This is a genomic window from Arsenicicoccus dermatophilus, assembly GCF_046267915.1.
GTDB classification, from domain to species: Bacteria; Actinomycetota; Actinomycetes; order Actinomycetales; family Dermatophilaceae; genus Arsenicicoccus; species Arsenicicoccus dermatophilus_A.
Genome location: NZ_CP176520.1, coordinates 1,694,823 through 2,149,141, shown reverse-complemented (window position 1 = coordinate 2,149,141; position 454,319 = coordinate 1,694,823). Strand labels below are relative to the sequence as shown.

Annotated in this window: 408 protein-coding genes, 9 tRNA genes, 3 rRNA genes, 3 pseudogenes and 3 riboswitches (2 of these 426 cut by a window edge); of the genes and pseudogenes, 262 read left to right on the top strand and 161 right to left on the bottom strand. The window is 72.7% G+C overall.

Annotated features, from left to right (window positions below):
- The 7 genes from priA to ACK2IS_RS10295 all read left to right on the top strand — a co-directional run.
- Positions 1-461, top strand: partial view of a bifunctional 1-(5-phosphoribosyl)-5-((5-phosphoribosylamino)methylideneamino)imidazole-4-carboxamide isomerase/phosphoribosylanthranilate isomerase PriA gene (priA, locus tag ACK2IS_RS10325; protein ID WP_409483244.1) — the 3' portion only. The gene continues 280 nt to the left of window position 1, outside the view; 461 of the gene's 741 nt are visible here — the last part of the coding sequence; its start codon lies off the left edge, out of view; its stop codon occupies positions 459-461.
- A gap of 44 nt (positions 462-505) precedes the next feature.
- Positions 506-1,261: an SseB family protein gene (locus ACK2IS_RS10320; protein WP_409483243.1), complete on the top strand. Its 756-nt coding sequence runs from the start codon at positions 506-508 to the stop codon at positions 1,259-1,261.
- A gap of 94 nt (positions 1,262-1,355) precedes the next feature.
- Complete coding sequence (locus ACK2IS_RS10315; protein WP_409483242.1) at positions 1,356-3,152, top strand: hypothetical protein; 1,797 nt, start codon at positions 1,356-1,358, stop codon at positions 3,150-3,152.
- A gap of 233 nt (positions 3,153-3,385) precedes the next feature.
- Positions 3,386-7,276, top strand: coding sequence for a S8 family serine peptidase (locus ACK2IS_RS10310; RefSeq protein WP_409483241.1), 3,891 nt, complete (start codon positions 3,386-3,388; stop codon positions 7,274-7,276).
- 105 nt (positions 7,277-7,381) lie between these two features.
- Positions 7,382-8,575, top strand: a complete 1,194-nt coding sequence (locus tag ACK2IS_RS10305; protein ID WP_409483240.1) for an MFS transporter — start codon at positions 7,382-7,384, stop codon at positions 8,573-8,575.
- A gap of 151 nt (positions 8,576-8,726) precedes the next feature.
- Entirely contained in the window at positions 8,727-8,942 is a 216-nt protein-coding gene (locus ACK2IS_RS10300; protein ID WP_409483239.1) for a hypothetical protein, read from the top strand.
- Positions 8,943-9,708: 766 nt separating this feature from the next.
- The gene (locus tag ACK2IS_RS10295) at positions 9,709-10,221 is read left to right on the top strand and encodes a LysM peptidoglycan-binding domain-containing protein (protein ID WP_409483238.1); all 513 of its coding nucleotides are present in this window, start codon (positions 9,709-9,711) and stop codon (positions 10,219-10,221) included.
- Positions 10,222-10,311: 90 nt separating this feature from the next.
- On the opposite strand, the gene ACK2IS_RS10290 is transcribed toward ACK2IS_RS10295, so the two are convergent.
- Complete coding sequence (locus tag ACK2IS_RS10290) at positions 10,312-11,433, bottom strand: SLC13 family permease (protein ID WP_409483237.1); 1,122 nt, start codon at positions 11,431-11,433, stop codon at positions 10,312-10,314.
- Positions 11,434-11,826: 393 nt separating this feature from the next.
- Here ACK2IS_RS10290 and infC point away from each other — a divergent pair, with 393 nt between their 5' ends.
- The 35 genes from infC (at position 11,827) to ACK2IS_RS10115 (ending at position 51,105) form a co-directional block, all read left to right on the top strand.
- The gene (infC, locus tag ACK2IS_RS10285) at positions 11,827-12,468 is read left to right on the top strand and encodes a translation initiation factor IF-3 (RefSeq protein WP_409483236.1); all 642 of its coding nucleotides are present in this window, start codon (positions 11,827-11,829) and stop codon (positions 12,466-12,468) included.
- 61 nt (positions 12,469-12,529) lie between these two features.
- Positions 12,530-12,724 carry a 50S ribosomal protein L35 gene (rpmI, locus tag ACK2IS_RS10280; RefSeq protein WP_019287233.1) on the top strand — a complete coding sequence of 65 codons (195 nt, stop codon included), beginning with the start codon at positions 12,530-12,532 and terminating at the stop codon, positions 12,722-12,724.
- A gap of 42 nt (positions 12,725-12,766) precedes the next feature.
- Positions 12,767-13,141, top strand: a complete 375-nt coding sequence (gene rplT / locus ACK2IS_RS10275; protein WP_409483235.1) for a 50S ribosomal protein L20 — start codon at positions 12,767-12,769, stop codon at positions 13,139-13,141.
- A 111-nt stretch (positions 13,142-13,252) separates the two neighbouring features.
- Complete coding sequence (locus tag ACK2IS_RS10270; protein ID WP_409485663.1) at positions 13,253-14,059, top strand: TrmH family RNA methyltransferase; 807 nt, start codon at positions 13,253-13,255, stop codon at positions 14,057-14,059.
- Positions 14,060-14,114: 55 nt separating this feature from the next.
- Positions 14,115-15,221: an ATP-binding protein gene (locus ACK2IS_RS10265; protein ID WP_409483234.1), complete on the top strand. Its 1,107-nt coding sequence runs from the start codon at positions 14,115-14,117 to the stop codon at positions 15,219-15,221.
- A gap of 126 nt (positions 15,222-15,347) precedes the next feature.
- On the top strand, positions 15,348-16,442 hold the full coding sequence (gene pheS, locus ACK2IS_RS10260) for a phenylalanine--tRNA ligase subunit alpha (protein ID WP_409483233.1): 1,095 nt from the start codon (positions 15,348-15,350) through the stop codon (positions 16,440-16,442).
- On the top strand, positions 16,442-19,003 hold the full coding sequence (gene pheT / locus ACK2IS_RS10255) for a phenylalanine--tRNA ligase subunit beta (RefSeq protein WP_409483232.1): 2,562 nt from the start codon (positions 16,442-16,444) through the stop codon (positions 19,001-19,003). The genes pheS and pheT overlap by 1 nt, the downstream gene beginning before the upstream one ends.
- Positions 19,000-19,836 carry an SDR family NAD(P)-dependent oxidoreductase gene (locus tag ACK2IS_RS10250; protein WP_409483231.1) on the top strand — a complete coding sequence of 279 codons (837 nt, stop codon included), beginning with the start codon at positions 19,000-19,002 and terminating at the stop codon, positions 19,834-19,836. The genes pheT and ACK2IS_RS10250 overlap by 4 nt, the downstream gene beginning before the upstream one ends.
- Before the next feature lie 53 nt (positions 19,837-19,889).
- On the top strand, positions 19,890-20,939 hold the full coding sequence (gene argC / locus ACK2IS_RS10245) for an N-acetyl-gamma-glutamyl-phosphate reductase (RefSeq protein ID WP_409483230.1): 1,050 nt from the start codon (positions 19,890-19,892) through the stop codon (positions 20,937-20,939).
- On the top strand, positions 20,936-22,087 hold the full coding sequence (gene argJ, locus ACK2IS_RS10240; RefSeq protein WP_409483229.1) for a bifunctional glutamate N-acetyltransferase/amino-acid acetyltransferase ArgJ: 1,152 nt from the start codon (positions 20,936-20,938) through the stop codon (positions 22,085-22,087). The genes argC and argJ overlap by 4 nt, the downstream gene beginning before the upstream one ends.
- Complete coding sequence (argB, locus tag ACK2IS_RS10235) at positions 22,084-23,031, top strand: acetylglutamate kinase (RefSeq protein WP_409483228.1); 948 nt, start codon at positions 22,084-22,086, stop codon at positions 23,029-23,031. The genes argJ and argB overlap by 4 nt, the downstream gene beginning before the upstream one ends.
- Entirely contained in the window at positions 23,028-24,233 is a 1,206-nt protein-coding gene (locus tag ACK2IS_RS10230; protein WP_409483227.1) for an acetylornithine transaminase, read from the top strand. Before argB ends, ACK2IS_RS10230 begins: the two co-directional genes overlap by 4 nt.
- Positions 24,230-24,730: an arginine repressor gene (locus ACK2IS_RS10225; RefSeq protein ID WP_409483226.1), complete on the top strand. Its 501-nt coding sequence runs from the start codon at positions 24,230-24,232 to the stop codon at positions 24,728-24,730. Before ACK2IS_RS10230 ends, ACK2IS_RS10225 begins: the two co-directional genes overlap by 4 nt.
- 91 nt (positions 24,731-24,821) lie before the next feature.
- Complete coding sequence (gene argH, locus ACK2IS_RS10220) at positions 24,822-26,252, top strand: argininosuccinate lyase (protein ID WP_409483225.1); 1,431 nt, start codon at positions 24,822-24,824, stop codon at positions 26,250-26,252.
- A 7-nt stretch (positions 26,253-26,259) separates the two neighbouring features.
- On the top strand, positions 26,260-26,874 hold the full coding sequence (locus tag ACK2IS_RS10215) for a DNA-3-methyladenine glycosylase (RefSeq protein ID WP_409483224.1): 615 nt from the start codon (positions 26,260-26,262) through the stop codon (positions 26,872-26,874).
- A gap of 114 nt (positions 26,875-26,988) precedes the next feature.
- Complete coding sequence (locus ACK2IS_RS10210) at positions 26,989-27,543, top strand: GNAT family N-acetyltransferase (RefSeq protein ID WP_409483223.1); 555 nt, start codon at positions 26,989-26,991, stop codon at positions 27,541-27,543.
- Positions 27,544-27,630: 87 nt separating this feature from the next.
- The gene (gene tyrS, locus ACK2IS_RS10205; protein WP_409483222.1) at positions 27,631-28,893 is read left to right on the top strand and encodes a tyrosine--tRNA ligase; all 1,263 of its coding nucleotides are present in this window, start codon (positions 27,631-27,633) and stop codon (positions 28,891-28,893) included.
- 532 nt (positions 28,894-29,425) lie between these two features.
- Positions 29,426-30,945: ribosomal RNA gene (locus ACK2IS_RS10200) — 16S ribosomal RNA — on the top strand.
- A 342-nt stretch (positions 30,946-31,287) separates the two neighbouring features.
- Positions 31,288-34,390: ribosomal RNA gene (locus tag ACK2IS_RS10195) — 23S ribosomal RNA — on the top strand.
- Positions 34,391-34,460: 70 nt separating this feature from the next.
- Positions 34,461-34,577, top strand: a 5S ribosomal RNA gene (rrf, locus tag ACK2IS_RS10190).
- Together the 16S, 23S and 5S rRNA genes form the textbook arrangement of a ribosomal RNA operon.
- A 687-nt stretch (positions 34,578-35,264) precedes the next feature.
- Positions 35,265-36,317, top strand: a complete 1,053-nt coding sequence (locus ACK2IS_RS10185; protein ID WP_409483221.1) for a tetratricopeptide repeat protein — start codon at positions 35,265-35,267, stop codon at positions 36,315-36,317.
- The gene (locus tag ACK2IS_RS10180) at positions 36,314-37,354 is read left to right on the top strand and encodes an HAD-IIA family hydrolase (protein WP_409483220.1); all 1,041 of its coding nucleotides are present in this window, start codon (positions 36,314-36,316) and stop codon (positions 37,352-37,354) included. Before ACK2IS_RS10185 ends, ACK2IS_RS10180 begins: the two co-directional genes overlap by 4 nt.
- Before the next feature lie 140 nt (positions 37,355-37,494).
- Positions 37,495-37,686: a hypothetical protein gene (locus ACK2IS_RS10175; protein ID WP_409483219.1), complete on the top strand. Its 192-nt coding sequence runs from the start codon at positions 37,495-37,497 to the stop codon at positions 37,684-37,686.
- Positions 37,687-37,732: 46 nt separating this feature from the next.
- A complete protein-coding gene (locus ACK2IS_RS10170; protein ID WP_409483218.1) occupies positions 37,733-38,566 on the top strand; it encodes a TlyA family RNA methyltransferase in 834 nt (277 codons plus the stop codon).
- Entirely contained in the window at positions 38,563-39,468 is a 906-nt protein-coding gene (locus ACK2IS_RS10165; RefSeq protein WP_409483217.1) for an NAD kinase, read from the top strand. Before ACK2IS_RS10170 ends, ACK2IS_RS10165 begins: the two co-directional genes overlap by 4 nt.
- Positions 39,469-39,470: 2 nt before the next feature.
- Positions 39,471-41,228, top strand: coding sequence for a DNA repair protein RecN (recN, locus tag ACK2IS_RS10160; protein ID WP_409483216.1), 1,758 nt, complete (start codon positions 39,471-39,473; stop codon positions 41,226-41,228).
- Positions 41,229-41,439: 211 nt separating this feature from the next.
- Positions 41,440-42,621 carry a putative cytokinetic ring protein SteA gene (gene steA / locus ACK2IS_RS10155; RefSeq protein WP_409483215.1) on the top strand — a complete coding sequence of 394 codons (1,182 nt, stop codon included), beginning with the start codon at positions 41,440-41,442 and terminating at the stop codon, positions 42,619-42,621.
- A complete protein-coding gene (locus ACK2IS_RS10150; RefSeq protein WP_409483214.1) occupies positions 42,618-43,592 on the top strand; it encodes a copper transporter in 975 nt (324 codons plus the stop codon). Before steA ends, ACK2IS_RS10150 begins: the two co-directional genes overlap by 4 nt.
- 83 nt (positions 43,593-43,675) lie before the next feature.
- Positions 43,676-44,503, top strand: coding sequence for a hypothetical protein (locus ACK2IS_RS10145; protein ID WP_409483213.1), 828 nt, complete (start codon positions 43,676-43,678; stop codon positions 44,501-44,503).
- A complete protein-coding gene (gene murJ / locus ACK2IS_RS10140; RefSeq protein WP_409483212.1) occupies positions 44,485-46,152 on the top strand; it encodes a murein biosynthesis integral membrane protein MurJ in 1,668 nt (555 codons plus the stop codon). The genes ACK2IS_RS10145 and murJ overlap by 19 nt, the downstream gene beginning before the upstream one ends.
- A 26-nt stretch (positions 46,153-46,178) precedes the next feature.
- Positions 46,179-47,288 (top strand): glycosyltransferase family 4 protein, encoded by a 1,110-nt coding sequence (locus ACK2IS_RS10135; RefSeq protein WP_409483211.1) that lies wholly within the window; start codon positions 46,179-46,181, stop codon positions 47,286-47,288.
- 205 nt (positions 47,289-47,493) lie between these two features.
- Entirely contained in the window at positions 47,494-49,164 is a 1,671-nt protein-coding gene (locus ACK2IS_RS10130; protein WP_409483210.1) for a CTP synthase, read from the top strand.
- A 6-nt stretch (positions 49,165-49,170) separates the two neighbouring features.
- Positions 49,171-49,839 (top strand): NUDIX domain-containing protein, encoded by a 669-nt coding sequence (locus ACK2IS_RS10125; RefSeq protein ID WP_409483209.1) that lies wholly within the window; start codon positions 49,171-49,173, stop codon positions 49,837-49,839.
- A complete protein-coding gene (locus ACK2IS_RS10120; protein ID WP_409483208.1) occupies positions 49,836-50,231 on the top strand; it encodes a YchJ family protein in 396 nt (131 codons plus the stop codon). The genes ACK2IS_RS10125 and ACK2IS_RS10120 overlap by 4 nt, the downstream gene beginning before the upstream one ends.
- A gap of 148 nt (positions 50,232-50,379) precedes the next feature.
- Positions 50,380-51,105 carry a metal-dependent hydrolase gene (locus ACK2IS_RS10115; protein ID WP_409483207.1) on the top strand — a complete coding sequence of 242 codons (726 nt, stop codon included), beginning with the start codon at positions 50,380-50,382 and terminating at the stop codon, positions 51,103-51,105.
- A 31-nt stretch (positions 51,106-51,136) separates the two neighbouring features.
- On the opposite strand, the gene ACK2IS_RS10110 is transcribed toward ACK2IS_RS10115, so the two are convergent.
- Positions 51,137-51,787 carry a cation transporter gene (locus tag ACK2IS_RS10110; RefSeq protein ID WP_409483206.1) on the bottom strand — a complete coding sequence of 217 codons (651 nt, stop codon included), beginning with the start codon at positions 51,785-51,787 and terminating at the stop codon, positions 51,137-51,139.
- Between the two features lie 97 nt (positions 51,788-51,884).
- Between ACK2IS_RS10110 and aspS the strand changes: the two genes are divergently transcribed.
- The gene (gene aspS, locus ACK2IS_RS10105) at positions 51,885-53,717 is read left to right on the top strand and encodes an aspartate--tRNA ligase (RefSeq protein WP_409483205.1); all 1,833 of its coding nucleotides are present in this window, start codon (positions 51,885-51,887) and stop codon (positions 53,715-53,717) included.
- 87 nt (positions 53,718-53,804) lie between these two features.
- A complete protein-coding gene (locus ACK2IS_RS10100) occupies positions 53,805-54,410 on the top strand; it encodes an HAD-IA family hydrolase (RefSeq protein WP_409483204.1) in 606 nt (201 codons plus the stop codon).
- A gap of 65 nt (positions 54,411-54,475) precedes the next feature.
- Here the strand turns inward: ACK2IS_RS10100 and ACK2IS_RS10095 are convergent, their stop codons facing one another.
- From ACK2IS_RS10095 to ACK2IS_RS10070, 6 genes are all read right to left on the bottom strand, one after another.
- A complete protein-coding gene (locus tag ACK2IS_RS10095) occupies positions 54,476-55,225 on the bottom strand; it encodes a GNAT family N-acetyltransferase (RefSeq protein ID WP_409483203.1) in 750 nt (249 codons plus the stop codon).
- 176 nt (positions 55,226-55,401) lie between these two features.
- Complete coding sequence (locus tag ACK2IS_RS10090; protein ID WP_409483202.1) at positions 55,402-56,652, bottom strand: ABC transporter ATP-binding protein; 1,251 nt, start codon at positions 56,650-56,652, stop codon at positions 55,402-55,404.
- Positions 56,645-57,688 (bottom strand): ABC transporter ATP-binding protein, encoded by a 1,044-nt coding sequence (locus tag ACK2IS_RS10085; RefSeq protein WP_409483201.1) that lies wholly within the window; start codon positions 57,686-57,688, stop codon positions 56,645-56,647. Before ACK2IS_RS10085 ends, ACK2IS_RS10090 begins: the two co-directional genes overlap by 8 nt.
- Positions 57,689-57,702: 14 nt before the next feature.
- On the bottom strand, positions 57,703-58,641 hold the full coding sequence (locus ACK2IS_RS10080) for an ABC transporter permease (RefSeq protein WP_409483200.1): 939 nt from the start codon (positions 58,639-58,641) through the stop codon (positions 57,703-57,705).
- Entirely contained in the window at positions 58,634-59,560 is a 927-nt protein-coding gene (locus tag ACK2IS_RS10075) for an ABC transporter permease (RefSeq protein WP_409483199.1), read from the bottom strand. The genes ACK2IS_RS10080 and ACK2IS_RS10075 overlap by 8 nt, the downstream gene beginning before the upstream one ends.
- A gap of 334 nt (positions 59,561-59,894) precedes the next feature.
- Entirely contained in the window at positions 59,895-61,547 is a 1,653-nt protein-coding gene (locus ACK2IS_RS10070; protein WP_409483198.1) for an ABC transporter substrate-binding protein, read from the bottom strand.
- A gap of 376 nt (positions 61,548-61,923) precedes the next feature.
- On the opposite strand from ACK2IS_RS10070, the gene ACK2IS_RS10065 reads away from it, so the two are divergent.
- The 13 genes from ACK2IS_RS10065 (at position 61,924) to aroB (ending at position 80,696) form a co-directional block, all read left to right on the top strand.
- Positions 61,924-63,291, top strand: a complete 1,368-nt coding sequence (locus ACK2IS_RS10065) for a replication-associated recombination protein A (protein ID WP_409485662.1) — start codon at positions 61,924-61,926, stop codon at positions 63,289-63,291.
- Positions 63,292-63,437: 146 nt separating this feature from the next.
- Positions 63,438-65,180 carry an ABC transporter substrate-binding protein gene (locus ACK2IS_RS10060; protein ID WP_409483197.1) on the top strand — a complete coding sequence of 581 codons (1,743 nt, stop codon included), beginning with the start codon at positions 63,438-63,440 and terminating at the stop codon, positions 65,178-65,180.
- Between the two features lie 376 nt (positions 65,181-65,556).
- Positions 65,557-66,549 (top strand): ABC transporter permease, encoded by a 993-nt coding sequence (locus tag ACK2IS_RS10055; protein ID WP_409483196.1) that lies wholly within the window; start codon positions 65,557-65,559, stop codon positions 66,547-66,549.
- A 1-nt stretch (position 66,550) separates the two neighbouring features.
- Positions 66,551-67,687, top strand: a complete 1,137-nt coding sequence (locus ACK2IS_RS10050) for an ABC transporter permease (RefSeq protein WP_409483195.1) — start codon at positions 66,551-66,553, stop codon at positions 67,685-67,687.
- Positions 67,684-69,834 carry a dipeptide ABC transporter ATP-binding protein gene (locus tag ACK2IS_RS10045; RefSeq protein ID WP_409483194.1) on the top strand — a complete coding sequence of 717 codons (2,151 nt, stop codon included), beginning with the start codon at positions 67,684-67,686 and terminating at the stop codon, positions 69,832-69,834. Before ACK2IS_RS10050 ends, ACK2IS_RS10045 begins: the two co-directional genes overlap by 4 nt.
- Positions 69,835-69,853: 19 nt before the next feature.
- Positions 69,854-71,575 (top strand): ABC transporter family substrate-binding protein, encoded by a 1,722-nt coding sequence (locus tag ACK2IS_RS10040; RefSeq protein ID WP_409483193.1) that lies wholly within the window; start codon positions 69,854-69,856, stop codon positions 71,573-71,575.
- A gap of 283 nt (positions 71,576-71,858) precedes the next feature.
- Positions 71,859-74,555, top strand: a complete 2,697-nt coding sequence (gene alaS, locus ACK2IS_RS10035) for an alanine--tRNA ligase (RefSeq protein WP_409483192.1) — start codon at positions 71,859-71,861, stop codon at positions 74,553-74,555.
- Positions 74,556-74,574: 19 nt separating this feature from the next.
- A complete protein-coding gene (gene ruvX, locus ACK2IS_RS10030; RefSeq protein WP_409483191.1) occupies positions 74,575-75,219 on the top strand; it encodes a Holliday junction resolvase RuvX in 645 nt (214 codons plus the stop codon).
- Positions 75,220-75,266: 47 nt separating this feature from the next.
- Complete coding sequence (mltG, locus tag ACK2IS_RS10025; protein ID WP_409483190.1) at positions 75,267-76,445, top strand: endolytic transglycosylase MltG; 1,179 nt, start codon at positions 75,267-75,269, stop codon at positions 76,443-76,445.
- Positions 76,439-77,362, top strand: coding sequence for a shikimate dehydrogenase (locus ACK2IS_RS10020; RefSeq protein ID WP_409483189.1), 924 nt, complete (start codon positions 76,439-76,441; stop codon positions 77,360-77,362). The genes mltG and ACK2IS_RS10020 overlap by 7 nt, the downstream gene beginning before the upstream one ends.
- Before the next feature lie 18 nt (positions 77,363-77,380).
- Positions 77,381-78,601 (top strand): chorismate synthase, encoded by a 1,221-nt coding sequence (gene aroC, locus ACK2IS_RS10015; protein WP_409483188.1) that lies wholly within the window; start codon positions 77,381-77,383, stop codon positions 78,599-78,601.
- Positions 78,601-79,608, top strand: coding sequence for a shikimate kinase (locus ACK2IS_RS10010; protein ID WP_409483187.1), 1,008 nt, complete (start codon positions 78,601-78,603; stop codon positions 79,606-79,608). Before aroC ends, ACK2IS_RS10010 begins: the two co-directional genes overlap by 1 nt.
- On the top strand, positions 79,605-80,696 hold the full coding sequence (gene aroB / locus ACK2IS_RS10005) for a 3-dehydroquinate synthase (RefSeq protein ID WP_409483186.1): 1,092 nt from the start codon (positions 79,605-79,607) through the stop codon (positions 80,694-80,696). The genes ACK2IS_RS10010 and aroB overlap by 4 nt, the downstream gene beginning before the upstream one ends.
- Positions 80,697-80,717: 21 nt before the next feature.
- Here the strand turns inward: aroB and ACK2IS_RS10000 are convergent, their stop codons facing one another.
- Both ACK2IS_RS10000 and ACK2IS_RS09995 read right to left on the bottom strand, forming a co-directional pair.
- A complete protein-coding gene (locus tag ACK2IS_RS10000) occupies positions 80,718-81,437 on the bottom strand; it encodes a response regulator (RefSeq protein ID WP_409483185.1) in 720 nt (239 codons plus the stop codon).
- Positions 81,434-82,618 (bottom strand): sensor histidine kinase, encoded by a 1,185-nt coding sequence (locus tag ACK2IS_RS09995; RefSeq protein WP_409483184.1) that lies wholly within the window; start codon positions 82,616-82,618, stop codon positions 81,434-81,436. Before ACK2IS_RS09995 ends, ACK2IS_RS10000 begins: the two co-directional genes overlap by 4 nt.
- A gap of 129 nt (positions 82,619-82,747) precedes the next feature.
- On the opposite strand from ACK2IS_RS09995, the gene ACK2IS_RS09990 reads away from it, so the two are divergent.
- Together ACK2IS_RS09990 and ACK2IS_RS09985 are read left to right on the top strand one after the other, a co-directional pair.
- Complete coding sequence (locus tag ACK2IS_RS09990; RefSeq protein WP_409483183.1) at positions 82,748-83,665, top strand: ABC transporter ATP-binding protein; 918 nt, start codon at positions 82,748-82,750, stop codon at positions 83,663-83,665.
- A complete protein-coding gene (locus tag ACK2IS_RS09985; RefSeq protein WP_409483182.1) occupies positions 83,662-84,471 on the top strand; it encodes an ABC transporter permease in 810 nt (269 codons plus the stop codon). Before ACK2IS_RS09990 ends, ACK2IS_RS09985 begins: the two co-directional genes overlap by 4 nt.
- Before the next feature lie 67 nt (positions 84,472-84,538).
- On the opposite strand, the gene ACK2IS_RS09980 is transcribed toward ACK2IS_RS09985, so the two are convergent.
- The 5 genes and pseudogenes from ACK2IS_RS09980 to ACK2IS_RS09960 form a co-directional block, all read right to left on the bottom strand.
- A complete protein-coding gene (locus tag ACK2IS_RS09980) occupies positions 84,539-84,766 on the bottom strand; it encodes a sulfurtransferase TusA family protein (protein ID WP_409483181.1) in 228 nt (75 codons plus the stop codon).
- Positions 84,767-84,823: 57 nt separating this feature from the next.
- Positions 84,824-85,963, bottom strand: coding sequence for a YeeE/YedE family protein (locus ACK2IS_RS09975; RefSeq protein WP_409483180.1), 1,140 nt, complete (start codon positions 85,961-85,963; stop codon positions 84,824-84,826).
- Positions 85,964-86,219: 256 nt separating this feature from the next.
- A complete protein-coding gene (locus ACK2IS_RS09970; protein WP_409485661.1) occupies positions 86,220-87,077 on the bottom strand; it encodes a glutamate synthase-related protein in 858 nt (285 codons plus the stop codon).
- 64 nt (positions 87,078-87,141) lie between these two features.
- Positions 87,142-87,354: pseudogene (locus tag ACK2IS_RS09965) on the bottom strand (glutamate synthase-related protein); the annotation flags it as partial.
- Positions 87,351-87,797 carry a hypothetical protein gene (locus tag ACK2IS_RS09960; RefSeq protein ID WP_409483179.1) on the bottom strand — a complete coding sequence of 149 codons (447 nt, stop codon included), beginning with the start codon at positions 87,795-87,797 and terminating at the stop codon, positions 87,351-87,353. The gene ACK2IS_RS09960 and the pseudogene ACK2IS_RS09965, both read right to left, overlap by 4 nt.
- Before the next feature lie 132 nt (positions 87,798-87,929).
- Here ACK2IS_RS09960 and efp point away from each other — a divergent pair, with 132 nt between their 5' ends.
- Both efp and nusB read left to right on the top strand, forming a co-directional pair.
- The gene (gene efp, locus ACK2IS_RS09955; RefSeq protein WP_409483178.1) at positions 87,930-88,490 is read left to right on the top strand and encodes an elongation factor P; all 561 of its coding nucleotides are present in this window, start codon (positions 87,930-87,932) and stop codon (positions 88,488-88,490) included.
- A gap of 1 nt (position 88,491) precedes the next feature.
- On the top strand, positions 88,492-88,917 hold the full coding sequence (gene nusB, locus ACK2IS_RS09950; RefSeq protein ID WP_409483177.1) for a transcription antitermination factor NusB: 426 nt from the start codon (positions 88,492-88,494) through the stop codon (positions 88,915-88,917).
- 124 nt (positions 88,918-89,041) lie between these two features.
- Here the strand turns inward: nusB and ACK2IS_RS09945 are convergent, their stop codons facing one another.
- The gene (locus tag ACK2IS_RS09945; RefSeq protein WP_409483176.1) at positions 89,042-89,536 is read right to left on the bottom strand and encodes a transcriptional regulator; all 495 of its coding nucleotides are present in this window, start codon (positions 89,534-89,536) and stop codon (positions 89,042-89,044) included.
- A 286-nt stretch (positions 89,537-89,822) separates the two neighbouring features.
- Between ACK2IS_RS09945 and pyrR the strand changes: the two genes are divergently transcribed.
- The 11 genes from pyrR to metK all read left to right on the top strand — a co-directional run bounded on the left by pyrR (position 89,823) and on the right by metK (position 102,234).
- Positions 89,823-90,431, top strand: coding sequence for a bifunctional pyr operon transcriptional regulator/uracil phosphoribosyltransferase PyrR (gene pyrR, locus ACK2IS_RS09940; protein ID WP_409483175.1), 609 nt, complete (start codon positions 89,823-89,825; stop codon positions 90,429-90,431).
- A complete protein-coding gene (locus ACK2IS_RS09935; protein WP_409483174.1) occupies positions 90,428-91,363 on the top strand; it encodes an aspartate carbamoyltransferase catalytic subunit in 936 nt (311 codons plus the stop codon). Before pyrR ends, ACK2IS_RS09935 begins: the two co-directional genes overlap by 4 nt.
- Positions 91,363-92,658, top strand: coding sequence for a dihydroorotase (locus ACK2IS_RS09930; protein WP_409483173.1), 1,296 nt, complete (start codon positions 91,363-91,365; stop codon positions 92,656-92,658). The genes ACK2IS_RS09935 and ACK2IS_RS09930 overlap by 1 nt, the downstream gene beginning before the upstream one ends.
- A gap of 99 nt (positions 92,659-92,757) precedes the next feature.
- Positions 92,758-93,960 carry a glutamine-hydrolyzing carbamoyl-phosphate synthase small subunit gene (carA, locus tag ACK2IS_RS09925; RefSeq protein ID WP_409483172.1) on the top strand — a complete coding sequence of 401 codons (1,203 nt, stop codon included), beginning with the start codon at positions 92,758-92,760 and terminating at the stop codon, positions 93,958-93,960.
- Positions 93,960-97,271 carry a carbamoyl-phosphate synthase large subunit gene (carB, locus tag ACK2IS_RS09920; RefSeq protein WP_409483171.1) on the top strand — a complete coding sequence of 1,104 codons (3,312 nt, stop codon included), beginning with the start codon at positions 93,960-93,962 and terminating at the stop codon, positions 97,269-97,271. Before carA ends, carB begins: the two co-directional genes overlap by 1 nt.
- 58 nt (positions 97,272-97,329) lie before the next feature.
- On the top strand, positions 97,330-98,193 hold the full coding sequence (gene pyrF / locus ACK2IS_RS09915; protein ID WP_409483170.1) for an orotidine-5'-phosphate decarboxylase: 864 nt from the start codon (positions 97,330-97,332) through the stop codon (positions 98,191-98,193).
- A 213-nt stretch (positions 98,194-98,406) separates the two neighbouring features.
- The gene (mihF, locus tag ACK2IS_RS09910) at positions 98,407-98,721 is read left to right on the top strand and encodes an integration host factor, actinobacterial type (RefSeq protein WP_409483169.1); all 315 of its coding nucleotides are present in this window, start codon (positions 98,407-98,409) and stop codon (positions 98,719-98,721) included.
- 5 nt (positions 98,722-98,726) lie between these two features.
- Positions 98,727-99,344 carry a guanylate kinase gene (gene gmk, locus ACK2IS_RS09905; RefSeq protein ID WP_409483168.1) on the top strand — a complete coding sequence of 206 codons (618 nt, stop codon included), beginning with the start codon at positions 98,727-98,729 and terminating at the stop codon, positions 99,342-99,344.
- Positions 99,345-99,346: 2 nt separating this feature from the next.
- On the top strand, positions 99,347-99,610 hold the full coding sequence (gene rpoZ / locus ACK2IS_RS09900) for a DNA-directed RNA polymerase subunit omega (protein WP_241452100.1): 264 nt from the start codon (positions 99,347-99,349) through the stop codon (positions 99,608-99,610).
- A 5-nt stretch (positions 99,611-99,615) separates the two neighbouring features.
- Positions 99,616-100,968, top strand: a complete 1,353-nt coding sequence (locus ACK2IS_RS09895) for a bifunctional phosphopantothenoylcysteine decarboxylase/phosphopantothenate synthase (RefSeq protein WP_409483167.1) — start codon at positions 99,616-99,618, stop codon at positions 100,966-100,968.
- Positions 100,969-101,034: 66 nt separating this feature from the next.
- Positions 101,035-102,234, top strand: coding sequence for a methionine adenosyltransferase (gene metK / locus ACK2IS_RS09890; protein WP_409483166.1), 1,200 nt, complete (start codon positions 101,035-101,037; stop codon positions 102,232-102,234).
- A gap of 65 nt (positions 102,235-102,299) precedes the next feature.
- Here the strand turns inward: metK and ACK2IS_RS09885 are convergent, their stop codons facing one another.
- Positions 102,300-102,917: a GNAT family N-acetyltransferase gene (locus tag ACK2IS_RS09885; protein WP_409483165.1), complete on the bottom strand. Its 618-nt coding sequence runs from the start codon at positions 102,915-102,917 to the stop codon at positions 102,300-102,302.
- Between the two features lie 65 nt (positions 102,918-102,982).
- On the opposite strand from ACK2IS_RS09885, the gene ACK2IS_RS09880 reads away from it, so the two are divergent.
- From ACK2IS_RS09880 to ACK2IS_RS09810, 15 genes are all read left to right on the top strand, one after another.
- Entirely contained in the window at positions 102,983-105,118 is a 2,136-nt protein-coding gene (locus ACK2IS_RS09880) for a primosomal protein N' (RefSeq protein WP_409483164.1), read from the top strand.
- 40 nt (positions 105,119-105,158) lie between these two features.
- Positions 105,159-105,785, top strand: coding sequence for an HAD family hydrolase (locus ACK2IS_RS09875; RefSeq protein WP_409483163.1), 627 nt, complete (start codon positions 105,159-105,161; stop codon positions 105,783-105,785).
- Between the two features lie 54 nt (positions 105,786-105,839).
- Positions 105,840-106,415 (top strand): peptide deformylase, encoded by a 576-nt coding sequence (def, locus tag ACK2IS_RS09870; RefSeq protein ID WP_409483162.1) that lies wholly within the window; start codon positions 105,840-105,842, stop codon positions 106,413-106,415.
- A 10-nt stretch (positions 106,416-106,425) separates the two neighbouring features.
- Positions 106,426-107,352, top strand: coding sequence for a methionyl-tRNA formyltransferase (gene fmt, locus ACK2IS_RS09865; protein ID WP_409483161.1), 927 nt, complete (start codon positions 106,426-106,428; stop codon positions 107,350-107,352).
- Positions 107,349-108,896, top strand: coding sequence for an RsmB/NOP family class I SAM-dependent RNA methyltransferase (locus ACK2IS_RS09860; RefSeq protein WP_409483160.1), 1,548 nt, complete (start codon positions 107,349-107,351; stop codon positions 108,894-108,896). The genes fmt and ACK2IS_RS09860 overlap by 4 nt, the downstream gene beginning before the upstream one ends.
- A 127-nt stretch (positions 108,897-109,023) precedes the next feature.
- Positions 109,024-109,521: an RNA polymerase sigma factor gene (locus ACK2IS_RS09855; RefSeq protein WP_409483159.1), complete on the top strand. Its 498-nt coding sequence runs from the start codon at positions 109,024-109,026 to the stop codon at positions 109,519-109,521.
- Positions 109,518-110,891 (top strand): hypothetical protein, encoded by a 1,374-nt coding sequence (locus ACK2IS_RS09850; protein ID WP_409483158.1) that lies wholly within the window; start codon positions 109,518-109,520, stop codon positions 110,889-110,891. Before ACK2IS_RS09855 ends, ACK2IS_RS09850 begins: the two co-directional genes overlap by 4 nt.
- 52 nt (positions 110,892-110,943) lie before the next feature.
- Entirely contained in the window at positions 110,944-112,665 is a 1,722-nt protein-coding gene (locus ACK2IS_RS09845) for an alpha/beta hydrolase (protein ID WP_409483157.1), read from the top strand.
- Between the two features lie 71 nt (positions 112,666-112,736).
- On the top strand, positions 112,737-114,239 hold the full coding sequence (locus ACK2IS_RS09840) for a polysaccharide deacetylase family protein (protein WP_409483156.1): 1,503 nt from the start codon (positions 112,737-112,739) through the stop codon (positions 114,237-114,239).
- A gap of 24 nt (positions 114,240-114,263) precedes the next feature.
- Entirely contained in the window at positions 114,264-114,920 is a 657-nt protein-coding gene (rpe, locus tag ACK2IS_RS09835; RefSeq protein ID WP_409483155.1) for a ribulose-phosphate 3-epimerase, read from the top strand.
- Between the two features lie 242 nt (positions 114,921-115,162).
- A complete protein-coding gene (locus tag ACK2IS_RS09830) occupies positions 115,163-115,426 on the top strand; it encodes a phosphoribosyl-ATP diphosphatase (protein ID WP_409483154.1) in 264 nt (87 codons plus the stop codon).
- 12 nt (positions 115,427-115,438) lie between these two features.
- Positions 115,439-116,290 (top strand): ATP phosphoribosyltransferase, encoded by an 852-nt coding sequence (gene hisG, locus ACK2IS_RS09825; RefSeq protein WP_409483153.1) that lies wholly within the window; start codon positions 115,439-115,441, stop codon positions 116,288-116,290.
- A 100-nt stretch (positions 116,291-116,390) separates the two neighbouring features.
- Entirely contained in the window at positions 116,391-116,858 is a 468-nt protein-coding gene (locus ACK2IS_RS09820) for a PH domain-containing protein (RefSeq protein WP_409483152.1), read from the top strand.
- Between the two features lie 62 nt (positions 116,859-116,920).
- Complete coding sequence (gene manA / locus ACK2IS_RS09815; protein ID WP_409483151.1) at positions 116,921-118,132, top strand: mannose-6-phosphate isomerase, class I; 1,212 nt, start codon at positions 116,921-116,923, stop codon at positions 118,130-118,132.
- 129 nt (positions 118,133-118,261) lie between these two features.
- Positions 118,262-119,767 (top strand): uracil-xanthine permease family protein, encoded by a 1,506-nt coding sequence (locus ACK2IS_RS09810; RefSeq protein WP_409483150.1) that lies wholly within the window; start codon positions 118,262-118,264, stop codon positions 119,765-119,767.
- Here ACK2IS_RS09810 and ACK2IS_RS09805 read toward each other — a convergent pair.
- Together ACK2IS_RS09805 and ACK2IS_RS09800 are read right to left on the bottom strand one after the other, a co-directional pair.
- Complete coding sequence (locus tag ACK2IS_RS09805) at positions 119,686-120,957, bottom strand: FUSC family protein (RefSeq protein WP_409483149.1); 1,272 nt, start codon at positions 120,955-120,957, stop codon at positions 119,686-119,688. The genes ACK2IS_RS09810 and ACK2IS_RS09805 overlap by 82 nt on opposite strands.
- Positions 120,958-121,050: 93 nt before the next feature.
- Complete coding sequence (locus ACK2IS_RS09800) at positions 121,051-121,629, bottom strand: hypothetical protein (protein WP_409483148.1); 579 nt, start codon at positions 121,627-121,629, stop codon at positions 121,051-121,053.
- A 105-nt stretch (positions 121,630-121,734) separates the two neighbouring features.
- On the opposite strand from ACK2IS_RS09800, the gene hisF reads away from it, so the two are divergent.
- Complete coding sequence (hisF, locus tag ACK2IS_RS09795; RefSeq protein ID WP_409483147.1) at positions 121,735-122,508, top strand: imidazole glycerol phosphate synthase subunit HisF; 774 nt, start codon at positions 121,735-121,737, stop codon at positions 122,506-122,508.
- A 74-nt stretch (positions 122,509-122,582) separates the two neighbouring features.
- On the opposite strand, the gene ACK2IS_RS09790 is transcribed toward hisF, so the two are convergent.
- Entirely contained in the window at positions 122,583-123,221 is a 639-nt protein-coding gene (locus ACK2IS_RS09790; protein WP_409483146.1) for a TIGR03085 family metal-binding protein, read from the bottom strand.
- Positions 123,222-123,391: 170 nt separating this feature from the next.
- Here ACK2IS_RS09790 and hisI point away from each other — a divergent pair, with 170 nt between their 5' ends.
- The 15 genes from hisI to ACK2IS_RS09715 all read left to right on the top strand — a co-directional run bounded on the left by hisI (position 123,392) and on the right by ACK2IS_RS09715 (position 140,236).
- Positions 123,392-123,802 carry a phosphoribosyl-AMP cyclohydrolase gene (gene hisI / locus ACK2IS_RS09785; protein WP_409483145.1) on the top strand — a complete coding sequence of 137 codons (411 nt, stop codon included), beginning with the start codon at positions 123,392-123,394 and terminating at the stop codon, positions 123,800-123,802.
- A complete protein-coding gene (locus tag ACK2IS_RS09780) occupies positions 123,799-125,334 on the top strand; it encodes an anthranilate synthase component I (protein WP_409483144.1) in 1,536 nt (511 codons plus the stop codon). Before hisI ends, ACK2IS_RS09780 begins: the two co-directional genes overlap by 4 nt.
- Positions 125,331-126,056, top strand: coding sequence for a Trp biosynthesis-associated membrane protein (locus ACK2IS_RS09775; RefSeq protein WP_409483143.1), 726 nt, complete (start codon positions 125,331-125,333; stop codon positions 126,054-126,056). The genes ACK2IS_RS09780 and ACK2IS_RS09775 overlap by 4 nt, the downstream gene beginning before the upstream one ends.
- 110 nt (positions 126,057-126,166) lie before the next feature.
- Positions 126,167-126,439 (top strand): HGxxPAAW family protein, encoded by a 273-nt coding sequence (locus ACK2IS_RS09770; RefSeq protein ID WP_409483142.1) that lies wholly within the window; start codon positions 126,167-126,169, stop codon positions 126,437-126,439.
- Between the two features lie 90 nt (positions 126,440-126,529).
- Positions 126,530-127,342 carry an indole-3-glycerol phosphate synthase TrpC gene (trpC, locus tag ACK2IS_RS09765; RefSeq protein ID WP_409483141.1) on the top strand — a complete coding sequence of 271 codons (813 nt, stop codon included), beginning with the start codon at positions 126,530-126,532 and terminating at the stop codon, positions 127,340-127,342.
- Positions 127,343-127,362: 20 nt separating this feature from the next.
- Positions 127,363-128,655 (top strand): tryptophan synthase subunit beta, encoded by a 1,293-nt coding sequence (gene trpB, locus ACK2IS_RS09760; protein WP_409483140.1) that lies wholly within the window; start codon positions 127,363-127,365, stop codon positions 128,653-128,655.
- Entirely contained in the window at positions 128,652-129,440 is a 789-nt protein-coding gene (gene trpA / locus ACK2IS_RS09755; protein WP_409483139.1) for a tryptophan synthase subunit alpha, read from the top strand. Before trpB ends, trpA begins: the two co-directional genes overlap by 4 nt.
- The gene (locus ACK2IS_RS09750) at positions 129,437-129,961 is read left to right on the top strand and encodes a MauE/DoxX family redox-associated membrane protein (RefSeq protein ID WP_409483138.1); all 525 of its coding nucleotides are present in this window, start codon (positions 129,437-129,439) and stop codon (positions 129,959-129,961) included. Before trpA ends, ACK2IS_RS09750 begins: the two co-directional genes overlap by 4 nt.
- Before the next feature lie 56 nt (positions 129,962-130,017).
- Complete coding sequence (locus ACK2IS_RS09745) at positions 130,018-130,830, top strand: DsbA family protein (RefSeq protein WP_409483137.1); 813 nt, start codon at positions 130,018-130,020, stop codon at positions 130,828-130,830.
- Positions 130,827-131,714, top strand: coding sequence for a prolipoprotein diacylglyceryl transferase (gene lgt / locus ACK2IS_RS09740; protein ID WP_409483136.1), 888 nt, complete (start codon positions 130,827-130,829; stop codon positions 131,712-131,714). The genes ACK2IS_RS09745 and lgt overlap by 4 nt, the downstream gene beginning before the upstream one ends.
- A gap of 159 nt (positions 131,715-131,873) precedes the next feature.
- The gene (gene gltB / locus ACK2IS_RS09735; RefSeq protein ID WP_409485660.1) at positions 131,874-136,418 is read left to right on the top strand and encodes a glutamate synthase large subunit; all 4,545 of its coding nucleotides are present in this window, start codon (positions 131,874-131,876) and stop codon (positions 136,416-136,418) included.
- A complete protein-coding gene (locus ACK2IS_RS09730) occupies positions 136,411-137,871 on the top strand; it encodes a glutamate synthase subunit beta (protein ID WP_409483135.1) in 1,461 nt (486 codons plus the stop codon). Before gltB ends, ACK2IS_RS09730 begins: the two co-directional genes overlap by 8 nt.
- Positions 137,872-137,952: 81 nt before the next feature.
- Positions 137,953-139,407: a pyruvate kinase gene (gene pyk / locus ACK2IS_RS09725; RefSeq protein ID WP_409483134.1), complete on the top strand. Its 1,455-nt coding sequence runs from the start codon at positions 137,953-137,955 to the stop codon at positions 139,405-139,407.
- Between the two features lie 48 nt (positions 139,408-139,455).
- A tRNA-Leu gene (locus tag ACK2IS_RS09720) sits at positions 139,456-139,538 on the top strand.
- A gap of 89 nt (positions 139,539-139,627) precedes the next feature.
- Entirely contained in the window at positions 139,628-140,236 is a 609-nt protein-coding gene (locus tag ACK2IS_RS09715; RefSeq protein WP_409483133.1) for an ANTAR domain-containing response regulator, read from the top strand.
- A gap of 40 nt (positions 140,237-140,276) precedes the next feature.
- Here the strand turns inward: ACK2IS_RS09715 and ACK2IS_RS09710 are convergent, their stop codons facing one another.
- Positions 140,277-141,047, bottom strand: a complete 771-nt coding sequence (locus ACK2IS_RS09710; RefSeq protein WP_409483132.1) for a DUF554 domain-containing protein — start codon at positions 141,045-141,047, stop codon at positions 140,277-140,279.
- A 179-nt stretch (positions 141,048-141,226) separates the two neighbouring features.
- Between ACK2IS_RS09710 and ACK2IS_RS09705 the strand changes: the two genes are divergently transcribed.
- Entirely contained in the window at positions 141,227-141,823 is a 597-nt protein-coding gene (locus ACK2IS_RS09705; RefSeq protein ID WP_409483131.1) for an N-acetyltransferase family protein, read from the top strand.
- 51 nt (positions 141,824-141,874) lie between these two features.
- Here ACK2IS_RS09705 and ACK2IS_RS09700 read toward each other — a convergent pair whose 3' ends face one another.
- Positions 141,875-142,255 carry a hotdog fold thioesterase gene (locus ACK2IS_RS09700; protein WP_409485659.1) on the bottom strand — a complete coding sequence of 127 codons (381 nt, stop codon included), beginning with the start codon at positions 142,253-142,255 and terminating at the stop codon, positions 141,875-141,877.
- A gap of 130 nt (positions 142,256-142,385) precedes the next feature.
- Here ACK2IS_RS09700 and polA point away from each other — a divergent pair, with 130 nt between their 5' ends.
- Positions 142,386-145,085 (top strand): DNA polymerase I, encoded by a 2,700-nt coding sequence (gene polA / locus ACK2IS_RS09695; protein ID WP_409483130.1) that lies wholly within the window; start codon positions 142,386-142,388, stop codon positions 145,083-145,085.
- A 4-nt stretch (positions 145,086-145,089) separates the two neighbouring features.
- Entirely contained in the window at positions 145,090-145,620 is a 531-nt protein-coding gene (locus tag ACK2IS_RS09690; protein WP_409483129.1) for an NUDIX domain-containing protein, read from the top strand.
- Positions 145,621-145,664: 44 nt separating this feature from the next.
- Here the strand turns inward: ACK2IS_RS09690 and ACK2IS_RS09685 are convergent, their stop codons facing one another.
- From ACK2IS_RS09685 to ACK2IS_RS09675, 3 genes are all read right to left on the bottom strand, one after another.
- Complete coding sequence (locus ACK2IS_RS09685; RefSeq protein WP_409483128.1) at positions 145,665-146,756, bottom strand: calcium:proton antiporter; 1,092 nt, start codon at positions 146,754-146,756, stop codon at positions 145,665-145,667.
- 148 nt (positions 146,757-146,904) lie between these two features.
- Positions 146,905-148,605: a formate--tetrahydrofolate ligase gene (locus ACK2IS_RS09680; RefSeq protein WP_409483127.1), complete on the bottom strand. Its 1,701-nt coding sequence runs from the start codon at positions 148,603-148,605 to the stop codon at positions 146,905-146,907.
- 84 nt (positions 148,606-148,689) lie between these two features.
- Positions 148,690-149,526 (bottom strand): class I SAM-dependent methyltransferase, encoded by an 837-nt coding sequence (locus ACK2IS_RS09675; RefSeq protein WP_409483126.1) that lies wholly within the window; start codon positions 149,524-149,526, stop codon positions 148,690-148,692.
- 146 nt (positions 149,527-149,672) lie between these two features.
- Here ACK2IS_RS09675 and rpsA point away from each other — a divergent pair, with 146 nt between their 5' ends.
- From rpsA to ACK2IS_RS09625, 10 genes are all read left to right on the top strand, one after another.
- On the top strand, positions 149,673-151,151 hold the full coding sequence (gene rpsA, locus ACK2IS_RS09670; protein WP_409483125.1) for a 30S ribosomal protein S1: 1,479 nt from the start codon (positions 149,673-149,675) through the stop codon (positions 151,149-151,151).
- A gap of 224 nt (positions 151,152-151,375) precedes the next feature.
- Positions 151,376-152,311, top strand: a complete 936-nt coding sequence (locus tag ACK2IS_RS09665) for a carbohydrate ABC transporter permease (protein ID WP_409483124.1) — start codon at positions 151,376-151,378, stop codon at positions 152,309-152,311.
- Positions 152,311-153,243 carry a carbohydrate ABC transporter permease gene (locus tag ACK2IS_RS09660; RefSeq protein WP_409483123.1) on the top strand — a complete coding sequence of 311 codons (933 nt, stop codon included), beginning with the start codon at positions 152,311-152,313 and terminating at the stop codon, positions 153,241-153,243. Before ACK2IS_RS09665 ends, ACK2IS_RS09660 begins: the two co-directional genes overlap by 1 nt.
- A gap of 85 nt (positions 153,244-153,328) precedes the next feature.
- A complete protein-coding gene (locus ACK2IS_RS09655; RefSeq protein WP_409483122.1) occupies positions 153,329-154,645 on the top strand; it encodes an ABC transporter substrate-binding protein in 1,317 nt (438 codons plus the stop codon).
- Between the two features lie 104 nt (positions 154,646-154,749).
- On the top strand, positions 154,750-155,853 hold the full coding sequence (locus ACK2IS_RS09650) for an ABC transporter ATP-binding protein (RefSeq protein WP_409483121.1): 1,104 nt from the start codon (positions 154,750-154,752) through the stop codon (positions 155,851-155,853).
- Between the two features lie 7 nt (positions 155,854-155,860).
- Positions 155,861-156,787 carry a glycerophosphodiester phosphodiesterase family protein gene (locus tag ACK2IS_RS09645; RefSeq protein ID WP_409483120.1) on the top strand — a complete coding sequence of 309 codons (927 nt, stop codon included), beginning with the start codon at positions 155,861-155,863 and terminating at the stop codon, positions 156,785-156,787.
- Positions 156,788-156,824: 37 nt separating this feature from the next.
- Positions 156,825-157,832 (top strand): asparaginase, encoded by a 1,008-nt coding sequence (locus ACK2IS_RS09640; RefSeq protein ID WP_409483119.1) that lies wholly within the window; start codon positions 156,825-156,827, stop codon positions 157,830-157,832.
- A gap of 24 nt (positions 157,833-157,856) precedes the next feature.
- Positions 157,857-159,050 (top strand): dephospho-CoA kinase, encoded by a 1,194-nt coding sequence (gene coaE, locus ACK2IS_RS09635; RefSeq protein ID WP_409483118.1) that lies wholly within the window; start codon positions 157,857-157,859, stop codon positions 159,048-159,050.
- Between the two features lie 53 nt (positions 159,051-159,103).
- Positions 159,104-161,212 carry an excinuclease ABC subunit UvrB gene (gene uvrB, locus ACK2IS_RS09630; protein ID WP_409483117.1) on the top strand — a complete coding sequence of 703 codons (2,109 nt, stop codon included), beginning with the start codon at positions 159,104-159,106 and terminating at the stop codon, positions 161,210-161,212.
- Between the two features lie 244 nt (positions 161,213-161,456).
- Positions 161,457-162,446 carry a TerC family protein gene (locus ACK2IS_RS09625; protein WP_409483116.1) on the top strand — a complete coding sequence of 330 codons (990 nt, stop codon included), beginning with the start codon at positions 161,457-161,459 and terminating at the stop codon, positions 162,444-162,446.
- A gap of 15 nt (positions 162,447-162,461) precedes the next feature.
- On the opposite strand, the gene ACK2IS_RS09620 is transcribed toward ACK2IS_RS09625, so the two are convergent.
- Positions 162,462-163,334, bottom strand: a complete 873-nt coding sequence (locus ACK2IS_RS09620; protein ID WP_409483115.1) for an EamA family transporter — start codon at positions 163,332-163,334, stop codon at positions 162,462-162,464.
- A 19-nt stretch (positions 163,335-163,353) separates the two neighbouring features.
- Here ACK2IS_RS09620 and ACK2IS_RS09615 point away from each other — a divergent pair, with 19 nt between their 5' ends.
- Positions 163,354-164,181: a serine hydrolase gene (locus ACK2IS_RS09615; protein ID WP_409483114.1), complete on the top strand. Its 828-nt coding sequence runs from the start codon at positions 163,354-163,356 to the stop codon at positions 164,179-164,181.
- A gap of 40 nt (positions 164,182-164,221) precedes the next feature.
- Here ACK2IS_RS09615 and ACK2IS_RS09610 read toward each other — a convergent pair whose 3' ends face one another.
- The 4 genes from ACK2IS_RS09610 to ACK2IS_RS09595 all read right to left on the bottom strand — a co-directional run bounded on the left by ACK2IS_RS09610 (position 164,222) and on the right by ACK2IS_RS09595 (position 167,986).
- Positions 164,222-165,418: a glycine C-acetyltransferase gene (locus tag ACK2IS_RS09610; protein ID WP_409483113.1), complete on the bottom strand. Its 1,197-nt coding sequence runs from the start codon at positions 165,416-165,418 to the stop codon at positions 164,222-164,224.
- A 27-nt stretch (positions 165,419-165,445) separates the two neighbouring features.
- On the bottom strand, positions 165,446-166,504 hold the full coding sequence (tdh, locus tag ACK2IS_RS09605) for an L-threonine 3-dehydrogenase (RefSeq protein WP_409483112.1): 1,059 nt from the start codon (positions 166,502-166,504) through the stop codon (positions 165,446-165,448).
- A gap of 85 nt (positions 166,505-166,589) precedes the next feature.
- Positions 166,590-167,252: an MBL fold metallo-hydrolase gene (locus ACK2IS_RS09600; protein WP_409483111.1), complete on the bottom strand. Its 663-nt coding sequence runs from the start codon at positions 167,250-167,252 to the stop codon at positions 166,590-166,592.
- A complete protein-coding gene (locus ACK2IS_RS09595) occupies positions 167,249-167,986 on the bottom strand; it encodes a maleylpyruvate isomerase family mycothiol-dependent enzyme (protein ID WP_409483110.1) in 738 nt (245 codons plus the stop codon). Before ACK2IS_RS09595 ends, ACK2IS_RS09600 begins: the two co-directional genes overlap by 4 nt.
- 77 nt (positions 167,987-168,063) lie before the next feature.
- On the opposite strand from ACK2IS_RS09595, the gene uvrA reads away from it, so the two are divergent.
- From uvrA to ACK2IS_RS09540, 11 genes are all read left to right on the top strand, one after another.
- Positions 168,064-171,324: an excinuclease ABC subunit UvrA gene (gene uvrA, locus ACK2IS_RS09590; protein WP_409483109.1), complete on the top strand. Its 3,261-nt coding sequence runs from the start codon at positions 168,064-168,066 to the stop codon at positions 171,322-171,324.
- 68 nt (positions 171,325-171,392) lie between these two features.
- On the top strand, positions 171,393-173,765 hold the full coding sequence (locus ACK2IS_RS09585) for an SCO7613 C-terminal domain-containing membrane protein (protein ID WP_409483108.1): 2,373 nt from the start codon (positions 171,393-171,395) through the stop codon (positions 173,763-173,765).
- Positions 173,766-173,909: 144 nt separating this feature from the next.
- Positions 173,910-175,910 (top strand): excinuclease ABC subunit UvrC, encoded by a 2,001-nt coding sequence (gene uvrC, locus ACK2IS_RS09580; RefSeq protein WP_409483107.1) that lies wholly within the window; start codon positions 173,910-173,912, stop codon positions 175,908-175,910.
- Between the two features lie 179 nt (positions 175,911-176,089).
- Positions 176,090-176,965, top strand: coding sequence for an RNase adapter RapZ (rapZ, locus tag ACK2IS_RS09575; protein WP_409485658.1), 876 nt, complete (start codon positions 176,090-176,092; stop codon positions 176,963-176,965).
- The gene (gene yvcK, locus ACK2IS_RS09570; protein ID WP_409483106.1) at positions 176,962-177,900 is read left to right on the top strand and encodes a uridine diphosphate-N-acetylglucosamine-binding protein YvcK; all 939 of its coding nucleotides are present in this window, start codon (positions 176,962-176,964) and stop codon (positions 177,898-177,900) included. Before rapZ ends, yvcK begins: the two co-directional genes overlap by 4 nt.
- A 106-nt stretch (positions 177,901-178,006) precedes the next feature.
- The gene (gene whiA, locus ACK2IS_RS09565; RefSeq protein ID WP_409485657.1) at positions 178,007-178,987 is read left to right on the top strand and encodes a DNA-binding protein WhiA; all 981 of its coding nucleotides are present in this window, start codon (positions 178,007-178,009) and stop codon (positions 178,985-178,987) included.
- A gap of 131 nt (positions 178,988-179,118) precedes the next feature.
- Positions 179,119-180,123, top strand: coding sequence for a type I glyceraldehyde-3-phosphate dehydrogenase (gene gap / locus ACK2IS_RS09560; protein ID WP_409483105.1), 1,005 nt, complete (start codon positions 179,119-179,121; stop codon positions 180,121-180,123).
- A gap of 40 nt (positions 180,124-180,163) precedes the next feature.
- A complete protein-coding gene (locus ACK2IS_RS09555; protein WP_409483104.1) occupies positions 180,164-181,360 on the top strand; it encodes a phosphoglycerate kinase in 1,197 nt (398 codons plus the stop codon).
- Between the two features lie 136 nt (positions 181,361-181,496).
- Positions 181,497-182,276, top strand: a complete 780-nt coding sequence (tpiA, locus tag ACK2IS_RS09550; RefSeq protein WP_409483103.1) for a triose-phosphate isomerase — start codon at positions 181,497-181,499, stop codon at positions 182,274-182,276.
- A 107-nt stretch (positions 182,277-182,383) separates the two neighbouring features.
- Entirely contained in the window at positions 182,384-183,106 is a 723-nt protein-coding gene (gene hemQ, locus ACK2IS_RS09545; protein WP_409483102.1) for a hydrogen peroxide-dependent heme synthase, read from the top strand.
- Positions 183,107-183,218: 112 nt separating this feature from the next.
- Positions 183,219-183,896: a GOLPH3/VPS74 family protein gene (locus tag ACK2IS_RS09540; RefSeq protein ID WP_409483101.1), complete on the top strand. Its 678-nt coding sequence runs from the start codon at positions 183,219-183,221 to the stop codon at positions 183,894-183,896.
- Between the two features lie 36 nt (positions 183,897-183,932).
- Here ACK2IS_RS09540 and msrB read toward each other — a convergent pair whose 3' ends face one another.
- Positions 183,933-184,358 carry a peptide-methionine (R)-S-oxide reductase MsrB gene (gene msrB, locus ACK2IS_RS09535; RefSeq protein WP_409483100.1) on the bottom strand — a complete coding sequence of 142 codons (426 nt, stop codon included), beginning with the start codon at positions 184,356-184,358 and terminating at the stop codon, positions 183,933-183,935.
- 57 nt (positions 184,359-184,415) lie between these two features.
- Here msrB and ligD point away from each other — a divergent pair, with 57 nt between their 5' ends.
- Complete coding sequence (gene ligD, locus ACK2IS_RS09530) at positions 184,416-185,453, top strand: non-homologous end-joining DNA ligase (RefSeq protein WP_409483099.1); 1,038 nt, start codon at positions 184,416-184,418, stop codon at positions 185,451-185,453.
- 20 nt (positions 185,454-185,473) lie between these two features.
- Here the strand turns inward: ligD and ACK2IS_RS09525 are convergent, their stop codons facing one another.
- Positions 185,474-185,752, bottom strand: a complete 279-nt coding sequence (locus tag ACK2IS_RS09525; RefSeq protein WP_409483098.1) for a hypothetical protein — start codon at positions 185,750-185,752, stop codon at positions 185,474-185,476.
- 179 nt (positions 185,753-185,931) lie between these two features.
- Positions 185,932-186,990: an ATP-dependent DNA ligase gene (locus ACK2IS_RS09520; protein ID WP_409483097.1), complete on the bottom strand. Its 1,059-nt coding sequence runs from the start codon at positions 186,988-186,990 to the stop codon at positions 185,932-185,934.
- Between the two features lie 90 nt (positions 186,991-187,080).
- Between ACK2IS_RS09520 and ACK2IS_RS09515 the strand changes: the two genes are divergently transcribed.
- Both ACK2IS_RS09515 and ACK2IS_RS09510 read left to right on the top strand, forming a co-directional pair.
- Positions 187,081-188,298, top strand: coding sequence for an alpha/beta hydrolase family protein (locus ACK2IS_RS09515; protein ID WP_409483096.1), 1,218 nt, complete (start codon positions 187,081-187,083; stop codon positions 188,296-188,298).
- 18 nt (positions 188,299-188,316) lie between these two features.
- Positions 188,317-189,426: a polyphosphate kinase 2 family protein gene (locus ACK2IS_RS09510; protein WP_409483095.1), complete on the top strand. Its 1,110-nt coding sequence runs from the start codon at positions 188,317-188,319 to the stop codon at positions 189,424-189,426.
- 122 nt (positions 189,427-189,548) lie between these two features.
- On the opposite strand, the gene glgX is transcribed toward ACK2IS_RS09510, so the two are convergent.
- A complete protein-coding gene (gene glgX / locus ACK2IS_RS09505) occupies positions 189,549-191,804 on the bottom strand; it encodes a glycogen debranching protein GlgX (RefSeq protein WP_409483094.1) in 2,256 nt (751 codons plus the stop codon).
- 622 nt (positions 191,805-192,426) lie between these two features.
- Between glgX and ACK2IS_RS09500 the strand changes: the two genes are divergently transcribed.
- The 7 genes from ACK2IS_RS09500 to ACK2IS_RS09470 all read left to right on the top strand — a co-directional run bounded on the left by ACK2IS_RS09500 (position 192,427) and on the right by ACK2IS_RS09470 (position 197,167).
- A tRNA-Gly gene (locus ACK2IS_RS09500) sits at positions 192,427-192,499 on the top strand.
- Between the two features lie 67 nt (positions 192,500-192,566).
- Positions 192,567-192,637 (top strand) — tRNA-Cys (locus ACK2IS_RS09495).
- A 1-nt stretch (position 192,638) separates the two neighbouring features.
- A tRNA-Val gene (locus ACK2IS_RS09490) sits at positions 192,639-192,713 on the top strand.
- Positions 192,714-192,952: 239 nt separating this feature from the next.
- The gene (locus tag ACK2IS_RS09485; RefSeq protein WP_409483093.1) at positions 192,953-194,611 is read left to right on the top strand and encodes a hypothetical protein; all 1,659 of its coding nucleotides are present in this window, start codon (positions 192,953-192,955) and stop codon (positions 194,609-194,611) included.
- 1 nt (position 194,612) lies between these two features.
- Positions 194,613-196,895 (top strand): penicillin-binding protein, encoded by a 2,283-nt coding sequence (locus tag ACK2IS_RS09480; protein WP_409483092.1) that lies wholly within the window; start codon positions 194,613-194,615, stop codon positions 196,893-196,895.
- 87 nt (positions 196,896-196,982) lie between these two features.
- A tRNA-Gly gene (locus tag ACK2IS_RS09475) sits at positions 196,983-197,055 on the top strand.
- Between the two features lie 37 nt (positions 197,056-197,092).
- A tRNA-Val gene (locus ACK2IS_RS09470) sits at positions 197,093-197,167 on the top strand.
- A gap of 199 nt (positions 197,168-197,366) precedes the next feature.
- Here the strand turns inward: ACK2IS_RS09470 and ACK2IS_RS09465 are convergent.
- Positions 197,367-198,236, bottom strand: a complete 870-nt coding sequence (locus ACK2IS_RS09465; protein ID WP_409483091.1) for a SigB/SigF/SigG family RNA polymerase sigma factor — start codon at positions 198,234-198,236, stop codon at positions 197,367-197,369.
- A 348-nt stretch (positions 198,237-198,584) separates the two neighbouring features.
- On the opposite strand from ACK2IS_RS09465, the gene ACK2IS_RS09460 reads away from it, so the two are divergent.
- The 3 genes from ACK2IS_RS09460 (at position 198,585) to thrS (ending at position 201,398) form a co-directional block, all read left to right on the top strand.
- Positions 198,585-198,658: transfer RNA gene (locus tag ACK2IS_RS09460), tRNA-Val, on the top strand.
- 87 nt (positions 198,659-198,745) lie between these two features.
- Complete coding sequence (locus tag ACK2IS_RS09455) at positions 198,746-199,123, top strand: hypothetical protein (protein WP_409483090.1); 378 nt, start codon at positions 198,746-198,748, stop codon at positions 199,121-199,123.
- Between the two features lie 190 nt (positions 199,124-199,313).
- Complete coding sequence (thrS, locus tag ACK2IS_RS09450) at positions 199,314-201,398, top strand: threonine--tRNA ligase (RefSeq protein ID WP_409483089.1); 2,085 nt, start codon at positions 199,314-199,316, stop codon at positions 201,396-201,398.
- Positions 201,399-201,476: 78 nt separating this feature from the next.
- Here the strand turns inward: thrS and ACK2IS_RS09445 are convergent, their stop codons facing one another.
- From ACK2IS_RS09445 to ACK2IS_RS09430, 4 genes are all read right to left on the bottom strand, one after another.
- Positions 201,477-201,740: a hypothetical protein gene (locus ACK2IS_RS09445; RefSeq protein WP_409483088.1), complete on the bottom strand. Its 264-nt coding sequence runs from the start codon at positions 201,738-201,740 to the stop codon at positions 201,477-201,479.
- Positions 201,728-202,213 carry an NUDIX domain-containing protein gene (locus ACK2IS_RS09440; RefSeq protein WP_409483087.1) on the bottom strand — a complete coding sequence of 162 codons (486 nt, stop codon included), beginning with the start codon at positions 202,211-202,213 and terminating at the stop codon, positions 201,728-201,730. The genes ACK2IS_RS09445 and ACK2IS_RS09440 overlap by 13 nt, the downstream gene beginning before the upstream one ends.
- A gap of 105 nt (positions 202,214-202,318) precedes the next feature.
- Entirely contained in the window at positions 202,319-203,644 is a 1,326-nt protein-coding gene (locus ACK2IS_RS09435) for an O-acetylhomoserine aminocarboxypropyltransferase/cysteine synthase family protein (RefSeq protein ID WP_409483086.1), read from the bottom strand.
- A gap of 17 nt (positions 203,645-203,661) precedes the next feature.
- Positions 203,662-203,777: riboswitch (SAM riboswitch) on the bottom strand.
- 48 nt (positions 203,778-203,825) lie between these two features.
- Positions 203,826-204,998 carry an MFS transporter gene (locus ACK2IS_RS09430; RefSeq protein WP_409483085.1) on the bottom strand — a complete coding sequence of 391 codons (1,173 nt, stop codon included), beginning with the start codon at positions 204,996-204,998 and terminating at the stop codon, positions 203,826-203,828.
- A 144-nt stretch (positions 204,999-205,142) separates the two neighbouring features.
- Here ACK2IS_RS09430 and ACK2IS_RS09425 point away from each other — a divergent pair, with 144 nt between their 5' ends.
- On the top strand, positions 205,143-205,643 hold the full coding sequence (locus ACK2IS_RS09425) for an N-acetyltransferase family protein (protein WP_409483084.1): 501 nt from the start codon (positions 205,143-205,145) through the stop codon (positions 205,641-205,643).
- Between the two features lie 24 nt (positions 205,644-205,667).
- Here ACK2IS_RS09425 and ACK2IS_RS09420 read toward each other — a convergent pair whose 3' ends face one another.
- Together ACK2IS_RS09420 and ACK2IS_RS09415 are read right to left on the bottom strand one after the other, a co-directional pair.
- Positions 205,668-206,237, bottom strand: a complete 570-nt coding sequence (locus ACK2IS_RS09420; RefSeq protein WP_409483083.1) for a hypothetical protein — start codon at positions 206,235-206,237, stop codon at positions 205,668-205,670.
- Positions 206,234-206,716 (bottom strand): nitroreductase family deazaflavin-dependent oxidoreductase, encoded by a 483-nt coding sequence (locus tag ACK2IS_RS09415; protein WP_409483082.1) that lies wholly within the window; start codon positions 206,714-206,716, stop codon positions 206,234-206,236. Before ACK2IS_RS09415 ends, ACK2IS_RS09420 begins: the two co-directional genes overlap by 4 nt.
- 101 nt (positions 206,717-206,817) lie before the next feature.
- On the opposite strand from ACK2IS_RS09415, the gene ACK2IS_RS09410 reads away from it, so the two are divergent.
- Genes ACK2IS_RS09410 through ACK2IS_RS09400 form a run of 3 tightly spaced genes read left to right on the top strand, consistent with a single transcriptional unit; the run spans position 206,818 to position 208,462 of the window.
- Positions 206,818-207,324, top strand: coding sequence for an HIT family protein (locus ACK2IS_RS09410; RefSeq protein ID WP_409485656.1), 507 nt, complete (start codon positions 206,818-206,820; stop codon positions 207,322-207,324).
- Positions 207,321-207,803, top strand: coding sequence for a thiol-disulfide oxidoreductase DCC family protein (locus ACK2IS_RS09405; protein ID WP_409483081.1), 483 nt, complete (start codon positions 207,321-207,323; stop codon positions 207,801-207,803). Before ACK2IS_RS09410 ends, ACK2IS_RS09405 begins: the two co-directional genes overlap by 4 nt.
- A gap of 53 nt (positions 207,804-207,856) precedes the next feature.
- Positions 207,857-208,462 carry a TMEM165/GDT1 family protein gene (locus ACK2IS_RS09400; RefSeq protein WP_409483080.1) on the top strand — a complete coding sequence of 202 codons (606 nt, stop codon included), beginning with the start codon at positions 207,857-207,859 and terminating at the stop codon, positions 208,460-208,462.
- A gap of 71 nt (positions 208,463-208,533) precedes the next feature.
- Here ACK2IS_RS09400 and ACK2IS_RS09395 read toward each other — a convergent pair whose 3' ends face one another.
- The 3 genes from ACK2IS_RS09395 to ACK2IS_RS09385 form a co-directional block, all read right to left on the bottom strand.
- A complete protein-coding gene (locus ACK2IS_RS09395) occupies positions 208,534-209,106 on the bottom strand; it encodes a DUF805 domain-containing protein (RefSeq protein ID WP_409483079.1) in 573 nt (190 codons plus the stop codon).
- A 166-nt stretch (positions 209,107-209,272) separates the two neighbouring features.
- Positions 209,273-209,956, bottom strand: a complete 684-nt coding sequence (locus ACK2IS_RS09390; RefSeq protein WP_409483078.1) for a histidine phosphatase family protein — start codon at positions 209,954-209,956, stop codon at positions 209,273-209,275.
- A 132-nt stretch (positions 209,957-210,088) separates the two neighbouring features.
- Complete coding sequence (locus ACK2IS_RS09385) at positions 210,089-212,203, bottom strand: elongation factor G-like protein EF-G2 (RefSeq protein ID WP_409483077.1); 2,115 nt, start codon at positions 212,201-212,203, stop codon at positions 210,089-210,091.
- Between the two features lie 125 nt (positions 212,204-212,328).
- On the opposite strand from ACK2IS_RS09385, the gene pgsA reads away from it, so the two are divergent.
- The 17 genes from pgsA (at position 212,329) to ACK2IS_RS09300 (ending at position 230,304) form a co-directional block, all read left to right on the top strand.
- Positions 212,329-212,928, top strand: a complete 600-nt coding sequence (gene pgsA, locus ACK2IS_RS09380) for a phosphatidylinositol phosphate synthase (protein ID WP_409483076.1) — start codon at positions 212,329-212,331, stop codon at positions 212,926-212,928.
- 20 nt (positions 212,929-212,948) lie between these two features.
- On the top strand, positions 212,949-213,860 hold the full coding sequence (locus tag ACK2IS_RS09375; RefSeq protein WP_409483075.1) for a phosphatidylinositol mannoside acyltransferase: 912 nt from the start codon (positions 212,949-212,951) through the stop codon (positions 213,858-213,860).
- A gap of 2 nt (positions 213,861-213,862) precedes the next feature.
- Positions 213,863-215,068, top strand: coding sequence for a glycosyltransferase family 4 protein (locus ACK2IS_RS09370; RefSeq protein WP_409485655.1), 1,206 nt, complete (start codon positions 213,863-213,865; stop codon positions 215,066-215,068).
- Entirely contained in the window at positions 215,065-215,655 is a 591-nt protein-coding gene (locus ACK2IS_RS09365) for a hypothetical protein (protein ID WP_409483074.1), read from the top strand. The genes ACK2IS_RS09370 and ACK2IS_RS09365 overlap by 4 nt, the downstream gene beginning before the upstream one ends.
- A 79-nt stretch (positions 215,656-215,734) precedes the next feature.
- On the top strand, positions 215,735-216,646 hold the full coding sequence (gene pdxS / locus ACK2IS_RS09360) for a pyridoxal 5'-phosphate synthase lyase subunit PdxS (RefSeq protein ID WP_409483073.1): 912 nt from the start codon (positions 215,735-215,737) through the stop codon (positions 216,644-216,646).
- A 166-nt stretch (positions 216,647-216,812) separates the two neighbouring features.
- Positions 216,813-218,270 (top strand): amino acid permease, encoded by a 1,458-nt coding sequence (locus tag ACK2IS_RS09355; RefSeq protein ID WP_409483072.1) that lies wholly within the window; start codon positions 216,813-216,815, stop codon positions 218,268-218,270.
- A gap of 153 nt (positions 218,271-218,423) precedes the next feature.
- Complete coding sequence (gene pdxT, locus ACK2IS_RS09350; protein ID WP_409483071.1) at positions 218,424-219,050, top strand: pyridoxal 5'-phosphate synthase glutaminase subunit PdxT; 627 nt, start codon at positions 218,424-218,426, stop codon at positions 219,048-219,050.
- A gap of 41 nt (positions 219,051-219,091) precedes the next feature.
- Positions 219,092-219,868, top strand: a complete 777-nt coding sequence (locus ACK2IS_RS09345; RefSeq protein WP_409483070.1) for a YebC/PmpR family DNA-binding transcriptional regulator — start codon at positions 219,092-219,094, stop codon at positions 219,866-219,868.
- Positions 219,869-220,038: 170 nt separating this feature from the next.
- Positions 220,039-220,713 carry a crossover junction endodeoxyribonuclease RuvC gene (locus tag ACK2IS_RS09340; RefSeq protein WP_409483069.1) on the top strand — a complete coding sequence of 225 codons (675 nt, stop codon included), beginning with the start codon at positions 220,039-220,041 and terminating at the stop codon, positions 220,711-220,713.
- A gap of 97 nt (positions 220,714-220,810) precedes the next feature.
- A complete protein-coding gene (gene ruvA, locus ACK2IS_RS09335) occupies positions 220,811-221,407 on the top strand; it encodes a Holliday junction branch migration protein RuvA (protein ID WP_409483068.1) in 597 nt (198 codons plus the stop codon).
- Between the two features lie 114 nt (positions 221,408-221,521).
- Positions 221,522-222,568 (top strand): Holliday junction branch migration DNA helicase RuvB, encoded by a 1,047-nt coding sequence (ruvB, locus tag ACK2IS_RS09330; RefSeq protein ID WP_409485654.1) that lies wholly within the window; start codon positions 221,522-221,524, stop codon positions 222,566-222,568.
- Positions 222,569-222,793: 225 nt separating this feature from the next.
- Complete coding sequence (locus ACK2IS_RS09325) at positions 222,794-223,168, top strand: preprotein translocase subunit YajC (RefSeq protein WP_409483067.1); 375 nt, start codon at positions 222,794-222,796, stop codon at positions 223,166-223,168.
- Entirely contained in the window at positions 223,168-225,243 is a 2,076-nt protein-coding gene (gene secD, locus ACK2IS_RS09320; protein ID WP_409483066.1) for a protein translocase subunit SecD, read from the top strand. Before ACK2IS_RS09325 ends, secD begins: the two co-directional genes overlap by 1 nt.
- Positions 225,240-226,535, top strand: a complete 1,296-nt coding sequence (gene secF / locus ACK2IS_RS09315) for a protein translocase subunit SecF (RefSeq protein ID WP_409483065.1) — start codon at positions 225,240-225,242, stop codon at positions 226,533-226,535. The genes secD and secF overlap by 4 nt, the downstream gene beginning before the upstream one ends.
- A gap of 32 nt (positions 226,536-226,567) precedes the next feature.
- Positions 226,568-227,128, top strand: a complete 561-nt coding sequence (locus ACK2IS_RS09310; RefSeq protein WP_409483064.1) for an adenine phosphoribosyltransferase — start codon at positions 226,568-226,570, stop codon at positions 227,126-227,128.
- Between the two features lie 158 nt (positions 227,129-227,286).
- Complete coding sequence (locus tag ACK2IS_RS09305) at positions 227,287-229,527, top strand: RelA/SpoT family protein (RefSeq protein ID WP_409485653.1); 2,241 nt, start codon at positions 227,287-227,289, stop codon at positions 229,525-229,527.
- 63 nt (positions 229,528-229,590) lie between these two features.
- Complete coding sequence (locus ACK2IS_RS09300; protein WP_409483063.1) at positions 229,591-230,304, top strand: GNAT family N-acetyltransferase; 714 nt, start codon at positions 229,591-229,593, stop codon at positions 230,302-230,304.
- A 68-nt stretch (positions 230,305-230,372) separates the two neighbouring features.
- On the opposite strand, the gene ACK2IS_RS09295 is transcribed toward ACK2IS_RS09300, so the two are convergent.
- From ACK2IS_RS09295 to ACK2IS_RS09270, 6 genes are all read right to left on the bottom strand, one after another.
- Positions 230,373-231,929, bottom strand: a complete 1,557-nt coding sequence (locus tag ACK2IS_RS09295) for a peptide MFS transporter (RefSeq protein WP_409483062.1) — start codon at positions 231,927-231,929, stop codon at positions 230,373-230,375.
- Between the two features lie 283 nt (positions 231,930-232,212).
- Positions 232,213-233,247, bottom strand: a complete 1,035-nt coding sequence (locus tag ACK2IS_RS09290) for a DUF1648 domain-containing protein (RefSeq protein ID WP_409483061.1) — start codon at positions 233,245-233,247, stop codon at positions 232,213-232,215.
- Entirely contained in the window at positions 233,244-233,597 is a 354-nt protein-coding gene (locus tag ACK2IS_RS09285; protein WP_409483060.1) for a GntR family transcriptional regulator, read from the bottom strand. The genes ACK2IS_RS09290 and ACK2IS_RS09285 overlap by 4 nt, the downstream gene beginning before the upstream one ends.
- A gap of 111 nt (positions 233,598-233,708) precedes the next feature.
- A complete protein-coding gene (locus ACK2IS_RS09280) occupies positions 233,709-234,335 on the bottom strand; it encodes an endonuclease (protein ID WP_409483059.1) in 627 nt (208 codons plus the stop codon).
- 194 nt (positions 234,336-234,529) lie between these two features.
- On the bottom strand, positions 234,530-236,638 hold the full coding sequence (locus tag ACK2IS_RS09275) for a DUF349 domain-containing protein (protein WP_409483058.1): 2,109 nt from the start codon (positions 236,636-236,638) through the stop codon (positions 234,530-234,532).
- Positions 236,635-237,498, bottom strand: a complete 864-nt coding sequence (locus ACK2IS_RS09270) for a peptidylprolyl isomerase (protein ID WP_409483057.1) — start codon at positions 237,496-237,498, stop codon at positions 236,635-236,637. Before ACK2IS_RS09270 ends, ACK2IS_RS09275 begins: the two co-directional genes overlap by 4 nt.
- A 90-nt stretch (positions 237,499-237,588) precedes the next feature.
- On the opposite strand from ACK2IS_RS09270, the gene ACK2IS_RS09265 reads away from it, so the two are divergent.
- The 3 genes from ACK2IS_RS09265 (at position 237,589) to ACK2IS_RS09255 (ending at position 240,371) form a co-directional block, all read left to right on the top strand.
- Positions 237,589-238,290, top strand: a complete 702-nt coding sequence (locus ACK2IS_RS09265) for an MBL fold metallo-hydrolase (RefSeq protein ID WP_409483056.1) — start codon at positions 237,589-237,591, stop codon at positions 238,288-238,290.
- A 6-nt stretch (positions 238,291-238,296) separates the two neighbouring features.
- Complete coding sequence (gene hisS / locus ACK2IS_RS09260; RefSeq protein WP_409483055.1) at positions 238,297-239,649, top strand: histidine--tRNA ligase; 1,353 nt, start codon at positions 238,297-238,299, stop codon at positions 239,647-239,649.
- Between the two features lie 122 nt (positions 239,650-239,771).
- Complete coding sequence (locus ACK2IS_RS09255; protein WP_409483054.1) at positions 239,772-240,371, top strand: DUF1648 domain-containing protein; 600 nt, start codon at positions 239,772-239,774, stop codon at positions 240,369-240,371.
- A gap of 109 nt (positions 240,372-240,480) precedes the next feature.
- On the opposite strand, the gene ACK2IS_RS09250 is transcribed toward ACK2IS_RS09255, so the two are convergent.
- Both ACK2IS_RS09250 and ACK2IS_RS09245 read right to left on the bottom strand, forming a co-directional pair.
- A complete protein-coding gene (locus ACK2IS_RS09250; RefSeq protein WP_409483053.1) occupies positions 240,481-242,235 on the bottom strand; it encodes a TIGR03767 family metallophosphoesterase in 1,755 nt (584 codons plus the stop codon).
- A gap of 106 nt (positions 242,236-242,341) precedes the next feature.
- Positions 242,342-243,040, bottom strand: coding sequence for a hypothetical protein (locus tag ACK2IS_RS09245; protein WP_409483052.1), 699 nt, complete (start codon positions 243,038-243,040; stop codon positions 242,342-242,344).
- A 136-nt stretch (positions 243,041-243,176) separates the two neighbouring features.
- Between ACK2IS_RS09245 and ald the strand changes: the two genes are divergently transcribed.
- The 10 genes from ald to der all read left to right on the top strand — a co-directional run bounded on the left by ald (position 243,177) and on the right by der (position 255,792).
- The gene (gene ald, locus ACK2IS_RS09240) at positions 243,177-244,292 is read left to right on the top strand and encodes an alanine dehydrogenase (RefSeq protein WP_409483051.1); all 1,116 of its coding nucleotides are present in this window, start codon (positions 243,177-243,179) and stop codon (positions 244,290-244,292) included.
- Complete coding sequence (xerD, locus tag ACK2IS_RS09235) at positions 244,289-245,239, top strand: site-specific tyrosine recombinase XerD (RefSeq protein WP_409485652.1); 951 nt, start codon at positions 244,289-244,291, stop codon at positions 245,237-245,239. Before ald ends, xerD begins: the two co-directional genes overlap by 4 nt.
- Before the next feature lie 131 nt (positions 245,240-245,370).
- Positions 245,371-246,303, top strand: coding sequence for a ParA family protein (locus tag ACK2IS_RS09230; protein WP_409483050.1), 933 nt, complete (start codon positions 245,371-245,373; stop codon positions 246,301-246,303).
- 5 nt (positions 246,304-246,308) lie between these two features.
- Positions 246,309-247,316, top strand: coding sequence for a segregation and condensation protein A (locus tag ACK2IS_RS09225; RefSeq protein WP_409483049.1), 1,008 nt, complete (start codon positions 246,309-246,311; stop codon positions 247,314-247,316).
- Entirely contained in the window at positions 247,313-247,945 is a 633-nt protein-coding gene (gene scpB, locus ACK2IS_RS09220) for an SMC-Scp complex subunit ScpB (RefSeq protein WP_409483048.1), read from the top strand. The genes ACK2IS_RS09225 and scpB overlap by 4 nt, the downstream gene beginning before the upstream one ends.
- 4 nt (positions 247,946-247,949) lie before the next feature.
- Positions 247,950-248,921, top strand: coding sequence for a pseudouridine synthase (locus ACK2IS_RS09215; RefSeq protein ID WP_409483047.1), 972 nt, complete (start codon positions 247,950-247,952; stop codon positions 248,919-248,921).
- Positions 248,918-250,021, top strand: a complete 1,104-nt coding sequence (locus ACK2IS_RS09210; RefSeq protein WP_409483046.1) for a prephenate dehydrogenase — start codon at positions 248,918-248,920, stop codon at positions 250,019-250,021. Before ACK2IS_RS09215 ends, ACK2IS_RS09210 begins: the two co-directional genes overlap by 4 nt.
- 10 nt (positions 250,022-250,031) lie before the next feature.
- Positions 250,032-250,778: a (d)CMP kinase gene (gene cmk / locus ACK2IS_RS09205; RefSeq protein ID WP_409483045.1), complete on the top strand. Its 747-nt coding sequence runs from the start codon at positions 250,032-250,034 to the stop codon at positions 250,776-250,778.
- Positions 250,779-252,652: 1,874 nt separating this feature from the next.
- Positions 252,653-253,141 carry a hypothetical protein gene (locus tag ACK2IS_RS09200; protein WP_409483044.1) on the top strand — a complete coding sequence of 163 codons (489 nt, stop codon included), beginning with the start codon at positions 252,653-252,655 and terminating at the stop codon, positions 253,139-253,141.
- Positions 253,142-254,289: 1,148 nt separating this feature from the next.
- On the top strand, positions 254,290-255,792 hold the full coding sequence (gene der / locus ACK2IS_RS09195; RefSeq protein WP_409483043.1) for a ribosome biogenesis GTPase Der: 1,503 nt from the start codon (positions 254,290-254,292) through the stop codon (positions 255,790-255,792).
- A gap of 173 nt (positions 255,793-255,965) precedes the next feature.
- Here der and ACK2IS_RS09190 read toward each other — a convergent pair whose 3' ends face one another.
- On the bottom strand, positions 255,966-256,094 hold the full coding sequence (locus tag ACK2IS_RS09190; RefSeq protein ID WP_409483042.1) for a hypothetical protein: 129 nt from the start codon (positions 256,092-256,094) through the stop codon (positions 255,966-255,968).
- A gap of 132 nt (positions 256,095-256,226) precedes the next feature.
- Here ACK2IS_RS09190 and ACK2IS_RS09185 point away from each other — a divergent pair.
- Positions 256,227-256,303 (top strand) — tRNA-Pro (locus tag ACK2IS_RS09185).
- Here the strand turns inward: ACK2IS_RS09185 and ACK2IS_RS09180 are convergent.
- From ACK2IS_RS09180 to ACK2IS_RS09160, 5 genes are all read right to left on the bottom strand, one after another.
- Positions 256,282-257,424 carry a tyrosine-type recombinase/integrase gene (locus ACK2IS_RS09180; RefSeq protein WP_409483041.1) on the bottom strand — a complete coding sequence of 381 codons (1,143 nt, stop codon included), beginning with the start codon at positions 257,422-257,424 and terminating at the stop codon, positions 256,282-256,284. The genes ACK2IS_RS09185 and ACK2IS_RS09180 overlap by 22 nt on opposite strands.
- 134 nt (positions 257,425-257,558) lie before the next feature.
- Positions 257,559-257,831 carry a helix-turn-helix domain-containing protein gene (locus ACK2IS_RS09175; protein ID WP_409483040.1) on the bottom strand — a complete coding sequence of 91 codons (273 nt, stop codon included), beginning with the start codon at positions 257,829-257,831 and terminating at the stop codon, positions 257,559-257,561.
- Positions 257,773-259,344, bottom strand: coding sequence for a replication initiator (locus tag ACK2IS_RS09170; RefSeq protein ID WP_409483039.1), 1,572 nt, complete (start codon positions 259,342-259,344; stop codon positions 257,773-257,775). The genes ACK2IS_RS09175 and ACK2IS_RS09170 overlap by 59 nt, the downstream gene beginning before the upstream one ends.
- Positions 259,341-259,691 carry a hypothetical protein gene (locus ACK2IS_RS09165; protein WP_409483038.1) on the bottom strand — a complete coding sequence of 117 codons (351 nt, stop codon included), beginning with the start codon at positions 259,689-259,691 and terminating at the stop codon, positions 259,341-259,343. Before ACK2IS_RS09165 ends, ACK2IS_RS09170 begins: the two co-directional genes overlap by 4 nt.
- Positions 259,688-261,109, bottom strand: coding sequence for an FtsK/SpoIIIE domain-containing protein (locus ACK2IS_RS09160; RefSeq protein WP_409483037.1), 1,422 nt, complete (start codon positions 261,107-261,109; stop codon positions 259,688-259,690). The genes ACK2IS_RS09165 and ACK2IS_RS09160 overlap by 4 nt, the downstream gene beginning before the upstream one ends.
- A 292-nt stretch (positions 261,110-261,401) precedes the next feature.
- On the opposite strand from ACK2IS_RS09160, the pseudogene ACK2IS_RS09155 reads away from it, so the two are divergent.
- Positions 261,402-262,353, top strand: a pseudogene (locus ACK2IS_RS09155) (IS481 family transposase).
- Here the strand turns inward: ACK2IS_RS09155 and ACK2IS_RS09150 are convergent.
- Positions 262,291-262,539, bottom strand: a complete 249-nt coding sequence (locus tag ACK2IS_RS09150; protein WP_409485695.1) for a hypothetical protein — start codon at positions 262,537-262,539, stop codon at positions 262,291-262,293. The pseudogene ACK2IS_RS09155 and the gene ACK2IS_RS09150 overlap by 63 nt on opposite strands.
- Before the next feature lie 2 nt (positions 262,540-262,541).
- On the bottom strand, positions 262,542-262,967 hold the full coding sequence (locus tag ACK2IS_RS09145; protein ID WP_409483036.1) for a plasmid replication, integration and excision activator: 426 nt from the start codon (positions 262,965-262,967) through the stop codon (positions 262,542-262,544).
- Positions 262,968-263,140: 173 nt separating this feature from the next.
- Between ACK2IS_RS09145 and ACK2IS_RS09140 the strand changes: the two genes are divergently transcribed.
- Both ACK2IS_RS09140 and cutA read left to right on the top strand, forming a co-directional pair.
- Positions 263,141-263,746 (top strand): helix-turn-helix transcriptional regulator, encoded by a 606-nt coding sequence (locus tag ACK2IS_RS09140; RefSeq protein ID WP_409483035.1) that lies wholly within the window; start codon positions 263,141-263,143, stop codon positions 263,744-263,746.
- Entirely contained in the window at positions 263,743-264,060 is a 318-nt protein-coding gene (gene cutA, locus ACK2IS_RS09135; RefSeq protein ID WP_409483034.1) for a divalent-cation tolerance protein CutA, read from the top strand. Before ACK2IS_RS09140 ends, cutA begins: the two co-directional genes overlap by 4 nt.
- A 69-nt stretch (positions 264,061-264,129) precedes the next feature.
- Here cutA and ACK2IS_RS09130 read toward each other — a convergent pair whose 3' ends face one another.
- Positions 264,130-264,846, bottom strand: coding sequence for a hypothetical protein (locus tag ACK2IS_RS09130; protein ID WP_409483033.1), 717 nt, complete (start codon positions 264,844-264,846; stop codon positions 264,130-264,132).
- A gap of 758 nt (positions 264,847-265,604) precedes the next feature.
- Positions 265,605-266,435: a UbiA family prenyltransferase gene (locus tag ACK2IS_RS09125; protein WP_409483032.1), complete on the bottom strand. Its 831-nt coding sequence runs from the start codon at positions 266,433-266,435 to the stop codon at positions 265,605-265,607.
- On the opposite strand from ACK2IS_RS09125, the gene ACK2IS_RS09120 reads away from it, so the two are divergent.
- From ACK2IS_RS09120 to ACK2IS_RS09110, 3 genes are read left to right on the top strand one after another with little or no spacing between them, the layout of a single operon-like run.
- Positions 266,397-267,605 carry a type III polyketide synthase gene (locus tag ACK2IS_RS09120; RefSeq protein WP_409483031.1) on the top strand — a complete coding sequence of 403 codons (1,209 nt, stop codon included), beginning with the start codon at positions 266,397-266,399 and terminating at the stop codon, positions 267,603-267,605. The genes ACK2IS_RS09125 and ACK2IS_RS09120 overlap by 39 nt on opposite strands.
- Complete coding sequence (locus ACK2IS_RS09115) at positions 267,602-268,126, top strand: isoprenylcysteine carboxyl methyltransferase family protein (RefSeq protein ID WP_409483030.1); 525 nt, start codon at positions 267,602-267,604, stop codon at positions 268,124-268,126. Before ACK2IS_RS09120 ends, ACK2IS_RS09115 begins: the two co-directional genes overlap by 4 nt.
- Positions 268,126-269,178: an NAD(P)/FAD-dependent oxidoreductase gene (locus tag ACK2IS_RS09110; protein ID WP_409483029.1), complete on the top strand. Its 1,053-nt coding sequence runs from the start codon at positions 268,126-268,128 to the stop codon at positions 269,176-269,178. Before ACK2IS_RS09115 ends, ACK2IS_RS09110 begins: the two co-directional genes overlap by 1 nt.
- A gap of 59 nt (positions 269,179-269,237) precedes the next feature.
- Here ACK2IS_RS09110 and ACK2IS_RS09105 read toward each other — a convergent pair whose 3' ends face one another.
- Positions 269,238-270,188: an ornithine cyclodeaminase family protein gene (locus tag ACK2IS_RS09105; protein ID WP_409483028.1), complete on the bottom strand. Its 951-nt coding sequence runs from the start codon at positions 270,186-270,188 to the stop codon at positions 269,238-269,240.
- Between the two features lie 120 nt (positions 270,189-270,308).
- On the bottom strand, positions 270,309-270,908 hold the full coding sequence (locus ACK2IS_RS09100; protein WP_409483027.1) for a DUF2231 domain-containing protein: 600 nt from the start codon (positions 270,906-270,908) through the stop codon (positions 270,309-270,311).
- A 313-nt stretch (positions 270,909-271,221) separates the two neighbouring features.
- Here ACK2IS_RS09100 and ACK2IS_RS09095 point away from each other — a divergent pair, with 313 nt between their 5' ends.
- Positions 271,222-271,953: a tRNA-dependent cyclodipeptide synthase gene (locus ACK2IS_RS09095; protein WP_409483026.1), complete on the top strand. Its 732-nt coding sequence runs from the start codon at positions 271,222-271,224 to the stop codon at positions 271,951-271,953.
- Between the two features lie 10 nt (positions 271,954-271,963).
- Positions 271,964-272,971, top strand: coding sequence for an aldo/keto reductase family protein (locus tag ACK2IS_RS09090; RefSeq protein WP_409483025.1), 1,008 nt, complete (start codon positions 271,964-271,966; stop codon positions 272,969-272,971).
- Positions 272,972-273,072: 101 nt separating this feature from the next.
- On the opposite strand, the gene ACK2IS_RS09085 is transcribed toward ACK2IS_RS09090, so the two are convergent.
- Together ACK2IS_RS09085 and ACK2IS_RS09080 are read right to left on the bottom strand one after the other, a co-directional pair.
- Positions 273,073-274,524, bottom strand: coding sequence for an amino acid permease (locus tag ACK2IS_RS09085; protein ID WP_409483024.1), 1,452 nt, complete (start codon positions 274,522-274,524; stop codon positions 273,073-273,075).
- 210 nt (positions 274,525-274,734) lie between these two features.
- Positions 274,735-275,025, bottom strand: a complete 291-nt coding sequence (locus tag ACK2IS_RS09080) for a hypothetical protein (protein WP_409483023.1) — start codon at positions 275,023-275,025, stop codon at positions 274,735-274,737.
- Positions 275,026-275,157: 132 nt separating this feature from the next.
- Between ACK2IS_RS09080 and ACK2IS_RS09075 the strand changes: the two genes are divergently transcribed.
- The 5 genes from ACK2IS_RS09075 (at position 275,158) to ACK2IS_RS09055 (ending at position 278,781) form a co-directional block, all read left to right on the top strand.
- Positions 275,158-275,829 carry a DUF3800 domain-containing protein gene (locus tag ACK2IS_RS09075; protein WP_409483022.1) on the top strand — a complete coding sequence of 224 codons (672 nt, stop codon included), beginning with the start codon at positions 275,158-275,160 and terminating at the stop codon, positions 275,827-275,829.
- A gap of 128 nt (positions 275,830-275,957) precedes the next feature.
- A complete protein-coding gene (locus ACK2IS_RS09070; RefSeq protein ID WP_409483021.1) occupies positions 275,958-276,479 on the top strand; it encodes a DoxX family protein in 522 nt (173 codons plus the stop codon).
- 90 nt (positions 276,480-276,569) lie between these two features.
- A complete protein-coding gene (locus ACK2IS_RS09065; protein ID WP_409485651.1) occupies positions 276,570-277,073 on the top strand; it encodes a histidine phosphatase family protein in 504 nt (167 codons plus the stop codon).
- A 58-nt stretch (positions 277,074-277,131) separates the two neighbouring features.
- The gene (locus ACK2IS_RS09060; protein WP_409483020.1) at positions 277,132-277,305 is read left to right on the top strand and encodes a hypothetical protein; all 174 of its coding nucleotides are present in this window, start codon (positions 277,132-277,134) and stop codon (positions 277,303-277,305) included.
- A 168-nt stretch (positions 277,306-277,473) separates the two neighbouring features.
- Positions 277,474-278,781, top strand: coding sequence for a threonine/serine exporter ThrE family protein (locus ACK2IS_RS09055; RefSeq protein ID WP_409483019.1), 1,308 nt, complete (start codon positions 277,474-277,476; stop codon positions 278,779-278,781).
- Positions 278,782-278,787: 6 nt separating this feature from the next.
- Here the strand turns inward: ACK2IS_RS09055 and ACK2IS_RS09050 are convergent, their stop codons facing one another.
- Both ACK2IS_RS09050 and ACK2IS_RS09045 read right to left on the bottom strand, forming a co-directional pair.
- Positions 278,788-279,465, bottom strand: coding sequence for a hypothetical protein (locus tag ACK2IS_RS09050; RefSeq protein ID WP_409483018.1), 678 nt, complete (start codon positions 279,463-279,465; stop codon positions 278,788-278,790).
- The gene (locus ACK2IS_RS09045; protein WP_409483017.1) at positions 279,462-280,175 is read right to left on the bottom strand and encodes a PP2C family protein-serine/threonine phosphatase; all 714 of its coding nucleotides are present in this window, start codon (positions 280,173-280,175) and stop codon (positions 279,462-279,464) included. Before ACK2IS_RS09045 ends, ACK2IS_RS09050 begins: the two co-directional genes overlap by 4 nt.
- Before the next feature lie 122 nt (positions 280,176-280,297).
- Here ACK2IS_RS09045 and ACK2IS_RS09040 point away from each other — a divergent pair, with 122 nt between their 5' ends.
- The 11 genes from ACK2IS_RS09040 (at position 280,298) to ACK2IS_RS08990 (ending at position 292,106) form a co-directional block, all read left to right on the top strand.
- Complete coding sequence (locus ACK2IS_RS09040; protein ID WP_409483016.1) at positions 280,298-280,915, top strand: CDP-alcohol phosphatidyltransferase family protein; 618 nt, start codon at positions 280,298-280,300, stop codon at positions 280,913-280,915.
- A 1-nt stretch (position 280,916) separates the two neighbouring features.
- Entirely contained in the window at positions 280,917-281,861 is a 945-nt protein-coding gene (locus ACK2IS_RS09035; RefSeq protein ID WP_409483015.1) for a DUF881 domain-containing protein, read from the top strand.
- Positions 281,858-282,190 carry a small basic family protein gene (locus ACK2IS_RS09030; RefSeq protein WP_241451433.1) on the top strand — a complete coding sequence of 111 codons (333 nt, stop codon included), beginning with the start codon at positions 281,858-281,860 and terminating at the stop codon, positions 282,188-282,190. Before ACK2IS_RS09035 ends, ACK2IS_RS09030 begins: the two co-directional genes overlap by 4 nt.
- A gap of 1,433 nt (positions 282,191-283,623) precedes the next feature.
- Positions 283,624-284,331 (top strand): DUF881 domain-containing protein, encoded by a 708-nt coding sequence (locus ACK2IS_RS09025; RefSeq protein WP_409483014.1) that lies wholly within the window; start codon positions 283,624-283,626, stop codon positions 284,329-284,331.
- Between the two features lie 48 nt (positions 284,332-284,379).
- Entirely contained in the window at positions 284,380-284,766 is a 387-nt protein-coding gene (gene gcvH, locus ACK2IS_RS09020) for a glycine cleavage system protein GcvH (RefSeq protein ID WP_409483013.1), read from the top strand.
- A 107-nt stretch (positions 284,767-284,873) separates the two neighbouring features.
- Positions 284,874-285,311, top strand: coding sequence for an FHA domain-containing protein (locus ACK2IS_RS09015; protein WP_409483012.1), 438 nt, complete (start codon positions 284,874-284,876; stop codon positions 285,309-285,311).
- Positions 285,311-286,012 carry a MerR family transcriptional regulator gene (locus ACK2IS_RS09010; protein ID WP_409483011.1) on the top strand — a complete coding sequence of 234 codons (702 nt, stop codon included), beginning with the start codon at positions 285,311-285,313 and terminating at the stop codon, positions 286,010-286,012. The genes ACK2IS_RS09015 and ACK2IS_RS09010 overlap by 1 nt, the downstream gene beginning before the upstream one ends.
- 28 nt (positions 286,013-286,040) lie before the next feature.
- The gene (locus tag ACK2IS_RS09005) at positions 286,041-286,577 is read left to right on the top strand and encodes a bifunctional nuclease family protein (protein WP_409483010.1); all 537 of its coding nucleotides are present in this window, start codon (positions 286,041-286,043) and stop codon (positions 286,575-286,577) included.
- Between the two features lie 256 nt (positions 286,578-286,833).
- Positions 286,834-287,445, top strand: coding sequence for a MerR family transcriptional regulator (locus tag ACK2IS_RS09000; protein WP_409483009.1), 612 nt, complete (start codon positions 286,834-286,836; stop codon positions 287,443-287,445).
- A gap of 137 nt (positions 287,446-287,582) precedes the next feature.
- Positions 287,583-287,714: riboswitch (glycine riboswitch) on the top strand.
- 93 nt (positions 287,715-287,807) lie between these two features.
- On the top strand, positions 287,808-290,690 hold the full coding sequence (gene gcvP, locus ACK2IS_RS08995) for an aminomethyl-transferring glycine dehydrogenase (RefSeq protein ID WP_409483008.1): 2,883 nt from the start codon (positions 287,808-287,810) through the stop codon (positions 290,688-290,690).
- 246 nt (positions 290,691-290,936) lie between these two features.
- On the top strand, positions 290,937-292,106 hold the full coding sequence (locus ACK2IS_RS08990) for a GNAT family N-acetyltransferase (RefSeq protein WP_409483007.1): 1,170 nt from the start codon (positions 290,937-290,939) through the stop codon (positions 292,104-292,106).
- 6 nt (positions 292,107-292,112) lie between these two features.
- On the opposite strand, the gene ACK2IS_RS08985 is transcribed toward ACK2IS_RS08990, so the two are convergent.
- Together ACK2IS_RS08985 and ACK2IS_RS08980 are read right to left on the bottom strand one after the other, a co-directional pair.
- Positions 292,113-295,508, bottom strand: coding sequence for an AAA family ATPase (locus tag ACK2IS_RS08985; RefSeq protein ID WP_409483006.1), 3,396 nt, complete (start codon positions 295,506-295,508; stop codon positions 292,113-292,115).
- Positions 295,505-296,668, bottom strand: a complete 1,164-nt coding sequence (locus tag ACK2IS_RS08980; protein WP_409483005.1) for an exonuclease SbcCD subunit D — start codon at positions 296,666-296,668, stop codon at positions 295,505-295,507. Before ACK2IS_RS08980 ends, ACK2IS_RS08985 begins: the two co-directional genes overlap by 4 nt.
- A gap of 109 nt (positions 296,669-296,777) precedes the next feature.
- Here ACK2IS_RS08980 and ACK2IS_RS08975 point away from each other — a divergent pair, with 109 nt between their 5' ends.
- On the top strand, positions 296,778-298,256 hold the full coding sequence (locus tag ACK2IS_RS08975) for a glutamate-cysteine ligase family protein (RefSeq protein ID WP_409483004.1): 1,479 nt from the start codon (positions 296,778-296,780) through the stop codon (positions 298,254-298,256).
- Positions 298,257-298,315: 59 nt separating this feature from the next.
- Here the strand turns inward: ACK2IS_RS08975 and ACK2IS_RS08970 are convergent, their stop codons facing one another.
- Positions 298,316-298,957, bottom strand: a complete 642-nt coding sequence (locus tag ACK2IS_RS08970) for a histidine phosphatase family protein (protein WP_409483003.1) — start codon at positions 298,955-298,957, stop codon at positions 298,316-298,318.
- Positions 298,958-298,975: 18 nt separating this feature from the next.
- Between ACK2IS_RS08970 and ACK2IS_RS08965 the strand changes: the two genes are divergently transcribed.
- Together ACK2IS_RS08965 and ACK2IS_RS08960 are read left to right on the top strand one after the other, a co-directional pair.
- Positions 298,976-299,410 carry an OsmC family protein gene (locus ACK2IS_RS08965; RefSeq protein WP_409483002.1) on the top strand — a complete coding sequence of 145 codons (435 nt, stop codon included), beginning with the start codon at positions 298,976-298,978 and terminating at the stop codon, positions 299,408-299,410.
- Positions 299,411-299,524: 114 nt separating this feature from the next.
- The gene (locus tag ACK2IS_RS08960; RefSeq protein WP_409483001.1) at positions 299,525-299,914 is read left to right on the top strand and encodes a DUF2695 domain-containing protein; all 390 of its coding nucleotides are present in this window, start codon (positions 299,525-299,527) and stop codon (positions 299,912-299,914) included.
- Between the two features lie 2 nt (positions 299,915-299,916).
- Here the strand turns inward: ACK2IS_RS08960 and ACK2IS_RS08955 are convergent, their stop codons facing one another.
- Entirely contained in the window at positions 299,917-300,339 is a 423-nt protein-coding gene (locus ACK2IS_RS08955; protein WP_409483000.1) for a hypothetical protein, read from the bottom strand.
- A 15-nt stretch (positions 300,340-300,354) separates the two neighbouring features.
- Positions 300,355-301,317, bottom strand: coding sequence for a cation diffusion facilitator family transporter (locus tag ACK2IS_RS08950; protein ID WP_409482999.1), 963 nt, complete (start codon positions 301,315-301,317; stop codon positions 300,355-300,357).
- A 48-nt stretch (positions 301,318-301,365) separates the two neighbouring features.
- Between ACK2IS_RS08950 and ACK2IS_RS08945 the strand changes: the two genes are divergently transcribed.
- Positions 301,366-301,545: a hypothetical protein gene (locus tag ACK2IS_RS08945; protein ID WP_409482998.1), complete on the top strand. Its 180-nt coding sequence runs from the start codon at positions 301,366-301,368 to the stop codon at positions 301,543-301,545.
- On the opposite strand, the gene ACK2IS_RS08940 is transcribed toward ACK2IS_RS08945, so the two are convergent.
- From ACK2IS_RS08940 to ACK2IS_RS08915, 6 genes are read right to left on the bottom strand one after another with little or no spacing between them, the layout of a single operon-like run.
- Positions 301,524-301,874 (bottom strand): ArsR/SmtB family transcription factor, encoded by a 351-nt coding sequence (locus ACK2IS_RS08940; RefSeq protein ID WP_409482997.1) that lies wholly within the window; start codon positions 301,872-301,874, stop codon positions 301,524-301,526. The genes ACK2IS_RS08945 and ACK2IS_RS08940 overlap by 22 nt on opposite strands.
- A gap of 47 nt (positions 301,875-301,921) precedes the next feature.
- A complete protein-coding gene (locus ACK2IS_RS08935) occupies positions 301,922-302,452 on the bottom strand; it encodes a GNAT family N-acetyltransferase (protein ID WP_409482996.1) in 531 nt (176 codons plus the stop codon).
- A gap of 26 nt (positions 302,453-302,478) precedes the next feature.
- Positions 302,479-303,624 carry a methyltransferase domain-containing protein gene (locus tag ACK2IS_RS08930; protein ID WP_409482995.1) on the bottom strand — a complete coding sequence of 382 codons (1,146 nt, stop codon included), beginning with the start codon at positions 303,622-303,624 and terminating at the stop codon, positions 302,479-302,481.
- A 9-nt stretch (positions 303,625-303,633) separates the two neighbouring features.
- Positions 303,634-304,554, bottom strand: coding sequence for a pseudouridine synthase (locus ACK2IS_RS08925; RefSeq protein ID WP_409482994.1), 921 nt, complete (start codon positions 304,552-304,554; stop codon positions 303,634-303,636).
- 34 nt (positions 304,555-304,588) lie between these two features.
- Positions 304,589-305,404 (bottom strand): GNAT family N-acetyltransferase, encoded by an 816-nt coding sequence (locus ACK2IS_RS08920; protein ID WP_409482993.1) that lies wholly within the window; start codon positions 305,402-305,404, stop codon positions 304,589-304,591.
- 55 nt (positions 305,405-305,459) lie between these two features.
- Positions 305,460-306,290, bottom strand: a complete 831-nt coding sequence (locus ACK2IS_RS08915) for an NlpC/P60 family protein (protein ID WP_409482992.1) — start codon at positions 306,288-306,290, stop codon at positions 305,460-305,462.
- A gap of 207 nt (positions 306,291-306,497) precedes the next feature.
- On the opposite strand from ACK2IS_RS08915, the gene ACK2IS_RS08910 reads away from it, so the two are divergent.
- From ACK2IS_RS08910 to ACK2IS_RS08890, 5 genes are all read left to right on the top strand, one after another.
- Positions 306,498-306,830, top strand: coding sequence for a putative quinol monooxygenase (locus ACK2IS_RS08910; protein WP_409482991.1), 333 nt, complete (start codon positions 306,498-306,500; stop codon positions 306,828-306,830).
- Positions 306,831-306,935: 105 nt separating this feature from the next.
- Positions 306,936-307,334, top strand: a complete 399-nt coding sequence (locus tag ACK2IS_RS08905; RefSeq protein ID WP_409482990.1) for a VOC family protein — start codon at positions 306,936-306,938, stop codon at positions 307,332-307,334.
- Between the two features lie 60 nt (positions 307,335-307,394).
- Positions 307,395-307,856 (top strand): hypothetical protein, encoded by a 462-nt coding sequence (locus tag ACK2IS_RS08900; RefSeq protein WP_409482989.1) that lies wholly within the window; start codon positions 307,395-307,397, stop codon positions 307,854-307,856.
- Positions 307,849-308,229, top strand: coding sequence for a PAS domain S-box protein (locus ACK2IS_RS08895; protein ID WP_409482988.1), 381 nt, complete (start codon positions 307,849-307,851; stop codon positions 308,227-308,229). Before ACK2IS_RS08900 ends, ACK2IS_RS08895 begins: the two co-directional genes overlap by 8 nt.
- Positions 308,222-308,563, top strand: a complete 342-nt coding sequence (locus ACK2IS_RS08890) for a hypothetical protein (protein ID WP_409482987.1) — start codon at positions 308,222-308,224, stop codon at positions 308,561-308,563. The genes ACK2IS_RS08895 and ACK2IS_RS08890 overlap by 8 nt, the downstream gene beginning before the upstream one ends.
- Here ACK2IS_RS08890 and ACK2IS_RS08885 read toward each other — a convergent pair.
- Positions 308,556-309,455 carry an alpha/beta fold hydrolase gene (locus ACK2IS_RS08885; RefSeq protein ID WP_409482986.1) on the bottom strand — a complete coding sequence of 300 codons (900 nt, stop codon included), beginning with the start codon at positions 309,453-309,455 and terminating at the stop codon, positions 308,556-308,558. The genes ACK2IS_RS08890 and ACK2IS_RS08885 overlap by 8 nt on opposite strands.
- A 277-nt stretch (positions 309,456-309,732) precedes the next feature.
- On the opposite strand from ACK2IS_RS08885, the gene ACK2IS_RS08880 reads away from it, so the two are divergent.
- Positions 309,733-309,900, top strand: coding sequence for a hypothetical protein (locus ACK2IS_RS08880; RefSeq protein ID WP_409482985.1), 168 nt, complete (start codon positions 309,733-309,735; stop codon positions 309,898-309,900).
- An 8-nt stretch (positions 309,901-309,908) separates the two neighbouring features.
- Here ACK2IS_RS08880 and ACK2IS_RS08875 read toward each other — a convergent pair whose 3' ends face one another.
- Complete coding sequence (locus ACK2IS_RS08875) at positions 309,909-311,126, bottom strand: alpha/beta fold hydrolase (protein ID WP_409482984.1); 1,218 nt, start codon at positions 311,124-311,126, stop codon at positions 309,909-309,911.
- 209 nt (positions 311,127-311,335) lie between these two features.
- Between ACK2IS_RS08875 and ACK2IS_RS08870 the strand changes: the two genes are divergently transcribed.
- From ACK2IS_RS08870 to ACK2IS_RS08845, 6 genes are all read left to right on the top strand, one after another.
- Positions 311,336-312,121: a GDSL-type esterase/lipase family protein gene (locus ACK2IS_RS08870; RefSeq protein ID WP_409482983.1), complete on the top strand. Its 786-nt coding sequence runs from the start codon at positions 311,336-311,338 to the stop codon at positions 312,119-312,121.
- 9 nt (positions 312,122-312,130) lie between these two features.
- The gene (locus tag ACK2IS_RS08865) at positions 312,131-312,934 is read left to right on the top strand and encodes an SGNH/GDSL hydrolase family protein (RefSeq protein ID WP_409482982.1); all 804 of its coding nucleotides are present in this window, start codon (positions 312,131-312,133) and stop codon (positions 312,932-312,934) included.
- A gap of 41 nt (positions 312,935-312,975) precedes the next feature.
- Positions 312,976-313,791 carry an SGNH/GDSL hydrolase family protein gene (locus ACK2IS_RS08860; protein WP_409482981.1) on the top strand — a complete coding sequence of 272 codons (816 nt, stop codon included), beginning with the start codon at positions 312,976-312,978 and terminating at the stop codon, positions 313,789-313,791.
- 95 nt (positions 313,792-313,886) lie between these two features.
- Positions 313,887-314,600 carry a type 1 glutamine amidotransferase domain-containing protein gene (locus tag ACK2IS_RS08855; RefSeq protein WP_409482980.1) on the top strand — a complete coding sequence of 238 codons (714 nt, stop codon included), beginning with the start codon at positions 313,887-313,889 and terminating at the stop codon, positions 314,598-314,600.
- Positions 314,601-314,673: 73 nt separating this feature from the next.
- Positions 314,674-314,871 (top strand): hypothetical protein, encoded by a 198-nt coding sequence (locus tag ACK2IS_RS08850; protein WP_409482979.1) that lies wholly within the window; start codon positions 314,674-314,676, stop codon positions 314,869-314,871.
- 49 nt (positions 314,872-314,920) lie between these two features.
- Positions 314,921-315,586 carry a recombinase family protein gene (locus tag ACK2IS_RS08845; RefSeq protein WP_409482978.1) on the top strand — a complete coding sequence of 222 codons (666 nt, stop codon included), beginning with the start codon at positions 314,921-314,923 and terminating at the stop codon, positions 315,584-315,586.
- A 563-nt stretch (positions 315,587-316,149) separates the two neighbouring features.
- On the opposite strand, the gene ACK2IS_RS08840 is transcribed toward ACK2IS_RS08845, so the two are convergent.
- The 8 genes from ACK2IS_RS08840 to ACK2IS_RS08805 all read right to left on the bottom strand — a co-directional run bounded on the left by ACK2IS_RS08840 (position 316,150) and on the right by ACK2IS_RS08805 (position 323,834).
- Positions 316,150-317,997 carry a metallophosphoesterase family protein gene (locus ACK2IS_RS08840; RefSeq protein ID WP_409482977.1) on the bottom strand — a complete coding sequence of 616 codons (1,848 nt, stop codon included), beginning with the start codon at positions 317,995-317,997 and terminating at the stop codon, positions 316,150-316,152.
- Positions 317,998-318,201: 204 nt separating this feature from the next.
- Complete coding sequence (locus ACK2IS_RS08835; protein ID WP_409482976.1) at positions 318,202-318,510, bottom strand: hypothetical protein; 309 nt, start codon at positions 318,508-318,510, stop codon at positions 318,202-318,204.
- A gap of 137 nt (positions 318,511-318,647) precedes the next feature.
- The gene (locus ACK2IS_RS08830) at positions 318,648-318,932 is read right to left on the bottom strand and encodes a hypothetical protein (protein ID WP_409482975.1); all 285 of its coding nucleotides are present in this window, start codon (positions 318,930-318,932) and stop codon (positions 318,648-318,650) included.
- A gap of 173 nt (positions 318,933-319,105) precedes the next feature.
- Positions 319,106-321,463: an ATP-binding cassette domain-containing protein gene (locus ACK2IS_RS08825; protein ID WP_409482974.1), complete on the bottom strand. Its 2,358-nt coding sequence runs from the start codon at positions 321,461-321,463 to the stop codon at positions 319,106-319,108.
- A gap of 87 nt (positions 321,464-321,550) precedes the next feature.
- Positions 321,551-321,994, bottom strand: a complete 444-nt coding sequence (locus ACK2IS_RS08820) for an NUDIX domain-containing protein (protein WP_409482973.1) — start codon at positions 321,992-321,994, stop codon at positions 321,551-321,553.
- Positions 321,991-322,461: a single-stranded DNA-binding protein gene (locus tag ACK2IS_RS08815; protein ID WP_409482972.1), complete on the bottom strand. Its 471-nt coding sequence runs from the start codon at positions 322,459-322,461 to the stop codon at positions 321,991-321,993. Before ACK2IS_RS08815 ends, ACK2IS_RS08820 begins: the two co-directional genes overlap by 4 nt.
- A 142-nt stretch (positions 322,462-322,603) precedes the next feature.
- Complete coding sequence (locus ACK2IS_RS08810; protein ID WP_409482971.1) at positions 322,604-323,266, bottom strand: hypothetical protein; 663 nt, start codon at positions 323,264-323,266, stop codon at positions 322,604-322,606.
- 16 nt (positions 323,267-323,282) lie between these two features.
- Complete coding sequence (locus ACK2IS_RS08805; protein ID WP_409482970.1) at positions 323,283-323,834, bottom strand: hypothetical protein; 552 nt, start codon at positions 323,832-323,834, stop codon at positions 323,283-323,285.
- Between the two features lie 308 nt (positions 323,835-324,142).
- Between ACK2IS_RS08805 and ACK2IS_RS08800 the strand changes: the two genes are divergently transcribed.
- Together ACK2IS_RS08800 and ACK2IS_RS08795 are read left to right on the top strand one after the other, a co-directional pair.
- Positions 324,143-325,327 (top strand): MFS transporter, encoded by a 1,185-nt coding sequence (locus ACK2IS_RS08800; protein ID WP_409482969.1) that lies wholly within the window; start codon positions 324,143-324,145, stop codon positions 325,325-325,327.
- 130 nt (positions 325,328-325,457) lie between these two features.
- A complete protein-coding gene (locus ACK2IS_RS08795) occupies positions 325,458-325,811 on the top strand; it encodes an RNA polymerase-binding protein RbpA (RefSeq protein ID WP_409482968.1) in 354 nt (117 codons plus the stop codon).
- 73 nt (positions 325,812-325,884) lie between these two features.
- Here the strand turns inward: ACK2IS_RS08795 and ACK2IS_RS08790 are convergent, their stop codons facing one another.
- From ACK2IS_RS08790 to ACK2IS_RS08755, 8 genes are all read right to left on the bottom strand, one after another.
- Positions 325,885-326,466, bottom strand: coding sequence for an FxsA family protein (locus ACK2IS_RS08790; RefSeq protein WP_409482967.1), 582 nt, complete (start codon positions 326,464-326,466; stop codon positions 325,885-325,887).
- On the bottom strand, positions 326,463-327,230 hold the full coding sequence (locus ACK2IS_RS08785) for a polyprenol monophosphomannose synthase (protein ID WP_409482966.1): 768 nt from the start codon (positions 327,228-327,230) through the stop codon (positions 326,463-326,465). Before ACK2IS_RS08785 ends, ACK2IS_RS08790 begins: the two co-directional genes overlap by 4 nt.
- A gap of 13 nt (positions 327,231-327,243) precedes the next feature.
- The gene (gene lnt / locus ACK2IS_RS08780) at positions 327,244-328,803 is read right to left on the bottom strand and encodes an apolipoprotein N-acyltransferase (RefSeq protein ID WP_409482965.1); all 1,560 of its coding nucleotides are present in this window, start codon (positions 328,801-328,803) and stop codon (positions 327,244-327,246) included.
- A 385-nt stretch (positions 328,804-329,188) separates the two neighbouring features.
- Positions 329,189-329,596, bottom strand: a complete 408-nt coding sequence (locus ACK2IS_RS08775; protein WP_409482964.1) for a hotdog domain-containing protein — start codon at positions 329,594-329,596, stop codon at positions 329,189-329,191.
- A complete protein-coding gene (locus ACK2IS_RS08770; protein WP_409482963.1) occupies positions 329,593-330,408 on the bottom strand; it encodes an OAM dimerization domain-containing protein in 816 nt (271 codons plus the stop codon). The genes ACK2IS_RS08775 and ACK2IS_RS08770 overlap by 4 nt, the downstream gene beginning before the upstream one ends.
- On the bottom strand, positions 330,405-332,012 hold the full coding sequence (locus ACK2IS_RS08765) for a lysine 5,6-aminomutase subunit alpha (RefSeq protein ID WP_409482962.1): 1,608 nt from the start codon (positions 332,010-332,012) through the stop codon (positions 330,405-330,407). Before ACK2IS_RS08765 ends, ACK2IS_RS08770 begins: the two co-directional genes overlap by 4 nt.
- Positions 332,009-333,586 carry an amidohydrolase family protein gene (locus ACK2IS_RS08760; RefSeq protein WP_409482961.1) on the bottom strand — a complete coding sequence of 526 codons (1,578 nt, stop codon included), beginning with the start codon at positions 333,584-333,586 and terminating at the stop codon, positions 332,009-332,011. Before ACK2IS_RS08760 ends, ACK2IS_RS08765 begins: the two co-directional genes overlap by 4 nt.
- Before the next feature lie 4 nt (positions 333,587-333,590).
- On the bottom strand, positions 333,591-334,691 hold the full coding sequence (locus tag ACK2IS_RS08755) for an L-erythro-3,5-diaminohexanoate dehydrogenase (protein ID WP_409482960.1): 1,101 nt from the start codon (positions 334,689-334,691) through the stop codon (positions 333,591-333,593).
- An 88-nt stretch (positions 334,692-334,779) separates the two neighbouring features.
- Here ACK2IS_RS08755 and ACK2IS_RS08750 point away from each other — a divergent pair, with 88 nt between their 5' ends.
- Together ACK2IS_RS08750 and ybaK are read left to right on the top strand one after the other, a co-directional pair.
- On the top strand, positions 334,780-336,213 hold the full coding sequence (locus ACK2IS_RS08750; RefSeq protein WP_409482959.1) for a KamA family radical SAM protein: 1,434 nt from the start codon (positions 334,780-334,782) through the stop codon (positions 336,211-336,213).
- 70 nt (positions 336,214-336,283) lie between these two features.
- On the top strand, positions 336,284-336,772 hold the full coding sequence (gene ybaK, locus ACK2IS_RS08745) for a Cys-tRNA(Pro) deacylase (protein ID WP_409482958.1): 489 nt from the start codon (positions 336,284-336,286) through the stop codon (positions 336,770-336,772).
- Positions 336,773-336,812: 40 nt separating this feature from the next.
- Here ybaK and ACK2IS_RS08740 read toward each other — a convergent pair whose 3' ends face one another.
- On the bottom strand, positions 336,813-337,277 hold the full coding sequence (locus tag ACK2IS_RS08740) for an Lrp/AsnC family transcriptional regulator (protein WP_409482957.1): 465 nt from the start codon (positions 337,275-337,277) through the stop codon (positions 336,813-336,815).
- Between the two features lie 38 nt (positions 337,278-337,315).
- On the opposite strand from ACK2IS_RS08740, the gene ACK2IS_RS08735 reads away from it, so the two are divergent.
- Positions 337,316-338,248, top strand: coding sequence for a 5'-3' exonuclease H3TH domain-containing protein (locus tag ACK2IS_RS08735; protein WP_409482956.1), 933 nt, complete (start codon positions 337,316-337,318; stop codon positions 338,246-338,248).
- Positions 338,249-338,263: 15 nt separating this feature from the next.
- On the opposite strand, the gene ACK2IS_RS08730 is transcribed toward ACK2IS_RS08735, so the two are convergent.
- From ACK2IS_RS08730 to ACK2IS_RS08710, 5 genes are all read right to left on the bottom strand, one after another.
- Complete coding sequence (locus ACK2IS_RS08730; protein WP_409482955.1) at positions 338,264-341,089, bottom strand: DEAD/DEAH box helicase; 2,826 nt, start codon at positions 341,087-341,089, stop codon at positions 338,264-338,266.
- A gap of 69 nt (positions 341,090-341,158) precedes the next feature.
- On the bottom strand, positions 341,159-341,941 hold the full coding sequence (tatC, locus tag ACK2IS_RS08725) for a twin-arginine translocase subunit TatC (RefSeq protein ID WP_409482954.1): 783 nt from the start codon (positions 341,939-341,941) through the stop codon (positions 341,159-341,161).
- Between the two features lie 104 nt (positions 341,942-342,045).
- On the bottom strand, positions 342,046-342,384 hold the full coding sequence (tatA, locus tag ACK2IS_RS08720; protein WP_409482953.1) for a Sec-independent protein translocase subunit TatA: 339 nt from the start codon (positions 342,382-342,384) through the stop codon (positions 342,046-342,048).
- A 120-nt stretch (positions 342,385-342,504) separates the two neighbouring features.
- Entirely contained in the window at positions 342,505-343,494 is a 990-nt protein-coding gene (locus tag ACK2IS_RS08715; RefSeq protein ID WP_409482952.1) for a helix-turn-helix transcriptional regulator, read from the bottom strand.
- A complete protein-coding gene (locus ACK2IS_RS08710; protein ID WP_409482951.1) occupies positions 343,491-344,546 on the bottom strand; it encodes a helix-turn-helix transcriptional regulator in 1,056 nt (351 codons plus the stop codon). The genes ACK2IS_RS08715 and ACK2IS_RS08710 overlap by 4 nt, the downstream gene beginning before the upstream one ends.
- A gap of 29 nt (positions 344,547-344,575) precedes the next feature.
- On the opposite strand from ACK2IS_RS08710, the gene ACK2IS_RS08705 reads away from it, so the two are divergent.
- Both ACK2IS_RS08705 and ACK2IS_RS08700 read left to right on the top strand, forming a co-directional pair.
- Complete coding sequence (locus tag ACK2IS_RS08705) at positions 344,576-345,703, top strand: DUF3866 family protein (RefSeq protein ID WP_409482950.1); 1,128 nt, start codon at positions 344,576-344,578, stop codon at positions 345,701-345,703.
- A gap of 55 nt (positions 345,704-345,758) precedes the next feature.
- Complete coding sequence (locus ACK2IS_RS08700) at positions 345,759-351,314, top strand: carboxyl transferase domain-containing protein (protein WP_409482949.1); 5,556 nt, start codon at positions 345,759-345,761, stop codon at positions 351,312-351,314.
- 79 nt (positions 351,315-351,393) lie between these two features.
- Here ACK2IS_RS08700 and ACK2IS_RS08695 read toward each other — a convergent pair whose 3' ends face one another.
- The 7 genes from ACK2IS_RS08695 to ACK2IS_RS08665 form a co-directional block, all read right to left on the bottom strand.
- Positions 351,394-351,780, bottom strand: coding sequence for an FKBP-type peptidyl-prolyl cis-trans isomerase (locus ACK2IS_RS08695; protein WP_409482948.1), 387 nt, complete (start codon positions 351,778-351,780; stop codon positions 351,394-351,396).
- Between the two features lie 78 nt (positions 351,781-351,858).
- A complete protein-coding gene (locus tag ACK2IS_RS08690; protein WP_409482947.1) occupies positions 351,859-352,899 on the bottom strand; it encodes an FKBP-type peptidyl-prolyl cis-trans isomerase in 1,041 nt (346 codons plus the stop codon).
- A gap of 44 nt (positions 352,900-352,943) precedes the next feature.
- Positions 352,944-354,344: a Pup--protein ligase gene (pafA, locus tag ACK2IS_RS08685; protein ID WP_409482946.1), complete on the bottom strand. Its 1,401-nt coding sequence runs from the start codon at positions 354,342-354,344 to the stop codon at positions 352,944-352,946.
- Between the two features lie 16 nt (positions 354,345-354,360).
- Positions 354,361-356,148, bottom strand: coding sequence for a diadenylate cyclase (locus ACK2IS_RS08680; protein ID WP_409482945.1), 1,788 nt, complete (start codon positions 356,146-356,148; stop codon positions 354,361-354,363).
- A 125-nt stretch (positions 356,149-356,273) separates the two neighbouring features.
- Complete coding sequence (locus tag ACK2IS_RS08675; RefSeq protein WP_409482944.1) at positions 356,274-356,468, bottom strand: ubiquitin-like protein Pup; 195 nt, start codon at positions 356,466-356,468, stop codon at positions 356,274-356,276.
- A 62-nt stretch (positions 356,469-356,530) separates the two neighbouring features.
- Entirely contained in the window at positions 356,531-358,060 is a 1,530-nt protein-coding gene (gene dop / locus ACK2IS_RS08670) for a depupylase/deamidase Dop (protein ID WP_409482943.1), read from the bottom strand.
- A gap of 46 nt (positions 358,061-358,106) precedes the next feature.
- Positions 358,107-358,640 (bottom strand): TetR family transcriptional regulator, encoded by a 534-nt coding sequence (locus ACK2IS_RS08665; RefSeq protein ID WP_409482942.1) that lies wholly within the window; start codon positions 358,638-358,640, stop codon positions 358,107-358,109.
- A gap of 122 nt (positions 358,641-358,762) precedes the next feature.
- Here ACK2IS_RS08665 and ACK2IS_RS08660 point away from each other — a divergent pair, with 122 nt between their 5' ends.
- From ACK2IS_RS08660 to ACK2IS_RS08650, 3 genes are all read left to right on the top strand, one after another.
- Entirely contained in the window at positions 358,763-360,109 is a 1,347-nt protein-coding gene (locus tag ACK2IS_RS08660; RefSeq protein ID WP_409482941.1) for a M20/M25/M40 family metallo-hydrolase, read from the top strand.
- A 65-nt stretch (positions 360,110-360,174) separates the two neighbouring features.
- A complete protein-coding gene (locus ACK2IS_RS08655) occupies positions 360,175-360,552 on the top strand; it encodes a DUF3054 domain-containing protein (RefSeq protein ID WP_409482940.1) in 378 nt (125 codons plus the stop codon).
- Between the two features lie 82 nt (positions 360,553-360,634).
- On the top strand, positions 360,635-361,228 hold the full coding sequence (locus ACK2IS_RS08650) for a hypothetical protein (RefSeq protein ID WP_409482939.1): 594 nt from the start codon (positions 360,635-360,637) through the stop codon (positions 361,226-361,228).
- 64 nt (positions 361,229-361,292) lie between these two features.
- On the opposite strand, the gene arc is transcribed toward ACK2IS_RS08650, so the two are convergent.
- The 4 genes from arc to ACK2IS_RS08630 all read right to left on the bottom strand — a co-directional run bounded on the left by arc (position 361,293) and on the right by ACK2IS_RS08630 (position 367,589).
- Positions 361,293-362,924, bottom strand: a complete 1,632-nt coding sequence (gene arc, locus ACK2IS_RS08645) for a proteasome ATPase (RefSeq protein ID WP_409482938.1) — start codon at positions 362,922-362,924, stop codon at positions 361,293-361,295.
- Positions 362,914-364,053: a tRNA (adenine-N1)-methyltransferase gene (locus ACK2IS_RS08640; RefSeq protein ID WP_409482937.1), complete on the bottom strand. Its 1,140-nt coding sequence runs from the start codon at positions 364,051-364,053 to the stop codon at positions 362,914-362,916. Before ACK2IS_RS08640 ends, arc begins: the two co-directional genes overlap by 11 nt.
- Before the next feature lie 92 nt (positions 364,054-364,145).
- Positions 364,146-366,110: a trypsin-like peptidase domain-containing protein gene (locus tag ACK2IS_RS08635; RefSeq protein ID WP_409482936.1), complete on the bottom strand. Its 1,965-nt coding sequence runs from the start codon at positions 366,108-366,110 to the stop codon at positions 364,146-364,148.
- A gap of 324 nt (positions 366,111-366,434) precedes the next feature.
- Positions 366,435-367,589, bottom strand: a complete 1,155-nt coding sequence (locus ACK2IS_RS08630; protein ID WP_409482935.1) for a M50 family metallopeptidase — start codon at positions 367,587-367,589, stop codon at positions 366,435-366,437.
- 58 nt (positions 367,590-367,647) lie between these two features.
- On the opposite strand from ACK2IS_RS08630, the gene ACK2IS_RS08625 reads away from it, so the two are divergent.
- Positions 367,648-368,520 (top strand): RecB family exonuclease, encoded by an 873-nt coding sequence (locus ACK2IS_RS08625; protein WP_409482934.1) that lies wholly within the window; start codon positions 367,648-367,650, stop codon positions 368,518-368,520.
- 138 nt (positions 368,521-368,658) lie between these two features.
- Here the strand turns inward: ACK2IS_RS08625 and ACK2IS_RS08620 are convergent, their stop codons facing one another.
- The 3 genes from ACK2IS_RS08620 to metH all read right to left on the bottom strand — a co-directional run bounded on the left by ACK2IS_RS08620 (position 368,659) and on the right by metH (position 373,832).
- Positions 368,659-369,120 (bottom strand): N-acetyltransferase family protein, encoded by a 462-nt coding sequence (locus tag ACK2IS_RS08620; RefSeq protein ID WP_409482933.1) that lies wholly within the window; start codon positions 369,118-369,120, stop codon positions 368,659-368,661.
- Between the two features lie 454 nt (positions 369,121-369,574).
- Positions 369,575-370,255: an HAD family hydrolase gene (locus ACK2IS_RS08615; RefSeq protein WP_409482932.1), complete on the bottom strand. Its 681-nt coding sequence runs from the start codon at positions 370,253-370,255 to the stop codon at positions 369,575-369,577.
- A 1-nt stretch (position 370,256) separates the two neighbouring features.
- On the bottom strand, positions 370,257-373,832 hold the full coding sequence (gene metH, locus ACK2IS_RS08610) for a methionine synthase (protein ID WP_409482931.1): 3,576 nt from the start codon (positions 373,830-373,832) through the stop codon (positions 370,257-370,259).
- Positions 373,833-373,914: 82 nt separating this feature from the next.
- Between metH and ACK2IS_RS08605 the strand changes: the two genes are divergently transcribed.
- The gene (locus ACK2IS_RS08605) at positions 373,915-374,760 is read left to right on the top strand and encodes a PAC2 family protein (protein WP_409482930.1); all 846 of its coding nucleotides are present in this window, start codon (positions 373,915-373,917) and stop codon (positions 374,758-374,760) included.
- A gap of 29 nt (positions 374,761-374,789) precedes the next feature.
- Here the strand turns inward: ACK2IS_RS08605 and mshC are convergent, their stop codons facing one another.
- The 4 genes from mshC to ACK2IS_RS08585 form a co-directional block, all read right to left on the bottom strand.
- Positions 374,790-376,046: a cysteine--1-D-myo-inosityl 2-amino-2-deoxy-alpha-D-glucopyranoside ligase gene (gene mshC / locus ACK2IS_RS08600; RefSeq protein ID WP_409482929.1), complete on the bottom strand. Its 1,257-nt coding sequence runs from the start codon at positions 376,044-376,046 to the stop codon at positions 374,790-374,792.
- A 73-nt stretch (positions 376,047-376,119) separates the two neighbouring features.
- Positions 376,120-377,190, bottom strand: a complete 1,071-nt coding sequence (locus ACK2IS_RS08595; RefSeq protein WP_409482928.1) for an SCO1664 family protein — start codon at positions 377,188-377,190, stop codon at positions 376,120-376,122.
- Position 377,191: 1 nt separating this feature from the next.
- Positions 377,192-377,782, bottom strand: coding sequence for a DUF3090 domain-containing protein (locus ACK2IS_RS08590; RefSeq protein WP_409482927.1), 591 nt, complete (start codon positions 377,780-377,782; stop codon positions 377,192-377,194).
- Positions 377,783-377,792: 10 nt separating this feature from the next.
- Positions 377,793-378,557: an MSMEG_4193 family putative phosphomutase gene (locus ACK2IS_RS08585; RefSeq protein ID WP_409482926.1), complete on the bottom strand. Its 765-nt coding sequence runs from the start codon at positions 378,555-378,557 to the stop codon at positions 377,793-377,795.
- A gap of 57 nt (positions 378,558-378,614) precedes the next feature.
- Here ACK2IS_RS08585 and ACK2IS_RS08580 point away from each other — a divergent pair, with 57 nt between their 5' ends.
- On the top strand, positions 378,615-379,619 hold the full coding sequence (locus ACK2IS_RS08580; protein WP_409482925.1) for a magnesium and cobalt transport protein CorA: 1,005 nt from the start codon (positions 378,615-378,617) through the stop codon (positions 379,617-379,619).
- A 99-nt stretch (positions 379,620-379,718) separates the two neighbouring features.
- On the opposite strand, the gene ACK2IS_RS08575 is transcribed toward ACK2IS_RS08580, so the two are convergent.
- Both ACK2IS_RS08575 and ACK2IS_RS08570 read right to left on the bottom strand, forming a co-directional pair.
- Complete coding sequence (locus ACK2IS_RS08575) at positions 379,719-380,576, bottom strand: undecaprenyl-diphosphate phosphatase (RefSeq protein ID WP_409482924.1); 858 nt, start codon at positions 380,574-380,576, stop codon at positions 379,719-379,721.
- A gap of 189 nt (positions 380,577-380,765) precedes the next feature.
- Positions 380,766-381,071 (bottom strand): primosomal protein, encoded by a 306-nt coding sequence (locus ACK2IS_RS08570; protein ID WP_409482923.1) that lies wholly within the window; start codon positions 381,069-381,071, stop codon positions 380,766-380,768.
- Between the two features lie 94 nt (positions 381,072-381,165).
- Here ACK2IS_RS08570 and ACK2IS_RS08565 point away from each other — a divergent pair, with 94 nt between their 5' ends.
- Complete coding sequence (locus tag ACK2IS_RS08565) at positions 381,166-381,351, top strand: DUF5703 family protein (RefSeq protein ID WP_409482922.1); 186 nt, start codon at positions 381,166-381,168, stop codon at positions 381,349-381,351.
- 116 nt (positions 381,352-381,467) lie between these two features.
- Here the strand turns inward: ACK2IS_RS08565 and ACK2IS_RS08560 are convergent, their stop codons facing one another.
- From ACK2IS_RS08560 to ACK2IS_RS08545, 4 genes are all read right to left on the bottom strand, one after another.
- The gene (locus ACK2IS_RS08560; protein ID WP_409482921.1) at positions 381,468-382,805 is read right to left on the bottom strand and encodes a M20/M25/M40 family metallo-hydrolase; all 1,338 of its coding nucleotides are present in this window, start codon (positions 382,803-382,805) and stop codon (positions 381,468-381,470) included.
- Between the two features lie 242 nt (positions 382,806-383,047).
- Positions 383,048-383,132, bottom strand: a tRNA-Leu gene (locus ACK2IS_RS08555).
- 255 nt (positions 383,133-383,387) lie between these two features.
- Positions 383,388-384,998 (bottom strand): DEAD/DEAH box helicase, encoded by a 1,611-nt coding sequence (locus ACK2IS_RS08550; RefSeq protein WP_409482920.1) that lies wholly within the window; start codon positions 384,996-384,998, stop codon positions 383,388-383,390.
- A 435-nt stretch (positions 384,999-385,433) separates the two neighbouring features.
- Positions 385,434-385,772, bottom strand: coding sequence for a hypothetical protein (locus tag ACK2IS_RS08545; RefSeq protein ID WP_409482919.1), 339 nt, complete (start codon positions 385,770-385,772; stop codon positions 385,434-385,436).
- A 104-nt stretch (positions 385,773-385,876) separates the two neighbouring features.
- Between ACK2IS_RS08545 and ACK2IS_RS08540 the strand changes: the two genes are divergently transcribed.
- The 5 genes from ACK2IS_RS08540 (at position 385,877) to ACK2IS_RS08520 (ending at position 391,003) form a co-directional block, all read left to right on the top strand.
- Positions 385,877-386,284, top strand: coding sequence for a pyridoxamine 5'-phosphate oxidase family protein (locus ACK2IS_RS08540; RefSeq protein ID WP_409482918.1), 408 nt, complete (start codon positions 385,877-385,879; stop codon positions 386,282-386,284).
- 61 nt (positions 386,285-386,345) lie between these two features.
- Entirely contained in the window at positions 386,346-388,445 is a 2,100-nt protein-coding gene (gene pta, locus ACK2IS_RS08535; protein ID WP_409482917.1) for a phosphate acetyltransferase, read from the top strand.
- A gap of 28 nt (positions 388,446-388,473) precedes the next feature.
- Positions 388,474-389,700: an acetate/propionate family kinase gene (locus tag ACK2IS_RS08530; RefSeq protein ID WP_409482916.1), complete on the top strand. Its 1,227-nt coding sequence runs from the start codon at positions 388,474-388,476 to the stop codon at positions 389,698-389,700.
- Positions 389,701-389,720: 20 nt separating this feature from the next.
- The gene (locus tag ACK2IS_RS08525) at positions 389,721-390,578 is read left to right on the top strand and encodes a HipA family kinase (RefSeq protein ID WP_409482915.1); all 858 of its coding nucleotides are present in this window, start codon (positions 389,721-389,723) and stop codon (positions 390,576-390,578) included.
- Positions 390,575-391,003, top strand: coding sequence for a DUF3037 domain-containing protein (locus ACK2IS_RS08520; protein ID WP_409482914.1), 429 nt, complete (start codon positions 390,575-390,577; stop codon positions 391,001-391,003). Before ACK2IS_RS08525 ends, ACK2IS_RS08520 begins: the two co-directional genes overlap by 4 nt.
- Before the next feature lie 15 nt (positions 391,004-391,018).
- Here ACK2IS_RS08520 and ACK2IS_RS08515 read toward each other — a convergent pair whose 3' ends face one another.
- Entirely contained in the window at positions 391,019-394,537 is a 3,519-nt protein-coding gene (locus ACK2IS_RS08515) for an ATP-binding cassette domain-containing protein (protein WP_409482913.1), read from the bottom strand.
- Positions 394,538-394,634: 97 nt separating this feature from the next.
- On the opposite strand from ACK2IS_RS08515, the gene ACK2IS_RS08510 reads away from it, so the two are divergent.
- From ACK2IS_RS08510 to ACK2IS_RS08500, 3 genes are all read left to right on the top strand, one after another.
- Complete coding sequence (locus ACK2IS_RS08510) at positions 394,635-395,198, top strand: YbhB/YbcL family Raf kinase inhibitor-like protein (RefSeq protein WP_409482912.1); 564 nt, start codon at positions 394,635-394,637, stop codon at positions 395,196-395,198.
- A gap of 161 nt (positions 395,199-395,359) precedes the next feature.
- Entirely contained in the window at positions 395,360-396,796 is a 1,437-nt protein-coding gene (locus ACK2IS_RS08505) for a GuaB1 family IMP dehydrogenase-related protein (RefSeq protein ID WP_409482911.1), read from the top strand.
- On the top strand, positions 396,796-397,365 hold the full coding sequence (locus ACK2IS_RS08500) for an AAA family ATPase (protein WP_409482910.1): 570 nt from the start codon (positions 396,796-396,798) through the stop codon (positions 397,363-397,365). The genes ACK2IS_RS08505 and ACK2IS_RS08500 overlap by 1 nt, the downstream gene beginning before the upstream one ends.
- A gap of 84 nt (positions 397,366-397,449) precedes the next feature.
- Here ACK2IS_RS08500 and ACK2IS_RS08495 read toward each other — a convergent pair whose 3' ends face one another.
- From ACK2IS_RS08495 to ACK2IS_RS08455, 9 genes and pseudogenes are all read right to left on the bottom strand, one after another.
- A complete protein-coding gene (locus ACK2IS_RS08495; RefSeq protein ID WP_409482909.1) occupies positions 397,450-398,472 on the bottom strand; it encodes a hypothetical protein in 1,023 nt (340 codons plus the stop codon).
- Positions 398,473-398,765: 293 nt separating this feature from the next.
- Positions 398,766-398,984, bottom strand: a complete 219-nt coding sequence (locus tag ACK2IS_RS08490; RefSeq protein ID WP_409482908.1) for an MFS transporter — start codon at positions 398,982-398,984, stop codon at positions 398,766-398,768.
- The gene (locus ACK2IS_RS08485; RefSeq protein ID WP_409482907.1) at positions 398,981-399,493 is read right to left on the bottom strand and encodes an MFS transporter; all 513 of its coding nucleotides are present in this window, start codon (positions 399,491-399,493) and stop codon (positions 398,981-398,983) included. Before ACK2IS_RS08485 ends, ACK2IS_RS08490 begins: the two co-directional genes overlap by 4 nt.
- Positions 399,493-399,795 carry an MFS transporter gene (locus tag ACK2IS_RS08480; protein WP_409482906.1) on the bottom strand — a complete coding sequence of 101 codons (303 nt, stop codon included), beginning with the start codon at positions 399,793-399,795 and terminating at the stop codon, positions 399,493-399,495. Before ACK2IS_RS08480 ends, ACK2IS_RS08485 begins: the two co-directional genes overlap by 1 nt.
- Positions 399,796-399,865: 70 nt before the next feature.
- Positions 399,866-399,961 (bottom strand): annotated as a pseudogene (locus ACK2IS_RS08475) (hypothetical protein); the annotation flags it as partial.
- 213 nt (positions 399,962-400,174) lie between these two features.
- The gene (locus tag ACK2IS_RS08470) at positions 400,175-400,981 is read right to left on the bottom strand and encodes a TrmH family RNA methyltransferase (protein ID WP_409482905.1); all 807 of its coding nucleotides are present in this window, start codon (positions 400,979-400,981) and stop codon (positions 400,175-400,177) included.
- A 129-nt stretch (positions 400,982-401,110) separates the two neighbouring features.
- The gene (locus ACK2IS_RS08465) at positions 401,111-402,409 is read right to left on the bottom strand and encodes an SPFH domain-containing protein (RefSeq protein ID WP_409482904.1); all 1,299 of its coding nucleotides are present in this window, start codon (positions 402,407-402,409) and stop codon (positions 401,111-401,113) included.
- Positions 402,410-402,412: 3 nt separating this feature from the next.
- Positions 402,413-402,874, bottom strand: coding sequence for an NfeD family protein (locus ACK2IS_RS08460; protein WP_409482903.1), 462 nt, complete (start codon positions 402,872-402,874; stop codon positions 402,413-402,415).
- Between the two features lie 81 nt (positions 402,875-402,955).
- Complete coding sequence (locus ACK2IS_RS08455; protein ID WP_409482902.1) at positions 402,956-403,741, bottom strand: ABC transporter ATP-binding protein; 786 nt, start codon at positions 403,739-403,741, stop codon at positions 402,956-402,958.
- A gap of 42 nt (positions 403,742-403,783) precedes the next feature.
- Here ACK2IS_RS08455 and ACK2IS_RS08450 point away from each other — a divergent pair, with 42 nt between their 5' ends.
- Together ACK2IS_RS08450 and ACK2IS_RS08445 are read left to right on the top strand one after the other, a co-directional pair.
- Entirely contained in the window at positions 403,784-404,545 is a 762-nt protein-coding gene (locus tag ACK2IS_RS08450) for a hypothetical protein (protein WP_409482901.1), read from the top strand.
- A gap of 153 nt (positions 404,546-404,698) precedes the next feature.
- Positions 404,699-405,532 carry a hypothetical protein gene (locus ACK2IS_RS08445; protein WP_409482900.1) on the top strand — a complete coding sequence of 278 codons (834 nt, stop codon included), beginning with the start codon at positions 404,699-404,701 and terminating at the stop codon, positions 405,530-405,532.
- A 67-nt stretch (positions 405,533-405,599) separates the two neighbouring features.
- On the opposite strand, the gene glgA is transcribed toward ACK2IS_RS08445, so the two are convergent.
- Positions 405,600-406,796 (bottom strand): glycogen synthase, encoded by a 1,197-nt coding sequence (gene glgA / locus ACK2IS_RS08440; protein ID WP_409482899.1) that lies wholly within the window; start codon positions 406,794-406,796, stop codon positions 405,600-405,602.
- Positions 406,797-406,883: 87 nt separating this feature from the next.
- Between glgA and glgC the strand changes: the two genes are divergently transcribed.
- The 4 genes from glgC to cphA all read left to right on the top strand — a co-directional run bounded on the left by glgC (position 406,884) and on the right by cphA (position 412,998).
- The gene (glgC, locus tag ACK2IS_RS08435) at positions 406,884-408,137 is read left to right on the top strand and encodes a glucose-1-phosphate adenylyltransferase (RefSeq protein WP_409482898.1); all 1,254 of its coding nucleotides are present in this window, start codon (positions 406,884-406,886) and stop codon (positions 408,135-408,137) included.
- 119 nt (positions 408,138-408,256) lie between these two features.
- Positions 408,257-408,976, top strand: coding sequence for a phosphoserine phosphatase SerB (serB, locus tag ACK2IS_RS08430; RefSeq protein ID WP_409482897.1), 720 nt, complete (start codon positions 408,257-408,259; stop codon positions 408,974-408,976).
- 113 nt (positions 408,977-409,089) lie between these two features.
- Positions 409,090-409,986, top strand: a complete 897-nt coding sequence (locus ACK2IS_RS08425) for a cyanophycinase (RefSeq protein ID WP_409482896.1) — start codon at positions 409,090-409,092, stop codon at positions 409,984-409,986.
- 180 nt (positions 409,987-410,166) lie between these two features.
- Positions 410,167-412,998 carry a cyanophycin synthetase gene (gene cphA, locus ACK2IS_RS08420; protein WP_409482895.1) on the top strand — a complete coding sequence of 944 codons (2,832 nt, stop codon included), beginning with the start codon at positions 410,167-410,169 and terminating at the stop codon, positions 412,996-412,998.
- A gap of 250 nt (positions 412,999-413,248) precedes the next feature.
- On the opposite strand, the gene ACK2IS_RS08415 is transcribed toward cphA, so the two are convergent.
- On the bottom strand, positions 413,249-415,477 hold the full coding sequence (locus ACK2IS_RS08415; RefSeq protein WP_409482894.1) for a tetratricopeptide repeat protein: 2,229 nt from the start codon (positions 415,475-415,477) through the stop codon (positions 413,249-413,251).
- Between the two features lie 204 nt (positions 415,478-415,681).
- On the opposite strand from ACK2IS_RS08415, the gene ACK2IS_RS08410 reads away from it, so the two are divergent.
- A complete protein-coding gene (locus ACK2IS_RS08410; protein WP_409482893.1) occupies positions 415,682-417,421 on the top strand; it encodes an ABC-F family ATP-binding cassette domain-containing protein in 1,740 nt (579 codons plus the stop codon).
- Between the two features lie 218 nt (positions 417,422-417,639).
- Here the strand turns inward: ACK2IS_RS08410 and fabI are convergent, their stop codons facing one another.
- Together fabI and fabG are read right to left on the bottom strand one after the other, a co-directional pair.
- Entirely contained in the window at positions 417,640-418,401 is a 762-nt protein-coding gene (gene fabI, locus ACK2IS_RS08405) for an enoyl-ACP reductase FabI (protein WP_409482892.1), read from the bottom strand.
- A gap of 32 nt (positions 418,402-418,433) precedes the next feature.
- On the bottom strand, positions 418,434-419,159 hold the full coding sequence (gene fabG / locus ACK2IS_RS08400; RefSeq protein ID WP_409482891.1) for a 3-oxoacyl-ACP reductase FabG: 726 nt from the start codon (positions 419,157-419,159) through the stop codon (positions 418,434-418,436).
- A 91-nt stretch (positions 419,160-419,250) separates the two neighbouring features.
- On the opposite strand from fabG, the gene ACK2IS_RS08395 reads away from it, so the two are divergent.
- Positions 419,251-419,616, top strand: a complete 366-nt coding sequence (locus tag ACK2IS_RS08395; RefSeq protein WP_409482890.1) for a DUF3099 domain-containing protein — start codon at positions 419,251-419,253, stop codon at positions 419,614-419,616.
- The gene (locus ACK2IS_RS08390; protein WP_409482889.1) at positions 419,613-419,834 is read left to right on the top strand and encodes a hypothetical protein; all 222 of its coding nucleotides are present in this window, start codon (positions 419,613-419,615) and stop codon (positions 419,832-419,834) included. The genes ACK2IS_RS08395 and ACK2IS_RS08390 overlap by 4 nt, the downstream gene beginning before the upstream one ends.
- A gap of 38 nt (positions 419,835-419,872) precedes the next feature.
- On the opposite strand, the gene moaA is transcribed toward ACK2IS_RS08390, so the two are convergent.
- Positions 419,873-420,910 (bottom strand): GTP 3',8-cyclase MoaA, encoded by a 1,038-nt coding sequence (gene moaA, locus ACK2IS_RS08385; protein ID WP_409482888.1) that lies wholly within the window; start codon positions 420,908-420,910, stop codon positions 419,873-419,875.
- 65 nt (positions 420,911-420,975) lie between these two features.
- Between moaA and ACK2IS_RS08380 the strand changes: the two genes are divergently transcribed.
- A complete protein-coding gene (locus ACK2IS_RS08380) occupies positions 420,976-421,788 on the top strand; it encodes an SURF1 family protein (protein ID WP_409482887.1) in 813 nt (270 codons plus the stop codon).
- Entirely contained in the window at positions 421,785-422,567 is a 783-nt protein-coding gene (locus tag ACK2IS_RS08375; RefSeq protein WP_409482886.1) for a class I SAM-dependent methyltransferase, read from the top strand. Before ACK2IS_RS08380 ends, ACK2IS_RS08375 begins: the two co-directional genes overlap by 4 nt.
- A gap of 53 nt (positions 422,568-422,620) precedes the next feature.
- On the opposite strand, the gene ACK2IS_RS08370 is transcribed toward ACK2IS_RS08375, so the two are convergent.
- Both ACK2IS_RS08370 and ACK2IS_RS08365 read right to left on the bottom strand, forming a co-directional pair.
- Positions 422,621-423,472: an ABC transporter ATP-binding protein gene (locus tag ACK2IS_RS08370; RefSeq protein WP_409482885.1), complete on the bottom strand. Its 852-nt coding sequence runs from the start codon at positions 423,470-423,472 to the stop codon at positions 422,621-422,623.
- Between the two features lie 39 nt (positions 423,473-423,511).
- The gene (locus ACK2IS_RS08365) at positions 423,512-424,726 is read right to left on the bottom strand and encodes an IS110 family transposase (RefSeq protein WP_409482884.1); all 1,215 of its coding nucleotides are present in this window, start codon (positions 424,724-424,726) and stop codon (positions 423,512-423,514) included.
- Between the two features lie 479 nt (positions 424,727-425,205).
- Here ACK2IS_RS08365 and ACK2IS_RS08360 point away from each other — a divergent pair, with 479 nt between their 5' ends.
- The 5 genes from ACK2IS_RS08360 to ACK2IS_RS08340 all read left to right on the top strand — a co-directional run bounded on the left by ACK2IS_RS08360 (position 425,206) and on the right by ACK2IS_RS08340 (position 428,624).
- Entirely contained in the window at positions 425,206-425,562 is a 357-nt protein-coding gene (locus ACK2IS_RS08360; protein ID WP_409482883.1) for a YciI family protein, read from the top strand.
- A 40-nt stretch (positions 425,563-425,602) separates the two neighbouring features.
- On the top strand, positions 425,603-426,421 hold the full coding sequence (locus ACK2IS_RS08355; protein ID WP_409482882.1) for a hypothetical protein: 819 nt from the start codon (positions 425,603-425,605) through the stop codon (positions 426,419-426,421).
- 81 nt (positions 426,422-426,502) lie between these two features.
- Entirely contained in the window at positions 426,503-427,813 is a 1,311-nt protein-coding gene (locus tag ACK2IS_RS08350) for a CoA transferase (protein WP_409482881.1), read from the top strand.
- Positions 427,810-428,313 (top strand): GNAT family N-acetyltransferase, encoded by a 504-nt coding sequence (locus ACK2IS_RS08345; protein WP_409482880.1) that lies wholly within the window; start codon positions 427,810-427,812, stop codon positions 428,311-428,313. Before ACK2IS_RS08350 ends, ACK2IS_RS08345 begins: the two co-directional genes overlap by 4 nt.
- A 71-nt stretch (positions 428,314-428,384) precedes the next feature.
- Positions 428,385-428,624, top strand: a complete 240-nt coding sequence (locus tag ACK2IS_RS08340) for a hypothetical protein (protein ID WP_409482879.1) — start codon at positions 428,385-428,387, stop codon at positions 428,622-428,624.
- Between the two features lie 115 nt (positions 428,625-428,739).
- Here the strand turns inward: ACK2IS_RS08340 and ACK2IS_RS08335 are convergent, their stop codons facing one another.
- The 4 genes from ACK2IS_RS08335 to ACK2IS_RS08320 all read right to left on the bottom strand — a co-directional run bounded on the left by ACK2IS_RS08335 (position 428,740) and on the right by ACK2IS_RS08320 (position 432,123).
- Positions 428,740-429,171, bottom strand: a complete 432-nt coding sequence (locus ACK2IS_RS08335) for a class I SAM-dependent methyltransferase (protein WP_409482878.1) — start codon at positions 429,169-429,171, stop codon at positions 428,740-428,742.
- Between the two features lie 235 nt (positions 429,172-429,406).
- A complete protein-coding gene (locus ACK2IS_RS08330) occupies positions 429,407-430,315 on the bottom strand; it encodes an aminoglycoside phosphotransferase family protein (protein WP_409482877.1) in 909 nt (302 codons plus the stop codon).
- Positions 430,315-430,962 carry a methyltransferase domain-containing protein gene (locus ACK2IS_RS08325; RefSeq protein ID WP_409482876.1) on the bottom strand — a complete coding sequence of 216 codons (648 nt, stop codon included), beginning with the start codon at positions 430,960-430,962 and terminating at the stop codon, positions 430,315-430,317. The genes ACK2IS_RS08330 and ACK2IS_RS08325 overlap by 1 nt, the downstream gene beginning before the upstream one ends.
- Positions 430,963-431,094: 132 nt before the next feature.
- Positions 431,095-432,123 (bottom strand): hypothetical protein, encoded by a 1,029-nt coding sequence (locus ACK2IS_RS08320; protein WP_409482875.1) that lies wholly within the window; start codon positions 432,121-432,123, stop codon positions 431,095-431,097.
- A 95-nt stretch (positions 432,124-432,218) separates the two neighbouring features.
- On the opposite strand from ACK2IS_RS08320, the gene ACK2IS_RS08315 reads away from it, so the two are divergent.
- Together ACK2IS_RS08315 and ACK2IS_RS08310 are read left to right on the top strand one after the other, a co-directional pair.
- Entirely contained in the window at positions 432,219-432,545 is a 327-nt protein-coding gene (locus ACK2IS_RS08315; protein ID WP_409482874.1) for a hypothetical protein, read from the top strand.
- A gap of 347 nt (positions 432,546-432,892) precedes the next feature.
- Positions 432,893-435,067: a SulP family inorganic anion transporter gene (locus ACK2IS_RS08310; RefSeq protein WP_409482873.1), complete on the top strand. Its 2,175-nt coding sequence runs from the start codon at positions 432,893-432,895 to the stop codon at positions 435,065-435,067.
- Positions 435,068-435,177: 110 nt separating this feature from the next.
- Here ACK2IS_RS08310 and ACK2IS_RS08305 read toward each other — a convergent pair whose 3' ends face one another.
- The 3 genes from ACK2IS_RS08305 to ACK2IS_RS08295 all read right to left on the bottom strand — a co-directional run bounded on the left by ACK2IS_RS08305 (position 435,178) and on the right by ACK2IS_RS08295 (position 439,602).
- Positions 435,178-437,040, bottom strand: a complete 1,863-nt coding sequence (locus ACK2IS_RS08305; RefSeq protein ID WP_409482872.1) for an ABC transporter ATP-binding protein — start codon at positions 437,038-437,040, stop codon at positions 435,178-435,180.
- Positions 437,041-437,092: 52 nt separating this feature from the next.
- Positions 437,093-437,923, bottom strand: a complete 831-nt coding sequence (locus tag ACK2IS_RS08300) for an enoyl-CoA hydratase/isomerase family protein (protein ID WP_409482871.1) — start codon at positions 437,921-437,923, stop codon at positions 437,093-437,095.
- Positions 437,924-438,003: 80 nt separating this feature from the next.
- Positions 438,004-439,602 (bottom strand): ABC-F family ATP-binding cassette domain-containing protein, encoded by a 1,599-nt coding sequence (locus tag ACK2IS_RS08295; RefSeq protein ID WP_409482870.1) that lies wholly within the window; start codon positions 439,600-439,602, stop codon positions 438,004-438,006.
- Between the two features lie 162 nt (positions 439,603-439,764).
- Here ACK2IS_RS08295 and ACK2IS_RS08290 point away from each other — a divergent pair, with 162 nt between their 5' ends.
- The 5 genes from ACK2IS_RS08290 (at position 439,765) to ribH (ending at position 444,556) form a co-directional block, all read left to right on the top strand.
- Positions 439,765-440,688 (top strand): neutral zinc metallopeptidase, encoded by a 924-nt coding sequence (locus tag ACK2IS_RS08290; RefSeq protein ID WP_409482869.1) that lies wholly within the window; start codon positions 439,765-439,767, stop codon positions 440,686-440,688.
- Positions 440,689-440,802: 114 nt separating this feature from the next.
- Complete coding sequence (locus ACK2IS_RS08285) at positions 440,803-441,417, top strand: HAD family hydrolase (RefSeq protein ID WP_409482868.1); 615 nt, start codon at positions 440,803-440,805, stop codon at positions 441,415-441,417.
- Positions 441,418-441,503: 86 nt separating this feature from the next.
- A riboswitch (FMN riboswitch) is annotated at positions 441,504-441,637 on the top strand.
- A 129-nt stretch (positions 441,638-441,766) separates the two neighbouring features.
- Entirely contained in the window at positions 441,767-442,819 is a 1,053-nt protein-coding gene (ribD, locus tag ACK2IS_RS08280) for a bifunctional diaminohydroxyphosphoribosylaminopyrimidine deaminase/5-amino-6-(5-phosphoribosylamino)uracil reductase RibD (protein ID WP_409482867.1), read from the top strand.
- On the top strand, positions 442,819-444,078 hold the full coding sequence (gene ribB / locus ACK2IS_RS08275; protein ID WP_409482866.1) for a 3,4-dihydroxy-2-butanone-4-phosphate synthase: 1,260 nt from the start codon (positions 442,819-442,821) through the stop codon (positions 444,076-444,078). Before ribD ends, ribB begins: the two co-directional genes overlap by 1 nt.
- 1 nt (position 444,079) lies before the next feature.
- On the top strand, positions 444,080-444,556 hold the full coding sequence (gene ribH / locus ACK2IS_RS08270; RefSeq protein WP_409482865.1) for a 6,7-dimethyl-8-ribityllumazine synthase: 477 nt from the start codon (positions 444,080-444,082) through the stop codon (positions 444,554-444,556).
- Between the two features lie 138 nt (positions 444,557-444,694).
- Here ribH and ACK2IS_RS08265 read toward each other — a convergent pair whose 3' ends face one another.
- The 10 genes from ACK2IS_RS08265 to ACK2IS_RS08220 form a co-directional block, all read right to left on the bottom strand.
- On the bottom strand, positions 444,695-445,468 hold the full coding sequence (locus ACK2IS_RS08265) for a VOC family protein (protein ID WP_409482864.1): 774 nt from the start codon (positions 445,466-445,468) through the stop codon (positions 444,695-444,697).
- The gene (locus ACK2IS_RS08260) at positions 445,465-446,757 is read right to left on the bottom strand and encodes an acVLRF1 family peptidyl-tRNA hydrolase (RefSeq protein ID WP_409482863.1); all 1,293 of its coding nucleotides are present in this window, start codon (positions 446,755-446,757) and stop codon (positions 445,465-445,467) included. Before ACK2IS_RS08260 ends, ACK2IS_RS08265 begins: the two co-directional genes overlap by 4 nt.
- 204 nt (positions 446,758-446,961) lie before the next feature.
- A complete protein-coding gene (locus ACK2IS_RS08255) occupies positions 446,962-447,300 on the bottom strand; it encodes a metal-sulfur cluster assembly factor (RefSeq protein WP_409482862.1) in 339 nt (112 codons plus the stop codon).
- The gene (sufU, locus tag ACK2IS_RS08250; RefSeq protein WP_409482861.1) at positions 447,300-447,797 is read right to left on the bottom strand and encodes a Fe-S cluster assembly sulfur transfer protein SufU; all 498 of its coding nucleotides are present in this window, start codon (positions 447,795-447,797) and stop codon (positions 447,300-447,302) included. Before sufU ends, ACK2IS_RS08255 begins: the two co-directional genes overlap by 1 nt.
- Entirely contained in the window at positions 447,797-449,119 is a 1,323-nt protein-coding gene (locus ACK2IS_RS08245) for a cysteine desulfurase (protein WP_409482860.1), read from the bottom strand. Before ACK2IS_RS08245 ends, sufU begins: the two co-directional genes overlap by 1 nt.
- On the bottom strand, positions 449,119-449,952 hold the full coding sequence (gene sufC, locus ACK2IS_RS08240; RefSeq protein WP_409482859.1) for a Fe-S cluster assembly ATPase SufC: 834 nt from the start codon (positions 449,950-449,952) through the stop codon (positions 449,119-449,121). Before sufC ends, ACK2IS_RS08245 begins: the two co-directional genes overlap by 1 nt.
- 6 nt (positions 449,953-449,958) lie before the next feature.
- Positions 449,959-450,291 carry a Rieske (2Fe-2S) protein gene (locus ACK2IS_RS08235; RefSeq protein ID WP_409482858.1) on the bottom strand — a complete coding sequence of 111 codons (333 nt, stop codon included), beginning with the start codon at positions 450,289-450,291 and terminating at the stop codon, positions 449,959-449,961.
- Positions 450,288-451,517, bottom strand: a complete 1,230-nt coding sequence (sufD, locus tag ACK2IS_RS08230) for a Fe-S cluster assembly protein SufD (RefSeq protein ID WP_409482857.1) — start codon at positions 451,515-451,517, stop codon at positions 450,288-450,290. The genes ACK2IS_RS08235 and sufD overlap by 4 nt, the downstream gene beginning before the upstream one ends.
- Positions 451,517-452,938, bottom strand: a complete 1,422-nt coding sequence (sufB, locus tag ACK2IS_RS08225; protein ID WP_409482856.1) for a Fe-S cluster assembly protein SufB — start codon at positions 452,936-452,938, stop codon at positions 451,517-451,519. Before sufB ends, sufD begins: the two co-directional genes overlap by 1 nt.
- A complete protein-coding gene (locus tag ACK2IS_RS08220) occupies positions 452,935-453,744 on the bottom strand; it encodes a helix-turn-helix transcriptional regulator (protein WP_409482855.1) in 810 nt (269 codons plus the stop codon). The genes sufB and ACK2IS_RS08220 overlap by 4 nt, the downstream gene beginning before the upstream one ends.
- 165 nt (positions 453,745-453,909) lie before the next feature.
- Here ACK2IS_RS08220 and ACK2IS_RS08215 point away from each other — a divergent pair, with 165 nt between their 5' ends.
- A protein-coding gene (locus ACK2IS_RS08215) for an ABC transporter ATP-binding protein (protein WP_409482854.1) crosses the window boundary here: on the top strand, positions 453,910-454,319 show its 5' portion. The gene runs 301 nt beyond the window's last position; 410 of the gene's 711 nt are visible here — the first part of the coding sequence; the start codon lies at positions 453,910-453,912; the stop codon falls past the right edge of the window.

Genomic DNA, 454,319 nt, shown 5'->3' with positions numbered 1-454,319 from the left:
CACGGGCCCTGGCCACGGGGTGTCGACGCGTCAACATCGGCACCGCGGCGCTGGAGGACCCCGGGTGGACTCGCCGGACCATCGCCGAGCTCGGCGACCGGGTGGCGGTGGGGCTCGACGTCCGGGGCACCACGCTCGCCGCTCGCGGGTGGACCCAGGAGGGCGGCGACCTGTGGGAGACGCTGGCCCGCCTGGACGCCGAGGGCTGTGCCCGGTACGTCGTGACCGACGTCCACCGGGACGGCATGATGTCCGGCGCCAACGTCGACCTCCTGCGCGAGGTGTGCGCCCGCACCGACCGACCCGTGGTCGCCTCCGGCGGCGTGTCGACCCTGGAGGACGTGCGCGCGATCCGCGGGCTCGTGCCCGAGGGTGTCGAGGGAGCCATCGTCGGGTCGGCTCTCTACCGCGGCGCCTTCACCCTTCCCGAGGCCCTCGAGGTCGCGGGCCGTCCGGCCTGACCGTCATGTCGGACCGACCGATCGATCCTCGGATCCAGCGCCGCATGGCAGGCCACGACGCCGCCCACGGCCACGACAGCGGCGGCGTGCCCTGGCACGGCCGTGACCTCGCCCCCAATCCCTTCTCCCGGGACACCGGGGCCGTCGACCCCGCCCTGGCGGCGGCGCTGGCGACGGACGAGACGCACGAGCGCGCCCTGGTGCGCGCCGTCGCGGGGGCCAGGACCTTCGTACCGGTGGTTGCCGCGCCCGGGGAGTCGGCCGAGGTGGGCACCGACTCGGTCGCGGAGATGGCGACGGTGGTGCTGACCGGACCGGACGGACAGCGGGCGTTGCCGGCGTTCTCGAGCCTGCGGACGCTCGCGGCCTGGGACTCCTCGGCCCGCCCGGTCCCGGTCACCGCGGTGACGCTGGCGCAGGCGGCGGTCCAGGAGGGGTGCGAGGCCATCCTGCTGGACCTGGGCGACGACCGGGGCAGGGTGCTGCGGGCCTCCATGGTCTATGCGCTCGCGCAGTCGCGGGAGTGGGTGCCCGCGGCCGAGGACCCGACGGTCCTCGCTGCCCTGGGACGGGCCCGGGACGAGGTGGGCTCCGCCCGGTTGCACGAGGTCCGGGCCGCGGGCCTGGCTCCGTCCGGGGCGCTGCGTGTCGAGGTCGTCCTGGACCCGGGGCTGCCCGCGCCGGAGCTCGACGCGGTGCTCGGTCGACTCGGTGCGCTCCTGGCGCGGGACGTCGAGCTGCGGACGCGACTGGACGGGCTCACCTTCACCCTGGTCCCCTACGTCCCGCCCACGGCCTGACGCCGGGCGGGCAGGCGGGTGGCGCCCTCCGGCGTCCGCACGCGCTGCGGGTCCGTGCCCGCTAGAGTTGCGCGGACCGACGAGGAGGGACGGCGTGGACAAGGTCATCGAGCCGGGGGCGGACATGGCAGCGGCGATCGCCGCGTCGACGTCGGCACCGGTCCCGTGGGTGCACGGCAGCGAGGGTATGCCCGGGGAGACCTCGGCCACCTGGCTGGACGTCGGGGGCCGGGCCGTCCTCACGCGTCTGCACCGCCCGTCCGACGGCCGGGCCCGAGGCGCGGTCCTGATCCTGCTGCCCGCCGGCATGGAGGAGCTGGTCACCCATCGGTTCGCAATGGCCCAGGCCGCCCGGCTCGTCCGGGCGGGCTTCGTCGTGGCCCGCATCGGGTGGTCGGGGGCGTCCGCCTCCGCGACCCCGGCGGCCGGCGCACCGCCGGCTCCGACGCGGTGGCGCCAGGAGATCCTGGCCGCCCTCGACCTGCTGGCGCAGGTCGTGCCGGGCTGTCCTCCCTCCGTCGTCGCCGTCGGCGTCTCCGGGGCGCTGGTGGCGCAGGCCGTGGGGGAGGCGGGTCGGAGCCTGTCCTGCCTGGTCCTCGTGGCGCCCGTCGGTCGCGGACGCACCTACCTGCGGTCGCGGGCCGCGTTGCTTCGGGTGTCCGCGCAGTCGGAGGGCGTGCCGGAGGTCGATCCTCTGGGCGCCCCGGGATCGGTCGCCCTCCCGGGCGTGGCCTTCGACGCGGCGGAGGTGGCGGACTGGGCCGCCGTGGACCTCGCCCGTTGCTGGTCCGACGGGCTGGCCGAGGACGTGGTCGTCGTCGCCGGTCCCGACGCGCCGGCCGACAGGCCCACGCGCACCTTCCTCGCCGCGGCCGATGGGCACACCTGGTCCGCGGAGGGCCTTACCGTGCAGCTCGATCGCCCGAGCCTGTTCACCGTCGCGCGGCTGGACGTCGCCGACGCCGTCGCCGAGCACCTGGCCGGGCGTGCGGTCGAGACGCGGGAGGTGGTGCCGCCCGAGCTGCGGAGGCGCGCGGTGGTGATGACGGCCGACGGCGTCGACGTCGAGGACGAGCTCGTGTCCGTGTGCGGGCTGCCCGCCGTCGTCACCCACGCCGTGGGGGAGCCCCGGCGGGTCCTGGTCTGGGCCACGAGCTCGACCGAGCCCCACTCGGGGGCGGGCGGGGTGTGGGCGCGACTGGCCCGGGAGCTGGCCCTGCGGGGCGTGACGACGGTGCGCGTCGACATCAAGGGGTATGGCGAGCTGGTGCTCGTCGACGATCCTCGGGACCCGTCCCCGCACGACCCGCGTGCGGTGGATCAGTACACCGCCGTGGCGCGGTGGGCCGCCGCGCAGTTCGGTCTGGTCCCGGACGTCGGGGGCATGTGCAGCGGGTCCTGGATCGCCATGGGGGTGGCGTGCCGAATCCCCTGCCGGTCGATCGTGTCGGTCAGTCACGGGGCATGGACGAACGATGCCGACCTGATCGCGCCGGACACCCTCCCTGGTGCCGGCCCGATGATCGACGAGGAGGCGACCGGTGCGGAGGACCCCGGCCGGCCGCTGGTCTCCCGGCTCGCCGGCTCGGCGCGGGCGCGGGCGCGCTCCTCGCAGGTCCTGCGCCGTGTGCTCGCCGCCGGAGGGCTCGTGCAGAGCGTCGAGGAATCGGTGCGGCAGTCCACGTCGGGCGGCGCGCAGCTGCACCTGCTGATGGGGGACGTGGACGCGACGATGTACGACGAGCGGGGGGGTGACGTGGCCTGGCGCCGGCTGCGGGCCCGAGGGGTCACGATGTCCGTGGAGCGTGACCACCTGGTCGACCACGCGGTCCTCACGCCGTACGCCCGCTCCCGCAGCATCGCCTTCGTCGTGGGGCACCTCGGAGGTTGACCGGGGCGTCGGGCCTCGGCGGGGACACTCAGGGTGTCAAATGATGTACGCGGAGTCATAGTGCATGGACGCTGGGTGCCTGTGCGAGCACCCTCCGATGCCATGACGATTCACGCCACGCCGGGACACGCGGATGCCTTGACCAGGGCAGATCCACCGGCCTACGTTTCGACCGTCCCCCTGTCCGGGGGACATCGTCCGGTCGCCACGGCCATCCCCCGCTCGAGGACCTCATGCCTGCCATCCCCTCTCGCCGTGCCCTCGTGGGCACGGCGGCCGTCGCCGTCGCAGGAGCCGCCTTCGGGCTGCCCGCCGGCGCCGTGACACCGACCGCCACGGCGGCCCCCGTCCAGCCCCGGACCGCCCAGGACGCCCGCCCGGTCCTGCACCTGCGCGGCGGTGACGTCGTCGTCGGCCAGTCGCGGTCCGTCGCCGCCGGTCTCGCCCCGCGCCCGCTCGCCGCAGGGGAGAAGGGCGCCTACGTCGTCCAGCTGTCCGGCCCGGTGACGCCCGCGGCCCGGGGCGCCCTCGAGTCCGCCGGCGCCCGCGTGGTCGGCTACCTGCCCGACTTCGCCTTCAAGGTCCGTCTGGCGGCCGACCGGGTCGAGACCGTGCGCGGACTGCCTGGTGTGGTGGGCGTCGAGCGTATGTCGCCGCAGTGGCGGCTGGCCAAGGACGTGCGGGCGGCCCTCGACGCGGGCCGCCCCACCCTCTACACCGTGACGATCGACCCCGACATCACGCCCGCCGCCGGTCGCGCCGCCGTGGCGAAGACCGGAGCCGTGGTCACCGGCAAGGGCCGGGTGCTCACCGTCGCCGCCACCGCCGCCCAGCTGCGGGCCATCGCCCAGCGCGACGAGGTGGCGGACCTGACCGTGTGGGAGCTGCCGACGTCGCAGGTGCTGGCCCAGCAGCCGGCGGGCACCCCCGGCGTGGCGTCCCGGCACACCTCTTCGGCGCTGGTCGCCAACGACAAGGGCGGCGGGGATGACATGAAGGCCAAGGTCGCCAACGGCCGCGGCTACGACGGCTCCTCGCAGACCGCCGCGGTCGCCGACACCGGTCTGGGGACCGGTGAGGCGGCCACCGCGTTCAAGGACCTGGCCCCCTCGCGGATCACCGCGATCCTGGACTACCCCAGCCCGACGCGTCCCGGCTGCATGACCCCGGAGAACGACGGGCCCCGCGACGTCGCCTCCGGCCACGGCACCCACACGGCGATCTCGGTCTCCGGCGGTGGCGACGCGTCCGGCGTGGGCAAGGCCCCGGCGCCGGCCGTGCACCTGGTCTTCCAGGCCGTCGAGAACTGGACCAACACCGAGGGCAACTGCGCCCTGGTGACCAAGTCCGGCTACCTGCTCACCGGCATCCCGGAGGACATCGGCGAGCTCTTCCAGGCGGCCTACGACAAGGGCGCCCGGATCCACTCCAACTCCTGGGGCTCGGCCAAGCTGGGGGAGTACAACGACCAGTCGGTCGAGGTCGACACCTGGACCAGCAAGCACCGCGACATGCTGGTGACCTTCTCCGCGGGCAACAGCGGCAAGGACGCCGACAAGGACGGGGTCATCGACCCGGACTCCGTGGGCGCACCCGCCACCGCCAAGAACGTCCTGTCGGTCGGTGCCTCGGAGAGCTCGCGCACCAGCTTCCCCTGCGACCGGTCGTTGACCTACGACGCCCAGTCGACCAAGGAGAAGTCCACGATCGGCGCCACCTGCGCCTCCATCAACGGCGAGCAGAAGCCGCCGACCTGGGGGGCCTGGTGGCCGGACTCCTACCCGGCGGCGCCCGTCAAGGACCAGCGTCAGGCCGGGAACGCCGAGCAGATGGGGGCCTTCTCGGGCCGCGGCCCGACGGACGACGGCCGCATCAAGCCGGACGTCGTCGCCCCCGGCTCGTGGATCCTGTCGGGCTACTCACCGTTGTTCCAGCAGGGCTACTCCTCGGGCCCCAACCCCAAGGGCGGCGAGTACCAGCACGACGGCTACGGCTTCCCGTACGACAGCTCCTACAAGTACCTGTCCGGCACCTCGATGTCGAACCCGCTCGCGGCCAGCGGGGCCGCGGTGGTGCGCGACTTCTACCACAAGAAGTGGGGCATCGACGCTTCGGCGGCACTGGTCAAGGCCACGCTGATCAACTCCGCGCACGACATGCTCGACGAGGACGAGAACGGCAGCAACGACAACAAGCTGCCGATCCCCAACATCCACGAGGGCTGGGGCCGGGTCGACCTCGACGCGGCCACGGCCGGCACGGCGCGGTACGCCGACGAGGGGGCGGGCCTGACCACCGGGACCTCTGCCGAGCAGAGCGTGTCGGTAACCGCCGGCGCACCCTTCAAGGTGTCGATGGTGTGGACCGACGCGCCCGCCGCAGCCGCGGCGGCCACCACCTTGGTCAACGACCTCGACCTCGAGGTGACCTCGCCCAGCGGCAAGACCTACCGGGGCAACGTCTTCTCCGGTGGGTGGAGCCAGGCGGACGGCTCGGCCGACCGCAAGAACAACGTGGAGAACGTCTACGTCCAGGCGCCCGAGGCGGGCACCTGGAAGGTCAAGGCCGTCGGTCACAACGTCCCGCAGGGTCCCCAGCCCTTCGCCCTGGTCATGAGCGGTGGCGTCGGTGACGGCGGCACCGCCAACCACAACCCGGTGCTGGCGGCGATCGGTCGGCAGGCCGTCGCCCCGGGCGCCCCGGCCTCGATCCAGGCCACGGCCACGGACGCCGACGGTGACGCGATCAGCTACTCCGCGACCGGTCTGCCTGCGGGCCTGTCCATCGACGCGCGCACCGGTCTGATCAGCGGGTCGGCGACGGCCGCGGGGTCCTACCAGGTCACCGTCGTCGCTGCTGATGGCAAGGGCGGTGAGGCACGCCAGACCTTCACCCTCGACGTCGGCTGGGCGACCGCGGACAACCTGCTGACCAACCCCGGCTTCGAGCAGGGGGTGACCGGCTGGACCGGCAGCACGTCCACGATCGGGGCAGGCGCGAAGACCCACGAGGGCACCAAGGCCGCCACCCTGAACGCCGGCGGTCAGACGCTGACCTCCGCCGCGGTCACCGTCCCGGCGTCGGCCACCGCACCCAAGGCCTGGGCGTGGATCGACGTGACCTCGACCGATGGCGCGGCGCGGGCGTACGACACCCTCAAGGCGGAGGTGGTCGACTCCGCCGGCACGGTCGTCGCGACCATGGGAACCCTGTCCAATGTCGACCAGAAGAAGGGCTGGATCCAGGTCTCCGCCGACCTGTCCTCCCAGAAGGGCAAGTCGGTCGCGCTGCGCTTCACCTCTACGCAGGACAAGCCGCTGCCGACGACCTTCGTGATCGACGACACCGCAGTGACGGCGGCCCCCAGCGCACCCAGTCCCGCCCCCGCGCCCACGGCGACCGCTACCCCGACGGCGTCACCGTCACCGTCACCGACGATGACGGCCACGGCTGCCCCGACGCCTACGGTTTCGCCCACGCCCACGCCCACGCCCACGCCCACCGCGACGGCGACGCCCACCGCGACGGCGACGCCCACGCCCACCCCGACGGCGACGCCTACGGCTACCCCGACGGCTACCCCGACGGCGACGCCTACGGCTACCCCGACGGCTACCCCGACGGCGACGCCCACGGCCACCCCGACGCCGACCACGACCCCGCGGCCCGGTGGCGTGCTGGTCAACGGCGGCTTCGAGGCCGGCCGTCAGGGGTGGACCGGTTCGCGCGGTCCGATCACCGACAACGCGGGCCGTCCGGCGCGCAGCGGGCGCTGGAAGCTCTGGCTCGGCGGCCACGGGTACCCCACCAGCGAGTTCGTGCAGCAGCAGATCACGCTTCCCGCCGGCAGGAAGGCGACGCTGACCTACTGGATCGCGGTGGACACCGCCGAGCGGTCCACGGTCGCCGCGTATGACAACCTGCGACTCCAGGTGGTCTCGGGCGGAGCTACCAAGACGGTCGACACCCTGACCAACCGCGACAAGACCTCGGGCTATGTGAAGCGCACGGTGGACCTGTCGGCCTATGCCGGCAAAACCGTCACGCTGCGGCTGCTCGTCTTCGAGGACGCCAAGGCGCAGACCAGCTTCGTCGTCGACGACATGGACATCACCCTGGGCTGATCAGCACGTCCGCGGGGCGGGTCGTTCCTCGGGAGCGGCCCGCCCTGCTGCGCGGCGAGGAGGACCGATCGGGGGTATGTCGGACCCGGCTGGCATCCTGGTCAGGTGCTCTCCGCTGCCGTCCACCGCTATCGCGAGGTCCTCGCGATCCCTGCCACCCGTGACGTGACGGTGGTCGGCACCCTCGTCCGGCTGCCGATCTTCGCGGCCGGTCTGGCGCTGACCTTCCACGCCGTCCTGACGCTGCACGTCTCGTGGTTCCAGGCGGGTCTGCTCACCACGGCGACCACCCTGGCGGGGGCGATGAGCTCGCCGGTCCGCGGCCGCATGCTCGACACCAGGGGTCTGCGCCGCACCCTGCTGCCGTGCGTGGCCGTGGGCGCCGTGTGCTGGTCCGTGGCTCCGTTCGTGGGGTACTGGGCCCTGCTCGTCCTCGCCGTGCTCGCCGGGTTGTTCCAGGTGCCCGTCTTCTCCATCGTGCGCCAGGGCATCGTCGCGACGACCCCGCGGGAGCTGCGGCAGACGGCGCTGGCGCTCGACGCGGTGCTGGTGGAGCTGGCCTTCATGGTGGGCCCGGTGGTCGGCACCTGGCTGGCGACCACGCGGTCGACCCGGTGGACCGTCCTGGGCCTGCAGTGGTCCTGCCTGCTCGCCGTGGTGGCCCTGATGGTCTGGAACCCGCCCCTCGTGGACGAGGAGGCGACCGGGCAGGGACACGTGCCGCGACGGCAGTGGTTCACCCCGAGGTTCGTGGTGATCCTCCTGGCGTCCTCGGCGGCCACCATGACCCTGTCGGGCACCGACGTCGCCATCGTCGCCATGCTGCGCTCCTGGGGGCAGACCCCCGCCACGGGCTGGGTGATGGCGTCGTGGGGGCTGGGGTCCCTGGTCGGCGGGCTGGTGTACGGCGGCCTCCAGCGCACGGTCCCGGTGCTGCGGATGCTGGGCGCCCTGGCGCTGGTCACCATCCCGGCCGCCTGGGCGACGGGGGTCCTGTCCCTGGCGGTCCTGGTCACTGCGGCCGGGCTGCTGTGCGCGCCCACCATCACGGCGTCCTCGCACGGACTGGCCGAGGGGGTCCCCGGCCAGGCTCTGGGTGAGGCGATGGGCTGGCACGGCTCGGCGATGACGCTCGGCTCCGCGCTGGGTGCCCCGCTCGCCGGGCTGGTCATGGACCGGACCGGTCCGGGGGCAGGCTTCCTGACGGTGGGGCTGCTGAGCCTGGCCGTCGCCGTGCTGGGCTCGCTGGCGGTCCGTGGGCGCCGGGCCCGCTCCGCGTCCGGGCGGGCGGCGGCCTGACCAGCACGCCGGGGCGCCGATCGTCGGGGGGGACCGGTGTCCCCGGGATCTCGCGATGAGGGGTGCTGACCGGGACCGTCGCTCAGGTCGGACGTGAGCGCCCTGACCGGTCGCCGAATGGACATCGGCCTGGGGGAGGAGGCTCGCAGACATGGAGGAGAATCGCATGCGTTGCTTCGGGCGGGTGACCCGGGCGCTCACGATGTTCTGCGGGCTGCAGCTCATGGTGGCGGCCTTCTGGGGCTTCGGACTGCACGGCATCCAGGTGGGGTCGGTCGGTGCACTGCTCCTCGGCGGTTTCCTGCTGACGCTCCCGATCGTCGAGTACGGTCGTCGACACACCGAGGCAGCAGCGGCGCAACGGTAGGTGGGTTGCCCGACGCTGCCGCTGACCGCAGGGGGATCACCTTCGCCTGGGCCGCCGGCACATGGTCCGCCGCGGGGATCCCGACGGGGTCGGATCGCGGGGAAGGCCGGCGTCGCTGGTCGTCGGCGACGGGGTGGTCGGGCTCGTCCCCTTCGCGGATGCTGATCGGGGCGCCCCGGCTTCCCCGCCTCCAGCGCACGCCACCTCGTCCGCGTCGTCCTGTCGTGCCGCGACCGGCGTGCGCAAGTGCTTGCCGTGGGATCGCGAGCTCGGTGCCTGGTGTCGATCGCCTGACGGTCTTCGGGCGTACGAACCGCCATGACCACCGGTCGCAGGGGTGGTGCTGCAGTGGCGGTGCGCGACCGCAGCCAACCGGTCACGGAGACCGGCGGCGACCCGCGCCGACATCCCCAGAACCCCCTTGCACGGGATCTGGCCGGCGTCCGAGCGGCCGCGGCTCGACGTGGGCGGGGGAGAGGAGCGGGGCCTTCGGCGCCTGCGGGCGTCGCCACGAAGGGGATCCGGTCGCGCGAGAGGTCATCACGGTCTCCCGGGGGGAGGCAGGTCCGGGCGTCATCGCGCCCGCGCACGCGGTCGGCGTCGGCGCGGCATCCGTGGCGGTGATGTCACGTGGAGTTCACCCGCACGTCCACCCGCGGCCAGTGTGCCCGAATTCTCCCGTTTCGTGCCGATATCAGGTTAGAGCCTCCCTACTGTGGGCGCCAGCTCCCACCATGTGGTGGGACCAGACCCGAAGGAGACGCCCATGGGCTTCCTGGACAACATCAAGGACGCGCTGACCACCGACGACAAGGAGCGCGCGGACAAGAAGGCCGCCGAGGCCAAGCACAACGCGGAGGAGGCCCAGAAGCAGGCCGCCGAGGCGCAGGCCAAGCTCGACGCCGCCCGCAAGGACGAGGCCGCCGCCACCGAGGCCGCGATGAGCGACGAGGAGAAGGCCGCCCGCGCCAAGGCCGAGGCGGACAAGGCTGCCGCCGACAAGGCTGCTGCTGACAAGGCCGCCGCCGCGAAGGCCGCCGCCGACAAGGCTGCTGCTGACAAGGCCGCCGCCGCGAAGGCCGCCGCCGACAAGGCTGCTGCTGACAAGGCCGCACCGGCGCCGCACGCCGCCGTGACGTACACCGTGAAGCCCGGCGACACCCTCTCCGGCATCGCGGCGAAGTATGGCGTGAGCTACCTGGACATCGCGCGCGCGAACAACATCCCCAACCCCGACCTGATCTACCCCGGCCAGGTCTTCACGATCCCGGGCAAGTGAGCTGCTGACGTGATCCGGGGCGGTCCGCGAGGCGCGGGCCGCCCCGCGCACGTCCCCGGGCGGTCTGCGGCGCGGCCCGGCGGTCGCGGGTCAGGCCCAGGCGAGCGCAGCCGCTCCCGCGCCGACGGCCAGGGGCACCAGCAGCAGACCCTCCCGGGCGAACTCCCACGGGTCGACGTGATGGCCCGCGGCCCGCAGCCGGTCCCGCCACAGCAGCGTGGCGACCGATCCCCACAACAGGACCTGCGGTCCCGCGCCGACCCCGACCAGGACCGCGAGCAGGTGCGTCCGGTCCTGGGTCGCACCCTCGAGCAGCAGGTATGCCGGGAGGTTGTTGAGCAGGTTGCCCGCCAGGGCCGCCATACCGCTCGTGCCGAGCAGTGGGAGCAGTCCCTGGCCGTGGCCGCCGACGGCGGGGGCCACCAGCGGCCGGAGCAGCGGACCGGCGGCCTCCACGGCGACGAAGAGCGCGGTCGTCTGCAGGATCGTCACCCAGGGCACCATCCGCGCGAGCCGGCGCGGCTGCACGGCGTGGGGACGCCGCCACCCGAAGGCCACCACGAGCAGCCCGGCCGCGACGGCCGCCGCCTGCCAGGCCGCCAGACCCGCCACGGTGCCCGCGGCGATGACGCCTGCGGCGACGGCTCCGACGCCGGTGAGGACCCGGTCGTGGGCCGGGGGCGCCACCGGCACCCGGTAGCGACCGGTGAGGGACGCCCGGTGACGCAGCACCAGGACCGCGAGGGTGATCACGAGCACCGCGAGCTGGGGGGCCCACATCCGGGCGGCGAAGGCGGCGGTCGACAGCCCGAGCCGGTCCTGAGCCAGCAGCCCGGTGAGGTTGGCGATCGGCAGCAGCAGGCTGGCGCTGTTGGCCAGCCAGACGCAGGCGTAGGCGAAGGGTGCGAGGGGGAGCTCCAGCGCGGCCACCAGCGCGAGCGCCACGGGGGTCACCAGCACCACCGTGGTGTCCAGGGACAGGCCGACGGTCGTGACCACGGCCAGGATGCAGACCAGGCCGAGCAGCCCGAGCACCGAGCCTCTGGCGGCGCGGGCCGCGTGGTGCCCCGCCAGCTCGAAGATCCCGGCCTCCTGGCACAGCTCGGCGACCACGGTCACCAGGGTGAGGAAGGCGAGGACGCCCCAGGTCCGGCCCAGAGCCGTGGTCGCGGCGTGCAGGAGGGTCGCGCCGAGGGGAACGAGGTGGGTCACCGGTCCAGGATGGCAGGTGGGGTCGCCGACCGGGATTAGGGTCCGGCTCCCTTCGCTGGTAGGATCGTTCCCTGACCGGTGGCTCCCACGTGGGGGTCACGTGCAAGAGAAGCCCTGCTTCCACCCGCTACCGCCGACCGAGCTCGCTCGACAGGCAGTCGGGTCCTGAGGTCCCGTCGCGACGTGCGACGGTCGTCGTCTCCGTCCGGACCGGATGGTGGACGATGGTGTCGGCACCCGCCCTGTGCGGGATGGCGACGTCCTCCGGTGGTGCAGGCTCCTCGCGCAGGTTGCGAGGAGCCTCTTCGCTTTTCCGGCCGGTCCACCACCTGTTCGACGAAGGAGCATCACATCAGCGAGCCTCGTATCAATGAGCGCATCCGGGTCCCCGAGGTGCGCCTTGTTGGACCTAACGGTGAGCAGGTCGGCATCGTCCGTGTGGAGGATGCCCTGCGTCTGGCCGCGGAGGCCGATCTCGACCTGGTCGAGGTGGCTCCGATGGCCAAGCCTCCCGTCGCCAAGCTCATGGACTTCGGCAAGTTCAAGTACGAAGCGGCGCAGAAGGCACGTGAGGCCCGCAAGAACCAGGTCAACACGGTCATCAAGGAGATCAAGCTCCGCCCCAAGATCGACCCGCACGACTATGGCACCAAGAAGGGCCACGTCGTCCGCTTCCTCAACGGCGGCGACAAGGTCAAGGTGACGATCATGTTCCGCGGGCGCGAGCAGTCCAAGCCCGAGCTGGGCTTCCGCCTGCTGCAGCGCCTCGCGGAGGACGTGTCCGAGCTCGGCTTCGTGGAGTCCGCGCCCAAGCAGGACGGACGCAACATGGTCATGGTCCTGGGGCCCGTCAAGAAGAAGGCCGACGCCAAGGCCGAGCAGCGCAAGCGCCGCGAGGACGCCGCGCGACCGGGCCTGGAGGACGCGGGTCCGGACAGCCCGGACCAGATCGACGCCATGCCGGTGACGCAGACCCCTGACGGTGTGGTCGCCGACGCCGAGACCCCGGCTGCGCAGGTCGCGGTCGTCGAGTGAGGCCCCCGCCTCCACCCCCAGCTTTGTAGAGCCCGTCAACGAGCAAGAGGAGATCGGCACCATGCCGAAGAACAAGACGCACTCCGGTGCCAAGAAGCGGTTCCGCCTGACCGGCTCCGGCAAGGTCATGCGCGAGCGTGCGCACCACGTGCACAAGTTCGAGGAGCGCGCCAAGCGTCAGACGCGCCGCCTGGTGCCTGACGTCGTCGTGGCCAAGGCCGACGAGAAGAAGATCAAGCGCCTCCTGGGCAAGTGAGCCCCTTTCCGTTTCTGCAGCTTTCCCTGAAGGAGTAATCACGTGGCACGCGTGAAGCGGGCAGTCAATGCCCACAAGAAGCGCCGGGTCGTCCTGGAGCGCGCCAGCGGCTACCGCGGTCAGCGGTCCCGCCTGTACCGCAAGGCCAAGGAGCAGGTCACCCACTCGCTCGTCTACGCCTACCGCGACCGTCGCGCCCGCAAGGGTGACTTCCGTCGGCTGTGGATCCAGCGCATCAACGCCGCGGCCCGCGCCAACGGTATGACCTACAACCGTTTCATCCAGGGCCTCAAGGCCGCGGGTGTCGAGGTCGACCGCCGCATGCTCGCCGAGCTCGCCGTCAACGACGCGCCGGCGTTCGCCGCGCTGGTCGAGATCGCCCGGGCCAACGTCCCGGCGGCGACCACCGCCGCCTGACCCGTCCGACCGGACACGACGCTCCGTATGCCGCATCTCGGCTCCCGCGAGCACCAGCCCTCGGGGGGCGACCAGACTGCTGGTCGCCCCCCGGCGCATGCCCGCGGCCCCCTGTTGACCAACCCGCGCGCCGACCGGGTGCGCGCGGTGCACGCCCTCACCCGTCGTTCGGTCCGGGAGCGCGAGCAGGCCTTCCTGGCCGAGGGCCCCCAGGCGGTGCGCGAGGCCGTCGCCTTCCGCCCGGACCTGGTGCGAGAGATCTACGTCACCGCCTCCTCCCACGAGCGGCACGAGCCGGTCGTCACCGCTGCCCGCGACGCCGGGCTGGTGGTCCGCGAGGTGAGCGAGGAGGTGCTGGCGGCCATGGGGGACACCCAGGCCCCGCAGGGCATGCTCGCCGTCTGCCGGCAGCTGGACGTCGACCTGGAGACGGTCCTGGCGGCCCGACCCCGTCTGGTGTGCGTGCTGACCCACGTCCGGGACCCGGGCAACGCCGGGACCGTGCTGCGGGGGGCGGACGCCGTCGGGGCCGACGCGGTCGTGGTCAGCGAGGCCAGCGTGGACGTCTACAACCCCAAGGTGGTCCGCTCCACCGTCGGGTCGCTGTTCCACCTGCCGGTCGTGACCGGGCTGCCGGTCGTCGAGATCCTGGACCGGCTCCGCGCGGCCGGCATCCGACTGGTCGCCGCCGACGGGCACGGCGACCTCTCGCTCACCGACCCCGTCGTGGAGGACCGGCTCGCCGGGCCGCACGCCTGGGTGATGGGCAACGAGGCCTGGGGGATGCCCGAGGAGACCCGGCAGCGGTGCGACGACGTCGTGCGGGTGCCCATCCACGGTCACGCGGAGTCGTTGAACCTCGCGATGGCGGCCACGGTGTGCCTCTACGCCTCGGCCCGGCGGATCCACACCTCGTGAGCGCGGAATGTCCTTCATCAGACGCGATGTCCACTCCGCCGTCTATGGTTCTGCCATGACGACGGAGACGACCGGAGAGCGCACCCTGCCCCCGGCCGCGATCATGGCGCAGGACCCCGCGCCCCGGCCGGACCTCGATCTCCTCCCGGACGGCGTGGTCGTGGTGGGCGCCGGAGGACGGATCACCTGGGCCAACCGTCGCGCGGCGCAGATCCTCGGCGCGCCGGTCGGGTCGCTCCCCGGTCAGGACGCCCGCCAGGTCATGCGCCTGCAGGACCTGGAAGGACGCTCCTGGTGGGCGTGCGCAGACCCTCTGGGCGGGCTGCCGACCCGGGTCCGCCTGACCGAGGCGCACCTGGTCCTCCCCGGTGGCCACGAGGTGTTCCTCACGGCCACGATCGGACGGGAGGGGCCTCGCGGGCCCGTGCGGGAGCTGGTGATCTGCCTGCGTGACGGCACCTCCCGGCGCCGGGCCGAGCAGAAGACCTCCGCTCTGATCTCCACCGTCGCGCACGAGCTCCGGTCTCCGCTGACGGGCATCAAGGGGTTCACCTCGACGCTGCTGCGGCGCTGGGATCGTTTCACCGACGACCAGAAGCGGCTCATGCTGGAGACCATCGAGGCGGACACGGACCGCGTCACCCGTCTGGTCACCGAGCTCCTGGACGTCTCCCGCATCGACAGCGGCCGGCTCGAGATCCACCGCCAGCCGGTCGACCTCCCGCGGCTGGTCGAGCGTCACTTCGAGGGCCTGGTCGCCTCCGGCCACACCCCGGACCGCTTCCGGCTGCAGGTGCGCGGCGAGCTCCCCGAGGTCTGGGCCGACCCGGACCGCATCGAGCAGGTCCTCGCCAACCTCGTGGAGAACGCCCTGCGCCACGGTGCGGGCACCGTCTTCGTCGACCTGGAGGCCGACCCCGCGGGCGAGCACCTGGTCGCCTCGGTCTCCGACGAGGGCGAGGGCATCGCGGAGGAGAACTACGCGATGGTGTTCACGCGCTTCTGGCACTCCACCCGGCGTGGCGGCACCGGCCTGGGACTGTACGTCGTCCGCGGGCTCGTCGAGGCCCACGGCGGCCGCATCACGGTCGGCCGGGCCGACTGCGGCGGTGCCCAGTTCCGGTTCACGCTGCCCGCGGGGGTGCCCGAGCACGTCGCGTGAGCGACCTGCGGGTCGGATCGCCCGTCCGCGGGCGAGCGGCGGGGGTCGGCATACGCCCGCACTAGGATGGCTCGCGATGCCGGCGCGAGGTGTGCGCGCCGTGACGACCCGACGTGAGTGGGAGCGATGTCCGGACCCAACACCCAGTACGACCCGGTCGAGGTGTCTGCCCTCGACCCGGCGGTGATCGAGGCGAACGTCGCCGATGCCCTGGCCGCGATCGAGGGGGCGCACTCCCTGGACGAGCTCAAGGCCGTCCGGCTGGCGCACGCGGGCGACCGCTCGCCCCTGGCCCTGGCCAACCGTGAGATCGGCGCGCTGCCACCGCAGGCCAAGGCCGACGCGGGCAAGCGGGTCGGTCAGGCCCGCGGTCGCGTCGGCGCCGCACTCAAGGCCCGCCAGCAGCTCCTGGAGGAGCAGCACGAGGAGCGGATGCTGGTCGAGGAGCGGGTCGACGTCACCGTCGTGCCGGCGCGCCGCCGGGTCGGCGCCCGCCACCCGATCTCGCTGACCATCGAGCGGATCGCGGAGATCTTCACCGGCCTGGGCTGGGAGGTGGCCGAGGGCCCGGAGATCGAGGCCGAGTGGTTCAACTTCGACGCCCTCAACTTCGGGCCAGACCACCCGGCCCGGGCCATGCAGGACACCTTCTTCGTGGAGCCGGCCGACGCGGGTCTGGTGCTGCGCACCCACACCTCGCCGGTGCAGATGCGCGCCCTGCTCACCCGTGAGCTGCCGCTGTTCGTCGTCTGCCCCGGCAAGGTCTTCCGGACCGACGACCTGGACGCCACGCACACCCCGGTCTTCCACCAGATCGAGGGCCTGGCGGTCGCCGAGGGGCTGACGATGACCCACCTCAAGGGCACCCTCGACCGCTTCGCCGCGGAGCTGTTCGGGCCGCAGGTGACGACCCGGCTGCGCCCGGCGTTCTTCCCCTTCACCGAGCCCAGCGCCGAGATGGACTTCCAGTGCCCGATCTGCCTGGGCCGCGACGACGCCTGCCGGGTCTGCGGCGGCACCGGCTGGATCGAGTGGGGCGGCTGCGGCATGGTCAACCGCAACGTGCTGGCCGCGGCGGGGATCGACCCCGACCGCTGGACCGGCTTCGCGTTCGGCATGGGCATCGAGCGGGCGATCATGCTGCGCCACGGCGTGCCGGACATGTTCGACATCGTCGAGGGTGACGTCCGCTTCAGCGAGCAGTTCGGGATGGAGATCTGATGCGCGCACCGGTTTCGTGGCTGCGGGAGCTCGTGGGGGAGCAGGCCGTCCCCCCGTCCATGACGGGTGCCGAGATCGCGGCCGCCCTGGTCAAGGTCGGCCTGGAGGAGGAGGGGCTGCACGGTGGTGACATCACCGGGCCGCTCGTGGTCGGTCAGGTCCTCGACTTCACCGAGGAGCCGCAGCGCAACGGCAAGGTGATCCGTTGGTGCTCGGTGGACGTCGGCGAGCACGGCCAGCGCATCACCGAGGGCAAGCCTCAGGAGATCGTCTGTGGTGCCCACAACTTCGCCGTCGGCGACCTGGTCGTCGTGGTGCTGCCGGGAGCGACGCTGCCGGGCGGCTTCACCATCTCCGCGCGCAAGACCTACGGCCACGTCTCGAACGGGATGATGTGCGCGGTCGACGAGCTCGGGCTCGGTGAGGACCACAGCGGGATCATCCTGCTGCGCGAGCACCTCGCGGACGACCCGGAGCGCCTGGCCCGCTGCGTCCCCGGGGCCGATGCGATCGAGCTGCTCGGGCTCGGCGACGAGGTCGTCGAGGTCAACGTCACCCCCGACCGCGGCTATGCCTTCAGCATGCGGGGGGTGGCGCGGGACCTCGCCCTGAGTCTTGGTGTGCCGTATGTCGATCCGGCGGCGGCGCCCGCGGCGGCGGCCCCCGGGGCTGACGGCGCGGGCTACCCCGTGCGGCTCGCGGACGAGGCGCCGCTGGACGGGCGGCCGGGCTGCGACCGCTACGTCGCGCGGGTGGTGCGGGGCATCGACGTCACGGCGCGCACCCCGTCGTGGATGGCGACCCGGCTCGCCCAGCTCGGCATGCGGCCGATCTCGCTGACCGTCGACGTCACCAACTACGTCATGCTGCTCCTGGGGCAGCCGCTGCACGCCTTCGACCTCGGCAAGCTGTCCGGGTCGATCGAGGTGCGTCGGGCCCGACCGGGGGAGCGGCTGACCACGCTCGACGGGGTGGACCGCGTGCTCGACGCCGAGGACCTGCTGATCACCGACGGCGGCACGCGGCCGCTGGTCATCGCCGGGGTCATGGGCGGCGAGGACTGTGAGGTCGACGAGCGGACCACCGACGTCCTGGTCGAGGCGGCGCACTTCGACCCGGTGACGGTGGCCCGGTCGGCGCGCCGGCACAAGATCCCCAGCGAGGCGGCCAAGCGCTTCGAGCGCGGGGTCGACCCGGAGCTGACTGCGGCAGCCGCCGAGCTGGCGGTGCAGCTGCTCGTCGAGCTCGGCGGCGGCACGGTGGACGCGGGCGTCACGGACGTCGGGCTGGTGGCCGCGCCCGAGCCCTTCACCGTCGACGCCACCCTGCCGTCCCGGCTGGTGGGCCTGGACTTCCCGGCCGACGAGGTCGTCCGGGTGCTCGGTGAGATCGGGTGCGAGGTCGAGCAGCTCGAGGGCGACACCCTCCGGGTGATGCCGCCCAGCTGGCGACCGGACCTGCGCAACGGCCCGGACCTGGTCGAGGAGGTCGCCCGGGTGCGTGGCTTCGACGCCATACCCTCGGTGCTCCCGCAGGCCCCCGGCGGCCGTGGGCTCGGCCCCGAGCAGCGCGCCCGCCGCCTCGCCGCCCAGACCCTGGCTCAGCAGGGCCTGGTCGAGGTGCTGAGCAGTCCCTTCGTGGCCGAGGCCCGGTTCGACGCGCTGCGCTACGACGTGGCCGACGAGCGACGACGGACCGTCCGGCTGGCCAACCCGATCAACGACGAGCAGCCGCTGATGCGGACCGGCGTCCTGGACACCCTGCTGGACGTCCTGCGCCGCAACGTCTCCCGCGGCCGCCGCGACGTCGGGGTCTACGAGTTGGGCCTGGTGACCCGCGCGGCGGCCGAGCCCACCCGCGCCCCGGTGCCTGGCCTCGGCGCCCGACCGGCGCCGGAGGTGCTGGACGCCATCCATCAGGCGGTTCCTGAGCAGCCCTGGCACGTGGGCCTGGCTCTGTGCGGGGACGCCGAGCCGGCCGGTCCCGGCGAGCAGGCCCGCCCGGTGGCTGCCGGCGACGCCATCGCACTGGCCCGCGAGCTGGGGCACGCCCTGGGGGTGCCGCTGCGGGTGGAGCAGGCGCAGGTCGCCCCCTGGCACCCCGGTCGCTGCGCCCGGCTGACGCTGGCGGACGGCTCGGTCGTCGGGCACGCCGGCGAGCTGCACCCGAAGGTCGTCGCGGCCCTCGAGCTGCCCGAGCGCACCTGCGCGGCCGAGCTCGACCTGTCCGTCCTCACCCGAGCCGCGGCGGGCACGATCGCCGAGGCCCACAAGCTGTCGACCTATCCGGTCGCGCACTCCGACGTCGCCCTGGTCGTGGCCGAGGCGGTGCCCGCCGCCGAGGTGGAGCGGGCCCTGCGCACCGGGGCGGGGGCCGACCTGGAGTCCGTGACGCTGTTCGACGTCTTCCGCAGCGAGCAGCTGGGTGAGGGGCGCAAGTCTCTGGCCTTCCGGCTCAGCGTCCGCGCGGCCGACCGCACCCTGACCACCGCCGAGGTGAGCGAGCTGCGCGACCGGGCCATCGAGGCGGCCCGCACGGCGACCGGTGCGGTGCAGCGGTGACCGTCCCGACCCGTCCCGCGGGCGCGCCGGGCGCCCGGCCGGTCGCCCTGGTGACCGGGGCCTCCCGCGGGATCGGTGCCCATCTGGCCCGGGGCTTCGCCCAGGCCGGCTATGCCGTCGAGCTGACCTCCCGCGACGGGATCGGTGCCCGCCGGGTGGCGGATGAGCTGTCGTCCGAGGGCCTGGATGCCACCGGGTCCCCGTTGGACGTGGTCCACCGGGACCAGGTCGAGGTGCTGCTCGCCGAGGTCGTGGAGCGGCACGGGCGCATCGACGTGCTCGTCAACAACGCCGGCGTCATCGAGCCGCCCCGGCTGCTCTGGGAGGCCGACGTGGACGAGTGGTGGGCGGTGCAGCAGACCAATGTCCTCGGCCCCTTCCTGATGGCCCGAGCAGTGGTTCCGGTGATGATCGCGGGCGGTGGTGGCCGGGTCATCGACATCAACAGCGGGTCCGGCACCCGTGCCGACGACGTGCAGAGCGCCTATCACGCCTCCAAGACCGCCCTGGCGCGGATCACCGGGGCGATCCACCTGGCGGGCGCGGAGCACGGTGTCCGGGCCTTCGACCTCGCCCCCGGCGTGGTGCGCACGGACATGACCGCGGCGATGCCCCAGCACGAGGGGCGCGAGGAATGGACCGACCCGCGGCACGTCGTGGAGCTGGCTCTCGCGCTGGCGTCCGGCGAGCTCGACGCCTGGTCCGGGCGGATGGTCCGGGCGGGTGCCGACACCCCGCAGACCCTGGCGGAGCGGGCGGCCCGTGGTCTGGACGATCGGGCCCGGACGATCGGCCTGATCGGCTACGGCGAGGGGGACCCGGTCGCCGGCTGAGCCGCCACGCATCGACACTCGCATAACGAATCAAGCAGTAGTATCATCATGCAATGACGTCGGTGGCCGTGGCAGGAGCGAGCGGGTATGCCGGAGGCGAGCTCCTCCGGCTCCTGCTCGCCCACCCCCGGCTCGAGGTCGGCACCCTGTGTGCCGGCTCGCAGGCCGGTGCTCGGGTCGGGGACGTCCACCCGCACCTGAGCCCCCTGGCCGACCGCATCCTGGAGCCCACCCGCCCCGAGCTCCTCGCCGATCACGACGTCGTCCTCCTGGCCCTCCCGCACGGCGCCTCCGCCGAGCTGGTCGCGGCCCTGCCCACGGACACGGTCGTCGTCGACTGCGGGGCCGACTTCCGCCTCGTCGACCCTCGCGCCTGGCAGGAGTTCTATGACTCGACGCACGCCGGGACCTGGCCCTACGGCCTACCCGAGCTGCCCCTCGCCACGGGCGGGCGAGGACGTGACGCGTTGCGGGGAGCGTCCCGGGTCGCGGTGCCGGGCTGCTATCCCACCGCCACGAGTCTTGCTCTGGCGCCAGGCTTCTCGGCGGGCCTGCTGGAGCCGGCCGACGTGGTGGTCGTGGCGGCGAGCGGCACCAGCGGTGCGGGCAAGGGGCTCGAGGCGCACCTGCTCGGGGCCGAGGTGATGGGCTCGATGTCGCCGTACTCCGTGGGAGGGGTGCACCGGCATGCTCCCGAGATCGAGCAGAACCTCGCCCTGGCCGCGGGGGAGCCGGTCGCGGTCTCCTTCACGCCCACCCTCGCACCCATGGCCCGGGGGATCCTCGCCACCGCCACCGCCACCGCACGCCTGCGCCCCGGCGTGACGGCGAGCACGGTGCGGGAGGCCTGGGAGCGGACCTACGCCGACGAGCCCTTCGTGCACCTGCTCCGCGAGGGCCGCTGGCCGCGCACCGCCGACGTGCTGGGCAGCAACCTCGTCCACGTCCAGGTGACCGTGGACGAGCGGGTCGGCCGCGTGGTGGCGGTCGCCGCCGTCGACAACCTCACCAAGGGCACCGCCGGCGCGGCCGTGCAGTGCCTCAACCTGGCCCTGGGGCTGGACGAGACCCTGGGTCTGCCGCGGACGGGGGTGGCGCCGTGAGCGTGACGGCAGCACGAGGGTTCCGGGCCTGCGGGGTCGCCGCGGGCCTCAAGGCGAGCGGGCGACCCGACGTCGCCCTGGTCGTCGGCGACGGCCCGGACCACCACGGTGCCGCGGTCTTCACCACCAACCGGGTCGAGGCGGCGCCGGTCACCTGGAGCCGTCAGGTCGTCCGGGACGGCCGCGTCGACGCCGTGGTGCTCAACTCCGGCGGGGCCAACGCGTGCACGGGCCCCGAGGGCTTCCTCGACACCCATCGCACCGCCGAGCAGGTCGCGCAGCTGCTGGGCATCAGCGCCGGGGACGTCGTCGTGGCGTCCACGGGCCTCATCGGCGAGCGCCTGCCCATGGACCGGCTGGGCGCGGGCGTGGTCGAGGCCGCTGCGCGGCTCGACCGGGCGGGTGGCGAGGACGCGGCCGTCGCGATCATGACGACGGACACCCGGCCCAAGCGGGCGGTGCGGGCGGGGACGGGCTGGGTGCTCGGCGGGATGGCCAAGGGCGCGGGGATGCTCGCGCCCTCCCTCGCGACGATGCTCGTGGTGCTGACCACCGATGCGGTCGCCGAGCCCGACGTCCTCGACCGGGCGCTGCAGCGGGCGACGGCGCGGTCCTTCGACCGGGTCGACTCCGACGGCTGCCGCTCCACCAACGACATGGTGCTGCTGATGTCGAGCGGAGCGAGCGGCATACGACCCTCGGAGGAGGAGCTGACCGAGCGGCTGACGGACCTGTGCCTGGACCTGGCCCGCCAGCTCGTGGCCGACGCCGAGGGCGCCCATCACGACATCGCCGTGGAGGTCGTCGGGGCCGCCGACGAGGACGACGCGCTCGAGGTGGCCCGGGCCGTCGCTCGCAACGCGCTGCTCAAGTGCGCGATCTTCGGCCAGGACCCCAACTGGGGGCGGGTGGTGGCCGCGGTCGGCACCACGGGGGCGACCTTCGACCCGCAGCGGATCGATGTGTCCGTCAACGGGATCCAGGTATGCCGTGCCACCGCGCCGGGCGACCCGCGCGAGCTGGTGGACCTGACGGCCCGGGAGGTGCACCTCCTGGTCGACCTGCACGCCGGCACCGACGCAGCCACCGTCTGGACCAACGACCTGACCCACGACTACGTCCACGAGAACTCGGCCTGCAGGACATGACCGCGCACCCCGGCCCCCGCCGGACGGCGACGCCCCGGCTCCTGCGCTCCCACCCCGAGCTCCTGGCCAAGGCCCGGGTGCTCACCGAGGCCCTGCCGTGGATGGAGCGGTTCCAGGGCGCCCTCGTCGTCGTCAAGTACGGCGGCAACGCCATGCTCGACCACGAGCTCAAGGCGGCCTTCGCCCAGGACGTCGCCTTCCTGCGCTACGCCGGGCTTCGGCCGGTGGTGGTGCACGGGGGTGGCCCCCAGATCGCGGCGATGCTCGCCCGGATGGGGATGTCGAGTGAGTTCCGCGGCGGCCTGCGGGTCACGCCGCCGGAGGTCATGGAGGTGGTGCGCATGGTGCTCACCGGTCAGGTCGGTCGCGAGCTCGTAGGCCTGCTCAACCAGCACGGTCCCCTCGCGGTCGGCCTGTCGGGTGAGGACGCCCACCTGCTGGGTGCCCGCCGGCGCGGGACCGTCGTGGACGGCACGGAGGTCGACCTCGGCCTGGTGGGCGAGGTGGTGGCGGTGAGCCCGGCCGCGGTGGCGGACATCCTGGACGCCGGCCGGATCCCCGTCGTCTCCACGGTGGCCCGGGACCTGGACGACGACGGTCAGGTGCTCAACGTCAACGCCGACACCGCTGCCGCCGCGCTGGCGGTCGCGCTCGGGGCCACCAAGCTCGTCGTGCTCACCGACGTCGAGGGGGTCTACCTCGACCACCCGGACCCGGACTCGCTCGTCACCCGCCTGGACGTGGACCAGGCCGCCGAGCTGGCCCGCAGGGTCGAGGCCGGGATGATCCCCAAGCTGGAGGCGTGCGTGGCGGCGGTCCGCGGTGGGGTGCCCCAGGCGCACCTGATCGACGGCCGGGTGGCGCACTGCCTGCTCCTCGAGGTCTTCACCAGCGAGGGCGTCGGCACGATGATCACGGCGGCCCGGCCGGAGGGGACGGCATGACCACCTCGCAGGCCACTCTCGACCGGTCCCAGGAGGTGCTGCTCGGCGTCTTCGGACGGCCCCGGCTCACGCTCGTGCGGGGGGCAGGCTGCCACGTGTGGGACGCGGATGGGCGGCGTTACCTCGACCTGCTCGCCGGCATCGCGGTCAACAGCCTGGGCCACGGGCACCCGGCGCTGGTGGCGGCGATCGAGCGTGCGGCGCGTGAGCTGGTGCACGTCTCGAACTTCTTCGTCACCCCCGACCAGGTGCGGCTGGGGGAGCGGCTGCTGACCCTGGCGCAGGCTCCGGCGGGCTCGCGGGTCTTCCTGTGCAACAGCGGGACCGAGGCGGTGGAGGCGGCCCTGAAGGTGGCCCTGCGGACCGGTCGTCGCCGCGTCGTCGCCATGGAGGGCGCCTTCCACGGCCGGACCCTCGGGGCGCTCGCACTCACCCACCGCCCCGCCTATCGTGAGCCCTTCGCACCGGCCGCGGTCGACGTCACCTTCGTGCCCTTCGGGGACGAGGTGGCGTTGCGGACGGCGGTCGACGACACGGTGGCGGCCGTCGTCGTCGAGCCGGTCCAGGGCGAGGCCGGGGTCTTCGAGGCCCCGCCCGGCTATCTGCGCTCGGTCCGTGAGATATGTTCTGCCAGAGGATCTTTGATGATCATGGATGAGATTCAGACTGGCATCGGTCGCACCGGCGCGTGGTTCGCCCACCAGGCGCACGGGGTGCAACCGGACGTGATGACCCTGGCCAAGGGGCTCGCGGCCGGCGTGCCGATCGGGGCGGTCCTGACGTATGGCGACGCGGTCTCGGGCCTGCTCGAGGCGGGCCAGCACGGCACGACCTTCGGCGGCAACCCGCTGGCCTGCGCCGCTGCCCTGGCGGTCCTCGACACCGTCGCGGGCGAGGACCTCCTGGCCCGGGCCACCGCGACCGGCCAGCACCTCGAGCGCGCCCTGCTCGGGCTCGGCCACCCGGGTGTCGCCGAGGTACGCGGGGTCGGGCTGCTCCGGGCCGTGGCCCTGGCGGACGAGCGGTCGGCCGAGGTCACGGCGGGGCTCCAGCAAGCAGGCGTTATCGTCAACCCCGTGCGGCCGGATGCCTTGCGTCTCGCGCCCCCGCTCATCCTGACCACCGACCAGGCCGACGAGCTCGTCCTCGCGCTGCCCCCGCTCCTCGACCAGACCACCGCCTCTCAGGGAGGACCCCGATGATCGCCCAGACCCGCGGCGCCCGGCACCAGCTGATCGCCGACATCCTCGCCCGGACCACCGTCCGGTCGCAGAACGAGCTGCTCGAGCTGCTCTCCACCGAGGGGGTCGAGATCACCCAGGCCACGCTGTCCCGCGACCTGGTGGACCTCGGCGCCGTCAAGGTCCGTCAGGGCCGCACCCTCGTCTACGCCCTGCCGGGGCTGGGCGGCGACCAGACGCCACGCATCGCGCCCGACGACGCCGAGGTGTCCGGTCGCCTGCGCAAGGTCTGCGAGGAGCTCCTGGTCTCGGCCCGCCCCTCCGCCAACCTGGTCATCGTGCGGACCCCGCCGGGTGCGGCCAACTTCCTCGCCAGCGCCATCGACATGGCTCGGGAGGGCGACATCGTGGGCACCATCGCCGGTGACGACACCATCCTGGTGATCACTGCCGAGCCCGACGGCGGGCAGGCCGTGGCGGCCAAGCTCCTGCGGCTCGCCGGCGTCCACGAGGACTGAGCCGTCCCGACCGGACGGCGACGACCGGTCCGAGCCTCTTCTCACCGACGCCCGGCAGGCCCGGGCAGGCCCTACCCCCCTGAGGATCGTCATGAGCTCCGAGCGCACCAGCCTGTGGGGCGGCCGCTTCGCCGGCGGCCCCGCCGACGCGCTGTCCGCCCTGTCCGCGTCCACGCACTTCGACTGGCGGCTGGCACCGTACGACCTGGCCGGTTCGCGGGCGCATGCGCGGGTGCTGCACCGCGCCGGTCTGCTCCGCGACGCCGACCTGGAGACGATGCTCGGGGCGCTGCGGGAGCTCGGTGCCGACGTGGCGTCCGGGGCCTTCGTGCCCGCGCCGGCGGACGAGGACGTGCACACGGCGCTCGAGCGCGGGCTGATCGAGCGGGCCGGCGCCGACGTGGGTGGGCGGCTGCGTGCCGGTCGCTCCCGCAACGACCAGGTCGCCACGCTCGTGCGCATGTACCTGCGCGACCACGTCCGCACCATCGCCGGACTCGTCCTCGACGTCGTGGATGCCCTCGTCGCCCAGGCTGACTCGCATCCCACGACGGCGATGCCCGGGCGCACCCACCTGCAGCACGCGCAGCCGGTCCTGCTCGCCCACCACCTGCTCGCCCACGCCTGGGCGCTGCTGCGTGACGTGGAGCGGCTCGTCGACTGGGACGTCCGCGCCGCGGTGTCCCCCTACGGGTCGGGGGCGCTGGCCGGGTCCTCGCTGGGTCTGGATCCCGAGGCGGTGGCCGCCGACCTGGGTTTCGTCGCCGCCGTGGACAACTCGATCGACGGCACCGCCTCCCGGGACGTCGTTGCCGAGCTCGCGTTCGTCTGCGCGATGACCGCGGTGGACGTGTCCCGGCTCGCCGAGGAGATCGTGCTGTGGGCGACCAAGGAGTTCGGCTTCGTCACCCTCGACGACGCCTACTCGACCGGGTCGAGCATCATGCCGCAGAAGAAGAACCCCGACGTCGCCGAGCTCGCCCGCGGCAAGGCCGGTCGTCTGGTGGGTGACCTCGCCGGCCTGCTCACCACCCTCAAGGGCCTTCCGCTCGCCTACAACCGCGACCTGCAGGAGGACAAGGAGCCGGTCTTCGACGCGGTGGACACCCTGGAGCTGCTCCTGCCCGCGTTCAGCGGCCTGGTGGCGACCCTGGTGTTCCACGAGGACCGGCTGGAGTCTCTCGCCCCGCAAGGCTTCTCGCTCGCCACCGACGTCGCCGAGTGGCTGGTCCGCGAGGGCGTGCCGTTCCGGGTGGCGCACGAGGTGGCCGGGGCCTGCGTGCGGGTCTGCGAGGAGCGTGGCTGCGAGCTGTGGGACCTCACCGATGCCGACCTCGCGGGCCTCAGCGAGCACCTGACGCCGGGGGTGCGGTCGGTGCTCTCCGTCGCCGGCTCGCTCGCCTCCCGCGACGCCAAGGGCGGTACGGCTCCCGCCCGGGTGACCGAGCAGCGTGAGCTCGTCCGTGAGCGTGCCCGCGGGCTGCGGGAGTTCGCCGGCTCCACACTGCCCGTGCGGGACTGAGCCGGTCGTGCCCGACCGCGCGTTCTACGCCCGCCCGGTGCTGGAGGTGGCCCCGGAGCTGCTCGGCTGCGTGCTGCGGCACGGTCCGGTCGCCCTGCGCCTCACCGAGGTCGAGGCGTATGCCGGACCCCAGGACCCGGGGTCGCACGCCTTCCGGGGACCGACGCCCCGCACCGAGGTGATGTTCGGGCAGGCCGGTCACCTCTACGTCTACCTGTCGTACGGCATGCACCACGCGGTCAACGTCGTCACCGGTCCGACGGGCGAGGCCTCTGCAGTGCTGCTGCGTGCGGGTGAGGTGGTCAGCGGGCACGAGGTCGTGCGCGTGCGGCGAGGCCCCGGCACGAGGCCCCGGGACTGGGCTCGCGGCCCGGGCCGGCTGACCCGGGCCGTCGGGCTGGACCTCGGGCATGGCGGCCTGGACCTGGTCGCCGGGGGAGAGGTCACCCTGGAGCGAGGAGCGGCCCCGGTGGGGGAGATTCGCACCGGGCCGCGGGTGGGTGTGTCCGGCCCTGGCGGGGACGGCGAGACCTATCCCTGGCGCTTCTGGCTCGCGGACGAGCCCTCCGTGTCGACCTATCGCCCCGCGACGCCGCGGCGGCGCGGCTCGCGGACCGGGTGACGTCGCGACGCGTGGCACGTGGGTGACCGCGCGTCGACGGCTCGTCGGCACCTACTCTTGAGTCGGCAGGGAGACGACGACGGGGTCATCGGACGCCGAGTGGGAGCACAGCAGGTGAGCAACGACAGGCCGGTGTCGGCCGTGAGCGAGGCCGTGGAGACGTCACGGCTGCGGCTGCGGCCTTTCCAGGAGGACGACTTCAAGGCGGTCCGCAGCTATCTCGCGGATCCGCAGGTGATGCGCTTCGTCGACGACACGTACTCCGAGAAGCAGGTGCGGCGGTTCCTGTCCCGCTGGGTCGGGGACGACCCGCCGGTCCTCGCCCTCGTGCGCAAGTCCAAGGACCGGGTGGTGGGGCACGTGGTCTTCCACCGCTACGAGCACCCGGACGTCTACGAGATCAGCTGTGTGCTGCACGCGAAGTACCACCGGCGCGGGTACGCGTCCGAGATCGGCCGGGCGCTGCTCGACCACGCCTTCCGGGACCTGCGCGCCCACCGGGTGTTCGCGATCACCCTCGAGGGCAACACCGCCGCCGGCCGGCTGGTGAGCTCGCTGGGCATGACCCAGGAGGCCGCGCTGCGCAAGGCCACCCAGCTCGACGGGACCTGGGTGGACGAGTACCACTTCGCCATGCTGGAGGGAGATCCGTCGGCGCCGCGGCGCTGAGCGGGCGGCGCGGCCGGCGCACCCACCTGGCACGATGGTGTCGCCCCGGCGTGTGCCGGTGCGACGACGAGCAAGGAGACGAGACCTGTGAGCACGATCCTCGACGAGCTGCAGTGGCGAGGCCTGGTGGCGCAGTCCACCGACGAGGCGGCCCTGCGTCAGGCCCTCGAGGACGGACCGCTCACGGTCTACTGCGGGTTCGACCCCACGGCGCCCTCGCTCCACTTCGGCAACCTGGTCCAGCTGGTCATGCTGCGGCACCTGCAGCGGGCGGGACACCGGGTCATCGCGCTGGTGGGCGGGTCGACCGGGTTGATCGGTGATCCCCGGCCCACCTCCGAGCGGGTGCTGAAGACCAAGGAGCAGACGGCCGAGTGGACCGCCGCCATCCAGCGCCAGGTCCGCCCCTTCCTGACCTTCGAGGGGGACAACCCCGCGCTCCTGGTCAACAACCTGGACTGGACCGAGCAGATCACGGCGCTGGACTTCCTGCGTGACGTGGGCAAGCACTTCCGGGTCAACCAGATGATCAAGAAGGACGCGGTGGCTGCCCGCCTCGCCAGCGACGAGGGCATCAGCTTCACCGAGCTGAGCTACCAGATGCTCCAGGGGCTGGACTACCTCGAGCTCTACCGTCGCCACGGGTGCACCCTGCAGACGGGCGGGCAGGACCAGTGGGGCAACCTCACCGCCGGCTCCGACCTGATCCACCGGGTCGAGGGGGCGTCGGTGCACCTGCTGACGACGCCGCTCATCACCGACTCGGCGGGCAACAAGTTCGGCAAGTCCGAGGGCAACGCCGTCTGGCTGGACCCGGCGATGACCTCCCCGTACGCCTTCTACCAGTACTGGCTCAACGTCGAGGACGCCTCGGTGGTCTCCCTGCTCAAGGTCTTCACCGACCGTACGAGGGAGGAGATCGCCGACCTGGAGCGACAGGTGGCGCAGGAGCCCTTCCGGCGTACCGCCCAGCGGACCCTGGCAGCGGACGTCACGACGCTCGTGCACGGGGCCGCGGCGACGGCGTCGGTCCAGGCGGCCTCCGAGGCGCTGTTCGGCAAGGGGGACCTCGCCGCGCTGGACGAGCGGACCCTGCTGGACGCGACCGCGGAGCTGCCCGGGGGGCAGGTACGCCCCGGTGACACGGTGGTGGATGCCCTCGTCGCCTCCGGGCTGGTCGCCTCCCGCAACGAGGCCCGCCGCGCACTCAAGGACGGCGGGGCCTCGGTGAACGGCGTCAAGGTCTCCGATCCGGAGGCCACCCTGGCGCCGGGAGACTTCCTGCACGGCCGGGTGGTCCTGCTCCGTCGCGGGCGCAAGTCGATGGCAGCGGGCCGTATGCCGGACTGAGCCCACCCGTGTCGTCGGTGCGCCCCTGGTAGCCCTCCACCGGGCGGCTACCAGGGGCGCACCCGTCCTGACCAGCGGATTTGTACTCACCGGACACCTTCCCGTAATGTTCTCGATGTCGCCCGGACAGGGAGCAACGGACACCACTGCTAGCAGGGAAACCTCGCAGCGAAGTAGGCCGGTCTCGCGGACGACGACACCTCGACTGAATCAGGTCGGTTCGTCATGCCAGATGGAAGCGGAAACGCTCGATTAGGCAGAACGAAGAAGCCCTGATAAAGTAGAGGAAGAACAAGCCAAGCGCGCACCGCAGAGTGGAAACGCTCTGGTCCGAGAAGCCCAAGATCTTGTTCACAATCGAAGCCCTCATCGGCACAGTTCACCAGAACTAAGACGATGTTGCGCGTCCGATGTTTGAGAACTCAACAGCGTGCCTAAGTTTGATGCCAATTTTTTACCTCGTTTGAGGTTCCTTTGGTAGACGGACAGCAACGTCAGGTTGTTGTTCTGTTTGCTGGGATTGTACAAATTTTCTACGGAGAGTTTGATCCTGGCTCAGGACGAACGCTGGCGGCGTGCTTAACACATGCAAGTCGAACGATGAAGCCCAGCTTGCTGGGTGGATTAGTGGCGAACGGGTGAGTAACACGTGAGTAACCTGCCCTTCACTCTGGGATAACCCCGGGAAACCGGGGCTAATACTGGATACGACCTACGCAGGCATCTGCAGTGGGTGGAAAGCATTGTGGTGGAGGATGGACTCGCGGCCTATCAGCTTGTTGGTGAGGTAGTGGCTCACCAAGGCGACGACGGGTAGCCGGCCTGAGAGGGCGACCGGCCACACTGGGACTGAGACACGGCCCAGACTCCTACGGGAGGCAGCAGTGGGGAATATTGCACAATGGGCGAAAGCCTGATGCAGCGACGCCGCGTGAGGGATGAAGGCCTTCGGGTTGTAAACCTCTTTCAGCTCTGAAGAAGCGAAAGTGACGGTAGGAGCAGAAGAAGCACCGGCTAACTACGTGCCAGCAGCCGCGGTAATACGTAGGGTGCGAGCGTTGTCCGGAATTATTGGGCGTAAAGAGCTTGTAGGTGGTTTGTCGCGTCTGCGGTGAAAATCCAACGCTTAACGTTGGACTTGCCGTGGGTACGGGCAGACTAGAGTGTGGTAGGGGAGACTGGAATTCCTGGTGTAGCGGTGAAATGCGCAGATATCAGGAGGAACACCGATGGCGAAGGCAGGTCTCTGGGCCATAACTGACACTGAGAAGCGAAAGCATGGGGAGCGAACAGGATTAGATACCCTGGTAGTCCATGCCGTAAACGTTGGGCGCTAGGTGTGGGGCTCATTCCACGAGTTCCGTGCCGCAGCTAACGCATTAAGCGCCCCGCCTGGGGAGTACGGCCGCAAGGCTAAAACTCAAAGGAATTGACGGGGGCCCGCACAAGCGGCGGAGCATGCGGATTAATTCGATGCAACGCGAAGAACCTTACCAAGGCTTGACATACACCGGAAACATCCAGAGATGGGTGCCCCGCAAGGTCGGTGTACAGGTGGTGCATGGTTGTCGTCAGCTCGTGTCGTGAGATGTTGGGTTAAGTCCCGCAACGAGCGCAACCCTCGTTCTATGTTGCCAGCACGTGATGGTGGGGACTCATAGGAGACTGCCGGGGTCAACTCGGAGGAAGGTGGGGACGACGTCAAATCATCATGCCCCTTATGTCTTGGGCTTCACGCATGCTACAATGGCCGGTACAAAGGGCTGCGATACCGCGAGGTGGAGCGAATCCCAAAAAACCGGTCTCAGTTCGGATTGGGGTCTGCAACTCGACCCCATGAAGTCGGAGTCGCTAGTAATCGCAGATCAGCAACGCTGCGGTGAATACGTTCCCGGGCCTTGTACACACCGCCCGTCAAGTCACGAAAGTCGGTAACACCCGAAGCCGGTGGCCTAACCCTTGTGGGGGGAGCCGTCGAAGGTGGGACTGGCGATTGGGACTAAGTCGTAACAAGGTAGCCGTACCGGAAGGTGCGGCTGGATCACCTCCTTTCTAAGGAGCATATGCCTCTTCATCACCGAACGTGTGGTGGGGGTGCTCAAGGGTGGAACATCGAACGGATGGCGCCGGCTGGTGCTGGTGGCGAGTACGGCTCGTGGTCTCTTCGGGGATCGTGAGTGGGGAAAGCTGCTGGTGGTGGTGGGTGTCGTGGCGCGCTGTTGGGTCCTGAGACATCGGGCCGCCCCTGGTATGGGTCCTCTCTTGTGGGAGAGGGGCTCGGGGGTAGGTCGGGTTGTTTCTCCTGGACTGTCGAAGCTGCACTTTCGGGTGTGGTGAGGTGGTGGTCACGGGTTTGTGTTTTGAGAACTACACAGTGGACGCGAGCATCTTTGTGGCCAAGTTTTTAAGGGCGCACGGTGGATGCCTTGGCACCAGGAACCGATGAAGGACGTAGGAATCTGCGATAAGCCTCGGGGAGTCGATAACCAGACTGTGATCCGAGGATTTCCGAATGGGGAAACCCGGCTGGAGGTATTTCCAGTCACCTGCACCTGAATATATAGGGTGTGTGGAGGGAACGTGGGGAAGTGAAACATCTCAGTACCCACAGGAAGAGAAAACAACAGTGATTCCGTCAGTAGTGGCGAGCGAACGCGGAAGAGGCTAAACCGGTCGTGTGTGATACCTGTCAGGGGTTGCACGGTCGGGGTTGTGGGACTTTCCTACCAGCACTGACATGCTGGTGAGCAGTAAGAAATCCATGATGTAGGCGAACGGTCTTGAAAGGCCGGGCACAGAGGGTGTTACCCCCGTAGCCGAAACGTCGTGGACTGCTGGAGAGCATCCCAAGTAGCACGGGGCCCGAGAAATCCCGTGTGAATCTGGCAGGACCACCTGCTAAGCCTAAATATTCCCTGGTGACCGATAGCGGACAAGTACCGTGAGGGAAAGGTGAAAAGTACCCCGGGAGGGGAGTGAAATAGATCCTGAAACCGTGCGCTTACAATCCGTCGGAGCCTCTGTGTGGGGTGACGGCGTGCCTTTTGAAGAATGAGCCTGCGAGTTAGTGCTCAGTGGCGAGGTTAACCCGTGTGGGGAAGCCGTAGCGAAAGCGAGTCCGAACAGGGCGAATGAGTCGCTGGGTCTAGACCCGAAGCGAAGTGATCTACCCATGGCCAGGTTGAAGCGCGGGTAAGACCGCGTGGAGGACCGAACCCACCTAGGTTGAAAACTGGGGGGATGAGCTGTGGGTAGGGGTGAAAGGCCAATCAAACTTCGTGATAGCTGGTTCTCCCCGAAATGCATTTAGGTGCAGCGTCACGTGTTTCTTGCCGGAGGTAGAGCTACTGGATGGCTGATGGGCCCCACCGGGTTACTGACGTCAACCAAACTCCGAATGCCGGTAAGTGAGAGCGTGGCAGTGAGACTGCGGGGGATAAGCTCCGTAGTCGAGAGGGAAACAGCCCAGATCACCAGCTAAGGCCCCTAAGCGTGTGCTAAGTGGAAAAGGATGTGAAGTTGCTGTGACAACCAGGAGGTTGGCTTAGAAGCAGCCACCCTTTAAAGAGTGCGTAATAGCTCACTGGTCAAGTGATTTTGCGCCGACAATGTAGCGGGGCTCAAGCACACCGCCGAAGCTGTGGCATTGACACATTGCCAAGCCCTTGTGGTTCAGGCGTGTTGATGGGTAGGGGAGCGTCGTGTGGCGGGTGAAGCGGCGGAGTGATCCAGCCGTGGACGCCACACGAGTGAGAATGCAGGCATGAGTAGCGAATGACGGGTGAGAAACCCGTCCGCCGAATAACCAAGGGTTCCAGGGTCAAGCTAATCTGCCCTGGGTAAGTCGGGACCTAAGGCGAGGCCGACAGGCGTAGTCGATGGACATCCGGTTGATATTCCGGAACCGGCGCAGTACCGCCCCTAGCGAGGCTGGTGATACTAAACCTGGTGAAGCGGCTCTAACCACCTTCGGGTGGGTGAGTCGCGGATGAGGTGACCTGAGCCAGTAGTAGTTAAGCGATGGAGTGACGCAGGAAGGTAGCCTCCGCGTGGCGATGGTTGTCCACGTCTAAGGATGTAGGCCGGCATGTAGGCAAATCCGCATGCCATGGGGCTGAGATCTGATAGTGACCGCGTATGCGGGAAGAGGGTGATCCTATGCTGCCTAGAAAAGCTTCTAGCGAGGGACTGAGCCGCCCGTACCCCAAACCGACTCAGGTGGTTAGGTAGAGAATACCAAGGCGATCGAGTGAATCGTGGTTAAGGAATTCGGCAAAATGCCCCCGTAACTTCGGGAGAAGGGGGGCCATGATCGTGACGCACCTTGCGTGTCGAGCGTGAGTGGCCGCAGAGACCAGGGGGAAGCGACTGTTTACTAAAAACACAGGTCCGTGCGAAGAAGTAATTCGATGTATACGGACTGACGCCTGCCCGGTGCTGGAACGTTAAGGGGACCGGTTAGCCTCACGGCGAAGCTGAGAACTTAAGCGCCAGTAAACGGCGGTGGTAACTATAACCATCCTAAGGTAGCGAAATTCCTTGTCGGGTAAGTTCCGACCTGCACGAATGGCGTAACGACTTCCCTACTGTCTCAACCGCGAACTCGGCGAAATTGCACTACGAGTAAAGATGCTCGTTACGCGCAGCAGGACGGAAAGACCCCGGGACCTTTACTATAGCTTGGTATTGGTGTTCGGTACGGCTTGTGTAGGATAGGTGGGAGACTGTGAAGCATGCACGCCAGTGTGTGTGGAGTCAACGTTGAAATACCACTCTGGTCGTTCTGGATATCTAACCTCGGTCCGTGATCCGGATCAGGGACAGTGCCTGGTGGGTAGTTTAACTGGGGCGGTTGCCTCCTAAAGGGTAACGGAGGCGCCCAAAGGTTCCCTCAGCCTGGTTGGCAATCAGGTTTCGAGTGTAAGTGCACAAGGGAGCTTGACTGTGAGACAGACATGTCGAGCAGGGACGAAAGTCGGGACTAGTGACCCGGCGGTGGCTTGTGGAAGCGCCGTCGCTCAACGGATAAAAGGTACCCCGGGGATAACAGGCTGATCTTGCCCAAGAGTTCATATCGACGGCATGGTTTGGCACCTCGATGTCGGCTCGTCGCATCCTGGGGCTGGAGTAGGTCCCAAGGGTTGGGCTGTTCGCCCATTAAAGCGGTACGCGAGCTGGGTTTAGAACGTCGTGAGACAGTTCGGTCCCTATCCGCTGTGCGCGTAGGAAACTTGAGAAGGGCTGTCCCTAGTACGAGAGGACCGGGATGGACGAACCTCTGGTGTGTCAGTTGTTCTGCCAAGAGCACCGCTGATTAGCTACGTTCGGGAGTGATAACCGCTGAAAGCATCTAAGCGGGAAGCACGCTTCAAGATGAGGTTTCCATGCCCCTAGAGGGTGAGAGGCTCCCAGCTAGACTACTGGGTTGATAGGCCGGACGTGGAAGCACGGCAACGTGTGGAGCTGACCGGTACTAATAAGCCGATAACTTGACCCGAAGATCGCTCGCGTCCACTGTGTAGCTCCCGACACACAAACCCTATGGTTTGTTGACATGTCGATAGAGTTACGGCGGTCATAGCGTAAGGGAAACGCCCGGTCCCATTCCGAACCCGGAAGCTAAGCCTTACAGCGCCGATGGTACTGCACTGGTGACGGTGTGGGAGAGTAGGACGCCGCCGGACAACCATTCACGTGTAGCCCCCAACCACCGGTTGGGGGCTACACGCATATCTACACCTTTCCCCGGTCGACGGTCTTGTTGCCGACGGCTGGGGCATACTCGTGTCCGTACCCATCTGCATAGAGACTTGGCCGGCCTTCCGGGCCGGCGACGTGAGGAGAATCCGATGAGCGATGACGCGCACGAGAGCGAGTCGGGACGACCGCGTCGCCAACCAGGGCGCGGAGAGCGACGAACTGACGACCGCGACCAGCACTCGGCCCGGGGGGACCGCGACCAGCACTCGGCCCGGGGGGACCGTGGCGGTGATCAGGGTGGGCGCCGGCCGTACCAGTCCAGGGACCAGCGCGGGGGCCGCCCGTCGTACGACGGGCACGACCGTGGCGAACGCCGCCCCTACCCGGGTCGCGACGAGCGCCCCGCGTACGGCCGAGATGACCGGGACGAGCGCCGCTCCCGGTTCCGGGACGAGCCGCGGGGGCGCCCGTCCTACGGACGGGACGGTCGTCGTTCTGACGAGCCGCGGGACGACCGTGGCGAACGCCGCCCCTACCCAGGTCGCAACGACCGGGACGACCGCGGTGGCCGCCCGTCGTACGACCGGGACGAGCGGTCCCGCAGCGGGGATCGCCTGAGCTTCGGGGATCGCCGCGGACATGCTCCCCGTGGCGGACAGGGACCGAGGGGGATGCGGTTCGCCGACCGCGACGGGCGACGCTCCGGGCCGCAGGACGAGGAACGCCACTCCGGCTCCCGGCTGGTGCGCCTGGAGGGCCGCAAGCTCGAACCGCTGATCGACGAGGACGTCACCGGCTTCGAGCTCGAGCGCTCCGTCAAGAACCAGCTGCGCACCCTGAGCAAGGAGAACGCCGAAGGGGTGGGTCAGCACCTGGTGATGGCCGCGCGGCTGCTCGGCGTCGACGACGACAAGGCTCTGGAGCACGCCGAGACCGCGGTCCGGCGAGCCGGGCGGGTCCCGGCGGTGCGTGAGGCCCTCGGCCTGGTCCTCTACCGCCGGCAGGAGTGGGCCAAGGCTCTCGCCGAGTTCCGGACCGCCCGCCGACTGTCAGGCTCGCACCACCTGCTTCCCTTCATGGTCGACTGCGAGCGGGGACTGGGTCGGCTGGACAAGGCGCTCGAGCTGGCGACGTCCCCGGACGCGCAGAGCCTGCCCCAGGAGGACCGGATCGAGCTGCTGATCGTCGTCTCCGGGGTCCGACGGGATCTGGGGCAGCTCGACGCCGCGAAGGTCGAGCTCGAGGTCCCGGCCCTGCGTCACGGGATGAACCGACCCTGGTATGCCCGGCTGGCCTATGCCTACGCGGATGCGCTGCTGGCGCTGGGCGACGAGGACGGCGCCGTCGAGTGGTTCCACCGAGCAGCCCAGACCGACCAGGAAGGCAAGACCGACGCCGACGAGCGTCTGGCCGACCTTGAGGGCTTCACCTTCACCGACCTCCTGGAGGGCGAGGAGGAGTGCGAGGAGGAGGACGGCACGGGTGCCCGCGAGGACGGGGCCGACCATCGCAAGACGCCCGGAGGCGGAACGCAGACCGAGGCCCAGGATCCCCGCGGCGCGCCCGCCGGGACCACCGAGGCCGGCCATGGCAGCCAGGGCCGCGAGCCGGCCCGGAGCGATGCGGGCGCCGGGTCGACCGAGGAGGTGGACCGGGGCCACGCCACGCGGGACCCGGGGCCGGGCGACGAGGCGACCGGACCGCGTGGGGGAGATGGCCGATGAGCGAAGGCTCGCTGCTGGACACCTGCTCCGGCCTGGTCGTCGACCTCGACGGCGTGGTCTACCGCGGGGCGGAGGCCGTGCCGCATGCGGTCGACGCGCTCAACCTCGCCGCCGACCGAGGTCTTCCGGTCATGTATGCCACCAACAACGCCGGCCGCCCGGCCGCGGAGGTCGCGTCCCACCTGACCGAGCTGGGTGTCCGCACGGATGCCGAGCACGTGGTCACCAGCGCCCAGGCCGGGGCGGCCCTGCTCGCCGAGCAGCTGCGGCCCGGCGAGGTGGTGCTCGCCGTGGGCGGGCCGGGTGTCGCCCTGGCGTTGCGCCAGGTGGGGCTGGCGCCGGTCACCCCCCAGCAGCGCATCGACGACCCCGCCGTCGCCGAGCAGATCACCGCCGTGCTGCAGGGCTACGGGACCGAGCTGACCTGGACGGACCTCAAGGAGGCGGCCTACGCCGTCACCGCCGGGGCCGTCTGGATGGCGACCAACGTCGACTTGACGATCCCCACCGACCGGGGTATCGCCCCAGGCAACGGCTCCGCCGTCGCCGCGGTGCGCAACGCCGTGGGCCAGGAGCCGCAGGTGGCGGGCAAGCCCCACCCGCCGCTGTACACCCGCTGCGCGGACCGCGCCGGCGGGGACGTGACCACGATGCTGGCCGTCGGCGACCGCCTGGACACGGACATCGAGGGCGCGAACCGGACGGGCATGCCCAGCCTGCACGTGCTCACGGGGGTGGACGGGCCGCCGGCCCTCGCCGAGGCCGAGCAGCTGCTCCGGCCGACATACCTGGGCCTGGACCTGCGAGCGCTGCAGGAGCCGTATGTCGCACCGTCGGTGGACGGCACCGACACGGCCACGTGCGGCGAGGCCACCGCACGACTGGACGGCGACGCGCTGGAGGTGTCTGGTGGTTCGCCGATCGAGCAGGTCCGCGCCGCGGTGACGCTCGTGTGGGCGGCGACCGACGCGAAGCGGCTCACGGTGCCGTTGCCGGAGGGCGTGCGCGCCACCCTGCAGCGGATCGACCCGCGCTGAACGGCGCCCGACGGTGCTCGAGCCGGCGAGGCCGGTCGGCCTCGCCGGCCGGTGCGCCTGTCCACCCAGGGTATGTCGGTCGCCGCGACTAGGGTGGCGGCAGCAGGCACACCCCTGGCCACGCAGCGAGAGGCAGCGACATGACCGGTGAGATCGACGTCCCGACGCCGGCGTCCCTCGGGTCCGGGGGAGGGCCCGACCCTGCTGTCGAGAGTGCCCTGCGTGAGCTCGAGCTCGCCGCCGAGGGCGAGGACGGGCAGGCGCAGATCGAGGCCGCCGCCCGGGTCCACCAGGTGCTGCAGGGACGGCTCTCCGGGGTCGCGGGCGCCTGACGCCGCGACCGGGCGAGCAGGCAGGACGAGCAGGCAGGAGCGCGCGATGACGGACCAGGGGCCGACCACCAGCACCCCCGTGCGTCTGGACGTCGCCCTCGTCCGCCGCGGTCTGGCCCGCTCACGAGGACAGGCCCGGGAGCTGGTCGACGCCGGGCGGGTGCGGCTGCGTGGCGCGACGTGCACCCGACCCGCCTCACCCGTGGCGCCGCACGACGACGTCGCCTTGGAGGGCGAGCGGGACCCGTGGGTGAGCCGGGCCGCCCACAAGCTGCTCGCGGCGCTCGAGGCCTTCCCCCAGGTGCGGGTCGAGGGCCGTCGCTGCATCGACGTGGGTGCCAGCACCGGCGGCTTCACCCAGGTGCTGCTCGCCCGTGGCGCCGCGGGCGTGTGCGCGCTCGACGTGGGCCACGGTCAGCTCGCCCCGACGGTTGCCGCCGACCCCCGGGTGGTCGAGCGGAGCGGGCTGTCCGTCCGCGATGCGGAGCCGGAGCCGCTCGGTGGCCCCTTCCACCTGCTGGTCACCGACCTGAGCTTCATCTCCCTGACCCTGGTCGCCGAGCGGCTCGCCGAGCTCGTGGTCCTGGGCGGGGACCTGGTGGCGCTGATCAAGCCGCAGTTCGAGGTCGGGCGGGGACGGCTGGGCAAGGGCGGCGTCGTCCGCGACGCCGGGCACCGGCAGGAGGCGATCGAGTCGGTGCTGACGTCGCTCGCGGCTGCCGGGCTGCAGGTGCGTGATCTCGCCGCCAGCCCCGTCCTCGGCACCGACGGCAACAGCGAATACCTTGTGTGGTGCGTGCGTTCCCCCGGCGCGCGCCACGACCCGGCCGCGTGGACCGCGCGTGCCCGCCGACTCGCACAGCGAGGAGCCACCCCGTGAGCCGCAGGATCCTGCTCGTCGTCCACCATCGGCGAGCCGAGGCCCGCCAGCTCGCGCGCACGCTCGCCGAGCACCTCGCCGCGGCAGGGATCACCCCGGCGGTCGACGTGGCGGACCGCGAGGCGCTGGACCACGACCTCGGTGGTCTGGCCACCTGGGTCAGGCTCGACCAGATGCGCGACTGCGAGCTGGTCTGCGTCCTCGGCGGGGACGGCACCATCCTGCGGGGGGCCGAGCTGGCCAGACCGTGGGGGACGCCCGTCCTGGGCGTCAACCTGGGGCACGTAGGCTTCCTGGCGGAGGCGGAGCGGGAGCACTTCGCCGACGTCGTCGAGCGCATCCTCGCCCACGACTACGCCGTCGAGGAGCGGCTGACCCTCGAGGTGGTGGCGCACGTCGGTGATCGGGAGCTGATCCGCACCTGGGCGCTCAACGAGGCGGCCGTCGAGAAGGCCTCGCGCCAGCGCATGCTCGAGCTCGTGCTGGGCATCGACGGCCGACCGCTGTCGACGTGGGGCTGCGACGGCGTGGTGATGGCGACACCGACCGGCTCCACGGCGTACGCCTTCTCCGCCGGCGGCCCCGTCGTGTGGCCCTCGCTGGCCGCCATGCTCGTGGTGCCCCTCTCGGCCCACGCGTTGTTCGCCCGGCCCCTGGTGCTGTCGCCCGACGCCGAGGTGTCGGTGGAGCTGCTGCCCGACCAGGAGGGCTCCGGGATCCTGTGGTGCGACGGCCGACGCTCGCTGGACCTGCCGCAGGGGGCGCGCGTCGAGGTGCACCGCAGCGCCACGCCGGTGCGGCTGGCGCGGCTCTCGGCGGCGCCCTTCACCGATCGCCTCGTCCGCAAATTCGACCTGTCCGTCGCCGGCTGGCGCGGCCGCGGTCCCCAACAAGGAGGCTGACCATGCTGCGCGACATCACGATCCGCGACCTGGGCATCATCGACGAGGCCGTTCTGGAGCTGTCGCCGGGCCTCAACGTCGTCACCGGTGAGACCGGAGCGGGCAAGACGATGGTAGTGACCGGCCTGGGGCTGCTGCTCGGCGGCCGCGCCGACGCAGACCTGGTGCGCGCCGGGTCGGACCGGCTGAGCGTCGAAGGGATCGCCGAGCTCGCCCACGACCACCCGGCCGTCGTCCGCGCGGTCGAGGCGGGCGCCGAGGTGGACGAGGGTCTCGTCCTCGCCCGGACGGTCGCGGCCCAGGGCCGGTCCCGCGCCCACCTGGGGGGCCGCACCGTCCCCGTCGGGGTGCTGGCCAAGGTGGGGGAACGGCTCGTCGCCGTGCACGGCCAGGCCGATCAATGGCGCCTGCGCTCAGCCGAGGAGCACCGCGTGGTGCTGGACGGCTTCGAGCCCCGCGTCGGCGAGCTGCTCGCGGCATACCAGCAGACCTATGACGAGCACCACCGTCTCGTCGCCGAGCTCCAGCAGCTGCGCGCCGCCGCCCGCGAGCGGGCCCGCGAGGCCGACGCCCTGCGGGTCGCGCTGGAGGAGATCGAGGCCGTCGACCCGCAGCCGGGCGAGGACGAGGAGCTGCGCCTGGAGGGCGACCGGCTCGCGCACGCCGACGCCCTGCGCGACGGCGCCTCCCGCGCGCACGTCCTCCTGTCCGGCGACGAGCAGGCCTGGGAGGCCGGTGCCCAGGGAGCCCTGGCCGCGATCGGGGAGGCCGTGACCGCCCTGGAGCCGTGGACGGCACACGACCCGGCGCTGGCCGAGCTGCACAAGCGGCTCGCCGACCTGAGCTATCTCGCGTCCGACCTGACGACCGACCTCGCGGGCTACCTGGCGGACGTCGACGTCGATCCGGCGCGCCTCGCCCAGGTCCAGGTGCGCCGCGCGGCGCTCGGGCGGCTGCAGCGTAAGTACGGCGAGACGGTCGAGGACGTGCTCGCCTGGGCCCAGGAGTCCAGTCGCACGCTGCTCACCCTCGAGGGAGCCGACGCCCGGATCGAGGAGATCGAGGCGCGCCTGGCCGAGCTCACGCCGCGCCTGGGCGCCCAGGGGGCCGCGCTGCACGACGCCCGGGGCGACGCCGCGCAGCGCCTCGGGTCGGCGGTCACCACCGAGCTCGGCCGGCTGGCCATGCCCCGAGCCCGGCTCGTCGTGGGCGTCACGACCCAGGCCCACGAGCACGGGCTGGAGCTGCCGTCAGGAGAACGGGTGAGATACTCCCGCAACGGGATCGACGAGGTGGAGATCGCTCTCGCGGCCAACGCCGGCGCTCCGCCCCGCAGCGTCACCAAGGCGGCCTCCGGCGGTGAGCTCTCCCGTGTCATGCTCGCCCTGGAGGTCGCCACCCACGGGGGCTCCACCGTGCCGACGTTCGTCTTCGACGAGGTCGACGCCGGCATCGGCGGCAAGGCCGGGGTGGAGGTGGGGGCCCGCCTGGCCGAGCTGGCGCGCACCGCCCAGGTGATCGTGGTGACGCACCTGGCGCAGGTCGCGGCCTACGCCGACCGGCACCTGGTGGTGCGCAAGGCCGACGACGGGCAGGTCGCCGCCAGCGGCATCGTGGAGGTGACCGGGCAGGAGCGGGTCCGCGAGCTGGCCCGGATGATGAGCGGCGACGACGGTCCCGCCGCGACCGAGCACGCGCAGCAGCTGCTGGACAGCGCCCGGGGAGCCGGGGCGCGCGAGGGAGGCCGGCGGAGACGCTGAGGCCGCCCTGCCGCCCGGTGCGGTGCTCCGGTGCGGGCCTCGGTCCGTGCCGGGTGCGCCAACGGTCCGGGAACCTGGCCGAGGAACCGATCCCGGCCTGCAGGACGCAGCGGGAGCCGGTCCCGCGAGCCCGGGACGGCGGGGGCTGTCGGGCGGGCACCGCGGCGTGGTCGGGCGGACACCCTGGTCCGACGTGGCACGATGGGTGCCGATGTCCTCCTACCAGGCCCGAGGCCGCGCCGCCCACGACGACTCCCCGGCGGTGGGTCGTCCGGTCCGGGTGGACCGGCGCACCAAGGACCTCACCAAGCGGCTGCGCCCCGGCGACCTGGCGGTCATCGACCACGCCGACATCGACCGGGTCAGCGCCGAGGCACTGGTCGCCTGCCAGCCCGCCGCCGTGCTCAACGCCGCGCGCTCGACCACCGGCCGCTATCCCAACCTCGGCCCGCAGATCCTCCACGACGCGGGCATCCTGCACGTCGACGACCTGGGCCCGGAGGTGATGGCTCTGGCCGAGGGGACCCGGGCCGAGATCGTGGGCGGCGCCGTCGTCGTCGACGGCCGTCAGGTCGCGTCCGGCACCGTGCAGACCGCGCACACCATCGAGGCCGACCAGACCCGCGCCCGGATCGGGCTGTCCCACCAGCTGGAGGCCTTCGCGGCCAACACCATGGAGTACCTCAAGAAGGAGCGGGCACTCCTGCTCGACGGGGTCGGCATCCCCGACATCCACACCCCCATCAAGGGCCGGCACGTCCTGGTCGTGGTCCGCGGCTACCACTACAAGGAGGACCTGCGGACGCTGCAGCACTACATCCGCGAGTACAAGCCGGTTCTCATCGGGGTGGACGGCGGGGCCGACGCGCTGCGCGAGATCGGCCGACGGCCCGACCTGATCGTGGGCGACATGGACTCGGTCAGCGACGAGGCCCTGCGCTGCGGCGCCGAGGTCGTGGTCCATGCCTATCGCGACGGCCGCGCCCCCGGCCTGGAGCGGGTGCGCTCCCTCGGGGTGGAGCCGGTCGTCTTCCCGGCCACCGGGACCAGCGAGGACATCGCCATGCTCCTGGCCGACGACGCCGGCGCCGAGCTCATCGTCGCGGTCGGCACGCACGCCACGCTCGTGGAGTTCCTGGACAAGGGGCGAGCCGGCATGGCGAGCACCTTCCTCACCCGGCTGCGCGTCGGCAGCAAGCTCGTCGACGCCAAGGGCGTGTCCCGGCTCTACCGGTCGCGGATCTCCGCGGCATCGCTCGTCTTCCTCGTCCTCGCCGGCCTCCTCGCCCTGACCGCGGCGCTCGCCGCGACACCGGGTGGCCAGGCCATGCTCCAGGCCGTGTGGGCACGGTGGGACGACGTCGTCTCGTGGCTCGGGAGGCTGCTGACATGATCGACTTCCGCTATCACCTGGTCTCGATCATCGCCATCTTCATGGCGCTGGCCGTCGGGATCGTCCTGGGCGCCGGCCCCCTCAAGGAGGACATCGGGGCCACCCTCACCGCCGAGCTGACCAAGCTGCGTCAGGACAAGGTGGTGCTCAACGACCAGCTGACCCAGAGCCGCAAGAACGTCGCGGCCGGCCAGGCCTATGCCACGGCCACCCGGTCGGAGGTCCTCAAGGACCGGCTGTCCGGCCGTCGCGTCGACGTCGTCGTCGCCGCCGGGGCGGACGAGCCCACCGTCGGTGCCGTCCAGTCCGCTCTCGTCGACGCCGGGGCCACCGTCCCCGCGGTGGTGCGGCTCGACGAGCAGTGGACCCACCCCGAGACCTCCGGCGACCTGGCCGCGACGGTCTCGGACCTCGCGCCCACCCTCGGGCTCAAGGTCGACGCCGTCCCCGCCGAGCAGCTGCCCGGGACGGTGCTCGGCCGGGCGCTGCTCACGAGCCCCGCCAAGGACGGCTGGAACCGGCAGGGCCCGGCCGCGCCGGCCGCGCAGAACGCGCTCTCGGTGCTGCGCTCCAAGGGCCTGCTCAGCCTGCGGGGGACCGCCGCCGATCCCGCCACCCTCGTGGTCGCGGTCGCGGCGCCCATGACCCGTGCCGGGACCCAGCCCACCGACCCGCAGGCCCAGGCCTACGCCGGCCTGGTCCAGGCCCTCGACCTGGTGGGGGAGGGGGCGACGCTCGTCTCCCCGAGCCGCCCTGCGGAGGACCCGGACAGCACCAGCGCCGCCGCCGTGATCAGCGCGGTCCGCAACAACCGGGCCGTGGCGGCCGCCGTCACGACCGTCGACGACGCCGACCTCGCCATGGGTCAGGTCGCCACCGTCGTCGGGCTCCAGGGCCAGCTCACCGGCGACGCCGGGCGGTACGGGACCGGACCGGACGCCGAGGCCGTCGTGCCCGAGCTGACCCGCTGACCACCAGGCCGCTGCCCGCAGCCCCTGACCCGTCCGCAAGGCCACCGCCGCACCCGCAGCAACCCTCGAAGGAGATCCGTCCGATGACCACCCGCGCCGCACCCTCCCCGGCATCCGTCCTGATCGCTGCGGGGTGCGCCCGGGCTGCGCTGGCTGGGCTGCGCGCCGCCCAGCCCGGCGGCCGGGAGATCTGGGACCGCACCAACCACGCCGGCCGGACCGTGAGCCTGCTCGAGGGCCCGGCCTGGGCGCTCGGGGCGCTCGGCGGGCTGCTCATCGCCGGGGGACGCGGCGGGACGGCCGGGGCCCTCGCGGTCGCGGGCGCGGCCGCGGTGGGCGCGCTGGACGACCACGTCGGGACCACGACGGTCAAGGGACTGCGGGGCCACCTCGGCGCACTGCGACAGGGGCAGGTGACCACCGGCGTCCTCAAGATCGTCGGCCTCGCCGCCACCGGCCTCGCCGCCGTCACGGTCCTCGACGCCGCCGAGGACCACGGTCCGGGGACGGGCACGCTCCTCGGCGGCGCGGTGGTCGCGGCCGCCGCCGACCTGGCCAACCTGTTCGACCTGCGTCCCGGCCGCGCGCTGAAGGTCGTCCTGCTCACCACCCCCCTCGCCGCATGCGGGGGCGCCCAGGCCCGCGGCCTCGCCGCGGTCACGGCCGGTGCCTGCTGCGCGCTGCTCCCCGAGGACCTCGCGGGGCGGACGATGCTCGGGGACACCGGCGCCAACGCCGCGGGAGCCCTCGCCGGGCTCGCCGCCGTGGCGGGACGGGGCCACCTCGCCCGCGCGACGACGCTCGCGGTGCTCGCAGGGCTGATCCTGGCGAGCGAGCGGGTGAGCTTCACCGCGGTCATCGCCCGGACCCCCTGGCTGGACGCGGCGGACCGGTGGGGCCGCAGCAGGTGACGGGCCGGGCCGCCCGCAGCCTCGCGGCCGCCGGGGCCGTCGTCGCCGTCCTGACCCTCCTGAGCCGGGTCGTCGGCCTCGGTCGGTGGCTGGCGTTCTCCCACGAGGTGGGGGCCGGGTGCGTAGGCAGCGCCTACGCGACGGCCAACACCGTCCCCAACGTGCTCTACGAGGTCGCCGCCGGCGGAGCCCTGGCCGCCGTGGCGGTCCCGCTCGTCGCCGGTCACCTGGCCCGCGAGGACGACACGTCAGCCGACCAGGTCGTCTCGGCGCTGCTGACCTGGGCCCTCGTCGTGCTCGTCCCCGCGGGCGTCCTCCTCGCGCTGCTGGCCGACCCGGTCGCGGGAGCGCTCACCGGGCCCGGCGGGTGCGCGGGGCAGCGCGAGCTGGTGACCCGGATGCTGTGGTGGTTCGCGCCGCAGATCCCGCTCTACGGCATCGGCGTCGTCGCGGCCGGGGCGCTGCAGGCCCGTCGCCGCTTCACCTGGCCGGCCCTCGCCCCGCTGCTGTCCAGCCTGGTCGTGATCGCCGCCTACCTCACGTACGGCGCGCTGACGCGACCGTCCGAGCCGTCACCTGCACCCGGCGCCCTCGTCGCCCTGGCCGGTGGGACCACGCTCGGGGTCGTCGCCCTGAGCCTGCCGCTGCTCGTCCCGCTGGTGCGTGACGGGGTGCGGCTGCGGCCCACGCTGCGGCTCCCGGCCGGGGAGGCGGCCCGGGCCCGGGCGCTCGCGGGCGCCGGGCTCGTCGCGCTGCTCGCGCAGCAGGCCGCGGTCCTCGGCACCGTGTGGCTGGCCCAGCACCGCGGCGGCGTCGGCGCGCTGAACGCCTACCAGTACCTCCAGGCGGTCTACGTCCTGCCTCATGCCGTGCTCGCGGTGCCCGTGGCCACGGCGGTCTTCCCGGCGCTGTCGGGCGCCCCGCACGCACCGGGGGCACCGGGCGAGGCGGACCCCGCCGTGGCCGCCCGCCTGTCCGGGGCGCTGCGGGTCGTCGTCGCTGCCGGGTCGCTCGGGGCGGCGGTCCTCGTGGGCACGGGTCCGACCGTCGGGCGGTTCTTCGCCACGCTCGACGCGAGCCGCCACCAGGCGCGCGCCGCCCACCCGGCCGATCACGCCATCGACCTGGCCGCCACCATCGGCCCGGGCCTGACGTCCTTCGCGCCCGGGCTCGTGGGCCTCGGGCTGCTGGCGCTGCTCACGCGGGCGACGTACGTCCGGGGGCGGGCGCGGACGGCGGCGGGCTGGACCGCGGCGGGGTGGACGCTCGCCCTCGTCATACCGCTGCTCGTGACCAGGCCAGGGGTGGGGGCGGCGTCGGTGCTCGTCGCGCTCGGGGTCGGCAGCTCGGTGGGGATGACGGTGGCCGCCCTGGGCCTGCTCGCCGCCGTCCGCGCCACCTGGGGAGCGGCCGGCGTGCGCGGCGTCGGTCGCGCGCTGGCGGGCGCCCTCCCGGCCGTGACCTTGGGGGGCCTGGCCGGACGGGCGCTGGGCACCGTGCTCCCTGCCCCGATCGGCGCCTGGGCCGCGGTCGCGACCGGGTTCGCCTGTGCCGCAGCGGCGTCGGTCATCTGGGCCCCGGTGGTCCGGGTGGTGGACCGGGAGTCCGCCCGGACCCTCGTCCGCCGGCTGAGTCGGGCGCGCGGCTGACCCTCGGCCCGTGATGGGATGACGCCATGCGCATCCTCCTCGTCATGGGCACCAGCTCCGGCGGCATGGGCCGTCACGTCCACGGTCTCGTGCAGGGCCTCGTCGCCCGCGACCACGAGGTCCTGGTGGCCTGCCCGCAGAGCGCGGACGAGCACTTCGACTACTCAGGGACCGGCGCCCGCGTCGTGCACCTGCCCATCTCCGACCGCCCCCACCCGGCCAACGACATGCGCGCCCACGCGACCCTGCGGACCCTGATCGAGGGTGCCGAGGTCGTGCACGCGCACGGGCTGCGCGCCGGCGCCCTGTGCTCCCTGTCCCGGGTCGGCCACCAGGCGCCCCTGATCGTCACCTTGCACAACGCCACCCCCGACAGCTCCTGGCTGGGTGGGGTCTACAACACCCTGGACCGGCTGGTGGCGAGCAAGGCCGACCTGGTGCTCACGGTCAGCCGCGACCTGGAGGAGCGCCAGCGTCAGCTGGGGGCCCGCCGGGTCGAGCACGCGGTCATCCCGGCCCCGCCGTTCCCCGACCAGGTCGCCGACCGCCGCTCGGTGCGCGCGCGCCTGGGGGTCGCCGACCAGACCCGGCTGGCCGTGTGCGTCGCCCGGCTGACCCGGCAGAAGGACCTGCCCGTCCTCCTCGACGCCGCGGCCCGCCTCAAGGACGACCCCGACGTCCGCTGGATGATCGCGGGTGACGGACCGCTGCGCCACGACCTGGAGACCGACATCGCCGAGCGCTCCCTGCCCGTCCAGCTCCTCGGCGACCGACGGGACGTGCCCGACCTCCTGGCGGCCGCCGACGTGGTCGTCTCCAGCGCCCAGTGGGAGGGTCAGCCCCTCGCGCTGCAGGAGGCACTGGAGGCCGGCGCCGCCATCGTGGCCACCGACGCGGGCGGCACCGCGGCCGTCGTCGGCTCCGGCGGCATCCTGGTGCCCGTCGGCGACGACGACGCCCTCGCCCGCGAGGTGCGCCGCGTCCTGGACGACCCGGCGCTCGCCGACGACCTGCGGGCTCGGGCCCGGGCGCGCGCCGCGGCCCTGCCCACGGTGGACGACGCCGTCGACGCCGCGCTGGGGCAGTACGCCCTGTGCCTGGAGGACGTGCGCAACCGCGACCGCGCCCAGGTGTGACGGCCCGGCCCGCGGCGGTATGACGGGTCCCGGTCCCGTCGACGTGCCTGGTCCCGTCGGTCTCTCAGGCCCCGTCGGCCTGCTCGGGCCAGCCGTCCGCGGGTGGCCGTGACGCCCGGCCGCGGCGGTCCGGGAACCGCCCGCAGGGCGCGGCATACCGCCGAGAAAACCGAGGTCACGACGCCATGACGTAGGATCGAACTCCGTGGTGGACACCAAGCACATCTTCGTGACCGGAGGCGTTGCCTCTTCGCTCGGCAAGGGCCTTACGGCCTCCAGCCTCGGACACCTGCTCCGCGCACGAGGACTGCGCGTGACGATGCAGAAGCTCGACCCCTACATCAACGTCGACCCCGGCACGATGAACCCCTTCCAGCACGGCGAGGTCTTCGTCACCGAGGACGGGGCCGAGACCGATCTGGACATCGGCCACTACGAGCGCTTCCTGGACGTCAACCTCGTCGGCCGCGCCAACGTCACGACCGGGCAGGTCTACAACAACGTCCTGGCCAAGGAGCGGCGCGGGGAGTACCTCGGCGACACCGTCCAGGTCATCCCGCACATCACCAACGAGCTCAAGGACCGGATGCGCGAGCCGGCGACGCTCGGCAAGGACGCGCCCGACGTCATCATCACCGAGATCGGTGGCACCGTCGGGGACATCGAGTCGCTGCCCTTCCTGGAGGCGGCCCGGCAGATCCGCCACGAGATCGGCCGGGACAACAGCTTCTTCCTCCACGTCTCGCTGGTGCCCTACCTCGCGCCCAGCGGGGAGCTCAAGACCAAGCCCACCCAGCACTCCGTGGCCGCGCTGCGCCAGGCCGGCATCCAGCCCGACGGGCTGGTGCTGCGGGCCGACCGCGAGCTGCCCGAGGGGATCAAGAACAAGATCTCGATGATGTGCGACGTGGACCGCGAGGGCGTGTGCGCCTGCGTGGACGCCCCGTCGATCTACGACATCCCCAAGGTCATCCACCGCGAGCAGCTCGACGCCTACGTCATCCGCCGACTGGGGCTGAAGTTCAAGGACGTCAACTGGCGCGACTGGGACCAGCTCCTGCAGCGGGTGCACAGCCCGGCTCACGAGGTCGAGATCGCCCTGGTGGGCAAGTACATCGACCTGCCCGACGCCTACCTGTCCGTCACCGAGGCGATGCGCGCCGGCGGCTTCCACCACGACGCCAAGGTCCGGATCCGGTGGGTGGCCTCGGACACCTGCCAGACCCCCGACGGTGCCGAGGCGGCGCTGCGCGGCGTGGACGCCGTGCTGGTGCCCGGCGGCTTCGGCGTGCGCGGCATCGAGGGCAAGCTCGTCGCCCTGCGCTGGGCCCGCGAGCAGAAGGTCCCGACCCTGGGCATCTGCCTGGGCCTGCAGTGCCTGGTGATCGAGTACGCCCGGGACGTGGCCGGGATCGAGGGCGCGTCGTCCTCGGAGTTCGACCCTGGCACCCCGGCCCCGGTGATCGCGACCATGGCCGAGCAGAAGGCCTTCGTCGAGGGGGCGGGCGACCTGGGCGGGACCATGCGGCTCGGTGCCTACCCCGCCAAGCTGGTCAAGGACTCCGTCGTCGCCCAGACCTACGGCTCGGTCAAGGTCAGCGAGCGCCACCGTCACCGCTACGAGGTCAACAACGCCTACCGTGAGCAGCTGGAGAAGGCCGGGCTCGTCTTCTCCGGGACCTCCCCGGACGGGACCCTCGTGGAGCACGTCGAGCTGCCCCGCGAGGTGCACCCCTACTATGTCGCGACGCAGGCGCACCCGGAGTTCACGTCCCGCCCGCACCGGGCGCACCCGCTCTTCGCCGGGCTGGTCGAGGCGGCGCTGCAGCGGCGCGGGGTGACCTCCACCGCCGCCAAGCCCGCGCGCAAGGCCTGAGCCGGTATGTCGGACCACGACTTCCGGGGCACGCCGGTCGCCCGGGGCGAGGACCTGCGCGACCGCATCGAGCCCCGCCCGGTGCTCGCCACCCGGACCCTCCACGAGGGCAAGGTCTTCGACCTGGTCGCCGAGGAGGTCGACCTCGGCGAGGCCGGTCGGGTGGTGCGCGAGTTCCTGCGCCACCCGGGCGCGGTCGCGATCCTGGCGCTCGACGCCGACGAGCGGGTGTGCCTGATCCAGCAGTACCGCCACCCGGTCGGCGCCCTCGACTGGGAGATCCCCGCGGGCCTGCTCGACGTGGCGGGCGAGGACCCGGCCGCGGCCGCGGCGCGCGAGCTGCACGAGGAGGCCGACCTGCGGGCCGCCCGCTGGGACGTCCTCGTGGACTTCTGGACCACGCCGGGCGGCAACGACGAGGCGATCCGGATCTTCCTGGCGCGTGACCTGTCGCCCGTCCCCGAGGAGGAGCGGCACGAGCGCGAGGACGAGGAGCTCGGCATGCCCGTGGCCTGGCTCGGCCTCGACGAGGCCCAGCAGGCGGTGCTCACCGGCCGGCTGCACCATCCCTCGGCCTGCCTGGGGATCCTCGCGGCCCATGCGGCGCGGGCCGGTGGCTGGGCGGCCCTGCGTCCGGCGGACAGCCCCTGGCCCGAGCACCCGGCCCACCGGTGAGCGGGACGGCCTTCGGGACCGCCCGGCCGCCGGCGCCGGGGGAGTGCCCGTGCGGCAGCGGCTCGGCATACACCGACTGCTGCCGTCCGCTGCACCTGGGACGCCGGGCCGCCGCGTCGCCGGAGCAGCTCATGCGCTCGCGCTACTCGGCCTTCGTGGTCGGTGATGCGGACTACCTGCTGCAGACCTGGGACCCGCTCACCCGACCCGGCGAGCTGCGTCTGGACGGCCGGGAGTGGTCGGGGCTGCGGGTGATCCGCGCCTCCGGCGACGTGGTGGAGTATGTCGCGAGCTCGTCCGTGGGTGGGCGCCGGCAGGAGCTGCACGAGGTGAGCCGCTTCCGGCAGGTGCTCGGGCGGTGGGTCTACGTCGACGGCGACTTTCCCGACTGACCCGGCCCCGCGCCGTGCCCGCCGACCACCGGTGAGCACCCGTGCACCGCAAAGGTGTTCGGATCTGGCAGGATCGGCTGCGGCGTGACGCCGGGTCACGCGGGGAGCAGACCGCCGGTCGTCGGCGGACGAGGAGCGGTGCGTCGTGATGGGTTACAACCACGCCACCCTGGCCACCGGGCTGGGGATCCTGGCGCTGCCGGCCGTGCAGCTGCCCAGCATCACCTCCCAGGTGGCATGGGTGCTGTGCTGCACGGGGATGGGGCTGTTCCCCGACTGGGACAAGGACGGGTCGCACGTCTCCCGGATGTGGGGCTGGCCCAGCCGGATGATCGCCCGCGGCATCAACGTGCTCTCCGGCGGGCACCGCTGGGGCACCCATGACGTGGTCCTGTGCCCGATCGCCTGCGCGGCGCTGCTGACCCTCGCCGCCCGGCACCCGCTGTCCCAGATCGCCGCGATCGCCGTGTGCATCGGCCTGGCGGTCCGGGCGTGCATCGCCAAGCGGCTCTGGCGCGTCGGCGAGGTGATGACCGCCGCCGTGTCGTGGGGCGGCGCGTGGCTCCTGGTGCGTGACGGGCACGGCGCCGTCGTCGACTGGCTGCCGGCTGCGGCCGCGGTCGGGATCGTGGCGCACGCGCTCGGTGACGTGCTCACCGAGGAGGGGGTGCCCGTCCCGGTCGTCTGGCTGTGGCGCAAGCAGCGCGTCCACCTGGAGCTCTTCGTCACCAACAGCCCCGTGGAGCGCCGGGTGGTCGCCCCGGTGCTGTCCGTCCTGGTGGTGCTGGCGGCCTATCAGGTCAGCGGGATCCGTTCCTGGGGCGGGCTGTGGGACGCGCTCGCGCACCTGGGCCGGTCCCTGCCCGTGGCCTGAGCGCCGCTCGGGTCGTCCGGGCGGCAGGGGATCAGTCGCCGACGGCCTCGCCCGCCAGCGCCTTGGCGGCCACCCGCTCGTCCTCGGCGACCTCCCAGACCTCGTGGGCGGCCGTGAGGTTCAGCGCGATGACCAGGACGCCCAGAGCCAGGTCCGGCCAGCCCGATCGGGTCCACGCCGTGACCGCGCCCATGACGACGATCGCCGCGTTGACGATCACGTCGTTGCGCGCGGCCAGCCAGGCGGCGGCGGTCAGCGACCCGCCGTGGGCGCGGTAGCGGGCCAGGATCACGGTGCACACCGCGTTGACCAGCAACGCGCCGCCGGCGGTCAGGACCAGCGCGGGCACGTCCGGCGCCGCCGGGTGGCGGACCTTGTCGACGGCCTCCCAGCCGGCGGCGAGCGCGGGGACGCAGATGATCGCCGCCATGACCTTGCCGGCGACCGAGCGGGCCCGCAGCGACCACCCGAGGGCCAGCGCGATCAGCAGGTTGACGCCGGCGTCCTCCAGGAAGTCCACCGAGTCCGCGAGCAGCGAGACCGAACCGATCGCGACGGCCACGGCGGCCTCCACGACGACGTAGGCGAGGTTGAGGCCGGCGACGAGGAGCACCACCCGGCGCAGGGCCGAGGCGGTGGGCGGCGCGGGGGAGGGCGGGCTGGGGCAGGGCACGGTCGGCATACCCGGAATTGTCGTGCAGGGGGACAGCAGGGAGTCCGTAGGATGGTCCGGTGCGCCACGACCGGCGCCCGCGTCACCCAAGAGAACAGGATCCATCGTGCTTCGTACCCACGAGGCAGGCACGCTGCGTGCCTCCCACGCCGGACAGACCGTCACGCTCACGGGCTGGGTCGCCCGTCGGCGCGATCACGGCGGGGTGGCCTTCCTGGATCTGCGCGACGCGAGCGGCGTCGCCCAGGTCGTGGTCCGCGACGAGGTCCTCGCGGCCGGTGACGCGCACGAGCTGCGCAACGAGTACGTCGTCAAGATCGTCGGCGAGGTCCGCGAGCGCCCCGAGGGCAACGCCAACACCGACCTGCCCACCGGCCAGATCGAGGTCGTGGCGAGCGAGATCGAGGTGCTCAACCCGAGCGCCCCGCTGCCCTTCCAGATCGACGAGCGCGTGACCGTCGGCGAGGAGGCCCGCCTCAAGCACCGCTACCTCGACCTGCGGCGCCCGGGCAAGAGCGCCGGCGCGGCCCTGCGGCTGCGCTCCCAGGTCAGCGCCGCCGCCCGCAAGGTCCTCGGCGAGCGCGACTTCGTCGAGATCGAGACCCCGACCCTGACCCGCTCCACGCCCGAGGGCGCCCGCGACTTCCTCGTGCCCGCGCGCCTCGCCCCTGGCTCGTGGTACGCCCTGCCCCAGTCGCCGCAGCTGTTCAAGCAGCTGCTCATGGTCTCCGGCATGGAGCGCTACTACCAGATCGCCCGCTGCTACCGCGACGAGGACTTCCGCGCCGACCGCCAGCCTGAGTTCACCCAGCTCGACATCGAGATGAGCTTCGTCGAGGAGGACGACGTCCTCGAGCTCGGTGAGGCGCTGGCCAAGGAGATCTGGGCGCTGATCGGCGTCGACCTGCCCACCCCCTTCCCGCGGCTCACGTATGCCGAGGCGATGCGGCGCTTCGGCTCCGACAAGCCCGACATGCGCTTCGGCAACGAGCTGGTGGAGTGCACGGAGTTCTTCACGGACACCACCTTCCGCGTCTTCCAGGCGGAGTACGTCGGGGCCGTCGTCATGCCCGGCGGCGCCTCGCAGCCGCGCAAGCAGCTGGACGCCTGGCAGGAGTGGGCCAAGCAGCGCGGCGCCAAGGGCCTGGCCTATGTCCTGGTGCAGGACGGCGGCGAGCTGGGCGGCCCGGTCGCCAAGAACCTCACCGACGCCGAGAAGGCCGGCCTCGCCGACCACGTGGGCGCCAAGCCTGGCGACTGCATCTTCTTCGCCGCCGGCGCCACCAAGGCCGCACGCGCCCTGCTCGGGGCCGCGCGGCTGGAGATCGGCAGGCGCTGCGACCTGATCGACGAGTCCGCCTGGTCCTTCCTGTGGGTCAACGACGCGCCGCTGTTCGAGCCCACCGCCGACGCGCAGGCCGCGGGTGACGTGGCGGTCGGCGGCGGCGCCTGGACCGCCGTGCACCACGCCTTCACCTCACCCAAGCGGGAATTCCTGGACACCTTCGACACCGACCCGGGGCCGGCGCTCGCCTATGCCTACGACATGGTGTGCAACGGCAACGAGATCGGCGGCGGCTCGATCCGTATCCACCGTCGCGACGTCCAGGAGCGCGTGTTCCAGGTCATGGGCCTGTCCCAGGAGGAGGCGCAGGAGAAGTTCGGCTTCCTGCTCGACGCCTTCGCCTTCGGCGCCCCGCCGCACGGGGGCATCGCCTTCGGCTGGGACCGGATCGTCATGCTCCTCGGTGGCTACGACTCGATCCGCGACGTCATCGCCTTCCCCAAGTCCGGCGGCGGCTACGACCCGCTGACCGAGGCGCCCGCCCCGATCACGCCCGAGCAGCGCAAGGAGGCGGGCATCGACGCCAGGCCCGCCGCGCCTCAGGGCGAGCCGGCCACCCTGGACACCAGCGCCGTCGCCCCGACGACGTCGTGACCTCCCGGCGGCCGGGTCCGACCGGGCCCGGCCGCCGGTGCGTCCGAGCCGCCCGCCCGGCATACCTCTGCCTGTCCAGGAGCTGCCATGACGAGTCCCCTCCAGGTCCTGCTGCTGGACGCCGACGGGGTGCTGCAGTACCTCCCGCCGGCGTGGGCCGAGCAGGTGCTCGGCGACCCGGCCTGGCCTGGTCTGGACGCGCTCCAGGAGGTGGAGGCGCCGTTCCTGCGGGGTGAGCGGCACGACGGCTTCCCGGAGGCCGTCGAGCAGCTGCTGCGCGAGCACGGCTGCGCGGTGACGCCGGAGGAGTTCTTCACCCCCTGGTCGGACATCACCGCCGAGCCGCGTGCCCTCGAGCTGGTGCGCCAGGTGCGGTCCCGGGGCGTGCGGGTCTACCTCGCCACCAACCAGCAGGCCATGCGGGCGGCCGTGATGCGCGAGCGGCGGTTGTACGACGACCACGTGGACGGCGGGTACTACTCCTTCGAGCTCGGCGTGACCAAGCCGAGCTGGGACTACTTCGACCACATCGTCCGCGACCTGCGGGTGGCTCGGGACCGGGTGCTCTTCGTGGACGACACCGCGGTCAACGTCGCCGGGGCGCGGGCGGCCGGGCTGCGGGCGGCGCACAAGCCGTATGCCGAGGGGGTGGCCGGGCTGGAGCGGGTGCTCCGGTGGCACGGCCTCCTCTGACCCCCAAGACCTGGGGGTGGCCGGGTCCGACGGGGCCACCCGGCCGCCGAGCCCCGTGACTGCGGTCACCCCGAGGGCAGCAGCGCGCAGCTGTGCCACCGCTTGTCCGCGACGTAGCCGAGCGAGGTGTACAACGCGCGGGCGACGTCGTTGCCGGCATACATGCCGAGCGTGGAGACGGGCTCGTGCGCGAGGACGTCACGGGTCAGCGCGGCCGTCATGGCCCGGCCCAGCCCCTGGCCGCGGTGGGTGGCCGCGACGATGATCCCGGACAGGTGCGCGGTGCCGCTGGACAGCCGGTGCAGGGCCGCGCACGCCACGATCCGACCCTCGTCGCGCACCCCGACCCAGCGCTCGCTGCGCCCGGTGCCGGGGTAGCCCTCGGACAGCGGGTTCTCCCGGTCCGCGAGGGCGGTGAGCTCGGCGGCGTCGGCCTGGTCGTCCAGCTCCACCAGGCGGTCCTCGGCGCTCGTCCGGGGCGGTATGACGTCTGTCGCGAACCAGTCCCACCCGTCACCGCCGGTCGTGAGGTGCCTCCCGGTCAGCAGGGCGGCGTGCTCCCGGGGGACGGTGACGTGGTCCAGGGCGGGGGAGAGCTCCCCGGCGTCCGCGAGGCCGTCGAGCAGGTCGGCGAGGTCCGGCGCCGGGCCCCAGGCCGTGAGATTGGCCTTGCCCGAGTGGCTCTCGCGCAGGTAGCCCACCGCGCGGCCCTGCGCCCAGGCTCGGTGCGGCTGCTCCGGCACGGCGAACCGGGCGAAGACGTCGCCCGGCCCGACGACGGCGAGAAGCTCGTTCCTGGAGGAGAGAGGGCGCACTGCTGGGCTCCTGACTGGTGCTGGCGGCGGGTGGGCTCGAAGGAGGTCTGAGGGTCCGTGGCGGCTGCATCACGTGGCGCGGCCGTGAACTCACGCAGCGGTCCCCGACGGACGTGAGGGCCCGGCCGCGCGTGGCGGTCCGGACCCTCACGGTCAGGCGTCGAGCAGGGGTGGGGTCACCAGCCCTGCTGCTTGTTGGCATTGTCGGCGATGGCCCGGGCCTCGCGCACGTCCGACGGCTCGCCGCGGTCCGGGCGGAAGGAGCGGGCGGCCTGGTGGTCCGGGTCGTCCTGCTCGTCGCCCAGCCCGACCTTCTCGGCCACCTTGTGGATCAGGTCGCCGACACGCGAGTGGTGCTCCACGGTGCGCGTGGCGCCGTCGGTGACGAGAGGGCTGCCTCCCGGCAGCTCGGAGGCCACCTCGGCGCCGGTGGCCACGAGCACCTCGGGGAAGTGGCAGGCGCTGCGGTGGCCGTCGGAGCCGTCGGGCCGGGTGACGAAGTCCGGGGACTCGGTCTTGCAGATCTCCTGGGCCTTCCAGCACCGGGTGTGGAACCGGCACCCCGCCGGCGGGTTGGCGGGGGACGGGACGTCGCCCTGCAGGACGATCTGCTCCCGCTTGCCGCGCAGCGTCGGGTCCGGCACCGGCACGGCAGACATCAGCGCCTGCGTGTAGGGGTGCGTGGTCCGCTCGTAGATCTCGTCCTCCGTCCCCAGCTCGACCATCTTGCCGAGGTACATCACGCCGACCCGGTCGGAGATGTGACGCACGACCGACAGGTCGTGGGCGATGAAGATGTAGGACAGACCCAGCTCGTTCTGGAGCTTCTCCATGAGGTTGACGACCTGGGCCTGGACGGAGACGTCCAGGGCCGAGACCGGCTCGTCGCAGATCAGCACCTTGGGGTTGAGCGCGATGCCGCGCGCGATCCCGATCCGCTGCCGCTGCCCTCCGGAGAACTGGTGGGGATAGCGGTTGATGTGCTCCGGGTTGAGCCCCACCAGGTCGAGGAGGTCCTGGACCGCCTTGCGCCGGCCGCCCTTGGGCACCACGTCGGGGTGGATCTCGAAGGGCTCCCCGACGATGTCGCCGACCGTCTTGCGCGGGTTCAACGAGGTGTACGGGTCCTGGAACACGATCTGGATGTCGCGACGCAGCTTGCGCATCGCCGAGCCGGACTGCTTGTAGACGTCGACGCCGTCGAAGTCGAGCGTGCCGGAGGTGGGCTCCTCGAGCCGCATGATGAGCCGGCCCAGGGTGGACTTGCCGCACCCGGACTCACCCACGATGCCCAGGGTCTCGCCCTTGAGCAGCTCGAAGGAGACTCCGTCGACGGCCTTGACGTGACCGGTGGTCGTCCGCAGCAGGCCCCCGCGGATGGGGTAGTGCTTGACCAGGTCCTTGGCGACGAGGATCGGCTCAGCCATGGAGGACCTCCTGGGAGAAGTGGCAGGCGGACAGCCGACCGGGGGCGACCTCGAGCAGCGGAGGGCGCTCCTGGCGGCAGATGTCCTGCGCGTAGCGGCAACGGGGGTTGAAAGCGCAGCCGGAGGGGATGCGCATCAGGTTGGGCGGCAGACCGCCGATGGCGGAGAGGGTCTCGCCCTTCTGGTCCAGGCGCGGGATCGAGTCCAGCAGTCCCTTGGTGTACGGGTGGGCGGGCTTGCCGTAGAGCTCGTAGACGTCCGCCTGCTCGACGATCCGCCCGGCATACATCACCGCGATGCGGTCGGCCACGTCGGCCACGACACCGAGGTCGTGCGTGATCAGGATGAGCCCCATCTGGCGCTCCTCCTGCAGCTCCTCGAGCAGGTGCATGATCTGCGCCTGCACGGTCACGTCCAGGGCCGTGGTCGGCTCGTCGGCGATCAGCACCGCCGGGTCCAGCGCGATGGCCATGGCGATCATGATGCGCTGGCGCATACCGCCCGAGAACTGGTGCGGGAAGGACTTCACCCGCTCCTTGGCGGCCGGGATCTGCACCCGCTCCATCAGCCGGACGGCGTTGGCGATCGCGTCGGACCGGTTCATGCCCCGGTGCTGCCGGAACATCTCGGCGATCTGCCAGCCCACGGGGAACACGGGGTTCAGCGAGCTCAGCGCGTCCTGGAAGATCATCGAGATCTCGGGGCCGCGGACGTGCCGGCGCTGGTCCTCCGGCATCGTCAGCAGCTCCTGCCCGCAGTAGCGGACCGAGCCCTGGGGGATCTTGGCGGGGGGCATGTCCAGGATGCCCATGATGGCCTGGGCGGTGACGGACTTGCCGGAGCCGGACTCGCCGAGGATGGCGAGGGTCTCGCCCTGGTCCAGCGTGAAGTTCACGCCGTTGATGGCCTTGGCGACGCCGTCCGGGGTGTGGAACTCGACGTGGAGGTCCTCGACGTCGAGGAGTCGCCCGTCGAGGGGCTGGTAGGCGGAGGTGCCCTCGGCGGGCGCCGGGCGCCGGTGGGAGGTGGTGGTCATGGAAGGTCAGCCCCTCATCGCGTCTTGGGGTCCAGGGCGTCACGGATGGCGTCACCCAGGAGGATGAAGGCCAGGACCGCGAGGCTCAGGAACAGGCTGGGGAAGAGCAGGAGGTGGGGTGCCGTCCGGACCATGTCGAGGGCGTCGGAGATCGCGACGCCCCACGAGATGGTGGGCGACACGAGCCCGATGCCGAGGAAGGACAGCGCCGCCTCGGTGGCGATGTAGGCGCCCAGGTTGATCGTGGCGACGACGATGACCGGTGCGACGGCGTTGGGGAGGATGTGCCCCAGGATGATCCGGCCGGGACGGGCACCCAGGGCCCGGGCCGCCTGCACGTACTCCAGGGACTTCACCTGCAGCACCGCCGACCGCATGAGCCGGGCGATGCTCGGCCAGCCGAAGACGGTCATCACGAGGACGACCTTGCCGACGACGGTCCAGTAGCCGCTGTTGGCGTCCGACGGGAAGGAGGCCATGAACAGGATGCCTCCGAGCAGCATCGGGATGGCGAAGAACACGTCGGTGACGCGCATGAGGACGGCGTCGAGCCAGCCGCCGAGGTAGCCGGCGAGGATGCCGAAGGTCGCCCCCACGAGGGTGGTGGCGATGGTGGTCAGCACGCCCACGATGATCGAGGCGCGGGCGCCGTAGATCGTGCGGGCGTAGATGTCCCGGCCCTGCTTGTCGGTCCCGAACCAGTGCTCCCCGCTCGGCGGCTTGCGGACCTGGCGCAGCGAGCCCGACTGGGGGTCGAGCTGGGTGAACAGCTGCGGCAGGATCGCCATGAGCAGAAACACGAGGATGAGCACCAGCGAGATCCAGAAGACCGGGCTGCGCCGGAGCATGCGCCAGGCGTCGGACCACAGCGAGCGGGCCTCGCCGTCGGACCCCTGCTGGGGGCCTGGCGCCACCTCGGCGGCGGCGACGGTGGCGGTGTTGGCGTCAGTCATGGCTGATCCTTGGGTCGAGCAGACCGTAGAGCAGGTCGATGAGCAGGTTGACGACGAGGAAGACCAGGACCAGCATCGTCACGGCGGAGACCACGGCGATGCCGTCGCGGTTGTGGATGCCCGTGAAGATGTAGCCACCGACCCCTCGGATGTTGAAGATGCGCTCGGTGATGATGGCGCCGCCGAGGAGGCCGCCGAAGTCGGCGCCCAGGAAGGTGACGACCGGGATCATCGAGTTGCGCATCGCGTGCAGGCCGATGGCCCGCTGCCGGGTCAGACCCTTGGCGATGGCCGTCCGCACGTAGTCGGCGCGGAGGTTCTCGACGAGGTTGGTGCGCATCAGGCGGGCGACGTAGGCGATCGACAGCGACCCGAGCACGAAGCCCGGCAGGATCAGGTCGTACAGCGTCGGGTCGTTGGCCGCCGTGACGGGGAACCACTTCAGCTTGACGCCCAGGAAGTACTGCAGGGTCGAGCCGATGACGAAGCTCGGGATCGAGATCGCCACGAGGGTGGACACCATGACCAGCTGGTCGATGAACCTCCCCTTGCGGATGCCTGCGAGGACACCGGCGGTCAGACCGATGAGGATCTCGAAGACGATGGCGATGCCGGCGAGCTTGGCGGTCACCACGTATCGCGTGGACAGGTCCTTGGCCACGGGGATGTTGTAGAAGTTCGTGCCGAGGTCGCCCTGGGCGAGCTTGCCCATGTACTTGCCGTACTGGACGACGAGCGGGTCGTCGAGGTTGTGCTCCGCGCGGAACTTCTCGATGTAGGCGGGGGAGCAGGGGCGTTCGCCGCACTTGCCGGCGGTGGGGTCGCCCGGGAGGGCGAACACCATGGCGAAGATCAGGAACGTCGCTCCGATGATCACCGGGATCATCTGCAGGATCCGGCGAATGATGTATTTGGTCACGACACCTCCTCAGGTGGTCGTGCCTGCGGCTGGGCCGCAGACGGCCCGGAGCGCGGGGCTCCGGTCGTGCCGCGACGTCCTGCGGGGCGAGAGGGGATGCTGCCGCCTGGCCCCAGGGGCGCCGGTGCACGGGATGGCTGGGTCTGGTCCCGGACGGGACCGATGGGAGAGCTGAGCTGCCCCGAGGCTAGCGCCTCCGGGAAGGACGCCCACCAGCGGGGTATGCCGAATCTGGCATACCTACGCATCGGCCGCGGGACAGGCGTGGGTGCCCGGCTCCCAGGAGCCGGGCACCCACGGTCTGGTGCTCACGTCAGCGCCGAGGCGCCGAGGATCACTTGAGGGTGACGCCCGCGTAGTCCGGCTTGCCGAAAGCCGTGATCTTGACGTTGGTGACCTTGTCGGACCAGCCGACGGTCGCCTTCGGGTACCACAGCGGGATCGACGGCATGGCCTCCTTGAGCATGCCCTCGGCCTGCTGGTACAGCTCGTTGGCCTTGGCCGGGTCGGTGGCCGCCGCGGCCTCCTTGAGCTTGGCGTCGAACGCCGGGTTGGTGTAGTCGCCGTCGTTGGAGGACGCACCGGTGGCGAAGATCGGGCTGAGGAAGTTCTCGATCGACGGGTAGTCCATCTGCCAGCCGGTGCGGAACATGCCCTTCATCTCGCGGCTCTTGACCTGGGTCCGGAAGGTCTTGAAGTCGACGACCGGAGTGGCGACGCAGTCGATCTGCAGGGCGTCCTTGATGGACTGGCAGGTCGCCTCGGTCCAGTCCTTGTGCGAGGCGTCGGCGTTGTAGGACAAGGTCAGCTTGCCCTTGAAGCCGCCGGCCTCGGCGAGCTTGGCCTTGGCCTTGGCGGCGTCGAAGGTGCAGTACTCGCCGCAGGCACCGGCCTTGTAGCCGTTGACGGTCGGGGACACCCAGCCGGTGGCGACGGTACGCGAGCCGTTGAACTGCGAGTCGATGATGGCCTGCCGGTCGATGGCCATGGAGATGGCCTGGCGGACCTTCGGGTTCTGGACCGAGGGGTCGGCCTTGGGGGAGGCGAAGGTCACGGAGGAGAAGCCGCCGTACTCCTTCTGCGCGTTGCGGTCCGGGAGGTCCTGCTTGTACTTGTCGCCGGTCAGGGCCGAGGTGGGGACCTCGTCCGTGACGTCCAGGTTGCCGGCCACCACGTCGTTGTAGGCCGCGGTCGAGTCCTGGTAGATCTTGAAGGTGATCTGGTCCACGCCGGGCTTGCGCGAACCCTGGTAGCTGGGGTTCTTCTTCAGGACGATCGACTGGTTCTTGGTCCAGCTGTCGACCATGAACGGACCGGCGCCGATCGGCTTGTCGCCGAAGGCCTTGGGGTCCTTGAAGAACGCGTCCGGCAGCGGGGCGAAGGCCGAGTAGCCGAGGCGCTCGGGGAGGTTGGAGATCGGGTCGGTGGTGGTGATCGTGAAGGTGTAGTCGTCCACGACCTTCAGGCCCGACATGGTCTTGGCCTTGGGGGTCGCGCCCTTCTCGGCCTGCAGGTCGGCGTAGCCCGCGATCGGCTCCATGAAGTAGGCGGCGCCCTGCGCGTTGGTCGACAGCGCGGTGTAGTTCCAGGCGTCGACGAAGTTCTTGGCCTTGACCTCGGTGCCGTCGGAGAACTTGTAGCCCTTCTTCAGCTTGACCGTGAAGACCTTGTTGTCCTTGGTCTCGATGGACTCGGCGATGTCGTTCTCCGGCTTGGCCGTGTCGACGTTGTAGTGCACGAGCCGGGAGGTGGTGGCGTCGATGACGTCGCCGCCGCAGGTCTCCGTGGTGGCGCCGGGGACGAGCGGGTTCTCCGGGTTGCAGCCGCGGACCGTGATCTGGCCGCCCTTGGCGCCGGAGCCCGCCGCGGCGCTGCTGCCGCCGGCCGACGAGGTGGTGGACTCGCTGGAGCCACCGCCGCACGCCGTCAGGAGGACGGCGGTCGCGGACAGGGTCGCGGTGAGGGTGAGGCGAGTGGTGGCTCGCATGGTGGTTGACCTCCTCGATGGGCCCGGTGATGGGACGGGCCGTGCTCTGGCCCTGGCGGATGGCGGCCAAGGCGGATCTCGGTCGGCGGGAGCGACGTTGCCCCCGGGACCGGCCGAGACCTTGGGCGTCACTCTAGGGCCGGAAGTGCTCAGGTCCAGATCAGGAACGGTGTCGATATCGTTTCGTGACCATGCGTGACGTCTCGATACACATGCACCACTTCTCCCAGGTTCGGCGCCGGTGGTGAGTCGCGGCGACCTGCAGGTCTGGGAGGATGGCGCGGTGGACGAGCCCGACCTGTTCAGCGGCGCCCGCGCGGCGCGGGAGGCGGGTGACCGCGCTCCGGCGACCGGCCCCGGGTCCGCCCCGACCGTCATGGGCGACGGTGCTCCTGGGGCGCGCTCCCCGGCATACCCCGCGACGCTCGCGCCGCTCGCCGTGCGGATGCGACCGCGCTCCCTCGCGGAGGTCCGGGGCCAGGGCGCCGCGCTGCGGCCGGGCAGCCCGCTGCGGCGCCTGATCGAGGGGCACTCCGGCACGGTCGGACCCCTGTCCGCGATCCTGTGGGGCCCGCCGGGCACCGGCAAGACGACCCTCGCGCACCTGGTCGCCACCGCGGCCGGTCGCCGGTTCGTCGAGCTGTCGGCGATCACGGCGGGCGTCAAGGACGTCCGGCGCGTGGTGGAGGAGGCGGTGCGCGAGCGCGATCTCTACGACCGGACCACCGTGCTCTTCCTCGACGAGATCCACCGCTTCACCAAGGCCCAGCAGGACGCGCTGCTCCCGGCGGTGGAGAACCGCCTGGTCGTCCTGGTCGCGGCCACCACCGAGAATCCCTCCTTCTCCGTCGTCGCCCCGCTGCTGTCCCGATCGGTGCTGGTGACCTTGACCGCCCTGTCGGACGCGGAGGTCGGCGAGGTCCTGGAGTCCGCGCTGGTCGAGGAGCGCGGTCTGGATGGGGAGTTCGCGCTGACCGAGGACGCACGCCAGCACCTGGCACGGACCAGCGGGGGCGACGCCCGGCGAGCCCTGACCGCGCTGGAGGGCGCCGCGGGAGTGGCGCTGGGCGACCAGCCGGCCGGCGCCGTCCACGAGGGCCCGGTCCTGATCACCGCGGCCCACGTGGAGCGGGCGGTCGAGCGGGCCCTGGTGCGCTACGACAAGACCGGCGACCAGCACCACGACGTCGCGTCCGCGCTGATCAAGTCGATGCGAGGGAGCGACGTCGACGCGTCCCTGCACTACCTCGCCCGGATGCTGGAGGCGGGGGAGGACCCGAGGTTCATCGCCCGGCGCATCGTGATCGCGGCCTCCGAGGAGGTCGGCATGGCGGACCCCACCGCCCTGCAGACCGCGGTGGCGGCGATGCACGCCGTTGCCCAGATCGGCCTGCCGGAGGCGCGGATCACACTGGCCCAGGCCGTGGTCCACGTCGCCCTCGCGCCGAAGTCGAACGCCACCTACCTGGCTGTCGACGCCGCGATCGCCGACGTCCGGGCCGGGCGCGGAGGTGCGGTGCCGGCCGCGCTGCGCGGGAGCGGGTATGCCGGGGCGGCCCGCCTCGGTCACGGGGCGGGATATGTCTACGCGCACGACCAGCCGGACGGGGTGGCGCCGCAGCAGTACCTCCCGGACGACCTCGACGGGGCCGCCGACTACTACCACCCCACGCGCCGCGGTTTCGAGGAACGGCTGGCTCCTCGCTGGGAATGGTTGCGCAAGGTCCTCCACTCACGTCACTGAGTGACTCTGTAGCCCGGCCGTGTCTCCAAATGGATGCATGCGAAGATCCGTTCATGCATCGTTCGTGACCGTCACGAAGCGTGCTACTAGGGTGACAGCACCATCGAGCCCTCACCGATGGCCCCCCGTCCTCCCAGGAGTTCGTCATGCGAGTCCCCCTGCGCCGTCCCGGCCGCGCTGCCCTCGCGCTCGCAGGCCTGGCGACCGTCGTCGCCTGCTCGTCGCCCCTGACCGCGCCGTCCTCCGGGGAGAGCGGCGCCCCCACCTCGTCCCAGACCAGCGCCTCCCAGCTGGACCCGCAGGCCACGGGCCCGGCCGCCCCGATCGAGGGCGCCCGTCGCGGGGGTCACCTGACCGTCCGCAGCCAGGGGGTGCCCGAGACGCTCGATCCCACGCGTCAGTACTACGTGGACTCCCAGGCCATCCTCAAGCTCACCAACCGTACCCTCACCACCTTCGCCATCCGGGACGGCAAGCCGGTCCTGGTCCCCGACCTGGCGACCGACCTCGGGCGGGTCTCCGCCGACGGTCTGACCTGGACCTTCACCCTCAAGGACGGACTCGCCTACGAGGACGGGACCCCGGTCAAGGCGGCCGACGTGGTGTATGCCGTCCAACGCTCGTTCGCCCAGCAGGAGCTGCCGGGCGGTCCGACCTACCAGATCGACCACCTCAAGGGCGGCTCGTCGTACAAGGGCCCGTACCAGGGCGGGACGTCCTTCCCGGGCGTGGAGGCCAAGGGCGACAAGGACGTGGTGTTCCATCTCTCCGCACCGTGGTCCTCGCTGCCCTACTTCGGGACCTTCACCGTGACCTCGCCGATCCCGGCGGCCAAGGACACCCGCGAGAAGTACGGACTGCACCCCCTGGCCACGGGGCCGTACAAGTTCGACACCTACAAGGACAACAAGCTCACGCTGGTGCGCAACTCCCAGTGGAAGCCGGAGACGGACGCCGCCCGACGAGACCTGCTGGACTCGTTCACCTTCGAGTGGGGCGGGGAGCCCAAGGACACCCAGGGCCCCATCCTGGACGACCCCAACGCCCGCGGGCTGCTGAGCTACGACCCCGTCGACTCGACGCTGGTCCTCAAGGCCACGGCCGCCAAGGGGCAGCTGGTCGCCGGCGACTCGCCCTGCGTCTCTCTCGTGACCATGGACACCCGGCAGATCCCGTTGTCGGTGCGCAAGGCCATCGCCCGCGCCTATCCGTGGGACCAGGTGCGCGAGGCTGCCGGCATCAACCAGGTGACCGTGCAGACGTTGCGGTCGATCGCACCCCCGCAGCTGCCGGGCGCGGTCGTGCACGACATCCCGGACCTGCCGGTGTCCGGGCGCGGCGACCCGGCTGCCGCGCGCAAGCTCCTGGAGCAGGCCGGGAAGGTCGGCTTCGAGCTCTCGTGGTACTTCGCGACGGACATGCCCACCTCCCGTGCGGTCTCCGAGGCGCGGGCCGCAGGGCTGCGAGCGGCGGGCTTCACGGTGCGCCCGCACGGTGTGCCCAGGGACCGGCTGCGCGAGATGGCCAGCAACCTGGACGCCCCCGTGAACATGCTCCAGGGGCCGTCGGGCTGGTGCTACGACTGGCCGAGCGGTGACGCGATCTACCTGCCGCTGTTCAGCTCCACCGCAGGGCGGGACAGCATGAACGCCGGCGGTCTGGCCGACCCCGACCTGGACGCCCGCATGAAGGCCATCGCGGCGAAGCCGCTCGCCGCCCAGGCGTCGGAGTGGGCGGCGCTGGACAAGGACCTGCTCACCACCTACCTCCCCGTCCTCCCGGGAGGCGTGGACCGAGCGATCTTCCTGTCCAGCAAGGATGTCGGTGGCGTGGTGGACGACCCCAACCTCGGGATGCCGGACTTCTCCTCGATCTACCTGCGCAACTGACCCGCCCGGTGCCGGACCGCGCCCGCGGCCGCCACGCAGCGTCAGCCCGTCCTACGGCGCGGCAGGCCGTGGGACGGGCGTTTCGTCGGCATACGGTGATGAACAGCCACGGACGGCAACCGTTTTGTCTCGGCCAGGTCACGATCTGCAGCCGGTCAGGCGCAGGGGCACCCCGCCGCTCGGCGCCGCGGCGCGGGATGCGTAGGCTGCTGCTCACGCCGGACCGTCCGCGGCAAGCCATGTGATCCACGGACGCGGCGACCGACCACCGCCCTCACCGTCGAGGGCGCCCAGCAAGGAAGATCGAGATGCCATCGACACTCCTGCAGGACCGGGCTGCTCACCCGTTCCTCGCGTCCAGCGGAGGAGAACCTCCATGCTGATCTACATCGTCCGGCGCCTGGCCAACTACCTCGTGCAGATCTTCGTGGCCACGACCATCGCGTACTTCGCGGCGGTGAGCTTCCTCAAGCCCGAGGTCCTCATGCTGCAGGCCACCCCCCGGCCCACCCGCCAGCAGGTCTACGACCGGCTGACGGCCAACCAGCTGGACCCGACGATGAGCGCGCTGGGGCGCTACCTCCAGTGGCTGCAGAACGTCGTCCTCCACTGGGACTGGGGCAAGAGCCCCAACGGCCAGCCGGTCAGCCAGGAGTTCATGAACCGGGCGCTCATCTCCGGCCGGCTCGTGTTCCTGTCGATGATCCTGTCGATCATCGTGGGCGTCGCCCTCGGCATCTACACCGCCTCCCGGCAGTACAAGGCGGGTGACAAGGTCGTCACCTACCTGTCGTACTTCATCCAGACGATCCCCGCCCCGGTGATCTACCTGGTGGTGCAGCTGACCGGCATCAAGATCAACGAGACCGCCGGGCAGCGCATCTTCTTCGTCGGCGGCATCGAGAACGCCGACGGCGTGGCCGACGGCTTCTTCCCCCACCTGATCGACCAGCTGCAGCACCTCATCCTGCCGACGCTGGCCCTGACGATCCTGGGGTACGTCGGCTACCAGCTCCTGCAGCGCACCCTGCTGCTCGACAACATCAACGCCGACTACGTCCGGACCGCGCGGGCCAAGGGCCTGACCAAGGCCCAGGCGGTCCGCAAGCACGCGCTGCGGACGTCCTTCATCCCGGTCGCCCAGACGATCGCCTTCGCGGTGCCCGGCATCTTCGCCGGCACCTTCATCGTCGAGATGGTCTTCGCCTGGCCGGGCCTCGGCCGCTACACCCTGCAGGCCATCACCCTCACCCAGGACGTCAACGTGACCGTCGCCTCGATCGCCTTCGGCGGTCTGCTCTTCGCCATCGGCGCGATCATCGCCGACGTGTCCATCGCCGTGGTCGACCCCCGAGTGCGGGTGAGCTGACATGAGTGACCAGCACCGCGACCCGACGCTCGCGACCGACCACACCGACCCGGTGGGCGAGGACTACCGCGGGGCCCACGCCCGCGGCGAGGACCCGGCAGCCACCGAGCAGGCCGCGGCGGCCACGCACGGCCGCCTCGACGCGGACCCCACCGTCTCGGTGCGGGACGCGGCGGGCAAGGAGGACGTCCTGCGCGGGGACCCCGGCCAGTTCGGCGGCAACCCCGTCGGTCCGGCCGCACCCACCGTGGTCGAGGCCGGCGCCACCGAGGGCGACGTCGCCATCACCGGGAAGACCGCGCTGATCGTCAAGCGCCTGCTGCGCAACAAGGGTGCCGTCATCGGCCTGGTGATGCTCGCGATCGCGCTCCTGTTCTCGCTGCTCGGCAACCTGCCCAACAAGTGGTCCTACACCGACCAGGACTTCATGAACATCGGCTCCGGCCCCTCCGCCGAGCACTGGTTCGGGACCGACGTCGGCGGCGTCGACCTCTACGCGCTCATCGTGCGCGGCACCGGCAAGTCGCTCATGATCGCCTCGGTCGTGGGTGTCGTCGCCCCGATCATCGCGGCGATCTACGGCACCGCCATCGCCTTCTGGGGCGGCTGGCGGGAGAAGGCCGGCATGTGGCTCCTCGACATGCTGATCCTGATGCCGTACTTCCTGCTCATCGCCGTGTTCATGGGCCAGTTCGGCGGCAACGCCCTCATCCTGGCGCTGCTGCTGACGGCCTTCGGGTGGATGGGCATGGCCCGTGTCATCCGGGCCACCACGCAGTCGCTGCGCGAGCGGGAGTACGTCCAGGCCGCGCGCTACATGGGTGTGTCCGACCTCGGCATCATCCGCAAGCACATCATCCCCAACATCGGGTCCTACCTGATCCTGCAGATCGTGCTGGGCACCTTCGGCGCCATCATCTACGAGACCGCGCTGTCCTTCCTGGGCGTCGGCGTGCGTGCGCCCGACGTCTCGCTCGGCATGCTCATCGGTCAGTCGGCCAACCAGCTCAGCGGCTACCCGTGGCTGTTCTGGATCCCGACGCTCGCCCTGCAGTGGATCACGGTCTCGCTCGCGCTCATCGGTGATGGCATGCGCGACGCGCTGGACCCCAACTCGAAGTCAGGTGGCACGGCATGAGCCCGTCAACCAGCGCCAACGCCCTGGCGCACGAGACCAAGCCCGTCCTGTCGGTGCGCGACCTCCACGTGCGCTTCCCCTCCGAGGCGGGGTCGGTGCACGCGGTCCGCGGAGTGAGCTTCGACCTGCACCCCGGTCGGGTGCTGGCCATCGTCGGCGAGTCCGGGTCAGGCAAGTCCGTGACCTCCCTCGCCGTGATGGGGCTGCTCCCGGAGTACGCCAAGATCGACGGCTCCATCACGTACAACGGCGCCGAGCTGCTGGGGCTGTCGGACACGGAGATGACCAAGCACCGCGGCTCGGACATCGCGATGATCTTCCAGGACCCGCTGTCCTCGCTGACCCCCGTCTTCACGGTCGGCAACCAGATCGTCGAGGCGCTCCAGGCGCACAGCGACATCAGCGACCAGGCCGCCCGCGAGCGGGCCATCGAGCTGCTGGACCTGGTCGGCATCCCCAGCCCCACGACGCGCGTGGACTCCTACCCGCACGAGTTCTCGGGCGGCATGCGCCAGCGGGTGGTCATCGCGATCGCCATCGCCAACAACCCGCGCGTGATCATCGCCGACGAGCCCACCACGGCCCTGGACGTCACCATCCAGGCGCAGATCCTGGACGTGCTCAAGGTCGCCCAGCAGGAGACGGGCGCCGCGGTCATCATGATCACCCACGACCTGGGTGTCGTCGCCGGCATCGCCGACGAGGTCATGGTCATGTATGCCGGACGTCCGGTGGAGAAGGGCCCGGTGGACGAGGTCTACGCCCGCAGCCGGATGCCGTACACCATCGGGCTGCTCGGCTCGATCCCGCGGGTCAACCGCCGGGTCAAGACCGCTCTGGTGCCGATCGAGGGCAACCCGCCCAACCTGCTGCACGAGCCGACCGGGTGCGCCTTCGCCCCCCGGTGCCCGGTGGCGAGCCAGGAGTGCCTGGACGGGGAGCCGGCCCTGGAGCCGGTGGGCCCGGCCCACGAGGCCGCATGCCTCAAGAAGCACCGCTTCGGGGACGACGTCAGCGTCACCGACATCTACCCGGTGCCCGAGCTGCCGGTGTCCCCCTTCGACGCGGTGCCGCGCGAGGAGCGGCAGACGGTGCTGCGGGTCGCCGACCTCAAGAAGCACTTCCCGCTGATGAAGGGCGCGCTGATGAAGCGCCGCGTCGGCACCGTCAAGGCCGTCGACGGCCTGTCCTTCGACGTCCGCGAGGGTGAGTGCCTGGCGATCGTCGGCGAGTCCGGGTGCGGCAAGACGACCACCCTGCTCGAGATCATGGAGATGAGTCCCAAGGCCGACGGCCGGGTGGAGATCTTCGGCCGGTCGCCCAAGGACGGCGGCTCCAAGGCCGACGTCAAGACCCTGCGGCGGGACATCCAGCTGGTCTTCCAGGACCCGATGGGCGCCCTGGACCCGCGGTTCACGGTCTACGAGGTCATCGCCGAGCCGCTGCTCACCCACGGCATGAAGGAGGACGAGGCCAAGGCGCGGGTGCGCGAGCTGATGCGGACCGTCGGGCTCATGCCCGACCACATCAACCGCTTCCCCGGGCAGTTCTCCGGCGGCCAGCGCCAGCGCATCGGCATCGCCCGGGCGCTGGCCCTCAACCCCAAGGTGCTGATCCTCGACGAGCCGGTCTCGGCCCTGGACGTGTCCATCCAGGCGGGCGTCATCAACCTGCTCGACAAGCTCAAGGCCGAGCTGGGCATCTCCTACCTCTTCGTCGCCCACGACCTGTCCGTGGTCCGTCACATCAGCGACCGGGTCGCGGTGATGTACCTGGGCAAGATCGTGGAGATCGGTCACGTGGACGAGGTCTTCGACCACCCCACGCATCCTTACACGCGCGCGTTGTTGTCCGCGATCCCCATCCCGGACCCCGACGTCGAGCGCTCCCGGGAGCGGATCCTGCTCACGGGAGACCTTCCCAGCCCGCTGGACCGACCGCAGGGGTGCGACTTCCAGACCCGCTGCCCGGTCTTCGCGCTGCTGGGCGAGGACAAGCGGCAGCGATGCCGCACCGAGGAGCCGCCGCTCACCCTGGTGGGCGCGGCCGATCACCACCAGGCCTGCTTCTTCCCCGACGAGGAGCTCGCCACCACGCACGCCAGTGCGACCACGCAGGAGTCTGCCGTCGACGCCGGCCGGCTCTGACCCGAAAGGAAATCCCATCATGAAGAACCGCACGTTCTACGGCGCACTGGCCGTGGCGCTGACCGCGTCCATCACGCTGTCGGGCTGCTCCGGCAGCTCGGACAAGAAGGACGCCGGCCTGGAGAAGCAGGACTCCGGCTCGGCCGCCAAGATGGTCAGCACCAACAAGCAGGACCGGGCCAACCTGGAGCAGGGTGGCTCGTTCACCTCCTTCTTCGACTCCCTGCCGGTCGACTGGAACGCCTGGAACGGCGACGGCAACAACGTCGACAACAGGTCGGTGTCCTCTGCTGTCGACCCCAACTTCTACGACGTCGCCCCCGACGGCACGGTGACCAACAACCCGGACTACCTGGAGTCCATGCCCAAGGTCGAGGACAAGGGCGGCAAGCAGGTGGCGACCTACACGGTCAACCCCAAGGCCAAGTTCAACGACGGCACCCCGATCGACTACCGCGCCTTCGAGGCCACCCGCAAGGCCATGAGCTCGACCATGCAGAAGGGCGGCTACAACACCGTCTCGACCGCGGGCTACGAGGACGTGGAGAAGGTCGAGAAGGGCGCCAAGGACAACGAGGTCGTCGTCACCTTCAAGAAGAAGTACAACCCGATCTCCGAGATCTTCGGTGGCGTGATGCACCCGAGCGTCGGCAACGACCCCAAGGTCTTCAACACCGGCTTCAAGAACAACCAGACCCACAACGAGTGGCGCGCCAACGCGTTCATCATCGACAAGGTCGACGCCACCGGCAAGACCGCCACCCTGGTGCCCAACCCGAAGTGGTGGGGTCAGAAGCCGCTGCTGGACAAGATCATCTTCCGCGAGATGGAGGACTCGGCCACCATCCCGGCGTTCAAGAACGGCGAGCTGGACATGGTCCGGACGCAGAACAAGGCTCGCTACCAGCAGATCCAGGGCGCCAACCAGCTCGACATCCGGCGCGGTCAGCTGACCTCCACCCGCGAGCTGATCTTCAACGGCAAGGACCCCTCGCTCAAGGACGTCAACCTGCGCAAGGCGATCTGGCAGTCGATCGACCGTGAGCAGTACCGCAAGATCGCGTTCGACGGGCTGAACTGGAGCGAGCCGGCCGCCGGGTCCAACCTCTTCTACTCCTTCCAGAAGGAGTACGAGGACAACTTCCCGGTGAAGTACTCCAAGGAGGACGCGCAGAAGACGCTGACCGACGCGGGCTACACCAAGGGCGCCGACGGGATCTTCGCCAAGGGTGGGCAGAAGGCCACGGTCAAGATCACCTACTTCGGTGACGACCCGACCCGCGTGGCGCTGGCCCGCACCCTGCAGTCGATGATCAAGGCTGCCGGGATCGACGCCCAGCTCGACCAGCGGGCGAGCGGCGCGTTCAACGACGCCATGGTCAAGAAGGACTACGGCATCGTCTCCATGGCCTACCAGTCCGGCAGCTCCTCGCCGCTGGTGTCGGTCTGCCAGTTCATGTGCTCGGACAACGAGAACAACCTCTCCTTCTCCGGCACCCCCGAGCTGGACGCCCGGATCAAGAAGGTCGGCGAGATCGCCGACCACGCCGCGCAGGCCAAGGAGATCAACGCGATCGAGAAGGACTGGTTCAAGGCCACCTACGGCATGATGCCGCTCTACAACGGCCCGCAGATCGAGGCCTACCGCAAGGGCATCGCCAACATCGGCCCGTCGCTGTTCCAGTCGCTGAACCCGCACTGGGAGAACGTCGGCTGGCAGAAGGGCATGAAGAAGGGCTGACCGCCCACCTGCCGACCTGACCAGCACCGTCACCGAGGCCCCCGTCGCACCCTGCGGCGGGGGCCTCGGTGTGCTCCCGGTCGCCCGGCACCAGGGGGTAGGGTGGGACGCCGACGAGACGACTTCCTGGAGGAGCTGTGGCGATCCGCGAGGCGGCCCACCTCAGGCCGGTGGGCCGAGAGCGAGCTATCTAGGGGCGCACGCCCCCGCCTCGCTGCGTCGCGCCCAGGCGCGCGGCCGGTCCCTCCCGCCATACCACCTCTGACCAAAGGACTGTCCCACCATGGAAACTGCCGAGATCCGTCGCCGCTGGCTCGCGTTCTTCGAGCGTCACGGCCACACCGTCGTCCCCAGCGCGCCGCTGCTCTACGACGACCCCAACCTGCTCTTCGTCAACGCGGGCATGGTGCCCTTCAAGCCGTACTTCCTCGGCCAGGAGACCCCGCCCTACGCCCGCGCCACCAGCGTGCAGAAGTGCGTGCGCACCGGGGACATCGAGGAGGTCGGCAAGACCACCCGTCACGGCACCTTCTTCCAGATGAACGGCAACTTCTCGTTCGGCGACTACTTCAAGAAGGGCGCCATCGAGTTCGCTTGGGAGTTCGTCACCGGCTCGCGCGAGGAGGGCAACCTCGGCTTCGACCCGGAGAAGGTCTGGGTGACCGTGCTGGGTCCCGGCTTCCACCCGGACTACCCCGACGGCGACGTCGAGGCGATGGAGCACTGGCGGGCGGTGGGCATGCCCGCCGAGCGGATCCAGGGCCGCAGCCTCAAGGACAACTACTGGCACATGGGCGTCGAGGGACCGGGCGGTCCCTGCTCGGAGATCTACATCGACCGCGGCCCGCAGTACGGCGCCGACGGTGGCCCGGAGGCCGACGAGGACCGCTTCCTGGAGATCTGGAACCTCGTCTTCCAGACCGAGGAGATCGCCGACGTCAAGGCGAAGGACGACTTCCGGGTCGTCACGCCGCTGCCCGCGAAGAACATCGACACCGGCATGGGGCTGGAGCGCGTCGCCTTCCTGCTCCAGGGCGTGGACAACCTCTACGAGATCGACGAGGTCTTCCCGGTGATCCGGGCCGCCGAGGAGCTGTCCGGCAAGAGCTACGGCGCCGACCTGGCCGACGACGTGCGCTTCCGCGTGGTGGCCGACCACGTCCGCTCGTCGCTGATGCTCATCGGCGACGGCGTCACCCCGGGCAACGAGGGACGCGGCTACGTCCTGCGTCGCCTGCTGCGCCGCGCGGTCCGCTCGATGCGGCTGCTGGGCGTGCAGGACCCGGCCCTGCCCACGCTGCTGCCGGTGTCGATGGCGCAGATGAGCAGGTCCTACCCCGAGCTGGAGCGTGGCTTCTCCCGGATCAGCCAGATCGCGTACGCCGAGGAGGAGTCCTTCCGGCGCACGCTGTCCAGCGGGACCACGATGCTCGACTCCGCGGTGGCCGCCGCGAAGTCCGGGGGCACGGGGATCCTGGGTGGCGACAAGGCCTTCCAGCTCCACGACACCTACGGCTTCCCGATCGACCTGACCCTGGAGATGGCGGCCGAGCAGGGCCTGACCGTCGACGAGGAGGGCTTCCGTCGCCTCATGGGCGAGCAGCGGGCCCGGGCCAAGGCCGACGCCAAGGCCAAGAAGCAGGGCCACGGGGACGCGCACGCCTACCGCGAGGTGGCCGACGAGATCGGGCACGGCGTGGAGTTCACGGGTTACGAGGAGGTCACCTCCGAGGCGCGCGTCGCGGGGCTGATCGTCGGCGGCGAGGTCGCCCGGACGGCCTGTGCCGGCGAGGACGTCGAGCTGGTGCTCGACCGCACGCCCTTCTATCCCGAGGGCGGCGGGCAGCTCGCCGACGGCGGGCGCATCGAGCTCGACAACGGCGCCGTCGTCGAGGTCCGCGACGTGCAGAAGCCCATCAACGGGCTGATCGTGCACAAGGCGACCGTGGTGTCCGGCGAGGTCACCCCCGGTGCCGCCGCGCACGCCCTGGTCGACCTGCAGCGCCGACGGGCGATCTCCCGGGCGCACACCGCGACCCACATGGTGCACAAGGCGATCCGCGAGGCGCTGGGGGACACCGCCACCCAGGCCGGCTCGGAGAACGCCCCCGGGCGCTTCCGCTTCGACTTCAACGCCACCTCCGCGGTGCCGCTGTCGGTCCTGCGCGACGTGGAGGCCAAGGTCAACACCATGCTCCTGGAGGACCTCGAGGTCCGGGCCGACGTGATGAGCCAGGAGGAGGCCGTCGCGTCCGGCGCCATGGCGCTCTTCGGCGAGAAGTACGGCAAGCAGGTGCGCGTCGTGTCCGTCGGCGACTGGGCCCGCGAGCTGTGCGGCGGCACCCACGCCCAGCGGTCCGGCCAGCTCGGCGTCGTCAAGCTGCTCGGCGAGGCCTCCATCGGCTCCGGGGTCCGTCGCGTCGAGGCGCTGGTGGGCTCGGACGCCTACGACTTCCTCGCCCGCGAGTCCGCGATCGTGGGGCAGCTGACCGGCGACCTCAAGGTCCGCTCCGAGGAGCTGCCCGAGCGCATCTCCTCGATCCTGACCAAGCTCAAGGACGCCGAGCGCGAGATCACCCAGATGCGCCAGCAGCAGGCCCTCGCCATGGCCGGGCAGCTCGCGGACGCGGCCACGGACCTGGACGGGGTGAGCCTGGTGGCCCACCACGCGCAGGGTCTCACCGCCGACGACGCCCGCGCCCTGGTCCTGGACCTGCGCGGCCGCCTCGGCAACCAGCGTCCGGCCGTCGTGGCCGTGGCGACCGTGGCCAAGGAGCGCCCGGTGGTCATCATCGCCACCAACGAGCGGGCCCGCGAGCTCGGCATCAAGGCCGGCGCCCTGGTGCGCGTGGCGGCCCAGACCCTCGGCGGCGGCGGTGGCGGCAAGGACGACCTCGCCCAGGGCGGCGGCCAGGACGCCGGCAAGATCGGCGAGGCCCTGGACCAGGTCGAGGCGACGGTCCGCGCGCAGGGCCGCTGACACCGCCCTGCGACATACCGTGTCCGACATCGCCGCGGGGCAGCCAGGCCCGACCGACCCCCACCCCGGGGGCTCGACCGGTGCCCGGCTGCCCCGCGGCGTCCGGCTCGGCGTCGACGTGGGGACGGTGCGGGTGGGGGTGGCCCGCAGCGACCCGGACGGACTCCTCGCGACCCCCGAGACGACGGTCACCCACGTCCCCGGCCGGCACGACGACGTGGCCGCCGTGGCCCGGCTCGCAGGAGAGCTCGAGGCAGCCGTGGTCTACGTCGGGCTGCCCCGCACCCTGGCCGGCGGGGACAGCGCATCCACGCGCCTGGCGCGAGAGTTCGCGCGGTCCCTGGCCGGGACGACAAGGGCCTGCGGTCCCGAGGTCCGGGTGGTGGACGAGAGACTCACCACGGTCGACGCGACCCGACGGCTGCGCGAGAGCGGTCGGCGCGCCAAGGCCCAGCGGCAGGTCGTCGACCAGGCCGCCGCCGTGCTGATCCTGCAGGTGGCGCTGGACCAGGAGAGCGCGACGGACCGTCGTGCCGGCGTCCTCGTCGTCGGGCCGGGGGAGCCCGACGACGCACCGGCGCAGCGTCCGACCGCTGCCGACGACCAGGTGACCGACGGCGAGCCGACCCCCCGCCGCAAGCCCCGGCACCGGAAGGTCACCTAGTCTCTCCTCCGAGATCTTCAGCCCCCACCGACGCGAAGGACCCCCCCGTGAGCGACCAGCACCTGACTGACGCGATCCTCGGTGGCGACGCCGGGGGGCGAGGCGCCCGGGACGACGGCGCGACCCGAGCCACCACCCGCCGGGAGATGAAGGCGCACCGGCGCCCACCGCGGCGCAACCGCCGAGGGCCCATCTTCATCCTGCTCACCCTGCTGCTGGTCACCGGCGCGCTCGCGGCCGCGGCCTTCGCGCTGATGCCCATGGTCAAGGGCCTGCGGGGCGAGGACGCCTCGGACTACGCCACCGCTGACGCGACGGGCAGGAAGGTCTCCGTCGTCGTCCCCGAGGCCGCCAACGGTGCGGCCATCGGCAAGGTGCTGCTGAAGGCCGGAGTGGTCAAGTCGGTGAAGGCTTTCACGGAGGCGAGCAAGAAGGACGCCCGTGCCCAGGGGATCCAACCAGGTGACTACCTCGTCCCCGAGCGCATCCCGGCCGCCCAGGCCGTGGCCTACCTCGCGGACCCCGCGCACCGGGTCGTCAAGCGGGTGACCATCCGCGAGGGCATGCGGGCGACGGAGGTCTACGTCGCGCTGGCCAAGGCGAGCGGCCGCCCGGTCTCGGACTACACCGCCGCGGCCAAGAACCCGACCGCGATCGGGCTGCCCGCCTACGCCAAGGGCAACGTCGAGGGCTACCTGTTCCCGGCGTCCTACGAGTTCGGGCCCAGGACGACGCCCGCCGAGCAGCTCGCCCAGATGGTGGGCAAGACCAAGGACGTGCTGGCCACGCTGGGCGTGCCCGAGGACAAGGCCGAGCGCACCGTGATCCTCGCCAGCATCATCGAGTCCGAGGCCCGCCTGGACGCGGACCGCGGCAAGGTGGCCCAGGTGCTGGAGAACCGTCTGAAGCGGCCGATGCGGCTGCAGCTGGACTCGACCGTGGCCTACGCGACGGGCAAGCGGGTCATCACGACCACCGACGCGGAGCGAGCCCAGGTCAACGGCTACAACACCTACACCCGCGACGGGCTGCCCGTCGGGCCGATCGGCAACCCGGGAGAGGCCTCCCTCAAGGCCGCCGCAGAGCCCACGCCGGGCCCCTGGCTGTACTTCGTCACCGTCGACCCGGCGACGGGCGAGACGATCTTCACCACCACCCTGCAGGACCACAACAAGGCCGTCCAGAAGTTCCAGGCCTGGTGCCAGGCGCACAAGGGCCAGTGCTGAGCGACGGAACCCGCGGCGTGGGCGGGCCCGGCACGGGTGGGTCCGACGCGGGTGACCTGGACGCGGACGAGATCCGGCACGCCGCCGTCGTGGGCAGCCCGATCGGTCACTCGCTGTCGCCGGTCATGCACCGGGCGGCCTACGCCCGTCTCGGGCTCGACGACTGGTCCTACGACCGGCTCGAGGTGGCCGAGGGCGGGCTGGCGGCCTTCGTCGCCGGGCTGGACCCCTCCTGGCGAGGGCTGTCGATCACCATGCCGCTCAAGGAGGAGGCCCTGGCGCTGGCGGCGGGCGCCGACCCGGTCGCGCGGGTGGCCGGGGCCGCGAACACCCTGGTGCGCGCAGGCGACGGCTGGTCGGCATACAACACGGACGTCCACGGGATCCGCGCCGCGTTGGGCGACCACGGCATCGACGGGGTCGGACGCGTCGCCGTCCTGGGCGCCGGGGCGACCGCGCGCTCGGTGCTGCTGGCCGCGGCCGAGCTGGGGGCCCGGGAGGTGGTGGTGCTGGTGCGGTACGGCGTCCGTCCGCAGACCGAGCAGCTGGCCCGCACGCTGGGGCTCGGCTGGGCCACGGCCTCCCTGGACGCCGCCGACGTGACGCAGGTGGTGCCGGGCGTCGACCTGGTCGTCAACACCCTGCCGGGTGAGGCGGGCGACGCCGTCGCCCCCGTCGTCGCCGCGGTGGCCGCCAGGTTCGCGCAGGTGCCGGGCGGGCGGGTGCCGCCGCTGCTCGAGGTGGTCTACGAGGGGTGGCCGACCGCGCTGGCCCGAGCCTTCGCCGGCGCCGGGGCACCGGTGGTGTCGGGTCTGGAGATGCTCGCGCACCAGGCGGCCCGGCAGGTGACGCTGATGACCGGGCGGGAGGTCCCGGCGCGCGTGCTCCTGGACGCAGCCCGCGCCGCACCGGCCTGACGTGGGAGGATCGGCGCCATGCTGCGATGGTTGACCGCCGGTGAGTCCCACGGCCCCGCCCTGGCCGCCACGCTCGAGGGCCTGCCCGCCGGGGTGCGGGTGACCCGTGACGACATCGCCGCCGCGCTCGCACGCCGCCGGCTCGGGCACGGCCGCGGCGCCCGCCAGACCTTCGAGCAAGACGTGGTCACCGTCCTCGGCGGCCTGCGCCACGGGGTGACGCTCGGCAGCCCGCTGGCGCTCACCATCGGCAACTCGGAGTGGCCGCGCTGGCAGACCGTGATGAGCCCGGACCCGGTGAGCGAGGACGCCTACGCCGCCAGCGACGACGTCAACGCCCCCCGGGAGCCGGCCCGCAACAAGCCGCTCACCCGTCCCCGTCCCGGGCACGCCGACCTGGTCGGGATGCAGAAGTACGCCCACGACGACGCCCGTCCGGTGCTGGAGCGGGCCAGCGCCCGGGAGACCGCGGCGCGGGTGGCCCTCGGCGCGGTCGCCGCGGCCTTCCTGGAGCAGGCGTACGGCGTCCGCCTGGTGTCGCACACGGTCGCCGTCGGGGCCGCCGCCGCGCCCGAGGACGCGCCGGTCCCCACCCCCGACGACGTGGCCCGGCTGGACGCCGACCCGGTGCGGGCCCTCGACCCGGACGCGAGCGCCGCCATGGTCGCGCAGATCGATGCCGCCCGTCGCGAGGGCGACACCCTCGGTGGGGTCGTCGAGGTCGTGGCGACGGGACTGCCCCCGGGCCTGGGGTCGCACGTGCACTGGGACCGTCGCCTGGACGCGCGGCTCGCGGCGGCGCTGATGGGAATCCAGGCGATCAAGGGGGTCGAGATCGGGGACGGCTTCCGGACGGCGGCCCGCCGCGGCAGCGTCGCCCACGACGAGCTGGAGCGCGATGCCGCGGGGCGGATCGTGCGGCGCACCAATCGTGCCGGCGGCACCGAGGGCGGCATGAGCAACGGTGACGTCCTGCGGGTCCGCGCCGCGATGAAACCCATCTCCACGGTCCCGCGCGCCCTGGACACCGTGGACGTGCGCGACCCGCAGGCGCAGGCCACGGCCATCCACCAGCGCTCCGACGTGTGCGCCGTCCCGGCGGCGGGGGTCGTCGCCGAGGCGATGGTCGCCCTGGTCCTCGCCGAGGCCTGCCTGGAGAAGTTCGGCGGCGACTCGATCGCCGAGACCGCCCGCAACCACCGCGCCTACCTCGACGCGATCCCGGAGGCGATGCGCTGATGCTGGTGCTGGTCGGTTTCATGGGTGCCGGGAAGTCCACGGTCGGGGCGCTGATCGCCGAGCGCACCGGGCTGCCGCTGGTCGACAGCGACGAGGTGCTGACCCGCCGGCTCGGGTGCGACATCCCGGCCTACTTCCGCGAGCAGGGGGAGGCGGCCTTCCGGGAGGCAGAGCGGGACACCGTCGTAGGCCTGCTGCGCGGCCCCGACTGCGTGCTGGCCCTCGGCGGCGGCGCCCTCGGCTCCCCGGAGGTGCGGGCGGCCCTGGCCGGGCACGACGTGGTCCACCTCGACGTGACGCTGGACGAGGCGCTGGGCCGGGCGGGCGACCCCACGGTGCGGCCCATGCTGGCGCGCGACGACCTGCCCCAGCTGCACGCGCGGCGCCGTCCGGTGTATGCCGAGGTGGCCGACCTGGACGTGCCGACGGCGGGGCGCACCGCGGTCGAGGTGGCCGAGGCGGTGCTCGCGGCCGGCCTGCCGCGGGCCACGCAGGCGGGACGTCCTGCCGTGGTGCTCGTCGGCCCGCCCGGGGCCGGCAAGGCGGACGTCGGGGCCCTGCTCGCGGACCGGCTCGGGATCGCCTGCGTCCAGACCGACCTCGAGGTCGAGCGGCTTGCCGGGGCGCCCGCCGGCGAGGTCTTCGTGGACGCGGGCGAGGAGCGTTTCCGCGAGCTGGAGCGCACCGCCACGATCGCCGCGCTGCGGGCTCCGGGGGTGGTCGTCGTCGGTGGCGGCGCGATCACCGACCCCGCCGTGCGGGAGGCGCTGCGCGACCAGGTCGTGGTCTTCCTCGACGTCGGGATCGCGGAGGCCGCGAGGCGGATCGGCTTCGACGCCAGCCCGGCGATGGTCACCCTGCTCCCGCGCCGGGCCTGGATCAGGCACATGGAGACGCGGCGGCCGCTCTACGCCGACGCCGCGACGTGGACCGTCGACACCGCGGGGCGCAGCGCCCAGGACATCGCCGACCAGGTCCTCGAGCTGCTGCAGGGAGGCAGCGCATGACCGCGACCACCACCATCGCCGTCGGGACGGCCTACGACGTCGTCATCGGGCACGGGGTCCTGGACCGGGTGCCCACGCTGCTGCGCGAGGGAGTCCTGCGCGTGCTCGTCGTCTCGACCCCCGCGCTCGCGGCATACGCCGACCGGGTCGCCGCCGGGCTCGACGAGGCAGGCCTGCTGGTCCATCGCGCCGACGTGCCCGACGCGGAGAGCGCCAAGACCGCCGACGTGCTCGTCGGTCTGTGGTCGCAGCTGGGGCGGGCGGGCTTCACCCGCTCCGACGCCGTGGTGTGCGTGGGCGGCGGGACCGTCACGGACCTGGGCGGGTTCGCCGCCGCCTCGTGGCTGCGGGGGGTCGACGTGGTGCACGTCCCCACGACGCTGCTGGCGATGGTGGACGCGGCGGTCGGCGGCAAGACCGGCATCAACACCGCCGAGGGCAAGAACCTCGTCGGTGCCTTCCACGAGCCCCGTGGGGTGCTGTGCGACCTGGCCACGCTGGCCACGCTGCCCCGCGCCGACCTCGTGGCTGGTCTGGCCGAGGTGATCAAGGGCGGCTTCGTCGCCGACCCCCGCATCCTCGAGCTCGTCGAGGCCGACCCGCAGGCCGCGCTGGACGTGGCCGGGCCGGTGCTGCGCGAGCTGGTCGAGCGCAAGGTCGCGGTCAAGGCGCAGGTCGTCGCCGCGGACCTGAAGGAGTCCTCGCTGCGCGAGATCCTCAACTACGGGCACACCTTCGGCCACGCGATCGAGCAGGTGTCGGGCTACTCCTGGCGGCACGGCGACGCCGTGGCCGTCGGCATGGTGTATGCCGCGGAGCTGGCCGGGGCGGCCGGTCTCCTCGCCCCGGAGGTGGTGGCGCGGCACCGCAGGGTCCTGGCGGCGGTCGGCCTGCCGACGAGCTATCCCCTCGACGGTCGCCCCGCCGACGAGGCCTGGCCGCCGCTGCTCGCGGCGATGGCCCGGGACAAGAAGTCCCGCGGCGCCATCCTGCGCCTCGTCGCCCTGCAGGACGTCGCCCGTCCGACCCGGCTGGAAGGGCCCGGCGAGGGGCAGCTGCGTGCGGCGTTCGAGGCCGTCGCCGGTTGAGGGGCTGCCCGGGTCCCGGGGTCAGCCGAGACCGGCATCGTGCATCCGGATCGCGATCTGCACCCGGTTGTCGGCCTCGAGCTTGGCCAGCAGGTGGGTGACGTGGGACTTCACGGTGGCGACCGAGAGGTACGTCGTCGCGGCGATGTCGGCGTTGGTGCGCCCCTGGGCGACCGCCAGGGCGATCTCGCGCTCGCGCGGGGTCAGGGTCTGCACGAGGTCCGCGGCCCGGGCCGCTCTCGGGTCGGTCGTCCGGTCGGCGACGGCGGCGATCAGCTGCTGGGTGACGGTGGGGGAGAGCATCGGCTCGCCGGCCCGCACCCGGTGGATGGCCTGCACGATCCGGGCCGGTGGCGTGTCCTTGAGCAGGTAGCCACCGGCGCCGGCGCGCAGGGCCCGCAGCACCAGCTCGTCGGCGTGGAAGGTCGTGAGCACGATGATCGCCGGGCGGTCCGGTCGCGTCGCCAGGTGCTCGGTGGTGACCAGGCCGTCCTGGCGGGGCATCCGGATGTCCATGAGCACCACGTCGGGGCGCAGCGCCCGCACCTGGTGCTCGGCCTCGACCCCGTCGCCGGCCTCGCCGACGACCTCCAGCGTGGGGTCGCCGCCCAGCATGAGCCGCAGGCCGGCCCGCACGAGCGCGTCGTCGTCGACGAGCAGCAGCCGCACGGGCGGCGGAGGAGCGTCGCAGCCCGGGTCCGCGGGTCGCGGCCCGGGGGGTGCAGGACGGTCGGGGGTCACGCGGCCTCCTCGGGCCAGGGGAGCGATGCCACCAGACGATAGCCGCCCTCGGGGGTGGGGCCGTGCTCGATGGATCCGCCCACGATGTGAGCCCGCTCGGCGACGCCCACCAGGCCCAGCCCTGCGCCGGGCAGCGGGGCTCCGGGCGGGCGCCAGGCGGGGACGGAGGAGTTGACGACCTCGAGCCTCAGCTCGCTGCCGGGGGTCCCGGTGAGGTCGACGCGGGCGCGGGCGCCGGGTGCGTGCTTGCGCACGTTGGTCAGGGCCTCCTGCAGGATGCGGTAGGCATGACGCCCGAGCTGGGGTGGCACCGGCACCACGCTCAGCTCGTCGCGCACCTCCACGCGCAGCCGGGCGGCGCGGGCGTCCTCGAGCAGGCCGGGAAGGTCGGCGAGGGTCGGCTGCGGCGTGTCCGTGGAGGCTTCCAGACCGGCCCCGCGCAGCACCCCCAGGATCCCCCGCAGCTCCTGCAGCGCCTCGGCAGAGGTCCGCTGGATGAGCTCGGCCTCGGCGCGCACCTCCGCGGCCGACAGGTCCTCGCGATAGGCGAGCGCCCCGGCGTGCATGGAGATCAGGGAGATGCGGTGCGCCAGCACGTCGTGCATCTCCCGGGCGATGCGGGCCCGCTCGTCCCGCTGGGCGGCCAGCACCCGCTCGGCCTGCTCCCGCTCCGCGGTCTCCGCCCGCCACCGCCAGGTGGCCAACAGGTCGCGACGGGCCCCGACGTACATCCCCCAGCCGACGTTGATGGCCAGGATCAGCAGGGCGCCGGCGGCCTCCACCCCCAGGGGAAGCGGGTCGATGGCGGGGTAGAGCCCCCGGGACAGCCACGAGGCGACGACGGCGACGACCAGGTTGACCGCGAGCGGCCGCCACCTGCGTCGGGTGGCGACCGAGGCCAGCGCCACGGCGGCCGGGCCGAGGGCCGACACCGAGACGGCGGTCGCCGCCTGCAGCAGCACGGACACCACCGGGTGCCGCCGGTGCAGCGGCAGCAGGAGCAGCGCGAGCACCCCCACGAGCAGGTCACGGAGGTACACCTGCTCGCGGACCGGCAGGCTCACCGTCGGGTCGAGGGCCATCCCCAGCAGGACCACGCCGGTGCCCGTCGCCAGCAGGGCACGCCACAGGTGCCCCCACACCGTGATCCGGGGCCAGCGATCCACCTGGGTGCTGCTCACCGCTCCAGCCTAGGGACCCGGGGGCGCCGCGTCCTCCACCCTTGGTCGACGACGACCTGGCCGATGGGTGGACCAGGACCGGCGGACCGCACGATGACGGGCGGGCGGGTCCGGCGTCAGGGTGGAGCCATGATCGAGATCGACCACCTGACCAAGAGATATGGGGCGTTCACCGCCCTGGACGACGTCTCCTTCTCCGCCCGGCCCGGTGTGGTCACCGGCTTCCTCGGGCCCAACGGTGCCGGCAAGTCCACCGCCATGCGCATCCTGTGCGGACTGACCCCCGCCACCTCCGGCCAGGCCCGGGTCCTCGGCCGGCGGTATGCCGAGCTGCCCAACCCCGCCGCCCGCGTCGGCACCCTGCTGGACGCCTCCGCGCAGCACGGCGGCCGCAGCGGCCGCGAGGTCCTCACCCTCGCCGCGATCGCCATCGGCGTCCCGCTCTCCCGGGTCGACGAGATGCTGTCCCTCGTCGGCCTGAGCCCCGACGAGTCCCGTCGCCGACTACGCAACTACTCGCTCGGGATGCGTCAGCGCCTCGGCATCGCCGGGGCCCTGCTGGGCGACCCCCAGGTGCTGATCCTCGACGAGCCCGCGAACGGCCTGGACCCGCAGGGGATCCACTGGATGCGCGAGCTGCTGCGCGGCTACGCCGCCCAGGGCCGCACCGTGCTGCTCTCCTCCCACCTGCTCCACGAGGTCGAGCAGACCGCCGACGAGATCGTCATGATCGGCCGCGGCCGCATCGTCGCCCAGGGCAGCAAGGCCGAGCTGCTCGGCGCCCAGGGCGTCGTCGCCCGCTCCCTCGACGACGGCCGCCTGGGGCAGGCCCTGGCCCGGGCCGGGCTGTCCGTCCGACGCTCCGGCGAGGACCTGCTCGTCGCCGCGACGGCGGAGCAGGTCGGCCGCGTCGCCCTCGACAGCGGGGTCGTGCTCGTCGCCCTCCGGCCGGCGCAGGGGGCCGGTCTGGAGGAGCTCTTCCTGGAGCTGACGGCCGACGCGGACCGCGGCGACCGTCCTACGACCGGGACCGGGGTGGCGGCATGAGCACCGCGACCCTCGCCCCGGACCGGCTCCCGCAGGACCGCACCGAGCCCGACGAGATGACCGGCTCTCCCGGCATACCGCTCGGTCGGCTGCTGCGGGTGGAGCTGCGCAAGCTGGTCGACACCCGCTCCGGCCGCTGGCTCATCGTCGCCATCGCCCTGGTCACCCTCGCCGTGATCGCCCTCACCCTCACCTACGCCGACCGGAACAGCCTGTCCTTCGGCCTCTTCCTCGGGGCGACCGCCACCCCGCAGATGCTCCTGCTCCCGGTCCTCGGGATCCTCACGGTCACCGGCGAGTTCAGCCAGCGGACCGGGCTCGTGACCTTCGTCCAGGAGCCACGCCGGGTGCGCGTGGTGCTGGCCAAGCTGCTCGCCGCGAGCCTGGTGGGGCTGCTCGCCGTGGCGCTCGCGATCGTCCTCGCCGCGGTCGCCAACCTGATCGCGATCTCGGTGCGGGACGCCCCCGCCGTCTGGACCTGGTCAGGGGGCGCGGTCGGCGGAACTGCCCTGGCCGAGCTGCTGAGCGTGTGGCAGGGGGTGGCCTTCGGCCTGGTGCTGACCAGCCCCGGTGCGGCGATCGCGGCCTACTTCATCGTGCCGATCGTGCTCACCATCACCCTCACCACCGTGAGCTGGCTCGCGAAGGTCGCCCCGTGGTTCGACCAGGCCGCGGCGTCCGGTCCGCTGCTCAAGGGCACCATGACCGGCACGGACTGGGCGCACCTGGCCGTCTCGCACGGGCTGTGGGTGCTGCTGCCGCTGCTGGTGGGCACCTGGCTGCTGGTGCGTCGCGAGATCACGTAGCCCCAGGACCGGCGTGGCTGCGCCCCACCCGGGGGGCGGGTGGGGCGCAGCCACGCCGTGGCGTCGGTCAGGCCGGCCGCTGCACGGTGATCGACCACCCCGCGGCGCCGTCCCGGTCGAAGGCCGTGACGGGATAGCCGCTCTCGGCGGCCCACCGGGGGAGGGCGTCGGTGGCCTGGGTGCAGTCGAAGTGGATGACCAGCTCGTCGCCGGGCTCGATCTGCTGCATCGCCTGCTTGGCCTCGACCAGCGGGAAGGGGCAGACCTGGCCCTCGGTCTCCAGGACGTACTTCATGGTGGGCTCTCCTCGTGCTTCGGGACGTCGGTGGGGTGGTGGTCAGGGGTAGGCCGGTCAGGGCGCCGGGGTGAGCCGCAGCGGGCGCGCCGCAGCCGGGTCGGCGGCGCCGGCGGGCGACCCGTCGGTGAGGGCATCGGCGTCGACGGCGGACGCGCCGGTGAGGGCACCCTCTCGTCGGTGCGTGGTGACGAACACGCGGGTGGCCAGACCGACGCCGAGCACCATCGCCGCGAGGGCCACCCAGCCCTGGTAGGTCAGCTGCGCGGTCTGCACCATGGCGTTGCCGATGGTGCACCCGCCGGCGAGGGAGGCGCCCACGCCCATGAGCGCCCCGCCGACGAGCGAGCGGGTCGCCTGGCGGGCGTCCGGCACCCGCACCCGGAACTCCCCGGATGCCTTGGCGGCGGCATACGACCCGACGAGGATCCCGAGCACCAGCCAGACGCCCCAGTCGATCGCGTCGGCGCGGCCGGTGGCGAGGTAGCGCACCAGGGTGGCGGACGGCGTCGTGATGCCGAGCCCGTCCTGGCGGCCGGCGGCGAAGGACAGCGGCCAGGCCGCGACGGCGATGACGCCGATCATGAGGGCGGTGGCGAAGGCGTGCCAGGGCTTCTCGAGGAGCAGGTGGGCCAGGCCCCGACGCGTCGGGGGGAGGGTGGCCAGGGCGGGGCGGCGGGCGTCCCGGGCGAGGTGTCGGGCTGCGAGCGCGCCGACGGCCGCGACGAGCACGAGGACGAGGACCCAGGGGGAGACGCCGAGGGTGGCGGGGATCGTCGTGACCGGGACGGTCCAGGACCGCACGGTGTCGTTGACCGGCTTGAGCGGGCCGTACTTCATGACGGCTGCGAGCAGGGCGTACATGCCGAGGGCGATCCAGGAGCCGACCAGGCCCTCGCCGGCGCGGTAGTAGGTGCCGGTGGCGCACCCGCCGGCCAGGACGATGGCAAACCCGAAGATCAGGCCACCGACGGCGGTCGCCACCAGGGGGAGGGGCTTGGCGGCCAGGGTGATGACGCCGAGCGACTGGAGCGCGAACACGCCGACGCTCTGGACCGCCACCACGATCAGGAAGGCCGTGAACCAGCGGCTGTTGCGAGCGACCCACAGGTCGCGGAAGGCACCGGTGACGCAGAACCGGCCGCGCTGCAGGACGAGTCCGAGCAGGGCACCGAGCAGAAGGCCGGTGAGGGCCATGGCTTCTCCTTGGGGGAGTCTGAATGTTGGGAAAACCATAATGATCAGTTATGTATGACGAGACGCCGTCCACCCCTCGGACGGCACCCTCGCCGACCGCGCAGGTGGGAGGGGTGCCGGTGTGGCCTGCGGAAGGGGGAGGGGAGCAGCGAGACCAAGCAGCGAGGGAAGCAGGGAGGGGGAGCGCCCACCGCGCGGGCGCTCCCCCTCGGGCTGCCTGCCCGGGCCGATCGGTCGGGCCGGCCGGTCGGTGCGATCAGTCGGGCAGGTCGGCCCGGCCCCGCTCCTGGTGGGTACCGCCCTCCGGCGCCGACCCGGACATGATCGCCACGATCTCCTCGCGCAGCTGCGGCCCCAGCTCGCCCCAGCCCGGCTCGTAGCCATAGCTCGCCCGCAGCGACTCGCCGCCACCGTTGCCGTCAAGCATCTCGATGTCGTCGACGGTGACCAGGCCGGGGTGGTGCACGCCCACGGACTGGGAGACCTTGAGCAGGTCGCGGCGCAGGGTCGACAGGTAGCGCGACACCCGGTCGGCCTTGACGGGGACGTTCACGCCGCGCTCCAGCCAGGGGTTCTGCGTGGCGACGCCCACCGGGCAGACGCCGGTGTGGCAGCGCTGGGTCTGGATGCAGCCCACGGCGAGCATCGCCTCGCGCGCCACGTTGACCAGGTCCGCCCCGAGGGCGAAGGCCACCATTGCGTTGTCCGGCAGGCCGAGGCGCCCCGACCCGACGAAGACCACGTCGTCGGTGATCCCGACGCGCGCGAACTCGGCATATACCCGGGCGAAGCCCGTCCGGAAGGGCATCGACACCGAGTCGGAGAAGACCAGCGGAGCCGCCCCGGTGCCGCCCTCGCCGCCGTCGACGGTGATGAAGTCGACCCCGCGGCCGCCCTGCGCCATCCGCTCCGCCAGCTCCCGCCAGAAGTCCTGGTGACCGACGGCGGACTTGATGCCCACGGGCAGGCCGGTCTCGCTGCCGAGCAGCTCCACGAAGTCCAGCATCGAGTCGATGTCGTGGAAGGCCGAGTGGCGGGAGGGGGAGATGCAGTCCTCGCCCTCCGGGATGTCCCGGATCGCGGCGATCTCCGGGGTCACCTTGGCGGCGGGCAGGACCGGCGCCCAGGCCCGGCTTGGCGCCCTGGCTGAGCTTGATCTCCAGCATCTTCACCGGCGCCGCGGCGACGGTCTCCTTGAGCCGGTCGAGGGAGAACCCGCCCCGCTCGTCGCGGCACCCGAAGTAGCCCGTCCCGATCTGCCAGACCAGGTCGGCGCCCTGACGGTGGTGGTCGGACAGCCCGCCCTCGCCGGTGTTGTGCAGCGCCTCGGCGTCGGCGCAGCCGCGGTTGAGCGAGCGGATGGCCGCACCGGACAGCGAGCCGAAGCTCATCGCGGAGACGTTGACCACCGACCGCGGCCGGAAGGCGTGGGTCCGTCCGCGCGCCGCGCCCACGACCTTGGCGGCCGGCAGGCCGACCTCGTCCCCGTCGCCGTGGTGGGTGGCGGGGCGACGTCGGCAAAGGTGCGGTGCTTGATCACCGGGTAGTTGCTGGCGGTGTCGAAGTCGTTGTCGCTGCCGAAGCCGAAGTAGGTGTTCTGCCCCTTCGCCGAGGCGTAGATGTAGCGCCGCTGGTCCCGGCTGAAGGGGCGCTCCTCGTCGTTGCTGGCGACGATGTACTGCCGCAGCTCGGGCCCGATCTCCTCGACGAGGTATCGCCCGTGCCCGAGCACCGGGAAGGTACGCAGCAGGGAGTGCTTCCTCTGGGTCAGGTCGTGCGCGGCGATGCCGGCGACGGCGGCCAGGCCGCCCATGGCTGCAGTGGAGAGCTTCATGGCTCCATCCTGCGGGGCGGGGGGGTGAGGTGTGCCTGGCCTGCGGCGAAGCCGGGGTGAAGGTCCGGTGTCGGCGGAACGGATAGACTGCTCCGGACAATCTCTGACCCTCGATCCGGAACGGACGGCCCTGTGGCAACGACGAACGACCTCAAGAACGGCATGGTGCTCAACCTGGAGGGCCAGCTGTGGTCCGTGGTGGAGTTCCAGCACGTCAAGCCGGGCAAGGGGCCGGCCTTCGTGCGGACCAAGCTCAAGTCGGTCCTGAGCGGCAAGGTCGTGGACAAGACCTTCAACGCGGGCACCAAGGTCGACACGGCCAACGTCGACAAGCGCACGATGCAGTACCTCTACAAGGACGGCTCGGAGTTCGTCTTCATGGACGGCAAGACCTTCGACCAGACCAGCGTCTCCGAGGACGTCGTCGGCAAGGCCGCGGACTACATGCTGGAGAACCAGGAGGCCATCGTCGCCACGCACGACGGTGTCCCGCTGTACGTCGAGCTGCCCCCGTCGGTCGTCCTGGAGATCACCTACACCGAGCCGGGCCTGCAGGGTGACCGCTCCACCGGTGGCACCAAGCCGGCGACGCTGGAGACCGGTGCGCAGATCGCCGTCCCGTTGTTCCTGGAGACCGGCACCAAGGTCAAGGTCGACACCCGCGACGGCTCCTACCTCGGCCGCGTCAACTGACGTGTCCGCTCGTGCGAAGGCGCGCAAGCGCGCGCTCGACATCCTGTTCGAGGCGGAGTCCCGGGGCGTCAACGCCGCAGACCTGCTGACCGAGCGGGTCGCCTCGCCGCTGCGGGCGGGGCAGGAGGACCACCCGGTGCCGGACTACACCCGCGTGCTCGTGCGCGGAGTGGTCGAGCACTGGGCCGCCATCGACGACGCCCTCGCGACCTATGCCCAGGGCTGGACGCTGGACCGGATGCCCGCGGTGGACCGCGCGATCCTGCGGCTCGGCGCCTTCGAGCTCGTGTATGGCGCGGACGTGCCCGAGGGCGTCGCCATCGCCGAGGCGGTCGGACTGGCCAAGGAGCTGTCGACGGACGAGTCACCGGGCTTCGTCAACGGGCTGCTGGGCCGGTTGCAGCAGGTCAAGGCGAGCCTGGTCTGAGTCGGGTGCCCGGTCTGGGGGTGACGTCCCGGCCCGCCTGACGACGACGGCAGGCGACGACGAGGGGGCCACCACCCGCTCGCGGATGGTGGCCCCTTCGTCGTGCCCTGGGTGGGCGTGGGTCTCAGCTCTCGGCGATCCCGCGCCGGGCGGCCGGGTCGAGCACGCCCCAGCCGACGAGCTCGTCGGCGAGCTGGCCCGGCGAGGTGTCGTAGATCACGGCCAGGGTGCGCAGGTCCTCCTGGCGGATGGACAGCACCTTGCCGTTGTAGTCGCCACGCTGGGACTGGATCGTGGCGGCGTAGCGGGCGAGGGGGCCCGCCCGCTCGGCGGAGACCTGGGACAGGGCCTCCAGGTCGATGATGAGCTTGGCGGGCGCCTCGGTGGCCGGGGCGACCTCGGAGTCGGGCATCAGGGCCGAGACGGGTACGCCGTAGAAGTCGGCGAGCTCGGAGAGGCGCTGCACCGTGACGGCACGGTCCCCTCGCTCGTAGGAACCCACCACGACGGCCTTCCAGCGTCCCTGCGAGCGCTCCTCCACCGCGTGCAGGGACAGGCCCTGCTGGGTGCGGATGCTGCGCAGTCGGGCGCCGAGGGCCTTCGCGTAGTCGCTGGCCACGATTGACTCCGATCCACGTAACTGTCTGTAACACGAGAATGGTTACGCACCGTGATGCGGGCGGCAAGCATAATGGCGAATTGACCGTACGGATTCATTCGTATGGGCAAAGTATTCACTCAGAGTGCGTATTTTGTCCGTCAGTGTCACGGGCCGCAGCCGCCCTGCCCGCACCACCACATGGGGGACCCTAGCGCGGTCCGGCCACTGGTGAGAAACAGGCTAGGATCACCCCGATCGGCATCCTTTAACCCCGTCCCGTGAGGCGAGAAGGAGGTCAGACGTCATGACGCCTGCCCCGGAAGTTTCCCAGCCACCCACCGACCTGCCCTCCTCGGGCAGCGACGACCTCGGCGCCGACGCCCGGGTCGTCATGAGCGACACCGAGATCGCTCGGGCCCTGCGCCGCATGGCCCACGAGGTGCTCGAGCGCAACAAGGGAGCCGAGGGCCTCGTCGTCCTCGGCATCCCGACGCGCGGGGTGCCCCTCGCCCGCCGGCTCGCCGCCATCCTGGCCGACGTCGAGGGCGTCGACGTCCCGCTCGGGGCGATCGACATCACCATGTACCGAGACGATCTGCGCAGCCAGCCGATCCGTGCGGCAGAGCGTCTCGACATCCCCGCCGGCGGCATCGACGGCAAGACCGTCGTCCTGGTCGACGACGTGCTCTGCTCCGGCCGGACGGTCCGCGCGGCTCTCGACGCGCTCACCGACCTCGGTCGCCCCCAGGCGGTCCGGCTCGCGGTCCTCGTCGACCGTGGCCACCGCGACCTGCCCATCCGCGCCGACCACGTCGGAAAGAACCTCCCCACCTCCGCCGCCGAGCGAGTCTGCGTGAAGCTCGCCGAGCGGGACGGCAGCGACGAGGTCGTCATCTCCGGAGGACACCGGTGAACAAGCACCTGCTCTCGATCAACGACCTCAGCCGCGAGGACGTCGTGCAGATCCTCGACACGGCCGTGCAGATGCACGAGGTCCAGCACCGCGACATCAAGAAGCTCCCCACGCTGCGCGGGCGCACCATCGTCAACTTCTTCTTCGAGGACTCGACCCGCACCCGCGGGTCCTTCGAGCTCGCCGAGAAGTGGCTCTCCGCCGACTCGCTCAACATGGCCGGCAAGGGCTCCTCGCTGTCCAAGGGCGAGTCGCTCAAGGACACCGTGCAGAACCTCCAGGCCATGGGCGTGGACGGCTTCATCATCCGGCACATGGCCTCGGGTGCGCAGAAGCTCATCTCCGAGTGGGTGACGGGCGTGGTGATCAACGCCGGCGACGGCACCCACGAGCACCCCACCCAGGCACTCCTGGACGCCTACACCATGCGGCGCGAGCTGGGCGACCTGGACGGCCGCCACGTCGTCATCTGCGGCGACCTGCGGCACAGCCGGGTCTTCCGGTCCAACGTCCTGTGCCTGAAGAAGCTCGGCGCCACGGTCACCGTCGTCGCCCCGCCCACGCTGATGCCGGACGGCATCCGCACCTGGGCCGAGCGCGACGGCTTCGCCTGGTCCTACGACTTCGACGCCGAGATCCCCCGGGCGGACGCGGTCATGATGCTGCGCGTCCAGAAGGAGCGGATGAGCGGCGGCTTCTTCCCCACCCCGCGGGAGTACACCGACGGCTACGGACTGACCCCGCGCCGGCTGGAGCTGCTGCGCGACGACGCACTGATCTGCCACCCGGGACCCATGAACCGCGGTCTGGAGATCTCCTCGGACGCCGCCGACGGCGCCCGCTCGGTCATCCTCGACCAGGTCTCCGGCGGCGTCGCCGTCCGCATGGCCGTGCTCTACCACCTGTTCGCCGGCGAAGGAGTCGACGCCTGATGTCCACCACCCTCATCACCGGTGCCAGCCTGCTCGGCGAGCGTTCCGCCGACGTCCTCGTCGTCGACGGCGTGATCCGGGAGATCGGCTCGATCGACCGGGGCGCGGCCCAGGACGGCGAGGTCCTCGACGCCGACGGGCTGGTCCTGCTGCCCGCCTTCGTCGACCTGCACACCCACCTTCGCGAGCCCGGTCGCGAGGACGCCGAGACGATCCGCACCGGCTCGGCCGCGGCGGCCGTCGGCGGCTACTCCGCGGTCTTCGCGATGGCCAACACCACGCCGGTCACGGACACCCCGGAGAAGGCCGTCGAGGTCTGGCGGCGTGGGCAGGAGGTCGGCCTGGTCGACGTCATGCCGGTCGGGTCGGTCACCAAGGCCCTGGCGGGCGAGGAGATCTCCGAGCTCGGGCTGATGGCCCGGTCCCAGGCGCGCGTGCGCGTCTTCTCCGACGACGGGCGCTGCGTCCACGACAGCCAGCTGATGCGCCGCGCGCTGGAGTACGTCACGGCCTTCGACGGCGTCATCTCCCAGCACAGCCAGGACCCGGCCCTCGCCGGTCCGGCGGCCTGCTGCCACGAGGGCGAGCTCTCCGGCCGCCTGGGGCTGCCCGGCTGGCCGGACGCGGCGGAGGAGGCGATCGTCGCCCGCGACGTCATGCTCGCGAAGGCCACCGGCGGCCGGGTGCACATGGCGCACGTCTCCACGCCGGGCTCGCTGGAGGTCATCCGCTGGGCCAAGGCCAAGGGCCTGCCCGTGACGGCCGAGGTGACCCCGCACCACTTGGCGCTGACCACGGACCTGCTGGAGGGCTACGACACGGTCTACAAGGTCAACCCGCCGCTGCGCCCGAGCGAGTATGCCGAGGAGCTGCGCGCGGCCCTCGCCGACGGGACGATCGACGTCGTGGCCACCGACCACGCGCCGCACGTCTCGCACGACAAGGAGCACGCCTTCGCCGACGCGGCCTTCGGGATGCTCGGCCTGGAGACCGCCCTCGGCGTCGTCAGCGAGCTGATGGTGCAGCCGGGCCGGATGTCCTGGGCCGACGTCGCCCGGGTGATGTCCACCCGCCCGGCCGAGATCGCCCGCCTCGAGGGCCACGGCCGTCCGATCGAGGTGGGCGAGCCCGGCAACCTCGTGCTCATCGACCCCAGCCGGTCTCTGACCGTGGACCGATCTGCGAGTCTGTCGCAATCGCGCAACAATCCGTGGCACGGGCGCACGTTCACCGGTGCGGTCCGCGCGACCCTCCTGCGGGGACGCGTGACCGCGCGCGACGGCGTGCTCGCCTGATCTGCGGTCCGACGACGGGCCCCCGCTCCCCAGGGAGCGAGGGCCCGTCGGCATACGGCCGCAGGCCTGACCGCCAGCAGCCGACGAGCGGAGCCGCCCGTGAGCCAGTCATCTCCCCGCCAGCCCCGTCCGGCCGACCCGCCCGGCCCGCGCCGCCTCCTCGACCGGGCCCCGGCCGTGCTGGTCCTGGAGGACGGTCGCACCTTCCGCGGGCGGTCCTACGGCGCCGTCGGGCGGACCGTGGGCGAGGTGGTCTTCGCCACCGGTATGACCGGCTACCAGGAGACGCTGACCGACCCGTCGTACCACCGCCAGGTCGTGGTGATGACGGCCCCGCACATGGGCAACACCGGGGTCAACGACGAGGACGACGAGTCCGGCCGGATCTGGGTGGCGGGCTTCGTGGTCCGCGATCCCGCGCTGCGGTCGTCGAGCTGGCGGGCGACCGGCGAGCTGGAGGACCGGCTGGAGCGGGAGGGCGTCGTCGGCATCTGCGACCTGGACACCCGCGCCCTGACCCGGCACCTGCGCGAGCGCGGCACCATGCGGGCGGGGATCTTCGCCGGCGCCGCGGCGGCCCGCCCCGAGGAGGAGCTGCGCGCCGAGGTGGTGCGCCACCCGGCGATGGCCGGCTCCGCCCTCGCAGGCGAGGTGACCACGGGGGAGGCGTACGTCGTGCCGGCGCAGGGCGATCCGATCGGCCGGGTGGCCGCGGTCGACCTGGGCATCAAGGGGATGACCCCGCAGCGCCTGGCCGAGCGGGGGCTGGAGGTGCACGTGCTGCCCGCCTCGTCGACCTTCGCGGACGTGCAGGCGGTCCGGCCCGATGCGGTGTTCCTGTCCAACGGGCCGGGCGACCCGGCGACGGCCGAGCACGAGGTGGCGCTCCTGCGCCAGGTGCTCGACGCGCGGATCCCCTTCTTCGGCATCTGCTTCGGCCACCAGATCCTCGGGCGGGCACTGGGGCTGGGCACCTACAAGCTGCGCTACGGCCACCGGGGCATCAACCAGCCGGTCATGGACCTGCGCACCCGCACGGTCGAGATCACCGCGCAGAACCACGGCTTCGCGGTGGCCGCGCCGATCGGGGAGGAGCTGCGGACGCCCTACGGCCGCGCTCGCGTCTCCCACGTCGGGCTCAACGACCAGGTCGTCGAGGGGCTGGAGTGCCTGGAGGTGCCGGCCTTCTCGGTGCAGTACCACCCCGAGGCCGCGGCCGGTCCGCACGACGCGGCCTACCTGTTCGACCGCTTCGTCGCGCTGATCCGTGACACCCGGACCCGTGAGGACGGTGCCCGCTGATGCCCCGCAACCCCGACATCACCAGCGTGCTGGTCATCGGCTCCGGGCCGATCGTCATCGGCCAGGCCTGCGAGTTCGACTACTCGGGCACCCAGGCCTGCCGGGTGCTGCGCGAGGAGGGGATCCGGGTCGTCCTGGTCAACTCCAACCCCGCGACGATCATGACCGACCCCGAGTTCGCGGACGCGACCTATGTCGAGCCGATCACCCCCGAGGTGGTCGAGGCGATCATCGCCAAGGAGCGGCCCGACGCGGTGCTCGCCACCCTGGGCGGGCAGACGGCGCTCACCTGCGCGCTGGCCCTGCACGACCGGGGCGTCCTGGAGCGCTACGGCTGCCCGCTGATCGGCGCCGACGTCGAGGCGATCCGGCTGGGGGAGGACCGGGAGCGGTTCAAGGGCGTGGTGGAACGCTGTGGCGCGGAGTCGGCACGCTCCACGATCTGCGCCTCGATGGACGAGTGCCTCGCCGCCGCCGACGATCTGGGCTACCCGGTCGTGGTCCGCCCGTCGTTCACCATGGGCGGGCTCGGGTCCGGCTTCGCGTACGACGAGCAGGACCTGCGCCGCATCGCCGGGGCCGGGCTCTTCGCCTCCCCGACGGGCGAGGTGCTCCTGGAGGAGTCGATCCTGGGGTGGAAGGAGTACGAGCTGGAGGTGATGCGCGACCACGCCGACAACGTCGTGGTCGTCTGCTCGATCGAGAACCTCGACCCGATGGGCGTGCACACCGGCGACTCGATCACGGTGGCGCCGGCGCAGACGCTGACCGACCGGGAGTACCAGCGGCTGCGGGACATCGGCATCGCCGTCATCCGCGAGGTCGGCGTGGACACCGGCGGGTGCAACATCCAGTTCGCCGTCAACCCGCAGGACGGCCGGGTCATCGTCATCGAGATGAACCCTCGCGTCTCGCGCTCCTCGGCCCTGGCGTCCAAGGCCACCGGCTTCCCGATCGCCAAGATCGCCGCCCGGATGGCGATCGGCTACACCCTGGACGAGGTGCCCAACGACATCACCCGGGTGACGCCGGCCGCCTTCGAGCCGACCCTCGACTACGTCGTCGTCAAGGTGCCGCGCTTCGCCTTCGAGAAGTTCCCCGCGGCCGACCCGACCCTCACCACGACGATGAAGTCGGTGGGGGAGGCCATGGCCATCGGGCGCTGCTTCACCGAGGCCCTGCAGAAGGCCCTGCGCTCCCTGGAGCGGGCCGACGCGGCCTTCCACTGGCGCGGGGAGCGGCCCGGACGGGCCGAGGGCGCTGCCTGGCTGGAGCAGGCCCGGACGCCCACGGACGGCCGGATCCTGCTGGTGCAGCAGGCGATCCGGGCGGGCATGACCGTCGAGGAGGCGCACGAGGCGACCCGGATCGACCCATGGTTCCTGGACCAGATAGCCCTGGTCGACGAGGTCGCCCGGGCCGTCGAGGGGGTGGAGACGCTCACCCCGCAGCTGCTGCGCCTGGCGAAGCGGCACGGCTTCAGCGACGCCCAGCTGGCGCAGCTGACCGGCATGAGCGAGCCCGTCGTGCGGGGGGTCCGCCAGGCCCTCGGCGTGCGCCCGGTCTACAAGACCGTGGACACCTGCGCCGCGGAGTTCGCGGCGAGCACGCCCTACTACTACTCGTCCTACGACGAGGAGACCGAGGTGCTTCCGCGCGAGCGCCCGGCGGTGCTCATCCTGGGCTCGGGGCCCAACCGGATCGGGCAGGGCGTGGAGTTCGACTACTCCTGCGTCCACGCGAGCTTCGCGCTGCGCGACCAGGGCTTCGACACGGTCATGGTCAACTGCAACCCGGAGACGGTCTCCACGGACTACGACACCAGCAGCCGGCTCTACGTCGAGCCGCTCACCCTCGAGGACGTGCTGGAGGTGTATGCCGCGGAGCGGGCGGCCGGTCCGGTCGCGGGCGTGGTGGTGCAGCTCGGCGGGCAGACGCCGCTCGGCCTGGCACAGGCGCTCAAGGACGAGGGGCTCCCGGTGGTCGGCACCTCCCCGGAGGCGATCCACCTGGCCGAGGACCGCGGCGCCTTCGGGCGGGTCATGCACGAGGCAGGGCTGCCCGCACCGCGGTTCGGGACGGCCTGCTCCGCGCAGGAGGCGCTCGACGTGGCCCGGGAGATCGGCTACCCGGTGCTGGTCCGTCCGTCGTACGTGCTCGGCGGCCGGGGCATGCAGATCGTCTACGACGACCGGACCCTGTCGGACTACGTCACCCGGGCCGCGCTGGCGGGGCCGGATCGGCCGATCCTGGTGGACCGCTTCCTCGACGACGCCGTCGAGATCGACGTGGACGTGCTGCACGACGGCCAGGAGATGTATGTCGGCGCGATCATGGAGCACATCGAGGAGGCGGGCATCCACTCCGGGGACTCCGCGTGCGTGCTGCCCCCGGTGACCCTGGGGCGCGCCGAGATCGACCGGGTCCGCGAGTCCACCCGTCGCCTGGCCGAAGGGATCGGCGTGCGCGGCCTGATGAACGTGCAGTTCGCGCTGGCCCAGGACATCCTCTACGTCCTGGAGGCCAACCCGCGGGCGTCCCGCACGGTGCCCTTCGTCGCCAAGGCGACGGGCGTCCCGATCGCCAAGGCCGCGGCCCGGATCATGCTGGGCGCCACCATCGCCGAGCTGCGGGCCGAGGGGCTGCTGCCGTGCGAGGGCGACGGGGCGACGCTGCCGATCGAGGCCGGGACCGCGGTCAAGGAGGCGGTGCTGCCGTTCAAGCGGTTCGTGACCCGCGAGGGCGAGTTCGTGGACACCATCCTCGGGCCCGAGATGCGCTCCACGGGCGAGGTCATGGGTCTGGCGGACGACTTCGGGACGGCCTTCGCCAAGGCCCAGCTGGGGGCCTTCGGCGGGCTGCCGGACGCAGGGACGGTCTTCGTCTCCGTCGCCGACCGGCACAAGCGGGCGATGATCTTCCCCTGCAAGCGGCTGTCGGACCTGGGCTTCCGGATCCTCGCGACCGAGGGCACCGCGAACGTGCTGCGGCGCAACGGAGTCCGGGCCGTGGCGGTGCGCAAGCACTCCGCGGGGCCGGGGCCGCAGGGCGAGCCGACGGTCGTCGACCTGATCCTCGCCGGGCAGGTGGACATGGTCGTCAACACCCCCTCCAGCCAGGAGGCCCGGGCCGACGGCTACGCCATCCGCACCGCCACCACCGGGATGGACAAGCCGATCATCACCACGGTGCAGCAGCTGGCCGCGGCGGTCCAGGGCATCGAGTCGCTGCGGGCGGCCCCGCTGACGGTGCGCTCGCTGCAGGAGCACGCGGCCCGGTTCGCCGAGCACGGGGCGCACGCGGCAGACTGAGCCGCCCCCTCGGACGGCATACCGACGCCCGATCCCCACCCGCACCCCAGGAGACCTGATGACCACGAGCTTCGGAGCCCGGCTGCGCGCCGCCATGGACGAGCACGGACCCCTGTGCGTGGGCATCGACCCGCACCGGGCCCTGGTCGAGTCCTGGGGCCTGACCTACGACCTGGCCGGGGTCGAGCATTTCGCGCTGACCTGCGTTGAGGCCTTCGGCGGACGGGTCGCGGCCGTCAAGCCGCAGTCGGCGTTCTTCGAGGTGTTCGGGTCGCGCGGGGTAGCCCTGCTCGAGCGGGTGTGCGCGGGGCTGCGCGAGGCCGGCACGCTGACGCTGCTCGACGTCAAGCGCGGAGACATCGGCTCGACCATGACGGCGTACGGGGAGGCCTTCCTCGGCCCCGACGCGCCCGAGGCGGTCGATGCGATCACCGTCTCGCCCTACCTCGGTTACGGCTCCCTGCGCCCGGTCCTGGACCTGGCCGCCCGGACCGGGCGCGGGGTCTTCGTCCTCGCGCTCACCTCCAACCCCGAGGGCGCCGCGGTCCAGCACGCCCGGACCACGGGCGCCGGCTCGGTGGCGGGGGAGATGGTGGCCGGGGCCACCGCGGACAACGCCGAGGCCCGGGCCCGCGGCGAGCTGGGCTCGGTGGGGCTGGTCGTCGGCGCCACGGTGGGCTCGGCCGTGACCGACCTCGAGCTGGACCTGGCGGCCGTGGGCGGACCGCTGCTCGCCCCGGGGGTGGGGGCGCAGGGCGGCACGGCGCAGTCCTTGCGCGAGGTCTTCGGCCCGGCGCTGGGCCAGGTGCTGCCCTCGAGCTCACGGGAGGTGCTGGCCTCTGGGCCAGACGCGGGAGAGCTGCGCCGGACGGTGACGATGACTGGTTCTCGTATGCGGGAGCTGCTGAGCAACCATCACTGAACGTCGACTCCTATGACCCGGACGGCGGCGGTAACTAGTCTGTTATGACCCAATTCGTCCCATCTGGAACCTTCAACGCACTAGGGTCGTCTGGACGCCCGGGGGCGGCGAATCACTCGTTGCCCTCGTCCGGTTCCCGCAGATACGTTGTCCGCACGCCTAGCCAGTCCGGCGCCCCCTCCTGGGTGCCGGCACTACCTCAAGGAGACCCCCGTGGCTCTGCCTACCCTCACCCCCGAGCAGCGAGCCGAGGCCCTGGAGAAGGCCGCCGTCGCACGCCGTGAGCGCGCCGCGGTCAAGAACCAGCTGAAGTACGGGCAGGGTTCCCTGCGCTCCGTGCTCGACCAGGGCAAGACCAACGACGTGATCGGCAAGATGAAGGTCTACGTGCTCCTGGAGTCGCTGCCGGGAGTGGGCCAGGTCCGCGCCCGCCAGATCATGGAGGAGGTGGGCATCTCGCGCACCCGCCGCGTCCGCGGTCTGGGCGCCAACCAGATCGCCGCGCTCCTCACCCGCTTCGAGGGCTGACCGCCGTGGCGCAGGACACCGGCGCGGGCGGCTCCGGGCACCCCGCCGGCGCGGCCCCGCGGCTGGTGGTCCTCGCCGGGCCCACCGCGGTGGGCAAGGGCACGGTTGCGGCCTGCGTCCGCGAGCACCACCCCGAGGTGTGGCTCTCGGTATCGGCCACGACCCGACCGCCTCGCCCCGGCGAGACCGACGGGGTGCACTACCACTTCACCACGCGCGAGGACTTCCGGCGACGCCGGGAGGCGGGGGACTTCCTGGAGTGGGCCACGGTGCACGGCACCCACGACTACGGCACCCCCCGGGAACCGGTGGAGCAGGTGCTCGCGAGCGGTCGTCCGGCGCTGCTGGAGATCGACCTGCAGGGCGCGCGACAGGTGCGTCGGACCATGCCCGAGGCGCTGTTCGTCTTCCTGGCCCCACCCAGCTGGGAGGAGCTGGTCCGTCGGCTCGTCGGCCGGGGGACCGAGGACAAGGCTGAGCGGGCCCGGCGCCTGACCACGGCCCGGGCCGAGCTGGCGGCCCAGGAGGAGTTCGACGTGACCATCGTCAACGACGACGTTCGCCGCGCGGCGGAGGAACTCGTATCATTGATGAGATCTGACCTCCAACCGAAGCGAGACTGACCGTGCCTGGCACCGTTGCTGCCCCCATCGGGATCACCAACCCCCCGATCGACGACCTCCTGGAGATCGCCGACTCGAAGTACGCGCTGGTCATCTACTCGGCCAAGCGCGCCCGGCAGATCAACGCCTACTACTCGCAGCTGTCCGAGGGCCTCCTGGAGTACGTCGGGCCCCTGGTCGAGACGCAGGTCCACGAGAAGCCCCTGTCGATCGCGCTCCGCGAGATCAACGAGGGGCTGCTGACCTCCGAGCCCACCGAGGGCTGACCTTGGTGGCCAGGCAGGCCTCGCACCGCCCCCGTCACGTCGTCATCGGCGTCGGCGGGGGCATCGCCGCGTTCAAGGCCGCGTCCCTGGTCCGCCTGTTCACCGAGAGCGGGGATGACGTCACGGTGGTGCCCACCGAGGCGGCGCTGCGCTTCGTGGGCGAGCCCACCTGGTCGGCCCTTTCGGGCAAGCCGGTCACGGCCGAGGTCTTCGACGGGGTCGAGCAGGTCCGCCACGTCGCCCTCGGGCAGGGGGCCGACCTGGTCGTCGTCGCGCCGTGCACCGCCAACCTCCTGGCCAAGGCCGCCTGCGGGCTCGCCGACGACCTGCTCACCAACGTCCTGCTCACCGCCCGGTGCCCGGTCGTGATGGCTCCCGCCATGCACACCGAGATGTGGCGGCACCCGGCCACCGTCGCCAACGTCGCCACCCTGCGGTCACGCGGCGTCCACGTGCTCGAGCCCGCCTACGGGCGCCTGACCGGCAAGGACACCGGGCCGGGTCGGCTGCCCGAGCCCGACCAGATCCACGCGGCGTGCCTGGCGGTGCTGGCATCCGTGCCGGACGGGGCCATTGAGGGGGCGCAGGCCTGCGGCCACGCGCCGGCCGTGGACCAGGACGGGACCGGGAGCGCCGCCGGGGTGCCGGCGCGCCAGGACCTGACCGGCGTGCACGTGCTCGTGACCGCGGGTGGCACCCGGGAGCCGATCGACCCCGTGCGCTATCTGGGAAACCGCTCCAGCGGCAAGCAGGGCGTGGCGCTGGCCCGGGCCGCGGTCGACCGCGGGGCCCGGGTGACCCTGGTCGCCGGTGCCGTGGAGACGCCGCTCCCGGACGACCCGGCGATCGCCGTGCACCGCGTCGAGACCGCCCGGGAGCTGCAGGATCGCCTCGCCGGGCTCGTGCCGCAGGCGGACGTGGTGATCATGGCCGCCGCGGTGGCGGACTTCCGTCCGGCGAGCGTGGCCGAGCACAAGATCAAGAAGGGCCACGCCGGCACCGACGACGACAGCACCCCGACGATCGTGCTGGTGCGCAACCCGGACATCCTGCGCGATCTGGTCGAACGACGCGCCGCTGCCGGAGGCGCCCGACCGTTGCTGGTGGGCTTCGCCGCCGAGACCGGCGACGCCGAGCACACCGTGCTGGAGCTGGGGCGGGACAAGCTGCGCCGCAAGGGCTGCGACCTGCTCGTCGTCAACCAGGTGGGGGTCGGTGTGACCTTCGGGCGGGACGACAACACCGTCACCGTCCTGCGTCGCGACGGCGGCGAGCCGCGCACCGCCGGACCGGCCGACAAGGTCATCGTCTCGCACGCCGTCCTGGACGCCGTGGTCGAGGCGCTGGCGATAGACTGACCAACCCGGCCCGGGTCGACGGCCCGCAGGCCGGTCGACCCATCACCACAGCACAGGAGCACAGCCGTGTCGCGTCTGTTCACGTCCGAGTCCGTGACCGAGGGTCACCCCGACAAGATCTGCGACCAGATCTCCGACTCGATCCTGGACGCGATGCTCGCGCAGGACCCCCACTCCCGCGTGGCCGTGGAGACGATGGTGACGACCGGTCTGGTGCACGTCGCGGGCGAGGTGACGACCAGCGGGTACGTCGACATCCCGCAGATCGTGCGCGAGACGGTGCTGGGGATCGGGTACGACAGCTCCACCAAGGGCTTCGACGGCGCCTCGTGCGGGGTGGAGATCTCGATCGGCCAGCAGAGTCCGGACATCGCCCAGGGCGTGGACACCGCCGTCGAGTCGCGCACCGGCGCCGTCGACGCGATGGACAAGCAGGGTGCGGGCGACCAGGGCCTGATGTTCGGCTACGCCTGCGAGGACACGCCCGACCTGATGCCCCTGCCGATCCACCTGGCGCACCGTCTCGCCGAGCGGCTGACCGCGGTCCGCAAGGACGGGACGCTGCCCTACCTGCGCCCCGACGGCAAGACCCAGGTGACCATCGGCTACGACGGGGACCGTGCGGTCCGTCTGGACACCGTGGTCGTCTCCAGCCAGCACGCGGGCGACGTCTCCCTCGGCGGGCTGCTGGAGCCCGACGTGATCGAGCACGTGATCACCCCCGTCCTGGCCGAGCACGCGCCAGGCCTGGACGCGACGGACTTCCGGGTGCTGGTCAACCCCACCGGTCGCTTCGAGATCGGCGGCCCCATGGGCGACGCCGGGCTGACCGGCCGCAAGATCATCGTGGACACCTATGGCGGCATGGCCCGCCACGGCGGCGGCGCCTTCTCCGGCAAGGACCCCTCCAAGGTCGACCGGTCCGCGGCCTACGCCACCCGCTGGGTCGCGAAGAACCTCGTCGCCGCCGGCCTGGCCGGGCGCTGCGAGATCCAGGTGGCCTATGCCATCGGCAAGGCCCAGCCGGTCGGGCTCTACCTGGAGACCTTCGGCACCGAGAAGGCGCCGCTGGACGTGCTCCGACGCGCCATCGACGAGACCTTCGACCTGCGACCCGCCGCGATCATCGACGAGCTCGACCTGCTGCGCCCGATCTACGCCGCCACCGCGGCCTACGGTCACTTCGGTCGCTCCGGCGCCGAGGGCACCTTCCCCTGGGAGCGCACCGACCGCGTGGAGCGGCTGCAGCGCGCCGCGCACCGCTGAGGGGCGGCGTGTGCCGCGGTCGGCGCTCGGGTGACCCCGGGCGCCGACCGGCATACCGAGGACGCTCAACGGGGCTGACGCAGCATGCACCGCGCGTGCAGGTCGCCGTCGTGCAGGTGCCCGACGACCTGGAAGCCGTGCCGGGCGTAGAGCTGGACGTTCTCCTCGCGGTGGGTCTCCAGGTAGCCGGGCGTGCCCGTCGCGTCGAGGCGGGTCAGCCCGTCCCGGAGCAGGGCCGAGCCGATGCCCCGGCCCTGCATGCCGGGGACCACCCCGAGGGCGTGCAGGTGGACGTGCCGTGCCGGTGCGAGGTCGTCGTGGAGCTGCTCGTGCCGGGCGTTCAGCCGATGCAGCCGCACGATCGCGGGCAACCCCACGATCGGGACCAGCGGGACCATCCCGGACCGGACCGCCAGCGGCACGGTGATCCGGTGGTGCGGGGCGGGCACCCAGGTCGCGACCCCCAGCAGCTCGCCCGTGCCGGGGTGCTGCGCGACCCGCACGGTGCCGTGGCGCCGGCCGTTGGCCAGGACCGTGGCGAAGACGTGCGGCAGGCCCCGCAGGCGGCGCGCGCGGTGCCGCAGGGGATGGGCCAGCGAGGGATCGTCGGCGAAGGCCTCGGTGAGCAGCCGCCGGGCCGAACGGTTCTGATGGGGCTGAAGGTCGGCGATGAGCACGTCCACGGTCGCCCAGTGTGCCAGGCGCGCCACCAGGGGTGTGTCGGGCCCCTGCTGTAGGAATGGGCCCCATGGAGGCGCAGGACGGGCAGATCCCGGTGCAGGGCTCGGTGGCGGCGAGCACCGGTGAGCAGCTGTCCCTGCTGCGTGCCCACGTGCGGGGGGAGCGGTCCCTGCCCGGGCGGGACGCCTCGCGGGCCCTGGAGGACCCGGTGGCCGAGGTGCTGGTCGACGTGCCGCTGGCGCACCTGGACCGCCCCTTCGAGTACTCCGTGCCCGTCGAGCTGGCCGACGACGCGGTGCCGGGGGCGCGGGTGCGGGTCCGTTTCGCCGGGCAGGACGTCGACGGGTACGTCATCGCGCGCAAGGACCAGGCCGAGCACGTCGGGCGGCTGGCGTCGCTGCGACGGGTGGTCAGCCCGGAGCCGGTGCTGACCCACGCGGTGCTGGCGACCTGCCGGGACGTGGCCCGACGGTATGCCGGGACGGTGTCGGACGTGCTGCGGCTGGCGGTGCCCCCGCGGCACGCCGCCGCCGAGAAGGCCCTGACGAACGCCCACCCGGAGGGGGTGGAGCCGGCGCGGCCGGCGCGGCCGGAGCCGGGCGGATGGGTCGCGCTGCGGGCGGGCGAGGCATTGCTGCGGCACCTGGCAGAGGGGAGGACGCCGTTCGCCTGCTGGACGGCCACCCCGGCGGCGGCCGACCCGCGGCAGGACTGGCCGGCGCTGCTGGCCGTGGCCGCGGCCACGACCCTGTCGGCGGGGCGCGGGGTGATCCTCGTCGTCCCCGACCACCGGGACGTCGACCGGGTGGACGCGGCGCTGACGACGCTGCTGGGCAAGGGGTCTCACGTGCGGCTGACCGCGGCCCAGGGTCCGCAGGCGAGGTACACCGCGTGGCTGAAGGTGCTGCGGGGGCACGTGCGCTGCGTGGTGGGGACCCGGGCGGCGATGTTCGCGCCCGTCCACGACCTGGGCCTCGTGGCCTGGTGGGACGACGGCGACGACCTGCTCGTCGAGCCCCGCGCCCCTTATCCGCACGTGCGGGAGGTGCTGCTCGGCCGCGCGCGCCGGGAGGGGGCCGCCCTGCTCACCGGGGCCTACGCCCGCTCCGCGCAGGTGCAGCAGCTCGTCGAGGAGGGGGTGATGGCGGTCGTCGCCGGGGACGGGCCGGCGCTGCGGCGGGCGGCGCCGCGGGTGCTGGTCGCGGGCGAGGGACCCGAGCCCGAGCGGGACCAGGCCGCCGCCGTGGCCCGACTGCCGTCCGTGGCCTGGCGCACCGCCAAGACCGCGCTGGACACCGGGCCGGTGCTGGTGCAGGTGCCGCGACGCGGCTACGCGCCCACGCTGGCCTGTCAGACCTGCCGGGCGCCCGCGCGCTGCCCGTCCTGCCACGGACCCCTCGCGGTGGGGGGCCGGGACACCCCACCGCGCTGCCGCTGGTGCGGGACCACGGTGGCGGCCTTCGAGTGCCCCCGCTGCGAGGGGACCCGGCTGCGCGCCTCGGTGATCGGTGACCGGCGGACCGCCGAGGAGCTCGGCCGGGCCTTCCCGGGGACGCGGGTGATCACGTCCGGGGCGGGCGAGGTGGTGGCGCGCGTCGAGGCCGGCCCGGCCCTGGTCATCGCCACCCCGGGGGCCGAGCCCGTCGCCGAGGGCGGGTATGCCGCGGCGCTGCTCCTCGACGCCTGGGCCAGCCTGGACCGCCCCGACCTGGACGCCCCGCTGGAGGCGCTGCGCCGATGGCTCGGCGCGGCCGGGCTGGTGCGCGGGGCCGGTGCGGGTGGCGCCGTCGTGCTGTGCGGGGCGCCCACCGACGCGTCGCTGCCGCCCGTCGAGGCCCTGGTGCGCTGGGACCCGGGCTGGCTCGCCGCCCGCGAGCTGGCCGAGCGACGTGAGCTCGCCCTGCCGCCCACCACCGTGATGGCGCGCGTCGACGCCGAGCGCCACGCCCTCGCCGACGCGATGACCGCGATCGGGCTGGACGACGTCGTCGAGCGGCTCGGCCCGCTTCCCGCCCCGCCGCCACCCGCCCGCGGGCCCCGCGCGGACGAGCCCGTCCCGCGACACCGGATGCTGCTGCGCACCACCTCCGACCACGCGCTCGGGCTCGCCGACGCACTGCGCGCGATGCGGGCCACCCGGGCCGCGCGCAAGGAGCCGGAGCCGGTCCACGTCGTGGTCGACCCGCGTGACGGTCTCGTGTGAGAGCTCTGGACCGGCATACGGTGCAGGGGTGGACGAGCGGGTGAGTCGCAGGCGCACGAGCGCGATGGTCTTCGACCTGGGGCAGGTCCTGGTGGCGCGGGACCCGCTGCCGGCCATCGCCGCCGGGGTGGGACAGGACCGCGCCCGGGCCTTCCTGGCGGACGGCGAGGTCTTCGCGACGTACGACCGCGACCTCGACCTGGGCGTGCCCGTCGAGCAGGCGCAGGAGCGCGCGATCACCGCCCACCCGGGCTACGCCGACGAGATCCGTGCCTACGTCACGCACTTCGACCGGTCCTTGACCCAGATCAACGGCACGGTGCAGCTGCTGCGCGAGCTCTACGACGCGCGGGTGCCGCTCTTCGCCCTCGCCACCTGGTCGGCCGAGCTGTTCGAGACCCACGCCCGGCCACGATTCCCCTTCCTGGCGGGCTTCCTCGACGTCGTGGTGACGGGGGCCGAGGGGGTCGCCACGCCGGACCCGGCGATCTTCGCCGTGCTGGAGCGGCGGATGGGGATCGCGCTGACCGAGTGCTGCTACACCGACGACGACCCGCGCGACGTCCTGGTCGGGCGGGCCTGCGGGCTGGACGCCGTCACCTTCACCACGCCGGCGCAGCTGCGCGCGGACCTGCGCCGCCGCGGCGCGCCCGTCCGGCCCGCGTAGACTGACCCGAGCCAGCACCGCACCACCGCACCCCACCGCGAGGTCCACCGCATCGTGTCAGTCATGGACATCCGCCTGTTCGGCGACCCGGTCCTACGCACGCCCGCAGCCCCGGTCACCGACTTCGACGCCGAGCTGCGCGGCCTGGTCCAGGACCTCACCGACACCATGCTCGACGCCCCGGGGGCCGGGCTCGCGGCCCCCCAGCTGGGCGTGAGCCTGCGGGTGTTCACCTACGCCGTCGACGGGGTCGTCGGCCACCTGGTCAACCCCAGCCTGGAGCTGTCCCAGGAGCAGCAGGACGGACCCGAGGGATGCCTGTCGCTGCCCGGGCTGCAGCTGCCCACCCGCCGCGCGCTGCGCGTCGTCGCGACCGGTCAGGACATGCACGGCGAGCCGGTGCGGCTCGAGGGCAGCGAGCTGCTCGCCCGCTGCGTCCAGCACGAGACCGACCACCTCGACGGCGTGCTCTTCATCGACCGGCTCGACCCCGAGCAGCGACGGCTGGCGATGCGGGCGATCCGCGAGGCCGAGTGGTCCGGACTGGCCGCGCCCACCGTCAAGGTCAGCCCCCACCAGCAGCCCTCGCCGACGTCGCGGACCACCGCGGGCTCGGCCTTCGGACTCTAGGAGAGCCACCATGCGCGTCGTCTTCGCCGGCACCCCGGCCGTCGCCGTCCCCAGCCTGGAAGCGCTGCTGGGCTCCTCGCACGACGTGGTGGGTGTCCTCACCCGTCCCGACGCGCGCGCCGGGCGCGGCCGCACCCTCGTCTCGTCCCCCGTGCGGCAGGCCGCCGAGAAGGCGGGCGTGCCCGTCCTGACGCCCACCTCGCTGCACGACCCCGACGCCCACCAGGCGCTGCGGGACCTCGCCCCCGACTGCTGCCCGGTCGTGGCCTACGGCACCCTCGTTCCGCCGGAGGCGCTCGGCATACCGACCGCGGGGTGGGTCAACCTGCACTTCTCGCTGCTGCCCGCCTGGCGCGGCGCCGCCCCCGTGCAACGGGCCGTCATGGCCGGGGACGAGATCACCGGAGCCACGACCTTCCTGCTCGAGGAGGGGCTGGACACCGGGCCCGTGCTCGGGCGGATGACCGAGGCCGTGCGCCCCGACGACACCAGCGGGGCGCTGCTGGAGCGGCTGGCCGTGGCCGGCTCCGGCCTGCTCGTGGAGACCCTCGACGCCATCGAGGCGCGCACCATCACGGCCGTGCCGCAGACCGAGGACGGCGTCTCCCACGCTGCGAAGATCACCGTCGACGACGCGCGCGTGGACTGGACGCAACCGGCCTTCGCCGTGGACCGGCGGGTCCGCGGCTGCACGCCCGCGCCCGGCGCCTGGACGACCTTCCGCGGGGAGCGCCTCGGCCTCGGCGTCGTCTGCGTCGACCGGCGACCCGACCTGCGCGCGGGGGAGCTCGAGGCCGGCAAGCGCGAGGTGTGGGTCGGCACCGCGACCGCCGCGGTGCGCCTGTCGACCGTCCGCCCCCAGGGCAAGAAGGAGATGGCCGCCGCCGACTGGGCGCGCGGCGTGCGGATCACGGACGAGGACGTGATGGGTCGATGAGCGGCGCACGCGACGACGGGCCCGCCGCGAGCCGGCCCGGTCGGCGGCCACCGGAGCGCGGTGCCGACCGGGGGCCGGCCGGGGGCCCGGACCGGCCGCGCGGGCCGCGTGGCCCGCGGGCCCGCAGCGGCCAGCGCCCGTCGGAGCGCACCCGCACGGGCGACCCCGCCCGCTTCACGGCCTACACCGTCCTGCGCTCGGTCGACGAGGGCGGCTACGCCAACCTGGAGCTGCCGAGGCTGCTGCGCGGCACCGGACTGGGCGGCCGTGACGCGGCCTTCGCCACGGAGCTGACGTACGGCGCGCTGCGCTGGCGCGGGCTGTACGACGCGATCGTGGTCGACGCCTCCGGCCGGGGGACCGACGAGATCGACGCCCCCGTCCTGGACACGCTGCGCCTGGGCGCCCACCAGCTCCTCGGCATGCGCGTGCCCTCCCACGCCGCGGTGGGGGAGACCGTCGGCCTGGCCCGCGAGGTCAACGGCGCGGGCGCCGCCGGCTTCGTCAACGCCGTGCTGCGCCGGATCAGCGAGCGGACCCGCGAGGAGTGGCTCGCCCGGGTCGCGCCCCCGGGCGACGGACCGGACGCGCTGGCCGTGGCGCACTCGCACCCGGAGTGGGTGGTCCGTGGGCTGCGCAGCGCGCTCCTCGGCCACGGCGTCTGCGGGCCGGACGACGTGGCCGCCGAGCTCGGCGCCCTGCTGCGCGCCGACAACGACCCGCCCGAGGTCACCCTCGTCGCCCGACCAGGGCTCGTGTCGGTGGCCGAGCTCGTCGACCTCGGCGCCCGCCCGGCCCCCGGGTCACCTGTCGGGGCCGTCCTGCCCGCGGGAGACCCGGGCTCCTTGGCGCCGGTGCGGGACGGCCGGGCCGCCGTGCAGGACGAGGGATCGCAGCTGCTGGCGCTCGCCCTGGCGGCGGTCCCGGTGGCCGGCGACGGGTACGACGAGGAATGGCTCGACCTGTGCGCCGGGCCCGGTGGCAAGGCCGGGCTGCTGGCGGCGCTGGCCGTCGACCGGGCCTTCCTCACCGCCAACGAGATCAGTCCCCACCGCGCCGACCTGGTGGACCAGGCGCTGCGAGCCGCGCGGCGCGCCGGCGCCCGGGTCGAGGTGCGCGTCGGCGACGGCCGGCACGTGGGCGAGGACGAGCCGGGCCGCTACGACCGGGTCCTGGTCGACGCCCCCTGCACCGGCCTAGGGGCGCTGCGGCGGCGCCCGGACGCGCGCTGGCGACGCACTCCCGGTGACCTGGCCGACCTGGCCGTCCTGCAGCGGCAGCTGCTCGCGTCCGCGCTCGAGGCCACCCGACCGGGCGGGGTCGTCGGCTACGCGACCTGCAGCCCGCACGTCAACGAGACGGTGTATGCCGTGGCTGACGTCCTCAACGGGCGCGACGACGTCGAGGTCCTCGACGCGCGCGCCGCGGTCCAGGAGGTGGCGCCCGGGATCGAGCTGGCGGGGGAGGGGCCGCACGTGCAGCTGTGGCCGCACCGCAACGGCACCGACGCGATGTTCCTGGCCCTGCTGCGGCGCCGCGGCTGACGGGCCATCCGGCGGGCCGGCGCCCAGGCCACCACGATCACCCCCCAACCGATCGTCGGCATACGGCGTCATCAGGGGTATGACAGCCGCTAGCCTCGCCCCCGAGCGCCGAACGTGGATGGGGGGGATGACGGTGTCGACCCACGGTGCCACCACGGCCGAGGCCGCGGTGCACGACGCCTACCGGGCGCACTACGGCATGCTCGCCGGCTGGGCGGCCAGGCTGGTGAACGACCCGGACCTGGGCCACGACCTTGCGACCGAGGCCTTCGTGCGGCTGCTGCACCACATCGACTCGGTGTCCGAGCCCCGGGCCTGGCTGTACACCACCACCGGCAACCTGGTCCGGGACCACTGGCGCAAGCGGGGTCGGGAGGCCGAGGCCTACGAGAAGGTCCACCACGACCCCGGGGTCCCCCAGCCGGACGGGGCGTCGGTGCTCACGGTCCGGGAGGCGGTCCTCTCGCTCCCCGACCGCCTGCGCATGGTGGTCCTGCTGCACTACTTCGCCGACCTGCCCGTGGCCGTCGTCGCCCAGCAGCTCGGCAAGTCCACCGGCGCCGTCAAGCGCGACCTCTACGACGCCCGCGGGCGTCTGGCCCCTCTCCTGGACGGTGTGCGATGACGCCTGATCCTGCCGGAACCGGCCCCGACCGCCGTGACGACGACCCGGTCGCGGCGTTCTTCCGTGCGGAGCGCGAGCAGGTCGCCCCGCTGCCGGACGACGACCTGCGCTGGCGACGGATCGTGGCCGCCGGTCGCGGTGCCCGCACCGGTCGGTGGAGCCCCTGGGCTGTCGCCGCGTCCACGGCGGCGGCCGTGGCGCTCGCGGTGTCCGGCGGCGGCCTGCTGCACCGGGAGTCCGCGGACCCCGCCCGGACCGTGGCCGAGCGGGCCCGGGTCGGGCAGGCGCCGCCGAGCGACTTCGTCATCACCTCGGTGAGCCGTCCGGCCGGCGGCACGACCTATGCCCTCGGCCACGCCGTGTGCTCCGACTCCGGCGTCCGGTGCCCCGTGGTCGCGGCAGGCTCCGAGGGAAGCCCGTGGCGGGTGCGGGCCGTCCTCGCCGACCGTCCCGCTCCCGCGGCGACGACGGGCACCGACCGGTCCGGCGTCTGGTCCATCACCTTCGTCGACGCCGAGCGGGGCTGGGCCTTCGGCGGCGACCTCCTCGGCACCACCGACGGGGGTCGGACGTGGCGGTCGCTGGAGCATCCCGACGGGGTGGTGACCGACCTGGCGGTGACCCCGTCGGCGCCCGACCCGCTGGTCCTGGCCTCCGTGGACACCGCTGCCGGATCTGCCTCGTCGGTCGTCCGGCTGCGTCGCGGCGGCCTGGACGGCTCCCGCAGGACCTCCGACGTCGTGGTGCCCCTGGCTGCGAGCGGCTCGCCCCTGGCCTGGGCGCGGATCGCCCGGCGCGGCGACGAGGTCGTCGTGCTGCCCACCCCGGTCGCGAGCGGCTCCGGCACGGGCGGGGGCGTGGTCGACGCCCAGGGGCGCTATCGCTCCATCGCGCCCTCCGAGCAGGCCACGGGGTGCGAGCGCCCCACCTTGTGGGCGGCCTCGCCTGCCGGTCAGAGGGTGTACGCCCGCTGCGGTCTGCCCGCCGGCGCCCGGCCCAGCGACCAGGTGGCGCTGATGGTCAGTGCCGACGGCGGGCGCACCTGGGACTTCAGCGGGATCCCCACCCCGCCTGCGGGGTCGGTCGCCGGTGATCGCCGCCAGCTCATGGCCGCCCTCGACGACGGCGTGGTCCTCGTGGCGGCCGGTCCCTCCGGCCGGCTGCAGGTCCTGCGCCAGGCCCCGTCCGGCGCCGCCGAGGTCCCCGGGGCGCCTCGGTCCGCCACCGGGTGGCAGGCGCTGCGCGCCGAGGGGTCCGTCCTGACCGCCGTCCCCGCGGACTCCGGAACCTTTCACCTGAGCACCGATCGGGGACGCACCTGGCACGCCGTCACGGTGGCCGGGGGCAACCCACCGGGCCCGGGCTCCTGACCGGTCCGTCATCTCGTCCCGTCCCTCCGCACAGCAAGGATCCTCCGACCACATGACCTCCGTACCTGCTTCCTCCCCGGCACGCACCCGCCGTCCCGGGCGCACCCTCGCGGTCTCGAGCGTCGTGCTCGTCAGCCTCGGGCTGCTCCCGGGGGCCGTGGCCGCGCCCGCTCCCACGCCGGCTCCTGCGCCGGTCTCCCCGCTCGCCAAGGGCCTGCCCCCGGTCTGGCCCGAGGCCGGTGCGCCGATCCCGGCGGTGCCGACCATCACCTGGCAGCGCTGCGACGAGGCCGGCCAGCGCAAGCTGGGGCTGCAGTGCGCCACGGCCAAGGTTCCCCTGGACTACGCGCACCCGAGCAAGGCCAGCATCCTGATCGACCTGGTGCGGCACAAGGCCACGGCCCCCAAGTCCAAGGGCGCGGTCTTCGTCAATCCCGGTGGCCCGGGCAACGCCGCCACCGGCAGCATGGGTCGCTTCCTGGAGGTGCTGGGCACCCCGGTCACCTCGCAGTACGACGTGATCGGGATGGACCCCAGGGGCATCGGGGTCGACAGCCTGGCGGCCTGCTGGAGCGACAAGGAGGCCCCGGACAAGCCGGCGGGATTCCCGGTCACCCTGGCCGAGGCCAAGAAGCAGATCGCGCGGGACACCTTCGAGCGTCGGGCGTGCGACAAGGTCGGCCACCCGATCATCGACCACATGACCACCGGTGACGTGGCCCGGGACATGGACCTGGTGCGTCAGGCGGTGGGTGACCCGCAGCTGTCGTACTACGGCGTCTCGTACGGCACCGTCCTGGGGGCGACCTACGCCGCGATGTTCCCGACCAAGGTCCGTGGCCTGGTGCTGGACGGCGTGGTCAACCCGGTCGACTGGACCACCGGTCGGGGCGACCAGGGCACGCGCATCCCGAGCAGCCTGCGCACCGGTTCTGCCGCGGGCGCGGACGAGTCCCTGAAGGCGGCCTTCGCGGCCTGCGCCGCGGCGGGCAAGGCCCGGTGCCGCCACGGGGCGACCATCGCCGCGGAGTGGGACCAGCTGCTCGCGACGCTGGCCAAGGGGCCGGTGACCTCCGGGGGAGCGACCTACACCAGGACCGACACGATCGCCTCGGTCATGCCGAGCCTGTATGACGTCGACGCCATCCCGGCCCTGCTGGACTGGATCCACGACGAGTACCTCGCCGTGGTGAAGAAGTCGGCGCGCAAGGTCAGCAAGCCGCAGGTCCAGGGACTGGTGCCGCCTGCTCTGGGCCTGCCGAAGCCGGGTCCGGCCAAGCCCGCTCCGGCCAAGCCGGGTCCGGTGGTCAGCCCGACCACGGGGAACAGCGACGACTCGGTGTGGCGGGACACCTTCAAGCAGGCCGGGGTGATCTGCTCCGACGCGGTCAACCCCAAGGACCCGATGGTCTGGCACACGACGGCGACGGCGGCCGCCAAGACGTCGTGGTTCGCCCCGCTGTGGACCTGGCAGAGCTCGCTGTGCGCCGGGTGGCCGGGATCGCACGCGGACGCCTACTGGGGCCCCTTCGACGTGAAGCCGGCCCACCCGCTGCTCGTGGTGGGCAACCTCCACGACCCCGCGACGCCCTACGCCAACGCCAAGGCGGTGGCGGCGATGTCGCCCGGGGCGCGCCTGCTGACCGTCGACACCTTCGGCCACGCCGCCGGGGACCAGAGCCCGTGCGCGACCAAGGCGATGCAGAGCTACCTGCTCACCGGTGCCCTGCCGGCCGCGGGGACGGTCTGCAAGCCCGCCAAGCCGCTGTTCTGATCCGGTCCTGGATCTCGCGGTCGGGCCTGAGCACCTCAGGCCCGACCCCACCCCCGACAGGAGCCCCTGCCATGTCCCGACCCCGTCCTGCGGCCGTCCTCGCGGCTGCGGTCCTCTCCCTCGGCACCCTGGTCACCGCCGCGTGCGACGCGCCGTCCCCGGCGAGCGCACCGGCGCGGACCACCACGGGGTCTGCCGCACCCACGACCGGGCCCGAGGCCCCGGGGGCCGGCGACGCGGTGGGGGTGCTCGCCACCACGGCCACCTGGGAGCGCGGTCCCCGGATCCCCGTCCTCGCCGTCCCGGGGGTCGTCCACCACCAGGACTCCAGCGAGAGCACGGACCACCCCTATGCCATGAGGTGGCCCCAGGTCCCGTCGGCGACGGCCCTGGACCAGGCCGTCCGCGCGCAGGTGGAGGCGCTGCGCAAGGAGCACCTGGACCTGGAGGACGGCGAGGCGGAGCTGCACGTCGACGGCGGCGTCGTCGCCTGGTCGACGCAGGTCGCCGCGGTGCGGCTCACCGCGCTGGTGCCCCGGGGCGCTAAGGCGGCGATCACGCACACGACGACGTACGGCGGACGGGACGGCTCGTGGGCGGCCTCCTCCCAGGACCTCGTCGCCCCGGAGCAGCAGGCCGCCCTGGTGTCCGTCGTCCGCCACCGGCTCGGGCTGACGGACGAGCTGAAGGACGCCACGGCGAAGGACGTGCTCACCGACCTGACCGTGACCCCCCAGGGCGGCCTGCGGGTGGTGGTCGACGAGGGCGCGGTCGCCTCCGTGGACCGCGGGGTGCTGGCGACCGAGGTCCCCGCGGCGCAGGTGGCCCCGATGCTGTCCGACCGCGGGCGGCAGGTCGTCGCGGCCGTGCGGGCCGCCCCCGCGCCGGTGACGACCACCGCGGCGGCTCCTCCCGCCCCGACGCAGACCTCGGGCGCCGCGACGACGGCGCCCGCCCCGAGCACGGTGGACTGTCGGCGGCTCTCGTGCGTGGCCCTGACCTTCGACGACGGTCCGGGCCCATACACCGCCCGGCTGCTGGACGAGCTGTCGGCCGCGGGGGTCCGCGCCACCTTCTTCACCCTCGGCCAGAACGTGCAGGCGCAGCCCGACGTCGTCCGTCGGGCCGTCTCGGCGGGCATGGTCGTCGGCAACCACACGTGGGACCACCGGGACCTGCGGCGGCTGGACGCCTCCCAGCAACGACGGGAGGTCGAGGACACCGACCGGGTGCTGGGCCCGATCCTGGGGGCGGAGAGGCCCACGCTGGTCCGCCCGCCCTACGGCTCCTTCGACGCCACCACGAAGACGCTGGGTCACCCCCTCGTCCTGTGGGACGTGGACACGGAGGACTGGAAGAACCGCGACGTGGCGCAGACCACGCGGCGGGCCGTCGACGGCGCCCGGGCGGGGTCGATCGTGCTGATGCACGACATCCACCCCAGCACGGTGGAGGCCGTCCCGGGCATCGTGAGGGCGTTGCAGGCCAAGGGCCTGACGCTCGTCACCGTTCCCGAGCTGACGGGTCCCCTGGCTCCCGGCGCCGTGGTCTTCCGCCAGGGGCGGGGGCACTGAGCGGCTCCTGGGTAGGCTGAGCGGGTGCAGATCTCGCCCAGCATCCTGTCCGCCGACTTCGCCAACCTGCAGACCGAGCTCGACCGCATCAGCGGCGCGGACTGGGCCCACGTCGACGTGATGGACGGTCACTTCGTGCCCAACCTCACCCTCGGGCTGCCCGTCGTGGAGGCGATCTGCCGGGTCAGCCCGGTGCCCGTCGACTGCCACCTGATGATCGAGGACCCCGACCGGTGGGGTCCGCGCTACGTCGAGGCGGGCGCGCGGTCGGCCACCTTCCACGTGGAGGCGGCGCGCGACCCGCGGGCGCTGGCCCGGGCGCTGCGGGCCGCGGGTGGCCGTGCCGGGATGGCGCTCAAGCCGACCACCCCGTGGGCGCCGTACGCCGAGCTGCTGCCCGAGCTGGACATGGTGCTCGTGATGACCGTCGAACCGGGCTTCGGGGGTCAGGCCTTCATGGCCGACCAGCTGCCCAAGGTGCGCCAGGTGCGGGAGGCCGTCCGGCGCCACGGCGGTGAGGTCTGGGTCCAGGTCGACGGCGGGGTCTCGGCGCGCACCATCGAGGAGTGCGCCGAGGCGGGGGCGGACGTCTTCGTGGCGGGTTCGGCGGTGTACGGCGCGCAGGACGCCGCGGCGGCGGTGGCGGAGCTGCGCGGGCTGGTGGCGCGCCACCGGCACTGACCGCGGGGACCACTCCGGCCGAACGTCACGATTTGCAGTGGTATGCCTACTATCCGTTGATATAGGGTCGATCTCCGGATCGAGCCGATCGACGAGGGGGCCTTGTGGGCAAGGGCGAGGAGGACGGGCGACGCCTGCCCGCGCCGGTGCGCACCCCCAGGCCGGGGGAGGGGCGGTTCCTGCTGGTCCCGCGTCCTGGACGACGCCGCAACCGCGTGACGGTGAGCCGTAGGGTGTAGCGGATGAAGACCTTCGACCAGCTGTACGCCGAGCTCTGCGACAAGGCGACCACGCGCCCGCCGGGCTCCGGGACGGTCGCGGAGCTGGACCGCGGGGTCCACTTCATCGGCAAGAAGATCGTCGAGGAGGCCGCCGAGGTGTGGATGGCCGCCGAGCATGAGGGCGACGACCGGGCCGCCGAGGAGATCAGCCAGCTGCTCTACCACCTGCAGGTGCTGATGGTGGCCAGGGGCATCACCCTCGACGACGTCTACGCCCACCTCTGAGCAGGAGTCCTGATGCTGCGCGTCGCCATCCCCAACAAGGGGTCCCTGTCCGAGTCCGCCGCCACGATGATGCGGGAGGCCGGTTATGCCCAGCGGCGCGATGCCAAGGAGCTCGTGCTCACCGACGCCGACAACGGTGTCGAGTTCTTCTACCTGCGCCCGCGCGACGTCGCCGTGTACGTCGGGGAGGGCACCGTCGACCTGGGCATCACCGGCCGGGACCTGCTCCTGGACTCGGGCTCCACGGCCGAGGAGGTGCTCCCGCTCGGCTTCGGGGGCTCGACCTTCCGGTTCGCGGCGCCGGCGGGGACCATGGGCTCGGTGCCGGACATCGCGGGGCGGCGTGTCGCGACGTCGTACGCCGGGCTGGTGCAGTCCCACCTGCGCGAGCGGGGCGTCCAGGCCTCGGTGGTCCGGCTGGACGGGGCCGTCGAGACGGCGGTCACCCTCGGCGTCGCCGACCTGATCGCCGACGTCGTGGAGACCGGGACGACGTTGCGCAACGCCGGGCTCGAGGTCTTCGGCGAGCCGATCCTGCGCTCCGAGGCCGTTCTCGTGCGCCGCTCCCAGGGGGCGACCGCGGACCCCGGCGCCGTGGAGACGATGATCCGACGGCTGCAGGGGGTCCTGGTGGCTCGGCAGTACGTGCTCGTGGACTACGACTGCCCGGCCGACCTGGTCGACGCCGCGACCGCGGTGACCCCCGGCCTGGAGTCGCCCACCGTCTCCCCGCTGCGCGATCCCGCCTGGGTGGCCGTGCGGTCCATGGTCCCGCGCCGGCGCACCAACGCCGTCATGGACGAGCTCTATCGCATCGGCGCCCGCGCCATCCTGGTGACCGACATCGCCGCCTGCCGGCTCTGAGCACCCAGGGGAGGCCCTGCGACCCGGACGGACCCGGGCGCGGGCTCGGGTCCGTCGGCCCGAGGACCTCCAGGTCGCCCGGCGGCCCTAGGATCGGGGGGTGCCGAGCCTCGAGGACCCCGCCCCCTCGCCCTACGACCCCTTCGTCCCCCGCGCCGGGCGCCTGATGGCCCTCGCGGCCGGTGTCGCCGGGCTGCTGCTGTTCTGCGTGCTGGCCGCGCTGGTGCCGGGAGGGCCCCGAGGCTTCGGCGTCATGGACCGGTTGCTGCTCGTCGGCTGCGGGCTGGGCATCGCCCTGCTGCTGGCGCGGTACGCCGCGATCCGCGCCGACCCGAGCGAGGAGGGGCTGCGGGTGCGCAACCTGTTCGCCGCCCGGGACATCCCCTGGGGGGACATCGAGCAGGTGCGCTTCGGGCACGGGGACCCCTGGGTGCGGGTGCTGCTGCACGACACCGAGGAGGTCGCCGTCATGGCCATCCAGCGCGCCGACGGACTCGGATCCCGCTCCGAGGCAGCGCGACTCACGGCCCTGGTCCAGGCCCACCAGGGCCGGGGCGACGTCCCGTAGGCGCCCTCGGCACCTTGGTCAAGTCGCCTCCGGAGCCGCGGGCCCGTGGATAGGGTGACCGCGTGGATCGTCTCGAAGCTGTAGTCCAGCCCTACGACTGGGGCTCCCGCTACGTCATCGCCGAGCTGCAGGGGCGCCAGACCCCCTCCCCGGGCCCCGAGGCGGAGCTCTGGGTGGGCGCGCACCCGGCCGCGCCGGCGCTGCTGGAGCGCGAGGAAGGGCTCACCACCCTCCACCGGGTGATCACGGCCGACGCCCCCGGCGAGCTCGGCCCACGCTGCCACGAGCGCTTCGGCGACCGGTTGCCCTTCTTGCTCAAGATCCTCGCCGTCGAGAAGGCCCTGTCCATCCAGGTGCACCCGACCCGTGAGCAGGCCGCCGAGGGCTTCGCCCGGGAGGAGGCCGCCGGGATCGCCCCCCGCGACCCCACCCGCAACTACAAGGACGACTGGCCCAAGCCGGAGATCCTGATGGCGCTCACGCCGTTCGAGGCGCTGGCCGGGTTCCGCCCGGCGCAGGAGAGCGCCCGGCTGCTGGCGCTCCTGGAGGTGCCCGAGCTCGACGAGGTCGAACGGCTGCTGCGCGACGGCGGGCAGGACGGCCGCGACGGCCGGCTGGAGGCCCTGACCCGGTTGCTCCACTGGCCCGCCGCCCAGCGCCAGCGGCTCACCGCCGACGTCGAGTGGCGGTGCGGCGAGCTCGCCGAGGACGAGAGCCTGGACGCGCAGGACCGCGCCACCTTCGGCGTCGGGGTCCGCATCGCCCGGCAGTACCCCCGGGACATGGGGCTCGTCTGCGCGCTGCTCCTGCAGCACGTCACCCTGCAGCCGGGGGAGGCGATCTACCTCGCGGCCGGCGGGCTGCACTGCTACCTGCAGGGGACCGGGGTCGAGCTGCTCGCCAACTCCGACAACGTGGTGCGAGCCGGCCTGACCAGCAAGCACATCGACGTCGACGAGCTGCTGCGCCTCCTTGACCCTACGGTCGTGGTGCCCCGGCTGCAGCCGGTCCCGGTGGCGCCGGACGTGGTGCGCTACGAGACGCCGGCGCCGGAGTTCGAGCTCGACCGCTGCCTGGTCGACGGCGAGTGCGCGGTGCCCGGCGACGGCGGCCCACGGCTGCTGCTGTGCCTCGGGGGCGACCTGGTCCTCGTCGACGGCGACGGCGCGGAGCTGCACCTGTCCCGCGGGGACACCGCGTATGCCGGGGCGGGCGACGGCGGCCTGCGGCTGCGTGGCCGCGGCGACGTGGTGGTCGGCTCGATGGGCGCGTGACCTCCGGCATACCTGCTGCCTCGACGCCCTGTCGCTCCACCGCAAGGGGGGGAACGGGCGCCGGGGTGCCGACCGCTGCGTCGCTAGGATGACGCGGGCCGGAGGGACCGGCCGGCAAGGAGCACGCAGATGGCGCTGTGGACGCTGCACAACGACGGGGTTCTCGAGCCGGGGGCGGTGGTCGCACCGCACGAGCGACTCGGCTGGGGCCGGACCATCGGGCTGGGTGCGCAGCACGTCGTGGCGATGTTCGGTGCGACCTTCGTCTTCCCGATCCTCATGGGGCTCGACCCGCAGCTCGCGGTCCTGATGAGCGGCGTCGCCACGCTGGTCTTCCTCGCCCTGGTGCGGGGCCGGGTGCCGAGCTATCTCGGGTCGTCGGCGTCGTTCGTGGGTGTCGCGACGGCGATCCACGCCGCGGGTGGGTCGCCGGCGCACGTGTCCGGGGCGATGCTCTGGTGCGGCGTCGCCCTGCTGGTCGTGGGGCTGGTCATCCACCTGGCCGGTGCCTCGGTCGTCCACCGCACCCTGCCGCCCGTGGTGACCGGCGCCGTGGTCATGCTGATCGGCTTCAACCTGGCGCCCGTGGTGGCCCGGACCTACTGGCCGCAGGACCAGTGGGTGGCGCTCGTCGTCATGCTCGTCGTGGTGCTGCTCAACGTGGGCGTGCGGGGCTTCCTGTCGCGGATCGCGATCTTCCTGTCGCTGCTGATCGGCTACCTGCTGTCGTGGGTGCTGGACCGGGTGACCGGGCCGATCATGAGCTTCCAGCCCGGAGCCGTGTCGCCCGCCAACCCGACCGGCGTCGTCGAGCACCTGCGCGTCGACTGGTCGGCGGTGGCGGCGGCGCCGTGGTTCGGCTTTCCGCCGCACACGTCCGGCACGGTCGTCGGCTGGCACCTGCCGCAGCTGTCCTGGACCTACGCGCTGCTCGCGCTGCCCGTGGTCATCGCCCTCGTCGCCGAGAACACCGGGCACGTCAAGGCGGTCGCCGAGATGACCGGCACCCCGCTCGACCGGGAGATGGGACGCGCGATCATGGCCGACGGGCTGGGCTCGATGCTCGCCACCGGGGTGGGTGCCGGGCCCACCACGACCTATGCCGAGAACATCGGTGTCATGGCCGCGACCCGCGTCTACTCCACCGCGGCCTACGTCGTGGCCGCGCTGGTGGCCATCGGGTTCGGCTTCTCCCCGAAGCTCGGCGCCGTCATCGCCGCGACGCCCGGCGGGGTGCTCGGCGGGATCTGCGTGGTGCTGTACGGCATGATCGGCCTGCTCGGCGCCAAGATCTGGAAGGAGAACGGCGTCGACTTCGGCAACCCGGTCAACCTCGTGCCGGTCGCCGCGGGCATCATCATCGGCATCGGGGACACCTCGCTGCGGATCACCCCGGACCTCACCCTCGGCGGCATCGCCCTGGGCACCGTCGTCACCGTGGTCCTCTACCACCTGGCCCGCGCCGTCGCGCCGAGGGCGCTGCGGGAGGAGGCGGACCGGGCGGGTGGGACGAACCTGGTCCTGGACACCCCCGGCATGTACGTCGACGAGGACTACGTCGCGGGCGGCGGGTCCACCGGGCCCACGGTGCCGCCGGCCCGGTCGCTCGAGACCGGAGCGCCCGACGCACGCTGACCGCCTGCGACCTCACCAGCTGCGGGGCGGGGAGCGTCGTCGCCGAGATCGGTCACGAGCACCTGCCGGACGTGGTGCTGGGCGTCGTCGAAGCTCAGCCCCAGCACCTGCAGCAGGTCGACGACGATGGACCGCAGCTGGGCGCGGATCACCTCGGCCGACAAGGTGGCGTCCGGGTCGGGCGTGCGGGTGAGCCGGCCGATCTCGAGCAGCTCCGGCTCCAGGCTGTCCGAGAGTCGGCCGGCGCTGAGGGCATCGGCCATGTGGTCCACGGCGTCCGCGAGCCGGTCGATGGCGGCCACGTAGCGGTCGGGGACGTGCTCGCCGTTCTGCAGGGCGACGGTGGCCCGGCGGATCAGCACCCGCGCGTTGCGGATCGCGCGGTCCATCGGCTCCATGAGGTTGGCGACCTCCGCCACGGCCGGCCGGTGCCGTCGGTGGAAGGGAGAGACCCGCATCACCTCGAGGCTGTCCGCGGAGAAGCCGCGCAGGGCGGTGAGGTCCTTCTCCGTGGAGCGGGCGGCGCCCAGCGCGTCCTCGCACGCGTCCAGGTCGTCGTCGCGCAGCGAGGTGGACGTCTCGTGGAGCAGGTCCCCGAGCGCGTCCAGGATCTTGCCGGCCTGGCTGCGGGGACGCACGAGCGACGAGCTGGGCACGAACGACGCGAACACCAGCGCGACCACGGACCCGAGGAGCGCCTCGAACCAGCGCCCGAAGGCCCCGCCGGGAGCTGCCGAGAGCAGGGCGACGATCATGCCCTGGATGCCGGCCTGGTTGGCCATGAGCTGACCCGCGCCGAGCAGCGTGGCGGTCATCATCCCGGTCGCCACGATCAGGAAGACCTGCAGCGGTCCGATGCCGAAGAGGTGCACGAAGCTCTCGCCCACGAAGGCCCCCACCGCCACCCCGATGGTGATCTCCACCGCGCGCCGCAGCCGCTGGCCGTAGGTCATCCCCAGGGCGACGATGGCGGCGACGGGTGCGAACAGCGGTGACCTGATGTGGAAGACGTGGTGCGCCAGGGAGTATGCCGCGGCAGCGCCGACCGAGCACTGGGCGATGAAGAACAGCCGCTGGCGCAGCCGGCGCCCGCTGCGCAGCACGCCGCGGCGGGTCACGCGCGCGGACGAGCGGCCCACCTGGACGGCGCGGCCGCCCCAGTCGGTCCTGAGGTCGGGCTCGGGCCGCACGGTCAGCTCTGCTTGCGGGCCGTGCGGCCGGTGCGTCCGGCCGTCGACCGGGCGACGGTGTCCATCATGTCCTTCGATTCCTTGCCCACCGCGTCAGTCTCGCGTATCCACCTGGACGTCGGCGTGATCTCGGACCGGGTCGTCGGCCAGCAGCGCGTCCTCCTGCCGGGCCCACCGCTCCCAGTGCGGGGCGTAGGCCTCGCCGTCGCGGTCCAGGCCTCGGCGCCGCCGCAGCGGCGCGGGGGCCTGGAGCCAGAGGAGCGCGCTCAGCCAGGGCCGGATCGCGCGGGTGCCTGCACCGACCCCCTCGAGGACGAGCCAGGTGGTGTCGTGGGGGATCTCGACGAGGCCGCCCGGGCGGTCGGCGAGCCAGTCCCACCGCCGGTAGCACCCGGCGCGTCCCTGGCCGAGCGGGACCAGAACGCTCTCGGCGAGCGCCGGTGCCGTCCGGACCAGCCCGTCCCAGCCCGGGCAGGCGTCGTCGAGGTGGAGGACGACCGGGTCCGCCCCGTCGACGCGCAACCGGTCCGTGATCGCTGCGGCGAGGGTCGTCTTGCCGGACCCGCTGCGGCCGTCGACGGCGACGACGGTCGCGGCGCCGCACCGTGGGCCCCGCTCCCGGGTGAGGGCGAGCAGGTCGGTGACCGCCCGGGAGACGGTCGTGCTGGTCATGGGCTTCAGGGTAGTCCGGGAGGCAGGACGCGGCGTCGTGGTCGCTCGCCGAGCCGTTGCCGAGACGACCGCGGGGTCCGGTCGACGACGACCTAGCATCGGACCATGAGCGTCGCCACCCGTGTCATCCCCTGCCTCGACGTCGACGCCGGCCGCGTCGTCAAGGGCGTCAACTTCGCGAACCTGCGGGATGCGGGGGACCCGGTCGAGCTGGCGCGCGCCTACGACGCCCAGGGTGCGGACGAGCTGACCTTCCTCGACGTGACGGCGAGCAGCGGGAACAGGGCGACGACCTACGACATGGTCGGCCGGTGCGCCGAGCAGGTCTTCATCCCGCTGACCGTCGGCGGGGGAGTGCGGACCGTGGAGGACGTGGACCGGCTGCTGCGGGCCGGCGCGGACAAGGTGGGCATCAACACCGCCGCCATCGCTCGCCCCCAGGTGATCGCGGAGATCGCCGACCGCTTCGGCGACCAGGTGATCGTCCTGTCGGCCGACGTCCGGCGGCGCCGCGACGAGCAGGGTCGGGCGACGGGGGAGTTCGAGGTGACCACCCACGGCGGGCGGCAGGGCACGGGACTGGACGCGGTCGAGTGGTGCGCCCGTGCCGCGCGGCTGGGGGCCGGGGAGATCCTGCTCAACTCCATGGACGCCGACGGCACCCGGGACGGCTTCGACCTGGAGCTGGTGCGGCTGGTGCGCGAGGCCGTCACGGTGCCGCTGGTCGCCAGCGGCGGGGCGGGCCGACTGGAGCACTTCGCACCGGCCGTCGACGCCGGGGCCGACGCGGTGCTGGCTGCGAGCGTCTTCCACGACGGCGACCTGACGATCGGCCAGGTCAAGGCGTCGCTGCGGGAGGCGGGTCACCAGGTCCGCTGAGGACCTCCGCCCGGCGGCGCGACGAGCGGGTATGCCGCGCCCGACCTTCCGGCACACCCGCTCGTCGCGTCAGGTCACAGCCCGCGGGGCGTGCCGCGGTGGGCCGCGACGGCGGCCGGCGGACCGGTGACCTCCACGTGGGCCGCCTCGCCTCGCCCCGACAGGTGGAGCAGCAGGTCGCCCGGGCGGCCGGTGAGGGTCACGCTGCCCGCGTCGGTCGGCGCGTGCAGCAGCCCCTCGCCGAAGCCCTCGCAGGTCACCCGCACGCCGACCTTGGCGCGCAGCAGGAGGAGGCGACCCATCGTGGTCAGCAGACCCCACAGGGCCCGCTCCAGCTCGGGGGTCACCGGCACGGACGCCGCCGGGGTCTGGGCCCGCAGGACGTCCTCGTGGTGGATGTAGTACTCCACCAGGTTGGCCCGCTCGTCCACCGCGGGGATCCGGGTCACGGCGTAGGCCGGCGGCCCGAACCGCACCAGGTCCACCAGCTCGGGCCAGGGGCGCGCGGCGTACTCCGCCTGCACCTTGCGGGTCCAGGGGGCGAGCGGGGGCAGAGCGATGCCGGGGGCGGCGTCGGGGCGGCGGTCGCGGGTGGCGAGGTGGGCCGCCAGGTCGCGCGTGGTCCACCCCTCGTTGAGGGTGGGCGCGTCCGGCCCGAGCCGGTCGAAGGCGTCGCAGAGGGCCTGGCGCTGGGCGTGGGCGAGTCTGGTCATGCGTCTACTCTCGCACCGGCCGGCCCACCTCGGCACCCCGGCGGCCGCCCGACCCGGACCGGGTCGTCCGGTCCGGCCAGCCCGGGCCAGCCTCCCGGCGGTCCGGACGGCGACCGCGACGTGGCGACGAGACGAGACGGTCACCGGCGCGCGGCGGGTCACTTGGCACAATGACGCCCGTGCACCCCGACCCGCAGCCTTCCGGCATACATCCCGACGTCCTCCCGGCCGACCTCGCCGCCCGCCTCAAGCGCGACGAGCACGGCCTGGTCGCCGCCGTCGTCCAGCAGCACGACACCGGCGAGGTGCTGATGCTCGGGTGGATGGACGACGAGGCGCTGCGCCGGACCCTGACCGAGGGCCGCGTGACCTTCTGGAGCCGCAGCCGCCAGGAGCACTGGCGCAAGGGCGACACCTCCGGGCACTCCCAGTGGGTGCGGACGGTGGCCGTGGACTGCGACGGGGACGCGCTGCTGGTCCGCGTGGACCAGGTCGGCGCCGCCTGTCACACGGGGGACCGGACCTGCTTCTTCACCGACCTGGGCGCGGTCCCGGGCACCCGGCCGGAGACCACCGCATGAGCGCGCCCACCCCCGACCTGTCCTTCGGCGTCACCTGGCCGGACCTGCCGACCTTCCGCGACCTCGCCCAGGACCGCCGGGTCGTCCCGGTCGTGCGCCGGCTGCTCGGCGACGCCGAGACCCCGCTGTCGGTCTACCGCAAGCTCGCCCGGGACCACCCCGGCTCCTTCCTGCTCGAGTCGGCCGAGCACGGCGGCGTGTGGAGCAGGTACTCCATCGTCGGCGCCCGCGCCCTCGCGACCCTGACCGAGCACGACGGCCATGCCCGGTGGCTGGGGCAGGTGCCCGCCGGGCTGCCCACCGAGGGCATCCCCGTCGAGGTGCTGCGCGACACCCTCGCCCTGCTCGGCACCGAGCCGCTGGCCGGGCTGCCGCCGCTGACCGGCGGCCTGGTCGGGTTCATCGGCTACGACGCCGTCCGCCGCTGGGAGCGGGTGCCCGAGCGGGCGCCCGACGAGCTGCACCTGCCCGAGCTGGCCATGATGCTCGCGACCGACCTGGCGGTCTTCGACCACGGGGACGGCTCGGTCCTGCTGGTGGCCGCCGCGATCGACGTCGACGGCACCGACGACCGGGTCGACGAGGCGCACGCCGGGGCCGTGGCCCGCCTGGACCGGATGGTCCGCGACCTGGCGCAGCCGGCACCCTCCACGGTCGCCGTCGTCGAGCCGGTCCGACCGGAGGCGACGAGCAACGTCACCGAGGCGGACTTCCGCGCCATGGTCGAGGCCGGCCAGGAGGCGATCCGGGCCGGGGAGGTCTTCCAGGTCGTCCTGTCCCAGCGGTTCACCGTGCCCTGCCCGGCCGACGCCCTGGACGTCTACCGCGTCCTGCGCGCCTCCAACCCCAGCCCCTACATGTACCTCCTGCGCTGCCCCCACCCCGACGGCGGCAGCTACGACGTGGTCGGCTCCAGCCCCGAGGCCCTGGTCAAGGTCACCGGCGACCGCGTCATCACCCACCCCATCGCCGGCTCCCGGCCCCGCGGCGCGACGCCGGAAGAGGACGTGCGGCTCGAGCAGGAGCTGCTCGCCGACCCCAAGGAACGCTCCGAGCACGTCATGCTCGTCGACCTGTCCCGCAACGACCTCCAGAAGGTCTGCGACGCCGGCTCCGTCGACACCGTGGAGTTCCTGCAGGTGCGCCGCTACAGCCACATCATGCACCTGGAGTCCACCGTCGTCGGGCGGCTCCGGGAGGGCCTGGGGGCCTATGACGCGCTCGCCGCGACCTTCCCCGCCGGCACCCTGTCCGGCGCACCGAAGCCGCGGGCGCTCGCCCTCATCGACGAGCTCGAGCCCAGCCGCCGCGGGCTGTACGGCGGCGTCGTCGGCTACCTCGACCTGCACGGCGACCTGGACATGGCCATCGCGATCCGCACCGCCCTCGTCCGCGACGGGGTCGCCCACGTCCAGGCCGGTGCCGGGGTCGTCGCCGACTCGGTGCCCGAGACCGAGCGCCGCGAGACGGTCACCAAGGCCGCGGCGGCGCTGCGCGCGGTGGCGGCCGCGACCGGGCTCCGCGCGCCGTGAACCACCCCCAGCCCCCCGTCCGGCCGGGCGACCCGACACCTGACGACCCCCGACACGACGACCCCCGACCGGACGACCCGCGAGCCGCGGGCGGTGACGCCCCGCCCACGACTCCCGGCACAGCCGGGCGGCACCCGACCCGCTCGGTCCTGCTGCTCGCCGCCCTCGGCGCGGGCCTGGTGCTCGCCCTGATCACCCAGACCTGGGCCACCGGCAGCTCCACCGAGGCCCTGGTGCCCGGGTCGGCGATCAGCGCCACGGGCTCGGCACTGGTCCCGCTCGCCGGGGCCCTGGCGCTCGCCGCCGCGGCCGCCGCGGTGGTCTCGGTCACCGCCGGTCGGATCGTGCGCCGGCTGGCCGCCGCCGCCCTGCTGCTGGCCGGTCTCGGCTGCGCCGTCGCGGTGGCGTGGTTCCTGCGAGACCCGTCCGCACCCCTGGCCGCCGACCTCGCGGCCCGCACCGGCCGCACCTCCCCGCCCCAGGTGGCGGCCCACCCGACCTGGGGCGCCTGGGCCGCGCTCGCGGCGACCGCGCCGCTGCTCGTCGCGGGTGTCCTCGCCCTGGCACGGGCCGACCGGACCCGCGGGCTCTCCCGGCGCTACGACGCGCCGACCGCGCGGCCGGTGAGCGACGCCACCGGCACCACGACCGTCCGGGAGCTGTCGCTGTGGGATCGTGTGACGCAGGAGCACGACGACGAGCCGCCTCCGACGGCGACCTGACACAATGACGGTCGGCGCCGCAGCCGCGGACCGTCCGAGCAGGACGCACCGGCCGGCGCACCCGGACCGCACCACCCAGCACGCACCCGAACGCACGAGCAGGAGCCACGATGCCCGACCGTCCCGATTCCGTCCCGTCCGCCAACGAGCGGGTCACCCACGACAACCACGGTCAGTCGATGGCGTCCTGGGCGGCCGTCGGGGTCCTCCTGCTCGGCGCCGTGATCCTCGCCGTCGCCGTGGTGCTGCTCAACTTCTGGATGATCGGCCTGGGCGTCGTGCTGCTGGCCCTGGGGCCGGTCGTGGGGATCGTGATGGCCAAGGCGGGCTACGGCGCCGGCGGTGCCAAGGACTCCTTCACCAACAGCCCGCACCACCGCTGACGCGGCGATCCGCGGTCGCATCGACCCAGGTCGTGGGCCGGTCCGTGGAACGATTGGATGCGTACCCGAGCGCATGGCTAGCCTGACCCCGTGGCCTCCGTACTCGATGACATCGTCGCCGGCGTCCGCGCCGACCTCGCCGAGCGGCGCGAACGGATCCCGCTCGACGCCCTCCAGGAGCGCGTGGCCGGGACGCCGGCGGCCCGGGACGCCCGGGCCGCGCTCGCGGTCGGCCGCACCGAGGGCGTGCGCGTCATCGCCGAGGTCAAGCGGTCCAGCCCGAGCAAGGGCGCGCTGGCGCTGATCGCCGACCCGGCCGGTCTCGCGGCGGACTACGAGGCCGGTGGCGCCACGGTGATCTCGGTGCTGACCGAGGAACGACGCTTCGGGGGCAGCCTGGCCGACCTGGACGCCGTCCGCGCCCGGGTCGACGTGCCGCTGCTGCGCAAGGACTTCATGGTCGACCCCTACCAGGTGTGGGAGGCGCGGGCCCACGGCGCCGACGTCGTCCTGCTCATCGTCGCCGCCCTGGAGCAGCAGGTGCTGATCTCGCTGCGCGAGCGCGCCGAGTCCCTCGGCATGACCGCGCTGGTCGAGGTGCACGACGAGGAGGAGGCCCGTCGCGCCCTCGACGCCGGGGCCTCGGTCATCGGGGTCAACAACCGCAACCTCAAGACCCTGCAGGTCGAGCGGACGACCTTCGGCCGGGTCGCGCACCTGCTGCCCGACACCGTCGTCCGGATCGCCGAGTCCGGCGTCCGCGGCCCCCACGACGTGATGGACTTCGCACGGGCGGGCGCCGACGCCGTCCTGGTCGGTGAGTCGCTCGTCACCGGCGGCCAGCCCCGCGAGGCCGTCGCCAACCTGCTGGCGGCCGGGGCCCATCCCGCGCTGCGTCACTGAGCCGGCGAGGAGGACCCCGTATGCCGCGCACCCACCGCTCCCCGAGCGACGCCGGCCCCGGCGAACCGATCGGCCGCTTCGACGAGTTCGGCGGGCGCTACGTCCCCGAGGCGTTGATCGCCGCCCTGGAGGAGCTCGACGAGGAGCGGCGCAAGGCCTGGGCCGACCCCGGGTTCGTCGCCGAGCTGCAGCAGCTGCAGCGCAGCTACACCGGCCGCCCCAGCATCATCACCGAGGTGCCGCGCTTCGCCGAGCACTGCGGGGGAGCGCGCGTCCTCCTCAAGCGCGAGGACCTCAACCACACCGGCTCCCACAAGATCAACAACGTCCTCGGGCAGGCCCTGCTCACCCGGCGGATGGGCAAGACCCGGGTCATCGCGGAGACGGGTGCCGGCCAGCACGGCGTCGCCACCGCCACGGCAGCCGCGCTCATGGGGCTGGAGTGCGTGGTCTACATGGGCGAGCGGGACACGGAGCGCCAGGCGCTCAACGTCGCTCGGATGAAGCTGCTCGGCGCGACCGTCATACCGGTCAGGCACGGCTCGCGCACCCTCAAGGATGCCGTCAACGAGGCCTTCCGCGACTGGGTGGCCAACGTCGACAGCACCCACTACGTCCTGGGCACCGTCACCGGGCCGCACCCCTTCCCCGAGATGGTGCGCGACTTCCACAAGGTCATCGGCGAGGAGGCCCGCGCCCAGGTGCTCGAGCTCACCGGCCGCCTGCCCGACGTGGTCTGCGCCTGCGTCGGCGGCGGGTCCAACGCCATGGGCATCTTCCACGCCTTCGTCCCCGACGAGGGGGTCCGGCTGGTCGGCCTGGAGGGTGGGGGAGAGGGTGTCGGGTCCGGCCGCCACTCCTCGCGGTTCGCGACCGGCACCCCGGGTGTCCTGCACGGCGCGTTCACCTACCTGCTGCAGGACGACGAGGGGCAGACGATCGAGTCGCACTCGGTGTCCGCGGGCCTGGACTACCCCAGCGTCGGCCCGGAGCACGCGGCGCTGCACGCCTCCGGCCGGGCGACCTACCTGCCCGTGACCGACGACGAGGCGATGGAGGCCTTCTCGCTGCTCGCGCGCACCGAGGGCATCCTGCCCGCCATCGAGTCCAGTCACGCCCTCGCCGGCGCGATGCGCCTCGGCCGGGAGGTCGGACCTGAGGGGATCGTCCTGGTCAGCCTGTCCGGTCGCGGCGACAAGGACGTGGACACCGCCGCGCGCTGGTTCGGGCTGATGGACGGCGACGACTTCGCCCGGGCCGAGGAGATCAAGGCCGCCGAGCCCGTCACCGAGAACGAAGGGGTGGGCCAGTGACCAGCCGCCTGGGCCAGGTCCTGCGGTCCTGCCGCGACGAGGGTCGCGCCGCGCTCGTGGGCTACCTGCCCGTGGGCTTCCCGGACGCGCCACGATCGATCGAGGCCATGGTGGCGCTCGTCGAGTCCGGCTGCGACGTGGTCGAGGTCGGCATCCCCTACAGCGACCCGGTCATGGACGGCCCGGTCATCCAGGACGCGGCCGTGACCGCGCTGGCGGGCGGCGTGCGGCTCGCCGACGCCTTCCGGGCCGTGCAGGCGGTGCACGACGCGGGGGCCGCGGCCGTCGCCATGACCTACTACAACCCCGTGCTGCGGTACGGCGTCGACCGCTTCGCGGCCGAGCTGGCCCGGGCGGGCGGCTCCGGCCTGATCACCCCCGACCTGATCCCCGACGAGGCCGGCGACTGGCTGCGCGCGGCCGACGCCCAAGGCCTGGACCCGATCTTCCTGGTCGCCCCCTCGTCCACGACCGAGCGGCTGACGAGCACCACGGCCGCCTGCCGCGGCTTCGTCTACGTCACCGCCGTCATGGGCGTCACCGGCGCCCGCGCCGCCGTCGGGCCCGAGGCCGCCGCCCTGATCGAGCGCACCCGCGCCGTGACCGACACGCCCCTGTGCGTCGGCCTCGGGGTGTCCACCCGCGAGCAGGCGGCCCAGGTCGCCGGCTACGCCGACGGCGTGATCGTCGGCTCGGCCCTGGTCCGGGCGCTCGGCGAGGGCCTGCCCCAGCTGCGCGAGCTCGTCGGCGAGCTCGCCCGAGGAGTACGAGAAGGACGGCGATGAGCACGATTACCACCACCACCGGCACGAGCCAGGACCCGGCGCCGCGCCGGTCCTGGCAGCCCTGGACGAGCCTCGTGGCCCGGCTGCTCCTCGGCGGCGTCCTGGTGTGGTCCGGCCTGAGCAAGATCACCGCGCTGGAGACCTCCGCCGAGGCCGTCCGGGCCTACCGGATCCTGCCGTACGACGTCGCCAACGTCGTCGGCTACGTGCTGCCCGTCCTGGAGCTCGCTCTCGGTCTGCTTCTGCTGCTCGGCCTGTTCACCCGCCTGTCGGGACTGGCCGGCGCGCTGCTCATGCTCGTCTTCGTCGGCGGCATCGCCAGCGTCTGGGCCCGCGGCATCTCCATCGACTGCGGCTGCTTCGGCGGCGGCGGCGCCATCGACCCGGACTCCGCCACGGCGAAGTACCCCTGGGAGATCGCCCGCGACCTGGCCCTCGCCGCCTGCGGCGCGTGGCTCGGCCTGCGTCCGGACAGCCCTGTCAGCATGGACCGCTGGCTGCACGGCGGCCCGCGCCGCTGACCCACCCGACTCGCTTCATCCCCCACACACCCCCCCACCGACGAGGAGCCCCAACGATGAGCACGAGCTACGAGGAGCGCAAGGCCCAGGCCCAGGCTGCCGCTCCCAAGGACGGCAAGGGCAAGGTCGTCCTCGCCGCCGCCCTGGTCGCCCTGCTGGTCCTGGCCGCGGTCGCCTGGGCGGTGCTGTCCCAGCGCTCGCACCAGAGCGACACCGAGGCCAAGATCGCCGGCGCGACCAGCCCGCCCAACGCCAACAAGGACGGCTCCGGGATCGTCGTCAACCCCGGCAAGGCCAAGCCGGGCGCCCCGACCCTGGTGGTCTACCAGGACTTCCAGTGCCCGATCTGCAAGCACGTCGAGGACGTGGTCGGCCCCACCATCAACGACATGGCGGACAAGGGCGAGATCACCCTGGAGTACCGCATCCGCAGCTTCCTGGACGGCAACCTGGAGCGGGGCGGCCAGGTCCCCCACCCGAAGTCCTCGTTGCGTGCCGCCGCGGCCGCGAGCTGCGCGGACGCCGCGGGCGTGTTCCGGGCCTACCATGACCAGGTCTTCAAGGCGCAGCCCACCAAGGAGGGCGACGGCTACACCGACCAGCAGCTCACCGAGACCTTCGCCAAGGGCGCCGGCCTGTCCGGGGACCAGCTCGCCGGCTTCCAGTCCTGCGTCAAGGACAAGAAGATGGAGGGCTTCGCGACCAAGATGGAGACCGAGGGCGGCAAGGCCGGCAACAGCGGCACCCCGCAGTTCCTCGTGAACGGCAAGGACCTCAAGGACACCTTGCTCATGCCGGCCATCCAGGCCGCCCAGGCCGCCCAGAAGATGGATCCCGCCGTGATCCGCAAGGCGATCCTCGGCAGGTGAGCCTCGTGACGATGCCCGCCAGGATGATCACCACCATCCCCAGTCCCGAGCAGGGGGTCTGGCACCTGGGCCCCTTCCCCCTGCGGGCCTACGCCTTGTGCATCCTGGCGGGCATCCTCACCGCGGTCTGGCTGACCCAGCGTCGGCTGGCCGCGCACGGCGGCGACCCGGACGCCGTCGTCGACGTCGCCATGTGGGCCGTCCCCCTCGGCATCGTCGGGGGCCGGCTCTACCACGTGGCCACCTCCTGGCAGCCCTACTTCGGGCCCGGCGGCCACCCCGCCGACGCGGTCAAGATCTGGGAGGGGGGCCTCGGCATCTGGGGGGCAGTGGCCCTCGGCGCCGTCGGGGTCTGGATCGGCTGCCGCCGCTGCGGCGTGAGCTTCCTGGACATGGGCGACGCGATCGCCCCCGGCCTGGCCCTGGCTCAGGCGATGGGCCGGTGGGGCAACTGGTTCAACAACGAGCTGTACGGCGGGCCGACCGACCTGCCGTGGGCCCTGGAGATCCACCGCTGGGACGCCGCCCAGGGCGCGGCGGTCCGGGACGCGGGCGGCCACGCCGTGGTGGCCGGGACCTATCACCCGACCTTCCTCTACGAGTCGCTGTGGTGCCTCGGCCTGGGGTTGCTGCTCCTGGCCGTCGACCGCCGGGTGGTGCTCCGCCGGGGCCAGCTGTTCGCGCTCTACGTCGTGGGCTACACCCTGGGTCGCCTCTGGATCGAGCTGCTGCGCATCGACGCCGCCAACACCGTCTTGGGGCTGCGCCTCAACGTGTGGACCTCGGTGATCGTGATGGCCTTCGGCGTCGCGTGGTTCCTCCTCGCCCGCCGCGAGCGCCCTCGCCCGCTGTCCCGCGGTCTGCAATCTCATTCTGCGGACTGAATAGGTAGTCAGTCCCGTCCGTCCCCCACGCTGGTCGCACGCACGCCGCGTGGCCACCGCCGTCCCCGCAGCGTGTGACCCGACCGGACGGCGACCGCCGTCCGGCCAGCGTGCGAAGGACGGTGCCAGATGACAGCGACGCCCGACCCTACGGCGGTGATCCCGCCCACCTTTGCCCGGTTCGGGGCCCAGCCCGCCGACCAGGGCCTGTATCGCGGGGACCAGCAGCACGACGCGTGCGGCGTGGCCATGGTGGCCACCCTGCGCGGCCATGCCGGTCACGACATCGTGGACCAGGCCCTGCTCGCCCTCACCAACCTCGAGCACCGAGGTGCCACGGGGGCCGATCCGCTCGTCGGGGACGGGGCGGGCATCCTCACCCAGGTCCCGGACGAGTTCTTGCGGGCCGTGGCCGGGTTCCAGCTCCCGCCGGCGGGGCGGTACGCCGTCGGCACGGCCTACCTACCGATGGACCAGGACCAGCGCGCCGAGGCCGTCGGCACCATCGAGCGGATCGCCGCCGAGGAGCACCTGCAGGTCCTGGGGTGGCGCGAGGTGCCCGTGGAGCCGGGCTGCGTCGGGCAGGTCGCCCGCGACTGCATGCCCTCCTTCGCGCAGCTCTTCGTCGCCGACGCGGCGGGGGAGCGGTCGGGGATCGAGCTGGACCGGGTGGCCTTCTGCCTGCGCAAGCGGGCCGAGCACGAGGCGCACGTCTACTTCCCGTCGCTGAGCGCGCGGACGCTGGTCTACAAGGGGATGCTGACGACCGCGCAGGTCGAGCAGTTCTACCCCGACCTGTCCGACGAGCGCTTCGCCACCGAGCTGGCCGTCGTGCACTCCCGCTTCTCCACCAACACCTTCCCCAGCTGGCCCAAGTCGCACCCCTACCGCTACATCGCGCACAACGGCGAGATCAACACCGTCAAGGGCAACCGCAACTGGATGCGCACCCGCGAGTCCATGCTGGCCAGCGACCTGATCCCGGGTGACCTCTCCCGGCTCTTCCCGATCTGCACCGAGGACGGCTCGGACTCGGCGTCCTTCGACGAGGTGCTGGAGCTGCTGCACCTGGCGGGGCGGTCGCTACCGCACGCGGTGCTGATGATGATCCCCGAGGCCTGGGAGAACCACGCCGAGATGGACCCCGCCCGCCGGGCGTTCTACGAGTTCCACTCGATGTTCATGGAGCCCTGGGACGGGCCGGCGTGCGTCACCTTCACCGACGGCACCGTCGTGGGCGCGGTGCTGGACCGCAACGGCCTGCGTCCCGGGCGCTACTGGGTGACCGACGAGGGTCTGGTCGTCCTGGCGTCGGAGTCGGGCGTGCTGCCGATCCCCGACGAGCGGGTGGTGCGCCGCGGGCGGCTGCAGCCGGGGCGGATGTTCCTGGTGGACACCGCGGCCGGCCGTCTCGTGGGGGACGAGGAGGTCAAGGGCGAGCTGGCGGCCGCGCAGCCTTACGCGCAGTGGCTGCAGGCCGGCGTGATCCGCCTGGCGGACCTGCCCGACCGCGAGCACATCGTGCACACCGCGGCGTCGGTGACCCGTCGCCAGCAGACCTTCGGCTACACCCTGGAGGAGCTGCGGGTCCTGCTGACCCCGATGGCGGTCGACGGCGCCGAGGCGCTCGGCTCGATGGGCACGGACACGCCGATCGCGGTGCTGAGCAGCCGGCCGCGGATGCTCTTCGACTACTTCACCCAGCTCTTCGCCCAGGTCACCAACCCGCCGCTGGACGCCATCCGCGAGGAGCTGGTCACCAGCCTCGGCACGGCCGTCGGCCCGGAGGGCAACGCCCTGGTGCCCGACCCGGCCCAGGCTCGTCAGGTCGAGCTGTCCTTCCCGGTCATCGACAACGACGAGCTCGCCAAGATCGTCCACATCAACGCCGACGGCGACCTGCCGGGCTACGCCACGCACGTGGTGAGTGGGCTCTACCCGGTCGACGCGGGCGCCGAGGGGCTGCGGGCGCGCCTGGCCGAGATCTGCGCCGAGGTCGCCCGGGCGATCCGCGGGGGAGCGCGGTTCGTCGTGCTGTCCGACCGGGACTCCGACCACGAGCTGGCCCCGATCCCCTCGCTGCTGCTCACCTCGGCCGTCCACCACCACCTGATCCGCGAGAAGCTGCGCACCGAGGTGGGTCTGGTCGTCGAGGCCGGCGACGTCCGCGAGGTGCACCACGTCGCCCTGCTCATCGGGTATGGCGCTGCGGCGATCAACCCCTACCTGGCGATGGAGTCCGTCGAGGTGCTGGTCCGGCAGGGGATCGTCACCGGTGTCACCCCCGAGCAGGCCGTCCGCAACCTGATCAAGGCCCTCGGCAAGGGCGTCCTGAAGGTCATGTCCAAGATGGGCATCTCCACCGTCGCGTCCTACCGCGGCGCGCAGGTCTTCGAGGCCATCGGGCTCGCCCAGGACCTGGTGGACGAGTACTTCGCCGGCACGGTCAGCCGGCTCGGCGGCGTCGGGCTGGACGTCGTGGCCCGCGAGGTCGCGGCGCGCCACGCCACGGCCTACCCCGTCACGGGGGTGCAGCCCGCCCACCGCACCCTTCCGGTCGGCGGGGAGTACCAGTGGCGTCGTGAGGGCGAGCCGCACCTGTTCGACCCGGAGACGGTCTTCCGGCTGCAGCACTCCACCCGGCAGCGGCGCTACGACATCTTCAAGCAGTACACCCGCCGCGTCGACGACCAGGCCGAGCGGCTGATGACGCTGCGCGGGCTCTTCGAGCTGACGCCCGACCGGCCCGCCGTCCCGCTGGACGAGGTCGAGCCGGTGAGCGAGATCGTCAGGCGCTTCTCCACCGGGGCGATGAGCTACGGCTCGATCTCCCAGGAGGCCCACGAGACGCTGGCGATCGCCATGAACCACCTGGGTGCCCGCTCCAACACCGGCGAGGGCGGCGAGGACGTCGACCGGCTCCTGGACCCGGCCCGCCGCAGCGCCATCAAGCAGGTGGCCTCCGGCCGGTTCGGGGTGACCAGCCTCTACCTCACCCAGGCCGACGACATCCAGATCAAGATGGCCCAGGGCGCCAAGCCGGGCGAGGGCGGCCAGCTGCCCGGCCACAAGGTCTACCCGTGGGTCGCCCGGACCCGACACTCCACCCCCGGCGTCGGGCTCATCTCGCCGCCGCCGCACCACGACATCTACTCCATCGAGGACCTCGCCCAGCTGATCCACGACCTGAAGAACGCCAACCCGCAGGCCCGGGTGCACGTCAAGCTGGTCTCCGAGATCGGCGTGGGCACGGTGGCGGCGGGCGTGGCCAAGGCGCACGCCGACGTGGTGCTCGTCTCCGGCCACGACGGTGGCACGGGAGCCTCGCCGCTGACGAGCCTCAAGCACGCCGGCGCGCCCTGGGAGCTGGGCCTGGCCGAGACCCAGCAGACCCTGGTGCTCAACGGACTGCGCGACCGGATCGTGGTGCAGACCGACGGCCAGCTCAAGACCGGCCGCGACGTCGTCATCGCCGCGCTGCTGGGGGCCGAGGAGTTCGGCTTCGCCACCGCCCCGCTGGTGGTCAGCGGCTGCATCATGATGCGCGTCTGCCACCTGGACACCTGCCCGGTGGGCATCGCCACCCAGAACCCCGAGCTGCGCGCGCGCTTCTCGGGCCGGCCCGAGTTCGTGGAGACCTTCTTCGAGTACATCGCCGAGGAGGTGCGCGAGCTGCTCGCCGAGCTGGGCTTCCGCACCCTCGACGAGGCGATCGGCCGGTCGTCGGTCGTCAACGCCCGCAAGGCGATCGACCACTGGAAGGCGTCCGGCCTGGACCTGTCGCCCGTCCTCGCCGAGGCCGTGCCCGAGGGCGGGGGCGCCCGCCGCTGCACCCGGGCCCAGGACCACGGCCTGGAGCACGCGCTCGACAACACCCTGGTCGAGCAGGCGGCCCCGGCCCTGGAGCGCGGGGAGCGGGTGACCCTCGAGGCCGGCATACGCAACGTCAACCGCACGGTCGGCACCATGCTGGGCCACGCGGTCACCAGGGCTCACCCGCACGGGCTGCCCGACGGCACGATCACGGTCCGGCTGCGCGGCTCGGCCGGTCAGTCGCTCGGCGCCTTCCTCCCGGCGGGGGTCACCCTGCAGCTCTTCGGCGACGCGAACGACTACGTCGCCAAGGGGCTGTCCGGCGGTCGGGTCGTCGTGCGTCCGGGCGAGGGGTCCAGGCCGACCGCGGCGGACGACGTCATCGCCGGCAACGTCGTCGGGTATGGCGCCACGACGGGCGAGGTCTTCCTGCGCGGCACCGCCGGGGAGCGCTTCTGCGTCCGCAACTCCGGCATCACCGCCGTGGTCGAGGGCGTGGGTGACCACGGGTGCGAGTACATGACCGGCGGCCTGGTGCTGGTCCTCGGCGAGGTGGGCCGCAACTTCGCGGCCGGCATGTCCGGTGGCGTGGCCTACCTGCTGGACGCCCGCGCCGACCGGGTCAACACCGAGCTCGTGGACGTCTCGCCGCTGCGCGACGTGGATCGCCCGGTGGTCGAGGGACTGCTGCGCGACCACCTGCGCTGGACCGGCTCCGACGCCGCCCGCGAGCTGCTCGCGGACCTCGACGCCGCCTACCCCCGCTTCACCCTGGTGCTGCCGCGGGACTACCAGCGCGTGCTGGACGTCCGGGCCCGGGCCGAGACCGACGGACTGGACCTCGACGGCACCGAGGTCTGGGAGCGCATCATGGAGGCTTCTCGTGGCTGACCCTCGTGGATTTCTCAGGCATCGTGAGCGGGAGCTGCCGCAGCGTCGGCCGGTCCCCGTCCGCATCCAGGACTGGCGCGAGGTCTACGAGGCCCAGCCCGTGGACCAGCTGCAGCGCCAGGCGAGCCGGTGCATGGACTGCGGCATCCCCTTCTGCCACTCCGGCTGTCCCCTCGGCAACCTCGTCCCCGAGTGGAACACGCTGGCCTGGCGGGGGGACTGGCGCGACGCCGTCGACCGGCTGCACGCGACCAACAACTTCCCGGAGTTCACGGGGCGGCTGTGCCCGGCGCCGTGCGAGACGGCGTGCGTGCTCGGGATCAACTCCGAGCCGGTGACCATCAAGCAGGTCGAGGTCACCGTCGTCGAGCGGGCCTTCGACGCCCAGCGGGTCGACCCGATGCCGCCGGAACGCCTCACCGGAAAGCGGGTCGCGGTCGTGGGCTCGGGGCCGGCCGGGCTGGCCGCCGCCCAGCAGCTGACGCGTGCGGGGCACACCGTCGCGGTCTACGAGCGGGCCGACAAGCCCGGCGGTCTGCTGCGGTACGGCATCCCGGAGTTCAAGATGGAGAAGTCCGTCGTCGACCGCCGGCTGAACCAGATGACCCAGGAGGGCACGATCTTCCGCACCGGCGTGGACGTCGGGCGGGACCTCACCGGCGGCCAGCTGCGCGAGCGCTTCGACGCGGTGGTGCTGGCGATCGGCGCGACCGTGCCGCGGGACCTGCAGGTGCCCGGCCGCGAGCTGGCCGGCATCCACCAGGCCATGGACTTCCTGCCGCCCGCCAACCGGGTGGCCGTGGGGGAGCAGGTGGCCGACCAGGTCACCGCCGCGGGCAAGGACGTCGTGGTCATCGGCGGCGGCGACACCGGCGCCGACTGCATCGGCACCTGCCTGCGCCAGGGGGCCCGCTCGGTCACCAGCCTGGAGATCATGCCCCAGCCCGGCGAGCACCGGCCCGCCCACCAGCCCTGGCCGACCTACCCCCTGCTCTTCCGCGTCGCCTCCGCGCACGAGGAGGGCGGCGACCGGGTGTATGCCGTGTCCACCAAGGAGTTCCTCGGCGACGCGGACGGGCAGGTCTCGGGGCTGCGGATCACCGAGGTGGCGCTGCGCGAGGGCCGCTTCCAGGAGGTGGCGGGCACCGAGCGCGTCATACCCGCCCAGCTGGTGCTCCTCGCCATGGGCTTCCTCGGTCCTCGCCGGGAGGGTCTGCTCGAGCAGCTCGGGGTGGAGCTGGACGAGCGGTCCACCGTGCGCCGCGACGGGAGCTTCATGTCCTCGGTGCCGGGCGTCTTCGTCGCCGGCGACGCCGGTCGGGGACAGTCGCTGATCGTGTGGGCCGTCGCGGAGGGGCGCAGCGCCGCCCACGGGGTGGACGCCTACCTGAGCCGGGCGGGCTCGCGGCTGCCGCGCCCGATCCGACCGACCGACCGCCCGCTCACGGTCTGACCCTCGCGGGGACCCCGGGGACGGACTCGGGGTCCCCGAGGTGTGCCTGTGGCGTGCGCCACTCCCGATAGGATGGGGGCCATGCGCCGAGCCAAGATCGTCTGCACCATCGGGCCGGCCACCTCCTCCATCGAGCAGATGCGCAAGCTGGTCTCCGCCGGCATGGACGTGGCACGCCTGAACTTCTCCCACGGTTATCACGCCGACAAGAAGGAGGTCTACGACAACGTCCGCACCGCCTCCGACGAGGTGGGTCGCGCCGTCGGTGTCCTCGTCGACCTCCAGGGCCCCAAGATCCGCACCGGCCGCTTCGCCAACGGCCCGATCCTGCTGACCAGGGGCGACCGCTTCACCATCACCACCGACGACGTCCAGGGCGACCAGGAGCGCGTCGGGACCACCTACAAGGGGCTGCCCGGCGACGTCATGCCCGGCGACAAGCTGCTGATCGACGACGGCAAGGTCACCCTGCGGGCGGTCGCGGTGACGGCCACCGACGTGATCACCGAGGTCGTCGAGGGCGGCTTCGTCTCCAACAACAAGGGCATCAACCTGCCCGGCGTGGCCGTGAGCGTCCCGGCCCTGTCCGCCAAGGACGAGGACGACCTGCGCTTCGCCCTGCGTCTGGGCTGCGACATGGTTGCCCTGTCCTTCGTGCGCTCGGCGGCCGACATCGACGACGTGCACAAGATCATGGACGAGGAGAACCGCCGCGTCCCGGTCATCGCCAAGATCGAGAAGCCCCAGGCGATCGAGAACCTCGAGGAGATCGTCCAGCGCTTCGACGCCATCATGGTCGCCCGCGGCGACCTCGGCGTGGAGCTGCCCTTCGAGGACGTGCCCATCGTGCAGAAGCAGGCCATCGAGCTGTGCCGCAAGTACGCCCGGCCGGTCATCGTCGCCACCCAGGTGCTCGAGTCGATGATCGAGAACTCCCGGCCCACCCGCGCCGAGGCCTCCGACTGCGCCAACGCCATCCTCGACGGCGCCGACGCGGTCATGCTGTCCGGCGAGACCTCGGTCGGAAAGTGGCCCATCGAGACCGTCCAGGCCATGGCCCGGATCATCGAGTCCACCGAGGAGCACGGCCTGTCGCGGGTGCTGCCGACCCCGGAGCCGCGCTGGCACATCGGTGACGCCGTCACCCAGGCCGCGGTGGACATCGCCCGCCACCTGGACGTGAAGTACCTCGTCACCTTCACCCAGTCGGGCAAGTCCGCCCGCCTGCTGTCGCGGCTGCGCTGCAACATCCCGGTGCTGGCCTTCAGCCCCGAGCAGGCCACCCGGTCGCGGCTGTCCCTGTCCTGGGGCGTGGAGACCTTCCTGGTCCCCGGCGCCACGCACACCGACGAGATGGTCAACCAGGTCGACCTGGCGCTGCTCGCCGCAGGCCGCGTCGAGGAGGGCGACTACGTCGTGATCGTCGCGGGCACCCCGCCGGGCGTGTCCGGGTCGACCAACTCCGTGCGGGTCCACCGCATGGGCGACATGGTGCACCACCGACTGGGACGGACCGCCGACCACACCTTCGGCTGAGCCGACGAGACCGCCCGTGCTCCCGCTAGCATGGGCGGGTCTCACCCCGCCGGGGTGGTGGAACGGCAGACACAGAGCACTCAAAATGCTCCGCCCGCAAGGGCGTGCGGGTTCGAGTCCCGCCCTCGGCACCGACGGCACGGGCCGCGATCCTCGGCGGATCGCGGCCCGTGCCGTGCCGTCTCGCGTCCGTTCGGCGTCGCGGTCTAAGGTAGGGCGGGTGACTGACCACTCTGCACCGACCGGCCGCCGCATCCTCGTCGCCGAGGACGAGGCACTCATCCGCCTGGACCTCGTGGAGATGCTCCGCGACGCGGGCCACGAGATCGTCGGTCAGGCCAGCAACGGCGAGCAGGCGGTGGACCTCGCCCAGGAGCACCGCCCCGATGTCGTCATCATGGACGTGAAGATGCCGGTGCTGGACGGCATCTCGGCGGCCGAGCAGATCGGCAACGCCAAGATCTGCCCGGTCGTCATGCTCACCGCGTTCAGCCAGACCGAGCTCGTGGAGCGGGCCCGGGACGCCGGGGTCATGGCCTACATCGTCAAGCCCTTCACCGCCGCGGACCTGGCGCCCGCCATCGACATCGCGGTGTCCCGCTGGGCGGAGTACCAGGCGCTCGAGGCCGAGATCGCGGACCTGTCCGACCGCCTCGAGACCCGCAAGGCCGTCGATCGGGCCAAGGGGGTCCTGATGGCCAAGCTCAAGCTCAGCGAGGCCGACGCCTTCCGCTGGATCCAGAAGACCGCGATGGACCGCCGGATGGGCATGCGCCAGGTGGCCGACGCCGTCATCACCGGCATGGGCGACGACAAGGCCAGGAAGTAGTCCTTCCCCGACATACCCCCGCCGTCGGCACGAGCCGACCTCAGCGCAGGACGACGACCAGCTGGGTCAGGAGGGGGGCGACCAGCAGCGCCGGCAGCAGGTCGCCCACCGGGATGTCCCGGACCCGCAGCAACCGCAGCGAGATGCCCACCAGGAGCAGCCCACCGGTGGCCGTGAGCGCGGCGATGTGAGCCTCGGGCAGCACCGATCCGAGCAGCACCCCGACCAGCGTCAGCAGGCCCTGCACGACGGCGATCGAGACGGCGGACGCCAGCACCCCCACACCGAAGGTCGAGGCGAAGGCGAGCGCCGCGAAGCCGTCCAGGGTGGACTTGAGCACCAGCTGGTCGATCCCGCGGCCCAGGCCGTCGTTGAGCGCGCCCAGGATCGTGAGCGGCCCGACGCAGAACAGCAGCGAGGCGGTCAGCCACCCCTCGATGAAGCGCTCCCGCTCGGCGCCCGCGTCCCCGTCGGCGGTCGTGCGCCGGGCCACGAGGCTCTGCACCGAGCCCGCCAGACCCCCCAGCCGCCGCTCGATCCCCAGGGCCGAGCCGATCAACGCTCCGCCGACGAGCGCGCCCAGCACCACCAGCATGGGGGCACCGGCGCCCACCGCGGACTGCAGCCGGGGGTCGGTCACCTCCCACGCTGACAGCAGCGCCATGATCACCGTCGTCAGGCCCAGGCAGTCGGTGACCAGCGAGCGGGTGCGCTCCGGCAGCCGGTGCCCCACGAGCATCCCGAGGCCTCCTCCGACCAGGACGGTGAGCACGTTGACGAGCGTCCCGAGTCCGGGGAAGGCAGCCTGCATAGGTGCAGCCTAGGGCGCGCCGTCGGGGTGCCGTGCCGGGGGCCGGGTCGGGCGACGACCCGCGGGGGGAGGGGCTACCCAACCGGGACGAGAAGTGCCATATTGGGGCGCGGAGAGCTTCGGGGGAGGCTTCGCCAACGGCCGACGACGTTCGCTGTGTGATCACCCTGGAGGTAGTGATGGCTCGGTCCTGGACCGGGGTTCGCCCCGTCGAGAGCTACGACGTCGACGAGCTCTACTCCCTGTGGAACGACGCCATCACCGAGGGCGGCCCCGGTTTCGAGCTCGGCACGCGCCCCGTGTCCCGCGAGCGCCTCGCCCAGGTGCTGGGTCGCTCCTGCGTCCATGCCTACGCCAGCCACCAGGACGGTCACCTCGTGGGTTTCCTGCTCGCGACGACCAACCCCCTCAGCCCGCTGACGGACTCCACCACGGTGACCGTGGAGGTGCTCTACGTGCACCCGGACTACCGCAACCGAGGCATGGCCCGGGCCCTGCTCGCCCGCGCCGCCACCCTGTCCGAGCAGACGGGCGCCACCCAGGTCGTCTCCAACGTCCCGAGCCAGGCCCGGGACCTCAACCGGTTCTTCGCCCGGCTGGGCTTCACGGCCACGGTGACCCGGCGGATCAGCACCCCCGCCTCGCTGCGGCGCCGGCTGGCGGGCGAGGACGTGCGTCCCTTCGACCGGGTGCTGGCCCGGCGCCGCACCCAGCGCGCCCGCACCGGCATGACGCAACCGCTGGAGGTGCTGCCTGCGCACACCAACGTCGGTTGACGGCCTGACCCGCGGGGCGGGCCCGCTCACGACGGCCCGGCGGGACAGGCCTCAGGCGGGCTCGGCGTCGCGCAGCGCACAGGTGAGGCGTGAGGTGCAGACCCGTCGGTCGCGCTCGTCGGTGATGACGATCTCGTAGCACGCCGTGGTCCGCCCGACGTGCACGGCGGTGGCCACGCCGGTGACGACCCCCTCGCGGGTGGCGCGGTGGTGCGTCGCGCTGACGTCCACGCCCACGGCATACCGCCCCGGCCCGGCCGCCAGCATCGCCGCCACGCTCCCCAGGGTCTCGGCGAGGACGACCGACGCCCCGCCGTGCAGCAGGCCGTAGGGCTGGGTGTTGCCCGCCACCGGCATCGACCCGACGCAGCGCTCGGGTGCGGCCTCGAGGAGCTCCAGGCCCATCCGCTCGATGAGGGTGCCGGCGGCCATGGCGCGCAGCTCCCGCGCGCCCAGGGACGGTCCGCTCCCGGGCTCCGGGCGGTCCTGCGCGGCGGTGGAGTCGTCGGCGGCGGGGCGCCGGGCGGGGGGTGTGTCAGACATACGGCCTAGGCTGCCATGCGTGACCCGACTTCTGCTCCTCGACGGACACTCCCTGGCCTACCGCGCGTTCTTCGCCCTGCCCGCCGAGAACTTCTCGACGAGCACCGGACAGACCACCAACGCGGTCTACGGCTTCACCTCCATGCTCATCAACCTCCTGCGCGACGAGCAGCCGACGCACGTGGCGGTGGCCTTCGACCTGTCGAGGCAGACCTTCCGCCTGGCGGAGTACGCCGAGTACAAGGCCGGGCGCTCCGCGACGCCGGACGAGTTCAAGGGTCAGGTCTCGCTGGTGCAGGAGGTCCTGGACGCCCTGCGGATCCGGCACCTGTCGGTCGAGGGCTTCGAGGCGGACGACGTCATCGCCACGCTCACGACCCGGGCGCGCGAGGCCGGCATCGACGAGGTGGTCATCTGCTCCGGCGACCGCGACGCCTTCCAGCTGGTGGACGAGCGGACGACCTTGCTCTACCCCGTCCGAGGGGTGTCGGAGGTCTGGCGGATGGACCCCGCCGCGGTGGAGACGAAGTACCTCGTGCCGCCGTCGCGCTACAGCGACCTGGCCGCCCTGGTGGGGGAGACCTCCGACAACCTGCCCGGCGTGCCCGGCGTCGGTCCCAAGACCGCCGCCAGGTGGCTCACCGCGTACGGCGACCTGGCGGGCATCGTCGAGCACGTGCACGAGATCAAGGGCAAGGCCGGCGAGTCGCTGCGCACCCACCTGGACCAGGTGCTGCGCAACCGTCGCCTCAACCAGCTGGTCCGTGACGTCGAGCTCCCGGTCACGGTCGACGACCTCGCCCGCGCCAACTGGGAGCGCGACGAGGTGCACCGGGTCTTCGACGGCCTGGAGTTCCGGGTGCTGCGGGACCGCCTGTTCGCGACGGTGGAGTCGGCCGCGCCGGAGGCCGAGAGCGGCTTCGCCATCGACGGGGCGACGCTCGCGCCCGGGGCCGTGGATGACTGGCTCGCCGAGCACGCTCCTGCCGGCCGCTGCGGCCTGGTCGTCGCGGGGCGCTGGGCGCAGGGGACCGGCGACGTGGACGGCCTGGCCCTCGCCGCTCCGGACGGCGCCGGGGCCTACGCCGCGGCCCAGGACCTCACGCCCGAGGACGAGACCGCCCTGGGGCGGTGGCTTGCCGACCCGGCAGCCACCCTCGTCCTGCACGAGGCCAAGGGCCAGCTGCAGGCCCTGTGGGCCAGAGGCTTCCACGAGGTGGCAGGGGTCGACGTGGACACCGCTCTGGCCGCCTACCTGGTGCGGCCCGACCAGCGTTCCTACGACCTGGCCGACCTGGCGCTGCGCCACCTGCACCGCGAGCTCACCGTGGACGACACCGGCACGGCGCAGGGCATGCTCGACTTCTCCGCCGACCAGGACGCCGAGGCACAGGCCGCCATGGTGCAGGCACGCGCCGTGGTCGACCTCGCCGAGGTCCTGGAGACCGAGCTGGAACGGACCGGCCAGCGGGAGCTGCTCGCCGACGTGGAGCTGCCGCTGCTGCAGATCCTCGCCGAGATGGAGCGCGACGGGATCGGCGTGGACGAGGAGGGGCTGGCGACGCTCGAGAACGACTTCGGTGACCAGGTGCGCGCCGCCCAGCAGGACGCCTACGACGCCATCGGGGACGACACCGTCAACCTCGGCTCGCCCAAGCAGCTGCAGACGGTGCTCTTCGAGACCCTGGGCATGCCGCGCACCAAGAGGACGAAGACCGGCTACACCACCGACGCCGAGGCCCTCAAGGACCTCTACGAGCGCGAGCCGCACCCCTTCCTCGAGGCGTTGCTGCGGCACCGGGACGCCGCCAAGCTGCGCTCCACCATCGAGGGGCTGCGCAAGTCGGTGGCCGAGGACGGCCGGATCCACACGACCTACCTGCAGACCGTCGCGGCGACCGGCCGTCTCAGCTCCACCGAGCCCAACCTGCAGAACGTCCCCGTCCGCACCGAGGAGGGCCGCCGGATCCGATCGGTCTTCGTGGTGGGCCGGGGCCGCGAGGGTGGGGAGCACGTCGAGTTCGAGTCCCTCATGTCGGCGGACTACAGCCAGATCGAGATGCGGATCATGGCGCACCTGTCCGGGGACATCGGGCTCATCGAGGCCTTCCGGTCCGGGGAGGACCTGCACCGCTTCGTGGGGTCGCGGGTCTTCCAGGTGGAGCCGGACGAGGTGACGCCGGCGATGCGCGCCAAGGTCAAGGCCATGAGCTACGGCCTGGCCTACGGGCTGTCCGCCTTCGGGCTGTCCAAGCAGCTGCGGATCAGCACCGGTGAGGCGCAGGGGCTCATGGACGGCTACTTCGAGCGCTTCGGCGGGGTCCGGGACTACCTGCGGGAGATCGTGGCGCAGGCGCGCGCCACGGGGTACACCGCCACCATCCTCGGGCGCCGGCGCTACCTGCCGGACCTCACCAGCGACAACCGCAACCGTCGCGAGATGGCCGAGCGGATGGCGCTGAACGCGCCGATCCAGGGCTCGGCGGCCGACATCGTCAAGCTCGCGATGCTCGGGGTCGACCGGGCGCTGCGTGGCGAGGGCCTGCGCTCGCGGATGCTGCTGCAGGTCCACGACGAGCTGCTGCTCGAGGTGGCACCCGGCGAGCGGGAGGCCCTGGAGACCCTGGTCCGTCGCGAGATGGGTGCGGCCGTCCAGATGGACGTCCCCCTCGACGTGCACGTCGGTGTCGGGCGGTCCTGGCAGGACGCGGAGCACTGAGCCGGTGAACCACCGCGCCGATGTCCCGACCTCGCGCCGCCCCGAGGCCATGCGCGGGGTGGAGGAGCCGCTCCTGCCCGGTCTGGCCGACCTGACCTGCTCCGAGCCGGAGCCCGTCGCCGAGGAGCCGCCCGGCCCCCGGCCGTTGCTCGAGCTGTCCCCGCCGTCGGCGCGCACCAACCGGGTGTGCGCCTGCGTGGTGCAGGACGGACGGCTGCTGGTCGTGGAGCGCCGCGGCGGGGGATGGACCCTGCCCGGCGGGGGCGTGCAGCGTGGGGAGAGCCGGATGCGCGCCGCCGCCCGGGAGACCTACGAGCAGGCGGGTGCCGTCGTCGAGGTGGGCTCCCGCGGGGTCACCGTCACCGGCACCACCGGCACCCGCTCGTCGTGCTTCCCGGCGATCATGACCCGGCAGCTCGACAGTCCCGAGGGCCGCGCCGTCCAGTGGGTCGACCCGGCCGCCGAGCCGTGGTGCGACGACCCGCAGGTGGTGCAGCTGCGCGAGCGAGGACTGCTGCCGACCCTGCTGTTCTGAGCACAGCTCCGGGGGCCACTCTCGGACCGAGCGAGCGGCGGGGATCAGGGGTTGGCGGCGAGGAAGACGTACGCCGCGAACAACGCCAGGTGCACCCCGCCCTGCAGCCGGGTGGCTCGCCCGGGCACCACGGTGAGGACGGCGACCACGGCCGTGACGGCGAGCAGCGCCAGGTGCAGCGGCCCGAGACCGAGGTGCAGCGGCCCGCCGGTCCAGATCGTCACCAGGGCGATGGCCGGGATCGTCAGCCCGATGCTCGCCACCGCCGACCCCAGGGCCAGGTTGAGGGCGATCTGGGTGCGTCCGCGGCGGGCGGCGTTCGCGGCCGCCAGGGTCTCCGGGGCAAGGACGAGCAGGGCGATCACCACGCCGGAGAACGACGTGGGGAGCCCCGCGGCGCGGATCCCCGCCTCGAGCGCGGGGGACTCGACCTTGGCCAGACCGACCACGGTGACCAGAGCGGCGAGCAGCAACCCCAGCGAGGTCCAGGCCGCTCGCGTCGACGGCGGCGCCGCGTGCTCCTCCTCCAGCGGCTCGCCGTCGTCGCCGACCGGCAGGAAGAAGTCGCGGTGCCCACGTGTCTGGGTGGCCACGAAGAGCAGGTAGAGCACCAGCGAGGTGATGGCGGCGAAGGCCAGCTGGGGTCCGGTGAACTCCGGGCCGGGGGTGCTCGTGAAGGTCGGCACCACCAGCGAGAGCACGGCCAGGGTGAGGACCGTGCCCAGGGCCGCCCCGGTGCCCTCGGGGTGGAAGGTCGCCATCTTGTGCCGCACCGAGGCGATGAGCAAGGACAGCCCCAGGATGCCGTTCGTGCAGATCATCACGGCCGCGAACACGGTGTCCCGGGCGAGCGTGCTGGTGCCCTTGCCCCCGGAGGCCATCAGGGTGACGATCAGAGCCACCTCGATCACGGTCACCGCGACGGCGAGGACGAGCGAGCCGAAGGGCTCCCCGACCCGGTGGGCCACCACCTCGGCGTGGTGAACCGCCGCCAGCACGGCGGCGCCCAGCAGAAGCCCCACGACCGCCACCAGGGACGGGGTCAGCTCCCGGCCCCACACGGCGGCCAACGTCAGCAGGCCCAGGGGAGGCGCGACCGTGGTCCAGGAGAGCCGGCGGGAGCGGGGGGCAGCCATGGTCCCAGGCTCGCACACCCGGGCGGGCGCCGCGGGTTGCGGGCGGGCGCGGGCGCGGCGAGGGACACCCGGGGACGACCGCGCCCGCCCGCGGAGAGCCGCGGACGGGCACGCCGTCATACCTGTCGGGTCCAGGCCCGGCGACCGGTCAGAACAGGCCGACCGTGTTGCCGTCCTCGTCGATGTCGATCCGCATGGCCGCGGGCGACTTGGACAGACCGGGCATCGTCATCATCGACCCGCAGATCGCGTAGACGTAGCCGGCACCGGCCGCGAGGCGGACCTCGCGCACCGGAAGGGTCCAGCCGGTCGGCGCACCCTTGAGGGCGGCGTCGTGCGACAGCGACATCTGCGTCTTGGCGATGAGCACCGGCAGGTGGCCGTAACCCTGGTCGGTGTACATCGCCAGCGCCTTGGCGGCGGCGGGCTCGAGCTTGATGTCGTCGGCGCCGTAGACCTTGGTGGCGATCTTGCGGATCTTGTCCTGCAGGGAGTCCTCGAAGTCGTAGGTCGGGGTGAAGTTCACCTCGTCCTCGCAGGCCTCCATCAGGGTCCTGGCGAGCTCGACGGCACCCTCGCCGCCGTCCTTGACGTGGGTGGAGACGGCGCAGCGGGCGCCCATCTCCTCGGCGACCTCGCGGATGACGTCGTGCTCGCAGGCATGGTCGGTCGGGAACGCGTTGATCGCCACGACCGGCTGCACGCCGAAGTCCCGGATGATCGAGATGTGCTTGCGCAGGTTGTCGCACCCGGCGCGCACGTCGTCGGGGGACTCCATGAGCATGCCCTCGGGCAGCGGCTTGCCGGCCTTGACCTCGTAGCGACCCGAGTGGGACTTCAGGGCCCGGACGGTGACGACCAGGACGGCCGCCTGCGGGGTCAGGCCCGCCGCGCGGCACTTGACGTTGAAGAACCGCTCGGCGCCCATGTCCGCGGCGAAGCCTGCCTCGGTCAGCAGGACGTCGCCCGCCTTGATGCCCACGCGGTCGGCGATGATCGAGGAGTTTCCGGTGGCGATGTTGCCGAAGGGGCCGGTGTGGATGAACGCCGGCGTGTGCTCCAGCGTCTGCATCAGGTTGGGCTTCAGGGCGTCCTTGAGGAGGACGCACATCGCGCCCGCGGCACCGATCTGCTCGGCGGTGACGGGCTGCTTGTCCTTGGTGAAGCCCACCACGATGCGACCGAGCCGCTCGCGCAGGTCCTTGAGCGAGGTCGCGAGGGCCAGGATGACCATGACCTCGGACGCCGCGGTGATGTCGAAGCCGGTCTGCCGGGTCACGCCGTCGGTCTTGGCCCCGCAACCCTCGATGACGTTGCGCAGCGAGCGGTCGTTCATGTCCATCACGCGGCGCCACTGGATGTCGTCCAGGCCCAGCTCGTTGCCGAAGTGCAGGTGGTTGGCCACCATGGCGGCGAGCAGGTTGTGAGCGGCGGTGACCGCGTGGAAGTCACCGGTGAGGTGCAGGTTGAGCATCTCCATCGGGACGATCTGGCTGTAGCCGCCGCCCGCGGCGCCACCCTTGACGCCGAAGACGGGGCCGAGGGAGGGCTGACGCAGCGCGAGCACGGGCTTGCGGCCGATCTTGGCCAGGCCCTGGGCCAGACCGACGGCGGTCGTGGTCTTGCCCTCGCCGAGCGGGGTCGGGGTGATGGCGGTGACCACGACGTACTTGGCGTCGGGGCGGTCCTTCATCTCCTCGATGACGTCCAGCTCGACCTTGGCCACGTGCGGGCCGTAAGGGATCAGGTGCTTGGCGTCGATGCCGACCATCGCGGCGACGTCGGGGATGGGGGCGAGATCGGCGTCGCGCGCGATCTCGATGTCAGAGGGGAACGGCTTGGTGTCCACGCGGCGAGTATGCCGGACCGCGGCCCTCGGGCCGATTCCGGGGGGCCAGGTGAGCGGGTCGGACCGGGGTGCGTCCGCCGATCCTCAGCGGTCCGGGCGCGCGCAGACGAAGATCGCCGTGCCCGGCAGCAGACGGCCACGCAGCGGGCTCCAACCACCCCAGGTCCGGTCGTTCGCCGCGGGCCACTCCGGCTCGACGAGGTCCACCAGGGCCAGGCCTGCGGCGACGATCTCGCGGACCCGGTCACCGAGGGTGCGGTGGTGCTCGACGTACAGCGCCCGCCCGGCCTCGTCCTCCTCCACGTACGGGGAGCGGTCGAAGTATGAGCTGGTGGCGGTGAGCCCGGCCTCGCCCGGCACGTCCGGGAAGGCCCACCGGATCGGGTGGGTGGAGGAGAAGACGAACCGTCCGCCCGGTCGCAGCACCCGGGCCGCCTCGCGCACCACTGCGGCGGAGTCCGCGACGAAGGGCAGCGCGCCGTACGCCGTCACGACCAGGTCGAAGCAGCCGTCCGCGAAGGGCAGCAGCGCCGCGTCGCACGCGGCGAGGGGGAGGCCTGGCGCCGACCCCCGGCGGACGTCGATCCGGCGGGCCTGCCCCAGCATCCCGGTGGACAGGTCGGTGGAGACGACGACGGCGCCCTGGTCCTGCAGCCAGCGGGCCCCCTGGCCGGCACCACCCCCGATCTCGAGCACCCGCAGCCCGGGAAGCGACCCGGCCGGCCCGAGCAGGCGGGCGTCGGCCTCGCGCAGACCCTCGGGCCCCCAGACCAGGTCGGCGTCGCCGAGGAAGTCGCCGTGCTCGGCGTAGTAGTCGCTCGCCTCGGCGTCCCACCACCCCCGGTTGGCCCGCGCCGACTCGTCCTGGTCGCTGCCGCGCCGGGACACCCCCGCGAAGCTGCCGCGCTCCGGCGCTGTCATACCGTCTCCTGACACTGGCCTGCTTTGACCGGCCCGTGACCGGACCGTTAGGGTGGACAGGCTTGCCCATGGGTGAACTGCGCCCGACGTGCAGGCCAGCACCATACCCACCTATTCACCCTGTCCATCATCGGAGTTCCTACTACATGACTGCCAGCCCGGTCGAAAAGACCGCTCCCCAGGTCGCGATCAACGACATCGGATCTGAGGAGGACTTCCTCGCCGCGATCGACGAGACCATCAAGTACTTCAACGACGGAGACATCGTCGAGGGTGTCATCGTCAAGGTCGACCGGGACGAGGTCCTGCTCGACATCGGTTACAAGACCGAGGGTGTCATCCCGAGCCGCGAGCTCTCGATCAAGCACGACGTCGACCCGTCCGAGGTCGTGACCGTGGGCGACGAGGTCGAGGCGCTCGTCCTCCAGAAGGAGGACAAGGAGGGTCGGCTGATCCTGTCCAAGAAGCGCGCGCAGTACGAGCGCGCCTGGGGCACGGTCGAGAAGGTCAAGGAAGAGGACGGCGTCGTCACCGGCACCGTCATCGAGGTCGTCAAGGGTGGACTCATCCTGGACATCGGTCTGCGCGGCTTCCTGCCCGCCAGCCTCGTCGAGATGCGCCGTGTCCGCGACCTCCAGCCGTACGTCGGCAAGGAGATCGAGGCCAAGATCATCGAGCTCGACAAGAACCGCAACAACGTGGTCCTGTCGCGCCGTGCCTGGCTGGAGCAGACCCAGTCCGAGGTCCGCACCACCTTCCTCAAGGAGCTCGGCAAGGGCCAGGTCCGGTCCGGTGTCGTGTCGTCGATCGTCAACTTCGGTGCGTTCGTCGACCTCGGTGGGGTCGACGGCCTGGTGCACGTCTCCGAGCTGTCCTGGAAGCACATCGACCACCCCTCCGAGGTCGTCGAGGTGGGCCAGGAGGTCACCGTCGAGGTGCTCGACGTGGACATGGACCGCGAGCGTGTCTCCCTGTCGCTGAAGGCGACGCAGGAGGACCCGTGGCAGCATTTCGCCCGCACCCACGCCATCGGCCAGGTCGTCCCGGGCAAGGTCACCAAGCTCGTTCCCTTCGGTGCGTTCGTGCGCGTCGAGGAGGGCATCGAGGGTCTGGTCCACATCTCCGAGCTGGCCGAGCGCCACGTGGAGCTGCCCGAGCAGGTCGTCAACGTGGGCGACGACATCTTCGTCCGCGTCATCGACATCGACCTGGAGCGTCGCCGCATCTCGCTGTCGCTCAAGCAGGCCAACGACCCCTCGGTCGTGTCCGACGAGTTCGACCCCACGCAGTACGGCATGGCGGCCGAGTACGACGAGGCCGGCAACTACAAGTACCCCGAGGGCTTCGACCCGGAGACCAACGAGTGGCTCGAGGGCTACGACAAGCAGCGTGAGGCCTGGGAGAAGCAGTACGCCGAGGCGCACGCCCTGTGGGAGGCCCACAAGACGCAGGTCGAGGAGGCCCAGAAGGCCGACGCCGAGGCCGCTGCCTCCGGCGACGTCGCGCCGACGACCTACTCCTCCGGCGGCGTCTCGGAGAGCGTCTCCTCGTCCACCGGTGAGGGCACCCTCGCCTCCGACGAGGCTCTGGCCGCGCTCCGCGAGAAGCTGACCGGCGCCAGCTGAGGCCCACCCCGCGAGGGGTGATCCGACGGGCCGGAACCGGTCCTCGCCGACGCCCGAGGCCCCGTCCACCAGCTGGTGGACGGGGCCTCGGGCTGTCCGGTGGGATGAGGGTGCGCCATACAGGCGACGAGCTGGTCAAGGTTCACGTCAACCCATGCAGCAGATGCCGGACATATCCATGACGTTCACAACCCGTTCACCAGGAGCGGCAAAGGTCGGACCTCGTGCCCGCATCCCCCACCTCCCGCCCAGGCGGACGGCGTCGCCCGGCCTCGCGCCGCCCCGCGGCGCTCGACGGCCGTGAGGGTCTCCTCGCCGCCCTGCTGCTCCTGCCCAACCTGATCCTGCTGGTGATCTTCACCTGGCGACCCCTGATCGACAACATCAGGTTGTCCTTCACGGACTGGAACATCTCCTCGCCCGTCGCCCATGGCGTGGGTCTGGCCAACTACCGCGAGTGGTTCGGTCGGGAGGACACCCGGACCATCGTGGGCAACACCCTCATCTTCACCGTCTCCACCGTCGTCGGCTCGCTGCTCATCGGCCTCGCCCTGGCCCTGCTCCTGGATCAGCAGCTGAAGGGACGCAACCTGGTGCGCTCGCTCGTCTTCGCGCCCTACGTCATCTCCGGCGCGGCCATCGGGGTGGCCTTCCAGTTCGTCTTCGACCCGACCTTCGGCCTGGTGCGCGACCTGCTGGCCCGGATCGGGGTGGCCTCGCCGAACTTCTACCAGGACGCCCCGTGGGCACTGTTCATGGTCACCGTGACCTACATCTGGAAGAACATCGGCTACACCTTCGTGATCTACCTCGCCGCGCTCCAGGGGCGGCGCTCGGACCTGGACGAGGCCTCGGAGATCGACGGCGCCTCCCGCTGGACCCACCTGTCCAAGGTGGTCCTGCCGCAGCTGCGCCCCACGACCTTCTTCCTGTCGATCACGGTGCTCCTCAACAGCGTCCAGGTCTTCGACATCATCAACGTGATGACCCGGGGCGGCCCGGTGGGCACCGGCACCACCACCCTGGTCTTCCAGGTCTACCAGGAGACCTTCGTCAACCAGCGCGCGGGCTACGGCGCCACCGTCGCCACGCTCATGTTCCTCGTGCTGCTGCTCGTGACCATCGTGCAGGTCCGCGTCATGGACAAGGAGCACGCCTGATGCCCGCTTCCGCCACCGCCACCGACCACGCTGCCGGTACGCCGGACCCGGCCCACGACCGTCCCGCCCGCGGCCCGCGGCGGCCCCGCCAGGCGGCCGGGGTCAACACCTCGAGCACGGCGATGAAGGCCCTGGGCTACCTCGGCATGCTGCTCGTGCTCCTGGTCATCGGGGTCCCGCTGTTCTGGATCGTCATCACCTCCCTGAAGGAGCGCGGCGACATCTACACCCGGCCGGCGATCTACTGGCCCAGCCCGGCGACGGGGGAGAGCTACCACGCCGCCGTGACCGAGATCCCCTTCACGGACTACCTGCGCAACTCCCTGATCATCACGGCGGCGGTGTCGGTCGCCAAGATCGTCCTGGGTGTCCTGAGCGCCTATGCGCTGTCGCTGCTGCGCTTCCGTGGCCGCAACCTGGTCTTCCTGTTCGTGGTCGCAGCCCTGATGGTGCCCAACCAGATCACCGTCATCTCCAACTACGCCCTGGTCAGCCAGCTGGGCTGGCGCAACACCTACCTGGGCATCATCGTTCCCCTGGCGGGGGTCGCGTTCGGGACCTTCCTGATGCGCAATCACTTCCTGTCGCTGCCCTCCGAGATCATCGAGGCGGCCCGCATGGACGGTGCCGGCCCGATGAAGCTCCTCTGGCGCGTCGTGCTCCCGCTGTCCTGGCCCACCCTCGTGGCCTTCTCGCTGATCACCGTGGTCAACGAGTGGAACGAGTACCTGTGGCCCTTCCTGATGTCGGACGACGAGCACACAGCACCGCTGCCGGTGGGTCTGACCTTCCTGCAGAACAACGAGGGCCTCAACAACTGGGGACCGGTGATGGCGGGCACCGTTCTCGCGGTCCTGCCCGTCCTGGTGCTCTTCCTGTTCCTGCAGCGGCACATGATCAAGGGCCTCACCTCCGGGGCGGTCAAGGGCTGACCCTCCTGCCACCGCCGTCCCCCTTCCTTTCCCCATCGTCGACGAGCACCCAGCAGCGCCGACCCATCCCTCAAGGAGCCATCCCATGACGACCTTCCCCCGCCGGGGCTTCCTCGGCCTGACCACCGCCGTGACGGCGGCCGTCGCCCTCGCCGGCTGCGCGGGCACCGGCAGCGCCGGCACCGACAGCTCGTCCGCGGGCGGCGCCGGTGGCACCACCACCATCGACTTCTGGAGCAACCACCCCGGCAAGTCCAAGGACACCGAGAAGAAGCTCATCGAGCAGTTCGAGAAGGCCAACCCGGGCATCAAGGTCAAGCTGACCGACGCCGGCAAGAACTACGAGGAGGTGGCGCAGAAGTTCAATGCCGCCCTCGCCGGAGGCAACCTGCCGGACGCCGTGGTCGTCTCCGACGTCACCTGGTTCACCTTCGCGCTCAACAAGCAGCTGGCGCCGATGGACGACCTGACCAAGGAGGCCGGTCTGTCCACCACGGACTACGTCGAGTCTCTCTACAACGACTACACGCTCATGGGCAAGCACTACGCCCTGCCGTACTCCCGCTCGACCCCGCTGTTCTACTACAACAAGGACCTGTGGGCGAAGGCCGGCCTGCCCGACCGCGGTCCCAAGACCTGGGACGAGTTCGCCACCTGGGCCGCCAAGCTGCAGCCCGTGATCGGGTCCGACAAGGTCGCCATCGACCTGGCCGACGGCTCGAACTACCTCGACTGGTACTTCCAGTCCATGGCCTGGGGATTCGGCGGTGGCTACTCCAAGGAGTGGACCCCCACCTTCACCGACCCCGGCACCATCAAGGCGGGGGAGTACCTCAAGATGCTCTTCGCCAAGAAGTACGCCCGCGCCTCCGCCGACCCGGCCACGAGCTTTGCCTCCGGCATGTCCGCCGCGCTGGTCGAGTCCACCGGCTCGCTCAAGGGCATCACCAAGGACGCCAAGTTCAGCCTCGGCACGGCCTTCCTCCCGGCCCCCGACGGCACCAAGGCCTGCCCGACGGGCGGTGCCGGCATCGGCATACCGGTCGGCATCTCCGCCGAGCGCAAGAAGGCCGCGGTGAAGTTCGTGGAGTTCATGACCAACGCGCAGAGCACGGTCACCTTCACCCAGGCCACGGGCTACATGCCGGTCCGTACCTCCGCCATGGACGTCCCCGAGGAGAAGGCGTACCTGCAGGCCAACCCCAACGCCAAGACCGCGGTGGAGCAGCTGCCGCACACTCGCTCCCAGGACAACGCCCGCGTCGGCGTGCCGGGCGGGGGCAAGCGCATCGGCACCGCCCTCGACCAGATCGCCCAGGGCGGCGACGTGAAGTCGGTCTTCGAGGGTCTCCAGAAGGAGACCCAGTCCGTGATCGACGCCCAGGTCAAGTCCAAGCTGTGACCCCCAGGCGGCGCGCAGGCACCGACCTGCGCGCCGCGACCGACCGGGGCCAGCGGGTCCGCCCGCCGGTCCCGTCCCGCACCCTCAACCCGCAGGAGAACCCCGTGGCCACCGTGGCTTTCGACGGCGCGAGCCGGATCTACGACGACGGCGCCCGCCCGGCCGTCGACGCACTGACCTTCGACATCGCCGACGGCGAGTTCCTCGTCCTCGTCGGCCCCTCCGGGTGCGGCAAGTCCACCTCGCTGCGCATGCTGGCCGGCCTGGAACCGGTGGACGAGGGTCGGGTCCTCATCGACGGCGCCGACATGACCGGCGTCCGAGCCCGCGACCGCGACGTGGCGATGGTCTTCCAGAGCTACGCGCTCTACCCCAACATGACGGTGGCGGACAACATGGGCTTCGCCCTGCGCAACGCCGGCGTCTCCAAGGCCGAGACCGCCGAGCGCGTCGCGGAGGCCGCCCGGATCCTCCAGCTCGAGGAGCTCCTCGACCGCAAGCCCGCCAAGCTGTCCGGCGGCCAGCGCCAGCGCGTGGCGATGGGCCGCGCGATCGTGCGGCGGCCCAAGGTCTTCTGCATGGACGAGCCGCTGTCCAACCTCGACGCCAAGCTGCGGGTGTCCACCCGTTCCCAGATCGCCTCGTTGCAGCGCCGGCTCGGGGTCACCACGGTGTACGTCACCCACGACCAGGTCGAGGCCATGACGATGGGGGACCGGGTCGCGGTCCTCAAGGACGGCATCCTGCAGCAGGTGGCCTCCCCCGAGGACCTGTACGAGAGGCCCGTCAACACCTTCGTCGCCAGCTTCATCGGGTCGCCGGCGATCACCTTGCTCGACGCTCCCGTCCGTGAGGGCGTGGCCGACCTGCACGGCGTCCCCGTGCCCCTGCCCCGCAAGACCGCCGCCGGGATCACCGGGGGTCGGGTCACCGTGGGGATGCGCCCCGAGGGCTGGCGCCTCGCGGGCGAGGACCGCACCCAGGCCCTGCCCGTCGCGGTCGAGCTCGTCGAGGCCCTGGGCAGCGAGTCCTTCGTCTACGGCCGTCCCCGGATCGGGGCCGACGCGGACGAGGACGCCCCGCGGGTCGCCATCCGGCTGGAGCGCGGGCTCCGGGCGCAGCCTGGTGAGGTCCTGCACGTCACGGCCCAGCCGGGGGAGGCGTACTTCTTCGACGCCGAGACCGGCCTCGCCCTCGGGGAGCGTTGACCCGGCCATGACCGACCGCGACTGGCAGCCGCTCGCCCGGGGCCCCTGGGACTCACCAGGTCTGGACGTGCAGGGACACCGCGGCGCACGCGGACGCATGGTCGAGAACGTCGTCGACGGGTTCCTGCTGGCCGCCTCCCTGGGCTGCCGGTCGGTCGAGCTCGACGTCCTGCTGACCGCCGACGGCGTGCCCGTCGTGTGGCACGACCCGGTGCTCCTCGCCGACAAGATGACCGGCTCGGACGACCTCGTCGGCCGCCGCGTCGACGAGCTGGACCTCGAGGAGCTGCAGAGCATCGACGTGGGCTCACGCACCCTGGCCCGCTTCCCCGACCAGGAGGCTGTCCCGGGAGCCCGGATCAGCACCCTGGAGGACCTGCTGCTGACTGTCGGGGGGGCCTACCCGCGGCTGTGGTTCACGGTCGAGGTCAAGGTCGACGCGCGCGACGAGCGGATGGCAGCCCGCCGCGAGGAGCTGGTCCGGGCGACGATCCTGGCGATCCGGCGGGCGGGGGTGGGGGAGCACGCCATCATCCACTCCTTCGACTGGGCGGTGCTGGACCTCGCCCGCCGCCTCGACCCCGACCTGACCCGCTCGGCCCTGCTGGTGCCGGGCGTGACGTGCGTGCCCGGGAGCCCGTGGACGGGTCCGGTGGATCCCACCGCGCACGGCGAGGACGTGGTGTCGGCCGCCCGCGAGGCCGGAGCGCACATGCTGGCGCCGCACTTCGCCGTGACGGAGGACCCGACCCCGGACACCGAGCTCTACGTCACCCGCGAGTTGGTCCAGGCCGCCCACGACCAGGGCCTGGCCGTGGTGTCCTGGACCGTCAACCACCCCGAGGACCTCCGTGCCGTCGTCGCCGCCGGCGTGGACGGCGTGGTCACCGACCACCCGGACCGCGCCCTCGGCCTGGACCTGACCGTCGGATAGCGTGCCCGCACCACACCCGGTCCATCAGGAGGTCGTCGTGCCCGCGCTGCCCGTCGTCGCCATCGGTGCCCTCGGGGGCACCATCGCCATGCGTCCCCCGGCGCCGGGGGACCCCGTGGCGCCGGGGTTGACCGCGGACGACCTCGTGACCGCCGTCCCGCGGCTGGAGGAGATCGCCCGGGTGCGCACCCACACCATCTGCAACGTGGGGTCGCCGTCGATCACCTTCGCCCACCTGCTGGCGGCGCTGGACTGGGCCGACGAGCAGGTCCGGGCGGGCGCGACCGGGGTGGTCCTGACCCACGGCACCGACACCATGGAGGAGTCGGTCTACTTCCTGGACCTGCTGTGGCGGCACGAGGCTCCGCTGGTCCTGACCGGGGCGATGCGGTCCGCGCAGGAGCCGGGCGCCGACGGGCCGGCCAACATCGTGGCCGCCGCCATCGTCGCCGCGTCCTCGGCTGCCCGCGGGCTGGGCGCCCTCGTCGTCATGGACGACGAGGTGCACCTCGGGGACCGGGTGACCAAGACCCACGCCACGGCACTGGCGCCGTTCGACAGCCCGTACGGCGCGCCGGTGGGCCGGGTCGAGGAGGGGCGGTTGCTCCTGGACTACCTCCCGGCGGAGAGCCGCCCGCCCGCCCTGCCGATGCCGAGGCGTCGGGACGTGCGGGTGGCCCTGCTCGAGGCCTTCGTCGACGACGACGGCCGGATGCTGCAGCTGGCCCTGGACGACGGCTACGACGCGGTCGTGATCGCCGGCGCCGGCTCGGGCCACGTGTCCCAGGAGGCCGCCGACGTGGTGGCGCGGGCCGCCGCGCACATCCCCGTCGTCGTGGGCACCCGCAGCGGCGGGGGACGGACGACCACGCGGCTCTACGGCTACCCCGGCTCGGAGTCGGACCTGATCCGCCGGGGCGCGATCATGGCCGGCAGTCTCAACCCGCTCAAGGCCAGGCTGCTGCTGTGGGTGCTCCTCGCGACGGGGGCCGATCGGCAGGAGATCGCCGAGGCCTTCCTGGTCCGGGGGCGTCAGGCGCGCTGAGCGACCTGGGGGTAGCCTCGGGCCATGTTGCGCATCGGTCTGACTGGAGGCATCGGCTCGGGCAAATCCACCGTGTCGCGGCGGCTCACGGAGCTGGGCGCGGCGGTGGTCGACGCAGACCTCGTGGCCCGCGAGGTGGTCGCGCCGGGCAGCCCCGGGCTGCAGGCGGTGACGGACCGCTTCGGCACGGCGGTGGTGCGGGCCGACGGCACCCTGGACCGGGCCGCGCTGGGGGCCCTGGTCTTCGACGACGAGCGGGCCCGCCGCGACCTCGAGGCCATCACCCACCCCCGGATCGCGGCGCGCACCGAGGAGCTGATGGGGCAGGCGGGTGCCGACGCGATCGTCGTGCACGACGTGCCGCTGCTGGTCGAGAAGCACCTCGGCCCGGCATACCACCTGGTCCTGGTGGTGGACACCCCCGCCGAGACCCGGGTGCAGCGCCTCGTCGAGCAGCGGGGGATGACCGCGGGCGAGGCCCGGGCCCGGATGGCGCACCAGGCCACGGACGAGCAGCGGCGGGTGGCCGCCGACGTGCTCCTGGACAACTCGGGCTCGACGCAGGAGCTGACCGACCAGGTGGACCGGCTGTGGCGGGAGCGGATCCAGCCGTATGCCGAGAACCTGCGCACGCGCACCCGCGCCCGCCGCGCGGACGTGCCGACGCTCGTGGACTACGACGACACCTGGCCGGAGCAGGCCCGGCGCCTGATCGAGCGGATCAGCCAGGGGATGGGTCCACTGGCACCGGAGATCGAGCACATCGGGTCCACGGCGGTGCCCGGCCTGGCCGGCAAGGACGTCGTCGACCTGCAGATCGGGGTGGCCGACCTGCGCGACGCGGACGCGCCGCAGTTCCTGGAGCGGATGGAGGACCTGGGCTTCCCCCGGTCGACGGGCAACACGATGGACCAGGTCAAGGACGAGGTGCCGGATCCCTCGATGTGGGTGAAACGCTTCCACGGGACCTGTGACCCTGGCCGCATCGTCCACGTCCACGTCCGCGAGACCGAGGGCGCGGGCTGGCAGTACGCCCTGCTCTACCGCGACTGGCTGCGTGGCGACGCGTCGGCGCGGGAGGACTACCTCGCCGAGAAGCGCCGCCTCGTGGGCTCGTGCGAGACCACCGATGCCTACGCCGAGGCGAAGGAGCCGTGGTTCAACGCCGTGTGGCCACGCATGCAGGCCTGGGCCAAGCGCACCTCCTGGCACTCCTGAGTCCCGCCCTGCGGCAGCAGGGGTATGTCGGTGGTCGGTCCTAGGCTGGGTCCATGCGACCGACCACCGACATCCAGCGCCGGGTGGCGCCCTTCCACGTGGTGTCCGAGTTCTCCCCGAGCGGGGACCAGCCCACGGCGATCTCCGAGCTGGCCCGGCGCATCGAGGCGGGGGAGCAGGACATCGTGCTGCTGGGCGCCACCGGCACCGGCAAGTCGGCGACCACGGCCTGGCTGATCGAGCAGGTGCAGCGCCCGACGCTGCTGATGGCGCCCAACAAGACGCTGGCGGCGCAGCTGGCGAGCGAGTTCCGGGACCTGCTGCCCGACAACGCGGTCGAGTACTTCGTGAGCTACTACGACTACTACCAGCCCGAGGCGTACATCGCCCAGACGGACACCTACATCGAGAAGGACTCGTCCATCAACGAGGAGGTCGAGCGGCTGCGGCACAGCGCGACCAACTCGCTGCTGACGCGCCGGGACACCGTGGTGGTCGCGTCGGTGTCCTGCATCTACGGCCTGGGCACCCCGCAGGAGTATGTCGACCGCATGGTCCGGCTCAAGGTGGGTCAGGAGATCGAGCGTGACGAGCTGCTGCGCAGGTTCGTCACGATGCAGTACACCCGCAACGACCTGGCCTTCACCCGCGGCACCTTCCGGGTGCGCGGCGACACCGTCGAGATCATCCCGCAGTACGAAGAGCTCGCCATCCGCATCGAGCTCTTCGGTGACGAGATCGAGCGGATCTACACCCTGCACCCGCTGACCGGGGAGGTCGTGCGCGAGGAGCAGGAGATGTACGTCTTCCCGGCCACGCACTACGTCGCCGGCGAGGAGCGGATGGAGCGGGCGATCACCGGGATCGAGCACGAGCTGGAGGAGCAGCTGCGGACCTTCGAGCAGCAGGGCAAGCTCCTGGAGGCCCAGCGGCTGCGGATGCGCACCACCTACGACATCGAGATGATGCGTCAGGTCGGCACCTGCGCCGGCATCGAGAACTACTCGATGCACATCGACGGCCGCGCCCCGGGGACCGCGCCGAACACGCTGCTGGACTACTTCCCCGAAGACTTCCTCCTGGTCATCGACGAGTCCCACGTGACGGTCCCGCAGATCGGCGCGATGTACGAAGGTGACATGTCGCGCAAGCGGCAGCTGGTCGACCACGGCTTCCGGCTGCCGAGCGCCATGGACAACCGCCCGCTGAAGTGGGAGGAGTTCCTCGAGCGCATCGGCCAGACGGTCTACCTGTCCGCCACGCCGGGGGCCTACGAGCTGGCCAGGTCCGAGGGCGTGGTGGAGCAGATCATCCGCCCGACCGGTCTGATCGACCCCGAGATCGTGCTCAAGCCCACCAAGGGGCAGATCGACGACCTGCTCCACGAGATCCACCGGCGCACCGCCGAGGACGAGCGCGTGCTGGTCACCACGCTGACCAAGAAGATGGCGGAGGACCTCACCGACTACCTCCTCGACAAGGGCGTGCGGGTGCGCTACCTGCACTCCGAGGTCGACACCCTGCGCCGGGTGGAGCTCCTGCGCGAGCTGCGGATGGGCGAGTACGACGTCCTCGTCGGCATCAACCTGCTGCGCGAGGGCCTCGACCTGCCGGAGGTCTCCCTGGTGAGCATCCTGGACGCCGACAAGGAGGGCTTCCTGCGGTCGACGCGCTCGCTGATCCAGACCATCGGACGGGCGGCGCGCAACGTCTCCGGCCAGGTCCACATGTATGCCGACACGATCACCCCCTCCATGCAGGAGGCGATCGAGGAGACCAACCGCCGTCGGGAGCGCCAGGTGGCCTACAACACCGAGCGGGGGATCGACCCACAGCCGCTGCGCAAGCGCATCGCCGACATCACCGACCTGATCGCCAAGGAGGAGGCCGACACCGAGGCGCTCCTGGGCAGCGCTCGGGGTCAGTCCCGGGGCAGGGCCAAGGGGCGGGGCGCCGCGGCCGCGGCCGGCGCCGAGAAGGGCGCGCTCCTCGACCAGGCCCGGTCGATGCCGGCCGCCGAGCTGGCCGAGCTCATCCAGGAGGTCACCCAGCAGATGCACCAGGCGGCGACCGAGCTGCACTTCGAGCTGGCGGCTCGGCTGCGGGACGAGCTCGGCGACCTCAAGAAGGAGCTGCGGCAGATGACGGAGGCCACCCGCTGACGAGGTCCGCGGCGGGAGTCGTGACCGGGACCGCACGGGTCTGATCCCGGTTCTCGTGTGGGACACTTGACCTCGTCACGGAGGGGAGTATCCCTACGCGGTGGCCTCGTCATCACGGAGGGCCGACCTGGTCGGCGTTCCCGGGGCGCCGGTCCGCCTCGGGCGGGAGAGACCTCCAGCACGCGCGGAGCCCTGCCCCGCCGCGAGCTCCGGTCTCTTCCTGCACCGTGAAAGGTCTCCTGTCGTGAACGTTCCCCTGTGGGTCTGGATCGCCTCCCTGGGCGTCACCGTCGCCTTCCTGCTCGCCGACGTCGTGCACATGGCGCGGTCACCGCACACCCCCTCGATGCGCGAGTGCACCCGCCACCTGGCCTTCTTCGTCGGTGCGGCGGTGACCTTCGGCCTGGGCGTGTGGTTCTTCGCCGGTCCGACCTACGGCCTGCAGTTCTTCGCGGGCTGGTTGACGGAGTACTCGCTGTCGGTCGACAACCTGTTCGTGTTCCTGATCATCATGGCGAAGTTCTCGGTGCCGGAGAAGCTCCAGCAGACGGCACTGATGGTGGGCATCATGATCGCCCTCGTGCTCCGCGCCATCTTCATCGCCGTGGGGGCGGGCCTGATCAACCAGTTCTCGTGGGTCTTCTACCTCTTCGGGGCCTTCCTCATCTACACCGCGGTGAAGCTGGCGATGGAGGGGGAGAGCGACGACGACGAGTACGAGGACAACGCCTTCACCCGGTGGGTCGCGTCACGGTTCCCCGCCACCCAGGAGTGGCACGGGCCGAAGATGTTCGCCCACGTCGACGGCAAGAAGGTCATCACCCCGATGTTCCTGGTGATCCTGGCCCTGGGCACCACGGACCTGCTCTTCGCACTGGACTCGATCCCGGCGATCTTCGGGCTCACCAAGGAGCCCTTCCTGGTGCTGATGGCCAACATCTTCGCGCTGATGGGTCTGCGCCAGCTCTACTTCCTCATCGGCGGTCTGCTCAAGAAGCTCGTCTACCTCGGCGTCGGCCTGTCGATCCTGCTGGCCTTCATCGGCGTCAAGCTGATCCTGCACGCGATGCACGAGAACACGCTGCCGTTCGTCAACGGTGGTCACCACATCGGCTGGGCCCCGGAGATCCCGATCACGGTGTCGCTCGGCGTGATCGTCGGCATCCTGGGGATCACCACCGTGGCGAGCCTGTGGAAGTCCCGGCGGGACGAGCGCCTGGGCCTGGACGACTGAGCGCCGCGGCGAGGGTCAGGTCGGTGCCGTCGGCCGCGGCGCCGACCTGCCGCGCATCACGGTGACGCTTGCGAGGACCACGAGCGCCATGCCCACGACCTGCGGCCGGTCGAGCCGCTGCCCGAGGACGACCAGTCCGGCTGACGCGGCCGCGGCGGGCTCCAGCGACAGGAGCACCCCGAAGACCCGGGCGTCCAGGTCGCGCAAGGCAAGGAGCTCGAGCGAGTAGGGAATCACGCTGGACAGCAAGGCGACCCCGAAGGCAGCGCCCCACCGGCCGGGGGTCAGTGCGGCGGGATCGGCCTGGGCCAGACCGAGCGGCACGACGAGCGCCGCTGCCACGAGCATCGCGAGGGTGAGCCCGTCCACGGCCGGGAAGTGTCGGCCGACCCGCTGGCTGCACACGATGTAGGCCGCCCAGCAGGCCCCCGCCGCGAGGGCCAACCCGATGCCCAGGTGGTCCAGCGCGGCCCAGGGGATGCTCAGCGCGCCCGAGACGAGAGCGACGCCGGCGAGGGCGGCGGCCACCGACAGGGCGTCGACGAGTCGCCGCGACAGCGCGGCGGCGAGGGTGAGCGGCCCCAGGAACTCGACCGTGACGGCGACACCGATGGGCAGGCGGGCCAGGGAGGCGTAGAACGTGGAGTTCATGACCGCCAGCGTGGTCCCGAGAGCCACGACGGCCAGCCATCCCGAGCGGCCGTGACCGCGCACCCCAGGTCGGGTGGCCAGCAGGAGCACGGTGGCACCAAGGCCGAGGCGCAGGGCGACGGTGGGGAGCGCGCCAAGGACGGGCACCAGGGTGGCCGCCAGTGCCCCGCCGAGCTGGACCGTGACGATGGCGGCTACGACGAGTAGCGGCGGTGTTGCACGGCGTTGCGGGCTCATGGCGGTCATACTGCCTCACATGACCCTGGACCCCACCCGTCAGCTCGAGCGTGATCTCCAGGACATCGTGCGGCACGCACCGGGTCGGTTGTCCGTCCAGGTGGTCGGTCCGCAGGGGGTCCTCGCGGGGCGGGACGCGGACCGTCGGGTGCCGGCCGCCGGCCTGATCACGATCCTGGTGCTCCTGGCGACGCTGCACGAGGTGGACCGGGGGCGCCTGAGCCTGGACCAGCAGCTGCGGGTGCCCGAGCGGCGGGTCGGTGGTGCGGGGGCCCTCAGCCTGCTCCCCACGGTCACCGAGCTGAGCGTCATCGAGCTGCTGCGGCTCATGGTCACCCTGGCCGACGACGACGCGGGCAACCTGCTGCTCCAGCTCCTCGGGCACGAGCGGGTCACCCGCTGCGCCACCGATCTCGGGCTGATGCAGACCGTCGTGCAGCGCGACCTGGTGGACCACGCGGCCGCGGAGGCCGGCCGGGACAACCTCACGACCGCCGCGGACCAGGCGGGCCTGCTCGCGATGCTGCGTTCGGGGCGCGCCGTGGGGGAGTCCTCGACCAGGCTCGCCCGGGCCCTGCTGGGGGAGCAGCGGCACGCGTATGGCGTCACCGCTCTGCTCCCGGACCAGGTCGTCCGCGGCTCCAAGCCGGCAGACCTGCCGGGCCTGCGCCACGACGTCGCGCTGATCGAGGCGCACGGGTCCTGGCGCTGCGTGGCCGTCACGGCGACCGACATGTACGACCGCCGCCACGAGCAGGACTACTCGGTCAGCGTGCTGCCGGCTCTCGCCGCGGTGGGCGAGGCCGTGCTGAGCACGCTCGTGCCGCCGCCCCCACCGCAGCGGTGAGCGGCGGCGGAGGCGGCGGGAGGGCCGGTCGGGCCGGTGGTCAGGCGCCGGTGACCTGCTCGCGGGCGGCGACGAAGGCGTCGACGCAGGCGCGCACGTCGTCCTCGGAGTGCGCCGCCGACATCTGGACCCGGATCCGGGCCCGGCCCTGCGGGACCACGGGGTAGCTGAACGGGATGACGTAGACCCCCCGCTCCAGCATGGCGTCGGCGACCTGACCGGCCTGACGGGCGCCGTCCTCGCCGGGGAACATCACCGGGATGATGGCGTGCTCGCCCGGGAGCAGCTCGAAGCCGGCCTCGGTCATCAGGCGCCGGAAGAGCTCGGCGTTGCGGCGCAGCACCTGGCGGGGTTCGGCGGAGTCGCGGGCGATCTCCAGGGCCTTCAGGGAGCCGGCGACCACCGAGGGGGCGACCGCGTTGCTGAACAGGTAGGGGCGGGATCGCTGGCGCAGCAGGTCGACGATCTCCTGGTGGGCGCTGATGTAGCCGCCGGACGCGCCGCCCAGGGCCTTGCCGAGGGTGCCGGAGATGATGTCGACCCGGTCCATGACCCCGAAGTGCTCGGGCGTGCCGCGGCCGCCGTCACCGACGAAGCCCACGGCGTGGGAGTCGTCGACCATGACCATCGCGCCGAACTCCTCGGCCAGGTCGCAGATCTCACGCAGGGGCGCGAGGTAGCCGTCCATCGAGAAGACTCCGTCGGTGACCACGACGACCCGCTTGGCGCCCGCCTCGCGGATGGCCTCGAGCTGGGCCCGCAGGTCGGCCATGTCGGCGTTCTTGTAGCGGTACCGCCTGGCCTTGGACAGCCGGATCCCGTCGATGAGCGACGCGTGGTTGAGCTCGTCGCTGATGATGGCGTCCTCGGCACCGAAGAGCACCTCGAAGACACCGCCGTTGGCGTCGAAGCAGGAGGAGTACAGGATCGTGTCGTCGGTGCCGAGGAAGTCCGACAGGGCCTTCTCGAGCTGCTTGTGGGTGGTCTGGGTGCCGCAGATGAAGCGCACCGAGGCCATGCCGAAGCCCCACTCGCGCAGCGCCGCGGCCGCAGCCTCCTCCACCTCGGGGCGGTCGGCGAGGCCGAGGTAGTTGTTGGCGCAGAAGTTCAGCGCGTCGGCCGTGGCGGTGGTGACGTGCGCGGACTGGGGGCTGGTGAGCTGACGCTCGGCCTTCCACAGCCCGGCGTCCTTGATCTCCTGCAGCGTGGTGGCCAGCTCGGCCTTGATAGCGTACATGCGGATCTCCTTGGGTGGCAGGGGCAGTCAGTCGGCGATCTCGAGGATGACCTTGCCGCACTCGCCGGAGCGGGCGGCGGCCCAGGCCTGCGGCCAGTCGTCAAGACCGACCCGGTGGGTGATGACCGACCGGACGGCGTCCCGCAGCTGGGGGCTGGACTGGAGCATGAAGGTCATGTGGTACCACGTCTCGAACATCTCGCGGCCGTAGATGCCCTTGATGGTGAGCATGTGGGTGATGATCTTGCCCCAGTCGACGGGGAAACCCTCCTTGGGCAGCCCGAGCATCGAGATCTTGGCGCCGAAGTTGCAGTTGTCGATGAGCTGGCGCATGGCGGCAGGGGCCCCGGACATCTCCAGGCCGAGGTCGAAGCCTTCCGTCATACCGAGCTCGCGCTGGACCTCTCGCAGGTCCTCCTGCTGGACGTTGACGGTCCGGGTCGCCCCTGCGCCCTGCGCCAGCCCCAGACGGAAGTCGCTCATGTCCGTGACGACGACGTGGCGGGCCCCGGCGTGCCGCGCGATGGCCGCGGCCATGACCCCGATGGGCCCGGCGCCGGTGATCAGGACGTCCTCGCCGACCATGGGGAACTGCAGGGCGGTGTGGGTGGCGTTGCCGAAGGGGTCGAACAACGCACCCAGCTCGGGGTCGATGCCGTCGGGCTGCACCCAGACGTTGGTCGCCGGCACGACGACGTAGTCGGCGAAGGCGCCGTCGCGGTTGACCCCGATGGAGCTGGTGTTGGGGCACATGTGGCGGCGGCCGGCGCGGCAGTTGCGGCACATCCCGCAGACGATGTGTCCCTCGACCGAGCAGCGCTGTCCCACCTGGAGGTTGGCCGAACCGGTGCCGGACACGACGTCGTCGGCGAGGTCCACGATCTCACCGTAGAACTCGTGCCCGATCGTCATCGGCGGGTGCACCATCGACGCCGCCCAGTCGTCCCACTGCTCCAGGTGCAGGTCGGTGCCGCACAGCCCGGCCCGCAGCACCCGGATCTTGACCTCACCGGGTCCGACCTGGGGCTCCGGCACCTCCCTCAGCTCGAGACCGGGGCCGGCGTGAGGCTTGACGAGGGCGCGCATGAGACCACTTCCTGGGACTGCAGAGGGTAAACCGATTCATACCCAACCTAGCCCCCGGGGCGCAGGCGCTCGGAGGCGCCCCTCCTCACCAGCCGCGGGCGCGCCACTCGTCGAGGTTGGGTCGCTCGGCGCCGAGGGTGGTGTCGCCGCCGTGGCCCGGATAGACCCAGTCGGCGTCGTCGTACTCTCCGAAGATGCGCTCCTCGACGTCGTCGATGAGCTGCGGGAAGGACTGGCCGGGGTTCTTGGTGTTGCCGACGCCGCCGGGGAAGAGGCTGTCACCGGTGAACAGGTGCGAGTCCCCGTCGGGGTCGTCGTAGGCCAGCGCGATCCCCCCGGGGGTGTGGCCGCGCAGCTCGATCACCCGCAGGACGGACTCGCCGAGCTCGATCGTGTCGCCGTGGGCCAGCTCGCGGTCGGGGCGGACCGGCAGGGCCTTGCCGTCCACCGCGCTCGCGGCGGTCGGGACGCCGGTGTCCTCGACGACGTCCTTGAGGGCACGGGTGTGGTCCCAGTGCTGGTGGGTCGTCACCAGCAGGTCCAGGCGGCCGGTGCCCTCGTGGACCAGCCGTCCGATCCGGGCGGCGTCGTCGGCGGCGTCGACGAGCAGCTGTCGGCCGGTCGCCCGGTCCGTGAGCAGGTAGACGTTGTTGTGCATCGCCGACACCGCGCACTTGCGGATCGTCAGGTGCGGCAGCTCGCGGACGTCGGACGGGCCGTCGGGGGCGACGTCTCCGGTGTAGGTCACTGAGGGTCCTCCTCGTGGGTGGGGTCGGGGGTGGTGGGGCCGAGCCGGGGCAGCCGGTCGTGGGCGGGCGCGTCGATCTGGTCCGCGCGGTCGCGCAGGAGCCACAGGAGCAGCCCGGCACGGGAGGCGCTGACCGTGGGCTGCCCGTCGCCGAAGGACACCACGTCGCGCTCGTTCGTCCGCAGGCACATCGAGGGGGTGTCGGCGTCGGCGCGCAGCTCGGCGACCTGCTCCTCGAACCACCTCCCGACGAGCTCGGCGGGGGCGTCGGCGAAGGAGTAGCCGGCGTCGAGGTCGACGTGGTGCCAGGCGACCTCGCGCAGCCGGTGCCAGGGCAGCTGCGCACCCGAGAGGGTGCGGCCACCGCCGACCTGGGTGGTGGCGGCCCGGGCGGTGTCGTCCAGCCCGGCCAGGGCCCGGTCCAGCTCCTCGGCGGAGGTCCGCAGCTCGGCGAGCAGCTCGACGCGCGACTGGCGGGCACCCTGCTCGATGTCGGCGTCCCGGGCTTCCTGGGAGGCGTACATGGGTGTCGGCGTGCCCTGGACGGTGGCGACGAGGTTGCGCATCGCGCGGGCGTTGCGGGTGACGTGGGCGAGGACGTGGGCCCGGGTCCACCCGGTGCACAGGGAGGGGCCGCGCAGCGCCTCGTCGTCCAGGCGGGCGGCGGTCTCGAGGAGCCGGGCGGTCTGGGTGCGGAGCTCGCCGAGGTCGGCGTCGAAGGTGGCGTCCGTCATACGGACGACCCTAGACGAGACCACCGGTCCGTGCCTCTCGGCAGCCGTCCGAGCACGCAGAGTGTCAGGAGGGGGGTATGTCGGTGGGCCCACCTACGATGACGCTCGTGCCTGACACCTCCCTCGCGTCCCGCTCGTCCGCCCGCACCCCGCAGCCTCGCGCGCAGCACGATCGGCTCGTGGTCGGCGGGGCCCGGGAGCACAACCTGCGCAACGTCTCGGTGGACCTGCCGCGCGACGGGCTGGTCGTGTTCACCGGGCTGTCGGGCTCGGGCAAGTCCTCCCTCGCGTTCGACACGATCTTCGCCGAGGGACAGCGGCGGTATGTCGAGAGCCTGTCGGCCTACGCCCGCCAGTTCCTCGGGCAGATGGACAAGCCCGACGTCGACTTCATCGAGGGCCTGTCGCCGGCGGTGTCGATCGACCAGAAGTCCACCAACCGCAACCCGCGGTCGACGGTGGGCACCATCACCGAGGTCTACGACTACCTGCGGCTGCTCTTCGCCCGCGCCGGCCGGCCGCACTGCCCGACCTGCGGGGAGCCGGTGGGGCGGCAGACGCCGCAGCAGATCGTGGACCAGCTCCTCGCCCTCCCGGACCGCACCCGCTTCCAGGTGCTTGCCCCGGTCGTGCAGGGCCGCAAGGGCGAGTTCGTGGACCTCTTCGCCGAGCTGCAGACCAAGGGCTTCTCCCGCGCGCGCGTGGACGGCGAGGTCATCTCCCTCACCGAGCCGCCGACGCTGGAGAAGCAGCGCAAGCACACCATCGAGGTGGTCGTGGACCGGCTCGTGGCCAAGGGTGGCGACGCCACCGGCAAGCAGCGGCTCACCGACTCGGTGGAGACCGCGCTGGGTCTGACCGGGGGCATCCTCACCGTCGAGCTCGTCGACGTCCAGGGGGGCGACACCGACGAGGACGGCCGTCCCGTGGCACGCGAGCGCCGCTTCTCCGAGCGGATGGGGTGCCCCAACAACCACCCGCTGGCCATCGACGAGATCGAGCCGCGCACGTTCTCGTTCAACGCGCCCTACGGCGCCTGCCCCCACTGCTCCGGCATCGGCACCGAGCTGGAGGTCGACCCCGACCTGGTGATCCCGGACGAGGAGCTCAGCATCCGCGACGGGGCGATCGCACCCTGGGCCCAGGGCAGCGGCTCCCAGGACTACTTCCTGCGCGTGATCGGGGCGCTGGCCAAGGACCTGTCGTTCAGCCTGGACGTGCCGTGGCGCTCGCTGCCGGACCGGGCCCGTGAGGCGCTGCTGCACGGCCAGGACCACAAGGTGCACGTGAAGTACCGCAACCGGTGGGGGCGGGAGCGGTCCTACTCCACCGGGTTCGAAGGAGTCCTGCCGTTCGTGCGCCGGCGGCACGCGGAGACCGACTCGGAGTGGTCGCGCGAGCGCTACGAGGGCTACATGCGCGAGATCCCCTGCCCGGTGTGCGCCGGCGCCCGGCTCAAGCCCGAGGTCCTGTCGGTCTTGCTGGGCGGCAAGAACATCGCCGAGGTCTGCAGTCTGTCGATCGGCGACGCCGCGTCCTTCCTGCGCGGCGTGGAGTTCACCGAGCGCGAGCGGCAGATCGCCGAGCGGGTGGTCAAGGAGATCCACGCCCGCCTCGGGTTCCTGCTGGACGTCGGCCTGGACTACCTGTCCCTGGACCGTCCGGCGGGCACCCTGTCCGGCGGGGAGGCCCAGCGCATCCGCCTGGCCACCCAGATCGGGTCCGGCCTGGTGGGCGTGCTCTACGTCCTGGACGAGCCGTCGATCGGCCTGCACCAGCGGGACAACCACCGGCTCATCGCCACGCTGACCCGGCTGCGCGACCTGGGCAACACGCTGATCGTCGTGGAGCACGACGAGGACACGATCGCGGCCGCAGACTGGGTGGTCGACATCGGCCCGGGCGCCGGCGAGCACGGCGGCAAGGTCGTCCACAGCGGACCGGTCGCCGAGCTGCTGGCCAGCGAGTCCTCCCTCACCGGGGCCTATCTCGCCGGACGACGGGAGATTCCGATGCCGGCGACGCGGCGCCCTCAGGAGCCCGGCCGGGAGCTGACCGTCGTCGGGGCCACCGAGCACAACCTGACCGGCGTGGACGTGACCTTCCCGCTCGGCAACCTCGTCGCCGTCACGGGGGTGTCCGGGTCCGGGAAGTCCACGCTCGTCAACGACATCCTCTACACCGTCCTGGCCAACAAGCTCAACGGGGCCCGGCAGGTGCCGGGCCGCCACCGCACCGTCACCGGGCTGGAGCACCTGGACAAGGTGGTCCACGTCGACCAGTCACCCATCGGACGCACGCCCCGGTCCAACCCGGCGACCTACACCGGTGTCTTCGACCACATGCGCAAGCTCTTCGCACAGACCACGGAGGCCAAGGTCCGCGGCTATCAGCCGGGTCGGTTCTCGTTCAACGTCAAGGGCGGTCGCTGCGACGCGTGCAACGGCGACGGCACCATCAAGATCGAGATGAACTTCCTGCCGGACGTCTACGTCCCGTGCGAGGTGTGCCATGGGGCGCGCTACAACCGCGAGACCCTGGAGGTGCACTACAAGGGCAAGACCATCGCCGACGTCCTGGACATGCCCATCGAGGAGGCGGCGGCGTTCTTCGAGGCGGTCCCCGCCATCTCGCGGCACCTGAGCACGCTGGTCGAGGTGGGCCTGGGCTACGTCCGGCTCGGTCAGCCGGCGACGACCCTGTCGGGCGGTGAGGCCCAGCGGGTCAAGCTCGCCGCAGAGCTGCAGAAGCGCTCGACCGGACGGACCATCTACGTCCTCGACGAGCCCACGACCGGGCTGCACTTCGAGGACATCCGCAAGCTGCTGCTCGTCCTGCAGGGCCTGGTCGACAAGGGCAACACCGTGCTCGTCATCGAGCACAACCTCGACGTCATCAAGAATGCCGACTGGATCGTGGACATGGGCCCCGAGGGTGGCTCGGGCGGCGGCGCCGTCGTCGCCACCGGCACCCCGGAGGAGGTGGCGGCCAGCGAGGCGTCCCACACCGGCCGCTTCCTCGCCCCGGTGATCGCCAAGACGACCGAGACCTTCGACGCCAAGGTGGCCGTGCCGATCGACCGACCGGTGCGCGCGGGCATCCGCCGGGCGGCGGCCGCGGCGACGAAGTCCGCCGCCGCGGCCCGAGGCTCGACCCACGCCGACCCCACCGCGAGCGGGACGACCACGAAGAAGGCCACGGCGACCAAGAGCCCGGCGAAGAAGGCGACTGCGAAGAAGTCGGCTGCGAAGAAGGCGACCGCCCCCAGGTCCACAGCTGGCCGGGCGGTCACGGCGAAGGCGGCGACCCCGACGACCGCCGAGGGGTCCTCCGCGTAGCACCCGCCCCAGCAGGGGTGAGTACTCCTGCTCTCCCCGAGCGGCCCCCCGGCCGCCAGGCTGAGGCCATGGCTGCGATCACCTCCACCCGGGCCTCCGTCGTCCCACCCCCGGTGGCGTACTTCGACCCCGAGCACTGTCCCGTCTGCGGGTCCCCCCTCGCCGCGGGCGCGCCCCGCTGCGAGGGCTGCACCGTGCAGCTCGGCCACCCGCTCGTCGCCCGTCTCGCCGCCGCGCTCCATGAGGCCGACCGCACCAAGGCCGCCCTGGTCGCCGACCGGGCGGCCTTCGGCGTGCCGGTCGACCCGGCCCGTGCCGCGGCGTCTTCCGTGCCGACGCACGACGCCGACGCCACCCGGCCCGGGAGCGGGACCCAGGCGAGGTCCGGAGCCGCGGGCCGGGGGCGCGGGGTGCTGCTCACGGTCGGAGCCCTGTGCGTGCTGGCGGCGGGCAGCGTCTTCGCCTTCGTGGGCTGGGCGTTGCTGGGCTGGGTCGGCCGCGCCGCGGTGCTGCTGCTCCTCGCCGGCACGGCGCTCGTCGGCGCCCGGGCTCTGGACCGGCGACGTCTGGTGGGCTCGGCGGAGACCCTCGGGACACTGGCAGCAGCGCTGACCATGGTGGCCTGGCGGATCCTGGTGGCCGAGGTCGAGCTCCCCGGCGAGGACGCCATCGGCTGGGCCCTGCTGGGGATCGCCGGCGGGGCGACGCAGCTGCGCAGCGCACGCCGGTGGCTGGCGGCGGACGCGACCACCGGGCTCGGGGCCTGCGCCGCCCTCATGATCACGTGCACGCAGCTGGGGGACCGGCGGGCCCTCACCCTCCTGGCGGTCCCGGTGGTGGCCCTCGTCGCCGCACGGCGCCCGCAGCTGCTGCGCACCGCCCCGCTGGCCCTGACCGGGGCGGCTCTCGGCGGGATCGCCTCGGTCCTCGTCGTGCTCGCCGACGCCCTCGCCGCGGCCGGGACGGCCGCCACGGCGACGGCCGCGCTCCGGGACGCCTGGCAGCTGCAGGCCCTCGCCGCCGCCCTGGCCCTGGCGGGCGTGATCACCAGCCGCGTCTCCTGGCCACAGGACGTCCGGTGGGTCCCGCCCGAGCTCGACCTGGCGCCGTCGCGGCCCGAGGTGGCATCGCCTGATCAGACTCGCCCTGACCGGACCGGCCCTGACCGGACCGGGCCCGCGCAGCAGCGACCCGACGGGGCGAGCACCTCGACGTCTGCCGCGGCCATCCCCACGCTGCTGCAGGCCGCGGCCGCCGCCTCGTCCGCCGAGTGGGTCGTCGGCGCGGTGCGACTGCTCCCTGCCGACCTCGGGCCCTGGGTCTCCCTGGTCCTGGCGGGCTGCCTGGCCGGCGCTCTGGCGGGGGGCCTGGGACTGTGGTCACGCCGGACGACGGCAGCCGGCGGACCCGCACCACGCGTCCTCGCCACCGCCGCGGTGGTGCTGCCCGCCACCGCCGTCCTCGCCATACCGCTGCTCGAAGCCCTCGCCGACGGTCTGGGTCGCGCCGCCCTCTCCCAGACCGTCGGTCTGACCACAGGCGGACAGCCCGCCCACGGGTGGCCCCGGGCCCCGCGCCCGGTCGTCGCCTGGACCTGGCCGGCCGCGGTGCTCGTGCTCGTCGGGCTGAACGCCCTCGTGGGGAGGCGACGGGCCACCTGGGCCGACCGTCTCGGACCCGTCCTCGCCGCCTGCGCCGTGCCGTGGACCGCCCACCAGTCGGGCCTGGCGCCGACCACCGCCACGGCGGTCGGCGTCGGCGCCGCCGTGGCGATCGTCCTGCTCGGCGCAGCCGCCCCGCAGCCCCGGGGACGGGCTCTGTGGAGCCTGCCCTGGTGGGCCACCGCGGTGTCCGCCGCCGCACCGGACCTCCGGCTGCTCTCGGGCGTGCTGGCCGGAGCCGCCCTGGTCAGCCTGACCCGGGCCGCGCTCGCCTCGACCGCGACGCGTCGCACCTGGGCCCTCCCGGCGACCGCCTGCGCGGTGGGCTCCGCCTGGTTGCTCCTCGCCGACCTGCAGGTGAGCACCCCGGAGGCCTACTCCCTGTCCGCCGCGGCCGCCCTCGCACCCTGGGCCTGGCGCGAGCTGGTGACGTCGCGCGTGCCGTCCGCGCCCGCGCTCCCGGTGCTCGGGATCGCCCTGGGCACCAGCGCCCTGGTGTGCCTCGCCGACCTGTCCTCGGGTCGGGCGCTCGCGGTGGTCGTCGGCGCGGTCGCCCTGGTCGTGGTCGGGGCTGCCCGTCGGACGGCGGCGCACCTGCGCGTGGGGGCGACGGTGCTGGCCGTGCTGGCGCTGGTCCGGGCGGCCCCGTGGGTGGGCTACCTGCCGCCCTGGCTGCCGCTCGGGGCCGGGGGAGCGGTGCTCCTGGCCCTCGGGATCACCTGGGAGGCACGGCTGGAGGACCTGCGACACCTGCGTCGGCGCGCAGCCGCGCTGCGCTGAGCCCATCTGCGAGGCCCCCCACGTCCTGTCCTGGACCCGGGCCGGGACCTCGACGAGGCCCACGGTCCCGCGCGCCGTGGCCGCCCCGCAGCCACGGTGCGCAGCCGACCACGGTGTGTCGGCACCGGGACATACCCTGTCCCGGTGGCTGATCCCTCGACCTACCGACCGCGACCCGGGGAGATCCCGGTCGACCCGGGTGTCTACCGCTTCCGCGACCAGGAAGGGCGGGTCATCTACGTCGGCAAGGCGAAGTCCCTGCGCAGCCGACTGAGCTCGTACTTCCAGGACATCTCCGCCCTGCACCCGCGCACCCGTCGCATGGTCACCACCGGCGCCTCGGTCGAGTGGACCGTCGTGCGCACCGAGGTCGAGGCCCTGCAGCTGGAGTACTCCTGGATCAAGGAGTTCGACCCCCGCTTCAACGTCAAGTACCGCGACGACAAGTCCTATCCCTACCTGGCCGTGACCATGGGGGAGGAGTTCCCCCGCGCGCAGGTCATGCGAGGCGCCAAGCGCAAGGGCACCCGTTACTTCGGTCCTTACGGGCACGCCTGGGCGATCCGCGAGACGCTGGACCTGCTGCTCAAGGTGTTCCCCGTCCGCACCTGCTCCTCGGGGGTCTTCCGGCGGGCCGCCCAGGTCGGGCGCCCCTGCCTGCTCGGCTACATCGACAAGTGCTCCGCCCCCTGCGTCGGCACGGTGAGCGCCGAGGAGCACCGGGCGATCGCGGAGGACTTCTGCGACTTCATGGCCGGTTCGACGACGAAGTTCGTCAAGCGCGTTGAGCGGGAGATGCTCGCCGCGTCCGACGCGCTCGAGTTCGAGCGGGCGGCGATGCTGCGCGACGACCTCCAGGCCATGAGCAAGGCCCTGGAGAAGTCCGCGGTCGTCCTCGGCGACGCCACCGACGCCGACGTCTTCGCCGTCGCCGACGACGAGCTCGAGGCCGCCGTGCAGGTCTTCCACGTCCGCGGCGGCCGCATCCGCGGGCAGCGCGGCTGGGTCGTCGAGCGCGAGTCCGAGGACACGGCCACCCCGGCGCTGCTCGTCGCCCGGCTCCTGCAGCAGGTGTACGGCGGGGAGAGCGGCGACGGGGTCCCTCGCGAGGTGCTGGTCCCGGTGCTGCCGGCCGACCACCTCGCGGTGCAGGAGTGGCTCACGAACCTGCGCGGCTCCGGCGTGGAGGTGCGGGTCCCGCAGCGCGGGGACAAGCGCGAGCTGATGGCCACCGTCCGGCGCAACGCCGACCAGGCCCTCGCCCGTCACAAGGTCGCCCGCGCCGGGGACCTCACCGCCCGCAGCCAAGCCCTCCAGGAGCTGCAGGACGCCCTCGGCCTCACCGAGGCACCCCTGCGAATCGAGTGCTACGACGTCTCGCACGTCCAGGGGACCAACGTCGTCGCGTCCATGGTGGTCTTCGAGGACGGGCTGCCCCGCAAGGGGGAGTACCGCCGGTTCATCGTCCGCGGCGACGCGCCCGAGGGCGAGGACCCGCAGGTCGACGACACCGCCGCCATGCGCGAGGTGCTGACCCGCCGGTTCCGGCGACACCTCGCCCAGCAGGCCGACGCCGCGGAGGCGCTCGCGTCGGGGGACGCCGAGGCGGTCGCGGCCGTGGCCGCGGGCATCGACCCGGAGACCGGGAAGCCCCGGCGCTTCGCCTACGCCCCGCAGCTCGTCGTGGTCGACGGCGGGCTTCCGCAGGTCAACGCCGCCCAGGCGGTGCTGGAGGAGCTGGGCGTCGACGACGTCGCGCTCGTCGGGCTGGCCAAGCGGCTGGAGGAGGTATGGCTGCCGGGCGACGACTTCCCGGTGATCCTGCCGCGCTCCAGCGAGGGGCTCTACCTGCTGCAACGGGTCCGTGACGAGGCCCACCGCTTCGCGATCACCTTCCACCGGCAGCGCCGGTCCAAGGCGATGACCACGAGCGCCCTGGACGGCATACCCGGGCTCGGGCAGGCCCGGCAGAAGGCGCTGCTCCAGGCCTTCGGCTCGGTCAGGCGCCTGCGCGAGGCAGACGTGGCCGAGCTGCAGACCGTCAAGGGCGTCGGTCCGGCGCTGGCGCAGACCGTCCATGACCGACTGCGCGAGGGGACGGCCGAGCCGGCCGTCAACCTGACCACGGGCGAGGTGCTCGACTGAGCGACCTGCCGATCGGCCGCGCGGCCGGCAGGGCCAGCACCGGGGCCCCGCCTAGACTGAGGCCCCCGTCCCCCTGCCGAGGAGCCTGCACCGTGGCCGAGCCCACCGCCCCCCGCGCCGCGTCGACCCCCGAGCCCCGGAACGCCAAGCCCCGGAACGCCGAGCCGCCGACCGCCGACATGCCGGTGGTGACCGCCGGCCACGAGTTCGTCGTGGTCACCGGCCTGTCCGGGGCCGGGCGCTCCACCGCCTCCAACGTCCTGCAGGACAGCGGCTGGTTCGTCACCGACAACATCCCCCCGCAGATGCTCGCGCCGATGGCCACCCTGCTGCGTGAGCAGCAGCCCGAGGTGCTGCGGGTGGCCGCGGTCGTCGACGTCCGCACGCGCAACATGTTCGAGCAGCTGTCCGAGGCCGTCCAGGAGCTGCGTGACCACGGCTGGAAGCCCCGCATCGTCTTCCTCGACGCCACCGACGAGACGCTGGTGCGGCGTTTCGAGAGCGTCCGGCGACCTCACCCGCTGCAGGGTGACGGTGGCCTGCTCGAGGCGATCCAGGCCGAGCGCGAGCGGCTCGGCGACATCCGCTCGGTCGCGGACGTCATCGTGGACACCAGCGGCTTCAACGTCCACCAGTTCTCCGCCAAGATCGCCCAGATCTTCGACAGCGAGCGAGGCCCCCGCCTGCGGATCGCGGTGATGAGCTTCGGGTTCAAGTACGGCATACCGCTGGACGCCGACACCGTGCTGGACATGCGCTTCCTGCCCAACCCCTTCTGGGTGCCCGAGCTGCGCAGCAAGACCGGGCGCGACCCCGAGGTGTCCCGGTTCGTCTTCGACCAGCTCGGCGCCGACGAGTTCGTCGACCGGGTCGTGGCGATGACGGACGCGATGATCTCCGGCTACGTCCGCGAGGGGCGCCGCTATGTCACCCTCGCCGTGGGGTGCACCGGCGGCAAGCACCGCTCGGTCGCCGTCGCCGAGCGGCTCTCGCGAGAGCTGCAGGGGCCGGAGGTAGGCACCCTCACCGTCCACCGCGACCTGGGGCGCGAGTGAGGGGGCCCCTGGTCGTCGCGCTGGGAGGTGGGCACGGGCTGGCCGCCTCGCTGGCCGCCCTGCGCCTGGTCACCGACCGGATCACCGCGATCGTCACCGTGGCCGACGACGGCGGGTCGTCGGGTCGGCTGCGGCAGGAGTTCGACGTGCTGCCCCCCGGGGACCTGCGGATGGCGCTGGCCGCCCTCTGCAACGACGACGAGTGGGGCACGACCTGGGCGTCGGTCCTGCAGCACCGCTTCGCCGGGCAGGGGCCGCTCGGGGGCCACAGTCTCGGCAACCTGCTGATCCTCGCCCTGTGGGAGCACTTCGGCGAGCCGGTTCAGGGCCTGGACATGGTGGGGCGGCTGCTCAACGCCCGCGGCCGGGTGCTGCCCATGGCGGCGGTCCCGCTCACCATCGAGGCCGTGGTCCAGGGCCTGGACGACGCGGACCCGCAAGGGTCCAGCGTGGTCCGTGGCCAGGCCCGCGTCGCCACGACCCCCGGCGAGGTCCGCTCCGTGTCGGTGCTCCCGGCGGAGCCGCCCGCGCACCCCGAGGCCCTGCGGGCCGTGCGCGAGGCCGAGTGGGTGGTCCTGGGGCCCGGCTCGTGGTTCACCTCGGTGATGCCGCACCTGCTGGTGCCCGAGCTGCGCGAGGCGCTGCTGGAGACCTCTGCGCGTCGGCTGCTCAACCTCAACCTGGTGCTGAACACCGGGGAGACCAACGGCTTCTCGGCGGAGCGCCACCTGGAGGTGCTCGCCGACCACGCCCGGGGGCTGCGGCTGGACGTCGTGCTGGCCGATCCCTCGGTGGTCGGGGACGAGTCCGCGCTGCGGGCCGCCGCGGGCGCCCTGGGGGCCGAGCTGCTGCTCGCGCCCGTGGCCGAGCCGGGCAGCCACGGCCACCACGACTCGCTGCGCCTCGCCGCGGTCTACCGCGACATCATGACCTGACGCGATCGGCTACCGAACGTTGTCCATTCGGCACGATCTGTGGCACATTTGCCAGCATTACCCCGTTAGGGCCACCTTTGGTCTGCTCACTGTCAGGATGAAGCGCATGTCGATGACGGCCATGGTCAAGGACGAGCTCAGCCGCCTTCCCATCACCAAGCCGAGCTGCCGCAAGGCGGAGGTCTCCGCGATCCTGCGCTTCACCGGGGGGCTGCACATCGTGGGTGGCCGCATCGTCGTGGAGGCCGAGGTCGACACCGGCTCCGTGGCCCGGCGACTCGTCAAGGACATCACCGACGTCTACGGCTACACCAGCGAGATCGGGGTGCTGTCCGGCGGCGGGCTGCGCAAGGGCAGCCGCTATCTCGTCCGCGTCGCCAAGGACGGCGAGGCCCTCGCCCGCCAGACCGGCCTGATCGACGGCCGCGGCCGCCCGGTCCGCGGACTGCCGCCGAAGGTCGTGTCGGGGGCCGCCGAGGACGCGGTCGCCGCCTGGCGCGGCGCCTTCCTGGCGCACGGGTCGCTCACCGAGCCCGGCCGCTCCAGCGCCCTGGAGATCACGTGTCCCGGACCGGAGTCCGCGCTCGCGCTGGTGGGTGCGGCCCGGCGGGTCGGGATCCAGGCCAAGGCCCGCGAGGTCCGAGGGATCGACCGGGTCGTCATCCGCGACGGTGACGCGATCGGGGCGATGCTGACGCGGATGGGCGCCCACGACGCCGTCCTCGCGTGGGAGGAGCGCCGGATGCGCCGCGAGGTGCGGGCCACGGCCAACCGCCTCGCGAACTTCGACGACGCCAACCTGCGCCGGTCCGCCCGGGCCGCGGTCGCGGCCGGTGCCCGGGTGGAGCGGGCGCTGGAGATCCTCGGGGACGAGGTCCCGGACCACCTGCGCCAGGCGGGGACCCTGCGCCTGGAGCACAAGCAGGCGAGCCTGGAGGAGCTGGGACAGCTCGCCCAGCCGCCGATGACCAAGGACGCCGTGGCCGGCCGGATCCGCCGGCTGCTCGCGATGGCGGACAAGCGGGCCCAGGACCTGGGGATCCCCGGCACCGAGGCCAACCTGACGCCGGACATGCTCGACCTCTGAGCAGCGGCTTTCCGGATGCCGGGACGCCCGCTCGGACCGCGGGTCGGGTCACGCCCCGGTAACGCGGGTCACGCTGGGCTGCACTAGGGTGGACAACGCCAAGTTGAAGACCCTCTAGGAAGGCTCAAGACGTGACTGTTCGCGTTGGGATCAATGGCTTCGGCCGCATCGGCCGCAACTTCTTCCGCGCCGTGGTGGCTTCCGGTGCCGACATCGAGGTCGTTGCGGTCAACGACCTCACCGACAACAAGACGCTGGCCCACCTGCTGAAGTACGACTCGATCCTCGGCCGCTTCCCCGGTGAGGTGACCTACGACGAGGAGTCCATCACCGTCGACGGCAAGAAGATCATGGCCTTCGCCGAGAAGGACCCGGCCGCGCTGCCGTGGAAGGACAACGGCGTCGACATCGTCGTGGAGTCCACCGGCTTCTTCACCGACGCCACCAAGGCCAAGGCCCACCTCGACGCCGGCGCCAAGAAGGTCATCATCTCCGCGCCCGCCAAGAACGAGGACATCACCATCGTGATGGGCGTCAACGACGACACGTACGACGCCGCCGCGCACCACATCATCTCCAACGCCTCCTGCACCACGAACTGCCTGGCCCCCATGGCCAAGGCCCTCAACGACGGCCTGGGCATCACGCGTGGTCTGATGACCACCATCCACGCCTACACCCAGGACCAGAACCTCCAGGACGGCCCGCACAAGGACCTGCGTCGCTCGCGCGCCGCGGCCCTGAACATGGTCCCGACCACCACCGGTGCGGCCAAGGCCGTGGCCCTCGTCCTGCCCGAGCTCAAGGGCAAGCTCGACGGCTACGCCATGCGCGTCCCGACCCCGACCGGCTCCGCCACCGACCTGACCTTCGAGGCCGGCCGCGAGACCACCGTCGAGGAGGTCAACGAGATCGTCAAGAAGGCCGCCGAGGGCGCCATGAAGGGCAAGCTCGTCTACACCGAGGACCCGATCGTCTCCAAGGACATCGAGACCGACCCGGCCTCCTGCATCTTCGACGCGCAGCTGACCAAGGTCATCGGCACCACGGTCAAGGTCGTCGGCTGGTACGACAACGAGTGGGGCTACTCCAACCGACTCGTGGACCTGACCGCCCTGGTCGGCTCCAAGCTCTGAGCCTGACCTGCCTGCTGACCAACAGATTCGGAGATCACTGATGAAGACCATTGCCGACCTGGGTGACCTGCGCGGCAAGCGGGTCCTCGTCCGCTCGGACCTCAACGTGCCCCTCGACGGTGACCGGATCACCGACGACGGCCGGGTCCGGGCCTCCGTGCCCACCATCACGGAGCTGGCCGAGGCGGGCGCGCGCGTCATCGTGTGCGCCCACCTCGGCCGCCCCAAGGGCGCGCCCGAGGACAAGTACTCCCTCAAGCCGGTCGTCGGTCGCCTCGGCGAGCTGCTCGGCCAGGACGTCGCCTTCGCCACCGACACGGTGGGGGAGTCGGCGAAGGCCACGGTCGCGGGCCTGCAGGACGGCCAGGTGGCCCTCCTGGAGAACCTCCGCTTCAACGCCGGAGAGACCAGCAAGGACGACGGCGAGCGCAAGGCCTTCGCCGAGGAGCTCGCCGCCCTGGCCGACGCCTACGTGTCCGACGGCTTCGGCGTCGTGCACCGCAAGCAGGCCTCCGTCTACGACGTCGCGCAGCTCCTGCCCGCCGCCATGGGCGGTCTGGTCAAGGCCGAGGTCGACGTCCTCGAGCGCCTCACCGAGGACCCCGAGCGGCCCTACGCCGTCGTCCTCGGCGGTGCCAAGGTCGCCGACAAGCTCGCGGTGATAGACAACCTCCTCGGCAAGGCCGACCGCCTCCTCATCGGCGGCGGCATGGTGTTCACCTTCCTCAAGGCCCAGGGCCACGAGGTGGGCACGAGCCTGCTCGACGAGGACTCGATCGAGGCGTGCCAGGGCTACCTGCGGCGCGCCGAGGAGTCGGGCGTGGAGATCGTCCTGCCCGTCGACGTGGTCTGCAACGCGCAGTTCAGCGCCGAGGGTGACGTCACGACCGTCGCCGCCGACGCCATCCCCGCCGACCAGATGGGCCTGGACATCGGGCCCCGCAGCGCCGAGCTCTACGCGTCGAAGATCGCCGACGCCCGGACCGTCTTCTGGAACGGCCCCATGGGTGCCTTCGAGATGGCGCCCTTCGCGGCCGGCACCAAGGCCGTGGCGCAGGCTCTCGTCGACGCCACCGCCGCGGGCGCGCTGACCGTCGTCGGTGGTGGCGACTCCGCCGCCGCCGTGCGTCAGCTCGGCTTCTCCGACGACCAGTTCGGCCACATCTCCACCGGTGGTGGCGCGAGCCTGGAGTACCTCGAGGGCAAGGACCTCCCGGGCATCTCCGTCCTCGGCTGACCCCGGCCACGCAGCACCACGAGAAGCGGCCCCGCGACCCACGCCTGGGACGCGGGGCCGTTTCTCGACGTACGACCGACCATCCCGCAGCCACCCGCCACCCGGTGGCACGCCCCACAGCGACAAGGAGCCCCACATGGCCAACCGCACGCCTCTCATGGCCGGCAACTGGAAGATGAACCAGGACCACCTGCAGGCCACCCACCTGGTGCAGAAGCTCGACTGGACCCTGCGTGACGCCAAGCACGACCACGCGGCCGTCGAGGTCGCCGTGCTCGTCCCGTTCACCGACATCCGCTCGGTCCAGACCCTGGTCGAGGGTGACAAGCTCGATCTGCGGTACGGCGCGCAGGACCTGTCCCAGCACGACTCCGGCGCCTACACCGGCGAGATCTCGGGCGCCTTCCTCGCCAAGCTCGGTTGCACCTACGTCGCCGTCGGGCACTCCGAGCGCCGCGAGTACCACCAGGAGAGCGACGAGTTGCTCAACGCCAAGGTCAAGGCGGCCTACAAGCACGGTCTGACCCCGATCCTGTGCTGCGGCGAGCCGCTCGAGGTCCGCAAGGCCGGGACGCAGGTCGAGCACGTCCTCGCCCAGATCGAGGCCGACCTGCGGGGCCTGCCGGAGCAGCAGGCCAGGAGCATCGTCATCGCCTACGAGCCCATCTGGGCCATCGGCACCGGCGAGGTCGCCACCCCCGAGGACGCCCAGGAGGTCTGCGAGGCCATCCGGCGCAAGCTCGGTGAGCTCTACTCCGCAGAGCTGGCCGACGGCGTCCGCATCCTCTACGGCGGCTCGGTGAAGTCGGGCAACGTCGCCGAGATCATGGCCAAGCCCGACGTGGACGGTGCCCTCGTCGGCGGTGCCTCGCTGGATGCCGAGGAGTTCGCCAAGATCGCCCGCTTCCAGGGCTGATCCGCCCGGTCGGACTCCGGCCCCGGCGAGGTCGCGGGACCGGTCGCCCTCGTGGCGACCGGTCCCGCGCGTCGTGCGGGCGGGTGGACCGGTGGGATGATGGAGCCATGAGCCTGAAGCCGAAGCAGCACCACCGTCCCAGCCCCGCCGAGGTGCGGGCCATCAACGACTCGATCCGCTACACGATGTGGTCGGTGTTCCAGGTGACGGAGCCGCTGCCCGAGGAGCGTGCCGAGATCCTGGCCGATACCCAGGCCTTCTTCGACGCCCTGGCGGCCGACGGCCTGGTGACCGTGCGCGGGCTCTACGACGTCGCCGGACTGCGCGGCGACGCGGACTTCATGGTGTGGTGGCACGGCGAGTCGGTCGAGGCCGTGCAACGGGCCTACCACGGGTTCCGGCGCACGACGCTCGGGCGGGCCTGTGACCCGGTGTGGTCCAACGTCGCCATCCACCGCCCGGCGGAGTTCAACAAGAGCCACATCCCGGCCTTCATGGCTGACGAGACCCCGCGCGCCTACGTCTGCGTCTACCCCTTCGTCCGGTCGCTGGAGTGGTACCTCCTGCCCGACGAGGAGCGTCGCGACCTGCTGGTGGAGCATGGCAGGATGGCCCGGGACTACCCCGACGTGCGAGCCAACACGGTCGCCAGCTTCGCACTGGGCGACTACGAGTGGCTGCTGGCCTTCGAGGCGGACGACCTGCACCGGATCGTGGACCTGATGCGCCACCTGCGCGGTGCCGCGGCCCGTCGGCACACCCGCGAGGAGGTGCCCTTCTTCACCGGGCCGCGGGTCGAGCTGGAGCAGCTGGTAGCCGACCTGCCCTGACCACGGGCGGAGGGACGGCCCACGCCGTCATACCGCCGGTGGAGCCGGGGCCGGACCCGGACCCACCTCAGGGTGGATCCGCGAACGGCCCTGGCTCCGTAGCGTCGTGGTCATGACGACGACGCAGCCCACGACCGCCACCGCACTCTTCCTCCTGGCCCTCAAGGACGACGGCCACCCCCGGGCCTGGGGCCAGCAGACGACCTACGGCCTCGCCGGCGCGCTGCTGACCGACCTGGTCCTGGCCGGCCGGCTCGCGGTGAGCCCGAACGGCAAGCGGCTCGTCGTGGTCGACCAGACGCCGACCGGCGACGAGCTGCTGGACGAGGGACTCGTGCGGTTCGCCGGCCGCGACGGCAAACGCCTCGCGTCGACCATTCCCCCGGTCGCCAAGGGCCTGGACCGGGTGGTCGGCCGCTACCTCGCGCGGCGGGGTGTCGTCCGCGAGGAGGAGGGCTCCCTGTGGGGCCTGGTGCCGACGAGGTTCCCCCTGGTCGACCGGCAGCCGGAGCAGCAACTGCGGGCCCAGCTCGCTGAGGTGCTGCGGGGCGGTTCGCCGCGGCCTGCGGACCTCGCCCTCGTCGGCCTGGTCCACGGGCTCCGGCTGGACGGCAAGGTCTTCCGCGCCGACGAGCTCGGCATGTCGCGCGGCGACCTGCGTCGCCGGATCAGCGACCTCGCCGAGGGCGGGGACCCGGGGGCCGACGCGACCACCGCGGCGATCCGCCGGCTCAACGCCTCGGCCGTGCCGGCGATGGCTGCCTGCGTGGGTCCGGCCGCATCCTGCTGACCCGGTGTCGCCTGCCGGCTCGGCGGAGCCCGGTCGTCAGGCGCGGGGCCGCAGGCGCATCGAGATCGAGTTGATGCAGTACCGCTGGTCGGTGGGGGTGGGATAGCCCTCGCCCTCGAAGACGTGCCCGAGGTGGGAGCCGCACCGGGCACACCGCACCTCGGTGCGCGTCATGCCCAGCGAACGGTCCTCGTGCAGCTCGACGTTCGCGGCCTCGGAGGGGGCGTAGAAGGATGGCCACCCGCAGCGCGAGGGAAACTTCTCGGTGTGGGTGAACAGCTCGGCACCGCAGGCGCGGCAGGAGTAGACGCCCTCGGTGGTGGTGTCGGTGTACTCCCCGACGAAGGGCCGCTCGGTGCCGGCCTGCCGGAGCACGGCGTACTCCTGGGGGCTCAGCTCGGCCCGCCACTGCTCGTCGGACTTGGAGACGGGATAGGCGGACGCGCCCTGCTGCTCGGTCATAGTCTGGTCAACGACGGGGTCCGGCACGAGATTCCGACCGCGCCGACAGGAGCTGACGTGGCGAGCAAGGCGATCCAGATCGAGGTGCCGGCACCGGACGGCTCGACCCGGCAGGTGCGCCTGTCCAGCCCGGACCGGGTGATGTGGCCGGACGAGGGGCTTACCAAGCAGGACCTGGCGGAGTATGTCGTCGCGGTCGGCGAGCACCTGCTGGCGCGGCTGCGCGACCGGCCGGTGACGCTCCAGCGGTTCCCCGACGGCATCACGGGGGAGGAGTTCTACTCCAAGAACCCGCCTCGCGGGGTGCCCGACCACGCGCGGACCACGCCATGCACCTACCCGAGCGGGCGGTCCCACCCCCAGCTGGTCGTGGACGAGCTGGCGACGGCGGTGTGGGCGGTGCAGATGAACACCGTGACGTTCCATCCCTGGCCGGTCAGGACCGCGGACAACGACGACCCGGACGAGCTGCGCCTGGACCTGGACCCGCAGCCCGGGACCGGCTTCGCCGAGGCGGTGGCCGCGGCCGAGGTGCTGCGCGAGGTGATGGCGCAGGCGGGCCTGAGGGCGTACGTCAAGACCAGCGGCAACCGGGGCCTGCACGTCTTCGCGCCGATCCGGCCCACCCACGAGTTCCTCGACGTGCGGCACGCGGTGATCGCGATCGCCCGCGAGCTCGAGCGCCGGGTCCCGGACCTGGTCACCACGGCCTGGTGGAAGGAGCAGCGGGGCAGCCGCATCTTCGCGGACTTCAACCAGGCCTGCCGGGACCGGACCCTGGCGGGCGCCTACAGCCCGCGCCCGCTGCCGGGAGCGCCGGTGAGCATGCCCGTCACCTGGGAGGAGCTCGGCGACGTCCGGGCCGGGGACTTCACCATCCGCACGGTGCCGGGGCTGCTCGCCGGGCGGCCGGATCCCTGGGCGGGCTTCGGCGACGAGCCGGGATCGGTCGACGTCGCGCTGGGGTGGTGGCAGCGCGACCTGGCCGACGGGCTCGGCGAGCTGAGCTTCCCTCCGGACCACCCGAAGATGCCGGGGGAGCCGCCGCGGGTGCAGCCCAGTCGCGCCCGCGTGGCAGATCCAGCCGCACCCTGACCGGCGTCGCCCGGCAGCGGTCAGCTCGCGAGCCCGGTCTCGGCCTCCATCGTGAGCATGGTGGCCCCGATGGCCGTCAGGTGGGTCACCCGCAGGTCGGACCCCGGCGCGCCGGCCAGGTGGACCGCGCGCACGCGCTCCAGCACGAGGAGGGCGGCGTCGACGTCGTCGACAGGCAGACCGGCTCGTACGGCGATGAGGTCGTCGGGGTGCGGGCCGTCCTGGACCAGGTCCAGCAGCTCGACGGCGCGCAGGACCCGGAGGTCACGCGTGGGCCAGGTGTCGGAGCGGGTCGGCATGGCCCCCATCTCACACCGCGGTGCCGACAGGTGGCAGGTGCGCCACCCCGGTGCGAGCGGTATTCACCTGAGTGCGGTGTCGCAGACTACGAAAGGTGGAGGACGTGTCATCGAGCGTGGCGATATCCGAGCCGGACGGGAAGCGCGTCATATGACATGAATCCTGTTGTCGTGACACGTCATACGAGAACGCGGGCCAGGTCGTAGGCCGGGGCTCGGTCCACCTGGCTCAGGGCGCAGGACGCTGGGTCCCGGTCCGGTCGCCAGCGCACGAAGGTGACGGCGTGCCGGAAGCGGTGCTTCTCCAGCTGGTCGAAGGCCACCTCCACCACCCGCTCCGGGCGCAGGGGCACGTAGGACACGTCCCTGCTGGAGCTGAACCGGGAGCGGTCGGACTTGGCCGCGACGACCTCGCCCGCCTCGTCCCGGACGACCAGCGGGGCCAGCTCCTGGACCAGCGCGAGCCGGCGGGCCGCCGTGAAGGCCGCGATCCCCCCGACGCCCACGAGCCGGCCGTCGTCCGTGAACAGCCCGAGCAGCAGCGAGCCCACCCCCTGCCCGGACTTGTGCACTCGATAGCCGATGACCACGGCCTCGGCCGTGCGCCGGTGCTTGACCTTGAGCATCGTGCGCCGACCGGGCTCGTAGGCCGCGGTCAGGGGCTTGGCCACCACCCCGTCCAGACCGGCCCCCTCGAAGTCCTGGAACCAGCGCTGCGCCTCGGCCGGGTCCCGCGTCACCCGGGTCAGGTGGATCCCGGCGGCGCTGGGCACCGCGGCCAGCAGCGACTCCAGCGCCGCCCGCCGCGCCGCGAAGGGCTCGTCCAGGAAGGAGCGGTCGTCCAGGGCCAGCAGGTCGAAGGCCACGATCTCCGCCGGGGTCTCCCGGGCCAGCCGCTCGACCCGCGAGGCGGCCGGGTGGATGCGCTGCGACAGCAGGTCCCAGTCCAGGTGCTCGGCCCCGGCAACGCCGGCCCGGACCACGATCTCCGCGTCCACGACGCACCGCTGCGGCAGGTGGGCGCGCACCCGCTCCACCAGCTCGGGGAAGTAGCGGGTCAGCGGCTTGGCGCCGCGCGAGTCCAGATCGACTCGATCCCCGTCACAGACCACCAGGCAGCGGAAGCCGTCCCACTTCGGCTCGTACGACAACCCTCCCGGCACCGAGTCGGCCGCGGGCACCGTGGTCACGGCCTTGGCCAGCATGGGGGAGACCGGGGTGGCGATCGGCAGGGTCATACGGTCATTGTGCGGTCACTCACCGCAAGGAGGCGCGCCACGCGCCGTCCGCTCGCGGGAACCATCAGCAACCGGTGCCACGATGGGCAGGTGAGCCCGACGCCCGTCCCGCCCTCGCTCTCGGCGGTCCGCCGCCACCCCCGCGCCACGATGGTGATCGCCGCGACGGGTGCCCTGGCCGCGGGCGCGGCGACGGGGTGGCTCGGGGCAGCGGTGTACCTCGCCAAGAAGGTCCTCACCCCGGACCGGCGGCGGCCCGACGACACCGAGGTCGTGGCCTTCGACGACCGGTCGGTCACCCTGACGCGTACCGCGGAGACGGTCGTCCCGGGGCGCTACGGGCTGTTCCAGGACGGCGGGGCCACGCACGTGCGGTTCGGGCGGATCCTGCGCGAGGACCACGCTCGCGGCACGGTGACCCGGCGGCTGCACGGCGTGGACGCCGGCTCGCTGCGGATCGGTCCGGCCCGTTTCCACCCCTACTACTACGCGACGGATCCGCAGACCGCGCTGGGCATCCCCACCCGAGAGGTGTCCGTCCCCGGCGAGGTCGGGGTCCTGCCGAGCTGGCTGGTGCCGCCGCCGTCGGGGGAGCCGCGCGGCACGCGCTGGGCGGTGCTGGTGCATGGCCGAGGGGCCGGCCGCGAGGAGACCGTCCGAGCGGTCCCCTCGTTGCACGCCGCTGGCCTGACCTGCCTGATCCCGTCCTACCGCAACGACACGGTGGCCCCCGCCTCCGCCGACGGACTCTACGGACTCGGCCTGTCCGAGTGGCGCGACGTCGACGCCGCCGTCGCGCACGCCGTGGCGATGGGTGCGAGCGACGTGGTGCTCGTCGGCTGGTCCATGGGCGGTGCCATCGTGCTGCAGACGCTGGTCTGCTCCCCGTACGCCGATCACGTGTCCCAGGTGATCCTGGACGGTCCGGTGGTGGACTGGCCGGACGTGCTGCACCATCACGCTCGCGCGATGCGGGTGCCGGGTCAGCTCACCACCTTGAGCCTGCGGCTGCTGGGTCTGCCGCACGGGCGACACCTCGTCGGGCACGCCGACACCCTGGACCTGAGCGCGACCGACATGGTCCACCGGGCCGCCGAGCTGCGCCACCCCATCTTGCTGATCCACTCGGTGGACGACGAGTTCGTGCCCTCGGGACGATCGGAGGCGCTGGCCGAGGCACGCCCGGACCTGGTCCGCCTGGAGCGGTGGCACACCGCTCGACACTGCAAGGAGTGGAACGTCGATCGGGAGCGATGGGAGCGCTGCGTCACAGAGTTCGTGACCGAAGGTGCTCGGCCCGCACCGTAGTGGTGGCACGATGGTGCCATGGGAAAGACGAAGACGTCGTCCACGGACGAGACCGACCAGGGCAAGAAGGCCGCCAAGCGCGGCAAGGCGGCCCGGGCGAAGGACGAGGACGTCACGAGCCCCGAGGCCGACAAGGACGGGACGAAGGCCGACAAGGACGGGACGAAGGCCGGCAAGGACGGGACGAAGGCCGGCAAGAACGGGACGAAGGCCGGCAAGAACGGGACGAAGGCCGCTCGGACGGACGTCCCCGCCGCGACCCACGAGAGCTCCGGCAAGCACTTCGGGGACGAGAACTTCACCTTCTCCGCCGAGCTGCAGACCCAGCGGGGCACCGTGCTGACGCAGATCGATCCACGCTCCACCCCGGGCTACCGAGGTGACAAGAAGTCCGCGGTCCTGGACCTGGCCGCCGGTCAGAGCGAGCTGTCGGACCTGCAGGAGCGGCTCTTCGCCAACGGCAAGGACGGGCGGGGTCCGGCGGTCCTGCTGATCGTCCAGGGCATGGACACCTCCGGCAAGGGCGGGATCATGCGCCACGTCGTCGGCTCGACGGACCCGGGCGGGGTGAAGTACACGGCCTTCAAGGCACCGAACGCCGAGGAGCGGCAGCACGACTTCCTCTGGCGCGTCCAGAGGGCGCTGCCGGAGCCCGGTCAGATCGGTGTCTTCGACCGCTCGCAGTACGAGGACGTGCTGGTGGTGCGTGTCCACGACCTGGTGCCGCGCGAGGAGTGGAGCAGGCGTTACGCACTCATCAACGCCTTCGAGCGCAAGGCGGTCGCGCGCGGCATCACCGTCGTCAAGGTGATGCTGCACATCTCCTGCGAGGAGCAGCGGGAGCGGCTCGGCGAGCGGCTGGACCGTCCTGACAAGCACTACAAGTACAACCCGGGCGACATCGACGAGCGGGCCCGGTGGGACGACTACATGCAGGCCTACCAGGCGGTCCTGGACCGGACGAGCACCAAGGGCGCGCCCTGGCACGTCGTCCCCGCCGACCGCAAGTGGTATGCCCGGCTCGCCGTCCAGCAGATCCTGCTCGAGCACCTGCGCGGGCTGGACCTGCGGTGGCCGGAGGCGACCTTCGACGTGGCGCTCGAGAAGCAGCGTCTCGCGCAGAGCTGAGCTCGACCGCTCGACCGCTCGTAGGCCGCAGCCCCGCACCTTCGCGAGAAGGTGCGGGGCTGCTGCCGCCCGCGGGGCCGGGCCGGTCGGCACCCCGGATCCGGAACCCGGGGCGACCGCGCTCAGGCGCGGCTGTCGGGTCGGGCGCCGCCCGGCGCGCCGGGCGTGCGCGGGTGGGTGGCCGGGTCGGGCGCACCGGAGGCGGCGACGGACGTGCCGGAGGCGGCCGTCAGCGGGGTGGCGACGCCGGGGGAGGGCTCCTCGGCGGTGGCCGAGGAGCGCAGGACGACGACGGTGCGGCCAGGGATCGGGTTGACGCTCGTGGCCGCCCAGGCCCGCTGCTCGGTCGGGATCGGCCGGGAGGTGTCCAGGACGACCTCCCACTCGGCCGCGTAGTCCTCGGGCGGCATCGTGAAGTCGATGGCGTCGTGGTGGGCGTTGAACAGCAGCAGGAAGTCGTCGTCGACGACCATCCGCCCCCGCTGGTCGGGGGAGGCGATGGCGTGCCCGTTGAGGAAGACCGCGAGGGTCTTGGCGTACCCGGAGGCCCAGTCCTCGTCGCTCATCACGGAACCGTGGGCGGTGAACCACTGGATGTCGCCGAGGTCGGAGGTGCCGCCGTGGCTGGCGTCGCCCTTGAAGAATCGGCGCCGGCGGAACACCGGGTGGGCCGAGCGCAGGGCGGTCAGGCGCGAGGCGAAGTCGAGCAGCTCGCGCTGGTCCGGCGTGAGCTGCCAGTTCACCCAGGTGATCTCGTTGTCCTGGCAGTAGCCGTTGTTGTTGCCGAGCTGGGTGCGGCCGAGCTCGTCGCCGTGGGCGAGCATGGGCACGCCCTGGGAGATCAGCAACGTGGTGAGCAGGTTGCGCTGCTGCCGGGCCCGCAGCTGGTTGACCTCCTCGTCGTCGGTGGGGCCCTCGACGCCGCAGTTCCAGGAGCGGTTGTGCGACTCGCCGTCGTTGTTGTCCTCGCCGTTGGCCTCGTTGTGCTTCTCGTTGTACGACACCAGGTCCCGCAGGGTGAACCCGTCGTGGGCGACGACGAAGTTGATCGAGGCGATCGGCTTGCGCGCCGAGTGGGCGTACAGGTCGCTGGACCCGGTCAGGCGGGAGGCGAACTCGCCGAGGGTCGCCGGCTCGCCGCGCCAGAAGTCACGGACGGTGTCGCGGTACTTGCCGTTCCACTCGGTCCACAGGGGCGGGAAGTTGCCGACGTGGTAGCCGCCGTCGCCCACGTCCCAGGGCTCGGCGATGAGCTTGACCTGGCTGACGATCGGGTCCTGCTGGATCAGGTCGAAGAAGGCCGACAGCTTGTCGACCTCGTGGAACTGCCGGGCCAGGGTCGCGGCGAGGTCGAAGCGGAAGCCGTCGACGTGCATCTCGGTGACCCAGTACCGCAACGAGTCCATGATCAGCTGCAGCACGTGCGGGTTGCGCATGAGCAGCGAGTTGCCCGTGCCCGTGGTGTCGTAGTAGCTCGCCAGGTCGTTGCTGACCAGGCGGTAGTACGAGTTGTTGTCCAGGCCGCGGAAGGCGAGGGTCGGGCCCATGTGGTTGCCCTCGGCGGTGTGGTTGTAGACCACGTCCAGGATGACCTCGATGTCGGCCTCGTGCAGCGCCTTGACCATGGACTTGAACTCCGTGACCTGCTGGCCGCGGGTGCCCGAGGCGGAGTACTCGTTGTGGGGCGCGAGGAAGCCGATGGTGTTGTAGCCCCAGTAGTTCCTCAGGCCCCTCTCCTGCAGCGAGGTGTCCTGGACGAACTGGTGCACCGGCAGCAGCTCGATGGCGGTGACCCCGAGCTGCTTGAGGTGGGCGAGGACCGCGGGGTGGGCGATGCCGGCATAGGTCCCGCGGATGTCCTCGGGCACCTCGGGGTGCGTCATCGTCAGACCCTTGACGTGGGCCTCGTAGATGATCGTGTCGTGGTACTCCCGGCGCGGAGGACGGTCGTGCCCCCAGTCGAAGTAGGGGTTGATGACGACCGAGAGCATCGTTGCGCCCAGCGAGTCCTCGTCGTTGAACGTCGAGGGGTCCTCGAAGCGGTAGGAGAACAACGACTCGTCGTTGCGGATCTGCCCGTCGATGGCCTTGGCGTAGGGGTCGAGCAGCAGCTTCGCCGGGTTGCAGCGGTCGCCGGCAGCCGGGTCGTGGGGGCCGTGCACCCGGAAGCCGTAACGCTGCCCGGGCTGCAGCTGGGGGATGTAGCAGTGCCACACGTAGCCGTCGACCTCGGTCATGGCGACGCGTCGCTCACCCCCGTCGTCGTCGATCAGGCAGAGCTCCACCATCTGCGCCACCTCCGAGAACACGGCGAAGTTGACGCCGCTGCCGTCGAAGGTGGAACCCAGGGGATAGGGCTTGCCGGGCCAGATTTCCATGAAGGCTGTCGTCCTCGCTGTGGGGATCGGATCGCGCCCTCACTGTAGACGGGCACCGGAGCTCGCGCCGACCGCACCTCGTGGCGCGACCGGTCGAGGTCCGACCTCCGCGCGGAGCAGGTCACGGGTGACTAACAAGCCCGGCGCGGCCTCGTGTCGGCCCGCCGTCGCGGCGGCAGCCGTCGAGAACCTGGAGGCGTGCCCCCACGCTGGTGCGCGGTCGCCTGGCCGCACCCGTCGCCCTGCTCTTTCTGCTCGCCGTCCCGATCGGAGCTGCCATGACCACCGCCGTCCGCCACCTGCGGCCCGTCCCCGACCCCCTCGGCGCCCGCGACCGCGCGGTCACCCGCGTCCGAACGGGGTCGTGGGCGCGACGCGAGTCGCCCACCCCGGCTCCTACGACCGTGCCGGTCGCGCCGGAAGGGCCGGACGGACCGGCGGTGCGTTCTCCCTGGGGGCCGGTCGCCACCGGCCTGGTCCCGGCGGCGACTCGCGGACCCGGGGGATTGGACTCCCCGCGCCGCCATCGGTTAGTGTCGGTCAGCACGCACGGGGCCTGAGGCGGACCGCTTCACCCCACGGATTCACCAAGGTCCCAGGCCAGTTCGGCCCGGTGTGTCACGCGGACATAGCTCAGTTGGTAGAGCGCAACCTTGCCAAGGTTGAGGTCGCCGGTTCGAGCCCGGTTGTCCGCTCCGAGACGGCTCCTGGCGGAGCTGGGTCTCGCGCAGATGCGTTTGGTATCCTGGCGACGCAGCGCACGGTGGAGTGGCCGAGAGGCGAGGCAACGGCCTGCAAAGCCGTGTACACGGGTTCAAATCCCGTCTCCACCTCGGGCGATTGGCGCAGCGGTAGCGCGCTTCCTTGACACGGAAGAGGTCACTGGTTCAAACCCAGTATCGCCCACCAACCTGAAGGGCCCCGACCATCCGGTCGGGGCCCTTCAGCCTTTCCGGGCGAGGTGGCACGTCGGACGCGACCGGTCTCGGGACGGCCTGCCGACGGGGACACCGCAGGTCATCGCCTGGACGGCCACCGCGGCCCCGACCGTGACGGTCGGTGATGACGCTCCGCTCCCGTCCTGATTGATAGCGTGACGTCACGCCGAACTCCGAGCCACTCGGGGCTCGGCGACATCCGGGAACACTGTGAGCGACATCTGGAGGTCTGCGCTGGCTGCCGACCGGCCCCGCCCCACCGACGACGCCCGGCGCCCCGTCGGTCGCCGCGGTACGCCGTCGCGCGGGGATGAGGCCCGACGGCGTGGCGGGCGGCGCAGCGCTGCGGCTGGGGCGAGCTCGACGCTCGCGGCCCGGACCATCGCCGTCGCCTCCGTCGTGGGCGTCGTCGCGGGCTCCCTGGTGTGCGTCCTGCTGATCTCCCGGTTCTTCCCGGTGCTGCGTCTGACCGACCGGCGCCCCGTGCCGACGACCACCGTGGCGTCCCGGGTCGCGACGACCGCCCCGCAGCCCACGGCCGCCCGGGCGCCGGCCGCTCCCGCGGCTGCCGTGGTCGCCAAGCTGCTGCAGTCCGCGCCCTCCGGGCTGCCCTCCGGGCTGGACGACTCGGCCTCGGTGCCCGGCACCGTCGCGCCCGCCGTGGCCCCGAGCTGTGACACCCCCGTGGCACCCGTCCTGTCCCGCTCGCGGACCTGGGCCAGGCCTGCCGGCTCCCCAGGGGCAGGCAGCGGTGTGACGGTCACGGCGACGGTCTACTCCGCCGGCGCGGGCGCCCCCGCGATGGACGCGATGCTCCTGGCCCGCAAGCAGTGCGTCGGGGACGCCACCGTGGTCAAGGCACCGGGCCCCGGTGTCCAGGCGGTTCGCGCCGCGCAGACCAAGGGCAGGGTCGACACGCGCTCGATCGTCTTCCGGCGGGGTGACGTCGTCGTGTCGGTCTCCGGGACCGGCCTGCCCGTGCCGGAGGACGTGGCCACCGACCTGGACGGGCGGCTGCAGCAGCTGCTCGGTGGCGTCTGCGCCGACCCCGCCGCCACCACGGCGGACTTCAGCCGTTCTCCCCTCGTGGAGCGGCAGCGGTGGACCGGTCTGCAGGTGGCCGCGTCCGTCGACCTGCCGGGTCAGGGCACGCCTCTGCCGGAGCTCGCGGTGGCGCACGCGGCCACCCCCCTGCCCGCTCCCGTGACCCCGACCCCGCCGGCAGCGCCCTACTGGCCGGAGACCGCACCGGCGCCGGTGCCGAGCCCCTCCGAACCCACTGCGCCCGCGCCCTACCCGGTGCGCACGACCTATCCCTCGCCCGCGCCGGACCGCGTCGGCCCGGGGTGCGGGTGGGCGTTCACCGGGATGACACCCCCGACCTACGACGAGCAGGCCGCTGCCCGGACCGTGGCCGAGCGGCGCGACGCGGCCATCGCCGGCATGCGCGACGCCGTGGCCGCCTATCCCGCCGCCGTCCATGCCTACGAGCAGGCGTGGAGGGCCTACCAGGCTCAGGCCCAGGCGTGGACGACCTACGCCACGCAGGCCCAGCAGGTGGAGACCGCCTGGGCCGCCATCAGGGCCCAGCAGGAGGCCTACCGGCAGGCCCTCGCGGACTACGAGAAGGCCGTCACGGCGTACGACGACGAGATCAAGCGGCGGACCGCCGCGCAGCAGGCGTACGACGCGGAGGTGCTGCGCTGCAACCAGGCCCCGACCGACCAGCCCTGGCCGCCTGGTCCCTTGCCACCTCCGCTGCCCCCGGGCTGCCCGCCCCAGCGGGATCCGATCCTGGACGAGCCCATGCCGACCACACCGACGTCGCCCACGCCGCCGCCGGACCCCCGACCCACCCCGAGGCCGTGACATGAGCAGGAGCTCCACGCGCGCCCGGCGGCGGGGTGCCCGCCGCCGGCCCACCATGTCACCGGTCACCGGTGGCCTGGCCGTCATCGGTCTCGCCGCGACGGCCGGACTGACGGCCGCCGCCGCTCTGATGCCTGTCGTCGCCGTCGCCGGTGGCACCGCCAACGCGGTGGCGGACTACTGGGCCTCGCTGCCCTCGGCGATGCCGATCGAGCCGGTGCCCCAACGCTCGACGATCCTCGCGGCGGACGGCTCGGTCATCGCCACGTTCTTCTCCGAGAACCGCGTCGAGGTGCCGCTCGCGGCAGTCTCCCCGATCGCCCGCAAGGCGGTCGTGGCGGTGGAGGACGACCGGTTCTACCAGCACGGCGGCGTGGACCCCCGGGGCATCCTGCGCGCCGCCCTGCACAACGCCGGCTCGGGCGGTACCCAGGGCGGTTCGACACTGACGCAGCAGTACGTCAAGAACGTGCTGGTCAACAACGCAGACTCCGCCGAGGAGCGTGCCCGGGCGACGGCCTCGACCATCCCGCGCAAGGCGCAGGAGGCCAAGATCGCCGCCGCTCTCGAGCAGCGGATGACCAAGGACCAGGTGCTGCAGGGCTACCTCAACATCGCCTACTACGGCGACGGGGCCTACGGCATCGGCACGGCGGCGCAGCACTTCTTCTCCGTGCCGGCGTCCCGGCTGACGCTGCCGCAGGCCGCCATGCTCGCCGGCCTGGTCCAGAATCCCGTGGGCTACAACCCGATGCGCCACCCCAAGCAGGCCCTGACCCGCCGCAACATCGTGCTGGCGCGGATGCGCGACACCGGGGCGATCTCGGCGGCCGAGGCGGCGCAGGCCCAGCGCCTGCCCCTGGGGCTGAAGCCCTCGGAGGCGGCCAACGGCTGCACGGCGAGCAGGTATCCCTTCTACTGCCAGTGGGTCCGCCAGACCTTGGAGACCGATCCGGCCTTCGGCGCCACGGCCGACCAGCGTCGCCGGTTCATGAACTCGGGCCTGACCATCCGCACCGCGCTGGTGCCCTCCATCGCGGACGCCGCCCAGCGGGCGGCCGACGAGGCCCTGGGCCGGGACAATCCCTTCGCCGCCGGCGTGGCGGTCGTGCGGCCGGGCACCGGCGAGGTCGTGGCCTTCGCGCAGAACCGATCCTTCGGTCTCGGAGAGGGGCGCACCAACCAGATCTACCCGGTGCTCCCCGCCTTCCAGCCCGGTTCGACCTTCAAGCCCATCACGTACGCAGCGGCGCTGGAGGGCGGTTTCCCGGTGGACGGGGTGCAGGACGCGCCCCCGCGCTACATCCCCTCCGCCCCGCCGTACCCGCCCGGGGGATATCGCAACTCGATGCCCGAGGACGCGGGCCGGCTGACCGCGGGCCAGGCCCTCGCCCGCTCGTCGAACACCTGGTTCGTGATGCTCGAGGAGAAGATCGGCGTCAAGAAGGTCGCCCAGATGGCGAACCGGCTCGGCCTGTCGCTGCCCTCGGGCATCGGAGCGCACGAGTGGTCGACCACGCTGGGCACGCGGGACGCCTCACCGGTGCAGATGGCCTCGGTGTATGCCGCCTTCGCGGCCCACGGCAAGGTCTGCCGGCCGATCGGGATCGTGGGCATCACCGGGCCGGACCGCAAGCCGCGCAAGGCGCAGGACCCCGCCTGCCGCCAGGAGATCCGCCCGGGCGTCGCCGACGCCGTCACCCAGGGCCTGGCGGAGACGGTCGACGGCAAGGACCCCTTCCGCACGGGAAAGAAGCTCTCCATCGGCCGCCCGGTCGCCGGCAAGACGGGAACCATGGACGGCAACGCGGCGGTGTGGTTCGCGGGCTACACCCCCCAGCTGGCGACCGCGGTCTGGGTGGGGGACCCGCGCGGCGGTCAGCGTCACCCGATCGACTCGGTCCGCCTGTACGGCCGCCGCATCGGCTCGGTCTTCGGGGCCACGGCGGCCGGCCCGATCTGGCAGGCCACCATGAAGGCGGCGCACGAGGGTCTGCCGGTGCAGCGGTTCGCACCGGTCGGTCCCGCTGAGCTGTCGGGGTTGCGTTCGGTCGTGCCGGACGTGCGCGGGCTGTCCCGGGACCAGGCGGTGCAGGTCGTCCAGGCGTCGGGCTTCGACGTCCGGCTCGCCCCGACCACCGCCATCGCCGATCCGTTGCTGGGCAAGGACGTCGTGGTCACCCAGAGTCCGACGGCCGGGTCGTCGGTAGGGCTCTCGGGGACCGTCACGCTGACGCTGTCGGCGGGTTCGGACCTCACGGTCCGGCTGCCGCCCCGGCGCTGAGCCCCTGGGTCGCCTGCCGGACACCTCGATTTGGGCTGGGCGTCATCCATCGGATACTGTTTTCCACGCGCACCGCACGCGGTGCAGGCGGACATAGCTCAGTTGGTAGAGCGCAACCTTGCCAAGGTTGAGGTCGCCGGTTCGAGCCCGGTTGTCCGCTCCGACGAGGGGCGCGAGAGATCGCGCCCCTCGCGCTAGGGCGATTGGCGCAGCGGTAGCGCGCTTCCTTGACACGGAAGAGGTCACTGGTTCAAACCCAGTATCGCCCACCACCGACGAAGGCCCCCGGTTCCCCGGGGGCCTTCGTCGTCCCGCCCTGCTGCTCTCGCAGGATCGACCTCGGGTCGGGCGAGGTGCGGTCATTTCCCGGCAGGACCGGCGGTGGCGCGACGACGACCGGGTGAGTGCGGTACGACGACGGCGCCGCGGCCCGGGGGCGGCGACGCCGTCGACGGGGGAGAGGAGCGATCCTCAGGCCACCGACTCCGAGGGGATGCGCAGGGCACGCGTGGCCCCGGCCGGGGTCTTGATCGGGGTGACCGGCGGACGCTGGACTTCCAGCACGTTGCGCAGCGTGCCGAGGATCTGGGTCAGCAGCCGCGAGACCTGGACCTGGCTCACGCCGATCTCCTCGGCGATCTCCTGCTGGGTCATCTCGGAGAAGTAGCGCAGCTCCACGATGCGGCGCTGGCGCGGGGTCAGGCAATCGAGGAGCGTGTGGACGGTCATCGCATCGAGCAGGTGCTCGAGGTCGTGGTCCTCGTCCGGGATGAGGTGTCCCAGCGTGGAGCTGGCGCCCTCGCCCGTCGGGTGCTCGAGGGAGAGCGGCTGGTAGCCGGTGGCGGCCTGCTCGACGTCGGCGAGCTCGCGCGGGGTCAGGCCCAGCGCATCGGCCACCTCGGTGGACGTGGGCACCCGGCCGAGGGCCTGCTCCAGCTCCTGCTGGACCTCCCGGACCCGGGGTCGCAGCTCCTGCAGGCGGCGCGGCGGACGGACGGACCAGCACTTGTCGCGGAAGTGCTTGCGCAGCTCCCCGATGATGGTGGGGGTGGCGAAGTCGACGAGGCTGACGCCGTGGGAGGGGTCGTAGCGCAGCACGGCCATGACCAGGCCGAGATTGGCGACCTGCTCCAGGTCGTCCTGGGGCTCGCCACGGTTGCGGTAGCGAGCGGCCAGTCGCTTGGCCAGGCCGATGTTCATGGCGATGACGCGGTTGTAGACCTCCTGACGCTCCGCCGCGGGAACGTCCGCGATGTCGGCCAGGAGTCGCTCGGACTCTCCGTCCTCGGTCGGCCGCACGTGCGGCAGGCCGAAGACCACGTGATGCGAAGACGCGCTCAACGAGTGCTCCATAAGACTTGTTGGTGGCTCAGGCCGTCTTCTAGACCCTGCGGCCCCTCATGGTGGAGGGGGCAGCCACCCTGCGGGTGGCCCCATGTCGGCGATATTACTCACGCCCGTCTGGAGTTCCTGAGGTTTCACCAAATCAACCCCGAGTAGCGGGGACACGGGCGCGAACGGGTCCAAACCAGACATATGTAGCCACTGATCATGACTCAAGGTGACTAGGCTCGGGGGGTCGGTCCTCCCCCCGTCGGGAGCCGCCCGGGACTGATGGATTTCTCCTCCGGCCCTGGCTGCCGCTATCATTCACGAGTTGCCACCGCGGCCGGCCGCGCGGCTTCACCTGGACGTGTAGCTCAGTTGGTTAGAGCGTTCGCTTCACACGCGAGAGGTCAGGGGTTCGAGTCCCTTCACGTCCACCGACGAGGGCCAGGAGTTCACCTCCTGGCCCTCTCCCGTGCCAGGGCGATTGGTCCGTCGGCGGGGGCGCGAGGCACCCTGGTCCCATGGCATCTTCCGCTTCCGCGACCTGGCCGCTCACCGCCGTCTGGGTCTACCCCGTCAAGGGTGAGCCGGGACGCCCCCTGCGCCAGGGCGTCCTCACCGACAGCGGCCTGGTCGGGGACCGGGTCAAGCGCCGCCCGCTGCTGGTCGCCACCACGGCGCAGTGCGCGGACGGGCAGCTGCGCGCCAACCTGGTGCTGGACATGCCCGACGAGACCCTCGACGCCCTCACCGGGCAGGAGCTGCAGGTGGGCGAGGTCACGATCCGGCTCGGTCAGCGCCCGAGCTCGTGCGCCGGGCTGTATGCCGAGACGGTGCTCGGCGGGGACGTCCTGGTCGGCGACCGGGCCCACGTGGTGCGCTGCTGCGCCTCCTACTGACCGGACGGGCGGGCGGCCCCGCCGGGTGCGGGTGATGGTCGGACCCGAGTCAACCCGGTTGCGGCGACCGATAGCCTAGGCTCCGACCTCGCCACCGGTGGCGAGGTCGGATCCCGCGCCTGCGCGGCGGCATACGGCTCTCGCGCCGGACCGCCCGGGGTGCACGAGCCCAGACGAAGTGGAGACGATCGTGCCAGCCGACATCACCGTGAGAATCGCCGGGGACGAGCGATCGGTGGCGGCAGGCACCACTGCCGCCGACCTGTTCGCCGACGACAGGGGCATCGTCGTGGCCCGCGTCGGCGGGGAGCTCAAGGATCTCGCCTACGAGCTGCGCGAGGGCGACGAGGTCGAGGGCGTGCACGTCAGCAGCGAGGACGGGCTCAACGTCCTGCGCCACTCCTGCGCCCACGTGATGGCCCAGGCCGTCCAGCAGGTCAACCCCGACGCCAAGCTCGGCATCGGCCCGCCCGTGCGCGACGGCTTCTACTACGACTTCCAGGTGTCCGAGCCCTTCACGCCCGAGGACCTCAAGGCCCTCGAGAAGGTCATGCAGCGGATCATCAACGAGGGCCAGACCTTCCAGCGCCGCGTGGTCTCCGAGACGGACGCGCTCGAGGAGCTCGCGGGCGAGCCCTTCAAGTGCGAGCTCGTGGGCCTCAAGGGCACCATGTCGCACGACGACGAGGAGGCCGGCGCCTCGGTCGAGGTCGGCGCGGGCGAGCTGACGATCTACGACAACGTCCGCCGCGACGGCACCGTCGCCTGGGGCGACCTGTGCCGCGGTCCCCACCTGCCCAGCACCAAGATCATCGGCAACGCCTTCAAGCTGATGCGCTCCGCCGCGGCCTACTGGCGCGGGGACCAGGCCAACGAGCAGCTGCAGCGGCTCTACGGCACGGCCTGGCCGAGCAAGGACGAGCTCAAGGCCTACCTCGACCGCCTCGCCGAGGCCGAGAAGCGCGACCACCGCAAGCTCGGCGTGGAGCTCGACCTGTTCTCCTTCCCCGACGAGATCGGCTCGGGGCTGCCGGTGTTCCACCCCAAGGGCGGGATCGTCAAGCGGGAGATGGAGGACTACGTCCGGCGCCGGCACATCGAGGAGGGCTTCGAGTACGTCGGGACCCCGCACATCGCCCGCGACGGGCTGTTCCACACCTCGGGCCACCTGCCGTACTACGCCGACACCATGTTCCCGCCGCTGCACGTCGACGAGGTGCTCGGCGAGGACGGCGAGGTCGTCAAGCCTGGGCAGGACTACCGCCTCAAGGCGATGAACTGCCCGATGCACAACCTCATCTACCGCTCGCGCGGCCGGTCCTACCGCGAGCTGCCGCTGCGGCTCTTCGAGTTCGGCTCGGTCTACCGCTACGAGAAGTCCGGCGTCATCCACGGCCTGACCCGCGTGCGCGGCTTCGCCCAGGACGACTCGCACTCCTACGTCACCGAGGAGCAGGCGCCCGCCGAGATCAAGCACCTGCTCGACTTCGTCCTCGGGCTGCTGCGCGACTTCGGGCTGTCCGACTTCTACCTCGAGCTGTCCACGCGCGAGACCGAGGGCTCCAAGAAGGACAAGTTCATCGGGTCGGACGAGCAGTGGGAGATCGCGACCCGCGTGCTCGAGGAGGTCTGCCTGGAGTCCGGGCTCGAGCTCGTCCCCGACCCGGGCGGCGCGGCGTACTACGGCCCCAAGGTGTCCGTGCAGGCCCGCGACGCCATCGGCCGCACCTGGCAGATGTCGACGATCCAGTACGACTTCAACCAGCCCGAGCGCTTCGGCCTGGAGTACCAGGCGAGCGACGGCAGCCGCAAGCGCCCCGTGATGATCCACTCGGCGAAGTTCGGCTCCATCGAGCGGTTCATGGGCGTCCTGGTCGAGCACTACGCCGGGGCCTTCCCGGTGTGGCTGTCGCCGGTGCAGGTGCTCGCGATCCCGGTGGCCGAGGACTTCGCGGACTACCTCGAGGACGTCGCCCGCCAGCTGCGCAGGCGGGGCGCGCGCGTCGAGGTCGACCACAGCGACGACCGCTTCCCCAAGAAGATCCGCAACGCCTCCAAGTCCAAGGTCCCGTTCACGCTCATCGCGGGCGGCGAGGACCAGGAGGCCGGGGCGGTGTCCTTCCGCTACCGCGACGGGTCGCAGCGCAACGGCGTGCCCGTGGCCGACGCGATCGAGGAGATCGTCCACGCCATCGAGTCTCGCGCCCAGGTGACGACCGCACCCGGTGCGGGTGTGGACGAGCCTGCCGGGTCCGAGGACTTCGGCCACGCCTGATCGTTCGCCGTATGCCGAGAAGGGCGGCGTCCCACCCGCACGGGTGGGGCGCCGCCCCTCGGCTTTTCGGCATACCGCTCAGAGCTCGGGGAGGTCCTCGTCGGGCCTCGGCTGGGCGCGACCGCTCTGCCGGACCTCGAGGCGACGGCGCTCCCGCTCCTCGACGACGTGGTGGTGAGCGGGGTGAAAGACGCCCAGGAGCGGGCCGATCCCCGCCTGGCCCGTGCTGCCGCGAGACCGACGACGCCAGTAGCTCCATCCGCGCGACTCGGCCCAGACGCCCAGTCGGTCCACGACGACGATCCCCAGGACCGAGACGCAGGTCCACGTCAGCCATTCCATGACGTCACCTCAGGCACGGCCACGACCGCGGTGCCGCTCTCCCGTGGCGAGATCGGCGACGAGAGGGGGTAGAGCGGGATCGGTTGGTCCGCGTCCGCCACGGGGCGCCAGACCACGGGCAGCACCGACCCGTCGATCTCGGTGAGCCGGCCACCGGTCTGCGGCGGAGCGGGGTCGAGCCGTCCGGCATGCACCAAGACGATCTCGTGGCCCTGTCGGCCGTCGACCATGAAGATGCTCTCCAGCACGTCGAGGGAGGTGAGGTCTTCGATCCGGGCCCCCAGCTCTTCGTGCACCTCTCGGATTACGGCCTCCCGGTGGGTCTCACCGGGCTCGACGCTGCCGCCCACGAGCCGGTGGAACCCGAGCGGGTTCTCCTGCGTGGGCGGGTGGTGGCTGACCAGGTGGGTGGAGCCGTCGGGGGAGAGGGTGACGAGCATGGCCTTGACCTGGGTGGCGGGGTGAGAGCTCACCCCGCCACCCTGGCCAGCCTCGGCCGGCGGTCGAGACGCCAGACGTGGCCGCGACCCGCCGTGCGAACCCCGCCACGTGCCCCTACCGGCGAGGCCGGGGAGAGGTCAGGCCCCGACGCGGGCCGCCGCCGCGAAGCCACGGTCCAGGTCCGCGAGGATGTCGTCGACGTGCTCCAGCCCCACCGACAGGCGGATCAGGCCGGGGGTGACGCCGGCGCCGCGGCGGTCCTCGTCCGAGCCCTGGGAGTGGGTGGTCGCCGCGGGGTGGATCACCAACGACCGCACGTCCCCGATGTTGGCGACGTGGGAGTGCAGCTCGAGCGCGTCCACGAAGGCCCGTCCGGCCTCGATGCCGCCCTTGATCTCGAACGAGAAGACCGACCCGGTTCCCTCGGGGCAGTAGCGGTCGGCGTTCGCCTTGCTCGGGTGGGAGTCGAGCGACGCGTGGTTGACCGAGGCCACCTGCGGGTGCCCGACCAGGTGGTCGACGACCGCGCGGGCGTTAGCGCCGTGTCGCTCGATCCGCAGGCTGAGCGTCTCCAGCCCCAGGCCGACGAGGAAGGCGTTGAACGGCGAGCAGGCGGCCCCGAGGTCGCGCAGCAGCTCGACCCGGGCCTTGAGGATGAAGGCCAGGTTGGCGCCGAGCGGGCAGCCGACGCCGAGGTCCCGGGCGTAGACCAGGCCGTGATAGCTCTCCGACGGCGTGTTGAGCTGCGGGAACCGCTCGGGGTCGGCGGCGTAGTCGAAGGTCCCCGCGTCCACCAGCGCCCCCACGATCGAGGTGCCGTGGCCCCCGAGGAACTTCGTCGCGGAGTGGATCACCACGTCGGCGCCGTGCTCGATCGGGCGCAGCAGGTATGGCGTGGCGACGGTGTTGTCCACGACGAGCGGCACCCCCGCCTCGTGGGCCACCCCGGCGACACCTGCGACGTCCAACACCCGCTGGTCGGGGTTGGAGATGGACTCGGCGAAGAACAGCCGCGTCTCCGGGCGGACCGCGGCCCGCCACTGGTCCACGTCGTCCTGGTCCTCGACGAAGGTCGTGGTGATGCCGAGCTTGGCCAGCGTGTACTTCAACAGGTTGTAGGTGCCGCCGTACAGCGCGGGGGAGGCGACCACGTGGTCACCGGCCTGAGCGACGTTGAGGATCGCGAAGGTCGTGGCCGCCATACCGGATCCGAGCAGGAGGGCGCCGACCCCGCCCTCCAGGGCCGCGATCCGCTCCTCGACGACGGTGTTGGTCGGGTTGCCGAGCCGGGAGTAGATCGGGCCGAGGTCGGACAGGGCGAACCGGTCGGCCGCGACCTGCGCGTCGTCGAAGACGAAGCTGGTCGTCTGGTAGATCGGCAGCGCCCGGGCGCCGGTCTCGGCGTCGGGGGTCTGGCCGGCGTGGATCTGCTGGGTCTCGAAACGCCAGGTGGGGTCGCTCATGGCAGGGCTCCTTGCGAAGATCGCGCTTGCCGCGAGCCGGTCGGCCGGCGGCCTGGTCGTCACCCGGGGCACCCCGCCGCGTGGGAGGGTTGCCGGTCAGCCGGCCGGGGCCGTGCAGCTGACACTCATGACCTGCCGCGCACGGTATGTCGATGGTCGGACCGTTCGTCCGGCCCTTCCGTCATCCGAGACGCGGCGCTCGACCTGACCGCCACGGCAGCGCCAGGGCGCTTGCCAGGAGGAGGGCGGCGGCGACGCCGATCGCGCCCCGGGTGCCGACGACCGCCGCCAGCACCCCGCCCGCCAGGACGAACGCCGGCTGCACCACCTTGGCGGTGATCGACCAGGCGGCCGTCACCCGCGCGAGATGGTCGTCGCCGGTCTCCCGCAGGCGGCAGCTCACGAAGGTCGGGTTGAACACCCCCGCGCACAGCAGCAGGGCGGTGTCGGCGCACACCAGGGTCACCACGCCGGCGGGGCCGGGCGGTGCCAGCGCGACGGGAGCCAGCCACAGGGTGCGGGCCGCGCCGGCGCCCAGGAGGACGCGATGCTCGCCCAGGCGTGCCACGAGGTAGGGCGCGAGCACGGCGCCGAGCAACCCGCCGAGCCCGGGCAGCCCCAGGGCCAGGCCGTACTGCCACGGGGCGAAGCCCAGGTCCCGCAGCATCAGGACCGCCTGCAGGGGCGAGGCCGCCATGACCGCCCCGCCGAAGACCATCGCGTTGACGAACAGCGCCCGCAGGCGAGGGTTCTCCCCGACGTGCCGCCAGCCGGCGAGGATCTCGGTCGCCCTCCCCCGACCGGCGTCGCGGGCGGGTGGCTCCGGCTCGGAGGAACCGATCGCGCCGACGCCCGCCGCCGAGACGAGGTAGCTGACGGCGTCGACCGCCAGGGTGGCCGTCGCGCCCAGCCAGCCGATCAGCAGGCCCCCCAGCGGTGCGCCGAGAACGGTCGCCGCCCAGGAGGTCCCGTCGAGCCGCGAGGCTGCGGCGACCCGCTGGTCGGCGGGCACGAGCGCTTTCAGGTGGGCGCCGGATGCCGTGGTGAAGGCGATCGTGGCGACCGTCGTCGCGATCCCCACGAGACACAGGTGCGGATAGGTCAGGATCCCCAGGGCGGCCGCCACGGGGACGCTGACCAGGGCGGCCGCGCGCACCAGGTCCGCCGTGACCAGGACCGGGCGCTTGCGGCGGCGCTCGATCGCGGGCCCGAGGGGGAGTGCCAGGGCGGCAGCCGCTGCGCCGGACAGGGCTGCCAGGAGGCTGACCTGCCAGGCCGAGACGTGCAGCACGACCAGCGCGACGAGCGGCAGGGCCCCGCGCCGACGGCGCTGCCCAGGTCGCTGGTCGCGCACGCGCCCCACAACCGCCGGAAGTCCCGCTCCAGGGTGGCCTCGGGCCTCGGGGCGGGTCGGCCTGAACGGCTGCCCGATACGGCGTCCGGTGACGGTTCAGCCACAGGAGATGCCTCCACCCTCACGTGATGGTTGACTGTGGCCATGTCCGCCGCAGCCCACGTCCGTCGAGCACGACCGGACGACGCCTTCGCCGTCGCCGCGATGATGCTGCAGCTGGGCCGCGAGCAGGGCGCGGCGCCGGACCCGGAGTTCCTCGACGGCTTCGCCGACGCCTGGCTGCGGGACAGCGGGGACCGGCCCTTCTGGCTCGCCGAGGTCGACCGGCGCCCGCTGGGCGTCGCCGGGCTGACGCTGGTGGCCGGGCTGCCGGTGCTGGGCGGGTCGCGCCGGGCTCGGTGGGGCTGGCTCGACACGATCTACGTGACCAGCACCTTCCGCCGGTGCGGCATCGGAGGACGGCTGGCCCGTGAGGTGCACGCCTGGTCCGCGGCGGAGGGGCTGACCCACCTTCGCGCGGACCTGAGCGCGCTGGGTCCGGCGGCGCCGGGGATCGCGCGGCGGCTGGCGGCCCGACCGGCGCCGGACGGCACCTACACGGCGAGCCTGCGGACGTCGGCGGGCGTGGCGAGCATCGCGGGCTGAGGCACTCCAGCGCGGGTGGGACACCTAGTCGGCGAAGGGCGAAGGATCCTGCGGCCTCGGCGGCGCCAGCTCGTCCATCAGCGACAGATAGCGGTCACCGACGGTCAGGCGGGTCAGGTCCCGCAGCCGCCACGTGGACAGAGCCTCCCAAGCAGGCTCGGTGGTGAGCTCCTGCAGCATCAAGGTGCCCTCGGCGAGGAGCACCGGCGCGCCGACGAAGAGCTGGTCGGTCGCGCCCGCCACCTCTATCCCCAGCAGGGGGAAGCGCTCGGCGAGGTCGGTGACCAGGCCCTCGGTGCGGTCCAGGTCGATGCCCTCGACCGGCAGGGGCGGCCAGGCTCCCTCGCGCTCGAAGGCGAACCGCTCGACGGACTGGTGGTCCTCGTGCCGGATCCGCTCCAGGTGGCGCAGCCGCACGGCGACCAGCCCGTCGGGCCAGGGTGCCGCGACCCGCACCAGCGCCCAGCGCCGACCCACGCCGACGCAGTAGCCCTTCGTGGTGTCGTCGGGCAGGTCGAGGTCGAGGCAGACCTGCTCGGCCATCGCGTCCTGCAGCTTCGCTCGGACCCGGTGGAGCCGCTCCTGGCGGGTCACGGGCGCTCGAGCAGGAAGAGGGGGATGGTGCGCCCGGCCTTCTCGGCATACTCCGCATAGGGAGGGAAGGCCGCCACGCACCGCGGCCACCACTGCTCGCGCTCCGCGTCCGTGGCGAGGCGGGCGACCCGGCGGGTGGTCTCGGAGCCGTCCTGCAGCAGCAGCTGGGGGTGCGCGAGGAGGTTGTGGTACCACGCCGGGTGCTCGGGGGCACCGCCCTGGGAGGCGACCGCGACGTAGACGTCGTCGTGCTCGACCCGCATGAGCGGGACCCGGCGGACCGTGCCGGAGGAACGGCCCAGCACGGTCAGCACGACCACGGCCCGGCCCTGGACCTCGGCGGCGGCGGTGGTGCCGGCGGCCTCGATGTCGGCGAGCTGCCGACGCACCCACGCGGTCGGGTTGGGCGCTGCGGGCTGGTGGAGCGCGGCCCACACGTCGCCGGCGGGGGCGGGAGGTGGGGTGGCGGGCGTCGTCATGGCCCCGAGTCTAGGATCGTCGGGTGACCGACCACCAGGACCGCACCAGCCCGGATCACGCCCGGTCCGGCACCTTCGAGGACGCGGGCGAGCTCGTCGGCGTGTCCGACGGTTTCGAGCGCCTGTGGACCCCGCACCGGATGGCCTACATCAACGCCGAGCGGCCGAGCGCCGACGCCGGGGACGGGTGCCCCTTCTGCGCGGCCCCGGACAAGGACGACGCGGCGGGCCTGGTCGTGCACCGCGGTGAGCTGTGCTTCGTGGTGCTCAACCTGTTCCCCTACAACCCCGGTCACCTGCTGGTCTGCCCGTACCGTCATGTGCCGTTCTACCTGGACCTCACGGACGAGGAGACCGCGGAGCTCGCGGCGCTGACCAAGCAGGCCATCCGCGCGCTGCAGGCGGCCAGCCGTCCGATGGGCTTCAACCTGGGCATGAACCAGGGTGCCGTCGCGGGCGCCGGCGTCGCCGCCCACCTGCACCAGCACGTCGTCCCCCGCTGGGGCGGCGACATGAACTTCCTGCCCATCGTGGGGCAGACCAAGGCCCTCCCGGTCCTGCTCGAGGACACCCGCCGGCAGCTCGTGGCCGCCTGGCCCCACGCATGAGCCGTATGCCGGAGGCAGGGATCGCACCCGTCCTGCTGCCCCTGCTGATCGTCGACGGCGATCGCGGTTGCTGCACCGTCGTCGCGCGCTGGACCTGGCGGTGGGTGTGCCGGGACCGCTACGAGATCCGCCCGTGGCAGCAGCTCGGCGGGGAGGTGCTCGCCCGCTGGGGGCTGACGGAGCGCGACTGCCGGGCCGCGGTGCAGCTCGTCGACCGGCAGGGGCGGGTGATCTGCGGGCACCGCGCGGTCGTCGCCGCGGTCGAGCTGGGGCACCCCTTCCTGCGGCCGGTCGCCCGGGTCCTGCAGGCCCCGGCCCTGGACGGCCCGCTGGCCGCGGCATACCGCTGGGTCGCCGAGCATCGCGACGCGCTGCTGGGGGGCACCCCCGCCTGCAGACCTACCGGCGGCGGTCGGACTCGCCTGGGCAACGTGAGCAGGCGGATCCGACGACCGCCGGTAGGTCCTGAGGGCGGATAGGATCATCGGTCGGCGCGGGCGCGCCGACCCCTCAGATCCCCTGGAGCCCAACCGTGCTCGATGTCGGCATCATCGCCACCGTCTTCGCCCTGATCTTCGTCGGGGAGCTGCCGGACAAGTCCGCCCTCGCCAGCCTCGTGCTGGGGACGCGCTACCCGTGGTTCTGGGTCTTCAGCGGGGTGGCGGCGGCCTTCGCGACGCACGTGGTCATCGCGGTGGCCGCGGGCTCGATCATGACCCTGCTGCCCCAGACGCTGCTCAAGCTCCTGGTGGCCGGGCTCTTCCTGCTCGGGGCCGTGCTCATCTGGCGGGAGGGCAGCGAGGACGAGGCGGCCGAGCTCGCGGAGGAGGAGGCCGTCGTGGGCGCTACCGACGCCAAGGCCGGCTTCGCGAAGGTCGCGTCCATGGGCTACGGGATCATCTTCCTCGCGGAGTGGGGCGACCTGACCCAGATCATGACCGCCAACCTCGCCGCGAAGTACCATTCGCCGGTGTCCGTCGGCATCGGCGCCGTCCTGGGGCTGGGGTCGGTGGCGCTGCTGGCCATCCTCGGCGGCCAGGCGCTGCTCCGGGTGATCCCGATGCGCGCCATCACCCGGATCGCCGCCGTGGTCATGGTGGGTCTGTCCGTCCTGACCCTGTGGGAGGCCTTCGCCTGAGCGGCCATCGGCCCGCCCGCACGGCAGGAGCCCCGCACCGACCCGGTGCGGGGCTCCTGCCGTGCGGGCGGTCAGCCGGAGTAGGGGCTGCCCGACGGCGGCTGGTCGCTCGTGCCCGGCTGCGGCTGACCGTATGCCGGGGGAGCGGGCGGCGTCTGGCCGTAGGGCTGGCCCTGCGGCTGGCCGTAGGCCGCGCCCGGAAAGCCACCGAGACCTGCGTCGTCGCCCACGCCCTTGGGGTTGGGGCCGTGCGAGTTGGTGCCGGTCTGGGAGTCCTTGACCTCCCAGAACAGCAGGACCAGGCCACCGAGGATCGGGATGAGTGACAGCAGCTGCCACCAGCCGGAGCGACCCGTGTCGTGCAGACGGCGGGCGGTCACGGCGATCGACGGCAGGAAGAGCGCCAGCGTCGCCAGGGTCTGCGCCGGGCCGACCGAGTCGGTCAGGCTCAGACTGCTGCCGTTCGAGGTCGAACCGGCGTCCACGCCGGCGGCTCCGAATCCCAGCAGCGAGTCGACGACCCCGGTCAGCAGGGACACCAGCACGGTGAAGAGCGCCCAGAACCAGAACTCCCGGCGGCGGGCGCGGCCGGAGAAGACGACGTACTTGCGGAAGCAGGTCTTGACGGCGTCGCCGAAGGACATGGATCCCCCCTTGTGATCAGGCCCCGGACGGTCCGGGACACCAGGGGCCACCCTAGGGAGAACGGTCGGACCGGCCCAGGGAAGCGCCGGTCGGACTGCCAGATCGTTGTGTCGTGTGTCCTGATGGTGATCTGGCCGACCCTGGAGCGTTCCGGGGGCGTCCGGGTCAGGCGTTGATCAGGTCGGCGTCCAGGTGGCGCACCCGGTTGACCCACAGGACCCGCCACTGCCCGTCCTCGTGGCGCAGCGCGGTCACCGAGGAGTTGGACAGCTCGAACTTGCGACCCGCCTCGCCGATCCCGGCGACCTCGCCGATGAGCAGCTGGCCGAAGTGCTGGTGGGTGAGGATGCCGACCTTGGCGTCGTCGGCGTGCTGGGCGGCCAGGTCCGCCAGGACGGCGGCGGCGCGACGCCGGGCCTCGGCGTGCTCCTCCTCGAAGCCGCCGTCCCACTCGCCGGCCTGCTCGACCTCGGCGGGGATCTGCAGCTCGGGGATCATCTCCCGCATCTCGTTCACGGGCAGGCCGGGGTAGTGACGACGCACGCCGGTGGCGGGGTGGGCGGCATACAGCCCACCGACCTCACCCAGGTCGGTGCGACCCACGGGCGTCAGGCCCAGGGCCTGCCCAAGCGGGCCCGCGGTCTGCAGGCAGCGGTGGGTGAGCGCGGTGTAGAGGACGTCCACGTCGAGGTGGCTGCGGTCGCTGCGGACGGCGTCGGCCAGGCGGCGGGCCTGCTCGTGCCCGGTCTCGGACAGCTCGGAGTCGGGGGTGCGACCGACACGGCTGCCGGTCTCGGCATACAGCTTGTTGTTCTCGGACTGACCGTGACGGATGACGTAGAGGTCCATGGGGTCAAGTCTGCCATCCCTGCGGTCCGACCACTGGGCCAGGGCACCGCTGCGCAGGGCCGCCACCGCCCCGGTGACGGCCCTGCGGACCGCTGCTCGCCAGGCCGCCGCGCGAGGCCCCACGGGTGCCGGTCAGCCGGTGACGACCTGCTGGGCCAGGTGCTGCGGCAGCGGGTCGTAGCGCAGCACCTCGCGGTGGAAGCGCCCCGTGCCGTGGGACACCGACCGCAGGTCGATGGCGTAGCGCGTGAGCTCCAGCGCGGGCACCTCGGCGTGGATGACCGTGCGGCCCTCCTCGGCAGGCTCGGTCCCGACGACCCGACCGCGCCGCGTGGACAGGTCGCTCATCGTGGCGCCCACGAACTCGTCGGCCACCGTGACGTCCACGGCGTCCACCGGCTCCAGCAGGGTGACCGTCGCCGAGCTCGTCGCCTCCTTCAGCGCGAGCGCCCCCGCGGTCTGGAAGGCCATGTCCGAGGAGTCGACCGAGTGGGCCTTGCCGTCGGTGAGGGTGACCCGGATGTCCACCATCGGATAGCCCGCCAGCGTCCCCTTGGCCATCTGGGCGCGGACGCCCTTCTCCACCGAGGGGATGAACTGCCGCGGCACCGACCCACCGACGACCCTGTCGACGAACTCGAAGCCGGCGCCGCGCTCCAGCGGCTCGATCTCCACGTGGCACACCGCGAACTGCCCGTGCCCCCCGGACTGCTTGACGTGCCGACCGACGGCCTTGGCCGGAGCCACGAAGGTCTCCCGCAGCCGCACCCGCAGCGGCTCCGCCTCCACGGCCACCTGGTAGCGCTCGGCCAGACGCCCGAGGAGCAGGTCGACGTGCGCCTGACCCATCGTCCACAGCACCGTCTGATGGGTCTCGGCGTCGTGGTCCAGCCGCATCGTGACGTCCTCGGCGACCAGCCGCTGCAGGGCGCTCGCGAGCTTGTCCTCGTCCGCCTTGGCCACCGGGTGGATCGCGACGGGCAGCAGCGGCTCGGGCAGCAGCCAGGGCTCGACGACGACGGGGGAGTCCTTGGCGGACAGGGTGTCCCCGGTCTCGGCGTGCGCCAGCTTGGCCACCTCGACGACCTGACCGGCCACGGCGGACCTGATCGCCGTGCGCGCCCCGTCGCTGCCGGGCAGGGACAACGGCCCCACGCGCTCCTGGGAGTCGTGGTCCGGGTGGCCCTCCACGTCCTTGCCCGCGAAGGTCGACAGGTGCCCGGACACGTGGACCAGGTCGTCGGCGTGCAGCGTGCCGTTGAAGACCCGGACCAGGGAGATCCGCCCGACGTAGGGATCGGTCGACGTCCGCACGACCTGCGCGACCAGCGGGCCGTGCGGGTCCCCGACCAGGGGGTCGACCGGGTCGCCGTCGACGGTCGTCACCATCGGCAGGGGATGGCGCCGCGGGTCCGGGAACGCGTCGCTGACGATCTCGAGGAGCTCGGCGACGCCGGCTCCGGTGAGCGCGCTCAGCGGTATGGCGGGGAAGAAGGAGCCGGTCGCGATGGCGGCCAGCAGGTCCGCACGCACCTGCTCCACGGACACGTCCTCGCCGTCGAGGTAGCGGTCGAGCAGGGTGTCGTCCTCGGACTCGGTGATGATCGTCTCGACCAGCTCCGGCCGGGCGGCGTCGATCTCGGCGAGCTGGTCGCCGGTGGCCTCCCGCAGCACGAGCGTGCCGGTGCCCAGGTCGTAGACGCGGCGGCTCAGCAGCGCCAGCGTCCCGGTGATCCGCTCGCCCTCCAGGACCGGCAGGTACAGCGGCTGCACCGAGCCGAACACCCGGCGGCAGTCGGCCACGGTGTCCGCGAACGAGGCGTGACCGGTCTCGAGCTTGGTCACGACCAGCGCCCGCGGCATGCCCACCGCGGCGCACTCGTGCCACAGCAGCGCCGTCGCCGCGTCCACCCCGTCGGCCGCGCTGACCACGAACAGCGCGGCGTCGGCGGCGCGCAGGCCCGCGCGCACCTCGCCCACGAAGTCGGCATACCCGGGGCTGTCGAGCAGGGTGACCGTCGTCCCGTCGACCTCGAGGGTCGCCGCCTCCAGCCCCACCGACCGGGTGTCGGACCCCTTGGTCTGCTCCTTGGCCCGGTGCCCCGGGACACGAGCCGCTATCAGGTGCTCGAAGATCGTCGACTTGCCCGACCCCGAAGGACCGACGAGGACCACGTTGCGGATGTCCTCGGGGCGGGCCGGGGCGGGGGAACCGGCTCCCTGACCGTTGGCGGTGTTGGCGGCCATGTCATCTCACCTGACCTCATCGTTGGTGGATCGTTCACCGCGCCGTTGCGGTGATCTCGACATCATCGACCCGCCGGTGCCGCACCTGCGAGTCGGGAAGCGCCTACCACTAGGGTGGAGCCACCATGCTGAACCGTTTCCGCGCCCTCGCCACCCGGATCTTCACCCCCGTCGCGCGGGTCCTGCTGAGCCTCGGCGTCAGCCCGGACGCCGTGACGGTCGTGGGCACCCTCGGCGTCGCCACGAGCGCGCTGTGGTTCTTCCCCCGCGGCGAGTTCCTGTGGGGCACGCTGGCGATCGTGCTGTTCGTGTTCAGCGACACCATCGACGGGGTGATGGCCCGGCACAGCGGGCGCACCTCGAGCTTCGGGGCCTTCCTCGACTCCAGCCTCGACCGGGTCGGCGACGCCGCGATCTTCGGCGGCCTGGTCCTGTACTACTCCCGCGACGGGCGCCAGACGATGACCGCCGTCGCCCTCGCCGTCCTGGTCCTCGGCATGCTCGTGTCCTACGTGCGCGCCCGCGCCGAGGGCCTGGGGATGCGCGCCGACGTGGGCATCGCGGAGCGGGCCGACCGGCTCGTGCTCATCCTCGCGGCGACGGCCCTGGCCGGGCTCGGGGTCGGCGACGCCGCCGTCACCTGGGCGCTGTGGCTGCTCGCCGTCCTGTCCGCGGTCACCGTGCTGCAGCGCATCGTCGTGGTGCGTCGCCAGTCCCTCGGCTGACCCGACCCGAAGGAGCCGTCATGGGTGACCGGCTGACCCTGTGGGGCTTCCTGCTCGCGTGGCGCGTCGTCCGTCTCCTGCCCGCGCGGGTGGCCTACGCGCTGTTCGACCGCGCAGCGGTCGCGTCATACCGCCGGGGTGGGGCCTCGATCGACCGGATGCGCGCCAACTACCGCCGGGTGCGCCCCGACCTCACCGACACCCAGCTCGAGCGGCTCGTCGAGGCCGGGAGCCGGTCCTACCTGAGGTACTGGTGCGACGCCTTCCGGCTGCCCGACCTGACCCCGGACACCGTGGCCGACTCCGTGCGCTGCGTCGGCGACGGGCCGGTCCGGGCCGCGCTCGCCGAGGGGCGCGGGGCCGTGGCCTTCCTCGGGCACCTCGGCAACTGGGACCTCGCCGGGGCCTGGTCCACCCACCAGCTCGCCCCTGTCACCACCGTCGCCGAGCGGTTGCGTCCCGAGGAGCTGTACAACGCCTTCGTCGGTTTCCGCGAGCAGCTGGGGATGACGGTCCTGCCGCTGACCGGCGGCGGTCCGGTCTTCCCCGCCCTGGTGCGGTCGGTGCGCGCCGGGGCCTTCGTGCCGCTGCTGGCCGACCGGGACCTGACCGACCAGGGCGTCACCGTGACCTTCTGCGGCCGCGACGCCCGGATGGCCGCCGGACCCGCCGCGCTGGCCGTCGCCACCGGGGCGCCGCTGCACCCGGTCTCGGTGCACTACGCGCCGCGCCCGGGCCCCGGGGGCACGGGCAGCGGCCATGACGTCGTCATCACCTTCCACCCCGAGGTGCCCGTGCCCGCCACCGGGACCACCCGGCAGCGCGCCGAGGCCATGACCCAGGCGTGCGCCACCGCCCTCGAGGGGGCGATCCGGGAGCACACGCAGGACTGGCACATGATGCAGCGCGTCTTCGCCGAGGACCTGTGGTGAGCCTGCGCGTCGGGATCGTCTGCCCCTACTCCTTCGACGTGGTGGGCGGCGTCCAGCTGCACGTGCGCGACCTCGCCGGGTGGCTGCTCGACCAGGGGCACGAGGTGTCGGTGCTCGCCCCCGCGGACGAGGACACCGCCCTGCCGCCCTACGTCGTGCCCGCCGGGCGGGCCGTGCCCGTGCGCTACAACGGCTCGGTCGCCCGCCTGAACTTCGGCCCCGTCACGGCCGCCCGCGTCGCCCGCTGGCTGGAGGACGGCGACTTCGACCTGGTGCACCTCCACGAGCCGGTCACCCCCTCGATCGGCGCCCTCGCCCTGTGGCAGGCCGAGTGCCCGATCGTCGCGACCTTCCACTCCTCCCAGGTGCGGTCGCGGGCCATGCAGACGGTGTACCCGGCGTTCCGCCCCGCTCTGGAGAAGGTCCTCGCGCGCATCGCCGTCTCCGAGGACGCCCGCCGCACCGTCACCACCCACTACGGCGGCGACGCCGTGGTCATCCCCAACGGGGTGTATGTCGACCGTTTCGCGGCCACCGCGCCGCGACCCGCCTGGCAGGGCACCCCCGAGGCGCCCACCATCGCCTTCCTCGGGCGTCTCGGCGAACCCCGCAAGGGGCTGCCGCTGCTGCTGACGGCGCTGCCCGCCATCACCCGCGCCGTGCCCGGCGCCCGTCTCCTGGTCGCCGGCCCCGGCGACCAGGACGAGGTGCGCGCCCAGGTGCCGCCCGACTGTCGGGTCGAGCTCCTCGGGGTCGTCTCGGACGAGGACAAGGCCGCGCTGCTCGCGTCCGCGGACCTCTACGTCGCTCCCAACACGGGCGGGGAGAGCTTCGGGATCATCCTGGTCGAGGCGATGGCTGCGGGCGCCTGCGTGCTCGCCTCGGACCTGCCCGCCTTCCGGCGGGTGCTCGACGGCGGGCAGGCGGGCGCGACCTTCGCCAACGGGTCCGCGGCGGACCTCGCCGACGCCGCCGCGGCGCTGCTGCGCGACCCGTCCCGCCGCGCCGACCTCGCCGCCCGCGGCCGCGAGCGCGCCGGCGCCTTCGACTGGTCCGTGGTGGCCGAGCAGGTGCTGGCGGTCTACGAGACCGTCGTCGTCGGCGCGCCGCAGGTGCCGGCCGGGCGGATGGCGCGGCGGTGGGTGGCGCTGGGGGAGCGGTTGCCCGGTCGTGGTGGGGCGCGCAGACCCGGCCGGAGGCCCAGGTGAGGGCGCAGGTGCCGGCGTACGGTCAGGTGCTGCCGGGCTCCGGCCCGGACGTGCCGCTGGCGCTCGTGCTCGTCGGGCTGGCCCTGGTGCTGCTGGCCTGGCGGCTCACCTACCAGGCGGCGCGCCTGGACCGGCTGCACGCCCGGGTGGAGGGCGCCCTGGTCGCGGTCGACGCCCAGCTCGTGCGCCGGGCCGAGGCCGCCCAGGAGCTGGCCGCGAGCGGACTGCTGGACCCCGCCACGTCGCTCTTCCTCGCCGCCGCGGCGGCCGAGTCGCTGGAGGCCGAGGACGAGCACGCCGTGGGGCGGGCGGACGTGGAGACCGACCTCACCCAGGCCCTGGACCTGGCGCTGCCGCCGGAGACCGTCGAGGCCCTGCGGCACGACGAGGTGGGGCGGGGGCTGCTGCTGCGGGTGCGGTCGGCGGGCTCGCGCGTGCAGCTCGCCCGGCGGTTCCACAACGACGCGGTGGTCGACGTGCAGCGGGTGCGGCGCAAGCCGATCGTGCGGGTCTTCCGCCTCGCCGGGCACGCGCAGCTGCCCCGCACGATCGAGTTCGACGACCGGCTGCCGTCCGCGGTCGAGTGACGCCGATGACGATCTGACGGGGGGCTCGTCCTACAGTGGTCGGGTCCCACACCGACGTTCGACAGGCACGCGCACGCACATGAGCACCAACGAGCCCACCAGCACCACGTCCACCACCGGCACCTCGCGCGTCAAGCGCGGCATGGCCGAGATGCTCAAGGGCGGCGTCATCATGGACGTCGTCACCCCCGAGCAGGCCAAGATCGCCGAGGACGCCGGCGCCGTGGCCGTCATGGCCCTCGAGCGGGTCCCGGCCGATATCCGCGCCCAGGGCGGCGTGTCCCGGATGAGCGACCCCGACATGATCCAGGGGATCATCGAGACCGTCTCCATCCCGGTCATGGCCAAGGCCCGCATCGGTCACTTCGTCGAGGCCCAGGTGCTGCAGTCCCTCGGCGTCGACTACATCGACGAGTCCGAGGTGCTGACCCCCGCGGACTACAGCAACCACATCGACAAGTGGCAGTTCACGGTGCCCTTCGTCTGCGGTGCCACCAACCTGGGCGAGGCCCTGCGCCGCATCACCGAGGGCGCGGCCATGATCCGCTCCAAGGGTGAGGCCGGCACCGGCGACGTCTCCAACGCCACCACCCACATGCGCAAGATCCGCGGCGAGATCAACCGCCTGCGCTCGATGGCCCCCGACGAGCTCTACGTCGCGGCCAAGGAGCTGCAGGCGCCCTACGAGCTCGTGGCCGAGATCGCCGAGACCGGCAAGCTGCCCGTCGTGCTGTTCACCGCGGGCGGCATCGCCACCCCCGCCGACGCCGCCATGATGATGCAGCTCGGCGCCGAGGGCGTCTTCGTCGGCTCCGGGATCTTCAAGTCCGGCAACCCCGCCCAGCGCGCCGAGGCCATCGTCAAGGCGACGACCTTCTACGACGACCCGGACACCGTCGCCAAGGTCTCCCGCGGCCTGGGCGAGGCCATGGTCGGCATCAACGTCGACGACATCCCGGTCCCGCACCGTCTCGCCGAGCGCGGTTGGTGACCGGCGGATCTCGTCCGCCGACACCCCGAAGGCCCCGGGTCGCTCCCACCGAGCGGCCCGGGGCCTTCGCCGTACCGATCGGTGCGGAGGGAGGTCCCCCAGGTCAGGGCGGTATGTCCACCCGGTAGAGTGCATTGGTCCAACCACTTCAGAGCAAGGATGCGCGATGACGCCTTCCAGCACCCCGGCGGACGAGGTGTCCGCCGCCCCGGCCGATCCGGGAGGGTTCGCCCTCACCGACGCGGGGGACGAGGGCTACCACCAGTCCCTGTCCAACCGTCAGGTCCAGATGATCGCCATCGGCGGTGCCATCGGTGTGGGGCTGTTCATGGGCGCCGGCGGCCGGATGGCCAAGGCCGGCCCCTCCCTGGTCCTCGCCTACGCCCTGTGCGGCGTCGTGGCCTACCTGCTGATGCGGGCCCTCGGCGAGCTGGTGATGCACCGGCCGTCCAGCGGCTCGTTCGTGTCCTACTCGCGCGAGTTCTTCGGCAACAAGTGGGCCTTCGTCGCCGGCTGGATGTACATGGTCAACTGGATGACCTCCGGCATCGCGGAGATCACCGCGATCGCGCAGTACGTCACCAAGTGGCTGCCCCACCTGCCCCAGTGGATCCCGGCGCTGGTCGCGCTGGCCGTGGTGCTCGCGATCAACCTGACCAGCGTGAAGGCCTTCGGCGAGTTCGAGTTCTGGGCCTCGCTGCTCAAGGTGCTCGCGCTGGTGACCTTCATCGTCGTCGGCATCGGCCTGGTCGCCATGCGCACCGAGGTCGTCCCCGGCCACCCCGCCGGGCTCGGCAACCTGGTGCAGGGCCCGGGCGGGTTCTTCCCCAAGGGGGTCCTGCCGCTGGTCATGGTGCTGCAGGGCGTCATCTTCGCCTATGCCACCATCGAGCTCGTCGGCACCGCGGCCGGGGAGACCCAGAACCCCCGCGAGGTCATCCCCAAGGCCATCCGCGCCGTGATCTTCCGGATCGCGTTCTTCTACGTCGGGTCGGTGCTGCTGCTCGGCTGCCTGGTGCCCTACACGACGTACCACGCGGGCGAGAGCCCCTTCGTGACGGTCTTCTCCCGGCTCGGGCAGCCCTGGATCGGCGACGCCATGAACGTCATCGTCCTCACCGCGGCGCTGTCCTCGTGCAACTCCGGCCTCTACTCCACCGGCCGGGTGCTCAAGTCGCTCGCCGCCGAGGGCGAGGCGCCGGCCTTCACCGGGCGGATGAGCAGGCAGCACGTGCCGTACGGCGGGATCCTGCTCACCGCGTCGGTGTATCTCCTCGGCGTCGTCCTGAACTACTTCGTCCCCGCCCAGGCCTTCGAGCTCGCGCTCAACATGGCGGCCATCGGCATCATCTGGACCTGGGGCACGATCTTCGCCTGCCAGATCGCGTTGCGCCGCAAGATCGACCGCGGCGCGCTGCCCGCCACCAGCTTCCCGATGCCGGGCGCGCCGTTCACCTCTTGGCTGGGTCTGGCGGCGCTGGCCTTCGTGCTCGTGACGATGTGGTTCGACGCCGACGGACGCAAGACCCTGCTCGCCACGCCGGTGATCGTGATCGCCCTCGTGCTCGGCTGGCTGGGGGTCCGGCGGCGGGCGACCCGGGCGGAGGCCCTGCACCGGGACTGAGGCGCCGCGGCGCGCAGGACCGAGGAGGCGCGGCAGGGCACGGCGGGTCGACCCGCCGGACCGGCCGCGCCTCGCCCTGCCTGCAGGGGACGGCGGGGGCGGGGAGGCCCGTCCGTCATACCCACGTCGTCGGCGGGACTAGGGTGGACGCCCGTGACCACCTCCCCCCGCATCGGAGTCCTCGCCGTCCAGGGCGACGTCCGAGAGCACGTCCAGGCCCTGCACACCCTCGGCGTGGCCACCGCCACCGTCCGCCGCGCCGTCGAGCTCGAGGGGCTGGACGGTCTGGTCATCCCCGGCGGGGAGTCGACCGTCATGGACAAGCTGGTGCGGGCCTTCGACCTGCAGGGCCCGCTGCGCGAGCGGATCGCGGGCGGTATGCCGGTCTACGGCTCGTGCGCGGGCATGATCATGCTCGCCGACCGGGTGGCCGACGCGACGAGCGACCAGCAGACCCTGGGCGGGATGGACCTGCTCGTGCGCCGCAACGCCTTCGGGCGTCAGGTGGACTCCTTCGAGGTCGACCTGCCGATCCCGGTGGTGCGCGACGGCGAGTCCGAGCCGGTGCGAGCGGTGTTCATCCGGGCGCCGTGGGTCGAGGAGGTCGGCGACGGCGTCGAGGTGCTCGCCGAGGTGCCGGCCGACGGGTCCTCGGGGCAGCGGGGCGGCAAGGTCGTCATGGCGCGGCAGGACAACCTGCTGGTCACGAGCTTCCACCCCGAGGTCACCGGTGACCTGCGCGTCCACGAGTACTTCGTCGACCTCGTGCGGGGCGCATAGACTAGGGCAGTTGCCAGGGCAGAACCAGCGAGGAGACTCTCATGAGCGGCCACTCCAAGTGGGCCACCACCAAGCACAAGAAGGCGGCGATCGATGCCAAGCGCGGCAAGCTCTTTGCCAAGCTGATCAAGAACATCGAGGTCGCGTGCCGCAACGGTGGGGCCGACCCCGCGGGCAACCCGACGCTGTACGACGCGGTCCAGAAGGCCAAGAAGAACTCCGTCCCCAACGACAACATCGACCGCGCCCTCAAGCGCGGCTCCGGTGCGGAGTCCGGCGGCGCCGACTGGCAGACGATCATGTACGAGGGCTACGCCCCCAACGGTGTCGCCGTGCTGATCGAGTGCCTCACCGACAACCGCAACCGCGCCGCGACCGAGGTGCGCGTCGCCCTGACCCGCAACGGCGGCAACCTCGCCGACCCGGGCTCGGTGGCCTACAACTTCTCCCGCAAGGGCGTCGTCGTGGTCCCCAAGCAGCAGAAGGGCAAGGAGACCACCGAGGACGAGCTGCTCGAGATCGTCCTGGACGCGGGCGCCGAGGAGGTCAACGACGAGGGCGACACCTTCGAGATCATCTCCGAGGCCACCGACTTCGTCGGCGTCCGCAAGGCGATCGAGGAGGCCGGGCTGGAGTACGAGTCGGCCGAGGCCAGCTTCGTGCCCAACCTCAAGGTCGACCTGGACGCCGCCGGCGCGACCAAGATGATGAAGGTCGTGGACGCGCTCGAGGACTCCGACGACGTGCAGAACGTCTGGACCAACGGCGACATCTCGGACGAGGTCGCCGAGGAGCTCGGGCTGAACGACGAGGACTGACCCGCTGCGGCACCGGACCGCGACGAGGGGCCGACCACCTGGGGTGGCCGGCCCCTCGTCCTGCGGCGGCGCGCCGCAGACCGCGGCGGCCCGCCGCGCTGATACGGTGGGCGTGCGAACGTGTGTTCGCCTCAGCGACTGTGTCGGTCGGGTCGGAAGGAGAGGGTGGCATGCGCGTCCTCGGTGTCGACCCCGGCCTGACCCGGTGCGGCGTGGGCGTGGTCGAGGGGGCGCCGGGCCGACCGTTGCGGATGGTCGCCGTCGGCGTCATCCGCACCCCGAGCGCCGATCCCGTCCACCAGCGACTGCTCACCCTGCAGGTGGAGCTGGACGAGTGGCTGCACGCGCACGATCCCGATGCGATCGCCGTCGAGCGGATGTTCGCCCGCGGCGACGTCGCCAACATCATGGGCACGGCCCAGGCGAGCGCGGTGCCGATGCTCGCCGCGGCGCGGAGGGGACTGCCGCTCGCCCTGCACACCCCCAGCGAGGTCAAGGCGGCGGTCACCGGGAACGGCCGGGCCGACAAGGCCCAGGTCACCACCATGGTGATGCGGGTGCTCGGGCTGGACGAACGACCGACCCCGGCCGACGCGGCCGACGCGCTGGCCCTGGCGATCTGCCAGGTATGGCGAGGAGGCGCGGCGAGCCGGCTGGAGAGCGCGGTCGCCGGCACCCGCGTGGCCGAGGCCCTGGACGCCGCCCGCCGACGCCAGGGCGAGGCTCCGAACCGGTGGCAGCAGGCCGTCGCGCAGCACCGTGCGAGCGGGGGCGGGTCGGCTGCGGCGCGGGCGGCCGTCGTGGCCGCAGCCCGGCGTCAGCGCGTCACGCGGGGGACCGGGTGACCAGGACCGAGGGGCCTGCGGTCCGTGCCGTCGTGGCTGCGCCGGTCCTGGGGCGGCAGCCCCGTCGTACCAGCAGCGTCGTCGTGGAGGAGAGCTCATGATCGCGTCGGTGTCCGGAACCGTCCTGGCCGCCCGCCTGGACGGTGTCGTCGTCGAGGTCGGCGGCGTCGGGATGCTGGTCCACACGACGCCCGCCACGGCGGCCTCGGTGCGCCCCGGGCAGGAGACCCGGCTGGCGACGACCCTGGTGGTGCGGGAGGACTCGCTCACGCTCTACGGGTTTGGCGACGAGGACGAGCGGGTGCTCTTCGAGCAGGTGCAGACGGTGTCCGGGGTCGGGCCGAAGGTTGCGCTGGCGATCTTGTCGGTCCTCGCGCCCGATGTCGCCCGGCAGGCCATCGCCACCGGCGACCTCACGACCCTGACCAAGGTCCCCGGCATCGGCCGCAAGGGGGCCGAGCGGATCGTCCTGGAGCTGCGGGACAAGGTCGGGGTGCTGCCGGGAGCCACCGCGCCGAGCGAGGGCGTCGCCGCGGCGCCGGCCGGTGCGCAGCCGCAGGTCGTCGAGGCGCTCGTCGGGCTGGGCTGGTCGGCCAAGCAGGCCGAGGACGCGGTCGGTCGGGTGCTGAAGGCCGGGGGAGCGGGCACCACCAGCGAGATGCTGCGGGCTGCTCTGCGCGAGCTGGGGCGCTGACCGGTGGAGATCGAGACCGGGCTGCCCGAGACCCGGCATGGCGCGCCGGGCCGCGGCGGTGCGGCGTTCGACGAGACGGCCCACGACGACGGGAGCTTCGACGCGACCGCCCGGGTGGTGGACGCGCGCGGCACCGACGACGAGCAGCGGGTCGAGGCGGCGCTGCGACCCAGGCGGCTGGGCGAGTTCCCCGGTCAGCCGCGGGTGCGCGACCAGCTCTCCCTCGTCCTGGAGGCCGCCCGGCGACGCGACGCGGTGCCCGACCACATCCTGCTGTCCGGCCCGCCCGGCCTGGGCAAGACGACGCTCGCGATGATCGTCGCCGCCGAGCTGGAGCGCCCGATCCGGGTGACCAGCGGGCCCGCGATCCAGCACGCCGGCGACCTGGCCGCGATCCTGTCCAGCCTCGCCGAGGGCGAGGTCCTCTTCCTGGACGAGATCCACCGGATGGCGCGCCCGGCCGAGGAGATGCTTTACCTGGCGATGGAGGACTTCCGGGTCGACGTCATCGTCGGGAAGGGGCCCGGGGCGACGGCGATCCCGCTGGAGCTGCCGCCGTTCACCGTCGTGGGGGCCACGACGCGGGCCGGGCTGCTGCCCGCGCCGCTGCGGGACCGCTTCGGGTTCACCGGGCACCTGGACTACTACTGCGCCGCCGACCTGGCCGCGATCCTGGGACGGTCCGCCCGGCTGCTCGGGGTCGAGGCCGAGGACGACGGGATCGCCGAGATCGCCGGTCGGTCGCGGGGGACCCCGCGCATCGCCAACCGCCTGCTGCGCCGGGTCCGCGACTGGTCCCAGGTGCACGGGCGCGGCGTGGTCGACCTGGAGGCCGCCCAGGAGGCGCTGGCGCTCTTCGACGTCGACCCGCGCGGCCTGGACCGGCTCGACCGTGGCGTCCTGGAGCTGCTGTGCACCCGCTTCGGGGGCGGGCCGGTGGGGTTGTCCACGCTCGCCGTCGCGGTGGGGGAGGAGCCGGACACCGTGGAGACCGTCGCCGAGCCCTATCTCGTGAGGGAGGGCTTCATGGTGCGCACGCCCCGCGGGCGGGCCGCGACGGCCCTGGCCTGGGAGCACCTGGGCCTGCGGGCGCCCGCGCAGGCTCCGGGAGCCGGTATGGCGCCGCTGCCGCTGGAGGGCGGGGACGGCCGCTTCTCCTGATCGACGTGCCGACGACCGCTCCCGAGCCGGTGGGCGCGCGTCCGGGCAGCGCTTCGGGGGTGGACGCGGTGGCGGGGCGGGCGGGCGTGGTGGTTGGCTGCAGGAGCGGCACGCCCCGTAGACTGCCGAAAAGGAACACACACCGTTGCCCACGGTGCTCCCGTCGTCACCCACCGTGGTGATCGCGGGGGTGTGGTGGGCCGCCATACCGACCGAGAGCAGCCGATGACCCCACTGACTGTGCTCGCCGTGGCCACCGCCGCGGCGGACGACGGTGGTGTGCTGCCGGTGCTGATGGTCCTGCTGCCCCTGCTGCCGCTGGCCTGGTTGTGGTTCGCCGCCCGCCGGCGCCGGCGGGCGGTCGAGGCCGAGTCCGCGGCGACCCTGGCCTCCGTGCGCCCCGGCCGTCAGGTGCTCACCACCTCCGGCCTCGTCGGCACCCTGAGGTCACGCGAGGACGGGTTCGCCCGCCTCGAGGTGGCCCCAGGCGTCGTCCTGACCTTCGACGAGCGCGCCCTGCTGGGCGAGGCTCCGGAGAACGCCCCCCGCACGGGCGGCGTCCTGCCCGTCCCGACCGCATCACCCAAGGAAGCCGACTGATGGCCCGCAATCCCCGCACGAGAGGAGCGCGCCGGACCCTCACCTGGTTCTTCGTGCTCCTCCTCGGCCTCTATGCGCTGCTCGCCGGCGTGACCACCTGGGGCTCCGCCCAGTGGACCCCCAAGCTCGGTCTGGATCTCGCGGGAGGCACGCAGGTCGTGCTCGCCCCGCAGGTCCAGGGTGGGCAGGCCCTCGACGAGTCCCGGATGAACGAGGCCGTCAACATCATGCAGAAGCGTGTCGACGGCTCCGGCGTCGCCGAGGCGGAGGTGTCGACGCAGGGCGGCCGCAACATCGTGGTCAACCTGCCCAAGGGCACGCCGCAGGAGACCGTGGACTCGCTCAAGAAGTCCTCGATGATGCGCTTCCGCCCGGTCCTGATCGAGGCTGTCGGCGCCGCCACGCCGCAGCCCACCGCCACGGCGAGCGGCGTGCCGGTGCCGGGCGCGACCGCTCCGGCAGCCACGCCGGCCACGCCCACCGCCACCCCGACCAAGCCGGTGGTCACTCCGGCCAAGCCGGTGGTCACTCCGGCGAAGCCCGCGGGCACACCCGCGAAGCCGGTGGTCACTCCGGCGAAGCCGCCGGCCTCGCCCGCGAAGCCGGCTGCCACCGCCACCCCGAGCTCGGCCGGCGCCCTCGTGCCCCCGGCTGCCGCCCAGCTCGCGCCGCGAGCGACGGCGACGGCCACGGCACCGGCACCCGCCGCCACGCCCGTGAAGCCCGCGGCGACGCCCGCGAAGCCGCCCGCCACGTCCGTGAAGCCTGCGGCGCCGGCCGTGAAGCCCGCCGGCCCGGCCTCGACCCCGACCGCCACCACCCCGGCCGGCCCCCTCGCGCCGGCCGCCACCACCCCCGGTGCGGCTCCCAAGGACGCCAGCGACCCGGCCTGGATCACGCCGGAGCTGCAGGCGCAGTTCGAGAAGCTGAACTGCACCGACAAGAACCTCGACCTGAAGGTCGACGACGACCCCAAGAAGCCGATCGTCACCTGCTCCACCGACCGCAGGGACAAGTACATCCTCGGCCCGGCCGAGCTGGAGGGCGCCGACATCGCCGACGCGACCGCCGGCCTGCAGCCCACCCAGGGTGGTGGCACGGGCACGGAGTACGGCGTCAACCTGACGCTGACCGGTGACGGCGGCAAGAAGTTCGCGGACCTGTCCAAGCGGCTGCTGACCCTGCCGCAGCCGCGCAACCAGTTCGCCTCGGTGCTCGACGGAGAGGTCATCGTCGCCCCCCGCATCACGGTCCCGATCTACGACGGCAAGTCCTCGATCACCGGTGGCTTCACGGACGCCTCGTCCCAGTCGCTCGCCCAGCAGCTGAAGTTCGGTGCGCTTCCCATGTCCTTCCGGGTCGAGACCCAGGACACGGTCAGCCCCACCCTGGGTGCGGACCAGCTCCAGAAGGGTCTGCTCGCCGGTCTGGCGGGCTTCCTGCTCGTCTGTCTCTACGCGCTGTTCCAGTACCGCGCGCTGGGTCTGGTCACCATCGCCTCCCTGCTCGCGGCTGCGGCGCTGACCTACGTCTCGATCACCCTGCTCGGCTGGTCCCAGAACTTCCGCCTCTCGATGGCGGGAGTCACCGGTCTGATCCTGTCGATCGGTATGACGGCGGACTCGTTCATCATCTACTTCGAGCGCGTGCGCGACGAGATCCGCGAGGGCCGCTCCATCCCCGCGGCCGTCGAGGCGGGGTGGCAGCGGGCCAAGGGCACCGTGATCATCTCCGACCTGGTCAACCTCATCGCCGCGGTGGTGCTCTACCTCCTCGCGTCGAGCAACGTGCGCGGCTTCGCGTACACCCTCGGTCTGACCACGCTCATCGACGTGGTCATCGTGTTCCTCTTCACCCATCCCATGCTGGCGCTGCTGTCCCGCACCCGCTTCTTCGGCGAGGGTCACCCGATGTCCGGCTTCGACCCGAAGGCGCTGGGGGCCAAGCCCGCTCGCTACCGCGGTCGTGGTCAGTTCCGTGACCCGGACGCCGAGCTGGCGGCCCTCGAGGCCGAGCGTGAAGCGGCCCGCGGGCGCGACGCGAGCTATTCCAAGGAAGGCGGGGCCGTGCTGTGAGCAGGATCTCCGATCTCGGCAACGACCTCTACACCGGTCGCCGCGGCCTGGACTACGTCGGCCGCCGCTGGCTGTGGTTCGCCATCTCCGGCCTCGTCCTGGCCCTGTGCGCAGGAGCGCTGGCGCTCAAGGGACTCAACCTGGGTCTGGAGTTCCGCGGCGGCTCGGAGTTCCGGGTGGCCGGCATCTCCGACACCACCGGCTTCGAGACCCGCGCCAAGGACACCGTGGAGGCTGCGGCCGCCAAGGCCGGCTCTCAGGCCGGCAACGTCACGGTGACCAAGGTGGGTGGCAGCTCGATCCGGGTCCAGACCGAGAAGCTGGAGGAGGGCCCCACCCAGGCGGTGTCCAACGCCCTCGCCGACCGGTTCTCGGTGGGTCGCGACGCCGTCTCCAGCACCTTCGTCGGTCCGTCCTGGGGCCAGACGGTGAGCCAGCAGGCGCTCCGGGCGCTGCTGATCTTCTTCCTGATCGTCTCCATCGTCCTGGCGTTGTACTTCCGCACCTGGAAGATGTCGCTGGCGGCGCTGATCGCCCTGGTGCACGACATGGTCATCACCGTCGGGCTCTACACGCTGCTCGGCTTCGAGATCACCCCGGCGACGATGATCGGCTTCCTCACCGTCCTGGCCTACTCGCTCTACGACACCGTCGTGGTCTTCGACAAGGTCAAGGAGAACGTGCGGGCGGCCGAGCACACGGGCCGGCAGTCGTACAGCCAGGCCGCCAACCTCGCCGTCAACCAGACGCTGGTGCGCTCGATCAACACCTCGATGATGTCGGTGCTCCCGGTCACGGTGGTGCTCGTCGTGGGCCTGCTGATCATCGGCCCGGGCGTGCTGCTCGACCTGGCGCTGGTGCTGCTGGTCGGCATCCTCGTCGGCGCCTACTCCTCGGTCTTCATCGCCACCCCGGTGCTCGCGCTGCTGCGTGAGCGGGAGCCGGCGATGCGCGAGCAGGCCCGTCGTGCCCGCCGCTTCCAGGAGTCCCGCGGCGGGGCGAACTTCTCCGGCGTGCTGACGTCCGACCTCGGCCGTCACGACACCCACTCCACGACCCGCGACGAGGGAGAGCTCGTCGCCACGGGTGCGGCCACGCGGGGCGGCGGTGCCACTTCGGCCACGACATCCACCCGCCCGGTCGGCGGGGCCACCCGGGCCGGGGCGGCGGCGGGCACGCGCGAGCGGCCGGTCCACCCGGCGGCCTCCGGCGGACGCCGCCCGCTGCACCCCAACGCCACCCAGACGGGGCCGCGCAACCAGCCCCGACGGACCCCGCGGTCCAAGCGGTGACCCGAGGGTCACGACGCGATAGGTTCTCCCGCGTGACCCACACCGACACCGAGCCGCGCGACCAGCAGCTGCAGGAGACTGCCGCCCTGGTCGCGCGGCTCATCCGCGACATCCCCGACTTCCCGACCCAGGGCGTGCTGTTCAAGGACTTCACCCCGCTGCTCGCCGACGGGCCGGCGTTGCGGGCCGTGGTCGACGACATCGCCCGCCGCCACCGGGGCGACTGCGAGGTCGTCGTCGGCATGGAGGCCCGGGGGTTCATCCTCGGGGCAGCCGTCGCCTACGCCCTGGGCGTGGGCTTCGTGCCGGTGCGCAAGGGGGGCAAGCTCCCCGGCGCGACGGTCAGCGCGGACTACACGCTGGAGTACGGTCAGGCGACCCTGGAGATGCACGCCGACGCGCTGGCCCCCGGATGCCGGGTCCTGGTCCTCGACGACGTGCTGGCGACGGGCGGCACCGCGGCCGCGACCTGCGCCCTGGTGGACAGGTGCGGCGGCATCGTCTCCGCGTGCGAGTTCGTGCTGGAGATCGACGCCCTGGGCGGCCGCGAGCGGCTGGCGGGGCGTCGGGTGATCTCGCTCGTCCACGCCTGAGCACCACCTAGGATGACGGGATGACGAGCCCCGCCGAGGACGCCACCGCCCTGCGTGCCGAGCCTGACCCCTCGGTGGCCGGTCGTGGTCCGGTCGCGTCGGCGACGGCGGGCGCCCCGATCAACGAGCCGCCCGCGCCGCTGCTGGCACCGGCGCGGATGCGGGCCCGGCTGGCCCGGCTCGGGGGACGGTCCTCGGCGCATCCCGTGCTGGAGCCGATCCTGCGGTCGGTGCGGCTGACTCACCCCAAGGCCGACACCAGCATCATCGACCGGGCCTATGTCGTCGCCGAGCGCTGCCACCGCGGCCAGACGCGCAGGTCCGGCGACCCGTACATCACCCACCCGCTCGCGGTGTCCACCATCCTCGCGGACCTCGGCATGCCGCCGTCCACCATCGCCGCGGCGCTGCTGCACGACACGGTCGAGGACACGGCATACAGCCTGGACGAGCTGCGGCGCGAGTTCGGTGACGAGATCGCCCGGCTCGTCGACGGGGTGACCAAGCTCGACAAGGTGACCTACGGCGACGCCGCCCAGGCCGAGACGGTTCGCAAGATGGTCGTGGCGATGGCCCGCGACATCCGGGTCCTCGTCATCAAGCTCGCCGATCGCCTCCACAACGCCCGCACCTGGCGCTACGTGCCCGCCTCCTCGGCGGCCAAGAAGGCCCGCGAGACCCTCGAGATCTACGCGCCGCTGGCGCACCGCCTGGGCATGAACACCATCAAGTGGGAGCTGGAGGACCTCGCCTTCGCGACGCTGTACCCCAAGGTCTACGAGGAGATCGAGCACCTCGTGGCCGAGCGTGCGCCGGCGCGCGAGGAGTACCTCGCCAGCGTGCGGGAGCTGGTGCTGCACGACCTGGACGCGGCCCGCATCAAGGCCACCGTGACCGGGCGGCCCAAGCACTACTACAGCGTCTACCAGAAGATGATCGTGCGCGGGAAGGAGTTCGACGAGATCTTCGACCTCGTCGGGGTCCGGGTCCTGGTGGAGTCGGTGCGCGACTGCTACGCGGCGCTCGGGGCGATGCACGCCCGCTGGACGCCGGTGCCCGGGCGGTTCAAGGACTACATCGCCACCCCCAAGTTCAACATGTACCAGTCGCTGCACACCACGGTGATCGGCCCGGGCGGCAACCCGGTGGAGATCCAGATCCGCACCCACGCCATGCACCGGCGCGCGGAGTTCGGCGTCGCGGCCCACTGGAAGTACAAGGAGGACGGGCCGCGCGGGGCGATGCCCACCGAGGACGGCCAGACCGACATGTCCTGGCTGCGCACCCTCGTGGACTGGCAGTCCGAGACCAGCGACCCGGGGGAGTTCCTGGACTCGCTGCGTTTCGAGATCAACACCCAGGAGGTGTTCGTCTTCACCCCCAAGGGGGAGGTGATCGGGCTGCCGGCCGGGTCCACGCCGGTCGACTTCGCGTACGCCGTGCACACCGAGGTGGGTCACCGCTGCATCGGGGGGCGGGTCAACGGCCGGCTCGTGCCGCTGGAGTCGCGGCTGGAGAACGGCGACGTCGTCGAGGTGCTCACCTCCAAGGCGCCGGACGCCGGGCCCAGCCACGACTGGCTGAACTTCGTACAGAGCCCTCGGGCGCGCAACAAGATCCGCGGCTGGTTCTCCAAGGAGCGACGCGAGGAGACCGTCGAGGCGGGCAAGGACGCCCTCGCCAAGCAGCTGCGCAAGCAGGGGCTGCCCGTGCAGCGGCTCACCTCGGTCGAGTCGCTGACCGCGCTGGCCCGTGAGCTGCACCTGTCCGACATCGCGGGGCTGTATGCCGCGGTCGGCTCCGGCACCATCTCCGCCCAGCACGTCGTCGGGCGCATGCTCGCCCAGGCCGGCGGCGAGGAGGGGTTGACCGAGGACGCCGCCGAGACGATCTCGCCCGCGTCCAGGCGCACCCGCCGCGTCCGCGCCACCGACCCCGGCGTGGTCGTTGTCGGCACCGACGACGTGTGGGTCAAGCTCGCCAAGTGCTGCACGCCGGTGCCGGGCGACGACATCATCGGCTTCGTCACCCGCGGCCACGGGGTGTCGGTGCACCTGCGGGACTGCACCAACGCCGCCGACCTGCTCAGCGAGCCCGAGCGTCTCATCGACGTCCAGTGGTCGCCGACGGCGTCCTCGGTGTTCCTCGTCCAGATGCAGGTCGAGGGTCTGGATCGCTCCCGGCTGCTGGCCGACGTCACCCGGGTCCTCGCCGACCTGCACGTCAACCTGCTCTCGAGCGCCTCCTCGACCACGACCAACCGGGTCGCGATCTTCAAGTTCACCTTCGAGATGGGTGATCCCGCTCACCTGGAGCACGTGATGCGGGCGGTGCGCAAGGTCGACGGCGTCTTCGAGGTGAGCCGCGTCGGTGGTTCCCGCAAGATGGAGCAGCAGTAGTCCGCGGAACCCTTCCGCCATACCCGCCCCCGGCGCAGGCCGGTGGCGTGACGAGGAGCCGTCGTGCGCAGGAACGAGCGTGACCAGCCCATCGGGGACGACGTGTGGGGCTGGCACCCGGTGGTCCTCCCGCGCGGGGTCCGGCTCGTCGGGCACGAGGTCACCCTCGTGGACCTGACGACGGACCACGTGTCCGACCTGTTCGAGCTGACCTGCGGAGAGGGCGACGAGGGGCTGTGGACCTACATGACGGCCGGGCCCTTCCGCACCACCACGGAGCTGGCGGCCTACCTGCGCAAGTCGATGGACAACCCGACGCAGATCCCCCTGGCCATCGTCGGCAACGAGACCGGCCGGGTGGTCGGCACCGCGTCGTGGCTGCGGGCCAACGTGACCGACGGGGTGATCGAGGTCGGGACCATCCTCTACTCGCCCGAGATGCAGCACCACCGCGGCGGCACCGAGGCGATGTACCTCATGGCGCGGCACGCCATCGACGAGCTCGGCTACCGGCGCTACGAGTGGAAGTGCGACGACCTCAACACCGGTTCCCGGGCCGCGGCGGAGCGGTACGGCTTCACCTACGAAGGCACCTTCCGCAAGCACATGGTCTACAAGGGCCGTAACCGGGACACCGCGTGGTACTCCATGACCGACGACGAGTGGCGTCGCCTGCGGCCGGCCTACGAGCGGTGGCTGGCAGACGACAACTTCGACGAGCACGGGCGCCAGCGGACGCGGCTGTCCGAGCTGACAGCGGCGGCCCTGGGACGCTGAGGACCCCGGGCGTATGCCGGAGGGAGCGGCGCCTGGGCACCGCTCCCTCCGCCATACCGACTGACGACTCAGTGGGTGCGAGCCGCCCGCGCGGAGTCGGCGGCCTCGCGGCGCATGTCCTCGACGTCCTTCATCTTGCGCTGGGTCCAGGGGACGAGCGCGAAGAGGATGAGCGAGCACACCAGCGTCATCGCGCCGAGCGTGTAGTAGAACGTCGCGTCGGAGAGCTTGGCCATGCCCTTGATGAGCAGGGCGGCGACGCCCTGGCCGACGGCGGACGTCAGCAGCCACAGCGCCATGGACTGGCTGGCGAAGGCCTTGGGCGCGAGCATCGTCGTGGCGGACAGGCCGACGGGGGACAGGAAGAGCTCGGCGACGGTCTGCACGACGAAGACCATGGCGAGGAAGTACGCCGGCGAGAGGCGGTCGCCGCCCGGCCAGGTGCTGTAGGCCCAGCCCATGAGCAGGGCGCTCAGACCGATGAGGGTGACCGCGAGGGCGAACTTCGCCGGGGTCTGCGGGAACCGGCCGGCGCGGCGGGTGAAGAACCAGCCGACGAGGGGCGCCAGCAGGACGATCGCGAAGGGGTTGACCGACTGGTACCACTCGGGGTTGATCTTCACCCCGCCCAGGGACAGCTGGGTGTTGTCCGAGGCGAAGGTCGCCATCTTGACCGAGGCCTGCTCGAAGATCATGAAGAACATCACGCCGCCGACCCACATCGGCAGGTAGGCCGCCAGGTGGCTACGCTCGTTGGCGGTGACCTGCGGGCTGCGGAACATCATCCAGAAGTAGCCGATGCCGGCCAGGATGGACAGCGCCGCGACGGTGTCGACGATCGCGGACGTGGTCTCCCCGCCCTCGAGGGCGGAGAACAGCAGGTACATCAGCCCGGTGCACACGACGACCGCGACGGTGACCAGCGCCAGGCGCGAACGGTCCTTGCCCGTCAGGGGGTTCGGGACGGTCATCCCGATGCCGTGGAGGGTCTTGCGGCTCAGCAGGAAGGTGACCAGGGCGAAGGCCATGCCGACGGCGGCGGCGGAGAAGCCCACGTGGTAACCCCACCGGTCCTTGAGAGCGGCCACGACCAGGGGGGAGAAGAACGCGCCGATGTTGACGGCCATGTAGAAGATCTGGAAGCCACCGTCGCGCCGGGGGTCGTCCTGGTCGTAGAGCTCGCCGACCATGGTCGACAGGTTGGGCTTGATGAAGCCGGTGCCGAAGGCCACCAGGCAGATGCCCAGCCAGGCCGTCGCCGCGGCGGGCAGGGCCAGGCAGATGTGGCCGAGCATGATGATGATGCCGCCGTAGAACGTCGACCGCCACGCGCCGAGCAGCCGGTCGGCCGCGAGCCCGCCGGGGATGGCGAGCAGGTAGACGGCCGCGCCGTACGTCGCCACCACGGCCTCACCGGTGGACTTGGGGATGCCCAGGCCGCCGTTGGCGATCGTGTCGACGATGAAGTACAGCAGGATCGCCTTCATGCCGTAGTAGGAGAAGCGCTCCCACAGCTCGATCTGGAAGATCCAGGCAAGGCCACCCGGGTGACCGAGGAAGCCTCGGTCCTCCCGGGACGAGCGGGCCGGCGGACTGATGGGGGATGGGTCGTGGACGGTGGCCATGGCTGGCTGCCTCTCCTCGGTGGCGTGCACCGCGCCCGGTCGGGCGGCGGGCGGCCGCCCGGGCCTCGGGCCCACGTCGGTGGGGAGCCCGAGCTGCCGGTCCCCACGGGGGGCGACGAGCGGGGGCGAGGCGGCCGGGCTCGATCCTAAGGAGCGGCTCGGGGTCCGCGGTGCCTGGGGGGCGGGCAAGGGTGGCCGACCCGCGCGGCCCCGGCCGGCACCCAGCCGGCACCCGGCCGGCCTGGGCGTATGCCGGAGGCCGGGGCCGGCATCCGCCCAGGCGTCAGGACCGGGCGGTGAGGGTCCGCAGGAGCGAGGCGCCGGTCGCCGCGTCGTCGACCGTGATGGTGAGGTGCCGGCCGGAGGTCGCGGTGACGCGCAGGGCCGCGCCGTTGCGGATGACCACGGCCGGGCCGTGCGCGCCCATCCGGTAGCCCCAGCCGCCGTACTCCCCGATGGTCACCTGGGTCGCCTCCGCCGACGTGATCCGGTCGAGGGGCATCCGGCCCCGGGGCCAGCCGAGCGGGGTGCGCCAGGTGAGCCCGCGCCGGTCCACGGTGACCGTGACCGCGGAGGTCATCGCCCCGACGAGCGGGATGACGGCGGGCACCAGCGCGCTCTGCCAGCTGCGGGTCACGACCGGGGCGACCAGACCGATGACGAAGGCGACGGCCAGGACGACGAGCAACCAGCGCGGCGCCTCGGCGCGGGAGGTCCACACGGCCCGGGCGCCCGGACGCAGCGCGGTGGGGCGGGCGGGCTGGAGGGCGTGGATACCCGGCGCGCGGTCCGGGCACAGGCGCCAGACGACCAGCGCGACCAGCAGCGCGGGCAGGGTCCACAGCAGCCCGCCGAGCACGGGGTTGCGGACGTCCTCGGCGCGGGCGACGTCCAGGTGGACGACGAGCTGGCGCACGAGCAGCAAGGCCATGACCAGGGTCAGGCCGACGACGCCGGCGACCAGGTAGCGGGAGGCGCCGCTCACGCCCGGTCGACGACGCGTGAGGTGGGCCAGCAGCGCGAGCGCGGGGACGAGGACGAAGGCCAGGAGGACGCCGAGGGAGGTGCTCCGGGACTCGAAGCCGTTCGGGACGCCGTGGGCGTCGAAGTGGTTGGCCATCCGGGACGGCACCCGGCCCCACCACAGGGCGACGGCGCCGAGGCTGCCGAGGACGGCGAGCAGGAGCGGTGGGCCCGCGACGAGCAGCTGCCGGCGACGGGCGGCGGCGTCGGTGGCGTCCGTGGTGTGGGCAGCACCGGCGGGGTGAGCGTTGGTGGGCTGGGTGCTGGTGGGTTGGGTGCTGTCGTGGTTGGTCATGACCGGGCCTCCTGGTCGAGGAGATCGTGCAGCTGGGGGAGGGTGAGGCCGTGTCGTCGGCCGGCCTCGAGGAAGGTGCGCGCCGTCTGCTCGAGCTCGGCGGTGTCCAGGCCCTTGGTGGTGACGACGGCCCCGCGACCGCGGCGCAGCTCGACGGCGCCGTCGTCGCGCAGGGTGTTGTAGGCCCGCAGGACGGTGTGCATGTTGACTCCGAGGCTGGCCGCGAGGTCGCGGGCTGCCGGGAGCTTGTCGCCGGGGCCGACCTCGCCGCGCAGGATCGCGCCGCGGATCTCGCCGACGAGCTGGCCGTACAGCGGCTCGGCGGATTCCGGATCGATGGTGATGAGCATGGAACAAATCTTATTTGTTCTAGAGCAAATAGAACAAGATCGTTCGTGAACTTTCGTGGCTGGCTCGCACGGTCGGAGGCGGGAGAGCAGGCGTGGTGAAGGGATCGACGCTCAGGCGTCGAGCAGGGCAGGCTTGCGGGCCACCCGGACGAGCGCCGCGCACAGGCGCGCGAGGTCCTGGGCAGGCACGAGTGCCGCGAGCTCGGGCGCCGTGGTCGGCAGGCCGGCGGCCGCCGCGCCCTGGCGGACCAAGGCATCCACCTGGGGGCCGACCTGCGGCCACACCACCTGAACCTCGCGCAGGAAGATCGCAGCCGCCGTGGGCCCGATGCCGGTGAGCTCCTGAAGCAGCCGGGTGATCTCGCGAGGGTCGTCTCCGGCCTCGGCATGCAGCCGCCGCAGGTCCCCGCCCCACCGGTCGAGCAGCAGCGCGGCGTTCTCGTCGAGGCGGGTGGCGGTGCTGACGTCGTAGCGCCGATAGCCACCGCGCCCCAGCGCGTCGACGCGCGAGCGCCAGGTGCTCGCACGCAGGCTCCGGGGCGTGGTCCATCCGGCGTCGTAGAGCTCGCGGGCCGTCCGCACGGCCACCGTCGAGGCGATGCGGGTCGAGAGCAGCTGGGTGAGCACCAGCAGCTGCCACAGCGAGCCCGGCTCGTCGGCCAGGTCGATCCCGGCGTCCTCGGCGAAGGTCCGGCCGTGCTCGGCCACCAGGCGGCGCGCGATCTCGGACTGCGTCATCGTCTCTCTCCGGTCGGGAGGGCCACGAGGGGCGGCCGGGGTACGACGGCCGCGGCGCCCCCTCCCTGCGGGAGGAGGCGCCGCGGCTCGGCATACACCTGGGGTCGGTCGAAGGACCCGAGCCACCCGACCGCCGGGGGTGGTCGGATCCGCCTGGGTAACGAAGCCCGGCGGATCCGACGACCGGCGGTAGGTCAGGACTGGGCGCGCTGCACCATCTCGAGGAGCCGACGGCGCGCGGCGAGGTTCTCCTCGGCCTTCGCGATCGTGGCGGCGTCGCCGGTGGCCCTGGCCCGCTCCAGCGCCTTGTTCTCCTTCTCCAGGGCCCTCTCGATCTGCTCGGCGAACGCGGAGGCGCGGTGGTTGACCTCCGGGTTGGACGTCTTCCAGCGAGCGTCCTCGGCGTCGCGGACGGCCTGCTCGACCTTGCGCAGCTCGCCCTCGATGCGACCCATCTCCGAGCGGGGCACCTTGCCGGCCGCGTCCCACTTGTCCTGGATCGTGCGCAGCCTGCCCTTCGCCGCGGCCAGGTCGGTGATCGGCAGGAGCGCCCTGGCCTCGACGAGCAGCGCCTCCTTGACCTCCAGATTGGCGCGGAACTCCTTGTCCTCCTCAGCCGACTGGGCGTCCTTGGCGTCGAAGAACGCGTCCTGCGCGGCCTTGAACCGGGCCCAGAGCGCGTCGTCGTCCTTGCGGCCTGCCCGACCGGCCCGGCGCCACTGGTCCATGAGGCGCTTGTAGGCGCCCGCCGTCTGGCCCCACTCGGTGGAGGTGGACAGCTTCTCCGCCTCCGCGACGAGGCGCTCCTTGGTGGCCTTGGCCTCGGTCTGGGTGGACTCCAGCTCGGCGAAGTAGACGCGCCGAGCCTTGTCGAAGGAGTTGCGGGCGTGCGAGAACCGCTGCCACAGCGCGTTCTCCGTCTCGCGGTCGAGCTTGGCGGAGGTGCGCTGGTGCTGCTTCCACTCGTCCAGCAGCTCGCGGATGCGGGTGCCCGAGGACTTCCACTGGGTCTTGGCGGGATCCTGGGCGGCGATCTGCTCGGCCTCGGCGACGATCGCCTCGCGCTCGGTCCGGGCCTGCTCCCGCGCCGCGGCACGCTCGGTCGCCTCGACCTGCTTGCGGGCCTCGATGGCCGTCGCGATCGACTCGATCTTGGCGTCCAGCTGCGGCAGGTCGCCCACGACGTTGGCCTCGCCGACGTGCTCGCGCAGCTTGGCCAGGTCGTCGGTGGCCTCCTTGGCGGACAGGCCGGTCTGCAGGACGCGGTGGTAGAGCAGCTCGGCGGCCGCCCACATCTCGTCATACTTGCGGGCGAAGTAGGCGAGTGCGTCCTCGGCGGACGCGCCGGGGTAGGAGCCCACAGCGCGCTCACCGTCCGGGGTGCGGACGAAGACGGTGCCGTCCTCGGCCACCCGACCGAAGGTCGCGGCGTTGCTCGGCGTGGCTGCCGGGGGTGCGACCGTCGACGCGGTGGCCGAGGACGGGCGCGGAATCACCGCCGGGCTGGGCTTGACCGTGGCGGGCGAGGGGGCCCCCGGGCGGGCGGCCGGGGCCGACGGCTGCGCGGGCCTCGCCTCGGACGTGCTGTCGGACGTGGCTGGCACGCCGGACGTCCCGGTGGCCAGCCTGGACGTCTCGGCGGGCGTGGTGTCGTCCTGGGACGCGGCCCCGACCGTGCCGTCCGGGGTCGCGACGACGACCGGCTCGGCACCCTCGGAGGACGCGACGCGCTCGGCCTCCTCCTGGGTGTCGGGGCAGATGTCGTCCGCGCCGGTGGTCGCCGGCGCCGGGGTGGAGGTCTCGCCAGCGGCCGACGGCGGGGCCTGCATGCCGTTGTCGTCGTCGGGGCTCCCGGCGGCGTCGGTGCCATCCGTGGCCTGCGGGGCATCCCTGGTCGTGTCGCCGCCGGAGACCAGACCGCCGAGGGCGCCGGTGAGCGCCCCCAGGACCGCTCCGCCGACCTTGGCGACCGTCTCGACGGGACCGGCCTTGGCGCCCTGGCTGGCGTCGGCCGCCTCGCCGGTGGCGGGGGCCCCCGCGGCGGCGGCCGCGGGGGCGGCAGGCTGATCGGTCTCGGGCAGGCTCGAGTCCGCGGCCTCCGTGGCCGCGACCTCGGTCTCGGGAGCGCCCTGGGTGGTCGCCCGGGCGTCGGTGGTGGGCTGGCCGGCGCCTCCTCCCGGGGCGGTGGCGGGCTCCACGCCGACCTCCGCGGGTGCGGCCTCGGGCGACTCGGCCGACACGGCGGCGTCGACCTCGGAGTCGGGGTGGGCGGAGGTCTGCTCGGGCTGGTTGGACACGGTCATGCCTTCTTCTCTGTGACGGAGACCTTGAGGATGGAGATCGCGGTCTTCGGATGGCCGTCGCCGGGACCCATGAAGTCGTCGACGCCGGTTGCGGCGATGCGGTCCACCATATCCAGCCCGGCGGTCACCCTGCCGAAGATGGAGTAGCCGCCGCCTGCGGGGGCCAGCTGCGTGTCCTTGTAGACCACGAAGAACTGCCCGCCGTTGCTCTTGGGGTCCTTGGTGCGCGCCATCGCCAGGGTGCCGCGGGGATAGGTGCCGTCGGCCGGCGCATGCTCGACGCCATAGCCGTAGCCCGGGCTGCCGTTGCCCCTGCCGGTGGGGTCACCGCACTGCAGGACGTAGATGCCGGACGTGGTCAGGCGGTGGCAGGGGCTCGGCGCCCAGTAGCCCTGCCGCGCGAGGAAGAGGAAGGACGCCACGGTCTGCGGGGCGGCCTTGCCGTCGAGCTCGACGGTGATCGGCCCGCAGTTCGTCTCGATGGTGGCGACCCAGGTCTTGCCCGCGGCGGTGGCCGCGTCCGGGGCCGAGGGCCAGGTGCTGGGGGTGGCCTGGGGTGAGGGCGGGGTGGAGCAGTCCAGCCCGGCCGCGGCGGCCCCGCTGCCCGCGGCGGTGGGGGCGACGGTGGCCTGCGGCGAGGGGGCGATGGTGCGGGTGCCGCCGGTCGACGGGGTGGCGGAGGGATCGCCCTGGCCCAGGGTCATGGTCACCCCGACCACCATCGCGAGGACCAGCGCCACGGTGGCGAGCACCGCGAGCAGCCGCCGTCGGTGGGCGGTGCGGGCGGACTGCTGGGCCCGCTTGGTCTCGACCCGGGTGGCGCGCCGGCGCGCCCTGGCCTTGTCCTGCTCCTTCGTCACGCTGTGCAGTCTAGGGATGACGTATGGCGAGGAGGGCAGCGACAGGCCCGGTTTTCGCGGCGGGATGGGGCGCCCGACTAGGCTGGGTCGGTGCTCGTACTCGGATTCCCGGCGCAGGCCTATGCCACCAACTGCTACGTCGTCGCCCCGGCGGCGGGGGAGCAGTGCCTCGTGGTCGACCCCGGTTTCGGCGTCGTCGACCAGCTGGAGGCGCTGCTGCGCGAGCACCGGCTCAAGCCCGCCGCGGTGCTCCTCACCCACGGTCACCTGGACCACGTGTGGTCGGTGACGCCGGTCTGCACGACCGGGGACGACGCGGACCTGACGGCATACATCCATGCCGACGACGCCTATCGTCTCGCGGACCCGGCCAGGGACCTGGAGCCGCAGCTGGTGCGGATGTTCGAGCGGCAGTTCGGTGCGGCGATGACCTGGCGGGAGCCGAGCGCGGTGCAGACCGTCGCCGACCGCCAGCACCTCGACCTCGCCGGCCTCGGGGTGGACGTGCTGCACGCCCCCGGGCATACCGAGGGGTCGGTGATGTTCACGCTCCCCGGCGTGCCCGACGGGGTCCCCGTCGAGGCCGAGCAGACCCTGCTCGCGGGGGACGTGCTCTTCGCCGGCTCCATCGGCCGCACCGACCTGCCCGGCGGCAGCCACGACGCGATGATGCGCTCCCTGCGCGAGGTCGTGCTGCCCCTGGCCGACGACACCCTCGTCCTGCCCGGCCACGGCCCCGCCTCCACGATGGCGCGTGAGCGCGTGACCAACCCCTACCTCAAAGGACTCTGACCACCAGTGAGCACCAAGATCGCCCCGCTGTCCGGCTTCCCGGAGTGGCTGCCCGCCGAGCGTGTCGTCGAGCAGGCCTTCCTCGACGTGATCCGCGAGACCTTCGAGCTGCACGGCTTCGTCAGCGTCGAGACCCGCGCGGTCGAGCCCGTGTCGCGCCTGCTCGGCAAGGGTGGTGACGCCGACAAGGAGATCTACGGCGTGCACCGGCTCGCCGCCGACGCGGACGACAAGGACGCCGACGACCCGGACAAGGCGCTCGGCCTGCACTTCGACCTGACCGTGCCGTTCGCCCGCTACGTCCTGGAGAACGCCGGCAGGCTGACCTTCCCCTTCCGGCGCTACCAGATCCAGAAGGTCTGGCGTGGCGAGCGTCCGCAGGAGGGTCGCTTCCGCGAGTTCACCCAGTGCGACATCGACATCGTCGACGTGGGCGAGCTGGCTGCGCACCACGAGGCGGAGATGCCGCTCGTCATCGCCGACGTCTTCAGCCGGCTGCCGATCGGCGACTACCGGATCCAGGTCAACAACCGCAAGATCCCCGAGGGCTTCTACCTCGGGCTGGGGCTGACCGACGTCGTCGGCACCCTGCGGATCGTGGACAAGCTCGACAAGATCGGCCCGGAGGGCGTCACCGAGCTGCTGGCCGCCGCCGGCGCGACCGACGAGCAGATCTCGCAGTGCCTGCGGCTGGCCGAGATCTCCTCGCAGGACACGTCCTTCGCCGACCGGGTGCGCGCGCTCGGGGTCTGCCACCCCACCCTGGACGAGGGCCTGGCCGAGCTCACCGCCGTCATGGAGGCCGCGATCGCCGAGCGGCCCGGCGTCCTCGTCGCCGACCTGCGGGTCGCCCGCGGTCTGGACTACTACACCGGCACGGTCTACGAGACCCAGCTGGTCGGGCACGAGGCCTACGGCTCGATCTGCTCCGGCGGGCGGTATGACGCGCTGGCCTCCGACGGGCGGACCACCTATCCCGGCGTCGGCATCTCCATCGGCTTGTCCCGGCTGCTCGCGAAGCTGGTCGCCGGTGGCCTGGTCACCGCCACGCGGCCGACGCCGACGTGCGTGGTCGTCGCCCTCGGCGTGGAGGAGGACCGGCCCCGGGCCCGGGCCGTCGCCGCAGAGCTGCGGTCCCGCGGCATACCCACCGAGATCGCGCCGAGCGCCGCGAAGTTCGGCAAGCAGATCAGGTTCGCCGACCGGCGGTCGATCCCCTTCGTGTGGTTCCTCGGGGCCGACGGCGCGCCCGACTCGGTCAAGGACATCCGCTCCGGCGAGCAGGTCGAGGCGAGCTCGGACACCTGGGTGCCCCCGGCCGAGGACCTGCACCCCACGCTGCAGCGCGTCGAGGCCTGACCCCCGCACCACGCCCACCCCCACCCCCCTCGTCCAGGATCGTGTGCGTCGCCCGCCGGAATCCGGCTGCGGACGCACACGATCCTGCGAGGGTGAGAGGGGGGCGGCATATGCTCGGACGTATGACGCAGGCGGACGAGACCTGGCAGGAGCGCGAGCGACGCCGCGCCGAGGTGGCGCGCACAGCACGGGAGCTGCCGCGGGAGCCGATGGAGCCGCTGGTGCGGGTCCTGGCCGCCCTGGCCGTGAGCGCCTGGGTCGGGGTGCTCGTCTGGTCCTGGCGGATGCTGCCCGAGCGGGTGCCGCTGCACTGGGGTGACGGGTCGGGTCACCCGGACCGGTGGGGCGGCCGCACCGAGTGGCTGATCACCTCGCTGCCCGTCGGGCTGCTGGTGCTCTCGATGCCGTTCCTGTCGCGGTTGTCCTTCGTGTGGCCCGACGGGATCAACGCGCCGCACAAGGAGTGGTGGCTCGACGAACCCCGCAGGCTGGTGACCTTCGAGCGGCTGGTGCGCGAGGACCTGTGGCTGATGACGGCGTCGACCCTGGCGTTCGTGACCGCGATGGAGGGGCTGACGGTGGTGTCGGCCCGACGCGGTGACGCCGTCCTCCCGGAGGGCTGGTTCTGGGGACTGCTGGGCGGCTTCCTGCTGCTGATCGGTCTGGCGACGCTACGGATGGTCCGGGGCTCGCGCTACCGCCCCACACCCCACCCGGCCTGACCTGAGTCCACCAGGATCGGGTGCGTCACCCGCCGGAATCCGGCGGGTGACGCACCCGATCCGCAGAGGATGGGGGTGGGGCGGCGGGTGAGGAGGGCGGAGGCGGCGCTCAGGCCAGAGGGTTGACCAGCAGCAGCTCGGTGTTGCGGTCGGCGGGGGTCCCCAGCTGGCCGAGGTCGGCGTGCAGGTCGTTGAAGGACATCTCGCGATAGACCGAGGCGAGCGCCTGCGGCGAGCCGTCGGTGTATGACGCCTGGTAGGGCGCGTCCGACTCCACCAGCGTGGTGAAGATCGACAGGGTCCCGTCGGCGTTGTCCGCGACCTCGATCAACCGTGCGTGCTGGGGGAAGTCGATGTGGCTGGCGGTGTTGATCTCCCAGAAGGAGTGCGCCGGCGTGCGACCCCGCTGCGCGGTGATCTTGTTGGCGTGGGTGTGGCCGTTCACCCAGGCCAGGACGTTGGGGTAGTGCTTGAGCATCGCCACGAGCTCGACGCCGGCGTGCCGGATGCCCGTGCCGTCGAGGGGCAGCGCGAGGTTGCCCATGGTCCCGGACGTGTGGTGGCTGAAGAGCACGAACAGCTCGTCCTGCACCTGGTGCCGACGCTCGACGCCCGCCCAGTCGTCGTACCGCGAGCTGCCGCGGGTGAGCACGTCCGCCAGCCAGCGCCACTGCACGTCGTCGATGGAGCCGTCGGTCCAGCCGGCGCGGTTGGTGGAGTCCAGGCTGATCCCGGTGATGCCCGGCGCGAGCGGGAAGGTGTAGTAGCCGCGACCGGAGTCGACGGCGTCCTGGGTGAAGCCGTGACCGACCGGGCCCGGGCCGGTGGCGTCGGCCCGCAGGTGCGCGGCCATGAACTGCTGCGGGGTGAACGGCGCCCGACGCGCGTCCGGCGTCACCCGCCAGCTGCTCGTGGGCCGGGTGTCCGCGGCGGCGGGGGCGGCCACTCCGGGGTGGGTGACGGCCTTCTGCAGGGCGGCGGCGGCCTCGGGGTCGGGGAAGCCGTTGAGCTTGAGGGAGCCGGTGTAGGCCGCCGCGAGCGGGGAGGCGCTGGGCAGGACCCCGGAGATGGAGTCGTCGTGGTTGCCGAAGACGGCGTACCAGGGCATCGACAGGCCGGGGGAGGAGTGCGTGGCCATGGCCCGGTCCAGGAACCCGGGCAGCTGCGGGAACCCGGCAGCCTTGTAGCGGTCGACGACGGGCAGCTCGGGGTTGTAGTAGCGCTTGTCGCCGCTGGCCTGGACGCCCTCCCAGCGGGTGGCCGCTCCGGTGTTGGGGGTGATCTCGCCCCCGGACAGCACCCGGATGAACCAGTCCAGCTCGACGTGCTCGTGGTTGTCGGTGTTGTCGCCGGTGGAGACGGCGCAGGACAGCGGCAGCCCGGTCCACGGGGCGGCGGTGATCGCGTTGAGCCGACGCACCAGGCTGACGCCGCCCTGGGTGCCCAGCGCCTCGTGGGGCCGGAAGGCGCTGCCGTTGACCAGGGTGAGCCACTCGAAGCGGACCGGCGACTGGGCGTCCAGCATGTGCAGGTCGGTGAGGTGGGCGAAGGCGAGGCGCCCGGTGCGGCGCTCGTCCCGGCCCGGGCGCGCGGTGGCGAGCTCCTCGCGCACGACGAGCGGGTAGCCGGGTCCTGCGGTGAGGCGGCGGTAGCCCGTCGCGCCGGCGGGGGCGGCGGCCGCCTCCAGGGTGGTGCCGGCGGTCGTGACCGCGCGGGCGGCCGTCAACGACAGGGCCGCGGCGCGGGCGGAGGGGGTGACCGTCAGGCCCACGAGCGCGGCGGCGGTGCTGCCGAGGACGGCGCGGCGGGAGACGGGGTGGCGTGAGGCGGGAGGGCGGGAGGCGGGGTGGGACTGGTGGGGCATCGGATCACGTCCTGGGCGGCAGGGACTGGTCGGGTCCAGTCTGGAACCCTGCGGTGCGCGGCACGGTGCCGGGGCCCGCCCCGTGACCCGGTCGCGGGTGGTGCCGTTACTCGGGGGTACGACCTGTCACGCTGCGCCTAGGTATGGGTGCGGGTGCGGGGTCGGGCGACGTCGTCGGCGTCGCTCCCGGCGTCCCCGCGGCCCGCGGCGGGCGCAGCCCGTGCTCGCGCAGCTCCAGGGTCGCCAGCCGCCGGATGACGTCCAGGTCCCGCCGCCGCCACGCCCCGACGGGGTCGTCGGACACCCGGGCGAGCACCGGCAGCGGCTGGGCGGCCATGGCCCGCAGCGCGAACAGGTCCAGGTCGGCGTCCGCGTCGAGGAACCGCTGCGCGACGGTCGCCTGGCGGATGAACGAGAACCGCCGGGAGAGCCACCAGACCGCGGCGAGGACCACGGGTATGGCGGTGACCACGATCCCGAGCACCGTGGCGACCTGGTGGATCTGGTCGACCAGCGCCGTCGAGGACTGGGCGATCCCGTCCCCGGTGCCGGACGCCTTGTCGAAGGGCACGCGCAGCTTGTCGCCCACCATGGGCACGTCGCCCACCGACGCACTGGCATCGTGCATCGACCGACTCAGGTCCCGGGCCCGGGTGCTGATGCCGACGACCGGCTCGGCGAGGGCGGCGACCGTGTCGGTGACCAGGCGACCTGCCCACACCCACAAGGCGATCCAGAGCAGGAGACCCAGGTCGCCGAGGACCTGGCCGACGCGGCGGGCGGGGGTGGCGGCATACAACCTCATGGGACCAGTCTGGCCCTGCCCACCCCGCCGGGACGCCCGACCCGGCCGTGCGTAGACTCGCTGCTGCGTCCGCCGCCCGCACCCCTGGCGGCACCGGGACGGGGACGACGAGGTCCCCGCGATGACAGGAGCAGTCATGAAGGTTGGCATCCCCCGCGAGATCAAGAACAACGAGTTCCGGGTGGCCATCACCCCCGCCGGCGTCCACGAGCTCGTCACCCACGGCCACGAGGTCGTCATCGAGAAGGGCGCCGGTGCGGGCTCCTCGATCACCGACGAGGAGTACACCTCCGCGGGTGCCACGATCATCGACTCCGCGGACGACGTGTGGGGCCAGGCCGACATGGTCCTGAAGGTCAAGGAGCCGATCGAGGCCGAGTACCACCGGATGCAGGAGGGCCAGACCCTCTTCACCTACCTGCACCTCGCCGCCGACCGCCCGCTGACCGAGGAGCTCAAGAAGCGCAAGGTCACCGCCGTGGCCTACGAGACCGTGCAGCTCGCCGACCGCTCGCTGCCGCTGCTCGCCCCGATGTCCGAGGTCGCGGGTCGCCTGGCCACCCAGGTCGGCGCCTACTACCTCATGAAGACCAACGGCGGTCGCGGCGTGCTCATGGGCGGCGTCCCTGGCGTGCAGGGCGCCAACGTCGTCATCCTCGGTGCCGGTGTGGCCGGCCTCAACGCCGCGCAGATCGCCGTGGGCATGCACTCCCGGGTCACCCTGCTGGACATCAACATCGCCCGGCTGCGCTACCTCGACGCGATCTATCAGGGCCACATGCAGACGATCACGTCCAACTCCTTCGAGGTCGCGAAGGCCGTCCGCGAGGCCGACCTGGTCATCGGCTCGGTGCTGATCCCCGGCGCGAAGGCCCCCAAGCTCGTGTCCAACGAGCTGGTCTCCCAGATGAAGCCGGGCTCGGTGCTCGTCGACATCGCCATCGACCAGGGCGGGTGCTTCGAGGACTCCCGGCCCACCACGCACGCCGAGCCGACCTTCCAGGTCCACGGCTCGACGATGTACTGCGTGGCCAACATGCCGGGCTCGGTGTCCATGACGTCGACCTACGCGCTCACCAACGCGACCCTGCCGTATGCCGTGGCCCTCGCGGACAAGGGCTGGCGCGACGCGCTCAAGGCCGACCACGCGCTGGCCCTGGGCCTGAACACCTACGACGGCGAGGTCACCTTCCAGGGCGTCGCCGACGCCTTCGACATGTCCTGCGTCGACCTGGACGAGGTCCTGCGCTGACGCCGGAGCGCGCGACCCGCGGGTGGCTGGACCACCTCGGCGTGGAGCGGGGCCACTCCCGCAACACGCTGGCGTCCTACGCCCGCGACCTGCGCCGCTACCAGGACTTCCTGGCGGGGCGCGGCATCACCGACATCGCGCAGGTGCGCGAGGAGGACGTCTCGTCCTTCCTCGCGCACCTGCGCACGTCCGAGCCCGGGGTCGGCGGCGCGCCGGGGCGACCGGCGCTGTCCGTCTCGTCCGCGGCCCGCACCCTGATCGCCGTGCGCGGGCTGCACAGGTGGCTCCTGGTCGAGGGGATCACCGCCCAGGACCCGGCGCGGGAGGTGCGTCCGCCCCAGCCGGCCCGGCGCCTGCCCAAGGCGATCGGGATCGCCGAGGTGGAGCGGCTGCTGGCGGCGGCGTCGCTGGGGGACACCCCGGTCTCGCTGCGGGACCGGGCCCTGCTCGAGGTGCTCTACGCCACCGGCGCGCGGATCGGCGAGGCCGTCGGGCTGGACCTGGACGACCTGCCCGGGCCGGGCGTCCCGGACGAGCAGGCGGTCGTCCGGCTGCTCGGCAAGGGTGGCAAGGAACGCCTCGTGCCGCTGGGCTCCTTCGCCCGAGAAGCCTTGGCGGCGTATGTCGTCCGCGGCCGGCCCACCCTCGCGCAGGCGGGCTCGGGCGGCGCGGCGGTGTTCCTCAACCAGCGCGGCCGGCGCCTGTCCCGCCAGAGCGCGTGGGCCGTCGTCCAGACAGCCGCGCAGCGGGCCGGGCTGACCGCGCACGTCTCCCCGCACACCCTGCGGCACTCCTTCGCCACCCACCTGCTCGAGGGCGGGGCGGACGTGCGCGTCGTGCAGGAGCTGCTCGGGCACGCCGACGTGACGACGACGCAGATCTACACCATGGTCACCGTGCAACGGCTGCGCGAGGTCTGGGCCGAGGCCCACCCGCGCGCCCGCTGACGCGAAACCGGCACGCGCACACACCGATCCTGGCGAGGTGATGCCCTGACTGTGCGTAGTGACGGTATGGTCACGGTTGACCGATCTGCGCGAGGCAGACCGCAGCACCAGCGTGGGAGTTGATCGACCGGATGAGTCACCCGGAGCAGACCCAGCAGCAGCCGACCGCCTTCGAGTCGCCGCGCCACGACGTGCTCCCGGGCACGACGAGCGCCTTCGAGGGCAACGTGGGACCGACGGGTCGGCCGATGCCGGAGTTTCCGACGCCCAGGCCGCTGACCAGCCACGGTCCGGCCCGCGTGATCGCCATGTGCAACCAGAAGGGTGGCGTCGGCAAGACCACGACGACCATCAACCTGGGGGCCGCGCTGGCCGAGCTCGGCCGCAAGGTGCTGATGGTCGACTTCGACCCGCAGGGCGCCCTGTCCGTCGGCTTCGGGATCCGCCCCAACGACCTGGACACCACGATCTACAACCTGCTCGTCGACCGCCGCATCGACATCCGCGACGTCATCCAGCCCACCCGCACCGACAACGTCGACGTGGTCCCGGCCAACATCGACCTGTCGGCCGCCGAGGTCCAGCTGGTCGGCGAGGTCGCCCGCGAGCAGATCCTGGCGCGGGTGCTGCGCCCGGTCCTGGACGACTACGACGTGATCCTCGTGGACTGCCAGCCCTCGCTGGGTCTGCTGACGGTCAACGCGCTCACCGCGGCGCACGGCGTCATCATCCCGCTGGAGTGCGAGTTCTTCGCGATGCGCGGCGTGGCGCTGCTCGTGGAGACGATCGAGAAGATCGTCGACCGGCTCAACCCGCGCCTGCAGATCGACGGCATCCTGGCGACGATGTATGACGGTCGCACGCTCCACTCCCGCGAGGTCGTCCGCTCGGTCGTGGACCACTTCGGCGACACGGTCTTCCACACCGTCATCTCCCGCACCGTGAAGTTCCCGGACGCGACGCTGGCCGCCGAGCCGATCACGTCCTACGCCTCCGCCCACTCCGGGGCCGAGGCCTATCGCCAGCTCGCGCGGGAGCTCATCGCCCGCGGTGGTGCCGCCTGAGCGTCATGACCGCGGACGTCCCGGGCGTGCTGCCCGAGGGTTCGGTCCCGGGAGGGGTGCTCACCCGGCGAGGAGCGCCCACGCCCTTCGAGGTGCACCTCGACGTCTTCGACGGCCCCTTCGACCTGCTCCTGGGTCTGATCAGCAAGCACAAGCTGGACATCACCGAGATCGCGCTGGCCCAGGTCACCGACGAGTTCGTGGCGCACATCCGGGCGGCGCAGCGCGCGGCCGACGAGGGCGGCGCCGAGTGGGACCTGTCCCAGGCGTCGGAGTTCCTGCTGGTCGCGGCCACCCTCCTGGACCTCAAGGCCGCCCGGCTGCTGCCGAGCGCGGGCCCGGACGACGAGGAGGACCTGGCGCTGATCGAGGCCCGGGACCTGCTGTTCGCCCGGCTGCTGCAGTACCGCGCGTACAAGCAGATCGCCGGCGCCTTCGCCGAGCGGATGGACGTGCACGGGCGGGCGCGGCCGCGGCAGGCGGGCCTGGAGCCGAGGTTCGCGGCGCTGCTGCCCGAGCTGGTGATGACGGTGACGCCGGAGCAGCTGGCGATGATCGCGGCGCGGGTCCTCACCCCGAAGGCGCCCCCGCAGGTGGGGCTCACCCACCTGCACGCGCCCCAGGTGTCGGTGCGCGAGCAGGCGGCGCTGGTGGCCGCGCGGCTGCGGGCCCGCGGCACCATGAGCTTCCGTGCGCTGGTGGCCGACGCCGACTCCACGCTGGTGATCGTCGCCCGCTTCCTCGCGCTGCTCGAGCTGTTCAAGGAGCGGGTGGTGGCTTTCGACCAGGCCGAGGCGCTGGGCGAGCTGACCGTGCGGTGGACGGGGGAGGAGGGCCAGGAGGTGCAGATCTCCGCCGACTTCGACGAGCCCGCGCGCCCCGACGGTCCGGTGGTCGCGGGTGACCCCGTGACCGAGCGGGAGGGTGACCCCTCCGACGAGGAGCTCGCGGCCCTCGCCCGGCAGCGGAGGCGGGCGGACGACATACCCCCTGGTCAGGAGGTCGAGGGATGACTGACGCTCAGGTCGAGATCGAGGCCCCGGACGCGGCACCTCAGCCGCCGGAGGAGGCCGCCGTCGACGTGCGCGCCCTGCCCGGTGGTCTGCGCGCCGCGCTGGAGGCGGTCCTCATGGTGGTCGAGGAGCCGATCGACGAGCCGACGCTCGCCGCGGCCCTGGAGGTGTCCCTCGACGAGGTGCGCGTGACCCTGGCCGAGCTGGCGCGCGAGTACGACGAGCAGGGACGGGGTTTCCAGCTGCGGGCGCTGGCCGGCGGGTGGCGCGTCTACTCCCGGCCCGAGCACGCCCCGGCCGTGGAGAAGTTCCTCCTGGACGGGCAGCGCGCCCGCCTGACCCAGGCCTCGCTCGAGACCCTCGCCGTCATCGCCTATCGTCAACCGGTCTCCCGGGCGCGCGTCAGCGCGGTGCGCGGGGTCAGCGTGGACGGGGTGATCCGCACGCTGATGACCCGTGGCCTGATCACCGAGATCGGCCACGACGAGACGACCGGTGCGGTGCTCTACGGGACCACGCCATACTTCTTGCAGCGGATGGGCCTCACGAGCCTGGACGAGCTGCCGGCCCTGGCGCCGTACCTGCCAGACACCGACATCCTCGACGAGATCGCAGAACAGGGGCGCTGACCACATGAGTCCGCAGCAGAACAGCAGGGGTGGCTCCGGCCGGGGCCAGGGCGGCGCGCGCCGGGGGTCGGGCTACACCGGCGCCGGGGGCGGTCGCGCGGGCGGCCCGACCGGGGGCCCGCAGCGCAAGCCGGGGGCGCGGCGTGTCGCCGGTCAGCGTCCGGTGCGCGGCCAGGGTGCGCAGGCGCCCGGCGGTGCGGGCGGACGCGGCCGGGGTCCGGCCCAGCCCTACGTCGACGTGCACGACCCTGACGGCACCCGCCTGCAGAAGCTTCTCGCCTCAGCCGGCATCGGCAGCCGCCGCACCTGCGAGAACCTCATCGCCGAGGGGCACGTCCAGGTCGACGGCCAGGTCGTCACCGACATGGGCGTGCGCGTCGACCCGGCCACCGCGCAGGTGCACGTCGACGGCGTGCGGGTGATCTTCGACGAGACGAAGGTCTACTACGCCTTCAACAAGCCGCTCAACGTGGTCACCTCGATGAACGACGAGCTCGGCCGCGTCGACATCGGCGACTACCTCGGCGAGGGCCGCAAGACGCGGCTCTTCCACGTCGGACGCCTCGACCAGGACACCGAGGGGCTGCTGCTGCTCACCAACGACGGCGAGCTCGCCCACCGGCTGCAGCACCCGGCCTACGGCGTGACCAAGACCTATCTCGCCCAGGTGCCCGGCCCGGTGCCCCGCGACCTCGGCCGCCAGCTGCGCGAGGGCGTGGAGCTGGAGGACGGCCCCGTGCGGGTCGACTCGTTCAAGGTCATCGACTCCTCGCCGGGCAAGGCCGTGCTGGAGATCGTCATCCACGAGGGTCGCAAGCACGTGGTCCGCCGCATGCTCGAGGCCGTCGGCCACCCGGTCATCAACCTGGTGCGGGTCAAGGTCGGCGAGGTCGGTCTCGGGCACCTCAAGGCCGGCAAGATGCGCCCCCTGACCCGGCAGGAGATCTCCTCGCTCTACGAGGCCGCCCAGCTGTGAGCGAGGCTGCTGGTGCGCCGCGCGCCCGGATCGTCGGCACCGGCCTGATCGGCACCTCGGTCGCGCTGGCGCTGCGGGCCGCGGGCTGGCCGGTGTCGCTGGAGGATCCCTCGCCGACCGCCGCGGCGCTGGCCCGGGACCTGGGGGCGGGCACGATCGACGAGCTCGCGCCCGACGTGCTCGCACCCGACGTGGTCGTGGTCGCCGCGCCCCCGGACGTGACCGGCGCCGTCGTCGCCACCCAGCTGGCGCGCTGGCCGTCGGCGGTCGTCACCGACGTGGCCTCGGTCAAGTCGACGGTGCTGGCGACGGTGCGGTCGCTCGGCGGCGACCTGCGGCGGTATGTCGGCAGCCACCCCATGGCCGGGCGCGAGCGCTCCGGCGCCGTCGCGGCCCGCCCGGACCTGTGCACGGGGCGCCCCTGGGTGGTGGTGCCCTCGCCCGAGTCGTCCGCCGAGGCGGTGGCACTCGTGGTCTCCCTCGCGCGGGCGGCCCGCGGCGAGGTCGTCACCCTCGGGCCGCAGGAGCACGACGCGGCCGTCGCCGCCGTCTCCCACCTGCCCCAGCTCATGGCCACGCTCACCGCCGCCCGCCTGCGCCACGAGCCCGACGACGCGGTCGCCCTGTGCGGCCAGGGGGTGCGCGACGTCACCCGGATCGCGGCGAGCGACCCCGGCCTGTGGACCCAGATCCTCGCCGGCAACGCGGCGGGCGTCGCGGCGCTGCTGCGGGCGGTGCGGACCGACCTGGACGACGCGGTGGGCGCGCTGGAGGCGCTGGCCGCGGGCGGCGACGCCCCCGGCGCGCGTGCGGTGCTGGCCCGGCTGCTCGACGACGGCAACCACGGTCGCGCCCGCGTGCCCGGCAAGCACGGTGGCGCTCCGACGCCATACACCGTCGTCACCGTGGTGGTGCCGGACGAGCCCGGGGCGCTGGGCAGGTTGTTCGCGGCGATGGGTGAGGCGGGCATCAACCTGGAGGACCTGCACCTCGAGCACGCCGTCGGACACCCCGTCGCCCTCGCCGAGGTGTCGGTGCTCCCGGGGGTGGCGGATCGGTTGCGCACCCACCTCGGAGCCGGTGGCTGGACCATCCACTAGGGTCTGCCCCATGACCGAGCCCAACCTGCTGCCGACCTCGCCCGAGGACCAGATGAACGGCCCCGACCTGGTGGTCGTCGCGATCGACGGCCCCTCGGGCTCAGGGAAGTCCACGGTCTCCCGGATGGCTGCCCAGCGGCTCGGTCACGGCTATCTCGACACGGGCGCGATGTATCGCGCGGCCACCTGGTGGTGCCTGCACGAGGGCATCGACCTCGCCGACCAGGCCCGCGTCGCCGAGGCCGTGCGCGCCCTCCCGCTGGAGATGGGCACCGACCCCGTCGCCCCCACCGTGCACGTCGACGGCACCGACGTCGCCGAGGCGATCCGCACCACCGAGATCGCCTCGGTCGTCTCCCAGGTCGCCACCAACCTCGACGTCCGCGCCGAGCTGCGCCGCCGCCAGCGGGAGATCATCGGCCGCGTCGGTCGCCGGCGCGGCGGGATCATCGCCGAGGGCCGTGACATCACCACCGTGGTCGCCCCCGACGCCGACGTGCGACTGCTGCTCGTCGCGTCGGAGGAGGCGCGGCTGCGCCGGCGCGCCACCGAGCTGCACGGTCAGGCGTCGGCCGAGTCCGTCGCCGCCACCCGGGACCAGATCGTGCGCCGCGACCGGGACGACTCCACGGTGTCGAGCTTCATGACCGCGGCGCCCGGCGTGATCACCATCGACACCTCCGACCTGACCCTGCAGGGGTCCGTGGAGGCCGTGCTCGACGAGATCGCCTCGGCCATGGGCCGCATCCGCGACTGAGGTCGGGTGGGCGGGGCCGCCCGGCCTCGTCAGGACGTGTCCGCCTGCCGGCCCTCACTCCCGTCGGGCTGGGGCCGGCCGCGCGTGGCGGGACTGTCGCAGGAACGGTGTAAGCGGCCCGTTGACGGAGAGGTCTCGGCGTGCGAAGTGGCCGGTGTCGTGGTGGCGGTGGACGGCGCGGATGGGGGTGGTGACCCCTGGCGCCGATGCCGGTGTATCCCTTGTCCGCCAGGACGAGCAGGCCCTGGGCGGTCAGGGTTGCCAGGGCGTCGGGGATGTGGTGCTGCCGGGCGGCGCGTACGTCGTGGCAGGCGCCCGGGGACGGCTGGGGAGCACCACACGAGGTCACCTCGCCCGGAGGCGATGACCAGCGCTCGTTCATGCCGTGCCGTCTGGTCTTGCCGCCGTGGTGGGCCCGGTCCGCGCCCTTGGGTCTGGTCTTGACGCGGTCGGTTCCCGGTCACGGTGCCGCCCCTGGACCAGGTAGGCCTTCGACCGTGCCCGCTCAAGCGCCTGATCGAGGGTTGGGGCCATGGCGGCGAGCACCTCGCAGGCCTCCACGACGTACCGGTAGACCGTGGCGGTGCCGATACCGAAACCCGCGGCCAGCGCGGTGTACGTGTGGTTGCCGTGGCTGGTGGGCCAGGACCAGCAGTGCTTGCCGGGCCGGTGACAGCCGCCGCCAGGTGCCCCGACGGGCACGATCCTGAGCCAGGGCGCGGGTCAGGACATCGTGGGCGGTGGTGGACACGGGCAGCCCGACGGGATAGACAAGCACAGCGAAGCTCCTGGCGCAGCGGTTGGTGTGGTAACCCCGCTTCTACCAGGAGCTTCGCCCCATCCCACGCCACCACGCCGCCCACCCAACACCCTGCCAGCCAAGATGGAAAAGGCTCTGGGAACCCGGTGGAGTCGGTGAGGACCTGCACGTTCCCGCCATGAGCGTGGTGCTTGCCGGAGTACCACACGTCGTAGCCGTTCGTGCTGGTGGAAGGGGCGGAGCAGCGGTTGGTGCGGACGAGGGTGCCGTCCAGGCACACGAACGGGGCGCCCGCGTCGAGCTGGTCGGCCAGGACGTCTTCCAGGGACGGGGCGCGGTCGGCGACGACGGTGATGGCCTCGTGCAGGTATCGGTACGCGGTCGCCTGGGACAGGCCGTGATCACGCGCGAGGCGGTGCACGCCGGTGGCGTCGACCAGCCACCGCAGGAACAGGACGGCTTGGGTCCAGCACGTCGCGGTCCGCTGATAGGGGCGCGCATCGTGAAGTCCGCGGTGATGCTGCAGCCACGCGGACACGCGACGGACGACGGCCAGGGGGACGGGCAGGGTGGCACGACAGGACAGCATGCGGGGCTCGGTTCGGGCGGAAGGACAGAGGTGAAACCGAGCCTGACCACCGGGCCCCGCGTGCACCTATCCGACACGCCGTCCCCGCAGGTCCCAGCTCCGCAGCACCCTCAGACCGACAAACCTGGTGAGAAAACCTCATTCTCGGATTCTCGGCCTAGTGGGGTGGTGAGACTCGTCAGGTCGTGGCGCACGGTGCAGGCGACGTTGAGACGCGTGTCGTTGAGTGACCATCGAACCAGATTGGGAGAACTGGAACATGAGAGACTATCTGTGGGGACTCTTTGCCGGGGTTGCGAATCTCATCATCCTGTTGGCAGGGCTGAGAGGGTTGAGGTGGTTCTACCGCCGTGGAGACGTGGATCGAGACGGCCGCTGACTCCATGACCTCATATCATTGCTGAACCCGCCGCGACGTGACTCTTCGTGTTAGTGAAAAGGATCATCGTCATCATGGATGGAGATCGATTCCCCGAGAGGTTTCAAAGCCTGGGGAACGTGCTAGGAGGTGCAGCCTCGTCCTGGATGCTTCTGCTCGGATCGGCGCTGATGTTGAACAGAGGAGCCTTGACCGACGTTGACCCCATGACCGGGCAAGAAGTCTTCGGTACGGCATCGGCCTTGTTTCTTTGCTCGATATCCCTCTATCGAATTTTGTGCGATACCTGGGTCGAAGTGCGTACCGGGTGGGTCGATGTTCGCAATCCGGTCCATCGGTATTCGATACCCGTCTCGCAGGTGGTCGAGATCCAATGGAAGCAACAGCATTGGCCAAGGCTCCTGATCGCCTCGGGGAGGAAGATCAAGCTCCTCGGTGTGCAGCAGTCCACCATGGACTTGATGGCAGGCGGCTCCGGCGAGATGAAGAATCTTCTGCGTACGCTCGAGGAAGTCGCAGCTGAGGGTTGCAGCACGGAGGGTCATGCTTCTCGTGGCATATCGAGAATGACATGGGGGCTAGGTTCTCTCCTTTTCGCCTGGGCCCTGTATGGGATTAGTTTTATTCCCTGGTGACTTTGCGCGAGGCGGCAGGGTGCCGTCCCGGCGTCAGGCAAGCTCCCGTTGCCTGCACGGGGTTGACGTTGACAGGGGACATGTCGTCGATGATGGGGAGCAGACCATGACTCTCATAGCGTTTTCCGGCATGCTTTCCATGGTGATCGCGCTCACAATGATTGACGCGGCTGCCCTCCCTCTCTCTCTCGGAAAGAGCACTTGCCAGTCTGGGATGGATCACGGCGGCTCTGCTCGTGCTGGTTCGAGGTCATATAGCGGGGATTCCCGTTCGTGACTGTCTGCGAGCTGGGGCAGTCATCTGCATCGTTGTCACCGTCGCCACGCTCGGGAGGCCAGCCGTGCTCATGGATCAACTACTGACGGCTGAGGTCAAGGCGCAGACACGAGGTCGGCGGCTCGCTGGACTGACCGCCTTCTTGGTGACAATCGTCGTCTGGGCTATCTGGGGAGGCAGCGTCGTTCGGGCATGGTCCTGATTTTTTACCGCAACATGGCGCGGTGTGCGAGATCACGCTTTTATCGATCATCGAACAATCGGCCCGACGGACCGATTGTCGTGAACAAATGCGGAGGCGCTATGGCGATCTACGAGGACCACAACGGTCATGGAAGTATCGTGACGGGAGGCGTCCTGATATTCTCGCCTTACATGGTAGGCGCGGTGCTGGTGAGAGGATTCCCTGCCTGGAGTCTTCAATTCTTGGTCGGGACCGTCTTGATCGTCGGATATTCCGCTTGGTGGGCATATTTCATATATCGAATGCTGCATCCAGTCGAGGGAGGCCCCATTGATCGCATGATGGAGCGTCTCCTCAACGATGATGATGAATAGCCTGGTGGTGTCCGAGGTGAGTGGTGCCGAGCTGTGCCTGGGTCTGGCTGCGTCACGGCATGGTTCACGGGGCCGGAGGTCGGCCGGCGGCGCGTGCGTCGGGGAACAGGCCTTCGGGAGCGCTTCAGAGGGAAACGGCGTGTCAAGACCGGCGGCGTCCTTGGACATGGCGAACGGGCCGAGCGGAGTCATGAGGCCGATGCGGAGGCCCGGCTCGGAGCGGGCAGAGGGATAGGGCGGCTCGATGGGGGACAATGGGTGGTGGTGTGCCCGCTCCGCGGCATACCGGATGGCGTAGCGAAGGACCTCTCAGGTGAGCGATCACGACAACCAGCCCCTCGACCAGTCGGCGGCCGACGCGCCGCTGGAGCTCGACGAGGGCGTGGAGCAGGCGCTGCGCGCCGGGCTCGAGGACTTCGAGCTGACCGACGAGGACCTCGCCCTCATCGACGCCGAGCCCGACAGCCAGTCCGACGAGGAGGGCTCCGCACCGCTGCCGGTCCTCGCCGTCGTGGGCCGGCCCAACGTCGGCAAGTCCACCCTGGTCAACCGCATCATCGGCCGCCGCGAGGCCGTCGTCGAGGACGTGCCCGGCGTGACCCGCGACCGCGTGGCGTATGCCGCGGAGTGGACGGGCCGCAAGTTCACGCTCGTCGACACCGGCGGCTGGGAGGTCGACGCGACCGGCATCCACCTGCGCGTCGCCGAGCAGGCCGAGGTGGCCGTCGAGCTCGCCGACGCGGTGCTCTTCGTCGTCGACGCGACCGTCGGCGCGACCGACACCGACGAGGCCGTCGTCAAGATGCTCCGCCGCTCCGGCAAGCCGGTCATCCTCGTCGCCAACAAGGTCGACGACCAGCGCGGCGAGGCCGACGCGGCGATGCTGTGGGGCCTCGGGCTCGGGCAGCCCTGGCCCGTGTCCGCGCTGCACGGACGCGGCTCCGGCGACGTCCTCGACGAGGTGCTGCGGGTGCTGCCCGCGGTGTCCAAGGTGGGCGGCGCCTACGAGCGGGGCGGGCCGCGCCGGGTGGCGCTGCTCGGGCGCCCCAACGTCGGCAAGTCCTCCCTGCTCAACCGGCTCGCGGGGGAGGAGCGCGTCGTCGTCGACAACGTCGCCGGCACCACCCGCGACCCCGTCGACGAGCTGATCCGCCTCGGGGACACCACCTGGCGCTTCGTCGACACCGCCGGCATCCGGCGGCGCGTCCACCAGACCCGCGGCGCCGACTTCTACGCCTCGCTGCGCACCCAGTCCGCCCTGGAGAAGGCCGAGGTCGCGATCGTCCTGATCGACGCGGGCGAGCCCATCAGCGAGCAGGACATCCGCGTCATCCAGCAGGTCGTCGACGCCGGCCGCGCCCTGATCGTCGCCTACAACAAGTGGGACCTGGTCGACGAGGAGCGCCGCTACTACCTCGAGCGCGAGATCGAGCGGGAGCTCGTGCAGATCCAGTGGGCGCCGCGCGTCAACGTCTCCGCCACCACCGGGCGCAACACCGGCAAGCTCGTGCCCTACCTCGAGACTGCGCTGGAGTCCTGGGACACCCGCATCCCGACGGGCAAGCTGAACTCCTTCTTCGGCGAGATCGTCGCGGCGCACCCGCACCCCGTCCGCGGCGGCAAGCAGCCCCGCATCCTCTTCGCCACGCAGGCCGCGACGCGCCCGCCGCGGTTCGTGATCTTCGCGAGCGGCTTCATCGAGGCGGGCTACCGGCGCTTCCTGGAGCGGCGGCTGCGCGAGGAGTTCGGCTTCGAGGGCACCCCGATCGAGATCTCCGTGCGGGTCCGCGAGAAGCGGCGCCGCCAGTCCCGCTGAGTCGGCTGTCCGGCAGCAGCCGGAGGTGGCGGTATGCCGGACCGGGGTCGCGCGGACCGGCATACCGCCGCAGACGCAGCCGCGGGGTGGGACCGCAACAGGCCCACGCACGACAGCGCGGAGCCGCACCGGGGGGTGTGCGGCTCCGCGCTGGGTCTGCGGGGCGGTGGCGGTCAGTCGCCGGCCGAGGACTCACGCCGGGGAGGCCGGGCGATGACGCCCCTCAGCTCTCCGTGGGTCTGCTGGTGCTTGCGCAGCAAGGTGCGGGCGTCGGTCCAGGCCTTTGTGCGACGAGTGTCCATCGGGTCCTCTCGTAGGGGTTCGTACCTGGTGCAACGTGCTTGGGGCCTGGGATGTTCCGCGGTGGCCGGCACGGATTGGAAGATCGCGTCACGAGTGCGCTAAGGTGACGTGTCGCTCACCGCGGTGGGCAACGGGCTGTAGCGCAGCTTGGTAGCGCACTTGACTGGGGGTCAAGGGGTCGCAGGTTCAAATCCTGTCAGCCCGACCAGCAACGGCTGGACCTGTGAACGCAGGTCCAGCCGTTCTTGCGTGCAACGGGACGACGTTTCCGGACGCGGCGGGCACGGTCAGCATGTTCCCGGACTGTTCCCACCAGGCCGAGAATCGCTCCCCAGCAGCCCGGATCGCCTCATGATCCGGGTGCAGGTAGCGAGCGGTCACAGCCGGGTCCTGGTGCCCCGCGATGCGCTGCAAGAGGTACAGGTCCGTGCCCGCGTCGGCCATCCACGTCAGGGCGGTGTGCCGTAGGCCGTGTCGCACAAGACCGGCGAGGCCGAGCGAGCGCACGAGGTCGTCCCACCCGGTCGCGTCCCGCAGTGTGGCGGTGGTGATGACGCCGCCGCGAGGGCCGGTGATCAGACGGGCGTCCGGTCGGCGCCCCTGGGTGAGGCGCTCGACCGTCGGACGCAACGGGTCGATGATCGGCACCCACCGTCGCCGACGGCCCTTCGTGGCCTTGGTGCTCAGACCGCCCTTGCCGGGGTAGGTCTGCCGCTCGACGTGGATGAGGCCCCCAGCCAGGTCGACGTCACCGACCTGGAGCCCGGCGACCTCGCTGACCCGAAGCCCTGTCGTCGCCAGCACCATGACTACGTCACCCCAGCACTGATGACGCCCTGCGTCGACGACAGCCGCGACGAGCCGGTCGAGGGTCGCGACGTTGGGCAGGGCGAGGTCACGAGGGTTGGTCTGGTCCTGCAGCTGCGCCGCACCGCGACCAGCAGCCTTGCGACGAGCACGGTCCTTGGCAGGGTTGCGGGGGATCAGCCCGTCGCGCACCGCCTCGTCGAGCACCAAGACAAGCCCGGCCACGGTGTTCTTCACCGTCGAGGCGCCATAGTCCTCCTGCCACCGGTCGATCGCCCGGTCGATCAGCCCGGCCGTCAGCATCGACACTGGCAGGTGCCCCAGGGCGGGCAGCACCCGTAGCCGCAGGCCCGCCGAGTAGGGGTCGATCGTCGACGTGAAGTCGATCGCTCGCGCCCAACGCGGACCGATCGTGTCGACATAGGTCGCGAGCGTCTGCCCCTTGTCGAGGCCGGTACGACTCACGTGGCGCTGCTCGTCGATCCACGCCCAGGCCTCCGCCTCCGTGGCGAAGGTGCTCACCACCTGCTCGATGTGGTGCGTCGTCGGGTGCGTCTACCGAGCGCGGGCGAGGTAGCGCACCTCACCCGAGCGAGTCGGCCGCGCCCGTACGTAGCCCCCAACGAGCGCGCCCAGGGGAGGGGACTTGCGCGCCCTCATGACGCGATGCTCTCAGCCAAGCGCTCCCGCACCCACTCATCGAGCATGAACACGGGGTAGCGGTACAGCCTGTTGACACGGATATGGCGCGGACCGACGCCATCGAGACGCCAACGCCTCACCGTCGATGGGTCAACGTGCAGGCGCTGGGCGACTTCCTGGGTGGTCAGCAGCTCGAACTCATTCACGGCAGTTCCTCTCTCTTGGGTCTCACTTCGTCGTGGTGGGGGAGTGCTTGCGGTGCTGGGCCTTCCACTGGTCGTACTCACGAGCCCGAGCGGCGGCGGCGGTGGCGAGGGCGGCGTCTCCGGGTCGGGGCCAGCCGGTGCCCGCGTAGGTCCAGGAGCCGATGACGAGGGTGGTCTCGGTGTCGTCGTCGGCCAGGAGCCGGGCCTCTAGGTCGCGGGTGTCCAAAGGCCGGCCTTCTCGCTGCGCCTGCGCTGCGAGTCGTTGGAAGCGTTGGCGTGCGCGGCGTAGGCGCGCGAGGGTGACGCTGTAACGCCGGCTTTTGGTGGCGAAGTGTCCTCGGAAGCCGAGCATGTGTGCCCACTTGCCGATCAGGGTGTAGGGGTCGCGGCCGGTGGCGGGGTCGACGGGGACGGGCACGGGGAGCGAAGCGCGGCGGTCCTCGTCCCGCTGAGAGGCGGCGCAGGCCACGCTCTGGCAGACGGTGCGGAGGCGGGCGAGGTGGGGTCGGTGGCCGTCCGCGCGGAGATCGGCGGCGTCCTTGGTGGCGTACTTGGCGAGGTAGCCCGCGACCTGCTCGGCGCTCAGCTCGTCCGAGGTGCGCAGGTGGGCGGGGCCGTTCGTGACCGCCCGCACGTCGAGCTGTACGCCCCAGGCGAGTATGCGGGCGGGGTCGTCCTCGAGCGCGGGCGGCGCCGTGACGGTCACCGAGGCGGCAGCCTCACACACGGCCTGGGCGAACACCTCGCTGCCGAGGGGTGCAGGGCTGCCGGGTCCGTCGGGTCCGTCGAGGCGGATCATCGCGTGGAAGTGCACCAACCCACGCGCTTGGTACTCAGCGACCTTGGCAAACTGCACCGATGCCAGGTCGCGCAGGCGTGAGGCAGGGACGTGGAGGGTCTTAGCGAGGCGGCGTCGTATGGCGATGGTGGTGCGTCGCCAGAGTTCGGGGGCGTGCCACTGCCACACGACAGCGCTGGTCCAGTCGTAGCAGTCCCAGCACAAAGGAGAGCCGACGAGGCGGTCTGTCTCGTCGTGCCTCGCGTTGCACGACAGGCGGACCCCGTGGGGGCACATCTCGACGTGATCCGACGCCCTGGGACGGCAGCGTCCCCCGTCGGGGCGGGTGCCGCGGACGTGCCCGAACGACGGCGCGGTAAACGTGGCGAACAGCAGCGGGGAGGCGGCCACGGTGGCGGGGACGGTCTTGCCGCCGGCGACACCGGCGCGGATGACCTCGAAGGTGTCGCGGGCATAGACCCGGCTGCAGGCGGGGCAGACGTGGGCGCGGCGGTTGCCGCAGGGGACGAGCAGCTGGCCCAGGGGCGCGTCAGCCGACGAGAAGGACGAGACGTCCTGGCCCGTGGCCGTGTCCACCGTGACCGATGACCCGTTGAGGCGGATGGGGTGCGCGCAGTTGTTGACCGACACGAGCGCGTCGGCGAGCGCGTGGTGGGTGCCGTCCAGGAGGCGGGACAGGATCGAGCCGGTGGCCGTGCTGGGCAGGTCCAGCGGTGCACCCTCGCCATAGCCGGGGAAGGCGGCGCCCCCGGTGTACGTGGAGGGTGCGCCACTGCACGAGTCCAGAGCGGTCACGCCGCACCACCCAGCGGCAGGCCGGTCAGGTCGAGGGGGAACGCGCCCTGCTGGGCGATGATCGGTCCGCGCTTGCTGGTGCGGACGGGCACCCATGACGGGGCAGCGTCGAGCAGCTGCACCGCATGCGGGTCGCGGTCCTGGCCCGCCCACCAGCCACCGGTGACGTCGAGGTCGTCGACGACCGCGAGGCAGTCGAGCAGGACAGTGCAGGCGTCGCAGACGGCCCGCATGGTCAGCACGGCCCACCGGTCGAGGTCGGCGGCGTCGGTCAGCCACGGCAAGTCAGTGCGGGACGCGCAGGCGGCGCGGGTCTGCCACGAGGGAGCAGCGGTGTGCGTGCTCATGCGGCTTTACCGCCAGCGCGGGAGCGGCGAGCCTTGCGGGGCTTGCGCTTCCGAGACGCCGAGCCGGTGCCGGGGCCAAGGGCGGTGACGGTCCCGGTCATCGGCCTGAGGGAGGACGTCACGAGGTTGTCCCACGACGGGGCGGAGGTAGTGGGCTCGACGCGGTAGGTGCTGCCTTCATCCACCACCGTTCCGGTCACGGTGTCGTGCTCATCGCCCTGGTCGTCGCGGCTGTCCTGCGGCGCGGCGTCAGGGGCCGGGACGAGGTGTGCGTGGACGCGGGTCGGGTAGCAGGACGCGGCGGCGCGGATGGCGTCGTCGGGCCAGTAGTGGGCGCGGGCTCGGGTTGCGTTGCCTTCGTCGTCGATGACCCAGCACGTGCCCGGCGCGGCCGGGCTGATGCGGTGGGCGGGAACCCGGTGGGACTTACCTTCACCGAGGACCATGACGGTTTCCATCGAGGACCGCAGCCGGAGTGCGACGGTCTGGGTGAACAGGCCCCGCAGCTTGACGGTCTCCTTGCGCGGGTCTTGCACGCAGGCGACCACGGAGACGCCGAGGGCGCGGCCCTGGGTCAGGATGAGCGCGAGGAGTCGTTCGGCGTCGCGGCGGGTGTCGGCGTCGGCGTAGGCCAGGAGCGCGGCGAGTTCGTCGATGACGAGGACGTGCAGCGGGTCACCCGGCTTCGGCTGGTGCAGGCGGGAGACACCGGCCATGCGGTCCCCACGTTCCTCGATCACGGCCACGAGGTCGCGCAGCACCGCCAGGGCGTCGTCGGTGGTGAACGCACGAGCCGAGAACAAGCCGGCGCCCATCGACAGCTCGACGCCGCGCTTGAGGTCGATGCCCCACAGCCGCACGCAGTCGGACGGGACTGCCGGGGCGAGGGCGGTGACGATGCCCCACAAGATCGACCCCTTGCCGGACCCGGAGCAGCCGACGACGAGGGTGTGCCGCCCCAGCACATCCAGGCGCCACGGGGCGGCGGTCTGGGTCCGGCCGATGACCAGGCCGCGCCCGTACGGCATGGGCGTCGTGGTCGGAGCGGGGGTCGTGGTGGGGGTGTCGAGGTGATCGGCCATGACCAGATCGACCGCGAGGACCGAGCAGGACGCACCGGTCTGCCGGGGCGCATACGTGACCGCGCCCAGGGTCGAGGCGAGGCGCGGGACGCCGGCCTCTAGCTCGTCCAAGGTCTGCCCGTGACGGGCACGGATGACGAGGGACACGACAGCGCCGCGTGTGGTGACCCGGCGCAAGCGGGGGACGGCGACGATCCGGGCCGGGGTGCCAGGCTCGACCACGCCAGCGGGCACCTCGACCGCGCGGACGCGTGCCCAGCCGGAGGACTCGCACAGGTGTCGCCAGTCGCGACGCACCACCCGACGCCACCCGAACCGCCGCAGAGGCCCACCCACGACCCGCTCATACGACACCGGGGCGAGGGCCTGCCACGACCCGAGCCCCATGACGGGGGCGACGTAGCCGAGGGTCAGGACGAGGGCGGTGGCGTCGTCGCTGCCTAGATGTGATGTCCAGGCACGTTGGTCGAGTCGTTGCGATGTGACGGTCTGATCCGGTGGCAGGCGAAGACCTCCCGGTGTGGAGTGGAGCTGTCTGACGGTTCCGCTCCGCGACCAGGAGGTCTTCGTGTCTCACGCTACCCATGCCAACGCTGCTTTGACCCCACGCGCGCGCCTGCGCCTGGGGATGCTCGTGGTCGACCAGGGGTGGCCCGTCGCCCGGGCTGCCGAACGGTTCGACGTGTCGTGGAGGACGGCAGCGAAGTGGGCCCGCCGCTACGCCGAGGAGGGCAGCGCCGGGATGCTCGACCGGTCCAGCCGCCCCCATCACCAACCCCGCCGAACCCCGCCACGCCTGGTCCGCCGGATCGTGCGAGCCCGACTGCGGCACCGGATGGGACCGGTCCAGATCGGCGACCTGCTCGGCGTCCCCGCATCCACCGTGCACGCCGTCCTGACCCGGTGCCGGCTGCACCGGCTGTCCTACCTCGACCGGGCGACCGGCGAACCGATCCGCCGGTACGAGCACGACCACCCGGGCGACCTGCTGCACGTCGACGTCAAGAAGCTCGGCAAGGTCCCCGACGGCGGCGGCTGGCGGTACGTCGGACGCGCCGCGGGCCAGCGTCACCGCGCCGCCACGTCGGCACGCACGGGCGTCCCGAAGAGCAAGTACCGCCAGCCCCTGATCGGGACCTGCTACCTGCACACCGTCATCGACGATCACTCCCGCGTCGCGTACGTGGAGGCCCACGACGACGAGACCAAGGAAACGGCCGCCCTCGTGCTGCGCAACGCGGTCGCGTGGTTCGCCGAACGCGGCGTCACCGTCAAGCGCGTGATCAGCGACAACGGCGGCGCGTACCGATCCCACCTATGGGCCGACACCTGCACCGAGCTCGGCATCACCCCCAAGAGGACCCGCCCGTACCGGCCGCAGACCAACGGCAAGATCGAGCGCTTCCACCGGACCCTGGCCGACGGGTGGGCCTTCAAGAAGTTCTACCCCAAGCGAAGCCGACCGGATCGCGGCCCTGGCACCCTGGCTCCACGACTACAACCACCACCGGCCCCACTCAGCGATCGGCAAGGTCGCCCCCATCACCAGGTTGGACAACCTGTCTGGACATCACACCTAGACGCACCACGACGCAGGCAAACACGACGAGCAGGCCGTACACGTACGACCGGCCCACCCAGCCGCCAACGGCCGCGACGATTCGCGCCGCCAGTACCAGGGTGTGCCAGAGGCGAGCAGCTGCACGCCGCACGTCGCCCCACCCGAGGCCCGACACGTCCCGCGAAGGGCTGTCCAGGGTGGTCATGGTCAGGCCGCCTTGCCAGCGTCGCCAGCACCGGCCTTACCTGCCTGGCCCGGAGCGGTCATGTGCGCGGCCTTGAACGACCACGCCAACCGGGCGCGCCCACCGGAATCGTCCACCCACGGCAGCGCGGTCAGGCCCACGAACTCGACCGGGGTGAACGGGAACGGCGTGTCGTTGACGGGCGGGACAGGCTGCACCTTCGCGGCGATCTTCACCGTCACTGTCTTGTCCCGCTTGCCCGCCTCGGGGTCGGCATCCACGACCTGCACTGACCAGAGGGGCAGGCCGGTGTTCTTGCACGTCTGCTGCACCCGCGACCCGTCCGCCCGCTTGGGGGCGTTGAAGTCCAGGACCGCCTCCACCTCCCCCGTCAAGAACGCCCCCGCAGGGAACACGTCCGAGTGCTGCACCGAGAACCGCTTTTGCATGGCCATAGGAGAACCTCCGTGACTGATTGGGACTCTTACTGCCCCATCGGCTGTATCAGTCACCCTAGGGGCAGGAGGCGCCCCCTGCAAGGACAAATGCTGCCCCTGCCGAGCCGTGCAAGTCCTCCTAGAGGACAGATCGGTCCCTGACCTGCGACAATCCAGGAGTGGAAATGCCAGACGTCATACGCGCCCGGCGCGCTGCGCTCGGCCTCAGTCAGGCCGACCTCGCGGAGCGAGTCGGCATCGACAAGCGCCAGATTCGCCGCTACGAAGCCGGAGAGGCGCAGCCGAGCCTGTCTGTCGGTCGCCAGATCGCCGAGGCCCTCGACATCACCCTCGACGAACTCGCGGGAGCGCAGACCCAGCGCGTCGGCTTGTCGGGCGAGTGGTGGGCTTCCTGGGAGACCTGGAAGGACGGCCAGCCGGCGTTCACCGCCCAGCCCGTGGCGCTGCACCAGCGCGGCGACCTGATCCAGATCAACGCCAAGGACCGTGGCAACGTCACTCTCGACGAGGGTGGCTACCTGTGGCGCGGAGAGCTGCGCCTGTGGGACAACGTCGTCCTCATGGGCTGGTACGCCGCCGCCGACTCAGGTGTCCGCTCGATGGGCACCATGTTCTTCCGGATCGACACCCACGGACAGCACATGCTCGGCCGTTGGGTCGGCCAGTCCCACGACGGCCCCGTTCTCACCGGGTGGGGCACTATCGCCAAGACCGAGACCGCCGCAGTCGACAACCTACGCGCCGCCGTCGAGGGAGGGGCTCAACAATGACCGATGCCGTTGAGATCGTCACCACCGGCCCCGCCGACGTCATCGCACGCATCACCGAGCAGCTCGTCGAGGAACGACTGATCGCCTGCGCCCACCTGACCCCCATCGAGTCCGTCTACCGCTGGAAAGGCAAGGTCGAACACGACCGCGAGACTCGCGCCGCCATGCACACCACGGCCGCCCTCGCTGAGCGTGTCACCGCCCGTGCCGTCGAGCTGCACCCCTACGAGGTGCCATGCGTCATCGTTCTGCCCTTGACAAGCGGCGCTCAGGCCTACCAGGAATGGGTCGCTGCGGAGACTCGGTCCAAATAAGGCCAAGCCGCCACGGGCACCGGGCGCTGCCGCGACTCAAGCCTTGTAGGGGCTAGACGTTCCATCTGCCTAAGACAACCCCGCCAGCCGAGCGTATTTTTCAGGGTCCGAACAGACCTCTAGTACGAGAACATTGCGCTTCGCCTCCAGCAGCTGAAGTTCGCTCTGCAGCCTCTGGTCGGGCTCCTCATTCTCCCTAATCAGCACCCTTATGTACGACTCCACCACGCTCGTCAGAGGCTCGCCTATGGCGCGCTTGTAGTTGAAGCCCACCAACTGAAGCAACGTCAGCATCTCTTTGCTTACAAGGCGCTTGACAAGGTCCAAAACCTCGGAAGGAATGTCTCCAGGTTCACCACTAGTTTCGTCGTCCGACTCTGTGTCAGCCTGCTGACCATCCTTGGCCCCGAGGCTTATCAACCGTTCGACCAAGGGGACCAGGTTCTCTGTGATGTACGCGAGGTCAGCAACGTCTATTGTCTCGGCACGAACACGGTCCCGGAACGCCTGTGCGATCAATTGCAGTTCCGAGCGTTCGTCGAGCAGTTCACTGATGATCTCTTGGAGTTCGGTGATCGTCTCGTCCGATCGCCCAGCAGCCTTCTTGGTTTCAATGCGGGTTGCCACCCGGCTAGTTGCGTTCTTCGCAACAAGTTCTGTCAGGCGCACCCCAAGTTCGCCGAGGTTTGCGTCGAAGTTCATTGTGCCCGACATGTCCATTAGCGCCCCTGATCCTCGAATGCGTTGTAGCCCAAGCATCCCCGACTCGACGCCGATCCGCACCATGAGAACTTTCTGTACTGGTTCAAGGCGCGCCTTCGGCGCGCGGGCGCCGGTCGTCGGCGGGGCCCCGCGCTTGGGCGGGGGCCCGCGCTCCGGTCGCTTCGCTCCCTACGCGCACCCCACCCGGCGCGCACCCCACCGCCGCCCAGCACCAGGACATGACGAAGGGGCGCCTCGGCACCAAGTCCGAGACGCCCCACCGTGAGCAAAAGGCCGGCGCAGTCGCCGGGCGCGACCTAGCCGCTGCCGACCGACCTCCATCTACCGGGCTTCGCAGCCCGGGCCCGCGACCCGCCGCAATCCGCGCCGAGCAGCTGCACCAGATTGGCGGCGGGACCAGGGCGCGGATCACGCCGGAACGGGGGAGTCAGGCCCCCAAAGCGTGTTCCTCGGATGTTCCTCACAGGGTGCACGACGGGCGTCTCCGAGCCACTGCGACGCACTCCAACGACCCCGCGACCTGCGACGGAAGGCCTCGGGGCGATCTGGGGGTCAAGGGGTCGCAGGTTCAAATCCTGTCAGCCCGACCGCACGTAGGGCCGGATCCGTCACCACGGATCCGGCCCTTTCACGTATGCCGTGGCGGTGGGGGGCGCGTTGGGTGATTGCGGGGCCGACCCCCGCGAGCGTCTCCTGGGGCCAGGCTGGCCCCGTGGCACGTTCCAAGAGGGGGCTGAACGTGCCTTTCGGGGCCAGCCTGGCCCCTGACGTCGCGTTGACCGGTGCGGCGGACGGGGTATGGCGGGGGCGGGCGGGGTGCGTCAGGAGCGCGCGGCGTCGGAGGTGCGCTGGGCGGCGACCCACACGGCCGCGTCGGTCGCCGCCATCAGCCCGGCGCACCAGAAGGGCACCTCGCCGGACCCTCGGGTGACGCCCACCGACAGGGCGACCGCCACCGCGGCGAGCCCGACCCGGCCGATGACTGGCAGCCGTACGCCGCGGAGCACGGCGAGCTGGGCGCCCGCGAGGGCTGCGGCGGACTGGGCCCGCAGCGCCCGCTCGGACCAGCGGTGGGGGTAGCCGTGGACCCCGGTGGCGGCGTCGTCGCGCAGGTCGGGCAGGGCGTTGAGCAGGTGCGCCGCGCTCCCGAGCAGGGCCCCGGCGGCCGTCTGCCAGGCGGCGGCGGGGGCCGGGTCGCGTCGATCCGCGAGGGTCACCACGTGCGGAAGCCCCCCGAACGCAACGGCATACGGCAGGATCGAGGCGGTCGAGCGCTTCAGCCCGGCGTTGTACGCCCAGCCCGATCCGACGACGAGGACGACATGGACCAGACCAGCGCGACCACCGCACCGACCCGACAGCAGGAGGCAGGCGCCGCCGGCGGCACCGAGGGCGAGCAGCACCGGGCGCCGGGCCGTGGGGTCGAGGGCGAGCGGCTTGTCGAGCCGTCCGGCGCGGCGGTCGCGGTCGGCGTCGAGCAGGTCGTTGCTCCAGCCGATGGTGAGCTGCCCGGCCAGGACGGCTGCGGAGATCAGGGCGACGCGACGCGGCGGCTGACCCCGGCCGGCGGCGAGCGCCGTGGCCAGGCCGGTGACCAGGACGGTGGGTCCGAGGTGGCAGGTGGCGGCGAGCAGACGCGGCGTGCTGGGCATGCCCCCACGCTAGGGGCCGGGGCGCACGGGCGGGACGCGGGCAGCGCGCCGGTGATCGTGGCGGCCCGGGGCGTGCTCCCGCCGCACGCCTATCCCCAGGCCGAGATCACCGAGACCTTCGCGGCGGTGACCGGCGCGGACACCGGCGGGCGACGCCGGCTGCTCGACCAGGTCCATGCCAACGCGGGCGTCAGCACCCGGCACCTCGCGCTGCCGCTGGAGCGGTATGCCGAGCTGGGCGGCTTCGCAGAGGCGAACGACGCGTTCATCACCGCGGCCGTGGACCTGGGCTGCCAGGCGGTCCAGGAGGCGCTGGCTGCGGCCGGGCTCGGGGTGCAGGACGTCGACCTGCTGGTGGTCGCCACGGTGACCGGGCTGGCGGTCCCGTCGCTGGACGCCCGGATCGTGGCCCGGCTGGGGATGCGCCCGGACGTGCGCCGGATGCCGCTCGTCGGGCTCGGCTGCGTCGCCGGCGCGGCGGGCATCGCCCGGGTGCACGACCACCTGCTCGGCCACCCCGGCCACGTCGCCGTGCTCGTCGCGGCCGAGATGTGCAGCCTGACGGTGCAGGGCGACGACACCTCGCCGGCCAACATGGTGGCGAGCGGGCTGTTCGGCGACGGCGCCGCGGCGGTCGTGCTGGCGGGCGGGGCGCGGGCGTCGACCCTGCGCGGGACCAGCGGCGGGACCAGCGACGCGACCGACACCGACATCGCGCGCGGGCCGCGGGTGCTGGACACCCGGTCGCGGTTCTACGACGGCACCGAGCGCGCCATGGGCTGGGACGTCGGCGAGACCGGGCTGCGGATCGTCCTCGGCGTCGAGGTGCCTGAGCTGGTCCGCACCCACCTGCGCGACGACGTCGACGGCTTCCTCGCCGCCCGGGGCCTGGATCGCTCCGACATCGCCTGGTGGGTCGCCCACCCCGGCGGCCCCAAGGTGCTCGAGGCCATGCAGGAGGCCCTGGAGGTGCCCCGCGAGGCCCTCGGGGTGACCTGGGACAGCCTGGCCGCCATCGGCAACCTCTCCTCGGCGTCGGTGCTCCACGTGCTCGCCGACACCCTGCGCACCCGCCCGCCCGAGCCCGGCAGCCTCGGGATGCTGCTGGCGATGGGGCCGGGCTTCTGCCTGGAGATGGTGCTGCTGCAGGCCGCGGGGGAGCGGTCGTGAGGTCCCGGCAGGCGTATGCCGGGCTCGTGGCCCTCGTCGCCGCCGAGCGGGTCGCCGAGCTGGTGGTCTCCCGCCGCAACGCCGCCTGGTCGCGCGCCCACGGCGGCCACGAGGTGGGGCAGGGCCATTACCCGGTGATGGTGGCGCTGCACTCCGGCCTGCTCGCCGCGTGCCTGGCCGAGGTGCCCCTGGCCGACCGACGCTTCCGGCATACCGGCTGGGCCGCCCTGGCCACGGTCGCCGCGACGCAGGGTCTGCGCTGGTGGTGCATCCGCACCCTCGGGCCGCAGTGGAACACCCGGGTGATCGTCGTCCCCGGCGCCGCGCGGGTCACCGGCGGGCCCTACCGCTGGCTGGACCACCCGAACTACGTCGCCGTCGTGGCCGAGGGGATCGCGCTGCCGATGGTGCACGACGCCCGCTGGACGGCCACGGGATTCACGATCGCCAACGCCGCTCTGCTCGCCCACCGGCTGCGGGTGGAGGAGCAGGCGCTGGCCGCGCTGACCGGCGAGCCGTGATGGCAGGCCCGGACGCGGACCTGGTCGTCGTCGGCGGCGGACCGGTCGGTCTGGTCGCCGCGCTGCACGCCGCCCGGGCCGGGCTGCGGACCGTCGTCGTCGAGCCACGCGAGACCCCTGTGGACAAGGCCTGCGGGGAGGGGATCATGCCGGCCGGTGTGGCCGAGCTCGCGGCGCTCGGGGTCCGGCCGGAGGGCTGCGCGCTGCAGGGGATCAGCTATCACGACCCGGGCGGGCGGGCGGTGCGCGCCTCGCTGGGGCCACGTCCGGGGCTGGGGGTGCGCCGGACCACGCTGCACGTCTCGTTGGATGCGGCGGCCCGCGAGCGTGGGGTGGCGGTCGTCGCGGACCGGGTGGTCGGCGTGGAGCAGGACGACCGGGGCGTGACGGTGCGGCTGGCAGGGGGTGGCTCGCGGCGCGCCGGGCACGTCGTCGCCGCCGACGGGCTGCACTCGCCGGTGCGGCGGCTGCTGGGCCTGGAGCTGCCGGCGCGCGGACCGCGGCGACACGGGCTGCGGCAGCACGTCCGGGTGCGGCCGTGGAGCGCGGACGTCGAGGTCCACTGGGGAGCGGTCGCCGAGGCCTATGTCACGCCGGTCGCGACCGACCTGGTCGGGGTGGCGGTGCTCGGTCCCGGCGGGCAGGGGTATGCCCAACGGCTGGCCGAGTTCCCTTTGCTGGCAGCGCGACTCGCCGGCGCCGAGGCCGTGGACGGGGTGCGTGGGGCGGGTCCGCTGCGGCAGCGGGTGGCGGCGCCGGTCGCCGGGCGGGTGCTGCTCGTCGGCGACGCGGCGGGGTATGTCGACGCACTCACCGGCGAGGGGCTCACCCTCGGCTGGCGGCAGGCGCGGGCGGCCGTGTCGGCGGTGGTGGCGGACGACCCGCAGGCCTATGCCGCCGACCATCGCCGCATCGGCCGGGCGGCGCGGCTGCTGACCGCCGGGCTCGTCGGGGCCACCCGGCACGCGCCGGTGCGCGGGCACCTGGTGCAGGCGGCCGAGGTGGCGCCGTGGGTCTATCGCGCGGCGGTGCGCACCCTCGCGGCGGGCTGAGACCGGTCACCCCGGTGACCGGACCGAGGGTCCCGGCCGGCGCTGCGGCATACCGGCGATCAGCGGGGGAGCAGCCGCCCGATGCCGCGGCGGTCGGCCTCGTCGGCCACCCAGCCGGCGAGGACCAGGTCGCAGGCGCCGCTGCCGAGGTTCTGGCAGACGAGGCGACCCGCCGGGCGCGGCGCCCGGAGCGCGTCGCCCGTCCACCCGACGGCCGCCGGATAGTCCGGCGAGAGCTTGTCCGGCGCGACCGCGGCGAGCTGGTCGACGTCGTCGCTGACCAGCGTGGCGGTGCGGGCGAGGTCGGCGCCCACGGTGCTGGCATAGTCCAGGGGCAGGAGCAGCACGTCGTCGCGCACCCGGGCCGGGTCCAGCTCCTGGCCGCGCAGACCGATCGGCAGGCCGCTCACGACCGTGCCCGCGTCGGACACCGCGTCGTAGGGGTCGTCGACCAGCGTCACCGGCAGGTCGGGGACGTTCGCGGCGCACCACCGGCCCAGCTCCGCGCGCGCCGTCGCCCGCCGGCCGTAGACCCGCACCCGGGCGACCCCGAGGGCGGCGAGCACCGACAGGTGCGAGCGCGCCTGCACCCCCGTCCCCAGGAAGGCGACCGGGGCATCCAGGTCCGCGAGCCGCCGCACGCAGGCCCCGGTCACCGCGGCGGTCCGCAGGGCTGTCAGCGCCGCGGCGTCCAGGACCGCGCGGACCTCGCCGGTGCGGGCGTCGTTGACGATCATCAGGCCCTGGATGGCGGGGAGCCCGCGGGCGGGGTTGTCGGGCAGCACGGTCAGCCACTTGCACCCGACCAGGCCCTGGTCGGCCAGGCCGGCGGGCATGGCGTTGGCGAAGCCGCCGCCGGGCAGCGTGACGGCGGGCTTGGGCGGCACGTCCGCGCGTCGCCCGGCGAGGGCGACCAGGGCCTGCTCGGCCAGGTCGGTCGCGGTGACGGGGTCGGGCAGCAGGGCCGAGACCTCGTCGGCGGACAGGTGGCGCCAGGTCTGGTGCGACATGGGGCCAACCTATCGGTCCAGGGGTGGCCCGGGATCTGCTCGCGACGCCGCAGGAGCCGCACACCCGTGGGTCGGGGGTGCGGCTCCTCGGTCGTGGTCGGTATGGCGAACAGCGGTCCCTCAGCGGGCGTTGCGGGCCGCGTCCGGCGTGAACGACGGGTCGTGGGTGCCGACCTTGCGGGCGACGGCGAGGTGCCCGCCCAGGTAGCCCGCGACGCCGACGACCCCGAGGGCCGTCATCCCGAGCGCCGCGCCCAGGCGGTGGCGGCCGTCGCGGCGGGCGGACCAGGAGGCGAGCTGCAGCCCGGCGCCGACGGCGTTGGCGCCGGCGTGGATCACGCCCACCCGGCGGGAGGACTGGTCGGTCCCGGCATACTCCGCCCATCCGCTGAGCGCGGCGGGCACCGCCGCGAGCAGGCCCACCCCGGTGAGCAACCGGGCGCCGTCGCGGGCGGACTCGCCGCCGGCCAGGTCGAGCACGGCCGCGCTCGTCCAGGTGCCCATCGGCACCTCGATCAGCAGCGGGTGCAGGGCGTGGCCGAGCCAGGCGCCCCGCAGGGCGTCGCGGACGGCGGGGGAGGAGGTGACGGCCTCGGCGACACGGTCACCGAGGTCGACGACGGGGTCGAGGGCGGAGGCGTCCTCGAGGGCGCGCAGGGCCGGTGCCAGCGGGCTGCTCGGCTCCTGGTGGCGGACGTGGGGGCTGGGCGGCTGGATCATGGTGGGTTCTCCTCGGAGGGGGATCGACAGGTCAGGGGTCCTCGACATCGTCGCAGTCCGCCTCGACGACGTCGCGGACGCCGCCCGGTGCTCGGCCGGCGCTACCTCGCGGACCTGCGCCGTCTCGCGAGGGGGCCCTCGCGGCAGGTGACCGCGGTCGGTCGCCGGTGCCCGGAACGGCGGTCCGCCACCAGACACCTTGGCGCTCTCCGTGATGATTTGTCACACTTTGGGCGCAATGTGTTGAGTCGGTCGTGACCATCCCGTGACGATCGATTCATCCTCTCCCCGCCCCTACCCCGAGGAGCGAGCCATGACCGCCGTGGCTACCCCCGTCACCCCCGCCGCGACGCTCGACGGATTCGTCGCGACCCCCCTCACCCCCCGCTGCGCCCAGGTGGCCGACCTGGCCCGGCACGTGTGCCTGGGCATCAGCCCCTTCAACGGCTACTACACCCAGCCGCGCATCGACCTGCTCGTGCGCTGGGGGCTGGAGACCTATCCGTCGGTCAGCTTCTACGTCCCCGACCTGTCCCCCCAGCACACCTTCCGCGCGCTCGGGTATGCCGAGGGCAAGGCACGCACCAAGGCCCGACGCCAGGGCGCCTACGTCCTCAACAAGATCCGCACCGCCCTCGGCAAGGCGGGCGTGGAGGACCCCGAGCCCTACCTGCAGTGGAGCGAGCCGCTGGCCGCCAACGAGCAGTACCAGCGCCTCGCCCGCGAGGGACGGGAGCGCTTCGCCGACGACGCCGCCTTCCGTGCCGCGACGCTGGACACCTCCCGCTGGGTGCTTGCGGGCAAGATCCCGGACGGCGGCGAGCCGACCGCCGAGCAGGCCGAGCTGGCGGTGGAGTACTTCCTGGACGAGCTGCCGTTCTTCGTCGACACCCCGGCGATCGTGGGGGAGGGACCGTCGGTGTTCGTCTACCACCAGCCGGTGGACTACCTCGCCCGGCTCTACCGCCACGAGCTGAGCCTGGTCCCCTCCGAGCACCAGGGATTCCTCGTGCTCAGCACCCCGGAGCCGCAGCCCGAGGACTAAGGTCGCGGGCATGGAGTTTCGATACCTCGGCAACAGCGGACTGAAGATCTCGGAGATCACCTACGGCAACTGGCTGACCCACGGGTCGCAGGTCGAGAACGACACCGCCAAGGCCTGCGTGCGCGCCGCGCTCGACGAGGGGATCACCACCTTCGACACCGCCGACGTCTACGCCAACACCAAGGCCGAGACGGTCCTCGGCGAGGCGCTCAAGGGCGAGCGCCGCGAGTCCCTGGAGATCTTCACCAAGGTCTACTGGCCCACCGGCCCCGGCGGGCACAACGACTGCGGTCTGTCGCGTAAGCACGTCATGGAGTCGATCGACGGCTCGCTGCGGCGACTGCAGACCGACTACGTCGACCTCTACCAGGCGCACCGGTTCGACACCGAGACGCCGCTGGAGGAGACGATGCAGGCCTTCGCCGACGTCGTCCGCCAGGGCAAGGCGCTCTACATCGGCGTCAGCGAGTGGACCGCCGACCAGATCCGCCAGGGCCACGCGCTCGCCCAGCAGCTGGGCGTGCAGCTCATCTCGAGCCAGCCGCAGTACTCCATGCTGTGGCGCGTCATCGAGGGCGAGGTCGTCCCGGCGTGCGCGGAGCTCGGCATCTCCCAGATCGTGTGGAGCCCGATGGCCCAGGGCGTCCTGTCCGGCAAGTACCTCCCCGGTCAGCAGCCGGCCGAGGACACCCGCGCCGGCCACGCGCAGGCGGGTCAGTCGATGAAGGACCTGATGCGCGACGAGGTGCTCACCGCGGTGCAGGGCCTCAAGCCGGTCGCCGAGCAGGCGGGCCTGACCATGCCGCAGCTCGCCGTGGCCTGGGTCCTGCAGAACCCCAACGTCGCCGCCGCCCTGGTCGGCGCCTCGCGCCCCGAGCAGATCAAGGACAACGTCAAGGCCGCGGGCGTCCGCCTGGACGACGAGGTCATGAAGGCCGTCGACGAGGCCCTCGGCTCGGTCGTCCAGCGCGACCCCGCCCAGACCGCGGCGCGGGCCCCGCAGGAGCGCCCCTGCTGAGCGCCCGCTGATCCGGTCCACCAGGCCGTATGTCGCCGCCCCCGGTCACCTCCGCCAGGTGACCGGGGGCGGCGCCATACCTGCCGGCCGTCCAGGACGGGTCAGGCGTGCTCGCGGGTGGGCGCGGGGTTCGACGCCGGGTCCGGCCCGCGCCGCACCCGCAGCTCGAACAGGCCCAGCACCACCGCGAGCGTCAGCAGGGAGACGAGCAGCTGGGGGCGGGTCTGCGGCAGCAGGCCCATCGCCACGACCACCAGCACGAGCAGCGCGAGCGTGACGTAGGACAGCCACGGGAAGCCCCACATCGGCACCGCCGGGCGCGGCTCGCCGGCCGCCTGCCCGCGCCGTCGCAGCACGATCTGCGAGACCGCGATGGCGACGTAGACGAACAGGATGACGGCGCCGTAGGAGTTGATCAGGAAGGCGAAGACCACGTCGGGGGAGACGACGGCCGCCAGGACGGAGATCCAGCCGACGAGGGTGCCGGCGACGATCGCGCGTCGGGGGACGCCGCTGCGCGACACCCGCGCGAACCACGGCGGGGCATCGCCGAAACCGGTGAGGGCGTAGAGCATCCGCGATGCGGTGAACAGCGCGGAGTTCAGGCAGGAGAGCACGGCGGTCAGGATGAGCAGGTTCATCAGGGTCGACACGCCGGGTATGCCGAGGGTGCGCAGCGCGGCGGCGTACGGGGAGACGGCGATCTCGGGGTCGTCCCAGGCCCGCACGGCCACGACGACGAGGACCGACCCGACGTAGAACGTGACGACCCGCAGCACGATGGTGCGCATGGCCTTCTCGACGGCGCCGCGCGGGTCCTGCGACTCGGCGGCGGCGATGGTGACGATCTCGGCGCCGGTGTAGAACGCGACGCAGGGCACCACCGCGGTGACCACGGCGACCCACCCGTGCGGCGCGAAGCCGCCGTGCGACCACAGCCCCGACAGCCCCGGCGTGGACCGCGGCCACAGCCCGGTGATCCACAGCAGACCGGCGGCCAGGAAGAGCACGATCGCGACGACCTTGATCGAGCTGAACCAGTACTCGAACTCGCCGTAGCTGCGTGCCGAGACGAGGTTGGTGGCGGTGAGGGTCACCAGCAGCCCCAGCCCGAAGGCCCAGACCGGCACCTGGGGCCACCAGCCGGCGAGGATCCGCGCCCCGGCCACGGCCTCGACGGCGACCACGATGACGAAGAAGTACCAGTAGAGCCACCCGACGACGAATCCGCCTCGCGCGCCGAGGGCCTCGCGGGCGTAGACGTAGAAGGACCCCACCACCGGGCGGCTCACGGCCATCTCGGCGAGCATCCGCATCATCAGCACCGTGATCACGCCCGCGACGAGGAACGACACGATCGCGGCCGGACCGGCGTGCTGGATGACGACGCCGCTGCCCACGAACAGACCGGCGCCGATGACCCCGCCGAGCGCGATCAGGTCCAGGTGGCGGCGCTCCAGCCCCTGGCCGAGCCCGCTGCCGGACACCCCCTGTCCGGGCGGGGTGGACGGGGGACGGGTCCAGCGGGTGGCGCCACTCGTGACCTGAGCCATGAGGCCTCCTCGGTGCGGGGCCCTTCGGTGGTCCCGCCGTGGTCCGTCCTTCCTACCCCGTCACGGTGGGTGATGGGGGATTGACACGGAGGGCGGTGTCAGGCCGGATGCCGAACCGCCCCGCACCCCCGCTCGCTCCGCGCTCCCGCACGCTTGCACGTCGAGACGCCTCGGTCACGAGGGGACCGGGGCGTCTCGACATACCTGCGCTCAGGACCGCGAGCGCCGGCCCGGGTGCTCGGGGCCCTCGTCGCCGTGGACCGCGTCAGCCGCGTCCTCCTCGCTGATGAGCACGCCCGCGAGGGGGCTGCCGCCACCGGTGCCGGCGGCGGTGATCCCGTCCTCGGCGTCCTTCTCGGCCGGGGTCTGCCCGGCTGCGGGCGCGTCCGCGGGGATGGGGCCACCCTCGCTGGCGCCCTGGCGGGTCTGGCTGGCCTCGCCCTCCGCGACGCGGGACTCGGCGTTGTCCCGCTCGTCGATGGTCTGGTCCTGGTCGCTCATGGCTGCTCCTCGAGGTCGGGTCCGGTGGTGCGGGCCCACCCTCTCACGGGGTCACCGGGTCGCGGCCGATCGCCGGTGGGCCCCGTGTCGGTGGGGCCTGCTTGGATGGAGGCACATCGAAGGGAGCGGCGCATGCGCCTGGTCTACGTCGACGACTCGGGGGCCGAGATCTCCGGGATCGTGGCCTACAGCTGGGTCGAGCTCGTCGACGGCGACTGGTCGATCGCGCTCGGCCGGTGGCTGGACTGGCGGGACCTGCTGTGGGAGCGGCACCAGATCGGCAAGGCCGTGGAGATCCACTCGACGAGCTTCGTCAACGGCCGCGGTCGCCCGAGCCTGAACGACGAGTGGAATGCCTCCAAGGCCCGACGGCGCGCGGTCTTCGTCCAGGGCCTGGACGCGATCGCGGGCGCCGGCTGCCTGCGGGTCGGGACCGTCTATGCCCGCACCACCGGGCGTCGCGGGGACTACCGCGCGGAGCGGCTGCGGGTCTACGGCGAGCTCGTGAGCGTGCTGGACGGACACCTCGCCGGCGCCGGGGAGCTCGGGATCGTGGTGATGGACGGCGACGGCACCGACACGGGCTATCTCGGGGCGCACCGGGCGCTGCGGCTGCGGACCCGGCGGATCGTGGAGGACCCGATGTTCCAGCACAGCTCGCGCAGCCAGTGGTTGCAGATGGCCGACATGGTCGCCTACTCGGCCTACCAGGAGATCCTGCAGGAGCCGGCCAAGGCCTTCGCGCACGGGTGGTATTCCCGGCTGCGGGAGATCGACGTGCTCGGTGGGCCCCTGGCCGTATGACGCCAGCGCGGCCGGGCGGCGGGCGCAGGGGAGGGGCCGCCCCGACTCGTGGCTTAGGGTGACCTCTTCAGCACGCCTGGTCCTCCCTCGAGTCCGACCAGGCGTCACCCGCAGCCGCAAGGAGCCTCATGTCTGTCGTCCGTCGTCTCGCCCGCCCCATGCTCGCCGCGATCTACGTCACCGGCGGCATCGGCCACTTCAAGGGCCTGGAGCACCACGTCCAGCTCGGCCGGCCGATCCTCGAGCCGGTGCGCACCACGGTCACGGACCTCACCGGCGTCGAGCTGTCCGACGAGCTGCTCGTCAAGGCCAGCGGCGCCGCGATGGTGGGCGCCGGCACGCTGTTCGCCCTCGGTCGGCTCCCGCGCCTGTCCAGCGCCGTGCTCGCCGCCACCATGGTGCCGACCACCCTCGCGGGGCACGCGTTCTGGAAGGAGACCGACCCGCAGGCCCGCCAGATGCAGCAGATCCAGTTCTACAAGAACCTCGGCCTGGCCGGTGGCGCCCTGCTCGGCATGGTCGACACCGAGGGCAAGCCCGGTCTGAAGCACCGCGCCCGCACCCAGGCCACCCTGACCCGCCGCGAGCTCAAGGCGCTGGCCGCCCAGGCCGCGCTCGAGGCCCGGCTGGCGGCCGCCAAGGCCCGCTGACCCTCCCGGGAGCGGGGTGGCCTCGCCGGAGGCCACCCCGCCCCACGAGCGGCCTGCTCCGCCTGAGGTGACCGACCCTCTTGCCGGGTCCTGACCGGATCCCCGGCTCCAGGCTCCACCCGCGCGTGCGGACGCTCCTGCCGGGCGGCGCGGCAGACGGTGGACCTCATCGCGGGCGTGGTCGGCTCCCCGGTGACGGTCGACCGCGACCTGCAGGAGAGGTCGTACGGAGAGGCCGAGGGCAGACCTCACGCCTGGCTCTGCGAACGCTCCCGGCCGCTGCCCGGGGTCGGGGAAAGGCTCCACCACGACGAGGGTCTCGCCGGCGCGGAGACGAGGTGGCAGCTGGCGCAACGGGCCCACCGGTCCATGGAGCGGTTGCTGAGCTCGGACGCGCAGCACCAGATCGTCGTCACGCACAGCGGCACGGTCACCTTCCTGATCGCCGCCTGGATCGGCGTACCCCTCGTGTCCGCCGGCCGCGCGGACTTCCCCGTCCGCGCGGGGAGCATCACCTGGTTGCGGAGGGACCCGGACAGCCACACCCACCAGGTCTGCCGCCTGGACGACCTCAACCACCTCGACCCGGCCTGATCCGGCGCGACGCCCGCCGGGTGCAGTGGATCGCGTCCGCCTCGCTGCAACGGCGGCCGTGGCCGGAGCGCCGCTGTTCGTCTACGACGCGTTGCAGGACGTCGTCACCTCGCGGGGATCGGCCGAGGACATCGCGGCCGCCGTCGTCATGGGGCTCGTCGTCGAGCTGCCTGCGGCGGCGGTCCTGATCTGGATCGGGCTCCAGGGATGGCGTCCCGGGCGACCGACCTGAGCGGGGGTCGGGGGTCGGCATACCCGCGCAAAAAAGCTGGACCCGTTTCCCTGCGTGCGCAGGACGGGTCCGCACGCCCAGGGTAGCCCCGACCAGCTGCTCCGGCAACCCCCCGGCCGGGAGCCAGGTGGCCCCGCCGCCCAGTCACGCACGGTAGCCTGGGGCCTCGTGCCGACCCACGCCGCCGCCCCCGCCCCGGACGAGCGCCAGACCCGACGCCTGCTCGTCTACCTCGCCGTGGCCCTGATCGCCGGGGGCATGCCCGTCCATGAGGTCGAGGCCGACGTCCGGCGTGCCGCCCGCCGCCTCGGCCACGCCGGCTGCCAGGTGCAGGCGCTGCCGACCGGCGTGGTCCTGTCGCTGGGGTACGGCTCGCCCGCGACCTTCGAGTCGGTGGAGGGACCGCTTCGCCTGGACCAGAGCGCCGAGGTCAACGCCATCCAGCGCGGGGTCGAGGACGGGGACCTGGACGCGACGCAGGCGCTGGAGCAGCTGGTGGCGATGCGGGCCCGGCCGCACCGCTACGACGTCCAGGGGATGTATGTCGGCGGGGCGCTCGTCGCCGCCGGCATCGCGATGATCCTGCAGCCCTCCCTGCGCAGCGTGGTGTTCTCGGTGCTGTGCAGCCCCCTCGTGGTGCTGCTCATGCGCTTCAGCTCGCGGCACCGCCTCGCGTCGATGATCTTTCCCTGCGTCGCGGCTTTCTGCGTGAGCCTGGGTGCCTTCTGGGCCGCCCAGCACGGCCTGCTCACCGGTCCCCTGCGCAGCCTGCTGCCGCCGCTCGCGGTCCTGCTGCCGGGCGGGCTGCTCGTGACCGGCCTGTCCGAGCTCGCGGCGGGGGAGATGGTGGCAGGGTCCTCACGCCTGATCTTCGGGGCGACGCAGGTGCTGCTGTTCTCCCTCGGCGTCGGCGCCGCCGCGGTGCTGCTGTCCGCCGACAGCACGATGCTGCTGAACGTGCGCGCCGACGACCTGGGCTGGTGGGCCGCGATCCTCGGCCTGCTGCTGCTGACCAGCGGGATGAGCCTGATGGAGTCGATCCCGCCGCACCTGGTGCCGTGGGTCCTCGCGATCCTGTCCATCACCTTCGGCGGGCAGGTGCTGGGCCAGGTCCTCGTGCCCAGCCCGTGGTTCGGCGCGCTGCTCGGCGCCATCGCCGCGAGCTTCGGCGCCCAGGTGGTGGAGGCGCTGCGGCCCGCCCTGCCGAGGCTCGTGGTCTTCCTGCCGAGCTTCTGGCTGCTGGTGCCCGGCTCGCTCGGGGTCATGTCCGTGACCCAGCTCGGCCTGGAGCCGGACCTCGCCGGGCCGACCCTGGGCCTGTCGATCAGCGTCCTGTGCGCCATCGCCATCGGGCTGGTCCTCGGGTCGAGCGCGGCGGCCGTGCTGATGCGCGTGGGACAGGCCTCGCGCCGGGGTCTGCGGACCACGACCGAGCTGCGCGACCGGCTGACCCGGTGGCCGATGGCGGGTCGCTGAGCGCGCTCAGTCCGCCGTGAGGGCGAGGACCCGGGCCGGGTCCTGCGCGGTGGTCACGTCGCCGCCGACGGCGCGCACCTCGAACGACACCCGGCAGCCGCCCTCCGAGGCCGGGTCGCCGGCCTCGAGCAACGGGGTGCCGACCTCCACCCGCTGCCCCGGCCGCACGAGCAGCCGGCGCGCGTGCCCCAGGACGACGTCAGCCGCGGGGGTGCCGGTGCGCACCCGCAGCGCGTTCGGGCCGTATGCCGGGCCCGGGGTCGTCGGCGTCGCGGGGTCCAGCACCACGCCGTCCACGCCGGACGTCACGACCGTGCCGCACGCCATCGCGATCTCCGTGCCGTGCCGGAATCCCTGGGTGCCGGGGCAGCGCGGGTCGTGCGGGCGGCCGCCGACGTCGGTGCACCCGTGACGCGCCACGACCGGCCACTCGTCACGCCACCACGCGGAGCGCCACCGGGGCGGACCCGCCCGCCCGACCGAGGAGCTCGCCACCCCGGCACCCGTGGGCGCAGGCGGGGCGTCGGGCTGGTGCACCTGAGGCAGCTGGTCGTCGCGGGCCGACGGCGGGACGTCACCCGGGAGGGTCACCTGCAGCGTGGACGGCCGGACGTCCGGCTGCGTCGGGCCGCACCCGCCCAGCACGGCGGCGAGCGCCACGAGCAGGGCGACCGTGCGCCTCACAGGTCCACGACCACCACGGTGACGTTGTCCCTGCCCCCCGCGTCGAGCGCGGCATGGACGAGGGCGCGAGCAGCGGTCCCGGGGTCTGCCTCACCGAGCAGCCCACCGATGGTGTCCGCGGACAGCTCGCCGTTGAGCCCGTCCGAGCACAGGAGCAGCCGACCCCGCGCCGGGACGCTGACGGCGTCCGGGGTGGCGTCGATGTCGCTGTCCCCGCTGAGGGCGCGCGTCAGGCGGTACTGCCCGGGGTGGGTGCGAGCCTGCTCGGCGTCGATCATGCCCAGCGCGAGCATCTCCTCGGCGACGTTGTGGTCGGTGGTCAGCAGCTGCAGCCGGTCGTCGTCGAGCAGGTACGCCCGGCTGTCGCCCACCCAGGCCACCGCCAGCTCCTCGCCCCGGCGCGCGGCCGTCACCAGCGTCGTCCCCATGCCCGCGTCCTGCGGCGAGGCGCGCACGTGGTCCAGCAGCGCGCCCCGGGCGCCCACGACCGCGTCGCGCAGCTGCTCGACGAGGGCCCGGTCCGGCGCCATCTCGGTCAGGGACCGGACCACCGAGTCCACCGCCACCCGGCTGGCGACCTCGCCGCTGGCGTGACCACCCATCCCGTCGGCCACGATCCAGAGGTCGTCGTGGGTGGCGTAGCAGTCCTCGTTGTGGTCGCTGACCCGACCCCGGTCGGACAGGGCAGCAAGGCGCGCGGACGTCGTCATACGCCGCATCCTGCCACGAGCGCCCCCGGCATGGCCGGACCTGCGGACTTCCAGGACCCCGGGGGCGTCCACCCCCGCGGGCCGGTCCACGGGGACGGTGCATCGCGCCCTAGCCTGGTCCCGTGGTGGACCGGAGCGAGCACGAGCAGGCCGACGAGCGGGGACCGCTGCCCGACGACCGGGTGCTCACGGTGCCCAACCTGCTGAGCGGACTGCGCATCCTCCTGGTCCCGGTCTTCCTGTGGTTGCTCCTGGTCCGGCGCGCCGACACCGCGGCGTCCTGGGTCCTCGTGGGCTCCGGTCTGACGGACTGGCTGGACGGCGTGGTCGCTCGTCGCTACGGTCAGGTCTCGCGGCTGGGGCTGGTCCTCGACCCGATCGCCGACCGACTCCTCGTCGTCTCGACCCTCCTCGGTCTGCTGCTCCGCGACCTCGTGCCCTGGTGGCTCGTCGCCGCGCTCGTGGCACGAGACCTGTGGGGTGTCGCAGAGCTGATCCGGCTGCGGCGGCACGGCCTGAGCTCCTTGCCGGTGACCTTCCTGGGCAAGGCAGCGACCTGCGCCTTGCTGGTGGCCTTCCCGCTGCTCCTGATCGGGGCGGGGGAGGGACTGCCGCAGCGGGGTGCTCTCGTGATGGGATGGGCCTTCGCGTGGTGGGGCCTGGGGCTGTACTGGCTCTCCGCGATCATGTATGACATCCAGGCGCAGCAGGTGGTGCGCGAACTCGGGGAGGAGCGCTGACATGCCGGCCACGTCGCAGCGTCCGCGTCGCCCGGACGAGTCCATGACTCTCCTCACCGAGATGATGAAGCGGCCCCTGGACCCGGCGTACGCCGCGGAGGCGGACCGCCGCCAGTCCGCCGGCCTGTCCCGCACGCCTCACGGGGTGACGCCCCGGGTGACGGTCGTGATGTTCCTCATCGGCCTGCTCATGGCCGGGGCGGCCACGGCCTTGCGGCAGCCCAAGGCCACCGTCGTCCAGCAGCGCTCGGCCCTCATCGGGCAGATCGAGCGTCGCCAGCGCGACGGCGACGCCATGGAGGCGCAGATCGCAGCCTGGGAGGCCGAGATCGCCGCCGCCCAGCGCCGTGCCCTCGACACCGGGGCGCAGCGCGACCTGGCCGGCCGGCTCGGTGCGGCCGAGATGGCCGCCGCCGCGACCGCCGTCTCCGGACCCGGCATCACCGTGACCGTCGACGACTCCCGGGACGCCGGTGCCACGCCGTCGGACACCGACGAGCCGGACCAGGGCCGCGTGCAGTCCGGGGACCTCCAGGCCGTCGTCAACGGGTTGTGGCAGGCCGGGGCCGAGGCCATCGACATCAACGGCAACCGCCTCACGGCCACCTCGGCGGTCCGGTTCGCCGGGGAGGCGATCCTGGTCGACTACCGACCCCTCACCCGGCCCTACCTCATCCACGCCATCGGTGACGCGGAGTCGCTGCGCTCCCGCTTCCCCCAGACGGAGGGCGGCCGTCTGCTCAAGCAGCTCGACGACCAGGTCGGCATCCGGCACACGGTCGTCGAGGAGCGCTCGCTGGGCATGAACGGCGATTCCTCCATCACCTTGCGCTATGCGCGCCCCGTCCAGCCGCTGGCGCGGCCGACGAGCACACCCGCCCCCGGCAGGACGTCCCGCACGGGGACGCCCGCCGCCACCACCCGCACGTCGGAGGTCCACCCGTGATCCCTGCCCTCGGTCTCCTGATCGGCATCGCGGTCGGGGTCTTCCTCGATCCAGCCGTCCCCCCGTGGCTCCAGCCCTATCTGCCGATCGCGGTGATCGCCGCCCTGGACGCGGTGTTCGGCGGGGTGCGCGCCGTGCTCGACGGGATCTTCAACGACCGCGTGTTCGTGATCTCCTTCCTGTCCAACGTGGTCGTCGCCGCCCTCATCGTGTTCCTCGGTGATCAGCTCGGGGTCGGCGCGCAGCTGTCCACCGGCGTGGTCGTGGTGCTGGGCGTCCGCATCTTCTCCAACGTCGCGTCCATCCGCCGACACCTCTTCCACGCATGAGGAGCCGCAAGAACCCCGCATCGCGGCGGCCCCGCCCGGGGGAGCAGGCGGCGGACGGCAGCGGTATGCCGACGTCTGGTCGCCCCGCCTCGACCGCTGCCCACGAGGAGGAGACCCAGCCGGTCCCGTCGTCGTCCGCCCCGACGGAGCCCCTGCCCGTCCAGCCGGGCCAGCAGGAGCAGGCTCGGGCGGAACCAGGTCGGGCGGGGCAGGCTCGGGCGGGGCAGCACGACGCCGCCCCGTCTGCCGGGCAGACCCGGCCGAACCGGGAGGCCCGGCAGTCTGGCGACGCCCAGGTCGCCGAGGAGGCGGGCAACGCCGAGACGCCTCTCCCGGGGCGTCAGGTCACGCCCGGGAAGACGCGCGCGCGGGGTCTCGCCGCAGCGCTGCAGCACGCGACCAGCCGGGCGCACCGGGTGACGTCCGCGGCTGCGCCCTCAGCAGCACCTCTGTCCACCCCGGCGGAGGCTGCGTCCGCGCAGGACGACGCCTCGCCGCGGCGGGCGACCCCACCGGCCGGTGACGTCGCGGCAGGCACGGGCCTGGCGCACCCGCCCGCCGATTCCCAGCCCACCCCAGCGCGGCCGGGGGACCGGGCCCGGGACGGTGCCGCTGGCCAGCTCGCCAAGGTCGGGCAGGCTGTCAGGGCGGCCCAACCGTCGCCCGCCGCGGTCCGGCGCGAGCAGGCCGCGCCGCGGGACGTCGAGACCGCTCAGGACGACGCGACCGCGCGGTCCACGGCGCCCCCGGCCCCGACGGACGCTGCCGCTCACGGCGAGGCGCCGGAGACCAAGACCCTGGGTGCCCCTGCTCACTCGGTCTCGGCGGACGCCGGAACCGGTGCCGCAGCGGGTGCCGTCGGAGGGAGGACGAGTCCTGCGGCGCCGGAGCGCGCGTCGGCCGGGCCTGCCAAGGACGGAGCTGCGTCGGCCGGGCCTGCCAAGGACGGAGCTGCGTCGGCCGGGCCTGCCAAGGACGGAGCTGCGTCGGCCGGGCCTGCCAAGGACGGAGCTGCGTCGGCCGGACCGGCGAAGGCTCGTCCCGCGCAGACCGACCCGGCGAAGGCTCGCCGGACGACGCCTCCGGTGGCGCCGGCACGACCCGATCCGGCCGCCGCCCCGGTCACGGCGGCCGCCTCGGCCCCGGCCCCTGCCTCGGCGACGGTCCCGGCCGTGTCCACCCCTGGGGCCTCCACCCCTGGGGCCTCCACCCCTGGGGCCTCCACCCCTGGGGCCTCCACCCCTGGGGCCTCCACCCCTGGAACGGCGACGCCCGCGCGCCCGGCGCCCCCGACGGACCTAGGAGCGACCGCTGCGCAGGAGGGGTCCGACGTGCCCCTCACCGACACCCGGACCCCCGTGGACGCCGCTCCAGGGGCGGCTGACGGGCCGTCGCGTCCCGCTCAGCGCGGATCCTGGTCCCGCCTGGCTCGGATGGGGCGTCCGCGCCTCACCAGGGCCAACCTCGCAGCCACCGGACTGGCCCTGCTCCTCGGCTTCGCGCTGGCGACCCAGGTGCAGTCCCAGAGCCGACGTGGGCTGGAGACCCTGCGCACCACCGACCTCGTACGCATCCTGGACGACCAGAACTCCCGGGCGGACCGGCTGGACGCAGACGCGCGCAAGCTGCAGGCGACGCGGGACGAGCTCGTCAACGGTTCGCAGCGGGACGAGTCCGCCGTCCAGGCCGCCAAGGAACGCCTCGACACCCTCTCCATGCTCGCGGGCACCGCTGCGGCGACCGGCCCCGGCGTCACGGTGACGGTCACCGACCCCAAGGGCAAGGTCGACGGGTCCCGGATCATGGATGCCGTGCAGGAGCTGCGCGACGCGGGCGCCGAGGCCATCCAGGTCGGCTCCACCCGCGTCGTCGCCAGCACCTGGTTCGGCGGGTCGGGAGGGGACGTGCAGGCTTCTGGGACCAAGCTCTCCTCCCCATACGTCATCAAGGCGATCGGGGACCCGGCGACGATGGACGCGGCCATGAGGATCCCCGGCGGGGTCGTCGAGAGCATGAAGCAGGAGGGTGCGGTGGCGACGGTCGCCCGTGCCGCTACGATCACCGTGGACGCGTTGGCGACGCCGACGCAGCCGCACCACGCTCAACCCGTGCCGGCCCCGACGACGGGGCGTGCTCCCTAGGGAGGACCCGTCGCCGCCGGACGCCATCCGACCCACACAAGGAGCGACATGTCGGAGCTGACCTACCCCGAGAACCTGCGCTACACCCCGGAGCACGAGTGGATCGCCGTCGACGGCGACCAGGCCAAGGTGGGTGTGACGGCCTACGCGCAGGACGCGCTGGGTGACGTCGTCTACGTGAGCCTGCCTTCCGTGGGTGACACCGTTGCCGCGGGCGAGTCCTGCGGCGAGGTGGAGTCCACCAAGTCGGTCTCCGACCTGTACTCCCCGGTCTCCGGCGAGGTCGTCGCGGTCAACGAGGAGCTGGACAGCACCCCCGAGACCGTCAACTCCGACCCCTACGAGGCCGGCTGGATGTTCACCGTCAAGGTGTCCGACCCCGCCGAGCTCGACAAGCTGATGGACGTGGAGGCCTACAAGGCCCAGCTCGGCTGACCGATAGTCTGGTGCCCGAGGCGCAATTCTCGTACGGTGTCACCCGCGGCTGCCCTCACCCTCGTGGGTGACCCGGGTGACACCGTCGACCTAGGAGGGACTCCCTGATGAGCAACCCGAGCCACTTCGAGGGGCCGACCACCCAGCAGTTCCACAGGGTCGGGTCTGAGCCGCTCGACGTCCTGCCCGACGTCGAGCGCGGCCTCACCACGCAGGACCAGGCGACCGTCGACGCCCTCCGGCCCGGCACGGCGCTGCTCGTCGTGCTGCGCGGCCCCAACACCGGTGCCCGCTTCCTGCTCGACGCCGACGAGGTGAGCGCCGGACGCCACCCCGACAGCGACATCTTCCTCGACGACGTCACCGTCTCCCGTCGGCACGCAGTCTTCGTGCGCGTGGGTGACACCTTCGAGGTGCGCGACGCGGGCTCGCTCAACGGCACCTACGTCAACCGCGAGCGCAGCGACGCCGGCCGTCTCCAGGCTGGCGACGAGGTGCAGATCGGCAAGTTCCGCCTGGTGTTCTACGCCCCGTCCTCCCACTGATGGGGTCGGACGCCCAGCCTGCACGGACGCTCACCATCGGGGCTGTCGTCGCCGAGCTGGCGGACGACTTCCCGGACCTGACCATCAGCAAGGTGCGATTCCTGGAGTCCAAGGGGCTGGTCGCCCCGGAGCGGCGGCCGTCGGGTTATCGCGTCTTCCGGTCACAGGACGTGGAGCGGTTGCGCTACGTCCTCGCGGCGCAGCGCGACCGCTTCTGGCCGTTGGAGGTCATCAAGGACGCGCTCGAGGCCATGGACCGGGGGGAGACGTCGGGCGCGGCGGGTGAGGACGGCCTGACCACGGCGCCCGACCCCGCGGGCGGTGACCGGCTCGACGTGCTGGTCGTCCCCGGCGGCGCCGGTCTGCGGCTCAACGCACGCGAGCTGTGCCGGGCGGCCGCCATCACCCAGGCGACGCTGGAGGACCTGATCGGCTACGGGTTGGTGCGCGCGACCTCCGCCGGCCGGTACGACGAGAACGACCTCGCCGTCGCCCGCGCCGCGAGCCGCCTGGCGACCTACGGGCTCGAGGCGCGACACCTGAGATCCTTCCGCACCGCCGCGGACCGGGAGATCGCCCTCGTCGAGCAGGTCCGCGGACCGGCCTCGCGACGGGGGACGCAGGAGGATCCCACCGCGGAGATCCTCGGTGCCTGCCTGTCCCTGCACGCCGCGCTGGTGCGCGGCGGCTTGACCCCCTGAGGCGAGGTCCGGACGGTACGGTGGCCGGGTGAAGCCGCTAGAGGTGCTCGGGGTCCGGGTCGAGATGCCGACCAACAAGCCCATCGTGCTGCTCAAGGAGACCGGGGGCAGGCGATACCTGCCGATCTGGATCGGCGCGGCCGAGGCCAGTGCCATCGCCTACGCCCAGCAGGGGGTCGAGCCGCCCCGACCCCTCACCCACGACCTGTTCGTCACCACCATCGGGGCGCTGGGACGCACCTTGAGCCGGGTGGTGATCGCCTCTCTGCAGGACAGCTACTTCCACGCGACGCTGGTCTTCGACGACGGCACCGAGGTCGACGCCCGGTCCTCCGACGCGATCGCGCTGGCGCTGCGGTCCGGCGCCGAGGTGGTGACCACCGAGGCGCTGCTCGCCGACGCCGGCGTGCTGCTCTCCGAGGAGGAGGACAGCGACGACCAGGGCGGCGAGGGAGCACCCGGCCGCGCCGAGGACGAGCTGGAACGTTTCCGCGAGTTCCTGGACCAGGTAAGTGCGGAGGACTTCGAGGGCTTGGAGGGTCAGGGCCCGCGCGAGGCCCTCTGACCCGTCCGGCGGTGCACCGCCGCCCCAGGACGCCCGAACGGGTGGATCGACGGGGCGTCCGAGTTGTCCGGCCCCGTCCGATGGTGTCCGGTTGCCACGCGGACCTGCTGGTCAGAGTGCCTGCGACACGCCTGCGGCAGGGGGGCCGTGGTGATTGACGCCCCACCGACCGGGCCGTACCGTCGAGACGACGTTCGGCCCGGACCCGCGATCCTCGCGGTGCCGCTCCAGGGCCGCGGAGCGCGAGGGAGGGATCGTGGGCCCGGAGCACATCGACAGGCTCGTCGATCCGGTGCTGCCGAGCACCCGACCTGCGCAGGGCCTGCTCTTCGACGACGACCTGCCCGACCTGTCCGACGACGTCGGGTATCGCGGGCCCACCGCCTGCAAGGCCGCAGGCATCACCTACCGGCAGCTCGACTACTGGGCCCGCACCGGTCTCGTCGAGCCCTCCGTGCGCGGCGCCACGGGCTCCGGCACCCAGCGACTGTACGGCTTCCGCGACATCCTCGTGCTCAAGGTGGTCAAGCGGCTGCTCGACACCGGGGTCTCCCTCCAGCAGATCCGGGTCGCCATCGACACGCTGCGCGAACGGGGCGTGGAGGACCTGGCGCAGATCACCTTGATGAGCGACGGCGCCTCGGTCTACGAGTGCACCTCGGCGGACGAGGTCATCGACCTGGTCCAGGGCGGGCAGGGCGTCTTCGGGATCGCGGTGGGTCGGGTCTGGCGCGAGATCGAGGGCGAGCTCGCGGCGCTGCCCTCGGAGCGCTACGAGGACGAGGACGTCGACGGGGCGACCGCCGCGGTCAAGGCCTTCCCCGGCGACGAGCTCGGCGCCCGCCGCCGCGCCCGCCACGCCGGCTGAGCCGCGCCCACGAGCACGGCGCGCTCACCGTGACCGTCGCCTCGGACCGGCATCCGGGCTGCATCGGCACGACCCCCGACCGGCGTGCCCCTGGCCGGACCGGGTGGCTGCGGCCCCTGCTAGGGTTGGCCTGCTGATCACCTCACGTGGGAGAGCTCCCGCGACGTGAGGTCGTCCCGGTCGCAGCGCCGCGGGGGACCGACCGTCGGCAGGACGCCGAAGGGGCAAGATCCCCGTAACCTCTCAGGCACCCGGACCACGTGGGCAGGCATCTTGGAGGCGCGGTCCCACCTGTGCCGACTGGAGGGGGCGGTCCGTCGCGTCGACGGCCGTTCACCATCGTCTGCCACGAGGAGCTCGCCGTGAGCGCTGACACCCCCACCACCGTGCCGGAGTTCGTCTCCCGCCACATCGGCCCGCGCGCGGACGACGTCGCGCGGATGCTTGAGGTCATCGGCCAGCCCAGCGTCGAGGAGCTGATCGCCAGGACCGCGCCCGCCGCCATCCTGGGCGGCCCGTCGCTCGCGCTGGAGGCCGCGCCCACCGAGCAGGCGGTCATCGCCGAGCTGCGCGCCATCGCCGACCGCAACGAGGTCAAGACCTCGCTCATCGGACTCGGCTACTACGGCACGATCACCCCGCCGGTGGTCAAGCGCAACGTGCTGGAGAACCCGGGCTGGTACACCGCGTACACGCCGTACCAGCCGGAGATCTCGCAGGGCCGACTGGAGGCCCTCCTCAACTTCCAGACCATGGTCAACGACCTGACCGGCCTGGACGTCGCCAACTCCTCCCTGCTCGACGAGGGCACCGCCGCGGCCGAGGCCATGACGCTGATGCGGCGCTCGTCCAAGGCCCCCAAGGACGCCGTCCTGGTGGTGGACCAGCAGGTGTTCCCCCAGTCCTACGCCGTGATCGCCTCCCGGGCGCTGCCGCTCGGCATCGAGGTCGTCCGCACCGACCTCACCGGCGTGACCACGGCCGACGAGCTCACCGCCGCCGCGGGTGACAAGGCCGTCTTCGGCGTCGTCGTGCAGTACCCCGCCGCCGACGGCGAGGTGCGCGACTGGCGAGCCCTGTGCGAGGCGGTCCACGCCGGCAAGGGGCTGGTCACCGCCGCGACCGACCTGCTCGCGCTGACCCTGCTGACGCCGCCCGGCGAGTGGGGGGCGGACATCGCCGTCGGCAACTCCCAGCGCTTCGGTGTCCCGATGGGCTTCGGCGGTCCGCACGCCGGCTTCATGTCGGTCAAGAAGGGCCTCGAGCGCTCCATGCCCGGCCGTCTGGTCGGCGTGTCCGTCGACGAGGCGGGCGACCCGGCCTACCGCCTGGCCCTGCAGACGCGCGAGCAGCACATCCGCCGGGAGAAGGCCACGTCCAACATCTGCACCGCCCAGGTGCTGCTCGCGGTCATGGCGAGCATGTATGCCGTCTGGCACGGCCCGGCCGGCCTGCGCGCCATCGCCGAGCGGGTGCACCGGCACGCCGCCGCGGCCCGCAAGGCTCTCGTCGCCGCCTCGGTCGACGTCCGCACCGAGTCCTTCTTCGACACCCTCACGGTGTCGGTGCCCGGCAAGGCCGACGAGGTCCTCGCCGCGGCGCTGGCGAAGGGCATCAACCTGTGGCAGGTCGACGCCGACACCGTCCAGGTGTCCTTCGACGAGACCACCGACCGCGACCAGGTCGAGGCCGTCGTCGAGGCCTTCGGGGCGCACTTCTCCGGCACGGTGGCCGCCGACTTCGAGGCCGGCTGGGCCCAGGACCTGGTGCGCACCAGCGACTACCTCACCCACCCGGTGTTCAACTCCTACCGCTCCGAGACGGCGATGCTGCGCTACCTGCGCCGCCTGTCCGACCGCGACTACGCGCTGGACCGCGGCATGATCCCGCTCGGCTCGTGCACCATGAAGCTCAACGCCACCACGGAGATGGAGCCCATCACCTGGCCGGAGTTCGCCTCGCTGCACCCCTTCGTGCCCTCGTCGCAGTCCGAGGGCTCGCGCAAGATCGTCGCCGACCTGCAGCAGTGGCTCGTGGAGATCACCGGCTACGACGCCGTGTCCGTGCAGCCCAACTCGGGCGCGACCGGTGAGCTCGCCGGCCTGATGGCGATCCGCTCGTACCACCGGGCCAACGGACAGGACCAGCGTGACGTGGTGCTGATCCCCTCCAGCGCCCACGGGACCAACGCCGCCTCGGCGGTGATGGCCGGCTTCAAGGTGGTCGTGGTGAAGTCCACCGCCGAGGGCTCGGTCGACATGGAGGACCTGCGCGGCAAGGTCAAGGAGCACTGCGAGGTGCTCGCCGGGATCATGGTGACCTACCCGTCGACGCACGGCGTCTACGAGGACACCATCGTCGAGCTGTGCGAGCTGGTCCACGAGGCCGGCGGTCAGGTGTACGTCGACGGCGCCAACATGAACGCGCTCGTCGGTGTGGCCCGTCCGGGCAAGTTCGGGGCCGACGTCTCGCACCTGAACCTGCACAAGACCTTCTGCATCCCGCACGGCGGCGGCGGCCCCGGCGTCGGCCCGATCGGTGTGCGGTCGCACCTGGCGCCATACCTGCCCAACCACCCGCTCGCCCCCGAGGCCGGCCCGGAGACGTCCAGCGGCCCGTCGGTGTCCGCGCCGTACGGCTCCGCCTCGATCCTGCCGATCTCGTGGGCCTACATCCGGCTCATGGGTGGTGAGGGGCTGCGTCGCGCCACGCTCGCGGCGGTGCTCAACGCCAACTACATCGCCGCTCGCCTCGGCGAGCACTACCCGGTGCTCTACAGCCAGGACGGGCTCGTGGCGCACGAGTGCATCCTCGACCTGCGCGGCATCACCCACGACACGGGTGTGAGCGTGGACGACGTGGCCAAGCGCCTCATCGACTACGGCTTCCACGCGCCCACCATGTCCTTCCCGGTCGCGGGGACGCTCATGGTCGAGCCGACGGAGTCCGAGGACAAGGGTGAGCTGGACCGCTTCTGCGACGCGATGATCGCGATCAGGAAGGAGATCGACGATGTCGCGTCCGGTGCGGTCAGCCCGGAGGACTCGGTGCTGCGTCACGCGCCGTACACCGCGGAGTCGCTGGTGGGGGAGTGGAACTACTCCTTCGACCGCAAGACCGCGGCCTTCCCGGCCGGGGTCGACCCGCGCTCGAAGTACTGGCCGGTGGTGCGTCGCATCGACGGTGCTTTCGGCGACCGCAACCTGATCTGCACCTGCCCGAGCCCCGAGGCCTTCGAGGACTGACGACCAGCGCGAGGATCCGAGGGAGGAACGACCGAGGCCCGCAGCGCCGAGGAGGTCCGACCGTCGGGTTCGAGGACTGACGACCAGCGCGAGGATCCGAGGGAGGAACGGCCGCGGGTCTGGGGCCGGCCACCGTGAGGTGGCCGGCCCCAGACGTCGTTCCGAGGTCGCCCAGGGTGGCGCGGTCAGTGCCGCGGGCGGTGAAATCCCCTGGTGCGCGGCCGGACCGATCGCCATACTGCCTGCATGCCGACGATCTGGCCGATGCGCCGCGGGGACCTGCTGCTGCGCGATGCCACCGCCGAGGACGTCGAGCAGCTCCTGACGTGGCGCAACGAACCGGTCGTGAACCGTTGGATGATGCGCACCCACGTGGATCCGGAGGAGTTCCGTCGCGACTGGGCGGCGGTGGCGGGCAGCGACCGTGATCACTCGTGCGTGGTCGAGGTCGACGGGCAGCCGGTGGCGATGGGCTTCCTGGAGATCGACGGGGCCGGGCAGCATCCGCAGACGCCCCGCGATGTGGAGGCCCTGCTGGGCTACCTGGTCGAGCCGCGGTGGCAGGGTCGGGGCATCGCGTCGGAGCTGGCCGCGGGGCTGGTCGAGGCGGCGTTCGACCGGCTGGGGCTGCGCCGGGTCCGGGCGTACTGCAACCGGGACAACCTGCCGTCGGCGCGGGTGCTGGAGAAGGCCGGCCTGCGCCGCGAGGAGCACACGGTTGCCGACTGCTGGCACGCGGAGCGTGGGTGGGTCGACGGCTACGGCTACGGGATGCTCGCCACCGAGTGGCGTGGTGAGGTCACCGGTCTGCCGGAGCTGCGCGACTCGAGTGCCAGGGTGCCGCCCCGGCGGCCGTTGCCGACACCTGTGGCCGGTCTGGGGTTGTGGCGCACGCAGCGGCTGGAGCTCGGCCCGGCCCGGGAGCGGGATGTCGCGCAGATCCTCGCCTGGCGCAACCTGCCGCAGGTGGGGGAGTGGCTGCTGGAGGCGACGACCGACGAGTCGGTCCTGCGCAGACGACTCTTCGACCAGGGGCCGGCAGAGCACCGGTTCGTGGCCAGGCTGGACGGCCGGGCGGTCGGGCTCGGGTTCGTGATCCGTGGGGACGCCCCGGGTCAGCCGGGCGGACCGGTGCAGGGGGCGGAGGCGGAGATCGGCTACTGCCTCGACCCGGCGGTCACGGGCATCGGTCTGGGTCGTGAGATTGCTTGCGCCGCAGCTGATCTCGCCATCGGTGAGCTCGGGGTGCGACGGGTTCGCGCGGGTCTGTACGCCGACAACCTGGCCTCCGCGCGCCTGCTGGAGGGGATCGGCATGCGCCGGGAGCAGCATGGCGTCCTGGACTCCTGGCACCCACGGCACGGGTGGGTGGACGGAGCGTCCTACGCAATCCTCGCGCCGGAGTGGCGCGCCTGACTGAGCTCAGAGGGCGTCGGCCATCGTCACCACCTGGAGGGTGGAGCCGCGCTGCCCGCGCGCCAGCCGTACCTGGGCGGGGATGCGTTGGCGGAGCTCGGCGACGTGGCTGATGATGCCGACGCTGCGGCCGCCCTCGCGCAGCCCGTCGAGCACCTCCATGACCTGCTCCAGGGCGGTCTCGTCCAGGGTGCCGAAACCCTCGTCGACGAAGAGCGTGTCCAGGTCGATGCCGCCGGCCTCGGCCCGGACGGCGTCCCCGAGGCCGAGCGCCAGGGCCAGGGAGGCCATGAAGGTCTCACCGCCCGAGAGGGTGGCGGTGTCCCGGGCCTTGCCGCTCCAGGCGTCGACGACCTGCAGCCCGAGGCCGCTCTTCGCACCCCGCGCGGCCAGCGCGTCGGAGTGCCGCAGCTCGTAGCGCCCGTCCGTCATGTGGCGGAGCCGCTCGTTGGCGAGCACCACCACCTCCTCCAGGCGGGCGGCAAGGACATAGGTGGGCAGGCTCATCCGTCGGGCGTTGTTGCTCCCGCTGCCGGCCACGGTGTCGGCGACCTCGCGGATCACCTCCGCCTGGTGCACCCTGGGGCCCAGCTCGGCGAGGGTGGCGCGCACCGCGCGGCTGTGCCCGGCCAGGGCCGCGACCGCCTGGTGGGCAACGCCGGCCTGCTCCGCCGCCCGCCGGGCAGCCGCCCGCGCCTCGGCGAGGGTGCGGGACTGTGCCTCGAGGTCGGGCTCCGGGAGCCGGGCCGCCTCGACGACCTCCGGGTCGTCCAGGACGAGCGTGGCCTCGTGCAGCGCGCGGTCATGACGGGCGATCTCGTCCTGCAGCTCACGTCGCCGCTCAGGTGCCAGTGCCGCTGCCCGCACGGCATCGGCGTCGGCGAAGTCGCTCTCCGTCAGCCGCTCCCGCAGGATCGCTCGCGCCTCGGCCAGCTCGGCGTCGGCCCGGGCTGCGGCGGCGGTGCGCTCGACCAGCCGGTCCAGGGCGCGCTGGGCCGTCACGACGGCGGTGAGGGCCGGGCGCAGCCGGTCGTCGGTGGGGGGCTCGGCACGCGGCCCGGTGGGCGAGACGTCCAGCCCGAGCGCAGGTATCTCGGTCAGCTCGTCGAGCAGCCGCCAGGCGTCGAGCCGCTCGCTGTCGGCCCGACCGCGGTGCAGGTCCACCCCTGACCGGGCCGCGGCGAGGGCCGCCGTGGTCCGGCTGACCGACTCCTGGTGGCAGGCGACCGCAGCCTCCTGGGCCCGCAGGGCGGAGGTGGCCTGCGCCAGGCCGGTGGCTGCGGCCTGCGCGGCGTCGTGGTCCCGGCGGGCGGCGTCGAGCCGGCGGCCGACGTCGGCCGCGTCGGAGACCTCGAGCGCGGCCAGCCTGGTGGCGAGCTCCTCGGCGCGCGTCCGGCGGGTGGCGCGAGCAGCCTCCAGAGCCGCGGCCGCGGCAGTCTCTGCCGTCCGCCGCGACGCGAGCCTGCGCTCGGCCTCCTCGATCTGCTCGGGCGGGACGAGGTCGCCGTCCTCGGCGACCGCCGGCGCGGGGTGCTCCGCCGAGCCGCACACCGGGCAGGGCTGCCCGGGCTGCAGGGTGCGGGCGAGCTCGGCGGCGAGGCCGGCCGCGCGACGGGTGTGCAGGTCGACCAGGGCCTGCTGGGCGGTCTCGCGCTCCTGCGTGACCTCCGTGAGGCGCGACTCTGCCTGGTCCACCCGCACGTCATCGGACGCCAGCGCGGCGATCCGCGCGGCGGCGTCCTGCAGGGCGTCGACCCGGGCGCGCCGGACCGGCTCGGACCGTGCCGTGTCGGTCAGGTCGGTCAGGGTGGCCCCCAGGGCGATCACCTGGTCCTCGGCCGCGGTCAGGGAGTCCTGCGCCTGCTGCACCGCTGCCTGGGCGGCAGCGACGGCAGCGACGCTCCGGACGGACTCCTCGGCCGCCGCGCGTGCGCGGGTGACTTGCGCGCCCAGGCGGGTGGCGATCTCGGCGGCCCGGTCGAGCTCCTGCCGGGCCGCCGTCACGCGCTCCGGATCCGGGATCGCCGCCTCATGGTCCGGGGCGGCAGCGACGCCCAGTCGGTCGGCCAGCCCGGGCGGGAGGTCGGTGACGGCCTGAGTCAGGGCAGACCCGGCGACGGCCAGGTCCTGCTCTCGTCGCGAGACCGCGGTCACGTGCGGCAGCAGCTCGGCGGCCGCGGCGGCCAGCGTCACCTGGTCGCGGTCCCGGGCCACCTCGTCGGTCCGCGCCTCCAGCGCGGCGCGGGTCTGCGCCGCGCGAGCCCCCTTGGCCCGGGCGGCAGCTGCCCGGCGCCCCGCCTCGTCCGCCGTGGCAGCCTCCTGCTGCCGGCGGTCGGTCTGCGCAGCCGTCGTCGTGAGCACCTCGGCGAGGGCGGCCGCGTCCCGCTGCAGCCGGGTGAGCCCCTCCTCCAGCGCCGCGGGGTCGGTCATCTCCGGGTCGAGCAGCCGCAGCGTGGGGGTCGAGGTGCCGGGACGGTCGGGTGGCTCCGTTCCCGGGCCGTGAGCTGTGTCGGGCCGAGCGCCGAGCTCGGCCGTGCCTGTCCGGTCCGGATCGTCGTGGCCCGCGTCGCCGTGGACGTCGTCGTCCTGGCCCGCCTCGACGTGGCCGGCGCCGTCGTCGTCCCCTGCGACCCCGCCGGAACGAGCGGGATCGGTGTCGGTCGGTTCCGGATCGGTCCCACCGCCGGCGGCGAGCGGGACGTCACCGGCGCCGGCGGGCGCCACCTGCAGCAGCGCGTCGGCCGCGTCGTTGACACGGGTCAGGTTGGTGGACAAGGTGATCCGCGCCTGCTTGACGTCGGCCTCGGCATCCCGGCGGCGGGCCTCCAGCCAGCGCTGCAGCGCCTCGAACCGCCCGGTGTCGAACAACCGCTGCAGGATCGTCGCGCGGTCGTCGGTGCTGGCCCGCAGGAACCGCGCGAAGTCGCCCTGCGGCAGCAGGACCACGGTGGCGAACTGCTCCAGGCCGAGGCCGAGCACCTCGCGGACGATGCCACCCACCTCGTCGGCGCGTCCCGATCCGCGGTCGGCCCAGGCCCCCTCGACCAGCTCGGTCAGCACCACCTTGTGCTGCTGCCGGGTGGTGCCCGAGCCGCGCTTCTTGGGACGCTCGAACTCCGGCGATCGCTCGATCCGGAAGCGCCGGCCCGCCGCGGACCACTCCAGCTCGACGAGGGGCGTGGCCTGGGGGTCGGCGTGGTCCGAGCGCAGGGCGCCCTTGGGACGGGCGCCGGGGACGTCGCCATACAGGGCGAAGCAGACCGCGTCCAGCAGCGAGGTCTTGCCCGCCCCCGTGGGCCCGTTGATCAGGAACAGCCCGCTCTGCCCGAGCGCGTCCAGGTCGACCTCGACGGTGCCGGCGAAGGGACCGAAGGCCGTGGCCCGCAGGTGGTGGAGCCTCATCGCGCGCCCTCGCCGCTGGTCGCGACGCGCACCGCCTCCAGGGCCTCGCGGACCACCGCCTGCTCCTCGGCGGAGGGTGCGGCCCCGGCCCGCACGTGCTCCAGGAAGCCGGCCACGAGCTCCCGGTCGTCGGCGACCCGCACCCGGGCGGCATAGCTCTGGCGCTCCCGCGGCTCGGCGCCCGCAGGCTCGAACTGCAGGGACAGCGTGCGGGGGAAGCGGGCCCGCACCTTGTCGATGGCGTCCAGGGGCCGCACCGGGTCGGTGAGGGTCACCTGGCAGTAGGCCCGCTCCGCGTCGCGGTGAGCAGGATCGGCGAGGAGCTGCTCGAGGGTGCCACGCAGGACAGCCAACGGGGTGTGCACGGGCGCCTCCACCGCCTCGACCCGGACCTGGCCGCCCCGGGCGTCTCCCAGGTCGACCAGCCAGCTGGACTTGGTGTGCCGCGCCTCCGAGAAGCTCATGGCCACCGGCGATCCGGAGTACCTCACGTGGTCGGCGAGGGCCTGGCGGCCGTGCAGGTGGCCCAGCCCGACGTAGTCCGCCTCGGCATACAGAGCCATGGGCACGTCCCCCACGCCGCCGACGGCGATGTCGCGCTCGCTGTCGCTGCTCTCGCCGCCGGTGACGAAGGCGTGCGAGAGCACCACCACCGGCCCGGGGTGCCGCTCGGCATCACGGGCCACCCGCGCGAGCGCCGACGACAGCACCCCGTGGTGGGTGCGCTCGACCGGCGGGCCGTCGCCCTGCAGCTCGGCGGCGACGACGGAGGGCTCGAGATAGGGCAGCGCGTAGATCCTGGTGCCGCCCACCTCGATCGGGCGGTGCAGGTCGGCCACGGTGGTCCGCAGGTGCACGCCGGCCCGCTCCAGCAGCCGCCCGCCGAAGCCCAGCCGCACGGCCGAGTCGTGGTTGCCGCTGGCGAGGACCACCTGGGCGCCGGCGTCGGTGATCCGGGCCAGCGCGTCGGACAGCAGCGCCACGGTCTGCGGGGCGGGCAGCGCCCGGTCGTAGACGTCACCGGCGACGGCCACGACGTCGACGCCCTCGGAGCGCACCACGTCCACGAGGTGGTCGAGGTAGAGCTCCTGGGCGGGGAGCAGGCCCACCTGGTGGAAGGAGCGGCCCAGGTGCCAGTCGGAGGTGTGCAGCATCCGCATGGTCCCCACGGTAGGAGGGAGCACCGACAGACCCGGCGCGCGGACCCGGCGCGTCTGTCATGCGGGCATGACGCGCCGGTAACCGTGAGCGTGTGGTCCCCTGACCGGCATGGGTCAGGAGATCACCGCCGGCATCAACGCCCGGGAGCACCGTCAGCGCTATCGCGAGAAGGTGCAGCAGTGCGTCGACGTCCTCGAACGCATGCTGCGGCTGAAGGACTTCGAGACTAGCGAGCCGCAGGCGGGCCTGGAGATCGAGCTCAACCTCGTCGGCCCGGACCTGCGGGCGAGCATGACCAACGAGCTCGTCCTGACCCAGATCGACGACCCGATCTTCCAGACCGAGCTGGCGCGCTACAACATCGAGCTCAACGTCGATCCGGAGCCGCTGGCCGGTGACCGCGGGCTCGACCTGGAGGCCCACCTGCGCGAGCACCTGGACGCCGCCCGCTCGCGCACCGGCGACGTGGAGATCGTGACCGTCGGGATCCTGCCCACCCTGATGCCCGAGGAGCTCACCCGCGACGCGATCACCCCGAGCCCGCGCTACCTGGCGCTGGACGAGGCGATCATGGAGGCGCGTGGCGAGGACCTGCTGCTGGACATGGAGGGGCGCTCGGGGGAGCGGCTGACGACCTTCGTCGACACCATCGCCGCGGAGTCCGCGTGCACCTCGGTGCAGTGTCACCTGCAGGTGGCGCCCGTCGACTTTGCCGACACCTGGAACGCCGCCCAGGCGATCGCGGGGGTGCAGCTGGCGGTGGGTGCCAACTCGCCCTACCTCTTCGGCCGTCAGCTGTGGGCGGAGACCCGGATCCAGCTCTTCCACCAGGCCACCGACACCCGGCCGATCGAGCTGCGCAACCAGGGCGTGCGGCCCCGGGTGTGGTTCGGGGAGCGGTGGGTGACGAGCATCTTCGACCTGTTCGAGGAGAACGTGCGCTACTTCCCGGCGCTGCTGCCGGAGATGAGCGACGAGGACCCGGTGCAGGTCCTGGAGTCCGGCGCGGCCCCGGTGATGTCCGAGCTCACGCTGCACAACGGCACGGTCTACCGCTGGAACCGGCCGATCTACGACACCGTCGCCGGCAAGCCCCACCTGCGGGTCGAGAACCGCGTGCTGCCCGCCGGGCCGACCGTCGCCGACACGGTCGCCAACGCGGCGCTCTACTACGGCCTGGTCAACGCGCTGGTGCGGCAGGAGCGACCGCTGTGGTCCAAGATGAGCTTCGCGGCCGCCAAGGAGAACTTCTTCGCCGGGGCCCGGCGCGGCTTCAACGCGCACCTGTACTGGCCCGGCCGGGGCGACGTGCCCGTCGACGAGCTGGTCCTGCGACAGCTGCTGCCGATGGCCGACGCCGGCCTGGAGGCCTGGGGCGTGTCCACCAAGGCGCGCGACCGTTACCTCGGGATCATCGAGGACCGGTGCAAGGCCGAGCGCAACGGCGCCTCCTGGCAGATCGCGTGCGTCGAGCGGCTCGAGGAGCGGGGGGCCAACCGTGACGAGGCCTTGCGGCGGATGCTGCAGCGCTACATCGAGCAGATGCACGAGGGCGAGCCGGTCCACACCTGGTCCCTGCCTCGCTGAGCGGCGGTATGCCGGAAGGGGTCTCCGACATACCGCCAGGACCTGGCGGGGTCACCCGGTCAGCGCGGGGCGGGCTGGTTCCACCGCTGGATCGACGGGGACCGCCGCTCGTAGCCGAGCACGCTGATCGAGCCCGCGTCGAGCTCGAGCTGGGCACCGAAGCGGGGCTCGGTCCGCAGCCACACGCTGGTGAGGATCCGCGTGGTGTGGCCGTGGCCGACGAGCGCGACGTCCTTGCCGTCGACGAGCAGCGGCATGACCCGGTCGATGACGGTCCGCACCCGGGCCGCGACCTGCTCGATGGACTCGCCGGGGGTGTCGCCGGGCACGACGCCGTCCTGCCACACGGTCCAGTCGTGGCCCAGCTCCTCGCGGATCTCGGCGGTCGTCCGGCCCTCGTAGCCGCCGTAGTCCCACTCGACCAGGTCCGGGTCGATCTCGGTGCCGGTGAGGCCGACGAGCTCGGCGGTGCGGCGGGCGCGCTCCAGCGGCGAGGTCAGGGCCAGCGCGAGGTCGAACTCCTCGAGCAGCACGGCCGAGCGCCGGGCCGCCTCCTCGCCGGCGGCCGTGAGCGGGATGTCGCTCAGGCCGGTGTGCTTCATCGCCTTGGACCACTCGGTCTCGCCGTGGCGCATCAGGACGAGACGGCCCTCGGGGACAGGGCGGCCGGGCGGGGCGTCGGGTGCGCTGGGCTGGGTCACGGTGGCAGGCTAGGCCGTATGACGACTCCAGGAAGCCCTGACACTCGCCGCACCGTCGACCTGGAGCGGACCTCGCTCGGGTCCTACACCGCGACCAACGTGCGGGGTGGCTCCCTGCGGGTGGGCAGCGGCGCGGACGCCGACTTCACGCCGGTGGAGCTGCTGCTCGCGGCGATCGGCGGGTGCACCATGATCGACGTCGACCACATCACCTCCCGGCGGGCGGAGCCCACTCACCTGCGGGTCACGGTGAGCGGGGACAAGGTCACGGTCGACGGGGCCGGGCAGATGACCGGGCTGACCGTGGCCTGGGACGTGGCCTATCCCGAGGGCCCCGAGGGGGACCAGGCGCGGGCGGTCCTGGACGACACCATCCGGATGTCGCACGACCGGCTGTGCACGGTGGGCCGCACGGTCGAGGTGGGCTCGCCGATCGGCAACGAGATGGCCTGACCGGCCGGTTGTCCACAGGTGTCGCGGCTCCGGGGAGCCGTCCACAGGTCACCTCGCCGCCCGGTCTGCCGCCTGCCGCGGCGCGTCAGACTGACGGCCAGGAGGTGGTGACCGATGAGCGGGTCGACGGTCGAGCAGGATGCGGTCCGGGAGCTGATGGGCGCCCGGCCGGGGGAGTGCGTGGTCTGCTACACGGGCCGCATGGTGGAGCGGTTCGGGTGCGACGGGTCCTGGCGGTGGGTGCAGACCTGGCGCGGGCAGTGCGCGCCCCGCGCCTGTCGGGTCGAGGGGCGGATGGCGGCCCGAGGCGCGAGCTGCGACTGCGAGATCCACCTGCGCGGCTACGAGATCGAGCCGCGGCTGCTCTCGGTCGCCTGGGACGGGCTCGTCGATGGCGCCCCGCAGTGCCTGGGTGTCAGGAAGGGCTCCACCCAGCCCTGCCGCCTGTGGCGACCCCCGGTGCCCGGCTGGTGGGCGACGACGACCCACCGGGGCCAGGCCTGAGGTCACTGCTGGACGTCGACCGGCCCCACGAGACCCTTGGTGGGGTCGGACGTGCCCACCCCGCAGTCGAACCCCGCCCACTCGGGCAGGGGGGCCTCGGAGCAGACCTGCCCGGAGACAACGGCACCGGAGCGGAGCTGGGCGCCCCCGGGCAGCCGCACGGTGGTCCCGTCGTCCGCCCAGGTCGTGCCGGTGGGGAGGACGAGGGGTGAGCCGTCCAGCTCGAAGCAGCCGCGCGGGTTCTGCGTCACCAGTCCGGTGACCCGCGTGGTGGGGCAGTCCCGGACCTCGCCGGTGTAGGTCACCAGCGTCTTGCCGTTGCGCTTGTCGGCGTCGGTCACCGGCGCCGCGCACGCGCTCAGCAGGGCCGCGCCGGTGACCAGGGTGGCCAGGGCGACGCGCAGCGGACGAGAGCTGGAGGGCACGCGCCGAGCCTAGTCTCAGGTGGGGGCGCCACGGCCGAGGGAGGCGACCGGCGTGGTGGCGCCCGCCCTGGTGGCGTCGGACGCGGCGGTCGCGTCCTCGTGTGGGGAGTCGGCCGGGCTGGGGTGCACCACGGCGTCGCCGAGGCGGGGGAGAGCCGCACGCATCCGGGTCTGGACTACGTGGGCGACCTCGTGCGCGTCGGCGAACGACAGGTCGGGATCGACCTTGACCCGGGCGGTCGCGTGCAGGGTGTGCCCGATCCAGCGCAGCTGGACGCGCGTGACCTCCAGGACACCCGGGGTGGTGGCGGCGGACTGGCGCGCGAGGTGCACGAGCCGCGGGTCCACGGCGTCCATGAGCCGGCGGCCGACCTGCACGACGGCCTGTCGGAGCACGCCGACGATGGCGACGGCGATGAGCAGACCGATCGCCGGGTCGGCCCAGGGCAGGCCGAGGGCGACGCCGGCCGCCCCGAGAACCACGGCCAGCGAGGTGAACCCGTCGGTGCGGGCGTGCAGCCCGTCCGCCACCAGGGCGGCCGAGCCGATCTGCCGGCCCACGCGGAGGCGATAGCGTGCCACCAGCTCGTTGCCGAGGAAACCCACGACCCCGGCGCCCGCGACAGCCCACAGCCCGGTGATCTCGCGCGGGTGCAGCAACCGGTCCACGGCCTCCCACCCGGCCAGCAGGCTCGACAGGGCGATCATCACGACCACGAAGACCCCGGCCAGGTCCTCGGCCCGCCCGTAGCCGTAGGGGTAACGGTCGTCCGCAGGCCGCCGACCCAGCCAGAAGGCGAAGAGCAGCGGGACCGCCGTCGCGGTGTCCGCCACGTTGTGCAGGGTGTCGCCCAGCAGCGCCACCGATCCGGTGAGCGCCACCACCACGCCCTGCAGCACCGCGGTGACCGCCAGCCCCGCGAGGCTGATCCACAGGGCACGTCGTCCCCGGGCGTCGGCCTCGAGGGCGTCGTCCACCTGGTCGGCGGGATCGTGGGAGTGGGCGCCGACGAGGTCGGAGAGGGCATGCCGGAGCCGGGCCGCGAGGCCGCCCCCGTGGGGATGGTGGTGATCGTGGTGATGGTCGTGAGGGTGGTGGTGACCCTCGTGGTCTGGGCCCCCGTGCCCGGTGTCACCGGGGGTGAGGTGGGGGTGCCCGTCGTGGGGGTGGTGGCCGCGGCTCATCAGCTCTCCTGGCGCCGGTAGTGGGCGGGGACGTCGTCCAGCAGGTGCTCCACGTGGCCGATGGTGTCCACGACGAGCTGGCGGACGTGGCCGTTCTCGACGCGATAGAGCACCGAGGAGCCCCGCCTGCGGGTGGTCACGAGCCGGGCCATCCGCATCCGGGCCAGGTGCTGGGAGACGCCGGGGACCGGGCGGCCGGTGAGGGCGGCGAGCTCGGAGACCGAGCGCTCCTCGTCGAGCAGGAGACCGGCCAGCTGCAGCCGGGTGGGATCGGCGAGGACCCGCAGCACCTCGACGGCCAGCGAGACCACGTCGTCGGACCAGACCGGCTCGTGCAGACTTGCGTGCATGCGCAAAGAATAGAACCGGGGTGGGGCGCGTGCCGACGCAGGGTGCGTCAGCGTAGGTCGGGCGCGAGCAGCTCGAAGAGCTCGTGGTCCTGATAACGGCCGTCGATGTGCAGGTACTTCGTGGCGCGCCCGTAGTGGCGGAAGCCGTTGCGGTGAAGCACCCGCTGCGACGCGAGGTTGTGGGGCAGCGTCCCGGCCTCCAGGCGGTGCAGGCGCCATACCTCCCAGGCCTGCACGCAGATCGCCCCCACGGCGCGGCTGGCCAGGCCACGGCCCGTGCGGTCCTCGGCGACCCAGTAGCCCACGCTCGCGTGCTGGGCGGCGCCGCGGACGATGGTGTTGAGGTTGATCCGCCCCGCGAGCTCGCCCTGGTCGTCGAGGATCACGTAGGGCGCCATCCGGCCGCCCTCCTGCTCCGCGAGAGCGTTCGCCACCAGCTCGCGCTGCCCGGCCTCGGTCCAGAAGCGCTCGGGCCGCCGCGGCTCCCAGGGGCGCAGGTAGTCCCGGTTGGCGACGGCGAGGTGGGTCAGCGCCGGGACGTCCGGCAGGGCCAGGGGGCGGATGACGGGGGCGGGCACGCCCACATCCTCGCAGGCGGGGGGCCTCAGCGGCGGGTCAGCAGCACCAGCACCTCGGCGTGCCTGGTCTGCGGGAACATGTCCACCGTGCGGGCGGCCGTCACCCGCATCCCAGGCATCGCGTCCAGGTCCCGGGCGAGGGTGACCGGGTTGCAGCTGGAGTAGACCACCGTGCCCGCTGGACCGGCGTCGAGCTGCCGGGCCAGGTCGGCACCGATGCCCCGTCGCGGCGGGTTGACGACGACCAGGTCCGGGCGCGAGTCCTCGTGCGCGGCGAGGGATCTCGCGTCGCCGTCCACGAATCGCGCTGCGCCCAGACCGAGCTCGGCGGCCGACCGACGGGCGGAGCGGATGGCCTCGGGCGACACCTCGATGCCGAGGACGTCGAGCTCGCGACTCGCGGCGCGGGCCCGGTGCGCCGCGTGCAGCGCGAATCCACCCACCCCGCAGTACAGGTCCCACATCCGCCGCGGGGCGGCCGCCTGGATCCAGTCGCCGGCCTGGCGGTAGAGCGCGTCGGCCATCGGCGTGCTGGTCTGGAAGAAGCTGCGGGTGCCCAGGTGCAGCACCACGTCGGCCACCGGCATCGGCAGGGTGTCCGCGTCCGTGAGCACGACCTCCTCGTCGCCCTCGAGCACGGCCGCGTGGGCGGGCTGCAGGTTGACCGACAGCACCCGCAGCCCGGGCAGCCGCTCCTGCAGCAGCGGCAGCGAGCGGCGCACCCGCCCGAGCTGGTTGGTCGAGCGCAGGACGACGCGGACCATGAGCTCACCCGCGGGGGAGGCGGTGACGAGCAGGTGCTTGAGCTCGCCCTGCCGCGCGGCGGCGTCATACGGCTGCAACCCGATCTCGGGGACCGCCTCGGCCAGCCGCAGCACCGCGTCGTGCAGCCCGGGCTCGTACAGACCGCAGCGGCGCAGGTCGACCCCGCGTAGGTCGCCGTCGAGGATCCCGAAGGTCGGTGCGGCCGTGGTGCCGCCGACAGCGAGCTTGGCCTTGTTGCGGAACCCGCTCTCGGGCGAGGCGATCGGGGGCAGCCAGGCGCCCTCCTCGACGTGCGTGCCCAGGATGCTCGCGACCGCGCGCTGCAGGTCGGCGAGCTGGTCGGCATAGGGCACCCCCATGAGGGTGCACGAGTGGCACCGGCCCGCGTCGACGTAGTCGCACTGCATGGGGTCAGGCTAGGCGTCCGGCCAGGCCAGCTGCTGCCTGCTGGTGAAGGATCGCTCGGTGCCGTCGACCGGGTCGACGAAGTCCAGGCGCCGCGCGAGCAGCCGCAGCGGGTCGGCGACGTCGTCGACGGCGTCCGGGAGCACCAGCGGATAGAGCGGGTCTCCGACGATCGGGATCCCCAGGGAGTGCAGGTGCACGCGCAGCTGGTGGGTGCGGCCGGTGCGCGGGGACAGGCGGTAGCGCGCGAACGACCTTCGCACCTCGACCATCTCGACCAGCGTCTCGGCGTTGGGCTCGGCGTCGGGGATCTCCCGGGCGGTCAGGACGCCGCGGTCCTTGACGAGGTGGCTGCGCACGACGAGGGGCAGCGCCAGGCCCGGGCGGTACGCCGCGATCGCCTCGTAGATCTTGCGGGGCACCCGCCGCTCGAACATCTGCTGGTAGGGCGCTCGCCAGCGCTGCTCGGTGGTGAGCAGCAGGACGCCGGCGGTGAGCCGGTCCAGGCGGTGGGCGGGCCCGAGCTCGGGCAGGTCCAGCATCCGGCCGGCCCGCACGACGACCGACTGGGTGACGTGCCGGCCGCGCGGGATGCTCGACAAGAAGTGCGGCTTGTCCACGACGACGATCCGCTCGTCCTGGTGCAGGACCGTGAGCTCCCCTGGCACCTCGGGCTCCTCGCGCAGGTCGCGGTGGAACCACACGAAGGTGTGCGGGCGGTAGGGCTCGTCCCCGGTCCACGGCCGTCCGTCGTCGTCGACGAATCGCCCTGCGGCCAGCATCTGCTCGACGTCGACCTCGCGAGGGAGCTTGTGCCGCAGCCACTCCCGCATCGTCGTCGGCGCCGGGTCGGGGGTCCGGTCCCGGTCGGGGGTGCGCACCCACGCCGCCTGGAGCCCGTGGCGGGGCGGCAGCGGCGAGCGAGGAGGCACCAGACCATCATCTCGCGGCTCGGCCCGGCTCTGCTCAGGGTCGGTGCCACTCGTACGGCGTCGTCGTGGTGATGCGCACGAAGCCCGACCGCTCCAGGATCGGCCGCGAGTCCTCCGTCGAGTCGCTCTGCAGCAGGGTGTGCCTGCGCTGCAGGGCCGAGCGGGCGCGGGCCGCGAGCAGCGCGCGATAGACGCCGCGCCCCCGCCACGCGGGCACGGTCGTGCCACCCCACAGCCCGGCGAAGTCCGTCCCCGCGACGGGCTCCAGCCGGCCCGTGCCCACCATGCGTCCGTCTGCCTCGGCCACCCACAGCTCCATGCCGTCGTCCAGGCAGAGCCGGTGCAGCAGGGCCTGCGCCATCCCGGGCAGGCCCTCGCCGAAGCCCTCCTCGGCGCACGCGCACATCGCCTCGACGTCGTCCGGCGAGGTCACCCGGCGCACGGAGATTCCCTCCGGCACCGGGGCGTCCGTGAGGGGCGCGGCGGGCCCCACCATCACGGATTCCGGCTCGCCCGGCACGAATCCCCGTGCCACCAGCGCGTCGTGGAGCCCGGGCGCGTGGTCGTGGCCGCGCGTCTTCCACTCCACGCGGGAGATCGACGGATCGTCGGCATACGGCCGGAAGGTCTCCTCGACGAGCTGCTCGATGCCCGCGACGTCCAGACCGCCGAGATCGCGATAGGTCACGAACCCGCGCCCGCCGCGGTAGACGCCCCAGGTCACCGGGCCGTGCGGCTCCTGCACGTCCGCCGAGGCGAGCTCGTCGCGCAGCTGGGCGTCGTAGCGGGCGAGCAGCTCGTCGCGAGAGGGGAGCTCAGGCTCGGGTGCGGTGGTGGAGACGTCGACCATGGCGTTCACCCTGGCAGCCGAGGTGCTGTGGGGCAACGGGTTTGTCGACCCGACGTCACCGGGCCCGGGTCGTGAAGGGGCGCACGGCGACCGGGGCGAGACGGTGTCCGGGCGAGCTGAAGCGCAGGTTCGCGACGCGGGTCCTGCCCGCGGAGCCGCTCGCCTCGACCATCCGGCCGGCGCCCAGGTAGATCGCGACGTGGTTGGTGATGCCGTCCGGCCCGGTCCAGAAGACGAGGTCGCCGCGCTGCCGCCGGGCGACGGGCACGTGCTCGAACCGCGCGGTGTAGAGCGCCTGGGTCGTGACGTAGCCCGGCGACTGGTGCCTGGTCACCGTGATCGGCTGGGGGTCGATGCCCGCGGCCGCGAGCGCGGCCAGCACCAGGCCCGAGCAGTCGTGCCCGAGGGCCTTGGGCCCGGCGCCGCCCCAGGTGTAGGGCGATCCCTGCTGGGCGACGGCATACCGGATCATGGCCTCGACGCGCTGGCTGCGCGTGGCGTTGGCGGGCACCGCGATCGACGGACGCCAGGCGTCGATCGTCCACGGCTGGCCGGTGCGCAGCGCAGCCCAGGTGCGCACGTCGACGATGCCGGTGGCCGGCAGGCCCGTGCGGCGCTGGAAGGTCAGGACGCGCCAGCGCGTGGTGTCGTCGTACACCTCGTGACGGGGAGCGAGTCCCACCGCCCGCTGGACCAGCGACACCTTGGTCCCGCACCAGCCCTTGCTCAACGCGACCCCGCCCGTGGCCGGCACGAGGCGGGTCACCGGCTGGAGGAACTGCGCCGCAGGGCGCCAGGGGGCCTCGCCCGCGCGGGCCGTGACGGAGGAGACGAGGGTGGCGGCGCCGGCGGCGAGACCGCTGACGAGGGTGCGACGGGTGATCACGGGGGCTCCAGGAGCGGTTGGGAGTCGAGGGCTTGTCGTCACTCAACGTATCCATCCGTGTCGGATGGGCTACTGGTGCGCGTGGGACTGCACCCACCTGGAGCAGCGCTCGGCCGCACGGCGCCGCCCCGCCGTGATAGTCAGGGAGCGAGGGTGGCGCCTCGCGCACCTCAGACCGTCCGCTGTCTTCCCGAGCAAGGAGCCGCCATGATCGCCATCACCGTCAAGTGGGACGTCAAGCCCGAGTACGCCGACCAGTTCCCCGAGCTGACGCGGGAGTTCACGCAGGCGTGCCGCGCCGAGCCGGGCTGCCTGTGGTTCGAGTGGTCCCGCTCGCTGGAGCGCCCGAACGAGTACGTCCTCCTCGAGGCCTTCCGCGACGCCGAGGCGGGCGCCGCGCACGTGCGGTCCGAGCACTTCGCCAAGGCGATGAAGGAGCAGGGGGCCTATGCGGCCTCCCGGCCCAGGATCATCTCCGTGGAGAGGGACGGCGAGGGCTGGGACGAGCTCGGTGAGATCGAGATGCCCGACGAGGGCTGAGCCGATCGCGGCGGGACTCCTCGTAACGATGCGTCCCGCTGCGAGCACTGCGTGTGTCCGGCAGGATCGGGGCCGACCCGACCCCCGCCCAGAGAGCAGGCCGAGATGCCCTCCCGCCCGGTGCACTTCGAGATCCACGTCGACGACCTGGAGCGAGCCAAGAAGTTCTACGGCGAGTGCTTCGGCTGGCAGTTCCAGGACTGGAGCGCGTTCGCCGGCGCGCCGTACGCCGGGTGTGCCACCGGTCCGGAGGGGACCTCGGGGATCAACGGGGCGCTCATGCAGCGGCAGGGTCCCGCTCCTGCCGTCGACTCCCCGGTGCGCGGCGCCGTCCTGACGATGGGCGTCGACGACTTCGACGCGGTCGAGAAGCGCATCCTGGACGGCGGCGGCCAGGTCGCCCTGGCGAAGTACGCGCTGCCCGGGATGGCCTGGCAGGGCTACTACCTCGACACCGAGGGCAACGTGCTCGGCATCCACCAGCCTGACCCGCAGGCCCGCTGACCCGCGACCTGGCCCTGGTCGCCCGCCGACGACGCGGAGCCCCGGCCTAGGCTCGGTGGCATGACCAGGACCACGGGCAAGGAGAGCTTCTACCTGACCCTCGGGCCCGGCCTCGTCGCCCTGCCGCTGCTGATCGCGGCCGTGCCGGGTGTGCCCGGGGTCGCCTGCGCGGTCGCTGCGCTGCGGCACGGCAACCTGCCGGGGGCCGGGGTGCTTCTGCTCGGAACGTGCATGTTGGTGGGACTCTTCCTGGTCCTGGCGGATCTTCGTCCGCAGGAGGCGATGGTGACCCACGGCGAGCTGCGGTGCCGCTACCTGCGCAGCACGCTGGTGGTCCCGGTCGCCGACCTGGTCTCGGTCACCCGCCGAGGCGGGCTGGTCACCATCACCTGTCCGGACGGGGAGGTGATCCTCTCCGCCCCCTTCGGGATGACCCCGGAGATGCGGCGGCTGGAGGCGCTCGTCGAGCGACACCGCGGCGAGCGGTCGGAGCAGGGGGACTACGGTCAGAGGCATGACTGACGCGCCCAGCCCCTTGCTCGCCCGCGCCCTCGAGGCCGCGGGCGACGCCGTGATCGTGATCGACCGGGACGGCCTGGTCCGGGCCTGGAACCCCGCCAGCGAGCGGCTCTTCGGCCACCGGGCGGCGGACATGATCGGCCAGGACGTGGCCGCGATGATCCCGGAGCGGTTGCGGCCCCTGCACGACCGTGGGTTCGCGGCGGCGATGGCGGCCGGACGCCTGGCGAGCGACGGAGCGCCCCGGCGCACCAAGGCGATCCGTCCCGACGGCTCGTCGGTGTACGTCGTGATGACCTTCGCCGTCGTCACCGACGAGACGGGTGCCGCGATCGGCTCGGTCGCCGTGGCCCGGGAGTGGCTGCGCGATGAGTGAGCCCGTGCTGTCCTATGCCCCGCTGACCGGCCGTATGGCGACCGCCGCCGTCGGTGAGCAGGTGACCCTCGACGGCGCCGGGCTCCATGACGAGCTGACCTCGGCCGCGCCGGATCTCACGAGCACCGGCGTCGCGGTGATCGCCCACGCCGCCACCCCGGCCCCGGGGACGCCGCTCACCGTGGTGGGGGAGCGCCGGATGCTGCACCACCTCGCGAGCGCCGCGGACGTGCAGATCCCGGTGCGTCTGCTCGCCGGCATACCGCTGACGGGCGAGCAGGGCGACGCGATCCTGTCGCGGACCGTGCTGGCCGTGCTGGTCGCCGTCAGCTGATGCTCCCGCGGCTGCGCGCCACCCGGTCCAGGATCGCGTCGGCGACCTCCTGCGGCTCGCTCTCGGGGAGCCAGTGGGAGGCGTCGAGCTCGACGAAGAGATAGGGCGCGTCGACGGACCGCCCGGTGGCCTCCGCGGCGCCGCGCCCGAGGGCCACGTCCTGCGAGCCCCAGACATAGGTGGTCGGCACGGTGATCCGGCCGTCGCCCCCGACGGCTCCGGCACCGCCCGCGGCCCCGGAGCGCGGGCGGGCGGGGCGCGCGAGCGTGGTGGCGCGATACCAGCCGATCGGGCCGCGCAGGCTCGCCGGGGTCGCGAACCTGCGGGCGTAGCGCTGCGCGACCTCGGCCGGAAGTCCGGCACCCGTCAGGAAGCTCGTCATCCGCCGGGACAGCACGAGCTCGGGCACGCGCGGCACCTGGAAGGCGCCGATGTACCAGCTCTTGCGCAGCTGGTCCGGCGTCCGCAGGGCGAGGGCGAGCGCGGCGGGGTGCGGGGTGGACAGGACGGTGAGGGAGGCCAGCCGGTGCGGCGCCCGCTGCGCGACCAGCCAGGCGACGGCGCCGCCCCAGTCGTGCCCCACCAGGTGCACCCGCTGCGCGCCCGCGGCGTCCACGAGGGCGAGGACGTCGGCCACGAGCTCGGTGCCGCGATAGGCCGACACCTCCCGGGGGGACGCGCCGGGGGAGTAGCCCCGCTGGTCCGGCGCCAGGGTGCGCAGACCGGCGTCGTGCAGGCGGGGCGCCACCAGGTCCCAGCAGGAGGAGTCCTGCGGGAAGCCGTGCAGCAGCACCACGACGGCGCCGTCCCGCGGACCGCCGTCCTGCACGTCGAAGGTCAGCCCGGCTCGGGAGAAGGTCGACAGGTCAGGGGCGCTCGTGGACGAGGTCATGTCCCCATGATGGGGCGTCGCGAGCGGTCAGGTGGGCTGTGCGCGGCGGGGCATGCTCATGGCGACCATTGCTGACGTCACACCGGCCTCTGAGTCATGGCAGGCACCAGGTGGCTCCGGCCGTATGTGGGCAGCGGCGTCCGCCACCCGGGCGAACGTGCGTCCGCGGTGTCCCGCTGCGCCCGAGATGTCGGCGCTTACTGGTTGTCACCATCAACTACGTGAAGTAGTTGTACGGTCACGGGCCCCGACCGGCGGCCCGGATCGGGGGCTGACGATGGACGAGACGGCATTCGTGCACGTGCTGGCAGCGGCGCACACCGGTGCCGCGTGGGTCGCGGTGCGGTGGCCCGGCGTGGATCGCCCGGTCCGGATCACGCTGGCCCTGGCCTGTCTGACCATGTCCTTCGCGCTGTGGGTCACCGCGATGCGCATCTGGCCCTGAGCGGGCCCTCAGGGACGGCCGAGCTCGCGCACCAGTCGCTCGACCAGCGACCCCGCCTGGCCCGAGATCCCCTTGCGCGACAGCGCGTTCCAGGCCCGGGAGGTCTCGTCCAGGTGCTCGGTGCGGCCGTCTCGGACCGCGCGGACCACGTCGATCAGGGCCAGCTGGTGGCTGTCGAGGGCACCGTGCCCGGTGTCGGTCAGGCGGGCGAGGACGCCGCCCGGCGCCAGGTCGACGAGGCGCTCGGCGATCGGCGGGGGTGTGCACAGGTCCCGGTCCCCGGTGACCACGACGGTGGGCCAGGCATAGTGCGGGACCTCGGCGACCAGGTCGAGCGGCTCGCCGGCGAAGACCGGCTGGCGGGCCGCCGCCTCCTGGAACGCGAGCTGCGGGTCCAGCGGTCCGCCGTCCGGAGGCAGCCCGTAGCCGAGCTGTCCGAAGGCGATGCCGGCGACCGGGGCGGGCTCTATCCAGCACGGCAGTCCACCCTCGTCGATCTCGTCGATCCCCAACCGGGACAGTCGGTCCCAGACCCACCCCAGGCGCCCGTCCAGCCGGCCCCGCAGCAGCGCGGCGAGCGCCTGCGGCCCGGCGAGCTCGTAGGTCACCTGGACGACGTGGGACAGGGCCGCCATCGGCTCGCCCGCCCCCGCGACCTGGCGCACCAGCGCGGCCACGTCTGCGGTCTGCGGCACACGCCCGTCCCACAAGAGCTCGCGCCGGTATGACCGGGTGGCGGCCAGGTCGTCCACCACGGACAGGATGGGGGAGTCGAGCACCAGGGCCTGGACCAGGTGGGGGTGGCGGACGGCGACGGCCTGGGCGAGATAGGTGCCGTACGACGAGCCGACCACGACCGCCCGCTGCACGCCCAGGTGGGCGAGGATCGCCGCCGTGTCGTCGGCCGCCGCCTCCACCGTGATCGCCGCGCGGGGGATCGCGGCGCCCTCGGTCGTCCGCCCGGACAGGCCCACACCTCGATGCTCGACCATGATCACGTCCAGGCCCTGCCCGGCTGCCCGCCGCCGGAAGGTCGCGTAGGGCAGCACGGACGCCATCCCCGGCCCACCCGGCAGCACCACCACCGGGGTTCGCGACCGTCCCCCGGTGCGCACCCAGGTCACCTCAAGATCCCCTCGCGCGTCCGCACCGAGCGGACGCCGCAGCCCGCCACCCTCCCGGGAGGCGACCCGCCTGGCCCAGCCCTGCATCACGGGAGTCACCACCCGGCGAGCGTAGCCACCGCCGGTCGGGGACACCCCTGCGTGAGGGTGGTGACGTCGCCGCTGGGGTCGTCCGTTGGATCTCGCCGGCGTGCTGGCACGCCGGCGATTGCTGGGCTGTTCAGGTGATCATTTGACGAGCAAGCTGAGGAGCCTATCACTTTCCGTAGTCTCGCAGGAGGTTCCAGACCAGGTGACCGGGGGGAAGTCGTATGAGGTTGATCGCTGCTGTCGTCGCTGCCGCCTGGGCGGCTTCCCTGGAGGTCGGGCCGTCGCTGCCCGCTCCACCTCCACCCCCACCGGTCGCGAGGATCGCCGCGCTCACCACTGGGACCGGCGTCCTGGCGCCGCTGTCGCCCGCCAGCGCCCGGTCGTGGGTCGGTCTGGAACGGCTGCTGTCGGACGACGCCCGGTTCGAGCGCTCCGAGGTCTGGGTCTACGGCGACTCGATCACCGTGCGGTCGGCACGCAACCTGGCTGCCCGGGTCGGCCCCGAGCTGGGCAGCAACATGGCGGTCGACGCCCAGGTGGCCATACCCACCACCCCCGCCACGGAGCGGCTGCTGGACCGACTGCGACGCACCAGGAACCGCCCGCGCGTGCTCGTCTTCGCCCTGGGCACCAACGACGTCCCTGTCACCTACCCGGGGTTGGCACCGTTCAACAGCCGCCCGCAGGACGTCTGGAAGGACCTGGCCGCCGTGCGCCGGGCGATCGGCGCCCGGACCTCGATCGTCTTCGTAGAGGTCTACGCCAACCGACGTTGGGCGCCGAACGACACCGTGCGCCGGGTCGAGCTCGCCAACGCCCGGCTCGTCAACGCCCAGGCCCGCAGGTCGCGGATCCCCGACGCGATCGTCCCCTGGTACGACGCGATGGCACACGACGAGAAGCGCTACCTCCTCGACGGGGTCCACACCACGACCGCCGGGGCGGCCTACCGCGCCTCGGTGATGATGCCGGTCCTCACGCGGCAGTACCGCACGCACCAGGCCTGAGAGGACTCCATGATGGGTATCGTCGCCCTGCTGACCGCCGCCCTGCTGACCGCCGCCCTGCTGACCGCCGCCTCCACGGTCGCCCCGGCCGCGCCCCGGCCCGCCGCACCTGCCGCCTCGGTCCGGATCGCCGTCCTGAGCACCGTGGCCGGGGGACTGGCTCCGTTGAGCCGCAACACCACTCACAACTGGGTGGCCCAGCGGCGCCTGGTGTCGGACCAGGCCCGGTTCGAGAGCGCGGAGGTCTGGGCCTACGGCGACTCGATCACGGTCGGGACGGCGGCGAGCCTCGGCAACCAGGTCGCCCCACAGCTGCGCACGAGCCTGGCGGTGGACGCGCAGAACTCGATCCCCACCACCCCCGCCACGGAGCGGCTGCTGGACCGCTTGCAGCACACCAGGAACCGCCCCCGGGTGCTCGTCTTCGCCCTCGGCACCAACGACGCGCCGGTGCTCTACCCCTCTCTCGCCGTGCCCAACAGCCGACCCGGCGAGGTGTGGCGGGACCTGGCCGCGGTCCGGCGGGCGCTCGGGCCGCGGACGGCGATCATCTTCGTCGACGTCTATCTCGACCGTCGCCATGCCCCCACCGACCGGGTTCGAGCGATCGAGATGGCCAACGCCCGGCTCGTCAACGCCCAGGCCCGCAGGTCGCGGATCCCGGACGCGATCGTGCCGTGGTACGCCGCCGTGGCCAGGGACGAGCGCAGGTACCTCACCGACGGGGTCCACCCCACCCCGGCGGGGGTCGCGCTGCGGACCGCGCTGATCAGGCCGGTCCTCAGGCGGCAGTTCGCGTCGCACCCCGGTTGATCCGGGTCGCCGGACGGACCGGGACGCGGGAGAGTAGCGGCGTGTGGCACCGACCCCGAGACCCCCGCAGGGCCCGCGCCTGCCGAGGCCGCACACACGCCGTCCGCAGGCTCCTCGTCGCCGGGTCGACGCTCGGCCTGGCCGCGGGGTGCGCCGGGCTGCCCTCGGCGGACCCGGCCGGCCCGACGACGGACGACGAGCTGGCCCCATTGAGCGCCAGGTGCACCCATCCTTGGCTGCGGCAGGTCCGGATCCGCTCCGACGACGAGGCCTTCGAGCGCGCCGAGGTGTGGGCCTACGGCGACTCGATCACGGTGTGGACGGCCCGGTCCCTCGCCGAGCAGATCGGTCCGCGGATCGGCACCACGCTGGCGGTCGACGCCCAGTCGTCCATCCCCACGACGCCCGCCACCGAGCGGCTCCTCGCGCGGCTGCGCTCCACCGCCAACCGGCCTCGGGTCCTGCTCTTCGCGCTGGGCACCAACGACGCCGCGGTCACCTACCCCTCGCTCGAGCCCGCCAACAGCGAGCCGATGCAGGTGTGGCGGGACCTGGCCGCGGTGCGCGCCGTGACGGGGCCGGCCACCGCCCTCGTGTTCGTGGAGGTCTACCGGCACCACACCCGAGCGGCCTCGGCACGGATGCGCGCCGTCGAGCTCGCCCACTCCCGCACCATCAACGAGCAGGTCCGGGCCTCGCGGATCCCGGACGCGATCGTCCCGTGGTACGCCGCGATGGCGGCGGGGGAGTCGACCTACCTGGTAGACGGGGTCCACCCCTCCGAGGCCGGCACGGCCTACCGCACCGCCGTGATCATGCCGGTCCTGGAGCAGCAGTACGCCGCCCACCCCGACTGACCGGCGGCCGAGGGTCGCGGCTCGTACGGCCGGGCAGGGCATGCCTGCCTCTTTTCCGGGTATGCGCACCGGCCCCGTCATCCGCAGGAGTCCTCATGGCCCGTCGCACCACCCCCCGCCGCGTCCTCGCCGTCGTCACCAGCACGACCCGGTATGCCGACAAGGGCTACCGCACCGGCCTGTGGCTCGGCGAGCTGACCCACTTCTACGACGTGCTCACCGAGGCCGGGCACCAGGTCGACGTCGTCAGCATCGACGGCGGCCAGGTCCCGCTCGACCCGGAGAGCCTGTCCACCCTGATGCTGCGCTCGGGCGGCACGGGGGAGCGGTACGCCGATCCGTCCTTCATGGCTCTCCTGGACGACACGCCGGGCATCGACGAGGTCGACCCGGAGGACTACGACGCGGTCTACCTCACCGGTGGCCACGGCGTGATGTTCGACTTCCCGGGCAGCGAGACGCTCGGCCGGGTGCTCGTGGCGATGGCGGCGGCCGGCAAGGTCGTCTCGGCCGTCTGCCACGGCCCTGCAGGGTTGCTCGCGGCCCGCGACGCGGACGGCACGCCGATGATCGCCGGGCGCAAGGTCACCGGATTCTCCTGGCCCGAGGAGAAGCTCGCCGGGCGTCAGGACGCCGTGCCGTTCCGGCTCGACGAGCAGTTGCAGGCCCTGGGCGCGAAGTACGTGAAGGCGCGGATCCCCTTCACCAGCAAGGTCGTCCGCGACGGCTTCCTGATCACGGGGCAGAACCCGCAGAGCGCGGCGGACGTCGGCAAGGCGGTCGTGAAGGCGCTGCGGAAGCAGCGCTGACACCTCGTGCCGGCAACGCTGTGTCGTCGCGTCGCACCTCTGCGGAGCGACAACGGGGGATAGGCTGCGCGCCATGACCGGCAACCCGCCCGAGGACCGCCCTGCGCAGGGGGTGCTCGACGCACGCGCCGCGGGCCAGGTCGCCGAGCTCGTGGACGAGGTCGTGAAGTTGGTGGACACCCGCGAGGTGCAGGCGACGGCGCCTGAACGTGCCTACCTGGCAGGGGTTTCTGCCACCTTGCGGACCCAGGCGGCAGGCCCGAGGGCGTAGTCAGACCCTCAGATGTACATCCAAGGACCGTTTGTTGTACACTAGGGGAGTGAGCACCTCTCGTGCGGGGGAGTCCCGCCTCGCCCTCGGTTATGTCCGCGTCTCCACCGTCGACCAGGCCGTCAACGGCCTCAGCCTGGACACCCAGCGCGCCCTGCTCGAGGCCGACGCGGCCCGTCGCGGCTGGCGCCTGGAGATCCTCGCCGACGAAGGCATCTCGGGCACGGACGACCAGCGGCCAGGGCTTCGCGAGGCTCTGACCAGGCTCGATGCCGGGGAAGCCACCGCCCTGATGGTCACCCGGCTGGACCGGTTGACGCGATCCGTCTCCGGTCTCAGTGCCGTGCTGGCGCGAGCCGGCGAGCACGGCTGGGACCTGGTGATGCTCTCGCCGGCCATCGACACCACCGACCCGGCAGGTCGGTTCACCACCTCCATCCTGGCCTGCGCGGCGCAGTACGAGCGCGACCTCATCGGCCAGCGCACCCGCGAGGCCCTGGCGCACAAGAAGGCCCAGGGCGGCCAGCTCGGGCGACCGCGCAACGTGGACGAGTCGGTCGTGCAGCGCATCCAGGCCCAGCGCGCCGAGCGCAAGTCGCTGCGGGCGATCGCCGAGCAGCTCAACGCCGAGGGCGTCCCGACGGCGCAGGGCGGCGCCAGGTGGCACGCGTCGACGGTCAGCACGGTGCTCAAGCTGTATGGCGAGGGGGCCTGAGGGGGATAGGTGTACGCCGGTGAGCGGGGCTGGCGTACACCGAAATGACATAATGTAGATTATCGGCGTTTGCGGTCAGGGGTGCCGCCTGCTTCGATCCGCTCCGCCGGCCCCGCTTGACGCCAGTGCCATGGACACCGCCGCTGCGCGCGTCGGTCCGGCCGTGGCGGCCGCATGCCTCAGGTGTCCGTGACGTTCATGGTCCTCCTTGTCGGCTCGGCGACGCGGGTGCACCCTGGTGCAGCCGGCGGCCCCGTCCCGCCTGTCGCCGCCCTGGATCCCTGCCGCCGTGCCGAGGTCGACGACGCCGCCGGCGCCACTCTCGTCGGTGACGTCCTGGTCGAGCCCCTCACTGGGCGGCCAGGCCGATCCCGCGGCTGATCCGACGGCGCACGGACGACGACCACGTCGACCTGGACGACGCGGACCGGCTTCGGGGTCGGTGCTCCCCCGCCAGGTCACGGTGACCGCCGGGCGTCTCGACATACGGACAGATGGTCCCGGCGGTGGTCCTTCTCCCCCGCCGACGTGGTCACCCCGCGCTCGTCACGCGAGGTCGCAGGTCAGCCCCGTGAGGGTCGCAGGGTGAAGGTGTCGAGCACCCGCGGCTCCTCGTCCGGCCTGGCGACCTCGTGGATCCACGAGGTGACCGTCCCGGTGCCCGAGTCGAAGCACTGGAAGACCACGTGGTCGTTGCTCGCCACGAAGAGGTCGTCGGCTGCCACGCCACCGCTGGTGGGTCGCTGCGGCTGCAGCCGGCCCGGGTCGTCCTGCGGCCAGTAGCTGCGCAGGTCCCACGGGGCGGTAGGCATGGCCCGCCGCGCGCCGGAGGTGGCGTGGTAGGCGCCGTAGGTGTTTCCCGTGTTGGACGCCTCGAGGTAGTGCGTGATCCCGTTGCGGGCCTCGAACCGGTTCCACAGGTGCGAGTGACCGTTGAGGACGAGCTGCACGCCGGCGCGTTCGAGGAGGGGCGCGAGGTCGTTCAGGAGCATGTTGCCCCGCTCCGGGTACTCGTAGCGGATGCCGACGACGGCGCCGGTCGCGTCGCGCTCCTCGATCTGCTCGGGGTCGCCGAAGTGGGGCATCATGTTGTCGCCCAGCCCGTGCGGTCCCTCGTGCAGCTGCACGATCGTGTAGCGGCAGGCCGCCCGCTCCGGGCTGCCCAGCTCCCGCACCAGCCAGCGGTACTGCTCGCTGCCCACCGCGATGCTCTCGAAGACGAACTCGCCGTAGCCGCGCTCCAGGGGCTTGCCCATGGTGGCGGTGGCGTCGTGATAGCGGCTGCTGGTCGCGCGCCGGGCCGGATCGGCGCTGGCCTCGGTGCCGCGCCAGATCCGCGTGACGTAGAGCGTGATCAGCCGAACGTCTCCGATCGTGGTGGCGTAGTAGCGCACTCCCCCGGTCCGCGACGCAGGCAGCGAGGCGAAGATCTCCTCGTAGGTGCGCGAGCTGAAGGAGTTCTGCTCGATCCAGCGCGCCCGCTCGCGGGACCCGCGCGCCGGCACCGTCCGTGCCTCGCGATCGGCGACCGCCCGTGGCACCGCCGCGGTGAAGGCCGCGTTGAGCCCGGGGGCGCCGTCGGTGCGGCCCATGACCTCGTGGTTGCCGATCGCGGGCCACAGCGGGACGTTCTGGATGATGGCGGCACCGGTGCTGACCCGGCCGGACGTGTCCGCCCGGTGGGCGCGCCCCTGCAGCCCGGGGAAGAACGCGCTCCCGCTGCGCGAGTCGAACCACTCCGACGCCCGGTCGGGCACGTTGACCAGGTCCCCGGCGAGGATCACGGCGTCGAGCGCCCCCATGGTGCGGGCGGCGGTCTCCAGGTTGCGCGGGGTGTTGACCTTGTCCTGGTGGTCGCTGGTGAGCATGAGCCGCACCGGTGCGCCGGGAGCCGGCGCCGGCGTGAGGGTGTATGTCGCGGACAGGGCGACCTCCGAGCCGCGGATCGACACGACGCGATAGGGCACGCGGCGCCCGGGTCGCAGCGGACCGACGACCGCCTCGTGCCGCCGCACCACGCGCCGCGTGGGGCGGGCCGGCCTGCGGTCGGCGGGCAGGTCGGAGTCCTGGTCCTCCGCGGTCTGGCTGAGCACGGTCGTGCGCGCTGGGAAGACGGCGATGTCCGGCAGTCGGTGGTGCCCGGCGGCGAGGGGACGGGCGTCGGCGGCGCGCAGCCGACGGACGCCCTCCCCCAGCAGGACCAGGTCAAGGGTGCCTGCGGCCTCGGTGAACCACACCACGCTGACCGAGGTGCGGCGTGGGGCGAGCAGCATGGGATCGGACAGCAGAGCCAGCTGGCCGGTGCGGTCCTGCGGGCGGGGCGTCGCCAGGGCGGACAAGCCGGGAGCGGTGGCACCCGCGGCTCCGGCGAAGATCATGGCAGTCGTGAACTGACGGCGGGTGACGGTCATGCTCGCTCCTCGGGGGATGGGAGGGCGCCCGTCCGCACCAGGAAGACCGACTCACGGCGGGCATTCCCAGTCTCCTGGCCGCAGGTGAAGCCGCGGTGGCGCGGCGGCCAACCGGACCGGTACGGCGGTCGGCGGGGCGGGCTCGCGCACCCCGTGACGCCCGGGGCGGCGATATCGGGCCGGCGGGCCGGCCCTCGCACCCGCTCAGGCGCTGAGCCTGCGCGCCAGCCGTTCCTGCGACCGCCCGGGCAGCGCCGTCGCCAGGTGCAGCTCCATCAGGATGCCCGGCAGCGCCTGCTGACCCGGCAGGACCACGACGAGCTCGTCGTTCGCGTCCTCCACGAGCAGGTGCGCCGGCGGACAGACGCCTGGCGCGGCCACCATGATGAGCTCGCCCTCGGGGGTGGTCAGCTCGAACGAGCCGTCGGCCCGGGTGTGGGTGATCTGGTGCCCGTCGGTGACCAGCAGTCCACCCAGGCCCTCGTCGTCCTCAGTGGTGACTCGTCCGAACATCGGTGTCCTCCTGTCGCACCTGTCCATCACAGAGTGATGAAAAGACTCCATAAAGTCATTTGATGCCACTGTAGGTGGAAATCTCCACTCTGGGGAGGGGGTCCCGCAGGCGTTGTCCGGGCGTTATCAACCGGTCCTCAGGCGATGAGCGCACGAGACCAGCGGCACCGTTCGCCCGACAGGTCCATCAGCATGCCGTCCTCGCCCGCCTCACCGGTCACGGTGACCAGCACGCCGCCCGCGAGCGACTCCACCAGGGCCTGAGCCGGGTGCGCACCGGACAGGCCCATCAGCATGATGTCCTCGGCCCGCGCGTCGAGCTCGAAGGACCCGTCCGGGCGGGAGTGGGTCAGCGACAGCCCGTCGGTGACCGTGATGCCGCCGAGCCCTCGACCCTGGGGGTCCATGATGCGTCCCTGCATGAGTGTGTCCTTCCACCCGACCGGGTGCCACGGGGTCGCGGACGGCTCCGCGGCGGGGGGCCCATGGCTCATCCATCGTGGTGCGCCGCGGCCCGCGAGAGGCGCTGCGCCTGTGAACTGTCGGCGAATGTCGGGGGAAGACGAGGCTGGGCGGATCCGGGGGCGCTGCGCCGTCAGGCGCCGACATACTCCGCCAGGTGCCTTCCGGTGAGGGTGGTGGCGCCGGCGACCAGGTCGGCGGGGGTCCCCTCGAAGACGACACGCCCGCCGTCGTGACCGGCACCGGGCCCGAGGTCGATGATCCGGTCCGCGTGCGCCATCACGGCCTGGTGGTGCTCGATCACCACCACCGAGGTCCCGTCGTCGACCAGCCGGTCGAGCAGCCCGAGCAGGTTCTCGACGTCGGCCAGGTGCAGACCGGTCGTCGGCTCGTCCAGCACGTAGACCGAGGCCTGCTCCCCCATCTGCGAGGCGAGCTTGAGTCGCTGCCGCTCACCACCGGACAGGGTGGTCAGCGGCCGGCCGATGGTCAGGTAGCCCAGGCCCACGTCATCCAGCCGCTGGAGGATCTTGTGCGCGGCGGGGATCCGCGACTCCCCCGCGGCGAAGAAGGCGCTCGCCTCGGTCACCGACAGGGCCATGACCTCGGCGATGTCCTTGCCGCCCAGGTGGTGCTCCAGGACCTCGGGCTGGAAGCCCTTGGCGTCGCACACCTCGCACGGCGCGGACACGGTGTCCATGAAGCCCAGCTCGGTGAAGACCACGCCCGCGCCCTTGCAGGTGGGGCAGGCTCCCTCCGAGTTCGCCGAGAACAGCGCCGGCTTCACGCCGTTGGCCTTGGCGAAGGCCTTGCGGACCGGCTCCAGCAGACCGGTGTACGTCGCGGGGTTGGACCTGCGGGAGCCCTTGATGGGCGTCTGGTCGATGACGACGACCTCCTCGCGCCCGGCCAGCGAGCCATGGATGAGCGAGGACTTGCCTGACCCGGCCACCCCGGTCACGACGCACAGCACCCCCAGCGGCACGTCGACGTCCACGTCCTGCAGGTTGTGTGCGTTCGCCCCGCGGATCTCCAGGCGGCCGGTCGCCGCGCGGACCTCGTCCTTGAGCCGGGCCCGGTCGTCCAGGTGCCGCCCGGTGACGGTGTCGCTCCCCCGCAACCCCTCGACGGTCCCCTCGAAGCAGATCCGACCGCCCGCGGATCCCGCCCCCGGGCCGAGATCGACCACGTGGTCGGCGATCTCGATCATCTCCGGCTTGTGCTCCACCACGAGGACGGTGTTGCCCTTGTCGCGCAGCCGGACCAGCAGCTCGTTCATCCGTCGGATGTCGTGCGGGTGCAGACCCACGGACGGCTCGTCGAAGACATAGGTGACGTCGGTGAGCGAGGAGCCGAGGTGACGGATCATCTTGGTGCGCTGGGACTCTCCCCCGGACAGGGTGCCGGTGGGGCGGTCCAGCGAGAGGTAGCCCAGCCCGATGTCCACGAAGGCGTCCAGCAGGTGCGTCAGGCCCGTGAGCAGCGGCGCCACCTCGGGGCGGTCCAGTCCGCGGACCCACTCGGCGAGGTCGGTGATCTGCATCGCGCAGCAGTCGGCGATGGTGCGCCCCTCGATCCGGGACGCCAGGGCGTGCGGCGCCAGGCGGGTGCCACCGCAGGCCGGGCAGGCCCGGAAGACCACGGCCCGGTCCACGAAGGCCCGCACGTGCGGCTGCATGGCCTCACGATCCTTGGACAGCATGGACTTCTGGATCCGCGGGATGATCCCCTCGTAGGTCAGGTTGATGCCCTCGACCCTGATCTTGGTGGGCTCCTTGTGGAGCAGGTCGGCGAGCTCGGCGGCGGTGAACTCCTTGACGGGCTTGTCCAGGTCGAACCCGTAGCCGGAGAAGATCCGGCCGTACCACCCGTCCATCGAGTAGCCCGGAACCAGGAGGGCGCCGCCCGCGAGGGAGAGGTTCTCGTCGTACACCGCGGTCAGGTCGACGTCCGACACCTGGCCGGTCCCCTCGCAGTCCGGGCACATGCCACCGACGAGGGAGTAGGTGCGCTTCTGCTTCTTGCCCCTGTCGGGGCCCCGCTGGACGGTGATCGCCCCCGCACCGCTGACCGACGGCACGTTGAAGGAGTAGGCCTGGGGCGAGCCGACGTGCGGGTCGCCGAGGCGGGAGAACAGGATCCGCAGCATCACGTTGGCATCCGTGGCGGTGCCGACGGTCGAGCGCAGGTTGGCGCCCATCCGCTCCTGGTCCACCCGGATCGCCGTGGTCAGCCCCTCGAGCAGGTCCACGTCGGGACGGGCCAGGCTGGGCATGAAGCCCTGCACGAAGGACGAGTAGGTCTCGTTGATCATCCGCTGCGACTCGGCCGCGATCGTGCCGAAGACCAGCGAGCTCTTGCCCGACCCGGACACCCCGGTGAAGACGGTCAGCCGCCGCTTGGGGATCTCGACCGAGACGTCCTTGAGGTTGTTCTCCCGCGCACCCCGGACGCGGATCAGGTCGTGGGAGTCGGCGGCGTGCGGGGACATGGTCGCTCCGTCCTGGTGGGTTGCGTCATCATCCTGCCGCACGACGGCCGACGCGTCGCAGCGAGCGGCGCGTCGGCCCGGCCGCGATCAGCGCTGCAGGCCGTGCGAGTGCAGCGGCAGGCGGGCGCGCTCGGGGCCGTAGCGCACCACGTGGGCCAGGCTCGGCGGCCGGATGTCCAGGTCGTAGCACGCCTCGGTGTCGAACCACCGGAACTCCAGACCGGGCACCTGCGCGGTGGCGCGCGTCTTGTCCACGCGCGCCTCGAACGCGAGGTTGATCTCGTGGTGGGCCTCGCCGTCCAGCTCGTAGGCGTTCTCCACCACCGCGACCAGGTCGGCGACCTTCGCCTCCAGGCCGAGCTCGTCGAGGATGTCCCGGTGCAGGGCGGACTTGGCGGACTCGCCCAGGGTGACGGGGCCGCCGGGCAGGAACCAGAAGTCCTGGCCCTCCCGGCGGTTGAGGAGCACGCGAGGGCCGCTGCGGATCACGGCGGACACCACGACGTCGAACGTCTTCGGTCGATTCGTCATGCCTGGACTGTAGGCCGCGCCCGTCCGTCCGGCTCGACGGGGGTCCCGCGGAGCACGTCCAGCGCGGTCGCCCGCACCTCGTAGCGGGACGTCACCCCGGCGGGGGTGCGCCAGAAGCGGCGGTGCAGCGAGCCTGCGACCTCGACGACCTGCCCCGGCACCAACGAACCCGCCTGCTCCGCCGTCTCCCCCGACCAGCAGCCCACGTCGATCGCGTCGACCGTGGGGGCGCGCCGCCCAGGGGGAGCAGCGGTCCCGGCGGACGGTGAACCGCCGCGTCGGACGACGATCCGCAGGCTCACCAGGAGGTCGCCGCTGGGCAGCTCGCGCGTGACGGGATCGGCAGCCACCCGGCCCCGCAGACGCACCTCGTTGACGTCGGCGCCCTCCTCGACCGAAGCAGCATCCGTCGGCTGCTCGTCGACCGTCACCTCGTCCACCTCGCCGGACCCCAGCTCGCCCACCATGTCGTCGTCCACCTCGCCGCGGCCGGGCCGCCGCTCGACCCGCGCTCACCGGCCACGGTGGCACGGGCGCAGGCGGGTCGGCAGGCCGTCGTACGACGCCTGTGGACGACCGCTCCGGGACGCGACGACCTGTGGACGACGGTCAGGATCCGGCGGGTCCGCCGCACCTGCGCCCCAGCCGGACCGGTTCGCGCGGCTGCCCGGTCGCCGGATCAACGCCCACCGTGACCTGTCGCCCGGACGTCAGCCGGAGGACCAGCGTGCCGGGCGCCTGCCACCGGGCGTCGGCAAGCGGGTCGTACTCGGTGCTGACGCAGGCGACGTCCCAGCGCCGGGCCGCGAGGTCGAGGGCCCGGTGCTGCACCGCCACCGTCATGCGGGGGGACACCGGGTCGCCGTCGGTCACCACGTCGGCCTCGTAGGGCTCGGCCACGCCCTCGACCGGCGCCGGCAGCACCCGCTCGTCCCGGTCCGGGTGCACCCCGATCTGCGCGAGCATGCCCACCAGGCCCAGCACCGTGGCGCCGACGGCGGCCACCAGGATCGTCACCACCAGCCGGCGCTGGGCGTCGGTCACCAGGGAGCGCAGGCCCCACCCGAGCAGGGCGTACCCGGCCGCGCCGTGGACGATCGGGTGGTCGAGCAGCTCGTGGACAAGTCGCGAGTCGGTGGGATTGAGGTGCCCCCACAGGGCCGTGAGCAGGACCAGCACCCCGGCACCGAGCCACCACGGGGCACGGCGGCGCGCCCGCCGCAGATGGCCGCCCGGGACGGGCGCGCCGCCGTCGGGGTGGGGTGCGCGCACAGCAGCCACGATCGGGTCAGACCTCGCCCTCGTCGTCCTTGCGCTCGCCGCGGCGGATCAGCGATCCCACGCCCGGCAGCCCCTGCGCCGCGTGGGACAGGTCGGTGACGGCGGTGAGGATCTCGCGCACGTCCGGGGCCAGCTGGTCGAGCTGGCGCAGCGTGCCCGGCAACCGGTCGATGAGGCCGACGACCGCGAGCACCTCGTCACGGTCGACCGAGTCCACGACCTCCGCCGCGATGGGCAGGGCCTTGTCCGCCAGGGGCGTGATGGACGGCATGAGCTGCTCCCCCACCGCCACGAGAGCCTCGGCACGGGCGACGATGCCGGCGACCCGGTCGTTGGTGGCGTCGGCCGCGTCCGCGACCGCGTCGACGTGGGCCCGGGACAGCGCCGCCTGGGCGAGGAGCTCCTCGGCCTGGGCGAGCAGCGCCTCGCCGCGAGAGACCATCGCCTCCACCCGGTCCACGAGGTCGAGGGTGCGCGGCCACAGGTCCGCGGCGTCCGTGACCCCGTCCCTCACGGTGACGGCGGCGGTGAGCAGGTCCGATGGTCCGAGGATGCGCATGGGCCCATCATGCCTGGGGACAGCTCCTGCGGCCCGGTCGACCGGCCGGTTACGATCGGGCCGCCCCGTCGCCGGGGGCGTGACCTGCAAGGAGACCCCCATGACACACGCCGAGGCGCCGGTCGCCCGACGACGCAGCACACGCCACCAACGTGCGTGGTACTGGTACGACTGGGCCAACTCCGGGTACGTCACGACCACGGCGACCGTGCTGATGGGTCCTTACCTCACGAGCATCGCCAACCGGGCGGCCTGCCCGGGGCAGCCGACCGACCAGGTGTGCCGGACCGACCTCTCGGGTCCTGGGCGTGCCGGTCTCCCCCGGGTCCCTCTATCCCTACGTCACCACGATGACCACGCTGCTGTCCGCCGTGCTCCTGGTCGTCGTCGGGGCGGTCGCCGACCGGCACCCGCGCCCGCAGCGGTTGCTCGGCCTCGTCGCCGGGGTCGGCGCCCTGGCGGCCTCGTCGATGTACTTCCTCCAGGGCGCGGCCTGGCAGCTCGGCGTCGCGCAGATCATGGTGGCCTCCCTGTGCCTGGGCGCGACCTTGGTGATCTACGACGGCATCCTGTGCCGGATCGCCGGGCCCGACGACCGGGACCGGGTGTCGTCCCGCGGCTGGGCCCTGGGGTATGTCGGAGGTGGCCTGCTCCTCGCCCTGAACCTCGCCCTGCTCACCCTGAAGGGACGGCTGGGCCTGGACACGGGCACGGCGGTGCGGGTCAGCCTGCTGAGCGCCGGGCTGTGGTGGGGGGTGTTCACGCTCGTCCCGGTCCTCGGGCTCCGGGACCTCCCCGGGCGCGAGCTCGTGCCCGACCTGCCGCCGCAGGCGCGTGGTCGCGGCGTCGGCGCCGGCGCCTTCGCCCAGCTCGGGGACACCCTGCGCGAGCTGCGAGGTCATCCCCAGACCCTGCTCTTCCTCGCGGCCTATCTGTTCTTCAACGACGGCATCCAGACGGTCATCTCGGCGTCGAGCCTGTACGGCTCCCGCGAGCTGGGGATGACCGACACCCAGGTGCTCATGACCTTCCTGCTCGTGCAGGTCGTCGCGGTGGGCGGTGCGCTGGGCTTCGGCCGGATCGCCCGGAGAGCGGGAGCCCGCCGCACGGTCCTCGGCTCGCTCGTGGTGTGGACCGCGGTCGTGGCCATCGCGTTCTTCGTCCCGGCGGGCGTGTTTCCCGCCTTCGCCGCGCTCGGCGCCCTGATCGGGATCGTCATGGGCGGTTCCCAGGCCCTCTCCCGCTCGCTCTACAGCCAGCTCGTCCCCGCCGGGCGCGAGTCGGAGTTCTTCAGCCTCTACCAGGCCATGGAGCGGGGTACCAGCTGGTTCGGCACCTTGCTGTTCGGTCTCGTGCAGCAGTGGACCCACTCCTACCGGCTCTCGATCCTGGCGCTCGTGGCGTTCTTCGTCGTCGGTGGAATCCTCTTGGCGCGCGTGGACGTTCGCGCCGGGATCCGGGCAGCGGGCAATCCGGAGCCGCTGATCGTCTAGAATAGGAGGGTTGACCGCTACTGAACGTCATCGATTCCGGCGTTAGGGTCGCCCGGTTTGCTGGTTCGGGCACGCGGGTATGGCCTCGGGCGAAGCACGAGGCACGTCACCGATCGAAAGGGGAACGGACATGGCCGAGCGGTCACTGCGCGGATCGCGCCTCGGGTCCTTCAGCATGGAGACCGATGACGGGGTCGTTCCCAGCGAGCGACAGCTCGTCTCCTACACCTGCCCCAACGGCCACGTCACGGAGCTTCCCTTCTCCATCGAGGCCGAGGTGCCCGGCACCTGGGAGTGCCGCTGCGGCGAGCTCGGTCGGCTCCAGGGCGGGGACGCCCCTGTCGAGAAGCCCGCCAAGCCGGCACGCACCCACTGGGACATGCTCCTGGAGCGCCGCTCCATCAAGGAGCTGGAGGAGCTCCTCGAGGAGCGCCTGGAGCTGCTGCGGGCCTCCCGCGGCGAGAAGCCCAAGCGTTCGGCCTGAAGCAGGTCACCCGCACGCGACCTACGGCCCGGCACCCTCAGGGTGCCGGGCCCTCGTCGTGCGGCGGTCGGCGTCAGAGCACCTCTCCCTCGATCACGTCGTCGTCCGAGCGAGTCGCCCGCGTGGCCCCCGGCCCGGCGCCGCGCGGGCTGGTCCCCGGCCCTGGGGTGGATCCCGCCGCGCCTGTCGTCGCCCAGGACGGGGTGGGTCCGGCGGTCGACGACGGATGGATCCGGACGCCGGGCGCCGAGGCGAGCAGCTGACGGGTGACCACGCGGGTCAGCAGCCGCCGGGCGACGGCACGGGTCCCGGGCAGGATGCAGGCGAACCCCAGCACGTCGCTGAGGAAACCGGGCGTCAGCAGGAGCGTCCCGCTCACCAGGACGAGCGCGGCGTCGGAAAGCTCTCCGGCGGGCAGTCGCCCGCTCGCGAGCGCACCGCGCAGCGAGGTCCAGGCGGCGCGCCCCTCCCGCTTGACCAGCCAGGCACCGATCGCCGACTCGAGCAGCAGCAGGCCGATCGTGGGCCAGCCCCCGATCACCCGCCCGATCGCGACGATGACCGCGATCTCGAGCGTGGGCACGACGAGCAGCAGGACGAAGGCCAGCAGCGGCCAGCGGGACCCACGAGGACGACGATCGGCGGGAGCGCTCACAAGGTGTTCCAACGCCCCTGACCGCGTCGGCGTTCCACGAACCGACGAGCCTGCTCGCCCCGGTGCTTCAGGCCCCACGTCGTGATCCGCTGCATGGACTCGCGGACGATGTCGCCGTTCATCTTGGAGACCCCGGTCTCGCGCTCGACGAAGGTGATCGGGACCTCACGGATGGTGATGCCGGCCCGGACCGTGCGCCAGGTCAGGTCGGTCTGGAAGCAGTAGCCGTGCGACTCGACCCCGTCCAGGCCGATGCGGCGCAGCGTGTCGGCGCGGTAGGCCCGGAAACCGGCCGTCGCGTCGTGAACCGGCATCCCGAGCAGCGCGCGGATGTAGTAGTTGCCGCCGACGCTGAGGAACTTGCGGTGCCAGGGCCAGTTGACGATCCCGCCGCCGGGGATCCACCGCGAGCCGATGACCAGCCCCACCTGCGGGTCGTCCAGCGCCTTCAACAGGTCGGGCAGCTGCTCAGGGCGGTGGGACAGGTCGGCGTCCATCTCCACGAGCACGTCGTAGCCGTCGCGCAGCCCCTGCTCGAAGCCCGCGAGGTAGGCCTTGCCGAGGCCCTCCTTGCCCTGCCGGTGCATGACCCGCACGTGCGGGTCTCGAGCGGCGATCTCGTCGGCCAGCCGGCCGGTGCCGTCCGGGGACCCGTCGTCGAGCACGAGCACGTCGACCTCCGGGGCGGCGGCGCGCAGGCGCTCCAGGCAGCGAGGGAGCGTCTCACGCTCGTTGTACGTCGGGATCAGGACCAGGGTGCGCATGGTGTCAGACCGTTCACGGGAGTCGGGGTGCGTAGGTGGAGGTCGTGCGTGGCTGGGCCGTCCGGGCGACGGCTCCTAGGGCCATGATCACCATCGACAGCCAGACCGCCAGATCGTTCACCCGCACGGCGGGGGTGATCTCCGTCCGACGCGGCAAGGTGTCACGCAGCGCAGCCGGGGTGAAGAGCGCCGTCTGCTGGTGGGTCGCCCCGTCCGGGGTGATCAGGGCAGAGGTGCCGACCGTCGAGACGTGCACCACGGAGCGGCCCAGCTCGACCGCGCGCACCCGGGAGATCGCCAGCTGCTGGTAGGACTCGTCGGTGTAGCCGAACGTCGCGTTGTTGGTCTGGACCGCCAGGACCTGCCCGCCGTGCGTGACCGCGTCGCGCATCAGGTCGTCGTAGGCGCTCTCGAAGCAGATACCGATGCCGACGGGCACCGGCCCCCGGGAGGTCGGGGCGGTGATCACGCCGACCTCCTCCCCTGCTGCGAAGTCGTGCGTGAGCAGGTCGACCTTGTCGCTGAAGTGCCGGAAGAACGAACGGTAGGGGATGTACTCGGCGAACGGGACCGGGTGGCGCTTGGCGTAGTGCGCGGTCGGCCCCTTGGAGCCCTCCCACAGCAGCGTGGTGTTCCTGATCTGGTCGTGCGGGCCGTACCGCAGGGTCCCCACCAGGATCGGGGCGTTGGCCGCGACCGAGGCCGCGGTGATGACCTGCCCGGCGTCGGCGTTGGCGACCGGGTCGATGTCCGAGGCGTTCTCGGGCCACACCACCAAGGCGGGCTCGCCGCGCCCGGCGGTCACCTGGGCGGCCACGGCCTGACGGGTGACCTCGGCGTGGTTGTCCAGCACCTGGCGACGCTCGGCGTTGAAGTCCAGCCCGGCACGCGGCACGTTGCCCTGGACGGCGAGGACGTCGACGGGGGTGCCGTCGGTGGGTACGGTGAGCAGGGCTGGCCCCCACAGGATGACTCCCGCCCCGGCGAGCGCGCCGGCGGGTCGGGTCAGGGCCCGGGGCGAGCGGGCGGCCCGGTGCCGCGCGGCGCGCCCGACCCCCAGGAACCCGGCGGCGAGCAGGCCACCGGCGAGGGCGACCGCGAACGTCAGACCGGGTGTCGCGACATACCGCACGAGGGGCAGCGTCGGGGCGTCGGCCATGGCGAAGGCGATCTTGAGCCAGGGGAAGCCCCCGAACGGGGTCACGGAGCGCAACCACTCCCCGGTGCACCAGGCCGCCGCGACGACCACGGCGTAGGGCAGCTGCCACCCCCGCGGGGCCCGCTTGCCGAGGGCGCCGCACGCGGCACCGGTCAGGCCGACGTACGACGCCTCCAGCAGGGCGAGCGCGACCCAGGGGAGGTTGCCGACGTAGATCCCGGACCAGTGCAGGGCGGGCAGGTAGGCGGCCAGTCCCGCGAGCACCCCCAGCCCGAGGCCGCGGGTCACCCCCGCTCCCCGGGTGGCCAGGGCTACCAGCCCGATGCCGACGGGGGCCAGGAACCACAGGTCGTGGGCCGGCCACGAGAGCCACAGGGCGAGGCCGCCGAGCAGGGCGAGGGCGAGTCGGGACACCGCGTCACCCTAGCCGGGCGGAGGGCCTTGCGGGGTGCAGCACGGCCCGCATGCCGTTGGGGCCGCCTCGGGCCGGTCTCCGGACAGGTCCGGTGCCAGGGCCGTGACGTTTTCTACTAGGCATGCGGGCCGCGCTGCTGCCCGAGGATGGCGGGCAACCACCGTCAACCTATTAGGTGACCGTGTGTAACTGTCAACACCGCCCTGACCTGCGGTTTCGGGTGTTTCCGCAGGTCAGGGCCGGGGGTGTTATGACCCTTAATCGTCCGATACGCGGCGTGTCGCAAAGAACACGCCGTGTGACGAAACGGTTACGTTCCGTCCAGGTCGTGCCCCGTCGTCCCCGGGACGGCCGACATCTCGCCGAGGGTGATCGGGGTGAGGGTCAGCCCTCGCTGGGTGCCGGTACCACCACCACGCCGCGGGCCGTCGTCGCCACCACCGGAGGGTCCAGCAGGTCGGCCGCCGACTCGCCGCGCGCAGGGTTGCCCCGGGCGACCACACGCACCTCGAAGTCCATCTCCCGAGACCGGCGACCCGCCCGCACCAGCGTGCAGCTGATCTCGAGGCAGTCCCCCGCCCGGACCGGCGCCCGGAACTGGACGTCGCTGTAGGACGCGAAGAGCCCCTCGTCGCCGTCGGTGCGGATGCACATCTCCGTGGCCACGTCGCCGAACGCCGCCAGGGAGTAGGCCCCGTCGACGAGGTTGCCGGCATAGTGCGCGTGGCTGTAAGGGACGTAGCGGCGGTGGACGACGGTGGTGCCCACCGCGGGGCCGGTGCCTGCGCTCATCGGGTCTGCTCCTTCGTGGTCGTGGTCGTGGTAGGGCTGTCGGCGCCCTGCCGCTGCGCCAGGGCGTGGACGAGGTAGGACGCCACCTCGCCGGGCGTCGTGCCCTTGCCGAAGATCCGGTCCACGCCGAGCTCAGCCGTGGCCGACTCGTCGAACCGCGGGCCGCCCACCACGAGCAGCGGGGTGGTCCCCGCCGGATAGGCCTCCCGGAAGGCGGCGGACATCTCCTGGGTGTTGGTGATGTGCGCGTCTCGCTGGGTCACCACCTGGGAGACCAGGATGGCGTCGGCCTTCTCGGCCCGGGCCCGCTCGACGAGGTCCGGGACCAGGACCTGGGCTCCGAGGTTGACGACCTTGATCTCGGAGTAGTACTCCAGGCCCTTCTCCCCCGCGAAGCCCTTGATGTTGAGGATCGCGTCGATGCCCACGGTGTGCGCGTCGGTGCCGATGCAGGCGCCCACCACCACCAGCGGCCGCCGCAGCTGCTTCTTGATGGCCGCGTTGACCTCCTTGGCACCCAGCAGCGGGTAGTCCCGCTCCACCACGACCACGTCGCGCAGGTCGACCAGGTGGTTGACGCTGCCGTAGACCACGAAGAAGGTGAAGTCGGGGCCGATCGCCTTGGCGTGTACCAGGAGCGCCGGCTTCAGGCCCATCTTGTCCGCGAGCTGCAGCGCCGCCCCCTCGGCCCGCTTGTCGTGCGGGATCGGCAGCGTGAACGACATCTGGACCATGCCGTCGCCGGTCGTGTCGCCATACGGCCTGATGATGTCGGGGAGGGCGCGCTCCCCCGACCGGTCCTCGCCGCTCACCTGCTGCCTCCCGTCGTCGTGGCGACGCCCTCGTCGAGGAGCGTGATCGCCGGGTTGTCGTAGTCGTCGGCCTTGCGGACCACGCCGTCCAGGCCCTTGCCCGCGTCGGCCGGCCGCTTCATCAGACCGAAGGTGCCGTCCGCGATGGCGTCGAGCAGGGTGTCGTCGGCGATCCGTTCGAGCAGGTCGACCGCCTCGGACAGGACCTGCCGGGCGCGGTTCTGGATGAACCCGTCCGTCGGCGGCCGGAAGTCCTCCCGCAGACCGCGGCCCGCCTCGAGCGCGTAGCGCACGTTCTGCAGGGCCAGGTCGCGGTCGGACAGGAACGGCGTCACGACCGCCTCGGTCATCATGCCCACGAGCAGGATCCCCTGGTCGGTCAGTCCGCCGACGAAGTTGAAGAAGCCGTCGAGCAGGTAGCCGCGAAAGACGTCGCCGGTCATGTGCTTGGTCGGTGGCATCCACTTCAGCGGGGCCTCGGGGAACAGGTCGCGCGCCAGCATCGCGTGCGCCAGCTCCATCCGGAAGGAGTCGGGCAGCTCCGGGACGATCTCGAAGGCATGCCCCAGACCGAGCTGCCAGTCCTCGAGCCCGGCCTCCTTGGCGAAGTACTCGTTGAGCAGCTGGCTGACGGTGACGGTGTGCGCCGCCTCGACGGCGTCCGCCGTCGTGAGGTAGTTGTCCTCGCCGGTGTTGATGATGATCCCGGCCCGGGCGTGCACCTGACGGCTGAACCGCTGGTCGACGAAGGTGCGGACCGGGTTGATGTCGCGGAAGAGGATGCCGTACATCGAGTCGTTGAGCATCATGTCGAGGCGCTCCAGGCCCGCCAGCGCGGCGATCTCCGGCATGCACAGGCCCGAGGCGTAGTTGGTCAGCCGGACGTAGCGACCGAGCTCCTTGCTCGTCTCGTCCAGCGCCGCCCGCATCAGCCGGAAGTTCTCCTGCGTGGCATAGGTGCCGGCGTAGCCCTCACGGGTGGCCCCCTCGGGCACGTAGTCCAGCAAGGACTGCCCCGTGGACCGGATCACCGCGATGATGTCCGCTCCCCCGCGCGCAGCAGCCTGGGCCTGCGGGATGTCCTCGTAGATGTCGCCGGTGGCGACGATCAGGTAGACCCAGGGACGCGACGGCGCGTCGCCGACCTTCGCGATCAGGCGCTCGCGGGCGGCCCGCTGTCTGTCGATCTGGGTGATCCCGGGCCTGACGCCGCGCATCGCCAACGTGCGAGCGGTGATGAGCTCCTTGCCCTCGGGCAGGCGGAAGTCCGCAGCCCCGGCGGCGGCCTTCTGCGCCAGCGTGACCAGGTCCGGGGCGACGCCCCGGGCGATCGCGTCGTAGGCCGGGGTGGTGACCCCGTGCTCCAGGCCGACCTGCTCGCGGACCGTGTCGACGAGGTGGTTGACCCACGGGACGCGCTCGTGGTCGGCGCCGGACAGCCCCGCGAGGCGCAGGGTCGCGCGCTCGACCGAGACGGTGGTGTGCTGCTGCGCGAGCCGGACCACGGGGCCACCGGCCCTGCGCGCCAGGGTGCGCGCCCGCCGGACGACGTCGGGGTCCAGCTCCAGGTGCGCGCGCGGTGGACTCGCTGCGGCGCGGGTCATGACAGGGCTCCTTCGGTCGAGTGGATGATGCGCCCCCCGACGACGGTGAGCACCGCCGTGGGGTTGTCGGTGCCCGGCGCCAGCAGCGGCAGGCCGGGGGTGTGCAGCCGCTCCTGCTGGTGCTGGAGGAGCTGGTCGGGGTCCAGGTCCCACACCACCAGGTCGGCGGGCAGGCCCACGTCGAGCTGGCCCCGCCAGTCCTCGGCGATGGCGGACCAGCCGGCCCGGGTGTGGGCCCGGAAGGCCTCGCCCACCGACAGCCGCTCCTCCGGGGAGCGGTGCCAGCGGGCCGCCCGCACGGTGCCCCAGGGGTCGAGCGGGGTCTCCGGCGCCGTCGAGGTCAGGTGCAGGTCCAGGCCGTCGGTCACGAGGGACGCGAGCCGCACGTAGGCCTGGACGCGGGAGGGTCCCAGGCGCCTGGCCAGGACACCGTCGGGGGCGCCGAGGTAGGCGTCGACCTGGGGCACCCGGGCGACGCTCACCGCCAGGTCGATGAGGGTCCCGAGGACCATGTGGTCGGCCACGGACTGGGTGAGGGTGCGGTGCCGCAGTGCCCGGAAGCGGTCCAGGCCCACCTGGCGGACCGCCAGCCGCAGCCCGGCCGCAAGCTCCTGGGCCGCCCGGTCCCCGAAGGCCACCAGGTTGCTCTGCACCCCCACCTGGGAGGTCACCACCATGTGCTCGGCGATGGCCTCGGCGGGGAGCGGGTCGGGCCCGGCGTAACCCGGGGCGTCGGCATAGGGCTCGACCAGCGCGGCACGGCGCAGCCGCACCAGGCCGTCCACGGGGACGTAGCAGCCCTGCAGCCCTAGGTCGCGGACCAGCGCGAGGGGCTCGTCGGCGGACGTGCACAGACGGTCGAGGTAGTGCTTGATCACCGGGAGCGGCATCGACTCGTCCCCCGCCCCGCGCAGCTCCACGACCGAGGACTCGCTGCCGTGGTGCAGGTGCACCGCGCCGATGCCCTGCGCCGCCGCCAGGCGCAGCAGCCCGAGGGTCTGCTGCCGGTGCTCCCGAGGGGTCCGCAGCCGCGGCAGCACCTGCCGCAGGTCGTCCACCTGCACGGGCCCGAGCTCGTCCGGCCAGGTGACGCTGTCCGGCAGGTGCTCCTGGGCCAGGGCGCGCAGCGCGCCGCACGCGACGCCGGCGCCCAGCCCGGCCCGGATCATCAGGGCCGGGCGGTCGCCGGAGGCGCGGGCCAGCTCCTCGGGCGTGGGCGCCCGCAGCTCGGGCCACAGGCTCTCGTCGTAGTCGCGGGCGAGGAGCGGACCCGTGCCGGAGCTCGCCGCCGCCGCGACCCGGTCCAGGGCGTCGGCCAGCGACGTGGCGGCGCCGAGGTCCACCGCGCCCACCAGGTCACCGGCCTGCGCGCAGAGCAGCGCCGGCTCGACGAAGGGCGTGGTGACCAGCCGCCCGCCGAGGTCCACGACCACCTCGGCGTCGGCGGCCTGGGCGTCGGCCTCGTCCTCGTCGCCCACCCACAGCACCCGGGTGCCGTCGACGAGCAGGGCCGTGGGGAAGCCCCGGGTGGGGACGTAGACCTGTCCGTTGCGGTAGAGCGTGCGGACTCGCATGCGCTCAGTCTGCCGTGGGGGCGATCCGCCGGGTGAAGAGGGAACGGACCTGGGCGTCGGACCGCACCAGGTCCAGCGCCAGCGCGGCGTGACCGGGGGTGTAGCCGTTGCCCACCAGCATGCGCACGTCGGCGGCCAGGCCCTCCGCGCCCAGCGCGGCGGCGCTGAAGGACGTCGCCATGGAGAAGAAGATCACGGTCCCGCCCTCGCGGGTGACCAGGATCGAGGGGTGCTCGCAGCCGGGGACGTCCACGCACACGACGGTCACGTCCGCCGGTCCGCCGGCCGCCTCGACCGCGCCCAGCAGACCCAGCGGGTCCCGGGCGTCGGCCAGCACGACGTGGTCGGCCAGGTCGGTGCCGCGCAGCAGCCCGGCCTCGGCCTCGAAGGGCACCACCGCGGTCAGCGTCCCGGCACCCGCGCGCCGGGCGGCGGCCAGCGACAGGGACCCGGACTTGCCGGCGCCACCCAGCACCAGGACCGAGGGGGCCTCGCCGGTGCGGTCGTGGTGCTCGCGGACCACGCGGTCGACCAGCGCCGGGGCGCCGCACACGTCCATCACCATGAGGGCGAGCTCGGGCTCCATGTCCTCCGGGAGCACCGCCGCGATGGACCGGCCGAACAGGATCGCGTGGCCCTGGGCGGGCACCCGCTCGTCCTCGCCGTCCCAGCGCCGCAGTCCGTCGGTGATCTGCAGCGGGGTCAGGCTCAGCGACACCAGCGTGGCGATCCGGTCGCCCACCTGCAGGCCGAGCGTCGACCGCGGCCCGACCTCGGCGACCGTGCCGATGAGCATGCCGCCCGAGCCCGTGACGGGGTTCTGCATCTTGCCGCGCTCGGCGACGATGTCGAGCACGGCCTGGCGCACCCCGGCCGCGCCATGAGCCTCCCGCAGCTGGCGGTAGCTGGCCGCGTCGAGGTTGAGCGTCTCGACGTCGACCCGGACCTCGTCAGGCCACAGCTGCGGGCGGGCGTCCAGGCGGCGGGCCGCCTGCGGCAGGGCCGGGCGCTCACCGTCCTGCAGGACGACGCGGTGCAGCCCGTAGGGCGAGGAGGGGGTCGCCGGCGGGGTCTGGGTGGTCTCGGGCGTCACGGTGCCGCTCATGTCGAATCTCCGCTCTGAGATGGTCTCGACGACAAGATGTGCTGCCCGCAGTGTTGCACGCCGCAAACCGTTCGGTAGCGTGGGGGCCATGAGTGCAATGGAGCAGCCGTATGTCTACCGCCGCCGGGAGCTGGTCGAGCCCGACTGGCGTCGTTTCCCGGGGTGGCGGGACGTCACCGACCAGGACTGGGCCAGCGCCCAGTGGCAGCGCACCCGCTGCGTCAAGAACGTCAAGCAGCTCCGCGAGCTCATGGGCGACCTGCTGACCGAGCAGTTCTACGCCGACCTCGAGCGGGACCAGGCCGAGCGGGCGACCATGTCCATGCTCGTGCCGCCGCAGATGATCAACACCATGGTCCCGGCCACCGACTGCGAGATGCCCGCCGCGGGCGAGGAGTTCACCCGGGCCTTCCTGTCCGACCCGGTCCGGCGCTACATGCTCCCGGTGTTCTCCGACCGGCGGGTGGACTGGCCGAGCCACCCCCACGCGTCGCGCGACTCGCTCCACGAGGCGGACATGTGGGTGGCCGAGGGGCTGACCCACCGCTACCCCACCAAGGTGCTCGCCGAGCTGCTGCCGACCTGCCCGCAGTACTGCGGCCACTGCACCCGCATGGACCTCGTCGGCAACTCCACGCCACAGGTCACCAAGCTCAAGCTCGCGGGCAAGCCGGTCGACCGGCTGGACGCGATGATCGACTACCTCAAGGGCACCCCGCAGGTGCGCGACGTGGTCGTGTCCGGCGGTGACATCGCCAACATGCCGTGGAAGAACGTCGAGTCCTTCCTGATGCGGCTGCTGGAGATCGACAACATCCGCGACATCCGGCTCGCCACCAAGGCGCTCATGGGTCTGCCGCAGCACTGGTCCGCGCCGGACACCGTCGAGGGCGTCGGCCGCGTCGCGTGGACCGCCGCCCGTCGCGGCGTCGGCCTGGCGATGCACACGCACATCAACAACGTGCAGTCGCTCACCCCGTCCGTGGCCACCGCCACCCGGCTGATGCACGAGGCCGGCGTCCGGTCCATCCGCAACCAGGGCGTGCTGATGCGCGGCATCAACGACAGCCCCGAGGCGCTGCTCGACCTGTGCTTCACGATGCGCGACGAGGCCGCGATCAACCCCTACTACTTCTACATGTGCGACATGATCCCGTTCAGCGAGCACTGGCGGATGTCGCTCGCCGAGGCCCAGCAGCTGCAGCACGAGATCATGGGCTACCTGCCGGGATTCGCGACGCCGCGCATCGTCTGCGACGTCCCCTTCGTCGGCAAGCGCTGGGTGCACCAGGTGGACACCTACGACACCGAGCGCGGGATCTCGCTGTGGCGCAAGAACTACCGCACCTCCATCGAGGGCGAGGACGTGGACGTCACCAGCGCCGAGTACGCCTACTACGACCCGATCTACACTCTGCCCGAGGCCGGCCAGCAGTGGTGGCGCGACACCACCGACGGCGCCGCCACCCACCGGGTCAACGAGGCGGCCGCGGCGGCCTCCCGCGAGGCCTCCCTGGTCTGAGCGCCCACCTCGCACCGCGCGGCGCCCGGTCGACCCCGTCGGCCGGGCGCAGCGGCCTACCATCGGCGGTATGGCGAGGAAGAACGGCTCCGCGGGGACGCCCGCCACGGTGGCGCTCGACCGGGCGGGCATCGCCTACCAGGTGCACGCCTACGACCACGACCCCGGCGCCGCGTCGTACGGCCTGGAGGCGGCCGAGCTCCTGGGGGTGGCCCCGGCCCGGGTCTTCAAGACCCTGGTCGCCGACACCGGCTCGGGGCTGGTGGTCGGCGTCGTCCCGGTGTCCCGCCGCCTGGACCCCAAGGCCCTCGCGGCGGCGGTGGGCGCCAAGCGCGCGCAGCTGGCCGACCCCGTCGTCGCCGAGCGCAGCTCGGGCTACGTCGTCGGGGGCATCAGCCCGGTCGGGCAGCGCAGGGCGTTGCCCACGGTCCTGGACGCCAGCGCTCACGAGCACGGCACGATCCTGGTCAGCGGCGGGCGTCGTGGCCTGGACCTGGAGCTCTCCCCCGCCGACCTGGTGAGCGTCACGCGGGCGCGGACGGCTCCCATCGCCCGCTGACCGCCCGCACGCCCGCCCGGACGCGGCCCGCGGGCCCGGCTCAGTCCGCACCCCCGGGGGTCTGGGGCGGCACCGCGGCCCGCCCCTCCCAGGCCGTCGACAGCACCACGGTGGTGCGGGTGGAGACGTTGGCCCGGGCCCGGATCAGGGCGATCAGCTCCTCGAGCGCGTGCGGAGTCGCCACCCGCACCTGCAGCAGATAGCTCATGTCTCCCGCGACCGAGTGGCAGGCCTCGATCGCGGTGACCTCCCGCAGCCGGTCCGGGATGTCGTCGGGCTCGGCCGGGTCGAGCGGGGCGATCGAGATGAACGCGGCCAGCGGGAGCCCCGCCTGCTGCTGGTCGATGCTGGCGTGGTAGCCGGTGATGACCTTGCGCTCCTCCAGGCGGCGCACCCGCTGGTGGATCGCCGAGGTGGACAGGCCGGTGGCGCGCCCCAGGTCGGTGTACGACATCCGTCCGTCGCGGGTCAGGTGATCGATGATCTGCTGGTCGACGGACTCCATCGGCACAGGATATCGGGGCCGCGCCCTACCCTGGGCCCATGTCGCGCCTGATGCTCCTGGACGCCGCCTCGTTGTACTACCGCGCGTTCTACGGCGTGCCCGACCGCCGCAAGACCCCGGACGCCCCGCCCGCCAACGCGCTGCGCGGCTTCCTGGACATGATCGCCTCGCTGGTGACCACGCACCGGCCCACCCACCTGGCGGCCTGCTGGGACGAGGACTGGCGCCCGGCCTTCCGGGTCGAGGCGATCGCGTCCTACAAGAGCCACCGTCTGGCCGCCGGCTCGACCGACGCCGAGGACACCCCGCCGGACCTGGTCCCCCAGGTGCCCGCGATCGTGGCCGCGCTCGCGGCGCTCGGCATCGCCCGCGTCGGCGCGGCAGGCTACGAGGCCGACGACGTCATCGGGACGCTGGTCCACCGGCACGCCGGGCAGCTGCCGGTGGACGTGGTGACGGGCGACCGGGATCTGTTCCAGGTCGTCGACGACCACCGGCAGGTGCGCGTGCTCTACACCGCTCGCGGCGGGGTGCGCGACGCCGACGTCGTGGACGAGGCCTACCTTCAGGCGACGTACGCGATCCCCTCCGGCCCGGCCTACGCCGACCTGGCGGTGCTGCGCGGTGACCCCTCCGACGGGCTGCCGGGGGTGCCGGGCATCGGGGAGAAGACCGCCGCCGCGCTCATCGGGACGTATGGCGACCTGCGCACCCTGCGGGCCGCCGTCGACGGGGGTGACCCGGCGCTCAAGGGCGCCCGCCGTGCCCGGCTCGAGGCGGCGGCGGACTACCTGGACGTGGCGCCGCGGGTGGTGCGGGTCGCCACCGACGTGCCGCTGCCCGGCCTCACGCTCGACTCCCTGGCGCTGCCGCGCGAGGTGGCCGACGCGCGGCTGCTGTCGCAGGTGGCGGACGAGCTCGGCGTCGGCACCAGCCTGGGTCGCGTCGTGGTGGCGCTCGGCCTGGACTGACCGGGCCCCGGGGCCTCAGTCGAGCCGGTCGGCCGCCACCACCCCGCGCATGACCGCGTCGATCGCCTGCCGGGCCGTGGCTGCCAGCGCCGGCTGCGGCGCGCACGTCGCGATCTGGCCGAGCAGGTCCACGATCTGCTTGCAGCGCCGGACGAAGTCACCGGCTGCCATGTCGCTGTCGCGCAGGCAGACCTCCAGCGTCTGCCCGGCTGCCCAGCGGTGCACCGGCCACATCATGCCGCCGTCGGGAGCCCCGGTCTCGGGCAGCTGGTGCCGGGCCTCGTGGTCGCTGATCACCGACCACAGCCGCACCATCTCGTGGTAGGCGTCGGACACGTCCTGGTTGGGCACCCGCGGGGCACCGCCGTCGGCCTCGCTCTGGCGCGGCTCGTAGATCAGCGCCGACACCACGGCCGCGAGGGAGGGCACGTCGAGCCGCTGCCAGACGCCGTGGGAGAGGCACTCGGCGGCGAGCAGGTCCTTCTCGGAGTAGAGCCGACGGAGCATGGCGCCGCTCGGCGTCACGGTCTCGCCGCGCGCGTCGAGGTAGCCGGTCTCGGCGAGCAGGTCGCAGATCCGGTCGAACTGCTTGGCCACGGAGTTGGTGCGCCCGGACACCCGGCGGCGCAGTCCCGCGGTCTCCCGGTCCAGGCGGTGGTAGCGCTCGGCCCAGCGGGCGTGGTCCTCCCGGTCGGGGCACTGGTGGCAGGGGTGGGCCTTCATGCGGCGGCGCAGCGACTCGATCGCCTGCTCCCCCGCGCTGCCGTCCGCCCCCGCCCGTCCCTTCCCCTTGCGCGGGGCCTCGTAGGGCACCTTGGCCCGGACCGTCGATGCGATGTCCTTGCGCATCTTGGTGTTGCGGGCGTTGAAGTTGCGCGGGAGCGCGATGTTGGTCGTCGGCTCGATGGGCTGGTCGACGTCGTGCACCGTGAGGCGCCGCGCCCGCCCGTCGGGGTTGACGACGAGCGGGGTGGGCGGGTTGCCCCGGGCCGCGGTGTTGGCGTTGACGACGATCGCCATACCGGTGTGCCGTCCCTCCCGCATCGCGAAGACGTCGCCCTCGCGCAGGTCCGCCAGCGACTGCTCGATCGCCGCCCGCCGCGAGGACGAGCGCTCCTTGGCCAGGGACTTCTCCAGGTGCCGGATCTGCTCGCGGAAGCCGGAGTACTCCGCGAAGTCGCCCAGGTGGCAGGTCATCGCCTCGCGATAGCCCGCCAGCGCCTCGTCGTTGCGGCGGACCTGCGCGGCCAGTCCCACCACCGCCCGGTCGGCCTGGAACTGCGCGAAGGAGGTCTCCAGGATCTCCCGCGCGTCCTGACGACCCACCCGCCGGACCAGGTTGACGGCCATGTTGTACGTCGGGCGGAAGGAGGAGTTCAACGGATAAGTCCGGGTGGCGGCCAGCCCGCCGACGGCGAGCGGGTCGACGCCGCGGGACCACACGACGACCGCGTGGCCCTCGACGTCGATGCCGCGGCGCCCGGCGCGGCCGGTGAGCTGGGTGTACTCCGCCGGGGACAGCTCGACGTGGGCGTCGCCGTTGAACTTCACGAGCTTCTCGAGCACCACCGTGCGGGCTGGCATGTTGATCCCGAGCGCCAGCGTCTCGGTGGCGAAGACCGCGCGGATCCGCCCCGCCGTGAACAGCTCCTCGACGATCTCGCGGAAGGTCGGCAGCATCCCTGCGTGGTGCGCGGCGTAGCCCCGCGACAGCGCCTCGACGAAGTCGTGGTGGCCGAGCACCCCCAGGTCGCCGTCGCCGACGCCGGCCACCCGCTCCTCGACGAGCCGCCGGATCCGGGCGCCCTCGTCGGCGGGCACCAGCCGTACGTCCTGGGCCAGCAGCTGGGCGACCGCGGCCTCGCACCCGGCCCGGCTGAAGATGAAGGTGATGGCCGGCAGCAGCCCGTCGCGCTCCAGGCGGGCGATGACCTCCGCCCGCGAGGCCGCTCCCCCGGGCCGGCTCCCCCGCGTCCCGCCCTCGGCGTACGGCGAACCGCCGGCCGGTGCCGTGCCGGCCCCGCGACCGCGGCCCCGGGACCCCCACGGGTCGTTGGCGCGGCTGGTCGACCGGGGTCCGCGTCCCGCACCCCAGGCGCCGCGCTCCAGCGACTGCAGCCGCTGGACCAGGTCGGGGTTGACCTTGGCCATCTCGGCGGTGATCCGGTGGTGCGAGTCGCGGTCCTTGCCGATGACCGAGCCGCCGGCGTCGACGAAGAGGTCGAAGAGCTCGCGGCCCACCATCATGTGCTGCCACAGCGGCACCGGCCGGTGCTCGGACACGACGACCGCGGTGTCGCCGCGCACCTCGCCGAGCCAGGCGCCGAACTCCTCGGCGTTGCTCACGGTGGCCGACAGGGAGATCACCTGCACCGCCTCGGGCAGGTGGATGATGACCTCCTCCCACACGGCGCCCCGGAAGCGGTCGGCGAGGTAGTGCACCTCGTCCATGACGACGACGCCCAGGTCGTGCAGGGACGAGCTCCCGGCATACAGCATGTTGCGCAGGACCTCGGTGGTCATCACCACGACCGGGGCCTCGCCGTTGACCGAGGAGTCGCCGGTGAGCAGCCCGACCCGGTCGGCGCCGTGCCGGGCGACCAGGTCGTGGAACTTCTGGTTGGACAGCGCCTTGATGGGCGTGGTGTAGAACGCCTTGCGTCCCGTCGCGAGGGCCAGGTGGACGCCGAACTCCCCCACGATCGTCTTGCCGGCGCCGGTCGGGGCGGCGACCAGCACCCCGTGCCCGTCCTCCACGGCGGCGCAGGCCTCCAGCTGGAAGTCGTCGAGCGGGAAGGCGAAGCCGGAGCAGAAGTCGTCCAGGTGGGGATGGCGGGGCATGCCTGCAGGCTACGCGAGGGCACCGACGGACCCGGGCAACGGCCAGAGCCGGACCCGCGTCCGGATTCCTCAGAGGTCGGTCGCCCGGATGTCGGAGGCCTCGTCGTCGGCGAGGTGGTCGTAGCTCTGGCGGCGACGGGCCCGGCGGGCGTCGATCACCCGCGCCACGGCATACGCCCCGAAGTAGAGGCCGACCAGCGGCAGCGCCAGCGCGAACATCGTCCACGGGTCCGGCGTCGGCGTCATCATCGCGGCGAAGGTGAAGATGAGCACCACCGCGATCCGCCAGCCCTTGAGCATGACCGAGGCGGGCAGGACGTGGATGACGTTGAGCGCGACCAGGAGCACGGGCAGCAGGAAGGCCAGCCCGAAGCTGAGGATGAAACGGGTGACCCACGTCAGGTAGTAGTCCGCGGGCAGGATGTTGGAGGCGCCCATGGGCGTGAACTCCAGCAGCACCTCGATCGCCTTGGGCAGCGCGTAGAGCGCCCCCCAGCAGCCGAGGAGGAACAGCGGGACCGCGGCCAGGATGAAGGCCAGGGCGGTGTTGCGCTCGCGCTTGTGCAGCCCTGGCACGATGAAGGCCCAGATCTGCCACAGCCACACCGGGCTGGCCAGGATGATGCCGACGAAGAACGCGACCTTGAGCTTGAGCGAGAAGGCGCCGGTGACGTCCTGGAAGGACAGGATCACGTTGGCGTGTCGCGCGGCGGCCGACAGCCGCAGCGGCTCGGTGAGCCGGAGCACGAGCTGGTCGTAGTAGATCCAGCCGATGACCGACGCCAGGCAGATGGCGACGGCGGCGACGACCACCCGGTTGCGGAACTCGCGCAGGTGGTCGGCGAGCGACATCCGACCCTGGGGGTCACGAGGTCGGCGCCGGGGCAGGCGGGGACCCGGGCGCCGCGCGGGGCGGGTGGCGGAGGCGGACCCCGTCATGGTGGTGACGGCCGGGATCAGGCGCGGGGAGCGGTGTCGTCGCCCTCGCGGCGGTACCGCACGCCGTCGATCACGACGTGGTCGTCGCCGGTCGCCTTGCTCGCCCCGCCGGGGCCCGCGGTCTCGGTGCGGGTGGTGGTCGTGGTGCGCTCGGTCACCACGTCGCCGTCCACGGTCGTGCGGGCGGCGTCGGACTTGCCGTCCTTGTGCATCTCGTCGACCTCGGTCTTGAAGATCCGCAGGGACCGGCCCAGGCTGCGCGCGGCGTCGGGGAGCCGGTTCGCGCCGAAGACCAGCAGGATGACGATGATGAGGATGACGAGGTGCCAGCCCTCGAACAGGCCACGGATGCCCATGAGTCGTGCCTTCCGGTCGATGTGGGGTGGATCTGCGAGCGTCATCCTACGGGTGTCAACCCCTGCGGCGACCGTTCCCCGTGAACTCCGGGTGACCGCCGTATGACGCCTCGGAGCGGCTCAGGCGTAGTGCGCCAGGGCCGCGCGGGCCTCGGCCGCCACCTCGGCGCGCAGGGTCTGCGGGGAGCGGACCCGCGCCGACCCGCCGAGGCGCAGCAGCAGCCGCCGCAGCCAGGCGGTGTCGCCGGTCGCGATGGTGACCTCGAGGCCGCCGTCCGGGGTCTCGGCGACGTCCTCGCAGGGGTAGTAGTCGTGCACCCAGCGCGCGTCGGGAGCCAGGTCGAGCACCACCCGCAGGTCGTCCTCGTCGGGCCGGAAGATCCCGGCGTCCAGGTCCCGCGGGCGCGCCGACGCCGGCGGCGTGCCGTCGACGTCGAGCACCTGGAGCCCGGCGATCCGGTCGACGCGGAAGAGCCGCACGTCCCGGGCGCGGTGGCACCAGGCCTCGAGGTACCACGGGCCGTCCACGTTGACCAGGCGCATCGGGTCGACGTCCCGCTCGGTGGTCTCGTCCCGGCTGGGCACGTCGTAGGACAGGTGCACGCGCCGGCGGTCGGCGAGGGCCTGCCGCAGCGCGACGAGGTGCTCCTCGGCGACGGCCCGGTCCACCGACTCCAGCCCGATGTCCACGGTGACGTTGGCGGCCCCGGCCATCCGGGAGGTGGCCGAGGTCGCGGCCTCCAGCTTGGCCAGCGCCCGCTCCACGGCGTCGCGCTCCCCCAGCCCGGGCACGGCCGCGAGGGCGCGCAGCCCGACCATCAGGGACAGCGCCTCGTCGACGCCGAGGCGCAGCGGCCGGGCGATGGTGTCGGCGTTGGACAGGTAGACGCGCCCGTCCTCCCACTGCGCGTCGATGAGGTCGTCGTGGTAGCCGCCGGGCGTCCCGCACAGGAAGAGCAGGGCGAGGTCGGCCTCGAGCTGGGCCCGGGAGACGCCGAACTCCCTTGCGGCGACGTCGATCTCGACCCCCTGGTGGCGCAGCAGCCAGGGGACCATGGTGAGCAGCCGGTCGAGGCGGGCGGTGGCCGGCTCGTTCATGTCGACGTTCATGCGTCCTCCTGCCCGGCGGCACGGGACCCGGCGGCACCAGGTCCGCCATCTGGGGGGTCACCGGGACCCGCCGCGGCGGCCAGGGCTCCCTGCAGGCGCTCGACCACCGCGGCGCGCAGCTCGGGCGGGCTCACCGCCGCCACCGAGGCGCCGTGCCCGGCCAGCTCGTCGGCGAGGCGGGCGACGTCCCCGACGGCCAGGACCAGCTCGTCCCACCCGTCGCCGCCCGCGCGCACCGAGGTGGCCCGTCGGCGCAGCGCGTGCCCGCAGCCGGCGCGGACCCGGACCACGCCGGTGGTGGGTGCGGCGTCGGCGGACTGGGCGGAGATCATGGCGACCGCGTCGTGGTCCGGTGGCACGTCGTAGCTGCCGGGGCGGCCCGCCCAGGCGATGGCTCCCTCGACCCGGCCGAGTCGGAAGACCCTTGGGGCCTGACGGTCCAGGTCCCAGCCGGTGAGGTACCACCGCCCGTGCCAGGCGGCGATGGCCCAGGGCCGGACCTGGCGGGTGGCCACCTCGCCGGTGCGGCCGGTGCGATAGGCGAACCGGACGGGGCGGCGCTGCAGCACCGCGTCCTTGGCCCGGGCGAAGGACGGCTCGGTCGTCCGCACCCGCGGCTCCAGGCCGATGATGCTGGCGTCGTCGCGCTCGACCCCCGCCGCGGCGAGCTTGCGCAGGGCCTGGGCGGCCGGTCCGGCGAGGGAGGCCTGGGCCCAGGTGCGGGCGGCCAGGCCGAGGACGGCGAGCTCGTCGGCCTCCAGGCTCAGCTCGGGCAGGGCGTACTCCCGGTCGTCGATCCGGTAGCCCTCCTCGTCCTCGAAGAACGGGTCGATCTGCTCGGTGACCAGCGGGATCCCCAGTGCGCGCAGCTCGTCCTTGTCCCGCTCGAACATCCGGTCGAAGGCCTCGTCGGTGGCCGCCTCGCCGTACTGCGGGACCGCCTCGCGGATCTTGGACTTGGGCAGCGGGCGGCGGGTGTAGAGCAGACAGATGACGAGGTTGAGCAGGCGCTCGGTCTTGGCCGCGCTGACGGGGGTCCGGGCCTGGGCCACGAGGCCTCCCTTCGGGCTACGGTGGTCGCGTGATCCGCTGGCGCACCGCTGTCGTCGACGCCGTCCGGGCCGAGTGGCCCGGCGCCGTCGAGTATGCCGTAACGGTGTTCGAACGTACGGGTTATGACGCCGCAGCGTGTCAGGTCGTCGCTGTGGGTTATACCTCCGTGGTGGGCCGCGCCGAGCCCGGGGACCGGGTGCTGCTCAACGTCTCGGCGCTGCAGCGCGGACTCGGGACGGGGGGGATGGCGCTGGTCGTCGCCATACCGGATCGCCTCCCCCCGGACCCGCCCACGGGTCCGGGTCACGTGGTCAAGGCCCGCTACACCCCCACCCAGGCGATGCTCCTCGGGGTGGACGAGCAGGAGAGCCCGCACCACGCACTGCTCGCCGACGCCGACTCCGTCGACGGTATGCCGGTGGTCGTCGCCGACCTGCACTCGGCGCTGCCCGCCGTCGTCGCCGGCATCCGCGCCACCCGCCCCGACGCGCGGGTGGCCTACGTGATGACCGACGGCGGGGCGCTGCCCGCGGCCTTCAGCCGCACCGTCGCGGGGCTGCGCGAGGCCGGGTGGCTGACCGCCTGCCTGACGACCGGCCAGGCCTACGGCGGGGACCACGAGGCGGTCACCGTGCACACCGGGCTGCTCGCGGCGCGTCTGGTCGAGCACGCCGACGTCGCGGTCGTCGCCCAGGGCCCGGGCAACCTCGGGACGGGCACCCGGTGGGGCTTCTCGGGGGTGGCCGCGGGCGAGGCGGTCAACGCCGCGCACGTGCTCGGCGGGCGGGCCGTGGCGTCCTTGCGGGTGTCCGAGGGCGATGCCCGGGAACGCCACCAGGGGGTGAGCCACCACTCGCTGACGGCCTACGGCCGGGTCGCGACGGCGCCCGCCGACGTGCCGGTGCCGGGCGAGGACTCCCCCGTCGCCCGCCGGGTGCGCCGCCAGGCGCAGGAGCTGTGCGCCGGCTCCGGCGGCCGGCTCACCCTGCACGAGGTCCCCACGGACGGGCTGGACCAGGCGCTGACCGCCTCCCCGGTGCCGCTGCGGACCATGGGCCGGGGCCTGCGGGAGGACCGGGCCGCGTTCGTCGCGGCGGCGGTGGCCGGGCGGCACGCGGCCACCCTGAGCGAACGCGCGAGTAACCCGACCGGGTGACTAGCCTCCTCGGGTCACGTGGCCCAGGCCACACCGAGACCGAGGAGCCGCCCGGATGTTCACCCGCATCGCGATCGTCAACCGGGGTGAGGCCGCCATGCGACTCATCCACGCCGTCCGCGACCTGAACGCGTCGACGGCCGCCGACGAGCCGCGGGCCCGGACCATCGCGCTGCACACGGACGGCGAGCGGCGCGCGATGTTCGTGCGGGAGGCCGACGAGGCCTACGACCTGGGACCGGCCTCGGCGCGGCCCTACCTCGACCACGCCGTGCTGGAGCGCGCCCTGCGCGAGACCGGCGCCGACGCCGTGTGGGTGGGCTGGGGCTTCGTGGCCGAGGACCCGGCCTTCGCCGAGCTGTGCGGCCGCCTCGGGGTGACCTTCGTCGGGCCGAGCCCGCAGGCCATGCGCCGGCTCGGGGACAAGATCGGCTCCAAGCTCCTCGCCGAGGAGGTCGGCGTGCCCGTCGCCGACTGGAGCCGCGGCGGCGTGGACACGGTCGAGGACGCGCTGGCCCAGGCCGAGCGGATCGGCTACCCGCTCATGCTCAAGGCCACGGCGGGCGGCGGCGGGCGCGGCATCCGCACGGTCACCGGCCCCGAGGAGCTCACCGCGGCCTACCAGCTCACCCGCGACGAGGCCACCCGGGCCTTCGGCAACGGCACCGTCTTCCTGGAGCGGATGGTCACCGGCGCCCGCCACGTCGAGGTCCAGGTCATCGCCGACGCCCACGGCACCGCCTGGGCGCTCGGGGTCCGCGACTGCTCGGTCCAGCGCCGCAACCAGAAGGTCGTCGAGGAGTCCGCCTCCCCCGTCCTGGCCCCCGAGCAGGTGGCCGAGCTCAAGGCCAGCGCCGAGCGGCTCGCACTCGCGGTGGACTACTGCGGCGCGGGCACGGTCGAGTTCCTCTACCACCCGGCCGAGCGCTTCTTCGCCTTCCTCGAGGTCAACACCCGCCTGCAGGTGGAGCACTCGATCACCGAGGTCACCACCGGCACCGACCTGGTCCGGCTGCAGCTGCACGTCGCGGCGGGCGGGCGGCTGGACGACCTGTCGCCGGTGCGCCCCACCGAGACCGGGCACGCCATCGAGGCCCGGCTCAACGCCGAGGACCCGGACCGCGACTTCGCTCCCGCCCCCGGCCGGATCGCCCTGCTCGAGCTGCCTGCCGGCCCCGGCGTGCGCGTCGACACCGGCGTGGCCGAGGGCGACACGATCCCCGCCGACTTCGACTCGATGATCGCCAAGGTCATCGCGAGCGGGCGGGACCGGGCCGAGGCGCTGGCCCGGCTGCGGCGCGCCCTGCAGGAGACCACCGTCGTCGTCGAGGGCGGCGCCACCAACAAGTCCTTCGTGCTCGACCTGCTCGACCAGCCCGAGGTCGTCGACGGCAGCGCCGACACCGGCTGGGTCGACCGGGTCCGCGCCCAGGGCCGCCTCGTCGACCACCGGCACAGCGGCGCCGCGCTGGTGGCGGCCGGGATCCGGGCCTACGAGGCGGACGAGGCCATCGCCCGCGCCCGGCTGCTCGAGACCGCCCGCGGCGGCCGCCCTCAGCTGCAGCACGAGCCGGGCCGACGGATCGAGACGAGCCTGCGCGGGACGACATACGGCCTGCGGGTCGCCCGCACCGGCCACCACCGCTATCGCGTGGTCGTCGACTCCCCCACCGGCGCGCACACCGTCGAGGCGGACCTGGAGCACCTGGACGAGCACAAGGCCCGCCTCACCCTCGGCGGCCGTCACCATCGCCTCGTCGTCGCCACCCACGGTCCGGTGCAGCTGGTCGAGGTCGACGGCGTCACCCACCGGATCTCCTTCGACGAGGGCGGCGTCCTGCGCTCGCCCACCCCGGCCCTGGTCGTCGCCACCCCGGTGGCCGCGGGGGCCGAGGTCGCGGCCGGCGCCCCCGTGCTGGTGCTGGAGTCCATGAAGATGGAGACCGTCCTGCCCGCGCCCTTCGCGGCGCGGGTGCGCGAGGTGCTCGTCGCCACCGGCAGCCAGGTCGAGACGGGCACGCCCCTGGTGCGCCTGGAACCGATCGAGGAGGAGCCGACCGCGACCCCGGCGGCCGGGCCGACCGCGGACGTCGACCTGGACCTGCCGGGCGAGCAGCCTGCTGCCGATCCCGCGGCCCGTCGTCGCGCGGACCTGCTCGGCCTGGTCCTCGGCTACGACGCCGACCCGCAGGACGAGCGCCGCGCGCTGACGGCCTACCTCGCCGAGCGGGACCGGCTCGCCGCCACCGGCTCGGCCCCGGTCGCCGAGGAGCTGGAGCTGCTCGAGGTCTTCGCCGACCTGGCCGAGCTGTCCCGCAACCGGCCGGCGGGCGAGGACCTGCACCTGGAGAACCGCGTCCACAGCCCCCGGGAGCACCTGCACACCTACCTGCAGAGCCTGGACGCCGACCGCGCCGAGCTGCCCGAGACCTTCCGCACCCGCCTCGCCGCCGTGCTCGCGCGCCACGGGGTCACCACGCTGGAGCGCACCCCCGAGCTGGAGCAGGCTGTCTTCCGGATCGTCACCGCCCAGCAGCGCTCGGCCCCCGACGTCGCCGCGGTCACCGCCCTGCTCCAGCGGTGGAGCACCGAGCCTGCGCCCGCGCCCCCGGTCGACGCCCGGGCCCGCGAGGCGCTCGACCACCTGGTCCGCGCCACCCAGCTGCGCCACCCTGTCGTGGGCGAGCTCGCCCGCAGCGTGCGCTACCGGTGGTTCGAGCAGCCACAGGCGGCCGCCCGCCGCGGCGCGCTGCTCGACCGCGTGACCGCCGAGCTGGACCGGCTCGGCGCCACCGACGTCCTCCCCGGCGGCGCCGACCAGGGACGGCGCGAGGCCCTGCTGGACACCCTGGTGGCCGTGCCGGAGCAGATCGGCCAGCTCCTCGGCGCCCGCCTGGCCCGCTGCGCCGCTCCCGGCCCGCACCCCGAGGTCGTGCTGGAGGTCCTGCTGCGCCGGCACTACCGCGGCCAGGACCTCGCCGACGTCACGAGCGGCCCCTGCGTCGCGGACCCGGCGGTCGGCCTGGTGACCGGGACCTGCGAGGTCGGCCGACGGCCGACATACCTGGTCTCGGCCGCCGGCCGGCTCACCGACCTGACCCCCGGCTCGGCCCTGGCCCGGGCGCTCGCCGCCCAGGTCGCCCAGGCCCCCACGGGCCGCGAGGCCGTCGTCGACCTCTATCTCGCCTGCGCGGACCCGCACGCGGTGGCCGCCGACAACCTCGTGCACCGGCTGGCCCACCTGCCGGTCGCCCGCGCGGTGCGGCGGCTCACGGTGGGGCTGGCCGCGCCCGGCCAGCCGGTGCGCTACCTCACCGTGCGCCCCACCGAGGACGGCGCGCCGGCCGAGGACACCCTGGTCCATGGCGTCCACCCGATGGTCGGGCGACGACTGCACCTGTGGCGGCTGCGGGAGTACGCCGTCACCCGGCTCGACGCACCCGAGGACGTCCTCCTCTATCGCTGCGCCGCCCCGGACAACGACACCGACGTGCGGCTCGTCGCGCTGGCCCAGGTGCGGCATCTGACCATCGCCCGCGACGACCAGGGGCGCGTGGCAGGGCTGCCCGAGGTCGAGCGTGCCCTCGCCGACTGCCTGGAGGCGATCCGGCGGGCCCGCGCCGCGGCCGGGGCGGGCGCCCGGCACCTGGACAGCAACCAGGTGTGGCTGCACGTGTGGCAGCCCGTGGACGCCGACCTGACCGAGCTCACCGGGCTCAAGGACACGATCGCCCCGATGACCGCAGGCACGGGCGTCGAGGAGGTGCTGCTCGACGGCACCGTCGTCGGCGGCGAGGGCACCGAGATCCCCGTGGCCGCGCGGTTCTACTACCAGCCGGGCGCCGGCGTCGTCGCCTCCGTGGAGAACCCGCCGAGCGAACCGCTGCACCCGCTCGACGACTACGCCCTCAAGGTCCAGCGGGCGCGACGCCGCGGGATGGTCTACCCCTACGAGCTCGTCGACCTGATCGCGGGACGCGGGGGCACGGCGATCGAGCACGACCTGGACGAGAGCGGGCGGCTCGCGCCCGTCGACCGACCGTACGGCCGCAACCGGGCGGGGATGATCGTCGGCGTCATCTCCACCCCCACCGCGCGGCACCCCCAGGGCGTGCGGCGGGTGCTGCTCTGCGGTGACCCGCTGCGGGCCCTCGGCGCACTCGGGGAGCCCGAGTGCGCCCGCGTCATCGCCGCCCTCGACCTGGCCGAGGAGCTCGGCGTGCCGGTGGAGTGGTTCTCGCTGTCCGCGGGCGCCCGGATCTCGATGGACTCCGGCACCGAGAACCTCGACTGGGTCGCCCGGGCGCTGCGCCGGATCGTGCACTTCACCCAGGCCGGCGGTGAGATCAACGTCGTGGTGGCGGGCATCAACGTCGGCGCCCAGCCCTACTGGAACGCCGAGGCCACCATGCTCATGCACACCAAGGGCATCCTGGTGATGACCCCGGACAGCGCCATGGTGCTCACCGGCAAGCAGTCGCTGGACTTCTCCGGCGGCGTCTCGGCCGAGGACAACGTCGGGATCGGCGGCTATGACCGGATCATGGGTCCGAACGGCCAGGCGCAGTACTGGGCGCCCGACCTCGCCGGCGCCCTGCGGATCCTGATGACGCACTACGACCACGCCTACGTCGCCCCCGGCGAGCGGGGGCCGCGGTCCGCGATCACCGCCGACCCGGTGGACCGCGACGTCAGCGCCTTCCCCCACGACCCGGCGATCTCGGGCTTCGCGACGGTCGGCGAGATCTTCGGGGCGGACACCAACCCGGACCGCAAGAAGGCCTTCGCCATCCGGTCGGTCATGGCCGCGGTGGCCGACCAGGACCACGAGACCCTGGAGCGCTGGGCCGGTATGGCGGACGCGGAGACCGCCGTGGTCTGGGACGCCCACCTCGGCGGGCTGCCCGTGACGATGGTGGGCATCGAGTCCCAGCAGGTCGCGCGGCGTGGTTTCCCGCCCACCGACGGCCCGGACGCCTGGACCGCGGGCACGCTGTTCCCCCGCTCGTCCAAGAAGGTCGCCCGCGCCGTCAACGCCGCCAGCGGCAACCGGCCGGTGGTGGTCCTCGCCAACCTGTCCGGTTTCGACGGCTCCCCGGAGTCGATGCGCACCCTGCAGCTGGAGTACGGCGCCGAGATCGGCCGGGCCATCGTCAACTTCGACGGGCCCATCGTCTTCGTGGTGATCTCGCGCTACCACGGCGGGGCCTTCGTGGTGTTCTCCAAGGCGCTCAACCCGCGGATGACCGTGCTCGCCGTCGAGGGCTCCTACGCCTCCGTCATCGGTGGCGCCCCGGCCGCGGCCGTGGTGTTCCCCCGCGAGGTGGACGCCCGCACCGCCGCCGACCCGGGGGTGGTGGCGCTCGAGGAGCAGGTCGCCGCCGCCTCGGGGGCCGAGCGCGCCGACCTGGCCGCACGCCTCACCGCGACCCGCCGGGAGGTGCGCGCCGAGAAGCTCGCGGAGGTGGCGACCGAGTTCGACCGGGTGCACGACGTCCACCGCGCGGTGCAGGTCGGGTCGGTGGACGAGGTGATCGCGGCGCGCGACCTGCGACCGGCGATCGTCCGCAGCCTGCGCCGCGGGCTGGGTCTGGTGCCGCCGCCGGCCTGATCGTGAGCCGGTCCACCGCCGGACGGCCGAGGGCCCCGGGAGATCGCTCCCGGGGCCCTCGGGCGTCGTCGGTCGGACGTCAGCGCACGGCGACCAGGTCGACGACGAAGATCAGCGCCTCGCCGGGCTTGATGAGGCCACCCGCCCCACGGTCGCCGTAGGCCAGGTGCGCCGGGATGGTGAGCTTGCGGCGGCCGCCCTCGCGCATCCCGAGCAGGCCCTGGTCCCAGCCCTGGATGACCTGACCGACGCCGACCTGGAAGTCCAGCGGGGTTCCGCGGTTCCAGGAGGAGTCGAACTCCTCGCCGGTGGAGTGGGCGACGCCGACGTAGTGGGTGCTGACGGTCGAGCCGGGCGTGGCCTCGGTGCCGTCGCCCACCCAGATGTCCTCGACGACCAGGTCGGTCGGCGGCTGGTCACCCGGGAAGTCGATCTCGGGCTTGGTGGTGCTGGGGTCGAAAGGCATGGCTGCTCCTGAGGTCTGACGGACGTATGACGGGAAGGCAGCGGCGCCCGGCGGTCACCGATCGGGCGCCGCCGGGAGTCACTTGGCGCCGACGACGTCCACGACGAAGACGAGCGGCGAGTTCGGCGGGATGGTGGGCGGCATGCCCTTGGCGCCGTAGGCCTCGGCCGCGGGGGCCACGATCATGACCTGGCTGCCGATCTTGCTGCCGGTGAGGCACTTGTCCCAGGCCGGGATGACCTGCTTGACGCCGATCGGGAAGTCGGTCGGGGCCGCGCCCCGGTCGAAGCTCGAGTCGAACTTCTTGCCGTCGGCCCACAGCAGCCCGGTGTACTTCGCGGACAGCTGCTGACCGGCCTCGACGGCGGCGCCGGTGCCCTCCTTGAGGACGTACATCGTCGACTGGGTGGGGGCCGGCGTGCCGGTGGGCTTGATGGTGGCGGCCTTGTCGGCGGGGGCGGTGACCTCGGGCAGTCCGTCCTTGCTGGTGACGACCTTGCACGGGGTGCCGGACATGCCGACCTGCTTGATGTCCACGAGGGCGACCATGGTCTCGTCCGCGGTCAGACCGCTCTGCGGGTTGCGGGAGGCGATGAGCCCCGCGCCCTCGGCGGGGGCGATCGCGACCAGCACCCGCGAGCCGGCCTTCTGACCGACGATGCCGCGGGCCAGCCCGGGCAGCGTGCCGCGCATCGCGAGCTCCTCGGGCTTGCCCTTGGCGAAGGTGTCGTCGAGGGTCTTTCCGGTCTTGCCCGACGCGAGGACGACGTTGATGGTCGCGACGTCGCCGGGCTTGACGACGGCGCCGGTGCCCTCGGTGAGGGTCTGCACGGTCGTCTCCTTGACGGATACCGGGGGCTTGGCGATCGTGAGGGCCGGCTTGGTCGGGGTGCCCGCGACCGTGACGCCGGCGACAGTGCCCTTGGCGGCGGCGGTGATCGGGGTCGCGGTCGTGGCGGCCGGGGTGGCGGCCCCCGACGTGCTGCCGCTCGCGGAGGCCCCCGCGGTGGTCGTCGCCGAGGTGGTGGACGTCGTCTTGGCGTCGTTGCTCCCGCAGGCGCTCAGGGCGATCGTCGGGACGGCCAGGAGGGCCAGGGCGGTGCTGGTGCGCAGGCGCAAGAGAAGATTCCTTCGCTCGATGGGTGCGTGAGGCTGGGGGAAGCCTACGTCGTGGTCCTGGCGGTGGTCTGGACACCACCTCTGATCTGCTCGATCATGCGGTCGACACGGGGGTCCTCGTAGGTCAGCGGGTCCTTGCACAGCAGGGTGCGCTGGTGGCCGTCGTTCAGCTTGAGGTGGACCCAGTCGACGCTGTAGTCGCGCCGCGCCTCCCGCGCCGCCGTCACGAAGGCCCCGCGCAGCCGGGCCCGCGTCGTCTGCGGCGGCGTCGACACCGCCTGCTCGACCTGCTCGTCGGTGACTACCCGGGCGGCGAGACCCTTGGCCTGCAGCAGGTTGAACAGTCCTCGCGTCGGGTGCAGGTCGTGGTAGGCCAGGTCGATCTGGCGCAGCCGTGGGTGCTCCAGGCCGAGCCCGCCGCGCACGGCATACTGCTCGATCAGCCGCCGCTTGATCACCCAGTCGATCTCGGTGGCCACGTCGTCCAGGCGCCCGCTCTCGATCGCGGTCAGCACCCGCCCCCACAGGTCGAGGACGCGCTCGTGGACCGGGTCGTCCGACCCGCCGTCGGTCACGAAGTCCCGGGCCGCCTCGTAGTACGCCGTCTGCATGGCGAGGGCGCTGGTCGCTCCCCCGGCGGCGAGCGGCACCTCGGCCCGGCCGGTGGTGTCCGTGCTCATCGTGCGTATGGCGGCGCTGGTGCTCGCCAGGGTCAGGTCGGGCAGGGCCACCCCGGCCTCGACCATGCGCAGGACCAGGTCCACCGAGCCGACCTTGAGCAGGGTGGTGGTCTCGCAGAGGGTGGAGTCACCGACGATGACGTGCAGCCGCCGGAAGCGCTCGGCGTCGGCGTGGGGCTCGTCGCGGGAGTTGATGATCGGGCGGGAGCGCGTCGTGGCGCTGGCGTAGGCGTCCCACATGTGGTCGGCGCGCTGGCTGACGGCATAGGTGGGCCGGCCCTGCGGATCCACGACGAGCTTGCCCGCGCCGCAGGTGATCTGACGGCTGACGAGGAAGGGCACCAGGGTGTCGGTCACCCGGCTCAGGTCGGTGGCCCGGGAGACGAGGAGGTTCTCGTGGCAGCCATAGGTCGTGCCGGAGGAGTCGACGTTGTTCTTGAAGACGTAGACCTCGCCCTCGACCCCCTCCTCCTGCATCCGGGCCTGGGCGTCGTCGGCGAGCCCCTGGACGATCCGCTCCCCCGCCTTGTCCTGGGCGATCAGGTCGACGAGGCGGTCGCACTCGGCGGTGGCGTACTCAGGGTGGGAGCCGACGTCGAGATAGAGCCGAGAACCGTTGGCGAGGAAGGCGTTCGAGGACCGCCCCCAGGCGACGACCGAGCGGAACATGTAGCGCGACACCTCGTCGGGCGTCAGGCGCCGCTGTCCCTCGGAGGTCGCGGTGACGCCGAGCTCGGTCTCGATCCCGAAGATCCGTCGGTCCATGGACCCACCCTAGGCGCTAGGCGAAGAAGGAGGCGTTCATGCGGGGGTCGGTGCGGAAGGGCACCGTGCGCACCCGGGTGCGGGTGCGCACCCAGCGCAGGTCCTCCACCGTCGCGCAGATGGCGTTGGCCCGGTCGCACTGGCTCTCGGAGAGGTAGAACGCGAACCGCCGCAGCCGCTTGTGCATGGCGTAGAAGGCCTCGAAGTCCACCTCGCGAGCCTCGTCCAGCTCCATCGAGCCGGCGGCCTCCAGGTCCGCCAGCGCCTGCTCGACGTCCTCCGGGCGCACCCGGGGCGCGAGCTCGGGATAGACGTCGATCATCCCGTCCTCGGAGACGATGATCGTCAGGCAAGGTGCGCTCGACGCCTCGGTGTAGCGCACGGCGGAGTTGTAGCGCGAACCCCGGCTCGGGTCGCCCGCGCCCGTCGCCACACCGTCCAGGATCACGCCCACGGCGTGGCACACCCCGTCCGGGGTGAGCAGCACGGCCCCGTCGATGCGGGTGACGGCGTCCAGGACGTCGGGGTTGAGCGACTGCGGGCGGATCGACAGGGCCTGCGGGGCGAGCCGGCGGGCCTCGGCCGCGGCGGCCGTGGTGACCACGAGCAGGGCGCCGCGGGCCTGCTGGGCGGCGCTCTGAGCGAGCATCCAGATCCCGCGGATGTCGTGGTCGGTGACGTCGTCGAAGACCCGCCGCATGGCGTCGATGAACAGGCTGGTGGACATGCGCGGCCGCGGGAGCTGGGGGTGCCCGCTGGAGACGCGCAGCAGCGGGTTGCGGTTGTAGGACATCTGCCAGGAGCCCTGCTCCAGCAGCGTGAACCGGAAGAGGTCGTTGTCCGAGTCGTCCGGCTCGTCGTGCGCCAGCGGCTCGACCGAGCCGAGGCCGTAGATCCGCTGGCCGTCGATGAGCAGGTGCAGCCCCGGCCGGGTCATCTCCAGCAGCTTGCGGAACTGGCGGCGCTCGCGCACCGAGACCGCCGAGCGCAGCTGGACCGCGACCGCGATCCGCGGGTGCCCCTCCCGGGCCATGACGACGGTGCCGGCCCCGACGCGTCCCTCGTACGGCGTGGAGGACAGGCCCTCGAAGGCGTCGAAGAGACCCTGGCCGAGACGCTCCCCCGCGATCAGGGCGGCGGAGTAGACCAGGTGGTTGGCCGAGCGGCGGATGGCGTCATTGGGCACGTCGTCGTCGATCGGGCTGATCGAGCGCGGCGGGCGGGCGGCGAGGAGCGCGTGGGTGGCGATGCGCAGCAGCTCGACGATGATCCCGTGGGTGAGCGAGGTCGTCAGCGGGACGCCGTCGATCTCGTCGTAGGGCAGGGCGTTGAGCTCGGCATACGCGCTGCTGTCCACGCTGATCGCCGGGTGGACGTGGTAGTCGCCGACCCGCGCCGAGGAGCCGATGAAGAAGGTCCGGCCGCGACCGGCCTTGGCGCTGTCCAGGGCCGAGGAGATCGCCTCGCACCGGGTGAGGTCCTCGAAGTGCTCGAGCCGGGCCTGCTCCACCTCGGGCGACTCGTAGCTCTCGTCGTGGGCCGGGTGCGCCTCGAACCGGCGCAGCGCGTCCGGCCGGATGCCCTCCAGGTCCTGCTCGCTGAACCCCCGGTCGGCCGGGGCGATGACCACGTCGGGCGAGCCGGGCGTGCGCACCCCGTCGGCCAGGAAGCCGACCAGGAGGGCGTCGGCGGAGACGATCGCGCCGATCTGGTCGGTGGCCCGGTCCGTCGCCCGGTCGAGGGAGAGCCGGAACTGCTCCTGGAAGTCCCACATCAGGTGATGCTGGGCAGGGGTGACGGTCACGGAAGCCTTCCTGGTGGGGTGCACGGGGCTACCGCGGAAGGATAGGTCCGGCTGCGCCTGGTCACGCACTGTTCCGGTTCGTGACGGCCGGACGGGGGACCGTGCTGGCGCGCTGTGTCGGGTGGTTACTCGCCGCCCTTCTGGACGAAGCCCCTGACGAACTCCTCGGCGTTGGACTCGAGCACCGAGTCGATCTCGTCCAGGATCGAGTCGAGCCCGGCGTCGTCGACGTGGGTGGTGAGGGCGGCGGTCGGTACCGGCGCCGGCAGGTCCGCAGGGCCCGGCTCACGGCGCTGCGGCTGGATCTGCTCCTGGGGCATGGTCTCTCCTCGGGTGGGTGCGGGGGTATGACGTCCCGCGCGGCTGGGTCGGTCGGGGGGTGTCAGTCGGTGCTCGGGAGGCCCTGCTCGAGGCGGTCCACGAGCTCGCCGGCCGTGAGGCAGCCGTCGACCACGGTCTGCAGCTGCTCGCGGGTGAGCTGCCAGGGGTCGGGCAGGTCGACCCGGCGGGCGGGCGCCTCGGGGTGGGTGCGCACCACGACCGAGTCCCAGGAGGCGGCCATCACCTGGTGCGGGAAGCGGCGCACCATCGTGCCGCGCAGCCACGCGCGGGTGTCTTCCGGGGGCATCGTCATGGCGGCGTCGACGAGCTGGGGCGGTTCGATCCGGTCGACGTGCCCGGCGGCCTCCAGCGTGTGGTGCAGGCCCTTGTCGGGGCGGACGTCGCTCCACTGGATGTCCATGGCGCGCAGCTTGGCGTCGTCCCAGGCGAGGCCGTCGCGGGAGCGGTACTGCTCCAGCAGCGCGAGCTTGGCCACCCAGTCGACCTGGGGCGCCGCCTGCTCCAGGTCGCTGCCGAGCAGGACCATCAGGTGGTCCCAGCGGTGCATGATCTCGTTGGTGTCCTGGTCCAGGTCCGAGCCGTAGACGCGGGACAGCTGGTCGTCGACCATCTCGTAGTAGGCCCACAGGATGTCCAGCGCGGTCATCCGCCGTCCGTCGTGCAGCTCGACGGTGGTGCGCAGGGAGGGATCGCGCGAGATCTGCTGCAGCGCCGCCACCGGGTCGGCGAGGGACAGGTTGCGGGTGACGTCCCGCTGCTCGATCAGCGACAGCACCAGGCTGGTGGTGCCCATCTTGAGCAGGGTGGCGGTCTCGGCCTGGTTGGCGTCGCCGATGATCACGTGCAGGCGCCGCCACCGGGTGGGGTCGGCGTGCGGCTCGTCGCGGGTGTTGACGATCCCGCGTCGGACGGTCGTCTCCAGCCCCATCGCCCGCTCGAAGAAGTCCGCGCGCTGGCTGATCTGGAAGCCCGCCTGCTCGGACTGCGGCCCGATGCCCACACGCCCGGCCCCGCACAGCACCTGGCGGGCGACGAAGAACGGCAGCACGTGCTGGGCGAGCTCGGTGAAGGGGATGGCCCGCTCCACGAGGTAGTTCTCGTGCGTGCCGTAGGACCTGCCCTTGCCGTCGGTGTTGTTCTTGTAGAGGTTGATCTGGCGACCCGACCAGTAGGCCTGGCGCTTGACGGCCTCGGCCATGACCTGCTCGCCCGCCCGGTCCCACACGACCGCGGCGTGGGGATTGGTGACCTCCGGCGAGGAGTACTCGGGATGGGCGTGGTCGACGTACAGCCGGGCCCCGTTGGTCAGCACGACGTTGGCGGCGATCTCGTCGTCCTCGTCGGTGAGCTGCGAGGGGTCGGCCCAGGCGCGTGGGGTCTCCTGACCGAACTGGTCGAGCAGCGGCCGCTCCGCCTCGTAGTCCCAGCGGGTCCGGGACACCGTGATCTCGGGCCTGGTGGCGTAGGCGTTGACGATCAGGCCGGACAGCACGACCGGATTGGCGTGCGGCTCCCCCGGCACGGAGATGCCGTACTCCGTCTCGATACCCATCACTCGGCGGACGCTCATGAGCGCCACCCTAGACGCTGCGCCTGGGCGCCGGATCCACCCGCGGTCAGGCGCGGGCGGCGTCGATGAGGGCCTGCACCGCGGCGCCGTAGGTCGCCACGACCTCCTCGTCCGCGGCCTCGTCCGGCAGCAGCCGGAGCACCCGGGTGCCGACGGCGAGCCCGACGAGGGCGCAGACCACCGTCTCGGCGACCAGGGTGGCGCGCTCGTCACCTCCGAGGCGGGCAGCCAGCGGGGCGGCGTAGGCCTCGTGGAACCGGCGGCGCACCTGGTCCGGGTCGGGCGCCGGGAGGGCGAGCACCACGGCGCGGGCGAGCGGCTGCGGCCCGGTGCGGCGGCGCAGCACGTCCCGCACCAGCTCCCGGCCCAGCTCCGGCAGCGGGTGCGACAGGTCCACCTCCTCGGGCGCGAAGGTCACCGAGGAGGTGAACAGCTCGGCCTTGGAGCCGACGAGCTTCATCACCAGGGCCGCCGAGACCCCGGCCTCCGCGGCGACGTCGCGGACCGACACGGAGTGGTACCCGCGCTCGGCGAACAACCTCCGCGCGGCCCTGATGATCTGCAGGTGGCTGTCGCTCATGACCGGATCATCGCAGGTGCGGACCGGGCTCACGAGGCGTCCCGCGCAGCGCGATCCCCGGTCGGGCCGGGCGGCGGACCGGTGGCTATCGTGGCTCCATCCACACCCTTGGAGGAACCCCGATGGATCTCACCGCCGCCCGCGACTACGCCCGCGAGGCCATGCCCCGCCTGCTCGAGGACCACGCCACCCTCGTGTCCCACCCGTCCATCGCCTTCCCCGGCTACCCCCGGGAGCCCATGGACGCCATCGCCCAGGACCTGCTGGAGATGTTCCGGCGCAACGGCGTGCCGGATGTCGAGCTGCTCGACATCCCCGGCGGCTACCCTGCGATCCACGCTGTCGTGCCCGGCCCCGAGGGCTCCCCGACCGTGACGATGTACGCCCACTACGACGTCCAGCCCTGCCCGGAGTCCCAGGACTGGCACACCGACCCCTGGGTCGCGACGCGCAAGGACGACGGCCGCATCTACGGCCGCGGCACCGCCGACTGCAAGGCAGGCGTGATCGCCGTCCTGGGCACCATGGGCGCCTTCGCCGGCAAGCCCCCCGTGACCGTGCGCCTGCTCGTCGAGGGCGAGGAGGAGACCGCCAGCCACATCGAGGAGTGGGTCGCCGCCCACCCCGAGATGGTGCGGAGCGACGCCTTCGTCATCTGCGACTCCGGCCCCGCCAAGGTCGGCGTGCCCTCCATCACCACGGGCCTGCGCGGCGACGTCGCCACCACGGTCACCCTCACGACCCTGGACAACGCCGTCCACTCCGGCCTGTTCGGCGGCGCCGCCCCCGACGCCCTGGTCGCCATGATCCAGCTGCTGTCGACGATGCACGACAAGGACGGCAACACGATCATCGAGGGCCTGCACTCCTTCGAGTGGGAGGGCGCCGAGGTGTCCGAGGCCGATCTCGCCGCCTCCGCCGGCGTCAAGGAGGGCGTCGGCCTGCAGGGCACCGGCCCCGTCGCCTCCCGCCTGTGGTCGCGCCCCTCCGCCACCGTCATCGGCCTGGACATGGTCCCGGTCGACACGTGCTCCAACGCTCTCGTCCCCTCGGTGCGCGCCCGCATCTCGGTGCGCATCGCCCCCGGCGCCGACATGCAGCACGAGCTCGACGTCGTCAAGGAGCACCTGCGCAGGCACGCGCCCTACGGCGCCACCCTGGAGTTCAGCGACGACAAGATGGGTTCGCCCTTCCAGGGCGACTCCTCGGGCCCGATCACGGCAACGGCGCTCAAGGCCCTCGAGGAGGTCTACGGCACCAGCCCGGTGCAGGTGGGCTCGGGCGGGTCCATCCCGCTGGTCACCGAGCTGCTGCACGCGTCCCCCGGTTCCGAGGCCATCCTGTGGGGCCCCGAGGACGAGGAGAAGGCCAAGATCCACGGCCCCGACGAGTCCGTCGACCCGGCCGAGATCGAGCGCATCATGCTCACCCAGATCCGGTTCCTGACCGAGATGGGCGCCCGCTCCTGAGCCGTGGTCGACCCGCCTGTCGGCATACGCCCGACGCATGCCCCCGTCCCGTTAAGGTCGGGGGCATGCGTCTGCCCCTGTTCCTGCTGCTCGACCTGGTCCTCGTCGTGGTCTTCTCGGCGCTGGGGCGTCGCTCGCACGCCGAGGCGGTCTCCCTCGCCGGTCTGCTCACCACGGCCTGGCCCTTCCTGGTCGGGGTGCTCGCGGGCTGGGCCGGGGTCGCGGGGTCCCGGCTGCCCGCGACCTCCCTGCGCGGCGGCGTCCCGATCTGGCTGACCACGGTCGTCGTGGGGATGATGCTGCGCGTGCTGACCGGGGCCGGGACGGCGTTCGCGTTCGTCTTGGTGGCCTTCACGGTCCTCGCGATCTTCCTGCTGCTGCCCCGTCTCATCGCCCAGCGCAGCCATCACCACCCGCCGGTCCCGCCCCGTCCCCGTCACTGAACCCCGTTGGCACGTTGAGTTTCTCGCCCTGCGGGCCGTAGCCTCTGATCGGCCTCAGGGGGCCGGGGAGACGGGGAGAGACATGCGCCATCACGCTGCCATCACGATGCCGGTCACGGTGGCCGTGCTCGTCCTGCTGGGGGCCTCGTGCACCAGCCAGCGGATCCAGCCGCCGAAGCACCAGCTGATCCCCACCCGCAGCACCTCGGGCCCGGCGGCGGTGCTCGCCTGCCCGCTGCAGGTGTCCTCCCCCACCACGTCGGACCGTCCGCTCCCGCCCGGTCTGCAACCGTCCGCGAGCCCCGGAACGGGCAGCACGCAGCGGACCTCGATCCCGCCGACCTGCGCCGCACCCGGCACCGGGACCGTGAGCTGTCCGGACGCGAGCGGCTGGCCCGCCGGCAGCGACCGGGGCCAGGTGGCACGCACCTTCGCCGGGTGGCAGGTGCGAGCGCTGGAGACTCGTCGGGTGGTGGTCACGGGCGCGGCGGACCGAGCCGCCACGGTGGTGCGCCTGGAGCGCGGGACCGAGGGCGCGCCCGCCCTGGCCGCGTGGCTGAGCCGGTGCGCCGCCCCCGCCCTGCTCGTCGGCTCCCGGCGGGATTCGTACGCCGTCCTCACCGGCGCGGGGTGGTCCCAGGCCGAGCGGGCGACGGTCGCCGGTCTGCTGGGCTGACCCTCGGCCGGTCGGTGGGCCACCGGGCCCAAGCCCCGGCCCTCGGGGCTGCGGGCCCGTCTCCTCAGCCGCGGACCAGGCTGCGCAGCTCGACGATCCGTTCCCCTCGCCGACCCGAGATGCGCGCCCAGTCGTCGGGATTCGTGGTGTTGGGCAGGTCCTCGTTCTCGCGCAGCTCGTCGTCGTACGCCGCCAGGAGGTGCTCCAGCCGCAGGCCCCGCTCCCCGGTGGTGAGCAGCGCCTTGATGGCTGCCGTCTTGGCACGGGCCACGACGTTCTGGATGATGGCGCCGCTGACGAAGTCGCTGAAGTACAGCACCTCGCGCGTCCCCGAGACATAGGTCGCCTCGAGGTAGCGGTTGGCCTCGGTCCGGGCGAACATCCGCTCCAGCACGGCGTCGATCAGGTCGGCCACGGTCTCGGTGGGGTCTCCGTCGTGCTCGGCGAGCTCGTCGGCGTGCAGGGGCACGTCGGTGGTGAGGTACTTCGCGAGGATCTCGCGGGCACCGCGTTCGTCGGGCCGTTCGATCTTGATCTTCACGTCCAGGCGGCCAGGACGCAGGATCGCGGGGTCGATCATGTCCTCGCGGTTGGAGGCCCCGATGACGATGACGTTGTCGAGGCGCTCGACCCCGTCGATCTCGGCGAGCAGCTGCGGCACGATCGTGGTCTCCACGTCGGAGGAGACTCCCGACCCCCGCGTGCGGAAGAGCGAGTCCATCTCGTCGAAGAACACCACCACGGGGGTCCCCTCGTCGGCCTTCTCCCGGGCCCGCTCGAAGATCAGCCGGATGTGCCGCTCGGTCTCGCCGACGTACTTGTTGAGCAGCTCGGGACCCTTGATGTTGAGGAAGTAGCTCCTGGGCGCCTGCCCGTCCTGCGCTCCCGGGGAGGCGCCGTCGCGGGCGGCCACCTGGCGGGCCAGGGAGGCCGCGACGGCCTTGGCGATGAGCGTCTTGCCGCAGCCGGGCGGGCCGTAGAGCAGCACCCCCTTCGGCGGCTTGAGCTGGTGCTCGCGATAGAGCTCGGGGTGCAGGAAGGGCATCTCGACGGCGTCGCGGATCTGCTCGATCTGCGGCTCCAGGCCCCCGATGTCGGCGTAGGAGATGTCGGGCACCTCCTCCAGCAGCAGCTCGGAGACCTCGGCGTGCGGCACCACCTCGGTGACGAAGCCGCTGCGGCCGTCGAGGAGCACGGCGTCCCCGGGGCGCAGCCGGACGTCGGCGAGGGACCCGGCGACCCGGACCACCCGCTCCTCGTCGCTGCGCAGCAGCACCACGACCCGGTGCTCGCCGAGCCGCTCCTTGACCAGGACGACCTCCCCGGTCTCCTCGTAGTCCGCGAGCCCGACCACGACGAGGGCCTCGTTGAGCCGCACCTCGCGCCCCGGGGCCAGCGCGGCGAAGGGCACCTCGCCGGACACCGCGACGCGCATCTTGCGGCCACCGGTCTGCAGGTCGACGCTGCGGTCGTCGGGATGGGCGCGCAGGACCACGCCGTACGTCGACGGCGGAGCCGCGATCCGGTCGATCTCCTCGCGCAGCCCGGTGATCTGGTCGCGGGCCGCCTTGAGCGTGGCGGTGAGCCGGTCGTTGGCCTGGCCGAGCGCGCCGTTGGCAGTGCGCAGCGCCGACAGCTGGGTGGTGAGCTCCCGGATGCGGGCGGCGTGCTGCTCACCGATCGGGTCATAGCTCATCGCGCGGCTCCGTCCCCTGCTGGTCCTGCGGATCGGGTAGGACGCGGCCGTGCTCGTCGCGCGGCTTCGGGGCCATGTCCGGCGGCGGTGCCTCGCCGGTGACCGAGCGCCGGACCCGTCGCAGCCGCTTGTCGCTGACGACCCGCTCGCCGACCTCCTCAGGGGTCCACTCGTGATCCCGCTCGACGCCGAAGGGCTGCTCGTCGGGGTCCTCCGGTCCCTTGGCCGGGCGGCGCTTGCGCAACGGCGGGGTGACACCGGGGGCGAGCCGGCGGGTGGTGATCAGGAAGCCGGTGTGCCCGTGCATCCGGTGCACCGGGCGGACCGCGAGACCTTCGAGGTGCCAGTCGCGCTCGATCGTCTCCCAGGCGTGCGGCTCGGTGAAGCCGCCGTGCTCCTTGCAGCCCTCGGCGACGCGTGACAGCTGGGTCGCGGTGGCGACGTAGCAGATCAGCAGGCCGCCCGGGGTGAGCGCGTCGGCGACGACCTCCAGGCACTCCCAGGGGGCGAGCATGTCCAGGACCACGCGGTCCACGGTGCCGGGCGCGCAGACCTGCGGGAGCACGTCGACCAGGTCGCCGACGGTCACCGTCCACGCCGGGTGGTCGGCGCCGAAGAACTGCCGGGCGTTGCCCCTGGCGATCTCGGCGAAGTCCGGGCGCCGCTCGAAGGAGTGCAGCCGGCCGTGCTCACCGACCGCACGCAGCAGGGACATCGACAGGGCGCCGGAGCCGACGCCGGCCTCGACGACGGTGGCGCCGGGGAAGATGTCGCCGTACTGCACGATCTGCCCGGCGTCCTTGGGATAGACGACGGCGGCGCCGCGCGGCATGGACATGACGTGGTCGGACAGCAGCGGCCGCAGCGCCAGGAACTCCTCGCCCACGGTGTTCTTGACGGTCGACCCGTCGGGCAGCCCGATGAGCCCGTCGTGCCAGATCCGGCCGCGGTGGGTGTCGAAGGCCGTGCCCTCCTGCAGGGTGACGGTGTGCCGACGGCCGCGGGCGTCGGTGAGCTGGACCCGCTCGCCTGCCCGGAAGGGGCCGCGTCGGCCGGCGGCGCCGGTGACCTCGGGGGCGTCGCCGGCAGGGGTCGGGGGTGCGGGTATGGCGGTGGGGTGCTCGGTCATGGTGCGGTCAGTCTAGTGACGCAGCCGTCGGCCCCGGCGGGGTGTCTGAGACCACCCACCGGGGCCGACGTCGCGGGCCGGGACCGGTCAGGTCACAGGCCGGTGCTCTGGCGGATCCAGTCGCGGTTGCGCGCGACGCTGCCGGCGTAGCCGATGTTGAGCTTCGGCTCGACGGTGGACACGACGCCGATCTGACGCCCCTCCTTGTCGGTCACGGGACCGCCGGAGTCGCCGGGGCGCCACATGGCCCCGCCGGGGCCCGCCTTCACCGTGACGGCCGGGCCGCCGCGGTAGTCGCGGGCGTTCAGGCCCTCCACGACGAGGTCGCCCTCGTTGAGGATGGAGTTCTTCTGCCGGTTGGCGTCGTCGGTGGTGTAACCGTAGCCGCGGACCAGGGCGGGGTCACCGACGGCCGGGTCCTGGTCCACCAGCGGGATGGGCGTCTCCTGGATGAACGGCTTCCAGGCGAGCTTGAACAGGACCAGGTCGTTCTTGGTGGGGGCGGCCACGACCGGCACCCGGTAGCCCGGGGTCTTCGCGTTGAGCGCGCCGATCTTGACGTTGTACATCCGCAGGTCGGTGGAGAACGTCGTGCAGTGCGCCGCGGTCAGCGCCCACTCGGTCGAGATGAGCGAACCGGTGCAGACCAGACCACCCTTGTACTCGATCGCCAGGGTGCCCTTCGTGGCGGTGGCGGCGCGGCCGTTGATGATCCCCCGGTCGGTCGGCTCGGGGGCGCGGCTGCTCAGCACCTCCAGGCTCTTGGTGCCGGACAGCGTGACCGGCGCGGCCGTGGGGGCCGTGGTCGGGGCGGGCCGGGTGGGACGACCGGTCGGGGTCGGCGGGGCCCAGGTCGGGCGGGTGGTCGGGCGCGAGGTGGGCGCCGTCGTCGGAGCCGTCGTCGGGGCGGGCCGGGTGGGACGACCGGTCGGGGTCGGCGGGGCCCAGGTCGGGCGGGTGGTCGGGCGCGAGGTGGGCGCCGTCGTCGGAGCCGAGGTGGGCGCCGTCGTGGGAGCCGAGGTGGGCGCGGTCGTCGGAGCCGTGGTCGGGCGCGTGGTGGGCGCGGTCGTGGGCGCGGTCGTGGGCGCCGTGGTCGGCGCCGTGGTCGGAGCCGTCGTGGGCGCCGTGGTGGGAGCCGTCGTCGGAGCCGTCGTCGGTGCCGGGGTGGGGCCGTTCTTGGAGCCGGGCAGCGCGCAGCCAGGGGCGCTCAGGTCAAGCGCGCCGGTGGCCGCGACGCACGCCGCGAGGGGAGCCACCTGCTGGGCGTAGGTGCGGCCCTTGTTGGCCGTCTTGGCGCCGGAGGCGTCGACCTCGCAGGGATTGTTGAGCGTGCACATCTGACCGTCGTCGTTGCCGGTGTTGAACACGCCGACCACGTCACCCTTGGTGGCGTCCACCAGCGGGCTGCCGGACATGCCGTGGTAGCCCTGGCAGGAGGTGCCCAGGCGGATCGAGTCGGTCCAGCGCCAGCGACCCTCCTCCATGCCGGGGACGAAGCCCTCGACCTTGCAGCCGAAGCTGTGCTTCCAGTACCCGGAGGGGACGAGGACGTCGGTGCCGTCGGCGACCTTGGTGGGCCGGACGGCCAGGGCGGCGACGCCGTAGTCGCTCTTGATCTGGGCGTAGGTCTTCGTGGCGCGCAGCAGGGCGACGTCGGTGGTCGTGGTGGTCGCGTAGACCAGCCGGTCGAGGGTCAGGGTCCCCTTCTCGGTGGCCTGGGGACCGGCCAGCACGGTGGCGTCGACCTTGACCGCCTTGTCGACGTGCGCCGAGCCAGGGCTCGGGTCGCCGCCGGCCTCGGAGGGGGTGCAGTGCCCGTTGGTCAGGACGAGCGCCTGCGCCGTGTCGGGGGTGCCGGGGAAACGGACGATGGAGCCCGAGCAGCCGCCGATGTCGACGAGCGCGTCGTAGCTGACCTCCTGGGCGGTGGTGGCCACGGTGGGCGTGCGGCCCTCGACCGGTCCGGCCGGGACGGCGGCGGCCAGGGGCATCCCGAGGCCGAAGGCGAGCGCCGTAGCAGCGCCGAGGGTGGGGACGCGCGGGGGGATGCGTCGCATGGTGGAGTCTCCTTGAGCCAGGCTGGTGGGCGGACCCGTGGGGTGGACGGACCCGCGTTCACCCTAGGAGCGCAAACCGGGCGGGACAATGGGTCTTAGCCCAGATGTGGAGAAAGCGGCACGATACGTGACAGTCAGGTATCAGATGGATCACCGTTGTGTCGGGTTGTCCGCCTTTCGCCTGAATGGCCATCACCTTGCGCCTCCCTGATCCGGTGAGGACCCAGGTCCGGGACGTGATGCGGTCGCGCGTCGGGCCCAGGTGGCGTCCAGGGTCCGTCGGCGGTGGTCCCCGCCCACCCCGGCGCGCGTCGCGTGCCCGGCTCAGGCGGTGGCTGCCTGCTCGATCTCGTGGGCGTCCAGCAGGGCGAGCCGTTCCCCCGGGCCGCGCAGCAGCACCACCGGCGCGCCCGTGCGTGCCATCCGCTCCAGCACCTCGGTTGCCCCCACGCCCGGGCGGTGCTCCATCACCCATCCCGACGGTTGGACGGCGGCTACGGCGGTGAGCGGGGTGACGGCGTGCCGGTCTGCGGGGACGCCGGGCAGCGTGCGCGGGTCCACGACGGCGACGGGGGTTCCCGCGGCGTCGTGCAGGGCGACGGCCTGGGCCCCCTGCGCGAAGGCTGCGATGGCCTCCGAGAGGGGTGCGTCCGCGGGCAGCAGGGCCGCGGGGTGGGCCAGCGCGTCCAGGCTCACCCGGTCCACCAGGCCACGGACGCCGGCGGCGTGGATCGCCGAGGTCGCGCCCTGCCACAGGAAGCCTCCGAGCAGGGCGCTCCACAGCACCCCCACGAGGTCCAGGTCCTGTCCGTCCAGCAGGGGTACGACGAGGAACCACGCCAGCGACGCCACCGCCAGGACCCGCCCGCACCAGCCGGCGACCCGCAGCCCGGTGGTGCGGTTGCCGGTGATCCGCCATACGAGCGCGTCGAGCACGAAACCGCCGTCGAGCGGGAGGCCGGGCAGCAGGTTGAAGACCGCCACGAAGGCGTTGGCGTAGAACACCGAGCCGACCAGGAGCCGCAGGACGCCGGGGTCGAGGACCCCCATGAGCAGCCACGCGACGACGGCGAGGAGCACGTTGGCGAAGGGGCCGGCGAGCGCGACCAGGGCGCTGCGGCCGGGGGTGTTGGCATCGGCCTGGTAGGTCGTGTGGCCGCCCATGAGGTCTGCGACGATCGCGTGGACCCGGTGGCCGAAGGCCTGGGCGGTCAGGGCGTGCCCGGCCTCGTGCGCCAGGACGGACACCAGGAGCATCAGGGCATAGGCGAGCGCGAGCAGGTAGGACCCGACGCCCAGCTCGGGGTAGCGCGGGCCCCAGGTGGCGAGGACGAAGATCGCCAGGATCGGCCAGCTGCGCCCGAGGTAGATCGGGGTTCCGCGCAGGGAGCCCAGGCGCCATCCCGACGAGGGCGCCGGGGCGTCGTCGGCGACATGGTCGGCGTCGTCGTGCGGCGGGTGACCGGCGGGGTGAGACATGGTGGCGAGCCTACGGTGCGCAGGGGGTCTGTCGGTGGGACGTCGTAGGGTCCGTCCCATGGTTGCCGCCCTGTCTCCCAGCCGCGCCTCGGACTTCATGCAGTGCCCGCTGCTCTATCGCTTCCGGGTGATCGACCGGTTGCCCGAGCCGCCGTCGGCCGCGGCGGCGCGCGGGACGCTGGTGCACGCGGTGCTGGAGCGGGTCTTCGACGTGCCGGCGCCCGAGCGCACCCTGGAGCACGCCGCGACGCTGGTGGAGCCGCAGTGGGAGGCGCTGCTCGCGGAGCGGCCCGAGCTGGCCGAGCTGGTGGGCGACGGGGCGGAGGCGGTGGAGCTGACTCGCTGGCTGGCCGACGCGACCCGCCTGGTGGAGCGGTGGTTCACGCTGGAGGACCCCAGCGACCTGGAGCCGGCCGAGCGTGAGCTGTATGTCGAGTGCGACGCCGACGGGCTGCTGCTGCGCGGCTACGTCGACCGGCTCGACGTCGCGCCCAACGGGATGGTGCGGGTCGTGGACTACAAGACGGGCAAGAGCCCCTCGGAGCTGTTCGAGGGCAAGGCGTTGTTCCAGATGAAGTTCTACGCCCTGGTGCTGTGGCGCACCCGGGGCGTGGTGCCCGCGCTGCTGCAGCTGGTCTACCTCGGGGACGGGACGATCCTGCGCTACCAGCCCGATGAGGCCGACCTGCGCGCCACCGAGCGCAAGCTCAAGGCGCTGTGGGACGCCATCGTGCGGGCCGCCGAGTCCGGCGACTGGCGGCCCAACCGGTCGCGACTGTGCGACTGGTGCGCCCACCAGGCGATCTGCCCCGCCTGGGGCGGCACTGCCCCGCCGGTGCCCGAGGGGGCCGTGGAGCGCGCCCTCAACCCGGCTGCCTCGGCCCCGGTCGAGCGGGACGTGGCGGACGAGGACGACCCCCTGGAGGAGTGACCGCGGGGCGCGCGGGAGCGGGCGGCGTCGAGCGCCGTGAGCGCGGGGACCGAGCAGGCGCGCGTGGTGATCGCCCGGGCAGCGCGGGGGTGGCGGCCGGCGGCGCGATCGAGGGACCGGCGGGACCCCGTCGCGGAGCTACAACGCGCGGCTGAGGGTGATGTCCTCGCGCTCGTAGCCGACAGCCTCGTAGAGCCCGAGGGCGCCGTCGTTGGCGGCCCCGGTGGTCAGCCGGATCCGGGCCACCCCGCGCCCGCGCGCCCACTCCTCGACAGCCCGGACCAGGGCCCGCCCGATGCCGTAGCCCTCGCGGTCCTCGCGCACGACGAGCTCGCCGACATAGACGTCGAGCTGCCCCGACCAGTGGCGCTGCTCCTCGGTCGAGATGAATCCCACGACCACGCCGGCCTGCTCGGCCACGAGCACGACCCGGTCGTCGCCCGTCCCGGCCCGGTCGACGGCATCGGTGACCCACCCACGGACCGCGGCGACCACCGCCTCACGGTCCCGCCAGGGGGCGACCCCCACGGTCAGCCGGTCCGCCATACCGACGATCTCGTCCCGGTCGCCCGGCTCGTAGACCCGCACGTGAAAGTCCATGCCCACCAGCGTGGCACGTGAGCTCACCCCGGGCCACCGCGCCGTCGGTCGAGGCGTCCCACCCCGACGCGGACCTGCTCGCCGTGCCACACGCCGCTCCGCCCCGCCGCTCGGGTGACCGGCCCCTCCCCTGGCACGCCGCTCCCGAGGCCACCCTCCTCCCCTCGCCCGTCGGCCCGCCGTACCTCTGGGGGCCAGGCTGGCCCCGAAAGATACGTCTTGGGGCCTCTTTGAACGTGCCACGGGGCCAGCCTGGCCTAGAACGAACCGGCCGATCGAGGCGAGCCGGCCGACCGGCCGGACGACCAGCTCATGGCACCGTCGGTCCTGCGCATCCGCCTGCTGGGTGACCGGGTGCTGCGACCGAGACCTGGCAGCCCACTCCCCCGTCCCCGTGACGTGGCTGGAGACGCTGGAGTGACACCCGCCAGGGCGCGCTCCACGACCTGGGACGTCAGCGGAAGAGCCGCCAGAGCGCCGCGACCGACTGCCCCTGCATGGTGGGCACGAGGCGCAGGCCCTCCTGCTCGGGGATCGGCACGATGTGCGGGATCCCGATGGTCGGCACGCCCGCCGCGAGGGCGGAGGCGATGCCGGTGTTGGAGTCCTCGATCGCCAGGCACCGCGCGGGGTCGACGCCCAGGTGCTCGGCGGCGGTGAGGTAGGCCTCGGGGTGCGGCTTGCCCTCGACGACCATGTCGCCGGTGACGACCACGTCGAAGGTCCCCTCGGGCAGGGCGGCGACGAGCTCGGCGGCGAAGGCCTCGTAGGACATGGTCACGAGCGCCCGCGGCACGCCGAGCTCGCGGGTCTGCGTCAACAGGTCCTGGGCGCCGGGCCGCCAGGGCACGTGCTCGCGGAACCGGCGGATGACGCCGCCCATGAGGTGCTGGACGATCTCGTCGCGCGGCATGGTGACCGGGCTGTTGGCGCGGATGAAGTCGGCGGACCAGGTGAGGGCCTGGCCGACGAGGCGGTGGGCGAGGTCGTCGTTCCAGGTGCCGCCGTAGGACTCGACGAGGGCGGTCTCCTCGATGATCCAGTAGGGCTCGGAGTCGACGAGGGTGCCGTCCATGTCGAAGAGGACGGCGGCGGGCAGGTCCCGCTGGGTGGCGGCGTGGTCGCGGTCGGTCATGTCAGGCCTTGAAGTAGGTGGCGTCGGGGTGGTGGGCGACGAGCGCGTCGGTGGACTGCTCGGGGTGCAGCTGGAGCTCCTCGGAGAGGGTGACGCCGATCCGCTCGGGCTGCAGGAGCCGCACGAGGGTGGTGCGGTCCTCCAGGTCGGGGCAGGCCGGGTAGCCGAAGGAGTAGCGCTCGCCGGCATACCGCTGCTTGAGGATGTCCTCGACGTCGGAGGCGTCGGCGCGGTCGATGCCGAGCTCGGCGCGGACCCGGGCGTGCCACAGCTCGGCGAGGGCCTCGGTCAGCTGCACGGACAGTCCGTGCAGCTCGAGGTAGTCGCGGTAGGCGTTCTGCGCGAAGAGCTCGGCGGTGGCCTGCGCCACCCGGTCGCCCATGGTCACCAGCTGGAAGCTGATGACGTCGGGTCGCCCGTCGGCCTGGACCTGCTCGCGGGAGCGCCAGTAGTCCGCGAGGCACAGCCGCTTGTCGCGTCCCTGGCGCGGGAAGGTGAACCGCGCGATTTCGTCCCCGAGCCGGATGGTGCCGTCGGGGCCGGTGGTGTGGTCGAGGACGACGACGTCGTTGCCCTCGGACCAGCAGGGGAAGTAGCCGTAGACCACGGCCGGCTGCAGCAGGTCCTCGGTCTTGATGCGGTCGAGCCACATCCGCAGGCGGGGCCGGCCCTCGGTGGCGACGAGCTCGTCGTAGGACGCGCCGTTCTCGGCGCGCGAGGGCTTCAGGCCCCACTGGCCGAGGAAGGTCGCCCGCTCGTCGAGGTAGGCGGCCACGTCGCCGAGGGCGATGCCCTTGACCACGCGGGTGCCCCAGAAGGGCGGCGTGGGCACGGGGACGTCGGCGGCGACGGCGTCGGAGCGGCGGGTGTCGACCGGCAGCTCCTCGACCGACTCTTCCTCCGTATGCCGCGCCACGCGCCTGGGCCGCAGCGCCGGCAGCGCGTCGGCCAGGCTGATCGCGGGGTCGGCCTTGGCCTGGGCGACGGCGTCCATGAGGCGCAGCCCCTCGAAGGCGTCCCGGGCGTAGCGCACCTGTCCGGCATACATGTCGGCGAGGTCCTGCTCGACGTAGGCGCGGGTGAGGGCGGCGCCGCCGAGCAGGACGGGGTAGCGCTCGGCCAGGCCGCGGTCGTTGAGCTCGAGGAGGTTGTCGCGCATGATCACGGTCGACTTCACGAGCAGCCCGCTCATCCCGATGGCGTCGACCTGGTGCTGCTCGGCCTGCTCGATGATCTCGTTGACGGGGATCTTGATGCCGATGTTGACGACGTCGTAGCCGTTGTTGGACAGGATGATGTCGACGAGGTTCTTGCCGATGTCGTGGACGTCGCCCTTGACGGTGGCGAGCAGGACGCGGGCCTTGGCCTCGCGCTTGGTGCCGCCGGCGGCGGCCTCGATGTGCGGCTCGAGGTGGGCGACGGCGGTCTTCATGGTCTCGGCGGACTGCAGCACGAAGGGCAGCTGCATCTTGCCGGAGCCGAAGAGCTCGCCGACGGTCTTCATCCCCTCCAGGAGCATGTCGTTGATGACCGCGAGAGGGTCGTGCCCGGAGGCCAGGGCCTGGTCCAGGTCGTCCTCCAGTCCGTTGCGCTCGCCGTCGACGATGCGCTGGGCGAGGCGCTGCTCCAGCGGCAGGGAGGCGAGGGCGGAGGCGCGCTCGGCCTTCAGGGAGGTGGAGTCGACGCCCTCGAAGAGCTCGAGCATCCGGGCCAGCGGGTCGTAGGTGCACTCGGAGGCGCCGGGCTCGCCCGCCCACTGGCGGCGGTCGTGGATCAGGTCCAGGGCGACCTGCAGCTGCTCGGCCGGGATCCGGGAGATGGGCAGGATCTTGGCGGAGTTGACGATGGCGGAGGTGAGGCCGGCCTTGACGCACTCGTCGAGGAAGACCGAGTTGAGGACCACGCGGGCGGCGGGCCTGAGCCCGAAGGACACGTTGGACACGCCGAGGGTGGTCTGCACGCCGGGGTAGCGGGTGGTCAGCTCGCGGATCGCCTCGATCGTCTCGATCGCGTCGCGGCGGGTCTCCTCCTGCCCGGTGGCGATCGGGAAGGTGAGGCAGTCCACGACGATGTCCTCGACGTGCAGGCCGTGGTCGCGGGTGAGCGCGTCGATCAGGCGACTGCCGACCGCGACCTTGTGCTCGCGGGTGCGGGCCTGGCCCTGCTCGTCGATGGTCAGGGCGACCACGGCGGCGCCGTGCTCGCGGGCCAGGCGGGTCATCCGGTCCCAGCGGGAGCCGGGGCCGTCGCCGTCCTCGAAGTTGACCGAGTTGATGACCGCGCGGCCGCCGAGGCGCTCCAGCCCGGCCTCGACGACGGCGGGCTCGGTGGAGTCCAGGACGAGCGGCAGCGTGGACGCCGTGGCCAGCCGGGAGACCACCTCGGCCATGTCGGCGGCGCCGTCGCGCCCGACGTAGTCGACGCACACGTCCAGCAGGTGGGCGCCGTCGCGGGTCTGCTCGCGGGCGATCTCCACGCAGTCGTCCCAGCGCTCGGCGAGCATCGCCTCGCGGAAGGCCTTGGAGCCGTTGGCGTTGGTGCGCTCCCCGATCGACAGGAAGGACGTGTCCTGGCGGAAGGGCACGGGGGCGTAGAGCGAGGCGACGCCCGGCTCGGGCCGTGGGGTGCGCGCGGTGACCGGGGCGCCGCCCACGGCGGCCGCGACGGCCCGCAGGTGCTCGGGGGTGGTCCCGCAGCAGCCGCCGACGAGGTTGACGCCGTACGTCCCGACGAAGCCGCGGTGGGCGGCGGCCAGCTCGTCCGGGCCGAGGGGATAGACCGCGCCGTCCGTGCCGAGCTGGGGCAGCCCGGCGTTGGGCATCACCGTGATCGGGATCCGCGACTGCTGGGCCAGCACCCGCAGGTGCTCGCTCATCTCGGCCGGGCCGGTGGCGCAGTTCAGGCCGATCCCGTCGACGCCGAGCGCCTCCAGGGCCACCAGCGCGGCACCGATCTCCGAGCCGAGCAGCATGGTGCCGGTCGTCTCCACGGTCACCGACACCAGGACCGGCAGGGTCTCCCCCGCCGCCGCCAGCGCACGCCGGGCGCCGACCACCGCGGCCTTGGCCTGCAGCAGGTCCTGCACGGTCTCCACGAGCAGCACGTCGGCGCCGCCGTCGACGAGCCCGCGGGCGCACTCCTGGTAGGCGTCGCGCAGCGTCGCATAGTCGATGTGCCCGAGCGAGGGCAGCTTGGTGCCCGGCCCCATCGATCCGATGACGAACCGCGGCTTGTCCGGCGTCCGCGCCGTCCGGTCCTCGGTCGCCTCGCGGGCGATCTGCGCCCCCGCCCGGGCCAGCTCGTAGACCCGCTCGACGATGTCGTACTCGCCCAGGTTGGCCCAGTTGGCGCCGAAGGTGTTGGTCTCCACGCAGTCCGACCCGGCCTCGAGATAGGCGTCGTGCACCGACCGCACCACCTCGGGACGGGTGACGTTGAGGATCTCGTTGCACCCCTCGTGGCCCTGGAAGTCCTCCAGCGACGGGTCCGCCGCCTGGAGCATCGTGCCCATCGCGCCGTCGGCGACGAGCACCTGACGGGTCCACAGGGTGCGGAAGAGGTCCGAGCGTGCGCTCACGGGAGTCCTGCCTTTGTCGTCGGGGGCGGTGCGAAGTCTAGGCTGGACGGGCTCTCGTCCCCGACCTGTCCAGGAGACCGCCGTGATCCAGCTCGACGACCTGCCCGAGCTCCAGCGACCGGTGATGATCGCGGCCTTCGAGGGGTGGAACGACGCCGGCGAGGCGGCCAGCGCCGTGATCGCCCACCTGATCGAGGTGTGGGGCGCGCAGCCGGTCGCCGCGATCGACCCCGAGGAGTTCTACGACTTCCAGGTCACCCGGCCACGGATCGTCCACGAGGCGGGCGAGCGCCTGGTGACCTGGCCGACCACCCGGATCCTGCACGCGTCCCTGACCGGGGAGGACCGGGACGTGCTCGTCGTCGAGGGTATCGAGCCGTCCGTGCGGTGGCGGGGTTTCACCGAGCAGCTGCTCGAGCTGGCCGAGCAGGCCGGCGTGGAGCTGCTCATCACGCTGGGGTCCTACCTCGCGCCGGTGCCGCACACCCGGCCGATCCAGACCGACGTGACCAGCGAGTCCCAGGAGCTGACGCACCGCTTTGACCTGTCTGCGTCCAGCTACGAGGGGCCGACGGGGATCACCGGGGTGATCAACCTGGCGGCCGAGCAGATCGGGCTGCCCGCGGTGAGTGCCTGGGCGGGCATCCCGCACTACGCCGGGTCGGTGCCCTCCCCCAAGGCCTCGCTGGCGCTGCTGGACCGGTTGGAGGAGCTGCTCGACATCACCATCCCCCGTGGGGAGTTCGTCGAGGACGCCGCCGCCTGGCAGCGCGGGGTGGACGAGCTGGCCGCGGGCGACCCCGACGTCGCGGAGTACGTCGCGTCGCTGGAGTCCGCGCAGGACACCGCCGAGCTGCCCGAGGCGTCCGGCGAGGCCATCGCCCGCGAGTTCGAGAAGTTCCTGCGCCGTCGCGGCGACACCGACTGAGCCCACGAGGGCCCCTGCCCTCGTGACGATCAGAGCCGTATGCCGAGGAAGGCGTCGAGCGCGTCGCCCACCAGGTCGCCCTGACCGGTCTGCGCTCCCGCGGCCGCGCACCAGGCGTCGACGGCGGCCAGCGCGGCCGGGGTGTCCAGGTCCTGACACAGCGCGGCGCGGACCTGCCCGACCACCTCGTCCGCGGGCGGGGTCGTCGCCCGGGCGACGCCCTCGCGCCAGCGGGCCAGCCGCTCCTGGGCCCGCGCGAGCAGCGCGTCGGTCCACGACCACTCGGTGCGGTAGTGCTGGTCGAGCAGCACCAGCCGCACGGCCATCGGGTCGACGCCCTGCTCGCGCAGCCGGGAGACGAGCACCAGGTTGCCCTTGGACTTGCTCATCTTCTCCCCGTCCAGGCCCACCATGGCCTGGTGCAGGTAGGCGCTCGCGAACCGCGGCTGCCCGGTCAGCCCCACGGCCTGCACGGCCGACATCTCGTGGTGCGGGAAGACCAGGTCGGTGCCGCCGCCCTGCACGTCGAAGCCCATGCCCAGGGTGTCCAGCGCGATGGTGGTGCACTCGACGTGCCAGCCGGGTCGGCCGCACCCGAGCTCGCCGCCCTGCCAGGCGGGCTCGCCGCGGCGCTCGGCGCGCCACAGGAGCGGGTCGAGGGGGTCGCGCTTGCCGGGGCGGTCCGGGTCGCCGCCGCGGTCGGCGAAGACCTCGAGCATCTGCTCGCGGGTCCAGCCGCAGACCTTCCCGAAGCTCGCCTGGCGGGACAGGTCCAGGTAGTGGTCCCGGGCGCCGTCGGCGACGAGCTCGACGTCGGGGCCGGGGATCTCGACGGGGTATGCCGCGCCGGACCGGACCAGCTGCCGCACCTGGTCGGCGACCCGGTCCACGGACTCGACCACCCCGACGTAGTCGGTGGGCGGGAGCACCCGCAGCGCGGTCATGTCGTCGCGGAAGAGCTGGATCTCCTTGGTGGCCAGGGCGGTCCAGTCGACGCCGTCGCGGGCCGCCCGCTCGAGCAGGGGGTCGTCGACGTCGGTGACGTTCTGGGTGTAGGCCACCTCGTGCCCGGCCTGGCGCAGCGCCCGCCCCAGCAGGTCGAAGGTGACGTAGGTCGCCGCGTGACCCATGTGGGTCGCGTCGTACGGCGTGATCCCGCAGCAGTAGATCCGCGCGGTCGGGCCGGGCGTCAGCTCCACCACCTCGCCTCGGGCGGTGTCGTGGATCCGGACGGGCAGCGGGCTGCCGGGGACGGTGGGGACGGCGGGGGCGGGCCAGGACTTCACGCGCGCAGCCTAGCCGTCACCGCCGACGGCGGCCGGTCACGGTGCGTCGTCGTGCGGTCGACGGGTCCCCGCCTCACAGCGGCGGCCACGGGATCGGGTGGTGCCCGGGAGCCGGCGGCGGATAGCTGCCCGCCGCCAGCAGCGCCGCCACCCGCGCGCGCAGGGCGTCGACCTCGCGGCCGCTGAGCAGCTCCACCAGCCCGCGCTGCGGCCCCTGCCCCGCCAGCAGCACCGACGCGGGGTCGTCGAGCAGCGACGCCAGCAGCGACAGCCGCTCCAGCTCGGCGCGGGGCAGCGGGTCCCCGACCCAGCCCCACAGGACCGTGCGCAGCTTGGGCTCGTCGTGCAGCGTCAGCCCGTGGTCGATGCCCCACACCCGCCCGGCCGGGTCGACCAGGACGTGCGATCCCTTGCGGTCGGCGTTGTTGACCACGCAGTCGTATGCCGAGAAGCGCTGGGCGACCTCGTCGCCCGCGTGCACGACCACCACGTCCTCGCCCTCGGGCGTCTCGCCCGCGAGGACCGGTAGCCAGCCCTCGGGCACCTGGTCGGGGCCCACGACGTCGACCAGGGTGGTGGCGTCCTCGTCGTGGTCCACCCACAGCTGCACCGAGCCCGGGCCGAGGGGACCCTCGCGCAGCACGGTGGGCGGCACCACGTGCCACCCGCCCTCGTGGGACACCAGGAACGCCGCGGCCTCGCGCCGGGCGAGCGTCGCCGGCGGGAAGTCCCGCAGCGGCCGCTCCCCGCGGGTGGGCTTGTAGACCACCCGCCAGGTGTCCTCGCCGGCGGGGTCGCCCAGCAGCCCCAGGAAGACGCCGTTGGACGCCTCGAGCAGCTGCCCGACGAGGGTGATCTCGTCGCGGGCGAGGCGCTCGAGGACCGCGGTCACGGCGTCCCGGTCGGTGGGGTCGACGAGCGGGTTGGGGCGGGCGAGCACGGCCTGGATCGCGGTCAGCTCCTCGTCCGGCCCGTCCTCTTCGGGGGCCGCCGCGTCCGGCACGTCCTCCTCGTGGCCCTTCTCGGGTCCCTCTGCGTCGGAGCGCGCCGCGTCGGAGCGCGCCGCGTCGGAGCGCGTCGCGTCGGAGCCCTGGTCGTCGCGCAGGTCCCGCTGCGGCGTCTCCTCCTCCGGCAGCTCGACCACGTCAGCGCCGGTAGCCGTTGGCGCGCGGGCAGACGTGACCCTCGGGGTCCAGCGGCTCCCCGCAGAAGGGGCACGGCGCCCGCCCGGCCGCGACCAGCGCCAACGACCGCCGGGCGAAGGCCCGCGCCTGCGCCGGGGCGAGCACGACCCGCACCACCGTGGCCGGCGGCGTGGCCTGCTCCGCGCTCAGGCCCATCGCCGCCAGGGCGTCGTCGCGGGCGGCCTCGTCCAGCGGGTCGTCGGTGTCCACGTCCAGGTCGCCGTCGGCGCAGTCGATCACCACGACCCCGCGCACCGGCTCGTAGGCCAGACCCAGGCTCTGGATCCGGAACTCGTCCTCGATGGGCGTCCCGAGCGGGTCGTTGTCCTGCAGCCGGCTCGCCGCGGCCTCCGAGCCCTCGACGGGGGCGTACCTGTCGATCAGGTCGTTGCAGCGGTCGGCGAGGACCTGCACCTGCTGCTTCTCCAGGGACATGCTCACCAGCCGCCCGCCCCCGGCGGCCTGCAGGAAGAAGGTGCGCTGACCGGGAGGCCCGACGGTCCCGGCGACGAAGCGCTCCGGCGGGTCGAAGACGTGCTGCGGCGTGACCATGCCCATGACCCTAGGCCGTCCCGCCGCCGACCACGGCGTCACCGCTCGGTGCGTCGGTGCCGCCCGCGCCACCGGCCGCCGGCGTCGGGGCCAGCGAGCCCAGGTCCGCGCCGGTGTCGTTGACCCGCACCAGGAAGGGCCGGGTCGCGGTGTACCGCACCACGGACACCGACGCCGGGCCGACCATGATCCGCTGGAAGTGGTCCAGGTGGGCGCCCGCCGCGTCGGCGAGCACCGCCTTGATCGGGTCGCCGTGGCTCACCGCGACCCACAGCGCCCCGGGACCGTGCTCGACCTCGACGAGCCGGTCCAGGTCGCGGACGGCGCCGACGACGCGGTGGGCCATGTCCGCGATCGACTCGGCGGGGAAGGGCGCACCCGCCACGGCGTCCTCGCCGCCGTCGTCGCGCTCGTCCTGCGGGAACCGCGCCCGCGAGGGATGGTCCTGCACGGTCCGCCACAGCTCCTCCCCCGCCAGCTCGGCCAGCGGGCGACCCGTCCAGGCGCCGTACCGGCACTCGCCGAGCTCGTCGGTGGTCACCCGCCGCACCCCGGACCACCCGGCCGCGGCGGACAGCTCGTCGGCGGTCTCCTGGCAGCGCTGCAGCGGGCTCACGGCGACGAGCGCCACCGGCAGCCCGGCGAGGCGCTCGCCCAGGGCGCGCGCCTGGGCGACGCCGACCTCGTCGAGACCGACCCCGGGGGTCCAGCCCGCGAGGGTCCCGGAGGCGTTGGCGGCGGTGCGTCCGTGACGGACGAGCAGGAGCGTGGGCACCCCACCACTGTGCCACGGGGTCACCCCGCAGGCCCCCGACGCGTACCCTTGGGGGTTGTGATCGTCGACCAGGCCCTGTATCGCCAAGGCCGCCGCCAGCCGTGCGGCGACCTCTCGCAGGAGCTGTCGGTGCTGCGCGACCGGCAGGACGACGGCTTCTTGTGGATCGGGCTCAAGGACCCGACCGACGAGGAGTTCGCGCTGGTCAACGACGAGCTGGGGCTGCACCCCCTCGCCGTGGAGGACGCGCTCACCGGCGAGCAGCGGGCCAAGCTCGACATCTACGACGACACGCTGTTCATGGTCGTCAAGACCCTGCGCTACGTCGAGCGCACCAGCGACGTGGAGACCGGCGAGGTCATGCTCTTCGCCGGCGACCGTTTCGTCCTCACCGTCCGCAACGGCGAGGCCAACCCCCTCGCCGGTGTCCGCGCCCGCCTGGAGCTCGCCCCCGAGCAGCTCGTCCACGGCCCCGCCGCGGTGATCTACAGCGTCCTGGACTCGATCGTCGACAACTACGTGCTCATCGACACCGAGCTGCAGGAGGACCTGGACCGCATCGAGCGCAACGTCTTCGGCGGCGCCCAGGGTGACTTCGCCTCGGAGATCTACGAGCTCAAGCGCGAGGTGCTGGAGTTCAAGCGCGCCTCGGTGCCGCTCGCCGAGCCGGTGCGCCGCCTGGCCAAGGACCGCTCGGTGCCGGTGGTGCACAAGCCCGCCCGCCCCTTCTTCGGCGACGTCCTGGACCACCTGCTGCGCGTCAACGACCACGTCGAGTCCTACGACCGGCTGCTCACCGACGTGCTCAACGCCCACCTGGCCCAGATCGGCGTCCGGCAGAACGCGGACATGCGCAAGATCTCCGCGTGGGCGGCGATGGGCGTGTGGCCCACCATGATCGCGGGCATCTACGGCCAGAACTTCAGGTTCATGCCCGAGCTGGAGGCCAGCGTCAACGTCGGCGGCACCGAGGTCTACTGGGGCTACTGGTACGCCCTCGCCCTGATGGCGGGCGGCAGCGGCTACCTCTACCGCCTGTTCAAGCGCTCCGGCTGGCTCTGAGCCGGCGACGACATCCCCCGTATGCCGTGAGCCGGCACCTTTCGCGCAGAAGGTGCCGGCTCACGGCATACGGGCTGGTCATCGCGGACCGCCGCAGGATCAGGTGGCGGACATCATCCCGGTGCCCAGGGCGCCCAGGACCGCGGCGCCGACCAGCACGCGCCACCCGATGAAGAAGGACAGCGAGTTGTTGCGGACGAATCGCAGCAGCCACGCGATCGAGGCGTAGGCGACCACGAAGGACACGAGGGTCCCGACCGCCAGCTGGCCCACGCCCACGACGGAGGTGTCCACGTCCTTCATCTCGTAGACGCCGGCGCCCACCAGGGCCGGGATCGCCATGAAGAACGACAGCTCGGTGGCGGTCACCCGGTCCAGGCCCCGGAACAGACCGGCGGCGATGGTCGAGCCGGACCGGGAGACGCCGGGCACCAGCGAGCAGCACTGCATCAGACCGATGAACAGACCGTCCTTGACGGTCACGGCGGGGCGGTCCGGACGGTGCCGGGCCCCCGAGTGCAGCCGCGCGTAGTAGCGCTCCGCCGCCCAGATGACCACCGACCACAGGATCAGCGCCGCGCCGACCACCCACAGGGAGCGCAGCGGGCCCTTGATGAACGACTTGAACGCCAGCGCCGCCACGACCACGGGGATCGACCCGACGATCACCGCCCACGCCAGCGAGTACTCCTCACGGTCCCGCTGGGAGGCGTCCCGCAGCCCCCCGATCCAGGCGAGGAACATCCCCTTGATCTTGCCCCAGAAGTAGATCAGGGTCGCGAGGATCGCTCCCAGCTGGATCACCGCCGTGAAGGACGTGATCGCGGGGTCGTCGACCTGCAGACCGAGCAGCTTCTCGGCGATGGTCAGGTGACCCGTCGAGGAGACCGGGAGGTACTCGGTGACTCCCTCGACGATGCCGAGGATGATCGAGTCGGGATAGCTCAGGGAAGACACGAGGATCGCTTTCGTGGGGAGACGGCGAGAGATGGCCGTGCCCCATTGTGCTGCATGGGCTCTGTGCCCCTGCTCAACCCCAGGAGGCCGGGTCCCCTGTCCGGGACCCGGCCTCCTGCTGCGCGTCGTGTGCTCGGCCCCGCCCCGCCCCGGCGTCGACGCCGTCGGCAGGACGCCCGAGCGGCTTCGTCATCGGCGAGGCGTGTCGTCCTCGTCGTCGTCCTCGTCGTACTCCTCGTCGTCGAGCCCGACGTAACGGCCGTCCTCGTCGTCGTAGTCGTCGTCGTCCTCGTCCTCGGTGTAGATCCCGAGCGGGGTCACCTCGCCGAAGGCGTCGTCGATGGCCTCGTCGTAGACCTCGAACGCGTCGGCCAGCTCCTGGTAGGCGCTGACGACGGCTGGGTCGTCATCACCGCGGCGCGAGGCGGCAGCCTCGAAGTGACGCTCGATCGCGGCGATGAAGGTGGCCAGGGCGGCGCGCGGCTCGGTGCTCATGGCACAGACGTTACCCCGTCCGGCCGGACGGTGACCACGGTGATGCCCGATCTTCTGGCAGGGTGGGCCCGACCCCGCGCACGGAGGAGTCCGCATGGCCGAGTACGAGTACCGCACCTTGACCTTCACCCGCGACGCGTCCCGCGGCGACATCCGCAAGGCGCTCGCCGACGCGGCCGAGTACGGCCACTGGGAGCTGACCCGGATGGCGATCTACTGGGGTGGCGCGCGCCGCGCGGAGGTGCGCCGCCGGGTGGTCCGGGTGGAGCGCACCGCCTGACCTACCGGGGGCGGTCGGATCCGCCGGGATTCGCCGCACAGGCGGATCCGACCACCCCCGGCAGGTATGGCGCGGGGCCCCGGACGCCACCGGTCGGCGACCCCGCCCGGCCGGCCTCAGCAGGTCGCGAGCAACCGCTGCAGCACCCGGGTGCCGAAGCGCAGCGAGTCCACCGGGATCCGTTCGTCGATGCCGTGGAACATCCCCACGAAGTCCAGCTCTCCTGGCAGCCGCAGCGGCGCGAAGCCGTAGCCGGTGATCCCCAGCCGCGACAGCGCCTTGTTGTCGGTCCCGCCGGACAGGCAGTACGGCAGCAGCAGCGAGCCCGGGTCCTCGGCCTGCAAGGCGTCGCGCATCCGGTCGACCAGCCGCCCCTCGAAGGGCGCCTCCAGCGCCACGTCCCGGTGGTGCACGCTCACCTCCACGTGCTCGCCCGCCAGCTCGCGGATCGTCGCCATCAGCTCCTCCTCGTGGCCGGGCAGGAAGCGGCAGTCCAGCGAGGCCGAGGCGGTCTGCGGGATGACGTTGTGCTTGTAGCCGCTGTCCAGCATCGTGAAGCTGCTCGTGTCCTGCAGGGTGCCCAGCACGAACCCGCGGGCGCCGCCGATGTGCTCGAGCAGGGCGGTGGCGTCCTCGTCGGTGTAGCCCGTGCCCGTGGTCGCCGACAGACCCTCCAGCAGCTCCCGGACGCTCGCGATGTAGGTGCGGGGCCACGTGTGGGCGTCGATCCGCTCGATGGCGCGCGCGAGACGGACGACGGCGTTCTCGTCGTTGGGGACGGACCCGTGACCGGCCCGGCCGTGGGCGGTCAGGCGCAGCCAGGCGATGCCCTTCTCCGCGGTCTGCAGCAGGTAGGCGCGGACCTGCTCGCCGGTGTCCTTGCGCGGGATCGTCACCGAGTAGCCGCCGACCTCCGAGATCGCCTCGGTCGCGCCCTCGAAGAGCTCCGGGTGGTGATCGACCATCCAGTGCGAGCCCTTGGTGCCGCCCGCCTCCTCGTCGGCGAAGAACGCGAACACCAGGTCCCGCGGCGGCCTCGTCCCGGTCCGGGCCAGGTGGCGCAGGGTCGCCAGGATCATGGCGTCCATGTCCTTCATGTCCACCGCGCCGCGGCCCCAGATGCAGCCGTCGCGCACCTCGGCGGAGAAGGGGTCCACCGACCAGTCCGCGGCGTCGGCCGGCACCACGTCGGTGTGGCCGTGAACCACCAGCGCCGGGCGGCTCGGGTCCGCGCCCTCCAGCCGCACCACGACGTTGCCGCGCCGGTCCTCGGACTCGGCGTAGCAGGGGTCCAGCCCCACCTCGGTCAGCAGGCTCATGACGTGCTCGGCGGCCTCTCGCTCCCCGGGCCCCGACCCGTCGCCGTAGTTGCTGGAGTCGATCCGGATCAGGTCGCGGCAGATCTGCTCGACCTCGTCGACGGGATCGATCGCGGGGGTGCTGTGGTCGGTCATGGCTCGACCCTAGCCAGGGCTGCGGCCGTATGCCGGGTGCGCACCTGGTCATCGGGTCCCCGCGGCCGTCGCGGCCTGGGTGTCGGCGGCGACGCAGGTGGCGGCACCGCCACCCCGGGACGCTGCGTCTGCTCCCCGCGGACCGGCTCCGCGCCCAGGGGATCCGCCCTCGCGCCCAGGGGATCCCCTCTCAGACATGCCAGAGGCCCCGAGTCGTCCTGACTCAGGGCCTCTGGAAAGTGTGTCCGAGGGGGGACTTGAACCCCCACGTCCGATAAAGGACACTAGCACCTCAAGCTAGCGCGTCTGCCATTCCGCCACCCGGACAGGGTGCGTGCTCGGGATCACCGGGCAACGACGTTGAACTTTAGCAGCCCTCCCCCGGTTTGCCGAATCCATCGGCCCGCGCGACCGGGGCCGGTGGTGTCCTGGTCCTGGTGGTGAGCGGTGGCCTCGGGACGCCGGTCGGCCCTGCTCCAGCCTCCCGCCCCCGGTGAGGCACCGGTTCGCATACCCACCGAGGAGGGACCCCGGGACGTCGGTCCTGGGGCCCCTCCTCTGGTGATGTCTGGCGAGCGGGGCTCAGCGCGAGCGGCGCCCGGCCGAGGTGCCGCTGGAGAAGGCCGCGGCCCCGCCGCTGCGACGCGGCTGGGTCGACGAGGTGGTGTGGACCGGGGTCGAGCCGCCCCGCGTCGTGGTGCTGCGAGACGCGGACGTGCCGCGACCCGCGCCGGCCCGGCCGGAGCCGCCGCTCGTCTGACCGGCCGCGCGCTGCTGCTCGCCGCGGCGTCGCCCACCACCGGCGGAGCGCGCCTGCCCGGAGCCGGACCCGGCACCCGAGCCGGCGCCGGATCGCTGACCGCTGCCGGCACGGGAGCCGCCTGCGCGCGAGCCTGCCGCCGAGCGGGAGCCGCCCGAGCGGCCGGCCGCGCCACCGCGACCCCGGCCGGAGCCGCCTCGCTGCTCGGGAGCCTCGACGGTGGCGTCGGTCGGGGTCGCGAAGGACCGCTCGCCCGGCACCAGGTCGCGCAGCAGCGCGTGCTCGGGGTGGACCCGCGTGGTCGTCGGGCGGATGCCGGCCGCCTTGGTCAGGGCGCGGACGTCCTGCACCTGGTCGTCGAGCATCATCGTGACGACCGTGCCCGCGGAGCCGGCCCGGGCGGTGCGTCCGGAGCGGTGCAGATAGGCCTTGTGCTCGACCGGCGGGTCGGCGTGGATGACCAGGGCGACGTCGTCGACGTGGATGCCGCGCGCCGCGATGTCCGTGGCGACCAGGGTCTCGACGGTGCCGTCGTGGAAGGCGTCGAGGTTGCGGGTGCGGGCGCCCTGCCCGAGGTTGCCGTGCAGCTCGACCGCGGGGACGCCGGACCGGTTGAGCTGCTTGGCGAGCTTCTTGGCGCGGTACTTCGTGCGGGTGAAGACCACCGTGCGTCCAGGCCCGGCGGTCAGGTCGACCAGCACGGGCAGGTGGTCGTCGGCGGTGACGTGCAGCACGTGGTGGTCCATCGCCGACACCGGCGACTGCGCGGAGTCGGCGTGGTGGGTCACCGGGTCGTGCAGGTACCGCTTGGCGATCACGTCGACGCCGGCGTCCAGGGTGGCCGAGAAGAGCATCCGCTGACCCCGCTCCGGGGTCCGGTCCAGGATCCGGCGCACGGTGGGCAGGAAGCCCAGGTCGGCCATGTGGTCGGCCTCGTCGAGGACGGTGATCTCCACCGAGCCGAGGTCGACCAGGCCCTGCTGGGCGAGGTCCTGCAGCCGGCCGGGGCAGGCGATGAGCAGGTCGACGCCGCGCTTGAGCGACTGCACCTGCGGGCCCTGCCCCACCCCGCCGAAGACGGTCAGGGTGCGCAGGTCAAGCGTCTCGGCCAGGGGCGCCGCGGCGGTCTCGATCTGGGCGGCCAGCTCGCGGGTCGGGGCCAGCACCAGGGCGCGCGGGGCGCCGGCCCGACGCCGGGTGCCGGACGTGGACAGGCGGGTGAGGATCGGCAGGAGGAAGGCGTAGGTCTTGCCGGAGCCGGTGCGGCCCCGGCCCAGGACGTCGCGGCCGGCGAGCGAGTCGGGCAGCGTGGCGGCCTGGATGGGGGTGGGCTCGCTGATGCCCCGGTCCTGCAGGACGGCGGCGAGCGAGGTGGGCACGCCGAGGCGTGCGAAAGCGTTGGTGGACAAGCAGATCTCCGTATGGCGGAACATGCGTCTCGCCGGGCACGCGCGACCTGTGCGGTCGCCGCGGCGCACCTGGTCCCCGTGACGTGGGTCGGGGGACGAGACCGGGAGCGGACACCGGTCGTGACACCTGCGGCCCGAGGCAAGACTGGGCGGACCGCTGATCTCACCCTACGTCATCGAGAGCGCCGAGCGGTGCACGATGGCCCGCGGCCCGTCCCCGCGGCCTGTCCTTCGTGAGTCGCGAGCGCAGGTGGGGCACGTTCTCAGGCGTGGAACGTGTACTTCGTGAACCAGGAGCGCGGGTAGGCCACGTTCTGGCGCCGATGACGTGCCGTTGATGAGCTGCGAGCGCGGGACGTGCGCACGCGGGTCGGGCGGGTCGCCTCGGTGGCGGGTGCGCCGGCGGCGGTATGGCGGAAAGACCCTTCCGCCATACCGCCGCCGGGCAGAGCCGGGTCGTCAGCCGCGCAGGTGACGCACCACGCGGGAGCCCGCGACCGCCCCCACGGCCAGGGTCGTGGCCAGGCACCCGATCGGCAGCGGCAGGCAGCAGCCGCCGACGGTCACCGTGGAGCCGCCGCGGGTGCGCGTGGTCCAGGAGGGGAAGGGGAACAGGCTCGGGCCGGAGCGGGGGCCGCCCATCGGGGCACCCCACCCCTGCTGGGCGCCGCCCTGGCCGTAGCCGCCCTGGTCGTCACCGCCCTGGGGGTAGACCTGCGCGGGTCCGCCCTGGGGCGTGCCGCCCTGCGGGCGCTGGGGGTAGGAGGGGACGTCTCCAGGCTGCGGGTCATAGCTCATGTGACTGTCCGTACCCACCTGCCTGCGCTGCGAGACGGCGGGCCTCGTGCGATGGGGGCGACCCCCGTGTCGACAACCGTCGTGACCGGGCGTTGGATGGGCTCATGAGCGATGTCAACGAACCCGTGAAGCAGATGACCGAGGACGAGTGCTGGGAGCGGTTGGAGTCGACGTCCTTCGCCCGCCTGGCCACCGCCGCGATGGGAGACGTGCAGATCACCCCCGTCAACTACGTCGTCCGGGACCGGCAGCTCGTCCTGCGGACCGCCGAGGGCGGCAAGCTCGCGTCCCTCGTCGTGCAGTCGCGGGTCGCGGTGGAGATCGACGAGATCGCAGGCGACCACGCCTGGAGCGTCATCGGCAAGGGCGACGCCCACATGGTGCACAACGCCGACGAGGCCGACGCGCTCGACGACGTCGGCCTGCGCCCGTGGGTGGACACGCGCAAGGAGGTCTTCGTCACGATCGACCTGGACGAGGTGTCCGGACGCGAGTTCGTCCTGTCCCGCTGAGGTCCTGCCGGAGCTCGACCCCCTCCTTCGGAGGGAACCGGGCCCCGGCTACGCTCGATGCGTGAAGACCTGTGTCTACGTCGCGTCCGCCGAGGGCCACAGCGGCAAGTCCGCCGTGGCCCTCGGGCTGCTCGAGTCCCTCACCAAGCGCTACGCGCGGGTCGGGGTCTATCGCCCGGTCACCGAGGGGGACCCGGAGGACGACGCGGTCCTCACGACGGTCCTGTCCCGGGCCAGTGTCGAGCTCTCCGCCGCCGAGGCGACCGGGGTGTCCTACGACGACGTCCACCACGACCTGGACGGCTCCCTGGAGCGGATCGTCGAGCGCTTCCACGAGGTGCAGCGCCGCTGCGACGTGGTGCTGATCCTGGGCTCGGACTTCACCGACGTCGCCAGCCCGACCGAGTTCTCTTTCAACGCGCGCGTCGCCGCGAACCTCGGGGCTCCGGTCCTGCTCGTCGTCGGCGCCAAGGGCCGGGAGTGCGTCGACGTGGCGACGGCCGTCGAGATCGGCCTGGGCGAGCTGCGCAGCAACGTCGCGACCCCGATCGCGGTGGTCGTCAACCGTGCGGACCCCGAGCGGGTGGCCGAGCTGCGCCGTGCGGTGGAGGCGACCGTGGACGGGCTCGCGACGTACGTCATCCCGGACTCCCGCGTGCTCTCGGCCCCGACCGTGCGCGACCTGATGCGCGCCACCGACGGCGAGCTCGTCTCCGGGGACGAGAGCCTGCTGGACCGCGAGGCGCTCAGCTTCGTCACCGCGGCGATGACCATGCCCAACGTGCTGGACCGGCTGCTGGACGAGTCGCTGGTGCTGACGCCGGGCGACCGCGCCGACGTGGTCCTGGCGGTGCTGCTGGCCCACCAGTCGAGCACCTTCCCGAGCATCGCCGGCGTGATGCTCAACGGCGGCTTCGAGCTGCCGGACCAGGTGCGGCGCCTGATCGACGGACTGGGCACGACCCTGCCGATCATCTCCACGCGCGGCGGCACCCACGACACGGTGATGGCGCTGTCGGGGGTGCGTGGGCGGATGACGCCGACCGCGACCCGCAAGATCACCGAGGCGGTGAGCCTGTTCGCCGAGCACGTCGACGACGAGTCGCTGCTCGCGCACCTCGCCGAGCCGCACCCGTCGATCATGACACCGCTGATGTTCGAGCACCGGCTGCTGGAGCAGGCCAAGGCCGCGGACCGGCACATCGTCCTGCCCGAGGGCACCGACGACCGGATCCTGCAGGCCGCGCAGATCCTGGTGCGCCGCAAGACCTGCCGCATCACGCTGCTGGGCACGGCCGAGGAGCTCGAGGCCCGCGCTCGCGAGATCGGCGTCGACCTCACCGGGGTCCGGATGGTCGACCCGCTCGACCCCGAGCACGTCGAGCGGTTCGCGGCGCGGTATGCCGAGCTGCGGGCCCACAAGGGGATGACCCTGGAGCGCGCCCGCGAGGTGGTCGTCGACCCGTCGTACTTCGGGACGATGATGGTGCTCCTCGGCGAGGCCGACGGCATGGTCTCCGGCGCCGTCAACACCACGGCACACACCATCCGGCCGGCGCTGGAGGTCGTCAAGACCAACCCCGGTGTCTCCGTGGTGAGCTCGAGCTTCCTGATGTGCCTGCGCGACCACGTGACGGTGTATGGCGACTGCGCAGTCAACCCCGACCCGAACGCCGAGCAGCTGGCGGACATCGCGATCTCGTCGGCGCAGACGGCGGCGGCCTTCGGCATCGAGCCGCGCGTGGCGATGCTGTCCTACTCCACCGGCACGTCCGGCTCGGGCGCCGACGTCGACAAGGTGCGCGAGGCCACCGCGATCGTGCGCCGGCGAGCCCCCGAGCTCGCGGTCGAGGGACCGATCCAGTTCGACGCGGCCGTGGACCCGGCCGTGGGGCAGAAGAAGGCCCCGGGCTCCCCCGTGGCCGGTCAGGCCACCGTCCTGATCTTCCCGGACCTCAACACCGGCAACAACACCTACAAGGCCGTGCAGCGCACCGCCGGGGCCGTGGCCGTCGGCCCGGTGCTGCAGGGTCTGCGCCGGCCCGTCAACGACCTGTCCCGCGGCGCCACGCTGCGCGACATCGTCAACACCGTGGCCATCACGGCGATCCAGTCCACGCTCGCGCCGGCGCCCGCGGCCCCGGCTCCCGAGCAGCCCTGACACCTCACCGCCCACGAAAGGTGCGCCCATGCCTGCTGTCCTCGTCCTCAACGCCGGTTCCTCGTCCCTGAAGTACCAGCTCGTCCAGGTCGGCACCCGGGAGGTGCTCGCTGCCGGACTGGTGGAGGCCATCGGCCTGGACTCGGCGAAGATCACCCACAAGGCCGCCGGCGACAAGGTCTCCCGCGAGATCGAGTGCCCCGATCACAAGGCCGCCATCGCCGCGGTCGTGGGCCTGTTCGACACCGAGGGCCCCCGGCTGGCCGACAGCGACCTCGTCGCCGTCGGGCACCGGGTCGTCCACGGCGGCGAGAAGTTCTCCGGCGCGGTCCTCGTCACCGACGAGCTGCTGGAGACCCTCGACGAGCTCACCCCGCTCGCCCCGCTGCACAACCCCGCCAACCTGGTCATGCTGCGGGCGGCGCTGGAGATGTTCCCCGAGCTGCCGCAGGTCGGCGTCTTCGACACCGCCTTCCACCAGACCATGCCCGAGCACGCCTACACCTACGCCGTCCCCGCCGAGTGGCGCGAGAGGTACGGCGTGCGCCGCTACGGCTTCCACGGGACCTCGCACGCCTACGTGTCCCGCGAGGCCGCGGCGCTGCTCGGCAAGCAGCCGCAGGACGTCAACGTCATCGTCCTGCACCTGGGCAACGGCGCCTCCGCGACGGCCGTCCGCAACGGCGTCTCGGTCGACACGTCCATGGGGCTCACGCCGCTGGAGGGCCTGGTCATGGGCACCCGCAGCGGCGACATCGACCCGGCCGTCCCGATGCACGTCCACCGCCAGTCGGGGATGAGCTTCGAGGACATCGACACGATGCTCTACAAGAAGTCCGGGCTGCAGGGCCTGGCCGGACGCAGCGACAGCCGCGACGTCGAGGACGCCTGCGAGGCGGGTGACGAGGCCGCACGGCTCGCGCAGGCCGTGATGGCCTACCGCCTCAAGAAGTACCTCGGCGCCTACGCCGCGGTCCTGGGCACCCTCGACGCCGTCGTCTTCACCGGCGGCATCGGCGAGAACTCCGCGCTCACCCGCCAGATGGCCACGGACGACCTGGGGATCCTCGGCATCGTCGTCGACCCCGCGCTGAACGCCGTGCGCTCCAAGCAGGCCCGTGACATCGCCACCCCCGAGTCGCGGGTGCGGGTCTTCGTCATCCCCACCGACGAGGAGGGCGAGATCGCCCGCCAGACCTACGAGGTGGCCCAGGCCGCCGGTCGCGTCCGCACAGCCGACGCCCCCGCGAGCTGACGAGCCGGCGCGAGCCGCCCATGAGCATCCCGACCGCCCTCGCGCGGGTGACAGCGACGCGCTACGTCCTGCCCCTGCGCGAGGGCGGCTCGCTGCCCGGGCTCGTCGAGGCCGACGACGAAGGCACCTATGTCGTCAAGCTCACCGGCGCGGGGCAGGGCCCACGGGTGCTCGCGGCCGAGGTGATCTGCTCGGCCCTGGCCCAGGTCCTCCAGATCCCGACGCCCCGGCTCGTCCTCGTCGCCCTGCCCGACGCGATCGCGCGCTACGAGGCGGACGAGGAGGTCCAGGATCTGCTCACCGCCAGCCCGGGGCTCAACCTCGGCATCGACTTCCTGCCTGGCTCCTTCGGGTATGACGGGTCCGTGCCGCCCACGCCCGAGCTCGCCGCCCGGATCCTGTGGCTGGACGCCCTGACCGTCAACGTGGACCGGACCTGGAGCAACCCCAACCTGCTCGTGTGGGGTGGGCGGGTGTGGGCGATCGACCACGGCGCCGCGATCTACGTCCACCACGGCTGGGCGTCCCGTGGGGTGGACGTCGAGCGGTTCGCCCGGCTCGGCTACGACGCCGACCGCCATGTCCTGCGGCTGCCCGCGGGTGACCTGACCCACGCGGACGACTGGTGCGCAGCGCGCCTCACCCCCGAGATCCTCGCCGCCGCCGCCGGGCTCGTGCCGGACCCGTGGTTGCCGGTGGTGGCCGACCAGGCCGGACTGCGCACGCCGGAGGAGGTGCGGGCGTCATACGTCCGGCTGCTGCAGGCCCGCCTCGACGCGCGCGGGAGCTGGCTGCCCGAGCCGCCCACCGGCCCGCAGGCCGAGGGGCCGGCCGACCTCGCCCGTTCGTTGGAGGCCCGCCGGCGGTGGACCCGATGACCGAGCACCGCCCCCGCACCAACGTCACGCCCCGCGGCGTGCGCCCGGAGTGGCTGGGCTACCAGTGGCTCGTGCTGCGGTGCGTGCCGCGGGTGGACCGGGAGGAGTTCGTCAACGTCGGGGTGGTGGTGCACTGCCAGGACCTCGGCTACCTCGACGCCGCCACCCACGTCGACGAGACCCGGGTGCGGGCCCTGTCCGCCGACCTGGACCTGGACGTCCTGCGCGCCGGGCTCGCGACGGTGCAGGCGGTGTGCCGCGGCGAGGCGGTCGCCGGGCTGGCCGAGGACGCCCGGCCGTGGCGCAGGTTCGGGTGGCTGGAGGCGCCGCGCTCGACGGTGATCCAGACCTCCCGCCCGCACGGGGGCGTCACCCGCGACCCCGCCGCCGAGCTGACGCGGCTGCTGGACCGCCTCGTCCGCTGACCTCGCGCACCGAGGTCAGCCGGCGAGGTGGCCCCACCGGTCGGCCAGGTCCGGCCACGGCCCGACGGCGGCCACGCGCCCGTCCGCCACCACGACCACGCGGTCGGCCTGCGCGAGGGCCGACCGCTTGGAGGTCGCGCCGACCACCGTCGTGGCTCGCTCCCGCAGGGCCTGCCACAGCTCGATCTCGGTGCGGGCGTCCAGGGCCGAGGAGACGTCGTCGGCGAGCAGCAGCTCGGCGTCCGTCGCCACGGCGCGGGCCAGGGCCAGTCGCTGGACCTGACCGCCGGACAGCCGCACCCCGCGGTGGCCGACGAGCGAGTGCGGCCCGCCGGCCTGGTCGACGTCCGGCTCCAGGCGCGCCACGTCGACGGGGCTGTCGAAGGCCCGGTCGTGGCCCAGCCGCACGTTGTCGTCGAAGGTGCCCGAGAGCACGCGCGGGACCTGCCCCACGTAGGCCACCTGCCCGGGTCTCAGGAACAGCTCGGGGTCGGTGACCTCGCGACCGTTCCAGGTCAGCGACCCCCGGTGATGCGTGAGGCCGGCCATGGCGCGCAGGAGGCTGGACTTGCCCGCGCCGACCTGACCGACGAGCAGGACCAGCTCACCACGGCGGATGTCGAGGTCCACGTGCTCGACGCCGAGGGTGCCGTCCTCGTGCACCGCCGAGAGGTCTCGCAGGCGCAGCTCGTGCAGGGGCACCCGCGGCGTCGGCTCGGGCTCGGGGGCGGCACCGGTGACGAGGTCGACGCCCTCCGGCAGGGCCATCAGGTCGGTGCCGCCCGCCATCCGGCTGGTGGCGACCTGCCAGGCCCGGGTGCCCGGCGCCTCGGTCACGACGGCCCCCGCGACGCGCCCGAACCAGTCGAAACCGTTGACCGCGCTCACGACCAGCAGCGCCGTGGCCAGGCCCCAACGACCGGTGAGGACACCGACCCACGCGGCGACGGCACCGACCTGCACCATGACGGTGGGGACCCCCTCCAGGAGGGCCTGGACCCGGTGCTCGCGCACCGCGGCGGCCACGCGACCGGCGTCGACCTGCCGCAGGTGTCGGCGCACCTCGCCCATCCGACCGGCGAGCTTGACGGTGCGGGCGCACTCCAGCACCGACACCAGGACCCGGCCGAAGCGCGCCCGGGTCGCCGAGGCCGTGGCGGCCGAGCGTCCCGCCACCGACCGGCCCGCGGCGGAGGCGGTCGCCGAGGCCACCATGACGACGAGCAGCACCAGACCGGCCAGCCAGGTGCCGGCCGCCACGGCCGTGACCAGGCAGATCAGCAGGCCGTTGCCGAAATCGACCCAGCGGTCGGCGTACCGCGCGTAGCGATCGGCGTCCATGGCCCGCGCCACGACCTCCCCGGCCGGGATTCGCGCGAGGCGCCGCTGACCGGTCTGCCCCACGAGCACGGCCATCCGGATCCGCAGCAGCACCTCCACCCACCAGCGGGGATAGCGCACCACCGCCGCGGACAGCGCCGTCGGCCCGAGCAGCACCACGAGGACCACGAGCGCCACCCACGGCCAGGGGGCGGTTCCGCGCTGCAGGGCCTCCACCGCGCGCCCCCACGCGAAGCCCGTCAACCCACCCATCGCCCCGCCGAGCGAGTGCACCAGGAAGAGAGCGACGGCGAGCAGCCCCCAGGCCGGGCGGATGGTGATCGCGCTGAGGATCCCCCTGGCCAGGGAGGGGCCGTCGCCCGGGTCGACGGACTGCGGGGGCTCTCCTCGCCGCCGGACGGCGCCGAGGGCGGTGGCGGCCGAGGCCGGACCGCCTCGGGCCGGGGCCGCGTCCTCGGGCGTCGTCGGCGGCCCGGTGTCCGGCTCGGGCTCCCGGGCGGCCTCGAGCAGCGACCGGAAGGGGCCCGGCTCGACCGCCAGCACCGCGCGCTCGCCTGCCTGCACGACCCGGCCGTCCGCGAGCACCGCCACGAGGTCGGCCCGGGCGATGGTCGACAGGCGATGCGCGATGAGGATGCCGGTGCGGCCCTGCAGCAGGCGCTCGGACGCGGCGACCACCCTCGCCTCGGTGAGCGGGTCCATCCGGGCGGTGGCCTCGTCGAGCACCACGACCTGCACCTCGCGCAGCAGCAGCCGCGCGAAGGCCAGCAGCTGCTCCTCCCCCGCGGACAGCACCGTGCCGCCGGGGCCGAGCAGGGTGTCCATGCCGTCGTCCAGGCCCGCGACCCAGTCGCCCAGCCCCAGCTCGGCGATCACGGCCTGGACCCGGTCGCGCGGGACGTCGGCGAACAGCGTGATGTTGTCCGCGAGCGTCCCGGCCAGGATCTCGGTGCGCTGGGTGACCACCCCGACCGTCCGGCGCAGCCCCTGCAGGTCGAGCCCGGTCACGTCGAGGCCGCCGAGGAAGACCTCCCCGGGGCGCGGCTCCGCGGCCCGGGAGACCAGGGAGGCCAGGGTCGACTTCCCGGAGCCGGTGCGACCCACCAGCGCCAGGGTCTGGCCCGCGGGCACCGTCAGGTCCACGTCCCGCAGGGCGAAGGCCCCCTCGGCATACGCGAAGCTCGCGCGGCGGAACTCCAGGCCGACCGGGCCGTCGGGCAGGCTGCCGCCGCCGACCGGCTCCGGCTCGACGGCCATCAGCTGACGCAGCCGCAGCACGGCGCCCAGACCGGCCTGAAGGTCGGGCAGCTGGTCGGCGACCCGCCCGACGTAGCCCACGAAGGTCGCGGTGATCATGAACAGGGTCACCAGCTGGGGGACCGACAGCCGGTGACCGGACACCAGGACGACCCCGACGACGGCCACCACGGCGAGCAGCGAGTGCAGGACGAGCCCGGTGCGCAAGGTGACGGCACGCTCGAGCACGAGGACCTCGTGGAACCTGCGGTGCACCTCGGCGGAGAGCCCGGCCAGGCGGCGTACGGCGAAGGGCTGGCCCAGGCTGGTGCGCAGGTCGTCCTGACCGGCGATGCCCTCCTCCAGCATGGCGGCGTGGTCGGTCCACGCGGCCTCCTCGAGGACCTTGCGACGGGCGATCTCGCCGAGCAGCCCGCGCACCGACAGCACCGCGGCCCCGGCGAACACCGGGAACAGCAGCACCGACGGCCACCAGGTGAACCCGGCGACCAGCAGCATCGGGACGATCGACACCAGGGCGCGGATCATCGTCCACGCCTGCAGCCGCATCAGGGACCCCACCTCGCGGGTGTCGTCGTCGACCCGGTCCAGGATCTCCCCGACGGCCTGCTCGGACAGCACGGGCAGCGGCTGACCCAGCGCCGCGTCCAGCAGGTCGTCCCGCAGCCGCCCCTCGGCGCGGTCCACGGCCCCGGCCCACCACCAGCGCCCCACCGTGTCCAGGGCGGCTCCGCCGACCACGCACGACGCGAGCAGGGACACCAGGTGCCAGGACGGCCCGTCGGCCAGGCGTCCGGCGACCACGGTCCCCAGGGTCGTGCCGACCGACCCGAGGGCCAGCGCCACGAGGGCGGCGAGGGCGGTCCGCCCGCGCAACCGGCGCCAGGTGACGGTGCGTCGGTCAGGGGCGGGTGCGGTCTGGGAGAGCACGGTCACGAAGGGTGATGCTAGGCGGGCGACCTGCCCCGACGACAGCGGTTTTCGCCGTCACCAGGGGTGTGCGGTCGCGCGTCGGGCGACATAGGGTCGGGCCATGAGCACCCTCGACCGACCCGTCGCCCCGGACCCCTACGAGCTGCTCCCCCAGGTCGGCTCGTTCACCGTCACCAGCGCGTCCTTCCAGGACGGCGCCACGATGACCGACGCGCAGGCCTTCGACTCCTGGGGCCTGGACGGCGACAACGTGTCCCCGCAGCTGTCCTGGAGCGGCGCCCCCGCCGAGACGCGCGGGTATGCCGTGACCTGCTTCGACCCCGACGCGCCCACCCCCAGCGGGTTCTGGCACTGGCTGCTCGTCGGCCTGCCCGCCGACTGCACCGAGCTGGTCGAGGACGCCGGCGCCGAGGGCGGCCACGCCCTGCCCGAGGGCGCCTTCATGATGGCGAACGACTACGGCCTCAAGGCCTTCGGCGGCGCCGCCCCGCCGGCGGGCGACCGCCCGCACCGCTACCTGTTCGCCGTGCACGCCCTGGACACCGACGACCTGGGGCTGGACGACACCGCGAGCGGCGCGGCGACCGGCTTCACCATCGGCGCGCACACCCTGGCCCGCGCGGTGATCACCGGGAGGTATGCCGTCCCTGCCGGGCAGGACTGAACCTCCCGCCGCGACCCCGGACACCGCACGGGTGAGCCGCACGACGGAGCCGCACGCCCCATAGGGTGCGGCTCCGTCGTCGTCCCGGGGAGGGACACCGGGATCCGGACGGGCATCGCACTCGCCGGGTGCGCCCGGGTGTGTCGCCCTAGACTCCCGGCGTGCGCTTCCTCGACGACCAGCAGCCGACCCTCGACCTGACCTACGACGACGTGTTCATGGTCCCGGCCAGGTCCTCGGTGACCTCCCGCCTGGACGTGGACCTGTCCACCGACGACGGCAGCGGCACCACGATCCCGCTGGTCGTGGCCAACATGACGGCCGTCGCCGGGCGGCGCATGGCCGAGACGGTCGCCCGCCGCGGCGGTCTGGTGGTCATCCCCCAGGACATCCCGGTGGACATCGTGGCCGAGGTGATCCGCGACGTGAAGTCCCGCCACCTCGTCTACGACACCCCGATCTCCGTCAAGCCGCACCACACCTGCGGCTATGCCCTCGGCCTGCTGCCCAAGCGCGCCCACGGGGCCGCCGTGGTGACCGTCGACGACCGTCCCGTGGGACTGGTCACCGAAGCCGACCTGACCGGCGTCGACCGGTTCACCCAGCTGTCCGAGGTGATGAGCACCGAGCTGCTCACCCTGCCCGAGGGGATCACCCCGCAGGACGCCTTCGCCCGGCTGCACGAGGCCCACCGCAAGCTCGCGCCCGTCGTCGGGGCCGACGGCCGCCTCGTCGGCATCCTCACCCGCCAGGGCGCGCTGCGCGCCAGCCTCTACTCCCCCGCCACCGACCCCGACGGGCACCTGCGGATCGCCACCGCCGTCGGCATCAACGGCGACGTCGCGGGCAAGGCCGCTGCGCTCGTCGACGCGGGCACGGACCTGCTGGTGGTCGACACCGCGCACGGCCACCAGGACAAGATGATCGAGGCGCTGCGGGCCGTTCGCGCCACCGGCCTGCAGGTCCCCGTCGTGGCCGGCAACGTGGTCACCGCCGAGGGGTTTCACGACCTGGTCGAGGCGGGCGCCGACATCGTCAAGGTCGGTGTCGGGCCGGGCGCCATGTGCACGACCCGGATGCAGACCGGCGTAGGCCGCCCCCAGTTCAGCGCGGTGCTCGAGTGCGCCGCCGCCGCGCGCGAGCTCGGCCGGCACGTGTGGGCCGACGGCGGCGTCCGTCACCCGCGTGACGTCGCCCTGGCGCTCGCCGCGGGCGCGTCCAACGTGATGATCGGCAGCTGGTTCGCCGGGACCTTGGAGTCGCCCGGCGACCTGCAGCGCGACGCGGACGGGCGGGCCTACAAGGAGTCCTTCGGGATGGCGTCCAAGCGCGCCGTGGCGCACCGCACGGCGGCCGAGTCGAGCTATGACCGGGCCCGCAAGGCGCTCTTCGAGGAGGGCATCTCCGCCGCGCGGATGTATGTCGACCCCCAGCGCCCCTCCGTCGAGGACCTGGTCGACGAGATCGTCTCCGGCGTGCGCTCGGCGTGCACCTATGCCGGGGCCCGTTCGCTTGCGGAGCTCCACGACCGGGCGGTCGTCGGGCTGCAGAGCTCCTCGGGCTACGCCGAGGGACGCCCGCTGCACCAGTCGTGGTGATGCTCGGCCCGGACGACCCGCTCCCGCGGCGTCCCCGGCGGATCACGGTGGCCGGGACGAGCGGCGCCGGCAAGACCACCACGGCCGCGAGGGTGGGGGCGGTCCTCGGCATACGGCACGTGGAGACCGACGCGCTGCACCACGGACCGGGCTGGGTGCCGCGCCCGGAGTTCCTCGACGACGTGCGCGATCTGGTGGCGGGCGAGGACTGGGTGTGCGAGTGGCAGTACGCCAGGGCACGGCCGCTGATCCTGGCGCGTGCGGACCTGATGGTGTGGGTGGATCCGCCCGTCGTCGTGACGATGGCCCAGGTCGTATGGCGCACGCTGCGGCGCCGCGTCACCCGTCAGGTGCTGTGGAACGGCAACGTGGAGCCGCCGCTGCGCAGCGTGCTCCACGATCCCGACCACGTGGTGCGCTGGGCCTGGCGCACCCGCCGCCGGGCCGCTCGTCAGGTGGCGCAGGCCCGGCGGGACCGGCCGGACCTGGTGGTCGTGCGGCTGCGCTCCCGGCGCGCGCGTGCCCGCTGGCTCACCGGTGCGCTCGCCCGGTCCGGGACCGGTCGCTGACGCGGGTGCGCCCCTCGTCCGCAGGGGGGCGGGACGAGGGGCGCACCGAACCGGGGCCGGGCGTCAGGGAACGACCGAGGGGCGTCAGCCGACGCGGACCGCCGAGGAGGCGATGGCGGACATGCCCGAGGGGGCCGTGGGAGCGAGCGGCTTGGTGGGCAGGCTGGTCGGCATGTCGGTGGGCGCCGGGGTGGGCACACCGGTCGGGACGTCGGTCGGGATGCTCGTCGGCAGATCCGTCGGGAGGTTGGTCGGGATCTCGGTCGGCAGGCCCGTGGGGATCTCGGTCGGCAGGCCCGTCGGGACGTCGGTGGGCTGGGGGGCCGGGGTGGCGGTGCCCGTGGGGTTGGGCTGGGGGGCCGGCTGGAAGGGGCCCTTGGGCTTCTCGCACCAGGGGATCGGGACCCACAGCGCCTTGATGACCAGACCGTCGTCGGTGCGGCAGGTCTTGACGACCTTGGTGGCCACGGCGATGGCACCCAGGACGGCACCGATGATGGCGGAGGCCTCGGGGGCGATGACCACACCGATGGCGGCGAGCAGGGACAGGAGCTTGCTGACGTCCTGGGTCTTCTCCAGGCCCATGACCAGCTGGTCGGCGGCGACCTTGTCGAGCGTGAAGGTCATGCCCCACCAGGACGCCTGGAAGGTGGCGTGCTCACCCATGGGGAGCACCTTGCTCGCCGTGCCGTCCTTGACGGCCTGGGTGCCCATGACCTGCTGGCGGTTGTAGCCGTGCATCTGCAGCTCGCGACGCTGCTTGTCGATGAGGATGTTGGCCTTGGTGACGGCGTTGGTGGCGGCCCAGGCGCGCTTGGCGTCGTCGAAGTAACGGGCCGCGGGGATGCTGGCCTTGAAGTGGCCGTCGGGCTGCAGCTTGATGAACTGGTTGTAGTCCTTGACGACGGACTCGTCCAGGTTGGCCACGTCGAAGGTGCCGGTGACGCGCTGGCCGGCGCCGAAGGCGGAGGTACGGACAGCGGTGAGGCCGGACGCCTTCGGGGCGGTGGGCTCGCCCGCGGCGGGCGCGGCGGAGGCGACGGACATGGGGGCGAGCGAGACGGTGAGCGCGGTGGCAACACCGGCCGCGATCAGGGGGGTGCGCATGGGTCGGACTCCTAGAGGGTCGGGACGACGACAGCGGACGACGGCGCCCGCATGGGTGAACCCCACCAGAAGCCCCACGCCCTGCGCTACCCCCCGGTAGTCGCGGTCCTTCGCCGTTGACCTGCGATGTCACGCTCTGGTTTCGACTGTATGCAGCCTGCATCGGCCGCCTGGCGATAAGGAACTCTCCGTGTCAATGTCTAGACAAGGCGTCATATATGAACGATCCATGCGGATAAATATTCACTTGTGATCTTCGTCACTTGGATCCGTGACGAGGCACGGCGGGGCGCTCAGCAGCGCCCGTCGGCCCGGGCCGGGCCGGGCAGCCTCGGCCTGACCTCCATCTGCTCCAGCGCCGCCCCCTTGGTCTCGGGCATCGCCCGCAGCACCCGGGCCAGCTGACCGACCAGGCAGAGGAAGAAGATCGCGAAGGCCACGCCGCCGCCGAGGGCGCCGATGACCGGCGGGAAGAAGGTGGAGGTCAGCCAGGCGAAGATCCAGTGCGTCAACGACCCGACGACGGGCCCCGCCCGCGGTTGCGTTTGGGGAAGATCTCGCAGAAGAACATCACCCCGGACAGGAAGCCCAGGGAGATCAGGTAGCCGACCGACCCCGCGAGCATCAGGCGGCGTCGCCCGAAGCGGTCGATGACGGTCAGGGCCGCCATCGTGGCGACGAGGTTCATGAGGCCCACGGCGACCGACATCAGGTGGGTCGCGTCCGTGCTCGCCCCGGCCTTCCTCATCACCTCGGGGGCGTAGCAGAGGATCGCGTCGATCCCGGACATCTGGGTGCACATCGCGATGGTCAGAGCCGGCAGGGTGACCGAGCGGTGCTGGCGCCGCAAGAACGGCACGTCGGGGTCGTTGGTCGCCGGGGCGAGAGAGTCGTGGATCTCCTGCACCTGCAGGTGGGCCTCCTCGGGGCTCCGGGTCAGTCGGCCGACGACCTCCCGCGCCTGCTCCTCTCGCCCGTGGGCCATCAGCCACCGAGGGGTCTGCGGGACGGTGGCCGGCATCAGCAGGAACACTGCGGCGGCACCGCCATGACCCCGAACATCCAGCGCCAGTCGGTGGCCTCGTCGTTGACCCGGAGGCGGACGACGTAGTTCGACAGGTAGGCAGGCCGGATGCCGAGGACGATGTGGAACTGCACCAGCCCGACGAGGCGGCCTCGCACCCGGGCCGGGGCGATCCCGGCGGGGCAGATCGGCGCGCACACCGACGCGGTGCCCACGCCGATGCCGCCGAGGAAGCAGAAGACCGAGAAGCTCACGACGCCGGACACGTGGGCCGAGCCCAGCGCGCCGACGACATACAAGGACGCCGATCGCGAAGAGCACCTTCCTGCGACCGTGGCGGTCGGCCGGAGTGCCCGCGGTGAGGGCACCCAGGATGGTGCCCAGCAGCGCCACGCCCACCGCTACCCCGGGCGCGGTGTCCGAGAGCGCGAGCTGGGTCTCGAGGGCGTCGGTCGTGCCCGAGATGACGACCGTGTCGACGCCGAAGACGCGTCCGCCGAGGGAGGCGACCGGGGGCTGCGGATCACGAGAGGCTTCGTCTGCCCAGGCTGCGCCGTCAGACGCCGGGCCGCACCCTGAGACCGTCGTGGCACGACGGCCTCGGCGTTCTCGTGACCTGCCGGGCCGTAGGCCGAGAGGCGGCTCGAGCCCCGGCCAGGGCCGTGGATCGTGACGGCTTCAGGGGCGCAGGGCCCACATCGCCACGGCCGAGGCCGCCGCGACGTTGAGCGAGTCCACTCCCCCGGCCATCGGGATCCGCACGACCGTGTCGACCGAGGCCACTGTCCGGTCCGACAGTCCGTCGCCCTCGGTGCCGAGCACCACCGCGAGCCGCGGGGGCGGGTCGGCGGCCAGCTCGTCCAGGCTCACGGAGTCCGCGGACAGCGCCATCGCCGCGACGTGGAAGCCGTGCTCCCGCAGCAGGTCCACACCCCCGGGCCAGGGGTCGATCCGGGTCCAGGGGACCTGGAAGACCGTGCCCATCGACACCCGGATCGAGCGGCGGTAGAGCGGGTCGGCGCACCGCGGGGTGACCAGCACGGCGTCCACGCCCAGAGCCGCCGCCGACCGGAAGATCGCCCCCACGTTGGTGTGGTCGACGACGTCCTCGAGCACCGCGACCCGTCGGGCGCCGGCGAGCACGTCCGCCACCGCGGGCAGCTCGGGACGCTGCATCGCGGCGAGGGCGCCGCGGTGGAGCGTGAAGCCGGTCAGCTCGCGGATGATCGGGTGGGCGCCGACGTGGACCGGGATCCCCTGCGCCTCCGCGTCCTGGACCAGGTCGGCGAGGTCGGTGAGCCAGCGCTCGGCCATGAGGAAGGACCGCGGCCGGTGACCGGCAGCGAGGGCGCGGCGGATGACCTTCTCCGACTCGGCCATGTAGAGCCCGCGCTCCGGCTCCGAGCGGCGCCGCAGCGCGACGTCGGTGAGTCCCACGTAGTCGACGAGGGCGGGGTCGTCGGGGTCGGTGATCCAGGTCGGCATCCGCCAATCCTAGGGTCGACGGCAGACCGGGCCCGGAGCGCGCAGGGCGTGCGGACATCGGCATACCCACGCACGACGACACCCGGCCACCAGCTGGTGACCGGGTGTCGCTCGGTGCCGTATGCCGGGTCAGCGGCTGCCGGGCTCGATCCCGGGCCGCGCCTGACCGGTGCTGCCGCCCGGCAGCCCGTCGCCGGTGGGCTGCACCGCGGGCAGGGACTGCGTGGGAGCGGGCTCGCCCTCGCGCCGCGGCGCCACCTGGGCGGGGTCGACAGGCTGACCGCCGTGGAGCTCCCGCTCCGGCGCGGGGGTCTGGACGGTGTCCGTCATGTCCGCGGAGGTGAGGTCCGCGGCGCTGCTGCCGGCCGCCACCCGCCGGCTCAGGCCCCGGGTGCGGTCGTGGCCCTCCACCTCACGCTCGGTGGCCTCGGCCTGGCTGCGCGCCTCGCGCAGGGCCTCCGCGGGGTCCTGCAGCTGGGTGTCGCGGAAGGCGTCGTCGGGGCCGCCGGGCCTCGGGGTCCACGGGTCGGGGTCGGGAGTCCAGTCGCCACCCTCGCCCTTGTCGTTGCCACCCAGCGCCGACCCGATCCCCTTGAGGGCCTCGGTCAGCTCGGACGGGATGACCCACAGCTTGTTGGCATCGCCGCGGGCGAGCTGGGGCAGCACCTGGAGGTACTGGTAGGCCAGGAGCTTCTGGTCCGGCTTGCCGCGGTGGATCGCCTCGAAGACCTGGGAGATGGCTCGCGCCTGACCCTGCGCCTCCAGGATGCGGGCCTGGGCCGAGCCCTCGGCACGCAGGATCTGGGACTGCTTCTCACCCTCGGCGGTGAGGATCTGGGACTGCTTGACCCCCTCGGCCGTGAGGATCGCCGCGCGACGGTCGCGCTCGGCGCGCATCTGCTTCTCCATCGAGTCCTGCACCGAGTGCGGCGGGTCGATGGCCTTGAGCTCCACGCGGTTGACGCGGATGCCCCACTTGCCGGTGGCCTCGTCCAGCACCCCGCGCAGCTGGGCGTTGATCTGGTCGCGGCTGGTCAGCGTCTGCTCCAGGTCGAGCGAACCGATGACATTGCGCAGGGTCGTGACGGTGAGCTGCTCGATGCCCTGGATGAAGTTGGCGATCTCGTAGACCGCGGACTTGGCGTCGATCACGGAGTAGTAGATGACCGTGTCGATGGACACCACCAGGTTGTCGCTGGTGATCACCGGCTGCGGCGGGAAGGACACCACCTGCTCACGCAGGTCGATGTTGGCGCGCACCTTGTCGAAGAACGGCACCAGCATGTGGAAGCCGTCGTCGAGGGTGCGCGAGTAGGACCCGAGGCGCTCGATGATGAGCGCCGTCTGCTGGGGGACGATCTTGACGGTGCGCGCGATGAGGATCACCGCGAACGCCACCAGGAGCCCCAGGACGATGAGGGTTGCCATGGATCACGAGCCTTCCGGGGCCGACGGGTCGGTGACGACGACGGTGGCCCCCTCGATGGACACCACCCGGACCTCGTGGCCGGGCGGTATGGCGGGGTGGCCGGGCCGCGTGCGTGCGGTCCACACCTCGCCGGCGAGCTTGACCAGCCCGCTGGTGGCGGTGACGGTCTCGGTGACCAGCGCCGAACGCCCGATGTGGGCGGCGGTGCCGATGGTCCGGTCCGGGGTGACGGTCAGGTGCCGCTTGACCAGCGGCCGCACCGCGGCCAGCAGCACGATGGCCACGACCACCGCGATCACCACCTGGGCCGGGAACCCCAGGTGCGCCGCGGCGGCGACCGCCCCGGCCAGCGAACCCCCGGCGAGCATCAAGAAGAAGAAGTCGACGGTGGCGGCCTCGACGGCGCCGCAGATCAGCGCCAGCCCCACCCAGCCCAGCCATCCGTTGTCGGCGAACCACTCCATGCCTGCCCCTCCTGCTCTGCGGACGGGAGCGGGTCCCGTCTCGCACCTGGGACGTCACCGGGCCGCCTCAGGTTTCCTGCGTCATGCCCTCGCGCGCGCCGCCCAGCGGTCGCCGTGCTGCTCGAGCACCAGGTCCAGCCCGAAGGTGTCGGACAGGGCGGTCTCGGTGAGGGTGATCTCGATCGGGCCGGCGGCCACGACCGTCCCGTCCCGGAGCAGCAGGACGTCGGTGAACCCGGGCGGGATCTCCTCCACGTGGTGGGTGACCAGGACCAGCGCGGGTGCCGTCACGTCCTGCGCGATCCGACCCAGGCGGCGCACCAGGTCCTCGCGCCCGCCCAGGTCGAGCCCGGCCGCCGGCTCGTCCAGGAGCATCAGCTCGGGGTCGGTCATCAGGGCCCGGGCGATCTGCACGCGCTTGCGCTCCCCCTCGGACAGGGTGCCGAAGGTGCGCGACGCCAGGTGCCCCACCCCCAGGGCGGTCAGCAGCTCGTCGGCGCGATCCTCGTCCAGCTGGTCGTAGCTCTCCCGCCAGCGACCGATCATGGCGTAGGACGCGGTCAGCACCACGTCCCGGACCCGCTCGTCGCCGGGGATCTGCTCGGCGGTCAGCGCGCTCGCCAGCCCGATGCGGGGGCGCAGCTCGAAGACGTCGACCCGCCCGAGGGTCTCGCCGAGCACCGTGGCCCGCCCGCTGCTCGGGTGCAGGCGCGCCGCGGCCAGCTGCAGCAGCGTGGACTTGCCGGCACCGTTGGGGCCCAGCACGACCCAGCGCTGCCCCTCCTCGACCTCCCAGTCGATCCCCTCGACCAGCGTGGTGTCGCCCCGTCGGACCGTGACATCGTCGAACTCGAGGACATCGCTCATGGCCCGACCCTATCCCCCGCCCCGGTGCCTAGGATGATCCCGATGTCCGAGCTGCCCCTGTCGTGTCGCCTCGCCCTGTGGGTGACGAGCGCGTATGCCGGAAAGACCTCGCTGGAGCGGGCGATCGTCGCGGCGGCGGCCGACCTGGACCGGATGACCGGCGCCGAGGCCGTCCGGGACTGGGGCGAGCTCGGCGAGCGGGTCGTCGTGGTCTCGTTGCCCCGCGCCGGTGCCGTCGCCTCGGTCCCGCGCGGCAACCCCACGCTCGTGGGCGCCGCCACAGAGGCGGGCGAGCTGGTCTGCTCCCCCGCCCTCGGGGCCGCGCTGGTGCCGACACTCGCGCCCTACGGACCGCCCGGCGACCAGGGCTGGGCGGCGTCGTTCACGGCATACGACTGCGACCCGATCCCCACCCACCGGCTGGAGATGCTGTCGGTGCGCGAGGCCGAGCGCACCCTGCAGGGCGAGATCGCCCAGGTGGCAGAGGTGCTCGCCGACCTGGGGCCGGTGTGGGGCGACGCTGCCCGCGACGCCGCGGACGCCGCGCTGGGATCGCCCCGCTGGGGTCTGCCCGACGGGCTGCCCGGGCGCGGCGTGCAGCTGATGACGCTGGCCGCCACGGTGGGGCGGATCGCCGACCTCGGGCTGGGGGCGAGCGACCCCTCGCTGGTGAACGACCACGCGGTGCGGCGACGTTCGGCGCTGCAGGGGCTGCAACGGGCGGCCGACGAGGCCCTGGAGACCGCCACCACCGTGTGCGCCCTCGCGGTGGCGGGCTACCTCCCGGCCGACCGCCTGCCCTGACCGATCACGTCGCCCGTCGGACCTCATGTCGCCCGTCGGACCTCACGTCGGCCCGTCGGACCTCTGGTCGGGCCAGCGGCGTGGGCGCCCGAGTGATAGAGGTCGGCGAATACTGGCTGGGAGAGCGCGATCTCGGTGGCTACGGTGAGGGGCATGAGCATCACCGTGGACGACTGGCGCGCCCTCGCCCGCAGCGCCCCCTGGCTGTGGCAGACCCTGCGATGCGTGGTCACCCCGGCGCCGGGCGACGAGTTCGAGGGACACACCGAGCCGATCCGGGTGTGGACCGGGCGTGAGGCCGGGCTGCGGGTCGAGTCCCTGCAGGGGCGGGTGCACCAGGTGAATCGCCGGTCCGGGCACCCCCTGCCCACTCGATTCAGCACGGAGCCCGTGCTCGACGGTCCGCCGCCGCGGGGATGTCTGCCGGGGGTCTACGTCGAGCAGCCGCGCACTGCGGCGCGGCAGGCGCTATACGAGCGGGAGCAGGTCGAGCTGGCGGCGGAGCGGGAGTCGCGGCTCGCCGCGGTGGTGCGTCGGCCCGACGGGCTGGTGGCGGACCGGGTGGACACCCACCGCGACCTGGACGTCTGCCTGATCTCGTCATACCTCTGGGTCGCCGTCATGGACCCGCACGAGCTGACGGACGGGTGCGACCCGGAGGACATGGTCGACCGGCACGGCACGCGGGTCGAGGACGTCCGCGTGCTGGAGCACCGGGGGCGGGAGACCTGGGCGGCGACGGTGATCCCGCTCGACGGCTACGACCCGCACTGCTCCTGCTGCCCGCTCCTGCCCGGGCGTGCCGCGGCGGAGCTGATGGTGCGCACCGGTGAGCTGGACGAGCCGGACCCGCAGGGGGCGACGCGCTTCGAGGTGTGGCTCGACCGCGCCACGGGGGTCGTGGTGCGGCTGCGGGCCCTGGACGGACGGCAGGAGGGCGACGGCTTCGACCTGGAGATCGAGGCGGTCGACGAGCCCCTCCCCTGAGACCTACCGGGGGCGGTCGGATTCGCCTGGGCGACGTGAGCAGGCGGATCCGACTACCGGCGGTAGGTCAGTGGTGGGTGAGGACCTGCTCGTACACCGCCATCGTCTTGTCGCCGATCGCGCGCCAGGAGAAGTGCTCGACGGCCCGGCGCCGACCCGCGCGCCCCCTCTCACGGGCGCGCTCCACGTCCGAGACCGCCTCGGTCAGGGCGGCGGCGAGGTCGGTCACGAAGGTCTCCTCGTCGAGCGGCGTCCCCGAGCCGTCCTGCACCTGCTCGACGGGCACCAGCCAACCGGTCTCGCCGTCCACGACGACCTCGGGGATCCCGCCGGTGGCGGTGGCGACGACCGCGGCCTCGCAGGCCATCGCCTCGAGGTTGACGATGCCCAGCGGCTCGTAGATCGACGGGCACGCGAACACCGTGCACGCCGTCTCCAGCGCCACGATCTCGTGCCGCGGCAGGTGCTCGGCGATCCACACGACGCCGTCACGGCGGGTCTTGAGGTCGTCGATCAGCGCGGTGACCTCGGCCTTGATCTGCGGGGTGTCCGGCGCGCCGGCGGCCAGCACCAGCTGCACGCCCTCGGGCAGCCGCGCGGCGGCCTTGATGAGATAGGGCAGACCCTTCTGCCGGGTGATCCGCCCGACGAAGCACACGAAGGGCTTGTCGGGGTCGATGCCGTACTTCGCGAGCACGGCCGGGTCGGCGGCGGGCTTCCAGTCCCCGGCGTCGATCCCGTTGTGCACGACGTGGACCCGCTCGGGGTCCAGCGAGGGGTAGCAGCGCAGGATGTCGGCGCGCATCCCGGCGGACACGGCGATCACCGCCGCGGCGCCCTCGTAGGCCGACCGCTCCACGAACGACGACAGCGCGTAGCCGCCGCCGAGCTGTTCGGCCTTCCACGGCCGCAACGGCTCGAGGGAGTGCGCCGAGACGACGTGCGGTATGCCGTGCAGCAGGCCCGCGGCGTGCCCGGCGAAGTTGGCGTACCAGGTGTGCGAGTGCACCAGGTCGGCGCCCGCCACGTCGGCGGCGATCCGCAGGTCGGTGCCCATGGTCACCAGGGCCGCGTTGGCGCCCGCCAGCTCGGACAGGTCGTCATACCCCGTGGTGCCCTGCTCCTCGCGGGCCCCGCCGAAGCACCTGACCCGCACGTCGACGTCGCCCCGGGTCCGCAGGGCGCGGGCCAGCTCGGTGACGTGCACGCCTGCCCCGCCGTAGACCTGCGGGGGATATTCCTTGCTCACGATGTCTACTCGCACGGGACGAACCTAGCCGTAGCCGGGTCCGATCGCGCGCCCAGGGGGTCAGCCGTCGCCCTGTCCAGGGCTGCCGAATAGGCTGACGTCATGTCCAACCGTCGCGGTCACAAGAAGGTCCTTGCCATCGTCCTCGCCGGCGGTGAGGGCAAGCGCCTGATGCCCCTCACCGCCGACCGAGCCAAGCCGGCCGTCCCCTTCGGCGGGTCCTACCGCCTCATCGACTTCGCGCTGTCCAACGTCGTCAACAGCGGCTACCTCAAGGTCGTCGTGCTGACGCAGTACAAGTCGCACAGCCTGGACCGTCACGTCGCCCAGACCTGGACGATGTCGACCATGCTGGGCAATTACGTCACCAACGTCCCCGCCCAGCAGCGGATCGGCAAGGAGTGGTACCGCGGCAGCGCCGACGCGATCTACCAGTCCCTCAACCTGATCCGCGACGAGGACCCGGACGTCGTGGTCGTGGTCGGCGCGGACCACGTCTACCGCATGGACTTCTCGCAGATGGTGGCCCAGCACGTCGACACCGGCGCGGCGTGCACGGTCGCGGCGATCCGGCAGCCGATCGAGCTGGCCGACCAGTTCGGGGTCATCGACGTCGACCCGCAGGACCCGCGGGTCATCCGCGAGTTCCTGGAGAAGCCGCAGAACCCCGTCGGCCTGCCCGACGCCCCGCACGAGGTGCTGGCCTCCATGGGCAACTACGTGTTCAGCACCGCCGCCCTCGTCGAGGCGCTGCACACGGACGTCGAGCGCGAGGACACCAAGCACGACATGGGCGGCGACATCGTCCCGGCCTTCGTCGACCAGGGCTCGGCGTGCGTCTACGACTTCAAGGACAACGACGTCCCCGGCACCACCGAGCGCGACCACGGCTACTGGCGCGACGTCGGCACCATGGACTCCTACTACGACGCGCACATGGAGCTGTGCTCGCTCGATCCGGTCTTCAACCTCTACAACAACGAGTGGCCGCTGTTCACGCACATGCCGTCGATGCCGCCGGCCAAGTTCGTGACCGGTATGGCGTCGCGCGCCGCCCAGGTCACCAACTCCATGGTCTGCGCAGGCAGCATCGTGTCCGGGGCGGAGGTGTCCACGTCGGTGCTGTCCCCCGGCGTCCGGGTGAACTCCTACGCCACCGTGGAGGCCTCGGTGCTCCTGGACGGGGTGCGCGTCAACCGCAACGCGACCGTCCACCGGGCCATCCTGGACAAGGGGGTCGTCGTCCCGCAGGGAGTCATGGTCGGCGTCGACAAGGACCACGACCGTCGCCGCGGCCTCTACGTCACGGACTCCGGGATCACCGTGGTGGGCAAGGGGGTCCACGTCCCCCAGTGACCTGATGCCTGCCGTTCCTGCCGGTCGCCCCGGTCGGACCGGCGGGTATGCCGCAGGCAGACGCACGCATCGCGGACAGCCCGTCGCCCCCGCGGCGGGCTGTCCGTATCGTGACGCGGGTGACCTCCCCCGACCTGCCCGCCGGCGTGCTGCTGCGCGACCGCGCCGCCGTCGACCGGACCCGCGCCGCGCTGCGCGAGGGACCGATGCTGCTGGTCAGCGACATGGACTCGACGCTCGTCCAGGACGAGGTCATCGAGCTGGTCGCCCGGCACGCGGGCACCGAGGCCGAGGTGGCCGCGGTCACGGCGGCGGCGATGCGCGGCGAGCTGGACTTCGCCGCGAGCCTGCACGCCCGGGTCGCGACGCTGGCGGGGCTGGAGGCGGCGGTGGTCGACCAGGTGCGGGCCGAGGTGCGGGTGACGCCGGGCGCCCGGGAGCTCGTCGCCGCGGTGCACGCGGCGGGCGGGGTCGTCGCGGTGGTGTCCGGGGGCTTCCTGGAGGTGGTGCAGCCGCTGGCCGACACGCTCGGCCTGGACCACGCCCACGCCAACCGGCTGGAGGTGGCGGACGGGCGGCTCACCGGTCGCGTGCTCGGGGACGTGGTGGACCGGGCGGCCAAGGCGCGGATGCTGCGGACCTGGGCGCAGCGGCACGGCATACCGCCGGAGCGGACGGTCGGGGTCGGCGACGGGGCCAACGACCTCGACCTGCTCGCGGCCGCCGGCCTCGGGGTGGCCTACGCTGCCAGGCCGGCCCTCGCCGAGCGCGCCGACGTGTGCCTGCCGGGGCCGCGGCTGGACGACCTGCTGCCGGTCCTCGGGCTGCCCGCCGGGTGAGACCAGGCGGGTGAGGGTCGTCTCATCCCGCGGCGCGGCGGGGCGGGGGCCTCGTTCGTGCGCCCTACTGTGGACGCTGCCCGTCCCCTCCGACACCGGGAGCTGATCTGCGCATGTCCGCCCAGCCGGATGCCGTCACCCATCGCTCGCTGCTCGTCATCGGCGGGGCCGAGGACAAGATGGGACGGGCGACCGTGCTCCGCCGGTTCGTGCGGCTCGCCGGGGCCGACGCGGCCCGGATCGTGGTGATCCCCTCGGCGTCCTCCTTCGCCGACGAGGCCAGCGAGGTGTATGCCGACGTGTTCGGGCGGCTCGGGGCGAGTGACACCACCGCCGTCGACGTGCAGACCCGCGCCGAGGCCGACCGCACCGGCGAGGGGTCACCCGCCGAGATCATCGACCGGGCCACCGGCGTCTTCATGACCGGCGGCAACCAGCTCAAGCTCGCCCAGCTCGTGGGCGGCACCGAGATGCACCGGGCCATCACCCGGGCCTACGAGCGGGGCGCCGTGATCGCCGGCACCTCGGCGGGCGCCTCGATCATGAGCCGGTTCATGATCTCGATGGGCGACGAGGGCATCACCCCGCGGCAGCGGTCCAGCCAGCTCACCGCGGGCTTCGACCTGCTGGCGGACGTCATCGTCGACCAGCACTTCGCGCAGCGGACGCGCTACGGCCGGCTGCTCTCCCTCGTCGCGGGCTCCCCCGCGCTGCTCGGCATGGGCATCGACGAGGACACCGCGGCCGAGATCACCGACGGTCGCACCCTCACCGTGATCGGGGCCGGCGGGGTCTTCATCGCCGACGCCCGTCGGGCCGTCACCGACGCCTACGAGGCGGCCGAGGACGCGCCCTTGCTGGTCAGCGGCGCCGTCGTGCACACGCTGCCCGCGGGGTCGACCTTCGACCTGCAGACGGCCACGCTCGTGTCCTTCTCCGAGATGCACCCCGACGTCGACGTGCGCCGCTCCGCGCGGGAGCACCCCGACGGCACCCGACCGGTGGCCTGAGACAGGCTCCCCCGCCATACGGCCTGGTCCGGACACGCTTGAGCCGCAAGCAGATCCGAGGCGTCGTGGGTCGGGCGGCACGCCTCCGGCCGGCCACGGGTCCGTCCTGGATCCGGGCGGGTCGGTCGCGTGGTCCGGGCGGCGCTACGGTGGTCCTCCACACCCGACACGGAGGCCTCGATGGATCGCGCCCGCCCCACCCCTTCGGCACCTGCCCGCCCCGAGCTCCGGGTCGTCTCGCAGCGTGTCTATCGCGGGCCCAACGTCTGGTCCTACGACCAGGCCGTGCACCTCGTCGTCGACCTCGGCGTCCTGGAGGAGTACCCCACCGACCTGCTCCCCGGCTTCACCGAGCGGCTGGTGGAGCTGCTCCCCGGCCTGCAGCACCACACCTGCTCGGTCGGCACGCCCGGCGGCTTCGTCACGCGGATGACCGACGGCACCTGGCTCGGCCACGTCACCGAGCACGTGGCGCTGCAGCTGCAGCAGGAGGCCGGGCACGACCTGCGCCGTGGGAAGACCCGGTCGGTGCGCGGCAGGCGGGGGCAGTACAACATCATCCTCGGCTACCTGGACGAGACGGTCGCCCTCGCCGCGTGCGCCCTGGCCGTGCGGCTCGTCAACCACCTCGTCCAGGCGGAGGAGGGCTTCGACTTCGCCGAGGAGCTGGAAGGCTTCCTGCGCGTGGCGCAGCGCCAGGCCTTCGGCCCGTCCACGATGGCGATCCTGGAGGAGGCCGTCTCCCGCGACATCCCCTGGCAGCGGCTCAACCGCGGCTCGCTGGTCCAGCTCGGCCAGGGCGTGCACGCCAAGCGCTTCCGGGCAACGATGACCGGACTCACCAGCGCCCTGGCCGTGGACATCGCCTCCGACAAGGACCTGACCGGGCAGCTGCTCGCGTCGGCCGGTCTGCCGGTGCCGAAGGCCGAGCTGGTCGGCGACGTGGAGGCGGCCGTCGAGGCGGCCCGCGGCATCGGCTATCCCGTCGTCGTCAAGCCGCTGGACGGCAACCACGGCCGCGGTGTCTGCCTGGACCTGCGTGACGAGGCCGCGGTGCGCGACGCCTACCCCGTCGCCGAGCGCGAGTCCCGGCGCGGTCAGGTCCTCGTCGAATCGTTCGTGACCGGCAAGGACTACCGGTGCCTGATCATCGGTGGCCGGATGCAGGCCATCGCCGAGCGGGTCCCCGCCCACGTCGTCGGGGACGGCGAGCACACCGTGGCCGAGCTGGTGGAGGCCACCAACGCCGACCCCCGCCGCGGCGTCGGCCACGAGAAGGTGCTCACCAAGATCAAGGTCGACGACGCCGCCGTCGCGCTGGTGCGCGCCCAGGGCCACGAGATGGACTCGGTCCCGGCCCGCGACGAGACGGTCAGGCTCGCGCTCACCGCGAACATGTCCACCGGTGGCATCTCCATCGACCGCACCTGGGACGCCCACCCCGACAACGTCGACATCGCCGAGGAGGCCGCCCGGGTCATCGGGCTCGACGTCGCCGGCATCGACTTCATCTGCGCGGACATCACCGAGCCGGTGCGCGAGACCGGCGGAGCGATCTGCGAGGTCAACGCCGCCCCCGGGTTCCGGATGCACACGCACCCGACGATCGGCGAGCCGCAGTTCATCGCCAAGCCCGTCGTGGACCTGCTCTTCCCTCCCGGATCGCCGTCGCGGGTGCCGATCATCGCCGTCACCGGCACCAACGGCAAGACCACCACGAGCCGGATGATCGCCCACATCTTCAAGGGGCTGGGACGCAAGGTCGGGATGACCTCGACCGACGGCGTCGTCATCGACGAGCGGCTGGTCATCAAGGCGGACGCGTCCGGTCCGCGGTCGGCGCGGATGGTGCTGCAGAACCCGCGCGTCGACCTGGCCGTGATGGAGGTCGCGCGCGGCGGCATCCTGCGCGAGGGTCTCGGCTACGACCGCAACGAGGTCGCGGTCGTCACCAACATCGCCAACGACCACCTCGGCATGAAGGGGATCGACACCCTCGAGCAGCTCGCCGCGGTCAAGCGGGTCGTCGTCGAGGCGGTCCCCCGCGACGGGTTCGCCGTCCTCAACGCCGACGACCCGCACGTGCGCGCCATGCGCCGGCGGTGCTCCGGCTCGATCGTGTGGTTCTCGCTGGCCGCTCCCGGGTCGCCGGAGCGCACCATGATCGACGAGCACTGCCGCCGGGGTGGTCGCGCCGTCGTGCTGGAGGAGACCGAGCGCGGCGAGATGATCGTCATCCGCCAGGGTCGCCGATCCATGCAGCTCGCCTTCACCCACCTGCTGCCCTCGACCTTCGAGGGCACCGCCCGGATGAACGTCGCCAACGCCCTGGCGGCCGCGGGGGCGGCCTTCGCCCTCGGCGCGCCGCTGCAAGAGATCCGCCAGGGCCTGCGCACGTTCACGACCTCCTACTACCTCTCCCCCGGCCGGATGAACCTGATGACCGTCCGCGGCGCGCAGGTGATCGTGGACTACTGTCACAACGCGGCCGGCATGCGGATGCTGGGTGACTTCGCCCAGCGGTACGCCGACCAGCTGCAGGAGCGCGCCCACCGCGGACCGGTCCGCCGCATCGGCATGGTGGCCACCGCCGGGGACCGCCGCGACGAGGACATCCGCGAGCTCGGCGAGGTCGCCGCGAGGTACTTCGACACGCTCCTGGTGCGCGACGACGACAACCTGCGACGGCGTGAGCCTGGTGAGCAGGCCGAGCTCGTCGCCCAGGGCATCCGGCAGGCCCAGGAGGCGGGCGCCGCCCGCTGCACGAGGGTGGAGATCATCCTGGACGAGAGGGTCGCCACCGACCGGGCCATGCAGCTCGCCCGCCCCGGCGACCTCGTCGTCCTGTGCGTCGACAAGCACGCCGGCGTCATGGAGCGGCTCGAGCAGCACACCAAGCAGGCCATCTCCCGCGGCGACAACGAGCAGGACGGTCCCGCCTACGACCCTGACTTCGTGCGCAGGGACGACGAGGTCGCGGCGGCCGGACCGGAGGGCGCCGGACGCGCCTGAGCAGCGGCATACCGCCTGGTGGGAGCGGGTCACCTCGACGGGGGTGGCCCGCTCCCGGCATCTGGGCGGCCCGGCTGACGTGCACCTCGTGAGCCGGGAGCGCGATGGCGGCACGTTGCGGGGTGCAAGACGTGCACTTCGTGAGCCGGGAGCGCGGTTGAACCACGTTCTGACGCCTAGAACGTGCACGTGTTGAGCCGGGAGCGCAGAAGGCTTGCGCGGAGGTGACGCGGCGGGAGCCGGATGGCGGTCAGACGGCAGAGGGGGCGGCCGCGCGGAGCTGCTCGACGCCGTGGTGCAGCGCGTCGCGGTAGAACTCGTCCTCCTCGGTCACCGACCGCCGCAGCAGCGCCTCGACCAGGTTGCCGACAGCCGCCTCCGGCATACCGGCCTGGAGCTGGGCGAGGGCGAGCAGCGCGACGTAGGCGCCTGTGTCCTGCCGTCGGGGGTCGACGGTGGCGAGCAGCGTGATCGCGTCCTGGGGCCGGCCGAGCCGTTGCAGCGAGGAGGCCTCGTTGATGATGGCGCGGGTGGCCTGGGGCTCGTCGAGGCCGACAGCACGGGCGCGGTGGAACAGGTCGATGGCCTCCTCGCGCTCGCCGGCGCTCTCGCGGTAGGTCCCGAGCTCGAAGAGGAGGCGCCCGTCGTCGGGCGTGGCGGCGAGCAGCTCCTCGACCCGGTGGGCCTTGGCGGCGGGGGCCATCTCGGGGTCCACCCGCAGGGCACGCAGCGCGTCCTCGTGCTCGTGCTCCCCGCGGGCCCGGCGGACCTTGGCGCGGGTGGCGGCGGGGGTGTCCGGGCGGCCGCCGTGGTCGCGCAGCCAGGCGTCGAGGCCGGTCCAGTCGGCGTGGGTCATGATGGCGACCACGTCGCCGGGCCCGGCCTGCGGGAGGATCCCCTGCAGCCCGTCGAGCTCTTCGGGATAGGAGTCGACCTCGGCGACGCCGACGCGGGCCAGCCCGATGCGCAGGTGCTCCTCGAGGTCCTCGCGGGTGCGATCGCGCAGGTAGTGCTCCTTGTGGACCACGTGGACGACGTCGGCGCTGGAGCCGGCCATGGCGCCCATGCTCTGCAGGATCTCGTCGGTGCGGTCGCCGCCGGTGCCGAGCCCGAGGTGGAAGCGGGCGCCGGGGCGGGTGAGTCCGCGGGCGACCTCGATGAGGGCCTGCAGCCCGTCCTCGTTGTGGGCCATGTCCAGGATGACGGTGGCGGTGCCGCCGGAGGCGACCTTGACGGTGTAGCAGTTGAGTCGGCCGGGATTGTGCTCCCCGTCGGGGGCGAAGCTGCGCAGGCCCTCGACGACGGCCTCGCGCGGCACCCCGAGACCGAGGGCGGTGGCGGTGGCGGCCAGCGCGTTGGCGGTGTTGTGCCGGGACAGCCCGGCGATGGTCATGGGCACGTCGGTGAGGGCGACGAGCCGGTCGACGTGGCCGTCGCGGTCCAGGACGGCGATGCCGTCGTCGAGCACGGTGATGCCGCGTCCGCCGTCGTCGACGGCCTCGCGCAGGGCCGGGGAGGAGGGGTCGAGGCTGAACGCCCAGGGCTTGGCCTCGGTGCCGGTGCGCATGGCCCACACCCGCGGGTCGTCGCCGTTCAGGACGGCCCAGCCACCGGGACGGGTGACCTTGGTGACGATGGCCTTGACCTCGGCGAGCTGGTCGACGGTGTCGATGCCCTGCATGCCGAGGTGGTCCGCGGTGACGTTGGTGACCACGGAGACGTCGTTGTGGGTGACGCCCATGCCCTTGAGCAGCATGCCGCCGCGCGCCGTCTCCAGGACGGCGAGCTCGAGCCCACGACTGCCGAGGACGGTGGCGGCGCCGGCCGGGCCGGAGAAGTCGCCTGCCTCGACGAGCTCCCCCTGCACGAACACCCCTGAGGTGCTGGACCATCCGGTGCGGATGCCCGCCGTCATGGCCATGTGCGCGACCAGGCGCGTGGTCGAGGTCTTGCCGTTGGTGCCGGTGATCGACGCGACGGGAACCTTGGGCGTGAGGGTGGTGTGCCGCTCCCCCGGCGCCGCGGCCGCGATCCGGTCCACGGCCTCCTCCAGCAGCTCGGCCGCCGTGTCCTCGTCGTCGACGAGCAGGGAGCGCAGGACCGGGCCGAGCTCCTCGGCCAGGGCGAGTCCCCGCCCGCGTCGTTGCCACGGGAAGGCGACGACGATCTCCTCGGGGCTGTTGCCGGGGCGGGTCTTGGTGGCCAGTCCGCGTATGCCGGCGCCTGCGGCGAGGCGCCGCACCAGCCGCCGGACGAGTCGCTGCGCCACCTGCTGACGTTCGAGGGTGTGGGCGCGTCCGGGGTCGGCCTGGCGCAGGCCGAGGCGGGCGGCCAGCGCGCGCGCCCGGGGCCGGTGCAGCTCGAGGACGCCGGGCACCTCCAGGACGACCTTGACGGCCGGACGCGGGAAGTAGAGGTTGGGGCCCTCGAGCACGCGGACCTCGGTCACCGTGATCGGCGGCGACGCGTCGTGAGTCATGCGCCCCACCATAAGGGTTGCCCCGCACGACGGCGCCTGCCCGGCGCCGCCTCCCGGCATACGGACTGGTGGCCCCCGAAATCCCCTCGGCGAGCAGCCCGCCGGGGGCTACGATCGGTCTCGTGATCCTCTCCTGACGTCGAGCCTCGCCACGCGCCGCGGCCCTGTGCCCCGCGTGGCTCCGCACCGTCTCGGAGACCTCCCATGCCTGCTCCCCTGCACACCTCTGCCGCGTCCGGCGCCGACCACCTGCGCCTGGACGGGGTCTCGCACTCCTATCCCGACCGCCGGGTCCTGACGGACGTCTCCCTCGTCGTCAGCTCCGGCGAGATCGCCGGTCTCATCGGGGAGAACGGCTCCGGCAAGTCCACGTTGCTGCGGATCGGGGCGGGCCTGCTGGTCCCCGACACCGGGGTCGTGACGGCTCCCGGCAGCGTGGGCCTGTATCACCAGGAGCCGCCCTATCCCCGGCACCTGTCGGTCGCCGAGGTGCTCGAGGACGCCACCGCCCCGGTGCGGGCCCTGGCCGCGCTGGTCGAGCGGGAGGGGCAGGCCCTGGCGGACGGCGACGCGCAGGCGGCGGTTCGTCTCGACGCGGCCCTGGTGGCGGCCGAGCGGCACCACGCCTGGGACCTCGACCACCGCGTCGACCGGGTCGTCGAGGGGCTCGGGCTGCGGGCGATCCCCCGGGACCGCCGCGCGAACGAGCTGTCAGGAGGCCAGGTCTCGCGGCTCAGCCTGGCGTGGCTGCTGCTGCGCGCGCCCGACACGCTGCTGCTGGACGAGCCCACCAACCACCTGGACGCGGCGGCCACCGAGCTCCTCGCCGAGCTGCTGCGCGGGTGGTCGGGGCCGGTGGTGATGGCCAGTCACGACCGGGCGTTCATCGACGAGGTCGCGACGGTGCTGGTCGACCTGGACCCGGCACCGGTGGCCCACGCGGTGGTGGCGGGCGACGCGGACTCGCCCGGATCCGGTTATGGCATCACGCGATTCGGAGGAAGCTATACGGACTATCTGCAGTGGCGGCGCGAGGAGCGGGCGCGCTGGGTGCTGCGGCACCGCGACGAGCAGGCCGAGCTGCGGCGGCTGCGGGAGCGGGTGCGGCTGGACCAGCGGGTGGGCAACCCGGAGCGCGGGCCACGCACCGAGGGCCGGGGCGCCAAGAAGTTCTATGCCGACCGCAACGCCAAGGTCGTCGCCCGGCGGGTCAACGACGCGGCCACCGCGCTGGAGCGGCTGGAGCGCGAGCAGGTGCGGCGGCCGCCGGCGGCCCTGTCGTTCCGCGGGTTTCGCGAGGCCGGGTCGGCGGCGCAGGACGGCCCGGTGCTGGTCGCGAGCCAGGTGGCGGTGGCCGGGCGCCTGGCCCCCGTCTCGCTGGCCCTCGGCGCCCGCACCCGGTTGCTGGTCACCGGGGCCAACGGGTCGGGCAAGTCCACGCTGCTCGCCGTCCTGGCCGGGGCGCTCGCGCCCACGTCGGGGTCGGTGACCGGCGAGACGCGCCTGCGGGTGGGCCTGCTCCGCCAGGACCCGACCTACCCGGGGCGGTCGGATCCGCCGGGCTCGGTCGAGCAGGCGAGTCCGACCACCGGCGGCAGGTCGTGGGCGGACGGGGCGACGGTGCGGGAGGCGTATGCCGCCGCGGTGGGCCCCCGGCTCGCCGCGGAGGTCCCTCTCTCGGCGCTCGGCCTCGTCGCGGGCCGTGACCTGGACCGGCCCGTGGTCGCCCTCAGCGTCGGGCAGCGTCGGCGGCTCGACCTCGCCGTCCTGGTGGCCGACCCGCCCGACGTCCTGCTGCTCGACGAGCCCACCAACCACCTGTCGCTGCTGCTCGTCACCGAGCTCGAACGGGCGCTGCCGGACTACCCGGGCGCGGTGGTGGTCGCCAGCCACGACCGGTGGCTGCGGGCGGGGTGGTCGGGCGAGCAGCTCGACCTCTGCTGACCCGGCCCACCCCGCCGCAGCCCGGATCCCGCCCCACCCGGCCGCTGCCGGTGAGCCCGATTCGGCGCCACGGGGCCAGCCTGGCCCCGAGGAGCGCGAGCGCGTGGTGCCGAGTGACGCGGGCATGGGTGGGTGGCTGACCGGCCGGGCGCGAGGTGCGGGGGGATGACGACGAGGCGGTATGGCGCCATACCGCCCCGTCGCCCTGGACGTGGGGGCTACTGCCCCATCGCGTGCACGCCGCCGTCGACGTGCACGATCTCGCCGGTCGTCGCCGGGAACCAGTCGGACAGCAGGGCCACGCACGCGCGGGCGGCGGGCTCGGGGTCGCTGACGTCCCAGCCCAGCGGCGCCCGGTCGTCCCACACCCGCTCGAACTGCTCGAAGCCGGGGATCGACTTCGCGGCGGTGGTGCGGATCGGGCCCGCGGCGACCAGGTTGCAGCGGATCCCCTGCGGTCCGAGGTCGCGCGCGCAGTAGCGGTTGACCGACTCGAACGCCGCCTTGGCGACGCCCATCCAGTCGTAGACCGGCCAGGCGAACCTCGCGTCGAAGGTCAGGCCGACGACCGAGCCGCCCTGCTCCATCAACGGCGCGGTCGCCACGGCCAGCGCCTTCAGCGAGTAGGCCGAGACGTGCACGGCGGTCGACACGTCCTCCCACGTGGCGTCCAGGAAGGAGAAGGCCCCCTGCGGCGCGAACCCGATGGAGTGCAGCACGCCGTCGAGACGGTCGGTGTGCTCACCCAGCCGCTCGGCGAGGGAGTCCAGGTGGGACTGGTCGGCGACGTCGAGCTCGACGACGGGCGGGGTCTGCGGTAGCCGCTTGGCGATGGTCTGGGTGATCTTCATCGTCCGCCCGAAGGACGTGAGGATGACCGTGGCGCCCTGCTCCTGGGCGTGGCGGGCCACGTGGAAGGCGATGGAGGAGTCCATCAGGACGCCCGTGACCAGGAGGGTCTTTCCGTCGAGCATGCCCATGGGACACGTCCTTTCGAGGTATGGCGGGAGGGTCAGTGCCCCATGCCGAGGCCGCCGTCGACGGGGACGACGGCCCCGCTGACGTAGGCCGCCAAGGGCGAGGCGAGGAAGGTGACGGCCGCGGCGACCTCGTCGGCCTGGCCGAGCCGGCCGGCGGGGATGGCCTTGCGGTAGCCCGCGACGGTCTCCTGCGGCAGGACAGCGGTCATGTCGGTCTCGACGAACCCGGGGGCGACCACGTTGGCGGTGATGCCGCGGCCGCCGAGCTCACGGGTGATGCTGCGCGCCATACCGACCAGACCGGACTTGGACGCCGCGTAGTTGACCTGGCCGGGGCCGCCGAGGAGGCCGACGACGCTGGAGATGAAGACGATCCGCCCGCGCCGCAGCCGGATCATGCCCGTGGACGCGCGGCGGGCGCAGCGGAAGGCGCCGGTGAGGTTGGTGTCGACCACGGCGTCGAAGTCCTCGTCGCTCATCCGCATGAGCAGCGTGTCCTGGGTGATGCCGGCGTTGGCGACGAGCACCTCGACCGGGCCGCCCAGGATCTGCTCGGCGGCGGCGAAGGCCGCGTCGACCGACTCGGTGCTCGTCACGTCGCAGGCCACCGCCCGCAGGCCCTCGGGCGCCTCCCCGCTGCGGCTGGTCACCACCACCTGGTCGCCCTGCGCCACGAAGGCCCGGGCGATCGCGAGCCCGATGCCCCGGTTGCCTCCGGTCACGAGGACGGTGCGGGGCTCGGGTCGGTCGGTGCTCATGGTGCTCCTCGTCGGGGTCGGATCGCGCTGCCCGGGGACGCTATCGGACTACCGGTCGGTAGTCCCCACCGCGGAGTCGTACCCTGGTCAGGTGTCCGCTCCCGATGTCTCGTCCCCGACGGTCCACACCGTCACGACCGCGCGCCGGTCGCTGGCCGAGGACCAGGACATGCGGGTCAGGCGCTACCTGCTCTCCATGGGCATCCGCACCCTGTGCTTCGTCCTGATGTACGTCATCGACCACCCCATCCGGTGGATCTTCCTGCTCGGGGCGGCGGTGCTGCCGTACTTCGCGGTCGTGCTCGCCAACGCCGTCGACCACCGCAGCGAGGGCGAGCTGCAGCCGGTCGACCACTCGCGCAAGGCCATCGGCGTGCGCTCCGAGGGGGTCCTGGAGGGCCGGATCGTCGACGACCACGCCGAGGGCGGCTCGACCCGGCAGGACGAGCGGGTATGACGGAAGGCCTGGGTGGTCCCCCGCCGGGCGAACCGCACCGCTGCTCGGCCCGGGGCTGCCGCGCCGACGGGACCTGGGAGCTGCGCTGGCGCAACCCCAGCCTGCACGCACCCGACCGGCGCAAGGTGTGGCTGGCGTGCGAGGACCACCGGCAGTCGTTGTCGCAGTTCCTGTCGATGCGGGGTTTCCTGAGGGAGACCGAGCCGCACCGCGCGTGACCGCGGCACCTGCCACCGCGGGCGTGCGCTGCGGCGTGTCAGCCGCCGATCGCGGACATCGGGCGGTCGGGCTGGTGGAAGTCGGGCTCGCCGATCCCGTGGCCGCGTCGCTTGACCCGCATCTCCCCGGTGATCAGCGCCTTCAGCTCGTCGTCGGTGGCGCCGTCGCGCAGCGGGCCGCGCAGGTCGGTCTCGGTCATCGAGAACAGGCAGTTGCGCACCTGGCCGTCGGCGGTGAGGCGGGTGCGGTCGCAGTCGCCGCAGAAGGGGCGGGTGACGCTGGCGATCACCCCCACCGTCGCGGGCTGCCCGGCGAGGTCGGTGCGTCCGACGACCTCGAAGAGCTCGGCCGGGCTGCTCCCCCGCTCCGCGGCGGGGACGGGCGCGAGCTCGAAGCGCTCGGTGAGCCGGGCAAGGATCTCGTCGGCGGTGACCATGCGGGCCCGCTCCCACCCGTGCTGGGCGTCCAGCGGCATCTGCTCGATGAACCGCAGCGAGTAGCCGTGCTCCAGGCACCACGCGAGGACGTCGGCGACCCCGTCGTCGTTGATCCCGCGCATGGCCACGGCGTTGACCTTGAGGGGCGTCAGCCCTGCCGCGGCAGCGGCCGCCATACCGGCCTCGACGTCTGCCAGGCGGTCACGTCGGGTGAGCTCGCGGAAGGTCGCGGGGTCCACGGTGTCCAGGCTGATGTTGACCCGGTCCAGCCCGGCCTCGGCGAGGTCGGCGGCCACCCGGGCCAGGCCGACGCCGTTGGAGGTGAGGGCGATCTGGGGCCGCGGCTCGAGCGCGGCGATGCGGCGGACCACGTCGAGCAGGGTGCGGCGCAGCAGCGGCTCGCCCCCGGTGAGCCGCACCTTGGTGACCCCCAGCTCGACGAACAGCCGCACCAGGCGCACCAGCTCGTCGTCGATGAGCATCTCCGGGCGGGCCATCCAGGGCAGCCCCTCGGCGGGCATGCAGTAGGTGCAGCGCAGGTTGCAGCGGTCGGTCACGGACACGCGCAGGTCCCGGGCGACCCGGCCGAAACCGTCGACGAGGGCGCCGCGGGGTCGGGGATCCGGGAGAACAGACATAGGCTCCAGAGTATGCGTCGCGAGCTCACCCTGCGGACCTTGCCCGTCCCCGGTCACCAGGTCCGATGATCCAGACCCTGCGCAAGCCGCGCTGGCTGCGGGCCCTCGCGGGGGCCTTCGTCTTCATGCTCGCCTGCGTGTGGCTCGGTCAGTGGCAGCTGGGTCGGTACGAGCACAAGCAGGCCAAGGTCCATGCGATCGACCGCAACTACGCCGCCCCCGCGGTGCCGCTGCGCGAGCTGCTGCCGACCACCACGACCGGCGTCGACGACCAGACCCTGTGGCGGCAGGTGCGGGCCGAGGGACGGTATGACGCCGCCCCCCTGCTCGTGCGCAACCGTCCGCGCGACGGCGAGCGCGGCTATGAGGTGGTGTGGCCGCTGCGGCTCACCGACGGGTCGGTGCTGCTCGTCGACCGCGGCTGGCTCGCGGCCGGCAAGGGCGCGGCCGCCCAGCTGCCCGACGTGACTCCGGCGCCGACGGGCCCGGTCACGGTGACCGGCTGGCTGCGCTGGGGCGAGACCGACCTGGACAAGGCCCCGGCTCGTGGCCAGCTCGCCTCCATCAACTACACCATCGCCCAGGAGCAGATCAGCGGGCCGGTCAACCACGCCTACCTCGTCCTCGCGGCCGAGAACGCCACCAAGGCCGGCGACCCCGCGACCGGGCTCGCCGCGCCGCCCGGCCCGGACCGCGACCAGGGCTGGAACAACATGTCCTACTTCGGGCAGTGGTGGCTCTTCGGGCTCGTCGCGATCGCGATGGTGCTCTATGCCGCGCGCCGCGAGCACCTGGAGGAGCAGCGCGCCGCGGGCGGGCTGCCCGATCGGCCGGTCAAGGACAAGAAGGTCCGCATCTGGGACGAGGAGGACGAGTGAGCGAGCACCCGCGAGGCCGGTCCGAGGAGCGCGCCCGGCTGGGGGCGGCCTTCGCCGAGGGCGGGCAGCGGTATGCCGAGCTGCGCCCCACCTATCCGCCCGAGGCGGTCGCCTGGGGTGTCGGTGACTGCCCCGGCGACGTCGCTGACCTGGGCGCCGGCACCGGCAAGCTCACCGGCGTGCTCCTCGACCTCGGCCATCGGGTGACCGCCGTCGAGCCCAGCGCCGACATGCTCGCGCAGCTGCGCGCGGCATACCCCCAGGTCGTCGCCCGGCAGGGCACGGGAGAGGCGACGGGGCTGGCGGACGCGAGCTGTGACGCCGTGACCTACGGGCAGGCCTGGCACTGGGTCGATCCCGGGCCCGGCTCGGCGGAGGCGGCGCGGGTGCTGCGGCCGGGTGGGCGCCTGGTGCTGATCTGGAACGTCATGGACCTGCGGGTGCCGTGGGTGGCCGGGCTCAACCAGACGATGCACTCGATGCAGGGCGGCTACGAGCCGCGCGGCGAGTCGGCCGCCGACGTGTCGGCGGCGTGGTTCGCGCCCGGGGAGTGCGAGACCTTCGGGTGGGAGCAGGTGACGACGGCCCGGGCGCTGGCCGAGCTGGTCACCACCCGGTCCTACTACCTCGCGCTGGAGCCCGACCGGCGCGCGGAGCTGGCCGAGCGCGTGCGGACGTATGTCGACGGCTGGTGCGGCGGCGTCGACGACCGCGAGGTGCGGCTGCCGCACGTGACCGAGGTGCACCGCTTCCCGCTGCGGGACGACGCCACCCGCTGACGCAGCTCGCGCGGCGCCCGGGTCCGCGGCGCCCGGATCTGAGGCCACCGGTTTCAGGCCGGGTCCGGGTCGGGGCCGGACGTCCCGGTCGGCTCTTCCTCGTCGTCCTGCTGGTAGCGGAACATCGTGGCGAACACCCCGCCCCGGGCGATCAGCTCCGGATAGGTTCCGTGCTCGACGACGCGTCCCGCGTCGAGCACGAGGATCTGGTCCATGCTGCGCAGGGTCCAGGCGCGGTGGGAGACGACGACGGTGATCCGGTCGTGCCGCTCCCGACCGAGATCGACGAAGATCTGCTCCTCGGTCTCGGCGTCGACCGAGCTGGTGGGCTCGTCGAGCAGCCAGACGGGCGCGTCCCGCAGGGCCACGCGGGCCAGGGCGATGCGCTGCCACTGGCCACCGGACAGGCCGACGCCGCCCCACTGCTGGCCGAGCTGGGTGTCGAGACCGTCGGGCAGTCGGCGCACCAGCTCCTCGGCGCGGGCGGTGCGCAGCGCTCGCCATACCTCCTCGTCCGTGACGGCGCCGCACCTGCCGAGGCAGACCGCGTCGCGCACCGTCAGCTCGTAGCGTCCGAAGTCCTGGGACAGCACCGCCACGGCACCGAGGCGTTGTCCGGCCGACAGGCGGGAGGCGGGCACGCCGTCGAGGAGCACCTCGCCGGAGGTGGGTTCGGCGATGCCGGACAGGCAGTTCGCGAGAGTGGTCTTCCCCGCGCCGTTCAGCCCGACGAGGGCGACCATCTGGCCGCACCGGACGACGAAGGACGCGTGGGCCACCGCGGGCCGGTCGGCGCCCGGGTAGGTGAACGTCACGTGCCGGCACTCGAGCACGTCGTCCGACAGGGCGCGGATGGCGAGCACCTGCGCCGCGGGGACCCCGGCCTGGAGGATCGCCAGGGTCATCCAGAGGGTGAACGACGGGGGGTGTCCCTATGTTCTTCGTCAAGCGGCGAGGGGCGTGGGTGCGGGCGCTGGGGCGCGGTAGGTCTCGTGGTTGCGGAGCATGGCGTGCAGGACGTCGCAGCGTCGTCGGGCGAGGCAGATGAGTGCGGCGTTGTGCTTCTTGCCTTGGGCGCGTTTGCGGTCGTAGTAGGCGCGGCTGACGGGGTCGAAGCGCAGGGCCGCAAACGCGGATAGGAACATGGCTCTCTTGAGGTGCTTGTTGCCTGATCGGGCGGGGAACTCCCCGCGGATGCTGGTGCCGGAGCGTCGCGTGACGGGGGCCAGGCCGGCGTACGCGGCGAGGTGTCCGGCGGTGGGGAAGGCCGAGCCGTCACCGACGTCGAGCAGGATCCGGGCTGCTGTCCTGACTCCGACGCCGGGCATCGAGGTCAGGACCTCGGCAAGAGGGTGGGCATCGAGGACTTTCTCGACCTGGGTGGCCAGATCGGCTCGTTGGGCCAGGGTTGTGCGCAGCGTCGCGGCCAGGTGTGGCAGGACCTGCTCACCGGCGGTGGTGCCGGCCACGACCACGGTCTGCTCGGACAGGGCCGCCATGATCGCGTCGGTGAGCTCGCCCGCGCCACGGGGGTTGGCCTTGGTGATGACGCGTGCCAGGCGTGCGCGCCCGGCGCGGGTGATGCCTTGTGGGCCGCCGAGGTGTTCCAGGACGGCCAGGCCGGCCTTGGTGGCGATCTTGGGTCCGAGGACTCGTTCGAGGGCGGGGTGGAACTGGGTGAGCAGGCCACGGATCCGGTTGCTGAGGCGGGTGGCTTCGGCGGCGAGGTCGTCGTCGAATCCGACCAGGACCTTCAGCTCGGCCAGGGCCTCTTCGCCGACGTCCACGCGGCGCAGGGTGTGGGGCATGGTGCGGGCAGCGTCGGCGATGATGAACGCATCGCGGGCGTCGGTCTTGGCGTTGCCCGGGTGCAGGTCGGCGATGCGGCGCATCGCCAGCCCAGGCAGGTACGCGACCGCGATCCCCATCGAGCGGGCCACTGCGATCGGCAGGGCGCCGATGGTGTTGGGCTGGTCAACGATCACCAGGACCCGACCCCGGGCGGTCAAGGTCGTGAAGAGTTCTTCCAGCCGTGCCTGGTCCTGGGGTAGGGCCTTGTCGAAGACCTTGTTGCCCGCGCAGTCCAGGGCGCAGGCGTGGTGGTCTTGCTTGCCAACGTCCAGCCCGCACCAGATGTCGTAGCCGATGTCCTCGCTCATGACGGTGACCATCCTTGCATCGCAGGACCGGTCGCCAGGCTGTGGTGAAGCGTCAGCTGCCGGCACCCACGTTACGAAGAGACCTCATCTTGGGCCGTGTCCCTATCAGCGGTCAGACCGACGCCACCAGGCCCGGTGACAACACCCCCCGGATCATGGAAGAGACAGGGGCGGTAAGTCATGCCGGGCCCGGCGACCGTGACCCCGCACCGCGGGGCCACCAGCAAGGTAACGGGGTCGGCGACCGCCGCCTCACGGACCGCTCGCCAGGCCACCCGGGCCGGACGAACAGGTGCGTCAGCGCTGCCCATGAGGTCACCCTAGTCCCGTCCGAAAAGCCTGTGCCGGCTGCGCGGTCCGGCCATCTGGTGCTGGAACGGCGGGGCGGGCAGGTCGGATGTCCGCGAGAGGTGCGAACCCGTCGCGGCGCACCGCGTCACCCCGGCCCCGGGGACCTCCCACCTGACAGGATCGGGCCCATGGAGTTCCTGCTTGCGGTCCACGGTTCGATGACGGAGCACGACCAGTTCGGCGCCTACGCGTCGCGCGAGGAGATGGAGCAGGCGCTGGCCGACACCGGCGCCTTCAACGAGCGGCTGCAGGCCGGCGGCCACTGGCTGTATGCCGGTGGGCTGCTGCCCGCCTCCCAGGCCCACGTCGTCGACGGCACGGGTGCGGAGCCCGTGATCACCGACGGCCCCTACCTGCCCGGCGAGGAGCGGATCAGCGGGTTCTGGGTGATCACCGCGCCCGACCTGGACACCGCGCTGGCGCTGGCCGCCGAGGGGTCCAAGGCCTGCCGCGGCAAGGTCGAGGTGCGTCCCTTCGCCGGCTGAGCCGCCCCTGCCGGCATACGAGGTCTGTGGGTCTGACGCGGTGAGGACGACCGTCCACAGCTGCCCGGGCTCGCCCGAGCGCGCCAACGAGGACGCCGCGTGGCACGGCGACGAGGTCGTGGTCGTCGTGGACGGGGCCGGGCTGCCGCCGCACCTGCTGGCGGGGTGCTCGCACCCGGTGGCGTGGTACTCGACCCACCTGGCCGCCGCGCTCGGGACGGCGATGCAGGACCGGCGAGCTCCCCTGCGGGAGGCGCTCGCTCGCGCCATCACGCAGGTCCGGGACCGGCATGCGGACAGCTGCGACCTGGCGGCGGGCTCCCCGTCGGCGACGGTTGCGGCCTGGCGCACCACCGCGGACCGCACCGAGATCGAGGGCCTGGTGCTGTGTGACGCCTCCCTCGTGGTGCTCACCCCCGCCGGGCCCCGGCAGCTCACCGACGACCGTCTCGCCGAGGTCATGGCCCGGGCGGTGGCCGATCGCGCGGTGGGCGGCGTCCCCGCGCCCGAGGGCCTGACCGACCGGGAGCTGCACCACTGGGCGCTGGAGGCCACCCGCAACGTGCCCGGCGGCTTCTGGTGCGCCCACCACGACCCGCTGGCCGCGCACGAGGCCCGCACGGTCCGGCACAAGCGCTCGCAGGTCCTCGGGGTGGTCGCGGCCTCGGACGGGGCGACGCGGGCCTTCGAGCTGCTGGGGACGCACACCCTGGCGGCCTGGACCCAGGCCTGCCTGGACGACGCGGTGCCCGACCTGGTGGCGCAGGTCCGGGCCGCCGAGGACAACGCTGCCGAGGACCTGCGCCGGCGCGGGATCAAGGTGCACGACGACCTCACCGTGGTCTGCACCCGGCTCTGAGCGATCAGCCAGGCGTAGGCCGGGTTGACGAGCTCGTCGTTGGCCTCGCGCCCAGGATGCGCGGTCGCCTACCGTCATGGCATGGACGCGGCGCCGGGACGCTGGTGGGGCGGGCCGCTCGACGTGGAGCGGCTGGCCTGGTCGGCGGTGTCCGACGCACGCCGGGCGGCGCAGTCGGTGGCGGACGCCCGCGGTCTGCGCGTGACCGTCGGCACCGAAACTTCCCTGGTGGCAGCGTCGTTCGCGGCCATCGAGCACCTGCGCGTCGGCGGACGGGCTGCCGAGGCGTGGGCGCCGCTGTCCGGCTTCTTCGCCGCGGCGGACGGCTGGGTGCGGGTGCACGCCAACTATCCCCACCACGCGGCGGCGCTGCGGCGAGCGCTCGGCCTGGGTGACCGGGCCGCGGTGGACCGGGCTGCCCTGCACGGGGTGATCGCCGGACGGGCCGCTCTGGACGTCGAGCAGGTCGTCACGGCCGAGCGCGGGATCGCCGTGGCCGTGCGCTCCCCGCGGGAGTGGTCGGCCCATCCGCACGGGACGGCGACCGCCACCGATCCCTGGTCCACGGTCCGCGTCACCGGCGACCGTCCTGCCCTGCCGCCCTCCCCCGACGAGATCCTCGACGGGGTGCGGGTGCTCGACCTCACCCGGGTCGTCGCCGGGCCCACCTGCTCGCAGCTGCTGGCCTGCCTCGGCGCCGACGTCCTGCGCCTCGACCCGCCCGGCCGTCCCGAGCTGCTCGACCAGCATCTCGCGTCCGCCATGGGAAAGCGCTCGGCCGCCGTGGATCTCGCCGCCCGGCCGGAGGTCCTCAATCGTCTGCTGCCGGATGCCGACGTCGTCCTGCTGGACTATCGGCCCGGCTCGCTGGCGAGGTTCGGGCTGGACCCGGACGCGCTCACGGAACGCCACCCGCACCTGGTCGTGGCGTCGCTGTCGGCGTGGGGCGAGCACGGACCGTGGGGCGCCCGAGCGGGATTCGACTCGATCGTGCAGGCGGCGTCCGGGATCGCGGTGGTGTGCGCAGCGGCGGACGGGCGGCCGGGGGCGTTGCCGGTGCAGGCCCTCGACCACGCGACCGGCCACCGGATGGCGGCCGAGGTGCTGCGGCTGCTCGCCCAGGGTCGGGCGGGCGTCGTGCGGATCAGCCTGCTGGGGGCAGCCCGCGAGCTGCTCGCCGCTCCCCCGCCGGCCCCGGAGGCGACATCCCCGCTCGCGGCCCGCACGGTCGCCGTGCCGTCGCCATACGGCCCGGTCGTGACGGCCCCGCCCGCGCTGATCCTGGACGGCGCCACGCTCGAGCGGCCCGTGGGCGGGTATGCCGCGACGACCGCCGGGCTGGAGGCCGGGCCGGACCTGTCCCACCATCCCGGCGAAAGGAACCACCCATGACCTCAGACCTGCTCGGCGTGAACCCGCAGACCGCGACGACCGGGGACGGTCCCCCGCCCCGCGTCGCCCTGCGCCCCCTGGAGGCGGCGACCACGACGGCGCTCGCCGCGCTCTACCTCGCCAGCTATCCGCCCGGGATCGCCGCCGCCGACATGGACGAAGCCGTGGCGGAGATCGAGGCCACCTTCCGCGGCGAGTATGGCGTGCTGAGGTCGGACGCCGGCGCCACCGCCTGGTCCGCCGACCACCCCGTCGGCGCGATCATGGTCGTCGAACGCTCCATCTGGGACCCGGGGCTCGACGGACCCTTCGTGATCGAGCTCTTCGTGGCCCCGGAGGCACGCGGGCTCGGTGCCGGGCGGGCCCTGATGGCCCACGCGATCCAGGCCTGCGCCAGGTCGGGCGACGCTGCGCTCAGCCTGCGCGTCGGGGAAGGCACCTCACCCGCCGCTATGGCGATCTACCGCAGCCTGGGCTTCGCCCCTCCCCCGGCCGGCTGAGGGATCTGGCGCGCCGGGACCGACGACGGCGGGTCTGCCCCCGGCGCAGTACGAGCAAGTAGCCTCCGCGCATGAAGGGGATACCGCGGCTGCTGGCGGCCTGCGTTCTCGGGACATCCCTGGGTCTGACGAACTCCCTGGCCAACGTGTTCGGCGGCCCTTATGCGCCGCACCCCCTACGCCCCGACGGCGTCTGGGGACTGCAGCTGCTCGCCGCCGTCCTCGGGACGACATGGGCCTGGGCCGCCGGGGCTCCCCGACCTGACCGCCGGGCCTGCACCGCTCGTCGTCATCGCTGCTGGGGAGACTGAACGGGCGGAGGTGATCGAGGTGAACCGCCCAGGCGTCGTCATGGGCCGACCCTCCTGCGCACTCAACGACTCGTAACGTTGTTGCCGACAAGGTGACGGGGGTGTCCCGAGCCGGTCAGCGGGTGGTGTGGCGTCGGGTGATGAGCACGGCCTGCGGGTCCGACTCCCCTGCCACCGGCCCGCGCTCGAGGTGGGCGACCACCTCCAGGTCGTGGCGGGTGACCTGCTCGACCATCGTCGCGAGCGTGCGGTGACAGCGGCGCATCGTGACGTCATACCCAAGCGCCCGGAAGCCCTCCCCCACCTGCCGCAACCCGGTCCCCACCTGCCAGGCCAGGAGGAGGCATCCTCCGCGGCGCAGGACCCGCCGCAGCTCGCCCAGGATGATGTCCAGGTCTTCGTCGGGGCTGTGGATCGTGGAGTACCACGCGAAGACGCCGTCGAACTCCTCGTCCCCCCAGGGCAGCTCGGTGAGACGGCCGACGCGCACCGGATGATCGGGGTGGTCCTGCCGCGCCCGGCGCACCATCTGCGGCGACAGGTCCATCCCCTCCGGCGCGCACCCGAGCGCCGCGAGTGGGGCAGCATCCGTCCGGCGCCGCAGCCGGCGTCCAGGACCCGCCGGGGCTCGGGGAGCAGACGGACGAAGTGCTCGATCATGGCCAGCTCGACCGGCTGCTCCGGCTCGGCGCCCGGGACGTGGTCGGCGTAGACGTCCGCGACCAGGTCGTAGGCGGCGCGGGTCAGGTCCTCGGCGTGGTGGGGCACCTCCCCAGTCTCCCTCAGCGCAGGGCGATGTCGACCTCGGCGGCCACGGCCTCGACCATCGTGAGGAGCCGCTGCGTGCGTCCGGCATGCGTATGCCGGTAGGAGGCGATCGTCACCAGCCCCGGCCCGACGAAGGCCCAGGCCCGGGCCCGCAGCCAGGTCGCCTCGTCCGCCCCCGCGGCCGCCCGCAGGAGCCCCCGGGCCGGGGCGTCGAACAGGCTCCAGGCATAGAGCAGGTCGACCGACGGGTCACCGACGCCGAGGGCGCCGAAGTCGATCACCCCGGCCAGGCGCCCGTCGGCGTCGACGAGGACGTTCTCTGCGGACAGGTCGCTGTGCACCCAGCACGGGCCGGCGGTGGCGGGCGGCACGTCCCGCAGGCGTTGCCAGGCTCGCCGGACCGCGCCGGGGTCGAGGAGGTCCGCGAGCTCGGCGGCCGCCTCGGCCACCCAGGCGTCGATCCGGTCGGTGACCGGCTCGCCGCAGCGGTAGCCCCAGTGCTCCGCGCCGGCGGGGACGTCCGCGGTGTCGACGGCGTGCAGGCTGGCGACGAACTCCCCCAGCGTGCGGGCCAGCTCGCCCTGCTGGGCCGCGTCCAGCCGTCCTGGCACGGTGCCGGGCACCCAGGTCACCACCGACCACGGCCGGGGGAAGGCGACCGTGGGCTCGCCGGCCAGGACCACGTCCGGGACCGGCGCGCACAGGTGCGGGGCGAGCACGGGCAGCCACCGCGTCTCGGTGCGCAGGTCCGCCACGTAGTCGTCCGACCGGGGCAGCCGCACCGCGTGCCCGTCCCCGACCCGGAAGACCCAGTTGCTGCTGCCCGCCTGGTCGCTCGCGCGCACGGGCAGGTCGGCCAGGTGCGGGGCCTGCTCGCGCAGGAGGAGCGTGACCAGGGCCGCATCGGGAGTCTGCACGGACATCACGATAGGGATGACGGGTTGGGCGGCAACCGATGTCGTCGGGCGGCCGGCGTCCTCCCCGGTCCTGCGCCCGCCGTGGGCCTCACGGCTCGGGAATCGCCGCACCTCAGCGGGTCGCGACGACCAAGGCCGCACGAGCAGCCAGCCGGAGCTCGCCGCCGCCCGCGGCGGCGTCGCTCCGGGTGCGGAACTCCTCCTCGAAGCGAGCCCGTAACCGGGGCTCTGCGCCAGATAGGTCTGTCCGGCACCAGCCACCCCGCCGGCGATCCCCGCCCACAGCGCCTCGGGGGACGACCCATTGCCAGGTGAGGTCCTCGGCGCGGCATACGCTCAGGTCCGTCTGCGCGCACAGGTCCGCGAGTCCGGCTGAGGTGCGCTCGAAGTCGAGGTGCTGAGGCAGTCGCGCCCGCCGCCGCGAAGCAGGCGCTGACGAGGCGTTGCCAGTCCAATCCGCCTGCCGGCCAGATGGTCGCCACGAGCGTTCCACCGGGGCGGGTGAGCCGGGCGAGCTCCTGCACCCCGGCCCGTGGGTCGGACAGGTGGTCGACCACGAAGTCGGCAGCAACCGCGTCGAACGTGCCGTCGGGGAAGGGCAGCAAGGGCAGCGCCGACTGCACGACCGGTGTGGGCGCTGCGACGGCTGTCATCGCCATCCATGTCCACGTCCGCCTCGAGAGGGTTCCTGCGCACAGGGTCGCGAACGACTCCCGGTGCGACGTGGCCACCCGGCCCCACCTGCTCATGCACGGACCGTGCCACAGGAGGCGGCGATGACAGCGTCACCCGACGCCGACATCACTCCAGGCCGGATCACGTCGCGAATGCACCCGCGCGGGACCGAGCGGCCACCCGGTCGCGAGGCGGGCAAGGTCCGCCGACGCCGAGGAGGCCGAGTCGACGTAGTAGTGCAGGGTCTTCGACGAGCTGTCGGTCTGCGCGGACACGAGCAGGCCGTCGTTCCTGACGGCGCCTGTTAGCCCGAGCTCCATCGCGTTGAGCGCCTCCTCGGTGGCCGAACCGGGGCCACGGTCCGAGGCGCTATCGCCCAAGGGCAGCCTTACGGTGACGTGCTCGTCGAGCAGCGGCGCCTGGACCGGGGAGAGGGAGTTGAGGAAGGCGACCTTCACAGGGCCGCCCGGAGTGTCCATCTCGACCCGGGTCCAGCCCATCTCGCTACCGGGTCTGAGCTCGTCCGCCAACGCGCCGACGACGGCCGGCAGGTCCGCAAGGGGCCGGGCCGTGCTCGTGACGACCCCGCCGGCGTCGACGCCGCGGACCCACAGCGCGCTCGCCTCCTCACCGACCGCGAGCTGCACGGCGAGACAAGCGATCTCGAGGCGGTCGTGGTCGGCCAGAGGCGCCAGGACCGGGTGCTGGACGACGACGTGCAGCCCGGTGTCGAGGCGGATCGTGTCCACCCGCAGCTCGGCGAGGGTGATGGTGGCCGCCCCGATCGAGAGCATCAGGTCGAGGGACGAGGGCTGCACGAGGTCGGCATACTCCCACTGCTCGTCCGCAGGTGGCGCGGTGGCGAGCCACTGCCGGGCGACCCGGAGCAAGGAGGGGTCGCCACCCGCGCTCACGGTGAGCAGGTGGCTGCTCACCCGGCCCGGCCCCACGTCCCAGGCGAGACCGGGGTCGAGGGCGTCGATCTGCGGCGAGATCCGCTCGTGGAGCAGCTGATAGGCGTCATTCCCACCCCATCGCAGTTCTCGCTCGAGCTCGGGAGCCGTCGTCGACCACCACTGCCAGAAGGCCGCTATCCGCTCCGCCGCGTCACCTCGTGTCCTGCGGCCGAACCACCCCATCACCCTCACCATCTCCCTCGGTCGTGGGCCATGCGTGCTCCCAGTCAACCGCACCGACCCCGGCCGGACGTCATGCCGGCTGCTTGGACGACGGCATGGCCTTCTTCCAAGGGCTCGCCGAGTGGGACCACGCGTTGCCGACCGGGGTCACGCTGCACGGCCGGTCCGGGCTCGGTGTCGACGTCGCCCATGATCGGGAGGCGCTCGCGCGGGGACGCAGCATCGGGTGCCCGACCCTCGTCGGCTGGACCGCCCACGACGACCTGGAGCAGCTGTATGGCGACCCCTCGCTCCTGTGGCGACGGTTCGTGTCGGAGTCCCTCACCGGCGCCCGCATCGACAGCAGCCACCACCTCGCCGAGGAGGACCCCGCCCAGGTGACCGACACCCTCGACGGGTTCCTCCGGCGTGCGCTCGCCTGAGCCCACGCGCAGGTGACCCGGCCCAGGGCGTGGCTGCCTCGGCTCGCTGGGTGGCCATCACGCGGCGCCTCCGGGCGACCCTCGTCGCCCGCGCGGGCCACGATTCCGGCTCCCCGTGCCGAGGCTGACCAGGACAGCTCATGGCAAGCATGGCACGTGACGAGAATCACATGACGGCATCAGTGACTGTTCTCATCAGGGCTGATCCCGCTGTGAACATAGGTTCACCTAAGTAATCGGCCGGTCTCTGAATGTGATTGCGGCAGAAGATCATTACCGTGGCCCTGGCCTCCCGCCGCTGCGGCCGGTGATCTGATCCATCTCGTCTCGTCTCGAAGAACGGACCCATGGACTCCTCCCCTCTTCTCTCTCCCCGTTTTGCCGGATGGCGGGCCGTGCTGCGGTACGACCTGCCCGCCTCCTTCGTCGTCTTCCTCGTCGCCGTTCCTCTCTCGCTCGGCATCGCGGTGGCTTCCGGGGCGCCGATCGCAGCGGGTCTCCTGTCCGCCGCTGTCGGCGGCATCGTCGCCGGACTCCTAGGAGGGTCACAGCTGCAGGTCAGCGGGCCGGCCGCGGGGATGGTGGTGGTCGTGGCGGGCCTGGTGGCCGAGCACGGATGGCCCGTCGTCGCCGCGGTGACCCTGGGCGCAGGAGTGGTGCAGATCCTCCTGGGGCTCACAGGTATGGCGCGCTACGCGCTGGCCATCCCACCGGCCGTGGTCCACGGCATGCTCGCCGGCATCGGGGTCTCCATCTGCCTCAGTCAGAGTCACGTGCTGCTCGGCCAGACCGGCCGGTCCACCCCGCTGGACAACATCCTTGCGCTCCCGGGTGCTCTGTCGCGCACCCATGGACAGGCCGCGGCTCTGGGTGTGGCCACCATCACCGTCCTGGTCCTGTGGGACCGACTGCCCAGTCGGCTCAAGCTGCTTCCCGGTCCCCTGGTCGCGGTCGGCCTCACGACCGCGATGGCTGTGGTCCTGGGCCTCGACGTGCCCCGACCGACCCTCCCGGAGAACATCCTGGACGTGGCCTTCGTCCCCCGCCTGAGCGGGGTGGACCCGGCCGAGGTCGTCGTGGCCGTCTTCACCGTCGCCCTGCTGGCCAGCATCGAGTCCCTGCTGTCCGCGGTGGCCGTGGACCGCCTCCACGACGGACCTCGCGTCGACCTCGGGCGCGAGCTCGTGGGTCAAGGGTCGGCCAACGCCGTGTGCGGAGCCCTCGGCGGGCTCCCGGTCACCGGCGTGATCGTGCGCAGCTCCACGAACGCCCTCGCGGGTGGCCGTACTCGAGCCTCGGCCGTCCTGCACGGCGTCTGGGTGCTTGTCTGCTCCGTCGTGCTGGCTTCCGCGGTCGAGCAGATCCCCCTGGCGGCGCTTGCCGGTCTGCTCATCCACGTGGGCGCCAAGCTCGTGAATCTCGCCCACGTGCGAGAGCTGTCGGCGCACCGTGACCTGTGGCCCTATCTGGCGACGCTGGGTGGCGTGGTCCTCCTCAATCTCGTCGAGGGTGTGGTCCTGGGTCTCCTGGTGGCCTTCTGGTTGTTGCGGCGTCGGGCCAGCTGGCACGGTGTCACGACACAGACCAAGGGCGGGGAGTGGGTGGTGCGGATCCGCGGATCCATCGGCTTCCTCACCGTGCCGGCCCTGGTCTCCGGCCTCCAGCAGGTGCCTCCTGGCGGGCGAGCCCGCGTCGTCATCGACGTGGAGTACCTCGACCACGCCGCCATCACGGTGCTCGAGGACTGGATCGCCGGACATCGCGGCTCCGGTGGCGAGGTCGCGATCGAGGAGGTCGGGACTCCTTGGCTCTCTCAGGCACAGGCGGGTGAGCCGATCGTGCACCGTGAGCCCCACACCGGGACGGTGCGCGAGCGTGTCCGCGCCTGGTGGCACCGAGGGCACCGCGCGTCCGACTCTCCCGTCCTCGCCGGGGTCGACGCGTTCCACGCGGAACGGGCGCACGCCGTGGGGCCGCTGGCCGAGCTCGCCCAGGCGCAATCCCCCACGACGCTGTTCATCACCTGCTGCGACTCCCGGGTCCTCCCCCACCTGATCACCGCCAGCGGCCCGGGGGATCTGTTCGTGGTGCGCTCCATCGGCAACATCGTCCCCCGATGGGAGGGCGGCGTGATCCCGCCCACCGGATCCTCCGTCGCCGCAGCGGTCGAGTACGCCGTCTCCGTCCTGCGGGTCCGGGAGGTCGTCGTCTGCGGACACTCGTCCTGCGGGGCGATGCAGGCCATCGCCTATCCCGAGCTGCCGCCTGGCCTGAGAGCGCTGGAGCACTGGCTGCACTCCGTGGGCGCAGACCTCGACCGCGCGGCGGAGGCCGTGCGCAGCGGCACCATGTCGGTGGACGACCTCGCTCGTCACAACGTGATGATCCAGATGGACAACCTGCGCCGGCACCCGGTGGTGCAGACTGCCGAGGGCTTGCGGGTCATCGGTCTCTACTTCGACATCGGCGAGGCGACCGCGCACGTGGTCTCCGACTCCGGAGCGAAGGTGACGGCGGACTGATCCCACGAGGCCCGACGTCGCCTAGGGGGGCGGGCCTGCACAGAGGATCGTGGATGCCACGTCGGCGAGCCGGTCGTGGGCATCCACGATCTCGCTGGGTGGCCGACAGGCTACTCGGCGAACTGGGTGCGGTAGAGCTCGGCGTAGAGCCCGCCGCGGGCGAGCAGCTCGGCGTGGCTGCCCTGCTCGGCGATGCGGCCGCCTTCGACGACCAGGATCACGTCGGCGCCGCGGATCGTGGACAGGCGGTGGGCGATCACCAGGGCGGTGCGCCCGTGCAGGGCCGTGTCGAGCGCGCGCTGCACCGCGGCCTCGGACTCGCTGTCCAGGTGCGCGGTGGCCTCGTCGAGGATCACCAGGCCGGGGCTCTTGAGCAGCAGCCGGGCGATGGCGAGGCGCTGCTTCTCCCCGCCGGACAGCCGATGCCCCCGGTCGCCCACGACGGTGTCCAGGCCCTCCGGCAGCCGGCGCACCAGCTCGGCGACCTGCGCCGCCTCCAGGGCGGCCCACACGTCCGCCTCCTTGACGCCGGGCCGGGCGTAGTCGAGGTTGGCGCGGATCGTGTCGTGGAAGAGGTGCGCCTCCTGGGTGACCATGCCGACGACGTCGTGCAGCGAGTCGAAGGACGCCTCGCGCAGGTCCACGCCACCCACCCGGATGACACCCGAGGTGGGGTCGTAGAGCCGCGCCACCAGCGAGGTGATCGTGGTCTTGCCGGCACCGCTCGGCCCGACGAGCGCGACCAGCTGGCCCGGCTCGACGTGGAAGGTCACGCCGCGCAGCACCTCACCGCCCGCGGCCCGGTCACCGGTCGCCCCGCCCTGCTCCAGGGACTCCAGGGAGATCTCGTCCGCCCCGGGATAGCGGAACACGACGTCGTCGAAGTCCACGGCCACGGCGCGGTCCGGGATCGCCGCCGGGCGGGCGGCCTCGCGGACCAGCGGCTGCAGGTCGAGCACCTCGAAGACCCGCTCGAAGCTCACCAGCGCCGTCATCACGTCGACCCGGACGTTCGACAGCTGGGTGAGCGGTCCGTAGAGCCGTCCGAGCAGCGCGGCCAGCGCGAGCAAGGCGCCCACGGACAGGGACCGGTCGATCGCCATGAGACCGCCGAGGCCATAGACCAGCGCGGTGGCCAGCGCCGCGACGAAGGTCAGCCCGGTGAAGAAGAAGGTGCGGTTGAGCGCGATCTTGATGCCGATGTCGCGGACCCGGCCGGCGCGCGCGGCATACTCCCGGGCCTCGTCCTCCGGCCGCCCGAAGAGCTTGACCAGCAGGGCTCCGGCGACGTTGAACCGCTCGGTCATCCGGGTCCCGAGCTCGGCGTTGAGCCCCATCGACTCCCGCGACAGACCCGCGAGCCGGCGCCCCATGAGCCGGGCCGGCACCAGGAAGACCGGCAGCAGCGCGACCGCCGCCAGCGTCAGCACCCAGGACTTGCTGGCCATCGCCACGAGGATGAACACGACCGACACGACGTTGCTGACGGTCGAGGACAGGATCGTGGTGAAGGCCTGCTGCGCGCCGATGACGTCGGAGTTGAGCCGGGTGACCAGCGCCCCGGTCTGCGCGCGGGTGAAGAACGCGATCGGCTGGGCCAGGACGTGGCTGAACACCTGGGTGCGCAGGTCGTAGATGAGCCCCTCGCCGATCCGCGCCGAGAACCACCGCTGCGCCAGGGCGAGGACGGCGTTGAGCACCGCGATGCCCGCGACGACCAACGCGAGGGTGACCACGACCCGGCGGTCGCCGGGCAGCACGCCCTCGTCGACGATCCTGCCCAGCAGCAGCGGGGTCGCGACCACGAGCGCGGAGTCGAGCAGGATTAGGACCAGGAACACCGCGATCGGCGTGCGAAAGGGCTTGGCATAGCCCAGGACCCGCCGCGCCGTCCCGGGCGCCAGCTTGCGGTCCTTGACCGAGGCGTCCTTGGTCAGCGACCGCATCATCTGCCAGCCGCCCTGCATGCTCATCGCGTCACCTCAGGGACGGGTGCAGCCGGATCGGTCAGCCGTCGTATGCCGGTCAACGGCGTCCACCCTCCCCGCGGTCCGGTGAGGCCATCCCCACCTGCGGCTGCGCGCCGACGTGGGCCCGGGCCAGGGCGGTGAGGCACCGGACCTGGGCCGCCCGCTCGACGCGCAGCTGGGTGTCGAGGTCGGCGTCGACGGCGCAGGCCAGCAGCGGCTTGAGCTCGCGCAGCGCCCCGGCCGGTGCCTCGAGCAGCGCGGAGACCAGGTCGTCGGTGGTGGCGTCCAGCTCGGGGCGCGGCACGACCACGGTGGCCAGGCCGATCGCCTGGGCCTCGGCGCCGCCCACGGCGCGTCCGGTCGCGCAGATCTCCAGCGCCCGGGCGTGCCCGACGAGCCGGACGAGCGGGCGGGTGCCGCCCAGGTCGGGCACCAGCCCCAGGCTGGTCTCCCGCATGGCGAAGGCCACGTCGTCGGCGCACACCCGCAGGTCGGCGGCCAGCGCGAGCTGGAAGCCCGCCCCGATCGCGTGCCCCTGCACGGCGGCGACCACGGTCTGCGGGATCTCCTGCCACACCCGGAAGGCCCGCTGGAAGCCTGCGATCGCCTCGGCCGCCCCCGTCGGGTCACCCGTGGCCAGGCGCACCAGGTCCGGCTCTCCCGGCATACCCCCTGGCGCCAGCATGCCGCGGTGCAGCCCGGCGGAGAAGCTCTCCCCCTCGGCCCGCAGCACCACGACGCGCACCACCTCCGGCAGCTGCTCCCCCACCGCGGCGAGGGCGGCCCACAGCGAGGGGGTCTGGGCATTGCGCTCTGCCGGGTTGGCGAGCGTCACCGTGAGGACGGGGCCGTCGGTGTCGACGCGCAGGTGCGGGTGCTGGGCCATGGCGTCACCCTAGTCCGACCTGCCGACCTACCCCCTGGGCGCCCGCGCGGGTCCGCACCGAGCCAGGCAGCGGCGCCGGGTCAGGCCAGCGAGATCAGGTCGAGGTACTCGACGCCCCACAGGTCCTCGACCCCGTCGGGCAGCACCAGCACCCGCTCGGGCTCGAGGGCCTCGACGGCGCCCTCGTCGTGCGACACCAGCACCACGGCCCCGGTGAAGGTCCGCAGCGCGCCGAGGATCTCCTGCCGCGAGGCCGGGTCGAGGTTGTTGGTGGGCTCGTCGAGCAGCAGCACGTTGGCCGAGCTGACCACCAGCAGCGCCAGGGACAGGCGGGTCTTCTCGCCGCCGGAGAGGACCCCGGCGGGCTTGTCCACGTCGTCGCCGCTGAACAGGAAGGAGCCGAGCACCTTGCGCACCTCGGTCTCGCCGAGGTCGGGGGCGGCGGACTTCATATTGTCCAGGACCGACCGGTCGGTGTCGAGGTTCTCGTGCTCCTGGGCGTAGTAGCCGATCTTGAGGCCGTGACCGGGCAGGATCTCGCCGGTGTCCGGGGTGTCCACGCCCGCGAGCATCCGCAGCAGGGTGGTCTTTCCGGCGCCGTTGAGGCCGAGCACGACGACCTTGGAGCCGCGGTCGATGGCCAGGTCGACGTCGGTGAAGACCTCCAGCGAGCCGTAGGACCGGGACAGTCCGCGCGCCATGAGCGGCGTCTTGCCGCAGGGCGCGGGGTCCGGGAAGCGCAGGTGCGCCACCTTGTCCTGCTGCCGCTCGCCCTCCAGGCCGTCCAGCATCCGCTCCGCGCGGCGGGCCATGTTGTGGGCGGCGGTGGCCTTGGTGGCCTTGGCCCCCATCTTGGCGGCCTGGGCGAGCAGGGTCGAGGCCTTCTTCTCGGCGTTGGCCCGCTCCCGCTTGCGGCGCTTCTCGTCGGTCTCGCGCTGGGCGAGGTACGCCTTCCAGCCCAGGTTGTACTGGTCGATGGTCGCGCGGTTGGCGTCCAGGTGGAAGACCTTGTTGACCACCTGGTCGAGCAGGTCGACGTCGTGGCTGATGACGATCAGCCCGCCCTTGTAGGTCTTCAGGTAGTCCCGCAGCCAGACGATCGAGTCGGCGTCCAGGTGGTTGGTAGGCTCGTCCAGCAGCAGGGTCTCGTTGCCGGAGAACAGGATCCGCGCGAGCTCGACCCGGCGGCGCTGACCACCGGACAGGGTCGAGAGGGGCTGGCCCAGGATGCGCTGCTCCAGGCCGAGCGCCGCCGCGATGGTCGCCGCCTCGGACTCCGCGGCATACCCGCCCGCCGCGTCGAAGCGCGCCTGCAGCTTGGGATAGCGCTCCATGGCCGCCTCGTGGGTCGCCACGTCGGCGGACGCCATCGCCCCCTCGGTCTCGCGCATCTTGCGCACGATCACGTCCAGGCCGCGGGCCGACAGGATCCGGTCGCGGGCGAGGACGGCGAGGTCACCGGTGCGCGGGTCCTGCGGCAGGTAGCCGACGGTGCCGGAGCGGGTGACCTGTCCGGCGGCGGGCTGGCCCTCCCCGGCGAGCACCTTGGTGAGGGTGGTCTTGCCGGCGCCGTTGCGGCCCACCAGCCCGATCCGATCGCCCGCCGCCACCCGGAAGGAGGCGTGGTCGATCAGGATCCGGGCGCCGGCGCGCAGCTCGATGTCGGTCGCGGCGATCACGTGTGTGGGGTCCTTCGTGAGGGGTTTGTCTGGCAGGTCCCGAGGGTGGGTAACAGGTCGTGAGCAATCACCCCAGGTCGACCTCGGCGCGCGAGGCGGCCGAGTTAGTCTACGGCCACGCCTGCCGGACCATTCAGGCGTCCGCACGAGTCAGGAGCAAGGATGAGCTTCAACGACGATGCCCAGTTCGACACCAGTCAGGTCGAGCGGGGCGGTGGCGGCGGTGGCATGAGCCCCGGCGGCATGATCCTCGGCGGCGGTGGCGGCCTCGGCCTCCTCGGTCTGATCGTCGTGCTGCTGCTCAACATGTGCGGTGGCGGCAACGTCAGCCTCCCGTCCACCGGCAGCGCCGGCCAGCAGCAGGGCGCCGGCACGGGCAGCGCGGCCGACCTGGACCGTTGCAAGACCGGCGCCCAGGGCAACACCGACGTCGAGTGCCGCGTGGTCGGCACCGTCAACTCCGTCCAGGCCTACTGGAAGAAGGCGCTGCCCGAGCAGGCCGGTCGCCAGTACGTCCCGGCCAAGACGAACCTCTACCAGGGCCAGACGCGCTCCGCGTGCGGCACCGCGTCCAACCAGGTCGGCCCGTTCTACTGCCCCACCGACCGCAAGGTCTACATCGACGCCTCCTTCTTCTCGCTGCTGCGCACCCAGTTCGGTGCCGACGACGGCGCGCTCGCGCAGGAGTACGTCGTGGCCCACGAGTACGGCCACCACATCGAGAACCAGCTCGGCCTGCTGCAGAAGGCCCAGCAGGACCCGCAGGGCCCGCAGTCCGGCGGCGTCCGCATCGAGCTCATGGCCGACTGCCTCGCCGGCATGTGGGCCAAGGACGCCAGCACCACCCAGGACGCCCAGGGCCGCACCTTCATCAAGCCGCTGTCCGAGAAGGACATCCACTCCGCCCTGTCCGCCGCCAAGTCCGTCGGTGACGACCACATCCAGTCCACGATGGGCTCCGGCCAGGTCAACCCCGAGTCCTGGACCCACGGCTCCTCCGAGGCCCGCCAGCGCTGGTTCCTCAAGGGCTACCAGCAGGGCAGCCTGCAGACCTGCAACACCTTCGCCGTCGACCGGGTCGAGTGACCAACGGCCCCGCAGAGCCCGCGCGCAGGCCCGATCCCGTCCCGGGGCTCGGGCCTGCGGCCTGTCCGGGGGCCTCGGGCCTCGTCGCGCCGTGACGTGCGCGATCATGACCGGATGACGTCCCGCACCATCGGCTTCGACCTCGACCAGACCCTCGTGGACACCCAGGAGCGGATCGTGGGGTCCTTCCGCTCGGCGCTGCGCGCCATGCAGCGGCCCGACGTCGATGCCGAGGCCTTCCGACCCTGGTTCGGCTACCCGCTCGGCCAGATCCTGGCGCAGGTGTCCCCGGGCGCCGACGAGGCGGTGTTCACCCCGCTGTACCGCCAGGCCTACGACGTGGACCGGCCCGGCGCCATCGCCCCCATGCCGGGTGCCGTCGAGGCCCTGGAGTGGCTGCACGCCAACGGCTTCCGGTCCTTCGTGGTCTCGGCGAAGAACACCCCCGCCGTCGAGGCCTCCCTCGCCGACGCCGGGCTGGCACACCTGCTCGACGGCTTCCGCGGCGACCTCTTCGGCGAGCAGAAGGCCATCCCGATCCAGGAGGAGAAGGCGGCGTTCTACGTCGGCGACCACATCGCCGACATGCACGCCGCGAGCCTGGCCGGCGCCGTCGGGATCGCCGTGGTCTCCGGCGGCCACGACGAGCACGCGCTGCGGGACGCCGGCGCAGCCGCCGTCATACGGACCCTCGCCGAGCTGCCCGAGGTCGTCACCCGCCTGTCCTGACCCCGCCACCAGGGGCACGTGGCGCAGACAGGTGGCGCCCGGCAGGACGGTGACGGTCAGCCCGCGGGCCTGTGGCATCATGCGAGATACGTGCTCCGGGGTCGGTGCAATTCCGAGCCGGCGGTGACAGTCCGCGACCCGACCACCTCTCGAGGTGGGCGGTTGACCTGGTGGAACTCCAGGACCGACGGTGAAAGTCCGGATGGGAGGCAGCACGAGAGGTCCCGCCAGGGTGCCTCGACGCAGGGTGACCTGCGGCGCGTCCACGTGCCGCCCGGCCGCCCGTCGCCGTCGTCCCCGGAGCTCGCGAGGCGAGCACCTGCTCGCCCGACGAGCACGGAGAGAGACGATGGACGACCGCACCACCGACCACGAGACGCCCGAGCGAGACGTGCTGCTCCTGCGGCGTGCCGTCGGCCTCGCCACCCGCGGACCGGTCGTCGACCCCAACCCCCGCGTCGGCTGCGTCCTCGTCGCCGCCGACGGCGAGGTGATCGGCGAGGGCTGGCACCGCGGCGCGGGCACGCCGCACGCCGAGACCGCCGCCCTGGCTGCCGCGCTCGCGGCGGGCCACGAGCCCCGCGGCGCCACCGCCTATGTCTCGCTCGAGCCGTGCAACCACACCGGCCGCACCGGCCCGTGCGCCGAGGCCCTGGTCGAGGCGGGTGTGGCCCGGGTGGTGTATGCCGCGACCGACCCCTCCCCCGCCGCTGCCGGGGGCGCCGACACCCTGCGGGCCGCGGGCATCGCCGCCGACCTGGTCCCGGTCCCCGAGGTGACGGACCTCAACCCCTGGTTCGACCACGCCGCCCGCACCGGGCGACCCTTCGTCACCTGGAAGCTCGCCGCCACCCTGGACGGGCGCAGCGCCGCGGCCGACGGCACCAGTCGCTGGATCACCGGCCCGGCCGCCCGCGAGGACGTGCACCGGCTGCGCGCGACGGCCGGTGCCGTGGTCGTCGGGACCGGCACCGCCCTGGCCGACGACCCGCACCTGACGGTCCGCCACGAGGGCGCCCTCGCCGAGCAGCAGCCGCTGCGCGTGGTCGTCGGCTCGCGCGAGCTGCCGCGCACCGCGCGGGTGCTCGACGACGCGGCGCCGACTCTCCTGCTCCCCCACCAGGATCCGGCGCAGACCCTGGCCGAGCTGCACGCCCGCGGCATCCGCCATGTCTGGCTCGAGGGCGGGCCCACCCTCGGATCGGCCTGGCTCGCAGCAGGACTCCTCAACCGGGTGATCGCCTACGTCGCGCCCGTGCTGCTCGGAGCCGGCTCCCCCGCCGTCGCCGACCTCGGCGTCGCCACCATGGCCGACGCCGTGCGCCTGACCACCACCGACGTGACCGTGCTCGACGGCGACGTGCGGATCACCATGACCCCCAACCCGATCGGAGGGTGCTGATGCACACCGAGTCCCCCATCGAGGAGGCACTGCAGGCGCTGCGCGAGGGCCGACCGGTGCTCGTCCTGGACGACGTCGACCGCGAGAACGAGGGCGACGTCGTGGTCTGCGCGCAGACCGTCACCACCGAGTGGCTCGCGTGGACGATCCGGCACTCCTCGGGCTATGTCTGCGCGCCGATGACCGAGGAGCGCGCCGACCGACTGGCGCTGCCGCTCATGGTCGCCCGCAACGAGGACAGCCTGCGCACGGCATACACCGTCACCGTCGACGCCGCCGTGGGCGTGACCACGGGGATCAGCGCCGCCGACCGCACCCGCACCCTGCACGTGCTCGCCGACCCGGCCTCCGAGCCCACCGACCTGATCCGCCCCGGCCACGTGGTGCCGCTGCGCGCCCGCGACGGCGGGGTGCTCGTGCGCCGCGGTCACACCGAGGCCTCGGTCGACCTGTGCCGCCTCGCCGGGCTGGAGCCCGTCGCCGCGATCGGCGAGCTGGTCCACGACAGCGGCGAGATGATGCGGACCCCGGAGGTGTTCGCGCTGGGCGCCGAGCTCGGCCTGCCCGTCGTCACCATCGCCTCGCTGGTCCGCCACCGGGAGCGCCACGACCGGGTCCGCCTGGCCGCGCGCACCACGGTGCCCACCCGCCACGGCGCTTTCACGGCCTACGGCTACGAGGACCTGCTGACCGGCGCCGAGCACGTCGCCCTCGTGAGTCCCCTCGGCCTGCAGGCAGACTCGCCGGTCGTGCGGGTGCACTCCGAGTGCCTGACCGGCGACGCCTTCGGGTCGTTGCGGTGCGACTGCGGGCCCCAGCTCGACCAGGCCCTGGCGCGGGTCGCGGCCGAGGGCGGCGTCGTGGTCTACGTCCGCGGGCACGAGGGGCGCGGCGTCGGGCTGCTCGCCAAGCTCGCGGCCTACCACCAGCAGGACGAGGGCGCCGACACCGTGGACGCCCAGACCCGGCTCGGGCTGCCGGTCGACGCGCGGGAGTATGCCGGGGCGGCTGCGGTCCTGCACCACCTCGGCCTCACCCGGATCCGGCTGATCACCAACAACCCCGACAAGGTCGCCTCCTTGACCGAGGCCGGCATCGAGATCACCGCCGTGGAGCCCTCGCTGGTCCCACCCAACCCCGCCAACGCGGCCTACCTGCGCACCAAGCGCACCCGCATGGGCCACCTGCTGCCCGCCGACCTCCCCGTCGTCGAGCCCGACGACGCCCACCTCGCACCCACGCTCGCCCAGGAGGCATGACATGGCCGGACACGGCTCCCCCACCCTCACCGTCGACGGCAGTGGCCTGCGCGTCGCGATCGTCGCGTCCTCGTGGCACGACCAGGTCATGGACGGCCTGATCGACGGGGCGCGCCGCGGCTGCGCCGACGCCGGCGTCGACCTGCCCGAGGTCGTCCGCGTGCCAGGGACCTTCGAGCTGTCCGTGGCCTGCGCCCGGCTGGCGCCGCGGTATGACGCGCTGGTCGCCCTCGGCGTGGTGATCCGGGGCGGCACCCCGCACTTCGACTACGTCTGCAGCGCCGCCACCCAGGGCCTGACCGAGGTGTCTGTGCGCACCGGCGTGCCGGTGGGATTCGGGGTGCTGACCTGCGACGACGACGCCCAGGCGATCGACCGCGCGGGGCTGCCCGGGTCGCGGGAGGACAAGGGCCACGAGGCCGCGACCGCGGCGATCGCGATGGCGGTCACGCTGCGCGACCTGGAGGCTCGCGCCTGACCTGACGCCGGGCCCGGACCCGCAGGCGATGCGCCCGGTCGAGCAGATCCCTGCGGAGCGTGGCCTGCTCGTCCGCCGACCGGGCGCCTGACCGGGACGACGGGAGAGCGCCTGCGCTGCGCTCTCCCGTCGCCCTGGTCAGCGGGGCCGGGCTGCGACCGGACGCGCGGCCACGCCGCCGGACGGCTCGATCTCGCGCCTGGTCAGGCAGTAGGTCGAGCCGTCGGGCGCCCGCATCACGTGCCACCAGGGATGCTCGGAGACGAAGTCGGCGCCCAGGCTCGTGTGTCGTGCGGTCGCCTGCTCGAGGCGCTCCTGCCGCTCCCCGACCGCGATGTCCAGGTGCCCGACGACCGGCCCGCCGGAGTCGTCGAGGCGCTGCAGCAGGATGTGCATCGCGCTGGGGCGCGGCGGCTGCAGCACGATCAGGTCGGCGCGGCGGGAGACCTGGTGGACGTGCCAGCTGGTCAGCGCGTTCCACCAGGTCAGCTCGATGTCCCAGCGGTCGGCGGGGACGTCCACGCAGATCTGGTCGAGCCGCTCGTCGGCCACCGGGGACGGCAGCGCGCCCTCGCCCTCGTGGCCGACGCAGCACACCCCGAAGCCTCCGGGCGAGCGCAGCACGACTGAACCGGGCTCGCGGTGCACGACCGTGCCGCCCGCGGCCTCACCGACGGTGGCAACCCCCTCGGGATCGACGCAGTGCAGGTCGACGTGCGCGCCGGGCCCGCCGGAGCCCACGTCCTGCAGGCGCAGGTGCGGGTCCCCGTCGCGGGGCAGGTAGGTCGAGAACTGACCCGCGTGGCCGCGCACGGGCGACATCGTGGACCCGGTCACCGCGCTCCAGAAGTCCGCTGCCGCAGGGACCTTCGCGGACGGCACGTCGACGAAGGCCGTCACCCAGGCGATCATGCCCGCCACCCCGGCTCGCGCCCGAGCAGGGCGACCAGCTGGTCCAGCCGGTCGCGGGAACCGGTCGCCATCGGCGGGGCGAAGATGCCCTCGACACCGCCCCCGCTCACCCGCGGCGTCTCGTAGCGCAGGCACTCGTCGACGGCCTCCGGCACGGCCGTCCAGCGCTCACCCGCGCCGCGGGCCAGGTCCCACCCGTGCACGGTGAGGTCGACGAGCATCTGCTCGGCATACTCGCGGATCGGGCACTGCCCGAAGGACATCACCAGCACCCGGGACTCGTCCTCGACCGCCTGCCAGGACGCCAGGGACCGCTCGACGGCCGCGCACCAGGCTCCGACCGGGTCCGACCCCAGGACGTCGCCGTCGTGGTCCGAGCCCACGTCCGCCAGCGTCTCCCCCGCGAGCAGCCTGGGCGCCCAGAGGTGCTCCGCGGTGAGGTGGTTCAGCACGTCCCGCACGGTCCACTCCTCGCAGGGGCTGGGGCGGGACCAGGCCTCTTCTGGCAGCCGCTGCACCAGATCCGTCACCGCGGCTGCTGCGGCGGGGAGCAGCCTACGGGCGCTGGACATCTCCGTCGACGTCATGGTGGCTACTCTGCCACCGACGGTCGCCGGACGCCCCACGGGGTCGGTCACGCGCACCTGCACGCACCGGGCGCGAGCCAGCACGGTGCGCAGGACCTCGTGCGTCGGGTCCGGTATGTCGAAGGCCTGGTAGCGCGGCAGGTCCGCCCACGCCGCGAGCCGGGGGTCGGCCAGGACCCGGTCCACGAGCCCGCGGTCGCCCCCGACGGCCAGCGCCTGCGCCCACCCGAGACCGCAGCTGCCCACCGCCCGCGCCTCGTGCATCCGCAGGAGGCAGGTGACCACGTGGTCGATCAGGGCGTCCGCCTGGTTGGCCCGGCGTCGGGCGTAGCGCTGCTGGGACCAGCCGCCCGCAGCCGTCCGGGACTGGACGTAGCGGGACCCGGCGGTGTGCGCGACGAAGGTCGTCCCGTCGGCCAGCCCCAGCGCATACCGGCCCCGCCGGACCAGGACGAGCGCGAGACGGGGGCTCGCCGCGGGCCAGCCCACGAGGGTGCGCAGCGATGAGACCTGCGGGGCGCCCGCGAGATCCAGGGCGGTGAGCCGGGCCACGGTCCCGTCGGCGCAGGTGATGACGATCGCGCCGGTGTCGTGGGACCAGGTGGGCGCGCCGTGCCGGTCCAGCAGGTCCCCGACCCAGCGGGTGAGCCGCTCCCGGGGCAGCTCGACGGTGCGCGGGGCGGTGCCCGAACCCTCGCTCATGGCCTCTCGGGCGGCGTCGTCATGGCGTCGATGATAGTGCTCCGACCACGCCGGACGGTCCTCCCGGACGCGAGCACGCCCGGGTCCGGCGGACCGCAGGAGACGGGGCGGATCCGCGGGCACCGGTGGCCGGGCGTGCTCGCGTCCGACGACGGCGGGGCACCTGGATGGTCCGAGGTACCCTGCCGTGAGGTGCTGCGCCGCTCAGACGTTGAAGCCGAGGGCTCGCAGCTGCTCGCGCCCGTCCGGCGTGATCTTGTCCGGGCCCCACGGCGGCATCCACACCCAGTTGATCCGGTGGGAGGTCACCAGGCCTTCGAGCGCCTGCGCGGTCTGGTCCTCGATCACGTCGGTCAGCGGGCACGCCGCCGAGGTGAGGGTCATGTCGATGACGGCGCCGGCGGCGGGGTCGACGGTGATGCCGTACACCAGACCGAGGTCGACGACGTTGATGCCGAGCTCGGGGTCGACGACGTCGCGCATGGCCTCCTCGACGTCGGCGACGTTGGGCGGCGTGGCGCCCGTGGTGGCGGTCTCGCTCATCACTGCTCCTTGCTGGTCGGTGCGGCGGTGGTCTGGGAGGTGCTGCTGATGTCGACGCCGGCGCGGGCCAGCGCGTCGACCATGGCGGTCCAGCCCAGGAGCGCGCACTTGACCCGGGCGGGGTACTGCGCGACGCCGGCCAGGGCGATCCCGTCGCCGACGACCTCCTCGTCGCCAGGGTCGGTCCCCTTGCTGGTGAGCATGGTTCGCATCGCGGCGAAGGTCTCGAAGACCTCCGAGAGCGGGCGACCGATGCACTCCTCGGCGAGCATGGACGTCGACGCCATCGAGATCGAGCAGCCGAGCGCGTCGTAGGAGACGTCCTGCAGCGTGATCTGCTCGGGCGCCCCCTCCGTGCGGTCGACGTGGACCCGCAGGGTCACCTCGTCCCCGCACGTCGGGTTGACGTGGTGCACCTCGGCCTCGAAGGGCTCCCGCAGGCCCACGTGGTGCGGGTGCTTGGAGTGGTCGAGGATCAGCTCCTGATAGAGGTCCATCAGCTCGCCTCCTGGTGGGTGTCCAGGCCGAAGATCTCGGGGACGCGGTCCAGCGCGGCGAGGAGGGCGTCCACCTCCTCGGCGGTGTTGTATGCCGCGAAGCTGGCGCGGGTGGTCGCCGCGACGCGCATCCGGCGGTGCAGCGGCCAGGCGCAGTGGTGGCCCACGCGGACCTCCACGCCCTGGTCGTCGAGGACCTGACCGACGTCGTGGGCGTGCACCTCGTCGACGACGAAGGCGACGGACGAACCGCGGTCGGTCATCTCGGTGGGGCCGATCACCCGCACCCAGGGCCGCGCGGCGAGGCCGTCGAGCAGCCGCTGCGCGAGCGCCTCCTCGTGGGCCTGCACCCGGTCCAGGCCCAGCTCGTCGAGGTAGTCGCAGGCGGCGGCCAGCCCGACGGCCTGGGCGACGTTCATCGACCCGGCCTCGAAGCGCGCGGGCGGAGCGGCATACGTCGTCGTCTCCATGCGCACGAGCGCGATCATCGACCCGCCGGTGAGGAACGGCGGCATCGCGGCGAGCAGCTCGGCCCGGCCCCACAGCACGCCCACGCCGGTGGGGCCGAGCATCTTGTGCCCGGACAGGGCTGCGAGGTCGACGCCCAGCTCTTGCACGTCGAGCCGCTGGTGCGGGGCGCTCTGGCAGGCGTCGAGCACGGTCAGGGCCCCGACCTTGCGGGCGCGGGCGACGAGCCGGCCGACGGGGTTGACGGTGCCGAGCACGTTGGAGACGTGGGTGAAGGCCAGCACCTTGGTGCGCTCGGTGACCACCTCGTCGAGGTTCGACAGGTCCAGGCGCCCCTCGTCGGTCACCCCGAGCCAGCGCAGCGTGGCGCCGGTGCGGCGGCACAGCTCCTGCCAGGGCACGAGGTTGGCGTGGTGCTCCATCTCGGTGATGCACACCTCGTCCCCCGGCCCGAGCGTGAACCGCTCTGCGACCTGCGGCGCCACCCCGTCCATCGCACCCGCGAAGCCGGCGTTGCTGAAGGCGTAGGCGACGAGGTTGAGCGACTCGGTGGCGTTCTTGGTGAACACCACCTCGTCGGGGTCGCCCGCCCCGACGAAGCGGGCCACGGTGGCCCGGGCCTGCTCGTAGGCGTCGGTGGCCTCCTCGGACAGCAGGTGCGCGCCGCGGTGGGCGCCGGCGTTGACGGTCTCGTAGAACCGCCGCTCGGCGTCGACGACCTGGCGAGGCTTCTGCGAGGTGGCGCCGGAGTCGAGGTAGACCAACGGGTGGTCCCCCCGGCCGGTGCGCGCGAGGATCGGGAAGTCGGCCCGGATCCGGGCCGACTCCTCGGGGGTGAAGGGCTCGGCCACCATCAGGCCTGCGCGACCTCGACGGGGGCGTCCGCGGGGAGCGCGGGCGAGGCAGGGGCGCCCGCGGGCGACGCCGCCGGGGCGGGGGCGTTGACGAAGCGGTCGTAGCCCTCCTCCTCGAGCCGGTCGGCGAGCTCCGGGCCCCCCTCCTCGACGATCTTGCCCGCCACGAAGACGTGCACGAACTGCGGCTGGATGTAGCGCAGGATGCGGGTGTAGTGGGTGATCAGGAGGACGCCCACGTCGCCGCCGGCGATGACCCGGTTGACGCCCTCGGAGACGATCTTGAGGGCGTCGACGTCCAGGCCGGAGTCGGTCTCGTCGAGGATCGCAAGCGACGGCTTGAGCAGCTCCATCTGGAGCACCTCGAAGCGCTTCTTCTCACCGCCGGAGAAGCCCTCGTTGACGTTGCGCTCGGCGAAGGCCGGGTCCATGCGCAGCTCGCCCATGGCGGTCTTGACGTCCTTGACCCAGGTGCGCAGCTTGGGGGCCTCGCCCTGCACCGCGGTCTTGGCGGTGCGCAGGAAGTTGGACACGGTGACGCCGGGCACCTCGACGGGGTACTGCATCGCGAGGAACATGCCGGCGCGGGCGCGCTCGTCGACGCCCATCGCGAGGACGTCCTCGCCGTCGAGGGTGACCGTGCCCTGGGTGACGGTGTAGCGGGGGTGACCGGCCAGCGCGTAGGCCAGCGTGGACTTGCCCGAGCCGTTGGGGCCCATGATCGCGTGGGTCTCCCCCGAGCGGATCGTCAGGTCGACGCCCTTGAGGATCTCCTTGGTGCCCTGCTCGGTCTCGACCGTGACGTGCAGGTCGCGAATCTCCAACGTTGCCATATGTGCTCAGTTCTCCTTGGTGGTGGGCGCCGGGACGTCGACCAGGACGTCGTCACCCTCGAGCTTGACGGGGTAGACCGCGACCGGAACCGTGGCCGGCGGGGTCAGGGGGTCGCCGGTGCGCAGGTCGAAGGTCGCGCCGTGCAGCCAGCACTCGAGCGTGCAGCCGGACAGCTCGCCCTCGGACAGCGAGACGTTGGCGTGGGTGCAGGTGTCGTGGACGGCGTGCAGCTCACGCTCGCCGGTGCGGGCCAGCGCGATCGTCACGCCGCCGACCTCCGCGGCGGCCACCCGGCCGACGGGGATCTCCTGCAGGGTGCAGACCTTCTCGAAGCTCACGCGCTCACCTCGCGCGGCGCGGTCTCGAAGGCCGCGTCCACCGAGTCGGCGAGCTCGCGGTCGATGATCTCCATGAGCCGGGCCTGGGTGTCGGTGACCCCGATGCGGTTGATGATGTCGGCGAAGAAGCCGTGCACCACCAGGCGACGTGCCTCCCGCTCGGGGATGCCGCGGGCCTGGAGGTAGAACAGCTGCTCGTCGTCGAAGCGGCCGGTCGCGGCGGCGTGACCCGCCCCGACGATCTGCCCGGTCTCGATCTCCAGGTTGGGGACCGAGTCGGCGCGGGCGCCCTCGGTGAGCACCAGGTTGCGGTTGAGCTCGTAGGTGTCGGTGCCCTCGGCCGCGGCCCGGATCAGGACGTCACCGACCCACACCGAGTGGGCGGTCTCCCCGCGCAGGGCGCCGCGGTACTCCACGTCCGAGGCGCAGTGCGGGGCCTCGTGGTCCACGAACAGGCGGTGCTCCTGGTGCTGCCCGGCGTCGGTGAAGTAGACGCCGAGGCACTCCGCGGAGCCACCCGGACCGGCATACCGCACGGTCGTGCAGACGCGGACGACCGCGCCGCCGAGGGTGACCGCGATGTGCCGCACGGTCGCGTCCCGCCCGACGAGGATGTCGTGCTGGGCCAGGTGCAGCGCGTCGTCGTCCCACTCCTGCACGGTGACGACCGTGAGCTGCGCGCCGTCGCCGACCCGGATCTCCACGTTGTCGCCGCAACGGGCGGATCCCTGGTGGCTGAGCAGGACCGTGGCCCTGGACTGGGCGCCCGCGTCGATCAGCAGGTGCCCGTCGACCCGGGCGGAGCCGGAGGCGGTCACCGTGATCCGCGCGGCCTCGCCGAACTCCCGTCCCTGCGGGATGTGCACGACGTGCGCGTCCTGGAAGCCCGCCCAGGCGACCGCGGAGGCGCGGTCGCCTGGGCGGAGCACCTGGCCCAGCCGCGCGTCGTCGCGCGGGACCTCGGACACCTTGATGCCCGCCGGGACCTGGATGTCGGTCTTGACGCCGCCCAGGTCCGAGGGCGCCACGTGGAAGAGCTCCTGCAGGCGGTCCACCGGGGTGAACCGCCAGTCCTCCTCGCGGCCGTTCGGGACCGGGAAGTCCTCGACCTCGAAGGAGGTCGTGCGCTCGGCGCGGGACTGGTCCGGCACGAAGGGCGTCTGAAAGGCCTCCGGACGGGCGTCGGGGCGACCTGCGGTGTTGGGGGTCTTGAGCTCGACTGGCATCAGCCGACGGCTCCTTCCATCTGCAGCTCGATCAGGCGGTTGAGCTCGAGGGCGTACTCCATGGGCAGCTCGCGCGCGATGGGCTCGACGAACCCGCGCACGATCATGGCCATGGCCTCCTCCTCGGACATGCCGCGGGACATCAGGTAGAACAGCTGGTCGTCGCTCACCTTGGACACGGTGGCCTCGTGACCCATCTGCACGTCGTCCTCGCGGACGTCGACGTAGGGATAGGTGTCCGAGCGCGAGACGTCGTCGACGAGCAGGGCGTCGCAGCGGACGTTGCTCCTGGACCCGTGGGCGCCCTCGGCGATCTGCACCAGACCCCGGTAGGACGTGCGACCGCCGCCGCGGGCCACCGACTTGGAGACGATCGAGCTGGAGGTGCGCGGCGCGGCATGGACCATCTTGGCCCCGGCGTCCTGGTGCTGCCCCTCGCCGGCGAAGGCGATCGACAAGGTCTCGCCCCGGGCGTGCTCGCCGAGCAGGAAGACCGCGGGGTACTTCATCGTCACCTTGGAGCCGATGTTGCCGTCGATCCACTCCATGGTGGCGCCGGCCTCGCAGGTCGCGCGCTTGGTGACGAGGTTGTAGACGTTGTTGGACCAGTTCTGGATGGTCGTGTAGCGCACCCGCGCGTTCTTCTTGACCACGATCTCCACGACGGCGCTGTGCAGCGAGTCGGACTTGTAGATCGGGGCGGTGCAACCCTCGACGTAGTGCACGTAGGAGCCCTCGTCGGCGATGATCAGCGTCCGCTCGAACTGGCCCATGTTCTCGGTGTTGATCCGGAAGTAGGCCTGCAGCGGGATGTCCACGTGCACGCCCGGCGGGACGTAGATGAACGACCCGCCTGACCACACCGCGGTGTTCAGCGCGGAGAACTTGTTGTCGCCCGCGGGGATCACGCTGGCGAAGTACTCCTTGAACAGGTCCTCGTGCTCGCGCAGCCCGGTGTCGGTGTCGACGAAGATGACGCCCTTCTCCTCCAGGTCCTCGCGGATCTGGTGGTAGACCACCTCGGACTCGTACTGGGCGGCGACCCCGGCGATGAGGCGCTGCTTCTCGGCCTCCGGGATGCCCAGCTTGTCGTACGTCGCCTTGATGTCCTCGGGCAGCTCCTCCCAGCTGGTGGCCTGCTTCTCGGTGGACTTCACGAAGTACTTGATGTTCTGGAAGTCGATGCCGGTCAGGTCGCTGCCCCAGCCCGGCATGGGCTTCTTGTCGAACAGGCGCAGCGCCTTGAGGCGGACGTCGAGCATCCACTGCGGCTCACCCTTGCGGGCGGAGATGTCCGAGACGACGTCGGTGGACAGGCCGCGGCGGGCGGTGGCGCCGGCGTCGTCCTTGTCGGCCCAGCCGTACTCGTAGCGCCCCAGGCCCTTCAGGCCTGGGTTGAGCTCCTCGATGTTGGTGGTCATCGGGTGGACCTTTCGTCGTGGTCGGGGGTCTGCGGGGGCGGTGCGTGGTCGGGGGCCGGTGGTGGGTCGGCCTCGGGCGGTGGGTCGGGAGGTGTGGCCCCGCCAGGTGCCTGCCGGGAGGACATCGCCCCCACCGGCACGAAGGTCGTGCACACGTGCTCGCCGTGGGCCAGGGTCGCCAGGCGCTGGACGTGGACGCCGAGCAGCCGCCCGAAGGCCGCCCGCTCGGCGTCGCAGAACTGCGGGAACTCGCTCGCGACCTGCTGCACCGGGCAGTGGCCCTGGCACAGCTGGACACCCGGCGCGGTGGTGCCGTCGGCCAGCACCACCGGGCGGCTGCTCGCGGCGTAGCCGTCCTGGGTCAGCACCTCGGCGAGGACGCGGGCGCGCGCCCCCGGGTCGTCGCCGGCGGCCCGCACCCGGTCGCGGTAGCGCTCCTCGAGGGCGGCGACGTGCTGGGTGGCGAAGGCCTCGACGGCGTGCTCGCCGACCTGCTCGTGCAGGAACCGCAGCGCCGACGTGGCGACGTCGTCGTAGCGCGCGTCCAGGGCCCGGTGCCCGGCGTCGGTGAGGACGTAGGCCCGAGCAGGTCGGCCCCGCCCGCGGGTGGCGCCGGCGGCGGCGTGGGCGGTGATCAGCCCGGCGCCCTCCAGGGCGTCCAGGTGGCGACGCACCGCGGTCGGGGTGATGTCGAGCATGTCGGCGAGCGACGCGGCCGTCACCGGCCCGTGCTCGGAGACGCCCTGCTGGACGCGGGCCCGGGTGCTGGACTCCACGGGCGAGGTGAGGGCGGACGGTCTCGTCATACGCCTGCTCCTCTCCGTGATCTGCGCTGCTCCGGGCGACGCGCAGGGCCTGCACCGATGATAAACGAAAGATCCGTGTTACCTAATTCCGGCCGGGCACCAGATCGCCGGCCGGTCGCCGTCGCTCAGCCCGTGCTGGGCGCCGCGCGCGTAGAGTGCCGTCCCGTGACGACTGTGGTGACCGCCCAGGGGCTGCGCAAGAGCTTCGGCTCGGTGCGCGCCGTCGACGACCTGACCTGGAGCGCCGAGCAGGGCGCCATCACCTGCGTGCTCGGGCCCAACGGCGCCGGCAAGACCACGACCATGGAGATCCTGGAGGGCCTCCAGCGCCCCGACCAGGGCGAGGCCCGGGTCCTCGGCACCGACCCCTGGGACGCCTCCGCCGAGCACCGCGCCCGGGTCGGCGTCATGCTCCAGGACGGCGGCCTGCCCAACGGCGCCAGGCCGGTCCGGCTGCTGCGGCACCTGTCCGCGCTGTATGCCGCTCCCCTGCCCGTGGACGACCTCGCCACCCGGCTCGGCATCGACCGCTTCGCGGGCACCACGGTGCGGCGCCTGTCCGGCGGCCAGAAGCA

What these genes read in the sequence shown, in the direction of transcription:
- ACK2IS_RS10320 (WP_409483243.1), top strand. Translation starts at nt 506, where the DNA reads ATGGCAGGCCACGACGCCGCCCACGGCCACGACAGCGGCGGCGTGCCC.
- ACK2IS_RS10310 (WP_409483241.1), top strand. Translation starts at nt 3,386, where the DNA reads ATGCCTGCCATCCCCTCTCGCCGTGCCCTCGTGGGCACGGCGGCCGTC.
- ACK2IS_RS10300 (WP_409483239.1), top strand. Translation starts at nt 8,727, where the DNA reads ATGGAGGAGAATCGCATGCGTTGCTTCGGGCGGGTGACCCGGGCGCTC.
- ACK2IS_RS10295 (WP_409483238.1), top strand. Translation starts at nt 9,709, where the DNA reads ATGGGCTTCCTGGACAACATCAAGGACGCGCTGACCACCGACGACAAG.
- rpmI (WP_019287233.1), top strand. Translation starts at nt 12,530, where the DNA reads ATGCCGAAGAACAAGACGCACTCCGGTGCCAAGAAGCGGTTCCGCCTG.
- ACK2IS_RS10265 (WP_409483234.1), top strand. Translation starts at nt 14,115, where the DNA reads ATGACGACGGAGACGACCGGAGAGCGCACCCTGCCCCCGGCCGCGATC.
- pheS (WP_409483233.1), top strand. Translation starts at nt 15,348, where the DNA reads ATGTCCGGACCCAACACCCAGTACGACCCGGTCGAGGTGTCTGCCCTC.
- pheT (WP_409483232.1), top strand. Translation starts at nt 16,442, where the DNA reads ATGCGCGCACCGGTTTCGTGGCTGCGGGAGCTCGTGGGGGAGCAGGCC.
- argC (WP_409483230.1), top strand. Translation starts at nt 19,890, where the DNA reads ATGACGTCGGTGGCCGTGGCAGGAGCGAGCGGGTATGCCGGAGGCGAG.
- argB (WP_409483228.1), top strand. Translation starts at nt 22,084, where the DNA reads ATGACCGCGCACCCCGGCCCCCGCCGGACGGCGACGCCCCGGCTCCTG.
- ACK2IS_RS10230 (WP_409483227.1), top strand. Translation starts at nt 23,028, where the DNA reads ATGACCACCTCGCAGGCCACTCTCGACCGGTCCCAGGAGGTGCTGCTC.
- ACK2IS_RS10225 (WP_409483226.1), top strand. Translation starts at nt 24,230, where the DNA reads ATGATCGCCCAGACCCGCGGCGCCCGGCACCAGCTGATCGCCGACATC.
- argH (WP_409483225.1), top strand. Translation starts at nt 24,822, where the DNA reads ATGAGCTCCGAGCGCACCAGCCTGTGGGGCGGCCGCTTCGCCGGCGGC.
- ACK2IS_RS10185 (WP_409483221.1), top strand. Translation starts at nt 35,265, where the DNA reads ATGCGGTTCGCCGACCGCGACGGGCGACGCTCCGGGCCGCAGGACGAG.
- ACK2IS_RS10180 (WP_409483220.1), top strand. Translation starts at nt 36,314, where the DNA reads ATGAGCGAAGGCTCGCTGCTGGACACCTGCTCCGGCCTGGTCGTCGAC.
- ACK2IS_RS10175 (WP_409483219.1), top strand. Translation starts at nt 37,495, where the DNA reads ATGACCGGTGAGATCGACGTCCCGACGCCGGCGTCCCTCGGGTCCGGG.
- ACK2IS_RS10170 (WP_409483218.1), top strand. Translation starts at nt 37,733, where the DNA reads ATGACGGACCAGGGGCCGACCACCAGCACCCCCGTGCGTCTGGACGTC.
- recN (WP_409483216.1), top strand. Translation starts at nt 39,471, where the DNA reads ATGCTGCGCGACATCACGATCCGCGACCTGGGCATCATCGACGAGGCC.
- steA (WP_409483215.1), top strand. Translation starts at nt 41,440, where the DNA reads ATGTCCTCCTACCAGGCCCGAGGCCGCGCCGCCCACGACGACTCCCCG.
- ACK2IS_RS10150 (WP_409483214.1), top strand. Translation starts at nt 42,618, where the DNA reads ATGATCGACTTCCGCTATCACCTGGTCTCGATCATCGCCATCTTCATG.
- ACK2IS_RS10145 (WP_409483213.1), top strand. Translation starts at nt 43,676, where the DNA reads ATGACCACCCGCGCCGCACCCTCCCCGGCATCCGTCCTGATCGCTGCG.
- ACK2IS_RS10135 (WP_409483211.1), top strand. Translation starts at nt 46,179, where the DNA reads ATGCGCATCCTCCTCGTCATGGGCACCAGCTCCGGCGGCATGGGCCGT.
- ACK2IS_RS10125 (WP_409483209.1), top strand. Translation starts at nt 49,171, where the DNA reads ATGTCGGACCACGACTTCCGGGGCACGCCGGTCGCCCGGGGCGAGGAC.
- ACK2IS_RS10115 (WP_409483207.1), top strand. Translation starts at nt 50,380, where the DNA reads ATGGGTTACAACCACGCCACCCTGGCCACCGGGCTGGGGATCCTGGCG.
- ACK2IS_RS10110 (WP_409483206.1), bottom strand. Translation starts at nt 51,787, where the DNA reads ATGCCGACCGTGCCCTGCCCCAGCCCGCCCTCCCCCGCGCCGCCCACC.
- ACK2IS_RS10100 (WP_409483204.1), top strand. Translation starts at nt 53,805, where the DNA reads ATGACGAGTCCCCTCCAGGTCCTGCTGCTGGACGCCGACGGGGTGCTG.
- ACK2IS_RS10090 (WP_409483202.1), bottom strand. Translation starts at nt 56,652, where the DNA reads ATGGCTGAGCCGATCCTCGTCGCCAAGGACCTGGTCAAGCACTACCCC.
- ACK2IS_RS10085 (WP_409483201.1), bottom strand. Translation starts at nt 57,688, where the DNA reads ATGACCACCACCTCCCACCGGCGCCCGGCGCCCGCCGAGGGCACCTCC.
- ACK2IS_RS10080 (WP_409483200.1), bottom strand. Translation starts at nt 58,641, where the DNA reads ATGACTGACGCCAACACCGCCACCGTCGCCGCCGCCGAGGTGGCGCCA.
- ACK2IS_RS10070 (WP_409483198.1), bottom strand. Translation starts at nt 61,547, where the DNA reads ATGCGAGCCACCACTCGCCTCACCCTCACCGCGACCCTGTCCGCGACC.
- ACK2IS_RS10065 (WP_409485662.1), top strand. Translation starts at nt 61,924, where the DNA reads ATGGGCGACGGTGCTCCTGGGGCGCGCTCCCCGGCATACCCCGCGACG.
- ACK2IS_RS10060 (WP_409483197.1), top strand. Translation starts at nt 63,438, where the DNA reads ATGCGAGTCCCCCTGCGCCGTCCCGGCCGCGCTGCCCTCGCGCTCGCA.
- ACK2IS_RS10055 (WP_409483196.1), top strand. Translation starts at nt 65,557, where the DNA reads ATGCTGATCTACATCGTCCGGCGCCTGGCCAACTACCTCGTGCAGATC.
- ACK2IS_RS10050 (WP_409483195.1), top strand. Translation starts at nt 66,551, where the DNA reads ATGAGTGACCAGCACCGCGACCCGACGCTCGCGACCGACCACACCGAC.
- ACK2IS_RS10045 (WP_409483194.1), top strand. Translation starts at nt 67,684, where the DNA reads ATGAGCCCGTCAACCAGCGCCAACGCCCTGGCGCACGAGACCAAGCCC.
- ACK2IS_RS10040 (WP_409483193.1), top strand. Translation starts at nt 69,854, where the DNA reads ATGAAGAACCGCACGTTCTACGGCGCACTGGCCGTGGCGCTGACCGCG.
- alaS (WP_409483192.1), top strand. Translation starts at nt 71,859, where the DNA reads ATGGAAACTGCCGAGATCCGTCGCCGCTGGCTCGCGTTCTTCGAGCGT.
- aroC (WP_409483188.1), top strand. Translation starts at nt 77,381, where the DNA reads ATGCTGCGATGGTTGACCGCCGGTGAGTCCCACGGCCCCGCCCTGGCC.
- ACK2IS_RS10010 (WP_409483187.1), top strand. Translation starts at nt 78,601, where the DNA reads ATGCTGGTGCTGGTCGGTTTCATGGGTGCCGGGAAGTCCACGGTCGGG.
- aroB (WP_409483186.1), top strand. Translation starts at nt 79,605, where the DNA reads ATGACCGCGACCACCACCATCGCCGTCGGGACGGCCTACGACGTCGTC.
- ACK2IS_RS09990 (WP_409483183.1), top strand. Translation starts at nt 82,748, where the DNA reads ATGATCGAGATCGACCACCTGACCAAGAGATATGGGGCGTTCACCGCC.
- ACK2IS_RS09985 (WP_409483182.1), top strand. Translation starts at nt 83,662, where the DNA reads ATGAGCACCGCGACCCTCGCCCCGGACCGGCTCCCGCAGGACCGCACC.
- ACK2IS_RS09980 (WP_409483181.1), bottom strand. Translation starts at nt 84,766, where the DNA reads ATGAAGTACGTCCTGGAGACCGAGGGCCAGGTCTGCCCCTTCCCGCTG.
- ACK2IS_RS09975 (WP_409483180.1), bottom strand. Translation starts at nt 85,963, where the DNA reads ATGGCCCTCACCGGCCTTCTGCTCGGTGCCCTGCTCGGACTCGTCCTG.
- ACK2IS_RS09960 (WP_409483179.1), bottom strand. Translation starts at nt 87,797, where the DNA reads ATGAAGCTCTCCACTGCAGCCATGGGCGGCCTGGCCGCCGTCGCCGGC.
- pyrR (WP_409483175.1), top strand. Translation starts at nt 89,823, where the DNA reads ATGACGCCTGCCCCGGAAGTTTCCCAGCCACCCACCGACCTGCCCTCC.
- ACK2IS_RS09930 (WP_409483173.1), top strand. Translation starts at nt 91,363, where the DNA reads ATGTCCACCACCCTCATCACCGGTGCCAGCCTGCTCGGCGAGCGTTCC.
- carB (WP_409483171.1), top strand. Translation starts at nt 93,960, where the DNA reads ATGCCCCGCAACCCCGACATCACCAGCGTGCTGGTCATCGGCTCCGGG.
- pyrF (WP_409483170.1), top strand. Translation starts at nt 97,330, where the DNA reads ATGACCACGAGCTTCGGAGCCCGGCTGCGCGCCGCCATGGACGAGCAC.
- ACK2IS_RS09880 (WP_409483164.1), top strand. Translation starts at nt 102,983, where the DNA reads ATGGAGGCGCAGGACGGGCAGATCCCGGTGCAGGGCTCGGTGGCGGCG.
- fmt (WP_409483161.1), top strand. Translation starts at nt 106,426, where the DNA reads ATGCGCGTCGTCTTCGCCGGCACCCCGGCCGTCGCCGTCCCCAGCCTG.
- ACK2IS_RS09860 (WP_409483160.1), top strand. Translation starts at nt 107,349, where the DNA reads ATGAGCGGCGCACGCGACGACGGGCCCGCCGCGAGCCGGCCCGGTCGG.
- ACK2IS_RS09855 (WP_409483159.1), top strand. Translation starts at nt 109,024, where the DNA reads ATGACGGTGTCGACCCACGGTGCCACCACGGCCGAGGCCGCGGTGCAC.
- ACK2IS_RS09850 (WP_409483158.1), top strand. Translation starts at nt 109,518, where the DNA reads ATGACGCCTGATCCTGCCGGAACCGGCCCCGACCGCCGTGACGACGAC.
- ACK2IS_RS09845 (WP_409483157.1), top strand. Translation starts at nt 110,944, where the DNA reads ATGACCTCCGTACCTGCTTCCTCCCCGGCACGCACCCGCCGTCCCGGG.
- ACK2IS_RS09840 (WP_409483156.1), top strand. Translation starts at nt 112,737, where the DNA reads ATGTCCCGACCCCGTCCTGCGGCCGTCCTCGCGGCTGCGGTCCTCTCC.
- ACK2IS_RS09830 (WP_409483154.1), top strand. Translation starts at nt 115,163, where the DNA reads ATGAAGACCTTCGACCAGCTGTACGCCGAGCTCTGCGACAAGGCGACC.
- hisG (WP_409483153.1), top strand. Translation starts at nt 115,439, where the DNA reads ATGCTGCGCGTCGCCATCCCCAACAAGGGGTCCCTGTCCGAGTCCGCC.
- ACK2IS_RS09810 (WP_409483150.1), top strand. Translation starts at nt 118,262, where the DNA reads ATGGCGCTGTGGACGCTGCACAACGACGGGGTTCTCGAGCCGGGGGCG.
- ACK2IS_RS09800 (WP_409483148.1), bottom strand. Translation starts at nt 121,629, where the DNA reads ATGACCAGCACGACCGTCTCCCGGGCGGTCACCGACCTGCTCGCCCTC.
- hisF (WP_409483147.1), top strand. Translation starts at nt 121,735, where the DNA reads ATGAGCGTCGCCACCCGTGTCATCCCCTGCCTCGACGTCGACGCCGGC.
- ACK2IS_RS09790 (WP_409483146.1), bottom strand. Translation starts at nt 123,221, where the DNA reads ATGACCAGACTCGCCCACGCCCAGCGCCAGGCCCTCTGCGACGCCTTC.
- hisI (WP_409483145.1), top strand. Translation starts at nt 123,392, where the DNA reads ATGACGCCCGTGCACCCCGACCCGCAGCCTTCCGGCATACATCCCGAC.
- ACK2IS_RS09780 (WP_409483144.1), top strand. Translation starts at nt 123,799, where the DNA reads ATGAGCGCGCCCACCCCCGACCTGTCCTTCGGCGTCACCTGGCCGGAC.
- ACK2IS_RS09770 (WP_409483142.1), top strand. Translation starts at nt 126,167, where the DNA reads ATGCCCGACCGTCCCGATTCCGTCCCGTCCGCCAACGAGCGGGTCACC.
- trpB (WP_409483140.1), top strand. Translation starts at nt 127,363, where the DNA reads ATGCCGCGCACCCACCGCTCCCCGAGCGACGCCGGCCCCGGCGAACCG.
- ACK2IS_RS09750 (WP_409483138.1), top strand. Translation starts at nt 129,437, where the DNA reads ATGAGCACGATTACCACCACCACCGGCACGAGCCAGGACCCGGCGCCG.
- ACK2IS_RS09745 (WP_409483137.1), top strand. Translation starts at nt 130,018, where the DNA reads ATGAGCACGAGCTACGAGGAGCGCAAGGCCCAGGCCCAGGCTGCCGCT.
- pyk (WP_409483134.1), top strand. Translation starts at nt 137,953, where the DNA reads ATGCGCCGAGCCAAGATCGTCTGCACCATCGGGCCGGCCACCTCCTCC.
- ACK2IS_RS09710 (WP_409483132.1), bottom strand. Translation starts at nt 141,047, where the DNA reads ATGCAGGCTGCCTTCCCCGGACTCGGGACGCTCGTCAACGTGCTCACC.
- ACK2IS_RS09705 (WP_409483131.1), top strand. Translation starts at nt 141,227, where the DNA reads ATGGCTCGGTCCTGGACCGGGGTTCGCCCCGTCGAGAGCTACGACGTC.
- ACK2IS_RS09700 (WP_409485659.1), bottom strand. Translation starts at nt 142,255, where the DNA reads ATGGCCGCCGGCACCCTCATCGAGCGGATGGGCCTGGAGCTCCTCGAG.
- ACK2IS_RS09685 (WP_409483128.1), bottom strand. Translation starts at nt 146,756, where the DNA reads ATGGCTGCCCCCCGCTCCCGCCGGCTCTCCTGGACCACGGTCGCGCCT.
- ACK2IS_RS09675 (WP_409483126.1), bottom strand. Translation starts at nt 149,526, where the DNA reads ATGACAGCGCCGGAGCGCGGCAGCTTCGCGGGGGTGTCCCGGCGCGGC.
- rpsA (WP_409483125.1), top strand. Translation starts at nt 149,673, where the DNA reads ATGACTGCCAGCCCGGTCGAAAAGACCGCTCCCCAGGTCGCGATCAAC.
- ACK2IS_RS09660 (WP_409483123.1), top strand. Translation starts at nt 152,311, where the DNA reads ATGCCCGCTTCCGCCACCGCCACCGACCACGCTGCCGGTACGCCGGAC.
- ACK2IS_RS09655 (WP_409483122.1), top strand. Translation starts at nt 153,329, where the DNA reads ATGACGACCTTCCCCCGCCGGGGCTTCCTCGGCCTGACCACCGCCGTG.
- ACK2IS_RS09645 (WP_409483120.1), top strand. Translation starts at nt 155,861, where the DNA reads ATGACCGACCGCGACTGGCAGCCGCTCGCCCGGGGCCCCTGGGACTCA.
- coaE (WP_409483118.1), top strand. Translation starts at nt 157,857, where the DNA reads ATGTTGCGCATCGGTCTGACTGGAGGCATCGGCTCGGGCAAATCCACC.
- uvrB (WP_409483117.1), top strand. Translation starts at nt 159,104, where the DNA reads ATGCGACCGACCACCGACATCCAGCGCCGGGTGGCGCCCTTCCACGTG.
- ACK2IS_RS09620 (WP_409483115.1), bottom strand. Translation starts at nt 163,334, where the DNA reads ATGAGCCCGCAACGCCGTGCAACACCGCCGCTACTCGTCGTAGCCGCC.
- ACK2IS_RS09615 (WP_409483114.1), top strand. Translation starts at nt 163,354, where the DNA reads ATGACCCTGGACCCCACCCGTCAGCTCGAGCGTGATCTCCAGGACATC.
- ACK2IS_RS09610 (WP_409483113.1), bottom strand. Translation starts at nt 165,418, where the DNA reads ATGTACGCTATCAAGGCCGAGCTGGCCACCACGCTGCAGGAGATCAAG.
- tdh (WP_409483112.1), bottom strand. Translation starts at nt 166,504, where the DNA reads ATGCGCGCCCTCGTCAAGCCTCACGCCGGCCCCGGTCTCGAGCTGAGG.
- ACK2IS_RS09595 (WP_409483110.1), bottom strand. Translation starts at nt 167,986, where the DNA reads ATGACGGACGCCACCTTCGACGCCGACCTCGGCGAGCTCCGCACCCAG.
- uvrA (WP_409483109.1), top strand. Translation starts at nt 168,064, where the DNA reads ATGTCGGTGGGCCCACCTACGATGACGCTCGTGCCTGACACCTCCCTC.
- ACK2IS_RS09585 (WP_409483108.1), top strand. Translation starts at nt 171,393, where the DNA reads ATGGCTGCGATCACCTCCACCCGGGCCTCCGTCGTCCCACCCCCGGTG.
- rapZ (WP_409485658.1), top strand. Translation starts at nt 176,090, where the DNA reads ATGCCGGTGGTGACCGCCGGCCACGAGTTCGTCGTGGTCACCGGCCTG.
- whiA (WP_409485657.1), top strand. Translation starts at nt 178,007, where the DNA reads ATGTCGATGACGGCCATGGTCAAGGACGAGCTCAGCCGCCTTCCCATC.
- ACK2IS_RS09555 (WP_409483104.1), top strand. Translation starts at nt 180,164, where the DNA reads ATGAAGACCATTGCCGACCTGGGTGACCTGCGCGGCAAGCGGGTCCTC.
- tpiA (WP_409483103.1), top strand. Translation starts at nt 181,497, where the DNA reads ATGGCCAACCGCACGCCTCTCATGGCCGGCAACTGGAAGATGAACCAG.
- hemQ (WP_409483102.1), top strand. Translation starts at nt 182,384, where the DNA reads ATGAGCCTGAAGCCGAAGCAGCACCACCGTCCCAGCCCCGCCGAGGTG.
- ACK2IS_RS09540 (WP_409483101.1), top strand. Translation starts at nt 183,219, where the DNA reads ATGACGACGACGCAGCCCACGACCGCCACCGCACTCTTCCTCCTGGCC.
- msrB (WP_409483100.1), bottom strand. Translation starts at nt 184,358, where the DNA reads ATGACCGAGCAGCAGGGCGCGTCCGCCTATCCCGTCTCCAAGTCCGAC.
- ACK2IS_RS09525 (WP_409483098.1), bottom strand. Translation starts at nt 185,752, where the DNA reads ATGCCGACCCGCTCCGACACCTGGCCCACGCGTGACCTCCGGGTCCTG.
- ACK2IS_RS09520 (WP_409483097.1), bottom strand. Translation starts at nt 186,990, where the DNA reads ATGACCCTGCCGATCGCCACCCCGGTCTCCCCCATGCTGGCCAAGGCC.
- ACK2IS_RS09510 (WP_409483095.1), top strand. Translation starts at nt 188,317, where the DNA reads ATGGGAAAGACGAAGACGTCGTCCACGGACGAGACCGACCAGGGCAAG.
- glgX (WP_409483094.1), bottom strand. Translation starts at nt 191,804, where the DNA reads ATGGAAATCTGGCCCGGCAAGCCCTATCCCCTGGGTTCCACCTTCGAC.
- ACK2IS_RS09480 (WP_409483092.1), top strand. Translation starts at nt 194,613, where the DNA reads ATGAGCAGGAGCTCCACGCGCGCCCGGCGGCGGGGTGCCCGCCGCCGG.
- ACK2IS_RS09455 (WP_409483090.1), top strand. Translation starts at nt 198,746, where the DNA reads ATGGCATCTTCCGCTTCCGCGACCTGGCCGCTCACCGCCGTCTGGGTC.
- ACK2IS_RS09445 (WP_409483088.1), bottom strand. Translation starts at nt 201,740, where the DNA reads ATGGAATGGCTGACGTGGACCTGCGTCTCGGTCCTGGGGATCGTCGTC.
- ACK2IS_RS09435 (WP_409483086.1), bottom strand. Translation starts at nt 203,644, where the DNA reads ATGAGCGACCCCACCTGGCGTTTCGAGACCCAGCAGATCCACGCCGGC.
- ACK2IS_RS09425 (WP_409483084.1), top strand. Translation starts at nt 205,143, where the DNA reads ATGTCCGCCGCAGCCCACGTCCGTCGAGCACGACCGGACGACGCCTTC.
- ACK2IS_RS09415 (WP_409483082.1), bottom strand. Translation starts at nt 206,716, where the DNA reads ATGACGACGCCCGCCACCCCACCTCCCGCCCCCGCCGGCGACGTGTGG.
- ACK2IS_RS09405 (WP_409483081.1), top strand. Translation starts at nt 207,321, where the DNA reads ATGAGCCGTATGCCGGAGGCAGGGATCGCACCCGTCCTGCTGCCCCTG.
- ACK2IS_RS09395 (WP_409483079.1), bottom strand. Translation starts at nt 209,106, where the DNA reads ATGTCCTTCGGCGACGCCGTCAAGACCTGCTTCCGCAAGTACGTCGTC.
- ACK2IS_RS09390 (WP_409483078.1), bottom strand. Translation starts at nt 209,956, where the DNA reads ATGGACCTCTACGTCATCCGTCACGGTCAGTCCGAGAACAACAAGCTG.
- ACK2IS_RS09385 (WP_409483077.1), bottom strand. Translation starts at nt 212,203, where the DNA reads ATGGCCGCCAACACCGCCAACGGTCAGGGAGCCGGTTCCCCCGCCCCG.
- pgsA (WP_409483076.1), top strand. Translation starts at nt 212,329, where the DNA reads ATGCTGAACCGTTTCCGCGCCCTCGCCACCCGGATCTTCACCCCCGTC.
- ACK2IS_RS09375 (WP_409483075.1), top strand. Translation starts at nt 212,949, where the DNA reads ATGGGTGACCGGCTGACCCTGTGGGGCTTCCTGCTCGCGTGGCGCGTC.
- pdxS (WP_409483073.1), top strand. Translation starts at nt 215,735, where the DNA reads ATGAGCACCAACGAGCCCACCAGCACCACGTCCACCACCGGCACCTCG.
- ACK2IS_RS09355 (WP_409483072.1), top strand. Translation starts at nt 216,813, where the DNA reads ATGACGCCTTCCAGCACCCCGGCGGACGAGGTGTCCGCCGCCCCGGCC.
- ACK2IS_RS09345 (WP_409483070.1), top strand. Translation starts at nt 219,092, where the DNA reads ATGAGCGGCCACTCCAAGTGGGCCACCACCAAGCACAAGAAGGCGGCG.
- ACK2IS_RS09340 (WP_409483069.1), top strand. Translation starts at nt 220,039, where the DNA reads ATGCGCGTCCTCGGTGTCGACCCCGGCCTGACCCGGTGCGGCGTGGGC.
- ruvA (WP_409483068.1), top strand. Translation starts at nt 220,811, where the DNA reads ATGATCGCGTCGGTGTCCGGAACCGTCCTGGCCGCCCGCCTGGACGGT.
- ACK2IS_RS09325 (WP_409483067.1), top strand. Translation starts at nt 222,794, where the DNA reads ATGACCCCACTGACTGTGCTCGCCGTGGCCACCGCCGCGGCGGACGAC.
- secD (WP_409483066.1), top strand. Translation starts at nt 223,168, where the DNA reads ATGGCCCGCAATCCCCGCACGAGAGGAGCGCGCCGGACCCTCACCTGG.
- ACK2IS_RS09305 (WP_409485653.1), top strand. Translation starts at nt 227,287, where the DNA reads ATGCGGGCCCGGCTGGCCCGGCTCGGGGGACGGTCCTCGGCGCATCCC.
- ACK2IS_RS09295 (WP_409483062.1), bottom strand. Translation starts at nt 231,929, where the DNA reads ATGGCCACCGTCCACGACCCATCCCCCATCAGTCCGCCGGCCCGCTCG.
- ACK2IS_RS09290 (WP_409483061.1), bottom strand. Translation starts at nt 233,247, where the DNA reads ATGACCAACCACGACAGCACCCAACCCACCAGCACCCAGCCCACCAAC.
- ACK2IS_RS09285 (WP_409483060.1), bottom strand. Translation starts at nt 233,597, where the DNA reads ATGCTCATCACCATCGATCCGGAATCCGCCGAGCCGCTGTACGGCCAG.
- ACK2IS_RS09280 (WP_409483059.1), bottom strand. Translation starts at nt 234,335, where the DNA reads ATGACGCAGTCCGAGATCGCGCGCCGCCTGGTGGCCGAGCACGGCCGG.
- ACK2IS_RS09275 (WP_409483058.1), bottom strand. Translation starts at nt 236,638, where the DNA reads ATGACCGTGTCCAACCAGCCCGAGCAGACCTCCGCCCACCCCGACTCC.
- ACK2IS_RS09255 (WP_409483054.1), top strand. Translation starts at nt 239,772, where the DNA reads ATGACGCAGGCGGACGAGACCTGGCAGGAGCGCGAGCGACGCCGCGCC.
- ACK2IS_RS09250 (WP_409483053.1), bottom strand. Translation starts at nt 242,235, where the DNA reads ATGCCCCACCAGTCCCACCCCGCCTCCCGCCCTCCCGCCTCACGCCAC.
- ACK2IS_RS09245 (WP_409483052.1), bottom strand. Translation starts at nt 243,040, where the DNA reads ATGAGGTTGTATGCCGCCACCCCCGCCCGCCGCGTCGGCCAGGTCCTC.
- ald (WP_409483051.1), top strand. Translation starts at nt 243,177, where the DNA reads ATGAAGGTTGGCATCCCCCGCGAGATCAAGAACAACGAGTTCCGGGTG.
- ACK2IS_RS09230 (WP_409483050.1), top strand. Translation starts at nt 245,371, where the DNA reads ATGAGTCACCCGGAGCAGACCCAGCAGCAGCCGACCGCCTTCGAGTCG.
- ACK2IS_RS09225 (WP_409483049.1), top strand. Translation starts at nt 246,309, where the DNA reads ATGACCGCGGACGTCCCGGGCGTGCTGCCCGAGGGTTCGGTCCCGGGA.
- scpB (WP_409483048.1), top strand. Translation starts at nt 247,313, where the DNA reads ATGACTGACGCTCAGGTCGAGATCGAGGCCCCGGACGCGGCACCTCAG.
- ACK2IS_RS09215 (WP_409483047.1), top strand. Translation starts at nt 247,950, where the DNA reads ATGAGTCCGCAGCAGAACAGCAGGGGTGGCTCCGGCCGGGGCCAGGGC.
- cmk (WP_409483045.1), top strand. Translation starts at nt 250,032, where the DNA reads ATGACCGAGCCCAACCTGCTGCCGACCTCGCCCGAGGACCAGATGAAC.
- ACK2IS_RS09200 (WP_409483044.1), top strand. Translation starts at nt 252,653, where the DNA reads ATGCTTCTGCTCGGATCGGCGCTGATGTTGAACAGAGGAGCCTTGACC.
- ACK2IS_RS09190 (WP_409483042.1), bottom strand. Translation starts at nt 256,094, where the DNA reads ATGGACACTCGTCGCACAAAGGCCTGGACCGACGCCCGCACCTTGCTG.
- ACK2IS_RS09165 (WP_409483038.1), bottom strand. Translation starts at nt 259,691, where the DNA reads ATGAGCACGCACACCGCTGCTCCCTCGTGGCAGACCCGCGCCGCCTGC.
- ACK2IS_RS09150 (WP_409485695.1), bottom strand. Translation starts at nt 262,539, where the DNA reads ATGACCACCCTGGACAGCCCTTCGCGGGACGTGTCGGGCCTCGGGTGG.
- ACK2IS_RS09145 (WP_409483036.1), bottom strand. Translation starts at nt 262,967, where the DNA reads ATGCAAAAGCGGTTCTCGGTGCAGCACTCGGACGTGTTCCCTGCGGGG.
- ACK2IS_RS09140 (WP_409483035.1), top strand. Translation starts at nt 263,141, where the DNA reads ATGCCAGACGTCATACGCGCCCGGCGCGCTGCGCTCGGCCTCAGTCAG.
- cutA (WP_409483034.1), top strand. Translation starts at nt 263,743, where the DNA reads ATGACCGATGCCGTTGAGATCGTCACCACCGGCCCCGCCGACGTCATC.
- ACK2IS_RS09130 (WP_409483033.1), bottom strand. Translation starts at nt 264,846, where the DNA reads ATGGTGCGGATCGGCGTCGAGTCGGGGATGCTTGGGCTACAACGCATT.
- ACK2IS_RS09125 (WP_409483032.1), bottom strand. Translation starts at nt 266,435, where the DNA reads ATGCCCAGCACGCCGCGTCTGCTCGCCGCCACCTGCCACCTCGGACCC.
- ACK2IS_RS09110 (WP_409483029.1), top strand. Translation starts at nt 268,126, where the DNA reads ATGGCAGGCCCGGACGCGGACCTGGTCGTCGTCGGCGGCGGACCGGTC.
- ACK2IS_RS09105 (WP_409483028.1), bottom strand. Translation starts at nt 270,188, where the DNA reads ATGTCGCACCAGACCTGGCGCCACCTGTCCGCCGACGAGGTCTCGGCC.
- ACK2IS_RS09100 (WP_409483027.1), bottom strand. Translation starts at nt 270,908, where the DNA reads ATGATCCAGCCGCCCAGCCCCCACGTCCGCCACCAGGAGCCGAGCAGC.
- ACK2IS_RS09095 (WP_409483026.1), top strand. Translation starts at nt 271,222, where the DNA reads ATGACCGCCGTGGCTACCCCCGTCACCCCCGCCGCGACGCTCGACGGA.
- ACK2IS_RS09090 (WP_409483025.1), top strand. Translation starts at nt 271,964, where the DNA reads ATGGAGTTTCGATACCTCGGCAACAGCGGACTGAAGATCTCGGAGATC.
- ACK2IS_RS09085 (WP_409483024.1), bottom strand. Translation starts at nt 274,524, where the DNA reads ATGGCTCAGGTCACGAGTGGCGCCACCCGCTGGACCCGTCCCCCGTCC.
- ACK2IS_RS09080 (WP_409483023.1), bottom strand. Translation starts at nt 275,025, where the DNA reads ATGAGCGACCAGGACCAGACCATCGACGAGCGGGACAACGCCGAGTCC.
- ACK2IS_RS09075 (WP_409483022.1), top strand. Translation starts at nt 275,158, where the DNA reads ATGCGCCTGGTCTACGTCGACGACTCGGGGGCCGAGATCTCCGGGATC.
- ACK2IS_RS09070 (WP_409483021.1), top strand. Translation starts at nt 275,958, where the DNA reads ATGTCTGTCGTCCGTCGTCTCGCCCGCCCCATGCTCGCCGCGATCTAC.
- ACK2IS_RS09045 (WP_409483017.1), bottom strand. Translation starts at nt 280,175, where the DNA reads ATGACGACGTCCGCGCGCCTTGCTGCCCTGTCCGACCGGGGTCGGGTC.
- ACK2IS_RS09035 (WP_409483015.1), top strand. Translation starts at nt 280,917, where the DNA reads ATGCCGGCCACGTCGCAGCGTCCGCGTCGCCCGGACGAGTCCATGACT.
- ACK2IS_RS09025 (WP_409483014.1), top strand. Translation starts at nt 283,624, where the DNA reads ATGGGGCGTCCGCGCCTCACCAGGGCCAACCTCGCAGCCACCGGACTG.
- gcvH (WP_409483013.1), top strand. Translation starts at nt 284,380, where the DNA reads ATGTCGGAGCTGACCTACCCCGAGAACCTGCGCTACACCCCGGAGCAC.
- ACK2IS_RS09015 (WP_409483012.1), top strand. Translation starts at nt 284,874, where the DNA reads ATGAGCAACCCGAGCCACTTCGAGGGGCCGACCACCCAGCAGTTCCAC.
- ACK2IS_RS09010 (WP_409483011.1), top strand. Translation starts at nt 285,311, where the DNA reads ATGGGGTCGGACGCCCAGCCTGCACGGACGCTCACCATCGGGGCTGTC.
- ACK2IS_RS08990 (WP_409483007.1), top strand. Translation starts at nt 290,937, where the DNA reads ATGCCGACGATCTGGCCGATGCGCCGCGGGGACCTGCTGCTGCGCGAT.
- ACK2IS_RS08985 (WP_409483006.1), bottom strand. Translation starts at nt 295,508, where the DNA reads ATGAGGCTCCACCACCTGCGGGCCACGGCCTTCGGTCCCTTCGCCGGC.
- ACK2IS_RS08980 (WP_409483005.1), bottom strand. Translation starts at nt 296,668, where the DNA reads ATGCGGATGCTGCACACCTCCGACTGGCACCTGGGCCGCTCCTTCCAC.
- ACK2IS_RS08975 (WP_409483004.1), top strand. Translation starts at nt 296,778, where the DNA reads ATGGGTCAGGAGATCACCGCCGGCATCAACGCCCGGGAGCACCGTCAG.
- ACK2IS_RS08965 (WP_409483002.1), top strand. Translation starts at nt 298,976, where the DNA reads ATGACGACTCCAGGAAGCCCTGACACTCGCCGCACCGTCGACCTGGAG.
- ACK2IS_RS08960 (WP_409483001.1), top strand. Translation starts at nt 299,525, where the DNA reads ATGAGCGGGTCGACGGTCGAGCAGGATGCGGTCCGGGAGCTGATGGGC.
- ACK2IS_RS08945 (WP_409482998.1), top strand. Translation starts at nt 301,366, where the DNA reads ATGCCGGAGCCGGGCCGCGAGGCCGCCCCCGTGGGGATGGTGGTGATC.
- ACK2IS_RS08940 (WP_409482997.1), bottom strand. Translation starts at nt 301,874, where the DNA reads ATGCACGCAAGTCTGCACGAGCCGGTCTGGTCCGACGACGTGGTCTCG.
- ACK2IS_RS08930 (WP_409482995.1), bottom strand. Translation starts at nt 303,624, where the DNA reads ATGCAGTGCGACTACGTCGACGCGGGCCGGTGCCACTCGTGCACCCTC.
- ACK2IS_RS08920 (WP_409482993.1), bottom strand. Translation starts at nt 305,404, where the DNA reads ATGGTCGACGTCTCCACCACCGCACCCGAGCCTGAGCTCCCCTCTCGC.
- ACK2IS_RS08910 (WP_409482991.1), top strand. Translation starts at nt 306,498, where the DNA reads ATGATCGCCATCACCGTCAAGTGGGACGTCAAGCCCGAGTACGCCGAC.
- ACK2IS_RS08905 (WP_409482990.1), top strand. Translation starts at nt 306,936, where the DNA reads ATGCCCTCCCGCCCGGTGCACTTCGAGATCCACGTCGACGACCTGGAG.
- ACK2IS_RS08900 (WP_409482989.1), top strand. Translation starts at nt 307,395, where the DNA reads ATGACCAGGACCACGGGCAAGGAGAGCTTCTACCTGACCCTCGGGCCC.
- ACK2IS_RS08895 (WP_409482988.1), top strand. Translation starts at nt 307,849, where the DNA reads ATGACTGACGCGCCCAGCCCCTTGCTCGCCCGCGCCCTCGAGGCCGCG.
- ACK2IS_RS08890 (WP_409482987.1), top strand. Translation starts at nt 308,222, where the DNA reads ATGAGTGAGCCCGTGCTGTCCTATGCCCCGCTGACCGGCCGTATGGCG.
- ACK2IS_RS08885 (WP_409482986.1), bottom strand. Translation starts at nt 309,455, where the DNA reads ATGACCTCGTCCACGAGCGCCCCTGACCTGTCGACCTTCTCCCGAGCC.
- ACK2IS_RS08880 (WP_409482985.1), top strand. Translation starts at nt 309,733, where the DNA reads ATGGACGAGACGGCATTCGTGCACGTGCTGGCAGCGGCGCACACCGGT.
- ACK2IS_RS08870 (WP_409482983.1), top strand. Translation starts at nt 311,336, where the DNA reads ATGAGGTTGATCGCTGCTGTCGTCGCTGCCGCCTGGGCGGCTTCCCTG.
- ACK2IS_RS08865 (WP_409482982.1), top strand. Translation starts at nt 312,131, where the DNA reads ATGATGGGTATCGTCGCCCTGCTGACCGCCGCCCTGCTGACCGCCGCC.
- ACK2IS_RS08855 (WP_409482980.1), top strand. Translation starts at nt 313,887, where the DNA reads ATGGCCCGTCGCACCACCCCCCGCCGCGTCCTCGCCGTCGTCACCAGC.
- ACK2IS_RS08850 (WP_409482979.1), top strand. Translation starts at nt 314,674, where the DNA reads ATGACCGGCAACCCGCCCGAGGACCGCCCTGCGCAGGGGGTGCTCGAC.
- ACK2IS_RS08840 (WP_409482977.1), bottom strand. Translation starts at nt 317,997, where the DNA reads ATGACCGTCACCCGCCGTCAGTTCACGACTGCCATGATCTTCGCCGGA.
- ACK2IS_RS08835 (WP_409482976.1), bottom strand. Translation starts at nt 318,510, where the DNA reads ATGTTCGGACGAGTCACCACTGAGGACGACGAGGGCCTGGGTGGACTG.
- ACK2IS_RS08830 (WP_409482975.1), bottom strand. Translation starts at nt 318,932, where the DNA reads ATGCAGGGACGCATCATGGACCCCCAGGGTCGAGGGCTCGGCGGCATC.
- ACK2IS_RS08825 (WP_409482974.1), bottom strand. Translation starts at nt 321,463, where the DNA reads ATGTCCCCGCACGCCGCCGACTCCCACGACCTGATCCGCGTCCGGGGT.
- ACK2IS_RS08820 (WP_409482973.1), bottom strand. Translation starts at nt 321,994, where the DNA reads ATGACGAATCGACCGAAGACGTTCGACGTCGTGGTGTCCGCCGTGATC.
- ACK2IS_RS08815 (WP_409482972.1), bottom strand. Translation starts at nt 322,461, where the DNA reads ATGGTGGGCGAGCTGGGGTCCGGCGAGGTGGACGAGGTGACGGTCGAC.
- ACK2IS_RS08805 (WP_409482970.1), bottom strand. Translation starts at nt 323,834, where the DNA reads ATGCGCATCCTCGGACCATCGGACCTGCTCACCGCCGCCGTCACCGTG.
- ACK2IS_RS08795 (WP_409482968.1), top strand. Translation starts at nt 325,458, where the DNA reads ATGGCCGAGCGGTCACTGCGCGGATCGCGCCTCGGGTCCTTCAGCATG.
- ACK2IS_RS08785 (WP_409482966.1), bottom strand. Translation starts at nt 327,230, where the DNA reads ATGCGCACCCTGGTCCTGATCCCGACGTACAACGAGCGTGAGACGCTC.
- ACK2IS_RS08775 (WP_409482964.1), bottom strand. Translation starts at nt 329,596, where the DNA reads ATGAGCGCAGGCACCGGCCCCGCGGTGGGCACCACCGTCGTCCACCGC.
- ACK2IS_RS08765 (WP_409482962.1), bottom strand. Translation starts at nt 332,012, where the DNA reads ATGACCCGCGCCGCAGCGAGTCCACCGCGCGCGCACCTGGAGCTGGAC.
- ACK2IS_RS08760 (WP_409482961.1), bottom strand. Translation starts at nt 333,586, where the DNA reads ATGCGAGTCCGCACGCTCTACCGCAACGGACAGGTCTACGTCCCCACC.
- ACK2IS_RS08755 (WP_409482960.1), bottom strand. Translation starts at nt 334,691, where the DNA reads ATGAGCGGCACCGTGACGCCCGAGACCACCCAGACCCCGCCGGCGACC.
- ACK2IS_RS08750 (WP_409482959.1), top strand. Translation starts at nt 334,780, where the DNA reads ATGAGTGCAATGGAGCAGCCGTATGTCTACCGCCGCCGGGAGCTGGTC.
- ybaK (WP_409482958.1), top strand. Translation starts at nt 336,284, where the DNA reads ATGGCGAGGAAGAACGGCTCCGCGGGGACGCCCGCCACGGTGGCGCTC.
- ACK2IS_RS08740 (WP_409482957.1), bottom strand. Translation starts at nt 337,277, where the DNA reads ATGGAGTCCGTCGACCAGCAGATCATCGATCACCTGACCCGCGACGGA.
- ACK2IS_RS08735 (WP_409482956.1), top strand. Translation starts at nt 337,316, where the DNA reads ATGTCGCGCCTGATGCTCCTGGACGCCGCCTCGTTGTACTACCGCGCG.
- ACK2IS_RS08730 (WP_409482955.1), bottom strand. Translation starts at nt 341,089, where the DNA reads ATGCCCCGCCATCCCCACCTGGACGACTTCTGCTCCGGCTTCGCCTTC.
- tatC (WP_409482954.1), bottom strand. Translation starts at nt 341,941, where the DNA reads ATGTCGCTCGCCGACCACCTGCGCGAGTTCCGCAACCGGGTGGTCGTC.
- tatA (WP_409482953.1), bottom strand. Translation starts at nt 342,384, where the DNA reads ATGGGCATCCGTGGCCTGTTCGAGGGCTGGCACCTCGTCATCCTCATC.
- ACK2IS_RS08715 (WP_409482952.1), bottom strand. Translation starts at nt 343,494, where the DNA reads ATGAACGTCGACATGAACGAGCCGGCCACCGCCCGCCTCGACCGGCTG.
- ACK2IS_RS08700 (WP_409482949.1), top strand. Translation starts at nt 345,759, where the DNA reads ATGTTCACCCGCATCGCGATCGTCAACCGGGGTGAGGCCGCCATGCGA.
- ACK2IS_RS08695 (WP_409482948.1), bottom strand. Translation starts at nt 351,780, where the DNA reads ATGCCTTTCGACCCCAGCACCACCAAGCCCGAGATCGACTTCCCGGGT.
- pafA (WP_409482946.1), bottom strand. Translation starts at nt 354,344, where the DNA reads ATGGACCGACGGATCTTCGGGATCGAGACCGAGCTCGGCGTCACCGCG.
- ACK2IS_RS08675 (WP_409482944.1), bottom strand. Translation starts at nt 356,468, where the DNA reads ATGCCCCAGGAGCAGATCCAGCCGCAGCGCCGTGAGCCGGGCCCTGCG.
- dop (WP_409482943.1), bottom strand. Translation starts at nt 358,060, where the DNA reads ATGAGCGTCCGCCGAGTGATGGGTATCGAGACGGAGTACGGCATCTCC.
- ACK2IS_RS08665 (WP_409482942.1), bottom strand. Translation starts at nt 358,640, where the DNA reads ATGAGCGACAGCCACCTGCAGATCATCAGGGCCGCGCGGAGGTTGTTC.
- ACK2IS_RS08660 (WP_409482941.1), top strand. Translation starts at nt 358,763, where the DNA reads ATGGATCTCACCGCCGCCCGCGACTACGCCCGCGAGGCCATGCCCCGC.
- ACK2IS_RS08655 (WP_409482940.1), top strand. Translation starts at nt 360,175, where the DNA reads ATGCGTCTGCCCCTGTTCCTGCTGCTCGACCTGGTCCTCGTCGTGGTC.
- ACK2IS_RS08650 (WP_409482939.1), top strand. Translation starts at nt 360,635, where the DNA reads ATGCGCCATCACGCTGCCATCACGATGCCGGTCACGGTGGCCGTGCTC.
- arc (WP_409482938.1), bottom strand. Translation starts at nt 362,924, where the DNA reads ATGAGCTATGACCCGATCGGTGAGCAGCACGCCGCCCGCATCCGGGAG.
- ACK2IS_RS08640 (WP_409482937.1), bottom strand. Translation starts at nt 364,053, where the DNA reads ATGACCGAGCACCCCACCGCCATACCCGCACCCCCGACCCCTGCCGGC.
- ACK2IS_RS08635 (WP_409482936.1), bottom strand. Translation starts at nt 366,110, where the DNA reads ATGCGACGCATCCCCCCGCGCGTCCCCACCCTCGGCGCTGCTACGGCG.
- ACK2IS_RS08630 (WP_409482935.1), bottom strand. Translation starts at nt 367,589, where the DNA reads ATGTCTCACCCCGCCGGTCACCCGCCGCACGACGACGCCGACCATGTC.
- ACK2IS_RS08625 (WP_409482934.1), top strand. Translation starts at nt 367,648, where the DNA reads ATGGTTGCCGCCCTGTCTCCCAGCCGCGCCTCGGACTTCATGCAGTGC.
- ACK2IS_RS08620 (WP_409482933.1), bottom strand. Translation starts at nt 369,120, where the DNA reads ATGGACTTTCACGTGCGGGTCTACGAGCCGGGCGACCGGGACGAGATC.
- ACK2IS_RS08615 (WP_409482932.1), bottom strand. Translation starts at nt 370,255, where the DNA reads ATGACCGACCGCGACCACGCCGCCACCCAGCGGGACCTGCCCGCCGCC.
- ACK2IS_RS08590 (WP_409482927.1), bottom strand. Translation starts at nt 377,782, where the DNA reads ATGGTCACGCCGCAGCACGTCTTCGACCCGCCGGAGCGCTTCGTCGCC.
- ACK2IS_RS08570 (WP_409482923.1), bottom strand. Translation starts at nt 381,071, where the DNA reads ATGAGCACCGAGCCGCGCGCCGCCCTGGCCACCTTCATCGCCGCGATC.
- ACK2IS_RS08565 (WP_409482922.1), top strand. Translation starts at nt 381,166, where the DNA reads ATGGCCGAGTACGAGTACCGCACCTTGACCTTCACCCGCGACGCGTCC.
- ACK2IS_RS08560 (WP_409482921.1), bottom strand. Translation starts at nt 382,805, where the DNA reads ATGACCGACCACAGCACCCCCGCGATCGATCCCGTCGACGAGGTCGAG.
- ACK2IS_RS08550 (WP_409482920.1), bottom strand. Translation starts at nt 384,998, where the DNA reads ATGTTCCGCCATACGGAGATCTGCTTGTCCACCAACGCTTTCGCACGC.
- ACK2IS_RS08545 (WP_409482919.1), bottom strand. Translation starts at nt 385,772, where the DNA reads ATGAGCTATGACCCGCAGCCTGGAGACGTCCCCTCCTACCCCCAGCGC.
- ACK2IS_RS08540 (WP_409482918.1), top strand. Translation starts at nt 385,877, where the DNA reads ATGAGCGATGTCAACGAACCCGTGAAGCAGATGACCGAGGACGAGTGC.
- ACK2IS_RS08530 (WP_409482916.1), top strand. Translation starts at nt 388,474, where the DNA reads ATGCCTGCTGTCCTCGTCCTCAACGCCGGTTCCTCGTCCCTGAAGTAC.
- ACK2IS_RS08525 (WP_409482915.1), top strand. Translation starts at nt 389,721, where the DNA reads ATGAGCATCCCGACCGCCCTCGCGCGGGTGACAGCGACGCGCTACGTC.
- ACK2IS_RS08520 (WP_409482914.1), top strand. Translation starts at nt 390,575, where the DNA reads ATGACCGAGCACCGCCCCCGCACCAACGTCACGCCCCGCGGCGTGCGC.
- ACK2IS_RS08510 (WP_409482912.1), top strand. Translation starts at nt 394,635, where the DNA reads ATGAGCACCCTCGACCGACCCGTCGCCCCGGACCCCTACGAGCTGCTC.
- ACK2IS_RS08500 (WP_409482910.1), top strand. Translation starts at nt 396,796, where the DNA reads ATGCTCGGCCCGGACGACCCGCTCCCGCGGCGTCCCCGGCGGATCACG.
- ACK2IS_RS08495 (WP_409482909.1), bottom strand. Translation starts at nt 398,472, where the DNA reads ATGCGCACCCCCCTGATCGCGGCCGGTGTTGCCACCGCGCTCACCGTC.
- ACK2IS_RS08485 (WP_409482907.1), bottom strand. Translation starts at nt 399,493, where the DNA reads ATGCCGGCCACCGTCCCGCAGACCCCTCGGTGGCTGATGGCCCACGGG.
- ACK2IS_RS08470 (WP_409482905.1), bottom strand. Translation starts at nt 400,981, where the DNA reads ATGCCGACCTGGATCACCGACCCCGACGACCCCGCCCTCGTCGACTAC.
- ACK2IS_RS08465 (WP_409482904.1), bottom strand. Translation starts at nt 402,409, where the DNA reads ATGGCAACCCTCATCGTCCTGGGGCTCCTGGTGGCGTTCGCGGTGATC.
- ACK2IS_RS08460 (WP_409482903.1), bottom strand. Translation starts at nt 402,874, where the DNA reads ATGGAGTGGTTCGCCGACAACGGATGGCTGGGCTGGGTGGGGCTGGCG.
- ACK2IS_RS08455 (WP_409482902.1), bottom strand. Translation starts at nt 403,741, where the DNA reads ATGAGCGATGTCCTCGAGTTCGACGATGTCACGGTCCGACGGGGCGAC.
- ACK2IS_RS08450 (WP_409482901.1), top strand. Translation starts at nt 403,784, where the DNA reads ATGTCCGAGCTGCCCCTGTCGTGTCGCCTCGCCCTGTGGGTGACGAGC.
- ACK2IS_RS08445 (WP_409482900.1), top strand. Translation starts at nt 404,699, where the DNA reads ATGAGCATCACCGTGGACGACTGGCGCGCCCTCGCCCGCAGCGCCCCC.
- glgC (WP_409482898.1), top strand. Translation starts at nt 406,884, where the DNA reads ATGTCCAACCGTCGCGGTCACAAGAAGGTCCTTGCCATCGTCCTCGCC.
- ACK2IS_RS08425 (WP_409482896.1), top strand. Translation starts at nt 409,090, where the DNA reads ATGTCCGCCCAGCCGGATGCCGTCACCCATCGCTCGCTGCTCGTCATC.
- cphA (WP_409482895.1), top strand. Translation starts at nt 410,167, where the DNA reads ATGGATCGCGCCCGCCCCACCCCTTCGGCACCTGCCCGCCCCGAGCTC.
- ACK2IS_RS08415 (WP_409482894.1), bottom strand. Translation starts at nt 415,477, where the DNA reads ATGACTCACGACGCGTCGCCGCCGATCACGGTGACCGAGGTCCGCGTG.
- ACK2IS_RS08410 (WP_409482893.1), top strand. Translation starts at nt 415,682, where the DNA reads ATGCCTGCTCCCCTGCACACCTCTGCCGCGTCCGGCGCCGACCACCTG.
- fabI (WP_409482892.1), bottom strand. Translation starts at nt 418,401, where the DNA reads ATGGGCATGCTCGACGGAAAGACCCTCCTGGTCACGGGCGTCCTGATG.
- fabG (WP_409482891.1), bottom strand. Translation starts at nt 419,159, where the DNA reads ATGAGCACCGACCGACCCGAGCCCCGCACCGTCCTCGTGACCGGAGGC.
- ACK2IS_RS08390 (WP_409482889.1), top strand. Translation starts at nt 419,613, where the DNA reads ATGACGGAAGGCCTGGGTGGTCCCCCGCCGGGCGAACCGCACCGCTGC.
- moaA (WP_409482888.1), bottom strand. Translation starts at nt 420,910, where the DNA reads ATGTCTGTTCTCCCGGATCCCCGACCCCGCGGCGCCCTCGTCGACGGT.
- ACK2IS_RS08380 (WP_409482887.1), top strand. Translation starts at nt 420,976, where the DNA reads ATGATCCAGACCCTGCGCAAGCCGCGCTGGCTGCGGGCCCTCGCGGGG.
- ACK2IS_RS08370 (WP_409482885.1), bottom strand. Translation starts at nt 423,472, where the DNA reads ATGACCCTGGCGATCCTCCAGGCCGGGGTCCCCGCGGCGCAGGTGCTC.
- ACK2IS_RS08365 (WP_409482884.1), bottom strand. Translation starts at nt 424,726, where the DNA reads ATGAGCGAGGACATCGGCTACGACATCTGGTGCGGGCTGGACGTTGGC.
- ACK2IS_RS08360 (WP_409482883.1), top strand. Translation starts at nt 425,206, where the DNA reads ATGGAGTTCCTGCTTGCGGTCCACGGTTCGATGACGGAGCACGACCAG.
- ACK2IS_RS08350 (WP_409482881.1), top strand. Translation starts at nt 426,503, where the DNA reads ATGGACGCGGCGCCGGGACGCTGGTGGGGCGGGCCGCTCGACGTGGAG.
- ACK2IS_RS08345 (WP_409482880.1), top strand. Translation starts at nt 427,810, where the DNA reads ATGACCTCAGACCTGCTCGGCGTGAACCCGCAGACCGCGACGACCGGG.
- ACK2IS_RS08340 (WP_409482879.1), top strand. Translation starts at nt 428,385, where the DNA reads ATGAAGGGGATACCGCGGCTGCTGGCGGCCTGCGTTCTCGGGACATCC.
- ACK2IS_RS08335 (WP_409482878.1), bottom strand. Translation starts at nt 429,171, where the DNA reads ATGGACCTGTCGCCGCAGATGGTGCGCCGGGCGCGGCAGGACCACCCC.
- ACK2IS_RS08330 (WP_409482877.1), bottom strand. Translation starts at nt 430,315, where the DNA reads ATGTCCGTGCAGACTCCCGATGCGGCCCTGGTCACGCTCCTCCTGCGC.
- ACK2IS_RS08325 (WP_409482876.1), bottom strand. Translation starts at nt 430,962, where the DNA reads ATGACAGCCGTCGCAGCGCCCACACCGGTCGTGCAGTCGGCGCTGCCC.
- ACK2IS_RS08320 (WP_409482875.1), bottom strand. Translation starts at nt 432,123, where the DNA reads ATGGGGTGGTTCGGCCGCAGGACACGAGGTGACGCGGCGGAGCGGATA.
- ACK2IS_RS08315 (WP_409482874.1), top strand. Translation starts at nt 432,219, where the DNA reads ATGGCCTTCTTCCAAGGGCTCGCCGAGTGGGACCACGCGTTGCCGACC.
- ACK2IS_RS08310 (WP_409482873.1), top strand. Translation starts at nt 432,893, where the DNA reads ATGGACTCCTCCCCTCTTCTCTCTCCCCGTTTTGCCGGATGGCGGGCC.
- ACK2IS_RS08305 (WP_409482872.1), bottom strand. Translation starts at nt 437,040, where the DNA reads ATGAGCATGCAGGGCGGCTGGCAGATGATGCGGTCGCTGACCAAGGAC.
- ACK2IS_RS08300 (WP_409482871.1), bottom strand. Translation starts at nt 437,923, where the DNA reads ATGGCCCAGCACCCGCACCTGCGCGTCGACACCGACGGCCCCGTCCTC.
- ACK2IS_RS08290 (WP_409482869.1), top strand. Translation starts at nt 439,765, where the DNA reads ATGAGCTTCAACGACGATGCCCAGTTCGACACCAGTCAGGTCGAGCGG.
- ACK2IS_RS08285 (WP_409482868.1), top strand. Translation starts at nt 440,803, where the DNA reads ATGACGTCCCGCACCATCGGCTTCGACCTCGACCAGACCCTCGTGGAC.
- ribD (WP_409482867.1), top strand. Translation starts at nt 441,767, where the DNA reads ATGGACGACCGCACCACCGACCACGAGACGCCCGAGCGAGACGTGCTG.
- ribB (WP_409482866.1), top strand. Translation starts at nt 442,819, where the DNA reads ATGCACACCGAGTCCCCCATCGAGGAGGCACTGCAGGCGCTGCGCGAG.
- ribH (WP_409482865.1), top strand. Translation starts at nt 444,080, where the DNA reads ATGGCCGGACACGGCTCCCCCACCCTCACCGTCGACGGCAGTGGCCTG.
- ACK2IS_RS08265 (WP_409482864.1), bottom strand. Translation starts at nt 445,468, where the DNA reads ATGATCGCCTGGGTGACGGCCTTCGTCGACGTGCCGTCCGCGAAGGTC.
- ACK2IS_RS08260 (WP_409482863.1), bottom strand. Translation starts at nt 446,757, where the DNA reads ATGAGCGAGGGTTCGGGCACCGCCCCGCGCACCGTCGAGCTGCCCCGG.
- ACK2IS_RS08255 (WP_409482862.1), bottom strand. Translation starts at nt 447,300, where the DNA reads ATGAGCGAGACCGCCACCACGGGCGCCACGCCGCCCAACGTCGCCGAC.
- sufU (WP_409482861.1), bottom strand. Translation starts at nt 447,797, where the DNA reads ATGGACCTCTATCAGGAGCTGATCCTCGACCACTCCAAGCACCCGCAC.
- ACK2IS_RS08245 (WP_409482860.1), bottom strand. Translation starts at nt 449,119, where the DNA reads ATGGTGGCCGAGCCCTTCACCCCCGAGGAGTCGGCCCGGATCCGGGCC.
- sufC (WP_409482859.1), bottom strand. Translation starts at nt 449,952, where the DNA reads ATGGCAACGTTGGAGATTCGCGACCTGCACGTCACGGTCGAGACCGAG.
- sufD (WP_409482857.1), bottom strand. Translation starts at nt 451,517, where the DNA reads ATGCCAGTCGAGCTCAAGACCCCCAACACCGCAGGTCGCCCCGACGCC.
- sufB (WP_409482856.1), bottom strand. Translation starts at nt 452,938, where the DNA reads ATGACCACCAACATCGAGGAGCTCAACCCAGGCCTGAAGGGCCTGGGG.
- ACK2IS_RS08220 (WP_409482855.1), bottom strand. Translation starts at nt 453,744, where the DNA reads ATGACGAGACCGTCCGCCCTCACCTCGCCCGTGGAGTCCAGCACCCGG.